Raw genomic sequence first — 420,842 nt, 5'->3', positions numbered from 1 at the left:
GAAGCCAGCGATTTCATAGTCACCGTTTTCTAAAGCTAACTTGTACCAATAAACAGCTTTTTCATAATTAACGTCTGTACCAATGCCAAATCGGTAACAATTACCCAGTCCGGCCTGGCCGTATACACTGCCTTCTTCAGCGGATTTAGACAGCCAGTAAAAAGCTAACTTACTATCTTGAATACCGTAATTATTATCAAAATATATCTCGCCAAGCGTTATAATTGAAGCACTATGACCAACCTCTGCTCCTTGCTTTAAAAGCTTGATAGCTTTAACAACATCTTGCTCGACACCTATGCCATCCAAATATAAGCCTGCTAAGTTATACAGACCTGCCCCATTTTGCTTCTCCGCAGAAGCTTGGTACCAAAACAGAGCTTTTTTTATATCCTGTCTAACGCCTTTACCCTGTTGAAACAAAGCGCCTAACTGGCTTTGAGCTCTAGAATCACCTGCTTCCGCCGCTTTTCTTAACCACTTTAATCCCAAAGGTTTATTTTCAGGTACATACCATCCAGAGTAATAAGTAACAGATAAACCAAAGTAAGCAGTTGCGCTCCCTTGATCTGCAGCTTCTTTTAAAAGAGATAATGACCTTTCTATACGCTCTTTTTGAGTTCCACCGCCTAACCCTGCTTGTAATAATGCGGAAAGACGGACTTTAGCTTCAACATGTCCCTGATCAACAAGCTTCTCATAAACCAAAAATGCATCATTTGGGTTTTCAAGTTCTGTTTCATATGTACTCTGGAACAATGTATCAGCGTGAGCTTCCAGCTCAGAGCTACCTGCATAGATCAAAAAAGACAAACTCAAGAACCAAAATACAATCAAAACCCTGAACAACTTAATAATTGACGCTAAATTTAGCAGCACAACTCTTATCATTGCGACTCCCTTCAACAATATTACATTCCAATTGGATTTTTTTCGGTCCGGAAATAAAGTCTATACTCATAAAAGCGGCATGCTCTTCTGGTTGTTTAACTCTAGTCCTTGATTTTAATCCAGCTCTTACACTCAGCTTTTGATCTATCGGAATAACCGCACTTACCTGAGCATTTCCAGACGTAAGCCGACCTGTTCTGAAATCAATAATGCCACTGCTATCTGCCTTTAACGAGACCAACTTCCATTTTTTAGTCATCCCGCCTTTCATCTGCAACGTGTTTTCCGTCAAAGAAAAGTTGCTGATTTCTCCACTTAACTGAACCGTTCCAATATGAATTTTCTTAGCGGCTTTCACGCCGATATAATTCGCTAGATCAACAAGCCCAATGGCGGCCTGGGTATGTCTGAAAGAATAAAGACCGTAACCAGCCGCTGTCGTTAAAACTGAGACAATAACAATTAGACTCTTCTTATTTTCATCAATCCACATGCCTGTTTTAGAAAGTTTGAAGTGGTTTTCAATTTCTTTTGCTTTCAGCTTGAGATTCGTCTCGTAAAATCGCTTAAAGCGAATGGCTGCGGCGCTATCATTCGTTATATAACTTGATGCTGTTGCCCTTGCTGTATTTTGAATTGTATCTAAAGGCATCTCACCTAAAGGCCGGGTATTAGCGCCAAACTCACGCTGTATTGCCATTGCAACTTTATTGGCCAACCCTTTGTAAAATGCATGAGACGTTATAACCTCATTCCAAACAATTGAAGAACTTCCTGTTACGAACTCCTCTGCTAAATCAAAAGATAATGCAAGCGTGTGGGTTTCCAGAGCTGATTCCATTCATAGGCCCTTATTCAGTTTAATAAATGATTTTATCGCGATAAGCCGATGCTAACGAGCAGCTCCCTGCGTTACAAATAAGAGAAAGCCAACCAACACTCACTTCCGAAAACAAACCTTAAAAATCAGAGTTTAGTTTTACGACGCTGCACGACTTTATAACGAGAAAATCAATAAAAGTACTTCGTCTCAAAAATTAGAGCTTATACATAAGGATAAATTGAGGGCAGCAAGCTTAACTGCTCGACAATGACTCTGATTTTCCCTCAATATAAAACAAAAAAATAACACCACAAACCATCGCGGAACAGAGCTTTAATGAATTTAAAACAGTTAATGGACGCCAAAATCATCAAGGTTAATGAACCACTTCAAGCACAGTATGGTAATTCAACCATTCTCGCTTCAATCTCAGACAGTGGAAAAGTAACAATTAATAATCAGGAATTTGACGACCCAAACGAAGCAATGCGAGCCATTATCGGAGACAAACCATCCACCAGCAGCGGCCTCCAATTCTGGACTTGGTGGAATGAAGATCGCCAAGCCTGGACGCCCCTGGAACATGCCCGTGCCGAGCTAGCGTCAAGATCACAAAATCTAATCATCAAGACGTCAGAAAGCCACCCTCTTCGCATTGATTTTGTCACACCAAAGGGAGGAAAAGGCCGTGTCGGTATGACCATCTGTCCCGGTAAACAAGGCTCTGGCTTATACGGTGGTCAATGGCAACGGGACCTAAAAACCGACTTACAACAAATTCAGCACTGGGGAAGCAACTCTCTGATCAGCTTGGTGGAAAGTCATGAGTTTGAATTACTGGGTATTCCGGAATTTATGGAAACACTGCAACAGAGTGAACTTAACTGGTTTCACCTTCCAATCAAAGATATGAGCCCACCCGACCATTCATTTGAAAAAAACTGGGAGCAGGTATCTGGCCCAATCTTCAACCAACTCAAACAAGGCAAAGATATTGTCATTCATTGTCGTGGAGGCTTAGGCCGTACCGGTTTATTGGCTGCACGTATTTTGGTTGAACAAGGTGAAACACCTTCAGAAGCCATCCAACAAGTCAGGTCCGCTCGAGAAAACGCGATTGAGACGTTTGCACAAGAAGAGTACATCCTCAGCCAAGCATGGTTGCCATAATCACGCCTGTTCCTATCAGAGTGTTATTTCTTACCTGCGTTGCCTCGGTCACGAAACTCAACAGCCTGACCGGCGGTCTGGCTCATGGTTTTAAAATACGAGAAATAGTTGCCGCCCCATACAAAGCCCAAATTCGCTGACGTTCATTGGGTTCATCGAATCCGATGGTATGCACTGCATACCTTAATTGAGGAATAAGCCATTGCATTTTCTGCATCGGGCTGTCCTCTCGGATGTGTTGTTTTGCCATACGACGAATGATCTTTAGCGTTTCAAAAGTCCGTTCAAAAGGCGTCGTTAAAAATTGATCCGGCAGAGGTTTATTCACCTCCAAAGGTTGTTCTAAAGACAATAAAAAATCAGTAAATTGATATGCCAGCGCTAAGTCACCCTCATTTTCTATCGGGGTGTAAATATACAGCAAGTCATTTTCCAACTTGGAAAAGTCTTTCAACACATGACCTCGATGGGTATGGAAGAAATCGATCAGCCAAACATTTTCGCGCTCATCAATAATAATGTTCGCGCCATTCAGGTCGCCATGAACAAACGAAAACGGGAAGTCAGCAACCATCGGCGGTAGTTGATCCAATTCACCCTTATAGAACTGATATAAGTTGGGGCATGTTTGATTGGCAGGTAGGGAAAGATCACCCTTTTCCGGGCAGCAAGGAATCAGCTCCAGAATTTTCTCTCGTACAGAGTCAGCCCAACGGGAATCAAAACAATAATATTCCAGCAGGTTTTGGTTGTCATCAATGGCAGCTCGATAAAACCGCCCCAATTGAGTTTGGTAAACATCTCTTAGATAAGCCTCTACCTGCTCCGAACTCAGGCCATTCATATAAAGACTTTGAAACGTTGTGGTTTTGCCAGTGCCCATAGAGGCATAACGATATTTGATCGCGCCTCGTTGGGATAAATCAGCATAATCAGCCACTGCAGGAGCATTATTGCCCATCACGGTTTCAATCTGCTCAAACGCAGTTCTTTCACGTGCCATTTCAGCTCGTTCACCGATTTTAACCACGTGAGGAGCTTGCTCGTGCCCTTGCATATCAACACTGTTCACACCTGCAACCAGGTTGCCAGAAAAGCCACCATCCAAGATTTTCAGCTCAATCGCGATGCAATCCCGATAAAGGTATCGAAGCAACTTTTCGTCATCTCGAATTAATGGCGCGTTACCACCGCCTTTGATCCGTAAGCTATCGCTCAAGCTTTGAGGAATAGCCTGTTCGACCGAACCGCCCAGATATTCAATAAACTCCCCCAGAGAATCAATCACTCTTACGCCAACAATGCGTTTTAATTGTTCTAGAGCGAAGAAATGTTGGCTACGAGATGAACTTGCCGTTAATGCACTGCAAACTGCAATTTCAAAGTCAGGGTATCGGGTGCTTAATTCGTACGCCAAAAACAACACTTTCGCTTCGGTCCAAACACCAATAATACCGACGCGTATTGTTTGCTGTTCCGTCGCACCCGAATGAAAACCAGACAATAAGTTCGCCAGCCCGGTATTTTCAAAATCATTCAGAGACGTACTGTTGATGACATGCACATTCGAACCGGATTGATGTTTAAACACAAAATCCGCCCCTGGTGTATGAGCAATACAATGTTGACCAAACTGGCTTAAATGCGAACGTTGTGCTGGGTCATCGGGGTCATGCCAATCCCGAATATGAACAAACTCTATGCTGCTTTCGGGCAAAGAGTTTACCCAATTCACCAGTTGTGAAATGGGACCTTCATTCACATCGTCGCCCAATAAACGGCGAGACTCATCGTGCCCAATATGTAGTAAATTAGGTAACGCATCACCGTTTGCGACAGGTGCTACAAAATCATTCTGAAGGCATTGGGTTATTAATATTGTTGGCTTTGTCATTGATATCCATATTCAACTGCTTCCATTAGAAATGAATACTACCAGCTTTTTTAGATGGACATCGCCTTCTGCGAAGAATCAAACATTTCCAAATGCCCTGATAGGTCTCAAAAAGGATATCGACATCCGTCAACAGGTCAGGTTATTACCTTTTAAGATCAGCAAACCACAATAGAATAATTATTATAATTCAATAATTTACAACAAAAATAACAATTATTAACATTTAACAATCTTAAGAGGTATGGTAACTGCATGACCTTTTAGGATTGAGACATCAAAGATGATTTCTCCAAATAATAAATCAACTTGGCACTTTCACATCATAGGAATATTGATGAAACGGATCTTTAAGAAAATGGCTTGCACTAAAAAGCACATCGCTGTTTTAGGCTTAAGTTTGGTCAGCTCAACCGCGACCTTGGCTTTTACTCAATATGGCGCTGGCGGCGCTTTACCGATGGGTCATGAATGGTTAACCCGAACGTCGGCATTAGAAGTTTTAAACGCGGAGCACATCATCCCGGACGACCCTCAGGACCCTCGTGCAGGCTGGCAAAAAGGATTAGCAAAAAATATTGATTTGTCTTCTGCTCAAAATGAAATAGATCGTCTAACGGCCATCACCAATGATAATAAGCGCTTTGAACCAAGATTCGATGATGTTTATGCCGCCATCATGGGCGAGCGTTGGGTTGATATTGCCGGTTTTAACGTAACAAAATCGACCACAGGTAAGTTCGACTGTTTTGATGCGGTTTCTCAAGAACCGGCCGATTTACAGCAAGATCACTACATGCGCCGTTACGACGACATCGGGGCAGAAGGTGGTGTTATCGCCGCCAGACGAGCACAGCAACGTTTCATTAACCACTTCGTCAATGCCGCTATGGCTGAAAAGAAAAGCATGAACGTGTGGGATGGTGGCACCTATTCTTCAAAGAAAAAGTTGGATCAAAACTACTTTTTGTTTGGACGAGCAGTTCACTTATTTCAGGATTCTTTCAGCCCCGAACACACCGTTCGTTTAGCCAAAGATAATTATGAGAAAGTTTATCAGGTCAAAGCGTACTTATGCTCAGAAGGCGCAGAGCAACACACTCACGACACCAAAGCAGCGCTGAACTTCACCAGCGGTGATGTAATCTGGAAAGAAAATACTCGACTTGAATCAGGCTGGGACAGCTACAAAGTCAGCAGCATGAAAGTCATAGGCCTGGTAGCTTTGGAAGCCAGTAAAGATTTATGGGCTGCATTCATCAGAACAATGGCTGTTCCCCGAGATCAACGTGAAACCGTTGCCCGCCAGGAAGCACAAACACTGGTTACTAACTGGTTAGATTTTGATGAACAAGAAATGCTGGCTTGGTATGAAGTGGACGAGCACAGAGACGAAAGCTACGTGTTGGAAGAGGGTCAGTCCGGTAAAGGCAAATCTCAATACGATTGCATGATCGGTTTAGGGGTTGAATCAGGAAACCAGGCGGAGAGAGTTGCAGAATTGGATCAGTTACGCCGACAGTGCTTGTATAACCTTCAGGCATCACCCGGTTACAGCGACTTAAACGATCCATACATGCATATACCTTACAACTGGCAATGGACTTCTTCTACATGGCAGTCTGTACCTGATGACTGGACAATGCCTACACTTGAAGCAGACTCAGGCAAAACCGTTACAATTAAAAATTCCCTGAACGGAAATCCATTGACGGCTCCAAAGGGTCTGAAATCAAGGTCTTACATCTACTCGAAAGAAGGGACACCGATCGAATTTGTCATGGTAGGCGACCCGAATGAAGGTGCGTATTTCCGGGCTAAAAACGATGCAGATCTGTTTTTAAGCTACAGCGCGACCTCTTCTGGTAGCGCCAAGCTTCACTATTCACCAAATCAGGCCGCCTACCAAGTAGAGCCGTTTGGTGTTTTATGGGGCTTAAAGAATACCTACTGGGGCCAATATTTATGGTTTGACCAAAGCGATGAAAGCGTTCATTTAACCAGTGAAGGCAATACCGACGAAGCCCACTCTAGATGGATCATTGAAGGTTTGTAATCTCTAGGCCATCCAATCTTATTTCTCTAACGGAAAACGCTTTAAGAGCAATCAATTGTTTTTAAAGCGTTTTTTTATTCGATGTCGTCATCCTAAATATTACCCCTCTTATCTTTATTTTAAACAACGACCCACTCTTTCTCTCAAGCCTTTCTCCCAAGTCTTTCTCTCACTTAAAACGGTTTAGAAAAAAAACTTGCCAACTTAGTGTCACTATGCCACTATTAATTCAAGCTAAGCAGTCATGTGGGATTCACTTAACTGACTCGGCTAATGAATACGACACAGAGCCCGGATAGACCAGGTTTCTGTTTTCACTCTTAAATTTTAGTTTTCACTTTTAAAGAGTATCAGCAAGGGGTTTGCTGCAATGAATTCAATAACAAGTACATCTAAAAAATACGATTTTTTAGTTTTCATCGGCCGCTTTCAGCCATTTCACCTAGGCCACTTAACGGTGGTTAATGAAGGATTAAAACAAGCGGAGCAATTAATTATTTTATGCGGATCGGCACACCAACCGAGATCTATCCGCAACCCGTGGTCAGTGGAAGAGCGTGAACAAATGATTCGTTGCTCGATCACTGAGACTGAAAATAAACGGGTGCACATTGCCCCATTGATGGACATTGCCTACAACGACGAATCCTGGGTTCGTAATGTGCAGGCAACCGTTAATGGCATCGTCACCGCATTTCATGGCATACCGCACAAGCCCGCCCGTGTTGGATTAATTGGCCACAGTAAGGATCAGTCATCCTACTATCTGAACCTGTTTCCTCAATGGAATTCTGTTCAAGTGGCTAACTTTCAAGGGCTGTCAGCCACCCCGATTCGTGAAGCTATTTTTGCGGATCAGGGGAAAACCTACATTACCGAGAACAACAAAGTGCTTGCGCAAACCGTTCAGCAACAACTGCTTTCCTTTGTCGAAACGGAGCACTATCAAGACGTCAAAGAAGAACACGAATTTGTTAAAAAATACCGGTCAGCATGGGCATCGGCACCTTACGCACCGACCTTCGTGACCGTCGATGCGGTAGTGATCCAAAGTGGCCACGTCTTGATGGTAGAGCGCAAAGCAAGGCCCGGCAAAGGTTTGTTAGCGCTACCCGGTGGTTTTGTTGATGCCGACGAAAGACTGGCGGACGCCTGTTTAAGGGAGTTACGAGAAGAGACCCGTTTAAAGGTTCCCGCCCCGGTATTGCAAGGCTCCATCAAGCATCAGCAAGTGTTTGATGACCCAAACCGAAGCGCACGAGGCAGAACCATTACCCATGCTTTTTATATTGAGTTAGCTCCCAACAAAGAGCTTCCTAAAGTCAAAGGCGGCGATGATGCAAAACACGCCAAATGGGTGCCTCTTGCGGAGTTAGATCCGGCTCAGATTTTTGAAGACCATTACTTCATCATTAAAGAGTTAACCGGTATGTAGGCGGGTCTAACCGCAGGCCAACCACGAAAGAAAGAAGACAAAACACAAAGCGAGAAAGACTTGCTTTGATTCAAACCATTGATTGGAGGATTTCCATCATGACAAGTTATACCAACAACATCATTTTAAATGCTGACAGTTATAAAGCATCCCACTATTTACAATACCCGGAAGGCACCACTCAGGTCTCCAGCTATATAGAAGCCCGAAGCGGGCGTTTTGATAAAGCTGTATTTTTTGGTTTGCAGATGTTTATCAAAGAATACCTAAGCCAACCCATTACCAGCGACGACATTGATGAAGCCAAATTCATCATGGAGGCCCACGGTGTGCCTTTCAACGAAGCCGGATGGCGCTACATTGTTGAACAATACAATGGCTATCTGCCCGTTGAAATTCAGGCAGTGCCGGAAGGCATGGTGATCCCCATCCGCAATGCAATGGTGCAAGTCACCAATACCGACCCTAAATGCGCCTGGTTGACCAGCTACCTTGAAACCGCATTATTGCGAGCGATTTGGTACCCGACGACCGTTGCTACGGTTTCCTATAATTGCCGCAAAGTCATCATGAAGTATTTAGAAGAGACCGCCGACAGCACCGAAGGAATCGACTTTAAATTACACGATTTCGGAGCTCGTGGCGCCACCACCGAAGAGTCCGCAGCCATTGGCGGCGCAGCACACTTGGTGAACTTCATGGGTACGGATACCATCAGTGGCGTTTTAGCAGCAAGACGTTATTACGATGCCGACATGCCAGGCTTCTCTATACCTGCCGCCGAGCACAGCACCATGACCAGCTGGGGCAAAGACAATGAGTCCGCCGCCTACGCCAACATGCTAAAACAATTTGGCGGCAAAGATAAAATCGTCGCCGTCGTCAGTGATTCATACGACCTATGGAACGCCATCGATAACATTTGGGGCGATGAACTGAAAACGGAAGTGGAAACCAACGGTGGAACTTTGGTCATCAGACCAGACAGCGGAGACCCCATCTCAGTCGTCACAGAAACCATCGAACGCTTAATGCGAAAGTTTGGTTACGACATCAACGACAAAGGTTATCAGGTATTACCGCCTTACCTTCGTGTGATTCAAGGGGATGGGGTTGAAGAAAAAACCATCGAAGCTATTCTGGAAACCATGAAGGCACGCAAACAAAGCGCCGACAACATTGCCTTTGGAATGGGCGGCGCACTGCTTCAGCGAGTAGATCGCGACACCATGAACTTCGCTATGAAGGCAAGTGCCGCAAAGGTGAACGGCTTATGGCGGGACGTCTTTAAAGACCCAATCACCGATCAAGGCAAACGTTCAAAGAAAGGCTTACTGGCGGTCGTGAAAGATGAGCAGCTTGGCTATAAAACCATTCGGGAACAAAACCTGGGCCAACGAGAAAATGTGCTGAAAACGGTATTTCGAAATGGCGAATTAATCCAAAGCTATACTTTTGATGAGGTCAGAGAAAACGCCAAGCGATAAACCGGGCGTCACAAACCCATCATTGCTCAACACTACTACAGTTCAACACTGCAAAGGGCCAACGTTTTGGCCCTTTTTGAGTTTAAGCCAAGCGCTTTAGGTACGTCACTCGCAGGCTGCTACAGGCCATCCAGCTCCCACTGCATATTGGCTCTCGCCTGCTGTTCATACCTTGAATAAAACACAGGGGATTTAAAAACCTTCTCTGAACTTAAAACCGTCTTTAAAAACTTCTTTCTGCCCCGTTTGTACAAAAAGCCCGGAATACGTTTAAATTCCATCGCAACCTGTTCAACGTAAGTTTTGTAAGCCGTTAGCTCAGCACCTAAAATCGCCATATCCGCATCTAAAAATAACTGACACTTTGGGTCTTGAGTCTGATGGTGCTTGGTCGCAATAATGAAATCGTACACATCATTCACCATCCTGGAGTCCAACTCCAGCGCCTGCATCCGTAAACGGGCCAGCTCGGCACTTTTCAATTCGTTGTCTGATCGACCCGGCTTGTAAATAATGTCGTGATACCAAACACTCCAAAGAATGCTTTGGTCGTCACAATCTATTTCCGTGAGTGATTGAAACAGCGCTTCAAGATGGCTCAGCGTGTGGTAATACCGGTGCGTTTCTGTATAAGCGGCCACCAGCTCCTCAAAATATACGTCAGTTAAAGCCTTTTCGAGATGGTAGTCAGCCAACAGCTGATTCCACTGATGCTTTAAATATTCCAGTTGATTCACACAAGCCCCCCTGCACTGTTTGTCTTTAAGTCAGCCTGACAAGATTCAATCAAGCCCCCAATAATAAGGCAATAACAAGGCAATAAAAAAACCCGAAGACAAGCTTCGGGTTCATTGATCAAGCACTGACTCTTAGTTTAACGAGCGACCATCGAATCACTACAATAATCAGAGTTTACCTGACAAACCTGATAAGTACTGCCTTTCCCGGACTGCGTAAATTCACCCGACTGGCCACCACTTCGAATCACCTTGCCATCTTTCAGAACTTCAACGTTATCCGTGGCACCGCTCCAGCTAATTTTTGTATAACTGAAGAAGAACAAAAAGCGCTTCACTTCCACTGTTAACGACAAACTAGGAGGCTGAACCCCCTCCTGATCAAGATTGACCCACCAACCACGCGGACGGTCGTTAGCGTCTACCGCGCGACCAACAATGATTTTGCCATCTGCCGACACTCCGTTCGCAGACGTCAACGTCAGACCACCCAAATCAAGGTTAAAGTCCGTTTCCAGAACTTGCTGGAGATCACGCATTCCATTCTCAGCATCCCAAATGAACGCCTTAATTTCATTTAATTGTGAGTCGGCACTGGTTCCCACAATCACGCTGCCATCAGCGGATATGGCTTTTGCACGACTATACCCGGAGTGACCTGGAAGCAACCCCAACGCCACCGCACCTGTCTGCTCTGTCCAGCGAAACGCTTCATTTAAAAATGCTTCATCTGAACCATTAAAACTACCACTACCAACAATAACAGAGCCGTCAGAGGTAACATCAAAAGCTTCACCCTTGAAATCCCCCAAGCTGAAAGTATCGTTCTCTAACGTCCAGCGAACGGCATAACTACCGCTTTTGCCAACAATCACAGAACCATCGCCAGACACCGCATTTGCTGCGTTGGTACTGTTTGGTTCCACCGAGCGCAAGACAGGTAAAAGTTGAACCCCTGTTCCAGGCGTCCAACGGAAAGCATCCGAGTTATCGCTCGATGCCTTACCTACAATCACATTCCCGTCATAAGATGCATCACTGGCAAATGTCGCAGGTCGGCCCAAATCCAGCATCCCACTGTTCTCCGCCCACATCCAACCTGCGTTGATAGGAGTGCCTTCTTCATTAACAGTACGACCGCGCCCTACCAAAACTTCGCCATCACCGGAAATGCCCTGACCACTGCTGTTTGGCCCTACGGAGGGTAGCGCACCCAAATCAATGGCTTGACCATTCTTCCAACGGAAAGCACTGATCGTTCCTTCGTTAGTGGCACTCATGCCTACCACGGTCGAACCATCATCGGACACACCATTAGCCTCACTGAACGGAATATCATCGGTAATTAAACCATCAATCACCAAAAACTCAGCGGTTTGAGCAAAGCCATGAAATGAAAGGGACAACAAGCCCGCACACAGAGATGTCTGAATCAGGTTTTTCGACAAAGTAACGGGGTAGTTTATTTTGGGATTCATATTTACGTCCTGTAAAGGCCAAAGTTCTCATTAAGTAACGAGATAAGATAAAATATTACAAAAAGTAACACCTGGTAACAGAATGCAGTTTACGTACCCAATGATGAATAACAAGTGACAATAAGATTAATGCATGATTTATTACGTCAAATGTGAAGTATGACCGCCTAAATAGGTCAGATACTTACTAATTCCAGTCACAACAAAAGCGTTACGAATCGACCCAGTAAGGGTTTTGATGGGTTTTCAGGGGAAAGTGCATTCGATAAAGAAGAGACAATAATCTCTTCCAGAAAGAAAGGATGAACAATGAATAAACGGACTACAACGAAAGTAGAGGGCTAGTCAGTATGAAGCTCAGCTTCTTGGCTTCCTTGATTAAACCACGTCTTCATGAATTTTGGGGTAAACCACTTTTTGATGCCGGTTATCAAACACTCGGTATTGATCACCCATTTTATCCACAAAACGAATAGCGTCTTCCAGCGTATCCTTACGACAAGAAAACCCCCAACCGCCCTTGGCTGAACTATAGCCATGAGTGGTTTCGATTATGAATTTGTAAGCATCCGGGTATTTCATAACCTATTCTTCTTTCATTCAAAAATTAATACTAATTGCTTTAACAAATCAGCAACAGCCACATTCAACCATCAATTCAATAGGAAATAACCTGCAAGCGATAGCGATTTAATTGATTTTTTTGATCCACTGCCTGTATTTGAGTTCAAAAAAATGATGCCCCAAATAAACACAGACTTTGTTATTAATTTCTCATGCCACCAGCGTAGATATAATCAGTAAGTGAGTACACGAATAAACCTTCATCTAAGACACAGCTAAGCACCATAAATTCAAAACGAAACATGGTCGTAGACAAGTGTATTGTACTGAAAATTCAAATGGCTGGTCGCAAAGTTGCCCGATAGGTGCCGTCTTTTTAAGCCAGGTTTTGGGATACTCTCCCCCAACACCTAACTCTCTCTTTGGTGCCATCCGTCACTGCGTATAAACATAGCAAACTTTTAGGCACTGGGAGTGGCTAATTTCAAATTAATCGCGATGGTCATTGCTAAAAATCACCACTAACAACCATTGCCAGAATCTGATTGTTTGAAAGGGATAAATCAAAAAAGGAGCCCTGATGGACTCCCTGATAATACGGAAAAAATTATCGTAATCTCATGCAGTTTGCATAATAGGTCGTTGTGGCAGGCCAATCAGAAAACATACCTATAATGCCAACCTCTTGTGCCAATACATCCAGCACTTCAAAAACATCGCCTTCGTTATCAATGACATCAGTATTGCCTGTGTCCCCATTCACCGTTTGGTAATACCAGCCGCCGTTATCTTTCAACAAACCGGAGCGTTCCAGCGTCCAGGTAATGATTTTAAGCCCGGCTTCTTTAGCATTGAGCGCGTATTGTGAGGGAACAATTTCACCGTTGGCATTCACGTCCAGTAACACCCACATCGGTGGTGCAATGACTTTCACCCCATCGGCTACCCAAGTTTCCATCTCTGCCAAAGTGACATCCAGGTTATACGTTCCATCCAGATAAACCGCCTGACGACCAAATCTCGGATCATGGTTAATCCAATAAACAATGTCTTCATAGTTGAACGATTGCGGCCAAACGCGCTTAGAGTGAATGCCTGCCTGCTTGTACTCATCCAGCATTTTTTGGGCATAAGCCTCTTGGCTGAAATCGCCCTGATACGGCATTTCTACTTGAGGAGCCTTTAGTTCAGGCGTGAAATCCACACCCAGAGCATCAAGCAATTCAATGCTTTCTGCGTGTGTTAACAAGGTTCCTCTAGCCGCATAAACATCGGTACGCCAATTGGGCGTGGCATTCATATATTCTGCGATACTGGTTGCGTTGGTGTTCGCCGCATCCATTTTACCTTCCAGGGTTTTGAACTCAGCCACGGTAATATTCGACGTACAGCACTTAATATCGGCCGCATTCACCAGTTTTCCTTGAGCATCGAACTCCGGAGGGACGGTGCATTGTTGCGCCAGCGGTGTTTCCAGAATATTGGTAGTCGTGTGTAAGTCACACTGGGAATGACGGCACACAAGCGCTTCATCTTTAGTAAAGGTTACATCACACTCCACAATACCTGCGCCCATACGAGCGGCAGCTTCGTAAGATTCCTTGGTATGCTCCGGAAACTGCATAGGCGCACCACGATGCCCAATCGAAAATTTAGACGATGTAAACCGACGGTTCTCACAACGCTTAAGCTTATCCTTCAATGGACTTTCGTCCATTTCATTCACCAAGTAAAACGGACGAGGCCCCAAATGCACTCGGGCGTATTTTTTTCGAAACGACTCCAGTTTTTTTCTTAAATCTGACCTCTGAGAATCATACAGACCAAACGCCGCCTGCTTTTCGGGTAAATCACGCGCCACTTCAGCCAATGAATTTTGAGATAAAACAACAGTGACTGCCATAAGCAGCGCAGTAAAGAAACCGGATAAACGCATAAGAACTCCAACCCTTGCAGTTATTGATAATATTCATATCGATCTGTCAAACCGGAGAGAATGCTATTCGGGTTATGTGTCTGTTTCATGCACATTTCGTTATAAATATAAAACAAAACCATGACACAGCGCCCGGCGTCAGCCAATAAACCAAGTCAACCGACCCAATCCATCGCAGCAGAACTCACATATTAAGCCAACCCCATGCAATAACCTTTAAATTAAGGGCAAAAAACAGCACCTTTATCAGAAGTTTTGTTTCGTTCCTTTTCTATTTGTAACTTACTTTCAGGCGTGTATTTTCACACAACACATTTTCACTGCCGAAGTGCCTTAACACATTGCTCATTTGCCCACCTCCACCTAAGTGCCTCGTTCCACATACGCCAAAACACGATACATAAGAAAAAAGTCCTACTTTTGGCTCAATTTGTCATCTTGGCGTCATCTTTGTTTTGTTGAATACTAATTCAAAATAAAAGAAGTGTTTGCGCAGAGGCTCATGTGACGACCAGGGAAGCGTCGAAAGCAGGAACACTCAAAATCATCCATTGTTTTCACGCATAACTCGCGCAGTCTTAACAAAAAAATAGCTTAGGTAGGTGTATAAAATGGTATCTAAAAGCCGAGTTTCTCGCAGAGGATTTATTAAAACGGCCATGGCCAGTGCTGCAGCGGTTCCCCTGTTCGGGCTGGCAGGTTGCTCAGACAACGACTCAAATTCGTCCAGCTCATCCTTGTCGGGTTACTTCCCTCAGTCACTGATGTCCGGTGACCCTCGACCAGACAGTGTCATTTTATGGACCCGCCTGAACGATAAGGACCTTGGGTCATCCAACGCTACGTTAGCGCTTGAAGTGGCGACGGATGAAACTTTTTCGAATTCGGCTTTAGTCCTGGCTGAGGAGTTCGCCGCAGAAGCCGACCACGATCACTGTTTAAAAATTCGGGTGATTAATCTGGACCCGGCCACCACGTATTATTATCGCTTCACTTACATTAAATCCGGCAAGGCTCATCGCACCAACACAGGCAGAACAAAAACGGCTCCGGCAGCAGGCACCAATGCGGACGTACGCTTTGCCTACGTTAGTTGTCAGGATTACAACGGCCGTTACTACAATACCTTCCTGCCTCTGTTGGAAGAAGACCTCGACTTTATCGTTCATATGGGCGATTACATCTACGAAACCACGGGTGCCAGCTTCCAGTCTTCCGAAGGAAGAGCAATCACCTTTACCGACCTGGACGGCGCCATTAACCTGGGATCGGACGGCTTCGCAGCACGTAGCCTGAGCAACTACCGTCAGCTTTATAAAGAATATCGTTCAGATTCAGTTCTACAGAAACTGCATGAACGCTTTCCTATGATCGCGATCTGGGATGACCATGAGTTCTCGGACGACAGCTGGAAAAATAACGGCACTTACTACGACGAAGGCACTTCCGAAGCAGATACCGCACGCAAACATAACTCGGAACAAGCCTGGTTCGAGTACATGCCAATCGACCATGAAGCCGCCATTGATCAGGCCGCTTTAGCAGCGGGTGGCTCGTTAAGCATTACCGACGATCAACTTTACCCGAACACTCGTATTTATCGGGACTTCCAGTTTGGTGCAAATTTAAGCCTTTTCCTCACGGACTTCCGAACGCAACGCCCGGATCACCTGATCAAAGAAAATGACTTCCCTGGCGCCGTCGCTATGACCCAAAACGAACTCATCGCGACGTTGGATACGGCCTTAGGCGGTAACGGAATCACGGATGGTTTCGCAACAGGCACGGCAGCCTTTAATGGAAACGGGTTCAACACCAACACCTTTGCATACATCAATATTGATAACGCAGCCTACAGTGTCACCAAAGCCTATCTGCGTTTGATCATGAACTCCCAGTTTAAAGACGCGTATGAAGCACGGGGCCTATCCGCCTCAGACGTAGGCAAAAGTTATGGCCAACTGGCTGAAGAAGCTGTATCGGGCAACTTGTCTGCGTTTTACATCAACTCGGTGCTGGCAGCTGCGGCCGCAGCAGGGGTCAGTGTTCCAGTCAATGCCTACATTTCAGATGCAACCATGACCGCAGCTGAAAAAGGGATTGCCTTTGTTCACTTCGGCAAACAAGGCATCATCAGTGACTTAGGCTCCCGTTACTTTGTAAATAAAGACTTATTCGATTTATACGCCGGGTTCCGTGCGGCTCAGGACGGTGGCGCAAGCCAGAATGCCTACGGCGACACGCAGAATACCTGGTTAGGCACTCAGCTTGCAGTGAACTCCGGCACCTGGAATGTGGTGGGCAGCTCGGTCTCTTTCTCTCCACTGCTGCTCGATTTACGTGACAGCGGAGATAACCCGAACCAAAACTTGCTGGACTTTAGCGTCATTCCGACTTTGTTCCAGAACCGCTTCTATTTGAACGCCGACCACTGGGACGGATTCCCACAAACGAAGCAAGGGCTCATCGACGGACTGTTCAATACTAATAACGTGATCAGTATTGCCGGTGACATTCATTCAACCTATGTCACTGATCATGGCAACGGTTCCTTCGACATCACCACGTCTTCTGTCACCTCAGGCACATTTGGTTCTTATTTGGATGAAGCCGCTGCCGGTTTGATTTCAGGACTGGGCGGTAATCCCGATGATTTAGCATTATTGCTGTCTCAGCTGAATCTTCTAGTACCAAATGCGAGTAATGCCGTGGATGTTCCATCAACTTTAGCTTTCGCTAGTTTAAGAGAGCATGGTGTTGCCGTTGTCAGTATTACGACCGATCAATTCCAGGTCACTATGCATAACGTGCCAACCGAACAAGATGGCACCCAGTTCATCAGTGAGTCTTGGTACGACCGTCCTGCCGACTTCATTGCTAATTTACGTACACACGTAATTAACATTGATGAAGCGACTCGAACGTTAAATGTCACTGCAGCCAGCTAAGCTCTGACCAGTTAATCTGATGAAAGCCACCTATTCGGGTGGCCTTTTTTCGATACAGTGACTGTTTGAGTGGCTGCGCCTCCTTTCCCCCTCGTCCCTTACTGAGACAATCGAACCGGATGAGTTTAAAACTAAAAACACCCCGGAGATTAAAACCATACACCAGCTGATTAACGCCCCAGAAGGTAAATCAAACAACGCTGAGACCAGTAACCCCACCAGATAACCAAAAACACCAATGCAACTGGCAGTAAACCATTTGTTGGATGCCTTTTGACTTCCCAAGGCAGGAATAATCAGGCTGGCAAAAACGAGATAAACCCCTATGAATTGCGTAGACATAGTGACCGCCAAAGCGAACGCCACATAAAACGCCATTTCCTCATTCCATCGTTTTAAGACAACCCAAAAAAATGCGATCAGGGTCGTAAAAACCATTAAATACGCGATGTCCTGATAACCCACCCATAAGATCTGGCCCAACATCAATTGCTGAAATGTATCGTGGGCTTGCGGGTCTTTCGTTAATACCAGCAGCACTCCGGTACTGGACAACAAAAAAATGATGCCAATGACAGCCTCCTGGTGCTTTACGGAAAACGTTCGCAAATAATACAAAAAGCAGGCGCCAAGCAATGCCGTGCATACGGCAATGCTCTGGATGAGCCATTGCTCTTGAGCGATGTCCAACCACAGCGCAGACAAAACCACCCCAAACGCCGCTAACTGGGCTATGGCTAAGTCAAAGAAGATGATGCCTTTGGCCAACACCTTTGCGCCCAATGGAATGTGCGTCAATAGGATAAGAAGGCCCGCAATCAATGCAGGCAATAAGATTTCTACGTACAGCAAAAGCTCATTCATTACTTATTTTTCACCGTTGATAAGTAATTGATCGATAATGGCATCGAACAATCCCTCTAACGTTTGAACGTCGTCATTGGCGCCCACAGTGAACGGCAACGTAATAACGGGCAACGCCGTTCGTTCAGACAACCAATGCGCTGCTTTCGGGTTCTGGTAGTTGGACACCAGAATTCCCTTCGCTTGTGTAGAGTCGGTCTTGGATAGCAAAGCGGTTAAATACCGGCTGTTGGGCGGGACACCGGGTTTAGGCTCCAAATCAGCCAGTTCTTTCAGTGATAACCAATCGAACAGATAACTCCAGTTACGATGGTAAACAATGAATTCTTTACCCAATAAGGGTTCGGCTTGTTGTTTCCAACGATCCATGTTGCTTAACCAGCGGGTCTTGAATGCCCGATAGTTGTTTTCATAGAAACGTTCGTGCTCCGGCTCCACTTGAATCAAACGATTTTTTAATTCAGTGGCAACCAACAACAATCGCTGAGGATCAAGATGAACATGCGGATTACCAGCGGCATGGACGTCACCGTCACTGCGGTCGTGTCGGTGCGGTATTTCCAAACGCTTCACAAAATCAGAGGCCATAAAGTGACCAGGCTGAGTGGCTAACACCTTCTGATTGCCTGACTTTTTTAAGAGCAATGGCAGCCAACCGATTTCCAGATCAGCCCCCGTGCAAATCAAAAAGTCAGCGCGTCTCAGTTTTACAATCAAAGAGGGTCTGGCTTCAATGTAGTGTGGGTCTTGAAACGCATTGGTGGCCGAGACCACGTCCACACGCTCTTTCCCCAGTATTTCAATGAGCGCTTTCCATTCGGGTTCGCATGCAAACACGTTCAACACGGCATGGCTCTTAACACTGAACAAGCCAATAACCAGGCCGATTAGGACTCGATAAAGTTTAGAATTGATGTGCACCGTGCGCTCCTAATGTCATTTGATACTGAAGACTTAAAGCGCTTCCGTCGTTATCAAAATCATCGCTGCTTTGATGGGTGTACATCATGCGAATCAATGAGAAGTGAGACCGTGACCAGGTAAGCGCTAAATTTGCCTCGTCCAGCTTTTGCCGATGAAAATGATCGCCATGGGCTTCACTCAAGTCCACCTGTCCAACGCGAACGGAGACAGTCCATTCGGGTTGGAATTTATAGCTTGAACTGAAATACCAACCTTGCTGGAAGTCATCCGAGGAGGCGTATTGATTGGGGTCTTTGGCCAACAGATATTCGGCCGCCAGTTTCAACTGTTCTTCTTTGGAATTGCCATTGGGTGCCCACTTCCAAACGGCATCCAGTATGTACAGGTGCTTACCTTGATATTCGACATCATGGCTGTGACTTGCATGACTGTGGCCAGCATGATCGCCGTGGTCGTGCTCATGATCGTGCCCATCTTCATGTTCTTCCTCTTCGTTTTCTAACTCGGTCAAACGGTTATGAAGATAAGAGGCGCCCACCTGCCAGCTGTTTTCAGTATTGAAATCACCACCCACTTTCGTTGACAGCGTGTAAACACCCACCGACTTATCATGCGATTGACCCGACATCTGTTTACCGTCGAAAGCTTCTGCAGAAATGATCCAGTAAACGTCCGTCGGCATTAAGATACTGGCGTTGATTCCGTCATCAAAATAGTGACTGCCCAACAACGCACGATAAACAGCAGGCCGTTCAGAGAAGTCATCTTCGTGTGTGTGTCGACCGTTCAAATAACCAATACCCGAGAGAAAACGACCTGCTTTGACATGCAAACCATAGGGCAAGGCCGTAGTTTCCAGAAAGGCTTCCTCCATATTGATTTCTGTTTTACCTTCGTGGTCTTCAAGCACCGCAGACAAACGGCCATGAAATAAATCATCGACCGGAGCTTCAATCGCCAGCTCTGTGTGACCCAAAGAAAACCCTTTTTCAGCGTTTTGAAGTGCCGTATCCTGGCTTTTGTACGTACCGTCCAGCACCAAGCTGATGTCGGGATTAAATTCATTGGCGCACGCAGATGCACCCACCATGGCCAGCGCAAACCCGCTGGTCATAAGGATTCGTTGTTTCATTAAAATACCTTAAAAGTTACTAGCCAGAGACCTTTCCCGAACGCGGAAAGGCTTCTGATGGAATTGATCAGTTATAGATTGATCGTGTCGAATTAATCAGTGTCAAATTATTCAGTGTTCATGTTCATGAGCAGACGTTAAACCCAACCAGGCAATGCTGGTGGCATTAAAGGCGAGCTCGATGGTGGTCACTAAACTTCCCGAAGTTGCATTCACGATATGCACTTGATTGGTGTTTGGATTAAGAACGTACAGAGCTTCATCCGCTTTTGAAGCCACCACCAGAGGCGATTCACCACGTTCCAGCGACAACTGATCGTTCGAAATCAGCGGTAATGTGTGTGATAACAACCAATCCGCTGAGTGATAAAAATGCAACTCGCCATCTTGAGACAGCGCATAGAAGATTTCACCTGAGTGCGTAAACCCTTGAGTGATCGCCGTGTCGTTCTCCGGCAGTGCGAACTCAGAGATGACTTCGACAGTGCCCGGCGCAAGGCGGAACAAGTTTCGGGTGCTTGAACCGTGAGCGCCAACCGTACCGATCAATTCATCCACCTCATGATGACCATAAACGGAACCAATACGCGCGCCTTCCGCGAAACTTGCAGGGTTCGCTGAATGGGTTGCTGTGTACGAAGCATCACCAATATTAATGCTGAGTACGCCATCACTGCACCCGAACACCAGATAATTTTCATTGGCGCCAGCACCGTGTAATCCGGGGCAGCCCTCCGAATATCGGGTGTCTAAGGTGAAATTAGTGCCATCGAAAGAATAACGCTCTACTTGCTCAGGTAAGGTGGTCTCAGTCACGGACAGGTCGCGATACGTCACAAACAGCTTATCGTTGATCAGTTTGGCAACGCCATGCATGCGATTATCCAATTCCAACGAGGCAATCGTGTCATTGCCAGTCAATACCTCATCAGAAATCAGAGCAAATGATGATACGGTTCCATCAGCGCCATCATTAAATATCACACCCTGTTCATCAAACACTGAATAATGCGTTGGGGCAATGCCATTCAACGTAATGCCCGTGTCACTTGGGGTGTCTTGATAATCATGCAAATGATCGCCGTGATCTTCACTGTATAAGCCGCTATCAAAAAATGAAACCAGATTATCGCTGCGCTGAATTGAGACGGCATACCGGCCCTCCGGGCTGGTGTATAAACGAGGCGCTGAACCCGATAAAGCAAAGCTGTTCAACACTTGTTGATCATCAATATTTAACATGTCGATGCTGTTGGTGTCGCTGTTAAACAGAGCCAGCACGCCGGAGCTTTCTATCTCGGTATCCTCATGATCATGATTATGCTCAGACGAAGTGGTTGAATCACTGCCTTTACTGCATCCGCTAGTACACCCGGCAATTAAGCCCGCTAACAGTAAACTTGAAGCCAGTTTTGTATAAGGTCTGGATGAATTAAACGTGCGAAGTAACAAACTCATTTCTCCTAGAGTCAATTAATAATATCTAAAGTCAGTAGTAACCGGGCTTGAGAGCTGTTTGCTGATAGTGCTGCCGATCGCGATGCCGGCGGCGAGCGATGGATAACGCCAAAGCTTTCAGTTTCATTCCAACGCTCACCTTTCAGCAAACCAATCTCTTGCTCATTCAATGTTTGAATCAACTCGGTAGGCACTTCGGTCTCAGAAAACGATTTCGAGAGCAGTTGTTTTCTAATGCGATGATGATTGTCCAAGCACTCGGTGCCTGGACCGGCATAGGTGGTGACCAAACGACATTGGACTTTATCCACATGAAAACGAGGACACATGGTGTCTTGTATCGGGGTCAATCGAAATCCGACCTCTTCCAGTTCAAATAAGTAGGCAAAGATTTCAATGACCTCAACAACATCCTCTATGAAGTCTTGCTTATGCGAATGGTTTGGCAGTTTTCTGGTTAACCAGCGTTGGTGTGTTTTTAAATCCAACGCACCTTGCAAGTTATCTGATACGTTATGTTTGAGGTATTGCTCTGCATACGCTTTGGCATTGCGATTGACGGGGCGTTGCCAGCCAGCCAAATTAATGTCGTCGTCATAAATGTGAGTCAGCACGTCGATGTTCGCTGAACGCACGTAAGAGCGACCTCGCTCGAAGCCATTCAAAGCATTAGCCAGCATGAGCGCCCTCCCACTCCGGGAATGGATCATTTAACGCGAGCCAATAGTTTTTGCCTTCCAGCACTTCTTCCATGGTGAGAAGGCATTCATCAAGGCGTTGAGTAAATTTCTGTTGATCCAGGTCTTGCCCGATGAACACCAACTCTTGGCGCATGTCACCGAACGGCTCCTGCCACTTTTCATGGATGGATTTAAGATAATCTTTGTCTGTTGGCCAGTTGCTTTGGGGGACGGCCTTCCAAAACATACCGGCAAAATCAATAGTAGACATGCCGCCCGCCTGGCTGAATGAACACGCGTACTGAGATCGGGTGGCTAACCAGAAATACCCTTTAGAGCGAATCAACTTACCTTGGTCTGGTTTTTTCTGTAAAAACTGATAGAACTTCTCTGGATGAAACGGCCTTCGGGCTTCATACACGAAACTGCGGATGCCGTATTCTTCGGTTTCCGGAATGTGCTCACCGCGCATGGTTTTTAGCCAACCAGGCGCAAGTTCAGCGGCCTCAAAATCAAAAGAATGGGTGTTCAGAATTTTATCGAGAGGAATCTTCCCGTGCTGAATGGGAATCACATCCGCATCCGTATTTAGCGATTTAAGAATGGCGATCAATTGCTGTTGCTGAGCCTCGCTGATCAGGTCGGTCTTGCTCAGTAAAATGACGTTAGCAAATTCGATTTGATCCACCAACAATTCAGAGACACTGCGCTCGTCCTCTTCACCGAGGTTCTCTTCCGTTTCATTTAAGCTTTTGGCTTCTTGATAATCGCTTAAGAAATTAAAGGCATCGACCACTGTAACCATGGTATCCAGCTGAGCAACATGACTTAAACTTGTGCCGTCTTCATCTTCAAACGTGAAGGTTTCTGCAACGGGCAAGGGCTCTGAAATTCCGGTGGATTCCACCACGAGATAATCAAACTTGTTTTGTTTTGCCAGCTCCGAGATTTCTTCTAACAGGTCTTCTCGAAGTGTGCAGCAGATGCAACCGTTGCTCATTTCGACCAACTTTTCTTCACTTCGATTCAGGCTGACTTCATCTTTTACGAACGCTGCATCAATGTTAATTTCACTCATGTCGTTCACTATGACCGCGACGCGCATGTTTTCACGGTTGGTGAGTATGTGATTCAGCACAGTGGTTTTCCCTGCACCAAGAAAACCTGACAGCACAGTGACAGGCAGTTTTGATGTTGCTAGATCCGAAATCATTGATCTTATCTCCTCTGACTTAATGTTATGTTATAACATAACATTGATTTCCTACAACCATTTTATGTAAGCTTCGATTTGTAAACTAAATAAACTACAGAAACCTTCTTGATGATTTTTAATTTCTGATGAAGGCAAGGAACCAGATAAACTCTGATTAAGTAGGTCTTTTTCATTTTTTCGATTAAGATAATTATCTCAACTTCTTCTCAACTTCTGAGATAAAAACCTATGATTTCGACCAAAATCCAAGGCGTTATTTTTGATTTGGATGGCACACTTGTGACTTCGTCTTTGGATTTTAAGTTACTTCGATCGTTAGTTGGATGCCCAGACTCAGAAGATTTGCTGATCCATCTGAATGACTTACCTGCCGACGCTTATCAAAAAGCAATACGACTCATTGAACATCATGAAATGGAAGATGCCATTCAAGCAAGCTGGATTGATGGTGCAGAAAGCCTTGTTCACCGACTCGCCAATCAAAATACGCCCATGGCCATTGTCACACGGAATTACTCCAAAGCGGCATCACTTAAAGTCGCACGCAATAATATCCCCATTGATATCGTCTTAACCCGAGAAGACGCTCCGGCCAAGCCCGATCCCACAGCGCTATTAATGATTGCCGAACAATGGGCAATCCCTGCCAACAATCTCATTTATGTAGGGGATTATCTCTACGACCTTCAAGCTGCAAGTAATGCAGGTATGCACTCTTGTTTGTACGTCGAAAATGAGTTGCCTGAATTTTCAACTCAAGCCGACTTAATTTGTCGTAGGTTTAGCGATTTGTACGAACAATTAGAACGGTTTTAAACAATAAATCTGCGTCTTTACCTTAACTGCTCGTCCAGAAATTCCGTAAATAATGCCCAGGATTTTTCATCCGCTTCTTTATGATATCGACTGGAGCCAAGAACAGTGAACGCATGAGGCGCACCACTGTAGGTGACCATTTGATGAGCAACACTATGTGCTTCTAATTCATTCGCTAACTCAGCAAACTGATCCATAGTAATTGCAGAGTCGGCTGTTCCATGCATCACTAACACTTTACCTTTGGTGTTTTGGTAACTCTGCCCTTTTGGCGTTTTTAACCCCCCATGAAAAGTCACAAAACCTTTCATGTCCGCGCCGGAACGAGCCATTTCTAAAACCGCTGCGCCGCCAAAACAATAACCCATGGCTACGGCATTTTTACCATTTACACCTTGTTCTTTCGCAACGCTCAACGCCCCATCCAGGAGCGCCCGCATTTTATCCCGGTCTTTGTAAAGCTCCCCGGTATGTTGCCGCTTATCCTTCACTTCTGTGGGCCGAACGCCCTTACCAAATAAGTCGGCAGCAAAAACCGAATAACCCAGGTTTGCCAACATATTTGCACGCTTTACTTCATAACCCGTTAAGCCATCCCAATCATGAATGAGCAGTACAAATGGCGCATCCTTTGCTGAGGATATGAAATAACCTTCATATTCAGACCCCGCAACCGAGTACTCAATGAATTTTCCCTGCGAAGAAGCAAAAACAGAAAACGATGCCCCCATCAATAAAATCACCGAGCCTAAGAAATAACGAACACCACTTTTCATAACGCCCCCATTCAAACCAATCACCGATGATCTTAGATTAGATGACTTTCAAACCTTGCCCAACCATCTTCGATAACTTCGTCGGAAATTACTCACATCGTAATAATTTAAATGCTGAGCCACTTGCTCCTGGCTGTAGTTCTGCTCTTGCATCAAGTAGAGCGTTTCTTCTTTTCTGACCAAGTCACATAAAGCTTGGTAACTGGTTTGGTGCGTTTTTAACTTTCGTTTCAGAGTGGCTGGGCTCAATTTTAAGTCGGAACATAACAACTCTAACGATGGAATGGACTTAACCTGACTTCGCATTCGTTGTTTTATCAGACCAATCAAACCGGGCTTCGAATCACTCTTCATGCCTCGCTGCGCCTGAGTGAGTGCTTGCTGATATAACGTTGGTGACGACATTGGCCAAGGTTTATGCAGGCTATCAAGATCAATCCGAAGTGAGGTCACTCCGTGGCCAAAACTGGTGTTTTCTGAGCAATAGACCTGATATTGCTCCCGCCAGGCGGGTTGCGAATAACCGCACTTCAATCGCCAATTCAAAGGTTCACGGGATAACCACTGACAACAACATACGATGGAAGCCACCACCAATTCCGTCATGAAAACAGACACCCTCTCAGATTGATAAAGACCAAAAGCATCATCAAAAAAAATGGTCAGAGACTGATTATCCTCAATCACTCTGGGCTGGAAGGTAGGAAAAAATACGGCTGAATGTTCAACCAGCGCACGCATGGCACAGGATAAATTCGGCGCATGCGTTAATGCCTGGGAATAACACCCGAAAGAACCCGGCAATAAGCGCTGCCCAACCAAAAAACTGAGATCATGGCCGGCATTGGCCTGGCAGACATTTTCGATGAGTTGCAGCCACTGCTCAGGACTGATCAACAAATTACCGGCCACAATATCCTCATAAAAAATGCCGGTTTTACGCAGCAACAAATGCTGGTTCAGCCCGCGCTCCGTCACCACATCCACTAACTGCGCACAATGTCCCAAGGCGGATAGACAGCGGTCTTTTCTTTCGAACCATTCAAGATTCAGACTGGAGTCTTCGACCGATATGCGGCCTGTTTCGCCACCAAAACGACCAAACCCTGACTGCAACACGGTATTAACCTTCTGCAACCGTTAAAGGTTCGCAGTGTTTCTGAGCCAAAGCTGCATCCCTCAAGGCTTGCAGCCCCTGCTCTATGAGTTCTTCAGGATTATTGGTGTGCCAGGCTTTCGAGAAAGCGGCACTCGCCTGAACATCAAACTCTTCAACCTGATTCGAAGTCCGGTACGTAAAGTGATTCACCGCTTTGATTAAAGACGAAGTGTACTTCTTCAAGTCTTTGTTTTTAGCTTCCAGGATCAATATCGTAAATCGACCACCGGCATAACGACACAACAAATCATTGCGATTTAAATTCAGCAAAATCAACTCACTGACCACATGCAAAAATCGATCGGCTTCCTGACCACCATGATCATGACTGATATCGTTGTACTGGTGGATCTCAATAAACACCAAGGCCGCATGTCGCCAGCTTTGAGGATCGTTACTGCACAGCCAGGCCAACTGGTTTTTCAAATACTGAAAAGTAGGAAGCGCCAAGCCGCCGTCCATGGTTTGGGTATTGCGATGAAACAGCTCTCTTTTTTGCATGTAACGGTTAATCTGGCGTTGCTCTCTGCGCCACAACAGAAATGCATAGGTCAGAATAACCAACCCAACAGGCATCGACTCCAGCCAACTGTCCCAGGAGACAACCTTTGGCAGCTGATAAAACTCATCCAATACGTCCTGAAATAAGGAAACAAAGACACCAATAAAACCAAGGGCAAATAAGTTAGTTACCCGGCCTTTCAAGCGTATTGACAAAATAATCAATAACCAGGCAAACACACAAAATGCAGCAGCGCCTTCACCCAAAATATCCACCCAATCCCATTCTGAAACTGGTTTTACATCCCCAATCCAGCCATTAAGGAAAAGCTGTAAAGCAAAGGTGACAACAAACACAACCAACCAAAAAATATGTGGCCTTAAACTTTCCGCAAAGTCACCCGTTTGATACCAAGCCCGATAAAGCCAATCCATAATTCCCACCATCTTACTCGGTCAGCGTCTGAACGGCTGCAAAAGTGCAAACAGGATTTCAATAAACACACTGACACGTATTTGTAATCAAAGTTAAACAGGGTTGTTGTACCCCTCAACGTTGACACTTTTATGACACAAATAAAAATCAAAAAGTCCGATCAGCTCACACGATTCATAATTTTATTCAGCCAAAACAACAAATACTGCCAAACAACAGGTTCGCTGAACGAATGAGTCAATCAAGTCCCGCTGGATTGATCATTTTTTCAAGTCCGATCAGCTCAATTGACCCACCGACCACCGAAAATTCCAACGCTTTTTCACGGTTCAAGGCCCGTCACATTTTTATTGTCACATGACTGACATCTGAAGTTTTTACGGTGCGCCTTCCAAATAAGTAAGACATAACAACGATCAAACACAAAGGAAGTAAGCCATGAAAATGTTTGGATTAACGTTACTGGCCAGTAGTATTTTGCTTGCAGGTTGCAGTGATAATGACAGCAGCTCCTCATCCCGAAAGGACACACCGGCTACAGCAGCCAGCCTTCAAAGTGCACTCACTACGTCAACCAGTTACGATGACATTGCCGATGCCGCACTTTGGGTCAGCCCGGAGAACAACCATAACAACCTTCTGATCGTGACGTTAGAAGAAGACGGTCTGGCCGTTTATAACCAGCAAGGCGATGAAATCTTTCATGATGACAGCCGTGAGGTGCTCGGAGCAGACATTCGATATGGCATAGAAGACGATCAGGGCAACAGCGTGGATGTACTGGTTGTTGCGTTACCGGATGAAGAAGCGCTGGCGTTTTACGCCGTCTCAGGAGATACAGACAACCCTTTGACCGAACTTGGAACACTCGCCATCGACATGGAGGCAGAAGCCGTTTGTTTATATAAAAATGTCACAACCGGAGACCTGACAGCCACCGGAGTGTCTGAAGACGGGGGCATTATTCAGTACAAAGTGGAATACGACGGCGCTAATATCGTCAGTGCCTTAACCGACCAGTTTAACGCGCCCTTACCTGTCCGAAACGTAAACGTAGGCGGCGAACTCAGCGCATGTATTATTGATGACGAATCCGCCACCCTTTATGTTGCAGAACAAGACCTTGGTATTTGGGCCTACGGCTCCGACGCAGAAAACGTAAAAGAGCGTCGCTTGGTGGACAGCATTGAACCGCTCGGCCACCTTCAGGAAATTGAAGGCCTCGACATCGCTTACCAGGCAAACGGTAAAGGGTATCTGGTCGTCGCCGATGAAGGTGCCGGTTTCCTCTTCTATGAGCGAGCCAATGACAATCCATTCGTTACCCGTTTTAACGTTGAGAACATTGAAGAAGCCAAAGCACTGGCCATTGCACCCGATGCATTCTGGTTGGCCAATACCGAAGCCGATGACCCTGTGTATGAAAAAGTTTTACTCTCAGACTTAAACAATTACCTCACTCAAACCAGTAACCAATCACTTACAAATTTAATCTCTCATCGGGAGCTTTCGGTAGAAGACGTTGCGCTGGTGGCCAGCAAAGGAGAAACCACTGAAGTAGACGATGACGGAGACGCAGCCGACGACCCGGCATTTTGGGTACACCCTACGGATGTCAGCAAAAGCTTGATCATTGCAACCAACAAACAAGGCGGTTTAATGGCGTATGATCTGGCAGGCAATGAACTGCAATACCTGAACGAAGGAGAACCCAACAACGTCGACATCCGAAATGTCACCGACTGGAATGGCGACACCATTGCGTTGGCTGCGGCCTCAAACCGGGCGTTAAATACCATCAGCCTCTACAAAATCAGTGAGGCCACTGACACTCAAGATCCAATTCAACCGCTTACTGCCATTGGAAATAATGTGCACAACGATGCCGCTGAATTGGTCTCCAATGTGGATGAGGTGTATGGCCTCTGTATGTATCAGGCAAACGACGGCACGCCTTATGTTTTCATTAACGGCAAAGACGGCAACATTGAGCAATGGCAACTGACGCTGACGGAAACAGGCATACAAGGCGAAATAGTTCGTCAACTCTCTGTTAACAGTCAGCCCGAAGGCTGTGTTGCCGACGATGAGGCCGGTGTTCTGTACTTAGGCGAAGAAGACAAAGCCATCTGGCAGTTTGATGCCTCAGCAAATGGCAGCCAGCAAGCGACTTTATTCACCGAAATTGACGGCGAAGAACTGGTCGCCGACGTAGAAGGGCTTACGTTGTACAACAGCGGCAATGAAAAGTACCTGATTGCCTCCAGCCAAGGAAATAACACCTATGTGGTTTACGACCTGAACAATAACAACCAATCCGTCGGTACTTTCGCCATCATTGGCAATGACCAGCAAGGTCTGGATGGCGCAAGTGACACAGACGGCATTCATGCAGTTGCTGTTAACCTTGGTGACGATTACCCGGAAGGCATGTTCATCGCTCAGGACTGGTATAACATTGACGACCAATATCGGCTTGAAAACCAAAATTTCAAAATGGTGAGCTGGAAAGACATTATTGAAAGCCTGCAAATAAACTAACCAATAAGAACGCACTATTAAGTAGAAAGATTAAGCAGTAAGACTAAGCAGTAAGACTAAGTAGTAAGACATAGAAGGCCATTTCAAGCGCTTTCTATGTCTTTGTTTTAAAGAGGATAGTTTTCCATTAAGGCTTCAACAAGCCAGGCCAGGTGCCATCGTCAATTCGACGCGGGTAACCCTCTTCCACCCGATCTTCAGCCAGGTCATATCTCAAATATCGTTGATTTGATAAGAATATATAACCTAGGTTGTCGCTCCACTTAACGGCGGCCGTAATGTCTGTTGCATACGCCCTCATTCCTGGCCAAGTATCGTCGTTGATCGGTTTTGGGTAGCCCGAGTCCACTGCGTCCGAGTCCAGGTCATATCGAATGTATTGGCCGTCGCTCAAAAAGAAGTAGACTTTATCATTGTGCCAACGCAAAGCCGCTTCAATTTGGTCCTTATAGGAATCCAAACCGGGCCACGTAACCGATGTGATGTCCTTTGGATAACCGCTACGAACCTTGTCTGCAACATTATCGTAGTTTATGTATTGTCCATTTTTCAGGAAGAAATAACTGGTGGCGGCATCCTTTTTAAAGCTGGCAGTAATCTGATCTTTATAGGCATTCAAACCAGGCCAGTTACTGTCGTTTGTTTCTTTTGGGTAACCCGAATCCGATTGATCGGTCAGCTTGTCATAGCGAACGTACTGCGCATCATTTCTGAAGAAATACGCTTTTAAACTGTTTTTATCCAGCCCGGCATCAATTTGAAAGTTATTGACTCTGATCGCAGCAGGCACACCGTTGGTTTCAACCACATAATCCACAATCCCGGCAGCCAGTGGATCAGGATCTGTCCACCCTTGGTCAAGAGCCGGCACCTGATCCACCTGTATACCGTTACGATAAATGGTCGCGTTGCGATTTTCGGTACTGTACCAGGTGATATCCTGCACCGCCGATGGGTCTTGCATTAACTTTCTCGGAGCCAACGCGCCTTTCAATGGCACCCCATCCAAACGCCAGTCTTTGTCAATTTCAATGCCCAGGTGCGTTAAAACCGTGGGCGCGATAGAGGCTTGAGAGGGGTAACCATAAATCCCTTCAAAGTCCGAATTAGAGACATCTGCAATACGCTGCCAAAACTCAGCATTCATCGCTTCATTCGAACCAATAAATATGGTTTTTTCCTCCAGAGTCTGATTACCATGGCCACAACCGACAATCGGAGTGCGACCATGATCCGTAGTCACCAGCACCAACCAATCATCTCCGGTTTGCTGCTCAAGTTGTTCAACCTGATCAAGCAAGCTGCCTAGCTGGCGATCAACGACTTCAATGGCATCATCATAGGCACCGCCAAAACAGCTTGAATGCCCCATGTGATCAATGTCGTCCAAATGTAAAAACACAAACTCGGCCGATGTAGTTGTAATGGTATCAAGTGCTCGATCCACCACTTGCTGATCTCCAATACCGCTTGCGACCTCCTCTATGTTCGCAACTTCATCCGCAAAGAAATTCGTATTAATCGGTGACCAGTGTGCATAACTGGCCACATAAGCATCGGGTTTGGCATCTTTGATGCGTTTAAATAACCCCGGAAACTCAGCGTTGGTCAGACCCGCACTGTTCGAGTCTACGCCGTGCTTAGACATCCAGACCCCGGTTAAAATGGTCGCCCAACCTGGGCCACTGATGGTAGGTTGTTCTGAGCCATAATTCTTAATACCACCGGTATAAGCTTTGGTAATATTCAGCCGATCAAAATTCGGGGTATTTACCCCCTGCAACTTTTCATACTGAAGTCCGTCCACTCCGACCAACAACACTTTATTCTCTGCCTGAGCGAAACACGCCATAGCAGACATACCAAGAACGGTGGTTACTCTGTGCCACTTGAACATTATTTATCCTTTTTATTTACTGGTTTATACCAGATAAAGACAATAGTGAACCTAAATGACAGAAAAGTGACCAATTCATGATCAAAATATGTACTATTTGTTAAGCTGGTTTATACCAACCATCAGTATCCTTTAGTTTCGAAGCCAAACCTCGCCTCCTCAAGTTGATCTTTAAAGCACAAGTCATTAACATCCCGTTACATAAACCCTGCGAAGAGGTATTTAAATGACCTTTCCGCCCGGTAAGATAACCTGATAACTGCCCCGTTAGCCCCTACATATAAGCGATGCTATGCCAAAAGTTGGAATGAAACCCGTGCGCCAGGCACAACTGATTGAAGCAACCCTTTCCTCGGTGGAACAGTTTGGCCTTCACGGAACAACCGTTGGTACCATCAGCAAGATTGCCGGTGTATCTTCTGGCATCATCAGCCACTATTTTGGAGGCAAACAAGAACTGCTGGAGGCAACGGTTCGTTTCTTACTCAAGTCCCTGAATGAAGAATTGATGAATCAACTAAGAATTAAAGGGGATTCGCCGATTGCTCGCTTAGAAGCGATCATTCATACCAACTTCAGCCCGTTCCAAACGTCTGAGCGCGGAGCCAAAACCTGGTTGGCCTTCTGGGCTCAATCCATGCATGACGAACGCCTGGCCCGCCTTCAACGCGTCAATGAAAAACGTTTACGTTCAAACTTAAAGTACTCACTGAATTCGCTCTTACCCAAAGAGAAAGTGGCCGATACCGCAGAAGCCATTGCGGCACTCATTGATGGATTATGGCTAAGAGGGGCTCTGAACGGCGGAGACATCAAAGCCGATAAAGCCGCAGTGATTTGTAAAAACTTCTTACACGAGACCATTGAGTTTCATCAAAATTAATAACTCAATGCTGCCAGTAACCGTCCACTGACGGTCGACGCTGCTTCGGATACTGAGCTAAAACACAACTCGCTCGAATTTGGCGCCCCGTGTTAATACCGTCATGGAACTCAGCTCTGAGGTTTCAATCTCAATCGGCGTTTTATCTTCCCGTATGAAAACCAGAAACTCTCGCTTTTCAGAGCTGGTTTTTGTGGTTTTTGGTGTACCAACGATGCGTTGACCTGAAAGAAGTTCAAGCTCAACCCGGTATTGGTACATACAAGCAATCTCAAGATAATCATGTAAATCACATTGTAATAGCTTCGCCATAACACCCCCTGAGCTTGATCATCGCCCTTTTAGACGCCTTGCTGTTTTAACCACTGCTTCAATTGCGGCAAAGACATCGCCCCGGACATACGTGCCACTTCTTTGCCCCCTTTAAATAAAATTAAAGTAGGTATGGAACGTATTTGCCAACGAGATGCGACCTGCTGATTGGCTTCCGTATTGAGTTTAGCTAACCGAACATTCGGTTCCAGTTCTTTGGCCGCTTTTTCAAAGATGGGTCCGAAGCTTTTGCACGGGCCACACCAGGGCGCCCAACAATCCACGAGCACCGGTATCTCATTATGAGCAATGGTCGCCACTACATTGGCTGCGGTTAACTCCATTGGCTTTCCGGTAAACAAAGCTTTTTTACACTTGCCACAGTTTGGTTTATCCGCCAAACGATCTGTAGGAATACGATTTGAGGCATTACACTTCGGGCAAGTTACTTTTGATAACGACATGGTTCTTTTCTTATTTCTGATGAGGCGAAAAATTATATCAAAGCAAATGGTCTTATGAACCCAAGAAAAGTTCATCACTGCCATAGCTATTTTTTATCTCATTTGGAACCATACTTATACATTCAACAACTCATCCTTCTTTCATTAGCACGAATTGAACGTTTTGAAAAAAGAAGGATATTGTCATTTCAAGTACAGAACGCTCGGAGCACAAACGAATGGAAACAGGCACTTTATATCGAAAATCTGCGTTCACTACCGACCCAAAAGGCGGAAATCCGGCGGGCGTATGGATCGGTGAGACATTACCGGAGCCGACAGAAATGCAAAACATTGCAGCTGAAGTCGGTTTTTCGGAAACCGCTTTCGTTGCCCCCAAGTCAGGTAAAAGTCGAAAAATTCGCTTCTTCAGCCCTGAAATTGAAGTGCCCTTTTGTGGCCATGCAACCATCGCCACAGCAGTGACACTGGCGGAGTTAGACGGAGAAGGTACCTTTGAGCTATCCACTCAAATTGGTCAGGTTCCGGTTACTGTTCGCACGGTCAATGGCCAAGCGGAAGCAGCACTTACCTCTGTTTCACCGAAGTACAAAACAGCCGATGATGAACTCGTCTCCGAAGTACTCTCCATTTTAGGTTGGCAACATTCGGATCTGGAAGACAGGATTCCTCCTGCCGTCGCTTATGCCGGAGCATGGCATTTGGTCATCGCTTTAAACAAGGCAACGACCTTGGCCTATTTGTCATACGACTTTAACGATTTAAAAGCCGTCATGATCCGAGAAGAACTGACTACCCTACAGTTGGTTTACCAAGAAAACGAAACCACCTTTGTCTCCCGTAACCCGTTTCCCGTTGGCGGTGTTGTGGAAGACCCTGCCACAGGCGCAGCCGCCGCTGCATTTGCAGGCTATTTGAGAGAAGCCTCATTAATTACAGTGCCAGCGGAGCTGATCATTCGTCAGGGGGAAGCTATGGGCAGACCAAGCCTGTTGAACGTAACAGTACCTGAAACGGGCGGTATCATAGTGAAAGGAAATGCTGTGACAATACCAGACTAATTGACCCTCCGCGTGGTATGCCAATCGTTGAGACCACCTCAGAAAAAAATCATCAGCGAATCAACTCGTTGCTGCCAACAAATCATTCACCGCCTTGGCAAACGCCTGTGGTGAATCTTCCTGTAAAAAGTGGCCGCCTCGTAAAGTCTGATGGTTCAGCCCCTGACTGCCCGGAATGCGTTCTCGCATATACTCATCACCACCTCGGGTAATGGGGTCGCCATTACTGAACGTGGTTAAAAAAGGCTTATCCCAGCGATACAAAGTCTCCCAGGCATTACGGTTCGCGACCGTTGCCGGGTCATCCGGCGTCACAGGAACCAGTTTGGGAAACGCTCTGGTGCCGGCTTTGTATTCTTTGGAAGGAAAAGGCGCATCGTAGGCTTGTTGCTCCGCCTTCGAGAGTTTTTTAAAGGTTCCTGAAGCAACAATTTTACTGATTGGAAACCAAGGGCTGTACAATGCAAAGGTTTTCCAGGCATAAAACGCCAACGGAACCGATTGATCCCCCGTCGGTAACATGCCGTTTCCCACCACAATGGCTTTAAACCGATCAGGGTTTTCAGCGGCCAACCTCAGGCCGATCAACGAGCCCCAGTCCTGACAGACCAAAGTAATATTATTAAGATTCAGTTTATCTATAAACGTTTGCATCCATTCCATGTGACTTTGATAAGAGTATGAAGCAACGTCGGTGGGTTTATCTGACTTCCCAAAACCGACCAGATCAGGCGCAATTACTCTATGCCCGGCTGCCGCACAAATGGGTATCATATTCCTGTACAAATAAGACCAACTCGGTTCACCGTGCATCATCAACACCGGGTCAGCATCTTTTGGGCCTTCGTCTACATAATGCATTCTCATAGCCACTGACGCGCCCGAGGACACTTCTTCACCCATATCAACGTCGACATAGTGCTCAGCAAAAGGATAACCGATCAATTTTTGGAACTGTTCTTCAGGTGTTCGTATGAATTTCAACATGAAAAGCCCGTTTCTATCAGAAGTTACAATTTTCAAAAGTTACAATTTTCAAAAGTTACAGTCTGAATTGTTGATAGGCTTGGGTGATTAAATCAAATACTGATGGGTGATTGTCTGAATAACTTTCCATGACAGAACCTTCCTAATAGTCTTTGGTCATATTAAGACTAGACGCTCCTAATAATTTTGCATGAGTGAAATTATCATAAAAGCCACCCAACAGAATCTGTTGAATTTTTAAGCAATTTATTGATCCAGGCCAAAGAGTGCGTTTCCAACTCATGTCTATATAATCAATGAACAACAATAAAATTAACCAGCGGCCTGACCCTTTCTGGGCCTAAACAATAGTCAAACGGAGTGATTATGAAAACAGTAGTAAGCATCAGTTTAGGAAGTGACGCGCTTGACTACGACTTCCAAACAAGATTTTTAGATCAAGATTTCAGAGTCATTCGTTTTGGCGTCAATAAAGACCTGGACAAAGCCGAACGCCTGATCAAAGACTGGCAAAATAAAGCTGACGTCATTGGCTTGGGCAAGGTACGAGAACACTACAGTGTTGGCACCCGGAATTTCGTTCAAAAAACCACACAACAACTGGAAAGCCTGGTTAAAAAGATTCCCGTCACAACGGGTTCAGCGCTGAGAGGCATTCTGAACGAGTGGGCCATACGGCATACCCAAATCACCGAGAATAACTTTTTTAACAATTCTCGGGTTATCTTCTTTAATGGTGTGACCAATTATAAAGCGGCTAATGTCCTGCACGAATTTACCGACAATCTTTCATTTGCAGACCCGGTCATCCAGCTTGGCGTACCAAAACTGCTGACGTCCTTAAAAGCTCTGGAGCTTTACGCAGCAGGCACCCACCCACTCAACAAGTGGTCGCCACCCCATGTGCTCTCTCCCAGTGTAGCGCCAATCAAAGACTGGAACCGTTTCATTGTCAAAAAAGCCACCCAAAAGGCCGACGTCATTGCCGGTTCCTACGAAGATATTGAGCACTTTTCTCTGGAGGAGCTGGCTGGAAAAACACTGTTAACCTCCACCATTTCAGATCAACGTCTTGAGCTGTTACGCGAAAAAGGCGTTAACATGGTGATCGATATTTGCCCGCAATTGTTCGAGGTGAACGTGGGTGTGAATGTCATAGAAGCAATGATTCTGGCAGCGCTTAATAAAAAACAAGGGGAACTGACTTACGACGACTACCTCGAGATTCTGGAAACCCTGGAAGCCGAGCCAAGGGTTCTGTACCCATCCGGTTACAAACGAATGAACCGTTTTGCCTTCGTCATTCACCCGCTGTCTCAGCAATATTTCCGTAACGCGAAACCACTGGACCTCATCGCTCAATATTCGCCGCCAGTTGTCATGAACACCGTTGAAAAAGCCATGGCCTATGCGCCGCCATTTGTGTATTCCCATGTCAAAGGCATTAAGTCCCCTACTGGCGATGAAGCAGAAGGCTGGCTAATTACCGTAGGAGGAACCCCGAAAGAAATCATGGCCCATAGCCCTGAGTTCACCTATCGACGTTTATTAGCTGCGGCCAAGTTGGCCAAAAAGCTCGGTGCTCAAATCATGGGATTGGGAGCCTTTACTAAAGTGGTCGGTGACGCTGGAATTACCGTAGCAAAACGCGCACCACTGCCAATCACGACCGGGAACAGCTACAGCGCCTCTGGTGCTTTATGGGCCGCCAATGACGCTGCACGCCGCCTCGGTTTGGTGGACATCAACAAGAAAGGTAAAGTCAAAGGCAATGCGATGGTGGTAGGCGCGACCGGCGCCATTGGCTCCGTTTGCGCCCGATTATTGGCCAAAGCCGTCGAAGAAATTTATTTAGTCGCGCCAGAAACCGCAAAACTGCTGTCTTTAAAAGAAGACATTCTACTCGAAACACCGGAAGCCAAAATTCATTTATCCACCAACGCCAACAAAAACCTCAGCGACATGGATATGATCGTAACGGCAACGTCTGGTGCGGGCAAAAAAATCCTCGACATCATGAAAGTGAAACCCGGTTGTGTCATCACAGACGTTGCCCGCCCACTCGACATCCCGGCCAGTGAAGTCGCAAAACGACCCGACGTACTAGTGATTGAATCCGGTGAAATCGAATTACCCGGCAACATTCAAATGAAGAACATCGGCTTACCTGAAAACGTCGCTTACGCGTGCTTGGCAGAAACCATAGTCCTGGCCCTAGAAGGCCGTTTTGAGAACTTCACTCTGGGGCGTAACATTGAATGGGAAAAGGTCAAAGAAATTTATCAGATGGGCTTAAAACACGGCATGAAACTGGCCGCTATTTCAGGCGTCAGTGGTGTTTACTCAGATGAAGATCTTGCCCGTATTCGGCAATTTGCCTTAGAAGCACGAGCAAAGCTGGAAGTAAAACAACGACCGAAAGTGCTGGAAATGAAACCGAGAAGAACCACCAAATCCGCCGCCAGCTAGTTGCCTCCGGTCCGCATCCCTATCATCATCAACCGAAAAGCACTCAATCAATCTCTTGAGTGCTTTTTTCTCTCATGCGCTTTCCCTCACGCACCATCGGTTTGCCAATCAACCAACATGTCACCATTAACCCACAGGCCTGTGTAACAAAGTGTTACCACCCACTGTTACCCGGTAACACAACAGACCGTTGATAAAATGGAACACAAGTAACAAACCCATACCTAATCCGAATACCCCAAAACACAAAAAACAAGTAACCATCTGTTTTTATTCATTTTTTTAAATCTGGCACAGCAATAGCTATCTATTTAACTAAGAACAACAAAAAACAAATACAATTCGGTTTCATCAATAAAAATAAAAACAGAAACTTAGGATTGTCGCTCAACAATAAAAATAAAAAGCGAGCAGAAAAACTATTGTGAGCCCGTCAGGGCTCTCCACCTTCTCTTTCTTATCCTGTCTCCTTTTAATGCTTTTTGTATACTTCCACGCGATTACGTCCACCTTGCTTAGCTGAATACAAAGCTTCATCTGCATGATTGAATAACTCGTCTTTAGATTCTTCACCAGATAGACTTGATAAACCAAAGCTCATCGTAAGGCGCAAACTTTTATTCTCATACATCACTTCTTTACTTTCTAACGCTTTACAAAGACGCTCTGCTAATAGCCTGGCTTGTTCTTCGCTGGTGTTAGGGCAACCAATGACGAACTCTTCACCTCCAACCCGTGCATAGCAATCTCCCAGACGGGCATTACTGCGTAATACCTTACCCACCTCTTTGAGGGATTCGTCTCCTGCTGCATGACCATAGTTATCATTTACATTTTTAAAATGATCTATATCGGCCAAAATCAATGAAAAGGGTAAACCATGTCGCTGCGCTTGCTCTACGTCACGAGTAAATACTTCCATAAAATGCCTGCGATTTGGTAGATCGGTCAGCGTATCTGTTCTCGCTTCTTTTTCAGCTTTGTTCTTAGCTAACCGAATGTCTTCGGTCGCCTTTTGAACTTGAATACGTAAATTCCAAATATATCCAGCTACAAAAATGGATAATAAAATCAATCCACCAGCGGCAATTTCCAGCGTATATTGTTTCAACACACTCAGTAAACTGCGCTCATCCGGGGGGATATAAATAAACCTGTCATAGTTTATATCACGGTTCATTTTCCCCTGTTTTTTGAATATTGCTTCTATGCTATGCCAGCGATCTCTGCTCATAAAGCCAATAGGCACCACAGAAGGAAGAATTAATTTAATGGTTTCTTTTGCCTCAAATTCTATGAATTCACGGGATTTTTGCTGAGTATTGTATTTGTTTAATATTAGATCTATTGCTTCTTCCGGGTTGGTAACTGCATCTCGCCAGCCCTTCAACGTTGCTTTTCGAAATTCATCCACCATAGCAGGGTCGGACTCGATGATGGTTTCTGTCGTAATCAGAACATCCCCATAGAAATCAACACCATAATCTTTAGGTTGAAAGACCTGAAAATTAATACCTTCCTCCAACAATTTAAAAGGTTCATTTGTTGTGTAAATATTCAGGCCATCAATGCTTCCTTGAATGAATTCTTCGATGGATTGCGTGCTGACTACTTGAGCAAAATCATTAACCGTTAAATTCGCAGTCCCCAACATAGAGCGCAACTCAATATCATTAAAACCTCGACTGATTCTTAACTTCTTACCTTTCATATCTTCGAGAGTCTTAATACCCACGTCGCTACGTGTTAACAGCGCCAAAGGAGATTGTTGAAAAACAGCCGCTAAAGCCACAACAGGCACCCCCATAGATCGATAAATCAATACACCAGCGTCTGCAACCACAAAATCTACGTTGTCACTCAGTAACCGATCAATCGGAACAGAATCCGGGTTTCTTTCTATTAGCTGAACATCCAGGCCGAACGCCCTGTAATATCCTTTTTCGAGAGCCATGTAGTACCCGGCAAACTGGAATTGATGCAACCACTTCAGTTGTACTTTGATGGGCTTGAGAGACTCAGATTTGAGAGACACTTCCGGCGATGTTTGAGTTTCAGCAAAAGAAGACTCAGAAAAAACTAAGTGCAATGTAAAAACCATGCACCCTATTGATATGCCAACTAACCTCAGTAAGCCATTCAGACAAAGCCTACTCATAACAACCTCTAACTAAAAACACCTGTATGTTTCTAGTTTAGCGGTAATCCACAATAACAAGCGTCTAAATCCGTATTAAACGCAAATACTCATTAATGAAACACCCGGGGACTATCCAGATACATAAACAAAAATCTCCGTATCAGGAGCCTTCTTCGTAAGCATACACACTGGTGCTGCCGTCCAGGTTTAACTGCATCACTTGGTAACTGTCTCGTTGCTGACCCATTTCCATTCCGGGGCTGCCAACCGGCATACCTGGTACCGCTAAGCCATACGCCCCTTTCGGTTTTTCAGACAGAAATTGTCGAACGTATTTCGCCGGAACATGGCCTTCGAACACATACCCGTCTTTGGAAACCCCGGTATGACAAGAACTGTTTTCTGGCGAAATGCCGTATTTGGCTTTTAACTGATCAAGGTCATTTGTGTTATGCGCCGCGACAGACAAGCCCTCTGCTTTCAGGTGATCAACCCATTTGGAACAACAACCGCAGTTCGGGTCTTTATAAACGTCCAGCACCACCGCTTCTGCTGCAGCTTTATGTTTGGTTGTCGTTAAATTTGAAGATTGGGTATGATCATTCGAACAAGCACTTACCAAGCACACACTTAAAGCCACCAACAATCCATAAAAAACACGTTTAGCCATTACCATCATCGCTTCCCTATCATACCTGCAGGTTCTATCCATACGGCCCGTTCTTTCCCGGGCGAGCTCATCTGCCCCTGCTACTCTGGAGACATTATCGCAACAATGAGTGCTTTTCTCTGTAACAGGTCAATCATTTTGCGAATTAGACTAAACTCACGACCACAATGAAATTCACTTCGTTAATCACTTAAAGAAGATTGAATTATTTTTTCAATCCCACCGATTCAAACCCTTTATTCACAACTCGAAGACCCCCTATAAGCGAGTCAGATCCCCTTCAATTTGAGAATAAACCTTGGCCCTCCAAGCTACTCCGCCAAAGTAATTACCCACTTTAAGCCAGTTCAACTATGCTCAATGGATTAGCGGATTGTCTTATTCCGGAAGTACAGGTTGGACAAAGATACCCTCACTGCAGGCAACGGCCCTTACAACATAACCCGCTGGCTCCCCTATTGACCCGGCGCTTTTTCAGAACCATTTCCATCATGGTGTTCTGCCTGCTTGTATCGGCCTGTAACAAAGAACAGCCCCCCAAAACCATTAAAGTAGGCATTCTTCATTCTCTGACCGGAACGATGGCCATCAGTGAAAAGTCGGTGGTGGACGCAACGTTAATGGCCATTGATGAAATCAATCAGGCTGGAGGCCTGCTAGGCAAACAAATCGAGCCTGTGGTGGTGGATGGCGCCTCCGATTGGCCAACCTTTGCACAAGGCGCACGTAGCCTGATTCTCAATGAAAAAGTCAGTGTGATCTTCGGCTGCTGGACATCGGCCAGCCGTAAAACCGTCAAACCCATTATCGAGCAGTACAACCACCTGTTATTTTATCCGGTGCAGTACGAAGGATTGGAGCAATCCCCCAACATCATTTACACCGGCGCAGCCCCTAATCAGCAAATCTCTCCGGCGGTGATGTGGAGCCTTAAAAATCTGGGGCAACGTGTCTTCCTCACAGCCTCAGACTATGTTTTTCCGAGAGCAGCAAACACCCTGATAAAAAAGCAGGTTCACGCCTTAGGTGGCCAAATAGTAGGAGAATATTATCTGGCGCTTGGCGATCAGCGAGTTAACGACATGATCAATCAGATCTCTGCCGCGCAACCGGACATCATTTTCAACACCATCAATGGCGACAGCAACCTCGCCTTCTTTAAACAATTGGCAACCCTCGACCAGCATATTCCGGTGATGTCGTTCAGCATTGCCGAGGACGAACTCAACTTGCTCGATACCAGCATCATGACGGGACATTACAGCGCCTGGAATTACTTTCAAAGCCTCGACACTCAAGACAATAAAGCCTTCGTCGCTCGCTTTCAGAAAAAATACGGAGCCCACCGAACCACCAACGCCTCCATGGAAGCTGGGTATCTAGGCGTCTATTTGTGGGCCAAGGCCGCAACCAATGCCAACACAGTCGATATCTCCACCGTCCATGAATTTCTGAAAGGGCTGTCTTTTAATGCGCCCGAAGGCAAGGTTACGGTAAGCGCCATGAACAACCATTTATGGAAACCACTGCACATCGGGAAAATTCAGAGCGACGGTCAATTCAAAATTATCTGGAGCCAAACCGTCCCTATCCGCCCTCTGCCCTTTCCCTCCTATCGGTCCAACTTATCCTGGCAAAGATACCTTGAATCGCTTTATGCAGACTGGGGGGGCAGCTGGTCGGCTCCTGCCGCCAGACCCGCATCCAATGGAACGGCGAAATGAAGATTCAAACCAAACTCATAACAGCCTTCATTTCAATGACATTGGTTTCCCTGGGCACTTTAGGCATCCTGGTAACCAATCATGCAACCCAAACCGTTGAACATGAAGTCAGTAATGCCTTAAACACTCTGGCCGATGAAAAGCTGAAGTGGATCTACCAATACATCAAAGACAAAGAACAAACCGTGATTTCTTTGGCTCACTTGCCAGTCATGACCGACGCCCTTGGTGAGTTCACCCAGGCATTTCAAAAAAACATTGATGGCAACGAATATCAACAGACCGATTTAAAATTTCGTAACCACCTCAGTCAATTAAAAGAACAGTTAAACACCTACGATCTGATATTAATTTCACCCAACGGAGACATAGTATTCACCGTGATACGGGAGTCTGATTTCGGCTCCAACCTGAATTACGGCGAGCTTAAAAATACCCAGCTTGCTGCTGCGTACCGGCAAGCCACCACCTTGCTCGAAACGCGCATCACTAAATTCGAGCCCTACGCTCCGTCTCAGTGGCAAAACGAACAAACCACCATTGAAAACGAAAATCAAAGTGCATTCATTGCTGCGCCAGTATTCAAAGACGAACAGTTAGTCGGTGCTGTCGCAGTTCAATACAGCAGTAATGATTATTATCACCTTGCAGAAGATTACACCGGTTTGAAACAGACCGGGGAAATTGTCATCGGCAAACAGGATAAAAAATACGCCTTGGTCATTGCCCCGCTTAGGCATTACCCTCAAGCCGCTTTCAACCTTCGTTTTCCGATTGGCTCACGGGTGGGACTCCCTCTTCAATCCAGTGTTCAGGGTGAAAAAGGGGCCGGTTATTCGGTGGATTACGACAACAACCACATCATTGCCGCCTGGCGTTACATCCCGGAATTGGAGTGGGGGCTGGTTGTAAAACTCGACTCGGAAGAAGCCCTTGCTTCGGCCAATCAGCTGGAACAGCAACTGTTGATTCTCGGAGTGATCATCACCAGCCTGACCATAGGCATTGCCATTTATATTTCCCGCCGCTTAACCGCGCCGCTTCAACGGCTGGTCGACACCACCCACCGCATCGCATCCGGGGACTTATCGCCACACAAAGAAACCTCTTCCGATGAGATAGGCCAACTCGGGAAAGCCATTAACCACATGCTGACCGTTCGACGGTCTTATGAACAACAAATCGCTCATGAATCCAAAATTGCACAACAAGCCCTGAAAGAACTCTCGATTCAAAAATACGCACTGGATCAACACGCCCTGGTCACCATCACGGACAATAAAGGCATCATTACTTTTGTGAACGACAAGTTCATTGAAGTCAGCGGATACAGCAGAACAGAATTACTCGGGCAAAGTCATCAAATGTTAACAGCCGACGACCAGGATGAAAGCGTCATTCAAAGCATGTATCAAACTTTGTCCAGAGGGCAGGTCTGGCACGATGAAATTTGCAACAAACACAAGTCCGGCAGCCGCTACTGGCTGGATTCCACGATCGTTCCCTACCTTGATGATGATCAACACCCCAAAAACTACATATCCATTCACACTGAAATCACCAATAAAAAGAACACCGAACTGGAACTGCTGCGAAGCGAAGCTCAACTCAGGGGCATGTTGAACTCAGTAGTAGACGCCATCATTATGATCAATGAAGAAAGCATCATTCAAACCATAAACCAATCCGCCTTAGCCATGTTCGACTATGAGCTGGACGATATTCTTCATCAGAACATAACCGCCCTGATGCCATCCTCTTCACGGCTGGCCCATTCGGCAGGCATGGAAAGATACCTCTCGACCGGAATCACCAAGGTCATCGGCGCCACGACTGAGGTTATCGGCCTAAAAAGAAACGGCACCGAATTTCCAATGGAAATATTTGTCAGTGAAATTTACATCGCCAAGCAACGCTATTTTACTGCAAGCGCACACGACCTCACCCAAAGAAAACTGAACGAAGCCAAACTGATTGAAGCCAAAAACGCGGCACAACAGGCCGCTAAAATCAAAAATGATTTCCTGGCCAAAGTCAGTCACGACATTCGCGTCCCCATCAACGGTATTCTGGCCATTTTAAGGTTGTTACAAAACGACCAGCTGACACCAGAGCAACAGCAATACATTCAGATGGTGCGAGCCAGCACAGAATCCTTGTATGAGTTACTCAATGACATTCTCGACTTTTCTAAAATTGAAGCCGGTAAACTGGAACTCGAATTCATAGAATTCGACCTGCTGAATGTCATTGGCAACCTGGCCAAAACATTGAACCCATTGGCCATCAATAAAGGCCTTGAGCTCATTCTTGATACCACAGGCATACATCACCCCATTGTGACCGGAGATCCAACCAGAGTCCGCCAACTGCTCAAAAATCTGGTGCGAAATGCCATCAAATACACAGAAGCCGGTGAAATTATAGTTCGGGTCGCGTTGCTAGAACCAAAGAAAGAACCACAGAAAGAGCCAAAAGAAAAAACACGGACCACAGCGCCAAGAAATACAATGACGCCACAGCCCGAACAACGGATAGTACTGTCCGGATCAGTTCAGGACACCGGCATAGGCATCCCGGTCATGCAGCAAGAATCACTGTTTCAATCCCTTTCTGAAGCCGACACATCCTTGCTGCGTAAAACACCCGGCACTCGTCTGGGGCTGAGCATCAGTAAAAAGCTCTGTCATTTGATGAAAGGGGACTTACAAGTAACCAGCCAATTAAATAAAGGCAGCACGTTTTCATTTGAACTTCAGCTTCAAGCAAGCCAAACCTCTCTGACCGAGCCGCCTCCAATCACGCTTCAGGGGCTGGATATCCTCATTGCAGACACCAACACTTCGCACCGCAAGGTACTTGCCATACATCTACAGCAGTGGGGAGCAACCACACATGAAACGGGCGATGCAGAATCAACCTTATTGGCCATGCAAGAACACCTGAATACAAACGGCTCCACGAATTTCAGTGTTGTCTTCATCGACGAAAAAATCACCGAATCAGACAACGGTGTGTTGATCAATATCATTCAGTCAAACGAAACATTTACACATGTCCGGCTGATTCTAATGACGTCTTCGGACAACCAGATAATCCCCTCTGATTACGCCAATCATCAATTTGACGGCCGCCTGAGCAAACCGTTTACCCAGCGAGAAATCAGCAGTACGCTCCGAACCCTATTGCCTCAACCAGCCACAACATTGATCGACCAGGCACCTTTAGACCAGGCACCTTTAAAGCAGCCATCTTCAGACCAGGCATTTATAGAAAAATCCGAAAAAGCACACCAGCCCTTAGCCGAAGTAGACTACGACCTGGGCCAACCCTGCTGGCCGGAAAGCTGTCGGGTATTATTGGTCGAAAGCAGTCAGATAAACCAAGCCGTCACCCACAGCCTGATCGAATCAATGAATCTAAGATGTGACATCGCCGGCAATGGCGAAGAAGCCATAACCGTTTTAAAAGCCGCTTTAAACAAAGCGCCCTATGATTTGATTCTCATGGATAGCCAAATGCCAGAACAGGAAGGCTTTAAAACCACTGAGTCCATTCGTAAAGGCCTTGCGGGTGAGAAACATTGCAAATGCCCCGTCATTGCGATGAGTTCAGAGGCTCAGGCCAGCATCCAGTTCGATTACAACCGTTCAGGTATGAACGATTATTTACGCAAGCCCATCGACCCGGAAGAGCTTAAAGCGCTGTTGATCAAATGGCTGATTCCTTCAAACGATTAACCCTGCCCGAAGCAATCGCCATTTCATTTTTCCACGCCTGTATTAAGCAACCGAAAGGCCTTTATGAACTTCAATCAATTGATCCACCACTTGCGGCTCCGCCAAAGTCGAGGTGTCTCCTAAACCGTCGTATTCTGCCGCCGCAATTTTACGTAATATACGACGCATGATTTTACCTGAGCGGGTTTTTGGCAGCCCCGGCGCCCACTGAATCACATCTGGCGTAGCAATCGGTCCGATGGTTTTACGCACCCATTTTTTCAGCGCCTGCCGTAAAGATTCGGAAGCCTCCGCATTTTGATTCAAAGTCACATAAACATAAATGCCCTGACCTTTGACCTCATGAGGAAAACCCACCACCGCTGCTTCAGCCACCTGGTTATGGGCCACCAATGCACTTTCAATTTCAGCGGTGCCCATACGGTGGCCAGAGACATTCAGCACATCGTCCACACGACCGGTGATCCAATAATCGCCATCCGCATCCCGTCTTGCGCCATCGCCCGCGCAATACATGCCTTTGAAAGTCTTGAAATAGGTTTGAATAAATCGGTGATGATCTCCGTACAAGGTACGGCTTTGACCGGGCCAGCTATCGATGATCACTAAATTGCCTTCGGCTTCACCTTCCAGCAAATTCCCTAAGTTATCCACCAGCGCGGCATTGACCCCAAAGAAAGGTCGGGTTGCAGAACCGGGTTTTAAATCCATCGCGCCCGGTAACGGCGTAATCATAATGCCGCCGGTTTCCGTCTGCCACCAGGTATCCACAATTGGACAACGTGCTTCGCCAATGGTCTTGTGATACCAGTTCCAGGCCTCCGGGTTAATCGGTTCACCAACCGTCCCCAGCAAACGTAGCGAACTGCGGTTAGTGCCCGCCACCGGAGCATCGCCTTCGGCCATCAAAGCCCGGATGGCCGTCGGCGCGGTATACAGAATATTTACCTGGTGTTTATCAATCACCTGAGACACCCGAGTGGAATCGGGATAATTTGGCACCCCTTCACACATCAAAGAAATTGCCCCATTAGCCAAAGGCCCATACACCAAATAACTGTGGCCAGTAATCCAGCCAATGTCTGCGGTACACCAGTACACTTCCGAATCTTTATAATCGAACACATATTCATGCGTCATGGAGGCGTACACCAGATATCCACCCGTAGTGTGCACCACCCCTTTGGGTTTGCCGGTGGAGCCAGAGGTATACAGAATAAACAACGGGTCTTCGGCATTCATTTCTTCAGCAATGCAGTGTTCAGACGCGGTTTTCATCAAGTCATCCCAACGCACGTCCCTATGGTTATGCCAAGCAACACTTGGGTTGGCCGTGCGTTCATAAACAATCACCCGCTCTACCGAACGAATGTCCGGATGAGTCAGCGCTTCATCCACATTGGCTTTCAAAGGAACGGATTTACCACCACGTACGCCTTCATCCGCAGTAATGATGATTTTAGACTGGCAATCCAGAATGCGACCCGCTAAGGCTTCTGGCGAAAATCCACCAAACACCACCGCATGAATCGCACCAATACGGGCACAGGCCAACATAGCCACGACGGACTCCACCACCATTGGCATATAAATCGTAACCACATCACCACGACGAACGCCCTGACTTTTCAGGGCATTAGCAAACTTACACACCTGTTTGTGCAGCTCGCTATAAGTAACTTGACTGTCCTGATCCGGCTCATCCCCCTCCCAGATGATGGCGGTTTGATCTCCCTTCGTTTCCAAGTGACGATCCAGACAGTTCACCGAGGCATTCAAGGTGCCGTCTTCAAACCAACGAATGTCCACATGATGATCATCAAAGGTGGTGTTTTTGACTTTGGTGTAAGGTGTCATCCAATCAATGCGCTGACCCTGCTCCCGCCAAAAACCTTCCGGGTTCACAATCGATTGCTGGTACATTTCTTTGTATTTGGTTTGATCTATCCAGGCATCACGGGCAAACGCTGGCGCGACAGGAACCACTTGTGGATTAGTTGCTTCACTCATCACTTATCTCCTGAAGGGCATACCGACGACCTCGCCATGCCCCGGTCTTATTAAGGAATAGGAATTTATTTGATGAGGTAAGTGTTGCTCGGGTGAGGGGAGTTAACCATTAGACCTTAGTCTAGGACTCAAATACGGAACTTAATGACAAATTGATTACTTTTAACACTAAAGCATGAGAACCAATTAAAACGGGTGTTTGAAACAGTTTCACATAAGTTATTAATAGGGTTATCCACAGAAGGTGTGGATAGTTTGTTGATTCCGTATCAACAAACCACCACAAACAGAAAGAGTCAGTGCTTGAATTGAAAATGACTCAATTCCGGTAAGGCATCCTCAATCAGATGGCAAAGCCTGAATGGACTTCAACACCTTGCGAGTAATTGCCTCTCTTTTGTACAAGTCGTCCATCCGGTTCGGTGTATCAATGTTTAATGCAAAAAACACCGGCCCAGTAGGCCATTCAACCCAGCCAACCCACCAGCCGTAACGCCCTTCCCAACCGGTTTTAGCACGAAGAATCCAATTCCGGTCCGCTTCCACCACCATCACATCTTTAAGTAGCCGCTGATGTTCCGTTTTAAACGGCAGTTGATTCAGGTACAGCTTTTTTAAAAACGCAACTTGCTCATGCGCCGAAATGGCCAACGCGCCATCCACCCAATACGTCCCTTCTTTGGTGGTTGGATCTTCATTGCCATAGCCAATCTGTTTCAGGTATTGCCTCGCCTTTGGTTCACCTATCTGCTGAGCAACGATTTGATACACCCACAAAGCCGAATGTCGCATGGCTGAGCGCAGCGTTTGATCCTGATTATGCGGCGGATACCCTCTTACCACTCCGTCCCACTTAAACACCTGAAACTCATCCCGGATGACGCCTGAATCCAAGGCAAACAAAGTGTGCGGTATCTTAAACGTCGAAGCAGGCGAAAACCGTTGTTTCGCTCTTGAATCGTTAAAAACCAAAACCTGTTCAGTAATGCCTTGAGAAACATCCTCACGCCCATCGACCACAACAATTGTGCCCTTGGCATTCAGCTCATCAAAATACTGACCCCATTCAGAACGCTCAGTGACACCCACTTGGGCATAGCTTGGAAAAGTCATGCAAAGAAAAACAATAAAAGCAGTGCAATATTTCAGATTCATCCGGGTTCCTTGAAGGTAAAGCGCATCAACAAATTAAGGCAGTGAACTAGTAGCTTAATCAAAGTGTAATTCCATAATGGTTTCATCAAATTCATCTTGGTCGACTACCTTAAAGTCAAACCGCTCGAAAAACCTCTTCATCACATCATGCCCTTCGACATAGCAGATCGAAATTGATCTCGCATCTTCGCGTTGTTTTATCTCATGAAGAACAAGCTCGATGGCTTTCGTTCCATAGCCTTTACCCTGGTGATTAACATCAATCATCAACTGATCAATAAACATTTCATTGGGTTTACCCTCTTCATGATTAGGATAATACTGAACAAAACCCACGGCTTCGTCACCTAAGTAAACCCCTCGATTAACGTAGTCATCATAAAATTTAGAGGCTGCAATGGACTCAGAGTTGAGAGCCACATAGTTCTCCTGCTCTTTGGTGATTTCAAGATCAATCATGTCGACCCAGTTATCTTTGGTAATATCTTTAAGCTGTATTTCCATATAAATACGTCTTCTATCCTTTTAATTATTGAATTCAGATTCCGTGGCGTTAAAAAATAAGATTCGCCAAACTCATACGAGTTTAAGCCAACCTTAAAAATTATAAAGATATCTGACCAGATAGCCATGAAATGAGAACATTGTATTCCTTTAAAGTTCAAACAATATGACCAGCTACCACGCCCTCAACGTCAAAACCATTAACCCATCATCGCTTTCATCCAGCACTTTAACTAACACTGGCGGTTGTTGACTGAGGTCGTATTGAACGTGCGTAGCCTTACCATCGGCATAGTTTATTTTAAAGGTTTCAGTCTGCTGGTGGGTGGTCGTTATTTCTAAGGGCAGATTTTTCACGCGTTCAACCGCCAAGTCATGAAGTAAGGTTTCGTCTTCGGTTTCCGGGTTCAAAGTACGTAAACGCTGTGCTTCTTTACGTTCAAGTAATTGCGGTAAGTTCAACGACAGGGAAGTTGACGTGACATCAAATTCACTCGGATCAATGAAAGACACCAAACGCTCTTTGGGCTTTAACGTTTTCAACACATGGCGAACCGGAGAGAATGCAACATCGTTAACAACTGCCCGCTCTACGGGTTGCAACCAACTCCGTTGTATCCGTTTAAGCAGGGGGTCATTCAGCTCAAACCACTGAAAGGTATGTTTTAACAAATTGTCCTGAGTGGCGACCAGATAAGAGGCCAGCAAATACTCATTGAATAAAGTAAGGTACTCCCCCTGAATAATTTGATCGTCCGCATCGTATTTCTCAATCTTACTGGATTGAATCTGGGTATCGCCCCAAAACGAAGTCAGTTTAATATCACTGACTTCATACACGCGAGTCTCTTGATCCGAGACCGACCACAGCATGCGGTTATAACCCACGTCTTCACCGTCGAACTGAATGGCGTACAATAAATCCTGTTTAACGTCTTCATTCGCGCTGGAAACGGCCGTCAAAACCAACAGAATGATCCATAATCCGTACTTAATACGTGAGTTCATTGACAACATGGGTGTTCTCCTTGTTTTTATCGGGATGAGCATTTGAGTGCTTGGTGCTCGGTAAAACATCATCTTGTTTATCTGTCGTCAAAGGCGTGGAAATCGATGTCCAAACGCCTTTTACGTCCTGCCCGATGGCGATCAGAACCGGAATCAAAATCAGGGTGATAGCCGTGGCGAACAGCTCTCCAAACGCAAGCGAAATGGCGGCCGGAATGAGGTATTGAGCCTGTTCAGACGTTTCCAGCATCAGTGGCGTAAGGCCTGCAACGGTTGTGGTGGTCGTCAGGAAAAAGGCCTTGAACCGGCCAAGGCCCGCCTCGGATAACGCTTGATGTATCGTCAGCCCTTCAGCGCTCGCCTGATTAAACCGGGTCAGCATCACCAGAGAATCATTTACCACCACGCCCGCTAAAGCCAACATACCGAAGAACGACAGCAAACTTAGGGGAACATCCATGATCAAATGCCCAATAGCCGCCCCCACAAAACCGAATGGAATCACCGACATAATAATGAATGGCTGGCTGTAAGATTTCAGCGGTATGGCCAATAACACATAGATCAGAACACAGGTAAAAATAAGCGCCTTAACCAGATTATTTTTTACCGTAAAAATCTCCTCCAACTCGCCCGCTTGTTTGATTTTTACCTCTGGGAAACGGGCTTCTAAATCCTCGGTCATGCCATTAAACAATTGCGCCCCCAATTCAGAGGGCGACAGCAACGCCTTGTTCAATCGAACATAAATGGTGTTGACCCGTTGGCTGTCCCGGCGTGCGACATAATCTGTCACATACGAAGATTGAATATCCGCCACAGCAGTGATCGGAAACCATTGTCCTTGATCATTCTGCACCCTAAGATTCATAATATCCGACAAGGAATTCCTGGATTGCAGACGATCTTTGATCATCACTTTCACTTCGTCAGAACCACGCTGCACACGCCTTGCTTCCACGCCACCAAAACGATCACCAATCTGAGCCGCCAGACTTTGATCACTGAACCCAAGATAACGAGCTTCCGGCGTTAACTTAAAACGCAGTTGAGGTTGACCGGGTTTTAAGTCCTGCCTGACGTCACTGGTTCCTGGCGTATTATTCAAATGCTCGATCAACAAATCACTCACTCGCCGGAGAGACGCTTCATTCTTGCTGAACACCTGAAGCGCAAAGCCACCGCCGGTTTCTTCCGATGCACTGAAGTTCAACTCCATTGCGCCTTCAACCTGCCCGACACGCTCGCGCCATTGTGAAACGATCTCCTCCGCCGACAAGTTCGGACGCTCATGGGTTGGCGTCAGTTCCGCATAAAACTCAACGGAAGCCGCATTGTTCACCACCATCAATACGTGTCGAATGGGTAAGTTCTGTAAGTTGTGTTCTTGTTGCCATGAACGATTCAGTTCATTGGCCGCCTGTTCAATTCGCTGAGCGTTGGCAGTGGTTAACTGCAACGGCGCACGAGAATCCATTTCAACCTGAACCGAAACCACCTGGCCTGGAATATCCGGAAAAAACACCGTTCTGATGCTACCGTTTTCGATCATTCCTAAACCTAAAATGGCCATCGAAATAAAGACAATCAGCACCGAATATCGCTGCTTCAAAGCAAACACCAAAGCCGGCGCATAAATGGCTGTTTTAAAACGATCCAAAGCCGTTTGAGCCAATCGCTGCAAACCATGCCCCATGCGCTTTAGCCAAGTAAATACCGACCACTTAGACCCGGCAGGTTTGTCATTGTTGATCGATACCGCCGCCAAATGCGCAGGCAAAATGAACTTACTTTCGATCAGAGAAAAAATCAGGGTGAGAATCACCACCCCGGCAAAGCTGGCCAGAATTTTTCCCATGGCATTATCAATTAACAACATCGGAAAAAAAGCAGCAATGGTGGTCAGTACCCCGTAAATAGTCGCCGTTGCGATTTTACGTACGCCCAGCTCTGTTCCCTTAATCGGATCGGTTGTTTTCGCTCGTTCTTCAAACACACTTTCACCAACGACCACCGCATCATCCACTAAAATGCCGAGGGCTATGATTAACCCAAAGGTGGTGATGTCATTGAGCGAATATCCCACCCAGTCTGAGCCCATTACCGCCAGCGCTCCCGCAATGGCAATCGGAATGCCCATCGCCACCCAAAAGGCCAACCGAATATTTAAGAACAAAGACAACAACACGAACACCAACAACAGGCCTTGCACTGCATTGTCTTTCAATAAGCTTAAGCGTTCTGAAATGTAGTGGCTGCTGTCCGCCCAGGAAACCAAAGACACACCTTTGGGAAGCGTTAACCGTTGTTTGGCTAACGACTGCTGCACGGCTTCAGCAATCTCCAGCAAGTTTTCCTGTCGGCCAATCATAATTTCCAGTCCGATGCCCGGCTGACCATTAAACCGAACCAGCGAACCATCGTCTTCGTAATCATCCATCACGGAAGCAATGTCTTTTAAAGTCAGTTCGCTGCCATGATTGAGAGATCGGATGGGGATGCTTTCAAAGTCGAGACGCTGATAACGCTCATGATCCGCCCGCAGTGAAATATCCCCACCTTGGGTTTTCAGAGTACCGGCCTGATAAGACAGTGATGACTGCTGAATTTTTATCAATACATCATCCGTACTCAACTGATAAGCCAGTAACTTTTCAGGGTTCAGTTCTATCCGAATTTCAGCTTGCCTTTTTCCCCAAGTCTTGATTTTGGAGACTTCAGGCAAAGCCAACAAAGTTTCACGGACATCCGTCGCGATGGTTTGTAATGTATCAGGGTCGGTATCGCCATACAGCTGCACAATCATGGCTGCCAAATCAAAATCGTTTCGGGTGACTACCGGTTCCTCCGCCTTGTCCGGTAACCCATAAATGGCATCTAACCGTGATCGCACATCCTCAGATAAACGGCTAAGCGAGTATCCCTCCTGCTTTTGAACGCGAACCACCGATAACCCTTCACTGGAAAAAGAAGTCACTTTGTTAACACCTGCCAGTCCCTCAAAAGACCGCTCTATTCGACGGGTGACTTGTTCATCCACCTGATGCACATGTGCATTGGGGTAAATGGTGGTGACTTCCAGGGTATCTGCAGGCAACTTAGGAAAACCCTCGACCCGAATCGAAGACACCGTAAACCAGCCCGCCACCAGAACTAACAGCATCATTAAATTAGCGGCGACCGGGTTACGAATAAACCAACTGGTGAGTGAATGCATGATTATCCCTCCACCCGCTTAATAGGTTTAACCTGCTTTCCGGCCACATAAAAAGCCAACGGAGTGATAGCAATACGCCATGCACCATTCACCATCAAACCTTCATCCTCCGGTGGAGGCACCAACACATGATGTCCGCTGTGTTGAACATGCTCTGGTGCGTAAGCATGTAAGGTGTCATCCGCTGCGATCAACCAAACTAAGCCTTCACGGGTCAGCGCACTTTCAGGTATTCGTAACCAATGCCTTCTCGGCTTGCCCGGAACCTGTACTCTTACAAACAGGCCAGGCACCGCTTGGATTTCAGAATGGCCGTCCGTTGTATCCGAGACGTCATTCAGCTCCATCAAAAGCTGATATTGTCGGGTATCTTTATCCACACGGTAGCCGCCATAAACCATTTTGGCTCGGCCCAAAAAGCGATCATCAGGGGTATACAAAAACGCCGTTTGCTGTTGCCATTTCTCCGGTAAATTGGCCCATTGCGCTTCATTCAGTGACACCGACAGTTGCAGGTGCTGATAATCCAAAAGCTGCACCACAGGATCACCCTCAAACACCAACTGCCCCAAGCCCACAAACCGCTTCGCCACCACGCCATTAAATGGCGAGACAATGCGCGTGTAGGCCAGGTTTCGCTTTGCAACGTTTAACGCACTTTCAGCGGAACTGACTCGCTTCTCTGCCAAATCCAGCTGAGGTTTAAACAACGCCAAATCGGACGGCAAACGACTGAAACCGGAAAGCTGCCAATCCTTTTTTGCCAACCCGGTTTTTTCCTGAGCCTGGCGCAACAACAAACGTGTTTCTGCCAAGTTCAGCTCAGCGTTCGACAATTCAGACCGGTATCGGCTGTCTTCGATTTGAATCAGGGACTCGCCTTTGTCGATCAACGAATCCACCTCAAACCTGGGTGAGACCTCGGTCACCTCCCCCGTAACCTGCGCTTTAATAATCACATTCCACTTAGGCACCAACTCACCGTACAGCGTCAGCTCTGTGGTATGAGTCGCAGGGACTACGTCGGTATAAGAAATGTTCGGCAGTGCCGGCGTCGTCTGTTCAGGTTGGATCGGCGAGGCTGGGGGCTCCTCAAGCACGATCAACACCATCACCAACAGTACCATTGAAATGAAAAGAAAAAGCGTTCGTTTAACATTGTTGCGCATAGCGGTTTACCGTGAATTAACATTCTCGGTCAACAGCTTAAAAGCACGCGTATTAAGACAGTCTTAAGTCCGTTGAAGTCACTTTGATGATGCCTTCACTGGTAAATTGGCAATCAGACCCCTCGTCGATAATCCGATGGGCTCATTCCGGTCCATGTTTTGAATTTCCGTTGGAAAGAACGAACATCTGAAAAGCCTAATTTCTCAGCAATAGCCACTATAGACAGCTCACTTGTTACCAATAACCCTGTCGCCCGTTTTAAACGAATATGATCAAGCAGCTCTTGCCAACTCGTATCCGCACTATCTAAACGCCGATCCAGTGTACGAACGGACATATTCAAACGCCTGGCGATTTCTTCTCGTCTTGGGGCCGCAGACTGCATTTGCTCTTCTATGTGCCATGTGATTTTTTCTATCACCGATTGCTGACTGTTTATCTTCTCAAGCTGTGATTGCGCTAGCGATTCAGCGGTTTTGAGCATTTGTTCACCATGACCAAAAATGGGCATCGCATGCTCACGCTCACCGATGGTAATGCTAGATTCCCCTGTTCCCCATGCAACCGGGCAATTCAAGACAGTCTCAACATATCGCTGTGCAGACTTAGAACAAGGACTGTGTTCAAAAGATATTTGCTGAGGAGACAAGTCGGCGCGACCCGTAATAATTTTCGGCAACATGGAAAAGAAGGTCATCACACACTCACTTACCAGCCGCCTGACAACCGGGTTGGAGTGCGTCATGGAGATACATAACTTGTAATGCTGTTCTTCCTGAACATAAGTTAGCTCACCACAGTTTCCTGTTGCCAAACCCTGATATCGGGCCAAATAAGTTATTGCTTCTCCCAAAGAGGCGGAGCCGAATGCCAGAGACATGAGCACACCATACAAAGGCGGTATAATCTGTTGTCCAATATCTGCACCAAAGCTCGGACTGTGTGGCTGAGCCATCAGCTGCAACAGAACCATTTCATATCTGGCTTCAGGGACACGCGCCGTAGGTTGCATATGCTCATCAGATAAACCTACCTTCTTCAAAGCCGTTGATACATCAAGGCCTAAAATTGTCGCGCCATGCACAAACTGGGACAAAGCGATACCAGTAACATAATTTTGCGAATACGACATGAATGACCCAATAGAACAAAACGGCTGATTTCTTAGGGAGTCTCTGAATAAGACTCTCTCTGCTCTGGCCTATAAGAGAAATGGCTATTTGAGGCGCGGTTTGAAGGCATAACGGGTTACGTCAAAAAATCGCAACAAAAAAGAGTCATTTCTCTTAAGGCCCCAAAGGGCGGGGCTTTAAAAGCGTTAGAACTTTGTTGAACTTCTTGAAAAGGTCACGACATTCTCTACGAAGCTCGCCTTGTTCTAACGCTTTTCTAGCGCCCGCAGAGCTAGAGCGGACTTGTTCAGAGACTCCCTAGAATTAAAATTTAATCGATTTAAGCAAACAATGACAAAATTTGCCATGGCACTGACGACTATCGTCGCAGTGCTTCGTATCAGTAAGCGATAGACTGACGGCATATTCATTTCACTATTTGCAGCGCCATTTGAGCTAAAGGTAACTACATAATGAGCATATCTCTGAATATATTTTTCATGTTTTTATTTGGCACCATTTTATGCTCTGGCCACGAAGGCCTGATTAACTTAGTGACCATCAATGCCCTCTTACAGTTAGGCTTATTTACTTTTATTGCCTGTATCCCTTTTCTAAAAACCAGGCGTGTTTCTTACGTTGATATTGCTTGGCCGTTCGGCGTTGCCCTCATTGGCTTACAGATTATCCTGTTCGGCGATGCTGAACTATGGCGTAAATTAATCATCGGAGGAATCTATTTGTTTATTGGTTTGCGAATGGGGGTCGGTGCTGTGGTATTCGCAAAAAAAACAGGCGTGATATTCAAAACAGAATTTCCACGCTACCAATACCGACGCATGTTGTTAGAGCAAAAAGGAAGCAATCAAGTTGAACTGCACCTACTGGCAGAAATTTGGGCGCAAGGCGCGGCAAACATAACGGCATTGGCCTTGCCCGGTTTTCTTATTGCTATCAGACCCGATGCTGACCTCTCATACATTGAAATTGTCGGCATCAGCTTGTGGGCGCTAGCCTATGTGATCGAATCGATCGCGGATGGGCAGAAGCTGTATTTTTCAACAAAAAATGCCAAAGGCGTCTGTAATATCGGCTTATGGAAATACAGTCGCCACCCGAATTATTTTGCAGAGTGGCTGGTTTGGACAGGCGTTGTGGTAGCCTCTTTGCCTTCACTGATGGCTCTCAATGTAACCCCCATGATCTGGTGGATCATCACGCTGGGAACCTTGAGTGCATCCTTGATGCTGTATATAACCCTGGTCTACCTCACTGGAGCCAAACCTGCCGAATACTACTCTGCTCGTAAACGAAGCGGGTACCGGGAATATCAAGATAAAACCAATATGTTTTTCCCCTGGTTCCCACGCTCTTAGTTTAGCACGCTCTTAGTTTAAAGAAACGGGGGTTATCCTAATCGTATTGATAAGATTCAGAATAATCAGCCAGCTCGAAGCCTTGTATCAATCCGTAAAAAAAAGCCCGGATAAATACATCACCATATGACGGTCACCTGAATATGATCAGGGTGTTCAATATACTTAAACCTCCAACCCAGCTTATGACAGATTCGTTCAACCAACTGCAAACCCAGGCCAAAGCTTTGATATTCCGAGACTGACGTGTGAATAGCTGAGGCATTGATGGATACATCGCTTGGGTTTTCTATGGTCAGGGCATTAGCATCAAACGTCACTTTGATGATGCCTTCACTGGTAAATTGACAGGCATTGCGCAACAGGTTGGCAAAAACAATGAGTAACAAATCCTCTTCAATTTCAATCTGGTCGGCATTAATTTGGGTCTGAATCTCGACCGGACGATGGGCAATTAAATACTGATGATCTGCCACCTGTTGCTGACAAAACGCGTCCAGCATCACATCACTTTTATCAATGGGTTTTTCCGACTCTCGCGCCAGCCACAACAAAGCCGACGATAACCGACTCATGTTCAGGCTGGCTTTCAACGCCCGTTGTACGGTGGTTTGCTCGGCCCCGGTCAGCTTAAAATCGAGCGTATCCAAACAAGCCTGAATGGTCGCTAATGGCGTTCGTAATTCGTGACTGGCGTGCTTTAAAAACTGCTGTTCCCGCAAGTTATACTCGGTAATTTGGTCAACTCCCGCCTTCAACTGGGCCGCCAGATCATTCAGTTCGGCGATTGGAAACTGATCCTGATTCAGTTGATCGTTGGCTTTAAGCCGCTCGGCCCATTCACTCAACAACACCATAGGCTCATTGGTGCGTTTTAATAACCAGAGCACAAACATAAACAAGCCAACAAAGATCATCGCTACCACCCAAATGGCCCCGGATGAGACATGGTTAATGATTTGACCTATTACCTCCTCCGTCTCCTCCAAATCACTCAACGTCAATAAATAAATGGAATCCCCTTGTTGATCCACAAACCTGAGCAAGGACACGTATTTAATGACGCCTTGTTCATCGGTGTATTCCGCATCGTAAACTTCATTGTCTTCAATGGTATCTTTGGGGAATAACGGCTGAATAAAACCCGGCAAACTCTCCCAGTTACGCACAGCCTGATAGCTGTCTTCTGACGGTAAAGCCATCTCAGGATTAAGCTGCAATTGCTTTACGAGATTGTGCGCTTCCATTTTAATGAAGCTGTCTACCGCAAAATCCACCGAGCGCAAAGTTAATGCATTCAGACTGATAATAAACACCACGACGAACACCACACCAGCTAAAGTAATTTGCCAGCGCAACTGTTGAGCAAGCGTTTTCACCGGCGACTTACTCATTGGTTTTATTTTATTCATTCTCGGCCCTGTGCGGCTTACCCTGTTCATCCACTGAAATACTCAAACCCAGCCCGGTGAAGGTTTTAATCAATGGGTAATCGAACGGTTTATCCAGTGCTTTTCTCAGGGCATGCAAATGCACATTCAGCCGACCGGAGTCAGGCTCCTGATCCGGCCAGACAAACGCCTCTATGTCCGACCTCGACACCACTTTCGGGCTGTGCCTGAGTAACACTTCTAAAATGCGCCATTCGGTGGGTGTCAGCTCAATGGCAACACCATCCCGGTTCAGTGTTCGAGCTTCGATATCGACCTGCAGCGGCCCCAATGTTTTCAGCGCCTGCTGGTTCAAAGACCGACGAAACAACGCTGAAATCCGCGCCCACAATAACGGCATAGGGCAAGGCTTCACCACATAATCATCCACTCCGGCACGAAAGCCTGACAACTGATCCTCAGTGGTGTCCATTGCAGTCAGCATCAATACCGGCGTACTGCACCCTTGTTTACGCAGCTCAATACAAACATCAAAGCCGTCCAGCTTAGGTAACATTAAATCCAGAATAATCACGTCATACTGAGCCTGAGACGCCAACGCCACCCCCGCCAGGCCGTGATAGGCAAAATCACACTCGGCCCCTTGCAGTTCCAGAAACTCCGCAATGGATGCCGATAACGCTGCATCATCCTCAACAATTAAAATACGCATACATAAACCAGAAATTAAGACATTCCCAATAGACTACAATAAACGACATTAAGATAACCTTAAATCGAACTAACGCAGTTTCAAATACATCAGTGCCGTCGTCAATGCATCACCCAGCGCGGTGTGTCTTTGAATCACAGGGATATCCAGTTGCTGACAAATCACTTCAAAACTTAAATCCACATGACCCGCCGCCATATTGCCTGCAAGTTTTTGATGTGCTCGTTTATGATAGATGTCTGCCACGTCCAAAAACCTATTATCGAACGGTCTTCCGAGCGCACGTTCAAGCAACGCCCGATCAAAGTGAATGTGATACCCCACGATCGGGTCATGCCGGATAAATAAACAAAGCGCATCTAACGCCGCCTGAACAGGAATGCCCTGTTCAACGTCTCGCGGCCTCAAACGATGAATAGGCACCGAATCCAACGGATACGCCTGATCCGGCTTCACCACCACATGAAACTTGTCTTCACCCAAAATCACCCCATGCTCAATTCGTACCGCTCCGATACTGAGTAATTGGGCACAGGCAGGGTCCAACCCGGACGTCTCTGTATCCAGACAAACGCAAGTGTCCGGCAGTTTGGCAACCGCCAGTTTTTGATACCAGTGCTTCAACGAATCCAGCATCAGAGTCGTTCCAGGTGAAAATGGTGTCTCAGCCGTTGTTTGAATTTTTTAACCGTGTGCAAACCATAACGCAGTAAATCACGCTCTGTGGCCGATAATTGAGCGGGATTAATCTCATTATCCGCCACAGAGTCTAGGAAAGAGTTGGCTGCTTGTAAAAGTTGCTGATCCAGCCGAAACCGAATAAACAAACAAAACGCATGGCTCAGCTTCCGGGCAAAAGTCTTTTCTAACACCTCTTTTGTGACCAAAGCATCAATGCGCGCCAGCGTCGAAACCGCCATGATGCCATGCTCCAGAGACAACGCCCGAACTCCTTGGACAATAGGGAATAAGCCACCTTGTTTAATATCCAGCCGATCATGGCTTGATTTTAATTGCCCCCAAAACGTCAAAGGCGTACTGAACACCAAAGCAGACTCCGCATATCGGGCTAATACTGCATCCGAGAACTTTTCCTTATCATTAAAGTTGATTTTAAATTCGTCGAATAAGCTGACATCTCCGACAATAAACCGGGCATCTTGCAAGATTGCCACCTCCATCAAACCCGCATCAGAGGGAAGCACGGCATAGGTCATCAACCTCTGATGCCAGTCGGACACAGAAGCCACCCAATACGGATTATTTACCATCACCTTTCCCGGACAAGACGGATAACCGAACTCCGCTAAAGTCGCAGAAAACGAGTCCAGTAACGACGGTAAATCAGGGTGCTCAAAACCATTACGAAGAATCAGCGCATTATCCTGATCGGTCGGCATAATTTGCTCACCACGCCCTTCACTGCCCATCACTATTAACGCGGAATGAGCCACCACAGCCTCGGGCATGATCAACTCAAAAGTCTTACGAATGATCATCTCGTTCAACGTGCTGACCAAATTCATCAAGAACTGAACTTTAATGCCATTATTAAACAAGGTCGCGACCAGCTTTTTCAGTTGTTCCGCCGAAGCTTGCAATTCAACCAGACTGCTGGCGCTGGCAATGCGCAAGCTTAATACGTGACTGTGCGTCGAGAATAAACTCAACAACTGAGTTTGATATAACACCCCCACGATTCGCGTTTGATCAGTCACCACCACCCGCTCTATTTGATGCTTGGTCATCAACAACATGGCATCAAATAAGTAATCACCACACTCAACTGAAATGAGTGGCCCCGTTTGAAGCAAGCCACAATCAACCACCGGGGTCGCCATCAACGCACTCAATAGGTTTACCCGGTCGGAGCGATCACTCATCGCCTGAAGAGCCATCAGCACATCGGTTTTGGTGATCAAAGAAGGCTGAACCGCTATTCCAGATTCCACCAATAAACAACCACTGGCATCCACCAGCAAATGCTCTAACACTTCACTCAACCTTGTCTTATGATTCACCCGAACCAAAGGATGACAAATCTCCGCCGTCACTTTGGTTAAAATGAATTCAGCCAGGTTCTTCTGGTGCTTCGCCTGAGACAAGTCATCTTTTTGAATAGGATCGGACGACCAAAAGCGAATCAATTCCGGCACCGACTCGGCGTATTCCTCTAATACCCGCACAGGAATTTCATACACCAGACAATCTTCTAAAGCCACAAACCGGTGTTTGGTTTGAGTCAGCATGCCCTGCGCCTGAACGCATGACACGTCAAACAAATCTTCCTCCCTGTAATGGCTGAAGACTTCTTGTTGATCACGTGACAGCTCTTCAACAACCCCTTTCATGATGATCATCAAACCCGCCGGCGTTTCCCCTGCATCAAAGATCACCGTGTGTTTCGGGTAATAGCGAATGTTTAACCGATTAACCAGCGATTGCCGCTGACGTTCACTCAATAAATCAAAAGGCGGTTGCTGCAATGACTCAGGTACATCGAGCGACAAATTGGCACTGACCGGATGCTCTGAAGAATTCATACTGAAGCCCTCCCGTTTTTTATGGCTTTATTAAAATGCTCAAAAAAAAGCCGGGCCATGAGGCCCGGAAAGTCGTTGAGGGAGTTGAACACTTTAAAAATCAATGAGCACTGGCAGCAGCAGAACCAAGCCCAGTTTGAGAACGAATGTACTGACCACGGAACAAACCTTTAGAGTGCGTCGCTTCTGCCGATTTATCGGTCACACTGAAGAACCAGATGCTTGTGAACGCAGCACAGATGGAGAACAACGCAGGGTACTTATAAGGGAAGATTGCCGTTTCAAAGCCAAGGATATCCACCCAGACGATCGGCCCCAGAATCACCAGCACCACGGCCGTCAGCAAACCAATCCACCCACCAATCATGGCGCCGCGAGTGGTTAAGCCTTTCCAGTACATGGACAAGAACAACACAGGGAAGTTGGCACTGGCAGCAATCGCAAACGCCAAGCCCACCATGAAGGCAATGTTCTGCTGTTCAAACAAAATACCCAACATGATGGCAAACACCCCTAAAGCCACCGTTGTCATTTTGGACACTTTGATTTCCTGCGCCTCAGTACACTTACCTTTCTTAAATACATTGGCGTACAAATCATGGCTCACCGCCGTAGCCCCAGCCAACGTCAAACCGGAGACCACCGCCAGAATGGTTGCAAACGCCACCGCTGATATAAAGCCCAGGAACACATCACCACCCACCGCTTTCGACAAGTGAATCGCGGCCATATTATTACCGCCAATCAACGCCCCCGCCGCATCACGGAACTCAGGGTTGGTCGACACCAGCAAGATGGCACCAAAGCCGATGATGAACGTCAGAATGTAGAAGTAACCAATGAAGCCAGTGGCATAAAACACCGATTTACGTGCCTCTTTGGCATCACTCACCGTAAAGAAACGCATCAGGATATGTGGCAAACCCGCCGTACCAAACATCAAGGCCAAGCCCAATGAAATGGCTGACACCGGATCAGACACCAAGCCACCCGGCGCAAGAATGGATTCACCCTTCGGATGCACTTCGGTTGCCTGTTCAAACAAAACTGTAAAATCAAAGCCCGTGGTTTTCATCACCATCACCGCCATGAACGTCGCACCCAACAACAGCAATACCGCTTTGATGATCTGAACCCAAGTGGTGGCCAACATGCCGCCAAACGTCACGTACATCACCATCAAAATACCCACCAGAATTACGGCATACTCATACGGCAGACCAAACAGCAATTCGATCAACTTACCCGACCCCACCATCTGTGCAATCAGATACAAAGCCACCACACATAAAGAACCGATGGCCGACAAAATACGAATTTCTTTCTGGCCCAAGCGATACGAAGCCACATCCGCAAAAGTGTACTTACCCAAATTACGAAGACGCTCTGCAATCATAAACAAAATGATCGGCCAGCCGACCAAAAAGCCAATGGAGTAAATCAGGCCATCAAAACCCGACAAATACACCAACCCGGAAATGCCCAAGAAAGACGCCGCGCTCATGTAATCACCGGCAATCGCCAAACCGTTCTGAAACCCGGTAATACCGCCACCAGCGGTATAGTAATCCGAAGCAGACTGAGTTCTGCGAGAAGCCCAATAGGTAATACCCAAAGTGCCGATCACAAAAATCATAAACATCGACACCGCAGGAATATTCAACGCCTGTTGCCCACCGGACAACTCCACACTGTCGGCCAACGCCAACATCGGCATCATCGCAACAAGGGCAATCACACCTTTCCATAAACGAGAGATAACAGGGTTCATTTGCTCGCCTCCTGAATGATGGAGGCATTCAGCGCATCAAACTCACCATTGGCACGACGCACATAAATACCAGTCAGCACAAAGGCCGAAAGGATGATGGCGATTCCGGCCGGAATACCAACCGTCACAATGGAATCCGGCGAAATGGTCATCGCCAAAATCTCAGGCTTGAAAGCAATAACCATGATGAAGCTGTAATAAATGGCCAGCATGACCAAGGACAAGGTCCAGGCAAACTTCTGTCGACGCTTGACCAGATCCTGAAAGCGCGGATCTTTTTCAATTTTTTTATAGATTTCGTCGTGCATGATGATTTCTCCATCGATTCATTGAGGCGAGTGCCCATACCTATGAATGTAGAGAAACCCTCAGATTCTTCTATTAGACCAAGGTCGAATAAGGTCTTAGATGTTGATTTATAAATAAGAAAAACGTAATGAATTCAAAGCGCTGATAATTTAAGGGGATTTGAAAAATGTCATTAGACTTTGGTATGAAAGAGTCTGAAAGTTATTTTTACAAACAATAAATCATCAATCATAACTGACGAAAACTTAGGGAGCGGTGTTCCAGTGCTGGAGATTAAAGCCGAGTTAAAAGAGCCCAAACCCCATTGACTCGTAACCCCATTGATTCTGTTAGATTTTTTTCCTACTTCGATGCCTTGCTGCCAAAATAGAACGCTAAAACCGCTGTTAAAGCAGCCCAAAGTTCTTTCGGAACGCTCATCTCTGGACGTGTAATTACCAGATACACTATTGTTAGAGTGATAATAATGCTAATTATTCCTGACACACCACCAATACCATTTAAAAATGCGGTTATACCACCTTTTTTGGATTTACGTGAAACAAGCTCATTAAGTAATGCCTGGTTTTTACAAACTTCAATTTTTTCGCCCTCGATATAAACAAAGCAATGAGCAGGCTCAAACTTACTTTCAAAGTTGATGAGATATAAAGAGCCTTCTAAAAATTCTGAGTGATGGTTGGCGACACGAAAGTCCTCGCCTTCATGTGCGTACATTTTTGCCGCTTCTATAGCTTTTTCGTGGCTACTCATTCGATTCTCGTTTGAAATTTAGACATAATTGCTTCCCACGAAAGAGTGCTGTCCTCCGGTTCGTGGGTTAGCAAAGCCAGGACCATAATATAGTTTCATTGACTATAAATGGAGATCAGAACCATGAAAAACGATAGCATAGTTTTTATTGAGCTAGATACCCACAAAGTAAATACCGATATCGCCTATGCCCTTGATGGCAGAAAGGAAATCAAAGGGGTCAGAGTAAATTGAACTTAGCTTTGGAGATTGTTTTGAGCTGATTCCATTTGATAACTTCTTACTCTGACCCCTTTGATTCTGAAAGAATAGCAAGAATGTAAGCAAGAAAACTCACATCAGATGTGAATAATAGTATGTATTCAACAACACGTTATTCAAGTTCGAGGCTTACCATATTGGTTACAAATGGCTCAATCGTGAATTCGCCAGTCACAAAACGGTTTTGACCTGAATCCCAGTTATGGGCTTTGATATAGTAAGTTCCCGCCGCCAAAGTTAGCTCAGGATAATTCACGTCATTAAAGGTAATAGGGTCATCTTTCAACCAACCTTCCGGTGTCACTTCAAACAGATGGCCACCGCAACGTAAACTACCAATTCGAGGGTGGGTACAAGAATCCAACACTAATCGAGTCTGTTTTTTCGGATTCGCTTCCGTTCTTACAATCGTAATTGCCCCGTAATCTTTTCGGGTTTTCTTAGCCGTTTGCGTCGTAATATTCTCAGTTTCTACTGAGTAATTTCTTGAATTTGAACCCGTTGGTATCATCGAGCCACTGCCGCCCGCAGAATTCATCACACCATCAATTGCCCCAGAAACGGCATCCGTTGCAATCTTATTTAAGTCCGTCGTTGAACACCCTTGCATTAGTGCTACTGCAGAGATTATTAGTCCTAACTTTCTCATTATTTCCACTCCATTGTGTGCTGCTTAACTGAGCTACTTGTCATTTTCGAGTCTTTTTAGCACATAAGACATAAATCGACCATACTTTTGCCACCTCATTAAAAGAAACCAATGCCATCCTTCCTATGGAGAGGTTACTTACGCTTTTATGGAAAAGTAATCTATACGGTCAGTATTTATACACAAAGAAAAGGACCATTAATTTCGACTCGTTCAAACTTAAAGCCTAAGTTCAGATATTAAGTGCAACACTCGTGGTTTGTTGTTAAATCTGGATTACACAGCACGTCTTTACCAAGTAGCTCATAGTTAAAAGCGGCAAAAGTCCTGATCAACTGTACTTCTTAGACTCTTCAACTCCGAAAGTGCTGTGAGGAATTCGAACATGAACATACAAAATCAGGCCCGTTTTAATTCTCTGTATCAACGCTATCTTCACGAACTTACCCTGCAAGGAAAAAGCCCAAAAACCATCAATAGTCCTCTAAGCCACTGTAAACAGCACAAGTCCAATAACAACCAGCCCATTCATCAGCTTACTTTGATTTTATAAACTTATAGGCTTAATATACTGTATAAATAAACAGTATAGATATTAACCATGTTTGTAACGCCCATTCACCCTGACGAGATTGCAAAACGCTTTCCGTTTTTTCAGTCATTCGTCGCAGCCGGGTTTCCAAGCCCCGCCGATGACTACGTGGAGAAATCCCTGAGTCTTGATGAACTGTTAATAAAACACCCAGCCGCGACTTACTTTGTGCAGGCAAGCGGTAGTTCAATGATTGGCAGCGGCATTTTTGATAAAGATATTTTAATTGTCGACAGAGCAAGAGAGGTAACAAACGGATCTATCGTCATCGCGTGCATTGATGGTGAACTCACGTGCAAGTACATAGATACCCATAACAGGTGCCTGATATCGGCCAACCCTAATTACCCTGCCATTTACATTAATGAAGAGGAAAATATAACCACGGAAGGGGTCGTTGCCTTCTCAATCAGGTGCCATAAACCATGTACGCTTTAGTGGACTGCAACTCGTTTTTTGCCAGCTGCGAACAAGTTTTTCGGCCAGACTTACGAGGAAAACCCGTCATCGTTTTAAGTAATAATGATGGCTGCATCGTAGCCCGCTCGAAAGAAGCCAAACAATTGGGGATTCCAGACCTCCAGCCTTACTTTAAAATCGCAGACCAATTGCAAAAAGCTAAGGTCCATGTCTTTTCCAGCAACTATGAGCTGTACGGTGACTTATCCTCAAGGGTAATGGAAACCTTAAAAACCTTCTCACCCAACATCGAAATCTATTCCATCGACGAATCTTTTTTGGATTTATCCGGGCACCCAATAAGTACCTTACCGGGCATAGGACACAACATTCGCCTTACGGTTCATCAACATGTTGGCCTTCCCGTTGGGGTTGGCATGGGCGCGACCAAAACCCTGGCAAAGTTGGCCAGCCACATTGCCAAGAAATCCCGAAAGTGCAACTACGTATGTGTCTTAGACAAGCCGGATCAATGGCATAACGTCTTTGCCAAAATTCCGGTGCATAAAATATGGGGCATCGGCTCTCGTTTATCTCGCCGCTTATCAGATCAAAAGGTGTATTCCGTTCTGGACTTAATACAGCAAGACCCGGAACGCATGAGAAGGCGCTACAGTGTTAACGTATCCCGAACCATAACAGAACTCAGAGGAACACCCTGTTATGGGCTGGATGAAACACCTGAAACCAAAAAACAAATCTACTCCACACGCTCCTTTGGAGTAAAAGTTTCTGATTGCTTAGCATTAGAACAATCTGTTAGCCAATACGCACACCGGGCATGTGAAAAACTTCGCAAAGAAAAGCAGTTAGTAAAAACCATGCAAGTCTTTGCCTCATCTTCTCGCTTTCATTCACACTACTACTCTCGCTCCGTAGTCATACCGCTGGAAACACCCACGAATGATAGCCGGGTAATCTCCGCTTTGGCACGTAAAGCCATACGAGAAACTGTTTTTAAACCTGAAGTCCCCTTTGCCCGGGCTGGCGTCGGCTTAATTGAAATTTTGGCGGAATCGCCCGAGCAAATCGATGCTTTTACAGCAAGACAAGGAGAGCAATCTAAGACCTTAATGAAACTGTTGGATCACATCAACAAAACCAAAGGCCATGTGTTTCTCGCCAACCAAGGCATCGACCCTTTTTGGAAAATGCAAAGAAATTTAAAATCCCCTGCTTACACGACTAAGTGGAAAGAACTCCCTCGGGTGAAGTGCTGACGATAAAGGTTGGGGCGAGCTGTAGAATACTCGGGAAAACGGAAAGCCCTTTACCGTGCCTGCGCTTGTTAACTCTTGACCGAGAACGCCTCATGGTAAGACACTTCACCATTGGGAAATTTGTCGTTAAACGACAGCGCCTGAAAATACTCAGCAGGTACACCGGGTAAAATCAGCCCATCAACGACCTTAAACCCAAAACGGCCATAATAATCAGGGTCACCAAGTACCACACAGCCAGACGCACCCATAGACTCGAGAGCGGTAAGGGCGCTTTTCATTAGACTCGATCCAACGCCGTGGCCCTGAAATTCAGGAAGAACAGATATTGGCCCAAGTCCAAACCAGTTGGCTTCGTCATTCGAAAAAGTAACAGGCGAAATCGCAACGTGACCAATAATTTCCCCATTGGCTTTGGCAACATGAGAGATCGTCAGCGCTCCTGCACGACGAAGCGCATCAACAATGAACTGTTCGGTATGATCAGTATGAGGTGCATTTAAAAACGCCTTCTCTGTAACCTGATGTATTTTCGCTATATCAGCGGAGCTTTCGTTGCTTATTTGAATATTCAATCTTGATCTTCCAAAAATTAACGTAGCCAAAATAGGCGAGGAGTAAAACGAACGAGTTTGCGCGGTAAATGGTTATATGTCCATAAAAAACGATAGCATAGTATTTATCGGTTTAGATACTCATAACGAAAGCCTTCTAATGCCGCAAACCACAGTGCGTTCTCACGAACTCCGCCGGGGTCATGCCAAACTGCTTCTTAAAGGCATTTACAAAGTTGGATGAGTGATTGTACCCCGCCAAATAAGCAGCCTCACCAATGCTTCTTCCTTCAATTACCAAGGCTTTTTTCGCTTTTTCCATCCGTCGTTGTTTTATGTAAGACGCCACAGTTTGGTGATAGTGGGTTTGAAATTTCCGTTGCAGTGTCCGTTCACTGGTGTTGAGTGCCTGAGCTATTTCCGTTAAAGACAAGTGTTGGTTCAGCAGTGCATCAATATCCTGTTTCAGAGTTGAGCCGTTTGGAGTTTCATCTTGCTTGTTCTCGCCTGCGTGCTCATCCAAATAGCGATTCAGCGCATTAATGCAGTCCGACAGCAACTGCATCGTTAAATGCTCCACTTCCAGTTTTTCTGAAAAGTTACTGGCGTGATTAATCTCTAATAAGCGCTCAGCTTTGGCCAAAGTCGAAGGTTCTGGCAACCAATTACAGACCCGTTTTTGACTGAACACTCGGTTCAACATGCGGATATCGTCCGGTGATTGACAGCGACTTTCCAGCCAGGGCCGCTCCACAAACACATTTACTTTTTTGACTCGCATCCCTTTGCACATAGCCCGAGTCATGATTTCTGTTGAGTTATTCACAATGGCCGAACAAGACGTTTGGTTATGAAAAGGTTCCAAGGCATATCGGCGATCAGCAAACGAGTAATCCACTTTTCCGCTGAACATGAAGTTGAAACTTAACCCGGCGGGCAGTTCCAGCACACTGCTCGAATTCTGCTTTTCAACTGCATCAGTGGCATGCATCGACAAACCATTCAGAAATGCATGGTAACGAAACCGGCCCGCCATCACCGGATTATTGGTTTCTACACCATTCAGTTGCTCCGATAAACCAAGCGAGCTTTGAAGAAAACGAATGTCATCCAAAAAAATCTCTTTGCCTTTCATCGCCTTATTCCCTTGATGTGACGGTTACTCATAACAGTTTGTCCGTTTTGAATAGCGTTCTTTTACAGATCTAAAGAGCCAAAATGTTAACATAAATGAGAATCATTAACATGAAACACTTTCCAAGAATGTCGATAAAAAAACCTAATAAAGGAACAGGTAATGAAGAAACACAAGCTCGCGAGTAAAGTCAGCTGTCTGACTTTGGCTGTAGCCGCAGCCAATATTACCTACGCGCAAACCTCAAGTAATTCAGACCAACACTCAGCAAATAATGGCCTTACTGACGTACAAGCCAATGAAGTAATACAAGTCATTGGTTCAGATGAAGCAGGCTTCAATGTCGCCATGACCTCTGACCTTATTCAAAAACGCCAGATCTCGGATCTCGAAGACATGTTCCGCCACGAGCCGTCCATTACCGTCGGCGGCGGTTTACCCGTCGCCCAGAAGATTTACGTGCGCGGTCTGGAAGACACCCTACTCAATGTCACCATTGATGGCGCCACCCAAGCCGGTTATTTGTACCACCATCAGGGGCGGGTCAACATTGAGCCTGAATTGATCAAACATGTCGTGGTAAAAGCAGGGGCTGGTAATGCCACCGATGGTGCCGGTGCGTTGGGGGGCGCCATCCACTTCACACTGAAAGACGCCAAAGACATGCAACAAAACGGGCAACGTTTTGGAGGACTCATCAAAAGCGCCTATTTCAGCAACAACCATGGCTGGAAAAATCATTTAAGTGCCTATGGCATGTTTAACAACGACTTCGGCTTATTGGCCAGCGTCACCCAATTCCAGGCCGACGAGAATTACAGTGACGGGCACGGCGATGAGGTTGAAAATACTGAGTTCGAACAACAAAGCGTGCGCCTAAAGCTCAGCGGCCAATTGTCTGAAGACCACTATCTTGGTTTAAGTTACGAAGAATACGACGACGATGGGGATCGCCTGTCACGCCCGAACATGGTAAACATTGGGATTCATCCCGTTTACCCCAGTACCTTGGTACCTCAGGAAACCCACAGAAAATCAGCCACCTTCAATTACGGTTACAACCCCGATTCCAAACTCATAGATCTGTCGACCACTCTTTACTATAACGACCACTACCTAACCAAAAAAGGCGACCAATACGCTGCGGTTTGGCCACCGGCCGGGCCACCACCCACCTGGACCTACCGAGATTATTACAACGGCAAACATCACGGTGGCGGCGTTAAAAGTACCGGCCTTAACCTGCGAAATACCAGTTTGACCGGTGATCACGCCATCACATACGGTGCCGAATATCGGGAGGACTCCGCCTATTTGATTGAAGCTTTTGTCTCAGATTTTGATGATGAAGAAACAGAAGTTAAAGCCGCTTATGTGCAAGCGGATCTGCAACTGTTGAGCAACCTCCGGCTCAGCACAGGTGCCCGTTTCGATGATTACGACTACACCGACAACCAAGGCGAAAACTTCTCCGACAATGCCATCAGCCCGAATGCGACCTTGAGTTTTGATGCATCCGAGGAGCTGGAGCTGTTCGTTGGGTACGCAACGGCTTTCAAAGGCACTAGCAGCCCGGAAGTCTGGTATCTTGAATTTCCCTACCTGAACACCACGCTGGGTAATTACACCGGCGCGGATTTTAAGTCTGGCGACGTCGCCCTTGGCGAAGTCAAAGCGGAAGAATCCAACAACATTGAACTGGGCTTTAAATTTGAAGGCGACGACTTTGCAGCCAGTGGTGAGATTTACAAACAAACCATCCAAAACGCCCAGATTACCGACGCAGCCACCGCCCTGAGATACAGCTATACGGATGATGTCGAGGTCGAAGGTTATGCCCTGCGCATGGCCTATTTCTGGAACGAGCTAACCTTCAACCTTGGCGTATCACACAGCAAACCGGAATTAGACGGCAAACCTCTGTCCAGTGGTGATATGGGATTAGGAACCTCTTATGGCCGGACCTGGACAACAGGCATCGAGTACCAGATGAACGACGCGCTTTCACTGGGCTGGAATGGCCGTTTCGTAGAACGTCTCACCGACGTTCCCGAAGGTCAGGCTGAAAAAGCCGGATACGGCATTCATGATGTCTACGTTCAGTGGCTACCTATGGAAGATTTAACCCTGGGTCTTGCGGTCAACAACCTGTTTGATAAGTTTTATTTCGATCAGGGCTCGTTTTTCTCCACCAGCGAAGACGCCGACCCTATTGGTCTACCGGAACCGGGCAGAGACATTCGTGCATCTCTCGCCTATCGATTCTAAAACAATCATTCTGACGAAAGCGTTCGCTTTAAAGCCCTATTGTTAATTATCCGGTTTTAAAGCGAATACGCAGTCCAGGAAGCCCCATGAGAAGATCTATGAAAAACCCCATGAAACGCCCCTTGCTTCGCACACTCATCGCCCTGCTTTTAGCCACTGCTTCATTGTCAACGGTGCACGCTGAAATCCATTTCACCGACATTGCAGGCAGAGCAATTACCCTGCAACAACCGGCAAAGAAAATCATTCTCGGTGAAGGTCGGTTTCTGGCGATCTTAGGCGTGCTCGGAGTCGAACAACCCTTAGACAAAATCGCCGGTATGATGAATGAGTTTCGGCTCTATGACCCTGCAGGTTTTCAACAATTCAAAACGGCTTACCCCGAAATTGAAGACATCCCTACGTTTGGGCAAACCAACGAAAGCAGCGTCAGCGTCGAAAAGATCATACTTCTGAAGCCGGAAGTGGCAATTTTCGGACTCAACGGTCATGGCCCCGGCGCACGTTCCAAGCACATCATTGACCAATTAACGGCGGTGGGGATTAAAATTGTATTCATCGACTTTCGGGAAGACCCGATTAACAATACCGCGAAAAGCGTCGAAATTGTCGGTAAAGTGTTAGGCTTTGAAGCATCTGCCCAACGTTATGCCGAACGCTACCGATCCAGCATCGCCACCATTCAGCAACGGGTCGCAACGCTGTCAACCAAAGACTACCCAAAAGTACTTTTTGATTTACGGGCCAGTGCCAAACAAACCTGTTGCATGAGTGTCGCCAAAGGAATGTTCGCCGACATGGCGCGTATTGCAGGAGGAACCAGCATCGCAGACGGTTTACTGACCGGTTCTGTCGGGCAACTCAGCACAGAGCACGTACTGAGCACCCACTTTGATTTTTATGTCGCCACCTCTTCCGGCTCAGAAACTCAGAACACCGAAGGCCATTATGAAAGCCCCGTATTAGGCGCTGCCGTCAGTCAGAATCGGGCACGACAATCGTTAACAGACCTCATTAAACTGCGTCAATTTACTGAGTTAGATGCCATGCAAGCCGGCAACGCCTATGGCCTCTGGCACCATTTTTACAACTCACCGCTTAACTTATACGCCATTGAAAAACTCGCCACCTGGTTGCACCCCGCACTGTTCGCAGACCTAAACCCCGAGCACACACTGAATGAGCTACTTCACGGTTTTGGCCCCATTCAGTTGGAAGGCACTTACGCCATCAACCTCAAATAACAAACCAATAAACGTCAAAAAGATGAGTGAGATAATAAGGAAAACCATGTTACAGACAGCATTAACCGTCCACACTGAAAAAGCCGAAAAGTACCAGGACATGCTCAGCAAACACTTCGCCCGAAAGGTAGAAGTCACCCGCCAAGCGTCACAAGCCACAATCCACTTTCCCATGGGCATCTGTTATTTTTCAGTGGCCAACAACACCATGCACTTCCTTTGCGAAGCTCAGAATGAAGATGCGTTAGAAGCGGTGAAGGGCATTATTTCCGGCCATGTGCCCTTGTTGAAAGAACTCAAGAATATTGAGTTAAACTGGCAGTCTACCTAGTAAATTCGGTGAGAGTGGTGCCCTAGGGCGCCACATCCTCAGGTGCACAACTGAAAAACCGAGGCTTGCCATGAAAGACCTCACCCACCAGCTCAGGAATCGAACTCTCCTGAACCTGATACGCCATGTAAGTATGGTAATGGCCAGATCCGGTATACCTTTCAACACGCCGCTCGACTTTCCCGGTTAAGATCACCAACAAACCACTTTCTTCATTGGCCAATTGCAGCACACAGGCATCTCTTTCAAAATCCCAAATACCTTGAGTATTAAACTCAGCAATCGTCTGATAGTCCGAGACAAACGTCCCCTCTTTAAAACCGGGCTGATCCGCCTTTAAGGAATACTGCTTAGTGAGTTTAAAATCCCGACCACTTGGGTATCTTTCACGTTCTCCATTTCGGTATTTATAAGAAAAATCGAAGGCAATTTTATATTTATTGGCTTTGTCTTTGGTTTCTAAGCTCCCAAAAAAGGTTTCTCCGGTTTTCCTACCACCAGAACTGCTGGTATCCCGGTAGTTCGGCCCTCGATAATAAGTGCATCCTGCCAGAAAAGTCGTAATCAAAAATAGAAGTATGAAACGTTTCATTAGAACTCTCGCTTAGTAACATCGCCTGAAGACAATTCCGGCACATTATATAACCATACGATCAACACTCTATTGATTTTAATGCCCCTTTAGGCTAAAAAACCCTTTCCTATGAAGAAAGTTGAAATAATCTGAATTCACTTTTGCCCAACCCTGAGTTCTACCCACCCAAAAAATAAAGGATTATTAACATGAGTTACGGAGTGATTCCTTACGCCACGTTTCTGTCAAACTTCCCCACCATTTATGGCATTGATGATCAGCAGTTCAAAGACAAATTAATGACCTCTTACAATATGTTCGGTTCAGGTGAACTGGATGAGCAATTCGAAGCCCCTGATTACCCAACAGAAAGAGAAATATTAAGGGCGTTCCTCAACGGAAAGGAATTTGATATCAAGGCCGAAGGAGCAAAACACTGGTATTTGATGGAAAAATTAGTCTCGTTTATCAGCCAAAGCAGTCCGAGCAACAACAACGCATGGTATCCATCCGGGTTGGGAGTTATGGAGCACTTGGGTGGCTGTCCAGCCATTAAGTTATTCTGTTTAGATGAAAAAGGCGACATCAAACTGCCAGTACCGGATGATTTCCCGGTCGTCTACAGCATTTTTAATGCGGACCTGCAAGCCGCAGAAGAACACATACAAGCCTCTGGCGTCACCGATGAGCAAAAGGCGGAGTTTTCAGGCTGGATAGAAGAAGCCCGCGAAATGGAAGGCGATGTCATTCTTTTCCTTTATTGATCTGGCGTAGCGCACTTGATCTCAGCCTAATCAACCCTCCTTACATCTGCTGACAAAGTTCAGACATTTGCGATATCTGATATTCGTCCTCTCCTGTTTAAGCTTGCTCTCAATTCATAAAAGCTTCACAGGAGAGCAAAATGAAAATAACAAACAAAGCCTTAATACTGGCCGCGTCACTTCTGGCGGTATTGGGGTTATCCGCTTGCAGCGATTCATCTTCAAGCAATAACTCAAATAACAAAAATACCAATACCGGCACATCCGCAGGCGCCTATCAAAGTGAACTGTTCACTGTGCGAGGAGACTGGGCGATCATGGATGGCGAAATCACCGGCACTATTGTTTCAGAACTGAACAGGCTGGTCAGCGCCAACCCTCAGGTTAAAACCATTGTCATGCAAGAAGTCCCCGGATCATCAGACGACGAAGCCAATTTACAGGCGGGCTTGCGTTTGCATGAGCTGGGCCTGAACACCTACCTGCCACCGGGTGGTCATATTTCATCCGGCGGAGTGGATTTATTTCTGGCAGGCAATGAGCGATTTGCCGCTCAAGATGTGTTGGTCGGTGTTCATTCCTGGGCAACCGAAGACATTACTGATGCCTCTACCCTACCTCGCGGCCATGAAGACCATGACCTCTACTTAGACTATTTCCAGGCCATCGGCATTGATCCGGATTTTTACTGGTTTACCATTCAGGCAGCGGACGCCAATAACATCCACTGGATGAGTCACGAGGAGCGCATCAGGTACAACATCACGACTCGTAATACCACAGACCAAGAGTTGAGTATGATTACTCACCATGCTTTAACAGATTCCGCCATTGCTGTTCAGTTCAGCCAGTACACCTGGGTTGATGCAGCCAACAATAAGCCTATCCACATTTTTGGCGCCGACGGTGTTTCCTCACTGCAAATGTCCAAAGCCCGTTCAGTCATGGCCCACTACCTGAGCAACGTTGAAGGTTTGCTAAACAAAGATTCCATTGCCAACAAGTTGGGCGACGATCAAGCCAGCCTGTTTGTATTCGCTACCGAGCAGGATGCCCAAAACGCATTCGAGGGCAGCTTAGGTGAACTGCCTCTGGCGGAGCACGGTCAGGATCTTTACGCCACCGAAATATTTGTCGAAGGGGATAACAACTATCTTAACCGCCTCACCGTTGACGGTCGGGATGCGACTTACGAGGAAGTACTGCATCTTGTTCAGGGTCATGGCTTAGCGCCTGCAGAACAAGCATTGCAGCAACGCATCGTCACATTGGCAGAAAACGCCCTGATGGACAACGTCTGGAACCCAAGTGCAGAAGACATAGCCGAGTGGAATTCAGAAACCGACCAAAATGGCTACACCAGCCAAAACTATGAATACCTTGCAGCCGCTGTCGAAGGTTACTACGGTTTATGGGGTCACACAGATGAAGGGTTGGACGGCTATTTAGGCATCAACCGTACTGCGCAACAAACGCAAGACCCCAACGGCCTAACCTTGATTGAAGAAATCTGGCCGAATCGTATATACAGCGCCATGCCAATCAGTGCCGATTTCCCCGCCGGAGAAACCTTTTCGCTGAGCCATCAGGCTGACAAACCCTATACTCATCAATCTCAACATCTGCTGCACGTTTACCTGACAGGCAGCAACAACAGCCATATACTTGGCAATGATGGCAATAACGTATTGCAGGGCAACGCAGGTGACAACCGCATAGATGGCAACACCGGCGATGAAGATGTGGTGTTATTCAGCGGTTTGCGTCGTGAATACCAGGTAGAGCAACGCGATGGAGTCTGGCATGTGATTGACTCTGTTGCAGGCAGAGACGGACACGACGAACTGGTCAACATTGATGTCATTGAATTCAGAGACGAAGAACTCAGCTTGAACCGCCTTCCGTAACCATCGGAAGGCTTGACCACTGAACGCACAACTTTTCAGAAAAAGTACAACCGGATTATGAGCGCACAACAAGATAAACATCTTCTGATCGTAGAAGACGATGCCGAAATCAGTCGCCTGTTGACACTGTTTCTGCAAACCGAGGGCTACCGGGTGAATGTCTGTCATCGGGGAGATCAGGCCCCGCTTCGTGTGCGCCAATCACCGCCGGACCTCATCATTCTCGACATCATGCTTCCCGGCCAAAACGGCCTGGAAGTGTGTCAACAACTGCGCTGCTTTTACGATGGCCCAATACTGATGTTAACTGCGTTAGAAGATGATGTATCTGAGCTGACGGCCTTTCGCTCCGGCGCAGATGATTTTGTACGAAAGCCCATCCGGCCGGATGTTTTAATGATGCGCATTCAGGCTTTGCTCAAACGCAGCGGTTCCGTGGCCTCTGACGCCAGCCAATACCAAAGCGGCCCGATCCGAATCGTACCCGGCCGTCGGGAGGTACTGGTGAATGACACCGTCATTGAACTGCAAAGCGCCGAATACGATTTACTTGAGTTATTAGCCCGTCACCAAGGCCAACCGGTCAGTCGCGAACGCTGCTTTAAAGCCCTGCGCGGCATTGATTACGACGGCAGTGACCGGTCTTTGGACATGAGAATATCGTCCTTGCGCAAACGCCTGGGCGACAGTGCCCCTCAACGCTGGATCAAAACCGTGCGTGGCGTGGGTTACATGTTGGCAACCCATGAAGCCGGTTAATGTTTATTGGTACTTATATGGTGTGGTGGCTTTCGCGCTTCTGCTGACCCTGGCCTCGTTGTTTTTAACCATCAATTACATTGAGCGCCAAAATGACCAAGAAGACTTCGCTTATGACTTAATGGAGTTACTGAAGTTTGCCCGACAGGAATGCCAGCATACTCAGTTAAATCACGAGTGCACCGAGCAGTTTTTACTGGAGTCCGGCTTTGAAGTCAGCCCCTCTTTCTACCCTTATGACGCAGAACAACTGGAACATTGGCCCACGGAAAACACGACGCTCATTGTCTACAGTTACGAAGGTGGCTTTCAGGCGCAATTGGCTAATCAACCCGGTTGGTGGATACGGGATGATGAAGAACACTTATCAGAAGCCGCAGAAAACAATGACCCGCTGGATATGTTTATCACTGCTGCCCTCATTGCCAGTTTGTTACTGCTGACCATTGCTTTGTTTCTCTACTGGCCGGTTCGCAAACTGAAACAATGGCTGAACCAACTGCAACAGGCCACCGATGCACTCGCCCAGGAAGACTATTCCGTCCGCTTATCCGCGCTCAACATCACCCCTTTCAGTGAGCTGGCCGAACGGTTTAACCGCATGGCTACCATGATTGAAAACAGCCTGAAAGAAAGGCGTCTGCTCTCCGGTGCCATGGCCCACGAGCTACGCACACCACTCAGCCGTGCCCGTCTGGCACTGGCTCTGCTTCAAAAACAAGTGACAGACAACAACCCTCAAGAATTAATAAACGATCTTAGCCGCTATATAGACGAACTTGAAAACGTCACCGACAACAGTCTGCAACTGGTTAAACTGCAAAATACCGAGCCGCAACTCACCAAAATAGAACTGGGCCACTGGCTGGAGCAAAAAATAACACTCAGGCGAGGCCAGACCACCAGCATTCAATGGCTCAGTGAGCTCGCCGAAATCACCATTCACAGCGACGAACGTTTACTAACGTTAATCGTTGATAACCTGCTGAATAACGCCGAGCAATACGCCACCAACCAAGTGACTATTCGACTTGTTCACGATACCAAAAGCGTACATCTTGAAATTCAAGACGATGGCCCTGGCATACCCTCTGCCCTGAAAGAGCAGGCATTACTGCCTTTCAGTCGACTGGATGACAGTCGTGACCGACGCTCCGGAGGCATCGGCCTTGGCCTTGCGTTAGTAAATACCGCCTGCCAACGTTTGGGCATTAAACTGGAAATGAACAATGACGAAACAGGCTTGTGCGTAAGATTAACACTCCAACATTAACGGTTTTTAAGCCATTGTTTAGGTGTCACGCCAAAGCGCTTTTTAAAGACCCGTGCGAGCGAGGATGCATCGTCGTACCCCACCACGTTAGCAACCAAGCCAACAGGTTTATCCCGAGCCAACAAACCTTGTGCCATAGAAAGCCGCAAATCGGTTAAGTATTCCATGGGCGACTGACCAACCGAATCCTTGAATAAGGTGGCAAATTTTGATCGCGACATCGCAACCGATGTCGCCATGCTCTCCACAGTCCAACTCTGTTCCGGGTTGGCCGTCAGTTTACGCATCAAAGGCGCTAACTGAGGGTGTGAACTGGCCGCCAACAACCCCAGTTCAACAATGCCCTGACGAAGCACGTAGCGAAGCACCTGCACAATAAAAATATCACACTGTCGATCTATCACTACATGGCGACCGTGTTCTGAACCAAACGCCTCATCGAATATTTTTTGTGCCGCTTCGCTGATGCTTGCATCTTGCTCAATATCAATACATAGGAATGCGGGCAGATTATCGGCCAGCACGGCTTTTTGCTGGGGCTGAAAACGAATGTTGGCACACACCAGTTCGGCTTCATTGAATTCCTTTATCTGAATTCGGTGATGGCCACCGCTGGGCATAAAAATCACAGAGGCCTTATCAAGGTGCAACTCATGGCCTTGTTCGGTAACCAACGTCATAGAACCGGATTTCAAGAAGTGCAGTAATCCGGTGTTATCGCTTTCCTCAAACGCTTGCAGCCCACAAAGACTGCCACTGAAAAACACCTCGGCGTTGAGATCCAGATCCTGTAACAAAATGCTGAGTTCATCCATTGCCATATCTGCTTTTAAACCCTAAACGGTGATCTTGGACGATCGGTCTATTTTTTTAAACACTCTGCCGCTTTTATCGGACTCACTCCTTGTAATCTACATATCGCTGGCAAGGCAATCTTATTTCCTAAGCCAAAACACTTGTACAGACAGTTTATAAACCCTCAAAAGGAATACAACATGAAACTGAAACAAACTCTGAAATTCGCCGCAGCGGCAGGCGCCTTGATCTTTAGCAGCCTGGGTTTTGCCTCATCGGTCAACATAGGAAATAACGATGTGGCCATCCATGGTTATGACCCGGTGGCCTATTTCACCAACAGCAAAGCCATTGAAGGGTCAGCGGAATATACCGCAACTCATGACGGTGCCATTTACCGCTTCTCAAGTCAGAAAAACCGCGATCTGTTCAAAGCGGACACCGAGCGTTATGCCCCTCAATTCGGTGGCTATTGCGCAATGGGCGTGTCATTGAACAAGAAGTTGGATGTTGACCCACAAGCCTTCTACATCGACGACGGAAAACTCTACCTTAACCTCAACAAAGCGGTTCAGAAAAAGTGGCTGACGGATGTGGATGGCCATGTGAAGTCCGCAGATCGAATCTGGTCCGGCATTGAAAACCTATCCGTTGCTGCAACCAATGAAGAAGACTGATTCACAACGCAGTCACCTTCAGGGCGCCACTGTTGAGCAAACAGTGTCGCAACCACTGAAGCTGATTTGGTTCAGCGCTCAGTGGTGCGGCCCTTGCCAACACATGGCTCCCATAGTTGAAGCAACGGCAGATAAGTACCGAAATCAGATTCACACAATCAAGGTGGATGTGAACGCTGATCCAAAACTGGCTGATGACTTTCAAATCCGAGGCATACCAACATTGGTGTTAATGCAAGACGGCGCAGTAATTGACCGGCAAGTCGGAGCAACATCACAAGCTGAACTGAGCCAATGGTTGGCTCAACACTTATCTAATCAACAATTACCTGATCAGCACTTACCTGCTCAACAATAACCCACACTTTCCTCAACCTAAGGAGGTTGATATGAATCAGAAACAACGAATCGCAACGGCGGCCCTGGTCGTTGCTCTTGGCTCCCTCTCTGCTCTGCCGGCACACGCCGGTGGTAAGGAAAAATGCTACGGCATAGCAGAAGCAGGCCAAAACGATTGCGGCAATTTAGCAGGAACGCACTCCTGCGCAGGTCAGTCCACCGTGGATAACGATCCCGGCGAATGGAAAGCGGTTGCCAAAGGCACCTGCAAAGACATCGGCGGTCTGCTGAAAGCCGAAGCCAAGCGCCGCTATGCCGAACAGAAAAATTCCTGATCGGCCCATACATTAATCGGAGACATGTCATGCATCGCTCAAACACGACAACAAATCATAACCGCCCTGATACTCTGGGTTGGGTTGGCGTGGGGTTGCGCCACCCCCATTATCGCGACGCCCTGAGCGAAACGCATTCGATTGATTTTGTGGAAGTGCACGCTGAAAACTTTTTCGCCGCCGGAGGTCTGTCGGCGGCAATTTTAGACGACATTACTGACCGTTACTCGCTTAGCCTTCATGCCACCTCCATGGGGTTAGGTTCAGCCACCTCAATCAATGAATCATACCTAACCAAACTTAACGCCTTGATTGACCGAGTTAACCCGACACTGATCTCGGATCATGCCTGTTTTACCTGGGGCCAAATAAACGGCCACCTCGTGCATGCCGGTGACTTATTGCCTTTGGAATACACTCCGAAAAACCTTCAGCATCTGGTGGACAATGTAGATCGGGTTCAGCAACAAATTGGCAGAAAAATACTGGTCGAAAACGTGTCCTCATATTTAGAGTTTGAACACGCAAACTTAACCGAAACCGAGTTTCTGGTGACTCTGGCCGAACGCAGTCAATGCGGCTTACTGGTAGATCTGAATAACATTCTGGTCAATGTGCATAACTTTTCAACCGATGACCCGCTACACACCGCCAAACGTTGGTTGGATAACATTCCCACCCACTTAATCGGTGAGTTTCACTTAGCGGGGTACACCTCCGCCGAATCTCCCGCCTTAATCATCGACGATCATAGCCAGGCGGTATCCGATGAGTGCTGGGCTTTGTATCAGTACGCCATCAGACGCTTCGGCCCGATAGCTACGCTTATTGAGTGGGATAACAATCTGCCCGACTGGCAAACATTACTAGCGGAAGCCAACAAAGCGCGCCAGGTCATAGAGCAATTCGCCACCCCCAAGAAGAACACCAGAAAGGATACTCAACGTGCTTAATAACTGTGATCCTAAAAGCCAACAGCAACAACTGATTTCATTGATATTCGGAATGCAAAACACCACTACCATTCACAGTGAGGCATTTCATCGTGGGCTACAGGTTTATCAGAACAACCTACTCGCCACAGCCGCCAGGGCCCTGACAATTACTTATCCGGTGGTGGATAAATTGTTAGGAGAAGAAGCCATGAAGCAGCTCGCTAAACAGTTACTGAAACACACCCCGCCTTCCAGTGGTGATTGGGCAGACTGGGGAGAAAACCTGAGCGAACAACTGCTGACCACACCCTTAACCGATGACTACCCTTTTTTGTACGACATGACCGTTATGGAGTGGCGACTGCATCAAACAGCAAGAGCACAAGTGAAGCCATTTGACGTGGAGAGCCTGCCCTTGCTGGGGGACAGTCCCTTAGAGTCTCTGCGCATTCAACTGGCACCCGGTATTCAGTTATTGGAGAGTGACTTCCCTGTGGATGTGATTTGGCGTGCTCATCAAGGCAACCAAGATCAGTTTAAGCTGGATACCGACGCGCTCGCGAAGGAGATAAATAAACATCAGGGGCCATGCCGGTTATTGATATATCAGCAACACAACCTACCCCATTTACAGCGTATAACAGAAGCCGAATACCAATGGTTTCAGGACATATTCGCAGGCCATAGCCTGAACGAACTTTTGGATCGCCACCCAAAATTTGAATTTTCCCACTGGCTTTCAACCGCCCTTGAAAACCACAAAATTGAAAAACTGTTTATATCTGACGAATAAAGGAGAGCTCCATGATCAAACTTGCAAACCAGGCACACGAGTATTATCAATTTGTATCCAATGCACTCAGTAAACTGCATTCCGTGGTCGTACTGGCCATACGCTTCTACATCGCTAAAGTATTCTTTCTCGCTGGTTTAACGAAACTCCAGGATTGGGAGACCACCTTATTTCTGTTTGAAGAGGAGTATCAGGTTCCTCTGCTCAACTTTGAAGTGGCCGCTTACCTTGCAACCTTTGGCGAGATAGTGCTGCCCGTACTCTTGATTGCCGGGTTATTCACCCGTTTCTCTGCCGTTGCTTTGTCTGTCGTAAATGCCGTCGCTGTGGTCAGTTTGATAGAGATTGCACCCGCAGCGTTATACCTGCATGTCATCTGGGGCGTATTGCTTGCTCAAGTGGCGATTTATGGTGGAGGCGTAATTTCACTGGATCAACTGTTGAAAAAAACCTGGCTGAATAAAGCCAAAGCCTAAAATACAGAATTCGTTTTCGTTTTAACTCAAGGGGTCAGCAACTGGCCCTGAAGAGCGCCTTTGCTCTTTTAGCGCATAATCTAGGCGCTCAGTCTTAGCACTTTTAACCTTAACACTTTTTAACCTTAGCTCTCTTAAACTTAGCTCTCACGGCCTCTGTCTTAACACCGGCAACCCCTCGCTCTACCTTCCGGCCTTCAATAATCACTTGTTTCACAAGCGTTTTATCTCAAAACAAACAGAAAATAAATTGACTATCAAACCAAGTTTTAATTGCAAATAATAATAACTCTCATTAGTATTCGCACTACTTTTTACAACTGATACATATCTCAATAAATTCAGAACAATGAGATCGGCTTAGCAGACTTTTGATTTTCGTTATCGAGGCAGGCTTTAACAAGGCAAAATCAGGCGAAAAACAACAACCTGCGAGGAAGGCCAAAACACAACATCGGAAGACATCAGTTAAAACATAACATTTAGCACTCAATGGTAACGACAAATGCACTTTCAAAAGAAGAAGCTAGCCACCTGTATCACTGCACTGTTATCCGGAAACCTACTTATTTCCGTGGGTTCAGTCCACGCTGAAACCTCAGCGGAAACGCTTAACGTTCAAACCGCAGACAACATTGAAGTTGTCGGTGACGGATTGGCGAACGTCACCGAGGGTGGCGATGGCTATGCTATCGAAGAAATGGGCACAGCGACTAAATTCAAAATGTCTGCCATGGACACGCCTCAATCCGTATCGGTCATGACCCGCGCCCGTATGGACGACTTCAACCTAAACACATTGACTCAGGTGGTTCAAAACACCACGGGCTTGCTTGCAGAACGCACCGAGACTGACCGAGTCTATTACAGCGCTCGCGGTTTCGATATCACCAACGTTCAGCTGGATGGTGTAGGTTTACAAAATACCGAATCGGCCTCGATCTACAAAGGTGACATGGACACAGTGATCTATGATCACGTCGAAGTTGTTCGTGGTGCCAATGGCTTGGCTGCCGGAGCCGGTAATCCATCCGCCACCATCAACCTGGTTCGTAAGCGCCCTACCGAAGAATTCATGGGCAGCGTTTCTGTCGCAGCCGGTTCCTGGGATAAATACCGAGCTGAAGCGGATGTCTCCGGTGCCTTGACCGAATCGGGTAAAGTGCGTGGCCGTCTTGTTACTGCTGTTGAAGATAAAAATGCCTATATTGATCGCTACAACCAAGAGAAAAACGTGGTCTACGGTGTGTTTGATATGGACCTATCAGACAACACCGTATTCACCATCGGCGGCTCAATAGAGAAAAGCCAAACGGACAGCCCGATGTGGGGTGCACAACCACTGTATTTGAGCGATGGAACCCGAACGAGCTTCAAGCGTTCATCAAGCACAGGCGCAGACTGGAGTTACTACGACTTAGAACAGCGCCAATTATTTGCCGAACTGGCGCACAGTTTCAGTAACGGCTGGGAAGCAAAAGCGGTTGCGTTACACACGAAACAAAAACTGGATTCGGAAATGTCTTTTGTGGATGCTAACCCTTACTACCCAGCACAAGGTTTGCCAGATAATATAGGCGATTTTCAATTAGCATTAGCGGCCTTTGCCTTTGAAGAAGAAAAAGAACAAAACAATCTGGATATTTATGCCTCAGGCCCTTTCAAAGCATTCGGCCGTGAGCACCAGGCCTATGTGGGCGGTAGTTACTCCAAAGGCATTAGCAATGCTCAATTTTCTGGATCTGCAAACCTTAATGTTTTTCCTCCAACAGGAATTGTCCCTCTAAATGACCTGGATTCCATGGCTGGCGATCTAGGAGAAAACCTGGATTCAGGTGCAAACGACTTGGGCACTGCAGACTTTAAAGATCGCCAACTGTCGAGCTACGGCGCAGTTAACCTGAGTTTAGCCGACCCACTTAACTTAATTTTAGGTACTCGTATCAACGACTGGCACACCAAAGGCGAGAACTATGGCAAAACCCATGAGAGTAAAGATAGTGGCGTAATAACACCTTACGCAGGCATTACTTTTGACATCACTCAAGCGTTGATGTTCTACACCAGCTACACCGAGATCTTCAACCCTCAAAACAAAGTTGACCGTAGTGGAAATCTACTGGAATCCGTCGATGGCGTTGCCTATGAAGCAGGCTTTAAAACCAGTTTGATGAACGACAAACTCACTGCCTCCATTGCTTACTTTAATATCGAGCAAGACAATGTTGCTGTTGAAGATATCATGGTTGGCGGCCGCCAAACCTACAAATCAGCAGACGGCTTAAACAGTAAGGGCTTTGAATTTGAGATCGCGGGTGAAGTAACTGACAACCTGCACACCACCCTTGGTTACACCTACCAAGATTTGGATGCAAGCGATGATGCTGGTGATGCGCTTTCCAAATACACACCTCAACAATTGGTGCGTTTCGCAACGGTTTACCGGGTTCCAAATCTGGAAAAACTGAAAGTCGGTACCAGCATCAACTGGCAGGACAGCATCTCTCGTACAGATACTTCATTCCATGGTCAGGAAGTGAAAACGGAACAAGGCAGCTACGCGATAATTAACCTGATGGCCAGCTACGAGGTAACCGATAATCTTGTGGTTCAAGCCAACGCCAATAACGTGGGCGACAAAGTCTACTACACCAGCCTCAAATCCAAAGGCACCTTCGCTGCATCCGGTATGTACGGCGACCCGGCGAACTACCAGGTCTCTGCGCGTTACAACTTCTGATCACTCATTTCCGGAAGCCTGAACGGGCTTCCGGATTTATCCGACTTTACGTCTTTATATAATGGACTATCCCAATAAACAAAAATGCCTGTAATATTGGAAGGTTATTTGAACGTTCACATCATAAGTAACCCCTTCAAAAGCTACTGACGTAAACTTACTGCGCTTTTACTACGCCTTTTTCACGTATTTCGGCGTTACCTTAATTGCTCCCACACCATCCACTTTACAATCAATGTTGTGGTCATCAGAGCTTTCGACCAGTCTGATATTTTTAATCTTGGTGCCAACTTTAACCACAGAAGAAGACCCTTTCACTTTAAGGTCTTTGGTCACAGTAACACTGTCACCGTCGCTTAGAATGTTACCGACCGAATCTTTAACAATCAGACGATCTTCATCGTCTTCGGCATTGATTGGCCATTCGTATGCGCACTCCGGACACACGTAGCTAGGGCCATCTTCGTAAGGGTATTCTGAATCGCACTTTGGGCAATTAGGCATTGATTATAAAACCTTTAGTAAGAGTTAATTATAAGTATTCATCCAGTGTTTGAGGTGTATGCAATGCTGCCTGACACTTCTATCTCGTAATGAATAAAACAAAAAGTGAAATTTTAATTGAATAGTTTAATCAAAAAAGCAAACTAAGAATACTTATTCCCGGTTAGCGACTTAGACATGGCACGTACAATTGGCAAACTAGCGAAAGAACTGGATGTTAATGTTGAGACAATTCGTTTTTACGAGCGAAAAGGCTTGATTGACCAACCGCCCAAGCCATCCACAGGATACAGGCACTATCCCGATCAGGTAGTGAACCGAATCAGGTTTATTAAGCGGGCCCAAGAACTGGGTTTTACGCTGGAAGAAATCTTAACCTTATTGGCTCTCAACGACCGGCCTTGTAATAAAGTTCAAGAACTTGCAACACACAAGTTGACCACAGTTCAAGCCAAGATTGAAAGTCTTCAAAAGCTCGAAAACGCTCTGAACAACGTCATAGAACAGTGCCGTTCCAACAGTGATGTAAGCCACTGCCCCGTCATAGAATCCCTTCAACACTAATAGCTCGTATCTCAGAAACCAATGCCTTGACTCCGTACCAATATACGGAGTTTATAGTTAAATGAACTCATTTAACCAGGTATTGAAACCTTGAAAAAGATGACATCCCAAATTCCTGTCATAACAGGCTTATTAGCTTCCATAGGAGCAGGTTTGTGTTGTGCCGGGCCTTTCATTCTGGTTTCTATTGGTGTCAGTGGCGCTTGGATCGCAAATCTAACTCTTCTGGAACCATATCGGCCATTGTTCATCGCAACCGTCATAGCAATGTTCCTTTGGGGTGGTTGGGCAATTTATCGACCACAGGAGGCTTGTGTTGCAGGAAGCTCCTGCGCTGTTCCCAAGATTAGAATGCGTAGAAAAATCCTTTTCTGGGTTGCCGCTGTAATTTCGGCCAGTCTTGTAATGAGCCCTTATCTGATTCCTCTGTTGGTTGCATGAGAAAATGAAAACACTATTATTTTGTATTTGGCTTTTAACCTTTCAAGCTGCTTCCGCAGCTGAACAATCCACGACGCTTTATTTACCGACCATGAACTGTGCCATGTGTCCAATGACCGTAAAAAAGGCATTAATGAAGGTCGATGGCACTCTTGATGCGAAAGTAAACTTCAATGATAAAAAAGCCACTATTCTTTTTGATGACGAAAAGACCAATGTAAGCGCATTGATTAAAGCCACTCTAGAAGCCGGTTATCCTTCAACAGAAGCTGTAAAGGAGTCAGGGTTATGAGCTGGACAACAGAAGTGATTCTTGAATCTGAGTTGACCTGCCCAAAATGTCAGCACAAGAAAAAAGAAACTATGCCAACAGACGCCTGCCTTTGGTTTTATGAGTGTGAGAACTGTAAACAGCTGCTGAAACCGTTACCGGGAGATTGCTGCGTTTACTGTTCCTACGGAACCGTACCATGCCCACCCATTCAACAAAATTTACGTTGCTGCAATGGCCAATAAACCACCGGAAAGTCTCTCGTACTCCAGAGGTATTAAGTAAGGTACGACATAAAAAGTCATGGCCAGATAAACGGATGATTGCAACTGCAAGGAGTTTCTAAACGCCCATGGATTGAAATGACAGAACAAGCCGCTTATATTCTGTTTTATCAGACATGAATGTAAACATGCCTATAAACAAGAATAAGCCCCCCCTTTAAGGCTTCTCGGTGAAAGAATGAATCAAAAAATCGGATTGATAATATGAGCAAGGTAAAAGTTAAAATGCCCGATTTAAATTTCCCAAAACACCTAAGGTATTGGAGAGGGCTGTCCAAGCTCAGCCAAATGGAACTGGCGTTAGCGTGCGACTTGTCGCCCAAGCACCTGAACCAATTAGAAAACAATAAAGCCAACCCAACCCGACAAACTGTATTAAACCTTGCCAAAACATTAAATCTATCGTTTAAAAACACCAATGGCATGCTAACGGCAGCGGGCTTCACCCCGGAATATCGCGCAAGTAACCTATTCTCAAAAGAGCTTTCCTTTACTCACCATGCGATACAAAGAATTATTGATCAGCACAATCCATTTCCCGCTATTGTGACCGACCCTGGCGGAAATTTTTTGATGATGAACACCGGAGCCATCGGGCTCATGCAATTTCTGATCAACCCTCAGCTCCTTGGCAAAACTCAAAATGCCTACGAGGTATACTTTTCAGAATTAGGGTTCCGGCCTCACATTGTCAACTGGGAAGAAACCAGCCGTGAAATTCTGTTGCATTTGCAACAGGAAGTCTTGGCCATTCCTCCTGGTGAACCCGGTTACGACTTAATCACAAGATTGGAACGGGACTATCAGTTACCTGAAAACTGGCGAGAAACAGCTCAAAGCGACGAAAACAACGCCATATTTAATTTCCATTTCTGTAAAGATGGCATCAACTTGAAATTCTTCTCTACCTTCACCACCTTCGGTACGCCGAGAGATGTTGCCATTCAGGACGTGCGCATCGAAAGTTTTTTCCCCGCCGATGAAGACACCCAACAATTTTGTGAACAACTCAACCCAATGCCCTAAAACCATTCGCAAGATAACGACAATCTGAAATCAATAACCTCTGAGGTAATAGTTAATCAATCAAGCCTTATTTATCTTATTCTCTGAACCAACACTCTCCAGTAAGGATACGATAATGAAAACAAACACAATGATTGTCAGAAGTTATGCAGTACTGTGTGTGCTCTTCTCTCTACCGGCGTTTTTCGCCACCGAGTTTTTTGCAGAAACCCTGCGCTTTGATATCGCCCTGCCTGGCGCCAAGATGGAGTTCTTTGCAGCTTACGGCGGACTGATATTAGGAGCAGGAATTTTCCTCGCCTTCACCGCAAAAGAAAATGCACGTATTGGTCTTCTTGCGATTCTGTGTTTAATAGGAGGGTTATTTGCTGGCCGCTTTGTAGGGCTATTTGTTGATCATGGCACTACGGCTGTTCAAATCAGCTTTCTGGCATTTGAATTTCTGACTTTATTGATCGTTGGAAGTCGTCTGAAACAACCGACTAAAACCACCACTATGGTTCCTAGCTAAATCATCCAGCTAAAAAGTGAACTCTGAACTCAATAAAAGATTGGCAGGAAACTAAAAAAGGCACCAACAGCTTACGGTGAGGGTGCCTTTTTGAAGCCTTACTTCCGGGCTAGTCTGCTGACGTCGGACACAAAAACGAGCCCACCAGCGGAACCTCCACTCGCTCTGCCACTAAGTGGCCCTCAGGCGTTAGTGCCAATGGGTTGGTTGATATTCTTGGGTCTTCGTAAGGCACAATGGAGTTCTCAATTTGATAGCGGTATTCGCCCTCATCATCCGGATAAATAAACTCGAACCCAGTGAGTGTTTCTCTGTCCTCCTGTCTGAGGGCAAAACGGCTTCGAACAATCAAGTGATCTGAGTTTTCTTCAACGGTTTGTTCTAGTGGTTCCAGAAAATCTTCATAACACTCAAACAGCAACATTTCAAAATCGTATTGCGAGCGCTGTTCACTGATATTGAGAGGCCGGAAATAAAGATAAGGCGCACAAAGTGTTTCGCCTTTGTAAAGCAACTGAATGTCACCTTCGTCTTGTTCAACAACTTGGTAGTCACTTTTGCTTAAAATGAGCTTCTGATCAAAGTTGATCAAGGTAATGGTTACATCGTTCATAACTAACAGCTTTAATATCCAATAAGGCGGGTTTCAGTTTGCTTTGGTCAATACACAACAGTCGTACCCCAGTATACGAAAAAGTGCATATCAACTCACCCTGCTCGTTATCTATTTCGTTACATTTACCATTGATTAATTTTTAAACTTATCACATCATACGCCTACCCAATAAGGGCTCATTTTTTGTTAATCCGGCCACCGGAAAGGAGTTTTTGATGATTGTGCTGAACATTGAACTGGTTATATTGCCGGCGGCGAATGTTTAGGGTTTAAAGTCCTTTCATACCTATCCTGACATCTTCTGATATGTCCTGAGTTCTCAGGTCGTCCGTCCGGCGTGTTTATTATGTTTGCCGGAGCAACAACATTGAATTTATCCAAATTACAGTCCATCGGCTGGACTCACTATTTCATGCAACAACTGAGCGTACAGCTTTCATTTGAAGCGCTGTCCGCAATCCACGATACCGATGCACAAACAGTCAACCAATATGCCTTGTTTCGTATTACAGCGATCCATCGTGACCGAATTCAGGCCATTGGAGAATCAGGAAGTACGGATCTGATGTGCCCTCCTGAGTTCCACCCAACCAGCCAATACATTGCCGTTGGCGATTGGGTATTGACCGAAAAAGCCGAGGAACACTGGCGGATCAAACAGATTGTGGAACCCATCAGTCGTTTGCTGCGGCTGTCTGGTGAAAAACCGCAAATGATTGCATCCAACCTGAATTATTTGTGGATCGTCACCAGTGCCAATCAGGACTTTAATGTAAAGCGCCTACAACGATACCTGACGCTCGCATTCGACGCTGGCATTGAGCCTGTGATCATCCTGACCAAAAGCGACTTGTGTTCGGAAACACAGCTTGGAGAGTATCTTGTCCAATTAACACAGCTGAATTGCTCGTTGGTTCATGCCATCAGTGCCCACCAGAACACAGGTTTAACTGACTTAGCACCGTACTTACATGCCGGAAGCAGCATTGCGTTGGTTGGCTCTTCCGGTGTGGGTAAGTCCAGCTTGCTGAATGCGTTAGCCGGTACTCAGCAACACGTTGCCTCCGTTCGTGGAGACGACGATAAAGGGAAACACACCACCACGGCCCGTCAGCTGTTTTTTATTAACAGCGTGGATGGCAACCCTGAAGGTCAAGTGGCGGTGATTGATACCCCCGGAATGCGAGAGTTACAGCTTTTCAATAGCGAACATGGGATCAATGAAACGTTCTCGGATATCCACACACTGGCGCTCAACTGTCGGTTCAGTGATTGTCATCATGCGGAAGAACCCGGCTGTAAAGTCCGCCAGGCTTTAGAAGCAGGCACAATCAAAACATCCGATTTTGAGAACTACTTGAAACTCTTAAGAGAAGATGAATACGCCAAACGCAGGGGACTGGGAAATCACGAGGAGCGAAAATATCAGCGTGCTTTTTCAAAAATGGTGAAAACCATGAAAAAGGAAAACTGGTAACTGACTTAAAGCGGTACTTCGGTGCCGCTTTTTCGTCCGATGCATAAGATGGACACAAAAAAGTTCTAACCTGAGTTCAGACCTGAATTCAGATAATAAGCGCCCCTCCCATACTTTTTCCGTAGGCAATACATTGCCAACTGAAACCACTCATAATGAATATTTTTTAATATCCACCTAAAAAATAACCCTTAATTATTAATAAAAAAAACCATAACCGTTTTCTTCTTAAATCTGACAATTTAATCAAGTTTTATTATTAAAGCATTCGTTTTTTGGCCTTCGCTTTGCAATTTCCTCAATACCTGCATTTTGTGCAGGGCAATAAAAAACCAAACAGGATGTTTAAAATGAAACTATTTAAAAATAAAAACAAAGTCGAACCATTCGCTATAGGCTTAGTGATGTTAGGTTCGGTCGGTTTAGTACAGGCACAGGAAAATAATCATACTTATTTAGTGTCCGTTCAGGATTCAACCGGCGAACATTTATGCAATGGCAGCTACATTGGTGATAATCAAATTCTAATGTCACCGGATTGCCGAGATCAGACCACTTATTTTCCTACCCCGATTCCCATTCCTTCGCAAAATACAGCATCAATAGACGGAAACAATATTACTCCGACACCGGTTCCTATCCCGATTCCTCTTCCTGGAATTCCAACGCAGGTATCTTTTAATTTACCCGACGGCAGCCAGTCATTACCTCAGCAGATTAATCAAACCAAAACCCATCCCTACAGTGGTGATCAACTCATCGCCGTCGTCGATGACATACCTGAAGGCTTGGAGTCACTGACTCTGGCTTCGGATGAGCTGATCAAAAAACTGGAGAATAACGGTCAAGTTGAAGTCACTGTTGTAGGCCGTTACTACAACACCACGATCGATGAAATTGGTGAGAAAGCATTTAGAGTCGGATCTGCCGATGAATGTCCCACCTTCACCAGCGACCCTTTGGCCAAGCGATTGTGTTTAATTGATACAGAAGATACGCCATTTCCGACGTGCACCCTTGACCCAACCAATAAATCCACCGGTGCCCCTGTGGTGTACGATTCAGGTAATGATAAATTCCTGCTTGGCTATAAAAAGAAAACCACCAACTTTCTTGAAGATTGTAATCATTGGGCCGCTTCCAGTCGTTACCTCAACTGGTTAAACCTGACCGATGCGAAACAGGCCGGACTCAGCATCGCCACAGCCTATGACTTGGGCGAACGACCAATCAATGAGCGCACTAACGTCAGCATCACCATTCAAAACCAATCCGATGAACAAAGTTTTGATATCTCCAATCCAGGCTTTGTTCTTGGTAGTTACTACACGGTGAGTCGCAATAATTGCCAAACATTGCAACCCGGCGACAGTTGTGAAATTAAGGTTTATGGAAAGCCTGTCGTTCCGATCAAACAGGAAGATTTGCTAACGTTTGATATCAACGGTGAAACGGCCGGTACTTATGTCGTCTCCAGTTCCATTGCAAACCATTACATCAGAAGCGACCGTCAGTCTCGCTGGAGTATGAAAGGGTGGTCAAAAAGCGGGAATGATATTTTTGGGAATATCTCATTTAAGAGCACCATCACCAAACAACCTGCTCTTATCCGAGATAAACATGTGGTTGACCCAAAAAGCATTTCAATCACCTATCGAGCAACCGGCACCAACCAATGGCTGATGACAGTAGGCATGACTCGCATGGGCCTGTTTGGTGACGCCGGAGTATTAACGCCAGTCAATATGCTGCCCGGAACCGGTGATCAATGGGTTACTAAGACGTTTGAGGTCTTAGAACCAGGAACCTATCAAGCCTCTATCAGCCAAGGTAGCAACATTCTTGGCTCTACAGCTGAGCCCTTTGGCATAGAAATCAGCGACATTTGTTTTAACGATTGCTCGGAATAATTTAACTCTCCCTTCATAACAAAAACAGGCATCATTGGGTGCCTGTTTCCGAGGGTTAATCTTCCGATATGTACCAACTACTCAATGGGTAAAAATACATCCGTCACCATCTTATGCTCCGGCACATCCGGGAAAAAGCTTACCCGTTCAAAAAACACCGGAAAATCCCTGAGCTCAAAACCGGAATCATTTAACCACTGAGTATAAAGGTAGTTAACGGCCACCCCAATGGTATCATCACTGCCAACATGACGTATGACAGCACACTTCCCCGCCGGGATGGTTTTGTTCACAACCCCACCTACATTCTTTTCGCTTCTTTTTTCATTTCTCTTGTCAATAGTGTCATCCATGGGCCGCGCTATGGAGCAAGCAAGGTCAAAGCGAAAATCTTCAGAAGAAGTAACCGTCGGATCATCATAAACCAGATTGAACGTTTTATGTTGGCTGGGCGGAAGTTGGTGTTCTTTCCGCCAGGCTATAAATTTTTGAATGGTATTGCCCAGCAAGTGTGGCGCACCTCGGTGCTCCATGACTGCGATGAATGTTTCAGGAAAATCAACAAGAGTTACGTTGAATTGAGCGGTCTTATCCATGACGGTATTCCTCAGCGTTTCTATGGGTTCATAATACTTTTGCCAAGGCCTCCAATCAGGGGACATTCGAAAATCGGATGGGCTCTTCAGAAAATGTTTTTTGAAGGCTCTGGAAAACGCTTCATGGCTTTCATAGCCGTTCGCCAACGCAACATCGATCACCTTTTTATCAGCTCGATAGGCCAATTGATAAGCTGCTCTTTTTAAACGAAGCAACTTCACAAGCGACATCAGCGGCATGCCGAAAAAAGCGGAACATTGCCGGTGAAAATGATATTTGGATAAATGCGCCTGTTGGCACAGTGTCTCTGTATCCAGATCAGTATTGAGGTTGGCCTCAATATAATTGATCACTGTTACAAACCTATCCTGATACTCTGCCACTCAAATACACCTTCTTAACCACCTCAGCATTTTCATATTAAAACGAACCAAATTACCTCTCTTGATCAAAGTTGCTCAATTCTAATGTTTCATGGTTAAGGCTTTCTGGCGCTTTCGATAACCAATGCCTTTTTACTCAGGTTTTTGAGCAATCAAAAACAACGCCGCTTTGGCGTTGGCTTGCCATTGATAACGAATGGAAAACCCTTGCTGTTTGATCGCTTCGGTCAAATCATCAGTACCAAAGCAATTCACATAAGGTATCAGCCTTAGCCGATAACCAATGGGCGCGATATAACGAAAAAAGCTCATCATGTCTTTAATACAAGCCGTACTGGAAATGAGGTAACCACCGGGCTTTAACCGATCATAAATATGACTCAAACTGTGTTGAACGTCTTCCAATAAGTGCAAAATACTGTGCGCCATAATCACATCGTATTGCGCTTGGTGATCGGATATCAATTCAATAGCTTCACATCGAAACTCAACATTATCAACCCCCGACTTATTCGCTTTTTCTTGCGCGATCTCGACCATTTTTTCTGAGAAATCCGTTGCTAAAATGCGCCTCACAAACGGCCCATGTTTTAACGCGGTCGACCCGGTTCCACACCCGATTTCCAGAACCTCCATCTCGGGCTTTAAATACTCTTGCGTCATCTTTAGTTTATGCTGATAAGACGCTTCATCCTTAATCGGAGTGGCTGCGTACTTGTTAGCAATTCGATCCCAAAAACGGGTTTTAGATTTCATGACGTTCTCCAAACTGACTGTCCGGAAAACTATATCAATGCAAATATGTATTAAATACAGCCACAAGTGCATTGCTTGTATGCATATATGTTTAGATCTGAGTATATTATTGGATAAGATAAAACGACATTGAGTATGAGGGACGAATGAACTGGCGCTCCATTAACTTTGACTGGAATCGAGCTCGAGCGTTTTTGGTCACCGCCGAAGAAGGTTCTTTTTCTGCCGCTGCAAAAGCCTTGGGGATGTCTCAACCCACATTGGGCCGTCAAGTCTCAGCGCTGGAAGACGAGCTTAATGTGGTACTGTTTGAAAAAGTGGGCAAAGGCATTGTACTCACCCCGTCCGGCGAAGAACTGCTGGCGCATGTGAAACAAATGGGTGCTGCGGCAAGTGAATTTTCCCTTGCGGCAACCGGTCAATCCCATTCCATTGAAGGCACCGTATCCATCAGCGCCACGGAAGTCATGGCGGCCTATATTCTTGCTCCGCTTTTAAAGAAACTCCGCAAAACAGCTCCTGGCATCCACATAGAAATCATCGCGACCAATGAGGCCAGTGATTTGCGGCGAAGAGAAGCCGACATCGCCATTCGTAACTTTCAGCCACAACATGCCGACCTCATCGCTCGCAGAATGACTGATGGCCAAGGGTATCTTTACGCAACGCCAGACTACTTAAATACCTTAGGAACACAAATACATTTCGAGCAATTAAACCGCGCGGATTACGTAGGTTTTACTGACAATCCTCCCTTGATTAAAGCACTGAATAGTATCGGCCTATCATTAACGGCCAAGAATTTTCCTTTTATCACTGAAAGCCATATTGTCCACTGGGAAATCGTTAAAAATGGCGCCGCCATCGGTGTGATGCCCGACTTTATCGGCGATTATGAACCCAGAGTTCAACGCGTTATGCCGGATTTAGAACCGGTAAGTTTTGGCACTTGGTTGGTGGTTCACCGAGAATTAAGAACGAACCGGAAAGTCAGGCTGGTCTATGACTTTTTGGCGGAAGAACTGAGTCGGGTTTTATAAATAAGGGAGTTCACAGCATGCAGGCTATCTACTTATTAAAGGAACATAACGATATAAAAACAACATCAACTGAATACCAACCATTTCCTTGAACAGAACCTATGACTTGCACTGCCTACAACCGAAAGTTTGTTTGTTTTTTAGACAACACGAACCCTCTTCCAGAACTCCATGACCTTTAAGCGATCTTCTATCTTGTCATTGTAAAGTTCAGACCACACTATTCAGGTCAGGCATCTCATCGATGCAGAACAATAAAAATAACAATAGAGGATACTAACCCATGTCATTGCACTCGAATTTGATGGCGATAACCATCGCTGTCGCAACCTCGCTTTCTTTGCCTGTTTGGGCAGAAACCAAACAAGAATGGGGCGAACGAGTTATTACTTTTCAAAACACCATTGATCAGGATGCTCCATTGGCGGAAACCACTTTTCCCGGCACCCATAATTCCTTCGCTAATAACAGCGACGATGACTACATGAACGAGGCCTTAAATCAGGCGCGTAGCATCATCGACCAACAAAATCGGGGCGTTCGCTCCATCGGGCTCGATTTGCACTGGTCGAACGATAAAGTTCGAATGTGTCATAACAACCTATCTTGGTCACCTTGTATTGAAAACTTTACCGGACAACGAAGATTCCGGGCCTATCTCAAAGACCTTGCCAACTGGGTCGAAAGTAACCCTGATCAAGTGGTGTTGATTCATATCGATGATGTAGATGATAAGGCAGGGAAAATTGATGACGAAATAAAGGATTATATTGCCGAACATGTGATGCGCACGGATTCAGGCGTCACCACACACGGTAATTATGGTGGCAATGGCTGTACTGAATTACCTGTGGACACGCTAACGAAAAGTAAGGTATTGGCTGCTGATAAAAACATCATCTTCTGGAGCAACAACAAGTGTAAAGACAAAAGCACGTTTAATGATTATGTGTTTTATGCCGGAGATGAAGTTGACGATGTAGGTGAACCCGGTGATTTAGATACCTATGGTACAGCTCAAACCACATTACACAGAACCAAAGATTCTACGACTAAAGGAACTACCGGATCTTCAAGCCCGAAACTAAAACCATCCACAATTGAAAGCTTTCTGGACGCAGGATTAAACATTTTTGAAGTTTACGGCTACAGCGCTACCGGAAGCGATTGGAAAAGTAAGGGCGAATACCCCGTCGCTGCCGCCGACATGGTTTGGAGCTGGGACTACAACGACTCCGACGGTAACGGCACCTATGAACCCGATGGCAGCGGTAATTGTGCATACATTGACCCAACCAACCGCCGTATGCGAGATGCCAACTGCACCATCAGCAAATACGCAGCCTGCCGTCGTCTGGTTGAAGATAACACAGGTACCCGCGCTTACAATGATTACATCGTTACCAGCATTCCAACAAGTTTTACAAACGCTGAAGCACAATGTAATGCCGACGGATCGGGTGAGTATTACTTCGCAACCCCACGAAATAAGGTAGAACTTAACGCACTGTTGAACGTAATTGATGATCAGGAGCTGACCCAAAATGATGTTTGGGTTAACTACCAGAAAGACACAAATGGAAATTGGGTTACCGACATCGGTGAGGCGGACGCAGAGATGAAAGCGAGCTGTGATGCCGGAAGCAACGCAAATGTTTGCGGGGTAATTGACCAGTATTTAAGTAAAATTCAGTAATTTATAAAAAGGAGGCTTTCAATTAAAGCCTCCTGAATCGAATATGTAAGGTGTCTGGCTTGGTCTGAACTAATTCACTACATTAATTCACTACCTTTCAGAAATAATTTGATCAGAAGTATGAAAAGTCCCTTCGTCATCTTCACTCATTAAATCTTCAGGAAAGGTCGATACAAAGTTCACGGTACTAATGCTAACCACACATCGGTACTCACTTCAGACCACCGATGTGTATGCAGTGTATTTATATGATGGGAATGACACCTTTAACAATGAATACACTATGGATTCATCACGAACGTATCTTTCATTGCATAAGCAAACTCATTTAACACACGGTCATAGCGACGATCGTCACGCTCAGGTTTGCTGATCATCAACTGACAGAACACCTGCTGAATTCTCGTGCTGCTGGTTTTGGAGTACAACTGCAAAGCAAATTTTGAGAAGTCCCGAACCATGAAGTCGAAGATTTGATCCATCAAATCATCGTCTACGTCATTCAAATCCCAACTCTCAAGAATCAACTGTCTGTACGCCACCAAGGTAAAGAGTTCACCCACTATCAATAAGAAGTCGATGTCTTCGATCTGTTTCTTATTTGGCCGAGCCACCATCAACATCCGCTTGAACATGGCTATTTGTTTGCGGAAGATTTTTACATTCGGCAAATCGCACTTCTCATAAGCCAGGTTATAATCATGAAAACGCGTTTTACCCAAACCCTTGGTCGCGCCTTGATTAAATAAGAAATCATCGTTTTCCCCTTCAAGGTGCACAGGTACGTCATCAAACTTGCTCGGTTTGAAAAAGTAGTTGGCCATAAATTTTACGATCAATGCCATATTTACATGTACCGTGCCTTCGAGCTTCGGCAAGGCTCGAATGTCCAGCACCGCGTTTTCAAAATACATGTCTTTCTCAAACCCTTTGGCCGCAATCACATCCCACAACAGATCCATCACCTCTTCCCCTTGGGTAGTCACTTTCATTTTCACCATAGGGTTAAACAACAAATAGCGACGGTCATCTTCATTGGCATGGCGCATGTAATCACGGGCGCGTCGGGCAAACATTCGCATGGCCGTTAAGCGGGTGTAAGCATCCACAAACAGTTGTTTGATGTGCATAAAATCAGTGACGTAATGGTCAAACAAAAAGCGATTGGCTGCGTGATTAATCGCCTCATGATAGGCATGAGTACAGATACCAATGGAGGCATACCCCAGATTAAACTTCATCACGTTAATGGTGTTGAGCGAACTGTCCCAAGCTTTCCGGCCTTTCTCTGAAATATCAGCGTCCGTGATGGGGTAATCATTTAAACGATAATTGGCCACGTAATCCTGATTGTTGATCACGTTCTTAATGCATTCGTAATTCTCGTGCTGAGAATCCACCGCAAAAAACACATAATCATCAGATCCTTCAATCTTACCAAAGGTCGAAACCAGCGCAGCCTGGTTGCCATTGCCTATATAGTATTTTTCACCTCTGGCAATGTAGTTACCATCGCCCTTGGGGATCAGCTTCATAGAGGTAGAATAAATATCCGCACCGTGCTCCTTCTCGGACAAACCAAAGGCAAAGATTTCACCCTCATCCAGTAATTGTGCCGCCTTATGTTTCAACGCTTCATTACTGCCCATGAAAATCGGACCAACCCCCAAAGCCGAGACCTGAAAGCAATACCAGTAGGTCAACCCATAAAACCCCAGAATTTCAGAGAAATCTGTATTGCGCGAGGTATCCCATCGCGCCTGATCCGGGTTCGGACCATAGCCTTTCGGCGTCAGCAATGTGGCGAAGATTTTTTCTTTCTTATTGAACTCTAAAAACTCGGTGTACCAACGTCGACTTTCATAATCCGCCTTACATTTTGCTAACCCCATCCCTTCAAAAAAATCGATGGTTTTGAGCATCAACTGACGGGTTTCTTCGTCAGGGTAAGACTGTACAAACTGTTTTGGGTTGAGAAGATCCATGTCGACATCCTTATTCGTTGGAAAGGTTAAAATGTAGCCTATATCAAGCTACTCCGAACAAATATTGATCTATATCTGGGGAATGACCCGAATTCATACTCCTACACCTAACAATATATTTCAGCATGGTTTTTAGCATTTTCAGACATACGAAAAGATGAGGAGTGATCAGAGAGAAAAGCATTCTTAAGCATGAGAAGCCGAGCTGAAAAAAAGAGACTTTCTACCAAAACGGGGAAATAAGAAAATCTCAAACAGATAATTGCTAAGTAAAAAACAGCGTCAACTATAATGATTAGTGAACCACCCATCAGGAATGGGTCATGTCTAGAGATGCAGCACTCCAAGAAAAGATTATCGATCAGGCTATTCTGTTAGCTCAAAAGAGTTCGTGGGAATCTGTTAGTCTAACTGAGTTGACCACTAAAATCAGTTGCTCATTAGGTGATATAAAAGCGATCTATCGTTCGAAAGACGATATGGCTGAGGCACTTTTTGATCGAGCCGACAAAGCCATGCTATCCCTTTCATCTGACACTGAATATTTAGCCTCACCAAGTGATGATTGATTAGTTACCTGCATCATGACGTGGTTTAAATATTTAGCACCCTACCGGCCTATCGTTAAAGAGATGATGGGTTATAAACTGGAACCTGGACATTTCCATTTGCAAGCACACGGAATCACTCGCGTCAGTCGAACGGTTCAATGGTTCAATGGTTCAATGGTTCAATGGTTCAATGGTTCAATGGTTCAATGGTTCCTGGAAGTATCTGACCGGAAATATTCTGGTTTAAAACGAATAGCAGATGAAGTGGCCATTACCTCTGCATATTTAGCCAGTTTTAATTATTTCTTATTTGATAATAGCGAAAACTTTACTGATACCAGATCATTTCTTAATCAGCTGATCAATCGAGTCAACAGCGGTCATAACTTATTCTTTTAATTGAGTGAATTAATGAAAAGTCATCTTAAGAAACACAATGCTGATCATGGGAAACTAGATATAATCAGGTTTCGTTTTGACTATCTGTATTAATCGGATGAATTCTTACGATACAAACGAACGACGTTCGGATTTTGAGCATCCATAAACATGAACGCCCTTCCGTACAAAGCTTGCATGCCAAACTCGTCGAATTTGTTTTGACCTAAGCCAGTAATTAAAACCTCATCGGTTGCCAAGGCATCAAGATGCTTAGATTTTATTACCTCCATGTGTTGCCTGGTGAATTCAGTAAGGACAACGTTGTATGCTGGATGGTTATACTGAACCAAAATATTTCCGTCTTTCATATTCACTGGGTTCATGTCTGGATGATAGTTAACTATTTGAGACAGGACTTCTTTGGCATATTGCTCTGCCTTAGAATCATCAAGACCATCTTCAAGAATCACTATAGTTCCATTAATAAACTGAGCTAAATCTCTTTCTTGATCGGTGTAGTGGATCATTCTCTCCAATTGACTCTCAATAGAAGCAGAGAAATCCGGCCTCCATTGTGGTACCGGAGGAAATTGTTTTTCTTCGGCTATCGTAGGGTGACTTAAACCCAAAACCGCCAGAATTGAACTGATTAACTTCTTCATATTTTCATTTCATCTATAACTGGAAAAACGAAATAAAGCTCAAAACTTTTAACTAAAGACAAATATAGTAGCGATTCCTGACCGTGTTGAACGGTGATATCATTTCAACTAATCAAGCAAAACTGGAAAACACATATGCAAAAGGTGTTAATTATCCTCGGCCTAGTGTTTCTAACAATCGGAATCGCGTGGCCCTGGCTTAGCTCAATTCCACTCGGACGTTTACCCGGAGACATTGTAATCCAGCGAGACAATTTCACGTTCTATTTTCCTTTAATGACAATGATCATTATTAGCGTAGTGATATCTCTAATTATTTGGATTTTCCGTCAATAGGAGCAATTTTCTTATGTTGGGTGACCCATCGATTTGTAAATTTGGTCAATCTTACCCTTCAGAGATTTCGGAATAGAATACATCTTCAAAATCCAGACACTCGTATGCCGAACTTTCCTCATTGCAACTGATCACCTGATCTTTGTAAATCACGATACCCAGACCATGTTCATCATCCCAGACACAATCAAAGCCAAAACCGATGACGTCCTTATCTGTGTGTGGAATAACCACTGATTTTAGGCGAATCATAGATAAAATATCACCTTCAGCAATTCGCTTTGCATCCAATTTGTAATAGCTGGAGAAGTACGCCAGATCCCCATCATCAAACTCAAAATACTCAAGCAATTTAGAGGTGTTCGTCAGCAGATAATCACAGGCAATACGATAAAATTTCTCTTCATTAGTAACGAACCAGTCTAGCTTCAATTGTTCGCTACCTTCCGGTACATTGGTTGAAAACAATACAGATTCATCACTAGCAATCTGATGCCAGCCATTAAAGGAACAATGGCCACTACGAGAAAACTTACCTGATTTAAAATCGACTTTGATGGTATTCATTAATTTATGATTTCCTTCGGGGGATTGATTGGAGCTTATTAGATGCTATCTCAGTTATCAAACAACCCAAACCTAAATTCAGATAATAAGTGCAACACTCATGGTTGAAACGGTGAGAGGAGACTAGCTGCCTGTTGGTGGTATTCTTTAGTCACCACCACAACAGAAAAACACCATGAGTTACAAACAGCTAGTCGAAGGACAAAGATACCAGACTCAGGCCTATTTATCCCAGAGCTTAAGCCAAAGAAAATTGCAGATTTAACAGGCAATGGCTTCGTTAAATACTCGCATAAACCAACTGATGATTGTCACGTGATATATTGGGTGAATTCTTAAATTGGGTTGGAATACGACATCGAATATTGGCAACACGATGCCGTGGAATTGAAGATGAGTCTGGGCATTGGGTGAGTTGGTTCAGCGCACTACTTCCCGAAACCACTAACATGCGCATTTATATGCACAAAACTTGATCTAACTCTCCATATTGTGAAAATGCATACACACTCTGGGCTGTAATGATCTAAAAGACCCGGAGTGGCCACCCCAACCCCGGCAATACGTTTCTAGATTAAAAATATAACGTCCGGACATCTTCCAACGTACTATCAAAATTCGGCCAATCATGGCGAATTCTGGCATATACCCCATCTATTAATTCATCAGAGTATGTGGGCTCTGTTTCTTTTGGCAAAGTATTGAAAGGCGGAGCCATTATTGGGTGCTCCACCGTCGGCATAGCCAGACCCCGCCACTCTCTTAACCGGAAGATAAAGAGTATCTCCAAAGGGAAGTGATGAACGCCTATAAACTCAAAATCAAACCCTTCTTTACTGTTGCCGTCTCTGGAATGATGCGTATGCCGGTAACAAGCTTTCAAAAGCAACTCATTCAGCACCAGCGATGGGTCTTCATCATCCCAATGATTCAATAACTCATCAAACAGAGGCTCATACAAATCAAGTTGTTCAATTTCTTTAGAGGTATGGCCATGGAACTGAGCTGTTAGTTTAAAGATAAACTTTTGAGTAGCCGCTTTTCTGAACTCGCCAAAGAAAAAGACTAACTCTTTATTCAAAGCATAAAATGCGATTGAAGAGGCAGTAGCAAACTCTTTTTTGGAGTAAAACACTGACATAACTACATAGATAAATAAATCGTACTCATCGATCCGTGCTAACTTGTGTTGACCTCTTGAAGTCTCATTAAAATATATATGCCAAAACAAATGACAAGCATTAAGCAGCCTTAAAGAACTATAGACCTTTTCATAGTCAGTTGTCACAAAAGCTCCTTCCTTAAGTGATTCCCCAACAGCTTGGCCAAGTAAAACATAGTAATATGATCCAAGATCAGCTAATACAGAGGTTATTTCTGTAACGTCTGTATTTTCATACGAGGAATATTCAATCAAACCTGATTCTGCAAAAGCTTTTTTCTTAACAGGAACATTCTGTACCAATTCAGCGGTTATCTTATCTCGTTTTTTCCAACGCTTATAAGTTGTCGTGTAAATATCACTCATAGTTTTTTAACACCATTTGCAACGTACCACCAGAGCCCTCATTTATTCGAGGGACTTCAACCTTAATCCAAATCCCTCGAACTTCACCACCGCTTGCTAAGACTTTCTGTATTTGTTTCGATAGATGAAGATTTTCACCAGGTTGGTTATCACCCCAAGGCCCCTTGGATTTTCTAACCCAGTCTTCTAGTCTCGCCCTTGGTGATGGGCCGTTTGGATCACGGGCAACATCGACACCATTTTGAGAAGACTTCATTTCAGCCAAGTAAACAATATTTTTATCTGGATCGACTATCACGCCGTCAGCACCATGTTTGCTGTTGTTTTGGAAAACAACAAACTTTTTCCCGGTTAACTCTTCCAGATACTGATCCTTGGATTAAAAGAAGCAAGTTCAACGACATCGGTACCAACTAAAACCGTACTGGGCACACTATTTAAGCTAAAATCTAACGAATTGCAGTCACTATCAACATCCACATTTTCTGAGCTTTCAGAAAAAGCCATATTAAATGTCAACACTACCAAAATACCCAAACCGGCTTTCGCTTTATGATTTAAAAACACAATCAATCCTTATGAGTTAAAATCAAACCAAGTAGGTAACATAACTGATAGCCACTTTATACAAACTCCAGACTTAACCAACCCATGCTGGTAACTGGTTAATGATTAGGCAGCAATACAAAAGAACCATTTTCACAACCAACTACATCAACTCCCCCACCAGCACCTGTATATCAGACACCAATGCACTGGCCGCTTGTGCAAGATCCTTCGCGCACGGCATCGCCGTGACCGGTGCTTTCAGCCATGTGTATGACAGACGTAAGGGATTGCAGCTTTTCAAGCCGAGCAAGAGTGGGGATTTTGGTTCTAATGAGTTACTGAAAATTACCAACATTGATCAAATTAAATGATCAAACTGCCCCCTTTTAAATGCAGACTCAACATAGTAGATAGTTTTTTCATATATCCCCATCTGTACATCATCGAACTTTTGCTCGTGCTCCTCGTTATAGAGCGGATGTTCATCGTCATAGTAGGGGTACATCAATCTGGCTTTTTTCTTTTCGATAATAGCCAAATCAATAAGAGCTTCTGCTTCGTCTTCACTCAGAAATATAGGTGGTGTTACATCAGGACTAGGAAATGCGTCTTTTAATATTTGATACCCCTCCTTACCCACAATCTGAGCGATCTCATTTACTAACTCAACCGGCATTAATACTTCACGTTTAATCATGCATTCACAACCTAAAGTTAGAGCTCAACTCCAAACCTTTCATAATCAATCACTTATACAATTTCTATAATTCAAAAATAATGAGGATTTAATATATTCTGAATAGCCCTCTTCACAAATTCATTCAAGCTTAGATCCAGTTCTGTAGCTTGTACTGCTACAGCTTAATGTAGCTCTAAACCCAGTTCTCTCATTAAACGAGCCTTTTCATTGTTTAGCAGCTTTACCATCAGCAAGATAATCATCAACCGCCTCTTCAAACGCCAATGATAGTTCAGCCTCTGTTTCACCTTCATAGTTGATCAAAGGTTCAACAGAAAGCACCTGTCCAAAAAAGCAGTTATCTTCTGAGCTGATTTCCACCGAGCCTGAATACCCTTTGTATTTTAAAACCTTCATATCTGCTCCAAATTCCAGAACATAAGAAACAACCTGTTTTTCAGTCAGAACCAACCACCAACGCTTTTATCTCTGAACCAACATCTTGACCATTACCATACTCCCAACTTGGTAAAGTAACTAACAACAAAGCAGCCCAACCCTGAATAAAGGTAACTTTGGCCTTGCCAATTTCTTTTGAATCAGCTGTGAGATTATAGGTATCCTCACAATGCGCGGGAATTATCCCCAAGGTCAGTACATAGAGCATTGGCTCAAAACAGTGCCTCCCTGCAGGTAAGGCGTTTTCTCTCGTAACCGAAATGTCTTCTTGTTTTATCTCAGGTTGCTTAAAATCACCTTCAGGAGTAACTTGATAAGCGACACAGCCGGACAGGGCTAACACAATTACTATTACGAACAACCTTTTCATATAAAACAAATACACTCTCTGAATTCTTATCTTAACTGTAATTTATTTTCTGGTTTGGGCTCCCTAGACCTAAGTCCAATAGCCAGTATTCCCTAAATACCTTATTGTCCAAGCCATACTAAAATCATAAAGTTAGAAAAGCGAGGGTTCTGTCACCCTCAATACGTTGTCACCCTTGCTGTGTGAGGTAGCATGTCCCCCTGGCTCATTTCGTTAATATCTTTCGGCTACGTTTGTCTGCTGTTCGTCATTGCCTGGCGGGGTGATCGTGCGGACAGTCAGCAGCAAGAGAAGTCTTCGCCTTGGGTGTACAGCTTAACGCTGGCGGTGTATTGCACCACCTGGACGTTCTTTGGGGCCGTAGGTCAGGCGGCGGATGATTTGTGGTCGTTCCTGCCCATTTACCTTGGGCCGATTCTGGTTTTCCTGTTCATGTGGCGGTTTTACGCCCGAATGGTGTTGGTGTCCCGAAAGGAGAACATCACTTCCATTGCCGATTTTATCTCCGCCCGTTACGGTAAAAACGAAACGCTGGCCATGCTGGTCACGTTAATCGCGGCCATTTCAGTTTTACCTTACATTGCATTGCAATTAAAAGCGCTGGTCATGGGTTACATGGCCCTCACAGGGAAAGACCCAAGCAACCTCGCTAACCTGCAAGATAAACAAGACATCGCCTTAACCGTTGCCATCACCATGGCCTTGTTCGCCATCATTTTTGGCACTCGTCACATGTCGATGAACGAGCACCACCGGGGCTTGATGCACGCCATTGCGTTTGAGTCCATCGTGAAGTTATTGGCCTTTTTGACGTTGGGATTCTTCGTTACGTTTCAGCTGTTTGATGGTTTTGGGGACTTATGGCAACAGGCGTCTGCCCGACCAGAGTTCAGCCAATGGTTGTCCCAAAGCCAGCCCGCCAACAGCATGTTGATTCAGGTGTTTCTGGCCGCTGGTGCCTTTATCTGTTTGCCTCGTCAGTTCCACGTGGCTATGGTTGAAAACACCCACCCAAGGGATTTCCTCGTGGCCCGATGGTTGTTCCCCGCCTACCTGATTCTGGTTGGAGTATTTGTGGTGCCTTTGGTGTTGGCCGGTAAATTGCTGCTGGGCGATTCGGTCTCACCAGACAGCTATGTGTTAATGTTGCCGATTCAGGCCGACCAGCCAATGTTGTCCTTGATGGTGTTCATTGGTGGTTTTTCAGCGGCCACCAGCATGGTGATCGTCTCTACCATTGCGCTCAGTATCATGGTCAGCAACCATATGGTGCTGCCATTGCTGTTACGTCGGGAACGTAAAGCACAAACAGCCCAACGAGAACAAACCAAGCATCTTAAAGACAGCAATTATCAACAGTTTCGAGGCACCTTGTTGAATGCCCGACGCATTACCATTGTCTCTTTGTTGTTTCTCGCGTACCTGTTTTATCGCTTTATTGAGGACACCGAAGCGCTGGCCACCATCGGCCAAATTGCGTTTGCTGCCGTCATTCAATTAGCGCCTGCAATGATCGGCGCCCTACTTTGGCAACACGCCAATCGGGCGGGGGTTATCCTCGGTTTGGTGATGGGGGTGTCGGTGTGGTTTTATACTTTAATCCTGCCCATCTGGATCATCCACCTGCCTTGGCTAGCCAAGCTCTTTAACCAGTTACCCAATGAGCTTTGGTGGCTTCAACCCCAACATTTGTTTGGCCTCACCTGGTTTGACCCGGTCACCCGTGGAGCCGCCTTGAGTTTGGTGTTTAATCTGGCTGGCTTTTTCATTGGCTCCCGATTCATTAAAACCCACATCAGTGAACGCATTCAGGCGGCGCGTTTTCAGGGCACGCAACTGGAGTCGATTGATCAACAACACAGCGTTTTGCAGGCCAATATTTCACGGGATGAACTGGCAACGGTGGCCAGCCGGTTTGTAAAACAAGCACAATTAAATGAAGTGTTGCACGATGCCCACCGCCACAACCGGGCCAATCAATCGGAAATTGAGCAGGTCGAGCATTTGATGAGTGCCACCATCGGCGCGGCGTCCGCCAGAGCGGTGCTCAATGCCGCTGTATCAGGCCAGCAAATGCCTTGGGACGATGTGGAAGCCATCGCGTCGGAAACGTCTGAAACACTGCAAATCAGTCAAGGCCTGTTGCACAGTGCCATCCAGAATATGGGGCAAGGCATCAGCATCATCGATAAAGATTTAAAGTTATTGGCCTGGAATAACAAATACCTTGAACTCTTTGATTACCCAAACGGCTTGGTTCAGGTGGGCATTCCCATCGAAACCCTGATTCGGTATAACTCGGAACGCGGCTTATGCGGCCCGGGAGAGGTGGAAGCCTTAGTTCAAAAACGCATCCGTCATCTGAGACAACCTAAAGTTCACCTGTCGGAACGCGAACGACCCGACGGCACAGTAATACAAATGCGAGGCAATCCGCTGCCCGATGGCGGGTTTGTGATGAGTTTTACCGACATCACCCCATTCCGGGAGGCTGAGAGAGCCTTGCTCGAAGCCAATGAACGGCTCGAAGATCGCGTTCAAAGCCGCACTAAAGAACTGCGCGAATTGAATCGTCAGTTGATTCAAATGACACAAAAGGCCGAACAAACCAGCGCCAGCAAAAGCCGGTTCATCGCTGCGGTCAGCCACGATTTAATGCAACCGATGAACGCAGCCCGGCTGTTTACTTCTGCATTATTGGATGACCTTCATTCCAGAAACGAAGATCTTTCAATGGCGGGCTCCATCGATCAATCTCTTCGATCCGCCGAAGATATGTTGAGTGATTTGTTGGACATTTCTCACCTGGAATCCGGTAACCTGAAACTGACCAAAGAACACTTCAAACTTGACGACCTGTTGCATCCACTGATTGAGGAACTGCAACCAGCCGCGCAACAAGCCAGGTGCCAATTAGACTATGTGCCCTGCTCGATGGCCGTATACAGTGATCGACGTTTACTGAGACGTATTGTCCAGAATTTTTTAACCAATGCCCTGCGTTACAGCCACGGGAAACGGGTATTGGTAGGATGCCGCCGCACCAAACACCACATTAAACTCCAGGTTCTGGATAACGGGCCGGGCATTCCAACAGAACAATGCCAGAAAATCTTTGATGCCTTTACCCAGTTAGACCTGCACCAACGATCCACCGATCGAGGTTTAGGTCTGGGCTTAGCCATTGCCAAAGGCTTTTCAGAATTATTAGATACCCGCATTGATGTCAGCAGTGAATTAGGCAAAGGCAGCGTATTTTCACTGAATCTGAAACGAGAGCTGCACACACAAGATTCATGTTCCGGTGAGGACATAACTAAAACCGAGTGCGCTACACCACTGAACCCTGCAAATACGCAAGCAATGAAACAGGCCGATTCCGCGTCCGGCAATCGCAATGCCATTACGGTGTTGTGTGTCGATAACGAACCTGATGTTTTGAAGGGGATGACGGCTCTTCTTTCCGGTTGGGGCTGTAACCTCATCACCGCAAGTTCGACAGAAGAGGCGCTATTGTTTGTTAAACAAAGGAAGGATCAAAGTATGGATTTGGCCATCATTGATTATCATCTAGACCAGGGCGAACTTGGCTCGGAGACGTTGATTCAATTGCGAAACCGGGCTGAATTTACCGGCCCCGCTATCTTTATTACTGCCGATGGTCAACCAGAAGTGAAAGAGCACGTCACCGGCTTAGGCTGTGAGTTATTAACTAAGCCCGTCAAACCCGCCAAACTACGGGCTTTGATCAGCAGTTTGCTGGATCGACGGGTTTAGAAAGCTATTCCGGCTTTACGTCTGAATCAGTATCCACAGACGCCGGATGTTCAATATCCAGCTCATGCAAAGCAATCACCGCCTGAGTACGGTTTCGTACGCCTAACTTCTGAAAAATCGCAGTAGCGTGGGCTTTAATCGTGGCTTCAGAGACTTCCAAATCGTAAGCGATTTGTTTGTTGAGCAGCCCCTCGTTCATCATCACCAACACTTTGAATTGTTGGGGTGTTAACAGAGCCAACTTTTTGGCCATTTCATTTTCATGTAATGAACGTTCGCCAATATTTGTCACCGCTCTTGGTGACCAGATATCACCGTTTAAAACGGCTTCGATGGCTTGCTTAATGGTCGCGGGCTCTGAGGATTTAGGAATAAAACCGGAAGCGCCGAACTGAATGGCCCGGTCAATCACCACCGGGTCTTCCTGAGCCGAAATCACCACCACAGGAATATCCGGAAAGTGGCTTCTTAAAAACACCAAAGCCGAAAAACCTTGAGCGCCCGGCATGTGTAAATCAAGAAGAATCAAGTCAGCATCGGCGTTTTCTTCCAGTTTGGTTTGCAAGCCAGAGACAGAATCGCTTTCATCAATGGCAACGTTTTCTAAAACGCTGCTCTCAAGCTGTGAAGATAAAATCTGCTTGATGGCGGCGCGAAATAAAGGGTGATCATCTGCAATAATAATTCGGTAATTCATAGTGTCCAGATCGTGCCAAGGCGATGCCTTAACATAATCCATCTGGATCTTTATGTCGAACAAATAGTCTGGCGTGCCAGCGTGAATTTAGGCAAGCGATCGGGACTTACTCAGGGACTTAATCAACTCTTTAAATGGTACTGGCCTTGAGAAATAAAATCCCTGGCAGTAGTCGCATTTCATTTCTTTCAGTAACTTCAGGTGGGCTTCCGTTTCAACCCCTTCGGCAATGACTTTGATCCCGAGCTTGTGCGCCATCACGATGATCGCCTCACACAGCACTTTATCATCATGATCCGTGTCTAATTTGCTGATGAAAGCACGATCTATTTTCAGGTACTCTACTTTGATGCGCTTTAAGTACGCCAACGCTGAGTAGCCGGTGCCAAAGTCATCAATTGAGAACTGAAACCCCTGCCGCCTCAAACACTCCAACTTGGTGGTCACTGAGTCTTCGCTCGTCAACAACAAGCCTTCCGTGATCTCAATATTTAACGCGCTGCAAGGTACATCCGCCTCTTCCATTCTTTTTTGCCAAACCCGCTCGGTTTCGATGACATTCGACTGGAATTGAATGGGCGATTTATTAATGCTGATCTGAAAGTCCGGGTCTATTTCCCTTCGCAAACGCTGCAACCGGAGAATACAATCTTTCAGCACGTATTCACCAATTTCATTAATGAGCTTGGTTTCTTCCGCCAAGGGAATGAATTCCACTGGGCTGATCATCCCTTCAATGGGATGAAACCAACGAATTAATGCCTCGGCTTTATGAATTTTACCGGTAAACGTTTCAACAATCGGCTGATAATAAATCTCGAATTGCGATTCGTTGATAGCGTCTCTTAAACTACGAATCAACTCCCGATTTCGTCGTGCTTTCTGCTCCATTGCCTGGGTAAAAAACTGGGCGCAATTTTTCCCTTTGTTTTTCGCTTCATGCATCGCTTGATTAGCAAACTTGAAAAGGTGCTCAGCCTCTTCCGAGTCTTGTGGATAAACGGCGATCCCTATGCTGGCCGTAATAAACACCAGCTCCCCTTCCAATAAAAACGGCGCACCAATGGCCGCCAACAATTTGTTCGAAATGAGCTGAATGGTCTCCGGTTTGTCGACATCAATGTGTCTTAATAGCACCGTAAACTCATCACCACTGAACCGGCCCACCACGTCGCTGTCCCGAACGGTTTGTTCCAACCTTGCCCCCACTTCATACAGCAATGCATCACCGTAAGCGTGGCTCAGGGTATCATTCACTTCTTTAAAGTTATCCAGCCCTAAGAACAGCAAGGCAAAGCCTTTTTCTTCCCGTTCAAGGTTTACAATTTCTTGCTTTAATCGCTCCGTAAAATACTGCCGATTGGGCAACTGAGTCTGACCATCATAGTTGGCATGGCGCCATATTTTCTGGGCATGAAACTTCTTTTCGGTGATGTCGGAGTGAATTTCAACCCAAATCTTCCCATAGCGAGGGTGATCCATCACTGAGACTTTAGCCGCACACCAAAACGTTGAACCATCCTTTCTTTGATTCTCCAGCTCACCCTGCCAAGAGCCAGTGCCATCAATGGACTCCATCAACCCTTCCACCGTAATTTGAGGGTGCTCGCCATCTACTGCATTGACGGCACTGACATGCAAACCAACCAATTCCCCTTCTTCATAACCCAACATTTTTTCAAAGCGAAGGTTGGCGTACAAAATCAGTCCGGTGTTAGCATCCACAAAAAAAACACCATCGTTCACATGCGTAAGCACCTGGCTGTGTAACCCAAGATCCTGATGAATGTTGGTTAGGTTACGGGCATCGCGCAAAATCATAAGAATCAGCAGTCGGTCGGACTCAACAAACGAACTGTAAGAACAAAACAGTGGAATTTGGTTTCCGTTCTGATGAATGCCAGTATAATGATCTTTTAACAGCCCATCGCCTTCCCCCGCAGAGAAAAACATCGCTTCCTGATTGATGGATAAGTCCATGACATTGGAAACAGACACCAAATCAGAAAACTTCTTAGAAAGAAGCTCTTCCGGATCGTACCCAAGAAGCGGTTGGATCTGAGGGTTTGCTAAAATGATCCTCCCGTTTTGATCAATGACCAGTATGGCTTCAGGCAACCGTTCAACAATCACTGAATCAAAAGGTACTTGTGCTAGGGAAGAGCTCATAAACTGAAAATCCCAAGGAATTGACGATAAATTACAGAAATCTTTAAAGTACAACTAACTTTAGACCAGTAAATCATCAAAACCCGGATACTGATCAATAAATAAACAATCACGCACATACAAATACGAATTCTGCTCATTAAGTTCCCCGCTCCAACGCGTTTTACTCAGTAACTACAGCAGGGAAATTTCTCAATTCAGGTAATCCCGTCCTAATTATCCGTTTGATAACTTCTTAAATATCGCCTTAGCTGATACCATCAACTCTGTTTTATCATCAGAATCAGACTGAGCAGCAAGCGCTGTCTTTTTTGCATTTTTCGAATTGATTATCACGAACCAATTTTTAGTTATTTCCAATGAGCAACCTGTTAGCACAAGCGCAACAACTCTCTTGCAATATTATTATTGCAGACCTGTTTTATAACCCGATCTCAAAGCAGCTGATCAGCAGCGAAGGTATGCTGGATGTAGAACCGCGCAGCATTGAGTTATTGGAAGTGTTGCTCAGTAGCATCGGAGAACCCGTTTCAGGCGACGAGATCATTCAACGCGTCTGGGAAAGTGAATATATTTCTAAAAACGTACTGACCAACCGAATCAGTACCCTAAGAGCATTATTCAAACAGCATTCCAGGCACCCGGCTGCCGACAAGGTCATTGTGACTTACCCCAAGAAAGGTTATTACCTGCAAACGGACTTAGTCAGCCTTGATCAGCAAGATTTCGAATCCGATTTTTCGTCCGAACAATTACCCGAACAAAGCAGTCACCAGACTGAATCGCTAAAGAAAACAACAACACAGCAAAACCGCACGAACCTTCTGCATTTGGGTTATCTGTTGCTCATCTTTTGTATTTTAATTTTTTCAGGATGGTTCTACGGCAACAAACAAGGGGAGATCACCCCAACCATCATCAAATCAGAATTAGAAACCCGTGCCACCGTACCTGTGGTCGACATTCTTTTAAATACCATCAAAGCCAAAGATGCCCACGCTCAAAAATACTTAAAAGAAGTCAAGGCGTTGGCCCTAAGCCACACCCTCAATTACCCTTACGTTGATTTAAAAAATCAGGATTCGCCCACCTACTTTTTAGACCCCATTGATGACTCCATATACTGGCCCGGAGGCCGAAATGTGCTGGATTACGATTACAAACTGAACCTCTTCCTCAGTGAAACCAACGACCCGAACATCATTAACATCGTGTTGGAGCTGATCTATCAGGGGTCCAATAAACTGGCGTTCAAGTCGGAGCATGACATCAAACTGAACGAGATCAAATACGGTTTACACCTGCTGGCCGAAGATGTCTCCGGTTTTCTCAGCCTGCCTAAACCGGAAAAGTTCAAAACCTACGATCAGGACATCACCCAGCAACTGATCGAAAATGGCGACCAGTTAATTCGTTCCCTGAAACACAGAACCAAGTTCTCCCGATTCGAAACCGAATACATCGCCCGACAGGCATTTTTATCAAACGAATTGTCACCATCGGACTTACTCAAAGCCATTGATGTGATTGAATCGAGTGCCAAATACCCAACCGAAGAAATTGGCATCTGGTTAGGGCTATTACACTACAAACTGGAAGAATACGAACAGGCGCTGGAATACCTCAATAAAGATCAGGCCTACAACAAAATACACAACGCTTTTTTGTATCTGGTGTTATCCAACATGGCGTTGAAACGGGAAAGCATTAATGAATTTCGCCTCTTCTATTTGAAGTCCATTGAAGCATTAAGCGAAGCCGTTTCCAGCGAAGAAATTTTTAAGCGCCTGGCACAGCCGGAAAACAAAGAAAGCTGCTTCGCACCCTGGCAATCTCTTACGTTCAGCGAGTCCAACATTGAACTGTTGCAAAAACGCAAAGCCCGGTTCGTTGAGTACTGCGAAGCGGTTGCAGAGCATCTGGCAGCCGTCACTCGATAGTCCCTAAATAACAGTACCTAAATAACAGTACCTAAATACTAGTACCTCAATGCTAGTACCTAAATAACAGCGCCTAAAAAATAGCGGCCCGTCCTATATGCTTCCGGGTTAGATTCTGCTTGCCAGAAACTGGCCCAAACTACTTCGCACCTTATTCACAACCTGTTGCATCGTTGGATCATGAGATCAGGTGATACCTGCAATATTTTGCTGCCTGCGCTAAAAGTTTAAACCACTTTAATGCCCAGACTTTTACTGGTTTAAAACCTATTTTCCGACATGGATATTTCGTTAGAACCACTTTAAAACCAATATCGACCGACTAAATACCACTTTAAAATCAAACAGATAAACATTTATTAAGGTTAATTAAGTTTCTGTTTGGTTTTGTTATTAGCCCTCTGTAATCCCCCTCCCTAACATGCCTCCCCATCAAACGTTCACAGACATTGAACAAAACAAATCGCCAGTATCTGCCAATGAAAAACAGCATACCGGTCTCTGATTTCAACCATTTAATGAAAAACCTTAGGGATTAAAAAATATGACCATTAAAAATCAAACCTTCATTGCTTCCGTCATCTCATCTGCGGTCTTCATTGCGCCTGCCGTCTCGGCGAGTGACTGGTATACCGGGTTGGAAGTCGGCGGTGGTAAACACAGCAGCAGCTTCAGTTCCAATGTCGAAGTGGATAAAGACGACCCGGTTAAAGAAGCCGCAGGTAAACTGGACAGTGCCAATTACCTTCGCATTAATCTGGGCCGCTACATTACCGACAACGTTCGTGTTTATGGTTACGCCCAATCGGGCAGTAAATCGGAAGTTTCCTACATAGAAACCGACTTTGAAACTACCGATAAAACCAAATTTGAGAAAAACGATTACCAGTTCGGTGTGGGCAGCGATTACCTCTACCAATTCAACGATGATTGGTCTTTCGTGGCAGGCGGCAACCTGGGGTATTACAACTCATCGCTTGATTTTAAATTCAGCCAGAAGGATGACGAAGGTAACTCAGCCAGTTTGAAAAAGTCCTCCACCAACCGGGGTGCGGTCGCAGGTCTCAACGCCGGTTTCGGCTATAACCTGACCGAGGACTGGACCATAGAAACAGGCTTGAAGTATTCCATGTTTAACGACAATGAGCACAAACTCAAGTTCGATGATGAAGAAAACAGCCAGCTGAAATACAAATACAAAGACGCAACGCAATACTATTTGAATGCGTCTTACCGCTTCTAACAGCAACGCTTTCGCGGCTTAACAACGATTCGATTACGGTAATAAGAGCACTTTGTCTCCAGACTTCCCCCACCCGCTCTTATTACCTTCTTACAAGCTCAGTTGATAATAGTGATCAACAACCAGCCAAAGTTAACGAGGGCTACCATCATGTTCAAGAAATCATGGGTCATTTTTGCCTACATCCTTTCTTCCAGTACCTTTTTAAGTAGCTTTGCTTACGCCAGTCAATACTACGCTCAACTTGAAGTGGGGAGTTCAGATCAAAACAACGACGCTTCCACTAAGCAAGGAGCAATAAGATCCGATCAAGCCAAAACGGTAAAGAAACTGTCCGAGACGGACTACCTTAGAATCAATATCGGGCACCAAATCACCAACACTTTCCGCGCCTACAGCTATTTTCAAATGGATGATTCACCAGAGCTTAATTACAAGCACTTTTCAACCGTGTCCCAGCAAGTGAATGGCCAGCCGACCGAATTAAAAGCACGCGAAAAGATTCAACTTCAAAAGAAAGATTACCAGTTAGGTGCCGGCGCAGACTATCTCTACCCGGTCACGGAGAAATGGACGCTCTCCACCGGTGCGCAAGTGGGAATGTACCTGTCAGAAGTCACCTTTTCCAATGACGTGAAAATACGAAATATAAAAGGTATGAAGGAAAACATCGGTCAAAATTCAACCAACAGTGGACTGACGGCCGGTGTGAGTGCGGGTATTGGTTACGACGTCAATGACCAATGGAAACTCGAAACCGGAGCCCGTTATTCGGTGTTCGATAACAACCGGCATTCGCTGAGCTACTTCCCCAACAAAACCCATTACACCTTTAAAAATGCGACTCAGTATCAGGTCAGTGCTTCGTATCAGTTCTGACTCCCAAAACAAACAACTAAAAATAACCCATAAAAATCAACAACCTAAATATTTATTAAGGTTAATTAAGTTTCTGTTTGGTTTTGTTATTAGCCCTCTTGAGTGCTCATCCCTAACATGCGCTCACATCAACCGGGCACCAATGGCACGGTAAAAAGCCAACCAACATTTTAAGTTTATACACACATAGGAAATACAATGACACAATCTAAACACCCTCTTGCAATCGCCCTCCTTACCTCGCTTTCAGGTTTTACCGCTGCTACGTTGAGCACAAATGCAGCCGCCGACAATTGGTATATAGGTGCAGAGTTTGGCGCAGGCAGTTACACAACAAGCCTTTCCAGTAACCTCGATTTAGACAAAGAGGATTCTGAAAAAAAAGCCGTGAATGAACTCGATTCATCCAACTACCTGAGACTGCAGTTCGGCAATTACATCAACAAAAACTTACGGGTTTATGGCTACATGCAGGTGGGTGATAACACAGAATTAAGCTATGAAGAATATTCCATGGGGATCATCAACATTGGTGACGATCTGGTTCAGGTGCCTGTGAAAGAAACGGTTCAATTTGATAAAGATGATTACCAATTAGGTCTGGGCTCCGACTATTTATTTCACTTCAACGATGACTGGTCGGTCTTCGCCGGAGGCAACCTAGGTTATTATTCATCGTCGCTGAAATACACTTACAAAAGCAACGTGGCCAACTTGCCCGGCATGCAATACAGCGTCAGTAAAACATCAAAGAACAATGGCGTGACGGCAGGTTTAAATGCCGGAGTCGGTTACAACATCAATGAGCAATGGCGCCTTGAAACCGGAGCTAAATACTCTGTGTTAGTGGATAACGACCACAAGATTCAGTTCGAAGATGAATACATGACCTACAAATTTAAAGGCACCTCTCAGTATTACCTGAACGCGTCTTATCAGTTTTAAATCTGAATTAAATACCGACTCAAAATAACTCATCGGATGAAGATAATAACAGCCTTCTGTCCACGCTTATTATCTTCACCAAATGAGCATTTTAAAACTGGGCTCAACGCCTTTAGTGCAACCGATAGGAAATCAATCACCCGCTAGGATTCGAACTCCATCGCCTGAGGCAAGTCATCTGTGATCTCGTACCATGGGGCTTTACTGCCAACAAAAACATGACGACTTGGTTTGACCTTAGGGTCAGAATCCAACGTTCCTAAAGGAAATCCAAACACGTCAGGTTTGTGATCAAACTTCGTTAATAAACTGGAACCACACTCAGAGCAAAACCCTTTGTGCTCCCCCGGAGACGACTCATAAAACTTAATAAACGCTTGTCCCTCAAGGGTTTTCCAGTCTGACGAAGCAATGCTTGCGCGCGTTCGGAACGCCGATGCATGCAGTTTACGGCACATGCTGCAATGGCAGTTCAATACATCGTCCAAGGGGCCGGTAATTTGATATTTAACCTTCTGACAAAGGCAACTTCCTGTTAAAGCCATATTGAATCTCCTGAATAAGTTCAGCCATTATGTAAGAACCGTGCGGTAAAAAACACGAACAAACAGGCCAAGAAACGTAAATTATGCGCCAGATAACTTACCTGAGTAGCGCTTTTCAGGAAGGTTGCCGATAGCCAAACCATCAACCAAGATCACCGCCGGTTAACAACACTTTGCGCTTATGAGAAACACGAATCGAAGGTAATAACGTTTTAGGCACCAAGAAAGCCCCTAAGACAGGCAAACACCAAACCACCATCAAAGCAAAAAACCGGATGAGTACCGATTCAGAAGTGGATTGCACAATCAACAAAGACACTTTTAAGTTAATGTAACCAACGACCACCACCAACAAAATAACAAACAATAATAACAAGTCCATATGCCTAGCTTCCTTTCTAATCCTGTCCTTGGATCACATGAGTTAACACGTTGATTTCATCCAGTAGTCTAACTCCAATAACGGCCTTAACCTCATTCCCTTGACCATTAATTACAGTATTTTTTAACGCACTGTCAGACGCCTCAACTGCGTACAGATTATTTCCTATGACACGACCTCTGACTAAATCAAGACTGTATTTCCCTTCAAAATTTGCCTGGTGCAAAACCACGTCCACGCCAAACCGAATGCCATTAAGTTCAAACCTAACGAATTCTTCGCCCCTATGGAAATAGCACTTATCGATATTCGTTTGTGCGAGTTTTCGGTATCTGAGCTAAATACCTGTACCGTCGACAACAATTTAACGAATTCTAAATTGAAACACGCACCGTTCTCCCTTTCTATGAACCGAGCAAAAAAGAACACGAAAGGCTATGCTTAACCAATTGCAGGAGGCATTATGTCAATTAACTATGGAGCTGCCAGCATGTTATCCCGCCCCGTCTTAGTGTTTTTTTTCAGCCTGCTGTTCAGCATCTGTCAGGCAGAAACCTACCATTTTGCCTCAGGTGAATTTCCTCCGTTTACCGGAGAAGCGGTCAAAAACGGCGGCCTTGCGACTGAAATCGTGGTCTCAGTGGTTCAGGACATGGGGGATCAGAGTGAAGTGAATTTTCTACCTTGGAAGCGAGGCTATAAACAAACTCAAGAAGGTCTATACCTCGGAACCTTTGCTTATTCCAAAAACAAAGAACGCGTCAAAGAGTGGTTCTACTCCGAGCCTCTATACACCCTCAAAGAAGTATTCATTGTCCAAAGGGGCAGTAATATCCATTATCAATCCGATTACGACCTCAGAGGTAAAAATGTGTGTAAACCTCAAGGCTATAACTTATTCAGATTAAAAAAACTCGCTGAGAAAGGCATCATCATCATTGATCAACCTCCGAATATGAAACATTGCTTCAGAATGCTTGGCGCAGGTAGAGTCGATATGGTGATGACCAACAGCGAAACGGCCGAAGCCTTAATTCAATCCGAAGCGGATAACCCTACAGAATACAAAATCTTAGAAACGCCGTTCACCACCATTGGGCACCACCTGATCATTCCCAGAACCAACAAGGCAGGTGAAAACTTTCTCAAACGCTTTAATCGCGTATTAAATACCTACAAACATGACGGAAAGATCGATGCCATGATCCAGAACTATTTTTGAACCTGTTCTTCAGAAGAATGCGCCCCCTTTCGGACTTTGCCGGGTGAAACGCCAAAGAATTGTTTAAACGCTTTACTGAACGCCGCTTCAGACGAATACCCGGCGATCTCGGCAATTTCATACATGGACTTAACACCCGATTGGAGATGCTCTTTCGCTTTCTGCATTCGCCAGTTCACCAGATAGGTTTTAGCGGGAATCCCCACCAGCTTACTGAATTTTTCAGAAAACGCCGTTCGCGACATCGCAACATGATCTCCAAGCCTTTCTACCGTCCAGTAGGCTTCATCTTCAGCATGGATAGCATTGAGCGCTTCACCGATTTGAGAATCCATTAGCGCTGCCATGTAACCCATCTTCGAAACATGACTTTTCGTGTACGCCCGCATAATCTGAATAAACAGCACTTCGGTTAAGCGGTCGACCATCACCGTAGAGCCTGGCGATTCAACACGAGATTCATAAGACAGCACCGTAACCAACGATCTTAGCCAGTCCAGCTCCGGGGTTTCGCTCGACTTAATGTGTATAAAACATGGCAGATCTTTAAGAAACGGGTGATTAATGGAAGAGTCATAATCAAAAGAGCCACACATCAACGTGATCGCTTTGGCCTCCTCTTGGCCTTGCACGGCAAACGGATTATCCCCGGCCAAGATTTGCTCCACCACCGAAGGCCCTGGCAGCACCCGGCTGTGGCTTTGATCGCTGATCCAGTGCGCGCCTCCGGTAGGAAAAGCAACAATATCGCCTTCCTGCAGGTGAATCACGGTTTCGGAATGCTCCAGCTTCAACCAGCAATCACCTTCAACCACCACGTGAAACAAGCCGTCTTTACGTTGACCGACGTTCATTCCCCACGGCGCATGAAAATCGGTACAAAAATAGGTGGTCGTCTTTAACCGAATGGTTCTTAACACATCTGCCAGTGCATCCATTTGAAGATCCTTTACTCCGTTCTTTGTCACCGTTAAGTCGAGTGCACTTTTACTGAAAAACCCGGACTGGACGATTCGTTCTGGGCGATTCGTTCCGAACGATCCCTTCGGGACGATCCCTGCCGAACGAAACATCATAAATCGCGAACATTACATCATATTTTGTCGGCTTCGAATTTGGATAATAGCAAACATCCAACAAGTTACGAGCAGGAGAAAATAAAATGAGCAACGCAAAAAACATTACCAACCTGTCACTGTACCACTTTGAAGCGTGTCCATACTGCGCACGTACCAGACAGGCGATTCAACATTTGGAATTAGACATTCCCAAGTATGACATACGTTCCAACCCGGCAAAAAGAACCGAGTTAATCCGAAAAGGCGGTCTTGGTCAGGTGCCTTGTCTGAAGATCGAAACGTCAGATGGCAATACAGAATGGCTGTATGAATCCAGCGACATTATTAAATACCTGAATAGCAATGCAGACATCATCCGAAAACAAACCCAGCAATACGCTTAACCGGCCTCTTTAGCGTATAGGTTCAACCGACAGTAAACGTCCAGAAGGTGATAGGCAAAAATCATGAACAAACGACACGTTGAAGTAGCAATCATAGGTTCCGGCACGGCAGGCATGGGTGCATACCGGGCTGCACGAGCACATACCGACAGCCTCCTGTTAATAGAAGCCCATCAATACGGCACAACTTGCGCCCGCGTTGGTTGTATGCCCAGTAAATTACTGATTGCCGCCGCTGAAGCAGCGCATCATGCCAAAAAAACGGAACCATTCGGCGTGTCTGTGGAGAACGTGCAGGTGGATGGTAAAGCCGTGTTAGAACGGGTTCGTCGAGAACGCGATCGTTTTGTCGGGTTTGTGGTTGAATCCGTCAATGGTTTTCATGCTGACCATAAGCTTATGGGCTATGCAAAGTTTAAAGACGACCACACTCTGGTGGTGGATAACCATACAGAAATAACCGCTGATCGAATAATCATCGCCACCGGTTCACGCCCTTCTTTTCCGGGTCTATTCTTAGAAGTTGGAGACCGATTGCTCGTCAATGACGACCTCTTCGAACTGGAAGAGTTACCTGCATCCGTCGCAGTGTTTGGCCCTGGGGTGATAGGCATGGAACTCGGGCAAGCACTGAGTCGGCTTGGGGTAAACGTTAAAGTGTTCGGTCGTGGCGGTTCCGTTGCCGCCATCCAAGATCCAGAGATCCGAACCTACGCAGAAACAACCTTTAATGAAGAATTCTATCTGGATGCCAATGCCAAGGTAAACGGCATCCGAAAAACCGGAGACGCCGTTGAGATTCACTATGTGGATAAGTCCGGTCAGGACGTCACGGAAACCTTTGATTATTTACTCGCCGCCACCGGTCGCAAACCCAACATAGACAACCTGGCACTCGAAAACACCAGCCTGACTCTGGATGATCAGGGCGTACCGGTGTTTGACCGATACACAGGTCAGGCCACCCCTGGCCACATATTCATCGCCGGTGATGCCAACAATGATATTCCCCTGCTTCACGAAGCTGCCGACGAAGGACGCATTGCGGGTGATAACGCAGGCCGTTATCCCGATGTGCGTTCAGGTCTGAGACGAACACCATTGGCCGTTGTCTTCACCGAGCCTCAGGTAGCCTCGGTGGGTTTATCATTACAACAAGTCGAAGCCCGCTGCCAGTCTTGTTACGCCGTAGGGCAAGTCAGTTTTGAAGACCAGGGCAGAAGCCGGGTCATGGGCAAAAACAAAGGCATTCTCAAGGTATACGCAGAGCAAGGCAGTGGCTTGCTTTTAGGCGCTGAAATGTTTGGCCCGGCGGCAGAGCACATTGGCCACTTGTTGTCTTGGGCGGTACAACAAAGAATGACCGTCAGCCAGATTCTGGACATGCCGTTCTATCATCCGGTCATTGAAGAAGGGGTTAGAACGGCACTTCGAGATGTGAACGCCAAACTGCATATCGGACCGGAACTGATAGAACATTGCCTGGATTGTGGCCCTGGCGCATGATTTTTAAGAGAACGAAAGATTCAAAGCGTGAATATCAGAAAAATGACATTTTGATAAAAGCCTCGCTTAGAGCGTAATGAGCGTTTTCTCTCAGTAGAATTTAAAAAATGGCGTGGCGGCAACAGATTTCATGAGCCAATGAATTACCGCCATCGCATCTTCTGTAATTTCGACGGGTGCAATCACTAATCGGCTGCTCTCGCCATGGGGTTCGGACACCGTAAAAGCCTGATCTTCAAAAATAAAATGCACATGGACGTCATCCGACTGAAATAACTTACGGACTGAAGTAACGTCACAACCTTCGCAACGCTTGATGAACCGAGCTATCGACCCTGACCCCATAAAGCTGTTACTGATTTCAAACGCCGTTACTTCGCCTTCTGCATTTTTTAATTCAAAGACTTGCATGATCATTCCCTTTCAAAAATACATCCGGTATTGAGCCATTCATGTTCAGGAATTTGTATCGGCTGTCTTTATTATTTTATGAGTCAGATTTCGAAACTCGACCTTCTTCAAATTTGGGTAAATCATCTCCCGACTGATACCAATCAGCACCGTATTTAGTATAAATATGGGCATCAGGTTGAATTGGCAGTTCCGTATCCAGTGTACCTAATGCAATTTCGACAATACTCCCGTCGTCCTCTACACCCGAAAACGTCAGGCTAGAACCACACTCATTGCAAAACTGCCTGTTCGTACCGTTTTTTGCTTGATATGTTTTTAACAGGGATTCACCGGAAAGCCACCGGAAATCTGCTTTTTTGGCAGCCCCAAATGTAGCAAATGCCGCCCCATGAAATTTACGACACATGGAACAATGGCAATGAGCCATCTTTGGATCAAATTGATCAACTTCATACGAAATTGATCCACACAGGCATTGGCCGCGATATGACTTATTAACCCCCACAGAACTGGCTCCTTAAAAATGAATGCCTTATGGTTCAACGTCCAACCGCTTTTTCATATGAAACAATTGGGAACCTATGGGCCTGTCTTCCAGCACGCCATAAACTTCATAATCCAGCTTTTGATAAAAAACTTTCGCTTCCGCCGTTTTCAAAAAGGCAACCACCGCTCCGTTCTTTCTGGCGTAATCTTCAGCCTGCTCAACCAACGTTGCGCCTATCCCTTGGCCACGTAAAGACTCGTCGACCCAAAGGGTAAGAATTTCCAGTCCATCCCAATAACAATTAGCGTGAATACCACCCACCAACCGGCCCGATTCATCTCTGGCTTCCAGCATAAATAACTTATCGGCCGATTCCGGAGCAATGCCAGGGAACTGGGTTTGCAGGTAATCATCGAACCGGCGGTTCAACTCACTGGCCTGCTCGGAGGACGGCAACTCAATGCACTCCAGTTGGACCTGTTTTCTTTTCACCGAACCACCTTTAACATCGCTTTCTTATCTTCGAGTTCATCATTTGAACAATATAATCACACAACCAAGGCTATTATTGAGTTTGCAAGTGAGTAACGCAGGCTCTTAACTTCTTACTGATCCGGGTTTGGTTTTCGATCATCTTCAAGTAAGGCCAGGTAGTACGTTCACCTGTTTTAAGTAAATAATGAATCTCGTCGATGGTTGGGTTCTTCATAAACTTCAAAAACCATTGCGCAGGGAAGTCAGGATGTAAATTAATATCCCCCAAATACTCCTGCCCTAATATCAAAGAACCATGATCCAGCCAGGATCGCCACGGCTCCCGATGCAAACGCCGTTGAGCGACTTTCAGTAAGGTTCTGCTCTGACTGACTAACGAAGACACCGCCAGATCTTTAGCTACCGCCGCCAACCCGCTCTTCTGCCGATGCGATACAAAAGGCAACACATGAGGGTTTGCCTGGCTCACAATGAAGTAATTCACATTGTGTAAACGACCAATGCGTTGCTGCGGTATGTCGGAGGCAAAAGAGCCATCCACCCAGTACTCACTCGGCATGTAATCAACGATGTTACCATTGGCTTGTTTGGCCCGTAATTTACAGGGCGGAAATAACCCCGGAACCGAGCAAGATGCTCTGGAAGCCGAACTGATCAAGACGTCCGGTGCGGTTTGGTAGTTAAGAATTCGGGGCTTTTGACCAGGCCGGTTAGAGGACACCGAAATGCTGATCTCGCGACCGGTTTTCCGGTAAGCTTCAGCAAACGTCAGGTTCCCCATATTTGCTAAGATGCACTCGTTCAACTGCGCTTCATTGAGTAATGCCTTTGCCGAAAACATGTCTCGCCAAGGTAAACGTTTTAATGGCCGATAGTGACGCTCTTCTGGCTTTTTAAACAACTCATACAGTGCTTGATCATCGTTCACCGCCAGAATGCCTGCAGCAATGGAGCCCATACTGGTGCCAGAAATCACCTCCGGCAACACTCCCTGTTCCAATAGCGCCTTCACCACCCCGACATGATAAATACCAAAAGTTCCACCCCCACTGAGCATCAAAGCCGGTCGACCAAAGTTGGTTTCCGCCTGAGTAAAAACGGCCAGTTTTTGGGAGACAGAAAGTTCTTTGATCTCGGTTTCACAAATGCAATCCAGCGCACACTCCACCGCGCTCAGATAGCTTTCGACCACGTGTTTGGGGCCGGTTAAGGCCAAACTGTACAACCGATGACTGTTCAGTTCTGCCACCATGCGATACAAAGATTCTCTTAGGAAATCGACAAGTTTGAGCCATTGTCTGGACGCGATTAAAGTATTGATCCGCTTTACATGAACATCAAGCAAGGCATAAACGCCATCATCCGGGATATGACTTTGCCAAGCCAGATGATCATTGAGAGCATCAATTTCTTCAGCCAGCGACAGCCATTCAGGGTAGCTGTTCGCTGACTTCAGGCGAGCATATAAAGATTTGAGAGTGTCTTTTTTCATAACAAGGTGACGGCGTTGATTCAAAGGCGGAAGTCATAACCATATCACCTTTTCATGAGCCAGTTGTAATAGAGATGAATGAAATACCAACCAACCGATTTACTCCGAAGCCGCCTGTTTCTGCAAAGCCTGCGCATCAAACTGCACAATTCGGACATCTCGTTGTGGGAACGGAATTTCAATGCCATTTTCTTGCAAGGTTTCCAGAATGATCAACAACAAATCACCACCCACTCGGTTACGGCCGTCGTCGATGCCTTCCATCCAGAACTCCACAAACATGTTCACGCCATTGTCCCCGAAGCTGTCAATCTCACAGTCCGGCCGTTCTTCAAACGGTAAATCCGGGCCACTGAGTACCTGAGGGTGATTGGCCACAGCCTCTTTAATCAGCTCAACCATGCTGCGAACATCGGTTTTATAGCCGACGGAGAAGTCCACCCGATACCGTTGCTTGCCATTTTTATGCGTCCAGTTAGTAAAAGAACCAGAGATAAACTTCTCATTCGGCACCACGATATCTTTGCCATCGAACGTTTCCAGTGTGGTCGAGCGCATGTTCAGCTCGGTCACGGTTCCACTCCGGCCATCTTCCATTTCAATGTAGTCTCCCACCGAAATGGAGCGGTCAAAAATAATGATCACCCCAGAGATGAAATTAGAAGCAATGGCCTGCAAACCAAAACCTAAACCTACACCCACAGCACCACCGAATACCGCCAGCGCTGTTAAGTTAATGCCCATCAATTGCAGCATGATCATGATGATTAAAAAGAAAAGGGCAATTTCAAACAGCTTGGCCACGATTTCACGGGTACGGAAATCAAGCGACTCCTGCTTACGAATAATGGTTTGCCCGGTGGAATTTGATACTCGCCCTAACCAAAACAGTAACGAACCAAAAATCAAAGTACGTGTCAGCCCATACGCAGACAACTTAATGTTACCCAGCTCAATCGACATGGACTCAAGCACACGGATGATGTCGTCCAGCACCCCGATCACATAGAAAAACAGAATGGGGATGCCGATCCACCGAAAAGCCATCGCCACAAAAGCGTTCGTCACGAATAAGGTGACGAAAGAATGAAAAAGCAGAAACAACGCGATGGCAAACGCCACCTGAATCACCCAGCCGTCTTCTAAAACCCACTGACTGAATTCAAGGGAAATGCGTAAGAAAATTAAAGCGAGTACCGGGAACAATAATTTACCGCACCGGTACATCAAAGCCCTGAGCGGCGCATTCACATCAGACGTAGGGGGCTGTCTGAGAACCGGGGTGTACTTAAAAATTCTGGACGCAAGCGTATAAGCCAGCAGATAAATAAGCGCGATGATGCCTATTTGATGATAGGTTTCAATACTTAAAACAACTTCAAGCACATTCTGAGAAATGCGTTCAACGTGTTCCAGCAGCGTATCCGTAATCATTCTAAATCACCACACAATTAATCAAGCCGAACAACTCGGCAGTCAAGGCTCACTGACGTTTGCCACCGTCATAAATCAATGAACGTTAAGCCGATTTCTCGGCCTTTTCTTCAGGCTTCGCGTCTGTTTTCGCAGGAGCAATTTTACCAATCGGGGTCAACCGCTCACGAGGGTTCACCAACGTTGGTCGCGACAAAATCAGATTATTGGGATAAATGATCACTTCGCGCGACTCACTAATCATCTTGGTATTGAACAAATTAATCTCTGAAATATAACCTTCAATGAAGTTATCGCCGTCCATGATGCGCACAAAGTTACCACGCTTATAAGAGTTATGAGCGAGCAACAGAAAAAAGGAAGTCACATTACTTAAAATGGACCAACTGGCAAACAAGGCCACACCGGTGACCGCTAAGATACTGGCAGATAAGGTTAACAACCCTTTAAAATCAAACCCCCAGACAATCAGGGCAGAAGCCACTGCACCGATCATCAGAATGATATTCAGTGCCGACAGCGCTTTGGCTACCGATTGATCTTTCAGGCGGCCAACTTCCGCCTGTTCCCGAATTCTTGGACCTGCAAAAAACCGAAAGACACCATAGAAACTGAAAATGACCAGCGTAAGCGCAACATTTAACTGATATGTGCTCAGCCAATCAAAAACAATACTTTCCATACAACTATTTACCTCACTCTTTACCTTTCGGTTATTGTTTATCTGTAAAATTATTTATTCAGGAACTGCTTATTATTCAGTCACTTACTATCTTGCAAAAACTCTTTATTCGGGTCGACCAACACAGATTCTGGCATCGCCTGACGCCCTAACAACATCAGGTAACTCATGGATGACCGGTCAGTCAGGGTTAATTCGATCAATTGATCAATTGCTCCCAGTTTCAACCAAGTATCGATAACAAAACGTTGTTCTTTTTGACCATTGGAGCTCTTTATCACATTTTTTCGTTTGAGCAGAGCCTCCCTGCGCACAATCTGATTGACGTTATGGACATCCGGATGAATATCAAAGCTGATCCACTGAGCGCCATCTTTCTCCACACACTCCACATTATCTACATGGATGGAGGATGTTTTGGCGCCCGTATCCACCCGAACCTGCATATTGAATATATCCAGATCCGGTAAATCACAGTGCTCTATTGCACCCAAAATTGTCGATTGCATACAGGGACTCCCCTTCAGTTCTATGACATCGTTAACTCATCTTGCATGATTTCAATGTTATCTACTACGTCGGTCGGGTTGCTGAAATACGCAATATGGTACATGGCATCCCCTTCCTGGGCCAAAGGAATGTTCTGTTTGCCCACCACAATGCCCTTGGCATTGGCTTTCACATAGTCCAGCACCGTTCCGAACGGATCTTTAATAGACGCCAGTGTATCGCCTTTCAGCACATGATCACCGAGATCTTTTTTATGATTCACAAAGCCACTGTCGGTCGCTCTGACCCAGCCCGACTGCCTGGCCACAAAAGGTTCAACCGACGTTTTGGCCCGACGTTTAGTCTTAGCCAGCATGCCTAAGTGCCGCATCACATTTACAATGCCTTTGACACCCACGCGTATGGACAACTCGTCGAACCGAAGGGCTTCCCCTGCTTCATAAAGCAAAATTTTCACGCCCAGCTCACCAGCCGCCCCTCTTAAAGAGCCGTCCCGTAAGTTGGCATTAATCAACACTGGAACACCAAACGCTTTTGCCAAATTTAAAGTGTCTTCATCGTCCAGATTAGCGCGAATTTGCGGCAGGTTAGTCCGGTGAATCGCCCCCGTGTGCAAATCAATGCCATAGTCACACTTGGCCACCACTTCATTTAAAAATAAGTGGCTGATCCGCGCCGCCAAAGACCCTTTTTTCGATCCAGGAAAAGAACGGTTAAGGTCTCTCCTGTCGGGTAAATAGCGGCTCTGGTTCAATACGCCATAACCGTTCACAAACGGCACGGCAATCAATGTTCCTTTTAAAGACTTGATTGAAGCGCTGTTAATCAGACGACTGATAATTTCAATACCGTTCAGCTCATCACCGTGTATCGCCGCGCTGACAAACATCGTCGGCCCTTCCCGCTTTCCCCGCTTTACAAACACAGGAATGCACATACTGGTGTCTGTATAAAGTGAAACGGTTGGCAGCTCAATTTTTTTGGTCTCACCCGGAAGTATTTCTACACCACCTATCTGAAGACTTTTCATTCGTCTAACCTTTACCTTTGGTTTTGGTACGATTTGGTTTGGCATTCTTTTCAATGTAGTCAAAAATCATCCCCGCCACATCTTTACCGGTCGATACTTCAATGCCTTCCAAACCAGGGGAGGAATTCACCTCCATCACCACCGGGCCGTTATTGGCTCGCAGAATGTCCACACCGCACATGCCCAATCCCATAGTTTTCGCCGCATCAACTGCCGTTTTACGCTCCGCCGGGGAAAGCTTAACCAGTTCAGCCGACCCACCACGGTGCAGATTCGAACGAAACTCACCCGGTGCCGCCTGCCGTTTCATAGCCGCAACCACCTTATCGCCGATCACCAGGCAGCGGATGTCCGCACCGCCCGCTTCTTTAATGTACTCCTGAACAAGAATGTTGGCTTTTAGCCCCATGAAAGCTTCAATGATGCTTTCCGCTGCTTTATTCGTATCGGCCAACACCACCCCAATGCCCTGAGTGCCTTCCAGTAGCTTAATCACCACCGGTGCACCACCGACATTTTTCAACAAATCGTCAACGTTATCAGGGTGATGAGCAAAGCCTGTTCTCGGTAAGCCTATGCCTTTTCGGGACAACAACTGAAGCGAACGCAACTTATCCCGGGAACGACTGATTGCCACCGACTCGTTGATACAGAAAGTGCCCATCATTTCAAATTGCCTGACCACCGCCGTACCGTAAAAAGTCACGGATGCACCAATTCTCGGTATCACCGCATCATACAAAGGCAGCGGCTTACCTTTGTAACGAACCGTTGAATTGCTGCTGGTGATGTCCATGTAACAGTGCATAGTGTCAATAATATCTACCGTATGACCACGGAGTTCACCCGCTTCTTTCAATCGTTTAGTAGAGTACAACTTGGGATTACGGGATAATATTGCGACTTTCATGGCCGCCTCCTGAGATGAATAAACCGATTTAAGTACCTTGAATTGGCGCTCATTCTGGTGATATTCGAACGGATCGTAAAACGAATTATTTTTGTCGTCACGATCAAAAAATCTTTTAATTTTTATTCAGATAACGCCGCTCTCATACCGCAGGAAAATCGGTACGAGAGTCGTAAAAACGGGGGGGGTCGCCTCTAAACCAACAACAAGGAACCCAACCCAAGGAAAGTCACAAAGCCGACAATGTCAGTAATGGTTGTTAAAATCACCGCGCCGGATAACGCCGGATCAAACTTCAGTTTATTAAGTATCACCGGCACCAAAAGCCCCGACACGGAAGCCGCCAGAATATTGGCCAGAATCGCCAGTGCAATGACCAAACCTATCATGACACCGTCGAACCACAATCCGGCAATAATCGCAACGCAGATCGCCCAGCAAACACCGGTAAAGGCGGCAATCCGAACTTCCTTATTGAGCAAGGTTTTGATGTTCGTGCTGTTTACCTGCCCCAGTGCCAACCCTCGAATGATCAACGCCAGCGTCTGACTGCCGGCAATCCCCCCCATACTGGCGACCACTGGCATCAATACCGCCAAGGCCACTACCGCCTCCAACGTATCCTGAAATAGCCCGACAAACCAGGAAGCCAGCAACGCCGTCAACAAATTAATGCCCAGCCAGACGGATCGGTCCTCAATGCTCTTTCTGACAGGCGCAAACAAATCCACCTTCTCATCCAAACCCGAGCGCGCCATCATTTTAGCTTCATAGAACTCAGACAGAATCGAGTTAGCGGTTGGCACATCCAAACGCCCGACCAATACATTGTCCTTATCCACCACTGGTAAATTGGCATAACCACTGTTCATTAACTTACGGGCACTTTCCGCAATATCGTCCTCTGCGTGAAGGCAAGGGTAATTTTCAATGAATAACTCTTTCACAGACTTGATTTCATCGCTGGTGATGATATGAGAAATACTCACCGCCCCCTGAAATTGACCGTTACGATTCACATAAAAAATACTGTCGGTATACGACGGAATGCGACGCTTTATCTGACGCACGCTGTCCTTTACTTTACTGGTGGCCGGCAGCATCAATAAATTATGATTCACCCAATGACCAATTTGATTGGCCTGAAACTGATTGGCTTTTTCAAAAAACGCGACCTGTTGCTCATCCATGGATTGCAACGCACGTTCAACCTTCTCAGCGGACAAGGTTTCAGAAAGATCAATCAACTGATCTGCGTACATACCATCAAACAGCGCGTCCAGTTCCTCAAGACTCAACGCGGCTAAGATGCTGTCTCTTGGCTCCAAACGTAAGCACAAAAGCACACCCAGCTTTCGTTCCAAATCAAGGCGCTGCCAAACCGCAAGACGATTCTCAATAGGCATGGACTCCAGAACCAACGCCACATCTTCATTCGATGAAAGAGAGTTAATCGTTGCTGGTGACTCACCCAATTCTCTGGTTAATGAAGAAATGCTCTGTTGGACTAAATCGTTCATTCAATTACTCCCTTGCCCGTTAAAAATTCGCGAATCATTTTTAGTTATGTTGAAAGATAGGTAAAACAAAAAATCTTTATGGTAACCACAAAGAACTTTAGATTGGGGATAAATAACAAAGATAAGACACTATAGTTTTCAACTCTTTAGCCACAATTATGTCAACTATAGATCAAAGTTCCACAGAATCCGCTGCTAATGTCCATCATTCATTTGAAGGGACTTCACTGGAACGGCTGCAATCAGCCCTGAGTACCCTGCTGTCGGAATCGTCCGAAGTTTCCGACCTGATTAGGGCCATCGCCATGGAAGCCAGTAACGATCTCGATACCGAGAGACTATCCAAAGCCCTAACCACCCACAGCATCACCGACATCGTTGTCCAGCTGGCGGTGTTAAGTCGACACTTATGCGAAGATCTGAAAATTTACCCGCTTCAGGATACACAAGGCAAAGATCCTTTCCTGTCTTTAGTAATTTATTCCGGCCCTGACTGTCACCCGCAAGACGATCGTATTACACTGACGATCAATCCGCAGCTGTTTGAAGCCATACATCAGCTTAGGAGCCTCTAAAGAAACCCCGAAACAGAACGAATATTCAATATGGACATAGAACTGCTAAGGACCTTTCTCGAAGTGAAAAACACTCGTCACTTCGGGAAAGCGGCTGAAAACCTGTATTTAACTCAAGCCGCCGTCAGTGCGCGTCTGAAGCAACTCGAAACCATTGTCGGGGCTAAGCTGTTCACCCGGTTACGCAATAACCTGCAGCTGACAGCAACCGGTGAGCGCTTGGTGAATCACGCTGAAACCATCTTGATCGCTTGGGAGCGGGCTAAGCAAGACGTCGCATTAAAGCAAAAACAGCACGTCATTACCTTAGCGGGCACCAGCGGACTCTGGGATCTTGTCCTGCAAGACACCTTACACAAGGTGCATCGAGAACACCCAAACCTAACCATCCGTGCCGAATCGAATACCAGTGAGGCCCTGATTCGTGGTTTGATGGAACGCACTGTAGACCTCGCCCTGCTTTACGAACCCGCTAAAATCAGTGATTTGAAGTCCATCGATATTGCCCCGGCGGAACTCATTCTGGTCAGTTCCAACCCGGCCCATATTGCCTCCGAAGCAGCCTCATCAAACTATGTGGCGGTTGACTGGGGAATCAGTTTTAAAATGAACTTCGCCAAACTCTACCCGGATGCCCAGCCCCCGGTATTACACACCAGCCTATCGAGGCTTGCTCTGGACTTTATTCTGGACTTTGGCGGCAGCGCCTACCTTCCATACAGGATGGTAGAACCTTATCTGGAAAAGCAACTTCATCAAGTCATGAATGCGCCCGTGATCAGCCGCCAAATCTACGCGTGTTATCACAAAGAAAACATCCACTTCAAAGACATAGAGTCCATCCTGTCAGTCATTCAATCGCTCGAAGTGCCTGTGGAAGAAGTGCCTGAGGAAATTAAAATCTGAACCGGCTCAGACTAAGCGCCACCAATATCATCAATACTGTAACAACGAATGCAATTTCGGCCATCCGACTTCGCCTGATAAAGCGCCAAATCTGCTTTTTTGGTCAAAGAAGATTCCGTATCGTCATCGTCCAGTTTCGCGATGCCAAAGCTACAGGTGACACTGAAACATTTTTCTCCTGAGCCAATTTTCAGGTATTCAATGTCCATCCTGATTCGATCCAGAAACTTTCGCGCTTGCTCTTCTTCTGTGGCAGGTAACAGAATGCAAAACTCTTCCCCGCCATAACGAGCTAATACATCCGACTCCCGAATCACACTGCTCAAATGAGACGAAATAATTTTTAACGCCTGATCACCCACGTCATGACCCCAAGTGTCATTCACCTGTTTAAAGTGATCTACGTCCAATATAACCAAGGTCAGCGGAGACGAATATCGCTTGGCACGGCTCACCTCTTCTGAAAGTTTTTCACTTAAAAACCGGCGATTATGCAGACCGGTCAATGGATCTCTGGTGCTCAACTCCGTCAGCTGTAGGTTTAAGTCAGCCAGCTCTTTCGTTCGTTCGGCCACTTTGGCATTCAGATTTTCGTTCAACTCTTTCATCGAGCTGATCATATAATTAAAGTGCTCAGTAAGGTCTCTCACCTCTTTCCAGGTTTGAGAGCGAGGGTATTGCTCAAACTGCCCTTGCGCTACTTTATTGGTATGCGAAGCCAGTTTTTCCAGCGGGTTCGAAATGTAAAATGAGACGCCAACCCCCATCAGAACCGCCATAATGATGATGATGACTTCAGACACATAAATGACGGTTTTGGTTTTATTCATCAGCTGACTGACTTCATCTTCTTCAATTTTAACCACCAACCCCCAATCCAGCTCCGAAAGATAGCGGGTTGATGCAATGACAAGGTTACCTGCGTAATCGGGTGCATGCCTCATAATGCGTTCATTACCTAACAACGCCTGAGTAATTGGAATGTCTATCTTTTCTTTCGACACACGCCGCTTAAAGGCAGCGTCGTGATCGTATTTTAAAGGCGCAACAAACAATGCATCGCCGCTGTCGTGCCGTTGTGCAACCAACCACTCGCCCGTTACGCCCAAGCCGGTTCGGTCATTCACTAATTCAACAATGAAATCCGCGAACAACGCCACTTTTACGTAACCAATCACTTTATTGTTCAGTAATAGCCGATCAATACCGAGCATAAGCAACTGGTCATTACGCTTTAGTAACTTGATACTTGGTAAGATTTTATCAACCGGAATGTTAATCTGATGGCCATTCGGGGTATCTGCAGTGGCCGTTACTAATACCCCCTTATTGTCATAGATGGAAATACTGTGCAGCTTGGTTAAGCCGACTTTGGCATCATTAATGATTTTGTGAACTTTGTTTCTGGCTTTCACATCCCGAGCGTTATTCCACTGATCCAGACTGATCCTCATTTGAGTGCGACTGGTAATCAAAGCAATATTATCTTTCACTCTGTCGAGCACCGACTCGATCCGTTTTTTGGCAATCAGCGATAAGGCCGACAACTGCTCTTCCGTTTGTCGTTCGTATTGACTGGCGGTGAAACTGTTTAAATACTGCAAGCTCAGTAACATAGGTACTGAAGATAAAAGAATAAACGCCAAAATCAAAACATGTTTGAGTCTCATAAAACTCTACCTAAGCCAAATTCATCAACAAAGAGAATAAGAGGAAAGAATACCGACTCATTCCAATATAGCAGAGGTCAAATAAATCAAGGGAAAATCCTCCCTCATTTCCTTATTAGACGTACGAATTAACGCAATATCACCTCAGAAATCCCTCACAAACAGGCAATAGCAAGCACTTGATTTATTCAAAAACCAACTACACTAAATGAGTACAGCAATGGATTTCTAATCATGAAATGGCTCCTGTTTCTATTCACTTTCTTCAGCTCGTTCGCGCACGCCCAATGCAACCATGTGGTCTTTTCGGCGCACCCTAATTATCCCCCTTTTCATTGGGAGCAAGCAGGTAAAATTGTCGGGGCCAGCGTTGATCAGGCTCAAATCATTCTGGATGAACTGAATATTTCTTATGAATCGCGCTATGCAGGCCCCTGGAAGCGGGTGCTTTTTAAAGCACAACAAGGCCAAATTGACTTAATTCTTGGTTTGAAAAATGTACCGGAACGTCGCCCTTATCTCGCTTTTTCGGAATCCCCTTTTTATCAAAACCCTGTATCTGTGTTTGTCGCAAAAGGCAAAGAATTTGAATTTCATCACTGGAGTGACCTGATTGACCGTAAAGGGACATTAAACACCGGTGACCGCCATGGAGAACAATTCGATGCCTTCATTTCGCAATCATTGAACACTCAAAGAATCACGGGCCTGAAAACCAATTTCGATTTACTGGTTAAAGGCCGAACTCAGTATTTCATCACAGGGCTGTTTGCTGGCCGCACCTTTCTCGCCAAATACCCGGATAACGACAAAGTCACCTACTTGCCAAATCCCGTTGTCGTAAGCCCCGTGCACCATGGTTTTTCTAAAAAATCCGAATGCACTGAACTCATTCCTTACTTCAACAAACGATTACACGAACTCAAAGAAGAAGGCATAACCACCCAATTAATTGAAAAAAATCTTGAAAAATGGAAAGGAGAAATCCCCCTTCAACCTGAGAAAACGACGCTCAAGGTTGGACTTCTGTTGGCCAGTCAAGGTCAGGGCATTGGTTACCGGGAACTCTTTACCCAATTTGAGAAAGAACACCCCAACATTGATATTAACTTCTCCGTATACAACGATGCGCAATACAAACAGAAAGTGGCTGAATGGTCCGAAAATCAAGAAGGCCCGGATGTTTTTTATTGGCAAGCCGGTGAACGTTTGTTTGAGCTGGTAGAGCAGAACTCGGTGCGATCTTTAGATTTTCTCAGAGATTACGAAAACTGGGATGAAAAATTTCCTCAAACCATCATTCAACAACTGGAGTACGACGATCACATCTACGGCCTGCCATTTTCTTTTTATCAATGGGGATTTTATTACAAGAAGTCGCTGTTCGATAAACTAGGATTGCAAGCGCCTGAGACATGGGACGCTTTTTTAGACGTGGCAAAAGTACTGACAGACAATGGAATGGATGCCATTGCCATAGGCACAAAAAACGACTGGCCAGCGGCCGCTTGGTTCGATTATTTGAACCTGAGAATGAACGGCCTGGCATTTTACCAAGCTTTACTGAACGGGCAGGTTTCCTACACCGATCCGAAAGTGCGTTACGTGCTGCAAGCCTGGAAGTCCATCATTGATCAAGGTTATTTCCATAAAGGGCACGAAAAGCTGACGTGGTCCGAAGCCATTCCATTGTTGTATCACGAAGACGCCGGGATCACCCTGATCGGTAATTTTGTTGAAAAGAAAATTCCGCACGAACTGCACGACAACATAGGCTTCTTTCCGTTTCCGGTCATAAACCAAAACGTTCCTCGCTTTGAACTGATGCCCACAGAGATTTTCGTACTATCCCGCTGGAGCACCAAACTGAACGAGTCACTGACATTATTAAAGTTTTTATCGAAGCCACAAACGCAGTTAAAACTTGCCAACGGCATTGGCTACATACCTGCCACTACAGAATCCAGCAAGCATATATCACCGATGTCGATGGAAGGCGTCACACTGCTCAATAAATCCGAAGACATCATGCAGTATTTTGACCGGGATACCAATCAAGCTTTCAGCAAAGAAGCCATTCAGATACTGTCGGATTTCTTACTTAAACCCGACATAGAAAAAACAATCACAGCTCTGGAAAATGAACGGTTAAAAACCTTCCACCAGCACACCCCATGAACAAACTGCCACGCAAGAAAAACCACATACCGCTGCCGTTTATTTCATTGAATCATTGCGTCCACGAATGAGGCTCATAGGTTCCGGTATTTCGTACCCAACTGGCGTCTTGATGAACCACTTCAAATTGTCCCCATTGCAAGAAGTCCGACAGAGAGCATGCCTGACATTCACCTTCATTCGCCCCCGCCACCGTCTCAAAAACCACTTTTGATCTATCAACGGCCAGTACTCGCCTAATTGACCAACGTCGACCCAACAACCCATTACTATAAAACTTACCCGCCTGAATTCGCGCTTGAGAATATGAAAGATCATTGGATTTTGCACTCTCTAATGCACACTCATACAGCTCGCATAAATCTTCAGTTGAGACATCGATAAAAGAATCAAATCGTTGCAGTGCAAAAATAACATCCTCTTGAGAGATGGTTGACGCGTGATCCGGCCTTTTCCTGAAAGTGTGTTTCCGATTCAATGAATGAGAGGGGTAATATTGATTTCGCAGCAAAAAATGATAAACAAACGCAAACACGATCAATAAGAGTACATTGAATAACACAGGATTAACGATAAACCAAACATCCGGCTCAGGATGAGAGCCGGAACCAAGCACTGCCGTCAAAGCGGTTGCTCCGCCAGGAGGGTGCAAACAACGGAGATAGTACATGGTTAAGATGGATAAACTCACAGCACTTGCGCTTGCGATTAACTTATTATTAATCAGCACAGCACAAAGTACACCAACGCCTGCTGACGCCATATGACCACCAATCACAGGCCAAGGCTGAGACAAAGCGCCATGAGGCACCGCAAACACAAGCACAGCTGAAGCCCCCACCGACGCAATGATAAAAACAGAAAGCGTCTGGCCAAATAAGTAATTGGAAGCACCATAAATAATGACCACCCCGATAAAGCCCCCCAGTGCAGAATTCAGCTTTTCTTGATGCGATGTTGTGCTTTTCTCAACGCCTAAAAAAAGTAACAGCTCTTTAACCCAATATCTCATTCCAAAAACTTCCGCAACGATAACGCTTAACTGGCCTCTGGCCTCATTGACGTTTCAAATTCCTTCGGGGGAATCAAACCCGTGCGCAAAGTCTAAATCAGGCTTAAACATCATGTATAATGAATATAAACTAATTTTAAATTCAAAATTTCTGATATAAAGACACACAAAGATGGATGTTGAACTGGCACGTACCTTTTTGGAAGTCATGAGCGCCGGGACGTTTCTTGACGCGTCAAAGCGCTTAAACGTAACACAAACCACAATCACAGCCCGAATTAATAGCCTTGAGGAAAAGCTAGACAGCAAGTTGTTTATCCGCAACCGCTCTGGCGCAAAGTTAACTTCTGACGGAGAACGGTTCGTAGAATATGCAACCTCTTTGGTTCAACTCTGGGATCGGGCAAGAGCGGAAATACGATTGCCACAAGGGCTGGACACAAGATTGTGCATCGGCGCGGAAAACAGCTTATGGAACCCCTTAATGATCAATTGGGTTCTGTGGATACAGGCACACATCCCAAACCTTGCATTACACTCTGATGTTGCGAATTCAGACGTTTTGCTCGAAAGATTAGAAGCAGGCGGATTAGACGCAGCCATCATTCATCGGCCGAAGTACCATTCCGGATTAGTGATAGAGCAGATCATGGAAGAAAAATTAATTCACGTTCAATCCGTTGATTCCCCCAAGCCCGATCTCTTTATAAACTGGAGTGAAGAATTCAGAAGCCAGTACGACTCTGCCCTCCCGCAACCCAGACAAACCGCTTATAGCTTCAATTTAGGGCCATTAGCACTGCAGATAATGCTTCAACAAGGAGGAAACGGGTATTTTCGGACCCGAGTCGTTAAGCAGTACATCGAACGAGGAAAGTTGGAACGCGTACCTCAATCCCCCGAGTTCACCCACCCCGTTTTTGTGGTTTATAAAAAAAACAAAATGACGGAAAGCCTGAACTCCGCACTCCTAGGATTAAAATCACAAGCTAAAAAAGACATTCAATGGTATTTGTAGAGCCAACCTGAACCCCTACAATCTGAACTCCTAGGTAATAACTGCAATCGCTCAAATTAAGGTAAATTCAATCTTCTTTTGCTCCATATCGACACGGGCAACATTGATACGGATACGATCGCCAATGGCGTATGTTCGATGACTGCGTTCCCCTATCAGGCTTTGCTTAGCTTCATCAAATTGGTAATAGTCATTGTCCATGTCACTAATATGAATCAAGCCTTCCACTTTGGTGTCGTCCAGCTCAATAAAGAGGCCAAAATGGGTAACGGTAGTTACCACGCCTTGAAATGTATCACCTATCGAGTTTTTCATGAAGTCACACTTCAGCCAGGCTTCCACATCCCAGCTCGCCTTATCGGCACGACGAGATAGCAGCGAACAGTGCTCGCCCATGATGATCATCTGTTCTTGATCATAAGGGTAGCTTTCCGCCTGATCGATCAATCGCGTATTTTTCAGGCGCTGTACAGGATCTTTGCCCATACCACTCACCGCTTTCAACAGTCGTCGGATCTTCCCGCCGCTTTCCTGGCGTCGAATCACTGAACGGATGGCCCGATGCACCAGTAAATCAGGGTAACGACGAATGGGGGAGGTAAAATGCGCGTAACTTGTATAAGCCAGGCCAAAATGACCGATGTTTTCGCTGCCGTATTCTGCTTGGCTGAGCGAACGCAGCAACATGGTTTGAATAGCGTCAGCGTCCGAGCGCTCTCCAAGGCTGGCCAGCAGCTGATCAAAGTCTTTCGGCGAAGGCTCACCGCCACCGGACAAACGCAGCCCTTTTTCGGCAAGATATGCCCGTAGGGTTTGCAACTTTTTCGTTTGCGGACCCTTATGGTTTCGGTACAAGGCAGGCAGTTTCACCGCAAGCAAAAAACGAGCGGTCGCAACATTCGCACACAGCATGCACTCTTCAATCAGCTTATGAGCATCATTACGAACAACCGGCACAATACCAGTCACTTTTTGATGTTGATCAAACTGAAATTGGCTTTCCTGAGTATCAAAATCAATGGAGCCGCGCTGTGTCCGGGCTTTACGGAGCCCGCCATACAGCTGATGTAACGTTTTCAGATGCGGAATCAAATCAGCGTACTGAGCTTGATCCGTCGGTTGCTGTTCAAACAAGAACGCATTTACCTGGTTATACGTTAAGCGAGCATGGGAATGAATCACGGCTTCAGAAAAACAATAGTCGGTCATACGGCCGGCAGCATTGATCTCCATTTCACAGACGAGCACCAAACGATCAACGTGAGGGTTCAGTGAACACAACCCGTTCGACAGACTCTCAGGTAACATAGGAACCACCCGCCCAGGAAAATAGACCGATGTTCCACGGGCATGAGCCTCCTGATCCAAAGCGCTGCCGGGTGCTACATAGTGAGATACGTCGGCAATGGCCACCGATAAACGCCAACCACCATTGGCTTTTGATTCGCAGTACACCGCATCGTCAAAGTCTTTCGCATCTTCACCATCAATGGTTACAAAAGGCAAATGCCTGAGATCAACACGTTGTAATTTGTCCGCTTCAGCAACTTCACTGCTCAGGTTTTCAGCTTCGTCGATGGCGGCTTGTGGCCAACGGGTTGGTATGCCCTTTTCACGCATAACCACTTCAATTTCAAGCCCTGGGCTATCCGCATCACCCAGCACTTCTGTTACTTTGCCGAAAGCGTTGAATTTGTCACTGGGGTATTCGGTGATCTCCACAACAACGTACTGGCCGGGTTTGGCTCCTGCTAGTTGCTCGTGGTCAACGTCTATTTCATGCGCAATGCGCTGATTGTGAGCAAGGATAAAGAAGTGGTCGTCTTCACAGCACAACTGACCCACAAGTTCAGTGGTGTTATGTTCCAGTACCTTAACCAAGCTGGCTTGTTCCCGACCGCGCCTGTCCGTACCAGAAATACGTACCTGTACCCGGTCACCGTCAAAGAGTTTGAGCATTTGATGCTGATTCAGCAATAAATCATCGCCCCCTTCATCTCGTGCAAGAAAGCCAAAGCCATCCCGATGACCGATCACGCGTCCGCAAACCAGATCGCTTTCCTGAATGGTTCGGTAACCCTGTCGACGATCAAAACTCACTTGGCCGTCTCGTTCCATGGCTCGTAACCGACGTCGGAGTGCTTCGAGTTCTTCTTCGCCAGATAAGGACATTTTTTGAGCGAGTTGATGACGAGTCATTGCCCGTTTGTGATGATTCAGTAAATCCAGAATGTAATCACGATTAGGGATTGGGTGGCTGTATTGTTGTTTATCAGTGGCGGTTATCGCCGGTTTTGCAGATGCAATCATTCATTTTCTCTGTAGAAAAGAGCCAATAGCATTGCGGAGTGTTGCACTTATTATCTGAATTCAATAGGTATGACTTCTAAGATGATCAATATAAACAATAGCAAGGCATTTATGGCGAGGATTCTTCATCCCTTTTGGGATAATATGGAAAGGCTTCAGTTCTTCAAGTTGGCTAATTTATAGCTCGGGGACAAAACAATTCTAGCGGTAAATTCTACCAATGGAAGCTGAAACACAAAAGAGCATCGGGTTCAAAACCCAACACCCTTTTTGGGTTGCTGAAACTTAAACAGCAACAATGTTCTCTGCTTGCGGGCCTTTTTGACCTTGCGAGACAACAAACTCTACTTTTTGGCCTTCAGCCAAAGTTTTAAAGCCAGAACTAACGATAGCACTGAAGTGAGCAAACACGTCAGGACCAGATTCTTGTTCAATAAATCCAAAACCTTTTGATTCATTAAACCACTTAACTGTACCAGTAACTGTATTAGACATAATTAATAACCTGTAGATCTAAAATATAAGAGTGCCTTCATGAGGCATGAATAGCGGAAAAAAGAGACTAAAATTTAAAAACTACAGGACGAAGAACTGCTAACTTGCAACGAAATGAAGGAAATAAAGAAGAGACTTAATTTCTAACTATGGAAAACAGTATAGACTATAAAACTTAAAGTCAATATTTTCTTTTTTAAATTATCCAAAGATTACCACCACCTGCAAACCAAAAGGAGCCTGTGGATAAAATTGTGCGCAAGCTTGAAATCCCCGAGTCCGCTAGAATTCATTAGCGGCCAAGATCTCCTCAAGCATTGCACCCGTCTAAGCCATTAACACCTACACTCAATGAAGGTTAGACAATGACGTTTTCATAAAACGTTCAACCGAATGGCTTTCCAATGGTTTACTGAAGTAATACCCCTGTATCAGATCACACTCAAGCTCTTTCAAAAACGACAGTTGTTCTCCGTCTTCCACGCCTTCGGCAATGACAGTTAACCCCAGATTTTTGGATAAGCTGATAATCGCCCGAACAATGGCCTTACTTTGTTCTCCCTCGTGCAACGCCTGGACAAAAGACATATCAATTTTAAGTGCATCTATCGGTAGGCGACGTAAATAATTTAAAGAGGAATAACCCGTACCAAAGTCATCAATCGAAACCTTTAAACCCATGGTTTTAAATTGATCCAGCATTTTAATCGTACGATCAATGTCATCAATCATAATGCCTTCAGTTATTTCCAGCTGAATGCAAGCAGACGGCAGTTTATACAAGTCCAGTGACTTTTGAATCGTTGAAACCAAGGAGCTGTTTTGCATCTGTTTAATGGATAAATTAACAGCAACGGAAACACTTTCATCAATCACACCATTATCCAACCATTCCCGCACCTGACGACAAGACTCATTAATGATCCAATTCCCGATAGACACGATTACGCCCATTTCTTCCGCTTTAGAAATGAACTCGCCCGGGGAAACAAACTCATCCGGCCCCACACGCCACCGAATCAAAGCTTCAAACCCAACCACTTTATTTTCAAACGGGTCCACTTTGGGCTGGTAATAGAGCAAGAACTGATTTAGTTGCAACGCCACCCGCAGACGATTCTCCATCTGCAACACAGCCAGTACTTCTTTTTGCATTAATTCGGTAAAGAACCGATAACCGTTCCGGCCACTTTCTTTCACTTTATACATGGCAATATCGGCACAACGCATTAACGTTTCTTCGTCAGTGGCGGATTCAGGATAGGTCGCAATACCAATGCTCACTCCGATGTGGATATGGTGGTCTCTTAGATTAAAAGGTTCACTGATGGTTTCTATGATCTTTTGAGCAATTGCAGCAATGTCTCGGGCGACACTGATTGATTCCAGTATGACGGTAAATTCATCCCCACCAATTCGGCCGATAACGTCGCCGTCTCTTAAACAGGCTTGTATCCGTAACGCCACTTCTTGCAGTAAAAAATCACCAACTTCATGGCCTAAACTGTCGTTTACCGTCTTGAATTTATCCAGATCCAAAAACAATACAGCGATGCTGGAGTTATTTCGGATGGCTCTGGCAACAGACTGACCCAGCAGATTCTGGAAAGAATAGCGGTTGTTAAGCCCTGTCAGGCTATCATATTGTGCAAGCTGATGGAGCTGTTCTTCTGCTCGCTTTCGTTCGGTAATGTCTTGAAACGCCAGAACCATACCCACCATTTTATCTTCATCATAAACAGGGGTTGCGTTGTACTCTACAGGAAATGGCAGTCCAGCCTTTTTACGAAATACACCTAACGTTTCGTGATGCATTTTTCCATGAGAGCATTTCAAGAAAATTTCGGTTTCTTCCCAAGCAACCGAACTTTCTTCGGTATTATTCAAAATCAAAAAATCCAAGACTGACTTATTTTCCAACTCCCGTTCTCTGCTCGCCAGTAATTTTTGCGCTGCGGGATTACTAAAAGTAATTTTTCCCATCACATCTAACCCTAAGATGCCCTCACCCACCGATTTCAAAAGCAGCTGGTTTTTTCTTTTCAGACGGTCGATGTCTTCCAACGTCTTTTTAAGCTGTTGCTTTTGAACTTCCAACTCCAGAAACACTTTTACCTTACTTTCCAGCGTCAAAGGCTTAATCGGTTTAAAAAGGTAATCCACTGCACCCGCTTTATAACCTTTAAATTCATATTCTTCGGTTCGGTCTGCGGCGGTAATAAAAATAATGGGAATGTGCTGAGTGTTCTGGTTAATCCGCAATAAATTGGCGGTTTCAAAACCATCCATCACAGGCATCATGACGTCCAGCAGAATCACCGCAAAGTCATACCTCAAGGTCAGAGATAAAGCCTCTTCACCGTTATATGCGGTATAAAACTCGGCGGTCAGATCTTCAAGAATGGCTTCGATGGCCCGCTGATTTTCTCTCAGGTCATCAACAATCAAAACCTTTGGCACACCTGAAATCTGAGCCCTTGGCGTCAAAGGAATGTAACTATTCTCCTGCTGGTTAATAGCGTTCATATGAACCTCCTGACATCATGCTACACCTTCACAATAAAAAACGTCTTACCCTGAGTACGTCATTAAAACGCATGCAGCTGCCCAACATTAGGCCTTGCTTTTATCTCTGCGGAAACATCGATATTACTGTTTGCCTTAGAGACCTGTTTAGCGGAACTGATTTGCTTCTTGTAGATTCTGCTGTCCAAACTCATTGTTTCAAAGCACGACGCATCTTCGCTGTAATTCAAGGACTCTTTACTGCCAAGACACAACAAACCTCCCGGCGTCAGACCTTGGTAAAACAAACCAATCACCTTCTGTTTTAAGTTCGTATCAAAGTAAATCATGACATTCCGACAAATAATCATTTGCACTTCAGTAAAAATCCCGTCACTTACCAGGTTATGGGAAGCAAAAGTAATGTTGCGCGTCAGCTCGTCATTGATCTTGGCACTGCCATAGCGGGAATAAAAATAATCCGTTAATTGGCGCTGGCCGCCCGCTGCCACATAGTTCTCGGCATAGGCATGAATATCACTTTCTTTAAAAATGCCATCCTTGGCTTTTTTAATAATCTGAGCATTTAGGTCTGTTCCGTAAATTCTTGCTCGTCCTAATAACCCGTGTTCCTGTAATAAAATGGCTAACGAATAAACCTCCTCGCCCGTAGAGCAGCCTGCATGCCAAATTTTGAAAAACGGGTAAGTTTTCAACACCGGAAACACATCCTCCGTTAAGGTCTTGAAAAAGGCCGGGTCCCGGAACATTTCTGTCACATTTATCAACAACCCTTTAATTAAACGGCGAGTAAGCGGCTCATCATGAATCACCATTGGAATTAAGTCCGATATCTTTTTAAACCCCTCTTGCTCAGTAAAAAACTCCAGCCGTCGGAGTAATGAGGCTCTGGAATAATTTCTAAAATCGTAGCCGGCCCGATGAAAAAGAACATCCAAGAGCGCATTTACTTCAATCGTTACTATCTCTGCATCCGTTAAATTCATTCATTAACCCAAACTTTGATCATTGAAATCAGGCGATCCATTTCAACTGGTTTTGAAAGATAATCACTGGCGCCTGCTTCCAAGCATTTTTCACGGTCTTCCCCCATGGCTTTTGCCGTGAGCGCAATGATAGGTACGTCTTCTGAATGATCTTTGCGTATGCACCGTATGGCTTCATAGCCATCCATAACCGGCATCATGATGTCCATAAGAATGACATCGTAGCTGGGGTCGCCCTGAAACTTATCCACCGCCAACGAGCCGTTATCTGCAATATCAATGTCCATTCCGTATTCACTCAGCACCTTAGACAAGGCATAGGTGTTGCGTAAATCATCGTCCACCAGCAGTACTTTTCGGCTTGATAAGTCAATGTCTCCCGATTCAATTAACTCACTGGCCGTTTGAGAAGGTAAATGCTCATTCACGCTGTGTAAGAAGCAGTCCACTTCGTCCTGGATTCGCTCAGGCGCGTGTTCCCCCTTAATGACAATGCGATCCGTAATGGCGGTCAGCGCCTGATACTGTTCATCGTTCAAAGGTTTATCGGTATAAATAATGGAAGGCGGGAAATTGATATCGCAGGCATCACATAACAATGCCTGAAGCCATTCGCTGTTCCGTATTTCATCGCTGTTCATTTCAATAATGCAGCAGTCAAAATTGCCGGCGTTCAGTTTTTCTTTAGTCAGTTCAGAATGATACTGACTGTCTTCAAACATCAGCTTATCAACTTCAATTTCCTGATCCGCCACCAAATCAGCCAACTCCTGATAAGTGCTTTCATTTTGGCCGATGAACAACAGCGTTTGTATTTGCTGCTGGGCAAGGGTCGCAAACTTGCCAAACAGCTGCTCTAATACATCGCAACTGACTGGCTTATGCAGCACATCCATAGCCCCTTGCCGGATCAAACCTGAGTCATCTTCCTGCCCTGAAATAATGTGTACCGGAATATCACGGGTATAGTCATTTTGTTTCAACCGTTCCAACACCTTCACACCGGAAATATCAGGCAGGCCGAGGTCTAATATAATGGCTTTCGGGTGATAGGCACTGGCTAATTGCAGAGCCTCCTCACCTGAATCAGACACCAGACACGAGAATCCACGCTTACGGGAGAAGTCTCTTAGCACAGTGGCAAATTGCTTATCATCCTCCACGATCAGTACGGTTTTTGCATCTTGTGTGGCGGTTAGACGGTCATCATCCAGAAAGGCCGGCCTTGCATTACGCTGGATTAACGGAGCATCGGACTCAGAAGCATTTTGATTGGAGCCTTGCGCTATGGTTAGCGGTGTTTGATCAATTAATCCTGTTTGAGCGTTAGCTTGCTCTTCCACATTTTCTGACTGTTGTTCCGGAATAGTGAGTTTAAATGTACTGCCTTTGCCTTCTTCGCTGGTCAGTTCAATATCACCACCCAACAGCTGGGCTAACTCACGAGAAATGGTCAACCCCAACCCGGAACCGCCATAAGCCCGACTGGTCGAACCATCGGCTTGTTGAAATGCTTCAAAAATATCTTTCTGTACCTTTTTCGGTACGCCAATGCCCGTGTCTTCGACAGCAAAGCAAAGCGCTTTAGCGCCCGTCGAATCATGGCTCTGCCCTTGCTGAGCGCAAACAGATAATTTCACATGTCCCTGATGGGTAAACTTAAAGGCATTGGACAGCAGATTCCTTAAAATCTGAGAGAGACGATGCATGTCCGTACAAAACATATCCGGACAACTTTCATCAAGGTCAATGATGAATTCCACCCCTCTTGAACGGGCCACCGGATTGAACTGTTTGCGGTTATCCTCAATCACATCCTTTAAACGAGACGACTGGAAGTCCATGACTAACTTACCAGCTTCCACTTTTGATAAGTCCAAAATGTCATTGATTAAAGAGAGTAACACCTGACCCGCCTGGTTGATGATCACCAAGTCTTCCACCTGATCTTCAAACAAGTTCTTCTTATTATTCTTCTTCATAGATTCCGAAAGAATCAGCAAACTATTGAGCGGCGTCCGTAACTCATGAGACATATTGGCTAAAAATTCAGATTTATACTTACTGGTTCGATCTAATTCGGCCGCTTTACGTTCCAGCTCTTTCCGGGCTTCCTCTACTTCGTCGTTCTTTTCTTCGAGTACCGCTTTCTGGTTTTCAAGTTGTCGATTACTTTCTTTCAATTCATCGCTTTGAACTCTCAATTCCTCTTCAGAGGCAAGTAAACTCTGGGTTTGCTGCTCAAGTTCTTCATTATTGACGCGCAACTCCTCTTGTTGCTCTTGCAAAATTGTGGATTTCTCCTGCGACTCGCGTAATAAATCCTCTAGCTGGTTGCGTGAGCGGCATGACGCCAGACTGACACTGAATACATCACAAAACTCATCCAGTAAGTTCAATTCATTCTCGGTCAATTGCTTGGTAAAACCAAAAACAAGCACCGCCGATACTTCATTCGTGATTCCTTGTTTATTAATCACCGGACAGGCCACAATGCAAGTACTCTGCAACTGACCAACGCCAGTATCCAAAATTAAATCTTCTGGGTACTCCGCTTGAGAGACAATCACTCGTCGTGTTCTGCCTTTTGCCGTCTGGCCAATCAAACCTTCGCCAGTGGCGTATTGCACAGGCATAGAACCGTCTCTGTCCAAGGCATAACCAGCGGACAAACTGTATACGTCCTCTTCCAGCAAATACATACCGGCCACCTGAGCCCCCATATATTCGGCGACAAATGCAGTGGATTTATGAGCCAGGGCATCTAATTCGTGTACGCCTTGCAGACCATTGGTGAATTCAGCCAGGCCGCTTTTCAACCAGTTTTGAGCATTCACGAACTCTTGATGTTTATACAAATCCAGGGTCATTTTATTAAGTGCATGACCAAGCCGGTCTTTCTCACCCTGAGGTAAAAACTCCTGGTCAAAGTTTCCTTTCGACAGGGCGTCGGCATGCTCGGTAATTCGCCTTAAAAACGTGGTCATATTACTCAGGTTATCACTCAACTCTTCCGTTTCGGCAAAGCCACGAATGTTAACATCCACTTCAAAGTTACCCTGCGAAATGTCACTGGCAGCGACGATGACTTGCTGTAAAGGTTCTGTAATCAACTTAGTTAAAAAGGCAACCAGCATTACGCACATAACAATGGCGAGCGCCAATAAGCTCAAACCAATGATCGACAATGACTCAAATCCGGAATTCATGAACTGAAAGCCATCTTTCATCCTGACCTGCAGCTGACTTATCATCGACTCCAAGTCAGAAGACACTTTCACCGACATAGGAAACAATTCGGATTCAGCCCGACTTCTCGCTAAATTCCACTCCGCCCCCTGGCGGTAACGAAACATCAAATCGGGAAGCTCACTGAACTTATCCCGTTCCTGTTTTAAATTTTGCAGTGTCTCTTTCTGATGAGGAGTCAATACATCCCTCATCACGCTAATCAATGTCAGACTTTCGGTATTGGATTGCCACCACCGAAAGTACTCTTCCCTGAACCTCGATTGATTAGTTGCTAAATAAGCTCGAATACTCGCCAATCCCTGACTGAAGCTGAATCTAAAGTCGGCCAAAAGGGTAATCAACTGATAACGGTCTTCTTCGGAGAGGTCTTCAAACTTCATCTTCATTAGCTGAGTTACTTCATTCAGCACTTTGGACGCCTGAGGTATGGCCTGGTCGACCAGCACTTTTAAACCGGGTAAATTTTCTTCTGTATGCGCCAACGCAATGACGTCTTCCTGCATAGATTTAAAAACGTTCAAATCGGTTTGTAATTTATCCAAATCTTTAAGCAATAAGTTGTCTTCCAGCGCATCAACTTTCAGGGATAAGTCTGTCACTATGTCTTCAATGTTCTGCCAGGCGGCGGTCCTTTGGTTTTTAAATTTATCCTCCCCACTGACAATCCAGCCTCGGGTAGCACTCATCGAGCGTTCAACCTCCAGGCTTGCCCTCATGCTCAGGTGTACACCAGGTACAAAGTTATCTACTGCTTTATTACTCAAGCCGTGTATTTCATTGCTTTGATATAACGTAAACACCACAACCACCGCTAACACCGCGATAACCGCAGAAAAGCTGGCAATAATTTTGGTTGAAATTGAGCTTTTACTTCCCATTACATCACCTACCTAAATGAAGCTGCCTATGCCTGATGAACCTTCACCGATGCTAAAGACCCGAATGAGTAACCTAGTTGTATAAGTATGGTCATTACTTATTAGTATCCCAGCCAGCCCAAAAGCTTTTGCAAGAAGGCATAGGGTAAAAGAGCACAAAGCGACATCCATATTGCTTTGAGAGCGACCTCAGAGAAAATCTCGTACTAACCCTGAGAATATCTGGCTTAGTGAAACAATCAGGCCAAACTGTTTCATGACTAAACCTGAGATCACTTACACACGAAAAGCCATTTACCAACAACCAAACCAATAAATCACTTACATCTGTTTAATTAATAATCAGCACGTTTTAGCCTGTTTTTCGGACAATCAGGCGATATTTTCTATTCATCAGTCATTGCCTTTCCCCCTATAACGATAAGTCTTGTTTTGAAATTTCATTCTTCCAACCCCCAAACCCAACAACCTCCTGGCAGGCTTTGACTGCCCAAATTCTTTATTTTTGCCAAATCAGGCCAATTTAAAAAACCCTAACAAAAACAACAAAATCATTTAATTTCAAACAGTTAGGGTTTATTAGGGATTGTTAATTAGGTTTTTTAGTAGCCACCCGCCAATATCTGCCTCCAACAAATGACTCGATATCAGTTCGATATTGATTTCAGGAGCGGATGAATTTTTTAAAAAGCAGGTCGCTGACGAACCGCAAAACAAACGGCACATCGTTTAACAGCAGAAATCAGCGTTCATTGAATCAATTTTTATACAAATAAAAGGAACGTAGGGGATGGTAATAAAACAAAGAAATAACCTTGCTCATGTTTTTCAGAAAGCTGAACATGGCAAGACTAATAACAAATCGACTAGAAAATCTAAAGCACAGATCTTTGGCGCACTGAGCTTTCCTCTTGCGCTTTTGGCAGGCTGTTCTGACGACTCCTCAAGCTCAGGCGATACCATCGAAGAAACGTTTGTGCCGTACAACACCTCTTCGCTACCTATGCCAAACGATGGCTACGGTTATGACGAAGACGGAACCATCTCGTTGCCGGGCGAACCTCTGCCAGGACAACTGAGTGATCAGGAATTTGAAGCTTACTACCAAAGTTATGAAACCTCGGTCGGCGCACTGGATGGCTGGGGCATGTCCAATGTGATCAAAGTGCCGATTGCTAACCGCAATACCGAAGAGCGCTATCCGCTTGATCAGGCGTCATTAAAAGACAACGTGAAGCTTATTTCGGATGCCGCTACCGGTAACCCACAGGAAATCCCTGTTGAAGTGATCTCCACAGGCAGTGAAATTGAAATCAAACCACTTCAGGTACTGGATAACGAAAGTATCTATTACATTGCCATTAATGATCGTGTTTTGACTCAGGACGGGCTTGCTTTGGAAGCCGACAGTGAATTCACCCGCATCAAAAACAACCAGGATGGCGACTTAACAGACCAAGAACTGGAAATTCAGGCCCAGTTACTCTCAGCAGAAAATCACTTTCAGATTGTTGGCGGTGTAGGTGAGCTTGTTTATGCAGCACAATTTACCACCCAAAGCGTCAATCCGGTTTTGGATGAAATCATAAACAACAATGCAAATGCAGCCTCATTTACAACAACCCCTGCAAAAGTGCCTGGGTTTAATCAGAAGTATGACAACTTCACCACAACCTTAGCTTTGCCTTACTACCTGCCGGTCATTGAAGATGACGATGGTACTTGTTCACTTGATCCTTACGACCCGATAGCAAACTGTCCTGAACTCTATAGCTGGACCAAAACTTCTGATGGTGGTCATTTAACCAAAGACAACCCTGTTCCTGCTGAAGCTCAAACAGTGGATGTGCCTGTGTTAATGTATGCGCCAAAGGGCTGGAAACCAACACAGGAAGAAAAATTACCTGTGGTCATGTTTGTTCATGGCATCACCGGTAAAAAAGAAAACGCCGATACCATGACCAAAGACTTAGTGGATAAAGGCTATCTGGTTGTCGCAATTGATCAGATTTACCATGGTGAACGAGTCATTTCCACCATCCCTGAGCTCTCTCCACCGATAGCTGATGACGGTGACAACACAGGCATCGAAACTGAAGATGACAAAGATGAAATCAGCGTCAGTAACAACAGCGCCTTTTTCATCAACATTACGTCACCTCTGACATTACGCAGTAATTTGCATCAGGCCATCTCGGATCAGCTGAGTTTACGTTTTGCTTTAAGCAAAGCAACCGATTGGGTTGACACTTCCGAAGTTCACCTGATTGGCCATTCTTTGGGCGCCATCATGTCTGTGATGGTCAGTGAGCAATCTCAAAAGCATTCTGACCTGACGTTTGAAACCGTTAACTTCGCAGTACCTGGACAAGGGCTGACAGGCATTGTTCTGGAGTCACCGCACCTTGGCCACGATACAGAAATGGCCATTAAAAAGTCTCCCGATGTACAACGAGGCATTGCAGAAAGCCTGTTGCCGGATATCTGTACACCAGACGCCAGCAATGAAGAGTGTATTACTGCACTGAACGAGTTTGTCGGGGAATCCCAACAAAATAGAGACGCGGTAGCAATGTTGGAGAACGACATTTACAGCTTAATTTTGCCCACTCTGATACAAAACGTACAGACCACCGTCGACAGTGGTGATCCGGTTAGCCACACCAAGCTACAACGAGAAAACCAACAAAAGACAGTGTTGATTCAGGCCAAAGGTAACTGTGGTGACGACGGCTGCCAGGTAGGCGAGTACTTACCAGACAATGTAATTCCGAACAGTAGCACCAACAACCTGCTGACAGGAACAGAACCACTGATAACCGCATTAGGCTTAGAGCGTATTATCAGTGTCTCCCCAGCCGACGGTGAAGTTGCTCACGCCCAATCAGGCACAGAAGGTATTCGAGGTTTCATTAACGGAACGGTAGGCGGGCACGGCACTTACTTATTCCCATACGAAGGCCCAATGAACGAAGACGGTGTACCAGGATTACCAGATAAAGAACAACTCAACCACGTCTGGAGTGCAACAGACACTCAACAATCAGCCATTGCCAAAATGATCGAAACTGCAGGCGAAATGATCATTATTAAAGATGCAAGCACCGTAGAAGGAGCTAACCATAATGAATAAATTCAAGTACTCTATCGGTTATTTTTCGATCTCCAGCGCTATGCTTCTGACCTCACAACAAGGTTTGGCAGCCGGCTTTCAGTTAAACGCCCAGTCCGCTACGGGTTTGGGCCGGGCCTTCGCCGGGGATGCCATCATCGCCGACAACGCTTCGGTCATTTCGAGAAACGCGGCTGCGATGACCTTGTTCGACAGTGCAGAAATATCTTTCGGTGGCACTTACATCGACTCCAGCGTGGATGTACCGGACGCAACTTACACCCCGCTCGTAGGCGATACCGTCGAAACCAGCGCGGAGGATGTGGGCGGAAGTACAGTCATTCCTAACTTCTACTATGTGCAACCGCTGGAAGGCACCAATTGGACGGTAGGCGCTTCCGCCTACTCCAATTTCGGTACCGACGTCAGCTTTGATGACGACTTCATGGCCGACGAGTTTGGTGGGGATACCAGCCTGATGAGCGTCAATCTGGGTTTATCGGCCGCATATCGAGTCAACGATCAACTGAGCTTAGGCGCAGGTCTGGACGTGATTCATGGCTCGGGTGAAATTTATCGTAAAGGCTTATTGGACGTGGAAGCCGATGGCGAGGCACTTGGCTTCAACGTAGGTATGGCGTACGAGTTTGATGCCAATAACCGGATTGGCCTATCTTACCGTTTCAGCCCGGACTTAGAAGCGGACGGTGATGTCACCATGGGCGGTGAAAGCGCAGACAGCATCAGTATCCCGCTGCCGGATATGATCGAGTTCTCTGGCTATCACAGATTGCACGAGCAATTTGCCATGCACTACAGCCTGCAATACGTGAAATGGTCTGAATTTGATTCTTTAACCTCGGACGACCTGAGCACCGATATTAAGGAATACAAATGGCAGGACGCAGGCCACGTATCTTTGGGTGGGACTTACTACATGAACCCGGAGTGGGAACTTCGCGCCGGTTACATGTACGATATGGCACCGACGGATGAAATGAGTTCTCTGTCAATCCCCGATTCAGATCGTCACTGGCTGTCCGCTGGCGTCAGTTACAAACCGACCGAGCATTCCACGTTTGATCTGGGCATGAGCTACATCATCGGGGAAGAAGGCGAGATTGATGAGAGCTTGTCAGTGATTCCAGGCACTTCTTCGAATATCAAAGCCACCACCGACGTCAGTGCGACGACGGTGGGTCTGCAATATTCGTATAAGTTCTGATCAAAACTATATTAGAGTGCTTTAAAACGTACCTGTAACGTAAGTTGCAGGTACAAACACACTGTTTGGATCACTGAAAATAGCGACACCAAGTAACTCGTTTTTCGGCGTGTACAATAAACTGAGCGACGTATACGGCTGGTTCCCAAAGGTTCGATGCGGTGTTTTAATTTTATCAGCATTATAAACCGCCAAACTGCCCTTCATTTCAACATCTATGTCCTTTTCTTTTGGCAACAAAAGAATACGGTCCAGAATTTTTACATAAAAAGACTCTGTGTTGATTTTATAACGTTCATCCCCTTGCTCAATACGGGTTCTGGTGTAATAAACCCCCTGCTCACACTTTGCCAATGAGTCAGAACCTGGAAAACTCATTTCAAAATTGCACGAATACGAATCCCACAGAATATACCCCCCTGCGCATACGATGAAAGCGCACACGCCCCAAGACATCATCAGCAGTTTATTAATCATTTTTTATCAGCTCCCCATCCTGGGTATAGAGTTTCAAAGCTTCATCCTTGTCGATCAAAACCACCGATGCTTCCGTAACATCCACCGACCTGATAATACGCAGCGCATCTCTTTCTCCTATCTCAGACCAGCAAAGGTGCCTGACCTGATGAATATTTCCAGAGGTGACAATGGCTTCCCCATTGACCAATTCACGGCATTTGGTAAACCCATAAACCCAGCTCAAATAGCTGAAAGCACTTAAAGAAACCGCCAATATCACTAGGATCAGACAATGCTTCCAATACAAAGAACCGAATTTTTGATCAATGTACTCTTCACCTTCAAAGGTGTTCACATCCTGAAGGCAATCCTTCTCTTCATCCGTTAACAAGGTTTCAGGCGAAACGGATTGGCCGGATAAACGTAAGGATGCCTGCACAGAAGAAGGCCCGGACGCCGACTGATCATCAAAGGCTTTAACCTGAACGTCCGGAGCCAACGTCAGTCGATAACCGACTCCTTTTGCCGTAATGATTTCAATCTCGTCTTTACTGATGTTGCGCAACAGCTTTCTGAGCTTGGCAATCGCGACACTGATTGCGCTTTCACTGATCACGGGCCGCTGCCAAACGGTTTCGGTAATAGTATTTTTATCTACCACATCAGGCGATGCCGTTAACAACAAGCGCAACAGTTCATTTTCTTTATGACCCAGTGAGTGCTTACTTCCATCGGCTGCCTTAATCTCCGCTTTATGAAGATTAATAATGCCACCAGAAGCAAATGAATATATATCCATGCAATCCTTAAAGAATACTGTTTTGATCCTTCAAACCATCATTGAATGACAGCTAATTGTTATCTTTGTAATTGAAGTGAATCAACGAATAAAGGTTAATTAAAAGTGCGCGAATTATATACAAAAACAAGTCCCAAGTGTTGCTACAAAGTGTTTTATGACCGACTTAAAGTCTATTTATACACGCCATTAAGTCATAACATAGAGTCACATCATCAAACCTGAAATTTCTTCCGGTAATCCGCCGGCGACAGACCCACCCGGTTTTTGAACAAACGACGGAAAGAGTTACTGTCTTCATAACCCACTTGATACGTCACACGCTCTAACGAAGTATTGGTAGTTTCTAAAAAGTACTTCGCACGCTCAATCCTTAAATTTTGTAAATATTGATTGGGGGTTTCACCGGTGGCCAGTTTAAACCGACGAATAAAATTTCGTTGCCCGAAATTAAACTGCTTGGCCAACTGATCAAAGACAATTTCCTGCTCAAAGTGTTTGTCCAACCAATTCTGAACAGCAGCAATCTCCCGATCCTCATGGTTTCGTTTAAAACTGTATTGCATGTATGGCAACTGGCTTCGCTGGCAGGAATCCACCAACAGTTTTTTTGAGCATTCGGCCGCAATGTCCACCGAGCCAAACTTTCGAACCAGATACATCAACATGTCCGTTGCCGCAGACGCCCCTCCGGAGCAAATCAGGCCATCATCGTCTGTCACGGTGAGTTGATCCATCAGCGTTACCGCAGGGAATCTTCGCTTAAACTCTTTGGCATAATACCAATGAGTAGTGGCTTGTTTGTCGTCAAGAATACCTGCCTGAGCAGCAACAAAAGCACCGGTACAAATGGTCGCGATGGTCGCGCCTTTATCGTATAAATTCGCCAGCCACTTAGAGACCGGCATCAATAATGGCAACGCAAGTAAAATATTAAATAAAAAGCCGGGAATAATAATTAAATCCGTCTCAGTTACCGAATCCATTGTTCTTTGGGGCGTTAAAGATAATCCGCCTGAACACTGTACCGGCTTACCATCCATGGATACGGTTTCTATATCAAACAACATTTTAGGGTTAGGGGCACCTGCCTTTTGTTGCTTCACAACGTTGAGAAAATTGGCACTTTCCAGCATCTCTAACGTCGCAGAAATACTGGCGGAAGAAGAGTAAGGTGCCATTACCACGGTCACTCGTACCGACCCTGAACGGTTTGATTGGGTTATGCTCATACTGGAAATACCGAAAAATTCACTTTTCACATGATTAAAGTCATTTATGACCTTACCAGTCTTTTCTTTCTGTCGCTAACCTTGTTTACAACTTAATGATGATCAACCTCCTATGAGTAAAACCACACATAACGCTGCCGTTTTTGGGTTGTGCCTCACCAGTACCATACTCTGGACAAGCGGCAATGGCTTGATTCCGTTACTTCCGGTCTACGCAGGCAGCCTTGGTGCAAGCAATTTCCACATAGGTTTATATTTGGCGTTTTCCTACAGTTGTTTAGCCATCGGAGCACTCCTCGCAACCAAAATCATTGATCACGCCAGTAAGGCCAAAACACTTCTGGTTACTTCCGGCGTCATGTCTGTACCTCTGACGTTTATGGTCGGGCAGGCCAACAGCGTCGTCGAATTGGCTTGGTATACCAGTATCGTTTGGTTGTTAGGTGGCGCTGGTTTTGGGGCCTTAAATGCCCTCACCGGCCATATCACTCAAGCTCATGATCAAAGAGTTAATAATCAAGGGCTTAATCATCAAAGCATTAATGATCGAGGAAAAGTCATGGGAGTTTTGGCGATTACCAGCCCACTTGGGTCTGTGCTGGGCGGTTTAATCTCCGGGCCTATTGTCGATCAGTGGGGGTTCGAGGCTCTTTTCCTCTCACTTGCGTTATTAAACCTGCTTTGGCCAGTTTCCAGTCTCTTTATTCCGGTCGCCAACAGACATTCTGCGGTTGCTCAACCAACCAACAAAGGCTCAAAGGATTCTGTGCCCTGCATCAGTGAACCTGAAGATAAAAAATCTGTCATTTCGAAAATCCGTCGTTTAATCGGAGCAACCACCTTGATGTACGTTACCTACTACATCGGTTTGTTTGCGACCTCTATCACCATGAAAGACGTTGGCTTCTCCGCCACTGCAATATCCAGCACGGCGATATGGGGTGGTTTGGCTGCCATTCCTTTCGTTTATGGAATTACGCGAATTTCAGATTGGTTGGGCCAGAAACCTTTCTGGATGCTTTGCAATTTGGCGGGCTTCGCAGGGCTGATGTTATTAGCTTACGCAACCACCTTATTTCATTTCTGGCTGGTTGCAGTGTTAATTCGATTTTTATCGTCCGGAGGGCGCGGCCTGAGTAATGCGTGGGCGATGGATGTTATTTCAGCGTCATCTAATTCAGTCCTTTCTAATTCAGGCCCTTCTAATTCAGGTCTTTCTCATGCAAGAGCATCCGGGACTCGAATTTCGCAATCAACGTCGCCGACTGAACAAGGCCCCAAACCCGTGTCAGAAACCAAAGTCATGGCCTTATTGAGTTCCACAACCTGGATCGGCGGTGTCCTCGGCTACCTCATTTATGGCAGCAGTGCCCAGATGCTAAATACACAAAGCGCTGTTTTGATCACTTCTCTGATCCCATTCATTGCAATGTTCTTAGTACTTTCAATAAACCATTCACCCAATTTGATTCGACGAGGCAATTTATGAGCACCGTTTCAACCGAGCAGTCCCAGCGAACGGATACACGCTCACGTACATCTAAAAAACTGTTTGCAAAAATAATTGAAAGCAAGGACGCCAGCGTGCCCTTGCTACGCGAGATGTGGCATTTACGTTTGGCCTTTCTGACCCTGAATATTTCCGAGCAAGAAGACTTCGCCAAGTTTCAGGATTATTGCACCCGAGCCAATACCTTCTTAATTACTTTCCGCGATGAACACAAAGCTCTTCAGGGTTACTACACCTTTATGTTTAAGCCAGTGGAACACCTCAATAAAAAAGCACTTCTGATTCACTCGAAATATTATTACGTCAATACCGGATTTCGGGGCCATCCCAAAATCACCTCGGCGGGTTGGTCCATATTGCCCATCATCCTGAGACGCTATGGTTTGAAACGCATGTATTTTGTAGCGTTTACCTTTCCATCCAGCTTCATTTCTCTCAGCCGAACGTTCGGCAAGGTCTATACCATTCAAGGAGAAAATGCGTCCGATTGGGAAAAGGTCGTACTTGAAAATTTTGCTCAGGAACTGAATGGTGCGGACTGGGATACCCAGCTGAAATTAATTCTCAATCAAAATATCCCTCAAGGGGAAAACAAAACAGAAACCAGCAAGATCAATCAACTCCGAAGGCAATACCTGCAATTTAATCCAGAGTGGGAAAAAGGCCGTTCACTGCCAATCATGATGCGTTTTGACTGGGCCATGATCAAAAGCGTACTGAGCACCAGTATGCGCAGGAAAAAACGAACAGGCTGATACCCAATGTGATTGCTACGTGGAACGCGTTCACTGCTCTGAATGGCTTGTCTGTACTGAATGATTGGCCTGCACCGAATGTTTAACAGTCAGTCCCCGGTCATTTGCGCCAGCTTAAGACCGGTCACTACGCAGAATACAGACGCCACTATGATGGAAGGCAAAATGGTCGGCAAGATATGATCTGTTCCGATCAACCAATGGATCAATGAAAGAATGATAGCCACCCCAACGGCGGTCAATCCAGCCGGAATGATAACTTTTAGTCGGCTACCCGCATTGATCATGTGATACAGTTTGGTCACAACCATCACGATGAATAAGGTCAAGATAAAGCTGGCGATGCCCTGAGCCACTCCCGATGTGAGGCCTTCAAGTGCTCCCGCTCCGGAATTAATAAAATACGCCCAGCCACCATATAAAAAACAAGCCAATATTGCCGAAGTAAGTTTATAACGAGCGCTGGTGTTGACCATTAATGAGCAGTTCCTTTACTGGTGATTTTCCCTTAACCATACCAAATTAATCCTGATGCCAATACTGTTTTGGAACCGCAACCGTCTCCGGGCTTAAAAAGGGATTGGGAATCTCGAGCTTTATTCTGGAGTCCAGTTTGGCCTCTTCGAAGGCACTTTTGATCAAAGCATGATTATAAAAAAACTGCTCATAACTGCCATCTGCATAAGCGTTTTTAAATCCTTGATTCAAAGCCTTTTCCAGTGCTGTATTGGACGGGTTGATAAAAAAGAAAACGGCCGTTTTGTATACCAATAAAATATTTTGCTCAACAGCCAAATTCGGCAAGGTGGCTTGTTTACTTTTGAGTTCTGAAAAAATTTCAGTCATCCCTCTAGGGAAGTAGTAACGACTGCCGGAATTAATATTACCGAAAATATCATCGTAAAGCCTTTCTTCCTGCTGTAACCCAGAGGATTCCAAAACCTGTTTATCTCCCCAGCCTATCCCCTGAACGCCGACGAATTTTTTTAAGTCGTTGATACTTTTAACCGCATGGTACTTAGCTTGATAATCCTTATGAATAATAAACAGCCTGCTTCCAATCAAGCCTCGCATGATAGGAAAGCGAATCGGACGCAGTTCCTTTTCGAGTTCGATGCTGGTTCCTGCATATAAGATGTCAATTTTACCACTCTGAACTAAAAGAACCTTTCTTCCCTGAGACGTCACGTCATGTTTGGTCTGAATTAAATGATAACTTTCGCCGGATTTATCCAACACCCAGACTAAAGCATCCATATAGAAGTTATTTTCTCGGGTGTCGGTAATTTTTATATCCATGGCCCAAACGGGATTCATGACCGTAATGAAAACAGAAAACACTAACCACTTATTCATTTCATGCTCCACTTAAAAAGGTCTGAGAGACAGGCCGTCTTTATAAACCACCTTCCGTCAGTTTGGCCGGGTTAAGTAACCTCGTCAGCTCTTCCACCGACAAGTCGGTATTCTCAGCGGCAACGTCAATAACGGGTCGGTTTTCTTTATAAGCTTGCTTGGCAATTTCAGCCGCTTTCTGATACCCAATGACCGGGTTCAGTGCCGTGACCAGAATCGGATTACGAGACAAGGCTTCGTTGAGTTTTTTGTCGTTCACCTTAAAAGTCGCAATCGCCTTATCCGCCATCAGCCGACTGATGCTCGACAACAACTGAATACTTTCGAGAAGGTTATGCGCAATCAGCGGCAACATCACATTCAGTTCAAAATTGCCTGACTGACCTGCAATTGAGATAGCCGCATCATTACCTATCACTTGTGCTGAAACCATGGCCGCCACTTCAGGAATCACCGGATTCACTTTCCCCGGCATAATGGATGACCCTGGTTGAAGCGCTTCTAATTCGATTTCGCCCAACCCAGCCAAAGGCCCGGAATTCATCCAACGCAGATCATTGGCGATCTTCATCACTGAAACCGCCGTCGCTTTAAGCAAGCCAGACAATGCGACCGCTATGTCTTGCGATCCAATGTGACTGAAAAAGTTATTTGCAGGCTGGAAGTGCAGGCCCGTCAGATCACTTAAAGCGATATTAAATTGAGCCGCAAACTCTGGGTGGGCATTAACCCCTGTGCCTACCGCCGTTCCCCCCTGAGCAAGCGTTTGCAAACTGGGCTGCAACGCCTGTAAACGTTCAATGTTGAGCTCAATTTGTTCCGCCCAACCGTCCAGACTTTGACTCATACGCACCGGCATGGCATCCATCAAGTGCGTTCGACCTGTTTTAACGTACTGGTGTACCGTTTTTGATTTTTCCCGAATGGTGATGGCCAGATAATCCAGCGCAGGTAAAAGCTTCTCTGTTAATTCAATGGCGGCGCTGATATGAATGGTTGAAGGAATAATATCATTACTGCTTTGGCCGCAATTAATATGATCATTAGCCCCCACAGTGTCACCATAGATCTGTGAAGCCAATGTCGCCAACACTTCATTGGCGTTCATATTGGTGCTGGTGCCCGAGCCCGTTTGAAACACATCAACCGGAAAGTGTTTCATAAGGTTTTGATCGGCCAGTAATTCGTCTACCGCCTGACAGATAGCATCACTCATTTTCTCAGGGATTTGTCCTAATAGCCCATTGGTTTGAGCCGCCGCATATTTAGCTTTCAATAACGCACGAATAAACGCTTTCGGCATGGACTGACCACTCACCGGAAAGTTATCCACAGCACGCTGAGTTTGCGCAGAAAACAAGGCATCGGCAGGCACTAAAACCGCCCCCAGGCTGTCTCGTTCTGTACGAGTATGTTTCATAGGGCACTTTCCAACGCTACATTCAAACTTACATTGTAGCCCTAATATCCAGAGAGGTTAGGTAAGTCATTGAGTTGCTGTATCCCACTTTTGTTTGGTAAAAGCAGCAGCTATCAACCGATAGTCACCGTCTCAAATACCACTCACTTTATTGCGATGAGAACTGTGCTGAAAACTGCGCTCGAAACTGGCTAGGAGAAAGTTGCAAATATTTTCGGAAGTGATGGCGTAATGTCATCGCATTTTCAAAACCGGCGGAATTCGCCACGCGCTCAACGGAATCACTGGTGGTTTCCAATAACCGCTTAGCAAGTTCTAAACGTTGCTGGGTTAACCACTCTTTCGGCGTCTGATTTAATGAAGCCCGAAATTTTCGATCAAACGTACGGCGTGACATATTGGCCTTTTGAGCCAACAGGTTAACATCAATATCCTGATCCAAATGGCTTAACGCCCAATCCAGAGTCACTGAAAATTGATTAGGTGTTTTAATCACCGGCGTTTCTACAAATTGAGACTGACCGCCATGGCGATGGGCCGCAAGCACCAAACGCCTGGCCACCTGATTGGCCACTTCATACCCATAGTCACTGCGAATAACCTCGATTCCCAAGTCAATTCCTGCGGCACTGCCCGCTGAACAACCTAACCGACCGTCGTACACATAGAGAACATCATCCACATAAGAGACGTTTGGGTATTTCTGTTTAAAACGATCTGCGTAATGCCAATGTGTCGTGGCTTGTCTGTCATTTAGCAAGCCAATCTCAGCCAACATAAAACTGCCAGAACAAAAGGACAACACTCGCCCACCCCTTTGATAAAGCGCTCTCACAGACTCAGCAATCTCAGCCGGAACGGTTGAATCAGAAGCAGACCAATTAGGAATGACCACCATATCGTAATCATCAAGATGATGAACACGCTTAGGCTGAAGTAATAGCCCTCCACTGGTGGTTTGTATTTCATCATCAAAAGTAACCACATCAGTCTGATACCAACATTCAAACTCTGGTCTGGGTAAAGCAAACAATTCCACAGCACAACCAAGTTCAAATAAAGCAATGTACTTATGCGTAAGAATGGCGACGCGTTTCATAAAATTATCCAATACTCTTTTTTGGCTCATTATTAACGAACAATGTCTTTTAGGCCAATTTTTCTGATTTAATTCAAAGGGAATAATGTTCCTAACTCAAACAGAGAGCATTTAACGCAAAGAGGAAACCCTATGTCTTCAGCCGTATCCAGACCACCAGCAGCCAATTCACAAGATGCATTAACGTATTTTGAAGGACTTCTGAAATACGAAACCGACTGTTGGGATGTACATCACGCCCTCACCAACCATAAGCAAGACTTTGTTCTGCTGGATGTTCGGAGCGAAGCGTTATTTAAACAGGGCCATATTGATGGTGCCGTAAATCTGCCTCAGCCCAGACTCAATGAGTCATCCATCAGCCACTATCCCGAAGGAACCTTGTTTGTGGTCTATTGCGCCGGGCCACATTGTAATGGCACAGAAAAAGCGGCCATCAGGCTTGCCAAGCTTGGCCGACCGGTAAAGAAAATGATTGGTGGTATTACAGGCTGGATAGATGAAGGCTTTCAGTTGATCAACGGATAAAAATTGCCCTTTATCCTTTTCGAGTCAGGAAGTATTTTCACTCTCCGCCATAATCCTGTATAAGCTCTTTAATTTTCAGAGTTTGTATTTTCAAGTACGTGTTTTTCAAACATCAGACAGGGTTGCATCATGGCGGATAAGTTTTTTTTCAAAGGTCGTAAACAGAAAAAACCTAAACACAGCAGTTACGGTTTCAGCACCAACCGGGATGTGAAACCAGGAACAGAAGATTCGCCTCTCACATTGATCGTCACCAGTGAAGAAAGAAAAGCCGAAGTAGAAACCCTGCTTTCTGAAAACGAATTATTTGGAACGATCGAAGTTAACCCGGAAACGCCTGAGGACATCAAAGAATTAGAGGCATTAATCAACACGCCGAAAACCCAGGTGTTTGAAAAGAAACCCAATCGAAACGATCCTTGTTCTTGTGGCAGCGGTAAGAAATATAAAAAGTGTTGTGGATAACCGATGAAATAACAGCAAGCACTTCAGCTATGATGCTTAGCTTTATTTTCTGCATACACTTCGAAGGCATTGTCTATCTCTTCAATTAAGTCCTGATCTTCCCAGGGCTTATGAATGAATTTATAAATAGACCCTTCATTAACGGCTCTGGACAGGGTTTCAACATCAGTGAACCCACTGAGCATGATCCGGACGGTGTCCGGGTGCATGCTTTTCACCCGCCGCAGCAATTCTGTACCTGCCATCGCAGGCATCCGCTGATCGCTGATGATCACACCCACGTCATTTGCCGCCAGTATTTCTAGCGCTTCCATCGGATTGGTGGTCGTCATTACCTTGTAAGGCTTACGTTTAAGAATGCGTTTTAACGCAGAAAGAATGGCTTTCTCATCGTCAATGATCAACAAGGTGTCTTTCGAATCTTCCGCTTTCAGCTTCCAGGTTGGCGCCTTTATCAACTCCAACACTTCCGCCGCAGGCTTGGGTTTGGAAAAGTAAAATCCTTGGAAAAAGTCGCAATTAAACTTTTTCAACAAATGATACTGAGCTTCAGTTTCCACGCCTTCCGCTACCACTTCCAGCCCCAGGGTGTGGGAAATCTGAATGATCATTCGCGACAGTGAAGCGTCTTCCAGAATGTAGGCCATTTCTTTAATGAAACACCGGTCTATTTTCAAACGATCCAAAGGAATTTGGCGCAGGTAAGTTAAATTCGAATAGCCGGTACCAAAGTCGTCCACACTGATCGAGCACCCGAGAATCTGCAGTTGCCTCAGGACATCAACCGTACCTTCTAAATTTTCAATGATGGCAGATTCGGTAATTTCGAACTCCAGCATTGTCGGATCAATCTCATATTTGTTAATTAACTCCTCCACATAATTCACTAAGTCCAACGAAGCCAAATGACGGGTCGATAAGTTAATGGCCACCGTAAATTTAGCCGGAACATAAGCTTGCCATTCCTTGAGCTGAGCACAGGCAGCATTCAGTGCCCAATTGCCGATGTCCACGATCAACTGGCATTCTTCGGCAACAGGAATAAACACCGTCGGTGAAATCATCCCCTGATCTTTTGAAAACCAACGAATCAGAGCCTCACAACCAATCACCTGCCCTGTAGAAGAGTCCACCTGCGGTTGATAAAACAGTTCAAACTCATCCTGCTCAAGTGCTTTTTTGATCTTTGCTTTAAATTGCGTGCGCGAAATGGAGTACCCCTGAACCACCGGGCTTGAAAAATGCAATTTATTTCGTTCATTAGACCCTTTAGATAAATAACGGGTTTCTTCCACCAGCGTAATCAACTGATCGGACGTATCACCATGCACGGGGTAAATAGCGGCACCAGAGCAAAACTGAATATCCAATTCGTTATCATTAAAGATGGTCGGCTTCTGAAAGCCCTCAATGATTTGTAAGTATCGTTCCGTGAGCGAGTCCAGCGACGTAATGTTCGGTATTAAAATCAAAAATTCCGCCCCTGGTGCCCGTGAAATGCTTTCGGACGAATCCAGCTGAGTAATCAATACTTCACTGATTCGCTTCAATAACGCATTGCAAATCAAATACCCGAACAGTTCATTGTATTGCCGAAAATTTTTCACATTCAAAAGAAGCACAGCAAATTTACTTTCTGAGGCTTTATGTTGTTCTATGGCTTGCTCCAACCGGTCTAAAAAGAGCGCCCGATTAGACAAACCGGTGACATTATCATGGGTGGAGAGATAATCGAGTTTTTTGCGACTTTCTTTTTGGTTGGTAATGTCTTCCTTAATGCCCACGTAATTAATAATTTCGCCGGAAGCATTGGATACCGGAAAAATATTTAACTTCTCCCAATACAGCGCCCCGTTTTTCTTTTTATTTTGTATTTCCCCGATCCAGCTTTTACCGGACTGAATGGTGTTCCATAAATCAATGTAAACGGCGCTGCTGGTCTGGCCTGAACTGAACAGACTGGTTTTACTGCCAATGATTTCTTCTGCAGAATACCCGGAGTTCTCTATCAATTTCTGGTTCACGTATTCAATCGAACCTTCCCGGTCGGTAATGACGATCGAACTTGGGCACATTTCAACCGCTCTTTCGAGCTTCATACGCTTTAGGTTATCAATGAATGCCTTTAGAATATTGGCCGCCGTTTTAGCCAATTCCGCAATCAACTTGAGTTCAAAACTCTCAAACTCTGTCCCGAATTCGAGAGAAACAATCATGACATCATGAGACTCCGAATCCCCGCCAACGGGGACTAACGGCACCCACAAACACGGTCCGTCTATCTCATTCAATTCATAACTGGTCGACCGGGGAATCGTAGAAAATTGAACGGGATTAACCATCGGTCTTTCGGAGACATGTTGATCATCAAATATAAAGTGTATTGGCTGTTCTTCAATAATGCCCTCTTCGACATCAAATCCTTTCTGAACCAAGTGGTGCTTGTTTTCAGACTCCCTGATCAAAAGGTTAACCAGCAAAGACTTAATGTTACTCAACCCTAAGAAGCGGGAAATAACATCAAAACACAAGGTTTGAATGGATTGAGCATCCGCCAGGCTTTCCAATAACCGAGCATTGGCGATGGCATATTCGGCTTTCAATTTATTTTTTACGCGGTCCTGCAACAGCTTACTGATATCGCGAATCACCAGGTTATATTTAGTTTCACCTTCCACTTCAAAAGGCTGAATGGTCAACTCAGCAGGTAATGGTCGGTTGTTTTTCGCGGAAAGCAGTAACTCTACGGTGGCAGGACACAACAATCTCAGCTCATCAAACACATAGCTCTTTAATGATGAAAATTGGCTGCTCAGGTTTTGTGGGCGATACAAAATCTGGTTAATTTTTTGGCCAATGATTTCTATGGTTTGATATTGAAATAGCTTTTCGGCGGGCAGATTCCAAAACTCTATTTCCGTCCTGGCATTCACAATGATAGAGGCATCGCGTTGTGAGTTAATGATCGAGTCCAACAGGGCACTTTGGCGCAACAAGAAACTCTGCGCGTACCTTTGTTCCAGTCTTAACTCCCTTTCTTTAAGTTCACGTTTAATGGCTGGGGCCAGCCGTGACAGGTCATTTTTACTGATGAAATCCCTAAGTCCGGTTCTTAATATTTCAGACGCACGATCCTCCGTTAACCCCCCGGCAACGATGATAATCGGAATATCTTCAAAGGCTTCATGCGAGCAATCGATGATATATTCCAGAGGCAAACCAGGCAGGTTGCAATCTGAAATAATGAGATGAAGGTGTTGTTCATTCAGCGCCTGCTGAAACTGCAATCGATCTCTGACCACCTGATAATGTAGATTCAGTCCCAACTCATCGAGACAACCAGAAATACATTCAGCGTCCTTCTCATCGTCTTCAACGATGAGTACAAAGTACTCACTTTGCGTGTCCAAAAATACAGCTTGATTCATTGAAATGTCCAAACGGAATTAATTTCAAGTCAGTAAATTTAGGTATAGTACAAATTACGTCTTAACTTAGGAGGACAGGGATTCGTGAAAAAACAAAAAAAGACGACGACTGCGTAATAAATAAGCTGCACATTTTTCAATAACCCCCTGCAAACACTACGGATATCACCTTAGAGACTACAGAGCTCAGAAAAAAGTATGGGCAGCCACTGACATTTCAACGCACCCTACCAAACAGTTTCCTACAGGACATTAAGAAAAATCTTACAATCAACTGAAAACCGAATGTCACTTCAGATCTAAACACCCTAACCTGAAGCGGGATACAAGAAGCAGAGTCGAAACAACAGAAGGTTTTAATCGCCAGCATTGGCTTTTCAAAAAAGACGTCTAATGATCAAAGTGGGCGTCGATGATCTTTTGGTAGGTGCCATCCATTTTCATTTCTTTCAATGTGAAATCGAACTGATCCCGAATGTGGCCTAACCCTCTTTTTTTAGAAAACGCCAAATAACTAGGTACCGTTTGAACTTCAGGATCAAGCTCTCGGACGTCGTCCTCCCGGCCCAATTTGTTGAGAATGTCGTACGCACCGTATTTATTGCTCACCAGAATATCAACCCGATTCAGAATCAACATCGCCATATTTTTTTCGCCGCTTCGGGTTTCTTCAATATGTGAAATCATCCCTTGTTCAACGGCTTGATCAAACACGGAGCCATAACTGATTTTCCGAACCGTCCCAAAGGTATAACCCTCCATCAAGCTGAGGTTTCCATCGAATTCGATGGTGGAATCCGAACGCACAAACAAGGAAACAGTCTGGTCAATTAATACTTCGTTTGAGTAATCACAAAACAACTCGCGTTCAGGTGTTTTATACGCAGTAAATATGGCGTCGGCCTTGCCTTCTTCAACCAAAGCAAGGGCCCTGGCCCATGGCACCATGCGAATATTAATGGGTTGGTTTAGCCGGTCAAACGCCTCCTCCACAAGATCCACTGCAATGCCCTTTATCACACCGTCTTCTTCGTATTCGTAGGGAGGGTAATCAAGCGTCACAATTTCAATGGGCGGAATGGCAGGTCGAACATGCAGCAGCTCATCTGCGTTCACCAGCGCCGAGTGAAGACAAACGACAATACCCGCTAACAAGAATTTCACAACTTTATTTAACAATGGACGACTCATTCTCTCAGGGCTTTCTGTTTTAACTATAGACCGAATTTTATTATTCTTATGCGTAAGCGATTCGGCGCGGCAAGACATACCGTCAATCAACAGACGAGGCATCTGGCTGGCTCAAAAACGGCATGATAATAACGGCCTATCTTCAGATGTAAAGTACCTCGCGCACGCTTCAGCCAATTCGGCTCGGTAATGCTACTCCCGAACCCTTTCATCCGTTTGAAATGCATTCACCAAATGGCCAGCTAATAATTTAATACGTGCAACCTGCCGCGCATCCGGGTGTGTTAGCAGCCACAGATGGCTTTTCTGAGCCGGTTCGAACGTGAACAATTTCAGCAATTCAGCCTTCTCTTGGTCGTTTGGCAAAAACGCTAAACCATAACCGGCTTCTGACAACGCAGACATGGCCACTAAATCGTTGCATTTAGCCACCAAGTACTCGCCATGCGTCTTCTCTAGCCATTGAAAACCGGGCAGCAAGCTCATTTCATGCGAGGCACCAATCAAACGATGACCGATTAACTCATCCAACCCCTTTGGCGCTCCGTATCTGGCTTTATATTCTGGCGAACAAAAAACACTCCATGATAAGGCCGCTATTTTTTTCCCGATAAGCTGTTCAGGAGGCGCAGGCGTTGCCCTGATGGCGATGTCGGCTTCCCGCCGAGTCAAATTAAAATCCTGATTGCTCACCATCAATTCAACCTGTATCTCGGGATACATTGCCTGAAAATCCGCCAAATACTCCGGTAAAAACCGATAGGCGATGTTGTCTGGCGCAGTGATTCTAACGACGCCCCTTGGCTTGAAATCCTGTCCGGCCAACTGCCGTTCCAGATCATCAAACGCATTCGCAATGGCTTCCGCTCTGACGAATACATCTTCGCCCGCCTGAGTCAGGCGATAGCCATCGTTCAGCCGATCAAACAACCGGTTGCCAATTTGTTGTTCAAACGCATTCAGTCGCCGAAAAATGGTCGAGTGATTCACCTGCAGTTCTCGTGCAGCCCCCGCCAGTGAGCCATTGCGGGCAATGGCCAAAAACGTTCTTAATGCATTCCAGTCCATACCGTTTTCCAACCCCATCTCTTTACGTCAAACCCATTCCAGACTCTGTTGCTTACAAATTTCCAGAACCCGGATTCCACACAACCGAATTCTCCAACCAATGGTTGTTCGCAACCAACTTGCAAACATGCAAACCTGATTTTCATTTTTTACTGATTTCAATGCATCAATACAAACAATAAAGTACCTCTGATGCAACCATGCTCAAGGAGTTACTGACATGAACACTCAGACCGAATATACCCTGATCAGCCACCACCTTTGCCCATATGTTCAGCGATCCGTAATCGCGCTGGAAGAAAAACGAATACCCTATGAGCGGGTGAATATCGACCTCGCCAACAAACCCGACTGGTTTAATGACATCTCACCTTCAGGGAAAGTGCCTTTGCTCATCATCAACGACGAACACATTTTGTTTGAAGCCAATGTGATCACCGAATATTTAAATGAAGTGACACCTGGCGACCTGCACAGCAGTGAACCACTCACAAAGGCAACACACAGAGCCTGGATAGAGTTTGGCACGGGTATTCTGAATGACATCAGCGGCCTTTATTCAGCGCAAGATAGCAACACGTTCGATGCAAAATTAAGCATGATAAAAGACAAGTTAATGAAGTTGGAGCAAACAATCACACATCAAAAGAAAGGCAAACCGCCTCATGGTCCGTATTTTTCCGGCAGCAGATTTCAGTTAATCGATGGCGTCTACAGCACCATCTTTCGATATTTTGATGTATTCCAAGGGGTCACTGAGATTAATTTTCTGCAACACACTCCCCACCTAAAAGCCTGGAATCACGCATTGCAAATCAGGCACTCGGTCATCAAAGCGGTTCCGCCCGACTACCCCGAACGATTGACAGAATTCGTCAGAAGAAAGAACGGTCATCTGGCAACGTTAATTTTAGAAAAACAGGGGTTGGCATCCTTTAACTGATGCCAGAAAGCCATCGTTCAATCCGTTTTATGCTTTTCTTAAAATTAAGCTTTCGCCTTAAAATTAAGCTTTCGCCTTAAAAATCTAACCTATGCTTAATTTATAAGAAGCTGAGTCTATGAACGACCATGAAACTATTCCTACCTTCAGTGACCGCCCTGTTACTGACGATTAACTGCTGGTCAACGGAAGTTCAGTTAACGGAAGATCAGATAACAGAAGATCAGATAACAAAAGTGCATGAGGAAAGTCTCGACAGCAAAACAGTCATTGCCTGTGGCCACCCAGATTATCCGCCCTGGAACTGGAAACAGGGCGGCAAAATTCTTGGTGCCTGTGCCGAAGTGACCGCCATGCTTTTTGAAAATATTGGACTGAAGGTAAATAATATTTACGCGGGCCCTTGGAAGCGCTGTCAAAGAAAAGTTGAAAAAGGCACGGTGGATGTCAATATCTGTGCATTTATCAACGATGACAGAAAAACATATTCCACCTTTATCCAGACACCTATGGGCCATAACACCACCTCCGTTTTTGTCCCCTGGGGGAAAGAGTTCCCGTTTACCACATGGAATGATCTAAAAGGACTCAAGGTCGTTATGGTCAGAGGGGTGAGTATGGGTCAGGATTTTGACTCCTTCATTGAAAATCATACCCACGCTTCAAGAGTCAACACCCGAGAGCAAGCCTTTGAGTTTTTAACTTTAGGCCGAGCGGACTTCCTGGCAACAGGCCGACACATCGGAATCCTTCAAAGAAACCTGTATGGATACTCCAGCTCAATCACAGTACTGCCGACACCGATTAAAGTCGGTAATCTTCATATTTCCATTTCAAATAAGTCCAGGTTTCTTAAGCACATACCAGAGCTGGAAGCGCAACTTAAAGAGCCAGACTATTATCAAAAACTGGAAACCATCCTAAGCAAATACACCCTTCACTACATCAGAGGAAGAGACAATATTTCCCCACCGGAAATCCTCGAAAGCCCCGAAGAATAACTACTCAGCAGCCATGATCCTCCGGATTCTTGCCCCATTAAAGGCCCACGTACCGACTATAAAAGTACACATTCTTTACACTGGCTTTACAGAACTCTTGTCCAAGTAGTCAGTCATACCTTATACGACTCGATAACATAAAGAAGGATCGAATTATGAAAATTACCAACGTTCGTAATTACATTGCGGGAATTGTCATGGCAGCGGGCAGCCTGATCACAGCCCCTTTGGTAGCAGCTGAAGATATTCGAACCAAGCAGGAAAGTTCTCAGCGATCTGTTCAGCTGGCAGAATTTGAACACAAACTGGAAAACCTCGAAAAACGTTTGTAAACACACAACGGAGCAGCACTACTCTGCTCCGTTTTTCTGCTTCATTCTCCTGAATGAGCGGGCGAGACATTAAACCGTTTAATAATCGCGTTGTATTGGCCGTTCTTCTTAATCACCTCTAGCCCACGATTAAAGTCATCCACCAGCTGGGGGGCATCCTCAATATTACGAGAAAATAAATTAAAAAAACCATTTACGCTCAACGGCGGGGTTAAGAGGATATGAGGCTTCTGTTCCTTTTTGGGGATTTTTTTCAGATCTTCTTTGAAAGTGGCATAGTCCATCACCACAAAGTGGATACGTTTTGAAAACAGTTTACGAAGGTTTGTCAGTGGCGAAAGAGCTTCTTGCCGGTTTAACGCCGTCGCCGCCATAAACTCTTTCGAGTAGGCGTATCCTCGGGTAACCCCAAAGGTAAACTCGCTGAGGTCCGATAATTGATCATAACCCTTTACACCATTCTCCTTCAGGCCAATGACAAAATTTGTGGCCTCATAAATCTGATTGGAATAAATGAACTGGCGTCTGCGGGCCGCTGTGTCATAGGCGGCCAACATCATGTCCACCCTTCCCAGTTTCACTTCTTCCAACGCCCGCATCCATGGGAAAAACTCAATGCGCACCGTGTGACCTGTCTCCAGAAATGCAGCTCGGGTGATCTCAGCAAAAGGGCCAAAGTCATTCAGCGCTGAGGAGATATAAGGCGGACGATCGACCGTGCTGATCATGACTTCCCGGGCAAACAAAAGTGACGGCAGCCATATCCCCAACACCCCCCAAAGAAACCACTTGATTTGTTTCATGATGCGCATCCAACCACTCACCACAAACCAGTGAGCCAGGGTGAATCATTACCAGTGTTGTCTGAAATCGAAAATTTAAATGCCCGACGCGTTTATAATCGCATCATAGGTTCCATTTTCGATAATAACCTTCAAGCCGGCATTAAAGTCCTCTACAAGCTTTGGAGAATCTTCAACGTTACGTGAAAAGATATTGTAAATACCATTTACGCTCAAAGGCGGCGCTAAAAAGACATAAGGCTTGCGGTTGTTCTCTCGAATTAAAGGCAATGTTCCTTTAAAAGTCGCTGTGTTCATCACAACAAAATGTATGCGTTTGGCAAACAGTTTCCGCAAGTTCAGTAAATCCGAATGAACCTCTTCCCGGGTTAAGTAAGTGGCTTGCATAAACTCGGTTGAATAAGCGTACCCTCTGGTCACCCCAAACGTATAAGGTTTGAGATCCTCTAAGCTAGTGTAGGTATTAATTCCGGTTTCAGCCAAGCCAATCACCCAGTCTTTCACTTCGTATATTTTGTGTGAATAGAAATACTGACGTTGCCTCTCCTCTGTGGAATAAGCGCCCAACACCATATCAGAACGGCCTGTTTTGGCTTCTTCAAGCGCCCGTTGCCAAGGTACAAAATGGATGCTGACGGAATGCCCCCGTACCTTAAAAGCCTCACGGGTGATCGACGCTAAAGGACCATTATCCTTTAACGTGGCAGCGTAATACGGAGGCCAATCCACCGTAGTGACATTAACTTCACGAGCCAATACCCCCACTGAACAGGACATCAGGCTGAACCACATCAACAACCGAAGCAGTACGTCAAAAAATAGAGTCATATGCGCATGTCATAAGGGCAACTTACGCTACCTTATAAGAAAACAAAGAATGCTTACTGTGATAGCAGTCTAAACACGACCCTGCAAGAAAACCGGATTAACGCAACAGCCTGCATGCTAAACAAATATTTGATGCTAACCTTTATTACAGACACAGCCTCATACCCCATCGGCGCGTACAAAACTAAAAACCAAGGTGAGTCCCTGAGTGAATAACCGTTTTTTCCAAGCCTTACTTTTATGCACCTTTATTTTCTCTTGCGGCAATGCCTTTGCTTCGGTACAAGTCACAGAAAACCAGAAAAAATACACGGTTGGTCAACACCTGGAATACCTGAAAGAAACCGAACACCCCCTGACCTTAGAAGATATCTTAACCACGCCCGCAGATGCCTTCACTCATGCCAACGAAGACATTCCTAATTTTGGTCAGGTCAGCAGCGCCTACTGGTTTAAATTGGTTTTGGATCATCAACTGCCCCACACTAAGCGCTGGTTGTTGGAACTGAACTTCCCCTTCCTCGACCAAATTGAAGTCTACAGCCCGGATGGCCAGGGCAACTATCACAAAACCCTGACCGGAGATGAACTGCCCTTTCACCAAAGGCCGATCATCACTCACAATTTCGTGTTTGATATTGAACTGCCGCCCAACACCATAACCGCCGTTTACTTTCGGGTAAAAACCACAACCTCCCTGCAAATGCCTTTGACGCTTTGGGATCACAGTGCTTTTCTGGAAAAAATTGATGTCAAGAATTACGGCTTTGGGATTTACTACGGCATCATGCTGGTGATGATCTTCTACAACCTCTTTGTTTATTTCCTGGTTCGGGACATCAGCTACCTTTACTACATCAGTTACATTGGGTTCATTACCGTAGCTAACCTGGCCATCAACGGCTTTGGTTATCAATATCTCTGGCCAAATTCGCCAGGCTTTGCGAATTACAGTATCCCCTTGTTTCTGAACTTATCATTTGCTTTTGGCTGTTTATTTACCCGCTCTTTCTTAGCCACTAAACAGTTTACGCCCAAACTGGATACCATCCTCAGGGCATTTACCCTGGTCTCTTTTGTCGCCGTCTTGTTCACCTTAATCTGGAACCGAAGCGACGCGCTTAAATTCACAATACTGCTTAACTTTCTGGTCAGTTTTGCCATTCTTGCCACCAGCTTTTACGGCGTATTTAAACGACAACGCAGAGCTTATTTTTTCTGTGCCGCCTGGACGACCCTCTGCGTCGGCGCCATTTTACGCGGGCTGGTTTCACTGGATTTCATCCCCAGTAACTTTTTTACTTTCTACAGTGTCCAATTAGGCGTTGCCATCGAAGTGCTTATTCTGTCGCTGGCCTTGGCCGACCGAATCAACACCGAACGGGCTGAAAAACAGCAAGCCACTGAAACCGCATTATCTGCCCTTGAACGCCAACGCCAGGCAGAATCCAAATTAGTTCATCAAAGTATGCATGACCTCTACACTCAGGCGCCCAACCGAAACTTCTGTTTGCAGCACCTTGAACAACTGCACATCAACAATCCGATGAACTATTGCGTTTCCGCCGTCTGTATTCAATTGAATAACTTTCACGACATCAATTACACCCTCGGTCACGACACAGGCAATGAAGTATTAATCAACCTGATCCTCAAATACGATGAAGAAATTCAACATTGGCCCAACGTAATTCCACTCAAAAATAACGAAGGCCACCACAAAGTCATCGCCAAGGTGGACGGCGTTTGTCTGGGCGTGTTTTTCAAACACCAAACCGAACAGAGCATTCAACAGATCGTCCACCAACTCACCAACTTACTTCATGAACCTATGCTGCATAACGACATGCGTTTGGATCTCAGCGGGCACATCGGCGTGGCCATCTGCCCGGATCACGACAACACCCCCGAAGGGTTAATTCGCAAAGCCATGGTGGCCGCCAAGGCCGCAAAACGGAACAAAAAAGAAAGCATTATTTATGACAATCAGATTGATCGCTACAGTTCCGCCCGGCTGACCCTTATGGGTGAATTAAAGCACGCCATAGAACACAACGAGCTAGAACTCTACTACCACCCAAAAATAGAGTTAGCCACACAAAAGGTAGTGGGTGTAGAAGCCCTGATTCGCTGGAATCATCCTAAACAAGGTGTGCTCGGCCCCTTTCATTTCATTGATGTGGCAGAAGGCACCGGCATCATCACACCGCTCACGCAGTGGGTCATTGATCAAGCCTTCGAGGACGGTAAAGCGTTTAACCAACAGGGTTATTCCTTAAATGTGGCCGTCAATGCCTCCGTCAGAAACCTATTAGAAGACAACTTTGTCGAAAAAATTTCAGGTCTGTTAAACAAGCACCAATTTCCTGCTGAGCAATTCACGCTGGAAGTGGTTGAGTCCGCCATGATCGAAGATCATGAAAACACCCTCCATACCCTAAACCGTTTGAAAGACTTAGGACTCAAGTTATCCATAGATGATTTTGGCACCGGCTATTCTTCCCTCTCTTACCTGAAACACTTGCCAGCCCATGAAGTTAAAATAGACCGCTCCTTCATCCAGGATTTGCTTCACAACGACGAAGACCAGTTTATCGTCGAAACCACCATTTTAATGTCCCATAAATTAAATTTACACGTGGTGGCAGAAGGCATTGAAGACAAAGAAACACTGGCTCACTTAACGGAAATCGGCTGTGATATTGCGCAAGGATTCTATTTCTGCAAACCCATGCCTAAAAAAGAACTGATCAGCTGGTTAAGCCAATACCACAGCTGATATCAACCAAAAGAATTTAACCGTCCATTCAATCAACTATTACATTTTTAAAACCTGCATCACAAAATTACAAAAAGACAATAATCTCCAACGAACTTTTCAGGTATGTTGCACCGCTTGAAATAGTACTATTTTATTATCTTCGACCGAAACATTAGTAATACTTAGTCTATTCTTCAATCTAAGATGACCAATCACATAACAATATGATTCTACGTGTTATTCACCATCCACGAATGCATTAAGCAGTGTGTTTGATGGAAGGTCTTGATATTCGCGGAATTTAGGGCTCAAACGTAAAGGGGTGTATAAATGCAATCTAAGTACCGAGCGGGGCTACTTGCCCTCTGTCTTTCTTTACTCTGCGGGCAAGTTGCCGCACAAGAAAAATTCCGAATTTATACGGAGAACTACCCTCCGTTTAACATGTCAATTTCAGGTCAGACTTTTGCGCATAAGCCAGACGACATTACCGGCCTTTGTACTGACCTTGTAAAGCAAATGTTAACCCACACCTCAATTTCCTATTCCATGAAATTACGTGACTGGTCTGCAGGTTTGAGCCGAGCAATGAAAAAGCCTAACCACGGGATTTTCTGCACGGCCAAAACAGAAGAACGCTTACCTTACTTTAACTGGGTTGGTCCTTTGGCTGAAATTCAGTGGACATTATTCGCCAAGCCCGGTTCAAGCATCAAACTGAACAAGTTGGAAGACGCCAAGAAATACCGGATTGGCGGCTACAAGGGCGACGTTTTAAGTGACTACCTGATTGAGCGTGGTTTTAACGTCATCAATATCACTAACGATGCACTGAACCCGCGCAAGCTGGTTTTAGGTCAGATTGACCTTTGGGTGTCTGATAAGCTTTCCGGGCCGTACCTGGCGTCTGAAACGGAAGACATCGAAGACTTGGTTCCTGCTTTGGTATTTAACTCCACCCCGTTGTACCTTGCTGTGAATAAAGAAACGAGCCCGAAAACGTTAGAATCTTTGAAAAACGCATACAAGCTCATCAAGAGCAATGGTGAAGCCGACGCTATTACCGAGCAATACGTTCAGTAAGCACTGCTTTCCACACAACTTCCTGCTTCGTGCAGGAAGTTGTGGTTGTCTCTCCCTACCTATTCAACAACACCGGTTAACACGCCTCAACTTGCCGATCAAAATACCCTGACCTATAGTTTCTAAACTCAAACCACAACCTGATCAGGCAGATTGAACTGCCTTATAATTCATGAAGGGATCTCATACCGGAGGCTCTTTTATGATTCGCGCGTTTTCCCGCCTGCTGTCCTTTTGCTTAATGCTTTTCTCAACCTACAGTGTGGCCGAGACACTTAAAATAGGGGTCGGACTGGCACTCCCCCCTTATGTTTTACCGAGCACCAATACCGGCATTGAAGTAGACATCGTGCGCGAAGCCCTGGCCGTTAAAGGTTATAAAATCACCCCAACCTACCTACCGTTTGCCCGGGTACCCATTGAGCTTTCTGATAAGCGCGTAGACGCCGCTATGACCGTGAATGAAAGTTCGGGGCTCACCAAAGTATTTTATTCCGATACGCACGTCACCTATCAGAATGTGGCGATCTCATTGCAAGCAAACAACTTTAAAATTGATCACATTACTGATCTGAAAGCGCATTCCATCATTGCCTTTCAGGACGCAACCAAATACCTAGGGGAAACGTTTTTAACCATGGCCAAATCCAATAAACGTTACCGTGAATACGCCAAGCAAAGTAAACAAATTACCATGTTGTTTTCCAAGCGGGTCGAAACCGTTGTCATGGACATTAATATTTTTAAGTACTTTAGACGTGAAGAAAAAAGCGTTGATACCAGCCAGCCATACACCGTTCATGAAATATTCCCGCCCAGCCAATACAAAATGGCCTTCCTCAGCCAAAATATCCGGGACGACTTTAATGAAGGCTTAAAAATGATCAAATCCAGCGGACAATACGACAAAATTGTGACCAAATACATTCAGTGACGAAATACATTCAGTAAGGCCTTTACCAAAGAGAAGTCTCTGTGTCAGATTAAAACCTATACTCAAAGATTTATTAAGGTAGGGACACAAACATGCAGGCCTTGTTATTTAACTGGTTGATGCTGGTTGGGATCAGCCACACAATATTAGGAATCGTCGTGGTGCTGGTCGCCCACAGCGAGTGGGTTTCGCCCTATTTCCAACATTTATTTCATGCGTTCGCGTTAACGCCGACGCCAGCAAGTGAGAGTTTAATCCGCTCTCTTGTCCAACTGTTCGGACCAACCGTTGCAAGCTGGGGACTTTTATTTTGCCTGGCGGTTTACCAATATCGAACGTTCGGCACACCGGCCATCAAACAACTAATGATTGCCGCACTATTAATTTGGTTTGTGATTGATTGTGGATTGTCTTTAATGAAAGGTATCTATGGGCATTTGATCATCAATACCTTGGCGGCCATCGCAATTTTACCGCCGTTATTACTATTGAAACCGACATCAAAAGAGTCCGATGAAACGACATCAGCCGAAGCGCATCCGACACGCAAATAACTTGTTTCCTGAGGACCACAATGACTTACGTTTTAACTTTTTTGATGATCCAAACCCTGATTTCGGCCTTCATCACCCTGAGTCAACCTGAGTTAAAAGAGCCCCCGTTTGGCGAACAAACCAAACCCGCTGAATATCGTATCCGGGCAGCCAGAAATCTGGGCTACGCCCTCTTATTTATCATGTTTGGCTGGTTTGAGTTCTTTGGAATGTTTGCCTGCGCTCTGGCCATTGGATTACTGGTTGAATTAGTGATTGTCGTTAAGTGCTTACTGACTGAAGAAAACACCCGATACCTGAGCCCAACCAAACTGATTCCGCACTTATTGTTTATCATGAACTTCGGAGTCATCTCAGTATTTCTGACGGCCGTATTATACCAATGGCTGGAACAACCCACTTACATTCAGTTTACCTACTATGGCTGGCAGAGCTGGGTCATTACTTTATGCGCATTGATTGCATTAATATCCGCACTCAAAAACGGACAAAAAACCAAAGTTTCAAAGCCGAGGGACTACTCCTTTCAGGTGTTTGAAAAGTACCGAGGCACGACGAAGAATGTTCTGATCACCGGTGGCAGCGGCTTCATTGGCAAAAGGCTGGTCACCGTATTATTGGCTTTGGGACATAACGTGATGATACTGACCCGAAATGCGCCAAAAGCCGCGCACAACCTCCATGGCGTCATCACTTATGTAAACGATTTGGAGCAACTGCCTGCCACCTCGCGTATCCACATTATTATCAACCTTGCCGGTGAACCGTTGGCGGAACACCGATGGACTAAACGCATTAAGAAAAAGTTTGTGAAAAGCCGAATTACCACCACAGTCAACATTCACAGACTGATTAACCGTTTACAACAGAAACCCGAATTACTGATCAACGGATCAGCCATAGGGTATTACGGCCCTCACGGCGATGAAGAACTGGCTGAAGAATCCGCTTGCACGCCATGCTTTTCCAATCACCTCTGTACCAGCTGGGAACACGAAGCGCTGAAGATTGAAAGCCAAACAGGCATCCGTGTGTGTTTGCTGCGCATCGGAATCGTGTTAGGCCAGGATGGCGGCCCGCTGACGCAACTGCGACAATCCTTTGATTTTGGGCTTGCCGCGCAAATCGGAGACGGCAAACAGTGGATGTCCTGGATTCACAGGGATGATCTGATCGCTATGATGCTTCACCTGATGGTATCTCCGAGTGCCCGAGGACCGTATAACGGAACGGCCCCTACGCCAGTAACCAACACAGAGTTTATGTGCATCTTAAGCCGTTTTTTACCGACCTGGATCAGCGTTGCCATTCCAGCCAAAATACTGAAATTACTGGTCGGGGAAATGGCACAGGAGATATTGCTGACCGGTCAGCGAGTCATCCCCGAGCGCATCAAACAACTGGAATTCGAATTCAATTACCCGGATCTCCACCATACGCTAGACCATCTGATTAATGCTCCGACCAATCATTAATCCGAGCTGGTATGGAGAAGAGTTTTTCATCCTCAAAGGACCACTTTCATGGAAGACGTTATCATCATCCGGCCTTATCAGCCCAAGGATAAAGAACAAGTATTGGCATTGATTTTAGACATACAAACCAGCGAATTTGCCATTGAAATTACGGCAGAACAGCAACCCGATTTGCAGGACATTCCGAATTTTTATCAAATCGGCAACGGAAACTTCTGGACGGCCGTGGTTTTCAACGCTCTAAAAGATTCCGAGCAGATCGTAGGAACCGTCTCGTTACTCGATATTGGCAATCAACAAGCCGCATTGCGCAAAATGTTTGTCGCCAAAGCATTCAGGGGAGCATCTTACGGCACTGCATCCCAGCTTCTTGAGACGGCTCTCAAGTGGCAAAAAGAAAAAGGGATTTCTCAAGTATTCTTAGGCACGACCGCAAAATTTCTGGCCGCGCACCGTTTTTACGAAAAAAATGGGTTTAAAAGCATTTCAAAGTCCGAGCTGCCGAGTTCTTTTCCGGTCATGACCGTAGACACCCGCTTTTATGTCTACCCAGAGTGATCAATACCGCCACTCACCTTGCTGACGAACCAATACCTTGTCACCGCCTTGCACGACCTCAAGTAACCCGTCGTCATGGACATAATAAGTCACATCGCCATTTTTGAATTGATAACCCAAGAAGCGGCAAGGGGTGACACCATCGGCACACAGGGTATGCCATGAAGCCCCTTTTAGCTCGATGGTGTTACCCGATTTTTTACTCTTGCCTTTATAGGTGTAGTGCTGACAGGCAACATCCCCTTCCTGGCATTGTGATTCTATTGCTATCACATAGCCGGGAGTTTCAAGCTCCATAGCCAGAGCCGACAAAGGAAGTAAGCAAAACAACATTAAGAATTTCATAACAAACCCGTATTCATCCCGATTATAGTCTTAGCGGATAAGTCGCTTCTGTCTTTCATCATAGCCGTATGTTCGCGAACAAACCCAATCCAAAAGAAATCAGCACCAAGCCAGACATTCGTTCGAAGTAATGTATCTTGGTATGGAAACTGTGTCGAACGTGCTTCATGCCAACACACAAGGCCAATACTAAATCCCAAACCAACACGATCAAAAACATCCAAACACTGCAAAATACTTGCTGAGAAACGGTCACTTCACTGCCCAGTAAAACCGTCATCAAACTCATGTAGAACAAAGCATTTTTAGGATTAAGTAACGCAGAATTAAGTCCTAGTAACAATTGTTTTATCGCACTGGGGAGAACTGGGTTTTTATCCATTTCGAAGGAGGACAGCGCTTTACTTTTCAGTAAATGCCAGCCCACCCATAGTAAATATCCGGCTCCGAGCACCTCCACCACAGTAAACACCTGTGGCATAGTTCGGATGCTGTTCCACCCTAAAGCAGCCACCAGAATATAAACACCATTGCCCAAGGCCACTCCAACACAAATAAACCGACTACCAATAAAGCCGTGCCGAATAGCATGACCGCTTATTAAGAAAAAATCCTGTCCCGGACTCACCAAAGCAAGAAAATGCGCCAATGCCAGCGCAGCAAAAGTAGAAGGTATAATGTCAAACATGCTGAACAACCGCCTCAAATTGGGTATCAATTAAAAAGAGGCTTCACCTTAACCTGGTAAGTTGGCTACTTATTGTCAAAAATTGATCCCGACTTTTGGTATTGCTGCGGGGTGGATGAAGTAAAGTTTACAAACGCTTTATGAAACTGGCTCTGGTCGGAAAAACCTAACGACAGGGCAACATCCACAATGCGCATTCCAGACCTGAGCATCAACTTGGATTCTTCTATTCTGGCGTTTTGGACAAAAGCTTTCGGCGTGATGCCATAATGTTTCGAGAAGTGTCGGATCAGCGTTTCTTTAGCAACACCAAACTGTAACGCCAGCTCATCCAACAATGGAGGTTCAGCCAACCGATCTAATAAGATTCGCTTTAGTTGACCACTGATTTTACTCTCTTCAGAAACGCTCTCGAAAGGGGAGCAATACGCGCTAAGTACCGAAAAAAGAAACTGATCTAAAGCCACAGACTGCAGATCTGAAGGACGCTCAAAAAGCGACACCAACGTTAGATACCGATCAAATAACTCAGGGTTACGAATCACTCTCTGATCACATCGAACAGCAGTTACCGGTTGATCATACAACCCGCCCAAAACAGCCTGACACCAATTCAAATCCACATACAACATGTGATAGCTGCGTGCTTGCTGCCCTAAGGGATTACAGGCATGTACCAACTCCGGTTCAATAATAACCAAATCGCCTTGCTGAAGATGAAACTGCTCACCACCGCATGTTAAGCACGTGCCTCCGGTTTGTATCGCACCAATGGATAGCGAGATATGACTGTGCGCTTTATAACTGTGTAAACTTGAATACGTGCTTCTTAACTCAACATGGGGGAATTCATCCAACCGAATAAACCGTTGATCAATGCTTTTCACCCGCTGCATTTTCTTACCTATATGACCTTTGCCTGAGCTCAGGTTATGTTTATTGAAATTCCGATGGATTATATTGCAATCAAAACTGAATCTTACTTACTCCGCCACTGTCCAACCATCGCTGCCATTTAATTTCCATCGACACCATACCGCCAACAAAGTTATCTTCCACCAAGTACAAACTTCGTTTTCGGTTACCTCGCTTATATTCGTGCAATATTCGGGAAATAAAGGTTCGGTCCACTTGGGAAGCCAACAAGAAAAAAACCAACTCACCGGCTTGCGCCTGAAACACATAGTTGGATTCCGCACTGGTTTTTCGCCACTCGGAACTGTTCAGATCCAAAAATTCTCTCAGCCCCAGAATCTGTTGAGACCGGGCCACTTGATACTGATTTTCTTTTCCCCGGACGATGTACAGGCCTTGATCATTAACTTCAATTTTCTCCATTTGCTCGGCCATGCCTTCATTTAACCAGGCTGGGGTATTAGCGGCGATGGAGTGAACAATGGCGTGACTGGTTTCATGTTTGATGGTTTCTAATGTGCCATTACGATCCTCTTTCCGAAGATACAAAGCAATCTGATGTTTACTTTGAATGTAAATACCTCGGGAGGGAATCTGCTTGTTCAGTGTTCGTTGCAGATACGCATCATAATTACTTTTACTGCTCTCCAGTCGAATATTAACCGGAACCGTTTTATAAAAATCGAAAAAAAATACCTCATCGTAAAAGCGGTATACGTTATTTACGTCCCCTTGAATGCGAGCAATTTCTTGCGGCGTTAACACTCGATCAACGTCTTCGATCTTAATATCAATCTTTTTCCAGTTGGATTTATGTGCCTTGATCTTAACCTGTGACTGATTCAGCTGATCGTTTTTTTTATCGCTGAAATGAACCTTTCCCTGCGCATCGGTCCAGCGATAAATCTCTGCCACAGCACTGAATGAGCCCCAAAGCCCAGCGACCAATAACAACACTCTCATCCAACATATACGATCAATCATGATGACTTAAATCTGAATTCCGATGCACCAACTACCCCCATTTTTGCGGAGGCGCCTGATAGACCTTGAACTGGGCGATCAAATCGTCAGGCTCGGTGGTTTTGATGATCATATTGGCAAACACATCTTTAAGGAAACCCGCCTCATTCATGGTGGTGATCATTTCAAACAAGGGATCATAAAAACCCTGTGTATTATAAAACGCACACGGCTTTTGATGATGACCCAACTGAGCCCAGGTCCAGGCTTCAAAAATCTCTTCCAGCGTACCTGCGCCCCCCGGCAATGCCACGAACGCATCGGCCAACTCGGCCATTTTGGCTTTACGTTCGTGCATGTCCTCAACCACAGATAACTCGGTTAAACCAGGGTGCGCTATTTCTTTATCGACCAGATATTTAGGCATGACGCCAAACGCGCGACCACCCGCTTCCAACACCGCATCAGAGACAACCCCCATTAAGCCGGTCTTCCCGCCCCCATAGACAAGATCAATATTATTTTCACCCAAAAAGTGCCCTAACCGTTTGGTTTCAGATGCGTAAACCGCATCATGACCTGCACTCGAACCACAAAAAACAGCGACTTTCATATACGGCCAATCTCGATAAGAGTTTAAACGATCATATACTCCTTCCTTGGCTTGTGTCATGTGATTCATAAATGAAGATAAAAGAACAATTAATCGCCCAAACCATTCTTGTGCCAAATAATCGTTCTTCCTAATATTAAAATCGTCGAATGGAGCGCCGATGAAATTTAACAGCAGCTTTCTGTGCTACAAGATTCAACAGAACTTTGTCCTACTGTGGTACATGAGTACTTTTTATCATTTCCTAAGTATGTCTTTTCTGACAAATAAAACTCTGTAAACACTTGTTCAAAATCCTCAGATACAGATTTCTCAGCTAACCCTGTTCCAAGCAAGGCTTTTTGCCAGTTCTTAACATTAGGATAATTCGCTAAGAAATCATAACGAGTATATTGCTCAATAATGGCGGCTCGATGCAACAAAGGTAACCAGGCTATATCCACATTGCTTAAGGAGGCCCCTTTAAAATAAGAACCCGATTCCGTTTTATCACTGCCCCCAGCAAAGCGAGTTAAATATCTCTCTGCCTTCGCAAAAGCTTTACCTAAATTTTCTGCCCGTTCTTGCAACGTTTCTTCAGAAATACTGCGCATAGCACTGCATTGAACAAGATAGTGTTTGGCCGCCTGATAACTCCACGCCCGGTCAATGGCTCTTTGCTCTGCAGATACATCTGCCTCAAGAGGGTTTGTAACCTCATCGATATATTCAACAATGGCATCCGATTCGAATAACGCTGTCCCCGACTCGGTTATTAATACCGGAACCTGACCATTTGGCGCTATATCCAAAAACCACCGAGGTTTATTGCTAAGGCTGATAAATTCAATTTCATATGGAATATTCTTAGCTTCTAATAACGCGGTTACACGCTGAACAAAAGGACAAATTTTATAGCTAACAATCTTAATCATAATGCTGTCTCATCTTTGGTAAATGTACCCGTAAGACGAAGCATCCATAAAAAAGACGAAATTTATTTGAATAATTGTCAACATTTGTTGCATTTGCTATCTCTTGGATGGCCATCCTTTGGATTAAAATCAAAAATATTACCGGACGCATCGATAGAAAAGTGGCAACACTCATCGAACAGGGACCTCAGATTCTTTCTGCTTTTCTGTACCCGGGATTTAAGAGTCGAATAACTCATACCTTGAGATTGAGCGTATTCTTTTTGAGGTTGACCATTGACCTCAACGGCCAGCAACAATTGCGCTTCCTTATCAGGTAACCTGTTTATAAAGGGTAAAATACAGGAGGCCAATGAAGCCTTAACGTCATCATCAAAATCGTCATACCAAAGATCTTCCGTCTGAATGTTTCGTGATCTGGCATTTTTACGATAAAAGTCAATGATGGCATTGTTCGCCGTTTGGAATAGCCAGGACTTGATACTGGCTTCAGATTTAATCGTTTTTAAATTTTTATGCGTTTTAATCAATACCTCTTGAAGTAAATCCTCAACTTCATCCGGATCAGACACTTTAGAGAGCAGAAAGCGTTTAAGACTCTCGCGATATTCGGACCAAACAACTTCTAAGTTCATAGAGAACACCCAACAACCCATGGCAAGGAACGTAACCTCATGTGTAGACGGAGTTATCAAATAGTTCAATGCATTACATACAGACCTTATTTTCCGCCCCAAACCCCTCTGTTTCATACTAAGTTGATTTATTTTGTGGACATAGACTGAAACTTTGAGGTATGACTTATAGTATTTTATAAATAATTATGAAAAACCAAAAATAAGTGACGGATCATTCAATGAAAAAAATCATCAATGTCAGCCTCGGCTCTTCTGACCAAGATTACGAATTCACCACCCACTTTCTCGATGAAGAATTCATCATCAAACGCATAGGCACAGACGGTAACGAAACCGAAGCCTGGGAGCAGCTTCAAAGATTACAAAGCAAGTGCGACGTTATGTGCGTTGGTATGGTTCCCGATGATTACAGCGTAGGTGAATACAAATTTGAAAACGCCGGTACAAAAAAACTGACTCGCGTTGTTACCCGCGTACCCGTGACTACCGGCGCCAAGTTGCGACACATTCTACAGTGTTCTGCCATTCGTTACGCTCAAAAAGAGCTGGGTAATTATTTCAATAACAACAAGGTTCTGTTTTTATCAGGGATGGCCAACTATGAAATGGCGACTCTGATGGCTGAATACACGCCAAACCTGAAGTTTGCAGACCCGATCATTCAGGCTGGTATTCCAAAAATGCTGAAGTCTGTTTCAGCGCTGGATTTGTATGCCCGGGGCCGCTATAACATCAACCGCTTGTCTCCGTTCGATGCAGAACAAAGTAATGTGCCTTCTCTGCCACAGGTTAAAAACCATTTGATCAAGCGTGCGATGAAAGACTCGCATGTGGTTGTTGGCACCTGTTCAGAAATTCGTAAATACGCAGGAAAAGACAGCCTGGTCGACAAAACCATTATTGCATCGTCCGTCACCAATACCGATTTAGAATATTTTAAAGAAGCGAAAGTAAACCTGGTGATTGATGTCACCCCGGACATGTTTGAGCCGGTCGTCGGTATTAACGTCATTGAAGCGATGATTCTTGGTTCCATGGAAATGTCTTCTGCGAATGATCTGTCAGTGGCCGACATCGATGACATCATCAAAGAGCTCGACATTAAACCAAGAATGCTGCACCCAACCGGTGAGTTTAAAAACATTCGTCGCTTTGCGTTTGTGATTCACCCTCTGTCACAAGAATACATTCGAAATGTTACCCCGATTCCTAAGCGTTTCGCTCACACACCATTGATGAATGCCGTCGAGAAAGCCATGGCGCACGTACCACCCTTGGTTTATTCCGAAGTGAAAGGCATTAAATCGCCATGCGGCGCTGAGGCCGAAGGCTGGCTGATCACCGTAGGCGGAACACCAAAAGAAATGCTGTCGCACAGTCCTGAATTCACCTACAAACGTCTGTTGGCTGCGGCCAAAATGGCTGAAAAATTAGGTGCCCAGATTCTCGGTTTAGGCGCGTTCACCAAAGTAGTGGGGGATGCCGGTATTACCGTTGCCCGTCGAGCGGAAATCCCGATCACGACCGGTAACAGCTACAGCGCGTCCGGCGCGTTATGGGCAGCAGCTGATGCGATGAAACGTCTGAAGCTGGTTGAAACCGAAGATGGCAAGCGCATTCCGGCGAAATCCATGGTCATTGGTGCCACCGGTTCCATTGGCTCAGTGTCCGCGCGATTACTGGCCATGGCTTTTGACGAGGTTTACATCGCGGGCCGTAATATCAAGACCCTTGAAAAACTCAAGAAGTCGATGCTGGAAGACACTCCGGACGCCAAAATCACCTGCACCACAGACCCGGACGCACATTTGGGTGACATGGATGTCGTAGTGACTTCCACATCCGGCGCGGGCAAGAAGATTCTGGACATCACCAAAGTGAAGCCCGGCTGTGTGATCACCGACGTTGCCCGACCACTGGATTTACCACCGGAAGAAGTGGCCAAACGTCCTGATGTATTGGTCATTGAGTCCGGCGAAATTGAAGTGCCAGGTAAACTGGACATGCGCAGCATTCAACTGCCAGACAACGTCGTATTTGCCTGCATGGCCGAAACCATCGTACTGGCACTGGAAGGTCGCTTCGAAGTATTCACCATCGGTCGTAATACTGAATGGGAAAAAGTGAAAGAAATCTACAAACTGGGCTTAAAACACGGCATGAAACTGGCCGCCATTTCTGGTGTGAACGGCGCTTATACCGACGAAGACATCGCTCGTGTAAGAGAGCTGGCACTGGAAGCCCGTAAGACGTGGAAGTCTGAGTAACGCCGAAGCCTCAAAAAGAGGCTTCAGGTAAAACCACCCTGACAGCAATGTCGCTGTCAGGGTATTATCAATTCCCCTTCCCCATTAAATATTTCTTTTGTATTTGCTCAATCACTCCTTTTTGCCGAATCGACGCTAAGCCCTGCCGATACTGATTCACCAAGGCTTCATCCGTGTTCAGACTGAAGGCAACATAAAGCACATCAGACAACGCATCAATCCGGTAGGCTCGTTCAAAATCGGAATAGCTCAATCCTTCCTGACGAACTTTATACACGAAAGAGACTTCGTCATAGGCAATCAAATCCACTCGTCCATACAGCAGCAGCCGGATATTTTGTTTATCAAAAGCCACTTTTTCGAGGCGGGTAAAGCCTTCTTTTTCCAAAAATGTGGTGATCACATCTTCCAAAGACGTTCCGACGACGAATTTTTTAGCGTCTTCCAGCCGGGTTATTTGGAGGTCTGTTCGGGTACGCAACTTGTAAAAAGACGTTTTATAAGGCGCAATTTCCCCCACCCAATGAAATAACTTTTCCCGCTCGGGAATTCTGGCAATGGAATAAATTAAGTGATTCTTTTTGTTCAAGGCATACCGATAAGCTCGGGGCCAAGGCAGGGTTTTAATCTTGGCCTGAGCATTCAGTTCTTTCAATAACGCCTGAATAATTTCTGTGGATAAACCGGTTTTAAAGCCATCAATTTCATAGTTATACGGGGGGAAGTCTTCGGTTACGATGTGAACTTCATCGGGGGATGACACATTTTCTGCCACACAAAGAGTCGAACACACAGTTATAAAAAAAATAACTATGGCATTTTTTACGTAAGACGATTCTCCAGCACAAAAAATGATCATTATTAAGTCATAGCCACTCTTCATCATTTTACAAGTTTACTGCCAAAATTCAGACTTAAGCCGACCAAAGTTCCCTTTATGCAGGTAACAAAAACTCAATACGTTACATCAACCATCCCATACCAAGGCACTACATACATCAATAAAAAAAACGCCAAAGTGTTGGTTGTTCAAAAATCCGACAGAAACTGAACAAACACTTTGACAAAGAGTCGGGGCTTACTTACAAATGACCCAAAGTCATTTATATATTCAACGGAACTGAATTATTAAGAAGCGCGCTATAAACCCCGACCAAAAAGAACAACGTCGCCAGCAAATACTGGAAGCCGCGAAACGGCTGTTTCATCAATCCCCGGATTACCATGATGTTTTAATGAAAGACATTGCCGCCTCGCTTGGGCTCACTAAAAGTACGTTGTACCTTTACTTCAAAACCAAAGAAGAAGTTTTTCTGGCGTTGTATGTAGACGAGTTCCGAGCCATTTTTTTGAAGCTGGATCAATATCTGGCGAACCAGGCATCACAGGGGTCAACCACCTTGTTCATCGAACAAGTGATTCAATGTATGCAACAACATGAAAGCTTTCTGAAGTTAAACAGTATTCTTCATACCGTGCTGGAAAAGAACATAGACCTGACCACAGCGTTAGCGTTTAAACAATTACTTCAAAAACAACTGTTATTTTCTGGTGCCTTGCTCGAGCACTATTTTAAGCATTTTAAAGAAGGCCAAGGCACCGAACTGCTGTTGATCATTCATCAATTACAAATCGGGTGCTTCCATGCTTGTTCTGCGTCGTCAGTATCCAAACTGCTGCAATCACAACCAGAAATGCAATTCATGGTGCTTGATTTTTATACCGAATTTTCAAAGTCCATTCGCTTACTTTTAAAAGGAATGGAAGAAAATAACTAACCACAGAGATTCATTACGAAAGGACAGGTAACAATGGAAAGTAATAATAACAAAACCATATGTGTTACAGGCGCTTCCGGGTTCATTGCGGCCCATGCCGTTAAGCAACTGTTAGAACAAGGTTATCGGGTTCGGGGAACCGTTCGTGGCACCGCAGATAAATACCCTTACCTGACATCCCTTGAAGGCGCAGATGACCGCCTGGAATTGGTTCAGGCTGATTTATTAACCAACGGTGCATTCGATGCCGTAGTGGAGGGTTGCGAATACGTTTTACATACCGCCAGCCCTTACATTGTGGACGTAAAAGACCCACAAAAAGAGTTGGTTGATCCGGCCGTAAAAGGCACCACCAACGTGCTGGACTCCTGCGCTAAGTCCACCTCCGTCAAACGCGTGGTGCTTACCTCATCCATTGCGGCGATTACCGATGAGCCAGACAGCAACAAGGTGTTCACAGAGGAAGACTGGAACACCAAGTCATCGCTGTCACGTAACCCTTATTACTACTCAAAAACCAAAGCAGAACAAGCCGCCTGGTCGTTTTTCGATCAGAACACATCCCTGAGTTTCGATATGGTGGTGATCAACCCTTACATGGTCATCGGTCCATCCCTTGGCCCGTCTCTGAATACGTCGAATAAAATCTTCCGAGATGTATTGTCTGGCAAATACCCCACCATCATGAACATTAACTGGGGTTTTGTAGACGTTCGGGACGTGGCCAAGGCGCATATTCTGGCCATGGAGAATCCTGACGCCAAAGGCCGTTATTTATGCGCCAACGAAGTAATGACGATGAAAGAAGTTATCAGCTTCCTGAAAGAATCCGGTTACAACAAGTACCCGCTGCCCATGGTAAACCTGGCTTCCCATTGGGGAAACAAGGTAATGAAAGTCTTGTCCTATACCCAACCTAAGGGCAGCGGCACTTACATGCGAACTCATATTGGCCGAACCATGCGTTACGACAACTCTAAAATTAAGAATGATCTTCAGATTCACTTTATCGAAGCCAGACAAAGCATTAAGGAAGCCATAACAGACATGCTGCAATGGAAACACCTCAAAGCACGAGGCTAAAAAACTTCTGTTTATACCCAGAGGGAAAACGCTTCCAAAGAACCCCGAGCGTTTTCCTTTGAAGGCGCAAGCATCAAGACGATAGCTCAGCCTCCAGTCGGGTAATATAGTGTTCCCAGTTGATGGTTTCCGTCGTTTCAAATGTGGTATCAGTAACGACTAAATGGTTGATGCGATCAAACCTGAAATTACGGTAATCATCACGCAATTCACACCAGGCCAATAGCGTCCAACGATCGCCCCAACCGACCAAACGCAAAGGCCAAATAATACGAGTGCTCTTTTGTTGCTGACCATCGGCGTATTCGATGACCAGTTTTTGCTGTCTCTCGCAGGCTTTGCGCAATAATAAATGGGTCTCACGGATCTCGTTATCCCTGTCCACGACCGGAATACAATACGGCTGGGTTTCAGCGTATCGCTTCAAAGGATCTGGCAGCACGGACATGATTTTATCTTCTGCCAACTGAGCCGCTTTACTTAACTCGGGATCAGTAAACGCCTTAACCATGCGAATACCGACCAACAGCGACTGCAACTCATCGTTGGAAAACATCAAAGGCGGAATTTCAAAACCCGATTGAAGCAAATAGCCAATACCGGCCTCCCCTTCAATCGGTATCCCGGATAAGGTAAGCGCCTGAATGTCGCGGTAAACCGTACGAACGGAGACGTCCATCTTTTCGGCCATGATCTCAGCCGTAATCGCAGTTCTGCGCGACCGGAGTAATGCCATGAGGTGAAACAGACGTTCCGCTTTATTCATTCCGCCCTTCTATATCCTTATCCTGGTTTCAACCTGTTTTCAGTACCGCACGATACTAAAATAACAGGGTTACGCAGCGGCCTGAGCAGGCGCTGCATGTTTAACGTAACCATGATTCATGGAAACCGAGTCCTGGTCAATTAACTTCATAAACTGAGAGCCTCCTAACTCTTTGATAAAAGCATCACCCGCTTGTTGCGCTGAAGCCATAGAATCCCAATGCACAATGTCCATCCATGTGCCGTCTTCTTTCTGTGATAAACAACGGAACATGAATCCCGGTTGTTGGTTAACCCACTCATTCACCTCTTTGTTTGAAGCTTCAAATTCCGCAGCATCTGCGCCTGGGGCTAGTTTGAAAATACAAAGTTCGATGGCTTCTTGTGTTTGAGTTGTCATGGCGATTCTCCTGATTTTACCATTGTCGAAAAATTGAAATAGGTCTTTGTTCGCTGCAGCCAATACAGAATAGAAGGAAGACGTGTCAGCAAGTGTCAGGAGATAAACGGGTTTTCAATGTATTCCGGTGTCATTATTTGGCAGCAGTATTCTAATCACCAAACCTAAGACTGACCTTCGGAGCCAGGCCCTAACGGCTGACCATAACTGAACTCCACCATGTTGCCATTCGGGTCTTTCAAACCACAATAATAGCCTACCGGATATGGCTCCTGTCTGGGTTCCCATACCAGATCACCGTTGTTACGGGCCAGTTCAGCAATGCGATCAACCTCCTCTTTAGTCGCGACCGCAAATCCAAGATGGCTAAAGTCCAGATCCGCTTGTTGATGGTATGGCCCGCCATCCAGCAGCACCAGGACAAACTCTTGTTCCCGGTTCGGTTCCGCCAGCCACACCACTTGTTTACCGCGTTTTTGACGTCGGTGAATGACCTTCATTCCGCAATAAACCAGATAAAATTGCGCGCAAATATCGCAATCCGCCACATGCAAAGCCAAATGGGTCATATTGGGCGTCATCAGCCTGTGTCCTGTATTTTCCGAGGGTAACTCAAGTGTAGATGAAAGCTCGCCTCTTGTTTCCTACCCTGCAACCAGCTTATTATCGCTGTTCATATTTATTAAAGTGTTTTCTGCAACGTATACAGCTTTATGGAGCAGAGCCAACCCAGGCTCGATTAACGGAGAATATAATGCGTATCAAACTTTTGCTTTCTTCCCTAGTTTTCAGTGCTGCGACCACAGTTCACGCGGGCAATCTGGGCTTTTTAAGCGATACCGTCGTCTCTGAATTTACGCCTGAAGAGGCGGCTTCATTTAAATCCTTCGTGACCCGCGAACTGGTTTCTCTGAAAGATTCAGAAAAAGCCCACTGGAAGTCCTCCACCAGCAACCTGCAAGGCATTGTTCGCCCGGAAATCACCTTTAAACAGGACGGCATCCCATGCCGTCAAACGCGTTTTTCTTTAAAGGGCAACAACGATAAGAAAATGTTTTTTAAATTTGATGTCTGCAAAGACGGCGATAAATGGAGTATTGTTCAATCGCCACTCGCCAAATTCAAACAGCAGGATTGGGAAGTGTTGGAAGCCGAATTAACCACAGCATTAGACGAAGGGGAAGATGGCCACCCGGTATCCTGGAGCATCCGTCGTATCGGAGTCACAGGCTCCATCGTGCCGTTGAATCAAAGCACCCAGGAAGGCAACACCTGCCGTGACACCGCATTCTCGGTAGCCGATGCCAAAGGCAACACCTCAAGCGGTCGTTATGAGTTCTGCAAAGTCAACGGTACCTGGACTAAAACCGCGTTTCAGCCTAAAAAATAGAACACGCATAAAAACCTTCATAAAAAAGGGGCTGTTAAATATTTAACAGCCCCTTTTTTGGTATTGCCGTGTATGCTCTGACTAATACCTCAGAAGCGATACAACATACCCACGGAACCTGTAATGATGTCGGCATCGTAAAAGTTGATGTCTGAGTCAGACTCACCTGCGGCCACAGAGGCAACCGCTGACCAACCTTTCCAGCCAAACGGAGCGTGATAGGTACCCACAATACTGCCACCGAAGTTATCCACCTCTTCTTCTTCACTCCAGATCGGATTTTCTTCATCGTGATTTCGATGTGAATAACTCATGGTCACAATCAAACTGTATTGCTGAGTATTTCGAATATAAGCCAGTTCTCCGCCGACTCGGTCACCCGCCATGGCTTCGCCATCTAGATCAAAATTTACGTACTGAATTGCAGGCACCAACAGATTGCCAGGGCTTAGGGTATGAATATAGCTCAGCTTAACATTCGTTTGACTGCCTTCACGGTTCAGCAAGTCTTGCTCATCCGTTGTTAGGCCGCCGCCATCAACGAACGCCTGGCCTGACTCTTCATCATCAAGCTCAATGGTTCGGTGACTCAGTTCAACACCAAAGTTGGAACCACCAATGCCTTGCCAACCGATACGGCCACCATTGGAGTTGCGATCCGTTTCATCACGATCCACACCGGTTTGATAAGGGTCAGCATACACAGATGTTGGAATGGCGGAGAACAGGAAGGCCCCATAAACGATGCCATTACCCGCCAATTCCTGTCGGGCACCCGCTTGAAACGTAAAGTCGTATCGGACCAAATCCTCCAGCGAGTTACCAAAGAACAACTGTGTTCTGGATTCGGCAAAGGTATACGTCAGCTCACCGGTAAAGAAACCACTGACATCGGATTCCGAATCGGGCCCTTCATCCAGTGAATCAATATTTTCCTGCGCCACATCCCCCATGTCGGTGCCTGAGACCGTATTACTGGAAAACTGGGTGGCCGACGCCCCCAGCGTAATGAACCCACCAAAACCGGATTCTTTGGGAATGGGTTGAAGCGGCGCCGAAAACGCAGCGCCTGTAGCAAACACAGACAGCAAACCAAAGGCGGGGAATACCAGTTTGAAGTTCATAAAAATCCCTTTTTAAATTAGGTCTCTAAAAATCATGAATTGTATGTATAACATCGAATGATAGACGAAATTTACCTTAAAAAAACATAGAACATTAAGTTTGATTGACTAAAAATGATTCATTAGCTTAACTGGCGCTCGCTTGGCTCCCCAACGCCCAGGCAATCCATCAAATACACCTGGAATCGGATGACCACAATTAAGGCAGAAACCTTGTCCATCGACTCTCCAGTCCCCCAGCTGATACCAATCCCGCTCCATCACCCTCAGACAACACTTAGGGCAATAGGTACTGCTCCCCGTCGCATCATGGACATTGCCGGTATACACGTAATCCAGTCCATTTGACATCGCTATTTTGCGTGCGCGCGACAAGGTTGAAGCGGGAGTATGGTCTTTGTCCCGCATTTTCCAATCGGGATGAAACGCGGAAAAATGCAGAGGCACTTCCGGCCCGAGATGCTCATAAAACCATTGCGTCATAGCATCCAATTCAGCATCACTGTCATTTTCATCAGGAATCAGTAGCGTCGTCACCTCAAACCATACCTGGGTTTCATGGCGTAGATATTTCAAGGTATCCAAGACCGCATCCAACTGGCCGCCACAAATGTGTTTATAGAACTTCTGAGAGAAGGCTTTGAGATCAATATTGGCCGCATCCATGGCCTGATAAAACGGTTGTCGCGGTGGCTCACACATATAACCCGCGCTGACCGCAACTGCTTGTAGCCCCAAGGCATGACAGGCCTCCGCCACATCAATGGCGTATTCCATAAAAATCACCGGGTCATTGTAAGTAAAGGCCACACTTCGACAGCCCAGGGACTCGGCCGTGGCAGCGAGCTGCTCTGGCATGGCCTGATCGGCCAGGGTATCCATCGCTCTGGACTTACTCATGTCCCAGTTCTGGCAAAACTTACACGCCAGATTACAACCAGCGGTGCCAAACGATAACACCGGAGTACCGGGCAGAAAATGGTTCAGAGGTTTCTTCTCAATCGGATCAATGCAAAAACCACTGGAACGACCGTAACTGTATAAAACAATCTGGCTTTCTTCGAAGCCACGGACATAACACAACCCTCGTTGGCCGTCACGTAACTTACAGGCCCGAGGACAAACATCACATTGAATGCGGCCGTCCTCCAACGAATGCCAATACTTTGTGGGGAAAGTTCTTGGTGGGGTATCCAGATCAGAACAAGTCATGGTCAGCTCTGAGAATCGCTATGTATTCACTTTAACTCTACATCACCAAGCGATAACCGCCAGCCTTGAGCCTACCTTTCACACCATCCGTCCTGCTTTTTAACTGCAGTCATCCCGATAAGATACCTGATGTATCGACCCACAAACCGCGCAATAGGGACTACACTTTGGTTAACCGTCATTGAATTAACCATACACCAATGAAATATTCCATTGAGAAGCATGTTCTGCAGGTAACATTATGAACATCAGATACCCAGCAGTAGCGGGTAGTTTTTATCCCGAATCGGCCGAAGAACTCAGACAAACCCTAAATCAACTGCTGACCAAAGCCCCCAAGAATTCTTGTCACCCCAAAGCCCTGATTGCACCGCACGCAGGCTACATATATTCAGGTCCTATTGCTGCCACCGCCTACAACACCTTAGCCGACATGGCGGATAAAATTCACCGGGTGGTATTATTAGGACCTGCCCATCGGGTACCACTCAGAGGCATCGCCATGCCGGACACGGATGTATTCAGAACGCCGTTAGGCGACATTACCGTCGATCAGAAAGCGCTGGATCAGATTCAAATGCTTGACTGCATAACCACCAGCGGCCAGGCCCACGCTTGGGAACATAGCCTGGAAGTGCATCTGCCCTTTTTACAGCAAACCTTAAAAGACTTTGAATTAGTCCCTCTGGTGGTTGGAGAAACAGAACCGGAAGTGGTCGCAAACGTAATCGAAACACTGTGGGGTGGAGAAGAAACACTCATCGTTGTCAGCACCGACCTTAGCCACTACTTAAAATATCAGGACGCTCAAAAACAGGATTACACCACCACCGAAGCCATCGAACATTTAACCTGTCACATTGACGGGCAACAGGCCTGTGGCTGTAATCCGCTCAACGGTTTACTACTCGCCACTCAACACCACCATCTCAAGTTAACCACCTTAGACTTACGGAACTCAGGTGATACCGCAGGCCCTAAAGATCATGTCGTCGGGTACGGAGCCTATGCAATACACTAATGAAACGCCGGTGACTCAACTTAACGAAGGCCAAAAATCATATTTACTGGCACAAGCCAGAACCGCCATTGAGCATGGCGCGAGTACCGGCCATTTACCGGGCATTAACTTCGAAAAAACGGATCAATCTCTGTTGGCAGACGGTTGTTCTTTTGTAACCTTACACAAAAACGGACAGTTGCGAGGTTGTATCGGAGCCTTAACGCCTTACCAGCCTTTAGTCAAAGATGTGATGGCGCATGCTTTCGCGGCTGCTTTTAAAGACCCCCGCTTTGACCCTGTGTCCCAAGAAGAAGTCCCCAAACTGCAAATACAAATCTCAGTACTGACACCTCAGGAGCCGATCTTTTTTAAGTCCGAAGCGGAGTTATTGGATCAGCTCACCCCTCTTCAGGATGGGCTCACCTTGGAAGCCGGGTTATCACATGCCACCTTCTTACCGGCCGTTTGGGAAAACCTACCAGACAAAACCAATTTCCTGGAACAACTGAAATTGAAAGCCGGCCTCTCAGCCGACTATTGGTCCGACACCATCAATGCTTTCCGCTACCAAACCATCTGCTTTTCTGAACCCACACACTGAATTACGCTTACCCACTCATTTTCGCTGTCTTTTTTCGCAAAAAAAGGAGCAAAGCCACCATTAACACAAGGCCAAATTCCACGGGACGCACCCAACCGGGTTGGTCGTAAGGGCCAAGGTGCTCGGCGCCGGAAGCAAATGTATCAAAAAATAAACCATCCAGGTTCAGCCCCACAAGATAACTCATCAGGATCAACAACGAAGCGGCCCAAGCCGTGACGTTAAAATGCAACGCAGCAAAAGGCAGCAGCCATAACACATACCAGGCATTAATCACCGGTGCGCAAACCAAAAAAAGCCCCATGATCCAGTCTCCACGCACACAGGTTTCGCTCCCTTCCAAAGCATAACGTCTGAAATACCAAGCAAAAAAACAAAGTAAACCAAAGAACAGAATCAACTTTGATTCGCCGGGAGAGAAAGCCAACCTCAGCAGGCCAAACAGTGCAGAATTAAACTCCCAATTCTGAGCCATCGCAGACAAGCCTACCGCATCGGACTTTCCTGTCATTAATAACGGCACGTACAAACAGATCAACACCACACCAAAGACCAAGGCATTAACCAGTACAGGTTTTACGTTATCGAGTTGAAAGAAACGACGCTGAAAACACGATTTTGGTATGAGTAAAAAAGGAATAAATAAAACAGCAAAGACTTTCGCTGCCACACTCATGGCCAACCACATGGCGGTCCATTTATAGGCTTCGCGTTGATAACAAAACACCGCCAACATCAATAAACATACGGCCAAACCATCCGGGTGAGCAGTCAAAACCACCTCTTTCAACACCAAAGGCGACCAGGCATACAACAGAACACCGATGCGGGCACGGGTGGTGTTGGCCATCTTGAGTAATACGACCACCAGCACAAGATCCACCGCACTGTAAATCAATTGCAGCGGCCACACCTCACCTGGCGCAAGAAAATAACCTAATAAGAAACTGTATTGCAGCACAGGGCCATAAACCGTCGGAATATCCGGGTAGTTAATCTGGCCTAAGATGGCCTCAAATTTTGGCGTAAGTGAAACGGACGAGTCACTCAGATTAAAGTAAAAACTTGGAGCAACACCATAAGGCGTCTCGAAATGCACCGTATGATAAGCGTCCCATAGATAACGGAAATAATCGTCTTCAAACAAAGGAAAACCCAACACGCCAACAACATGATAGATGGTGGCCCAAAAAAGTATCGTCCGGGCATCCGGGCATTGCTTTGTTTTCCATAGGTAATAGCCGACGCCAAACACCAGGCCATAACTCAACAGTATTACCCCATAAAACCCCGGTAAATGATCCGAATATTCAGACCGGGAAAACCATGTCAAAGCAATGAAAGACAGCAATATTACCAACCCTGCCAAGTGCAAAAACCAATTCCTGAATTTCGGTAAGGCATTGCTCAGTAAGTAAGCGGTTAAACGCATAGAGACTCTTCCCGTGGTGCCCACAAAAGGCTTTAACAAACCAGTTCTGAGCCTTAACCAAACCAACAAGTTCCATTCTGAATTCGCGATTTTATGCTTTGTTATCAAAACGTTATAAATTCAGAAATCGTGATAGTTATGTGATTAATTAAACATAGAGTCGTGATACCTCACCTAACAGTTTTGGTAATACTGAGCTGGCAGTTTATTCATGAGAAGGCAACGAACCAATCCGCTGCTCTGTGCCACTCAGTCATCATTTAACATTTAGTAAGGTGAAAACATGTTCAAAATAGCTCTCAACAAAGGTTTCGGATTTTCTCTGGCCAGCGCGCTCGTTTTATCCGCGTCGGTGATCTCAACCTCAGCAACGGCGTCCGGTTCTTTTGGTGGTGGCGGAGTCGGATTTCAAAACACTTACAACCTTGGTAAATCCGTCTTTTATAAAAAGCTGGCGTGTGATGATTGCCCGGTTGAAAACGTTCAAATGAACGCCGATGAAGCCAAGTCCCTGATTAACAAGCTAAAAACAGATAACGAATTCGCTAAGGAAGTCACCGGCAAACAACGCCAGTCCGTCATTTTCTATATTGAGCGCCGCTATAAAGCAGGCTAAGCCACTGAAGCCGTTTTACCGCATCAGAGCACCCGAATACCGGGTTAACTATTGAATTATCGAATAAAGGAGTTTTTATGAAACGTCTGATCGCATCAGGGATTACATTAGCACTGTCTCAATTGAGCTTTGCCGAAGGTTCACCGTGGTTGCCGGAACCGGGATCAACCGCCATTTCACTATCACAGATACACCAAACGGCCGATGAACTGTACGTTAAAGATGACAAAAATGATTTACCGGGCGACCTGGAGCAAGACACCACCTTCCTGTCAGTCACTCACGGGCTAAACGATGACTTCGCTTTGGATTTCAGAACCGGTTATGCCCGCAGCACGTTTGACCCAGCCCCGGAAAGCCATGAAAGCGGTCGAACCGATACCAACCTCGGTGTCAGCTGGCGCGTCATTGACGAATTCATATCTGAACATAACTTACCCAGCACCGTCATTCGTGCGGGCGTGGTTCTGCAAGGCAACTACGACACAGGTAATATCAATGCCATTGGCGACGGCGCCGATGCATTCGAGCTTTCTGTCATTTCAGGCAAGATCATCAACCAGTGGCTAGCCGTCTCCGGTGAGCTGGGTTATCGCGCTCGTAACTCCGACGTACCGGACGATATCTATTACAAATTGGGCACCTACCTATCGCCCTTACCTGCGTTCACTGTCTCCCTGAACTACAGCAACACCAACGCCCGCGATGGTATTAATATCGGCGGCAATGGCTTTGAATCCAATGGCGGCACGAACTTTCACAAACTGGAAGAAGATACCGAAACCATTGACCTTGGTATTTCATACGGGTTTACCGAAAACATCAGTGCGGGTGTGAATGCCGCTCAGGTCATCGACGGCAAAAACACCGCCAATTCCGAGGTTTACGCGCTTACTTTGGGTTACTCCTTTTAAACCACACTCACTTGCGTCCCTGTAAGCGCCCTTCAGGTCGGCCCAGTTGTGCCTTAGGCCGGCCTCTTTTTTTATTACCCAACCGTCATCCACGGTAAGGAGTTCATTGTGTACAAACAGCAACGTGTTTGCGTCGTGATTCCGGCACTCAATGAAGAGTTGTCGATCCATCAGGTCATTCAGGGATTACTCAATCTAAAGGGCGGTTCCAACCAGACCATCATTGATGAAGTTGTGGTTTGTGATAACGGCTCAACCGACTCTACTGCCCGTGTTGCCAAACACGCTGGCGCAAGCGTCGTATATGAGCCAACCCCGGGCTACGGCAGAGCTTGTTTAAAAGCAATAAATGCTTTGACTGAGCCGGACATCATTTTATTCATTGATGCAGACCACGCATTTTTGGCGCATCAGGCAATGCCTTTAATTTCAGCCATTGCCAGAGGCTATGATTTAGCCATTGGCTCGCGTACCCTCGGACGAATGGAAAAAGGCGCACTTACCTTGCCCCAACGACTCGGTAATCAGTTAGCAAGCGCGTTTATTTATGGTCTTTGGCATCACGAAGTCACCGATCTTGGGCCATACCGTGCCATCAACGCGTCTTCTTTGGACAAACTGAATATGCAGGATCAAACGTTTGGCTGGACAATAGAAATGCAAATCAAGGCCATTCAGCATAATTTACAGATAACTGAAATTCCGGTGGATACCCGGCGCAGAATTGGTGTCTCAAAAATAAGCGGCACAATTAAAGGCAGCATCAAAGCAGGCATGGGCATTCTTGGCATGATCGCCAAGCTTTGGTGGCAGGAACAAAAAAATGGTCACTCGGATGAGGTTAGGAACGCACTCAACCTTCCTTCCGAGGGCAGTTTAACTAAAGGAGGCAACGTATGAATTCAATCAGCAGATCAAAGGGAAGGGATAGCGCATTTCGTAAAGTACGTCTAAATTGGGGGCTGACCGGCCTATTCGCATTCATCTCAATCATGTTCAGCATCCCGGCCGTTGCTTCGGTGACGGACTTCTGGTCTCAAAGCGATGAAACAAACTCTGCGACCATTGATCACAGCCAATGGCAAACCGTGCTCGACCGTTACCTCATCACTGACGACCCTTCAAACGTGAATCTTTTTAATTATCAAGCCGTTAAATCCTCTGATCGAAAACTTCTGGGCCAATACCTTCAGAGCATGCAAACACTCGATCCACGTCGCTACAATAAACGCGAACAGATGGCTTACTGGATCAACCTATATAATGCATTAACCGTCCAATTGATTCTGGATAACTACCCGGTCAAAAGCATCACCAAGCTGGGCGACAGCTTATTTTCATTCGGACCATGGGACGACGATGCCGCCAAAATCCAAGGCAAAACTCTCAGCCTGAATCACATTGAGCATAAAATTCTTCGCCCCATCTGGAAAGATTTACGCATTCACTACGCAGTCAATTGCGCCAGTTTCAGCTGCCCGAATTTATCGGCTCAGGCCTTTACCAGCCAAAATACCGAACAGCTATTAAATGAAGGAGCCGCAGCTTACATCAATCATCCGAGAGGCATTCAAGTCGATGGCAACGACCTTATCATTTCAAGCATTTACGATTGGTACATCGAAGACTTTGGAGACAACCAAAGTTCACTTCTTGAGCATTTTAAGGCATTTGCCAAACCAGACCTGCTCATTAAGTTGCACCAATTTGAGTCAAAACGAGGTGATATCGACCATAATTACGACTGGAGCCTCAATAAACCAAAATAATTAATCAGTTGAATGAACTTAATCAGGGTAGTATGACTCCAAGCAGCACCAATTAGTTACGCCCTATGGTCACAGATAGAGGCTAAGTGATTGGCTGCCGGGTTTGATACCAAACGCACACGCATTAGCAGAACTTTTCAGGGGGTTACTATGGATAGTAAGAAATCTCTGCTACTTATCCTTCTTATAGGTTTGATAGGTAGCTTTTTCATATTCGATTTGGGTCAATACCTGAGTCTTGATTATTTTACTCAGCAACGTGAATCTATCATGAGTTTCTATGCTGAGAACCCATTCCAAACGGCAGCCATATTTGTTGTTATCTATATTCTTTGTACTGCGCTTTCTTTGCCTGGTGCCGCAATCCTTACTCTGGTGGGCGGTGCGATTTTTGGATTGGTTGAGGGCACTGTCTGGGTTTCGATCGCAAGTACCGTTGGTGCCACCCTGGCTTTCCTTGTTTCCCGAACATTACTCAAAGACAGTGTTCAAAAGAAATTTGGTGATTCCCTGAAATCCATCAACCAGGGCATTGAAAAAGAAGGCGCATTTTATCTTTTCGGCTTGCGTCTTGTACCTTTATTTCCCTTCTTCGTTATTAATTTGGTCATGGGTCTGACCCCAATCAAAACCAGACAATTTTTCTTTGTCAGCCAGTTAGGCATGTTACCGGGCACCATCGTTTACGTGAACGCAGGTACACAACTAGGCCAATTGGAATCACTTTCTGGCATTGCTTCCCCGGGCTTAATTTTCTCCTTTGTGTTGTTGGGCATTTTTCCGATCATCGCCAAAAAAATCATGGCCGCGATCCAGGCAAAAAAAGTTCTGGCCGACTACGACAAGCCAAAACAATTCGATACCAACATGGTGGTCATCGGCGCCGGGTCTGCAGGGCTGGTAACGGCGTTGATTGCTGCAGCGACCAAAGCCAAAGTCTCTCTGATCGAGCGCCATAAAATGGGTGGCGACTGCCTGAACACCGGCTGTGTTCCCAGTAAAGCATTGATTCGTTCGGCCAAAATGGTCAGCTACTACAACCGGGCGGAAGAATACGGGCTTTCAACCCAGAACATTGAAGTTGATTTTCCGGCCGTGATGGAACGAATCCAGCGGGTCATTAAAACCATTGAGCCTCACGATTCTGTTGAACGTTTTACCGACCTGGGCGTTGACTGTGTTCAGGGCAGTGCCGAGATTCTTGACCCCTATCGAGTCAAAGTTAATGGCGAGGTCATCACCACACGTAATATCGTAATTTCTACCGGCGCCCGCCCCTTTGTTCCCCCCATCAAAGGCATTGAAAGCACCGGTTATTTGACCTCCGATACCGTTTGGGAAATTCGAGAAAAGCCAAATAAGATGTTAATTATTGGTGGCGGGCCGATCGGTTGTGAAATGGCACAAAGCTTCAACCGCTTGGGCGTGAATGTCATCCAGCTGGATAAATCCCCTCGCCTGATGCCCCGTGAAGACAAAGATGTTTCCGAAGAAGTGCAGAAGAAATTCAGCAAAGAAGGCATTGATCTTCGCTTGGGCTACACCACCAAAGAGTTCATCAAAGAAGGCGATCAAAACCTTCTCCTTTGTGACGACGCGGATGGCAAACAACAACGCATTGAATTCGATACTTTGTTGCTGGCGGTAGGACGCAAACCCAATACCGAAGGTTTCGGGTTGGACAATTTAGGCATTGGCTTAAATCCGAACGGCACCATTGAGGTCAATGAGTACTTACAAACTAAGTTTCCGAACGTATACGCCTGTGGTGACGTGGCTGGCCCCTACCAGTTTACTCATACCGCTTCTCACCAGGCATGGTATACCGCCGTAAATGGTTTGTTCGGTATGATTAAAAAGTTCAAAGTAGACTACCGGGTCATCCCTTGGGCCACATTCACCGACCCGGAAGTGGCTCGTGTCGGCTTAAATGAACAAGAAGCCATTGAGCAGAATATTCCGTACGACGTCACCACTTACGGCATCGACGACTTGGATCGTGCCATTGCGGATGATGAAGCCCACGGTTTCATTAAAATATTAACCGTTCCAGGCAAAGATAAAATACTGGGCGCAACAATTGTCGGCCACCACGCTGGCGATATCATTGTGGAATACGTCACTGCCATGAAACACAATCTGGGATTAAACAAGATTCTGGGTACCATTCACATTTATCCAACTTTGACCGAAACCAACAAATTCGTTGCCGGGAACTGGAAGAAAGCCAATGCACCTCAAAAGGTCTTGGAGTTACTCCCTAAATTCCATCGCTGGCAGCGCGGAGGGGATTCAAAAAAGTCAAATCAGACAGGCGTGGAAGTTAAGTAATCGCGCACGGCAGATGACGAAAGCCATCGTCATCTGCCTTTTTCTTATCTGTATCCGGCCAAGCTAACCACTTAGCCGCAGTTTCAGCAAAGCACGCGACTGAGACATGCCATACTCAGACACACAAAATGACTGCTTGGTTTGTTTTGAAATATACATATTGCTGTCTGCCATTTTAATGAGCTCCCTGGCTGATGGCGGGATATCACTGGTGGGACAATAACAACCGCCAATATCCACACTGACATGAAAATGACGCCCCTGAACTTCCATAGACTTAAGAAACTCGTTATGAACTTTATTGGCCACCACTTCCATATCCGACCGGTCATTCAGGTTCGGGGCAATAATTACAAACTCATCCCCGCCCCAACGAATAACAATGTCCTGCTTCCTTAAACCATGTTTCAGCCGGGTACTTCCGATACACAAAATTTCATCACCGACATCATGACCAAAATTATCGTTAATCATTTTAAAGCTATGATAATCAAGAAAAAAGACACCAAAGTTCTGATCACTTTCACACACCTCATAGAGTAAAGACATACCAACTTCCTTCCGGTACAACCCCGTAAGCTCGTCGTAATAGGCTTTTTGTTCCAATGCATGAATGATGTGTTTTTTCTGCGAAATGTCTTCGCCGATGAACAGTAAATTGACCAGCTCACCATAGTGATATACAGGAATCACATGCAGATCTTCTTCGTATTCGAAACCTTCTTTGGTTTGGCTTAAAAACTCCGCCCGATAATCTTTTTGAGCAATGATGCGGCCCATCACAACTCGATTCGAAACCCCAGGAAAGTGCTTAAAATCGAAAATATTAGCGCCCAAAACCTCCTCTTCCGTGAAGTGCGTTTTCTTAATAAATTTAGGGTTCACTTTGGTAATTTTTGCAAACGCATCGGTGATCGCAATCGAATACGGATTATAGGTAAACAAACTGGAATCCTGACTCAAGTCGTCCAGTTTCTTCTGTTGATAAGTCACGTCTTCGCCGATCAACATAGCAACGCTGCCGCCGTCGCCCTCTCCCAACTGACGGGCAGAAAAACGCAACGTAATCACTTTATTATCGCGCCCTTTTAATTTCATATCATAGTTCTTACGAAACTCATGCCCTGCAAACAATTTGAAATACACAAGGAACTCTCTGGGGTAATCCGGCGGGATTAACTCCGGGAAATAATCAGGCACCTCTTGTTTGTTAGAAAAGCCCAGCAACTGCACAAATTTATCTGAGATATCGACGATTTTGTTGTCCCAAATTAAAATATAATACGTCTCTTGTTTAAAAAATGCGGTTTGCTGTTCTAACAAACAGGAAGAAAACTGCGGAGTTCCTTTCATGTCCAACATATGCCCTCCCACTGACGTTTCGACCAAGCCATTATTACTGTGAACGAGTAACTGACCCTTAATTTATAGCTTATGATTCACCAGCCTGCTATGCAGCTGATCTTAAAAACCTAACCTTGTATTTAAAGCTATACTTAGTCTCGAACCTCTCTCAAACACATTTTCATTTGTGAGGTAACAGCATGATCAAGGCGATTTTTTTTGATCTTAGCGGTGTGCTATACGAAGGGTCCCAACCTATCCCTGGCGCCATTGAAACAATTAACCGTCTTGAAAAAGGCGGACTAACGCTGCGATTCATCACAAATACTTCCCGTAAAACACATCAGAACGTATTAACCGACTTACATAACATGGGTTTTGATATTCCGCCCGAGCAACTGTTTACCGCCTGTGAATCCGCCGTCAGCTGGTGTGAAAAACTCAGCCTGCGGCCCTATTGTCTGGTTCATAAAAATATCCAAAGCGCATTCAAAAACCTTCAAAAAGAGCCATTTAATGCAGTGATCATTGGGGACGCCGAACTGGATCTTAATTACCAGAATCTGGACCGCGCTTTTCAAATTTTGCTGACGGGTGCGCCCTTAATTGCCATTGGCGTGAATAAATATTTCAAAGCCGACGACGGCCTTCACCTTGATGCCGGACCATTCGTCAAGGCACTGGAATTTGCCTCTGGTGCTGAAGCCATGATCACAGGAAAACCGTCGCCCATTTTATTTCAGCAGGTGATGAGTACCACGGAATTCAAGCCCTCGGAAATTCTGATGATCGGAGACGATGTGTTCAGTGACATCAAAGGCGCACGAGATTGCGGTTTGGAAACCTGCCTTGTGAAAACCGGAAAATACCGTGAAGGTGATGAAGCTAAAATTACACCGCCCACCAAAGTAGCTAAGGACGTGGTTCATGCCGTCAACGAGAGACTGCCTATGTTATAAACCGCTGCTGGCGCAGTAAACAGGAACTCAACAAAACAGAAAATTACACGGAAGGACTGTTACTCAGATCACTGTCGACCAACCACTTAGCCAGCATCTTTTGTAGCGCATCTGCATCCACCGGTTTGCTTAAATAGTCGTTCATTCCGGCATTGATGCACTTCTCTTTGTCGCCTTTCATCGCGTTTGCCGTCATGGCGACAATGGTAATATCCCGGTAGGGTTCCGGAGCCATGCCGTTGCGTATATTTTTTGTGGCTTCATAACCATCCATTTCAGGCATTTGGCAGTCCATTAAAATCAATGCGTAAGATTCCGTTCCGATGGATGTGTTTAATGCTTCTATGGCTTCTACTCCATTGGCAGCAACATCACAAACCAGCCCCATACTTTCAAGTAAACCGGAGGCCACTGCCTGGTTGATGTAATTATCCTCGACCAATAATATTTTTGCATTATCCGGCCAGTTAGGTGCTGTCTCTGTATTCTCTGCCGTGACTTCTGAATTTGCGGTTTGCTCTGTGGACGAGGAAGCAGATATCGCCTTATCTTTCTCTGAAGAGACCTCTTTCTCTAGCTCATTCGGCCCCTTCTGATGTCGATCCAGCTCTTTCAGGTAGTGTTGAGTCACCAATGGAGAGGCATGCTCCAGTGCATCGCCACCACCAAGAACCACCGCCAAGGCATCAAACAATGCCGAAGTGGTGGCAGGTTTGGGGAAGTAAGCTGAAAAACCTATCTCTGCAAATGCTTTGGCATCGCCTCTTTGGCTGACGGATGTCATCACCACCAGCTTGAGGTCGCTGAGGCCCGGTTGTTGCCTGATCCAAGTTCCCAGTTCAGCACCATCCATGTTTGGCATATACATATCCAAAAAAGCCACTTTAAAACGCGTTGTGCCAGTGCCGTCTATTTCCTGCAGAAGAATATCCATCGCCTGCTCTGCATTTTCCACTTCTGTAACGTCAGCTCCCCACAACTCAAGCTGGTTACGCAGGACATATCGATTGGTCTGGTTATCATCAACGATCAACATAGGCACCTCACCAAGACTCACATCAGGTATGACTTGCTGCGATAACTGGCTGGCTTGGAGAGAGAGATAAAACTGAAAACAACTGCCTTTGCCCTGATCACTGAAGGCTTCGATATTGCCACCCATCAAACGACACAACTGGCTACTGATGGCCAGCCCCAGCCCGGTTCCACCGTATTTTCGGGTGGTAGAAGCATCCACCTGGGTGAAAGATTCAAAAAGCCCCTCAATTTTGTTCTTAGGTATGCCGATACCGGTGTCTTCAACCGAACAATACAAACAAAAAGAACCGTCCCTTTCCTCCAAAAGTTCGGCGCGAATAATAATTTCACCTTGCTCAGTAAACTTAATGGCATTGCCCACCAGGTTCGTTAATACCTGTCGAATCCTGCCTGGATCACCTTTTACCATGGAGTGCTTTACCTGGGTCAGATCCAGGATTAACTCCAGGCCTTTCTCCTGAACCTTGTGGGCTATCGTTTCAGAGAACTCACCGAACAAGGTTCTTAAATCAAAATCGATAATTTCTAGTTCAAGCTTGCCGGCTTCCACCTTGGAAAAGTCTAAAATATCATTGATTAACGTTAATAAGGATTCACCGCTGGATAAGGCCAATTGAACCTGATGGCGCTGTTCATCCGTCAATTCGCCTTTTTGGAGCAAGCCTAACATGCCAAGAACCCCGTTCATTGGCGTCCGTATTTCATGACTCATACTGGCCAAAAACTCAGACTTATACCGGGCAGCACTTTCCGCTGACTCTTTGGCTTGCACCAACGCCTTTGCAGCGGCTTTACTTGCCGTAATGTCTCGAATCAAACCAGTGTAAATGGTGCCTTCTGAAGTGACTACTTCTGTAATGGCCAGGTGAATATCAAACACCTCACCACTTTTTTTCATGGCTTCCAGCTCTCGGCCAACCCCCATTATTTTACTGATGCCTGATTGGTCGTAAGCACTCATATATTCATCGTGCTTCTCTGCGTACTTTGAAGGCATTAAGATATTCACTGAACGGCCCAGCACTTCCGTTTCACGATAACCGAACATATCTTTGGCGGCGGTATTAAACGATAAAATCCGCCCTTGAGCATCAATCGTTAAAATCGCGTCCGCTGCTGAATCTAATATCCCTTGTAACCTGGCCGAAGATTCCTCGGCCTGCTCTGTTGCCAGGTTTTGAGCTTGAAGTGCCTGATCAATTCGAATAATCAGATTATTGAAACTTCGGGCTAATACGCCCATTTCATCATCCGATTTGATAGGCAGATTTTCAAGTCGTCCCGTTTGCTCATAAACCTCCACCGCTTGCGACATCGCCACGATCGGTTGCACAACACGGCGAGAGCCTAAAACGGCCAAAGCCAAGGCACCCAGTGCCATAGAAACACCGAGCAACACACTCCGGTTACGGAAAGACGCCATCTCTCGTTGCGAGGTGTAATTATCATGTTGCAATAACATCACCACCGAGTGATCACTGCCGTACCGAGATAAATCAATCGTCTTCAGGTATGAAGAAAAGCCTTCTACGGATTGGTTTTTAAGAGAATCAAACGCAGTAGCTTTAATATCGTCTTGGTCAAATGTTGCAGTTAGTTCCGGGTACACCTCCTGTAAATAATCATGCTCAGGGACAGCTACACCGGGCTGTTTCTTTGAATGAAACAACAATTTTCCATCTGTATTTGCCAAATAAAAAGACACCCCTGAAAGGCTGGCATCCGATAACTCATAGAGGAATTCGCCGAGATCGAAATCAAGAATTACATGACCAAACAACTGATGCGTTTCAGCATCATAGACGGAGGTTGCCACAGTGACTTTCAAACTGTGCGAATTTGTGACCTCCTCAATGCTATGACCAATATCTAACTTCGTAAAATACACTTCGCCCGGTTTCAATGCGGAGATACGATCCAAATAAGGTGTTTCATGGGCATTTATCAAACGAGGGACATCAACGCTCTTTATCCCCTCCCCACGAATGACATTGACTAACTCTTCCCCCCCATTATTCGCTGCCACATAGCGAATTTGATCATAGGCCGGATTGGTCGTTAACATTTCAGTAAAAATTTTCGTCAGCCGTTGCACCCATAACTGTTTATTGATGTCATCATTGAGCCGAGTTGATTCTGATATGCCAAGAGAAGGGGGGGTTCTGCTTAAAAATAAAACATCACTCGAAGCACGTTTGTAGAGCTGAAAAACAAAAGGCCCCACAACATTGCTCTCAACCTCCAAATTATGCTGTTCCTGTTTTTTTACCAAACGCTCACTTTCAAAATAAAAACTGAAACTGACCACAATCGCCACTGAAACAGCCAACAAAAATGCCGCTACCGGTATTTGCAGACCTAAAGGCCGGCTTGCACGTCCGATATCCAGCATATCTTCTTGAGGCCCAATAGAAGACTTATCCGAATGCGGGTTTAACAATCCATGAGCATTGGACGCTAAAACGCCTTTCTGACCAACCAGTTCCAACAACACCCCAATAAAAACAATGCTGTAAGCAACCACTTTTAAAGCGTGAGCAATATTAAAATAATTATCAAACAGTTCCGTTGAGCCAAACGTCATACACAGTTGCGTAAACACTTCCGGTATGGTGCTTAATACTAAAGCGAACTTAATCAAAGACGGGGTTTGCTGATACCAAATCCAAAATAAAATGCCGCTAAAGGTGAACAAGGCCAGTGGCAGTAAATCAAAAGGCCGGGAGATAACATCATCCGGATACATGGTTTGCGGAAGTGCATCACTGACTGCAGTGATATACGCAGCCAAGAACGTCAAACCAATAAACACACCACCAATGACCAGGATACTGCGCTTGTTATTCCAGCGTTGCACTTGCAGCTGATTTTTAGAACCTCCCCCTTCAGCCTGACGGGTTAGCCAGAGGCAGATACATACGCCACAAATAAGAATGAACGCATGAAATATCCGGGATAAAGCCCAGGTAAAAGGAATGAAGTCGGTATTGGGTGTTGCAGCTTCAATAAAGCGAAGAGCCGCCAGAGTATGAAAAGTATCCACCAGTCCGGCGCAAAAAAACGCCATACCGATAATCACCACCGTGATGTCTCGACGAACTCCGTAATGCACAAAACATGAAAATGATGCAAGGAACGCGATGCATACCCCACTCCACTCTAACAAAGCATGGTGTATTGCGCCTTGCAGTACAGGAAAAACATCATCCACAGAGGGGTTTTGGCTGTGTCCGTATAAGTCTTCAACAGACTGGCTTTTCGACGAAAAATCAATCCCGTAGGCATTAAAAATAAAAGGAATTGAACAGGCAATTAAGACAAAAAGTGCAATCCAAAATCTTGAGTTTATTTCTCTTCCCATCAAGCGTTATTCCCTTCGCTATAAACTGCTAATAAAAAGTCTCAAAAGTTTGTTGATTAACATTTTAAACCTAGACCATTTGTAAGGGATTACGAGTTTCTTTGGCAGGATACAGAACTTGAATGACAGCAGTTTCGCCGCCCAGGCCTTTCAGATTTAGTTTCAAAAAAAGGTTGACCCTCAATACATATGAATTATCATATATACGAAATTACATATATACGAAATTACATATATACGAAATTACATATATACGGATAACCATATGAATCCAGTTGAGTTATACAAGTGTTTGGCCGACGACACTCGCCTTAAAAGCCTTTTGCTTATTACAGAAGAAGGAGAGCTCTGCGTATGTGAATTAACAGAGGCTCTCAAAGAAAGTCAGCCTAAGATATCCCGGCACCTGGCTCAACTGCGTAAATTTGGTCTGTTAAGCGACCGAAGACAAGGTCAATGGATTTATTACAGCCTGAGCCCTGACCTTGAAAGCTGGGCAAACATCATCATTCAAACCACCCTTGAAAATAACCGCCATTATCTCAGTGAAGCATTTGAAAACCTGAACACAATGGGCGACCGTCCCGAGCGCATTCAAAGTTGCTGCACTTCTTAACTCCAAAATTAAACACATAAACCAGTAGAAAACTCTTCGCGCTGAGGAAACAAACATGACAATCAAAGTAGGCATCAACGGTTTTGGCAGAATGGGACGTCTTTCATTAAGGGCCGCCTGGGATTGGCCTGAGCTTGAATTCATCAAAATTAATGACCCTGCTGGTGACGCTGCCAGTCTGGCCCACTTAATAGAATTTGACTCAGTTCATGGTCGTTGGCACCACCAAGTAACTCACCAAAATAACAATATCATCATTGATGGCCAACAAATCACGTGCTCCCAAAATAAAACCATCGAAGCCACTGACTGGTCGGATTGCGATGTTGTCATCGAAGCGTCCGGGAAAATGAAATCAAAAGCTTTATTGCAGGCTTATCTTAATCAAGGCGTGAAACGAGTCGTTGTGACCGCGCCGGTAAAAGAGGAAGGTGTTCTTAACGTCGTAATGGGGGTTAATGACCATCTCTATGACAAATCAAAACACGCCATTGTCACTGCCGCCTCTTGTACCACCAATTGCCTTGCACCTGTGGTTAAGGTAATTCATGAGAACCTGGGCATCAAACATGGTTCAATGACCACCATTCATGACATAACCAATACCCAATCCATTTTGGACACCCCTCATAAAGACCTACGTCGTGCGCGTGCCTGCGGAATGAGCCTGATCCCAACAACCACCGGTTCTGCTACAGCAATTACCCATATTTTTCCCGAATTGAAAGGCAAATTAAACGGTCATGCTGTTCGTGTCCCGTTGGCAAATGCGTCACTGACCGACTGTGTGTTTGAAGTAGAACAAAGCACCACCGAAAAACAAGTAAACGACTTATTCAAAGCAGCATCAGAGAGCGAATTAAAGGGCATTCTCGGTTATGAAGAACGCCCTCTGGTTTCCATCGATTATAAAACAGACCCTCGCTCCAGCATCATTGATGCACTTTCAACCATGGTCGTAAATGGTACTCAGATAAAACTCTACGCCTGGTATGACAATGAGTGGGGCTACGCAAATCGCACCGTTGAATTGGTGCGCATGGTCGGCTTGGAAGATAAGAGCGCATAATGGCTTTTCTGTCTGGTTTATCCCCTGAAATAAGGCAATATTTGGTTGTAACCGGCAATTACTGGGCGTTCACCTTAACCGACGGTGCGCTGAGAATGTTGGTGGTTTTACACTTCCATGCGTTGGGTTACAGCCCGCTGGAAATTGCTATGTTATTTTTGTTCTACGAGATCTTCGGGGTCGTTACCAATCTGCTCGGAGGCTGGTTAGGCGCACATTTAGGTCTCAACAAAACAATGAACATTGGTTTGGCCTTACAGGTCATTGCGCTGTTCATGCTGATGGTACCGGCCAGCATTTTAACCGTGCCCTGGGTCATGGCCGCTCAGGCAATCTCTGGCATCGCCAAGGATCTCAATAAAATGAGCGCCAAAAGCTCGATCAAACTGCTGGTTCCCAGCAGTGCCGAGGGAACCTTATACAAATGGGTGGCGATTCTGACCGGCTCCAAAAACGCACTCAAAGGAGCAGGCTTCTTTTTAGGAGGAGCACTACTTGCGCTGCTTGGGTTCAGTGGCGCAGTTGGCGCTATGGCTTTGGCGCTGGCTCTTGTCTGGGTGTTCAGCCTGTTGGTATTAAAAAAAGACTTAGGCAAAGCCAAAAACAAACCCAAATTCAAAGACATATTTTCAAAAAGCCGCGCCATAAACTACTTATCCGCCGCCCGCTTGTTCTTATTTGGTGCCAGAGACGTATGGTTTGTGGTGGCTTTGCCCGTGTTTCTGGCTTCCACCTTTGGCTGGGATCATTGGCACGTGGGTGGCTTTTTAGCACTGTGGGTCATTGGCTATGGCATTGTCCAGTCTGTTGCCCCTAAAATCACAGGCGTTCAGACAGGACTGCCACCCGATGGTAGATCTGCATTTCATTGGGCTTTATGCTTAATGTTCACGCCTTTTATCATTGCTTTGGCGCTGTTTTATGAACTTCCCCCGGAAATTCCCCTGCTCGGAGGACTGATGATGTTTGGCGCCGTATTTGCGATCAACTCGTCGTTGCACAGCTTTCTGATTGTCAGCTACGCCAAAGAGGATGGCGTATCATTAGATGTGGGTTTTTATTACATGGCCAACGCCATGGGACGCTTAATAGGAACCTTATTGTCTGGCTGGGTGTATCAGGAATACGGGTTGATTGAGTGTTTGTGGATCTCCACCCTGTTCATTGGATTTGCTGCACTGCTTTCCCTTGCTCTGCCCAAACACAAGTCACCACCTGCTTAGTTTTGGGGGGAAGTCGTTCAAAATTCCGACTAGCCGTCTGCCAAGCTACCTCAGACCAGGCCTTAGCTCCGAATGGCCAACGAAGCCCGCCCTCGAACCCTTTACGGTAAAGGGCGGCTTTTCAAGTAACAAAATCAATCTGCTTATAAGTACTCTAGTGCTTCAGAAATTTTCGTAACAGGGACAATCTTCATCCCCGCAATAGTGTCTTTCGGTGCATTGGCCTTCGGAACAATGGCGGTTTTAAAACCGTGTTTGGCCGCTTCACGAATGCGTTCTTGTCCACTCGGTACAGGACGAATTTCACCAGACAAACCCACTTCACCAAACACCACCAAATCCATGGGCAACGGACGGTTTCTGAAACTGGATAAAATGGACATAACCAGAGCCAGATCGGAACTGGTTTCTGAAACTTTCACACCACCCACGACGTTCACATAAACATCCTGATCGCCGGTGTGCAAACCACCATGACGATTCATGACCGCCAGGAGCATAGACAGTCGGTTTTGATCCAAGCCAACCGCAACCCGGCGAGGGTTACCAAAATGGCTTTCATCCACCAACGCCTGAATCTCAACCAACATCGGTCGAGTGCCTTCCCAAATCACCATCACCGCAGAACCGGATGCAGCTTCTTCACCGCGAGATAAGAATATTGAACTTGGGTTTTTAACTTCTTTTAACCCCTTATCCAACATGGCAAAGACACCCAGTTCATTGATGGCACCAAAGCGATTTTTAATGCCTCGTAACGTTCGATAACGACCGTCCGCTTCACCTTCCAGCATGATCGAAGTATCGATCATATGTTCCAACACTTTAGGACCAGCAAGCGATCCATCTTTGGTTACATGGCCAACCAAAAATAAAATGGTTTGTGTTTGCTTGGCAAACTGAGTCAGGAAAGCTGCGGATTCCCGCACCTGAGACACGCTGCCAGGAGCCGATTCCAACCCCGCCAGGTGCATGACCTGGATGGAGTCGATGATCATCAGCTTTGGCGTTTCTTCACGCGCAATGTTAACAATGGCTTCTACATCCGTTTCTGCCAACATTTTAACGTTGTCAGTAGGGAGGCCCAGTCGCTGAGCACGCATAGCGACTTGCTGAAGAGATTCTTCGCCCGTGATGTACAAACAAGACTGAGTTGCGGCCAACATACATACTGTTTGAAGCAATAATGTAGATTTACCCGCGCCCGGATGCCCGCCAACGAGAATGACCGAGCCCGGTACCAGGCCACCGCCTAATACCCGATCAAATTCCTGCATACCCGTTGAAATACGAGGCATGTCCGCTAAATCAACGGATTTCAGGGGCACCACTTTTTGAGTGGTTTGGCCCGCGTAACCCGAAGATCGAATGGATGCGGCAGAGGTTTTCTTACCGGTATCAACCACAAACTCTTTAAGCGTGTTCCATTCAGCACAACCAGAGCATTGGCCTTGCCATTTAGAATGGTCTGCACCACATTCGGTACAGACATAAGCTGTTTTACGTTTCGCCATAGGAAGTTTGTTTCAAATAAATAAGGAGTTAAAGAATTTTACAGAAAAAAAAACTCAAAAAACAAAAAAGCCTATATAAAAACTTCATATAGGCTTTTTAAAAATTACTTAGCAATAAGTTTAAACATAGTTAATGCATAGTAACAAATTACTTATGATACTGAGGGCTAAGTTCCTCTACCGCTTCAATGAAAGCTTTGGCGTGCTCTGGATCAACCCACTGATGAATACCATGACCTAAATTAAAGACATGGCCGGTTCCATTACCAAAGCCATCAAGCACCATTTTAACTTCTTCTTTAATGATCTTAGGATCAGCATAAAGTACGCATGGGTCCATATTGCCTTGCAAGGCAACACGGTCTCCAACCCGACTTCTGGCGTTTGAAATGTCCGTCGTCCAGTCTAAGCCTAACGCATCACAACCGGTATCCGCCATCAATTCCAACCACTGACCGCCGCCTTTAGTGAACAAGATTACAGGCACCTTACGGCCTTCGCTTTCGCGTTTCAGACCATTCACAATTTTCTGCATGTACTTTAAAGAGAATTCTTGATAACAACGGCCGCTTAACGCACCACCCCAGGTATCAAATACCTGAACGGCCTGAGCACCAGCATCAATCTGAGCATTCAAATAACCAATCACTGAGTCCGCTAATTTATCCAACAACAGGTGCATAACTTCTGGCTGGTTATACATCATGGCTTTTACTTTACGGAAATCTTTGGAAGAACCGCCTTCCACCATGTAAGTGGCCAATGTCCATGGGCTACCGGAGAAGCCAATCAAAGGAACACGACCATTCAACTCTTGGCGAATGGTAGAAACGGCCTTTGTGACATAAGAAAGGTCACCCTTTTCCATATTCACAACAGGCAACGCGTTTACGTCGGCCTCGGTTTCTACCACTTTTTTAAATTTTGGCCCTTCACCCGTTTCAAAATAAAGACCCAACCCCATGGCGTCCGGGATTGTCAGAATGTCCGAAAACAAGATAGCCGCATCCAAGCCCGGATAGCGGTCCAAAGGTTGCAGCGTTACTTCACAGGCGAAATCAGCGTTCATACACAAGTCCATGAAACTACCTGCGTCTGCACGCGAAGCGCGATATTCAGGCAGATAACGACCAGCTTGACGCATCATCCAGATCGGCGTGCGATCTACAGGTTCTTTCAATAATGCACGCAGAAATCGATCGTTCTTAAGCTCAGTCATGTTATCCCCTCAAATGGTAAAAAAATCTGTGGCTAATCATACCGAAAAAGTAAAAAAAAAGCCCAGTATGTACGCGACATACTGAGCTTTTTTATTGACGTTAATCAGGAGTTACTATGTAATTCCTTACACAGTGTACTGAATTAAATACTCCGAATTAAACGTCCAGGTAATCCAGAATACCTTCTGCTGCCTGACGACCTTCATAAATCGCAGTCACAACAAGGTCTGAACCACGCACCATATCACCGCCTGCGAATACTTTCGGATTCGTAGTCTGGTACTGTTGCGCTTCTGGTGCAATAACACCACCCCAGTCATTCACCTGCACATCATGGTCAGAAAACCAGTCTGCCGGACTAGGACGGAAACCAAACGCAACCAGCACTGCATCTGCCGGTAAAATTTCTTCACTGCCTTCGATCACTTCCGGACGACGACGGCCATTCTCATCAGGCTCACCCAAACGAGTTTCCACTACCTTAACGCCTTCAACCTTTTCTTCACCAATAATGGCAACAGGTTGACGGTTGAACAAGAACTGAACGCCCTCTTCCTTCGCATTGGCTACTTCACGTACAGAACCCGGCATGTTGGCTTCGTCACGACGATATGCGCAAGTTACAGACGTTGCCCCCTGGCGAATCGAAGTACGGTTACAGTCCATCGCGGTATCACCGCCACCAAGAACGATAACTTTCTTGCCTTTCATATCAATGAAGTCAGCTTCGTCTTTTTCGAAGCCAAGGTTTCGGTTTACATTCGAAATCAAGAACGGCAATGCATCGTATACACCTTGAAGGTCTTCACCTGGGAAGCCACCTTTCATGTAGTTGTACGTGCCCATTCCCAAGAAAACAGCGTCGTATTCATTAACGATATCTTCAAAGGAAATGTCTTTACCGATTTCAGTATTTAAACGGAATTCAACACCCATTTCAGTGAAGACTTCACGACGTCGAGTCATTACTTCTTTTTCAAGTTTAAACTCAGGAATACCGAACGTTAACAAGCCACCAATTTCTGGATACTTATCAAACACAACCGGTTTAACGCCATTACGAACCAAGATGTCTGCACAACCCAGACCCGCAGGGCCAGCGCCAATGACAGCAACTTTTTTATCCGTCCATTCTACTTTTGACATGTCTGGTTTCCAGCCCATCGCAAAAGCAGTGTCAGTAATGTATTTTTCAGCAGAACCAATCGTGACTGCACCAAAGCCGTCGTTTAGCGTACAGGCGCCTTCACACAAACGGTCCTGAGGACATACGCGTCCACAGACTTCAGGTAAAGAGTTTGTCTGATGACTCATCTCTACCGCTTCTAAAATGTTGCCTTCAGAAACCAACTTCAACCAGTTAGGAATGAAGTTATGCACCGGACACTTCCACTCGCAGTACGGATTTCCGCACTCTAGACAACGGTGTGTCTGATCACGAACCTCTTCCGAAGTGAAGGGTTCGTAAATTTCATTAAACTCTTTCTTTCGCGCGTCGGCAGGCTTCTTCTTTGGATCTTGACGGCCTACGTCGACAAACTGGAAATTGTTATTTAAGCGTTCAGCCATTTCCGTTAAACCTCTTTTCTCAAGCTTCGATCACTGGTGAGTGTCTGGATAACGGTGCTCCTAAAAGCACCGAGAGTTTTCCTCTTTTCAGAGCAGCCTTATTCAGGACGACCCTATTCAGGGCGACCCTTAGTGCTATCCAGCAATTTACCCAGGCTCGCAGCTTTTGGTTTTACTAACCAGAATTTGCCTACGAAGCCATCAAAGTCTTCTAGAATTTGCTGACCCCAAGCACTGTTGGTCTCAGCTACGTATTCAGTGACCACTTGTCTCAAATGGTTACGATACTCTTCCATAGACTCTTGAGTGATACGATGAATATCAATCAATTCATGGTTATAGCAATCAACGAAGGTACGGTCTTGATCCAGTACGTAAGCGAAACCGCCAGTCATACCGGCACCAAAGTTAACGCCTACATTACCAAGCACTGTTACAAAACCGCCTGTCATATATTCACAACAGTGGTCTCCTGCACCTTCAATAACTGCATGTACACCCGAGTTACGTACAGCAAAACGCTCACCTGCAGTACCTGCAGCAAACAATTTACCACCGGTTGCACCGTACAAACATGTATTGCCGATAATGGATGTATCTTGTGTTGCAAATTGGCTGCCTTGTGGCGGCTGAATGACCAACTTACCACCGGCCATACCTTTACCAACGTAATCGTTTGCATCACCTTCAAGACGCATAACCAAGCCACCTGCGTTCCACACACCAAAACTTTGGCCCGCAGTACCTTTCAGGTTCAAAGTGACTGGCGTATCAGACATGCCCTGATTGCCATAACGCTTAGCGATTTCACCGGACAATCTTGCACCCACAGAGCGATCACAGTTAGTCACAGTAAAGTCGAACTCACCGCCTGATTTACTCTCAACTGCAGATAAAACTTCCTTAACGATTTGAGCATTCTTTGCTGCTTCATCGTAAGGAGGGTTACGATCAACTTCACATGTATGCGGCTTATCCGCCGGTACAAAGCTGTTGTCCAGTATAGGCATCAAATCAAGTTTCGTTTGACGCTCGGTCACACCCTCAATGATGTTCAATAAATCAGTTCGACCGACCAGTTCTTCCAGCGATTTCACGCCAAGATCAGCCAACAATTGGCGAACTTCCTGGGCAACAAAGCGGAAGTAATTCATCACCATTTCAACCGTCCCGATGAAATGCTTATCACGCAGCAAGTCATCTTGGGTGGCAACACCCGTAGCACAGTTATTCAAGTGACAAATTCGTAGGATCTTACAACCTAAAGCGACCATTGGCGCCGTACCAAAGCCATAACTTTCAGCACCTAAAATCGCCGCCTTAATCACATCCAGACCGGTCTTCAAACCACCGTCTGTTTGCAAGCGAACTTTACCACGAAGGTCATTACAACGAAGTGCCTGATGAGCTTCACTCAAGCCCAGTTCCCAAGGAGAACCAGCATGTTTGATCGAAGTTAACGGGCTGGCAGCGGTACCACCGTCATAACCGGAAATGGTGATTAAGTCAGCGTAGGCCTTCGCCACACCCGCTGCAATCGTACCAACACCCGGCTCAGAAACCAGTTTCACGGAAACCTGAGCTTCCGGGTTCACTTGTTTCAGATCGAAGATCAGCTGAGCCAAATCTTCAATGGAGTAAATATCATGGTGTGGCGGTGGAGAAATCAATGTCACACCAGGCACTGAGTAACGCAAGCGAGCGATTAAGTCATTAACTTTACCACCAGGTAACTGCCCACCTTCACCAGGCTTAGCGCCCTGTGCAACTTTAATCTGCAGTACATCAGCATTCACTAAGTAATGCGGGGTCACACCAAAACGACCAGAAGCAATCTGCTTAATTTTTGAACGTTTCTCTGTGCCGTAACGGATCGGATCTTCACCACCCTCACCGGAGTTAGAACGACCACCCAGGCGGTTCATAGCGACAGCCAAAGCTTCATGAGCTTCAGGTGACAAAGCACCTAACGACATGGCGGCCGAGTCAAAACGAGGATAGATGTCTTCCAACGGTTCAACTTCATCAATAGAAATTGGAGACACACCCGTTTTAAGCACCAATAAATCACGAAGAGTAGCAACCGGTCGCTCATTGACCAATTCAGCATACTTATCGTAAGCTTTTTGATCACCCAGCTGAACTGCGTCTTGCAAGTACTTAATAACATCCGGGTTATAAGTATGATACTCACTGTCGTGGACATACTTTAGGAAACCACCCTGGCTGATAGGCTTGCGCTTACGACTAGCCAAGTCCGCTAAAATCTCCTGATCTTCTTGAAGATCTTCAAAATCAGCACCGGATATACGGCTACTGACACCATGGAAGCACAGATCAATAACGTCTTCGCTCAAACCGACCGCTTCAAATAGTTGAGAGCCACGGTAAGAGGCAATTGTTGAAATACCCATCTTGGATAGAATTTTCAACAACCCTTTGTTAATGCCTTTACGGTAATTCTTTTGTGCTTCAATTGGGTCCATCACCAACTCACCGGAACGAACCAAGTCACACAATGTTTCGTAGGCAAGATACGGGTGGATAGCGGTTGCACCAAAACCAATAAGTACAGCACAGTGATGTGAATCGCGTGCCCAACCCGTTTCAACAACGATATTAGAGTCACAACGAAGACCTTCGTTGATCAGACGATGGTGAACGGCACCGGTCGCCATGAAGGCGTTAACAGGCAACTTACCTTTGGTTATTTCGCGATCAGAAAGAATAACAATGGTTGTTCCTGATTTAACCAAATCAACAGCTTCATCGCACACACGTTTGATGGCAGCTTCCAGACCTTCTGAAGCATCAAACTCCAGCTTAACTACGCCTGCACTAAAACGCTCATCGGCCAGTGAGCTCAACTTGCGTACTTTACTGCTGGACAAAATTGGCGTTGATAAAATGATACGGGAAGCGTGTTCTGGCGAGAATTCGAATACGTTTCTTTCAGCACCAATACAAGTCTCAAGAGACATCACAATCGTTTCACGTAATGGATCGATTGGCGGGTTTGTAACCTGAGCAAACTTCTGACGGAAGAAATCACTGACCGGACGAATTTTCTGAGAAAGAACCGCCATTGGCGTGTCATCACCCATAGAACCCGTTGCTTCCTGGCCACCCTCAGCCAAAGGACGTAATACCTGATCACGTTCTTCAAACGTCACCTGATACATTTTCATATTGGCCTTAAGCACATCAGAGTCAAGGCTTTCTGCCTGCTCCAGCTCTTCACTCATAGAAGACTCAATACGAATGGCGTTTTCTTTTAACCACTTTTTGTAAGGGTTAGAGTTCTTTAAGCGCTCATCAATATCTTTCGTATGAAGGACTTTGCCGCTTTCGGTGTCAACCACCAACATCTGACCTGGGCCAACACGGCCTTTAGCAACGACATCTTCCGGCGAGTAATCATACACACCGATTTCTGATGCTAACGTAATGTAACCGTTCTTGGTCGTAACCCAACGCGCAGGGCGAAGGCCATTTCGGTCCAGCATACAAACGGCATGACGGCCGTCCGTCATTACAACACCTGCTGGGCCATCCCAAGCTTCACAGTGCATTGACGTATATTCATAAAAGGCACGTAAATCCGGGTCCATCGTTTCTGCATTTTGCCACGCTGGCGGAATAATCAAGCGAAGCGCCTGAGGTAAATCCATCCCGCCCGTTAGCAATAACTCCAGCATGTTATCCATACTTGAAGAGTCAGACCCTGTCGTGTTTACAACAGGTTGAAGACTGTCTAATTCAGGCAACAATGAAGTAGCGTATTTACTACCACGGGCTTTTGCCCAGTTTCTGTTACCCTCAACGGTGTTAATTTCACCATTATGTGCCAGATAGCGGAATGGCTGGGCCAGTGGCCACAATGGTAATGTGTTTGTGGAGAAACGCTGATGAAAAACGCAAACAGATGTTGCTACGCGCTCGTCACCCAGGTCCAAATAGAAGCTCGGTAGGTCCACCGGCATCATCAAACCTTTGTATGAAAGAACTTCTGAAGACATGCTACAGATATAGAAGTTTTCATACTCAGCGGTTGCCTGTTCAGCACGACGCTTAGCAACAAACAACTTAACCATGAACTCTTGTTGAGTCAGGCCTTCTGGCGCTTCAATAAATAATTGTTCAAAACGAGGAAGAACGTCAATTGCCATCGGGCCAAGGCAGTCATTATTCGTTGGCACTACTCGCCAACCGACCACATTCAGACCTTGTTCAGAAACTGCTTTCTCAACACTTTCTCGCTGGATTGTTGCTTTTTGATCGTCAAGATCCAAAAACAGCATTGCCACTGCATATTGATCAGCTAGGTTTTTACCAAACTGTTCATTCGCTACTTCTCTGAGGAATGCATCCGGTTTTTTAATTAGCAGACCACAACCGTCGCCTGTTTTACCGTCAGCAGCAATACCACCACGATGGGTCATGCAAGTTAAGGCTTCAATAGCCGTCTGCAACAAGTGATGACTAGCCTCACCGCTCATATGAGCAATCAAACCAAAACCACAGTTATCCCTGACATCCCCAGGATGATAAAGACCTTTACTCATAAGCCACTCTCACCTAGCTAATCTAATATTCTTTAAGAACCCTAAAACACGATTCCGTGAGCCTGCTGTTGTATCCATGCAGGCAAAGGGGCGATTATTTTACACGTAACGACATCCAGTAACAAACTTTTACTGAAAATTTATACAGAAATGCGACGATCCCCTACAGAAATGCGACCTGCAGATGATCTAAAAAGAAGCCCAAAACGGTGCTTTTGAAAGGATTTATCTTACCATTTCTTTTTGAACAGAAGAAAAACTGCGTATCCAAACATCCTTTAATCCCAAACGATCACCTGCGCGTTTCGCAGCTTGTCGGTTTTCATAGTTACCATGAATTAACACATACCAAGGCTGTCCACGGAGCACACCTTCATACACAGCCAGTTCACTTTTATCTCCCGAAAATGTATCAATATAATGGGATACATTTTTCTTAGAATGAGCACCCAAAATCTGAATTGTATAAAAATTACCAGGACGAGCAGCTATCCAGCGATTGGATTTATAGCCTTCATTCGCCTCTTCAATGTTAAAATCTTTTTTAACTTCTGTTTGACCGGCCAGTGTAGATTTATGATTTACTGCATCTGCCTTGCTGGGCGGCTCAACCACTTGAGGGTGAGTACCCCGATCAGCTTCCAGCTGCTGATCCGAAGAAAGAGAAGCCTCTTTATTCGCAGAAACAACGGAGAAGTCGGTAGACGCTTCGTTTACAGCTTCTTTATCTACAACCTGATGAGTCGTCTGCGACCGTTCTTGCTTCAACCGTTCCTGCTTCAACCTTAGTTGCTCTAACAACGTGGCCTTGGTTCCACTTAGCGTCGAATCCTCCTCAACAGGAATAGTGATATCACCCTTTGATTTCTCAACTGCATCGATCTGTACTACCCCAGAAGCTTCCACCGAATCAGCGGTTAACCCCGGGTCACTTTCTTGGACATAAAGGTATGCAATCAAAGTTAGCGCCAGAACCAAAGTAGCCAAAGCCGCTGACTGCCAAGGAAACGCTGGGCGAGCCTGTTTGGTGCCACCACTTCCTTCCAATAAAGATCGAATCGCAGAATTAACCTGCCCTAAATTTCCCTTAGTCAGATTATAGATGGTTCTAATATCAGACTGTGAGTACATAATACGATCAGAATCAGGTTTCGTCGCCTCAATGAAAGTCAAATACTCTGCGATGATAGACTCATCCACCAAAGGCATCATCAAGGTAAATACTTGCTCTGCTCCCACCTCTTTAACAGATGGTTTCGATAATAAATTAGAAAAATAAGGCTCAGAAAACATCACACACTTCAGGTGTTCACAAAGAGACTTATCCAGAACTAATTTTAAAAGTACTTCTAACGCATCCTCACTCAGTTCGTGCGCGTCATCCACTAAGATTACAACCGCCCCCCCTGAATCTTTAAGCCTTAAAAAATAAGAACTAATAATAGATATGAGTGCTTTTTCATCGGTTGTTGAAGGTAAGTCCGGGAGATCATGATGAAACCTTAAAGCTAACACAGACTTTAAAATTTGATTTAACAGCTCAGATGAAGACATCAATAGCGTTGTACGAACTGTAATAACGTTAGTGTCGAGCGAATTTGCTACCGCATGCAGAAGGTGAGTTTTACCTGTCCCGGCTTCACCAGCCACATTAACCGCCATCATCCCAAAACGAGTTAAGTGTGTTATTTGATCAAGAAGTTCTGCTCTTTTACCCCCTGGGAAAAATCGGTTATATAAGGAGGAAGACGATACTTGTTCAGCATCAAAACCATTCATTTCTGGCTGAGTATTACCTTCCATCATTCATCCTTAAACATTCCTACCGAGAGTACAAACAAAACAATAAGAAACAGTTTTATGCCAAAGCCAATAATAAATCAACCCGCAACCAGAGTATCCTCAAATGCACTCATAGGGTAATCAGAAGTAATGACAGCATTCCCAATACCCTTAAGCAATACAAGACGAATACGATGATCCAGATTTTTTTTATCTAAGGACATAAAGTGAATAAAGTCCTCCTTAGACATATCAGCCGGTCCAGCAACAGGCAGTTTAGCACTCTCTATCAACTGGCTAACACGACCAACCTCTTCGGAAGATAGCCAGCCTAACTTCTCCGACATTAAAGTAGCCATCATCATGCCAGCACCCACAGCCTCGCCATGCAACCAATTACCGTAACCCTGATGAGCCTCAATAGCATGACCAAAGGTGTGGCCCAAATTCAACAATGCACGACACCCGGATTCTTTTTCATCCAGTGCGACTATTTCAGCTTTATTTCGACAAGAATCATATATCGCTTTACTTAGTGCTGCTTGATCACACGCCAAAAGTTTGGGCATATCCGCTTCAATCCAGGACAAAAACTCAGGATCACGAATTAAACCGTACTTTATGACCTCAGCAATACCGGCAGACAACTCTCTTTCAGGTAAGGTGGTTAGCGTCTCCGTATCAGCAAGCACCACATTGGGCTGATGAAAGGCACCTATCATATTCTTCCCTAACGGGTGGTTTATTCCTGTTTTCCCACCCACAGATGAATCAACCTGAGATAACAAAGTAGTTGGCACCTGAATAAACTCGACACCTCGCTGATAGGTTGCCGCAGCAAAACCACACATATCCCCAACAACCCCGCCCCCCAGGGCGATTAATGTTGTTGTGCGATTATGCCTTTTAGAAAGTAACGCTGAGTAAATCATGTCGATGCTGTCTGCGTTCTTATACTGCTCGCCATCAGGCAGTATCACCTCATCAACTTTAAAACCTTTAAGCCCCGACTTTAGCGCCTCCAAGTACAAAGGAGCAACCGTTTCATTGGTAACAATCATCACCTGTTTGCCTTTAATATAAGGAGCAAGCAGCTGTTGATTACTCAGAATATTGGCACCAATAAAAATGGGGTAAGAACGATCACCCAAATCGACATTTAAGGTTTGCATTAAATAACTCACTCAAAATTTGAACTTCAAGATTTAAAGACCAAGGACCCGTTTAATCTCAGAGACAACCAACTTAGGATTACGCTTGTCTGTCGTGACAACATGGTCACACACCTCTTGGTACAAAGGATCTCTGATGTTCATCAGGTTTTGTAGAACTGCGGTAGGATCTTCTGTTTGTAACAAAGGTCGATTTTTATCTCTTCGAGTACGTTCTATCTGTAACTCAACTGAAGTTTTTAAATAAATAACCGAACCACGCTGCTTTAAAAACTGGCGATTTTCTGACTTTAGGATTGCCCCCCCGCCTGTCGCCAAAATAACGTTTTTCATTTGCGTCAGATCATCGATCGCCGCTGTTTCTCTTTCACGAAATCCGCTTTCCCCTTCAACATCAAAAATCCAAGGAATATTGGTACCGGCTCGCTCTTCAATAACTTTATCTGAGTCGTAAAAAGGAAGGTCTAAATCCAGAGAAAGAAGGCGGCCAATGGTGCTTTTTCCTGCACCCATCGGCCCCACTAAAAAGATATTAATAACTACCCCCTTAAAGTAGCGTCCACTAGCGAACGGATAGGGTGTCCTTCACTAGCTTAGGAGTAATAAACATAAGTAGCTCAGATTTATCTTGTGTCTGAGTTGTTCTGCGGAATAAAGCACCAATGTAAGGAAGGTCACCTAAAAACGGAGTTTTCTCAACCTGCTCAACGTCTTCACCACGGAAAATCCCGCCCAAAACAATTGTCTCACCATTCTCAACAATTACTTGAGTCTGAAGCTCTTGTGTATCAATACTCGGAATTCCATTGAAAATCTCACCCACAGAATCCTGATTTATCTGAAGATCCATAATAATACGATCATCCGGCGTAATCTGTGGGGTTACCTCCAGAGATAATACAGCTTCTTTGAACGAAGTTGTAGTAGCACCACTTGAAGATGCCTCCTGATAAGGAATCTCGGTACCTGATTCAATGCGAGCAGTCTGTCCATCAGCAGTGATGATTTTCGGCTGAGAAATAATCTCACCTTTACCATCCGTTTCCAGTGCCGACAACTCAAGATCAATAACATAATCAAACGCAGCAATCCCAAGCGCAAATGTTGTTGCATTAGGACTAGCGGCAGCCAGATCTACAACAAGCGAATCATTTTGATCAAACGTGCCTGTTTCATAGCCTTTCAGCTCAACAAAATCAGGAACCGTAGCGGTTCCCGCCGCTAAGTCCTGTAAGAACTGGTTTTGAGCCTGGAGAATGCTCTGCTCATTTTCAAAGTCGACCGACTTTCGGTCACCATGAATTTTCCTAAAATCATCAATACCGTTCAAACTTCCGGAAACACCCCTAAAGTTGTCTGCATCCTGATCCCAGGCACCACCACCCCAACGAACGCCTAATTGCTTACCTAAGTTCGTTGTAGCAATCACGATTCGGGCTTCAATTAGAACCTGACGTACCGGAATGTCTAACACTTTCATCGCTTGACGTATTTCTTCCAGCTTTTTAGCAGTGTCACGAACAATCAGTGTATTCGTTCTTTCATCCACATTTGCACTACCACGAGAAGTCAACAAACCTTGCTCTGCAGATAACAAATTAACCACATCAGCAGCCTTAGCATAACGAATTTGAATAAAATCAGTTTCTAGAGGAGCTAATTCAGCAACCTGTTTTTGCGCTTCAAGTTCCAGCTTTTCTCGGGCAGCAATTTCATCCGCCGGAGCAACAAGCAATACATTACCTATTTTACGTTTATCAAGACCTTTAGTTTTTAGTACCAAATCCAAAGCTTGATCCCATGGTACATTCTGGAGGCGTAATGTAATTCGACCGGATACCGTGTCACTTGCAACCAAGTTCAGGCTTGTAAAGTCTGCAATCAACTGAAGTACAGAGCGCACTTCAATATCCTGGAAATTCAGCGACAATTTTTCCCCACTATACGGGAATTTTTGCTTTCTTCTGGCCTCGGCTTCTTCTTCTGAAACAGGCTTCACATTAATTGTTAATAAATCATCGGTCTGATAAGCCAGATATTCATGAGTAGCTGAAGTTTCAATTGTCAACTTAGGAACACCATCTTCTTTCAGCATATCAATAAAAGTAACAGGTGTAGAAAAATCAGTTACATCAAGGCGTCGCATCAACTCAGGAGGTACTTCACCGTCCGGGAAAGTCACAAATATCTTGCTGCCCAATGACTCCATATCAACAGCAATAGAAGGATCAGACACTTTAATAAGGATTCTTCCTTCGCCATTTTCTCCACGCCTAAAATCAATATCAGCAATCGACTTTTTATCATCATCAAACTGCTTTTGTGACTGCTGCTGAGTCAGAGTATCCACAGAAGATCGCTGAACCTGACCACCACCTAACTTCAAGACAAGAGCATTACCAGAAATTTCAGTTTTATATTCAACAAGGTCTGTTAAATTGACAATCACACGAGTTCGATCTTTCGCTTCAATTACAGTTAAGCTTCGAGCATTACCATAACCCAGTTTATGATACTTATTTTTCAGACCGCTTTTTGCACCCATTAAATCCAAAGAAATTCGGGCAGGCTTTTCAATTGTGTAGCTCTTTGGCTGAGGAGGAACCCCATCAAAGGTCAGTCGAACCTCTACACCTTCATTAGCCAACGAGGATACGTCTAAACTTTTTACGCTAACACCCTGCGCCCACACTTGTGAGATCGTAGCCAAAAAAATGGCAGAAACCCAACCAAGTAACATTCCAACCCTATTACTTCCAATTAATATGTTCTTCATTGAATCGAACCCACCATATTTTTTCATAGCCGACACCAACTTTATTTGTGGCATTTTTATTCTTCTAAACCGTCAATTTGAATAGCTCTGGGACGCTGAATCCAATCCCCATTTCCATCAGGAACTATTTCCAAGACCTGTAAGCCAAGCTCACTGACTGAAATTATCTCACCGTGATTCTGACCCAGATAATTACCTTCTTTAACTCTATGTACATCACCATTCTCATCGCTGATCAACGCCCAAAGGTCATCACCTTCCCTTGCTAAAGTCCCTACCATAGCAAGCGTAGTGATAGCGAAGCGTTCCAAATACTCTTTAGATCGATCTAAATCAGGAAAAATATTTTGCGTTTTTTTAACCTCTGTATGCAAAACCTCAATAACAACAGGCTTGGTAAAAGGAGAACGCAACTCACTCGCCTGATATGTAAAAGATTCGTAGGCATGAAATTCAGGCAGAGGCTCTACACGCCCATGAGGCTTGCTTCGAATATCGGCCATATAAGCTTTAATGTCGCTGAGGCCTTTTTGGCCATAACAGCCTGCCAACGTTATTGATATTAACATTACAACCAAAAACCGAATAAGAGACCTAAATCTAGACACTAGTTAGCTCCTCTTTTTTTAGTTTCGTTATAACGGTAAGTTTTTGCCAGAACATCCATCACTAAAACACCCGATGCATGGCCTTCTTCTTTATTTTTTACACTTTTATTTTTAATATCCAAATCATGCAATGTTACAATTCGAGGCAGACCAGCAACACCGCTGACAAACGACCCTAACTCATGATATGAGCCTTCAACCCGAATTTTAAAAGGCAGTTCAATATAAAACTCTTTTTTAAGCTCAGGCTGTAAATCAATTGTCTCAAATTTCAAACCACTTCCTAAACCCGTATGAGTTATATCTTCCAGCAAACCTGCGACTTCAGTATCACTGGGCAACTGACGCAGCAATGCACCAAACGTTTCTTCCATTTCCGTCATTTGCTGTTTATAGACACCTAAGTTTGCTACTTTAAAAGCCTTAATTTCAAAATCTTCTTTTAAAGTTTTTTCTTTAGCGACTTCACTTTCATAGGTTTCACCTAGCCCTTTAATATGAAACCAAAATCCAGCGGCCAAAACTAAACCCATAACCAAAGCTAAAATAAACACTCGACCAGCAATAGGCCAAGACCCAATGTTATTAAAATCTATATCATTTAAATCAAGTTCATTAAGTTTTTGAATCGAGTCAGATAAACTCATAATTTCTTCCTCCGACCCTTCACTTCTTCTTCAGCATTAGGAGTGGTTTGTAAAACACTTAAATTAAATCGACTGGATGTGCCTGCCTCACCTTTCAGTGCTTTCACTGAAGTCAGGTTAGGCTCCTTAAACCACTCAGAATTATCAAAATTTCTCATCAGAGATGAAATGCGATTATTAGAGTCCGCTACACCGGCTACACTTAGCTGCATTCCTTGCATTGAAATACTCTGATAAAAAATCCCGTCAGGTACAGTTCGAACAAGCTCATCAAAGACTTTGACAATAACAGGACGATTACCCTGTAATTCCTGAATGACTTTCATTCTATCAATAAGTCGCTTACGCTCTTGTTTCAACTTATCAATTTCAGCAATTTGTTCTTTTAACTTATCTGTTTCCTGCAATATAAACTGATTTCGAGAAGTCTGATCATCAATCAAACCCGTTAAATATTGATGCCAAAAAAACAAGACACTAAAAGAAAGAACGAGAACACCAACAAGAACCACCATAAATTGCTGCTGTCGTTCCTGCCTAAGCTCTTCTCGCCATGGTCTAAGGTTAATTTTAGCCATATTTAATCAAAGCTCCTCAACGCTAAACCGCAAGCAACCATCAAAGAGGGTGCATCATTAGACAAAGCCGTAGCATTCACTTTTGGCGAAATAGACATATCAATAAACGGGTTCGCAACGATCGCTCTCGTGCCCAATTTCTCCTGCACCATTTCATCCAGGCCAGGTATTGAAGCACTGCCTCCCGATAAAACGATATAGTTCACATCGTGGTACTGAGATCCATTAAAGAACAACTGAAGAGAACGGCTTATTTGCTGAACTGCAGCTTCCTTGAACTGCTGTAAGACTTCCACCTCATAGTCATCAGGTAAACCGCCCTGCTTTTTAGCTAAGCCAGCCTCTTCCATAGACAAACCATAACGCCTCATAATTTCTTCGGTCAGTTGCTTACCGCCAAAAACCTGATCTCGATTATAAATTGTCTTACCTTCGTGAAGTACACTAAGAGTAGTCGTCGTGGCTCCGATATCAATAATCGCCACAAGCATATCCTGGATATCACCGTCCAACTGACTCTGAATCAACTCAAGGGAGCGCTCCAGGGCATAGGCCTCTACATCCACCACTTTTGCGGTCAGACCACTCAAGGTGCAGACACCCTCTCTGACTTCCACATCTTCTTTTCGACATGCAGCAAGGACGACCTCCAGCATATCTTCATTTTCCGGAGAGGGACCTTGAATTTCGAAATCCAGGTACACATCTTCCAGAGGAAAAGGAATGTGCTGATGAGCATCCAACATGATTTTGTTTTCAAGATCATCTTCAGTCAGAGAAGCATTTTCCTCAATGGTCTTAGTGATCACTGAGGAACCAGAAACAGCAACAGCTGCACTTCGGGCACGACATTTAGCGCGGGCAACCACCCGTGAAATGGACTCACCTACGGCTTCAGCGTCTTGTATGTTTTTCTCGACAACGGAACTCTCAGACAAAGGCTCTACCGCATAGCTTTCCACACGATAACGATTGCCTTGCTGACCAAGTTCGATGAGCTTCACTGTTGTAGAACTGATATCCAACCCCAACAGTGCTGTTGTTTTTCTTTTAAATAATCCGAACACTGAGAATTCCCTAATAGTACGAGCACTTACGTGAACTATGTAGTAATGTACATTAAATAACAGCTTTATAGATATAGCAAACCCTGAACTAAAAAAGTAGACCTCAAAATGCTATGATTCCAGCACAGTTAACATTTTAAAAAAATTCCTATATATCAAAATGCGATTTCTATGAAACAAGCCACATTCAGAGCAATAAAAACATTTAGTTACTTAATTTTTTCAGGCATCTGTTCTGTCACTTTACTCTTCTCCGGAATCACGCTTTGCCTAATTCCTAACCTTCCTCCTGTGGAAGAAATTCAGGATATACAGCTGCAGGTCCCTCTCAAAATTTTCACTCAAGACGGCAAGCTAATTTCCGAATATGGCGAAAAACACCGATCTCCAATTTCATACCACGAAATTCCGACTAACTTCATTAATGCGCTTATTTCCGCTGAAGATAACCGCTTTTGGGAACACCAAGGTGTCGACCTCGTAGGCCTCGCCAGAGCGGCAGCCCAACTAGCCACCACAGGTTCCATTCAGTCAGGCGGCAGCACGATCACAATGCAGGTTGCTAAAAACTACTTTCTGTCCCGAGAAAAGACCTTTTCCAGAAAGTTCAATGAAATATTGCTTGCGCTTCAAATAGAAAAAGCACTGAGCAAAGAAAAGATTCTCGAACTCTATCTGAATAAAATTTATCTCGGTCATCGCTCCTACGGAATCGCTGCTGCCGCTCGAACCTACTATGGAAAGAGTGTTCACGAGTTAACTCTAGCACAAACCGCAATGATTGCAGGTTTACCCAAAGCACCATCAGCCTTCAACCCGATACGCAACCCAGAACGAGCCACCGAAAGAAGAAACTGGATTCTGGACAGGATGTTTGCACTCGGCTACATCACCGAGAACCAAAAGATCATTGCCAAACAAAGCCAGGTCTCAGCCAAATACCACTCACCCAAGTCTGAAATTGATGCACTCTATGCTGCGGACATGGCAAGAACTGAAGCATTAAAAATTTTCCCCGACGACATATACACTAGTGGCTACAAAATTTTCACAACCATCGACAGCTCACACCAGGCTAGCGCATTAAAAGCGGTTTCCACCCACCTGGTCAACTACAGCAAGCGCCATGGCTTTCTTGGTCCTGAGAGTCACACAGAAATTTCAGATCTACTGAATGACGCAAGCAACCCGATAGAAACCAAAGAACTTACAACCCTTTTAAAAGACCATCGAATCATAAACCACCTTATCCCGGCATTGGTTTGGGAGGTTTCATCAAAAGAAGCCAACCTAATTACTAAAACTGGAGAAATGATCAGCATCCCAGTCGCCAAACTCACATGGGCAAGAAAAAGAGTAAATATCAATAAAAAAGGAAGCCGGGTCAGAAAGGCCTCTGATGTTCTGACTCAGGGCGACATTGTCCGAGTTTACCTTGACCCGGAAAATGGCTGGGTACTCGGACAACACCCCGAAGCCCAGGCTGCATTCATTGCCATCAACCCCAACACCGGGGCCATTAGCGCATTACAGGGCGGCTTTGAGTTCTACGCAAGCAAATTTAATCGCGCAACATCCGCCAAGCGTCAAGCAGGCTCTGCGTTCAAACCTTTCATTTACTACTCTGCCCTGCAAGACGGCTTTACCGCTGCATCAATCATCAATGACGCACCCGTTGTATTTCAGGATCAACAACTGGAGACTTCTTGGCGGCCAGAAAACGCCAGCGGAAAATTCTATGGCCCTACCCGCTTAAGGCAAGCACTGTATCAATCGAGAAACCTGATCTCCATACGCATCGTACAAACCCTTGGAATCAAGCAGACGATCGAGACCGTTCGTCAGTTCGGTTTTTCCGACGAACAACTACCAAAAGACCTTTCCCTCTCACTTGGCAGCGCAGCTGTTACCCCTCTGGAGCTGGCATCCGCATACAGCACACTGGCAAACGGCGGAAAAAATATTAAAAGCTACATCATTGATCACATTGAAGACATCAATGGCAATATCGTTTATCAGAATGAGCGAGCAAGGCCCGACCCGGAAAAGAACCTTTCAAAAGAAAAACCGAACAGCATTGACCCTCGCAGCGTTTATATTATTACCGACATGATGAAAGATGTGATTAAACTGGGAACCGCCCGATCAGCCAAGTCCCTCAACAGAAACGACTTAGCAGGCAAAACCGGAACAACCAACGATCAGGTCGACGCTTGGTTCTCCGGCTTTAATTCCGACCTCGTTGCCACTGTATGGGTCGGGTTCGACAACCCTACAACCCTGGGCCGAAACGAGTACGGCGGCCGAGCAGCATTGCCCATCTGGAAGGATTTCATGGAAGAAGCTCTACCACCTTACGAAAGCAGCATGCAGCAACCAGAAGGCATAGTAACCATACGCGTTAACCCAACAACCGGCCACAGAGCTCTTCCTGGTGAAAAAGATGCCATCTTTGAGATATTCCGCAGCGAACACGTTCCGCCACCACCAGAAGAACGAAACGCCCGACCTGTATTGATTGATCAAGGGCACCCAACAGACGTTTTGGATGAGCTGTTCTAACACAGCCATCCGAACAACCAAACGCAAAAAACAGACATAAAAAAACCTCCTTTCGGAGGTTTTTTTATCAATAGTATCTATCTAATAAATATTAGATATCTTCTACTGATTTCAGCGGGTAGTTCGCTGGCAAAGCTTTAGTCGCCACACCAGAGTCAATCGCCGCCTGAGCAACCGCATTTGAAACCGCACCCAAAAGGCGAGGATCAGTTGGCTTAGGAATAATGTATTCCGGACCAAACTCTAAAGAATCAACACCGTAAGCTGTTAACACTTCAGCTGGTGTTTCTTCTTTTGCCAATGCTGCAATCGCGTAAGCTGCCGCAAGTTTCATTTCTTCGTTAATTGCTGTAGCACGAACGTCTAAAGCACCACGGAAAATGAACGGGAAGCCCAGAACATTATTCACCTGATTAGGGAAGTCAGAACGCCCCGTTGCCATGATCAAATCATCACGAGCTTCAGCGGCTACTTCTGGCATAATTTCTGGTACAGGGTTAGAGCAAGCAAAAACGATCGGGCTTGGCGCCATTTTCTTAAGCTGCTCACCTGACAGTAAGCCAGGACCAGAAAGACCTAGGAAAATATCTGCACCCTCAAGAGCATCGTCCAATGTACGCTTGTCAGTTTCAACAGCAAACATAGACTTATACTCGTTCAAGTCTTCGCGACCCGAGTGAATCACACCCTTACGGTCAAGCATATAGATATTTTCTGGCTTCATACCAGCAGAAATCAATAGCTTCGAACATGAAATCGCTGCAGCGCCTGCACCAAGGCAAACCATAGTAGCTTCTTCAATCTTCTTACCCTTGATTTCCAAGGCATTCAGCATACCCGCAACAGTTACAATCGCTGTACCGTGCTGGTCATCATGGAAAACAGGAATACTGCATTGCTCGATCAAAGTGCGTTCAATTTCGAAACACTCAGGAGCTTTAATATCTTCCAGGTTAATACCGCCAAACGTATCTGCGATGCGCTTAACTGTATCAATAAACGCCTGAGGGCTTTCACAATCGACTTCGATATCAATTGAGTCAACGCCTGCGAAACGTTTGAAAAGAAGGCTTTTACCTTCCATAACTGGCTTTGAAGCCAAAGGACCTAGATTACCCAGACCAAGAATCGCTGAACCATCAGAGATGACCGCTACAAGATTGCCTTTGGCAGTATACTTGTATGCATCTTCAGGGTTCTTTGCAATTTCTTTCACAGGCTCAGCCACACCTGGGCTGTATGCCAACGAAAGGTCGCGAGCGGTTTCTGCCGGTTTAGTCAGCTCTACACTGATTTTACCTGGCTTCGGTTCTGCGTGATAATCTAATGCTGCTTGTTTTAAATCTTCAGACATTGCGAATATATCCAATTTCTAACAATGAAAAGTCCGAGAAGCATATATAAATTGCGGTTATTGAACAAGGGATAATCAGAAACTATCTAATAATTATGACCACGAGAGAACTTTCTCTTGCGCTTGATCAAACCTATCTCATCAGTCAAGAGTCCTTGAGCTGTTTTTTTCACCAAAATTCACGCCCTGCTTAGTTTTTGGATACAACAAAAACTGCGCACCGAAAGAACTTCTCTTTCGAACCGCCCAGCCCCGCGACTCAAGGCTTTTACCCTTAACCGACATCAAGTCATCAGAGCTAATTAACGCCTTGCGTACACCTAAACGTCGGGACTCATCCAGAACCAACCAAACCATCGAACCCGAATACTCTACATCAGCCACAGGAGCCCGCCATATCACAAAGCCAGACTTCGCTGAATTTAACCAATAGTCCGGTTGCGACCAAACACCCAACCCTTGCTTGCGAGCCTTCTCTTCCGCTTTCATCAAACATTGAACATAAGGCCCAGGCGATTCAAATATCTGAAATGCCAGACCATTTACAACCAACATTTGATCAAGCAAAACCCAATTATTATGAGCCGAAGCCTCCCTTACCCAAACATTTGCCAGCACTCTTTTATACCGATCTCGACCAACGTGTTCGATAGCCACACCAGCAGACACTTTCTTTTTGACAAATTCCGCTGCTTTTATGGCAAAAGGCTCCGGCGCACGTGAAGTTTTAAAGTTCATTTCAGGCGTATTGATATTCAATAACCGCACTCGCCCAAGCCCTTCAACATCAAGCGTATCCCCATCCACAACATACACATCTGAGAACTTCGACACCGAAACCCCATCAATACCGCCACAGTCCGCCTGAACACAGGAAAAAGAAACACATACAAAAAAGGCGCCTAAAATTAGGCGCCTTTTTTGTAGAAGTCGTAACTTACTTAGAAACACTACGGTTTCCGAAACGCTTCTTGAAGCGATCGATACGACCACCAGTATCAGTCATCTTCTGCTTACCAGTGAAGAAAGGATGACAGCTTGAACATACGTCCAAGTGAACATCTTTACACAAAGTAGAGCTTGTTTTGAACGAGTTACCGCAAGAACAAGTGATAGTCACTTCTTCGTAATTAGGATGGATATCCGCTTTCATAATCGACCTCAACTATTAATACCGCAACCTGCAGCACATATTGCCCAAGCACCGTACTAAAAAAATGGAATAGTCACTCTTCACCTGAGACAGCAAAAAATGAGAGGCGAAATAATACCAAACCTTCCACCAAGAGCAAACCTATTTATAATAGAATTAAACCCTATTCATGAAGCTGGCTCACATTCCATTGAAAAATACTCAGACCCAAACCATCGGCAGCGACCAAGCAACCATTTACTACATCGAAGTAGCAGTAAACCGGCCTTTATTTCAAACCTTCACTTACGCAGCGCAAACGCGAAAAAAACCGACAGTCGGCACACGAGTATTAGTTTCCATCGGCCCAAGCCAAGAAGTCGGAATCATCAGCGAGGTTCATAACAACAAACCTGAAAGAGACTTTCAAATAAAGTCCATCATTAAACTATTGGATGAAGAAAGTACATTATCAAAAGACGTCTTAGCGCTTTTATCCTGGGCCAGCCACTATTACCTTCAGCCAATTGGGGAAATGCTGTTCACGTTTCTTCCCTCATTTTTGAAACAAAACAAGCCGCTGACCGATTTATACGATCAAACGTACCTGTTAAACACCCAGAATTCTGTTGCAACGGAAAACAGCATTCCAACCAATGCCCACAAACAACAAGAAGCTTTTAACACATTCAAAACAAAAAATGCTTTAACCAAAGAAGAGTTAACCCAGCACTCTATAAGCCAACAAACCCTGAACCAACTTATTAAAAAAAACCTGATCTGTAAGCAAGCAGTTCCGCCAAAACCCACTGCGCCCCCTTACCCTCATCAGCCTGAACACAAACTGACTGCCGAGCAAGCCAACGCCGTCACTCATATTCTACAATCCGACTCCTGCTTCCAATCATTTTTACTTGAAGGCATTACAGGCAGCGGCAAAACGGAAGTCTATACGCAACTGTGCCGTCATTTTCTGGCCTTAAACAAACAAATCCTCTTACTGGTACCCGAAATCGGGTTAACGCCTCAACTGCAAGAGCGTTTAAAGGAAAGACTGGACGCACCCGTAGTAGTACTGCACTCCGACATAGCAAACAAAGAAAGAGCCTACCGCTGGCTTCAGACCAAACACGAAACACCCATGGTGGTTCTCGGAACGCGCTCTGCGCTGGCCTGTAATCTTCCTAAGCTGGGTTGCATCATTTTAGATGAAGAGCACGACCACTCATTCAAACAACAAGAAGGCATTCGCTATCACAGTAAAAATCTAGCCCTTGTCAGGGCGAGGAACTTATCAATACCCATCGTTCTGGGTTCTGCAACGCCTTCGCTGGAGTCTTATCACAACGCAAATACCCATAAACACACTCGAATTAAGTTAACCAAGCGCGCAACGGGTGCAAAACTGCCCGAACTTCATTTGATTGATACCAACAAGCTACCACCCAGCCAGGTATTCAGTGATGAGGCAATTTCACACATAGAAACAACACTTAGCGCTCACCAACAAGTTTTAGTTTTCATCAATCGCCGAGGTTACGCCCCTACCATTCAATGTAATCAGTGTCATTGGGTAGCAGAGTGCCAAAACTGCGATGTCTCATTAACGGTTCACAAATCCACCAATTCTCTTGACTGTCACCACTGCGAAACAAAACACCCCATTCCATCCCAATGCCCTGTTTGCAACAGTCCGTATTTACAGGCCATGGGCTTTGGCTCCCAACGCATTGAAAGTGAACTCAACCAGCTGTTCCCGAACATTAAAATACTCAGAATGGACAGAGACAGCACACAAACCAAGGGAAGCCTGGAAAAAATCCGAGAAGAGTTAAATACTGAACAACCCTGTATCCTGGTCGGTACTCAGATGGTCGCAAAAGGTCACGACTTCCCAAACCTAACGCTCACCGTTGTTTTGAACAGCGATAATGGCCTGCACAGCCATGATTTCCGAGGAACGGAAACGCTGACCCAAACCTTAATTCAAGTAGCCGGCCGTAGCGGCAGAAAAGCCAGAGGCCAGGTATTGATACAAACCAACTATCCAGAACACCCCATTTTTGAAGTACTCAAACAACAAGACTACAAAAGATTCGCACTCACGGAACTTCAACACAGACAAGAACAACAATTGCCACCTTTTTCACACCAGGCAACCATCCGAATGAACAGTTTGGGTGATGCCACGGCAGCATCACGACTGACAAATTTACAACAAATACTCACAAACTACAGCCACACCCTACCCAAGCAAAGTCAGCTTCATATTTCCTCTGCTATGCCTGCCACAATAGAGAGAAAATCCAATTGGTATCGATATCTGATTGTGTTATCTTCGCCCTGCAGAAACACCCTTCACCACAGCCTTCACTTTGCTCGAAGTGAGTTACTAAAAAGCAGGCGAAGTAAAAAACTAAAATGGGTCATAGACGTTGACCCGATCGATACCATCTAACCCGAGAGTTCATGAGCACGTAGCCATTACTCGAATTTTTCTGAATACGTTGATCTCAATAAGTTGATAAGTTATGGCAGCCCACGATTTTGCATCACAAAAGAAAACCACCAAAAGTAGACCAACCAAAAACAGATCTGCAAAGCCCGCCGCTAAATCTTCTAAAGCAGCGACCAAACCTGAAGCAGCAAAACCCAAGAAAAAGATACCTGCAATAGTCTGGATCATAGTCGGTATATCCATTGCCTACGGCGGCCAACAAGGTTACCAGTACCTTAAATCCAGCCCATCCGTTTCAGAAGCACTCACCAAGGCAAATGAAACCATTACTGCGACTTCTGAAAAAATCATCGAGCCGGTTCAGGAATTAAAAGAAGAAACACCACGATTTGAGTTCTATGAGATTCTTAAAAACAATAAAGTGGAAGTAGACACCACAGCAGACCCGGGCAAGCCCATTAAGAAATACTCTTATACCGTACAAGCAGGCTCATTCCGAAACAAAGATGATGCAGAGCAAATGCGTTCTCAACTGATTCTAAGTAACCTTACCAACACCACAACGGACACCATCACAACAGCCAATGGTACATGGCATCGAGTGAATGTAGGCCCGTTCACTAATCGTTCTAAGTTAGAAAAAGCCCGAGACAAGCTGGCTTCTCTTAATATTCAAGGATTGGTAAGAAAAACTGAAATCAAAAATTAGCCTCCCGAGCTACGGCTTGCCTTTCCGGCAAGCCCTTTCGTCTTAATAACAAAATCAAACTTTCTGCAAACAGACACTTGAAATCTCTTTGAGCATCCCAAAATAACAAAGCAATACATCGAAAAAAAGGATCTGAAAGTGACCACTATTCTGTCAGTTAGAAGGGGCAACACGGTCGTAATGGGCGGTGACGGACAAGTCTCTCTTGGAAATACCGTTATGAAAGGCAACGCCCGAAAAGTACGCAGACTTTACCACAACAAAGTAATTGCCGGTTTCGCTGGCGGTACAGCCGATGCATTCACGCTTTTCGAGCGGTTTGAAAGTAAACTGGAGATGCATCAAGGTCACTTAGTGAAAGCTGCGGTGGACATGGCCAAAGACTGGCGCACCGACAGAGCCCTAAGAAAGCTCGAAGCACTTCTTGCGGTAGCAGATCATACTTCTTCACTGTTAATTACAGGGACTGGCGACGTCATTGAACCGGAAATGGACTTAATTGCCATTGGTTCTGGTGGCGCGTTTGCACAGTCCGCAGCCACAGCCCTTCTTGAAAACACTGACCTTTCCGCTGAAGAGATCGTCAAAAAAGGGTTGAAAATCGCGGGCGACATATGCGTCTTCACCAACCAGAACCAAACAATTGAAACTTTAGAATATTAACCTTCCGGAAATAACGTTTCAGGAAACCATTTCAGGAATAAATAATGTCTAACATGACTCCCCGTGAAATCGTTCACGAACTTGATAAACATATTATTGGTCAGGCCGGTGCAAAACGCGCTGTTGCGATTGCCCTTCGAAACCGCTGGCGCAGAATGCAGCTGGATGAAGACCTAAGAAATGAAGTCACCCCAAAAAATATCTTAATGATCGGCCCTACCGGTGTAGGTAAAACAGAAATTGCCCGCAGACTGGCAAAGCTTGCTAATGCCCCTTTCATTAAAATAGAAGCCACCAAATTTACTGAGGTGGGTTACGTCGGGCGTGACGTCGAATCCATCGTCCGCGACCTTGCTGACACATCGATTAAAATGCACCGCGAACAAGCGATGGAAAAACTGCGCCATCGAGCGGAAGACGCAGCCGAAGATCGAATACTAGACGCATTACTTCCACCAGCCCGTTCATCCGGCTTTGAAGAAGAAACCCCACCTGCCGATGAAAACTCCAAAGCCCGTCAGGTATTTCGCAAAAAACTTCGTGAAGGCCAGCTCGACGACAAAGAAATTGAGCTCGAAGTCAGCCAAACATCGGTCGGTGTCGAAATCATGGCACCTCCGGGCATGGAGGAAATGACCAACCAGCTGCAAAGCATGTTTTCAAACTTATCCGGCGATAAGAAAAAACGTCGTAAATTAAAAGTGAAAGACGCTTACAAAGTGCTGGTCGATGAAGAAGCAAGCAAACTCATCAACGAAGAAGAACTTAAGCTGGAAGCCATCGAGGCCGTTGAGCAAAATGGCATCGTCTTCCTTGATGAAATAGACAAAATTGCTAAACGCTCTGAAGGCTCCAACGCAGATGTGTCTCGCGAAGGCGTTCAGCGGGATCTACTGCCGCTCATCGAAGGCAGCACAGTTAATACCAAACACGGCATGATCAAAACAGACCACATTCTGTTTATCGCGTCAGGCGCCTTCCATTTAGCCAAACCTTCAGACCTGATCCCAGAGTTGCAAGGCCGCCTGCCCATCCGAGTAGAGCTGGAAGCCTTATCAACGAATGACTTCGAACGCATTTTAGTGGAACCAGACGCGTCAATCACAACTCAATACCGAGAACTTTTAAATACCGAAGGTCTCAAAATTGAATTTACGGAAGATGGCATTCACCGCCTTGCAGAAGTGGCATGGCAGGTTAATGAAAAAACGGAAAACATCGGTGCAAGACGTCTTCACACCGTGATGGAGCGCCTGCTGGAAGAAATTTCATTTGAAGCCACGGAACTCAGCGCCAAACAGGAAGGTAAACCACTTCAGATTGATGCCGCTTACGTGAATGAATCTCTGGGTGAACTTGCCCAAGATGAAGACCTGAGCCGCTACATCCTTTAAAGATTTGCTTACTATCGCGCCACAGCATGTGGCGCAAAATCAGGTTCTTATTCCATGCTCAAGCCCGTAAAAATCCATTACAGAAAAAACGCAAAATCTTTACTCTTAACCTACCCGGAACAAGAATATGCACTCTCTGCTGAGTTCTTAAGGGTACACTCACCTTCCGCTGAAGTTCGTGGCCACGGTCATCAGGGCGCAATTCTTCAGGTTGAGAAACAAGACGTCGGCATTCTTTTAATAGAACCCATTGGCAATTATGCGCTGAAATTCACCTTTGATGATGAACACGACTCTGGGATTTATACCTGGGAATATCTCAAAGACCTATGTGAAAATCACGATAAATACTGGAATGAGTATCTGCAAGCCCTAAAGAAGAGCGGACAAAAGCGGCAATCTAATCTCATTTTTAAGGCTAAGTGAATTGCCTTCGCCTTGAAGGCTAACCGGCAATCCAATTATAAAACTGGCGAAAGATCCCCTGCTGCTCAGAAGACGTATAACCAAACGTGCCATACAGCCGATCCTGGAAACTGCGGTTTTGGTCTTCCAACACCGATTTATTAAGTCGAATACCGTAGCGTTCAAAAATAGGAGCTAAGTCGTCGTATCGTTCAAGCAAGTCTTGTCGGGTCATTTGATAAGCGTGCTCACAAACTTCCTGACGACCTTTAAAACTAAAGACACTTGAAAGCAACATAGTGGCATCATCACGTCGCGGCTGAACAAGCACAATATCCGATTTCGGGTATTGTTCCTCGTATGCAGACATACCCAATTCAACACGAGAATGAATAAACGTCCGCAACGTCTGACCAAGCACCGCTGCCAGGCCCCCTTCTCGAAGGGAGTCGGACTCCATGGTTCCGCATTCTGCCGCAGCATCCGTATCAATCGGAACCAGAGGATTCACCCCAATCACCAAATCAGCACCCTCATCCAAAGCAACGGATGCATGCATGGCTTTCAACAATGTACCATCCGCATAATACCGACCTTCAATTTCTACGGGAGTATAAAAACCGGGACAAGCAACACTCGCCTGAACGGCTTTCGAAATCGGAATATGATCGTATTTCTCATCCCCAAAACGAATCGCCTCACCTGAGTCCAAATCCGCAGCGACCAAAAACAGCTTTCTTCTTAATTCCCTGAAATCATCCGTTCGACCGTGCCCATCATACAGCACACTTAAATACTGATGTAGAACCTCATTGGTAAACAAACCATCAGGCAACGCATCGACCAAATCAATGAGTGACTCAAGAAACGATTGATCTCCAGGGCGAGATAAAATATGTGATAGCTTGCGACTGAAAATGCCTGGCACCTTCATGATACTGCGAGCGTATTCCTTGAAAGCGGGCTGAAAAAACACATGAGGATGGAAAGGATGGCCGTGAGGCTCATTAATAATAAAAATACGGCACATCTGAGCCGTAGTAATCTGGTTCGCTAAGTTCGCGGCAATCAGTGCACCACTGCTTACGCCCACATAGACATCAATATCATTAAAATTGATTCCGTCTAAGCACTCATCAAGCGCTCTGAGCGCACCGATTTCATAGATACCACTGAGTGGGCCACCCCCTCCCAAAGCCAAACCAATTTTAAATTTTCTTTGATCAGAAGGGGGAAGTTTAGCCACACATTATCTCTCTTTACTGCATTATTAGAATTTTAATTAATCCTATTCTGCTTTAGTTGCCGCAGTTTTTGTAGTCTTAGATGCAGTTGTTCGCTTACGAGTGGTGGTCGCTGTGGTTTTTTTAGCGGCTTCCGTCGTTGTTTTTTTGGCTGGCGCTTTCTTGGCAGCAGTGGTAGCAGCTTTGGCTGGCGCCTTTGCTTTCTTCAAGGTATCAACATTTTTCTTCAGTGCTGCAATTTCTGTTTTCAGCGCATCCATGTCCGCTTTGGAAGGAATACCAAGTCGCGTCAAAGCACTTTGTACACGCTCATCAAATACACGCTCTACTTTATCCCAAGTGCTGTTGGCACGATCACGGACATCTTCCGCTTTCTGGATGACGTCATTTTTAACATCTTCCACACGATTATTCGCAAACTCTACCTGACGTAAAACGCCTTCGCGACCACGCTCTTCAATGTCTTTTCCGGCTGTTACCAAAGCATCAAAGTACTTGTTGCCTTCGCCGTCGGCTTTACTGAAAGCGCCTAAACCCGCCAGCCATATTTGATTCGTGTACTTCTTAATATCCTGAGCAATTTTCGTTTCAGAAAGTGCTTTCATGCGGTTATCCGTTGCTTCAGCAGCGTCTTTAAGCTTACCCATAGTCATAAACCCTTTTCGATTCAATACTTACTGCCAATCAAGCAGCTCAAACGCAGAACCCGAAACAATTAATCTCTTTTAACAATCCGTTGAAACGAGTACCGCCAGTCCAACATTTAAACTATCAATGACGATTAGAATATGCATACTAATGGATGCATTCTGTTCATTGTTATTCACATGCCCGTTATAAGTGTCTATCCTAGCGAATGCAGATAAAAACTAAATAATAATTCCAATAAACAGTACTCGCGTAATAGCCATCATGAATCAGTTACTTCAATACACCTGGACACCTTATCAACTCACACCGGTTTCATTAACTCTTGAAAAGCTTGAAAGCAACTGGCACCGCCTTCATATCGGTAATGCCGAAGTCTATCCAACTTTTGCGTCTCTCACTGAAATCACACACAAATACCCAATCATAGCAGCTTCTCTGGGCAGTAACTCATTGTCTGAAATTGCCGAGAAGCTAAAGCTTGGCTGGCTCCATTTTCATTTGGGGAATTACCAAAAAGCCACAGAGATTGGCTTGGCCACCGGCCTGTTCGGTTTGAATCTGGCCTCTAAGGCAATGGCTATTTACGCAACCCACCTGGAGTCCAACGAGTCATTAAAACTAGACCTTTTCCAGGAAGCCACCCGATTGGCAGATCACGCCATTGAAGTCATGCCGACTAACCCGGAATCTCACTACAACCGAAGTTACGCGTTAGGCAGATACAGTCAGGGCATATCCATCACGAAAGCGCTGGCCGAGGGCTACGGTAAAGAAGTACGAAAGAGCCTCGAAAAAACACTTGAATTAGCCCCCCGGCACGCAGAAGCTCAAATTGCATTTGGAACGTATCACGCAGAGATCATCGACCAGGTAGGTAAACTTGTCGCCAGCCTGTCCTACGGTGCCAACAAGGATGCAGGCTTAAAACACTTTCGTTCTGCCATTCGAATTGCCCCCAGCTTTCCTATTGGCTACACCCAATACGCAGACGGTCTGATCATGATGTTCGGCCCATCAAAGTTAAAAGAAGCCCAGCAACTGTATGACAAAGCCGCCAGCTGCCAGATTTACGATGCCATGGAACAACTTGACCAGCAGGCAGCCATTGACGAACTGGCTGAAATTCAATAACCCCCGACTTCGCCTTAACGGTTTCAGCTTTATATAGCTCTACGGCTCTATATAGCCCTACGGCTCTGTAGATATTCAGGGCCTTTATTTCTCTTCTGAATGTAACATTGTGCTACAAATTACAACATTGCGTTTCCTCTTATACCCTCAACTTTAATTATGTGGCATAAAGGTCTGACTATAATGATAATTACAGTAGCGATGGCAGTTCGCGCTAAGGACTAAAACATGGGTGCTTCATCTATGGCAAAAACCAATACGATCCATAAGCTATCTGAACCAATCAGGCAGACTTATCAAGAGTTGTTCAGTGGCGAAGTTTACCAATGTGGCACTGCGGGAGTTTCCGTCAGAAACCACAGTGGCATTGCAAAGCACACCGTGATTGCCGTCCACGGTTTTCTGGAAAATCATTGTTATTTTACCGAAACATACGCTCAGTCGGACATCGAACTGATCTTACTGACTTGCAGTAATTATCATATCCCGGTCACCGGGCCTGAACACACCCACGCGGATTGGTTTGATCAACCCGATTACCCGGAATCTTCCATCGAATACGATGCCTGCATCCTGATTCAGGCCATGGAGCGGTTAGCCACTTCCAAAAATGTACGAATTCATGGGCACTCCCGAGGTGGCGGGGTCATTCTTGAGGCGGTCAATCAACGTCCCGATTTATTCAAAGACGCTGAAATCTTGCTTGAAGCTCCCGTTTTACCTCAGGGAAAAATTCACCCAATGCCAAAAGCGCTTGTGGACAACATGTCACCAAGAATGTGGCCATGGGCATTAAGACTGCTTGAAAAGACACCGCTCATCACGTATTCACAAGCCTTCTTTGGTGAAACACAAGGCCGAAAGAAGCAGCTGCTGGAGCACTTATTTAAAAATCCTCAAAATGCGATGACCATCATCAAAAATATCCATTCCATCGAGACCTGGATGGATAAAACCTCAACGGATATTTTCAAACACATTCGCCGAGGTACCATTCTCATTCCCGAAAGGGATCGCATTTTATGCAAAGAAAGCATGCTGGAAAGTGCTTTGTCGTCACCCAACAACATTCGCGTGGTGGAAACTACCGGCACAAGCCATTTTATCACCCTTGATGATTCAAGTTGGCTTCCGCCCTTGACGATACCTCTGTCACTTCAGTAGGGTTGCATTTAACAAAGCAACCGCTGAATTGAGTAGTAAAGATGTTAAAAGACAAGCTGGCGAAACCTGTTTCCGGAGTTCATGGTGAAGCCCTTCGTCAGCTACTGATCAAAAACAGACAACGGCACAGTGCCCTCCCCATTAACAACCAGGCCCAACATCTTCAGTCGTTGATGCACTGGCAAACCAGCCGCCTCAAACACACCCACGCAGACCTGTTTGCTTCTGAACGGTACCAACAAGCCGCCCATTACTTTGTGGACGACCTTTATTTGTCGCCTAATGCCATTCAAAGAGACAGAGATTTAGAACGCGTATTCCCAACCTTGGTAAAGCTCTTACCAGATGAAACACTGGAAACCGTCGCCAAAGCCGTTGAGCTCAATATTCTATCAGCAGAACTCGACCAACAGCTGGCAGACAAACTGTTTCAGTTAAATCTGAATCACGGACAAGAAGACCTTAACCAGGAAATTACCGAAGAGAAATATATCCAAGCCTACCAGGCTTGCAATGCTGGCGAGTTAAGAACACATCAACTCAATCTGATTAAGCAAATCGGTCACGACCTGGATCACCTGGTGAGAATCCCACTTATCTCATGGACACTGAAACTCATTCGAAAACCCGCCCACAAAAAAGGCCTGGGCAACCTGCATGATTTTCTGGAAAGGGGTTTCAGCACATTTAAAGCATTGGGCGGCGCGAACGAATTTATGAACATCATTTCGTTTCGGGAAGGGCAAATTATTACGAACCTTAATTCAGGCCAACAATCGCCCTTTAGTATAGACTTACATATTGATCGAGAAAGCTAACGCAACTCTTTTTCAAAGTAATTGTGAATTTCCCGCTCCACCACTGATTTAAAAGGCCGCATTAGCATTGCCAATTCAACTTTTACCTCTAACGTCGTTTCCGTGACATCCAGGAAACCTTTTACGCCCGTACGATGAAATACCAGCTTATTTCCTTGCCATTCATATTTTGCATCAAAACGATCCGCCAACATCAAGGCCAGCTTTTCAGCATCTTCAAGCGCTTTTTCAATGCCTAAAGAATGATTTCGTTTTACATGAATTTTCGACATACAACCTTACCATCATAAGAAACTGCCTTTATTTTTATCATAGGCAGTTCAGGTTCATTTAACCGTGCGGGTAAATACCTGCGGGTGAACAAATGACTACATACATTTTCAATCGGCCAGCATTCTACCTCAAAGCTCATGAATTCAACAAATTGACCTTTATCAAAAGACAAGGCCCCCTATTCGGGGTTAGAATAGCGACAATTTTTTGCTTCAACTGGATCTATTTCGCTATGACGGATCAAAATAAAACAACCCACTTTGGCTTCAAGCAAGTACCTGTGAACGAGAAAGCCAATAAAGTTGCAGACGTTTTTCACTCTGTGGCCAGCAAATACGACATCATGAACGATTTAATGTCTGGCGGAATACACCGTTTATGGAAACGTTTCACCATCGACCTGAGCGGTGTACGAAAAGGTCATCGCATTCTTGATATTGCAGGTGGAACCGGCGATCTGACAAAACAATTCTCAAAACTGGTTGGAAAAGAAGGCCAGGTAGTTCTGGCAGACATCAACAGCTCCATGCTGGAAGTAGGCAGAGAAAGACTGACCAACTTAGGCCTGACAGATAACATCGAATACGTACAGGCAAACGCAGAATCGTTGCCATTTGAAAACAACTCGTTTGATGTAATCACCATCGCCTTTGGTTTGAGAAACGTGACCGACAAAGACAAAGCGCTTCGATCTATGTTACGTGTATTAAAACCAGGCGGCCGTTTGTTGGTGCTTGAGTTTTCTAAACCATCCAATCCGCTGTTAGAAAAAGTCTACGACACCTACTCGTTCAGCCTGTTGCCTAAAATTGGTCAGGTCGTTGCCGGCGATGCAGAAAGCTACCAGTACCTGGCCGAATCCATTCGTATGCACCCGGATCAGGAAACGCTGAAAGACATGATGGCAGACGCAGGATTTGTTCGTTGCGACTACCACAACATGACTGGCGGCATCGTTGCTCTGCACAAAGGCATCAAGCCTTAAGCTGATTCGTTATGTACCAGATGGTTTCAACGGCAACCCTCGCGCTTATTGAAGGCGTTATCAATCAGGCGCTTGCCCTCGATGAAGTAACTCTCTCCAAACTGGCCCGTTTGGAGGGCAAACACCTCTCGTTCGGATTAAAACAGCCGAACGTCGCCATCGGTGTGCAACTGTTAAATGACGGCGTGCGTTTAAGCTCCATTCCCGAAAACGAGCCAGACTTTCCAAAAACGGACTTATCAATCCCGGATTTATCTATCAAAGGGACAACCTCTGACTTCATTCGTCTAGCCCTCGCCGACGACATCAATGGCGCTTTATTTGGAAGCGACATTGAAATCAACGGCGATGAACAGCTCGCGCAGAAGATCATGACCATCGCACTGGAACTCAACATTGACTGGGAGTACGTTCTCGCTAAAGTCACCGGGGACGTCATTGCTCATCAGATAGGCCAAAGCATTCGAGCCTCCGGCAAATGGTTACAAAAAACCCATCAAAGCATGACCCAGAACCTGGAAGAGTACATTCACCACGAATTAAGAACGCTTCCTCATGCCAGTGAAATCGACTATTACTGCGAGCTCGTCACACACCTCAGGCTTCAGACCGACCGACTGAACGCAAGAATCAGCAATTTGGAGCAGCAAAGTGCTAATCAAAAAAGCAATGCCTTCGACCAAGACAGTAATCAGCAAGGAGTAGTTAGTGACCAGCCTTAAACGGATTCTGGTGATCATTTGGGTAATCAGCAAGTATCGCTTAGACCAACTTATTCCTTTAACCCTACTGCCTTGGTACATGAGAGCACTGCTCGCGCTGGCTCCCTGGAAGTTAAAACCGGTGCCTAAAAGCCTCAGCCGAGGTGCTCGCTTACGTTTGGCGCTGCAGGAATTAGGCCCGATATTCATCAAATTTGGTCAAATACTGTCAACCCGACGCGATCTTTTGCCAGACGACATCGCGGATGAACTCAAGATGTTGCAAGACAATGTTCCACCGTTCTCATCCAAGCTTGCTTTATCGATCATCGAAAGGTCACTTAACGCCAAGATCAACGATTTATTTGAAGACTTTAACGACCAGCCGTTAGCCTCCGCTTCCGTTGCACAGGTGCATACCGCCAAGCTAAAGTCCGGAGAGGACGTTGTGGTGAAAGTCATTCGCCCCAACCTTGTCCCTACCATTCAGAAAGACATTGCGCTAATGAAACTGTTTGCGCACTTGCTGGAAAGCTACTGGTCTGAAGGACATCGACTGCACCCGAAAGAAATTGTCGAAGACTACGAGCACACCATTTACGACGAACTGGATCTTCAAAAAGAAGCCGCCAACGGGTCTCAACTGCGCCGAAATTTTGAAAACTCCGAAATATTGTATGTGCCAAAAGTGTACTGGGACTATACACGCACCAACGTCATGGTGATGGAGCGAATTTCAGGCATTCCGGTGGCAGAAGTGGATGAACTGTACAAGCAAGACACCAACATGAAATTACTGGCCGAGCGAGGGGTCGAGATTTTTTTCACTCAAGTGTTTCGTGACAGCTTTTTCCACGCCGACATGCACCCGGGAAATATCTTTATCTCCCGTGAACACCCACATTCACCCCAGTACATTGCAGTGGACTTTGGCATCGTAGGGTCATTAACCGAAAACGATCAAATCTATCTGGCCCGAAACTTATTGGCCTTCTTCAACCGAGATTATCGACAAGTCGCGCAACTACACATTGACTCCGGCTGGATTCCAAAGCACACAAGAGTGAATGAATTTGAAGCGGCCATCCGTAGCGTCTGCGAACCCATCTTTGAAAAACCGCTCAAAGACATCAGTTTCGGCCACTTCCTGTTAAGGCTTTTTCAAGTCGCGCGCCGCTTTGATATGGAAGTACAACCCCAATTGGTTTTATTGCAAAAAACGCTTTTGAACATCGAAGGCTTAGGCCGCCAACTGTACCCTGACCTCGATCTGTGGCAAACGGCACTGCCTTATCTGGAAGGTTGGATGAAAGACCGTGTTGCGCCGCCCAAAGTGTTAAAAAACTTCCAGATCCACGCAGCAGACTGGGCAGAACAAACTCGCCAATTGCCTCAATTGATGATTCATGCCATGGAGCAGCTTCGCAGTTCCGACCAGTTCCGACAAGAACAAAAAGAGCAAATCCATCAGCTTCAGGATAAAATCAGCAGCCAGGAACAAGCCAAAAGAAGTCGCTGGTTAGGTTTAGCGTTAATTTCAGGCGCAGTTGCCTTAACTCAAGATAACCTGGATGCAGTGATTTCCGGTATTCCATTAGCGACCTGGGGCTTATTAGCAGCAGGCGTTTATTTGATCGCTCTTAAGCGATACTGATCTGCATCAAATAAGAACGGCATCGTTCCACCAATGACATAGACAAGCCACTATAAACCCATTACAGTGGCACCATACACTTAACGGCCAGTAATAAAAAAATTATCATATGAACGACGTACTCTCTTCATTGCAAAAAGTGCTCAATGAACGCAAATCAGCGTCCCCTGAAACGTCTTATGTAGCTAAACTTCATAGTAAAGGTCTCAACAAGATACTTGAGAAAGTTGGCGAAGAAGCCACTGAGACCATCATTGCAGCAAAAGACGTGCAAACCACGAACGACAAAAACGACTTGGTCTATGAAACGGCTGATCTTTGGTTCCATACCATGGTGATGCTCAACCACCTGGACCTTGATGTCGAAGAAGTACTGAAAGAACTGGAACGTCGGTTTGACTTGTCCGGACTGGAAGAAAAAGCAAACCGAAACAAATAGATTACAGAGGTAAATCATCATGGCTGGAATCAGCATTTGGCAACTGGTTATTATTCTTGGCATCGTTGTGCTGCTTTTTGGAACTAAGAAACTGCGTAATATTGGTTCTGACCTTGGCGGCGCAATCAAAGGCTTCAAAGGCGCAATGAAAGATGGCGAAGAAGAAGCAACCAAAAATATCGAAAAGAAAGACGATGACTTAACGGCGACCACGGCCAAAAAAGAAGAAACCAAGCACTAACAGAACAGGTATTACGTCACTATGTTCGATATTGGCTTCTCTGAACTCTTCATCCTGGTGGTAATTGCCCTGCTGGTCTTAGGCCCGGAGCGATTACCTGGGGCTGTCCGTAAAGCAGGGCTGATCATAGGCAAGATCAAAGGCAGTTGGCAATCGATCCAAAATGAGATCAACAGTGAATTTGAAGCAGAAGAGCTGCGTAAAAGAATTCAAAAAGAAGCCGACCTCGCGCAACAAACGCTTAATTCAGGCTTTGACGCAGACGGCTACAACCAAAAGATTCTGGAGCAGGAACGTAAAATACGGGCTGACATTGCAAAACAAGCCTCTCTTTCTGATATTAACGATTCTGACAACAATGATTCTGTTAACACAGGGCCAACGAAAGCCAATCCGTCATCAGAACACATAAACAACGTTTCCCCTGCCGATGCAACCGAACAGGAAATAACGTCAACCACGTCTTCTTTGACGCCAAATAACGACAAGTCATGACAGAAACACCTCAAGCCGATAATAGCCAACCGCTCATTACGCACCTAACAGAATTACGAGACAGACTACTTCGCTCCGTTCTGATCATCCTCGTGTTATTTGCTGGTATTTATTCCTGGTCTAACGAACTGTATTTGTTTGTGTCTGAACCTCTTAGGCGGTTTTTGCCGGAAGGCACCAGCATGATAGCTACGGACGTTGCATCACCCTTCTTGACGCCGTTTAAACTGACATTAATGACATCCATCTTTTTGTCGGTGCCATTTATTCTTCATCAGATCTGGAGTTTCATTGCCCCTGGTCTATACAAACACGAAAAGAAATTTGCCATCCCCCTTTTGGTTTCCAGTGTATTACTGTTTTACAGCGGTATGGCCTTTGCCTTTTATGTGGTTTTTCCGATCATCTTCGGGTTCTTTACCAGCGTAGGTCCAGAAGGCGTGGCGATCATGACCGACATCAACCGCTACCTTGATTTTATATTGAAGCTGTTTTTCGCCTTTGGCATCGCCTTCGAAATTCCCATTGCCACATTTCTTTTGATTGCGGCTGGTATCTCCAATGTTGCCAGCATCAGTGAAAAGCGCCCATACGTCATTATTGGTTGCTTCACCGTTGGTATGCTCATCACCCCACCTGACGTAATCTCTCAGACATTACTGGCGGTTCCCATGTGGCTGCTGTTTGAAGTCGGTTTGCTATTTGCCCGCCTGGTAGACAAACCAGAGAAGAGTGCTAACTCAGAACAGAAGTCCGAACAAGAATCAGAACCTTAAACAGCCCGTAAGTCGAGAATTTATTTCGATATTAAAAACGATCAGACATAAAAAAAGCGCTTATCAAAAGCGCTTTTTTTATGCTTACCGGCAGGAAAAACCGTAAAGACTTTTTAATTACTCAGCAGAAAGCTTTTCAATTGAAGCTAACACTTTCGCAGCACGCTGCTCAAGATCTTCTACTACTTCCTTATGAACGTGAGTTGACATCGCAGCAACACGATTCTTACCCATACGAAACAAACCAAACTTAATCGCTTCCGCGTTCTCTTTCAGTTCAGCCAACAATTTTGCGTCCATTGACGATAACCCCTACACAGTGTGTTGAAATTCGATGCGCCATTGTACCCAAAACTATAAGCGCCTGACCAGTTCAAATGTAACTTTATAGATCAAGCTCAATAAATTAGACCGGGATGAGTCCCTTGCAACCACTCAAACCTCTAACATGAATGTTACCGGTCCATCGTTTAACAACTCAACCTTCATGTCCGCACCGAATCGACCGGTAGCAACGACTGAGTTTAGCGCTTTTGCTTTCATCACAAAGTGGTTATACACAGCTTCGCCTTGTTCTGGCGTAGCCCCTTTACTGAAACCTGGCCGGGTGCCTTTTTTGGTATCAGCCACCAGGGTGAACTGAGACACCACCAACAAACCACCACCCACTTGCTGAAGGTTCAGGTTCATTTTGCCTTCATCATCTGGAAAAATCCGGTAGGAAAGAATACGCTTCAACAACTTTTCTGCTGAGGCTTCATCATCCACCTTTTCCACACCAAGCAATAACAAAATCCCATGATCAATCGCACCAACGGCCTCACCATCCACTTTCACGCTGGCCTTACTGACTCTTTGAATCAAACCCTTCATATTTGTTACTTACACCTTATCTGATTTGACCGAATTGTGACGAATAGTCATCATTTTTACACATTTACACGAATAAGTTCTTTTATAATTAAGGTAAGTGACACAAAATCATCATTGCACTCACCAGGTAACTTATTGTGTTAATTCATTTTTTTAAGATCATCGGTCTATTTCTCCTCTCCACCACACTCATCAGCTGCGGTGGTGGTGGCGGAGGAAGCGGCGGCGGGAGCGATGAAAATAGCAATAACAATAACAACAATAACCCACCCACTGCGTCATTTACCGTATCATCCACTACCGGAGAGATACCTTTCACCGTAAACGTAGACGGTAGCGCTTCCACGAATGCAAGCGCTTATAGCTGGAACTTCGGCAACGGCTCAATCTCAACCGGGGTAACGAGCAGCCACACATACACAAGCATTGGCGACTACACCATTACATTAACCGTTACAGGATCAGATGGGAGCACACACAACTTAAGCCGAGACGTTAGCGCTTTAGGCCATACCATCAGTGGCACCATCACCGCGCCAGACACCTCGGTAGCAGATTCAGACACAGCAGACATTAACGTCAGTGTCCCCAACGGAACGTTTGACCAGGCTCAACTGCTCCCCAACCCGGCAACGGTTGGAGGCTACGCAAACAGCTCAAACGACACCAGCGACATGTATCGCGCTCAGCTGTTAAATAACCAAACCATCAGCCTGACCATTGCCAACTATCAAAATGCAAACCCAACGCCCAACCTGGACTTATACCTCTACGATGAAAACCAAAATCCGGTCGACAGTGCCGTCAACGCCACAGCTACTGATACCCTGACCATAAATCAGGACGGCGTTTATTTCATTGAAGTACGTGCTGAGGCTAATGCCGCCATTTATTCTTTAAACATTGGTAATGCTGGCGCCAACGCATCCTCATCCAATGCCAGCGTAAGTTCCGATTTCGTCATCGGTGAGGCTATTTTTGTACCTAAAGCAGCTGTTTCTGTCAACAGTGCCAGCCAGTCGCCGAACATTGGTAAACTGACCATGCCTGCCAGCCTAAACACCGCAAGCGTAAAGGCCAATACCAACACCAAGCCCACCCTAGATGCCGGAAAGTGGGCCGAAGCCGAACAGCAGAAATTGGACACATTGAAATGGATTGCCGAGTTAAATACTTCCGGTGAGTATCAACTGGTCGAACCGAACTACATTCGTACCAAACTCTTCACCCCAAACGACCAACACTTTAGCCTGCAATGGCATTATCAATCCATTCAGCTAGAAGAAGCATTGGACATCGAAACGGGTGACAGCAATGTGATCGTAGCGGTGGTGGACACCGGCGTGTTATTGAATCACCCCGACTTACAAAACCAAGTCATCAGCGGTTACGACTTCATTAGCGACGCCGATGCAGCCTTAGACGGCGACGGCATCGACAATAACCCTGACGACCCTGGTGATAAGTCCAACAACGACGGCTCAAGCAGCTTCCACGGATCACATGTCGCAGGTACGGTTGCAGCAACCACCAATAACTCCATTGGTGGCGCAGGCGTGGCTGGCGGGGTACGGTTAATGCCGATGCGGGTTCTTGGTGAAAACGGCCTCGGCACCAACTACGACATCATGCAAAGTCTTCGATATGCAGCAGGTTTAAGCAACGATTCAGGCACTACGCCAGCTCAAAGGGCAGACATTATCAACTTAAGTCTGGGCTCCCCCTCTTCCTCTCAGGCCGAACAAGACCTTTTTAACCAATTAGAAGCGTTGGGCATCATTGTCATTGCGGCTGCCGGCAACAGTAATACACCCTCTCCGGAGTATCCGGCCAGTTATGACAACGTCATCTCTGTCAGCGCGACCAACATCAGCAACCAGAGAGCCAGCTATTCCAACTTTGGCAACACCCTGGACGTTGCAGCACCTGGCGGCGCTATCAGTACAGACACCAACAATGATGGTTTCCCGGACGGTGTTCTCAGTACCGCCGGTGACGACAGCAGCGGCAACATTGAATTTAATTACAGCTTTTTTGAAGGCACCTCCATGGCTGCACCTCATGTGGCAGGCGTAGCGGCGTTAATGAAATCAGCCAACGCAAATATTGATGCAGACCAATTCGTGGCACTGCTCCAGGCCGGAGACTTAACCGACGACATAGGCACACCCGGTTTTGATAACCAGTTTGGTTACGGCCTGATTAACGCCCGCAAAGCAGTCATTGCCGCAGGTGGTGCCAACAACGCACCGGCCTCTGTAGTTTTATCTTCCAATACCATTAACTTTGGCAGCTTCAACACCTCCAGCGCGATTACCGTAAGTGACAGCAGCGAACAAACCTTAACCATCAACAGCATTACCAGTACTGAATCCTGGGCCTCCGCCACCGCCAACAACGTCGATGGCAATAACTTTGGCAGCTACACCATCAATATCGACAGAACCGGGTTGAGCGACGGGAACTATTCGGCAGACATCACCTTTGATGCGGGAACCACTTCAAGCATACTGAATATCCAAATGCAGGTAGCAACCAACCCAATCACAGCAGACGCCGGTTATATTTATATTCTGGTGATCGATCCGGCCGATCCTGACAACAAGGTCACGGTAGCCTTTACCGGAGCGGCCAGCTCTAACGGACAATACACTTACGAAATTCAAGGGATACCTTCTGGCGATTATCAAATCGTTGCAGGCACAGACATGAATAACGATAACCTCATATGCGACTCAGGTGAAAGCTGCGGGGCGTATCCGACACTGAGTCAAACCAGCATCATTTCGGTCAACGAAAGCCATTCCGGCATCGACTTCACCGTAAGCTTTGACAGCCAACTCACAGCAAACAACAATTCAACAACCGACCCAGAGTTTGAAGGTTTTCAAAAAACGCCGAACCAAAAAAGCTCTACAGTTCAGGCAATCAGCCCCCAACTCAGTCAATAACAGCAACAGCACATACCAAAAGGGCCATCATTAAGATGGCCCTTTTGGTATTTTAATCAGTAAACCGGTTCGCTTTAAGCATCCAGCTCATCATCTTCACCCGTTAGCCGACGACACATTTCATCCGTCGCCCTCACCAGTGCATCCGTCAGCGGTGCATCTTTCGCGGAATGTCCCGCCTCTCTGACCACCTGCAAGGTCGATTCCGGCAAAGCATCATGCAGCGCCTGAGCATTATCCATACAACAAACAATGTCGTACCGGCCATGAATGATTACCGTTGGTATATGCGCCACCTTATGGCAATTCTGAATCAATTGATCCTGCTCTAAAAAACCCCGATTAACGAAATAATGAACACACATGGTCGCCATCGACAACGCAAAGTGCGGATCGATAAAGTGATCCACCAACGCAGGGTTTGGTTTTAACGTGGAGCAACTGCCTTCCCATTTGCACCAGGCTTTCGCAGCCGCCATCCTGGCTAATTCATTACCGCCTGTGATTAAGTCATGGTACGCCGTAAGTAAATCGTCGTGCTTATTTTTAGGAATCGCATCCAGAAACCCTTTCCAGTGATCAGGGAAAATACGGCTTGCACCATTTTGGTACAACCACTCAATATCCTGATCCCGACACAGAAAAATACCACGCAAGATCATGGCCTGAACACGATCCGGATGCGCTTGAGCATAAGCCAAACTCAATGTTGAACCCCATGAGCCACCAAAAAGCACCCACTGATCCACACCCAAGGTTTCTCTTATATGCTCAATGTCCTGAATCAACATGGCTAAGTTATTATCTTTCAACTCAGCATGAGGCGTTGATTTTCCTGAACCTCGCTGATCAAACAGTACAATCCGATATTTCTCAGGATCAAAAAAACGTCGCTGAAAAGCATCACACCCTGCTCCCGGCCCACCATGAACCACCAATACAGGGATACCATCTTCACTGCCACACTCTTCCACATGCAACGTATGTAACTCGGAAACAGGTAGAAAGTGCTCTGCATATGGTTTAATTTCTGGGTATAGAGTATGCATGTCATCAATCCTAAAGCTGGCTAATTTTCAATTTATTATCGCTTTGAGCTACTAAGTCTAGAGTAAATATAGCGTTTTGTTTAGGCAATAAAAAAGCCGTGTGGTTTTCACCACACGGCTTTGATAACACATTAATGTGTCTTATTTCTTACTACGGCTTTCGCGCTTACGCTCATGCTCTTTCAAGAACTTCTTACGAATACGAATATGATTCGGCGTTACTTCAACCAATTCATCGTCTTCAATAAATTCAAGCGCTTGCTCAAGGGTCATACGAACAGGCGGGGTCAACTGAATATTTTCGTCTGTACCCGATGCACGAACGTTGGTTAACTGCTTACCTTTAATCGGGTTAACCACCAAGTCGTTATCACGGCTGTGAAGACCAATCACCATGCCTTCGTATACTTCAACGTTCGGGTCAATGAACAAGCGACCACGTTCCTGAAGCATCCAAAGTGAATAACCCAGTGCTTTACCCTGAACCATGGAAACCAATACACCGTTATTACGTGGAGCAACTTCACCGGCCTTAACAGGACCGTAATGGTCGAATACCGATGTTAAAATACCGCTACCGGAAGTCAACGTCATGAACTGGTTACGGAAACCAATCAAGCCACGCGCAGGCATAATGAACTCCATGCGCACACGGCCTTTACCGTCTGGTACCATGTTGGTCATTTCTGCACGACGATTGCCGAACTCTTCCATGATCGGGCCTTGATGCTGATCTTCAACATCAACCACCACGCTTTCATAAGGCTCTTCAATAACGCCATTCACTTCACGCTGAACCACTTCTGGACGAGAAATACCCATCTCGAAGCCTTCACGACGCATCGTTTCAATCAATACAGACAGGTGAAGCTCACCACGACCGGATACTTTAAATTTCTCAGCAGAGTCGCCCTGCTCAACGCGCAGCGCAACGTTGTGGATCAATTCTTTATCCAAACGCTCAGAGATATTTCGGCTGGTCAGCATTTTACCGTCTTGACCGGCAAACGGAGAGTTGTTCACCTGGAAAGTCATGCTTACCGTTGGCTCATCCACAGACAATGCTGGCAATGCCTCAGGAGTAGCAGGATCACACACAGTATCTGAAATACCTAAACCGTCGATACCCGTAATACAAACGATATCACCAGCGGTGGCCTGTTCAACTTCAACACGCTCAAGCCCCATGTAACCCATAAGCTTAAGAATCTTACCGTTTCTGACTTTACCATCACGATCGACTACCGAAACCTGACTGCTTGGCTTCATCGTACCACGCGTAATACGGCCAACACCGATAACGCCCAGATAGTTTGAGTAATCCAATGCAGACACCTGCATCTGAAGTGGACCATCCACATCAACGTCTGGTGCCGGTACTTTATCAACGATCATTTCAAACAACGGCGTCATGTCATCCGCCAACTCGTCAGGCTCAGTACCCGCCAAGCCGTTCAATGCTGAAGCATAGATAACCGGGAAGTCCAACTGCTCGTCAGTCGCACCTAAGCTGTCAAACAAATCAAAGACCTGATCCATAACCCAGTCTGGACGAGAACCCGGACGGTCGATCTTGTTGATAACAACAATTGGCTTCAAACCTTGTTCAAATGCTTTCTGTGTCACGAAACGCGTCTGTGGCATTGGGCCATCAACAGCATCAACCAACAAACAAACACAGTCCACCATAGAAAGAACACGTTCAACTTCACCACCGAAATCGGCGTGTCCCGGTGTGTCTACGATATTAATATGGTAATCGTTCCATTCGATCGCAGTATTCTTGGCCAGAATCGTGATGCCACGCTCTTTTTCCTGATCGTTTGAGTCCATGATGCGTTCTGCACCCTGATCTTTACGATCCAATGTGCCGGACTGTTGCAACAATTTATCAACAAGAGTGGTCTTGCCGTGGTCAACGTGTGCAATAATCGCAACGTTTCTTAATCTGTGTATCAAAGGATTCTCCAAGGGGTACGTACGACCCTATACTTAACAAATGTGTTATTTAAAACACCTTTATCAACGAGCTCTTCAGACCTACAAATCTGAAGGGTTAAAATTTGAGCGCATTCTACATCTTTTTATTGGTAATTTATATAGAAGTAATAAGTCACTGATCGCGACTTATTCTGACTTCTTATATACCTTCACATTGGTATAGCCATCCGCCTGTAATTGCTGAGCATGAAGCTGGCTCATTACACCACGGTCGCAATACAACAAATATTCAGTTTCAAGGCTCTTTTCTTTAAACGCTGAATGCAGCGCATAAAAAGGAATTTTTTCGATTGCAACGCCATCAATAGCCAAAGGCGCCTGCTCTTCTTCATCCGGATGACGAATATCCACGATCACAGACGACGTAGTTTCTGGCTCAGAGACTTCTTCGACCTGAACGTCCTGCTTGAAGTCGTCCACCACATTCTGAATTTTTTGAATCATCATGTCTTCGAGCGCTTGCTCCAAAACACCAAAATCAAATCCCTCTTCCGCCTTATGAACCCGCTCCATGGAAGCACGAGTGGTCGGCTTATCAGAAATCACACCACAGTATTCCGGCATATGAGCCGCAAACTCATAGGTACCAATTTGAGAAGCGATGTCGACGATTTCTTGTTTATGAGTGGTCACCAACGGGCGCAGCACCAAGGTATCCGTCACTTGATCAATAGCAGACAGATTTTTAAGCGTTTGACTGGACACCTGAGCAATACTTTCGCCCGTCACCAAAGTATCGAGCTTCATTTTTTCAGCAACTTTACTCGCCGCTCTAAGCATCATCCGCTTTAAAATAACGCCCATGTAAGAGCGCTCCACATTCTGCAGAATCTCAGCCACCACACCCTCAAATGGCACACTGACAAACTTAACGCCATGAGAACTGCCAAACTTCTCCCAAATATAGTGAGAAACTTCTTTTACGCCCAACTCATGAGCACGACCGCCGAGATTAAAGAAGCAGAAATGGGTCTGAATACCACGACGCATCATTAAATAGCTGGCAACCGTCGAATCGAAGCCACCGGACATTAAGGACAAGACTGAATCCTGACTGCCGATCGGATAACCACCCAGCCCTTCATAACGCTCATGAACGAGATAAAGATCCTGATCCCGGATCTCAAGATTAATCTGAATTTCAGGGTTTTTAAGATCAATGCCTTTGGCTTCGCACTGCTGACGCAAACAACCACCAATATAGCGTTCTGCATCGACCGATTTAAAATCATGGTTGCCGGCACGTTTAATACGGACACACAACGTCTTGCCTTTGATCTTATCCGCAAATAACGCTTTGGCTTTCTCTAGCGTGTCGTCGAAATCGACATAAGGGTACTTTTGAACACTCATAAAATATGCAATGCCCGGCGTAGAAGCCAACGCCGCCGTTACCTGCTGAACAACCGCACTGTCTTCTGAAGCGGTTTCTACCTGAACGTTATCCCACTGACCCGAGACTTTTAATTCGGGATCAATTCTTTTCAAGACCGTTCTTAAATTCGCTTTCAGCTGTTTGATCAACTGCTTTCGAACCGGACGGCTTTTAATGGTAATTTCAGGGAATAACTTAACGACGTATTTCATGGCAGAACACACCAATACAGAGGCTGAAGTTTATGTCAAAACCTCAACAGACCAAAGAATCGGCGGATTATACCTGAGCACAACAGGCGATACAAAAATACTGACACCACCCCCACTACAATCCCAACATAAACCCAAAAGTGCAATTTTCCTCTTCACCACAGCTTAAATCGGTGATCATTATAATCGCACTATCAACGCACCAAATTAGCCCTCAAGCACCAAATAAGTGCAAAATAAAAAACGCTTGCACTAATAAAATGCATAGTTATAGTTAGCTCTGCGGTATACCCCTGAAATCTTGCGGCTTTCCATCGTTTTAGCACTTGGCACACTGTTTGCTTTAACTGGCACAAGATTCGGAATACCCGAAATCAAAAGGATTAATGCTGACCTTATACCTTTTGGTCAGATTTAATTGATGTGTAGCGGAGAGACTAATGTCTAACAATACAATTGCACTTATTAAAGAACATAATGCGAAGTGGGTTGACCTTCGCTTCACTGATACGCGCGGTAAAGAACAGCACGTAACTATCCCTTCATTTGAAGTTGACGAAGAATTCTTCGAAAACGGTCAGATGTTCGATGGATCTTCAATCTCTGGCTGGAAAGGCATCAACGAATCAGACATGATTCTTATGCCGGACGACGAAACTTGTGTTCTAGACCCATTCACAGAAGAAGTAACTGTTAACTTGCGTTGCGACATCATCGAGCCAGCAACAATGCAAGGCTACGAGCGTGACCCACGTTCTGTTGCTAAGCGCGCTGAAGCATACCTAGCTTCAACTGGCCTGGGCGATACTGCATTCTTCGGTCCTGAACCAGAATTCTTTATCTTCGACAGCGTACAGTGGAAAGCAGACATCTCTGGTGCAAGCTATCAGATTCACGCTGAAGAAGCAGACTGGTCTACTGACAAAACATTCGAAGGCGGCAACACGGGTCACCGTCCTCGCGTTAAAGGCGGTTACTTCCCAGTACCACCAATCGATTCTTGCCACGAAATCCGTACAGCAATGTGTGGTGCTCTAGAAGCAATGGGTCAGACTATTGAAGTACATCACCACGAAGTTGCGACTGCTGGTCAAAACGAAATCGGTGTTAAGTTCAACACGCTAGTTAAGAAAGCGGACGAAGTTCAAGAGCTTAAGTACTGTGTACATAACGTTGCACACATGTACGGCAAGACTGCTACTTTCATGCCTAAGCCTCTTGTTGGTGACAACGGTTCTGGTATGCACGTTCACCAGTCTTTCTGGAAAGACGGCGAGAACATGTTTGCTGGTGACGGCTACGCTGGTCTAAGCGAAACTGCTCTATACTACATCGGTGGTATCATCAAGCACGCTCGCGCGATCAACGCTTTTGCAAACGCTTCTACTAACTCATACAAGCGTCTTGTTCCAGGTTTCGAAGCACCAGTTATGCTAGCTTACTCAGCTCGTAACCGTTCTGCTTCTATCCGTATTCCTTACGTTGCGTCTCCAAAAGGCAAGCGTATCGAAGCACGTTTCCCTGATCCAACCGCTAACCCATACTTGGCATTCTCTGCAATGCTTATGGCTGGTATCGACGGTGTTAAGAACAAGATCCACCCTGGCGATCCTGCTGATAAAGATTTGTATGATCTACCAGCTGAAGAAGCACTAGCAATCCCAACAGTTGCTGAATCTTTCGACCAAGCGCTTAAAGCTCTTGACGAAGACCGTGCATTCTTGACTGAAGGCGGCGTATTTACAGACGACATGATCGATGCATACATCGAGCTTAAGACTGAAGAAGTTGAGCGTCTGAACATGACAACTCACCCAGTTGAGTTTGACATGTACTACAGTGTTTAATCTCTCATTTTGATTGATTAGAACACAAAAAAGCCTCCCACACGGGAGGCTTTTTTATTACTATACTGGAAACTATCCAGTGCCTGAAAGTTCCTCATTTGGTCTGCCAAATGCCATCTACCCGACTTCTTGCACTTTATCTCTGCTTAACTAAAGCAATGAACTATAAACTTGAGTCGGCCAATTCTATGCCTAAACAACTTTCAATCTTTCTGCTTACTGCCCTCATTGCAAGCGCACCTCATGCACAGGCAAAAGTTTATAAGTGGGTAACACCAGACGGAACCGTTGTTTATTCAGACCAACCTCACCCGAACGCAGAAGTACTCAACATTGAGCCTCTCCACCCATACAAAGCACCCGCATACCAAGCGCCAGAAGCTGAAGAAAGCGCCCCGCAAACCTCCGTCGAAACAACGGCCAAATACAGCAGCGTCACAATAGACTCACCAGAACACGACACCAACATCCACGGCACCGGAGGCAGTTTTTCTGTTAACGTCAGCTCCAACCCTCCCTTAAAATCCGGAGATAAATACCAGCTCCTAATTGACGGGTCAGCCACCGGCGCGCCAACCAGTCACAGCCAGTTCAATGTTCAAAATGTAAACCGGGGCACACACAGCCTTTCAGTGCAGATCCTCAATAAACAAGGTAAAAGCATCCTTCAAAGCCCGGCGATTACAATCCATGTGCACCGCGCCCAGGTTAAACGCAAACAACCCAGATAAACCCCATATTCAGAAAGCACCGTTTTAGTGCATTAAAATTCTAACTGCCCTAAAATATACTTAGGTTTTATCACTAGGTAGGGGATTCAACGCCCTAAATCGCACCACATCAACGCCAGAAGCGCCTAAGCAATCCATTTTCAAGCTGGCTTGGTTCTTGCTTTATCTTGATAATCACTTATAGCGTGCACCATTATGGATTATAAAATTTCACACAAGCGAATTATTGATAACCTCAGTACTTCCGTCATTGAGCTTTCGCCTCAACTGACCATCAATTATATGAATCCAGCAGCGGAAATGCTGTTCAAAGCAAGCGCACGCAGAGTACTTAGCATGCACATCAGCGCCTTATTTTCTGATGATGAGGACAACACAGAATTGCTTGAGGCTGCCGTAAAGCGAGGACACCCATTCAGCAAACGCGAAGCAACGCTGTTTATACCGGGCAACGATCCAATCATGATCGACTACGTCGTGACCCCGATCACCGAGCCCAATGGCAATATTCACTTGTTGATGGAACTGCAGTCCCGGGATCGCCTGATTCGAATTTCACGTGAAGAAGACATGAAAGCGAAGCAGGCCACCACCCAAGAATTAATCCGGGGTTTAGCGCACGAAGTCAAAAATCCTTTGGGTGGCATTCGTGGTGCCGCACAACTGCTGGAACGAGAACTCGCAGACCCACAACTGGCCGAGTTTACCAATGTCATCATTGAAGAAACCGACCGCTTAAGAAGCCTGGTCGACCAAATGCTTGGCCCAAGAAAGCTGCCGGAACGAATTGAAACCAACATTCACGAAATACTGGAACGCGTTCATGCTCTGATTGAAGCAGAAACCAAAGGCTCAATCACCTTAGTCCGTGACTATGACCCAAGTATCCCCGAGTTTGATGCCGACCCATCCCAGCTGATTCAGGTTATTCTGAACATCAGCCGAAACGCCATGCAGGCGCTTCAGGAAAACAATATTTCAGACCCCCGAATTTGTTTCAAAACCAGAGCCTTACGCCAATTTACGATCGGCTCTGAACGACACAGACTGGTCTGCCAGCTCGATATCATTGATAACGGCCCTGGCATACCCAAAGAAATCCTGGAAAACATTTTCTATCCAATGATCAGCGGACGTGCCGAGGGCACTGGCTTAGGCCTTTCCATCGCACAATCCATAGTCACTCAACATGAAGGATTAATTGAGTGCGCGAGTGAACCTGGCAACACCGCTTTCACCATCTATCTACCTTTGGAGCTAACGTCATGAACAAAACGAATAATGTATGGATCGTGGATGATGACCGTTCAATTCGTTGGGTACTCGAAAAAGCCCTTTCACAAGCCAACTTACCCACCAGTAGCTTTGAATCCGGTGATGAGATTCTGAAAAAACTCCAGCACAGTCAGCCCGATGTCATCATCAGTGATATCCGTATGCCTGGCGTAGATGGTTTGGATATGCTCGATCAAATCCAAACAGAGCACCCTGAAATTCCGGTCATCATCATGACGGCACACTCAGACCTCGACAGCGCAGTAAAATCCTATCAGCGCGGAGCCTTCGAATACCTGCCAAAACCGTTTGATATTGACGATGCGGTTACTCTGGTGAAGCGCGCCTTAACGCACGCTCAAGAGCAAAAAGAAGAAACCTTCAATGCCATCAATGAGCCGGGCACAGAAATCATTGGTGAAGCACCGGCGATGCAGGAAGTGTTTCGAGCCATTGGCCGACTGTCCCAATCCAACATCACCGTACTGATTAACGGTGAATCCGGTACAGGTAAAGAACTGGTCGCCCACGCCTTGCATAAACACAGCCCACGCCGAACCAAAGAGTTCATCCCGTTGAACATGGCTGCAATTCCAAAAGACTTGATTGAATCCGAACTGTTCGGTCACGAAAAAGGCGCTTTTACCGGTGCCGCCGGGCAACGTCGGGGCCGTTTCGAACAAGCCGATGGCGGCACCCTGTTTCTTGATGAAATCGGAGACATGCCAGCAGAAACGCAAACCCGTCTGTTACGCGTTTTGGCCGATGGCGAATTCTATCGCGTAGGCGGCCACACCCCGGTCAAAGTAGACGTCCGAATCATCGCAGCAACGCACCAAGACCTTGAAAAGCTGGTTGAAGCCGGAATGTTCCGTGAGGATTTATTCCACCGCTTAAATGTGATTCGTATTCATATTCCAAAGCTTTCTGATCGCCGTGAAGACATTCCGAAACTGGCGGAATTTTTCCTGGCCAAAGCGGCCCGCGAATTAAATGTCGAGGCCAAAGTTTTAACGGAAGAAGCCTATGAGTACATGTCCAGTATGCCTTGGCAGGGCAACGTGCGACAGCTTGAAAACACCTGCCGCTGGCTGACCGTGATGGCCTCGGGTCGCGAAGTACACATCTCAGACCTACCTCCTGAATTGCTGGACGAACAAAACGTTCACACCTCCTCCAGCAACTGGGAAGCTGCGCTCAGTAACTGGGCAGATCAAGAATTATCCAAAGGCAAACAGGGCGTTTTGGATGATGCCGTACCGGCATTTGAACGCATCATGATAGAAGCAGCGTTAAAGCACACGGCTGGCCGCAAACGCGATGCATCCATCCTACTGGGTTGGGGCCGAAATACGCTGACACGTAAGATCAAAGAGCTTGGTCTGGAAACCAAAGACCACCCGGATGAAGATGGCGATCATTGATCGCTCAGCAACTTAACCAACTTCATCCAATACCCGGCGCTTAAATTGAGCGCCGGCGTTTTCTACAATGCGACGACACGCCTCGATATCCACTCCTTCTAGCCCATCAATTGCAGAAACTTCCACTTTCTCAATATAAAGCGGTGCCGCCCTGATGAATTCAAGAAGCGCCTGATACGCGCCTTTTTTGGAGGGTAAACAATGGCGATTGTACACCGTTTCATTTTGAGCATTGAGGGAGATAGACAGGGCGTCCACGACCTTCGCCATTTCAGGCAACACATTTCTGCCATGCACCAAATTCGCTAACCCGTCGGTATTTACCCGAACCGGTATGCCCTGCCATTTCACGTAAGCCGCAATTTCAATGAGAGGCCCCAGCCTGAGGGTTGACTCACCATAACCACAAAATACGACCTCTGAAATATCGGTTAAATCCCCCAACGCATCAATAACTTCACTGGCTTTAGGCTGTTTCTTCATATCCAGCTGAAAATCATGCACCTGCATCGAGCCTTGGTTTTTTGGGCAAAAACTGCACTTCAAGGTACAGGCATTGGTCAGATTGATGTAACGCCTGTCACCAATATCATACACCAACGTCGTATTCTGAATGGCGTCTGTCATGCGAGCCTCCCGATCAGTAAAAGCCAATTTAGGCGAATTATTAACCAAAAGGGTCGCTGTCAGCACTGATGCACATCAGCGCTCATTCAACTAATGGATAATTAGTTTTGATAGCTTTCCCGCAAATAGAATATGGGTTTCCGACCAGGGAATATGCCAAAGGTACCTGTGCCGGTTGGATTTTCATTACCTCGACCATAGAAATCGTATTTTAACCAGTCTTCAACATCCAAAGTGACATTCACACTGCCGTCATTCCCTGCTCCAGGTGGAGATAAAATAATCACACCTTCACCATCGTTAAAAGAACCTAAACTTACAGTTGTTTCCCCTGGCGCAGGTAATTCACTCAAATCACCCTGATAATTAGATAAAGTCACATCACCAGCAACCCAAGTACCGGAACAATTATCTTCATCATTCACCTGAAACGAGTACTGCCCACTTGAAGCGGCTGTTTCCATCCACTCTTCAATCTGTACAGGCAACTCAAGATTCAACAATTCCGAACCATTGTTATTGCTAACCGTGGCCCGGCCATAGCGAATTTGAGTGCCTGTGATATTAGCAATGGTGTAATCCAGGCAAGTCGCGGGATCTAGCTGTGTGCTCAAACACGCACCATCAGAGTCTGTCAGTTCGCCCTTATCCAAAATCCAATCTAAGTCTGCATTGAAAGGGATATCCCCTGCACCACTCGCCTTATTAGCCCCCCTTAAATAAGAAAACAAAAATCCACTGAACGTTATGACCGCATCTCCATCATAATCACCCGCTTCCGTAATTACGGCAGTAGATACACTTTGATCAAAAGCCAGTGTAGGGTTCACTCCCGTCACATTATCAGACACACTTAAATTATTGACGTCCTGAGGATCGAGCCCTGTCAGTTTAAAATAATCTTCACCTGTACCTTCGCCACCGTAGTTTTGAACAACATCCCCCCCTGCTTCATAAGCCGTCAACGTAAGAACAAGATCATTTTCAAACTGGAAGTTTTGACTTTGATAAGTAAAGTTGCACATCCAGCCTGTGGCATCGTCCAAGACAGGAGAAGGTGAATGCGTTACATTGAAATAACTTGGATAAAAGCGCCCCAAGTCATAGAGTTGTCCAGATGCATTAGCCCCACTTACACCCAAATAGTTAGTTAAAGAGGCATCCAAATCGATGATGCCTACTTCATCATAATTGATAGCTTGAGACTTCAGCCCACCTGAAAAACCTGTGACAGACGTTGTAGAAAGGCTCCCTTGAACTCCACCTGAAGAAGTATCCGGTAAAGAGTCACTAATAGATAAAGAAACAGCTATAGGAGAGACTTCATGACCAAAAGAAGGTAAACATACATTATCATGCAGTACACTAAAGTCATCAGGTATCCCATCACTATTAGCATCTTGCCCTGCGCTATAAGCTACAGCTTTAAGAGATAAATTTAAGTCAACACCAGCAGATATAAAACCCGGCGTACTTGACGGCCCAGTTGATACACTTGTATTAGTACCTGAATGCCTATCACCTGGGTATGGTGACGAAACAGAACAGTCATCACCAACATCCACTGCAAAAGCAAACGGCCTTACAGTTACCTGAGCAGAAGAGCCTGTAATAGTAATCGGGTTCCCAGCATCATCTTTCACAAAACCACTCGAATCAGACAATGAAATTGTGTACTGGCCAACATCGGACGTAGTAAGTGCTAGATCAGCAACACCCTGATCAAATTCCACAGAAAAGCCAGTATCTGGCGAAGTTACCGAATTACCTCCCACCACATCGGTCAAGCCGGGCGCAGAAGGAACTGGCGAATAGGCACCAGAATGCGTATGACTTACAGACACCGTTTGCGGGCCATCGTAAGAAGCAACGGTTCCGCAGTCTCCCGAAATGGGGTCTCTTCGTACATAAGTCGCGGTTAACCCATGATCTCGACCAGCAATCGCCACGGTATCACTCGACCCGGTATCATCCCAGTTCAATACAAAAGCATTGTCAGAAAAGGTAATCGTTGGTGATACAACCGATAAACTGTTGGTCGCATCCGAAGCGGTTATTTTGATTTGATCGGCGTAGATATAACTCAGATCCAGTATTGCATCACCATTATCATCGGTATGAAACTGATAAGTTGCCGCGCCGTCATCTGAAGAAGGGTCGGTCAAAATACCCTGACCATCATTAATTGACCAATCGCCCCGGTTCGTGGAAATGGTCAAGTCGACTGATTCTTCATAATCATCCACCAGCGTAGTACAAGGAACTGCACTGTCTTCACAGGCTCGTATCGTTACAGCAAGTGGATTACAAGTACTTCCGTCAGAAGCAGCACTGATCTCAAGATGATCAATACCGGCAAGACAATCCCCTGTGATACTTAAATTATCGATATAAAAACGATCATTGCCATTATTTGAATCTTCAGTAAAACGAACCCGGGTGTCTGTACTTACGTATGCAGTAATATCATATGTTTTGGTGGAGTCGGCCACGTTGCCATCAAATGTTTCTAATAGCGTCCAACTGGAGCCGTTATAAATATGAACACTCAGTTCATCATTGCTTTCTGCATTGGAGTCCCGTATATCAAATTGAAGCTGAGCATTCACGTTATTTCTTATATCCGCTGAACGATAGATTTGTCGTTGCGAACCACCTCCTCCACGAATTTCCAGTTCGCCACCTGTAATTCGGATTCGCCCGCCACTAGGGGAGTCATCATCATTAATTTCGACCCAGCTGTTTGCAGACCAATCAGAGCTGCCGTCTGAGTTGTTGTAGCTTGCGGTAGAGAAGGTGTCCTGATAATCAGAAGAAGTGCACGAGCCTGTAAACGTACAAGGGCGCGTTTGGTTATAAAGTGCCGCCATGTCTTCAGCGCTGATGGCTTGATCAAAAATGAACAACTCATCAATGAGTCCATTCCAAACAAAATTAGCACTTTGCGTTCTGTCGGCCCCAATATTCAAATGGCCAGTCCCTGTGACTGTCGCCGTAGAAAATGTAGAAGAGCTGACTTGAACACCATCCAGATATGAGGTGATCGTTGTTCCGGAATAAGTAATGCCCACATGGTGCCAACCATTACTTACCTGCGTTAAACTGATTCCGGTATTCCAACTGGCGTTATTATGATAAACAACCAGGACATCATTATTGTCCTGCCGCTGAAGATTCCAGTGATTCGCGGACCCAGAGGCGTTCGTGCGCGTATAAATACCAGCCCATTGGTTCTGATCCACCACCGCAGAGCCTTGCACCCAAACTGCGGTTGAATAATCTCCGCCCAATTGAAGTTCAGAAGCTGAATCTTCCGTCACTAAGTAATCATTCTGACCATCAAACCCTCCGTATTGACAAGTACCAGGTGTACCATCAATCGCCGGAGTAGCTTCCAGATTCAAAGTGCCATTAACTGCGGTCGCATCTGCACCGTTGCCACTCCCATCGGATACCTCCCCTACCGTCCCATTCCATGTTTCATTATCAAAGATGTAATACGCTAAAGCATCATCGGTTCCACAGAAATCCGGCTCCACCAGCATTAAGTCTTGAACTTCGGCTTGGGTAAGTGCCTGATCATAAACATACACTTCATCCAGATCGCCCTGAAAGTATCGACCACTGAAAAACTGATCGTTGCCGATCTGAAGAGGATCTGAGTTGTTTCTCAGGTCTTCGCTGAAGCTTCGGCTACCGCTGGCAACGCCATTAAGGTAAATGGTCTGATTACCGGCACTCTTTGAATAAACGATCGCAACGTGCGTCCACTCATCCACAGGTACCGTTCCCGTAGAATTAAACTCTCTCGTTGAGCCTGAACTGTTGTTCCACCACCAGTTTATCTGGCCCGATGAATTCACATGAAACTCAAAATTTTCATCTTTGGATACGATGGTCATGAGTCCGGATGAAGGAATTTTTTCCGGCCGAATCCAAACGGCAACCGTCAGCTCTTCAGAAATATCCAAATCATTGTGATCAGGCACATTCACGAAATCATCAGAGCCGTCATATTCAAGGTACGCACCACATTGAGAGAGCGGTTCGTCATTATTCGAAGAAGAGTTATTACCGAGTGTACCGTCGTGACCATTTCCTGAGTCATCGGGCACCGTTTGATCCACAATATTATTAAACGACCAGTACGCTACCGGATTAATGTTTGAACATAACGTGCCGAAATCTGCATTGGTAATGTAATCGCTATCGTAGCTAACAGAAGCACCACTGTTTAAATTCAGACTCCCCTCGGATGTTGCAGAGCCATTAAACGTAAAGCCTCCATTTACTGATATCGTGTTTGTCGAATACATAATTGCATTGACAGTTGGTGACCCAGAAATGGTAATTGGCCCATCAACCACGATGATCAAATCTTCCGGGTTCCCCCCCGCATTGATTTGAACTGAACCAGAAACGGTTAAGGATGTAAAATACAGCCGTGCGGACACACCCGTACTGTTTAAGTCATAATTACCACTCAACTGCCCTGATGCAAAGAAATGATCGCCAGGCGCAAAATCATCGCTGCCATTCGTTTTGGTCAGGTGCGTTGAAGAAGACCAACTGGGAACATTTAACTGTTCAGTAGTATTTGACGTGTCCGAATCAGGAAAAACATCAATACAACTGGCAGCCCACAATACCGAACTGAAACAAGCCCAGATCACGCCCGTGAATAATTTTATAAAGGCATAACCCCTGCTCATGCTCACTCCTTATGATAATTCCGATTTTATGAGTTTAGACTAACGACAATTTATCCCCTGCTGGCGAAGCACCAGGCTAGTTTTCCACTACCATAGACACCGTCAGTTCTCGCGAGGCAAAGTCCGGGCTTTTACCATATTGGCCTGTACCACCATACGTCGCTAAAACAGTTACTTCAAACGAAGAAATATTAGTTGATCCTTCAACAAAATTAGTTTCTGTGCACGAAGATACCGACACCTCAAAACCGTATAAATCCAATCCAGTTATTTTTCCTAAAGGAGGACAAGAAGGATCTGTAGGCAAGGTTATGATTTGAACTTGATAAGCCGCCCACTCCACCCCGGAATAAGCCGCCATGTAAGCACGAGAACTTTGCAAACCCATAGTGGATATGGCCGTTTGATTGTTACTGATACGTTCAAGTGCGGCAATGATTAACGCGACAATGACAATAAGAAAAATAACCGCAGGCAAAGCAAAGCCGGATTGCCCGGATAGCGCCAGTTTGGGTGCTGTATTCCTCATGGCGCGTTATCCACATGAATCTGGTGAACCAAGGTCACACGTTCACCGGCATCTTCCAGTGTAATTCGTAACGTTACCAAGCCGGAGCGCTGCGCATTCCCGGCATCATAAGTAAAAGAGCAGGCCGAGACATTCTCAACCAAAGTGGATTTCTGAGCAGCCAAGGATAAAGGCGGGCTATTGATATCATCGCCCTGAGTTGCCCCAAAGCTATAGCCATCGTGCTTTAAAATTTCTTGATTCGAGATATCACAAATATAGGATGTCGCGTCTTCCACCACATAAAACCGCTTTTGTGGTGACTCAAACGCAAACTGATGGCCACCGGTGATCGTCACAATATCGTCCGTTCTCGACATTCCCGCATCAGTAATCACATGACTATTAAGCACAGGGACACCGCCCGAAGCACTGACAAAATTACCGTAGACATTCGCTCCGTCTACCGGGTCACCCGATGCCGTTTTCTGGCCGATGTTATACACCACCATCCGTGAACTACTATCAAAGGTAGGGTAAGCGGAAGACGCACCTAATAACTGAAAGGTAGAATCCGACGTCGAAAAGTCCAGTATGTCTGTTTCCCCTGCACCAGACCCTACTGCTGTCCGATATCGACCTGCGCCAATGATAGGAACAAACTCTAAAAACTGATTACCGCTGTTGGTGGTGATTCGCACACTATTCGGTAACGCATGGCGAACATCGCGAGTGATTTGCCGAACCGCCGTTTCGGCATTATCCACAAGCTCTGCCCGTCGGGTTAAATCCACAAAGGCCTGCATTTGATTGCCCATGATGGTCGCAGCTAACACCGCCACTATACCCGCAATGGTAATCACGATAATCAATTCAATCAGGGTGAAACCTTGCTGGGATGGTTTATTGTTTCTATAAGAGTTCTGGATCTGAGAAGCGTTATTCATCACCACCTCTCTATTGAGTACGGTATGCTGAAAGCACAACGTCACTGCCCAACGGATTGGTAACGGTCACCGTCACCAATAAACTTGCAGACGCAGGAACAACCGGCGCTGAACCAAACGCGGAGCTAACCACAGTGACAGACACATCATAGTTTTCCAGCCCGACTACAGGATTATCGTTTTGGTCGGTAATGCCTGAGCTTGTATATCCTTGGTAATCACACACGTCATTTTTATCTGCACGTGCCGCCTCATTCGTTGTACAAACCAGTCCGGTATTTGGGTCTGCAAAGGGCTTTAAAAGAATTTCTTCCATTAAAGATTCAGCTGAAATCTGCGCCTGCGTCAAAATCATGGGGTCGGCCGTACGGCCAACAATGGAGCTGAACGAAGAAGTTAACCCGGCAATGGCAATACCTGCGATTGCAATGGCAATCACCATTTCCACCAGAGTCATGCCAAATTGGCTTGAGTACAAGGTTCGAGAACTCATCGAATGTACCCCGTATGGCCGTCAATGATGATAGTTCTGTCACCGACCGTCAGCGTTGTTGAGGCTTGAACCGCGCCCCCTGAATTCATCACCTGACCTGCGGCCGTAAAAATCAAAGGGTTGATGTCTGAATCCCAGTCTCCGGTACTGCCATCCACCACGTATTCCGTGTCTCCACCTGGGCGCAAAACCTTCGTGCCATAGGCAGGTGCCACTGCGTTAAAGCAGTTATCATCTTGCAGTAATTCAAAACCAGTTCCAGAGCGTTGAAACTGAACACGACAACCGGAACTCATTGCCAGCTTGTGCGCATGACGTAGACCCGCCATCACATTTTCATAAAAAAAGCGCTCATCATAAGCGCTTTGATCTGCAAACCTGGGGATAGCCGTTGCAGCAAGCACCCCCAGGATAATAATCACCATCACCAATTCAATTAAAGTAAAGCCTTTACTCTTTTTTGGCATTATGGATTACTTAATTAGCAACCGTTATCTGCAGCAGTACCGGAAGTCGCTACAGTAACACCACCGGATGCGCCCAGAGTATACGTAAAGGTACAAGTATTGGCTGCGCTTGAAGGATGATAGGTAATTGAGGTAGCCGCAGATGCAGAAACAGTATAATCATCAGCTAAACTAGCGGCGGCTCCAATACCCGCTGCAGTATTTGTTGGATAGCCAAAACCATTTACAGCAACTGTAGTTCCTTCCAAAGTTACTGATGCACCAGAGCTGCCACCCGCTAACCATGAAGAATGCACAATAGAAGCTGCGGATCTTGTTGCTCCTACGCCAGCATCACGAACCGCCTCGTTAGCATCACCGCCCAAATCCGCAAACCTTGGCAGCGCAAACGCAGACAAGATACCCAAGATCACAATCACCATGACCAATTCAATTAACGTAAAGCCAGCTTGTTGTTTTTTCATATTTAACGTTCCTCTGAGAAAATCTTTCGTATTATCCGTTTTAAGTTTATCCAAATAGCTTCACAGCATCCTGGCCGTGAAATAGATTCTTGTGTTCTGTCTCAACCGCTTTTCTACTAAGGCATTCGTTCAGCGGCACTTATTCAGCGACCTAATCATCCAAGTCCGTAATAACCGCGCCATTGCGGGCATTGTATTCGATGTTAAAACCGTCGTCGGTTCGGCGATACGTAAAGCGACAATTGCCACTGATCGTATCCACCTGATAATCCGGGTCGTTCAGTAAGTCATTATCGGCCGATGGTGCATTGTCCACTAACAGGGCATCCCAGACACGTTTACAGCGCTCGGCACTGTCCATCACGTCGGAGTTATTCGATCCCGTCCCCTGGCCTGCATCAGTAGGCCAACCATCACTGCTGGTCGCCACATCGTCATTGCCATAACCAATGACTTCATCCACGGCACCACTGAACCCGTTCGCCACCCACTGAGATCGCACCAAAATAACCGAAGAAGCAAGTGCACCGCCAACGCCAGCCACTGAGGACTCATGGGCGTTATCTTGTGCGTCCATCATTCGGGGAAGCGCCACAGCCGCCAGAATGGCGATAATAGCAATTACCACAACGAACTCAATCAGCGTAAAACCTTTTTGATTTATCATTCTGTTACATTCCGCAACTTAAGTTAACAAAAGCGTTTATCATCAAAAGGTTAGAAACCATTATTAATAATAGATATACCAAAGTATAGCTAATATCCTACAAATACAATGTTTCAATTATAGAACAAAACAAACTTCTAACACTTTTCAGACAATCCATTCATAATTCTTGATTAACGGCTATCTTGCTGTGAATTTACCGTTTCATCGCAGAACTCAGTTCCCACATTGGCAAGAAAACACCCAGCGCCAACACGACCACCATAATGCCCATGAACACCAATAAAATCGGCTCCACCGCCTGAGACAAAGTATTCAGGTCGTAATCTACTTCTTCTTCATAGAAATCGGCCACATCGTGAAGAAGTTTATCAACCGAGCCGGTTTCTTCACCCACGGCGATCATCTGAAGAATTAACGGCGTAAACATACCACTGGCGGCTGAGGTTCTGGCCAGCGAGTCACCCCGTTCAATGCCGATTCGCATGCCATCAATGGCATTGCTGATATAGCGATTGCCAATGCTGGATTTAATGATGTTCAGCCCCTGTAAAATCGGCACGCCGGACTCCGACATCATCGCAAACGACCGGGCGAAACGGCTCAAAGCCACTTTTTCAAAAATCTTCCCCATCAAGGGCAGCTTCAGTTTCACCCGATCCCACCAAAGCTCACCGTCGTCGGTTTTGATGTAATAACGAAAACCCACAAAGGCAATCACCAGTGCCCCCAAAATCAACCACCAATAATCCACTGTAAATGCCGAAGTGGCGATCAAAATCTGAGTCGGTACCGGTAAGTCGGCACCCAGCTTAGTAAACACTTTCGAAAACTGGGGAATCACAAACAAATTAATAATAAACATCGCCGCAGTGATCGCTAAAACCACGGTTAACGGGTAACGCATTGCCTGTTTCACCCGGCTTCGGGTTTTTCTCTCCAGTTCAACGTGATCCACCAGCTTTTTAAAGGCATCATCCAGCCGCCCGGTGCTTTCTCCCACATGCACCATACTGATGAAAATATGAGAAAAGACATCTTTATGGCGTTGCATGGCGGTCGCCAAAGCCATCCCTGTCACCAGTTCACTTGAAATGCTGCGTAACACTTCCGCCAAACGTTCATTTTTTGAAGTTTCTGCCAAGCCGTTAATGGCACTGACGATGGGCATACCCGAACGACTTAACGCATGCATTTGACGACAAAACATACTTAAATCGTCGAGCGTAACTTTCGGCTTTGGCAAAAATTTCTTTAAATCAATGTCATTAGAAACCTGCGCTTCAACCTCAACAATGCGAACAGGTATCAGCTGTTTCGACTGCAGAACGCCTGCCGCCGCATCGGAGTTGGCGGCTTCCAACGTCCCTTCAACTTTTCCTCCCTGAGCGTTTCGCCCTACATAGCTGAACGTTGCCATTAAAGATCACCAAAATCCGGTAAGTCCAGATCCATTGAAATCTCGCCCGAGGTATCCGCTGTTGGTTTTACCTTAGATCCCTCTTCCGGAACAGCTTGTCTAGTGCTTGGCGTGTTATCAGGCTCAGCCGGTGGAGGTGGCGGAGTAAAAGCAACACGCTCATCCAAAGAAGCACTGATACGGAAAACTTCATGCACCGATGTCACACCCGCTCTGGCATAAGACATGGCACACTCAGTCAGCGATACATAATACGGATTGGCATTGGCCGCTTTAGCAAATTCAGAGGCATTATTGCGACGAAGTGCATCCAGCATCGCCTCGTCCATTTCCAGCAATTCATAGACACCAATACGTCCGGAATAGCCGGTGTTATTACACTGGTGACAACCCCGCCCTTTAATAAACGGCGCGTCCAAACTGGCTGGGCTGATATTTTTGACCCAGGCCTTTTCCTGAATGGACAATTGGTCTGGCTCAGCACAATATTCACAAATTTTTCGAATCAATCGTTGAGCAACGATGGCACGTAAGGAAGACGCCACTAAATAGGCGTCACACCCCATATCTATTAAACGCATTGCCGTCGAAATTGAATCATTGGTGTGTAATGTGGATAACACCAGATGCCCTGTCATGGCCGCACGCAAGCCGATTTCTGCGGTTTCCTGATCTCGCATTTCGCCCACCAGAATGATGTCCGGGTCTTGACGCAATGCCGTTCGCAGTACGGAGGAAAATGTCAGCCCCACCTTAGTATTAACCTGAACCTGAGTAATTCGAGGCAGCCGATATTCAATCGGGTCTTCTGCGGTGATGATTTTCTTTTCCGGCTTGTTTAACAGCGTCAGTGCAGAATACAAGGTGGTCGTCTTACCACTACCGGTGGGGCCGGTCACCAGAATCATGCCATGAGGGCGCTGAATCAAAGTCTCGATTCGCAGGCGAATATCATCCGGCATACCCAGCTTATCCATCGATAAAGTGCCTTGCGACTGATCCAGCAAACGCATCACCACGCTTTCACCGTAGGGCGTAGGCAAGGTAGAAAGACGCACATCAATACTTTTGTTCATAACCCGGATATTAAAGCGACCGTCTTGGGGTAAACGCTTTTCTGAAATGTCTAACCCGGACATAATCTTCAAACGAGACACCAAGGCACTGGCAATGCGCTTCTCTTTCATGACTTGCTCTTGCAGCTCACCATCGATTCGCAAACGAACACGCAACACACCCTCGTCCGGTTCAATATGAATATCCGATGCCCGAACCTGAACCGCATCTTCAAAAATACTTTGAAGCATACGAACCACAGGCGCTTCGGAAGATTCACCCGTTGTCGCCAATTCATTCAAATCGAAATCGGTTGACGAGCCCAACTCATCCTCAAGTTCGGTCGCCAGCGAGGCAATTTCACCGGTTCTGCGATACGCCCGATCCAGCGCATCATTCAGTTCTTTTTCTTTCACAAACGCCGGATGCACAGGCCGCTTCAAGTGACGTTGCAATTCATCAATGGCCATCAAATCCAAAGGGTCGAGCATCCCGACCAGATAACCATCCGGCTGGTCGGCCAACAAAATAGCTCGGAAGCGCCGAGCCTGAGTTTCAGGCAGTTGTATAATCAAATCATTTTTCAGCTGGAAACGAACCAAGTCCACGTACGGGTAATTAAAGTGACCCGCCATGGCTTCAAGCATCTGTTGCTCTGTCACAAACCCCAGATCAATCAGAGCTTTACCAATTTTCTTGCCGCTGCGCTTCTGCTCTTCAAGCGCAGTCATCAGTTGCTTCTCTTTAATCAGCCCCTGATTGACCAGCAAATCACCAATTCTTACTCTTGGTTGCGCCATATCACTCTTGTTCCTTTGCCTTTTTCGCCAGCTCAGCCAACTCTTTATCCAACCGATTGGCCTGAACCACCGCGTAGCCCCGTGCGTTGGCCGGCAAGCTACCCGCCTGAAGGGCCAATTGATAAGCCTTATGCGCTTTTTCTTTTAACTGTACCGCTTCCAGCGAATACGCCATCGCCAACCACCAACGACCTTCAGTGGGCTGTCGCTGCACCAACAAATCGTAAGACTTCACCGACCGGACATGATCACCACTTCGTTGAAACGCATTCGCACAAATGGCCAGCAGTTCATCCGAGGCAGCAATGTCCAGTTTTTCCTGATCAATGTACTGCACCAGCGCCTCGGGCGAACGCTGCAGTAATATTCGGGCTTTCAAGGCCGCATATTTTGGATCAAAACCGGACACCAACAAGCCATCAACCAGAGCTTCACTGCGTTGAAAGTCTTCCGACTGAAAAGCCGTTAAAGCCGCTTCGTATTGTCTGACCGTTTCAGATTTAAACCTGGAGACTTTACCCGCTTCTACCTTTGCAGAGGCTCCACCATGGTCATGGGTTAAAGAAGTATTTACCGCTGAATCAATCTTCTTCGGAGCGTTCAAAGTTGCTTTTTCAGCTGTTTCAGTATTAACAGATCGAGTATTAACAGATCGAGTTTTAGCAGATTGAGCGTTAGCCACTTGAGTACTTGTGTCAGACACCTCCGGCGCATTGGTGGCAGTCACGCCCTGTGGAGCTGTATCCTTTTGATGAACTGTTGCTTTTTGCTGGGCTGGTTCTTTTTGATGAGCGACTTCTTCTCGCTGAATTGCCTTTTCTCGCGAAATAGCGCGCTCAATATTAGAATGGGTAATTCCGGCTTGCTCAGCCGTACCCTTATCCTTTGAAGTTTGTTGAACAACCTTTTGAGTTTGATCAACTTGAGTAATATCCGCTTCGGAAGCATTGCTCTGAGACTTAGCGCCCGTAGACATCGAGCCAACCGATGCCTTGCTGGAAGCTGAAGGTTCAGATTTTCCCAAGACCACGGCTTTGGCTTTTTTATTCTCTTCATGCTGAAGGGTTGGCTGTGTCTCTTTACTTTGAGCTACCTCGGCTTGAGTGGATGCCAATTCTGATTGAGACAAAGTGATTGAAGAAGCTTGATGACCGTACAAATCTTGATAGACAAAGTAAGAAGCCGCCAACGTGATCGCTGCCAACAGCACAAGCAGAAGTATTAATGCTTTATTAACGCCAGACCGCTTAACCTTGGGTTCAGCACTTTGCAAAACGCCCAAAATACTCTGATCATTCGAGTTCGGTTGTTTATCCAAGTCCTGCAGCACATCGTTGATCAAGCTCATGCAACTTTGGCCTTGCTGAATAAACGCTTAAAGAAGCCTTGTTTTTTCGATTTAAAGACGCTTTCCGAATCCTCCAACGCCTTCTTGACGTGGTATTTGTTCACCACTTTTTCACCTTGACTGTAAGCCACCAAAAGTGATTTCTGAGCAATGACATTGATCAACCTGGGTGTACCGCCAGTACCCTTGTTAAGAACCTTCAGTGCCCCATAATCAAATAACTTACCACCGTTATAACCCGCCACATGCACTCGCTGAGTAATATATTGATCCAGCTCGTCAAAGTTCAGGGTATCCAGATTAGACGCAAACGCCAGCCGCTGTCTCAGCTGACGAAACCTGTCTTTGAGTAATAGGGTATCCAGTTCCGGCTGCCCAAATAAAACGATTTGAATCAGCTTTTGTTGCTCCGTTTCCAGATTACTCAACAAGCGAACTTCTTCCAGGGTGTCTTCAGGTAAGGCTTGCGCTTCATCAATGACAAGCACGGTTTTTTTATTGGTTTTGGCTATCTCGATCAGGCGATCACTAATTTTCTCAATAAGCTGGTAATGATCCAACGCCTCCGCTTCTGCGATTTTTAATTCACGGGCCAGAGAGCGTCTTAACACTTCCGGTGGCATCATCGGGTTCGGAATATAAGCCGTAATAAACTCTGAGCTGCCTAATTGATTCAACAATTTACGACAGAGAACCGTTTTTCCGGTGCCCACTTCCCCCGTCACCTTTACAAACCCTTCGCCTGTGCCTAAGGCAAACACCAAGGTGTTGAAACACTCTTTATGGGTTTTTAAATTTACAAAAAACTGGGTATTGGGCGCCAACGTGAATGGCAACTTGGAGAACCCAAAATGCGTACACATTTGGTCCATTATTTCCCTGGGATGCTTTGCCACCTAATCACCTTGACTCAAGACATTCATGTTAAATTTCATCGCTTCGCTGACTCTTTAAACTAACTGCATTTGTTATTTGAAAAAGTCGGGGAATCGTTGACGCACGCTCTGCATTTCTTTTTCCCAATCGCGGTCTTCTACAATTTGCGGCTTTAACAAAATCACCAGCTCAATCTTTTCCGTTACATCTCTTTCCTGGGTAAACAGACGACCAATGCCCGGAATGTCTTTCAATAACGGAACCCCGGCATCCAGCTGGGAGCTGCGTTCTTCCATCAAACCGCCAATCACAATCACCTGACCACTTTTGGCCCGAACGATACTGTCCGTTTCACGAATGGTAGAAAACGCCAATGGCAGAACCAGGTCACCCGTATCACCCAAGGTAATGGTTTTACTTTGATCTTCCACTTTAGAAATGGCCGGATGCACATGCAGAATCACTTCCGAATCTTCGCCAATATGCGGTGTCACGTCCAACGCGATGCCCGAAAAGAATGGCGTCAAAGTGATGTCCGGCGTATCACTGGTGGAAGACGAAGTACTGGTGGTGGTGCTCGAAACGTCAGTGACAAAAAACTCGTCCGTCCCCACTTTGATCACCGCTTTCTGGTTATTCACTGTGGCGATGCGCGGGCTGGATAACACACTGACATCGCCCTGTGACTCAATCAGGCTGATAATCGCGTTGAAATCGGTAAAATTCAGACCAAACTGAAACACCCCTTCGATGGTCGAATCCACCAAGGTTTGTAGGTTACCCTGGTCAAAACCCACCACAATTTCATTGGACGTATCGGTGATGTCCGAGCCAAAGCCATTACCAAACGTGTCCCACTGAATACCCGCCTGGTAACCATCGGATAAACTGACTTCCAACAGCTTGGCTTCAATAATCACTTGCTTCTTAAGGTTCAACTCCGCACGTTCCAGCATTTGCTCAATATTACGAAGCTCGGTTGGGTAGGCTCTGACAATCAGCAACCCGGTATGAGGGTCGGTAATCACTTTACTGCCACTGCCTTCGCCCACCATCATGGTGACGCTGCGTAATAAATTCTGCCAGAAGTCCACTTGGGTATTGGTCTGCACCTTGGCACTTTGCATGGTTTCAGCGGAGCTGGATTCCGTGGATGACGTCGATGAACTTTCAGAACTGCTGGAAAATGAAACCTGACCACTGCTGATTAACGTTGAAGATTGGCCAATACGAACCAGATTCGGATAATTGATCGGAAAAACCTTGGTTTGAATTTCTCTTGGTACGATTTGATAACCGTAGGCTTTTGGCAAAAAGTCGAAACTGTAAATATCCCGAACGGCTCTCAGCGTTTCTTCCAAAGTCACATTTTTAAGACGAATTGAAATGTCACCGGTTACGTCCGGGTGCACCACCATATTTTTATCTGTGCCATCCACCAAACTCATAAAAAACTGTTTGGCCGGCGTATCACTGGCAACCACATCGAACCGAATGGCATCCATTGATGTCGGCGTCAATGGCGGTAACATCAAATCCGATAATGCCTGAGGCAAGGCAGCCGGAAATTTTGACTTATTGTTTGAAGAACTGACAGCGGCATCACTCTCCGCAGACAAGCCCGTCTTAGCTGAAGATAGTTCAAGGTTTGCTGTCGGCTGAGTTTGAGTCGTCTGACAACCAGCCACAAACAGCACGGCCAATAAACTCAGTCGATGTGTGAACTTAATATGATTCATGTCAGTTACTCAGTCTCTCTTTTGATTGTAAAGCCCTTGGCCTGATTCAGAACCAAAACTTTTCTTTTGCCTGCCACGTTCAGAGTGACTTTATCTTGATCAATACGAACAACTTTGGCCCCCGACACAAAGTCTCCGACCGCAACCACTTGCTCATTAATGACTGCACGGTTTCTTTGCTCGGAAGTTAATACCTGCGTTAACCGATAGCTGTGCGCTGAATACGTTTTAGTGGCTGACACCTGACCAAACCCTGGTGGTTTCATCGGGTCTGCCAGGGCACTGCTCGCCAGGACACTGCCCACCAGGACACACGACCCCATAAAAATAGCTTTGAGCGGCATTACACCACCCGAAACCGATTGATTATTGATAAACACCAATTAAGTCCTCACTTGTGCTTAAGGTATATACTTCCAGACTTAACTGTCCTACGGGATAATCCTTCATTTGATACACCAGATTTTGCCAGAACACTTTCTCCGGCAAGGCTTCCACCCGGCTTAAATAACGCTGGACCTGATCGTATTTGCCCGTCAGCTTGAGTTTAATCGTATGCTGGTACAAATCGGCCCCGGCCTCACTGCCGATTTTAATCGGTACTGCGGACTGTGTTTTCACCGATGTTAGTTTCAAACCCGACTCTTTGTTCAAAAGAGAGGCCAAAACGTCCGACATTTGCTCAGGTTCTATTAGCTTGTCCGTAATACTTTTAATTTGTTGCTGGTATTCACTTGATCGTGCCCGCTGTTGCTCAATCTGCTCCCGTGTTTTCTTATTCGGGTCGAACTTTGATTCTGCTATGATCTGTGCGATGTCTGCGTTTATCTTTAACGTTTGAGCTTTAATATCGGCTTCCAGCTTGGCCAATCGTTTGCGTTCAGCAATTAACGGGTCAAAAGCCAACAGCTGGAACAACATATAAAGCACGATCAGGACAGTCGCAAAGACAATACCTCGCTCTCTGACACTGAGTTCATTCAGCTTTAGGGAAAGAACTTGCCATTTATCCTTCATCTTTTCCCCTCGCACGTTCCGTGCTCAACACAAAATGGAGGTAGGATGAGTTTTCCGCATCACTTTCCAAATCAAAAATATTAAATGCCCGGCCATTAAATGAGTCGGCTTTTTTCAGACCGTCAATGTAACCCGGTAACACATCCGCTTTTGAAACCAGTCCAGACAAACGAATGGAACGCCCCTCATTCAAAAGATCCACCCGTGTCAGCCAAACGTTTTGGTGATCAAAATCAGATAAGTCATTCAGCACTTTGGAAAAATTTTGAGCTTCTTTCAGCGAATCCGATTGCAAATAATCCAACAACTTCAGTTTATTCGCATTCTCCATTCTCAAACTATTGAGCTGTTCAGCCAAAGTCTGATTTTTCAATATCTTAGGGTACTTTCGCTTAGCTTCCGCCAGTTCATTTTTCTTGGCCGCCAACGTCTGATTCAGTGATTCTAATTTAGCATCCGCAGAAATAATCGGGTAATAGATAACACCAGAAATAATTAACAAGAGCACCAGCATCGCAACCGTATACTGTGCCATTTGCAGCGCAGAGAGAACGATAACCGGCGGTTTGAAATCATCGCTGTAAAAGTTAATCCTCTGATTAATTCTCAAGCCAGCCTCCCGCAACCGCACCTATCGCAGCAGTACACTGATTCATGACATCCTGGCAAGCGGCCTCATAAGTGATATTCTCAGCGGACGGCCATAACCAAGGCTGAACATTTACAGGCATTTTTTCATTTAAAACACTGGATAACCGGAGTAGATTCACATCCGCAGGCATTAAAATCACGTTATTGACGGCACCTTTACCCAGTTGACTCTCGTAATAATCAAGCGAACGCTTAATATCAAACATCACCTGATCACACTGGGCTAAGTCATAATCGGTCAGTTCTTCTTCATTCCACCCGGTTAAACGATCCACCCCCGAATCAATGTTACGAGCCAAATATAAATTACCGGATTCAACCAACCTCATTTGACCGGAAGTCGCCCCTAACGAAACCAACCCCGTTCCTTCCCCTTCGGTCATACCGGAAGCAAACAGCAAATTACTCAACGAAACTTCGTGTATAGAAATGTTTTCAATGTTTAAGTCATGCTCATCGCACACCGAAACAATGCTCTGAACCAGCGATTTATCCACCACCGCAACGTAAATCATCTTCATTCGGCCACGATACGCATCTTCGGGCAAAACAAAGAAATCCATCACTACTGAGTCAATGGGCTGGGAGATAAGGTCTTTGACACGCCAACGAATGGCGTCCGACAGTTCATTATCAGGCACATCCGGTGCGTCGATTAACAACAGGTTGTATTTTTCTTCAGACAACGAAATATAAACATCGCCACGCATACGAGTGGACTCAACCAATACCTCCAACGCTTCTGACCAGTTTCCATCTGAACACGCCTGAAACTGGGCGTCTTTAACATGCAGACCACTGAGTGTGTCCATTAAAACCCACGACACACCTGCCGCATCAATTGAAATACCGTTTAGAACGCTGTTGATTTTCTTCTTTTTGAGCCGTGGCCATTGCACCATCAAAAAACCTTGGGTAGAAAATAAATTTAGAATTATTCAGGTAAGTTTAGCAACAAATCTAAACCTTATTAGTAAGATCTACGCCTAAATCGTTAAATTTTATTGAAAAACTGTATTTTCACTAAACTATCGGTCAAAAGCAGGCAAACCTGAGAACTATCGTATCCTCCCATTTATTCCAGAGCCCAACCTCCCTTCTGACAACCACACATCTAACAACCAGCCTTAACCGCCGATCTTACAAAGCGCCTTTAAATCCACTTTGTCGCCACGCTTCATAGCTGATAATCGCGACCGAGTTAGAAAGGTTTAAACTTCGATTATTCTCCTGCATCGGAATTCTAATTCGCATTTCCGGCGGAATAGTGTCCATGATGTCCGGGTCCAGACCACTGGTTTCTGAACCAAACAACAACACATCGCCCTCCTGATATTCGATCGAAGTGTGATCCCGCGTGCCTTTAGTGGTACAGGCGATGATGCGCCGACCTGCTACGTGTTCTGCAAATGCCTGATAATTAGCATGACGGGTAACATTGGTAAGATCGTGATAATCCAGCCCGGCGCGGCGTAGGTTTTTTTGTTCAAGGTCGAAGCCCAGAGGTTCGATAAGATGCAGGGAACAACCATTATTGGCGGCCAAACGGATGATATTTCCCGTATTAGGGGCAATGCGAGGTTCAAATAATGCGATATGAAACATAGAAAAAACAACTAGTGGATAAAGTGAGCATTATAATAAAGAAACCTGAATAATACGTTATTTCTCAATATAATTTATAGTCTGAGACCTTTCAGCCTAGGAACCCGGCCCCATGGAAGAACCTGCAGCACCAACGGAACAGTCATCGACCAAACATTCACCGGCATCGAACAAGTCTGTTGATACTCTTCATGCGCAGACAGACAGTAGCGCAGGCTTAACTGCCAACGACAGCAAACTGACTCTGTTGGCCATTGCAGCGTTTCTGCTGATTGGTGTTCATTTCAATTTCAGCAATACCGGCGGCACGGGTCTGGAGATGCCTTATAATGCCTTTGGCTGGATCTTCATCAGCCTCATCATCGGCCTCGGTTTAAAACACATTTCTGACGTCAAGGTCTGGCACTCCGATAACATCCTGCGATTAATTTCAGTCATCATGATTGCCATCTGCGTCCCGGTATTATTCCAGGTATCGTTGATCACACCTCAATCGACTGCCCTCGCCAGCACCCGAATTTTAGGAATTTTTACCGGGTTACTGATTACTTTAATTGCCTTTCAGTGTTTTAGAAGCCAGGACAGCTGGCACCGCCTCTTAACCATCATTGCTTACGCAGGCCTGTTAGAAGCAATACTTTGCCTGGTTCAGCAGTTTTTGCCTGAGATAGCCTCACTCGGGGTTTATAAACCCGAATACGGGCGTCCTTTCGGAACGTTCCAACAACCCAACGTCAGTGCCAGTTTTATTGCGACCGGATTAGCCTGTTCACTGTTTCTGACACTGAACGGTTCATCAACAAAAACAACAACAAAAACAACAACCAACGAACAAAAATCAAAAAGAACCTATTCATTCGGGCAACTAACGCTTCACACGATCATTCCTTTTTTCTGCGGGTTTGCCATTCTTTTACTCGGCTCCCGAACTGGCGTACTTTCCACACTTATGGTCATTGTGTTCACGCTGCCGTTCATATATCAAACATTCAAAAACAAAACAGCCGACACCCATTTCCGGAAAACCGTATGCCTGTGGTTTGGCAGCCTCATAATAGGTATTGCAGGTGCGACCAGCACATTGCTCTTATCTTCAGAGAGCGGACGCAGCCTGGAGTCCATTCAAACCACACACAACAGAGAAAATATTTACACCCAAGCCTTTGATATGATTTCCGACAAGCCTTTGACAGGCTGGGGCTACGGCAACTTCGAATACAATTTCCTTCATTACTATGCAAAAAAGCACGCTCAGGGAGACTACCAACACGCCATCGTTCCTAACCTGGATCACCCGCACAACGAATTACTGTTATGGGCGGTCGAAGGTGGGACTATTCCTGCGGCATTATTAATTGCATTAATGCTGTGGCTGATCTTTCGAGCCATCAAACAGCTCGGAGCCCCTCGTGGATTAATGGTGCTCGCGTTAATTCTGCCATTATCAATCCACGCCAATACCGAATACCCCTTCTATCAATCCATTGGGCACTGGCTGGTATTTTGTCTTCTCACCGCATGGTTGATTTGGTCCACGCAACAAACCAAATCGTCGGCATTAAAGTTTGATTTCTTTGTTCGGTGTTTTGCCTGGGTCACACCTTTCATTGCGATACCAGTGATGGTGCTCAACCTCCAGGCCATCCACAAAGTCACTCAGTTTCATGCCAATAAAAAAACAGACTTTCGCTATCTGAGTGAAGTCGTTCATCCATCCGGCATTTGGAAGCGGTTCTTTTTTGACGTGATGACTTTCCGACTTATCCACGGGTTAAAAGCCAAAGATCCGGCACAAATAAAACCCTACATAAGCTGGGCCGAAGGATTTTTATTACACACCCCAAGGGTAAATATTTACTTTAATTTGGCGAACGCCTATTGGGCCATTGGCCAGCAGGAACAAGCATTAGAAGTACTGAAAACCGCTGCCTTTTTGTACCCGAAAAACCCTAAAGTACATGAAGCATTAGCAAATACGGAGTCCGTCTGGATAAGAATCAAGAATCACCAGGCACAAAAAAGCAGCCCCTAGGAGCTGCTCTTGGAAACAGATCAACACATTTTAGTGTGTAGCTTCTGCCTCTGCCGCTTCTTGCTGCTTACGCTTCATGGCATCAGCAAAGATGGCATCAAAATTCACAGGCGCCAACATGAACGGCGGTAAGCTGCCCTTCATTACAACACTGTCAATGGTTTCACGCGCATAAGGGAACAAGATATTCGGGCAGAACGCACCCAATGCATGCGCCAGACGAGGGCCTTCTAACCCTTGAATCGCAAAAATACCCGCTTGCTTAATTTCAACCAACAAAGCAACTTCATCGTCCTGCTTTGCTGTCAATGTGATGGTTAGTACCACTTCGTACAAGTCCTCACCAACTTTGGTATTGCCTGTATTCAAGTCCATGTGAACTTGTGGTTTCCATTGACTCTGAAAAACCTGTGGAGCTCTTGGAGACTCAAAAGAAAGGTCTTTCAGGAAAATACGTTGCAGTGCAAAACCTGCACCTTGTTGTTCTTGTGCGCCTTCTGCTGCACCTTGGTTTTCTTCAGCCATAACTTACAGTACCTGTATCTTTATTTTTTTACTCTGCACCGATGTATAAATAACCAAACTTAAAATCGTGCAGCAATCGAAAGTGCCTTAACACTACACAACGAATAATCCAAAAACAACCATTGAAAAAACAATGCGCAGTCCCAATGGATTAACGGCTTTTTATAAAAGAAGTATTTAAGAAACCACCGAAGACAAAAGCTCGTCCAGTTTGTCGCTGCGCTCTAACGCGTAGAGGTCATCACAGCCGCCGATGTGTTGCTCTCCAATCCAGATCTGAGGCACCGTCCGCTGTTGGCTTTTTACCATCATTTCACGACGCAGTTCCGGGTCACCATCCACGATAAGCTCTTTGAACTCAACCGATTTAGACGCCAGCAAATGCTTAGCTCTGGTGCAATACGGGCAATAATTACTGCTATACACAACAACTTCTGACATCTAAACCTCTACTTTATAAATCAAAGACAAGTTAACAGTTCGATCAAGATTAAGACTCAACCGGCAGATTCAGGCTTGTCCACTCTGCCATACCACCAGACAGGCGAGAAACATCCTCAAAACCGTTTTTGCGCAAAATCGCTCCGGCCGCGTTGGACGTTTGCCCCATTTTACAGACAACGATGATTGGCTTGGCCTTATGAGGTTCGATTTCTCCCAGCTTATTCGCCAAAGAAGCAAAAGGAATATTAATGGCATTCAGGATGTGACCTTTCTTGAAATCCGCCTTATCACGAATGTCTAAAATCACTGCACCTTCTTTATTCATCTTCATTACCGTCTGCTGAGTAGACAGCGTTTTACCGCCTTTACGTGTTTCAGACAAAATAAATAAAGCCAACAACACAAACCAAACACTTACCAAAGCAATGTTGTTTGTAGCAAATTCGAGTACCTGTTCCATTCAATTTTCTCATTTGTGGGTAACGTATGGCGCGTAATAATACAGTTTCCCGGCGGTAATTTAAAACGCTTGTTCGCACCGACTGATAACTTGTATCAATAAATCCATGCCTTATATCGGATGTCAGCCACGCCAAAACAACCAATCCCCTGTCTCAGGATGACTTCTCAGCCGATTTTGAGTAAAATTTGCCACCTCAAAAACATGCAAACAACAACCCTGTTCCGAGGCAGCATGACAAAGCAAACCACCGCTCTTATTATCCTTGATGGTTTTGGCCATCGTGTCGAAGAAGACAACAACGCCATTCTTAACGCAAAAACCCCTGTTTGGGATCGCTTAATCAAAGAACAACCAAACACGTTAATTAATACATCCGGCATGGCGGTAGGTTTGCCAGAAGGGCAAATGGGGAACTCCGAAGTTGGTCACATGAACCTGGGCGCAGGCCGTATTGTTTACCAAAACTTTACCCTGATTACCAAAGCCATCGAAACCAAAACGTTTTTTGACAACACCGCGCTTTGCAATGCCGTGGATACAGCCAACAAGCACAACGGGGTAGTTCATATTCTTGGCTTATTATCCCCTGGGGGTATCCACAGCCACGAAGATCAACTTAAAGCCATGGTCGAATTAGCAGACCAGCGCGGCGCCAAGGAAATTTATGTTCATGCCTTCCTAGATGGTCGCGACATGCCACCGCGCAGTGCCGAACCTTCCATTCAAGCCATGGACAAGCTCCTTGCTGAAACAGGCAAAGGCCGGGTGGCCTCTCTGGTGGGTCGCTATTACGCGATGGATCGTGATAACCGCTGGGATCGAGTAGAAGCGGCCTATAAGTTGCTGACTGAGGGCAAAGGCGAGTTCCAAAGCGACAACGGCGTGGCAGGCCTGGCTGCGGCCTATAAGCGAGACGAAAACGACGAATTTGTAAAAACCACCGTATGTGCCTCCGGCGAACAAACGGCAGCCACCATTCAGGATGGCGACTCGGTTATCTTCATGAATTTCCGTGCCGACCGGGCACGCGAATTGACCCGCGCCTTCATCGAAGATGACTTCTCCGGTTTTGAACGTGCAGTGCGTCCAAAACTGGCAGACTTTGTCATGCTGACGGAATTCGCGGCAGACATCAAAACAAGCTGTGCTTACCCACCTGCCGAATTGAAAAATTCATTGGGAGAATTTGTTTCAGCACAAGGCATGACTCAGCTGCGAATTGCAGAAACAGAAAAATACGCTCATGTGACCTTCTTCTTCTCTGGCGGCCAGGAAGCCGAGTTTGAAGGCGAGACCCGAATTCTGGTTCAATCCCCTGACGTTGCAACCTACGACCTTCAACCTGAAATGAACGCACCGGAAGTTACCGACAAACTGGTGGAAGCCATTAAGAGCGGCAAATACGACCTGGTCATTTGTAACTATGCTAACGGCGATATGGTCGGCCACACAGGCAAATACGACGCCGCCGTCAAAGCAGTTGAAGCCTTAGACGTGTGCATTGAGCGCGTGACCAACGCCATTCTCGAAGTCAACGGCCATTGCTTAATCACAGCCGACCACGGCAACTGCGAACAAATGCAGGATTACGAAAGCGGTCAGGCGCACACCCAACATACCACCGGCCCGGTGCCTTTGGTGTATGTAGGCAATAACGCCGAGCTCACGCTAAAAGACGACGGCGCTCTGTGTGACATCGCACCAAGCCTGTTATCTTTGATGGGTCAACAACCGCCGGCTGAAATGACGGGAAAATCTCTGGTTCAGAAATAAATCACTGTCAAAAATAAGCCATTGAGTTGCTGCGTTCATCCAACCCTGTTTGTTCGCAACAGAAACCTTCGAAGACGACCACTGATGGGATCATCAGAGTTCTTCGAAGGCATTCTCCCCTTCGTTTTACACTCTATCGACATTACCTTTCCAAACAAATGTTTGATTTTTCAGCGAAGTTTCTTAAAACTACGGTTCTCTCTTTCCATGCCAGATAATTCATTCACATGAAACCGAGCACTCTTTTTCTTTGTTTTTTCCTGATATTAAGCGGGTTCCCAGTCGTACAAGCCGAAAGCGTGTCGGAAGTTGAACAAAACATCACTCAGCAAAAAAAAGAAATTGAAAAGCTCAGACGCAAAGTCAAAGCACTGACCCGCCAGCAAGATAAGCAAAATAAAGCACTGCAAGCCACCAGCAGAAAAGTCAGCAACGCGCGCAAGAACATTCTGAACACCAAAAAACAGCTGTCTCAGACCCAATCCAAGCTGGCTTCTTTGCGGGAACAAAACCAGACAATCAAACGCACCCTGAACAAAAGTAAGCAGGAAATCCGGCAACTGCTGGTTTCCGTTTACAAAAATCAAGACAACAGCCAACTGAAGTTATTACTAAGTCAGGACTCCCCACAAACCCTGACCCGACTCCTTAAATACCATAACTATCTACAACAGGAACAACTTTCGAAAATAGAAAAGCACCTTAAAACGCTTGAAGACTTTCGGGAAAACGAAAAACAACTCACAACCGAGTTAGTCTCTTTACAGGAATTAAAAAAGAAACAAGAACTCGAACAAGTCACTCTGGCGCAATCCAAGCAAGCGCAACAACACGAACTGAACAAATTAAAACAATCGGTCAAAACCGAAGCCGGTCGCCTGAAGAAAAAGCAAGCCGACCAACAAAGGCTAAACAAACTTTTGGTCGATATGAAAAAAGCACTGGAAGACATCAATGCGTTAGCAGGCAGCCGACCATTCAAAGCCGACAAAGGCAAGATGCCCTGGCCGGTCAAAGGCCGTATTGTCCGCTCCTTTGGCAGCGCACTGGCGGGCGGCAAACTGAAATCCAACGGCGTGTTATTGTCGGCTCCGGCGGGTAAGCCGGTCAAAGCCATTCATAACGGCCGAGTCGTATTCTCGGACTGGTTCAGCGGCTTTGGGTTGTTAACCATTATTGATCACGGCAACGGCTATATGAGTTTGTACGGACAAGCGGAGTCCGTCATCCGCGAGCCAGGCGAATGGGTAAATATCGGCGACACCATTGCTTATACCGGCAATACTTCGGACACCGACATTGACGGGATATATTTTGAGATCAGGCACAAAGGAACACCAATCAACCCGAAAAGATGGTGTACAGGCCGCTAATATCGTTATAGCATTAATCAGTTATCAACAATTTTATTACTACTATAAAAAAGGTGTATAGATGAACCTGACTGCGAAAAGCAGCTTGGCATTTGTTTTATCAGCGACAATGATGCTGAACTGGAATACCGCCGCTGCGGAAGATGAACTACCGGTCACCCCTTCATCTCAACTTCCTGCACCTGTTTTACTTGCTGAAGATCAGTCTTCGCCGGAGCCGGATTTAAACGAATCTGATGCAGATATTTCCGCCGCCGAAGACGTTGCAGAGATCCCTGAAGACGCCCGTCTGCCGCTGAAAGAACTGCGACTTTTTGCCGAAATATTTAACAACATCCGCACCTCGTACGTTGAAACTGTTGATGATAAAACATTACTTCAGAATGCGATTCGCGGCATGCTTTCCGGGTTAGATCCGCATTCTGCTTACTTAGATTCCAAAGTTTTCGAAGAACTTCAAATCAACACCTCCGGCGAATTTGGCGGATTAGGCATTGAAGTTCAAATGGATAACGGTTTTGTCCGGGTGGTGACGCCGATTGATGAGACCCCTGCCTTCCGCGCCGGTTTAAAGTCCGGCGACCTGATCATGAAGCTGGATGAAAAGCCGGTGAAAGGGATGTCCCTTGATGATGCCATCAAACACATGCGTGGTGAGCCAGGTTCCGACATTGTTCTGACTGTCCTTCGTGAAGGCGAAGAGCAACCTCTTGAATTTACCGTGACCCGCGACGTGATAAAAGTCACCAGCGTTCGCCATCGCTGGCTGGAAGACGGTTACGCCTACGTTCGAATTTCCCAGTTCCAGGTACAAACCGGCGAAGACCTCAACAAAGCTATTGTAAAACTGCAAAAAGACGGTCAGGAACTGAAAGGTCTGGTGCTCGATTTAAGAAACAACCCAGGCGGCGTATTACAGGCATCGGTTGATGTGGTTGATACTTTCTTAACCAATGGCCTTGTGGTGTATACCGAAGGTCGAATCAACAGCTCGAAATCCCAATTCCATGCCACACCGAAAGATTTAATCAACGGCGCACCGATCGTCGTCCTGATCAACGGTGGCTCGGCATCCGCTTCCGAAATTGTGGCCGGGGCACTGCAGGATCATCGCCGCGCAATCATTATGGGCACTCAAAGCTTCGGTAAAGGCTCGGTTCAAACCGTCATTCCGGTGGATGCAGAAAACGGCATCAAACTGACCACTGCCCGTTACTACACGCCGAACGGCCGCTCGATTCAGGCTCAGGGCATTGAACCGGACATCAACATCGAACGCGCTAAAGTAGAAACCATCAAACCTCGTGCCCGCTACAAAGAAGCCGATTTAGCAGGCCATTTAGAAAATGAAAATGGGGACGATAAGAAAGAAGATAATGAAGAGAAGTTAGCTGAAAAAGATTATCAGTTATCTGAAGCACTGAACGTTCTGAAAGGCTTCAACATTTTGTCTTCTAACGAGTAAATTTAAGACAGTTACTGATGATTGTTTTACCTCTGAGAACCCTGCTTCGTGCAGGGTTTTTATTCTCCGTTTTAGCTTTCACAAGCCTGATGAATTCACAGGCCTCCGCAAACTCAGCGACCAACCTTAAAGCCATTGATTCGCCCAAAGTCACCATCATCATCGACGATGTCGGCAACAACGAATCCAGAGGCTTACGAACCGTCAACCTGCATGGCCCGGTCACTTTGGCCATATTACCAGAGCGTCCATTTTCAGCCGAGCTGGCCAATAAAGCCCACGCCATCGGCAAAGAAATCATCCTCCATGCCCCCATGGAAAACCTGAGAGACGCCCCGTTGGGCGGTGGCGCGTTGACTTCCGACATGAGCTCCAGGCGCTTTAAATCTCAGTTGCTCAAGAACATCGAATCTATCCCCCACCTCATGGGCATCAACAACCATATGGGCAGTCTGCTCACCACCAAGCATCTTCAAATGAACTGGACCATGAAGATACTGAAAGACAAAAACCTGATGTTCGTCGACAGCCGGACGAATCCCAAAAGCATCGCCAAAGAAGTGGCCATGCTTTACAACATCCCCACTGTTTCCCGGGACATATTTCTGGATCACGAACGGAAAACGGATTACATCGCGAAACAGTTTGAAAAATGCTTAGCCCTTGCAGTCAAAAACGGCAATTGCCTGATGATTGGGCATCCTTACCCCGAAACCTTAGCGCACTTAGAGAAGGCATTGCCGTTATTGGTCAAACGTGGATTTCAACAACAGCCCTTGTCCCGACTGATTGAACAGGAAACCCTGGCACGTAATCCCCCGAGACAACCGAGCATAGACAATGTAACGCCTCGCCAACTGGAAGTGTCTTTCAAAGACCTTTGACAACAATCTCTTATATACAATATGCCAAATACTAAAAAGCCGATGCAATTTAACATCGGCTTTTTAGTTTGGAACCAGAAAGTTAATCATCTGGCTTTAAAGTCGTCAATTAAATACGAACTTCAACACCTTGCTCAGCCATGTATTCTTTGGCTTCTGGCACAGAGTATTCACCAAAATGGAAAATGCTGGCCGCTAGCACAGCGTCCGCTTTACCTTCCTTAACGCCATCCACCAGGTGCTGTAGATTACCGACACCGCCGGATGCGATCACAGGCACAGCTACAGCATCACTGATTGCACGGGTAACGCCCAGATCAAATCCTTGCTTCACACCGTCCTGATCCATGCTGGTCAATAAGATTTCACCTGCACCGTATTCTGCCATTTTAACGGCCCATTCCACGGCATCAATGCCCGTTGGTTTACGGCCGCCGTGGGTAAAGATTTCCCATTTGTTCTCACTGACTTTTTTGCAGTCAATCGCAACCACAATGCACTGAGAGCCAAAACGCTCCGCCGCTTCTTTTACAAACTCCGGGCGCTTCACTGCAGCACTGTTAATGCTGACTTTATCCGCCCCGGCATTCAGCATGGTTCTGATGTCGTCCAGCTCACGAATGCCGCCACCCACAGTCAACGGAATAAATACTTCACTGGCAATGGCTTCCACAGTATGCACCGTAGTATCACGACCTTCGTGAGTCGCCGTAATATCCAGAAAGGTAATCTCATCTGCGCCTTGTTCGTTATAGCGCTTGGCAACTTCCACAGGATCACCTGCGTCTCGGATATCAACAAACTGAACGCCTTTTACAACGCGACCGTTTTCAACATCCAAACAAGGAATAATGCGTTTGGCTAAAGCCATGGGTTGTTCCTCAACTAAATAGATATTGGATGGATCAGGCCTTGCCGTCCCAGTTTGCAAAGTTTTTCAACAGTTGCAAACCAGCGGTATGGCTTTTCTCCGGGTGGAATTGAACGGCAAACAGATTTTCTTTTGCCAAGGCCACGTCAAAGCTCAAGCCGTATTCACAGGTCGCTCTGACCAGAGAAGGCTCATCGGACTTCACATAAAAGCTGTGCACGAAATAAAAACGGCTGTTATCTTCAATGCCCTGCCACAATGGGTGATCAATCTGCTTCACCTGATTCCAGCCCATATGAGGCACTTTCAGCTTTTCGCCCGTTGCGTCCGTCAGACCTTCGCCAAAGAAGCGTACATTTCCAGGCAACAGGTTAATGCAATCCACTCCGCCATTTTCTTCACTGTGCGCCATCAAAGCCTGCATTCCTACGCAGATGGCCAAGACCGGCTTTTCAGCAATGGCTTTTTGTACCACCCGATCCATACCCAGACGACGAATTTCAGCCATACAGTCACGAATCGCACCCACACCGGGAAACACAACACGATCGGCCGCTTCGATTTCTGCCACGTCCGAAGTAATTACAATCTTACTGTCACACACATGCTCCAGCGCGCTGGCCACGGAGTGCAAATTGCCCATGCCATAATCAATCACTGCAATGGTCGACATTCAGTAAACTCCAATCATTCAATAAACAACCTGAATCGAGTCAGGATAAAAAATCAGCTACAGACAGCCTTTGGTCGAAGGCATCATGCCTGCCATGCGTTCATCCACAGACAATGCCATACGCAAGGCACGGCCAAACGCTTTAAAGATCGTTTCGGCCTGGTGGTGGGTGTTCTTACCACGCAAGTTATCAATGTGCAGCGTAACCTGGGCGTGGTTGATGAAACCGTGGAAGAATTCTGAGAATAAGTCCACATCAAAACCGCCCACAGAACCACGGGTAAAGTCAACGTGCATTTGCAGGCCCGGACGACCGGAAAAGTCAATCACTACGCGTGACAGCGCTTCGTCCAAAGGCACATACGCATGGCCATAACGAGTCATGCCCTTTTTGTCGCCGACCGCTTTGGCAAACGCCTGCCCCAGCGTGATGCCTATGTCCTCAACCGTATGATGGGCATCAATGTGCAAATCACCGTTCGCCACAATGTCCAGATCAATCAAACCATGACGAGCAATCTGATCCATCATGTGATCCAGAAAAGGAACACCCGTCTCAAAGTTTGCTTTACCGGTACCATCCAGGTTCACCGAAACCTTGATTTGAGTTTCCAACGTATTACGTTCAACTGTGGCCGTACGTGCCGACATGTGTGCCTCCAAAACAGAATTCTTCAAAAGAACCCCAAGAAATAATCGCTATTTATCAAATGGCCGAATATTATAGCGGTTTTATGACCAGCACCATAGCTCTTCTACATCCATAGATAGATCGGCTAAGATTATTATAAATAACAGAGGGAGTTTGATCGTGCCCGTTATCCTTAGAAAAGTAACGTCTCCTGTGGATCAAGACCAGATTGATCTAAATAAAACCTTTGGCGAACTGCAAGAACTGATCATTAACGATCAGGTTGTTAAGAACGACAACGGCCACACAGAGCAACTGATTTCCCAATTTAATGAGCCCGACCACAAATGGATCGCCTCTGCATTTTTTAATGATCGCATCATCGGTGCCATTTGCGTGGAAGAGCAAACGGGCCAGTTTAAACTGAGCAACTTTACCGTTCGAAAAGTCACCCAGGACCGAGGCGTCGGCCACCGACTGCTCGACCTGACCTTAGTGGAAGCCAAGGGCAAAGCGGTACTTTTGGAATTGACCCGAGATCAGAATGTGCTGATGAAAAACTGGTTAAACCAATATCAGGCAGAATTTGTTTCCAATACTGCATCCACCAGCCTTTACAAAATTGTCCCTAGTGAACATGAACAATAATCCCTACATTCGTAACTATCAGTTTGGCCGCTTCACTATCTTTTTGGTGATCGCCGCATGCATTTGGGTGCTAAGCCAAAAACCCGAACTCATGAATCTTCAGGAATCGAAGTCTCATGAATTCAGAGATCAGCTGAAACAAAAAATGGATAAACTGTCCCTTCAGTACTTCATTGATACCAACATTGAAGGAGAGTGTACATTGGTGATCATGGAAGATGGCGAGCCACAAGCGCTGACAGAGTACGACAGCACCAGTGACTTAGCGTGTAAGCGAATACTCCCTTACATCAAAGCCCCAAAGTCTAAAGACAACGCGGGCTCTGATATTCAAATCCAGAATCCATCCTGACAAGATCTTTATGACGGAATGAATCAAGACGCTCTTTATTCAGATTTCATCGTCATCGGCGCTGGCGTAGTGGGTTTGGCCATTGCTAAAGCGCTGTCGGATCACGCCCGCTCATGCATCGTCCTGGAAAAAAACGCACTGTTTGGTGAAGCCACCAGCAGCCGCAACAGCGAAGTGATTCATGCCGGTATTTACTACCCGCAAGGCTCATTGAAAGCAAAGTTATGCGTGCAAGGAAAACAACTACTTTACCAGTATTGTGAACAACGAAAGATACCTCACCAACGGTGTGGGAAACTCATTGTCGCCACCTCATCCAATGAGGAAGATCAGCTCGACGCAATACAGGCCAAAGCCAACCATAATCAGGTGCACGACCTTTCCTTCCTAAACCAAAATCAGGTTTCTGCTCTGGAGCCCAACGTCAAAGCAAGTGCAGCGCTGATCTCGCCTTCCACCGGCATCATCGACGCGCACCAGTTAATGTTAGCCATGGTGGGGGATATTGAAGACGCCGGGAATGCCATCAGCTATCAGTCCGAAGTCAAACACATCGAGCAAACGGTCACCGGTTGGCGACTTCAGGTGATGAACCAAGGGGAACTTCTTGCCGTTGAATGCAAGTGGTTAATCAACGCCGCTGGCTTAGAAGCCAACCAGTTGGCAAGTCATTATTCCGACAAACCGCCCGCCCTGTATTACTGCCGGGGTCTGTATTTCAGTTATGCAGGCAAAGCTCCGTTCCGGCATTTGATTTACCCCGTACCTGAAAAGAATACCGTTGGTCTTGGCATTCACAGCACACTGGATTTGGCCGGTCAGGTGAAATTCGGACCAGACACCGAATACATCGAAGAGATAAATTATCAGTTTCCGGTCGGCGAAGAACTCAACCGAATCAAGCAACATTGGTTAACCGCCATTCAAAGGTATTTCCCTGAGGTAGACAAACGCAAGCTCCAACCGGCTTACACCGGCATTCGCCCAAAGCTGACTCAAGCGAATCAAACCGCTAAAGACTTCCTCATCGAAGGTCCGAAAGAGCATAAACTGGATGGATTGATTCACCTGCTCGGCATTGAATCCCCAGGGTTAACGTCGGCCTTGGCCATTGCTGACGCAGTCTACTGCAAGATCACTGACTCTGAATAGCCGCTTTTCTTTTATGGAAAAAGGCCTTATGGAATCCATCAATAAGGCCTAGTCCCAATGAAAGGTCTTGCAACCCTCTCATGACTGAGTCTCTTAACTTCCCCGCTTATTCGTTCAGATTATCATAAACCAACGCCGATACAGACTTGGCATCTGACCCTTTAATGAACTGGAACCTTCCCGTTTCACGCCAAACCTGCCACCAAGGCACGCGCTTACCTTCGGTTTCAAAGTCCACATCCAAACCTGCACTGAAATTGTTATTCACATACGTCACAGCCCCTGTAGCTTCATCACGAATGACCTGGCCGTGATCCGCATTTTTGCTCATCAACACGGGGAAATGATTAAACAAAAGACCATCCGGGCCGTTCACTGAGGTCAGTTTACCGCTGTAAGACACCTGATTCGAACAACTGTCGATGCCCTCTGGAGAGGAAGCACCGCATGATGAGTGCGCCGGAACCACTGCATCGTCAGCGCCCGGAATTAATTGATGAATCAGAAAATTGCCGCCGCTTCCACTAAAGCGCAATCTGGGAATGTCATTAGGCATCATCGCCAGATTACGGGCCGCCGAAACATCCAAATCCTGAAGCACTCCAAGATCACTGATATCATCCGAGGATAAACTCAAACCGAATACACCCGCCACCGCTTGTTTAATCCAGTCAGGTACACTGCCATTGCTGGCCACATTCACCGCCAGACTGGCCAACTCGGTTCCGCCACCAGCGCCCGCAAAATCGAGCACAGCGACGATGTCTAAAGGTTGCAACCCGGCGTCTTGCAACCACATTTCCTGATGAGCAAGGAAATAACGCATCACCAGATCTCCGGTACTGTGCGTCACAATCACACAGCCATCACTACAGGTGCCCTGAATTGAAAGTTGTTTGGCCTGCTGAAAGATTAACTCAGATATTTTTCCCTCCACCCGTTCAGCGGAGTTCCAACCCAACCGGGCTTCCGCTCTTTGTTGCCAGTATTCTGGAATCAATTGCCGATGAATGACCTCTTCATCCGATGGTTTACTGCTTAAGTCGTCCATCTGAAAGCCATGCACCAGAATCACATTGTGCCCTGCCACCTGAGCAAACGCCGAACTGGCTAACATACTGCCTGCAACTAGCGCTGCCTGAGTAATTTTTTTGATTGTTTTCATTACGAGCGTTCCTTTTATTTTTATTTTAAGAGACCATCCGTTGAAGAATTTCCTCCTGCTTAAGCGCCAGTACCAGTGACCTCTTACCCCCAGTACTCAGCCTTAATTCCGGTTACGATGAAAAACGTTGAGTTCAGGTTTCATTGGCGATGTTGTTCAAAAAATCCAAGCGCTTCTGATTCATTGGATCTTGGTAGGCTTCTTGTGAATAACTGTCCAAATCAAACGCAGGCACCACGTATTCTGATTCTTCTGTCCGGCCATAACCGGTGGACTCTCCCGGCTTGGCAGGGCTTCGGGTAATGTTGAAGTTCTTCAGGGTATACGGGCCTTCAAAACCCTGACTCCGTAGTGTTGCCGCATGCACTTTAAAGACCCCTTCATTCTGAAGCGAAGACAGCGACATTTGCGCACTCAGGTGGCTGACAGGTTCGCCGCTGGCTTGGTCAAACAAATTGGCTTGAATGTGATACCGGCCATCAACGTCCACATCAAATAAGATTGGTATCATCAAATGTGCGCCGTCCACATAGGCCTCTCCCAGTCGCACCAAGATGGCATCGGTTCCCACCAGTTTAAAATTTGCACTGGTGAGCGTTTGTTCACCGCTGTCAAAGTCCATCGCGGCAAAAATCAATCCATCACCACTACTGAGACTTGTCATTTGCGCTCTTGAAAGCGTCCCCTGAAACGTCTGCCGAACCACCGAAACCGATACTGGCTCCAAAGCAATTTCTGAGCTTTGTTTGCCTCCCGCATCCACAAAGACAATGCCACCACGGGCAAACTCATCGCTACCGCCCTGGTTTTCTACCACCACCGTAAAAGTCAGATCTTGATCCCGGTGCACCACAAAATGGGGTAACACAATACTGGCCGTCACGCCCTCCGCTATGTCCAGCGGAATGGCCTGAGCAATGAAAGGCCTGGGGTTCAACAAAGCCCAATCATTACCAGACAAGGGTTTCGAATACTTAGGGTATTGGATGTTATTGGCGTATTGCTGAGCCGCGTAACGAAGCTGCGCTTTGGTGGCTGTACCGGGCAGGTCATCCGGTAAATTCAGGGCCGTTTTATGCCTTTGAATTTCAATCGTGTTCTGTTGTATTAATGCTTCTAATCTTTGAATCTGTTCTGGTTCGGTCTCTTGCTTATAACTTGTTAACTTAACATCGTCCTGACTCAGTAAACCGTAAACGCCTGCACCAAAGATCAGACATGCGCTCATCGTCGTGATATTTTTTTTATTATCATGTGCCACGATCTTCTCCAATTTACTTAAGAAGTGAATGGCTCTATGGTGGTGCTCATGACGAAGCAAAACATCAACACCAACACAATGGCCTTAAGTAAATACAATCAGAACAATGACTCATTGCCCAATACAAAGAAGGTAAATTCAGGTCAAAAAGGGTCAAAACCGTCAATATTTTCTTTAAAATCAACAAACTAAAAAACACCAAATAGCACACATGACCAAAAAACAGATACCCGCCTTTCTTAAATATTTACTGAAACAATGCCTCCACAACGATGGCAGGCAAGTGGCTGCTGCACTCACCTACACCACCTTATTCGCTGTCGTTCCTTTGACTGTGGTTCTGTTTACCGTGATTCGCTCTATCCCGGCACTGTCGGGCATCGATGTGGAATTGCAAGAATTCATCTTCAGCCACTTCATTCCGTCTTCCGGTACCGAAGTGATGAGTTACCTGAACTCATTTGCCGCCAAGACCTCACAACTCACCGCCATCGGCATTGGTATCCTGCTGATCACAGCCGTGTTATTGCTTCGAACCATTGAGCGCGGCATTAATCAAATATGGGGGATCAAAGACACCCGGCGCGGCCTGACCAGTTTTTTAATGTACTGGGCCATCATCAGTCTGGGCCCTCTGCTGCTGGCGACCGGATTCGTCATCTCCTCCTGGCTTTTAACCTCCAGTTTTTTATCCGAAACCCTGCAATGGCTCAGTCTCGACGGTAAATTATTCTCACTGATTCCGTGGTTATTAAACTGGGCCGCCTTCAGTTTGTTATACATAGTGGTGCCCAACTGCTATGTACCATGGCGCGCGGGCGTCACTGGCGCTTTCTTTGCCAGTGCCTTGTTTGAATTGGCGAAGTACGGGTTCACCTGGTTTGTCAGCAACTTGTCCGGCTACCAACTCATTTATGGCGCGTTCGCGATCATTCCACTGTTTCTGTTGTGGGTGCATATTTCCTGGCTTATTACCCTGATGGGCGTGGAAACAGTAAAAGCACTGGTCACCTGGCACTCAACTCAAAAACGACCGGATGAGTCCGTCGTGTTTCAGGCGTTACGAATATTGGCGCTATTATGGAAAGCTCACGTTAAAGGCGAGGCCATCAGTGCAGATGCCTTGCGGAGTTTCCTTTCGGCCATTCAGTGCCGTCACTGGTCGGACATTCGCCAGTTTTTCTTGGATCAAAAATTGATTGCCATCAACGACCAAGGAGATTTTTTGGTAGGACGGGATTACAACCAGGTGCGGGTTCATGAACTTATTCAGCAAGCACCCTGGGGATTATCGACCTGGAATCAGCAGCTGAGTTTTCACTCGCAAGAACACTGGCAAACCCAATTAGGTGACCAGTGGCAAGACGTGGAGCAAACGCTCAGCGAGACATTTCCTCAGTCCTTACAACACCTCTTAACGTCGATTGAACCGAGCAAGCCCGTTTGATTGCATCGAAATCGATGGTTTAGGCCCGGCCGGATCGGGCCAAACGACGTTCTACCATCGAGTGATAAATGCGACTCAATAATGGTCTGATCAAGGGTAAGGCAATAAGCAAGGCCAAGGGTTTCAATAACCGGGCTTTGGACATTAAAACGATATAGGCGTCTAACTCCGACAGAATTTTAGGCTCAGAGTTTTTGGCCTGAACAGAAATGTGTAACTCATGAAGTGCTTTGTCAGGATCAATACCTAACGTAACCAGCGCCTGATCTTGCTCGGTAATGTCAAACCATTCCACACAGGAAGCCTGCTTGCCCGCCAATCGTTGAAAGTTGTCCCTGTCTTTCACGCATCGCGGACAAGCGCCGTCGTAAAACACCCGAATGTGTTCTTGCGCTTCCATCGCGTCCACCACCTGCCGTGTCCTAACTGTGGAGTTCCCGGTATTGGCCATTCGGATATTGCTGATGACGATAGTCAGGATCAACCCAACACCGGGGCAGTTCCTCCCCGGATAAAAACACCAAGTCTTTCTTTAAGTATTTTTCAGGGTCTTGCAATTCCTCGCCTACCTGACACCGGCCAACAATTTCATCATGATAAAGGTTGAACAAGTCATTTAAGCTCAGGACTTCAATCATATGGCCATTGTGCTTATCTTTTAAAAACATAATGCGCTCCTAAGAGGATCGACCTTACCTGACTAAATTTTAGTCAAGCCTTGATCAACTTGCCTTAAAAGCGTATTGAGTTCACGAGTTATTTGTCGCTTGCCTGAGCACGGTCACCACATCGTAGCCAATGCCCCAGTTATCCGTATTTACTTCATCAATGACCACAAACGTGGATTTTGGGTCTTTATTCAACACATCCACCAACAACTGGGTTGTGCCTTTGATTAGCGCCTCTTTTTGTTCGGCCGTTACACCTTCATCGGTCACTTTGATATTTACGTATGGCATCTTGTTTTCCTCACTTATGATTGATTGGGTGACCCAATTTTTAGCTAACTTCATTAACCACTTCAGGAACTTGCTGAATGACAATAAGCTCCGAAAGATAACGTTCAAAAAACACCACCGAATTCGACCCAGAAATAAACTGATTCCCGTCGATGATAAACGCAGGCACACTCTTAACCGACTGCCGCCCAACTCTTTGGTATTTTGCTTTTAGTGCATTTGATCGAGCCTGAGCATTCAATTCATCCATCAAACCCTCGGTATTCAAGCCAACAGCTTCGGCCAGCGTCACTAATTGATTGGCATCGCTGACGTTTACGCCTTCGGTAAAATACGCATCAATTAACGCCTCATGCAACGCTACTTGTTTGCCTTGAGCTTCTGCGAAGTGCATCAGGCGATGTGCTTTCTCGGTGTTGTAGTAATGGGTTCGCTTACTGAAGTCATAAGTTAAACCCGTTTCCTCTGCTACACCGATTAAGCGTTTCCGATAATCCATCAACTGTTGATGCGACCACTGATATCGCTCCATCAAATGCGTTTCTATTTTTTCACCTGCGTCCGACATACCCGGATTTAACTGAAAAGGTAGAAAACGGATGGATACCTGAGTATCTCGCTCTGCCAGCTTCTCCCTCACATTCTCCACCGCCGTAACGAAATTACGGTAACCGATGGGACACCAGGAGCACGTAATGTCATGAATCATTTCCACCTGAATGGTTTTCACTGAATCACTCCTTCGCTGCCAATAAGTGGGTTATCGGCGTACATTTTATTCACGATCAACCAGCGGCCGTCTTCTTTTAACAGCCCGAGAAAATCAATGTAAAAGTTACCTAACAGCGGACATTCCACTTTCACCATGGCCTGATCACCTGACAGATCAACAGCCAGAATTTTAAAATCATAGGATTCGCCTGCTTCTTTCGGGATTGGTCTACTGGCCACAAGCGCCAGCCACTCCTCTAAACTTCTTCTCAAACCTGGTGCTTTTAAAAACGCATCTTTGTGAAAAATCCGCCTTAATTTTGCAACATCCGCTTGATACAACCCATCGAAGTAATCCGTTACTAACTCCGTGACCGTCTCAAAATCAGTCTTACTTGTTTTCATCATGAACATCTCTTGATCGTTTGTTAGTCGATAGAAGCATTTTAGAGCTGGCTTTTATTTCCATATATATTAATAATAAAAAATACCTGTTCTCAATTTAGAAACAAAATACTTAACGGATTCACCTCATGGACAAACTTCGCGCCATTCAACTGTTCGTACGACTTGCAGATCTGGGCAGCTTCACCAAAGTGGCCGATGAACTCAATGTCTCAAAGTCCATGATCAGCAAGGAAATCAGCCGGCTGGAAGATAACCTAAGCGCCCGGCTGCTCCACCGCTCCACTCGTACATTGACCCTGACCCAAGTGGGCGAAGGTTACCTTGAACGCTGCCGTGAAATTTTAATGAAGATGGGTGACGCTGAATCTTTCGTTCAGGACCTGCAAGACAAACCCAAAGGCAAACTCAAAATCAATGCTCCAATGGCATTGGGGATGACAGACTTATCTTTATTATTCGCAGACTTCATGGAAGCCTATCCAGAAATTGAGCTGGATATTAACCTCAGTGACGACCACATAGACCTTATTGAGCAAGGCTTTGACCTGGGCTTTCGGGCCACCAGCAAGCTGACCGACAGCAACTACATCGCCCGGCCGCTGACCCAGTTCAGTTACCGGGTCTGCGCCGCTAAACAGTACTTTGATCAGCATCCTGTTATTAAACGCGCCGACGACCTGCAAGGGCATAACTGTTTTGTGTACAGCTATTTTTCAGGCAAAAACGTCTGGCCGTTAGGGGAAGGCGTGAGCATATCCGGCACCTTAAAAGTCAACAGCACGCCTTTTATGATGGAAGCCATTAAGAAGGGCTTGGGCATTGGTTTTATTCCCGACTTTGTATGCGAAGAAGACGTTCAGCAAGGCAAAGTCATAGAAATACTCAAAGACATACAAAAACCGCGCTTAACCTTATACGCCATCTACCCTGCACGGCACTTCGTGCCGCCGAAAATCAAACTGTGCATTGAGTTTTTGGAGCAATGGTTTAAGCGGAAGTTTTAAGCGCTCAAACTTGATAGCATAGAAACGAAACCAACATTTGGACTTACCCATGGCTAAACGCCTTCCATCCCTTAATGTGCTCAATGTGTTTGAAGCCGCTGCTCGTCACCTCAGCTTCAAAAAAGCAGCGGAAGAATTACACATCTCGCCGCCGGCGGTCAGTCATCAAATCAAAGTACTGGAAGCGCAATTGGGAGCTGTGTTGTTCAGGCGTTTGAACAGGGCCTTGGAACTCACACCGGATGGAGAACAGTACTTTCAGGAAGTCCAGGGTGCTTTATTGCAACTTCATCTGGCTACTGACCGGTTAATTGAAAAACAACAACCTTCGGTATTTCGGATCAGCAGTATTCCCTTCATCACCAACAGTATGTTGATTCCCAACATCCAGTCCTTTAAAGATGAACACCCCGATTTACGAATAGAGATTCAATCCCAGGTACACAGGGCCAATTTCAAAGAAGAACAAATCGACGTTGCCATACGCCACATCAAAGGCAACGAACCGGAACTGCACTACGAAGAATTGTCTCCCGTTCTCATCAGCCCCATATGCACCCGTGCTTACTGGCAAAATCACCAACCCAACAACCGTACAACACTTGACCACCATCGTATTATTCGCCTTTCAGTCGATCCCAACTCCTGGTCGTTATGGCAGCGGGAATGGGGGATTAATAGCTTACCCAATGACGAATTGAGCCTGGATAACTATCAGGCCGTGTTGGACTCCGTAGTTCAAGGGTTAGGCTTGGCAATGGGATATTTACCCGCTTTAAAAACGCTGTTACAAACGGAAAAACTGATGCTGCCTTTCCCTGATCAAATAACAGAGTTTGGGCAACTTCACTTGGTTTATCTCAAATCAGAAATGAATAACCCGCAAATTCAATCGTTTCAAATTTGGCTGAAACAAGTGATCAGCGACATATCAGATAAATAAAACTTATCTGAAAGCCATAAAAAACTCGTTTGTCACGCAAGCCTTTCTCTCTTTATGCTCCACGTAGATATTCACCGCTAAGGAGAGACCATGGATAACATCCAGATTCAAACTCAAGACGGGTTCACCATCAAAGGCCACTTATTTTCTCCTTTGAACTCACCCGACAAAACAGCCAGTGCCGGAATCATCATCAACTCAGCAACGGCCGTCAGCCAAGGGTATTATCGAGCCTTTGCCCAACACCTGGCCGAGCATGGTTATCTTGTCATCACTTACGATTACCGAGGCATTGGTCAATCGAAAGCCACCAAACAAAACGACGACAAACTCAGTATGCGCGCCTGGGGGGAACAAGACTTACCTGCGGTGATTGATCACGCTGTGAATAGCTATCCAGAGTTGGCCTGGCACTGCATCGGCCACAGTGTCGGCGGCCAGCTTGTCGGCTTAGCCCCAAACAACTCAAAACTGACCAGTGTTTATTGCGTTGCAGCTCAGAACGGTTACTGGAAAAACTGGGGGTTACCACAAACGCCTAAAATACTGCTGACCTGGTACGGCCTCATTCCGTTATTCAGTAAAACCTTAGGTTATGTACCCGGCTTTATGTTGGGAGGCACACCCCTGCCCGGCAACATTGCTTTGGAATGGGCGCGTTGGTGCAAAAATCCAAACTTCATCAGTGACGAACAAGGGCAACCCCTCCGTGAATTCTTCCATCAGTTCGACAAAAAAATGCGCTTTCTGGCCATTAGCGATGATCTTGATTTTGCGCCATTAAAAGCCGTGAAGGAGTTGGAGAAATTCTACTCGCAAGCAGAAAAAGAAATCGAAGTGGTTGACCCGAAACAGCTTGGCATCAAAGAAGTTGGCCACTTCGGCTTCTTCAAACGCCAACATAAAGAAGCCTTATGGCCGAACGCAGTTGAATGGTTTGGGCGGTTTTCTTAAATGAAAACCTGCATCAGCTAAATAACCTCATAATCACAAATGAAATCGTATTGCTGCTGTGTATCCGGTATTGGCACGCCCCGCGCGGCAGACACCCTATCAATGGCCTCTTGAGAGGTCATTTTATCTTTAATAAGCAAACAAGATGCCGTTATTCCTGTACGTCCAATGCCTGCTCTGCAATGTACGGCAATGTTTAGGCCTTCCAAAAGCTCCTTGTACAAACGGTTAATTAGCTCTTTAAAAACAACAGGATTTGGTATCCCTCTGTCCTTTATTTGAAAATTCTGAAACTCAATTCCTTTGACTTCTAAAGTTTGACGTTCACCTGCCAATCCAAGTTCATATTCTTCACTCACTTCCAGCAAAGATACCACTTTAGATATCCCCATATTTGATAAGTAGTCAACATCATCCTTTAACCACTCAGATGATGGCTTTGGCATCACGTAAAGCGTTCCTTGCCCAATCTTCGTTACTTTAAAAACTGAAGGGATCATAAAATTCCTTTCTATATCAATTAGGGCTTCATTGATGAGCCAAGTTAGGTTTGCAAGCCAATAAAAATGTACAGTTTGATACATTCACTTAAAAATACTATTAATTTATTCACGGTCATAGTTCAGAATTATTAAGCGCTAAACACCACCCACAATGTGATTCAAATCACAGCTTTGATTTCTCAGACAATTTTCATTCTCTAAAAACAACCGATCATCGGTTCTGTTTTGCGTCTTATACATCTGCGCTCTTTAATCCATGTCATATAAACATCCAGAAAAGTTACAAATTTAATAACGATGTAGATCTGGAAAAATTATAAGTTAGGGGTTGATTAGATGGGTGGGGTTGCTGTGATGTTAAAACACGGAATGGGTGTGCTGTCGTTGGTATTAATACTGGTTCTGCAAGGGTGTGGTGGCGGAGGCGGTTCTTCCGGCGATTCCTCGCCCTCCAGCGACAATGAACCTTCCTCCAATGAGCAATCACAAGATTCCAATCAGAATACCGGTTTGCAAGCGCCTCAAGTGGCTAACCAAACAGAAAATGACCAACTGACGCTTTCTTGGTCGGACAGCAACGCCCAACAATACCGGGTACTCTATTGGCAGGGTAATGACGCCCCGCAAGAATTTATCACAAGCGATTTAACCTTTGCCTCATCGCCACTTTCAGCAGGCAGCTATCAGGTGCTGGTGGAAGCCTATGATGAATTCGGCAACAGCCTGTTCAGTACCCCCATGACCGTGGAGGTGAACTGATATGGCAATGTTCTCCACACCTCTGAAACAGCGTTTACTGACATCGACGATGGCAGCGTTTTTGCCTTTAGCCGGCTTATCAAATGGAGCATTAGCTGCTGATTACCCGCCTAACATTGATTACGGCTCACAAGGAGATTTTGTCGCCAAGCGCGGAACAGAGTATGGCCGCACTGCCGATTTGAATCTGGTCGGCCCACTGTTGGTGAACTTGCCCGAAGCGCCGGGCAGCACGTCCAACGGCATCCCCTGGCAAGCGGAAGATACCGTGTGGGATTTGTCCGACCTGACCAACCCGACGTTGATTCGTTCACTGACGTGTGACACCTGCTATCTCGGTTCACCGATTTTCGCCCATGCCACAGTGATTCGTTTCGACAACGACGATGCCTACTTGTACACCCGTGGCGGTGGCGGCAACGAAGGCGGCGATCACATGACCTATAACCCGCAAGGGGCAACGTCGAACGAGCAAGCGGTGACCACGAACCTCAACTGGGGTTATGATCCAATGAGTTACCCCATGCTGTTTTCACCGTATCACTTGAGACGCTGGTGGGATTATGGCGACGATCCGTCCGGCAATCAGTGGATTCGCGATCCGAGTCGTTTATTGCCGGAGGGCGAAGACCAGCGCTGGCTGGGTGAAATTCTGGTGGAGTGGGATCACATCGGACTCACCGGGGTCACTGGCTTTGCCGCCTGGTTAGGTAACTTGGTGGTGATGTCGTCGGATCAACAATCCACAGGCATGGCCATTTACGATGTGTCCGGCTTCAAAGAAGGTCAGTTACCTCGCCTGCTCAGTACTTACCAGCCGACCCTCACCGAGCCGGATGGCAACCAGGTGGGAATTGGCGGATATTGGGTAGAACCTTATGGCACCACCAAAATGGTGTGGGCGGCCCGCCAACGCGGAGGCACGCCAGAGCGCCATTACCCAGGCATGTTTGTGGTGGATTTCACCGACCCGACCGACCCACAGCTAACCTGTGCATTGTTCTTCGATCAGGATCGTGACGACCCGGCCGATGGCGATGAATCCAGCGACCCCATGTACGTGAACTTTCAGGATCAATACGCCTATGTCGACCACTTTCGGGTCGATATTCCTGGTTGTGAACAAGCCTACGCCAATGATCAGACCATCAGCGACACTGAATTCGCCCAAGTGGTGTACCGTTTTGACGACATCAACAACAGTTGCGACGGCAGTCAATATTTCAGACCACTGGGGCAAGTGGGTATTTTCGGTGGTTATGACTGGTGGCGCACCCAGGCGATCATTCGCTACAGCGGAGGCGAATTACCGGTCAGCCAGTATCTACAAAACCAGAGTGGCTTGGGCTTTGAGGTCATTCGTCATCTGGAGCCGGGCTTGAGCGTGGTGAACACCACGGGATTGCAGGTGGGCGATACCGTCACCACCAACGACACTGGCTTCACCATCAACGAAATGATCATTGATGAACGCATCAACGAGCAAGGCATGTGTTTCATGGTAACCTCCGATGAGCCGGACACCACAGCGCCTTACGTTTCGGGGCATCGTCCGTTGGCCAATCAGGTAAATTATCCGGTGGACGGCTTTATCCACATTCACATACCGGAAACCTTACGCACCGAAACCGTGACGGACGCAGTCACCGTCACAAACATAGAAACCAATGAAACCGTCAGCTACCGACATATCCTGTCTCATACCGGAACACTGGCGATCTGGCCGGATCAGGACTTGGCGCTGAACACCACCTATCGGGTCGATGTGGCAGGCATTCAGGACTTCATGGGCAACACCATGACGCCGTACCAGTTTGAGTTTTCCACGGGCGCTGAATTGATTGGCGACCCGGTGCCAGATCCAGATACTTCGCCAAGCGATGATGTGCCCGACTTCAGCGGCACGCCGTTTTACCCAATTCAATCATCCCAACTGGCTTGTGCTCCGGATCAAGAACTGGGCAATGTCTGGGTGGTGAATCCGGACAACGACAGCGTGTCCATTCTGGCACAAGCCGAAAACCCAGACGCCGACGTAAGCAGTTTGTCGGTCGAGCGGGAAATCAAACTGAACTATCAGCATCCGACCTCAGTAACGCGTTTGGCCAACCAATATGCAGTCACTTATCAGCACGACGATAAGGTGGTTTTCTTTGATACGGCAGGCAATCCGCAACGAGCCGTCGATACCGGTCACGGTTCCCAGCCAATCAGCAGTGTCAGTGATGGCAGCCATCTCTATGTGGCCTTGTACGGTGCCGGAGAGGTGGTCAAAATCAACCTTGAGAGCGGTGTGATCGAAGCCCGCCAGTCGGTTGGGTCAACCCCCAAAGCCATGGCTCTGTCGGATGGACGTTTGTTGGTCACACGGTTTATTTCCTCGGACGACGGAGGGGAAGTGTATGACATCAACACTGCAGGTTCGATGACGCTGACCCGCACCATAGCCATCAATAAGGTGGCCGTGCCGGATGACATTGACCACGGCATGGGACTGCCGAATTACCTCAATAACATCGTCATTAACCCGGATCAAACACGAGCCTACATCACGGCGGTGAAGGCTAATATTGATCGTGGTTTGCATCGTAACGGCCAAGCACTGGACGACGACAATACGGTGCGGCCGATGCTGGTGACGCTCGACTTGGAGAATCACCGTGACCTGAACACCAACCCGACAACGCGTGACGGCACCCTTGATCTCGATAACGCCGCTGACCCTTACGGCGTTTCTTTCCTGCCAGACGGCGTGACCCGAGTCCATACCTTGCAAGGCAACAATCTGGCGGTTCTGAATAATCTGTCATTAAACACCACCGCCAACCTGGCGACCGGCTTCGCACCGCAAAGCGTCTGTACCACGGTGGATACCTTGTTTGTGAAGAACTTCACCGACCGCTCGGTCAGTGCCATCGACATCTCCGGCTGGATGTACGACGGACGCCAAAACCCGGACATCACCCAACAAGTAACCGTCGCCCAAGAAACCCTGACAGATGAAGAACTGGCAGGCCTGAAACTTTTCTATCATGCCCGAGTGCCAGACATCGCGCCGGAAGGTTACATCAGCTGTGCTTCTTGCCATGCCGGTGGCGGACACGATGGCCGTACCTGGGACATGACCCACATGGGTGAAGGCGTGCGAAATACGCTGTCGTTGAACGGTGCCAGCGGTACCCGCTTTGGCGACCTGCATTGGTCGGCCAACTTCGATGAAGTGGAAGATTTCGAAATTCAGCTGGAACGGTTAAACGGCGCCACCGGTTTGGTAGACGGCGTGACCTTCCAGGATCAATCGCCCTTGACGCTGACCACCCATGGCCTTTCGAACGATCTGGATGCATTGGCGGCTTACGTTAATGGCTTAGGCAAAGATCGCGTGGCCCGTTCACCGCATCGCAGTTATTCGGGCGAATTGACCGCAACGGCTATGCGCGGGCAGCAAGTCTTTGCCGAGCAAGGCTGTGATCAGTGCCATGCGGGCGCGGCTTTCCGAGATGGCCAAAGCCACGATGTGGGTACCATTACGGCGGCATCCGGCAATCGTTTAGGCATCGAAGGCGGGTTAACCGAAATACGAACGCCGAGCCTGATCGAACTGTGGGACTCCGCGCCCTACTTCCACAACGGCAACGCTGACACCCTCTCGGACGTGTTATCCACAGGCCAGCACTCGGTGACGTTATCCACTGAAGATCAAGCTTCTTTAATCGAGTTTTTGCTGTCCATTGATCGTGAACTCTACATTGAGGATGATGCGAGCTTCCCTGACTTCTGATGTCCACATACAGGCTGGCCGACTGAGTGGCCAGCCCTCCCTGAAGACTACCCATTAATACATATTCCGTTACGGCCTCGATGGCATCAAAGTCCCAGATAAACATTTCACCAACCTGAAATGACATAAATGTCATCTTGATGAAAGGTTAATGTCAGTGACTTCGTTCAATAATGTCTATGTCAAAAATAAATTTTAGAGATTAGGGGTATTATTATGAAAAGTCTTAAAGTCTTTATGCTCGCTGGTTCACTGGTTCTTTTTAACATGAACGCTATGTCTGACCCTCTTTCCTCTACGGGAAAAGCATCATCTCGTAGCAAATCAACAGTTGTAGAAGTCTCAGCGGTACCTTCCAAACAGCAAGCTTACCAACAAGCAATGGCAAAATTAAAAGGTTTACAAGTAAGTTCACCGTTGGAATTAAGTAACGAGTTACACCTTCGAACGTTCAATCACCAAGAAACCAAGTCCCTTCACCTTAAAAAAGGAAACTACATTACGGTGGAGGAACGAATGAATGAAAATGGCTCTATTGAATACGTTGGGCAAGTGAATGTTGTTTATCACTACTTAAAACAATCCAGTAAGAATTAATCACTGTTACGGAAGAGTACTTTATGATTGATCGTACTCTTCGTTTCATAACTCGGCTGCCGCGCACCTGAGTTAAACTGGTCCCGACTTATAAAACATCACTTTTTGTTTACTCTTATTTCCAAGCGTAAAGTCCCGCACTGGAACATAAACAAAGCGCTATTACTCATGTGCTACACTGTTTACTGAAATTTGAGGGATTATATGAAAATACTGGTCATTGAAGATGAAGTCAAAGCAGGCCAATACCTTCAAAAAGGCCTTACCGAATCAGGTTATACCACAGATTTAAGCCACGATGGGGTCGACGGCTTATACTATGCCACCACCAATGAGTACGACCTCATTATTCTGGACATCATGTTACCTAAATTAGACGGCTGGCAGGTACTGAATACCTTACGCAGCAGTAGCATCAATACCCCTGTTATCATGCTGACCGCCAAAGAGCAGGTTGATGACAGGGTCAAAGGGTTTGAACTGGGTGCAAATGATTATGTTGTAAAACCTTACGCCTTTGCTGAATTGATTGCTCGAATCCACAATGTGCTCCGACATCATGTACCTCAAACTCAAGTCAAGCACAATGATAACATCATGACTTTATCGGACCTGAAGCTCGACCTTCTCAAACGCAAAGCTTCCAGAAAAGGCCAATCAATTACTCTAACAGCCAAAGAGTTTCAACTTCTTGAACTCTTAATGAGAAAACAAGGCCAGGTCCTAACTCGAACTACCATTGCGTCCTTAGTCTGGGATATGAATTTTGACAGCGATACTAACGTCATAGATGTGGCCGTGAAACGACTTCGATCTAAAATTGATAAACCTTTTGATAAACCTTTGATTCACACTATCCGGGGCATGGGCTACAAAATGGAGGATGAAGGATTCTAATGAAATTTTTCCCGCCTTCAATGAAAAGAAACCTTATCCTGATGTTTCTTGGCACAACCTTCATCATTTATTATGCCCTTGCTTACATTCTTCAATACGCCATTGACCAACATTTTTATGAACAAGACTACGATCATCTCTTAACCAAATTCCAAGCGATAGATTCCGCATCCCTCCGTGAGCCTGAATCCCTTATTAATAACCTGAACAACAGCTCTGCCTTTCTTTGGCTTACCAAGAATGGTGAAGTGAAGGATCAAAACTCCACGATCTCAGTCCCCCTAGAGCAATTAACAACCATTCTCAACTTAAAAAGTGCCAAAACACCCTTAGAATGGCACGCGAATACCCTATCTTTAAGGGCTTTTGTATTCCCGATCAATAACGATTACGCCTTGGTCATGGGCGCAAACATCAATCACCATGTTAATTTCATCTCTGAATTCAAGATGATTTTATTCTGGTCATTAGGCTTGGCTCTTGCCATTTCAGTTCTTTATAGCATTTTCATTGTGAATCGGGGTTTACAGCCTATCAAAATATTAGGGGAGCACTTAAAAGAGGTCTCACCAAAAAATCTGAATAAACGTATTCCTACCGAAGAGCTGCCAATTGAATTACAAGAGCTTTCTCATGCCCAAAATAAAATGCTTGAGCGTCTGGAGCAGGGATTCATGCGCCTAAGCGAGTTCTCTTCAGATATTGCTCATGAACTGAGAACACCTTTAACAAACATCAACACTCAAAACCAAGTTATTTTATCGTCTAAAAGAAGCACTGAAGAATATCAGGATGCCCTAGCTTCCAACCTTGAAGAATTAAACCGGATTATTAAAACCATCAACGATATTCTCTACATTGCCAAAGCAGAAAACGCCTTAATTCATCATGACAATAAGACCATTCGAGTCGAAAACGAATTACAAAGAATCGTTGAATACTTCGACATAATAGGTGAAGAAAAAGGCCTTCGAATTCAATACTCAGGGAAAGCGAAGCTAAACATTGATAAGAATATGTTCGAAAGGGCCATCAATAACCTCTTGTCAAACGCCGTTCGCCACGCCTCCGAAAATACAGTGATTGATATTAATGTCAAAGACAAGGTATCTGATACCCAAATCAGTGTGACCAATGAAGGCCAAACAATTCCTACTGAGTCCATTAATTACTTGTTCGACCGCTTTTATCGCGTGGACAAATCACGTCAATACAAACACAGTATTGGCGCAGGACTTGGGCTGTCAATCACTCAATCCATCGTTGAAGCATACAACGGCCACGTCAACGTAAAATCTGAAAATGGTATTACCAGCTTCACTTTGAGTTTCCCTAAATAAACCTTAACATTCAAATACGAACGCCTGATAAGCAATTAAAATAACACGCAAACCTATCGAGTAAGTGCCCTCTGCTTTGTTATTTATCAAAAACCATGAAAAAAATGGCTCCTTAAAAGCCATTTTTTGATTTCACTGCCAACAAGACAACCCATTAATTTACATTAAACACCCCGGTCATTCCTGCTTCCATATGGCCGGGAATCAAACAGGCAAAGTCCACGACACCTGACGTTGTAAATTTCCAGACAATGGCTGATTTCTGTCCCGGGTTTAATGTCACCATATTTTCTTCTGCATGTTTCATTTTAGGCATTTGTCTCATCATCTCCGCGTGCGCTTTTAGATCCGCTTTTGAGCCAATTACAAATTCATGGGGTATTTTGCCTTCATTGGTAATCAAAAAACGAACGGTTTCTCCTTCCCTTATAGCTACTTTTTCTGGTGAAAAAGTCATGGTATCAAACATACCAACATCTATGGTTCTAGTGACATCTTTCAGCCTTCCCTTAACCCCAAAAGCAGGAACTTCATCCGTTTGTTCGCCATGACTCATTGAATGAGGCATTGAACCTGAATGTCCCATGGAATGGTTTTGCATACTGCTATGGTGGGCTGGCCCAGCCGCCGCCACACCTGAAAGAGTACCCAGTAAAATGATTAGAGCTGACTTATTATATAATTTCATTGATCCTACCTTATTGAAAAATAATCGATTTTTAAAACCAGAAACGCACACCAGTAACCAGTAAGACGTCATCCGTAGCTTCATTTTCATCGTTAAGTAATGCCCGGGTATCCCCCAGAGTTTCCTGAATCTCAGCCCCAATATAGGGAGCAAACTGCCGCGTAAATTCATACCGTAAACGTAGCCCAGCAGCCATGGACGAAAAACCACTGCCCACTTCGCGAGCTTCATCATCTTTGCCCAAGACGGTTATCTCAATTCTCGGTTGCAAAATCAGGCGCTGAGTCAATAACACTTCATACTCGGCTTCCAAATCCAAAGCCATTTGCCCTTCATCACTGACCGACGCCATGACATTCATTTCAAACCAATAAGGTGCTAACCCCTGAACACCTGCCGTTAACCAGCTTTGATCTTTCTCTACTCCGGAGTCGAAACGCAGACCGACCTGACTGTCCCAAAAGGTATCAACGGCATAACTCCAGACCAGTTCAGTTGACTGCTCAATCAAAGTACCCTCTTCAATTTCGCCTTCACTGCGAACAATAAACTTATCGTAATCCCAGCCCCAGGCCGCTTGGGCATCAAACGTTAAAAAGTCACTTTCTTCATCGCTCCTTGTGTATTCCAAGCGATCAAACAGTACCGACCAGCGCGTATGTTCGTCCGACAAAACCAGCTGTCTTGGACCATCCAGAACATAAGGACCAGAGTCCAGTTGGTAACCGCCCGAATACTCATGAGGATCACGAGCATTAGCCGGAGCACCGCCACCTTGCATGGAGGGTTTGGTGTGGCTCATTGCTGTTGCACTACCACCATGGTTCATATCGTGTTCCATGCCTGAATTTGCATACACAGACGAAGGCATGATCAAATTCATTGAAATCACGAAAGCAAATGCCGGTATACCTTTGGTTTGCTTATAATCTTTTTTTGCAAAGAAACTTCTCATGACACTATCACCTCTCTGAACATACCGGCATCCATATGGAACATAAGATGACAATGCCAGGCCCAACGCCCCACCGCATCCGCAGTTACCAGAAAACTGATTCGCTGTGCAGGTTGCACCGGAATGGTATGTCGCCGTACCAAAAATGAACCATCCGGGCTTTCCAGCTCACTCCACATGCCATGCAAGTGCATCGGGTGAGTCATCATGGTGTCATTATGCAAAATGATTCGGACACGTTCGCCATATCTCAAATGCACTGGGGTCGATTGACCAAATTCAAGTCCATCAAACGACCAGGTATAGCGCTCCATATTGCCAGTTAAATGCAGTTCTATTTCTCGGTCTGCGGTTCGAGGGTCCATAGGTCCATTCAGCGTTTTTAAATCCGCTAAAGTCAGTACTCGTCGGCCATTGTTTCGCAAACCAACACCGGGGTCATCCAGGTTCGTTCGTGGTGTGTTCACCCGCATATCGACACTTGGGCCGTACTCAGTGCTTGCATGCCGCACCTCTGTACTCGCTTTTCGAAGCGTGTCCATTTCACCAACAGAACTCATCCCTGTGTGATCCATCATTGGCATTTCCATGCTCTTATGGTTCATACCTTTATGATTCATACCTTTATGATTCATGTCTGACATATCGGACAGGTCTGACATGCTCATCTGGCCATGATCCATTCCTCCCATATCCCCCATCATGTCAGCCATAGTTAAAGGCTGCGGTGAATCCATCGCAGGTATCGCGGCCACTAATCCTGCAGCGGTTGCCAAAGTACCACTGGCAAAACCGGTTCTATCCATGGATTGAGCAAAAATGCTGTAGACATCATGAGTCGGGGTGACAATGCAATCATAGGTTTCACCCGGACCAAACCGGAATTCATCTACATCGACAGGCTCCAAATTCACCCCATCGCATTGAACAACCTGCAATTTCAAACCGGGAATCCGAACATCGTAAAACGAATTACTGGCACCATTAATAAAACGCAAGCGAACCCTCTCACCACGTTTAAATAACCCGGTCCAATTGCCATTCGGGGTGGTTCCGTTCATTAAATACGTTAAAGTTTCCGAGGAAAGATCCGCCAGATCAAACGAGCTCATGCGCATCTGATTCCACATAGCTTTATCGTTCAAAGTAGCGGCCAGCCCCTGATCAACAACTTGCTTAACCCCGTCAAAAACGGTTGGCTGATTAAAATTGTAAAAATCTCCCTGAACTTTTAATTTATTAAACACATCCATGGGGTTTTCGTCGGTCCAATCGGACAACAAAATGGTATGTTCACTATCAAACTTAACAGGGTCTTCTTCCGCCGGATCAATAATAATGGCACCATACATCCCCGTAATTTCCTGCATACCAGAATGAGAGTGGTACCAATATGTACCGTTTTGCTCAACTTTATAGGTATATGTAAACGTTTCACCTGGCGCAATGCCCGGGAAGCTGATCCCCGGCACACCGTCCATTTGGTAAGGCAGAATAATCCCATGCCAATGGATGGAAGTGGATTCTTTCAAGTGATTAGTCACCCGGATAGTGACTGTCTCCCCTTCTCGCATACGCAAGGTCGGAGCAGGTATAGATCCGTTGATAGTAGTCGCTTTGCGCTCAACACCGGTAAAGTTCACAACTGACTCACCAATCACTAAGTCAAACTCGGTGCCACTTAAAACCGGAACATGACCTATGGATGCTTCACTACTTCCGGCCCAAACTCTGGAAGTTAATGGCGTCAATCCCATTATCACTCCACCTGCAATTAAGCCTTTTACAAATTTTCTTTTCGACGGGTTGAAAGACGTACTCATTGCATCACTCCGAACAGCATTTGTTACGTTGATAAGTTCACTTTAATCAACTCACTCTTTCAGCTGTCTGACTTAAAAATGACAATCCTGTCATTTTGATCATTAATAAGATATTCAAAGGTATACTTCAAAAACTGAATACGCTTTAACACGGTAAACAAGATAAAGTTGGGCTGATTTAGAAATATCAAAAAACGAAAGTAGGAAACTCAGCATTGAGACAACAAGTTTAGTTAGGTTCTTGACCTATGTGCTACACACAGGTTTAAGCTGAAAAAAATCAGTTATTCAAGACAATTAATCTTGGTAAGGAGCACCTCACATGAACCAAGAATTAAAACCAATAAAGCACTCAGAAGCTCATTACGCACAACATGAGCCATCAAATAGCATTAATGAGCAACTTCTTTTGATAGAAGGTGCCGGCTGCGCAAGTTGTGTCGGAAAAATCGAATCTGCACTAAAAAAAGTCCCCGGTGTTATAAAGGCTGAAATGAATTTCGCTGACCGCTCCGTCTCTGTTGAAGGTTCCGCACTCAGCGACCAATTGATCCAGGCTATACAAAACGCAGGTTATCAAGCCAAGTTAGCCAGCAATACCAGTGCTACAGTCTCACTTGACGAAAAAGAACAAGAAGACCAACTATATTATCGACGCCTTCTTAAAGAAATGACGATTGCCCTTGCTCTGGGAATTCCTTTGATGGCCTACGGACTAATCACCGGAGAAATGTCCGTTAATACAACAACAGAACGTATTGTCTGGTTGATCATTGGTCTGTTAACTCTGGGGGTGATGATTTTTTCCGGCAAGCACTTCTACACAGGCGCTTGGCAATCATTCAAAAATCATTCCGCTAATATGGACACCTTAATTGCACTGGGAACTGGCACTGCCTGGCTTTATTCCATGGTCGTGGTTTTCTTTCCTGAAATGATTCCCGACATGGCTAGGCACGTATATTTTGAAGCCACCGCAATGATCATAGGCCTGATCAACTTAGGGCTTGCCCTTGAACTCAAAGCCAGAGGCAGAACCTCTGAAGCCATCAAACGCCTGATTGGATTACAACCGAAAACTGCCAGAGTGATACGGGAGGGTATTGAAACAGACATCCCCATCGAAGAAGTTATTCTAAACGATAAAATTCGAGTACGCCCAGGAGAAAAAATTTCCGTAGATGGGCTCGTTGTAGAAGGCCATACATCGATCGATGAGTCCATGCTGACAGGCGAACCTATGCCTGTTGAAAAATCTGAAGGGGATGAAGTCGTTGCTGGCACCATCAATAAAACCGGAAGTATTCTTTTTCTGGCGACTCGCGTAGGTAAAGATACCGCTTTGGCTCAAATCATAAACATGGTCAAACGCGCACAAAACTCAAAACCACCAATAGGCAGAATGGCCGATGTTATTTCAGCCTACTTTGTACCAGTTATTATGATCATTGCAATATTAAGTGCTCTCGCCTGGTTGAACTTCGGTCCTGAACCGGCTGTTGCGTTCGCTATCATCTCAGCAACGACCGTTCTTATCATTGCTTGCCCTTGTGCACTAGGCTTAGCTACCCCGATGTCCGTCATGGTTGGAGTGGGTAAAGCCGCCGAAGCTGGCGTGTTAATTCGAAATGGCGAAGCATTACAAACGGCATCCAAAATAACAGCCATGGTCTTAGATAAAACCGGGACAATTACCTGGGGTGCACCTAAGGTCACCGACATTGTGGTTTCAGGAGAAACGGATGAAACAACCGTTTTACAGTTAGCCGCCAGTCTGGAATCAGGCTCCGAGCACCCATTAGCACAAGCCATTGTTGATACTGCTAAAGAGCAGCAACTAACGCTATTTCCGGTGAGTGCATTTAATGCCATTGCAGGTCATGGTGTAGAAGCCGAAGTAGACGGCAAAAAACTACTGTTTGGTAACGAAAAACTAATGCATACAAAGCACATTCAGCTTGGCAATTTTGTGGCTAAAGCCCAGGCATTGGCTGAGGATGCAAAAACACCTATGTACTTTGCGATAAATGGCGAACTTGCAGCAATTATCGCTGTCGCAGATCCAATAAAAGACGACTCCATTGAAGCCATCAAACGATTACAAGATAACGGAATCCGAGTAGTAATGCTCACAGGAGATAACCGAGCCACAGCCAAAGCTGTAGCGGCTCAAGTCGGTATTAAAGAATTCCACGCTGAAGTTTTACCGGAAGATAAGTCTCAAAAGGTTCAGGCTCTGCAAATGGAGGGGGAAATTGTTGGCATGACGGGAGACGGCATCAATGATGCGCCCGCCTTAGCCGTTGCCAACGTCGGCTTTGCCATAGGCACAGGTACAGACGTTGCCATTGAAAGTGCCGACATTACTTTAATGCGCGGTTCATTACACGGCTTAGCCGATGCAATTGCCATCAGTAAAGCAACACTGAAAAATATCAAACAAAATTTGTTCGGTGCTTTTATTTACAATGCAGCTGGGGTTCCTGTTGCAGCTGGCTTACTCTACCCGTTTTTTGGCTTATTACTCAGTCCAGTCATTGCTGGGGCAGCCATGGCATTTTCATCAGTCACGGTTGTAACTAATGCCAATCGCTTACGTTTTTTTAAAGCCAAAGAACATTAGGAGGATATACCATGCTAATAATCAATATTATATGTATCGCTCTGATCGTATTTATTATCTGGTGGTTTTGGATATACAAGCCAAATGAAACGATATTAGAAAACCACGGCCAGGCAGTAAAGGTTGCCAATGGAATTTACCAGCCTTCATTCATTAAAATACCAGCACATACTGAAATTACTCTAGCGTTTATACGCGAAGATGAGTCTCCTTGCGCTGAAATGCTTCAATTTCCTGAACTTGAAATTAATGAAACTCTGCCTTTAAATAAAATTGTAAAAATCAAAATCCCTGCGCTTAAAGAGGGAGTTTATGATTTTCACTGTCAAATGAAAATGTATAAAGGACAACTTAGAGTTGAAAAATAACATCTTTCAAAATATTAGTTTGTAGCAACACACAAAACTCAAATAACATCGATTAAAAACAACAACATCCTAGACCTGTATATTGGGTCTAGGATACGACCTATTTAAATAAAAATTTTATTTAGAATTTCTTTTACTCCAGCGGCCATAAACTTCGTCACTCCAAAAACTTTGAAAATAAGAAATAACGGCCAGCTTTTCCTCGTCAGTCAAGACATCTTTAAAAGGAGGCATTTTTCCTCCCATATGAATACCACCATCATTTATCGTTCTCAATAACACAGGTAAAGAATGATGCCATGTATGGGCAGTTCCGTTTAAAGGCGGAGGAGGATAACTTCCATCTTCGAGCGGTTGTTTCCACTTAAAAGTACCCACGGCCTTTGAATTATGGCAGTTAATGCAGTACTTATCATAAACCGAGCGCCCCCATGTTACTTGCTGATGATTATACCAACGACCATTTTTTTCATAATCTTTAACTTCAGGAAAATCGTTTTGATCAGAGCATGCTGCTATCAAAATAACAATCGAGTACGCACCAAAATTTAGAATCGACTTAAACATTAACAATCCCTCAAATTATCAACACTATGAATATTTATGATTAATTACCTTCCATAATAGAAATAGGGCTGAACATTCCTGCTTCATAATGCCCAGGTATATTGCAAGCAGCTTCTATTTGATAAGTTTGATGGAACTTCCAATTTAATATTCCTGTTTCAGAAGGGTTAACCGTTATAGAGTTTCCTCCTGGCCCATGATGCATATTAGGGTGATTCACCATCATTTTACCGTGAGCCTTATGTTCGCTCTTAGTCCCAATTGAGAATTCATGCGGAATAGCACCTTTGTTGGTTATTTTAAATTGAATAGTTTCACCTTCAATAATATTCTTGATTACCCACTAAGCTCAGCCATCTTTAAGAGCCGATACGGCATAGCTGGTGTTCTGACAGCGACCTGAGCCAGCTTTGGCAGCATCTCTCGCAAATTGAAACGATGATTAAAACGGAAGCAATACTCTGCCAGATAGCGCGGCAGGTGCTTTGGATTAATCGAGTGACAGCTCCCTTTTAATGAATTCTTTACATTGCCAATCATGACATTGACCCATTTAAACAAGGGGCTATCCATCAGCTCGTAATTACCTGAAGTTTTTAAACCAAAGTGATAGCAACCTGCCGTTTCTGTTGAACTAAAACACGCCAATTTATCAGAGATAACCGTGCTCTCTGGAGCCAGGTGGCGATTGGACCACTGCTCTATAGCATCGTTCGTAAAACCATCAACCACTGTCATCCTCATTTTCTGTGGATGCCCATCTGGATTAACAGACACTGCGGCCACGAATGATGTTTTTCCTTCCGCTCCACGACCTCTTTTGCCGCCTCTGCGCTTACCGCCCCAATAAACATCATCTATTTGAACGATCCCTCTCAGTGAATGCTTATCATCTGACTCCTTCATTGCCTGCAATAACTTGTGCTTAAGCTTCCAGGCTGTGTCGTAGTTGACATCCAGTTCTCTTTTTAAAGACATTGCAGAAATGCCTGTTTTTGATTGCGTTAACAGGTGAATAGCAAGAAACCACTTACTTAACGGGAGCTTGGTACTCTCAAATAGCGTTCCACTGGTCAGTGAGTGCTGGTGTCTACAACGATTGCACTGAAGTATTTTGCGGGACTTCAGTTGGCAATAGGTTGTGTTACCACACTCCCGACACACATAACCTTCAGGAAATCGCCACTGAAACAGAGCTTGCTCACATTTTTCTTCACTTCCATAATCATCCATGAACTCGAACAAGCTATAACCCCGTTGAAATTGAACCTGATTCTTAGCCATGATCTGCACTCGCTTTAACACTGTGTTTAATTACAGTTTAGCTCATGACTGAATATTGTGGGTAATCAAGATAATATTTAGAGGTTCATGCGTAAAACGCATAGTATCGTCTGCAATCACGTTAATAACTCTGTCTACTTGTGACTCCTTTCCTGGCTCACCAGCCAAAGAACCTTCAGAGCCGTGCGCATGTGGAGTACTCAGTTGATTTGCTGAGCCACCGTTACTGCTTTCTTCACTTACTTTACTATGGTGACCCACAGATGCTCCATGATGATGACCATCATGACTATGTACGCTTTTATAAGTTGAACACCCTGAAATAATCAGCGAAAAACCACATATTATTGATAATATAGTTTTCATCTCTTTCACCTTTTTAAATATCAAAATTCAAAGATTTTTAATTGCCTGTATATCACCTAAGGATGTAACTGAAATAAAACCATCATCCTCTGATCCAACTTGGCAAGAACTCTTTACAGCATATTTTATCGAATCCAACCGATCTTCTTTTATAATCAACTCAAACTTCACGAACTGTACAAACCAGTTACGTGAAAAATAATTTGGATGACAACCATAACCACGAACTCTAATAAAATATAAACAAACGAGATCCTGTTTTTTAAGTTCATTCTCAAGAATCTCTTCACATTCAACAGGAACAAAAACAACCACCTGTAAGTAATTCATAATCAATTACCTTTACATCAAAAGTTCTTAGCTTTTTAATTCAATATCAACTCACTCAAGCAATAACTATTGTTCCAGCGAATTAAAATCAAGCTACATAGAACAAGAAAGTATTATTTAAAAATAGGCAACCTACGAGGACAAGACTTCATTCAAGAGTAAAGAATAAAGAAATCCTAAAAGAAGAGATTTAATTCAAATAAGTGCAGTTCACAACATATTTTTGTGGATAATTAAATTCAGGAGGGGGGCGATTGTAATAATCAAGATAAGAAAATAAACTTCCGGATAAGAACGAAAACCAATACTGAATAAAAAAGATAAGTATAGGTATAAATATAGAGAAGTATATATTAGGTAAATAACTGTCCTTTTCATCACAACAATTATTTTCAATATGCTTATGCTCTTTCAGGCCATCAAACTTATTATTAAGAATGGAATTCAAAGAGGGTAAATTATTAGTTTCTGTTGAACTCAGTTCAATTTTTCCATGATGTAGTTCATAACCTTGTCCCAAGTCATGAGCTATAAAGTTATTAATTGTACTAATACACAACACCATACTCTGACAGAATAGCCAAACCACAATTAACAGCTCAGTGACCAGCCGTCTTTTACTATCTAAGTAAATAATAGACATACTCATTACTTGTCAGTATCTAAGTTTAGTAACAAGTCTAGACATAGAATCGATTTATGTCTAGAAAGCAGAATCGCCACCCTCCTCACTAAAATACGACTGAAGCTACATATTATACCGAAGCTACGCCTTAACTTCTGGCGCTGATTCAACGATGGTTTTTCATCTCAAGCCAACCATTAAACTTTAAATATTTACAAAAAATTGAGCTCTCCCCTGTTTTAAACTGAGGAGGCATATCAACCTAACTCACATCAAATCGCCCACCAGAACCTGTAAATCAGATACAAGCGCATTGGCAGTATGGGCCAAATCCTCTCGCACAGCATCACCATGTCCGGAAGCTTCCGCCTGAGCAATGACCGCCGTTAAAGAGTGAAGTTTTTTGAGACGAGCAAGAATAGGTATTTTGATTTGTTTGGGTGAACGAACACTTGATTTATCGACAGGGACAAGCTCATAACCCAAGGTTGCCGCTTCAACTTCAAGCAACCGATGATCATTCGATTTCAATTGTTGCACCACCGCATACTGATAACTCATACGGTAATACGACGCCGCAAAGTCAGTCGACTGATCCTTTAACCAAGCGTGTTCTGTCTTCTGAATATGTTGCAGAACATCCTGATAATAAACCTCCGCACGTAGCTTTATGCGGTTCTGTAATTCAGTATTCTCCATAGCCTTGCATCCTGTTTAAAAAATAGGAATGACAAGGCCCCAACGCTTCCAGCAGGGACTACGAGTATGTTAATGTTCCTCCTGCAAGGTCGCGTTTCAGTTGGGACCTTGCCACGTCTCCGGAGTGTTGCCGCACTCGCGGGGACACCTTCTCTGCTTCGGGGATAACAACGCCCCAAAGCATCAGGTTACGACAACGTGTGCATCCCACTGAGTAAGCCAGTTGGCGCACACCGTAACCAGCAGTTAGTCTGCCCTGATCGGCCATAAAGCGTCAAGCGAACAATTGGGAATGAAAAAGTGGATAAACCAACGAAGCCAGTGAACTATTTGGTTTGTTGTTTTTAAGGCTTTAAATTGAAAGCCCTGAGGGATAGAAAGGCAGTACTTTTGTAGTAACCAGGCAGCAGAAATAAAAAAACCAAAGAATGAACTTTGGTTATTTTGCACATCGCCTCAGGATAACAATACTAAATTCTAGGTCGTAACTTTTAGCCAAGCTCTTTCTTCATTTGGAGCATATCGTACAAACCAGGGATTTGGTTGTTGTTCAGCAGGAATAAAGTTAATCGCGCCAGGAGTTTCAAATACACCCACAGGATTCCCCTTGTCTTTTAAGCAGACAAACTGCTCATCCACCAGCTCGAATATACCTAATTCACCACCCGCAAGAAAAATACGACCATCAAGACTGCCCACACCATACCAAGCAAACTTTGGCGAACCTATGTCCCTAAAACCGACCTTTGCATTACCCACTAATAAACAACCGCTGCGCCCGGTGATATAAACAAGTTCTTTGCTTACGGCCTTCACATCAGTAAAGGTATCTGTGGACAAAATACCTTCAGGCAAATTCACTTTCGTCCAACGACTACCATCCCAATGATGTATATTGCCGTGATAACCCACAATATAAACATCATCCGATGCTGAGCCATCAATTTGATTGGGCGCTTGAGGTAATTCGTATTGAGTCCAGTTTTCCCCATCCCAATGCAAGGCAGGACCACTAAAAGAAGTGACCCATACGTCAGAATCAGATGTTCCCCATATACCGTTTAGCTGCCCTTGAAAAACCTCACCAACATTCCAATCAATATCGAAATGACCGTTAGAAAATTCTAAAGACTTAAATGGTGGATTTTCAAAACTAACATCGGCATTCGTAAACACATCACCATGATCATCCACTACCCATAGGTTACCTTCTCTAGAAGACCACATTGCATTTATCTGACAATTTGCCCCTAAACACGTCTTTGCACGATCACCTTCAGACAAACGAACCTCGCCTACAGCTCCCATGGGGTTTGATTCATCATAGTGAGTATAAATACTGTGTTCACCAAGTTTAGAGTTTGTTATATCGATAACGTGTGATATTTCGTAATCACTCATATATACCCTATTTAAAACATAGATGAGGCGCTCCAATAAACGCCTCTGTTTACATCAAAGAATGAATAACTCTATGAGGAAATTTTTGTCCAAGCTCGGTCTTCGTTAGGAGAGTATCGAACATACCAAGAGCTAGGCTGCTGTTCTGCAGGAATGAAGTTAATCGCTTCAGGGGTTTCAAATACGCCAACAGGATTACCTTTGTCTTTTAAGCAGAGAAACTGCTCATCAACCAATTCGAATATACCTAATTCACCACCCGCAAGAAATATACGACCATCAAGACTGCCCACACCATACCAAGCAAACTTTGGCGAACCTATGTCCCTAAAACCGTCCTTTGCATTACCCACTAATAAGCAACCGCTACGCCCGGTGATATAAACAAGTTCTTTGTTTACGGCCTTCACATCGGTAAAGGTATCTGTGGACAAAATACCTTCAGGCAAATTAACTTTCGTCCAACGACTACCGTCCCAATGATGAATATTGCCGTGATAGCCCACAATATAAACATCATCCGATGCCGAACCATCAATTTGATTTGGCGCTTGAGGCAATTCATATTGAGTCCAGCTTTCACCATCCCAATGCAAGGCAGGACCACTAAAAGATGTGACCCATACGTCGGAATCAGACGTTCCCCATATACCGTTTAGCTGCCCTTGAAAGACCTCACCAACATTCCAATCAATATCAAAATCGCCACTTGAGAACTCTAAGTGCTTGTATGGGGAAGAGGTAAAATGAACATCTGCATTCGTGAAGACATCACCATGATCATCCACAACCCATAAGTGACCTTCATTGGATGTCCACATAGCATTTAACTGACAGTTCGCTCCAAGACAAACGTTAGACACACCACCGTACGGCATATCTCCAGAAAAAACAGCCCCTACAGCACCTAAAGGGTTTGACTCATTGTAATAAGTTAATATTTTGTGGTTGCCTAATTTCGAGAACGCCACATCAATTACATGAACGATTTCATAGTCTGCATTCATTTATCAAAAGCCTTCTTCATTGTTTATTAAATTAGAAATCAGAGCCTGCATCTTCAATAGGACCAGTTGGAACCTTACCACCACCAACTAAGTTAGATAACTTGGCTTCTTTATTAACGCCCATTGCATCAAGTGAATTTTCATACTCAATACGAATACCTTTCGCCACATCTGCTGCATCTTCTGGTGGAATTCTAGGTTCATACACACCTGGACTTCGTTCAATCATATCCAATGAAAACGACTTTGCGGTCTCGCTTTCCATATGATCCAGCCATTCAGTGCTACTGGCAAACTCATCTTGGCACTGAAGATCCCTTGCATACTTCTTTTCAACATCCGTTAAATAACGGTGTTCCGTTCCTTTACTCTGGTCGTCATACACAAAATAAGTAATGGCATCACCTTCGTTATAAGCGCCAAATTCCGGACCAATTGGCACATTTGCACGCTTTTCGTTAGGTAAACTTGAACGAGCCATATAACAGGAATGAGGAATAAAGTGCTCTCGTTGATAACCAGGTTTACTGATTTGTTGAAGCTCCTTATAAGGGCCAACAATAACCCCATGCTGATCAAACAGAGCCTTTCTCTGCAAGGGATCATTTAAATCTCGGGGTTTGGAGGCCGTAGGCGCAGGAGCGGATGACTCATGAATTGACGCAGTTGATTCAACCGAAGCCTGACTTTCAGAAGTTGTAAGTTCAGCCTGTCTACGCCTGATCGCCGGCTTAGTTGGAGGACTGCTGGTTGCATTATCCGATTCAACCGATGAAGTCTTAGCTTGAAGTGCAGCCATATGCTCCATCAGGACATCCCTGGTCTGCCAAACCTTCAGCTCTTCCGTTTCCAGCATTTGAAGAAGCTCAGCCAACACATCCCAATCATTTTTCTTATGCAGTAAATAAGTATGAGGCCTGGCATACAGATATAAATCTCGTAACGCCCCATCCAAAGAGCCAAGCTCACAGAGATGCATCAGGAAGGGCCGACCATAAAACGGGTCTTGGATGTTGGTTAGGTGCGTCGGAAACACTTCTATGCCAGCATCGAACGAATGACAAAACAGGTATTGATTCCCCATTAAGTCAGAGACATGAAATCCTTGCTCGCCAGGAGTAATCATACGATCCCTCCCATGACATTACCCACACGGAATAGGCACAGATTGCCCTGACTCTCCGTAACAACTGAACTTGTATTGCTTACATCCATGTTTAATTATTTCCTTGGTATTCTCTTACCACATATTTTCAGGTAAACAGCTAAACCAAACCCAGTAACTCCATCACTGAATTTTTCTTGTAGCACCTGAAAATTTTCAGAGCATCAGTGTATTGGTTTTCTTCATAAGGTGTTGAGAATTAATGCACAGTTATACAGGGGAAGCATAGAAAATAAACGGCATCTACTCAGTCACCGAGACAGCGACTGATAAATAGTATCAACATAACCCGGTAAGTTTTTCATTTCGTCTGCCAATTTATGGTCCGTGCCTTCTTTGGAAATCGCCGTTGAAATAAGGCCCAGCGCCAAATTCGTTGCTACAATTCTACGCTTTTCCTCAATGGATATATTTTTCTGATCGAGAAGAACGTTCAGTTCTCCTGTAAAGCTTGCTTTAATCATCTTCTTATTTTCCTAATAGCATTAAGAGTTAGAGTTGAGGTCAATCCTTGAATTCAGATCATAAGTTCTGCTCACTCGTGATCAAACACATAACCCACCGAGCGGCGGCTTTTAAAATACACCGGGTGCTTAGGGTCGTCTTCAAAATATTTGCGGAAGCGAACAATAAAATTATCCACCGTTCGGGTGGTCAGGCTTTTGGAAAAGCCCCAGGCCAGTTCCAGAATCTCACCACGGGTTAAGGCTTTGCCTCGATTGGCAATGAACAACCTTAATAACCGCAGCTCTTGTTCCGTCAGGGTGATCTCCTGCCCTTTGCACACCGCATGTGCTTGGGCAAAGTCAATTCGGTTTTCACCAAAATCATAGACATCCGTGGAACTGACATCATCTGAGGATGTTTCTTTTTTATTCCAGCCATCCCGCTTGAGTAGCCGATCCACCCGAAGTAAAAATTCATCCAGATTGAACGGTTTGGATAGGTAATCATCCACCCCGGATTCCAAGCCTTTTATTCTATCTTCGGGAGTACTTTTGGCAGACAAGATCAAAACCGGCAGCCGTTCATCTTCCAGGCGAATGCTTTTTAATACGGAGATGCCATCCACTCCCGGCAGCATAATATCCAGCACGACCAAGTCGGGTTGCCACTGCTTCCAGGCAACCAACCCTGCGGTACCCGTTTCAGCGATCTGCACTTCATAGCCTTGCAGCTGTAAATTCAGCCGAATCCCTTCTGCGATATGAGTTTCATCCTCAACCACCAAAATACGTTTATTATTCGTCATTTTTTAAGCTCATTCTTAAAAACTCATTCATTAAACTCATTGGTCGAAACTCATCGATCAAAACTCTGCAGTTTAAATTTGCGCTTGGCGGCTGATTTTTTTGTGTTCAAAGGCAACGTCAAAATAAAAGTAGCGCCTTTATTGTGTTCAACAAGCGGATCGCTCTCATTGCGTACCACTTTAATTTTTCCGCCATGCGCCAACACAATATTCTGCACGAAATACAACCCCAGGCCACTGCCCTGTGCCGAGCGTATACTTGAGTGGCCCACCTGATAAAATTTCTTAAATATTTTCTTCGATTGAGAGCGATCTATGCCGATGCCGTTATCGGTAAACTTCACAATCACCGAACTGCCCTGCCGATCCATTCGAACGTCCAAACAAGGTTCTGATGAATCATTGTATTTAAAGGCGTTGGATGCCATGTTAATTAACAACATTTCAAACAAAGGCCGACTGAAATCCAGCCGTTGGTGTTCACCTTCAGGGGCCGACACCCGGATATTCAAGCCTGGAAATAAGTGTTTATTCTCAGCATAAAAACCATCAATAAAGGTGAATAAATCAATGGATTCGAATTCATCTTGAAAATTACGGCTTTCAATACGCCCTAAATCCAGAATATTGCTGATATTGTCTGATAAGCGATTTACGTCCTGAAGCATGTAATCAATGTATTTACGTTGATCTTCTTTGGATATTTCGTGCTTTTGAAACGTCTCCAAATACAGCTTCAGTGAAGTTACCGGCGTTTTAAGCTCGTGCGTAAAATTGTTAATAAAGTTATTTTGCAGACGATACAGTTGCTGCATTTTCTGATTATACACAAAGGTCATCGACAGCCCTGTCAGGATCAACCCTACCAACACCGCCAAGACAAAAATCACCAACCCGGTTTGGGATTCAAACACTTGCCTCGGGTCGATATTAAATTTATTAATGACCTCATCCAAACCACTGCTGATTTCAATGTACCAATAAATATAGAGAACAAATGAAGACACCAATGCAACGATGGAGAAGATAAAAATAAACATCGCATTGGGCATCAGCTTATTTCGATTCATAAGGTTTGGTTCCCTGTTAAGAGCGAATTGTCACTGCAATGTAAAAGTTTTGTAAAAGCACGGCCAACAAGGGCTTCCGTCATTTTGTGACGTTCAGATTTATATAGAATGGCCACTAACCGAAACACACTCTTTTCAATAAAAACCGGAAAACGAGTGTAACGGCTCAAGGGAGTGCTCCACAAGTAAAAGGCAAAACGCAATCGCGGCCCGCCCAACAAGTGGAACATCAACAGAATGATAAACAGAGCAATGTTCAGCATTGCCGTATATTTAAACGGAAGAGGAAACCCCTGTGGTCAAATCTCACGAAGCCTTTAATTTTTACTCTCATCTTGCCGGTGCCATTGCCGCTGTTGTGGGTACTATCTTTCTCGTTCGCGAAGCTGCCGGATCTGCTTCCATGCTGATCACCGCATTGGTTTACGGTTTGTCCGTTGTGTTTTTATTTTCTGCCAGCTCCCTCTACCACATGTTTAAAAAGAAAGAGAACGAGCTGTCGTTCTGGCGAAAAATGGATCGCCTTGCCATTTTCTTTATGATTGCCGGTTCCTACACCCCTATATGTTACTTTTTTATGGACGATGACTGGCGCTTACCTATGATCGCCATCCAGTGGGGCTTAGTCGGCTTCGGAGCCATTTCTCAAATATTCTTCCCCCGGGCACCCCGCATGATTTACGCCCTGATCTTTTTAACCATGGGCTGGATGCTGGTGTTCCCGATGCAACAAGTACTGGAAATCATGACGGAAGATCAGGCTTGGTTGCTGTTCGCAGGCGGCATCGCATTTACGATGGGCGCTATTTTTTACGCCACCAAAAAGCCGTTAATGATGCCTGGTATCTTCAGCTTTCATGAGTTATTCCATGTCATGGTGTTGATCGGTGGCGGTTTCCACTATGCCCTGATCTACAGTGCATTTTCATCTGCTTCGATGGCATAAACCATGACCATTTCAGCCCAGTGCCAAATGCTGATCGACAATGAACTTCAACTCTTCAAGCGCGAGTTTGAGCTTCATTACCAAGCCGAAGAAACCAAGCCAGAGAACATAGGCCAACCCTACTTATTGCATCGGCCTGAGTCCAAACGAGGCGTACTGTTAATCCACGGCTTAATGGCCGCCCCAGAAGAAGTGCGTGAATGGGCTGAGTATCTGTTTGATCAAGGTTACACAGTGTACGCGCCAAGAATGGCAGGCCACGGCACCACCGCTCAGGACTTATCAAACAGGACAATGGAAGAATGGGTCGGGTCAGTCAACCGGGCCCATGAAATCCTGAAACACTGCTGTGACCAAATTACCGTTGCCGGCTTCTCCACAGGAGGCGCAATAGCGCTACAACAGGCCATCAGTAAACCAGACCAGTTCAAAGCACTGATCAGCATCAGCGCGCCACTCAAGTTTAAAAAGTTCAGTGCTCACTTTGCAGAACCCGTGAACCACTGGAACCGAGTATTAACAAAACTCGGAACCAACAAGGGCAAAAAAGAGTTTGTCACCAACCATGCAGATAACCCCCACATCAATTACTTAAAGTGTCCGGTCAATGGCATCGTACAAATCAAACGACTGATGCGAGGCGTGGTTAAGGGTTTACCTAGCATCCGCATTCCTTCGTTGATCGTTCATGGAACGGAAGACCCTAAAGTCGATGTGCAAAGCAGCCGAGATATCTATCAGGCATTAACGTCTCAAATTAAGGTGCACAAAGAAATTAATTTTCACCTCCACGGCATCATTCGTGGTGAGGTCGCCAAAGAGGTTTTCAATGAAGTTGGCGATTTTCTTCAATCCGCCCATTAGGATTCAGCTGCAAGAGCCTGCCAATCAGCCCAGTGAATTGACGTTTTATCGCAAATAAAACGTCATAAAGCTGTGTGATCATCGCTACATCACCGACGGGAGGATCAACCATGACAGAACTTCAGTCATTAAACGCGCCAAGCCAAACAGCTCCAGAGTCTGAAATTTCAGATACTGCCAATTCAGACTCCTTAAATACAGATACCTTGAATACAGACACGCAGAATTCAATTTCAGCGATTTCAGAAAAGCTGGATTACCAACACCTTGGCAAAGTTGGCAGGGCCATTCTGAATGGTGTCATTGGTGATTATCTGGTGCAGGAAAACAACCCATTGGCCATCACTATGGGGTTTTACTATCGGTATAAATTGGTGAAGTTGCGCGAATTGGCAACAAATCCACCTACTCCCCTGACCAACAAAGTGGTGGTCTTTCTGCATGGCTTAACCAACCTGGAAACCATCTGGCACTTTAAATCGGGCCACCAGCAAAGTTACGGTTCCAAGCTTCAGCAAGATCTCGGATTTACGCCGTTTTACCTGCGTTACAACACAGGCTTAGCCATTGAGCAAAATGGCCAGAACTTCAGCAAGCTGTTGGATGAATTGATCCAAAATTACCCGATCAACATTGACGAACTGGTTCTGGTGGGGTTCAGTATGGGTGGATTGGTCATGCGCCACGCTCAAAAAACGGCCGACGCAGGATCAAGCTGGCTGAACAGCCTCTCCCAATGCTATTACCTGGGAACGCCACATCATGGCTCACCCTTGGAAAAATTTGGCAATCTGGCAAGTTCGTTGGTGCGCGCCATTCCAAAAGACTATGTCAGCCAATGGGCCGACTGGATTGACGTTCGCAGCAAGGGCATTCAGGATTTAAAAGATGGCTTCAGTACCGATCAAAGCGCAACATCATATAGCCAATTAATCCCCTGTAAGAGCTTCCACCCGAATGCAACACACCACTTCATCAGTGGCTCCATCTCGCCACGTAACAACAGTTTTGTGAATCAAATGTTTGGCGACAGCCTGGTTCGAAAAAACAGTGCCTTGCCTGCGGTACTGCCCAATGGCAGTTTAACGGCACACTTTGATGGCATACCACACCTTCCGCTTGCTCACTCCCAACCAGTCTATGATCAGATCAGAAAGTGGGCGGCAGCCAACCAACCAAAGATAAAAGCGATATGCTACAAACCTGAAGCCAATGAAGCTTTGATAACCGAAAGCGATCAGACAGACTCATCCAAAGAAATGCTGACAGGCACACTCGACCTCCTTTCAGCCGGCTTCGATAAAACCGTCTCTGCCATTGAAAACATGCACCAATCCATCGCCAGAGAACCTCATCAAGTCCTTCAGAAATTGCCGGTCATTAAACCCGTCGCCAAGGTTGTTGAAGTCACTCAAGCCACCATCGCAGGCTCAGTCTATCGATCTGTAAAGCTGGGCGGTCAACTGATTCAGGAAACCTCAGAGATATTGAAAGAAGACTACCCGCAAGGAAAGGCCAGCTAAGTAATCAGCTGGTTTTAGCTTCAAATAACGCGGAAAACTCAAGCAATTGAGATTCATCAAACCGATGGCCGCTAAGCAGGTAGGAATCCCCATTATTGGTGAAAATGGTTAAATCCGTTTTCGAGCCAAGCCATTTAGACTTGGCCTTTTTAAGATTCAAATCCACATGACTTATTTCGGACTTACGGGCACTCCAGAGAACGGAATTTAGTTGTTTTACCAAAACAAAATCATCTACCAGTTCAATAGTAATTAAATCTGGTTTGGAGGCTTTTTTCACCCGTTCAGGAAACCAGCCTCGTTCATTGATAAAAATACCGATCCATATAACTAACCAAACCGACACAAACGTTATGGCAGCAACTTGGCCATTAGTTAATAGCAAATAAACTAATACCAAACAATGTAAAACTAGCATTCCGAATGACCATCGGCTCGAAGTATTGCTACTTTCTTCTATGTCCTTTTCCTTCAATAGAACCGAGGCTAACTCTTCCATGAACGGTTTCTCCTAATTATTTATTGAACCTGTTGTTTTATCACAGTTATTCCGTTTAAAACTACCTGATTGCTTTATGGTATTTCCTTGATGATCTATCACCCAATATCGATGAGCCTCTTCTGGTACTGGCCACTCCAGTTGATCCAGCTGGCTGCGCAGCACCATTTCAGGCACCGGGTACGAGCGGTTTTTATTGTCCACAAACAGCTGATTTTCTGACTTATGAAACACCACCATTGTCACAAAAGCGTGATAGTCGAAAGCGATTCTGCAGATAAGACTTCTGAAGTCTTCCCGTAAATTGGTCGCATCCCATATGACTCTTTTCTTCGCTCTTAAATACGTTTTTAAACGTTCACGGGCTGTATTCAGGATTTTCCCAATATTTGCCTGATTGCTTCTGTCCCCGTTGATTTCTGCCCGCAGTTCATCCAAGGAAATAACTTCACATTCCGGCCCAAACCGTTCTATCCAGGTGGATTTACCCGAGCCACTCGGCCCATAAAGCACATAGACTTCACTGAACCCTTGTCGATAGGAATAAGTGCGGGCAATGCCTTCCTCAAAGGTTGAAATATCCCCCTCTTCAAAGTCCCTCATGGTACGGGCAAATACCATGTCTTTGGTTGTCTCATCCAAGCCAACCAAATGGGGAGCCATATCCGCTGCCAATTGCAACAAAGGTTTATGTTCCTTCCAAAGCTGATACTCCTCACAGAACAGTCGAAACTGAGCCAATAAATCCAATTGTTCATTTAAGTCTTCACAGATACGACCTTTCATATCTGCAACTTCCAACCAATACAACAATTCCATGGACGCTTTTCTGGCCAGCTTCCAGTATTCACCAGCCCCCATTTGCTTAATGACCAGAAGCTTAGGCATGTGATGTTCACCAACCAGCCCCATCACTGAATCAACAACGGAGTAACTCAATTCCAGATTCAGTAAACGATGGGCAACATAAGAGCGCCCCATTGCCTCATGCCCGGTAGCAACAACACGCTCGACGCCTTTCACCTCTTTGCGTCTTGTTGTCATCGGTTTTGCAATGTCATGCAATAACGCCCCAAGGATAAGAGCTTGTCTTGATTCGCCCGTTATATGAGATGCTTCATTACTCAACAGAACATAAAGCTCAGAAAGCACCATGCCTGTATGAATATAAACATCACCTTCGGCATGCCACTGAGGGTCTTGTTCCGTTTCCTTGTATTGATACAGAAGAGGAAATGTCGCCCCTAACTGTTCAATGCAATCTTCAATCGTTGGGGTGGCATCCACAGCCAAAGACGCAAGCCAGTCTTTCCTATTCATCAGCGCCCACCTCAACTTTCAGGTCGTTAGGTATGACTTCCTGAGACATCCAGTGTTTATCCGTTTGAACATGGCCAGTACGCACCCATTTAGCAAAATGGCGCCCAAAGTCTGAATAATGAAAACCCTCTGCCGTACGTACAACGTACCCTTCCATTTTATCGGTATCCACTTTGATACCCCGGACGAATGATTCATCCCATTGGCCGCGAAACAGCTCAGGAACGGTAGGAAGCTGATAAAGATCCGCCCACTCAAGCACTTCATCCCAACTCAGGCAGCAGTTGTTTTCATCCCAGATAGCAAAAACGTAAAAGTAGCTTTCCAATTCAGAATAATGAAGAGAATGCTTCGCGTATAAGTTTTCACCACACACTCGCCAACCTTCGGGAATATCCAATGCAAGCCGGGCCTGCAACCCTTTTACCCAGGCTCTCGAACTATGATGTCGGCTGTCTATCGAGCGCGCATGAATATAATCCCGATAAATAGTGGTGCACTCACCATCCATTTTTTCAGTAATAACAATTTCTTTATCCTCAAAACCCTGTATGTCCCTCTGCCTGATATCATCAGGAGTAAATCCGGGCGACCAAGGTAAGTGAGGCGTTCGAGGGTATTTGAACCGTTGAGAGTTCATCACCAATTCTCCTTAACGTCCTAACATCAAACACAACCAGGTGAGTGATGTCAGTTTTATAATGACAAAAAATAAAAAAGCAGCAACAACCCTTTGTAGAGATTTCAAGTGAAGAAAACTCTTACAAATATCTGGTTGTCCGTATTAAACGAAAGCTGACTGTATAGAACGAAAAGAGAATTACATGACCTAACGGTTAGAACGAAACGTCCAACGCCTCATAGAGAAGTGATTAATCAAACCGAAATTATAAAACACTGTGATTAATATTTAAACAGGCTCAAATTACCATACGAAAGCCTTCAAGGTTTGTAATAACGAAGAGACGGGCATTCCCGCCATGGATGTTTGTATGCAGTTCTTATGAACGAACAAGAATGAAAAAATCCGTTTAAAGGTGTCGTGAGATGGCACAAATTGCCATAAACACCACTTCAGATAAAACGTAAGAGCATTCTTCTTGATGACGAGAGTCAGGGAGGTTTTCAAGGTAATCAATCAAGGGGCGTTTTGTCATGGCAATTAATCAATAGTTGTTAGGTTAGGTCCTGGTTTAATACCGAATGAGCTCTAACCATGCAAGAAAAGATTGTTCTATAATTGATGTTTGATCATGTGTTTGTCCTGTACTAATTATCAGTCTACAACCCAAACAACAGTAGGTTTTGGGAAGGCTGTTACTGCTGAAAATCCAGCTTTAGATAATGTTTTCTTAATGACCCATTACGCCGAACACCAGGAGTAAACACTAATGGTTTACTCCACTTAGGCGTAGAAAGTACTTGTAATCGACAGTTGGCTTCATGAATAAACGAAAACACGATAGTATCTTTGCCATTTAAGTCAATAATATCAAGGGTTCCAGTCACCATATTGCCACCAAATTCCAGTTCATCAATTACTTTGGCTTCTTCGGTCACTAAGTAAATTCGAAGTGTTTCTTCATAAGGAACATTGTCAGTCAGAAACAACAAATACCCCAATTCAGATAGATGATATTGTTGTGCCAAACATGCGCCTTTAACAGGAGACCCAACGTCATTCCCACCGAAGGTTAATTGTACTAGCGGGTCTGTTACAGAGTCAGGATCAGATTCACGAAGTAGTTTAGTTGCAAATTTTTCACAAGATTGCATAGTAACCTGCTTAAAAATTAATGATAAAAATCAAAAAATGACATTGTTCATCTTATTCATTTAGTACAAATTAATCTGCCAGGCCACCTAAGATGTTTGTAGGCTTCTTAAATAATTAATTGTTTGCTTTTCTTTGTTGCTGGTCCAGCCATCTTCAAGAATTCTAATCAAGAGGTTATTAAGCGGCTTGTGAATACGAAGACCTTGTTCAATGGAGCCACGTTGTTGTTTTATTGTATTAACATACAACAGTGCCACATCATCCGCATCGCTGTTGTAGTTACTATCAAGTTCTAGAAATACTTTATATACCTCATCCATAACAATGCCGGATTTTTTAACTAAATCCGAAGCAATTCTTTTTTCATCGGTATAAAACATTTTTGTGTTAGGTGCGACGATGTTGGCTGAAGCTTGACGTTCTGGCCCTGTAAATTCTAAGTATGCCTCGTTACCGACTACCGCACCAAAAACGCCACCAATTGCAGCTCCAATAGCCATACCTATTGGTCCCAACCAAATACCTGCAACTGCTCCACCTGCGAAAGATCCACCAACACCAACGCCTAACGTTGTTACCTCACGACCAGTTGCCCACGTTTTATTTTCTGAGGTAAAAATATTGTAAAAAGCTACTCCAGCGGTCAGCACCCAGCATATTCTCGCAGACCATTTCAACCGATAGGCGACACGTGTTGCGGCCCCTCGATCCCTCCCCGCAGCTTTGATGACATCAACAAATACGGCTTCTTTATCTAGTTCTGAAGTTAAGCTATTGAAAGGCTTTTTGTATCGTTCAATAGAGTACTGATCTAGTAAATCAGCTAATACTTTTCCCTGTTTTTTAAGAGATTCAGAGTATTTTAATCCCATTTTGGTTTGCATTGATCGACTTTTGTTAAGAATGTCATTTCGCATTCCATTTGCTAAGACTGCAGCTTCATTGGCGCTCATCAGACCTCTTTCATACGCTTTAAGCGTATCTGCTGACATAAGCTTAATTTCACGTAGGTACCACATTCGAGCCTGGCTATTTTTAATCGATTCATGACTAAAATAGAGAGCTTGTACTTCTAATTGCTGTAATGCGGATTTTACATCGTCGCGTGTTTTTATACCTACGCTCATTAGTGACTCCTTGTCAACGTATAGATTAATTACTGTTTGAAGTGCTTGAAATTAGAGAAAAAAGTTTAGGTGTGTGATCGACTAGATAAGTCGGTATACAGTCAATCAGTACCAATTATCAATTCCTTTTAAATAGGAAATTCAGTATTTTGAATAGGCTACCATGTTTAGTATAATTTTAATCCAACACGTATATTGGATGTTTTAAAATGAGCTTTACATCACACCCTACACTCAGGATACGTCTCATCAAAAAATACACCGATCAATCACACTTGCTTATTTAGCCATTACCAAACACTCAAGCAGGTAGTCAGTGTTCAAAACCTGATACTCGGAAACCGCACCACTCAAACCTTCAACGCTCCTCATTAAGGATGCTGAGAATAAATATCCTTTAAAAACCTTTAGGTTATTAACCACCATAAAATCAGTGTTATCAATGGCATTGAAATATTTCATAAATATAGATACTCAAATACATGTAACAGCTAAACTCTCCAACATGGTCGCAGATCAGGACTTTCTACTTTGCGACACACACGTTTTATTAAGCCTTTATAAAACAACAATTTAATAATCATTACCAGAGGCTATTGTCCAGAAGAGCGACAACTGGATCAAAACCCCAGGCCCCAAAAAACTAAAAAAGAAATGCTCCATTCCTTTTGCCCTTCCCCTATAATGCCGTTTCGATTTTCTGACCCTCTGTATTTGTATTTCTATGACTAAAAAAGACGCCAACTTCAGCCAAACGGTTTTACACTGGTTTGATGACCACGGTCGTAAAGATCTGCCCTGGCAAAACCCAATCACGCCTTACCGCGTTTGGGTATCTGAAGTGATGCTGCAACAAACACAGGTAAAAACGGTCATTCCCTATTTCGAAAAGTTTATGGCTGAGTTCCCCACAGTGTTTGATCTGGCTAATGCCGAACAGGACTTAGTGCTGAATCTCTGGACCGGATTAGGCTATTACGCCCGAGCCAGAAACCTTCATAAAGCGGCCAAAATAGTCGCTGAGAAGTATCAAGGGGATTTTCCGCAGTCCGTCGAGGCACTTAATGATTTACCTGGCATTGGTCGCTCTACGGCCGGGGCGATAGCTTCAATATCCATGGGCATTTCTGCGCCGATTCTGGATGGAAACGTCAAACGCGTTTTAACCCGCTTTTATGCGGTCGAGGGCTGGCCAGGTACAAGTCATGTTGAGAAAGCGCTTTGGCAAATCGCAGAACAAAATACTCCGAGCACCCGCACAGGCCACTACACCCAGTCCATGATGGACTTAGGTGCCACCTTATGCTCAAGATCGAAACCTGCGTGTGGAATTTGTCCGCTTCAGCCTGAATGCCAAGGTTATAAGTCAGGCAAGCCAACCGATTTCCCGCACTCCAAGCCGAAAAAAGAAAAACCGGTAAAAAAAGTTCGTTTCTTAATGATTACAGACACAAAGGGCCAGTTACTTCTGGAACAAAGGCCAGCATCTGGCATCTGGGGCAGTTTGTATTGTTTGCCGGAAGAAACACCGACTACCAACCAATCTCAAAGCGTGATACCCGACTATATTATTAGAGAAGAGTGGCCGTTATTCAGACATACATTCAGCCATTATCATTTAGATATTGTGCCTGTTTTGTGTGAATTGGTAGATACAAATAAGGCGGTCGGTATAATGGAGCCAGCAAATCAACTCTGGCACAACTTACAAAAGCCATTGGAAGTGGGCACAGCCGCTCCCATGGTCACCCTGATCGATCAACTGAAGCGGTATTTTCAACAATAAGCCTTCGGTTCCGGGGAAGAGTCAAAATTCAACGATAGATCCCTCTCATGAGGATCTTAATGTAAATGAGTAATTACTATGTCACGTACCGTTCATTGCAGAAAATACAATCAAGAGTTACCTGGTTTGGCTTTCCCTCCTATGCCGGGCGCTCAAGGACAAGAGCTCTACGACACCGTTTCAGACCGAGCCTGGCAAGAATGGAAAATGCACCAAACCATGCTGATCAATGAAAAACATCTGAATTTGTTAAACCCCGAACATCGCAAATTCTTACAAGATGAAATGGAGAAATTCCTGAACAACGAATCCTTCGAACAAGTGGAAGGTTACGTTCCGGTGGAAGCCAAATAAACACGAACATTAATAGCTGTTTAACCTTTGAACAGAAAGCAGTTTTTTTGATGAATTTAGCTATTTTTTGTTGACAGCAAACCAAATTCTCGGTTTAATGCGCACCACTTAGCCCGGATAGCTCAGTCGGTAGAGCAGAGGATTGAAAATCCTCGTGTCGGCAGTTCGATTCTGTCTCCGGGCACCATTATTTAAAAGCCTCGCTTATTGTGTATCTTCCATGTGCGGGGCTTTGTTTTTTCGCCCGGATAGCTCAGTCGGTAGAGCAGAGGATTGAAAATCCTCGTGTCGGCAGTTCGATTCTGTCTCCGGGCACCATTATTTAAAAGCCTCGAAATATTGCTTCTGCAAGTTCGGGGCTTTTTTATGCCTGATTTATTCTTCAGCTTTCCTGAACTCCTACTCTTTCATGCGCAATGACCGCCAGTTTTTCCGGAATAAATGCCATTGGATTACCAACTGATAATGTTGCCATAAACTTTTGGTGATTTAGTTTTCATATCCTCATTCATAACAACCTACCAATTCTTGTGAACAAGAACGAATGAGGATCAAACAATGACAAGCCACAACGAAATTCAAAACCAACTGAAAAAAGCTTTTTTACGTAATGAATTTAAAGTGCATTACCAGGCTCAATTTGACATTAAAAGCAATAAAGTGGCTGGCTTTGAAGCGTTAATTCGTTGGCAAAAAAAAGAAGGTTTGTTATCTCCTGAGTCGTTTTTAAAAGATGTGGAAAACTCTGGGCTGATGCCATTAGTCGGGATGAATGTACTCAATCTTGTGTTCCAGGACATTGCTCATCAGAAGTTGCAACGGCTTGGCATCACTAAGGTGGCCATCAATTTAAGTTATCAGGAAATTTCCAACGAGCGTTTTGTTCAGCATCTGTTGTCTCTTATCCAACACTTTCAAATCGACCCTACATTGTTAACCCTTGAGCTGACTGAGTCCGACAAAGTTCAGGACCTCACCAGCCTCAACGAAACCATACAGCGTCTACGCGAAACAGGAATCTCCTTTGCCCTCGACGACTTTTGCACCGGCTGCTCTTGCCTGAGTCACCTAAGAGCATTGGACATTGATTACATCAAAATAGACCGAAGCTTCATCACCCATATTGCCGAAAGCAAAAAAGATTACCTGATTGTCCAGAATCTGATTGCCGTCACCAAGGCACTGGGTATCAAGTCCATTATTGAAGGCGTTGAAAATCATCAACAGTTGCAGCTAATTCGGTCAATGAACGCCGATTGGGTTCAGGGCTATTTATTCTCCAAACCGCAAGCCATCGAGCACTATTTATCTACCGCCACCCCCGCCAGTTCTGCGATTAATGCATCTGCCCAAGCCTTGTAAAACTGGAATATTGCCATTTGATAATGTAGGGATAAGCCTCTGATCATCTCTGTCTCTTATCATAAATTTGAAGAATCCAAAGCAACGGAACCCTGCTTTACGCTCTCAACAACGAAGGACAATAAGACGCAATACAGGAGATACATTATGAACGCTCCAAAATTAACCGCAGGCCTGGCTGCCGCGCTATGCATGACCAGCCTCTTCGCGCAAGCGGATGACGATGAATTCCCCTTTGATGAGGCCGACCTTTATTTTGAAATGAATCACACCGACGGTGATTTAGGCATCCACGCCCTTATCGATGGCGACCCTTGGAAAAAGCTGACCATAGAAGATCCAACCGACCGGAAAATGATGGTCATCAAAGTAAAAGGAAAGCTCAAACAACAAGGACTGACCGAACTCTTCTTTGAAAGCGCAGAACCCCCTTTTGATGAGCTGGCACCGGAAGACTTTTTCGCTCGTTTTCCTGAAGGGGAATACGAAATCGAAGGCATCACTTTAGAAGGTGAAGAGCTGGAAAGCAGCGCCTGGTTATCTCACGTAATGCCTGCCCCAGCAGAAGACATCTATGTTTCAGGGGTAGCCGCCAGTGACGATTGCGATGACGACGTACCGGAAGTTTCAGCTCCGGTAACCATAGAATGGGCGCCCGTCGTGCGTTCACACCCGGACGTAGGCGAATACGGCGTGATTGAAGTAACCAAATACCAATTGGTTGTGGAAAGAGAAGAACCGGAACTGCTGGTCTATAGTGTGGATTTACCGTCCGACGTTACCTCCTTCAGTGTGCCTGAGGCGTTCACTGATTTGGGCGAAGAATTCAAATATGAAATTCTGGTCAGGGAAGCCAGTGGTAATCAAACAGCCGTCGAAAGTTGCTTTGCCATGGAGTGATGTCCATCGAAGACTAAAAGCACTCACCCTGCAGCCTGTGACTGCAAGGCAGACCAAAGCGGGTTCGGTAATACAACTTACCGAACCCAACAGGAACATTGAAAGCACTGGCAGGAGTTATCTATGAAAGTACTTCTTATCGAAGACGACAATGTAATAGCAGGCCTGATCAAGAAAGGAATCAAAGAAGCGGGCTATACCATCGATCACGCAGAAGACGGAGTAAGTGGTTTGGGTCTTGCCCTTTCCGGCAATTACGACCTTGCCATTGTGGATTTAATGCTCCCCAAGCTCGATGGCCTTGCCATTATTGATGTGGTTCGGGATAAGAAAGTCACTTTACCCATACTCATTTTAAGCGCCAAGCGTTCGGTGGATGAACGCGTCACAGGCCTTCAGCACGGTGGGGATGATTACCTGACCAAGCCCTTTTCTTTCAGCGAATTGCTCGCTCGCGTCAAGGCGCTCATCCGCCGATCAAGCAATGTCGTCGAGCCCACCACCATCAGCTACCAAAACCTTAGCCTGGATTTGTTAGCAAGAACCGTCACCCGGGAAAACCGAAAAATCGATCTGCAGCCAAAAGAATTTGCTCTGCTTGAGTACCTCATCCGCAATCAGGGGCACGTTGTATCGAAAACCATGATCATGGAGCGGGTCTGGGATTACCACTTTGACCCAGGCACCAACGTGGTGGAAGCGCGAGTCAGCAAGTTACGAGAAAAAGTAGACAAAGGGTTTGAAGCCCCGCTCATTCATACCGTAAGAGGTCTTGGTTATGTTCTCAAACTTCAGGATTAACTTACCCAACACCTTGGCCACCAAATTAACCCTGTGGTACACCGGCGCCTTTATCGTTTTTTTATTTCTCGCGCTTTTAGCCACCTATACCGCCATCAACACCACATTCAACAGCCGGATGAATGATGACTTGCTTGAAGACATCGAAGAGTTTCAGGAAATATTTGAAGATGACGGTCTGGAAAAAGTGCTATGGGAAATACAACAAGAGATAAAATACGAAGACCCTGAACACTTTTTTATTCGCCTGATGACCAAAGAAGGCAACCCGATACTGACTTCCGACCTGAATCACTGGTCTGAACTGGCGACCGCCGATGAACTCTTTCAGCAACTCTCAGATCAAACAGAGCCGCCGCAGCTCGACATTATTCACTTTGAAGATCATGAACATGAATCAAGAACCGCTGCAGGCATGATCGGTTCCGACATCATCCTGCAACTCGGCGAGTCCATGGAAGAAAAAGATGAAATCATGGCCATTTTGTTCTGGGTCTCAGCCATTATCTTTTGCCTTATTATTCCCGTCGCGTCGCTCATTGGCTGGTTCATGGCCAAAAAAGCCGTGAAAGGCATTAAGGAAGTCAGTAAAGCGGCAATGAACATCAAAAATGGGGCACTGGACTCCAGAGTGGACATTCCTTCTCAAGGGGATGAAATTGATGAACTGGCGAATACGTTTAACGCCATGGCCGAACGCATTCGAAAACTCATCACCGAAATGCGGGAAATGACCGACAACATCGCTCACGATTTAAGAAGCCCACTGGGCAGAATCCGGGCGATTTCCGAAGTCACCCTGTCCGGCCAGGCCTCTGGTGAAGTCTGCCAAAAAGCCGCATCCGATACGCTGGAAGAGTGTGATCGCTTATTGCAAATGATCAACATGACACTGGACGTAGCCGAAGCGGAAGCCAATGTCAGCACCTATAAAAATGATCGCATCAATTTATCGAAACTCACCGAAGACGCCTGCGAGCTGTTTGAACCTCTCGCCGATGAAAAACAAATCCAACTGACGACCGAACTGGAAGAAGGTTGTCACATCGAAGGCAACAAACACAACATTCAGCGAATGCTTACCAACCTAATCGACAACGCACTGAAATACACCCCGGAGCAGGGAAAAATTTCAGTGAAGCTTGAAAACCAATTCCCCCAAACCATTATCACGGTCGCAGACACCGGCATTGGTATCCCCGAAGAAGAAAGACCCCGGATTTTTGACCGCTTTTACCGATGCGATCAAAGCCGCTCCAAAGAAGGCTGCGGTTTGGGCCTGAGCTTTTCGCGCGCTGTGGCCCGTGCCCATGGCGGAGACCTCACGCTCGAACAGGCACCTCAATTAAGCAGCATTTTTAAAGTTCGCCTGAACAACCAACCGGTTCAACCCAGCATCATTTGATAGGAATATACGATGGACATCACAACTTCTGCCTTTCAGGCACTCTTCACTTTGGTGATCCTAAGTTACAGCACCGTCGGTGTTGCGGGAAAAAACGACCTGACACCAAACGATGAACGAATAAACAATGGCTCAGGCTCAGAGCACTTTGATTCAGACGAGCCTATTGGTTCAGAAGATGACTTTGATTCAGAAGACGATTTTGATCCTGAAAATGCCTTTGGTTCAGAAGATAATGAAAGCGAAGAAGAGTATGAGGCTTGTGATGAACGGGAACTCAACCCAATCGGCCAACCGGATGTCTGTGTAGGCGCAGAAATCTATGGCGCACTTCATCGCAGATGGGTTGATGACAGAAACGAAGGCCGCGATCAATCCGACACCGATTACCAATTCAGCCCGCTGATAAGAGCGGCATTACCTGAAATCAGAGGCGTTAACATCACGGGTTTTGCGCAAATAGATTTTGATGAAATCGGCTCTGAAACCTCAGAAGCCTACCTGACCCTCAATCACGGCATCTGGTCACTCACTGCAGGAAAAATAGAAGTGGGAGGCATCGATCAAGGCAATGAGTTCATGTCTGAGCTTGGCGAAGACACCATGGGCGAATACGGCAACCCTTCAGCTGAACAATCCTATCTGGTGCTCAGTGCCGAACCTTGGGATGACACTGTTTTTACCTTGGGTTACGGGGTTTGGGACGGTGATATTTCTTTCGAAGAGGAAAACAACAACGGTGATATCAGTAACATCAACCTGGTCATTGAGTACCAATGGCAAGACACATGGATCTTAGCCGCAGAATACGAATACATTCACTACGACGATAACAAGCAAAACCTCAATGAAGACGGTGAACCCAATCACGCCCTGAATTCGGAGTACGCATTCGGTTTGGGCGTGAGCTATCACTATCACGATCTGTTTATGCCTTTTCTGAATTTAGGCCGCGCCTCACTGAACGATGAAGAAACACGGAACAAGCACATAAAGAGCTACGAACTGAATATCGGCATCGACAGTCTGTACCAAGATACTTGGGGCGCTACATTAGGCTACGAAAAATTAGGTGATGACGGGCGATTAGAAGATGGCAGAAAAACGGTCGACATTCACAACGGGTATTTCGGCATTCGTTATCAACTCAGCCTGGCCTACATCGGAGTCACCTATTGGCGCTCGGATCAACGGGTGAAAGACGATCACGACAACCTGTCTGAACAGTTTGATATTGAACTCGGCATGGTTTTTTAACGTAAGAAAAAAGCCATGTCACAAGGTATTTAAAAGAAACAAAGTCTTACGACAATGACTTACACCAAAACATAACCATATACCTGAGTATCTATGTCTAATGGCTATTTATCACTCAAACTGGTTACATTTCATCCAATAAAGCTATTACTTCATCGGATTTGTGGCATACTTAGCAGAATTAGATTACCAAATACCTATACTTTAAGTATCTATATATGACGTATTTTACACTGGTATCTGAGCGCAACGAGTTAACCATGGAAAAAGCCGAATCAACATTATCTGAATTGGTTCTCCCAGAGCAGATTCGCCCGGTTTTTGATGAATTTCATCAGCAGTACATCACCTCCCGTGAAGAACTGGAGCTGCAGCTCATTCACCTTTCAGATCAAGGCTCCATCCGTGCGTTTGAGATTGAAATCATTCTCGACGTCATTTCCAGCCCAGACTCCACCGCTTTGGATCTAAAGCGTATCAATGGCTGGATTGGCCCCCACTTAAAAGTGGACCTCTAGGCTGAACAGCGTCGGCTTCTAAACCACCTTCCTTGCTATAACAATCGCACTGGTTCGATTATCCACCCCCAGTTTTGCATAGATATTTTTCAGGTGCCACTTAGTGGTCGACAAAGCAATACTCAACTGATCACTGATCTTGGAATTCGATAACCCTGCAACCAACAGCTCGTAAATTTCGCGCTCTTTCTTGGTAAGCAAGCTCAGGCTGATGTCATTATTAACCTCAACCTGAGACGGAAACACATCGTTAAAGTATTCTTTGTAAAAACCCGGCAGATGAACAATATTTAACCGCTCTGCGCACGCAAACACCTCTCCTAAGCCCGGTGCTTCATCAAAGATGCATCGGGAAAATACCTCCAGCCCGAGCAGATCCAACTGACGTTTTAATAAATTCACGGCCACTTCTTTGGCATTGTTTTTATACAAAACCACAATACGATTGCACTCAGCGATCAAAGCCCTTGCCTTCACTTGCTGAGTATCGGCCACGCGATGAATATCGTTTAATAACGCATTGGCCTGAGTGTGTTTTCCCTGAAGCTGAAACAAATAACTGATGGCCAAGCCAAACCGTTCACGGCCTTCTGAGTAATCCTGAACCTCCGACCAAGCCGTTTGTTGATAAAAGTTATGCAGGTCATAGCTTTCAGCAATACGTTCAGCCCCGTCTAACGACCCTTGCACCAAAGCCTGACGCATCAACTCCTGAGCGACCTGACCTTTAAATCTCGGGTACTTGCCCAGAATCAAAATCCGGTCAAGACGGTCCAGCAGCCGAACGGATTTCTGGACATCACCTTTAATAAACAGTAAACGCGCCAAACTCAGGTAAACCGTCGCAACCACTTCGGTAGCGCAGGCGTAATTCACCTTTGGCAGCAGCCGTTCACACATCGCTTGAGACGCGTCCAGCTGATTCCTTTCGTAATACACCACAATCATGCCTGTGGCGATATTCACCCAGCTGGGCTGTTCCGTTTGCGCTTCAATACCCTGATAGAGCGCGGAAATATAGTTCACCGCCATCATCCCACGCCCCATGTACCGGTCACACAGCGCAATGATCAGGTCAGCATAACTGGCCAGATAAGGCACCCCCAAATGGGAAAGAATCACTTTTGCTTTTGTAGCCGTATTAAGCGCGTCTTCCAGACGTCCTCGCTGCAATTGGTAATACGCCACAATCACCAACGAAAAAGCCCGAACGTCCTTCTGTGTGGTAGACCGGGCTATTTGCCCCAAGCGATCAGCGGAAACGTAATCTTCATCGTTCAAAAACACATTCAGACTTAATGAGAGAAATTCAAGAACCGCAGAGAAGCGATTCTTGGCGTGGTTGCTTTTATTCCCCGCACGAAGGTTCTGCCAGTAATCCAGATAGTATTGGGCCTGATTAAACCGACGTGAAAAAATCAACGCAAACACCATGGCTTCAAACAGCTCTTGCTCTGATGACAGTGCTTCGTCGGACATTTCTGAAAGAAAATGTATGACTTCCGATAACCGCCCTTTGGCCAGACAGCTTCGACAAACGTCTTTCAACAAAGCAAGATAAAAATCGTTATCTCCCGCCCGGCTGGCGTGATAGATCACTTGGGTCATTTGGTTTTTAACCAACCAGGCATCGGCCGCTTTTCGGTGCAGCTTCTGAATGTCTGTCACCGTCTGTTCCGAGGCAAGCCGCACCGCCAAAAAATCATGCAATAAGCCATGATAACGATAAAACTCACGACTCGATTGATTACATGGCTCGGTTCTTACAATGAACACGCCCTGCGCCAGTAACTTATTCATAACCGGCCCGGACGCGTTACTGCCCAACACCGCTTCCCATAAATCAACATCAAAATATTCAAAAACAGCGCTTTGAACCAACAAGCTACGGACAGAAGCAGGCAAACCATTGAGCACCACATAACCGAAATAGTCCACCAGCTCCGGCAAAGTGCCAGTAAAAGAGTCCAGTGCAGATTCGCCAGAGTGCTTGCAAGCAAGTAAGGCTATTCTTACCCCCACAGCCCAGCCTTCCGTTAACTCAAGAATGCGTGTCAAACAAGGCTTCGATAACGTCTTCCCTCCATGGCTCTCATTCAATAAATTCAATTGCTGATCGTTAATGCGCAGGTCTTCCCCTTCTATCTGCAATAGCGCATCGGACAGTTTTAAGCGGCTCAAAGAAAACCCAGGATAATTTCGGGAGGCAAGCACAAGATGAATATTCGATGGCAGCTGATTAATCAGCGACGCCATCACCTGCTGAACCAGCGGCGAGTCGGCACACTGAAAGTCATCCAGCACAATGAACAACTCATCGTCCACAGAATCCAGCGCCAGCATTAATGCATCACACAGCATACTGGCCGGACAGCTGAGATCATTACTGAAGACATTAAACGTTGAAATATCCAGCATGGGTGAGTGCTTCTTTACTTCATCCACAAAACGACGAAAAAAAGCCATAGGCGCTTTGTCCCGGATTTCAAGATCCAGTCGCGCAACATTTAATGTTTCATTGGCATCCTGCCACTGATTTAAAAGCGTTGTCTTCCCTGACCCAGCCGGTGCCAAAATGATGGTTAGAGGCACCTTTCGGCAACCATCCAGCTTTTTCAGCAGATGACTCCGAGTGATGGGGTTAAACATATTGACCTCCAGGCATTCAGTCCGGCAGTCTGCAACGACGTCCGTCTTAAACACCCAAGCTTTTTGTTATTTTTATAATCGCTACTTATTTTGTAATTCTTGCTTTTTGAACCGTCGGATGTTGTTTACGATTGAAATTCGCATCTTGTCTAAAACACCCAAATTCATGTCATAAAAAGACCTGAACCGTATTCTAAAAAGATAACCCTTCACGGTGAAACCGACACCAAAGACGTAACAATTTGTGAACTGAATCAAATTATTTCTTCAGAAAGAATAATTCATGTCCTGAGTTGCTATCGCTTCGTCAGATTTTATCAATAGATTCATCTCCCCCCACCCCTCCCTTGGGAGGGTATTTTTTCAGCAATCCCCCCTCTATTCTTCGAGAGCTGATCAAGCATTCACCATTAAGCATCCATTAAAATAAAAAGAAGGAAGCAATTATGTCTAATTCCGTTTGGGTAACGTGGCCAGCGTTAACCAAGTTTGGCTCGTTAGGGGTATTGGCAGGTCTTCTCACCATTGGTTTGGAACGAGAAAAACTGTTCGATAATAATTTATTCGATTTCGAGAAATACGATGAATACAACGCCGACATTGTCTGTGATGAGCGCAGCTTAACCGCTCGTACGGAAGACGGTACCTGTAACATTCTGGAAAACCCGGCGGAAGGTTCTGTACTTCGCCGCTTCGGGCGCAACGTAGAGTTGTCTGCAGCGCACGGTGAAACGGAGGCCGATACGCTATTAACGCCCAACCCAAGAGACGTCAGTAACTCGGTCATGGCCCGTGATGAATTTAAGCCAGCCACCAGCGTTAACTTCATCGCAGCGTCCTGGATTCAGTTCATGGTTCATGACTGGGTAAGCCATGGCCCAAATGCCGTTGATGACCCAATTGAAGTGCCTATCCCGGCCGGTGACGTTCTCGGTTCCGGGGTTATGGAAGTTCAGCGCACCATGCCGGACCCAACACGCACAGCGGACGAAGCCGGTTACCCTGCCAGCTACCGAAACATCAACACCCACTGGTGGGATGGCTCACAGCTTTACGGCAGCAACAAGGCAACGTCAGATTCTGTCCGTTCGTTTGTTGATGGTAAATTAACCGTGAACGCCGACAACACCCTGCCAACCGACTTCTTCACCGGTATTCCGGTCACCGGTTTCAACGACAACTGGTGGGTCGGCCTTAGCATGATGCACCAATTGTTCGTCTCTGAGCATAACGCTGTGGCTGACATGCTTAAAATCAATAACCCGGGCAAATCAGATCAGTGGTTATACGACAAAGCCCGTTTAATTACCGCTGCGTTGATGGCAAAAATCCACACCGTGGAATGGACACCGGCCATCATTGCCAATCCGGTCACAGAACGCGCCATGTACGCCAACTGGTGGGGCTTGTTTGGTAACCGGGAAGGTCGTGATCAGTTCCAGGGCGAAGTTGAAAAATTAGCGGAAGATTTGGCTAAAAAAGATTCATTCGTCAGAACCATTCTGGGCTTCGACCCTGAACTGAGTGAACGTCTGAACGACGCTTCTTTCATCGAGCACGCCATTGGTGGTTTGGTGGGGTCGCGTGAATCCGACAACGCCGGTACACCTTACACCCTAACGGAAGAATTCGTTGCTGTGTATCGTATGCACCCATTGCTACGAGACAACATCGATGTCTATAACATTGGCTCTAACGTAGTGGCTGATTCTATTGCCATTGAAGATACCCGTAACGGCGATGCAGAAGACATCATGTCCAATCAAGGTGCTGACCGTCTTTGGTATTCATTCGGTATTACACACCCAGGTTCATTAACACTGAATAACTACCCTCAGTTCCTGCGTAACCTGTCCATTCCTATGGTGGGTGACATTGACCTGGCGATGACCGACATTCTGCGTGATCGTGAGCGTGGTGTTCCGCGTTACAACGAATTCCGCCGTCAGATTGGCCTGAACCCAATCAATACCTTTGAAGACTTAACTTCTGACCCGGAAACATTGGCCGAGTTGAAGCGTCTGTACGACAACGACGTTGAGAAAATCGACGCCTTGGTGGGTCAGTTGGCTGAAACCGTTCGCCCAGAAGGTTTTGCCTTCGGTGAAACCGCCTTCCAGATCTTCATCATGAACGCGTCTCGTCGTTTGATCACTGACCGTTTCTACACCAAAGATTACACGCCGGAAGTCTACACAGCGGAAGGGATCGACTGGGTAGAAAATAACACAATGGTGGATGTATTACGCCGTCATTATCCTCAGTTGGTCAGCAGCCTGGTTGGCGTAGATAACGCCTTTAAACCTTGGGGCCTGAACATTCCTGATGACTATGAGTCCTGGGGCGCGTGTGAAAAGCAAAACCACCTGTGGACAAACGGTGCAATGCGTACCGAGTACGCAGCCAACGAAATGCCGGCGCTTGAGAAAATCGACGTACTGGGCCTGATCAACCGTATCCTTTGGGATAAGGTAAACAACCAAGTTGACGTTGCCCCTCCTGGCTACGAAAAACCGCTTCATGCCCATGGCGTGATGGCCAAAGTGGCGTTTGAAGCGGAAGCAAACTCCCCATACACGGGTTTATTCCAGGGCGCGGACTGTGGCCTGCTTCGTTTATCAGTAACAGGCGATCCAGCCGATAAAGGTTTCGCACCTGGCTTAGCGTGGAAAAACTTCGTCGACGGCAAACCATCTGAAAACGTGTCAGCGCTTTACACGCTTTCCGGTCAAGGAGACAACTACAACTTCTTCGAAAACGAGTTATCACAATACGTTTCACCGGAAGTGAATGAAACCATCGCCACCAGCACGATTTTCTCAGCGGTAACCTCCAAACCTACCCGTTTGATGGTCGATGCCTTTGCCGATGTTAACCAGGACGGTTCAGCCACCACTTCCAGCAATGCACCAACGCAAATCTATTTCGTGCCTAATGCGGACTTAAAAAATCAGTTCTCAAGCAGCGCTCATGATTTCCGTCAGGACTTAATTACCCTACCGGAAGGCACCAAGGTTTATGATGTGTATGCAACCTCGAAGGACATTAAGTACTCCATCATTCCTTTCTTCAACAACCGCTATGCGAAAGATCGTCGTGACAGCGCACAGAAGATCGGTGAAATTAAACTGACTTCCGCGTTCACCTCCTCTGAGTTTGGCGACAATGGCGTCTTCTTTAAGCACCAGCGCTACGAAGACCGTTAATCACAGATAAGCGTTCGGCCAGCAAAGTAAGGTTGATCGCAGAACGTTGATAAATAACCGCCCGGATTAAGTAATTAATCCGGGCTTTGCGGTTTTTATTCCGGTAAAAAAACCTCAAAAAAAGCTGACTAAGTCACCGATTCAAAAATATCCCCATGCAATGTGCAGGTAATTCCTCTAGGGTGTCCAAATAACAAGAAACACAGTCTAAAGTGACTACAAAAATAACAATATCACACACTTCGAGATGTCCTTATGAGCGACCAAAACCTGCCGTCCTTGTTGTACCTATGGGATAAAAGAACCGTCTACATTGGTCCGCTGTTTGAGCCTTTATCACTTTCTCAGGGTGCCGCCACGCTGATACTGAGCCTGAATAAGCCCGTGAGATTTAAAACGGAAACCATGATTGAAGCCATCGAATGCCGAAGTTTATTGCTGCCGGCCGGGTTTGCCGTCACCATCGACACTGGCGACGCTTTAGTCGTCAATTGCAATCTGGATGCTCTGGGGGAAGACTTCTTCAGGCTGTCCGGAAACATGACGCATCAGCAAGACGACGCGTTATATCAAATCCAGCACGAAGCCGACTTCATCAGCCAATTTCACCGCATTTATTCCAACCAGCTGACCTCGGATTCGGCATTAAAAGCGGTCAATCAAATCTTCGAAGAACACATTCACCATCCTGAGCGACCTTTCATACCGGATCAAAGAATCAGCAATGTCATTGACGTTATAAAAGCCACCGTAGACGATAACCTATCCGTGGAAGACCTTGCCCAATCAGTAAATTTATCCGTCCCCAGGTTAGTTCAGTTATTCAAACAACAAACCGGCGTTCCCATTCGCCGATACCGGCTTTGGCATAGGTTATTTGTGGCAGCCACTCAAATGGCCAAAGGGGAGTCCATGACGACAGCAGCAATGACCGCAGGCTTTACCGATTCTTCTCATTTATCGCACACATTTCGCTCAATGTTCGGCATGAAACCGTCCCTGATGTTGCAGCAACCAAACAAAATCAAATTGTTAACCGATCAGTAACACCCCGATATTCTTAATCACCTATTCAATTAAAAACAGCCATTTATCCATATAAAAATACCCATTATCATTTTGCGACAAAAAGAGTTTATCCTTAACTATCAACAAGATAGATAAAACCGAACTTTATCATCAACAATCTATCTCACTAACATTTACGTAAAAAGTATTGATTTTCAGAATTAACAACTACATTATTAGGACATGTTACAGGTTGGCCAAGTGGTTATAAATCATACGTCTTGGTTAAAACTCCAAATACTGTAAGTACAAACATTTATGCTGAAAATGACAAAAGAACAATCCGCTGATCAAGGCGCTGCATCTATCTTCAAGCAGCCGCCTCCGCTTTTGTTATCCCAGCCATCCCCTGTTGCCAAACTCGTTCTTGCAGAAGTACACGACGAGTAGATTACCTCCTTAAAAGATCCGTTAACGTCCTTGGAACGCAGTACGCTTGTATCTGTCGGTTTCCTCTGGTTTTTAGGCCGCATAACGTTGACGACTCGATCAAACAGTTCTTAACTTTTCTAATCAAACCCTAATTAATTGGGAGAAAGATATGGGAGAAGCTACTCCCCTGATCGTGAAAGATATTCATAAGACTTTTAACGATCTGGAAGTTCTCAAGGGCATTTCCTTAGAAGCCCACAAAGGTGATGTTATTTCGATGATTGGTTCTTCTGGCTCAGGCAAGAGTACTTTTCTGAGATGCATCAACCTGCTGGAAACGCCTACGTCTGGAGACATTATTGTTCACGGCGAAAACATCGACTTTAAAATCGACAAGCGCGGCGAACGGGTACCGGCGAATAACAAACAAGTTGAAGACATGCGCTCCCGTTTGTCTATGGTTTTTCAGGGATTCAACATGTGGTCGCACATGACCGTCATGGAAAACATCATTGAAGCGCCGGTGCATGTCCTTGGTAAATCCAAAAAAGAAGCCATGGAACACGCCAAAGAGCTGCTCAATAAAGTAGGCATCTACGAGCGTCGCGACTACTACCCGTCTCAAATGTCAGGCGGACAACAGCAACGTGCGGCCATTGCCCGGGCTTTGGCAATGGAACCGGAAGTGATGTTGTTTGACGAACCGACCTCCGCGCTGGACCCCGAATTGGTGGGCGAGGTGCTGAAGGTAATGCGCAGCTTGGCTGAAGAAGGCCGGACAATGATCGTAGTAACCCATGAAATGGCGTTTGCTCGTGATGTGTCCAACAAGGTGATTTTCCTGCATCAAGGCAAGATCGAAGAACAGGGCCATCCATCCAAAGTCTTTGAAAACCCAGATTCAGAGCGAATGAAGCAATTCTTAGCTCCGAAGTATTAACACCAAGAGATATTAAAAACAAAAAAACAGATCCTTCAACGAGGAATCCACAACGGAGAGTTAATTATGAAAAAAATCGTTGCAGCAGCATTGGCATGCGGCCTGGCCGTAACAAGCAGTATTGCGATGGCAAAAGACTATAAGGAAGTGCGCCTTGCGGTGGACGTTCCTTATGAGCCATTTGAATATAAAGCACCGGACGGTTCTTTGACAGGTTTCGAAATTGATCTGGGTAACGCCGTATGTGCTGAAATGAAAGTGAAGTGTGAATGGGTGGTTCAAGCGTGGGATGGCATTATTCCTGGCTTGTTGGCACGTAAATACGACGCGATTTTCTCTTCGATGTCGATCAACGAAGACCGCAAAAAGAAAGTGCTTTTCTCTGACCCATACTACAACACACCTTCTTCTTGGTTTGGCCCGAACGAATCAAAGAGCATGGACGTCTCAAGTAAAGACGTACTGAAAGGTAAAAGCGTTGGGGTTCAACGAGGCACCATCCAGGACAAGTACATCACTAAGACCTTTGGTTCAGTGGTTGATGTTAAGCGCTACACCACGGCCGACGATTTGGTCATTGACCTGAAAGGTGGTCGTCTTGACCTGGTATTCCTGGACTACCCTGTGGGTGAAAGCACCATCATGAAAGACGACAAGTTCGACTCCATCAGCGACACCATTCAGTTAGGTGACGGCGTGGCAGTTGCGCTTCGTAAGCGCGATAAGGACTTAGCCGCTAAGTTCAACGCAGCCTTGGCAAAAGTAAAAGCCAACGGTACTTACGACAAAATCATGAAGAAATACTTCTCTTACAACATCAAGATGTAATTGAACGACAGAGAGCCTCCCAGGAGGCTCTTTAATTTTGTAATGCAGCAATTAAATAAACGATAGATGGCGAGTCATTATGATTGATTTTCACGGCTACGGCCCCTCCATTTTTCAAGGTGCCATTCTCACTATAGAGATTGCGTTTTTGTCTCTATTTTTGGCAGTGACTCTTGGTCTTCTTGGCGCGATCGCCAAAATTTCGAAGAATAGAATCGCAAACGGAATCGCAACCCTGTACACCACCCTGATTCGTGGTGTTCCCGATTTGGTTTTGATGCTGTTGATCTTCTTCGGTGGTCAAATGTTAATGAACAGTTTCACCGACATGCTTTATGACAAATTTGAAATTGATATCTTCATTAACATCAATGAATTTATTGCCGGGGTCATCACCATTGGTTTTATCTTTGGCGCCTACATGGCTGAGACTTTCCGGGGTGCCTTTCAATCCGTCGACAACGGCCAGATTGAAGCAGGCAAAGCCTACGGCATGAGCCAAACCCAAATATTTAAACGCATTATGTTCCCTCAAATGATGCGCCACGCCTTACCCGGTCTAGGTAACAATTGGATGGTGCTTTTGAAAACCACCGCGTTGGTATCCATCATCGGCCTGGCAGACATGGTTCGCCTGGCGTCTGAAGCCGCCAAAGCCGTTCATGAACCATTTACCTTCTTTATTCCGGTTGCAGCCGTTTATCTGCTGTTAACCGCGTTATCAGAACTGGTTATGAAAAAACTTGAAATTCGTTACAGCGCCGGCGTTGTAAAAGGTTAAGGAGGGGACTATGGAAAGTTTAATCGCACTACTTGAACAGAACGAAATTTTTAATCCTCAGACCTTGCTGCACTATTGGGACGGTTTAGTGATGACCGTCCAGCTGGTCTTTTTATCATTGGTGGTGGGCGCTTTAATATCTGTGCCTTTGGCCGTGTTGCGCTCATCCGATAATCCCTGGATTTCCAAACCAATCTGGGTTTATACCTACATTTTCCGTGGAACTCCGCTACTGATCCAGCTTTACATCATTTACTACGGTGTGGTCTATATTGAAGGCATTCAGGACTCCATGTTCTGGCCTGTGGTAAAAGATGCGTTTTACCCTTGTCTGCTGGCCTTTGTGCTGAATACCGCAGCCTATACCACCGAAATTTTACGTGGTGCCATTGCGACCACTCCGAAAGGTGAAATCGAAGCAGCAAAAGCCTACGGCATGTCCTGGGGTAAAATGATTCGTCGCATTGTCTTACCAAGCGCTTTCCGACGTGCATTACCCGCCTATGGCAACGAAGTCATCTTCATGCTGCATGCCAGTGCGATTGCCAGCGTTGTCACGATTGTGGACTTAACCGGCGCAGCCAGAGACATTTACGCTCAACATTATGCGCCGTTCGAAGCTTATACCTTTGTTGCCGCTATCTATCTGTGCCTGACGTTTGGCCTGATTTATCTGTTTAAGTACCTTGAAAAGAAAATGCTGGCACATCTGCGCCCACTTTCTTAATCATTTCCCGAAACGCCACGTTCCTGCATTGCTGTTCAGAGCCTACACCCACCTCTAAGCAGCAACGCATCTTCTGACCCTTGTTGAGGTGTTGTATGACGGTTTCCTCTCCTTTTTTCGCCGAAAACCAAGACTTTCTTTCAGAAACACTCAATGACTTAACGCCGACGCCCCCCACCAATGAAATCCAGCTCGACAACGGCTGTCGGGTAACGCGCATTGGCTTAGGTGGCATTCAGGTTATTCCAGACAATTCGGCGGACAACAAACAATTAATTTTTTCATCGGCCATACACGGCAATGAAACCGCGCCCATTGAAGTCTGCAACCAATTGGTGAACGAAATATTAAGCGGCCAGCTGACGCCCAAAAGGCCGGTTCTTTTCTTGCTTGGCAACCCTAATTCGATGAGAATTGCGGAACGCTTCGTGGAAGAAAACCTGAATCGGCTGTTTTTAGGCAAACATTCGGCCCCCGGAAAGTCGCCCAACCTTGAGACCGAACGAGCCAAACAGTTAGAAGCCTGGGTCGATGCTTTTATTGAAGAAACGAATCAAGACGCTTCGGAACTTTGGCATTATGACCTCCATACCGCCATTCGGGGTTCTCATCGTGAAAAGTTTTCGCTCTACCCTTATGTGCCAAACCGAACGCCCCCCAAGCAACAATTGGCAATAATGCAGGCCGCCGATGTAAAAACGGTGTTACTGCAAGCCACTCCCGCCGGGACTTTCTCTGCGTATACTTCGGTGAAACACCACGCCGAAAGCTTCACCATTGAACTGGGCAGCGTGAGACCTTTTGGTCAAAATGACTTATCAAAGTATCAGGCCGTTAAAACACTCTTGTGCCAACTGATCGAAGCCAAAGAGGCGAGCATCCCCGACCAACTGGCCGAGGAAGTGGATGTGTTCGAGGTCTGCCATGAAATCCTGAATACCGGTGACGGTTTCGAACTCCACATCAAAGAGGACGTCTGGAACTTCGCTCCCTTTAATAAGGGCGAACTGATCTGGAACGATACTCAGCAGGAATATCGGGTCGGAGAAGCCACCCAATACATCGTATTCCCAAACAGCAAGGTGCCGAAAGGTCAGCGAGCGGGCCTCATGCTCAAAAAACAATAAATCTGCAACGTGACTCAGGCAAGATCGTAAAACGGTCTTGCCCGCAATTGAAACAAGTCAGCGATCGCTTTACCCGGCAAAAAATTATCCCTGTGCTATAAATCTTTTAAGGGCAACCAAAAAGTGAGGGATTATGACCAATCGTTTTCTACGTCGGGATTTCATTCGAGCATCGCTCATCAGCGGTGGCTACATTGGGCTGGGCGCGAGTGGGATTTTAGCACCACTGGTGCACGCTTTCGGCAATATCCCGGAAGAGTTACCCCCAGACCAATCCATTTATGAAATGTCCGGGGAAGTGTACGTAGACGGCCAACTTGCGACCCAGTCCACCTTTATCACTGCCCAATCCCTGGTAGAAACCGGCAGCAACAGCCATATCATTTTTGTGGTTGGGAAAGATGCCCACATTCTTAGAGAAAACAGCAGCTTACAACTCAAGGGAGCGTCTAAAACACTTGAATCCGGCTTACGTTTGATTTCCGGAAAGCTGCTCTCCGTGTTAGGCAAGCGTAAATCAGGCGAAAGTCATCAACTTGAAACCACCACTGCGACCATCGGCATTCGAGGCACAGGCATATACACCGAATCAGCACCGGATGTCAGCTACGTTTGCACCTGCTACGGACTGGTCGATATTGTCGCGAATAATGATCAACAAAGCACAGAAACCATTGAGTCGAAACACCACGATGCCCCAAGGTACATTCTGGCTGACGGCTCTGAAGGTAAGTTAATCACGGCCGCACCTTTTAAAAACCACACAGACGAAGAACTCAGTCTCATCGAAGCCATTACCGGTCGCACTCCGCCCTTTTCTTCATCTATGGGCTACAGCTCTCCGAGACGAGGATACTAACGCGAAGATCCTCAATTCCTGATCAATCTGCTCTCCAGACTCATGTAATGCCTAGCGGGTGAAAGTGAATGAATTTTAAAAGCATTAAAAAATTGGTTCGTCTTGCGTTAAGCCTGCTGATCCTTCTCGTGTTTTTAATGCATGTCACAGGGACACTGAACATAACCTTATTTGATGCCTTGGAACGTTTTTCTTATGACGTTCGGCTCAAAGCCACCGCCCCCAATTCAACGGATAACCGAATCGTCATCGTCGACATTGATGAAAAAAGTCTTCAGGCCATCGGCCAATGGCCCTGGAACAGAGACATCATCGGAAAGTTAACCCGCAAACTGACTGACACCCACCAAGCCAAAACCGTGTCGTTTGATATGGTCTTTGCAGAAAAAGACACCTCGGACGGGATTCAACTCCTTCAGGAAATCAAGGACTACCTCCCCTTTAAGCTGGTTCAGGACTGGCAAGCCAAACTGAATTACGATCAACAGTTCACCAAAGACATCGTGAACCGTCCGGTCATTCTTGGTTATGTGTTTAACCAGAACAGAACCACCAACCCAATTAATGCACTACCTGCTCCGGAGACACGTTTATCCCCCTCCATCCGGGATAAAGTCAGCCTGATTACCCCTTCAAGCTACACAGGCAACTTGCAACAACTTCAACAAGCCGCTGCCCATTCAGGCTTTTTTGATAATCCATCGGTAGACCCGGATGGCATCTATCGCAAAGTTCCTCTGATTCAAATGTATAACGGTGGCATATACCCTTCTCTGGCACTCGCCACTTATCAGGTTGCCACGAACAGCACAAACCTCAAACTAGACATCCAGCGACAAGACGAATATCTGGCCATCGAAGGCATCATCATTGACAAACAGTACATCCCAACCAATGGCAAAACGGAAGTGTACGTGCCGTATCGAGGCCGACAAAACAGCTATCCTTATCTGTCCGCTGAAGAAGTATTAACAGCCAAACACCCAATTCCCCGCATTAAAGATAAAATCGTACTGATTGGCACAACAGCCCCCGGTTTGCTGGATCTGCGATCCACCCCGTTACAAAAAAACTACCCGGGTGTTGAGGTTCATGCCAACCTCATCTCCGGCATACTGGACGGCACCACCCGCTTTCAGCCCAGTTATTCCATTGCTCAGGAATTCATTACGATATTAATCATGGGTTTGATTCTCATTTTCTCACCGGCACTGAACAGCCCGATAAAACACCTGATTCTGGCAACCGTGCTCGTTGCCGGTTACACCGCGTTCAATATGTTCGCCTGGAATCAGGGCATCATCTTACAACTGGCCAACCCTTTAATGCTGGTATTCTGCCTCATCGCATTCCAGACAGCCTGGGGCTATTTGGTGGAGTCCAGAGCCAAGCGTCATCTTGCCAAACTGTTCAGCCAGTACATTCCTAAAGAAATCGTCTCTGAAATGGCCAAATCACCGGAAAGCTTTGCTTTGGATGGCGAAAGTCGGGAAATGACGGTTCTGTTTACCGACATCAGAGGGTTCACCAATATCTCAGAAGGACTGGAGCCAAAAGAACTGGCTAAATTGATGAGTGAATACCTGACACCCATGACACGCATCATTCATAAACACAATGGCACCATCGATAAATATATGGGCGATGCCATTATGGCCTTTTGGGGGGCTCCGATCACGGATGAGCGGCATCACTACAACGCCATTCATGCCGCCGAAGAAATGATTGAAGAGCTGACCAAGCTCAACCAACACTTTAAGCAAAAGAAATGGCCGCGCATCGAAATCGGCATAGGCATCAATACCGGTACCATGGACGTTGGCAATATGGGGTCTGAATTCCGAATGGCGTATACCGTACTGGGAGATTCCGTAAACCTCGGCTCACGGCTGGAAGGTTTAACCAAGTCATACGGCGTCGACATCATCATCGGTGAAGAAACACGTGCCCTGATTCCTGAAATATTATGCCGAGAGCTGGACCGGGTCAAAGTGAAAGGCAAAGATCGCCCTGTCAGTATTTATGAACCCATCGGCCATCACGACCTTCTTTCTGAGAAGGAAGTTGAAGAAGTAAACGCGTTTAATGAAATGCTGCTCTGTTACCGGGCACAGGACTGGAATCATTGTCTGAAAATCCTGCACCAGTTGATCATTCGCAAAGATGGCCGGGCAAAGTTGTACAAATTATACGTCAACAGAATCCGGCAGTATCAAAAGTCACCACCGGAGGTAAACTGGGACGGGGTCTTTGTGCATACCGATAAGTAGTTAGTTCCACGATAGAAACCGGACCAAGGAAAGAAAACAAATTCCGATCATCTCAGTCAGATTTGATTGTCATTCAGATCGTGGAATAATTAAGATCAGACCTGACCGGCCATTTTTTTATAAACAGCGAACACTTCCTCTTCAACATTTAATCCAAAACAACGGGTATGCTGAAAGCTTCCGTTTTTTTTATAAACCGTTGAATTAAATATGATGTTACGAACGCAATTTTTGCCTTGAACACGATAAGGGTAGTTTTCGATTTCCTGACGTTCCGCTAAGACCTTCATCAGCTTTGCCAGCTCACCCTTTTCCACTTCGAATTCCGAAACATGATGGCCGACATATTCATCACGTTGATAACCTAAGGTTTCTAATTCCCATTGATTGGCGTAGATCACATAGCCATCTTTATCAACACAGTGGATGCCCACATTGGCATTTCCGATGAGTGCTTCGAAATCTTCAAACCCAGACATAATCCCCCACGGACAGTTATCTATTCAGATAACTATCAGTGTAGAACTGCTCCGGGGGCTAATCCACTTTAAATCGATCGAAAGACTGTAAAACCTGCTTATTTAAATCCTGAAGGGAAGACGCCGTTTCTACCGATGTCTGAGACACCTCAGTGATGTTGCCAGCAATACTGGTTATTTTGGTCAGGTTCCGGGTAACGTCATCACAAACCGCATTCTGCTCTTCCGTGGCACTCGCAATTTGGATGCTCATGTCATTGATTACAGACATCGCGTTCGATATATCACTGAGCGCATCGCCCGTTTTAGAACTCATCTCAACGCTGTCTTCACTGCGTCCTTTCGAGGAACGCATTGCCTCAACGGCTTTTTGAGCGCCGCCCTGGAGTTTCTCAATCATGGATTGAATCTCCTCGGTGGCTTCCTGAGTTCGGCTGGCTAAAGCGCGAACTTCATCCGCAACCACCGCAAACCCACGCCCCATCTCACCCGCACGCGCAGCTTCAATGGCGGCATTCAATGCCAATAAGTTAGTTTGTTCAGCAATGCCCCGAATGACCGCCAAAACACTGGTAATGTTCGCCACATCGTTCTGCAACAAATCCACAGCCTGGGCACCGGAATCGATTTCTTCGGCCAGTTCTTTGATTGCCTCTATTCCTTGCATCACAATGGTATTGGCCTGAGCTGCGGCGGCATCAGCACTGTGTACAGACTCAGCAGCCTGTTGCGCGTTTTCTGCAACGTTTTGCGAAGCGATTCCCAGTTCATGGGTCGCCGCTGTAACCTGATCAATTTCTTCGTGTTGCTCGTGTAAATCACCTTTAATGTCGACAGCGCTGGCAGCCACCTTATTCACCCAGCCTTCCATTTCCCGCATGGAATTTCGGGTTTCAATCACCAAGGTAAAAATCTTTTCTACGAAGGTATTAAATTCATTCGCCAGATCACCAATCTGATCATTGCGCTTGGAGTCCAGTCGACGGGTCAAGTCGCCTTCACCTTCGGCAATATCGTGCAACGCATTAATCACTTGAGTGAGTGGCCGATCGACCAGGGTTCTTGCAGCAAGGCTAATCACCACCGCCAGAATAATATCCAGTACCAGGGTTTTGAAAATGGTTTGCTCAACTACGTCCGCCAACTGAGCGTTCATCTCAGACTCGTCAATCCAAATAGAAACCGAGCCTATTTTCTTCTTCGTACCGTAATCATCAAATTCCAGTTTTTCTTTCAGGGTGGGGCCGTCCCACTTGTGATTTTTATAAGGCACCGTTTTCTTAATGCCTTCAAAATCCTCATTGATCAGCCCTTTCGTTACCTCACCTTTTGCATCTCGGATGATGATGCCGTACACAAAACCGGCCTTTACTTCCGACAGCAACACCTGATCCACCTGGTCGGTTTCAAAGTTCCAAACCAACCCCGGGAGACTTTTGGATAAACGCTGAATGGCCATTTCAGACTGCTTTTCAGTTTGTGAAATCAAGTTGTCACGGACCTGGTTATAGTCGTAGTATCCAAACGCTATCAGGAAGAACGTCAAGGTCACAACAAGCAGCACTATCAGTTTAAAACCTATCTTCCTAGCCACATCATCACCCTTTACCTTATCCTCAAATACAAGCCACCAACGAAAATAAAGTCATGAAAAGTTATAAATACTTTTTCATAATTTCATCTACGTTAATTTTGCTTAATCCCCGATTGAAGATATCGGCCATGTTCTTGCCATCTGAAGTTTTTTTGAAGCAAACGAATAATTTCTTATCTTCAAGCAGCTTAGCGTTCATCTCTACTTTAGCGCTTGCGCCTTTCAGTGATTTATCCGTTTTCAACAAATACTGGAAGACATTCTGATCAATAACCGCCAACGGAATACGTCCACCCGCCACTTTTCGGACATTAATCGCATCGCTGGTCACGGCCTGAGTTTTCTGTTGCCCTGACGCCACTCTGGCATCGAAATCGTCTGTATTTACATAATCCTGAACCACCCCAATGATTTGGTTAGACAAATCATCCAAAGAGTTCCACGTCACCGGATTAGACGTATTTTGAATAAACCCCAAAGGCCCGGACCCCATTTCCTGACTAAACACAAACTCAGCCTCAACGCCTTTAGAATAGTACTCTGGAAAATACCCGGAATATTTACTGGAAGGGTCCTTTGCTTCATTCACAGCTCGTGACCAGGGTAGAAAATCCACCACCAAGTCATAACCCTCAGCTGCAAACGCCGCCTTGGCAACAGCCACCGACGCCCCACCTTCAGGCAAAGAGCGCCCCGCGTAAGGTGGCCACTCCAGAGAAGTGAGAAAAACCTTTTCACCCGCAGAAACCGAAAAAGCCAAACAAAAACCTAGCACTGCAACAAGAATACGACTCATACCAACATCAAACCTCTAAGCAATTAATTACATTCAAAATTCATTGATTTTGACAATGAGTTTAGTCTAGTGAAAAGGTATTACAAATAATCAAGAGCCGTCCACAAACCAGAGATTTACTCTAAATAAGTCTGCACGACCCTTCTGAGTATTCTCGGCCACTCAAAATTCATGCACTCGGTAGCACGCCATATTGATCTATACTCAACTCAACTGGCATTAACTATTGGGAGCCTGCAGTGAAAAAATGCTTTCTGATCCTGTTGCTATCTTTATGGAACAGTCTGGTATTTGCTGAAATCAAACCAGAATCCTATACGATCTATTCGTACCACCCCGATGCCCCTTTTTATTTGCCCAGACAACCCTTGGATTTAACCAGAGCCTGGGTGGATTTATTCAACGCTGAACATCCAGAAACACAGCTTGAATTAATGCAGGTATCCCGTCCTGTCCTCAATGAAATCGTAGCCAGCGGCCAGCCTTATTTAATACTGTGGGCAAACGCACTTTGGTTTAAATCCCGAGATCCGAACGTCTCAGCCACTAACAACATTTTTTGGGACGCAGACATTCTGATTAGCCTTTCAAATAAACCCATCAATTACTCTGAGCCTGAAGACTTAATTGGCCTGACGATAGGAGGAAGAACCGGCTACTTTTATAAGGGCATCAATAACTTTGTAAAACAGAAAAAAATCACACGCATAGACCGGCTAACCGACCAGGATAATTTTTATCAATTAACCAGCCATAAAATTGATGCCTTCATTATGAGCCGATCCAGCTTTCTTTATTGGCAATACACAGACCCATCCAAAAAAAACCTGTTCTCTGCGATTTCGCCACACGATGCATATACCCGAAGTATCTTGGTCAGCAAGCGCAACCAACCTCTCATTCCTAAATTAAATGCCTTTATCGACAGCCTAAAAAACAATAAAACCTGGCAAAGTTATCTGACTACCTGGGGGGTGAATGAACTGATTAACCCGTTTGAGCTGGAACTGGATGAACTGCCTCAATATTAGCTGGAATCTCATCTTACATGAGTATCTTAGTGATCAAGGCAGGCTTCGACGGCTTGCCTGATGCGCAATACCCCTCGTTCAATGTCAGCTACATTTGTATTTGAGAAACCAAGCACTAAACCATTTTCCCTGTGCTTTTCTACGTAATAAGAAGAGAGTGCACCACCTTGAATGCCTCTTAGCGCCATCGCCTCAACAACTTTGACATCTGAGGTATGGTTATCTTGTAACGCGCCCTTAAAAACAAGCACCAAATGCATACCTGCTCCGGTGTAGATCGCCGTCATGAAGTCAGCCAAGTGCGTCTTACACGCACGGAGCATTTCATTATGCTTGTCCTGATATAAAACCCTCATCTGACGCAGGTGACGAATGAATAATCCGGACTGTATAAACTCTGCGGTGGCCGCTTGCTCCAAAATGGGCGAATGCCCGGACATAAAGTTTTTTGCCTTCACACAAGCATCTACTAACCTTTCAGGCACCACCAGATAACCCAGACGAAGCCCAGGAAACATCACCTTGCTAAAAGAACCAATGTAAAGCACCTGTTCTTTCAGCCCCAAACCTTGAATGGCTGCGATGGGTTTGTGCTCATAGTGATACTCGCTGTCGTAATCGTCTTCCAATACCCAAACACCATGGTCGGCAGCCCATTGCAGTAGCTTCATGCGATTGCCTAACGGCATAATCCCACCCATTGGGTATTGATGCGTGGGGGTGATGTACATCACTTTTCCAGAAGGCGCTTTAGGAAGAAAATCTAGATCCAGGCCTTGACTGGACACTGGCAAGCCAATGACCTGTCCCCCATTTGCCTGAACCGCTTTGCGAAACCCTATATACCCAGGGTCTTCCACATAAACACTATCACCTTGATCTAGCAATACTTGCAGAGCCAGATTACTGGCCTGCTGAGCTCCGGCAGTAATCACTATCTCGCAGGCATTGCAGTCCACCCCTCTCGAAGTTCTTAAATAATCCGCAAGAACCTCTCTGAGAGGCAAATAACCTTGAGGGTTATCGTAACCCATCAATGAAGAGCGCTGGCTTTGATGATGAATAATTTGCGCCCACCTCTTAGTTGGAAACGCTTTTAAATCTGGTACCCCGGCCTCAAAGCTGCCATTTTCAACCTGTTGCTTTATCGGTACAGCGCCCAAAGCCTGACTAAAAGCAGAAAGCTGTAAACGCCGATGCTGTTTATTAACGCGTTCAAGAGAGTGCTCGCCTGCTGAGGAGCGGCTCACTTTTTGTGCCGTCAAATAGGTCTCTGGTAAATGCTCTGAAATAAAACAACCAGAGCCCGGTTTGCTTTCCAGATAACCTTCACTTTTTAGTTGATCTAATGCGGCATTCACTGTGTTACGGCTGACCGACATGAACTCCGCTAGCTTTCTGGTTGCTGGAAGCCGAGTCCCTGGTTGCAGCCGCCCCTTCAAGATTCTCGACTTTAACCCTTGATAAATCTGAGATTGAAGAGAGCGCTGACTGGCCGAATCGAAAGAAAAGTCTCTTAGAGGATCAAGTTCCGTCACAAATTGGTACCATTTTATTTTTTAATTTGGCACTAACTCTAGCACCAATATTTCCTCACAATCCAGCTTATCAGACTTCAGCAAGCACCACCTGACTCAGGTTAATTAATAGGAGAGTAGATATGCTAGAAAAAACAGCCAAATCAACGGTTAAAAGAACCGCAAAAAGAGCGTCCTACGACACCAAAGACCTTTATCCTCTCATTGATGATTTAAAAATGGCTCACGTCTGTTTTATTCAGGAAGGCTCGCCCTTTTCGATTCCTATGCTTATCTGGCGCATAGAGGATTCGGTTTATATCCATGGTAGCCGGGGAAGCAGGCTGATGAAACAACTGGCCAAAGGAAAGGATGTTTGTCTTTCATTCGCTGAGATGAACGGTTGGGTTATGTCTAAGACAGCTTTTCATCACAGTGCTAATTATCGTTCGGCCGTTTTATTTGGGCAATTTGAAGAGGTCACCAATGAACAAGATCAGTTACATGCCTACAAACTTTTTGTGGATCAACTTGAGGAGGGGCGTTGGAGCCAAATTAAAACGCCCGATGAACATGAACTTAAGGCAACCACATTACTGAAAATGAATATTTGCGAAGGGGCTGTAAAAATACGTACCGGCGGCCCGAACGATGACGAACAGGATATGATTTATCCCGCTTGGACAGGGGAAATACCACTGAAAAAGACATGGGGGGCTCCCATTAAGATAGAAAGTTAATCCACATTTACAGAATTCAAAAATAAACCATAAAGCGCACTCAAATCCCTCGGCTTTTCCAGGTGAGGGATATGCCCGCAGCAGTCAAGCGTTCGGAAAGTTAAGTTTTTGACTCGCCGATTCAGCAAGGCTTCACTTCGTGGCGAAAAGAAATAGTCATCCGAGCCTTTCAACACCAGACAAGGACAGTCAATGAAAGGTAATGCCCTCTGAACCAGTTGTGCGCTGTCGTTTAAATCAGACAATAACTGCACGTAAAACTGGCGCTGTTTAAGCACCTCCTTCATGGAATACTTCAGTACGGCATCCGGTGCTTTTGGCGGTGCATAGAAAAGCCGGTCAGACAGCCGGGAAAAGTCTTCCACGGTGTTGAACATCATCAGCTTTTTAAACTCTGCAAACGGCGTCAGGCCCAGACCATCTTCGGTCACCGAGTTATCAATCGCCACCACAGAGCACAAGGTTAATGAAGACAACTTATGGCCGTTCCGACCCGCATAAACAACGCCAACACTCGCTCCCAGAGAGTGTCCGAACAAGTGAAAGTCCTCCAGCGCCAGCGCATTAACAAAGGCATCCACCTCGTTTGCCAGCGTTTTAAAATCGTACTGATCAGAGGCAGTCTTCAGGGATGTGCATAAACCAGGGACATCAAAGGCAATCACACGGTACTTGCCTGAAAATATATTCATCAGGCTCCGCCATTGCGTCTTATTGCCTGAAAGACCATGCAGAAAAAGAATGGTTTCTTTGTGATGCGCAGGGCCGCTGTCTAAATAGCGGTAACGTTGAGTACCAACGTCCAGCTGCTTGAGCGTCAAACCGCCTAAATAACTGCGCATTTGATGAGACAGCCGATGGAGATTGTCTCTGCCTAAAAATTCCATAACCCTATAACACCCTACTAAAGAGAACGGCATTATACGGATTTTTTCTGGTTCAAAAATGAACCAAGTTCATATTAAAGAATTAAAAATAATTTTTTAACTAGTTTGAGGTTTGTGCAACGCTTCCAAGCCACTGAAAATGGTATCCAACGCCCCTTCAATTCGATCCCAGGTTTTTTCACTGTCTAAGTCCATCCCCGCGAACGGAGACTTCATGTGTTCACGTATGGTCAGCTGGAGTAATGCCGCCCCTAATAATGCTGTCATTTCATGATCGTATTTTGAATAAACTTGCTTACTTTCGCTTAGCATTTCCTGAACAACATTGATCGAGGTTTGTGTCCGGTTTGCAATCAGGTTTTTGGTGATGTCATTTTTTTCAACCATTTCCCAGGCATAGATAGCAACGGTGTGCGGGCGCTTCTTAAGTGCACGCCTGAAGTTTCTGAAAATGGTTTTACAGCGGTCTTTCAAAGACAACGCCACAAAGTCTCCTTTCGACATGCCCCGGATTTCATGAACGGTTGGCCAAAAACTGTCCGTTTCACCATAGGCGTCAATCACGCCTTCCAAACCACCAAAATACCGATAGATAAGCGCCTTACCGACATCCGCCTGCTTAGCAATACGATTGATCCCTAACGCGCCAAAACCTTCCTCTGCCAATATTTCTTCAACGGCGACCAGTATTCGAGCCATGGTTTGCTCTTTGTTTTTAACCTGTTTTTCAGACACTTCAAACCCCTACAGCCCGCACAATTATTGAGTATTAACTCTAAACTAATACTGAGTTTTAACTCTAAACACCAAACAGATCGCAAAGATGTTACCCATAAGTAACATTGTCTTTACATTTCGTTGACAGCCCAAAAGTTCACCGCTAAATTATGTGACCAGTCGGTAACATAATTATATAAAACTGAAGGCAGCCCGGAAGTCGCCTGATTCACAAATTTTAAATAAGGATTATTAAAATGGCTCTAGAAACACTTCTTTCCGAAACTCTTGGCATCGTAAGAAAACCCATTCTACCTAAAGTTTTAAATAAGAAACTGACATTAATCACAGGCGGCAGCAGTGGTATTGGATTAGCCGTTGCCCGTCAAATTGGTGAAGCCGGCGGCACGGTGATTCTAGTCGCACGCGGTCTTGAGAATTTAGAAATTGCAAAAAAAGAAGTGGAAGAGCTGGGTGGTACAGCGCACATTTATACCTGTAACCTGAGTGATACCGACTCGTGTAAAGCCTTGGTTGAAAAAGTACTGGAAGACCACGGCCCAATAGATGTGCTGATCAATAATGCTGGCCGCTCCATTCGTCGTTCTGTTGATGACGCTTATGATCGCATCCACGATTTTGAGCGCACTATGGATCTTAACTACTTTGGTTGCTTACAAATGATTCTTGGCTTCCTGCCATCAATGAGAGAGCGCAAGAAAGGCCACATCATCAACATCTCTTCTGCGGGATGCCAGTCCAACGTGCCGCGTTTCTCGGCGTACATAGCAAGTAAATCTGCACTGGATGCATTCAGCCGATGCCTGACCAATGAAGTGGCTCAAGACAATATCAACATTACGACGGTTTACATGCCTTTGGTTCGTACACCTATGATTGCACCAACCAAAACTTACGATTACCTGCCGGTTATGTCGCCAGAGCGCGCAGCACAATTGGTGTTGAAATCTCTGGTAACCAAACAAAAGAAAGTCACCACACCGCTGGGTTCTCTTGCCGAGGTGGTTTATGACGTATCTCCAACGTCTGCAACCCGAATCATGAATCTGAGTTATCAATTCGAAGAAAAGCTTCGCGCTTATCAAGCTAAGCAAAAAGCAAAAAAGGCACAGGCGGAAGTGGCGTAAAACCAGCCCAATTTAAACACAAGCACGCCTAATATTAAGTAGGTTGAAACCACCAAAAAGCTGAGCCACAAGGTTCAGCTTTTTTATAAGTGTTACTTGATTTTTATGCTTGGAAAACTCGGTTTACCAAACCGTTTGAACAGCTCCGGTATTTTCAACGGTACTATATTCTTCACCAGTCGAATCAGGTAGTGCAAATAGCTGGTTCGCTTGAACCACAACACCTGACGAATTTTCGCCCTCATCGGTTGATACGCTTCAAACAACAACTGCTCTGCCCGGTCGGAGTTATCCGTCAGGCTGTAGTCCGACAAGTCCAGCGATAAAACCACATCGGCTTGTTTCAACTGATCTCTTGTTCTGAGATCCATACAAATGTTGATCGCGTTACTCGCGACATCAAGCATTCCCGTGGGCTCCGGGTAAGTCTTCACGCCGTTTAAGTCCACCGCCACGATGATCCCTGCGCCCATGTCATCCAATAACGAAACCGGTACGTTTTCAACAATGCCGCCATCCACCAGTTTACGACCGTCTATTTCAACGGGCGCAAATAAACCTGGAACGGCCACCGATGCACAAATAGCGCTGGCCAGGTTACCCTTTTCAAAGGCAACCTGTTCACCCGTGATAATGTCTGTGGTGCAAATGGCCAAAGGAATATGTGCATCTTCAATATTCACATCGCCCAAATCCCGGATAATCATTTCCCGGATTGAGTCAGTTGTAAATAAACCATCTTTACGGAACGAAAAGCTGGAAATTCGTTTAAAACTGAGCTGCTCACCGACCTCCAGGATTTCATCAATACTTTTCCCAAATGCGTAATAAGCCGCCACCAGTGAACCAATACTGGTGCCGGATAAATACGAAATTTTTACACCTTCTTTCTCAAAGGCTTTTAATACCCCAATGTGCGCAATACCCTTTGCTGCACCGCCGCCTAAAGCAACGCCGATGGATGTATTAAATGGGTTCCATCTCATTGATAAACCTCTGCTGTTAATTGACCGGTTTTCTTCAAAGGCCACCCTATCCTAATCAGAAAAAATCACAAGAAGATATGAGCAAAAAAGCGTAATCGGATAAATCTGAATAAAGTAAGACGGTAAAGAAGCCTCTTAATGCTTATTAAACACGTTCCGCAACCAGTTCAGTAATTGCCGATAATTTGCCTGTTTTACCAAATTTGGTTTTGTAACTAAATAAAATGCTTCTTCCATCTCGTAAGGTTGATCCAGAATTGAAACCAATCTCCCGTCTTCTACTATTTGACGGGAGATTGGGAACACTCCCATAACAATACCCAACCCAGCTTCAGCCGCATTCATTCCCGCCTCATACGAATCGAAATACAATTCTTTCTTCGGTTGAACTGTTAACTTGTTGCTCATTAAAAAACGCTGCCAATCATTCACTCGGCTGCGAATATGAATGAGAGTCTGGTGCTGCCAGTCCCTCGCGCCACTCAAAGGGTGCTGTCGTAGATATTCAGGTGAGGCCATCAGATTGAGTTGAGCACTGGCAATCAATTCTGCCTGACAGTCTTGCCAAGGCGGGATGCCAAAGCGAACTGCGGCATCCAGTTCAGAAGACGCCAAATCTTCGATGGCCATATTGGTTTCAATCACCAAATCCATGTCAGGAAACTGAGCGTACAAATCTTCCAAAGAAGGGATCACCAGCTGATTCGCCACAAAAGGAATCATGCTGACAATTAACTTAGACGAATGATGTTTCTCTGAAAACGATGCATATCCGCTTTCGTAAAGATCCATCACCCCTTTCGCATAGCGGAAGAAATCCTGACCCGCTTGAGTCAGAGCCAACTCACGCTGCCTTCGGCTGAACAAAAACAACCCTAAATGCTGCTCAAGAGATTTCATCTGCTGGCTCACTGCCGACGGCGTGACATTCAACTGCTCCGCTGCCCGCTTAAAGCTGCTGAACCTTGCAGCAACAACAAAGGTATTCAGATATTGAATTGGAGGTGACCGATGCGCTGTTGGCATAAAACTAAGGTGTCCATTCGTAACGCTCATGCTATGAGCCAATCAAAGAAGTCAATTACGGGTTTGATACTAACAAGCCAAGATTAGATTTTCTAACTTAAGCTTAAGATATGATCGTTTGAATCCTGAAGCATTACACATCAAGATGAAGCTCACAAAACAGCCCATATTCAACGGAGAGATTCACGTGCCTTTCAACTACATTGACCTGCCAACCGCAAAAGAACAAAAAGGCCTTCGCATGGTTGTCGTTGCTGGCTTGCCCAGCCCCTGGAGTGAAGCCGCTAAAGGCATTTTTCACCTCAAAAAGTTGCCTTGGTCCGCCGTATACTTAAACCCAAAAGATAACGAATTAGCCCAATGGACAGGATCACGAAACGCTCCGGTGGCCATCTATAACAATGAACCCGCACGTTCCGGTTGGGCCGATATTTTGTTTCTGGCGGAACGCCTTTCGTCATCTCCGCCTTTACTTCCTTCAGACCCTAAAGAACGTGCTCTGGCCATGGGCTTAAGCCATGAAATCTGCGGAGAAATGGGCTTAGGCTGGACTCGGCGTTTAGAAGGTGTTCACAAAGGACTCAATAATTCAGGAGGCTTCCCAAAAGAAATCGCGCAGTATTTAGCCCACAAGTACGGCTATCAACCAGAACAAGCCCCTGAATACCAACAGCGAATTGTAACTATTCTGACAATGCTTTCTGAGCAGCTTAAATCCCAGAAAGAAAACGGCAGCCGATTTTATATAGGTTCCAGCGTTTCTATGGTCGATATTTACAGCGCCACCTTTATGGCGTATTTCAAACCATTGCCCGCCGCACAATGCCCTATGTATGATGTCATCCGAACAGTCTTTGAAACCATGGATGATCAAATCGCAGAAGCCTTAGACCCCATACTGTTGGAACACAGAGACTTCATTTATTCAGAGTTTTTAGAATTGCCTTTATCACTTTAAAGTTACTCACTCTACGACCACGGAACCCTTCTTACTGGCAAGCTCCGAATAAAGACTTTAAAAGCAAAACAAAGTGAAAAATTAGTTTTTATCACGCTTCATCGGTATGATTTATCCCATAAATTATCAGTTCATAGAGGGATAAATATGAAAGGAGCTGGAGGTACGGCCGGTGGCGTCGGCCAATTTTTTCTTAGCCTAGTAATGATGTGTGGTGGGTTTTACTTGCTGCTGAACTCAATCTCCATCACAACAAGTTTCGGCCTAGGCGCAAGAATGTATGCAGTGTCCGCGTTTGGGGGTACTTACGGCATTACAACCGGGATGATCATGATCCCTTTCATGTTTGGTGTCGGCATTATTTTTTATAACGCAAAAAACATCTTCGGCTGGTTGCTTGCCATCGGCTCAATTGTCGCCCTGGTGTTTGGCGTCATCGCCTCCATTCAGTTCAGTTTCAGATCCATGAGTGCTTTTGACCTGATTGTGATTCTGGTGCTATCCGTAGGCGGGCTGGGGATGTTCCTTAGATCGCTCAGAACCATAGACAAAGCAATTCCGGATAAATAACCCTGCTTTCAAAGGCTAAGATAAGCGACCTTTTCGTATGTCTTAGCCTTCTTCTCACCCCTCCAATCTGAACAAATCCAGTATCAATTCAAAAGTAATAAAATCGACATATCTTTTACGCCAAGAGTATCTACCGATTCTCATTTCTGAAAAATTTGATCACCGATCGTACAGATTTCGGAAGCCGCTTTAGTAGCATAACAATCCATTCACACAGCAATTCAACACTCTTTTAGGGACGGATTAGAAAAATGACATGGATGCATGCAGGAAAAACACAAGGCTTTGATTACACACCGCTGAACCACAATTTAGCGCATGAGCACGGTATAAACATTGCCTTTATTCAAAACCAAAACATTCAGATATCTCACCAAGCGCTGCTAATGCTTGCCAGCTTAAATTATTATGACCAGCAGCAAGTACTCAAAGAAATTCATTTTGTCGTAAAAAACCCTCACACAGCATGTGACCCTAGCAGTAAACCCTCTTTAAGAAAACGACTCTACCGAACCCAATACCCATTTGAACATTATCATTATTTGATCGAGTATAAAATCAACTCTAATAACCAAGTTGTTATCAATGATATTTATTTTGATCGTTCATTGGTCAGAGCTAATGATGGAAATCATTCCAATGAACGTACTGCCTTATGGAGTGTTAGTAGAGCCCCAGGAACAAATAGCGTTTACGATGGGGCAATAAGCAAAGAAAAGTTAGGAGTACTTCAAAGAGAGTGGAGATTGGGTAATGCCGTTAGCCAAATACACACCGAACACGCTGCCGTTAATGGCATGTTAAATGAATTGAATAAAGCCGCCTGGTTAATGGGAGTTCACTCTCAGGTGGCTTACCCTGATGATGACATCAAGAGTTATACCTTATTCCACAACCCCACAGATCAAACGATGATTGATCTAATTGAATCTGGTTTTGACAAACGTAGAGGAAAAAAGTCACACAACGCCCAGCACTTAGCAGCCGTCTTAAAGCAGCGCCAAATGCAAGGAAAGCCAACAAAGTGGTTAGTTCATAGCCAAGGAGCCATAATCTTTTGTGCTGCTCTTGAGCACTACAGCAGTCATTATACTGGACTCCTGACAAACCAGGAAATTACTATTCACGGATCTGGCGCCTACATGCCAAGAATCAACTCCATCGCTCATGCGCTGGGAATGAAAATCCACAAAGAAAAAAATAACCCCTTCGATGCCGTTCCCAACATTGCAGGTTCTAACGACCTTTCCGGTAGTAGTTTAAAACGAAGCCTTAGATTCTTTGGGTTAATTATAGGAGATGAGCCGCTTGCCAGCCCACATACCTTGCCTTATTTAGGCGTCGAAACCTACAAAACTCAGCTTCAAATGTTAGGCTATGACAAAAAAGCAGCCCAAGTTCAGCAATACATTAATGAAAATGCCAATGTATAGCCCTGAATAACAAAACCAGCAGTAAGGACTCTTTATGGGTGTGGTAAAAAATCTCTTGCGAGGATTTCGTGGGGGGCCAAACTTCTCTGAAACAAATAATTTCAATGCTTCTTTTGAAAACATTCAGTTCAGCGTGAGGCTCCCATATTCAAACGTCAATACCAAGGAACCTCCTCGTCCGATCCATTTTTCATTTTTAAAAGAAGATTGGTTTGAAGAAAATTCTAAAAAAATCAATCAAAATAATTACGTACACGTTGATACTCAGCTTTGGTACTACGTTCCGTTGGTTGGCTTGCCCAATGCCGAACTAGGCGTTCTATCATTAACAACCCAATTAAGAAAAGTACCACATAGTAGCATTAGCGCTTTTAATTTAAATGAACTCGGAAAACACATAGTTACGGAGTATGAAGAGTATCATAATGCTCCAATTAACAAGGATCAGGAAGATTCATTTAAAGGATGGAATACAAGAATACGTCAAGAAGTAATAGACTACTCAAACAGCCGAAACGAACCTTGGTCGCAAGAACAAATAGACAGAGAAACACAACTTAGATTAACCGATATAGGCTACGCTCCTTTATCTCCTCATCAGATAAAAACCATTAAAAACCGCCCTTGGGTATTTTACATAGAACAAAAAGCAAAAGCTCGTCCGACTAAAGATCGTGTCTATTGCACACCACTAAGTGACAAATATTATCTCTGCATGAGCTTTGGATACAGAGTTGATTGCAGCGACAAATTCCATCTGTGGAAAGACCACGCAGAAGCGGCAGAAAAGCGCATCATGGAATCAGTGAAGTTAACGTTTCCAAACGATGAAAGAGCTTTACCTTCTTCATAAGACAGTCATCAAAGCAAAAGGACTTGTTGATGAAAGTAATTAAAAGCCTCTTACGAGGCTTTCGTGGAGGCCCCGACTTTACCGAAACACACACAATAAACACTTCTTTTGATGACATTAATTTCAGTATATCTTTGCCATATACCAATGTGGATACTCAGGAGAAGCCTAGAAATATTCAATTTCCTATTTCTAAACAAAACTGGTTTGAAAGTAATTGTACACAAAGCAGACAACACCATTATGTTCCCATTAGTACACAAATGTGGATGTACGTCCCCTCAGTCAAATACACGTTAAATGGTGAACTTGGTGTACTTTTTTGTTCTTCTCAGATAAAAAAGGTTCCTAAAGACAAAGAGATTGATGCATTTAACCTAGATGCATTAGGAACGCATTTACTTGAAGAATATGATCAACACTATAACTCTCCAGTTATCGGAGGACCCGAAGATCACGGCCAGGGCCTCAACACTGAAATCAGACAAAAAGTCGATCTTTTATCAGAAAGCTTGGGTAGCCCTTTTTCGAAATCAGAATATGACAGAGAACTCAGACTGAGAATGGAGGCTATGGGTTTCCCCCCTTTATCACCTTATAAAGTCGTATCTATCAAGAACAGACAATGGGTGTACTACAGCGAACCGCAAGTAAACTCATTATCTAAAGACAATATGTACTGCTTTCCTTTGAGTAATGAGTTTTATCTTTGCCTTCAATTTCGATATCGCGTCGACATCAACGACAAATTCAAACTCTGGAAAGACCACGCAGAAGCGGCAGAAAACCGCATCATGGAGTCGGTGAAACTGACTTTTCCGAGCAATGAAAAAGCCCTGCCTTCAACCTAATTCAATTAGCTTTGAACCCTAGTAAGTAACACAGGATCACCACCGGGTGATCCCTGTTCAAGTACTTGCGACTTTTAAAAATCACTCTGCCTGTATTAAGACATCAACTGTTGTTTTTAACTGAAGGTTACAAGAAGAGGTTACACTTAACTGCCCCGCTAATCTCAGTCTCAAAGGCCCAGGATCACTGCCTACTGGTATTTGTATATCGGTTTCCAACTCATAAGCACTGCCTTGAGGGGAGCCGCTGTCATGCACAATTTCTGACGAACCAGGTGAATTATCAAAAATTCCGTCATCGTTGGCATCTAGCCACATCCGCCAGTCTATTGAATTATCATTACCGTTTTCTCCTTCCACCTTAATAGAGATGTTATTGGCATCTTCAATAGGAATTATTAACTGCGTATAGTCATACCGTTCAGGATCATCACCGGAATTAATCACATGCTGATTATTTATGGTTACACGACTCATAACACGATCTGCATTACTGATCCCAACAGGAGGACAATAACCACTGAATACATCTATCGGTCGGGTAAAAGTGTCTGTTTGTCCTTGATTATCCGTAATCGTTAGCGTCGGGTTATATATTCCACCTTGTGCATATTCATACACCGGATGCTGTTCATTGGATGTCGAGCCATCGTCAAAATCCCAATGCCATTGAGTAATCTCACGAGTAGTCACAGAGCTGTCAGCATTAAAACTGATGGTTTCTTTTTTAGGCGTGAACCTAAAGTGTGCCATCGAGCCTTCATCGTACAATTTAATCTTAACGGCTCTAAAAGCTTCGATTACATCCGCTTGAGGTTCATCAAGCTGAGTCGCAGCGTCCAGAACACATTGCGCCCCATCAGGTAGGCTCATATTAGGTTGCCAGCATGTCTGAGCCGCTTCCAGAAATAATGGATAACTGCGCTCAATGCCCCACTGATTGGTGAGCAGGTAAAAGGGATAACTTAACATTCCAATTCTTAGATATTGATTCACACCTGCTTGTTCATAATCGAAATAACTTGGTATAGCACCTTCATGGGTAATGATTTTACTGCCGTCTCTTAAAAGTGGGGTGTCGACTTCTTTCCCGTGCAGCCAATCCAGCTGGCCGGTATAAAAATGTTTAACCGCTACGCCCGTCATGTCTGAAAAGGCTTCGTGCATTGTAAGTGCATCCTTTGTGAAATCTGCGGTATCCGGACTTAACTGAGAATTATGAAACAGAAACCCGTGCCCCAATTCATGAGCCACTATGTCTAAACTGGCATTGCCATAAGAAAACAACTTATTATCGCCAAAGTTAGCGTAACTTCCATTCCAAAAAGCTCCTACACCTCCGAATTCATCACCGTAATGAACTCTTAAACGCCACTTATCATCCACCGGTGGACGCCCCAGATATTTAAAGAATGCATCGAAAGTAACTTTGCCATAAAAGAAAGCGTCATTCAGTGCGGAATACGTAGAAACAATATCTTCACCTGTATCCTGATCTTGTTTGTAAACTGTATACTGGTTATTGACGAGGCTCTCACTGCAATCAAAATTAAACGCAGGGTAAAGTACGTCATCTTTTGTATGTTCTGAACGGTTGTCGAATTCATTCTTCATATCAACAACCATGACCAAACCGTTATCAAAGTAACAGTAATCGGTTCCCGCGATGTTTTCTCTGTAAGCCGATAAATGATCGCGATCTACACCGTATTCCCAGTTAGTAATTAAGTTACCACCTTTACCACTTACATTAACGTTACCAGTAAAATCATGGAAACGAATCATGGTACTCATCAAGTCAGCGCCTTGCGTATTGTTTGCGACCAGCTTGAGTTGGCTATCGGCGTCTGGCATGGTCAGAGGCTCTGTTAAGTCCATTAGCAGAAACTTATCTGAGGCATTCTCTACAAGTAAGGTTTTAAGAACACCACCTTGAATCACTTCACTATCTGGATCGGCCCAAAAAATTTCATAAGAGTGAATGTCAGAAGCCTCTTTTGGGGCTTTAATTTCAAGAGTGCCTGCAACTTTTAACTTATCACCGTGTGTATCTCGTAAAGCGCCACTCAAACCGTCATCATTCACTGGCCAAATAACAATATTCGAATCCAGCGGGTAACGATCACTGGTGTCTGCTATATCATCATTATCATCGTCCGTATCAGCATTATTGCCAATACCATCCTGATCCGAATCTTGAGTTTCGTTCGGGTCTTCTGGAAATGCATCCTGATTGTCTGGAACGCCATCGTTATCCGTGTCTAAAACCGCTCCTGTTAAGGGCTGCGTATGATGACCCAATAACATTCCATTTTTACTTTTCAACCTGACAACGACATCCACATCCGCGCCTGCCGCCAAGTGATATTGATGTAACCAGGTTTTTCGGTCCTCCGAGAAGTCCATATTAACTTCTTCACCCTCATCCAACTGAATGGTGACTTTGGCGGAACCGGGAGGAAGCGTTAATACCGTTTGAATGGCTCCCGTTTCTTCATCGGAGACAGGCTGAATATAGGCCACCTGAGTAAACTCAGGAAGTACCAACCCTTTCGTATCTGGAAGGTTAGTGTTTCCGTCCTCTCTGAGTTGCATCACTGTCTCATAAAAATGGCTAAGCGCATCATCAGGATCAACCACCACACCCGTGCCTTCGGTCAACTCGGCGACGGCGTTGATCACCTCATTGGCAAAAGCAGGCGAATTGAAATCCAAAGTGGTATTTTGAGCATTGTTTCTGACAGATTCAGTAATTTTAATGCCGTTGTCCGGGTTACCGTCGTCGTCAAGGCTCTGTAACAACTGCATTAGATTAATGGCCTTGGCTTCACCGGGGGCATCGCTGCTTGTTAGCTCCACAGGCGTTAATATTCCACCTGCAACTGGCTCAACACCCGCATTCAGTTGAATACCACCGATACTGAACGTAATCCGTTCTCCTGCACGATATTGAAATTGACCTTCGGTATTAGTAAAGCCAGACAAAGAGCCCGTTTGGTAAGCAACCCCCTCAATGGCTGAATCAATCAGCTGACCGGTCTGAACTGCAGCCGGTTGATCACCTCCATCAGATGAACCACCTCCGCCTCCACCACCACAAGCACTAAGGGAAGCAGAAACGGCCACAACAGTGAGCAGTTGATTAACGCCCGGTTTAAATTTAAGCACAAATCCCTCCTTGGATTATCAAAACAAGCTGCTTTGATAACGGATAATTATATCAATATAACCAGTTGAAATATGATTGATTTCTTTGACCTAAATGTCAATTTTTAAACAAACAAAGACCACTTTTACGTTTCTATGTCTTCATCAAAAACAGACGGACTCAATCTCTGTAAACCTATTGCCATAACAGTTCCCGCCAAACCTTCAGCCATTCTGTACCTATCGCTTTAAAAACAATGCGGTTAACATGGTTAATTGACTGTATAGATGGAAACGATCATGAGCTCTGAAATATTGCCTCCCAAAGAAATTGCCTTAAGCAACTTATTACCCAGTGAGCCTTTGCTGTTAATGGGGGCCGGTCCGGTTCCGATTCCTCACGCAGTTGCCCAAGCCAATGGGGTGGTGATTAATCACTTGGGGGATACCATGGATCAGGTGATTCAGCGGGTGAAGCTGATGTCACAGTACGCCTTTCAAACCCGGAGCGACAAAATCATCGGCGTTGCTGGCCCTTCTTCTGCCGCTATGGAAATGGCCATCACCAACGTATTGTGGCCAGGCAAGCGAGTGCTTGTTATCGACATGGGCACATTCAGTAATCGGTTTGGTGAAATGGCCGAAGGCATAGGCGCGGAAGTCGATTACTTGTCTGCCAAATCCAGACCCGATCATGAAAGCGCCACTAAGCCACCCCACGCCATTACTCTGGAAGGCGTTCAACGAGCATTGGCTGAAAAGCAATACGACGTCGTAACAATGGCACAAGGCGAAACCTCTTGCGGGATGTTCAACAGCATTTTGCCGGAGATCGCGGCAACCGCCAAAGAGCACGGAGCACTGGTGATCGTTGATGCCGTCTGCACCTTAAGCACAATGCCACTCAAAATGGATGCCTGGAATCTTGATATTGTGGTGACAGGTGGCCAGAAAGGTTTATCCTCCATTCCGGGTGTTTCGGTTTTGGCTTTTTCAGAAACCGCCTGGAACATCATCGAAACCCGAGAAAACAAATGCCCGCACTGGTGTCTCGATGCGACTCGCGCTCAAAAGTTCTGGGGCCACCAGCAATACCATTACACCGCCCCCGTACCGGGCATTCTTGCTTTGCACGAAGCCTTACGCTTGATTTGTACCGAGACACTGGAAAACCGATTCGAACGACATGAACTAAGCTCCAAAGCATTGCAAGCCGGTATCGAAGCCATGGGCTTGAGTTTGTTTGTGAAAGAAGAACACCGGCTTAACTCCGTAGTGGCCATTAATCTGCCGGAAGGAGCCGATTCCGCAGCCATCCGAAATTACATGGTCGAGAGGTTCAATGTCGAAATCTCTGGCGCATTCGGCCTGAACATCATTCGTATTGGCCAGATGGGCGAACAATGCCGTTCTCACAATTTATTTAAAGTGCTTTATGCACTGGGAATGTCGTTTAAGAAAAACGGTTTCGAAGTGGATATAGCCCAAGGCATGGCCGCCCTTGAAACCAACTTAGTTCGCGACCTCGACCACTTCGTAGATTAAATACAGTTCAGTTATCTCAATTCAGTTGCCTCAATTCAATTGAATCAATCACTGCATCGATAAAAACGGGGGCTTCATTAGAAGCCCCCGTTCACTTGCTTATAACTTAAATCATTCAACTTTTGTTTTTCTTCTGACCAAGAATAAGACGCCAAGAATCAAGATCAACACAGGCCCAAATGCACCGCCACCTGAACCTCCACTCGAACCGGGATAAGAACGAGTCGTTTGAAAAGCAGGTTTGGCTGTATCCACGCGGTTACTTCTCACACCACTTGCGGCACGTTGTTGCTGAGCCTGATGCTCTTGAGCCACTCGTTTCGCGTTATTACGCTCAATATTATGTTGTGCAAAAACTTCCTCACGAACAATCACCATTGAGGTATAAGGTGTTACCAAACCATATTCCTTGGCCAAATCGACAATGGCTTGTTTGCTGTCTGCGTCTTCACCCAAGTAATCAATCTTATTCTGAAGGTCTTCAATGGTTGCAAAGGCCCACAAGCGCTCCACTTCCGGATTCAACGTACTGGTCTCGGGAAAATCAAATGTGGTTTGATAGCTTTTCTTTTGTCCCGATACCTTACCACTGATCGTAACCTCCGCTTCGCCATCCCCCCAGTAGTGACCAAACACGATCAACTGCTGACCACGATACAGAGAACCGATACGATCCGGCGTCATGTCTTTCACCTTCACGCCATCTACCTTTACATCAATATCGTGGAAGGCTTCGTGCGTCAGCTTATCCGTCGCTAATAACAACTTACCGACGATGTCGTCGCTGTTTGAAACACTCATGGCAAAGCCATTGGAAACCTTGGTCATGCCATCGAGCAAAGGTCGGTTCGCACTGTTGCCCATCACAAAAGTAAACAAACGAACATCGTATCTTTCCAATAATTTTAAGAATTGCTTCTTCTCGGTAATCCCCACATTAGCGACACCGTCCGTCACCAGAATAATGGCACTGGCACGATCTGAATCTAACCCCCGGATACCATTCTCAAGCCCTGCGTATAAATTCGTACCACCCGTAGGTTGGGTATTTTCCAGTTGTTGGGTGTATTTCAGTACATGCTCTGGCGTGGCATTGATGTAGCCAGGCGTCAACTCACGAGAAGCATTATTAAACAAGATCACCCGAAAACGATCATTCGGATTTAACTTAGCCAAGCCTTTTTTAACGCCCTCAATCAGGCTTTGATATTTGCCCTGCATGGAGCCGGATAGATCCAACACAAACACCCAGTCTCTGCCTTGATTGATTGCCGATAAATCATCACCCGGCGTCACTGTCATCATAAAAGTACCCCGGCCATTTTTGGATTCTTTATGAGTGATCATGTCAATCGTGCCCGGTAACCCTTGTTGATGACGCCAATACACCACGATGTCTTGATTCAAGTTCTGTACTGCCTGAGTCTTTTGAGCGGATTGGGTCGCCGTTGCTGCGCCCTCTTCTGCCACATTGGACTGTCCATTTGCCAAAGCAATAGACCACTCCTGAACCGTTGTGGTTTGACCTTGCTTAGGAGTAACCACTGCTTGCGGATGCTTCGGTAATCGCACACCATCCACCGGATAAGACGAACGAAGATCAACATTAAAACTGAAAGCCTCGGTCACAGCGTCGTTATAACTCCAAAACGCCAATTTCTCTTCATCCACTCCGCCTTCTTCCAGCGGATAAACATAACTGCCAATGCCAAGATCCACATGAACGGGTTGGATATAAACCAAACGTATCTTTACATCCTGTTTCGGTCGAACCGGATAGACCGAGCTTTCAAACGCTTTGTAGTCATCTTGTTCAGTCAGCGCGGTTTCACGACCTTGCGCCTTTTCCTGCTCGTAGACTTCACGGGCTTTCTTTTTCTCCAACACTTCACCCGTGACGGGCTTGCCATCAATCCAATAGGTGAACTCACCCACCGAAGCTTTTTCGGGTACCGGGAACGAATAAACAGCCTCTAAATGGGTGTCGTGCGAGTTATAAAACACCTGATCCACACGGGTGATCGCATAACCATCTTCGATCACCACATTCACGTGATGCTCTTTGATGCTCAATGCATTTAAATTTGAAGATTTTGGGGTCATCAGCCCGGCGGCCGATACAGTTTGAACGGTAACGAAAGATGCTACTAGATAAACACTTACAGAACTTAGCATCCGAATTAAGGTTTTCATGCCTGTCTCCTTTCTCTTCCTAAGAGGTTTGAGAGAATTAATTGAACAGACGTGACATTAGACCTAAGCAGTATTATTAGTAACAAATCATGAAGAAGTGGAGAGCAAAAGAACCAGAAGTATTATTTTTTGATACCCTAAAATATAGAGCAACTCAATTGTCAGTTGTCTGCTCATCAGTTGATCAGTTGCAGTTCATCCTCACTCAAATCCCTACTCTCTCCCGGCACTAAACCTTCATCCAACGCCAAGCCACCAATGGATACTCGGTGCAATCCAATGACAGGGTTTCTGAATCGGCCAAACATACGCTTGATCTGGTGATAACGACCCTCTACCAAACTGACTTCAGCAACATGATCTGAGATGATCTTCAGTCCGGCAGGTCGAGTCGTGATGTCTTCAAAGGGGAAGTACATGCCTTCGGCAAAGGTAGCTATGTAATCTTCAGAAATGGGGTTTTCCAAGGTTACCCGATACAACTTAGGGACTTTATGTTCCGGCGACATCAATGTACGAGACCAGCGGCCATCGTTGGTGAGCAGCAATAAACCCGATGAATTTAAGTCCAACCGGCCTACGATGTGCAAGTCGTGTTTATCTGCACGATCCAAAAGGTCAATCACGGTTTTGTGCTGGTCGTCTTTGGTGGCACTGACAACTCCTACAGGCTTGTTCATCATCACATAGCAGGGGAGTTTGTTTTGCAATACTTGGTCATCACAAGTCACATGAGTAAAATCATCAATCACCAACTGAATATCATTAGCGATCTCACCGTTCACCAGCACGCGTTGTTGGGCCAACAGCAGACGAACGTCTTTCTTGTTAATACCCAACTGAACGCTTAAATAGCGGTCTAAACGAATGCGTTTGGATTCCATGATTTGCCTATTGAGATTGAATGATTAAAGCCGGTGTTGCCACTTACCATCATGCTCCAGCTTACATGCCTCTTCAGAATCAAAACTCACTAAATTCTCCGGTTTAATGCCTAAATTCAGCGCGGTTAATTCTTCCTGAATCAGTTCTATCAAATAATGGTCCCGACCAGCCTCCAACGCGTGTTGCAGTGACGCCTTGGTATCAAACACGCAAACCACACGTAAGCTCTTGGGGAACTGATCGTAGTTCACCAAGTGCGTCAACCATTGAAAGCCTTCGACCTCCACCAGAGCAATTTCACAGACAACCGTCAGTGCTTTACGTATTTGATTATCGATTTTTTTGTCGGTCTTTCGCATAGTTAATAATTCTAATTAGGGCTTTAAGAACGCTTCACTTTCAGCGATTTTACATCTCTTAGGCGCTGATTAATGAAGTAAAACACCATTAAATACAAAGTCGCAAAACCAAAAGAAACGAGCGTTCCCAAGCCAATGCCCAAAGCAGGATAAGCAAACGAAACTGAAATCACATAAGTGATTAATGCACCGATTCCTAATGGATAATTCTTAATAACGGTATGGGCCTGAGCAGCCCCATAAGTCAGGTGCATAATCACCAAAAACGGAAATAAAGTGATTGGAAACGCCGCCAAAATACCCGCCAAACTGGAACCCGCCCACTCAGCCACGCCGGTAATCAGCAATACCATCCCCGCTGCAGCCAGAGAACGAACCAGCAACACCCAGCGGGTAAACCGAACTTTGGCCGTCACTAAGGTGTTTTGAATGGGCCGGAATAACAAGGTAAATACCACAATGGCCACCGCACACAAAACAAACCCCGAGATTAGCCCCAATGGCAATTTGCTTAGCCCAAACCCGATGGAAAGAAACACAGAAACGGAAGCAAGAACCGATATAAATACACTGACTGGCAGCGATAAATGAGCGGTTACCCGCGACGCATGATAATAACCAAAAACTAAAGTCAGTGATGCCGTCAAACCGGATAACGTAAACACAGAGGCATGAGTGGCGAAATCGACACCGTTTTCAATGCCGATAAAAAACAATGAAATCGCCGTGCCTAACGGATAGCCGGACAAAATCCCCGCCACCTTTGGGCTAACTCGCTCAGCAATAGCCGAAAGTCCGACCACCACCAGAATGGAAACCAAAATTTTTGAGATAAATAACACTTCAACCATGAGTTACTCGAATGCACGTCATTAAATTCGCCATAGGCGTCTTCAAAAAAGCGCGCATGTTACTTGGTTTCAAAAGAAGGTTCATCTGGTATCGGATAAATCAGATGAATCTAAAAGACCATTATTAACAGGTGCAGGGCCATCACTAACCCTGTTATCAGGCCCAGGTCATAAGCAATGTTCCGCCAGGGCTGTAACGCCAACATAAAACATACGGTATGAAACACACGACTGACAGTGAATACAGAAAAGTAAATTAACCCCCATGCCGTATTGCCGCCCATCAAAACAAAGCCCAAACCTAAGATTAAAAACATGGGAATGTTTTCCAGGTCGTTTCGCCAGCAACCGGCAGCGCGAACGGCCATGGGATGATCTTCCGAATAATTTTCAACCGATTTACCGATCAAGGCACCAAAGGCTTTGGCATCTTCAGGGTTCACAAAGCGTTGGTACTTCATGCGGTAGAAACCTTGAATTACGGAATTGGCACTCATTTTTAAAAATAATACTACTGCACTGATCACCCAGTATTTCAAAAGAGAATCGTTTAAAAAGAGTTCATTCAGTATTGGATTCATTTGTCTTTCCTTGACGGTATTCGATATAAAAAGCGACAAACTACCTTACGATAATTTATCGCTCTTTCCGACTTATATTCAGTCATCATCTATTAATGATTCATGCATCAACAAGTCAGGGCTGGGCCGTGTGGACTTTTACGGAAAACCAACTGAAAAGTGTTATACCAACAAAATCTGCAATTAAATCACCACCATCAAAGGTACGGTTCGGAAAATACATCTGGGTCAATTCTTCCAAGAAAGCAAACAAAAAGACCAAAACAGCGCCCATCGGCAAGATAACATTTCGAAATGGCTTAACTTTTAATGGAGGCATTGATTTCATGTTGAACGCCATATTCATCAAGAATGCCAACAGCCCGTACAACACCGCATGGCCCACTTTATCACCGTAGGGAATCGCATGAACTATGACTAAGAAAATATTCTCTTTTCCCGAATCTGCCAGGTAGATTACCCAGCAGATAAAGCCAAAGAAAGCCGTTGCGAACAACTTCCACTTCATTAATCTTGCGCCTCTGATGTTGGCTTTGAATTAGCAGTAACAGGATCAACAAGCACTGAAGGATTCACTCGCCCGCCCACATCGTACCAATCAATGTTTCGGGTACTGATCATCACAATGGTCAAGGTAACAAACGTTAAGAACGCGCCCATCAACAACGCAAAGTCTTCAGCACTGATGATCACATACAATACCCCGTACAAAAGTAACAACAGCCCACTGAACATTAACGCTTGAGTGAAGCCTCGCAACACGTAGCGCAGATAAAACAACAACAAACCTGCGCAACACAAGGTGGCAATTAAATACGAAAGCGCGAAATCCAAGTGCTCCGACAAAGACACCAACAGCAAATAAAACACCGCAATGGCAAAGCCTACCAGAGTATATTGAATGGCATGAATGGGCAGTTTACGGATGACCTCAAAAATAAAGAAAGCAATGAAACTCAAACCAATGAATAAAATACCGTATTTCACCGAGCGCTCGGACTGAAGGTAAACATCCACAGTTTCTATGTGTTTGACCCCAAAGCCACTGGAGAATAAGTCATTACAGTTGCCGTCCTGACAAGCTTCCACTTTGTCGGCAATGTTGCTGGCAAAGGAAGTGATTTTCCATTCAGCCTGATAACCGGAGTCACTGATGGTGCGGTTTGCAGGTAAAAACAAGCCGGTAAACTCTGGATGAGGCCAGTCTGAATCCATTGATACTATCGCCTCTTGACCAACAGGCACAAAAGAGATTTCTTCCATGCCACGAAGCTCCAGCTCAAATTGAAACGGGATGTTTGTCTGAATTTTCTTATCTGCAGACGGTAATGGAAATTCAGGTAAATAAGCATGAATACCGTTGTTATTGGCGTTCAGTTTACTGCCTGGTTCAAACGCCAGTTCTTGCCCCATCCAATCCAGTTTAGGAATGCTATTGATGCCTCTAGGGTCTGATACTGTGGCCGTCAGGTAAGGCTTAAAGTAATTAATTTTCTCGCCCTCGGTTTCAATTTCTTTTAACAGTTTATTCAGAACATCACGATCCACTTCCCCCTGAACATTCAGCCTTGAGGTATAAACAGGCACTTTGTAGATGCCTTTGAACCGTACGTCATTAACGATATTGGCATCCATTCGAACCTGTTCTGGCAACAGATATTTTTTCCGGTTCGTGCGCGTCACCTTAGTCGTTTTTTCGGTTTTTTCTTTGTTCCAGACTTCTTTAGTTTTTTCGATTTGGTAAGGTATGACAATCAATGGCCCCATCACATGTTGGCTGCCCGTCCAGCTGCGTGCGACGCTGTTTTTCGCTTCATATAAGTAATTCGAACGTTCGAAGATCTTATCCGAAATCATCGCCAACGGAATAAGTAAGATAAGGGCAATCAACCCGATTACCGCAACTTTAATGGCCAGTACTTTTTGCATAATTCAGCTCCAAGGTGTTTATTTAGATGTGCATTTCACATCAGAATAAACACCTTATATGGGCTGAATATGTGGGTTGTGTGAGGACTTTCTGAATATAAAAGCTTTAGGGGATTCGGAAAGTTGCTACCGCGCCACCTTTCGAGTCGTTGACAAGTTGAACATCGCCCTGATGAAGCTCGGCAATTTGCTTCACAAAACATAACCCTAAACCGGAGCTTTTCTTTTGGGTTCCTGGCCGGGCCAACGAATAAAACCGATCAAAAATTTTATCCGTTGCGTATTCAGGAATCCCAGGCCCTTGATCGGTAATGGTGATGGAAACCACATCGCCCTTTTGACTCACAGCCACATGAACTGTGCCTGATTCCGGGCTGAATTCGATGGCATTTTGTAAAAGATTATCCAAGGCTTGAGCCAACAAAAACCGATCCCCCGAAACAACGATATCCTCAGGAAGCTTAGAGCAAAGCGCCAGCGCCTTACCTTTCATTAATATCTGTTTACTCTCTAATAACGATTGCATTAATGGGCCAAGCGCTATCGTTTCTATATTCTCCAACTCGGTTTTATTTTCCACGGACGCCAATTCCAACAGACGATTAATGACTTCATCTATCCGTTCTGCTTCCTGCTGAATGTTACTCATAAACCGGGTGAGATCAGCTGCGGGCATGTTCGGCTGAACAATCTCTGCGGCGCCACGAATCACGGACACCGGACTCTTTAGCTCATGGGTCAAAGCATGAACGTATTTTTCCACGTAATCTTTACCTTCGAGCTGACGACGCATGTTGTCAATGGATTGCGCCAGTTTGGCCAACTCGCTCTCCCGCACATTAGGAACCGTTGCCCGTTGTCCGCTGGCCACTTGATCCGAGTATCGTGCCAGTTTACGGATCGATCGAGTAAGCCAGAAAGATAAGGCACCACCCAGCAACAGAGAAAGAACCAACAACCAAAGTCCACGTTGTTTCATTTTATCTTTGGCCAAATCAATGAATGGCTGAACCGAGTGATTGGGTTTCGCGACCGTAAGCACCCCAACAATTTCATTGCCGTTTTTAATCGGTGCTGCCACATGCATCACGGTACTCAACTCATCCGTCGGGTCAAGTTTGGTGCTTCGCGCGCCATATTGGCCTCGTAACGTTAAGTACACATCATTCCAGCGAGAATAGTCCTGGCCCACAGCAACTTGATCGGAGTCGTATTGAACAATGCCTTTGACGTCAGTAATGTAAATTCGAATGGCACTGGTGGGTTTATCCACAGAGAAAATCTTAGCGCGATAAGAGCGCTCCAAAAACCGATCAATGCTTTGAGAAAAGTTCTGTTGTTGAATTTGTCCCGACAAAAGCTCGTCTGCTACTAACTCCGCCAAGACGTTAGACATGTCCACCAGTGTATCCTCTGTGGACTGGCGAACGCCGGGACGCAGCTCCGACATAAACACGTTCAATAACAAATACGATGCCATACCGACAATCAGGAAATAGGCAAAAAAGATCCTCAGGTTCAGGCTCATGATGAAACCTTCAAACTGTAGCCTACGCCACGATGAGTCACCACGGAGTTATCGTCCGGATTCACAGCTTTCAGTTTGGCTCTCAGTGTTTTAATGTGGGTGTCCACCGCCCGGTCAAAACTTTCTTCCGGCGCAGACCACACCGCATCCATTAATTGCTCTCGGGAAAAAACACGCTCAGGTTGCTTCAATAACACACTCAGAATGCCGAACTCATACCCGGTCAAATCCAACAATTGATTGCAATAACGTATTTGTCGCTTGGGTTCATCCATCACAAACGCAGATTTCGCGGGCGCTACTGAAACCAAATCGTCACGCTGGCGACGAAGAATCACTTTAACACGGGCAACCAACTCTCTCGGGCTAAACGGCTTAACCACATAATCATCACCACCGATTTCCAGCCCCACAACCCGATCAATTTCATCACCTCGGGCCGTCAAAAAGACAATGGGTACGTCCGAGTTTTTGCGTATTTCCTTGCACACCTCAAAGCCACTGATGTCCGGCAATCCCACATCCAAAATAACCAAGTCAATGACGTCATCCGCACAGGCGTTGACCCCATCGGCACCAAGCCCCTTCCACGTCACTTGAAAGCCTTCCGCCTTCAACGAGTAGGTGATGTTATCTGCAATCCCGGCTTCATCTTCAATTAACAATATGTGCTTTGCCTTCAACGTCTTAAATCTCCAACTTCCATGAGTATTGACTGTCCATAATATCACCTGCCCCCTGATAACTGATTTTCAGCTCGTTTTGTTTAAAACTCAGCACTTCAAATCTATTTTGATCATCCTGATAGGTGTTGATGTTATCGGTATGATTCTGTTCTTCCAAACCATACCCCATGACGTAAATGCTGGTCAGGTTATCGGTATTTACTTCATCGTTCTTAAACCGAAACTCCATCACCACAAAGGGAAACCATTGCCAAATTTGTTGATTCGGAGACGCTTTATCACTGAATACGAAAAAAGGCACATCGCCTTTAGTTAGCCGATCAATTTCCTCTTGAGAAAGTGACTCAGGACTTAAAAATACTTTCAGCTTTTTATGTTCATTATCCCAAACGGTCAGCTTATCCTTAAAAGGCAGAGTGACTGAGTTCTTCGTCATGAAACCATAAGTGGCAGTTTGATTCACAAAAGCCTGCCCAGCACGGTTCAAAGGTTGAGAAGCAAGTTTTCCTCCGTGAATAACCTCACCACCGGTTACCGTTTCGTCCGAGATGGGCGGCGCCTTCTTCTCATAACTGTTCTCAGATTCTGAACAACCAAACAATATGACCAGAGAAAGTGCGCAAAAAAACCGATAAAAGCGTGGCATTTAGTACTCCTGTTCTTTACTAGCTCGCAGCTCAAAGATAGTATCACTCCGCCTGAACGCCAAACATACAGGCAGCAAGAACTCCATTACAACCTCAAAATAATGAAAGCGCTGTCATCAGACTCTCAAACAGGAAGCTCAACATGAATCTCAACATAAAGAAAACCATTACCATCAGTGCCATCCTTGCTTCACTTTCCACACCTTTATACGCTGTTGACTTTGAAGAACTTGCGAATTCAGTAGACACAGTGAAAGCGAAAGACTCGGTAGACGGTGAAAAACTGGTTGAAGCGGTATCTTTAGACGGTGTGGATCTTCAAAAAGCCAACGAGTCCGTGGACAAAGAAAAAGCAATTGACGCTGTGGATTTAGAAAAAGCACAGAAGGCCCTAACAGGCTTCTGATATTATTAGCCCTGAGATTCATCCAGGGCTTAAATTTCGAAACAGAAGGTTACGATGGAACGTATTCAAGGATTGCATTTCGATGCAAAAAAGGCCAAAAAACGAGCAACCCACCTAGAGGTCGATAGCGAAGGGAATGCCAGACTCGAATTACAGCCAGCCGGTAAAACGGTGTTGTTTCAGAAGCTGGAAATTTCGGATCGAATTGGCAACTCCACGCGATTTTTGACCTTTCCTAATGGCGATTTGTTTGAAACCGACAACAACGACCAAGTCGATCAGTTAATTACTGAATTCGGCCAGGCTGGCCCGCCCGGCTTCTTGCAGCAATTGCCCCTGCTCCGCATCGGTTTGCTCATACTCGTTCTTTTACTGAGCTGGTTACTGATTCGTTTTGCCATTCCATCTGCATCCTACAAAGTGGCGATGATGGTGCCGACCGAAGTTTTGATTGAACATGGTCAACAAGCGTTCAAACAATTTGATGAAGATCACTTTGAGCCCAGTGAGTTATCCGAAGAAAGACAACAAGAATTAACAGACAAGTTTCAAAGCATTTTGCCTGAAGACAGCGACAAGTTTGCTTATAAACTTCACTTCAGAGCCTCTGAGCACATTGGGGCCAATGCTTTTGCGCTGCCTTCCGGGGATGTGGTGATTACCGATGAATTGGTTGAACTGGCTGAAAGTGATGATGAAATCACTTCCATTATGCTTCACGAAATTGCCCACGTAGAGCTTCGTCACAGCTTTCAGTCGGTCGTAAGAACATCGACCATGATTCTCGGCGTCGTCGTGCTGACCGGTGATTTGACCAGCCTCAATGCGCTGGTCTTTGCCATTCCTGCTTTGCTCTTAAATACCGGCTATTCACGTAACATGGAAGCCGAAGCCGATGACTATTCATTAGAGCAGATGAAAGCCATGGGCATTGATCCTCAGAACTTTGCCACCATCATGACCAAACTCGCTGAAGATAAGCCTGAAGCCAGTGGCTCGGGATATTGGTCCAGCCATCCGCCGACCGAAAACAGAATCGCTAAATTCGAGCAGGCCAGCCAGGAAATGAAACAACAGAGGAACCCGGAAGGATAGTGCCCGGCGCACAGAGAAAAAATACAAATAAAAACGTCGCCAAAAGGCGACGTTTCACAGAACTATGTTTTGAGACAAATGTATCGAGACAAATGTATCGAGACAAATGTTTCGGGGCAGATGCTTCGAAACCTTTGCTAAAGGCTCATTGATTTTCTCGTTCCGAGAGAACCGTTTTTAAAACTTTTTGCCCCGCTTTATTGTTGAAATCTGCAACCAATACTTGGGATCGAAAAAGTTCATACAGCTCAAAAGCAAAAATACCGATCAGCAACGCAACGCCTATTTCAATTTGGCCAAACCAAATCAAGGCAACACCACCCCAAAACACTAAAATATTCATCAGCCCCAAACCCCACTTTCCTAAATAAAAGTGGTGCAAACCGGCAATGAAAATGTAGTTCAGAGTTGCGTAGGTGTCAGGGTCTTTAATGGATTTCTCCGACAGTCGAAAATACGTTGCCCGATCTTCGTCGGACAACTCTCGTACCTGACGCCTTAACTGCTCTTCTTGCTCTTCGACAATGTCTTTTTTCAGCATAATAAGAGCTTCGCTTAATCGGTTATCGACCTAACGTGATGATCACAGCTTCACGCTTCCAGAACAAAAGAAGACGCTTTTGCTCTACAATTTGAAAAACAACCTGCCAACCTTCAGCAACTTCTTTGTTCAGCATGGTTTCCATTTTCTTAACCGGGATGCTTGAAGCACCTAAAAAGATTGCACCCAGACCGCCTTCCATGACGTTAATTACTTTGTATTCCTTATACATAATAACCTCTTGCTATTATCATCCATTTTGAAGAGCAGCCAAGATACCAAAGCTGGATAAGCGGAACCAGTTATTTTGTGTAAACATAATCATTTAGTTAATTTTCTAATATTCCGCTCACGGTAATCAGTTAAAGGGCTTAGAATCGCCCGCTGATTCCATTCAGGCCAACTCAGCCTTTATAAGTAAACGGGAATAATTGTTGTTTGAGCATGCCGTCAGGGACATAGTCACCTTTTACACCGTATTCTTCAGGCCACTCTTTTTGGCCTCTGACCGCCGTACCAAAAATGTAATCTATGAACGAAAAATGGGCCGCGTAGTTTTTATCAATGGCAGCATCATCAGACGCATGATGCCAATGATGAAATTGCGGGGTCACAAAGATATACCGCAACCAACCGATGTTAATTCTGACATTGGCGTGATTAAACACCGCCTGAAAGCCGACAATCACCACATAAGCGTCCATCACCGACTTCTCGAAGCCGAGTAAAAAAATCGGAGTCAGCACCAGGGAGCGGGTTAATAATAACTCAATGATATGCTGGCGTGATCCGGCCAACCAATCCATGTGTTTGACGCTATGATGTACTGCATGCAAACGCCAGAAAAGAGGCACTTCATGATAAACACGATGACAAGCGTACTGCACCAAATCAGCGGCTAATAAAATCAGAAACAACTGCACAACAAAGGGCAGAGAAGCAATCCACGCCTGAGTATCTTCATTGACGGCCCAGCCAAAGCCTTTATTCACAAACTGGTTCGCGACCAAAAGTGCAAAACCAATCAACAAATGATTCACAAAAAAGTGATTAAAATCGGTCTTCCAGTGCGGCCTGAAAATCGCCTGATCCCGATGAGGAATTAATTTCTCAATAAAAATAAAAATCAGAGTGGAACCTAACAGATCCAGAATAAACCAATCCAGACCAATATAAGGGGTATTATCCGGGAAGTCGCCCACCTCGACTCTATGACCGCCAAGGGCAATAGAGAGAAACACAAACACCCAGGCAAAAGTACCCAGGCGTTTGTTTTTATTACGAACAAAGTTTAAAAGCCCCAGACTGCCAGCCACCACCAACGCGTAGAACATAACCACCCTGAGCGTCGCCACATCGTAGCTTTGCCTAAGTTCGGGCGTCGTCAGATATTCGGGAAAATGAAAAGCAATGACGCCAAGAAAACACAACACAGCCAGAAAGCAAGCTATGTAGCCACTTATAACGCCTTCACCAATTTGAAGTTCATTGGTTTTAAAAATCCGTTTTAACATGATTCTAAACATCCCATTTAACACTACAAAAAAATATCGCACTCTCTACGTCTGATATTGCCACGAATTCACAAAGACGGCGGTCACGCCAAAGGTTACACTTTCTGGCGTCACTCTTTGGAATACCGACTAAACGAAAGTCCTACCTCAAACGCAAAGGAGGTCTCATGACCATTGCTATAGGTTCTCTTATATTTGCCTTACTTTTAACCATTTTGACTAAAATACCCGTTGCCTGGGCAATGGCAAAGTCCAACGGTGGCTACGATAACAAATATCCACGCGATCAACAGTCTTCGCTTGAAGGTTTCGGAAAACGCGCCTTAGGGGCGCATATTAACAGCATCGAAGCGTTTCCTTTTTTTGCAGCGGGCCTGCTCACCGCCTTATGGGCCGAAGCGCCGATAGAAACAGTCAATACCCTTTGCCTGATTTACCTTTCTGCGCGTATTGCTCACGCCGTTTGTTATTGGAAAAACATCGACGCGCTCCGCAGTTTAGCGTGGTTAATCGGCATTGTGTGTGTCATTTGGTTAATGGCCTTGGCGATACAGTAACGCCCATACAGTAACTCCCATACAGCAGCGCCGAATAAGGATTACAAAATATCCCTTTAAATCTCAAAATCATGTCGCTAGCAGGTTGTTGGAGTTTCTTAATCGAGGCAGGACTAACAAGGCAAAATCAGGCGAAAACGCTGAATCAGTGTGCCCCTTGGGTATTATGTTTATAAATGAGCATTTTGAGCCTGATTTTAACGCTGTGAGGGCAACATAGATAGGAAACCAACAATCTGCTAAAGTGCCTAACAATATGAATTAAAAGGATATTAATGGAAGCATGAGTGAATTAAAGATATCGGACATTACGCTGTTAAACGAACAGGAAAAAAACCGGCTGATAACTTCGGAAGGCCTGACTTATGCGTCTGAAGTTCGTAAATTAATCTTGAACGGTTGCGAAGCCACACCTGACTTGTTTCCTAATATCACTCGGCTAGAGCTGTCCTGTAGCCCTTTCCAGCAGCTCGACCTCTCTCAAAATACAAGGTTAACCCAACTGGAACTCACAGACTGCAATGAGTTGGACGGTATTTCATTTGGGGATCAATGCCCACTGAGAAGCCTGACCATACGCTGGTGTGAAAATTTAAGCAGGTTAGACATAGCATCACTGTCTGAGCTAAGAGTGCTGGAACTCGAAGAGTGCGAACAGCTTTCCAGCATAGAGTTCGGTGAAGATTCTCCCGTTAAAAACTTCACTCGCCGCAACATGATGTCCCTGCCCTGGCTGGATTTAAAGCTCACGCCCAAACTCACCGGTTTAAGCATCATTGATGAAGTGGTCGAGAAAATCGAAGGCTTTAATCTTCAACACAGCAAGACACTTCAATCCCTGTGTGTATCAATAGAGGAACTGGATACCGAGCTGAATTTTTCGTGTCAAAGTTTATTGGAGTTAAGCCTCAGCGCTTATCATGCAGAGTCTCTTAATCTAACGGAGTGCCCCAAGTTATCGCGACTGGAACTGGTGTTCAGTGAAACCATAGAATCACTCAATCTTGAAATACACAACCAACTTAGTGACCTGATCATAGAAGATTACGATGCGCTCAAGTCCATCACGTTGCACCCTGAAAGTAAACTGCGTTACATCAAAATTAAAAACTGCGATGACCTACAGGAAATCACCCACCTTCAGATGATGGACGACGGAGAGAAAGACATCCGGGTTTCTCTGGACTGAGTTACGCATGCTCCTCAGCTATTCATTCGCCTGAGCTATTCGTTCATCTGAGCTATTCGTTCGTCTGAGACAACAATGCATTGGCCTGCACATTACTTTTTAAATACATGGTGTGCAGGTCCTGCTGCCGCATTCCCAACTCATGAAACGTACTCCAGTTCACGTCCGACAACCGAAAACTTTCATAAAACCTGGCTGTTTTTAGCGCTAAACCGGCGTCTCCGGCGTATTCAATCAAAGCCAGTTTGCTGTCTGCATCTAACGGTAACTCTTTCACCAGCGTCGGCAACTCAATATCAAAAAACAAATCCAAACTGGATAACAACCCGATCATATAAAACTGATCTCGTTTCGCCGGAGCAATGACCTCAGCAATCAAGTCACAAAACTCCGCACGCTGCAACGCAATCAATTGGAGTGATTCGGGTTTATCATCCAGACTTCCCATCGCCAGCATACTGGCCCAGCTTCTCAAGCGGTTAACGCCCAACAGAGAAACAGCCGTTGAAATATTATTCACTTCACAAGGTCGTCGAAACGCCGCTGAATTAACCAAAGCTAACAACTTAAAGCTCAACACCGGATCTCGGTTAATGGCAGTTGTGATTTCCGCTACAGAAGCCTCCGGGTCCTGTAAATCCGCAATGAGCTTCAGCACCGCCAACTTGGCACTGGAGAGCTTTTTACCTTCGACTATCTGAGGTTTGAACAAAAAATACCCCTGAAACAGAGTACACCCCAGTTCCTTACACTGCTCAAATTCCTCATGCGTTTCGACTTTTTCGGCCAGCAAAGACACATCGTACAGTTTCAGGTTTCTCACGGTGGTTTGAAGCTGTTGTCGGTTCATGGCCGGAACCTCAAGCTTCACAATATCGGTATACTCTAATACAGGCCGGTAACTGTCATCCCAGACAAAATCATCGATGGCAATTTTAAAATGATTTTCTTTTAAGACTTTGATCTTCTCAACAAGATCATCGGTGATTTTTATGTCTTCCAGTATCTCAATATAAAGTCGCTCAGGGTCAAACGGAGGCAGTTGTTCCAGTAGGTTTTCTGTAAAATTGACAAACGCAGGTTTCCCGCCAGTGACACTGGTCACTCCTCCCTCACAAAATGCATTCAATAACACTTGAGAAGTGGCCTGATCACCGTCCAAATTACTGGGTGCGCTGCCATCTTCGTAACGAAACAGCAATTCGTAAGCAACAATTTCTTTATCCACATTACAGATAGGTTGCCGGGCTAAGAGAATCGTTTTTTGTGCCACTGTTGTATCCTTTTGGCCGAAGCGCATTTTCTAAACAATCTATAGCTGAGTCTAGAGCACAAAACTCAAAAAGCATTCATACGAACCAAAAAAACTGCCAAAAACAATATCCACACACTCACAGAAAGAAACTACCAAAAAGCAGAAAAAGATCTAAAGTCTAAGAGTTGATTTGAAATTCTCTGGACATCAAGGACTTTATCAAATGCAAATTAACGAAAACGTTATTGAGCACGTAATACAGGGCTTTCATATTCCTCCTAAACCCGCCGTACTGGAAGAAATTCAACTGCTGGCAAAATCCCAAAATGCCGACCCTTCCGAAATTGCATGCTGCGTAGCTTCGGACGTTGGCCTGTCTGCCGCCATTCTTAAAACCCTGAACTCACCGTTTTATGGCATGGCACGCTCCATTTCAGACGTCAAACAAGCCACCGTCATGCTCGGTATCAACAGTGTAATGAACCTCGTTGCAGCTTACGAAATACGAAAATCCATGGACGGCAAAGCCTGCATTTCCTTCGAGCGCTTTTGGGATCATTCCGCCAACATCGCCAATGCCATGGTGTTTATTGGAAAGAGAGTTAACCCCACCATTCCCCTTGAGGATTTACACATCGCCGGCTTATTTCATGATTGTGGCTTACCTGCCATGGCAATGAAGTTTGATGATTACGTTGAGGTTTTAAAAACCGCCAATGAACGCCACGAGATTTCCTTAGTTGACTTGGAAGAAAACAGCTACCGAACCAATCACACCGTCGTCGGTTATTACATCGCCACCTCCTGGGGCCTCCCGAAAGAGTTGTGTAATCTGGTGTTACGCCACCATGAAACCAGCTTGCTTCATAAAGCCTCATCTCTGGATGCTGATAACCGTTTGTGCTGGATGTTTGCTGTGTTAAAAATAGCCGAGAATATTTCCGAAAATGCCAGAAACGGCGTCGATACCCGAGATTGGGCCTTCGTGAAAGACGATATTTACACCTTCCTGGGCATCAATGAAGACGAATACAAAAACATGGAAGAAGACCTCAATGAAGTGGAATAGTAGCCATTGAGGAAAGATCCAACCCATAAAACCTGGTATTTGGGGTCGGATTATTAAAGTAAGGTGCTATTTCCTGAAATCCCATACCCAAATACAAAGCCTGAGCACGCTGAGTCGGAGGTACAGCATCAAGTACAACCCTGCGATAGCCAAGTTTGGCTAAGCGCAACAACAAGTGCTCCATTAAAGCTCGACCAATCTTCAACCCCTGATACTCGGGGCGCACATAGAGCCGCTTTACCTCAGCGGTATCAGTATCTATCGTGCGAAACCCGACGCCTCCAGCAATGTCTGCACCTTGTTTTGCAAAAAAGTAACAACCACTGGGGAGTGTAAACAAGGCCTCTAAAGATGCCATTTCTTCGTCAAAATTTTGATATGAAAGATCAATCGCCAACCAAGCCACGTATTCAAGAATCAATTCTTGCAGTGCGCCAAGGTCCTCAGGGAAAACCACGTCCGTAATGGTAATCATCTAATCCGTTTCCAATAATCTTTATTCACTTGTTTGACGGTAACGTCGTAACTCAGTCAACAACCATTCACTACTGAGTTGCGTTGCAGCACCGTCACAATGCACCTGGTATTTTCTGCCGCTCATCTTGCTTTCTGTCGCCGAATATTCAATGAAGTCTTCAGCCGATTCGATGTCATCTTTAAAGTAATCGTATTTCTTTTGAATATGAGCAACCGCCTCAACCCCGTTATGCAATGTACCATTGCGTTCATATTGGCACGGGGTGGACGTTACAAACAAAAGTAAATGCGCAATTTCTTGCTCGGTTGTTGCGGATATCGGCGCTGACTGCACTGAAAAAGCCAAAAAGAGCGATGCCCATGGTATTAATTTTAAAAAGTTCACGTTAATCCTTTTAATTGCTCTTAAGTTTGACACCAAACGTCAAATATAACGAGAAACTTCAACGAACTGTTATACTGACGTCTCACTTCCAATTTCGCCCTCCGACCAAAAGAACTCGTACCATGAGCTTTTATAAAAAAGAAATCCATCGTATTTACGATGAGTATGGCCCGATTCAGGTCATGGAAGAAGGTAAACTCAGGTACATGACGTTCGGCAACGACGTAGAACAAAGTTGCCAACTCACTCATCAACCTCACTTACTCCAACACGAATACACCCGCGCTATTTTACTGGTGCTGCTGATGCATCAACCCTCAAAAATTACGGTGGTAGGATTGGGCGGAGGTTGTTTGATCACCACTTTATTACACCTGTTACCAAAGGCAACCATCGAAGCAATAGAACTCAGAAAAAGCGTTGCAGAAGTGGCCCACGATTATTTCCAGATGCCTAAAACCGACCGTCTTACCGTTCACATTGAAGATGGGTTTCAGTTTTTATCCAACACCAAACAACAAAAGTCCGATTTAATCATTGCTGACATGTATACGGCAGACGGCATCGACCACCAACAACTGTCAATCAACTTCCTCAAAACCAGTCAACAAAAACTGAACCAAGGCGGCTGGCTGGTACTCAATTACTGGCTCAAACACAAGTTGGAAGAGCACCTGGTCCAAGCCTTGCTCGATCATTTTAATCATGTCTATTTATGCAATGCCGGAGGCGGGAACTGGGTCATATTTGCCGGCAATGAGGTAGATGTTAGCAAACCGATTATTGATGAAGCCAAAGAAAAAAGTCTATCCAAATTAGCCGGTTTTTCTTTGAATAAATACATCAACCGATTAACAATCTTAAACTAAAGAAGCGCCTATTTTACATTGCCCCGAAACCATTTCTCTTCCCGGGCATCGGTCCACCACCAACGTTCTTTCGTCCAGGTCAGCGTGGCATTGATTTCATCGCCGGAAATGGTGCCTTCCCACTCAATCTGGCCATGATCTTCGCTGCTTGTCAGTGCTTTAAACTTAATGGTATCGCCGGATTGCTCCACCGAGTATTGCCCGCCATCAAAGCCCCAAACTTTGCAGGTAGCCGAATAAAACTTGCCATCTTTGAAGGTCAAAACGTCGTCTTTTTCTGAAATTAAATCGGAGCCTTTGTAACCGATTGAACCAATATATGCTTTGCCATCGAGAGGCAACGGCTGTTGCTCGGCAAACAGGTTCATCGAAAGAAACATCAAACAAATGATTAAAATGCGCACAACCAACAACCTCATAGACCATGCGAAAGAGAAGACACACACAGTGAAACTATAGTTCACAGGTCAAAAAATAAACAGCTGTTTTTAGTCCCATAAGCCAGTCCTTCGGGCCAAAAACAATGGATTTATCAGAACCGGAACCTTAGTATGCAAACCACCTCAGCTTGAGGAGTCTCATAACGCCGCAGCCAGAATACATCAGTGAGGATGAACGATGACAGAACATGAAAAAATGCTCGCCGGGCAGCCTTACAATAGCCTGGATTCTGAACTGCGACAGCTCAGAGAACAAGCACGCTTAGCCTGCGCTAAATACAATGCTCATCCAAGTAAAGGCAACCTGAAACACATTACCCGATTATTTAGATCCTTCGGTCGCACCGCCATAGAACCGGGCTTCCAATGCGATTATGGCCTGCATATCAGTGTTGGAGAAAATTTTTACGCCAACTTTAACTGTGTATTATTGGACAGTAACGTCATCACCATTGGTGATGACGTCATGCTTGGCCCCGGTGTACACATTTACACTGTAGATCACCCCAGAGACGCAGCCCGAAGAAAATCAGGAGAGTGCTTCTCTAAGGCGGTATTCATTAACGATGGAGTATGGATTGGCGGTGGCGCAAAGATTTTACCCGGCGTCACCATCGGTAAGAATGCGATCATTGGCGCCAACACGGTAGTGACCAAAGACGTTCCCGCCGATACCCGCTTTATTGGCTAGCTTAACTATATTACCGGGTGGTAATACCACGCAAACCGCTATGCCGCGACTCGACCCCAGGCTTCCAGCATCACTGCCACCGTCGCGTACCCCAAGCCGATGGTGGTTGGTAAGAAACCAATGCTGACACCCAATTTTTTAAAGAAACCACCTTCGGCAATGTCTGGCTTAATGGCCTGCAAAATAAAGCCGAATGGATTATATAAAGCACCAATAAAAATTAACCACAGAATCATACCCGGCAAGTTTATTTGCAGCCGCTCTACGATCAAAAACATCGCAAAAATAATGGACGACATGATTAAGTAATCCACGTGCGAACGTATTAAATCACGATAGTTTGGGAAGATACGTTTGATTACCTTCAGTTTTAGGTAGCGATATGCTGTTAATATCCAGGCTTGAACCAAGGCCGTTAACAAACACAACGAAGCCGCCAACGGCATCAGATACAGGTTAGTTTCCACTTCAATGTCCTTTTGTATAGATCGTTATAGTTATTAGTGGCCTCATAGTGGTGATTATTGTTACGAATATCAATAAGTACTTCCTTTAAGTGAAAACGCTCAGACCGAATCCTTCAGATCGAATCCTTCAGACCGAATCCTCCAGATCGAACATTTCGGACCATAAAACCAACATATACGCCAGCGCTTTCTGGTTTTTCCACAAAGCTCAAAAAACCAGCACTTTTGTATAAGCCTTTATTCATCGGTCTCCTGGCAAGTTATCAGACACTTATGCAGGTACTTATTCACAGGTAATGGGGATAAGAGGACGTCTATCAAAGCGTAAAAAACCATTCTGCTTGCTATAAAACATCATAAGTCAATCGTTTTTTAGGGATTGTACACATTATTTCTTCACCGATATTTCTTAATCGGTGTGATCTTCAAATGAAATAGCCAGCAACACCAAAAACACATAAGCAATTGATTTAATTGAATTTATTATAAATGGTTATTTTTAGATCAATTTATAAGAACTCAAATGAAACGGGCGTTTGAAGGGCTTTTAACTAACTTACTAACAGAGTTTTCCACAAAATCTGTGAATAACCCAAAAATTGCATTATTTTTTGAGGAATTAGCTTGGTTTATTAAAAGCATTGTTAAAAATGCGCTCTATCGTACCTAAGGAACCTCTGTACAAGTCCACTCTAGTTCAGCGGGCGCTAGAAAAACGTTAGAACAAGGCGAGCTTCGTAGAGAATGTCTAGACCTTTTCAAGAAGTTCAACACAGTTATAACGTTTTTAAAGCCCCGCCCTTCGGGGCCTTAAGAGAAATGCCTCTTTTTTGTTGCGGCTTTTTGACGTAACCCGTTATGCCTTCAAAACCGCGCCTCAAATAGACATTTCTCTTATAGGCCTGAGCAGAGAGGGACTTGACAGAGGTTCCTTAAATCATTTGAGTGACATTAAGATGACAACCGCCATGCAAAGATACCCAAAAGAAGCCAGCCTAAATCCAGAAGATAATCTCTATATGATCCCTAAAATAACCGCCTGTACAGCTGCAGCCGTCTTATTGGTGACGTTCAATTTTTTCATTACGTTATTAAGGTGAAAATTCACTGTCCGTTCACCAATGCCAATGATGACCGATATTTCATAAGACGTTTTGCCATCTGCCGTCCAGCGAATGATTTCCGTCTCCCTGCTGGTCAGAGTTGTTTTTATCTGGGGCATCATTTCCGGCAAAAACACATCTTGCAACCCCTGATGCGCTAACTGAGTGAACCAAACCAGCAGAGGCGTTTTTTTAATCAGTTCTGCTTCTGAGATAGGGTCATCTGATCGCGCCAGGGTTAACAGGCCAGATACGCCTTTTTTGCCATAGGTGGACTGAGCCCAGCCGTACTTCAAGCCATTAGAGTTGGCATCTTCCCACAACGAACGCGAGTCAGAAAACAGGCTTTCACTCCACACCACCGGTCGGGTGGTCTGGGTTCCGTGCATGACGGTGGGATCAATCAACAGGTAATTGTTTTCCTGATACAGCTTTTGCCATTGATCCGGGTAGTTGTTGATCAATTCGACTTTGGGGGCCGTCAAAGGCACCGCCAACTGCAGACCATAAGCAAAATAATCAAACCCCAACAGCTTTGCCGATTTGAATAATCCGGTAAGAAGGTCTTCTTTATTCTTCGTGGTCAGCAGCATTTGAAGCTGCTCTTCAATCCATGAATTCAATGTCTCTCCCACCTGGAAATGTGCACAACCTGTCAATTCTGACAATTAACTCACACCACTGAACCGTATAAAGTAATTGTCTGAGACATAATAAAAACGAGACGAACTTGTGAATATAAATACTCATCAATCAAGCAATCCTCTTTTAACGCTGTCTCAGGACGGCTACATACGAGTAACTCAAAGTGTCCTGAAGACCATAGCACTAAAACACCTGGATTCCGGTATTTATGATGATCCGGTAGCCATTCACCATAACCAGAACATAACGTGCGAAGTTACGGGTTATACAGAATGGATCAGCGAGACAATACCTTTACTTTCAATAGGTTGGGATTGGAAGCTGGATTACAAAAAACAATCACTTGCGTATGTAATGACAGGAAATCCATACTCTAACGTCATCGTACAAGATAATAACTTCAGCGACTTAGATCAATACGATAGCCTCAATTTTCTGTCCGATTTGATCAATAAGATCGAATGGAGCAGTCAAATTTCGACGCTTATCACAAAAAAATACTCCTAGCAACTGGCAACATTAGCAACTACTAAGGCAACATTAAATTTCAGTTAATACCTCTCAGCTTCAGTCTATTGGGAGGTTATCATGGAGTTTATTGAAGGAATATCGCCAAACCTACCGGAACATCTACGTTCCGACTTATTTAAATACCGTTACAACGTGTTTGTAGAACAACTTGGCTGGGAGTTAGACACTCCGCACGGCAGAGAGATCGATCAATTTGATCACGACGAAACGCTCTATGTGATTGCACGAAATGACAGAAAAGACGTCATTGGTTGTGCGAGATTGCTGCCAACCACATCGCCGTATTTGCTGGAAGAAGTGTTTCCTGAGTTACTGAATGGCTTGCCAATTCCAAAGTCTTCGGACGTTTGGGAGCTGTCACGCTTCACATCGATGGACATCGCCAACGGGCCTTTGGTCAAGAACGCTCAGTTCTCCACCGAAGTCACACTGGATTTGCTCAAGCACTCCATTCGGTGCGCCCAACAATATGGAGCCAAGCGAATCATCAGTGTCTCGCCGATCGGTATTGAGCGCTTGCTTCGCAAAGCAGGCATCAAAGCACATCGTGCCGGCCCTCCTAAGATCATTGACGGTTACCCATTAATCGCCTGTTGGATCGAATGTGATCAGGACGTGTTAACGGCTTAGTTACCCTGATTACGGTAACGAATGATGTAGCTCCGAGCGAAAGAAACTCCAAATGGAAGGAGTAGTGATGTGAAAAGGAACTCTGCATTTGCCTTGATGATGCGTACAACATGTACACAACATCCCGGACATGACAACGACTTTACCCAATTGCCTGAAACTATTTCAGCAATGTTTCATCATTACTCTCTTCACCCCGTTTGTACTCATGATCTTTCAGCGAACAGGCCCCTGCGCCTCAAACACAAACCCATTCATTGCTGTACGTTCAACACGGAGCACTAAAATGTTATCTCGCGGCAATAAAAAAAAAGACAATAACAATAAAAACAGCTTGGTTAGCTTAGAAACAACCGATTTGCCTCCAGACCCCTACCGCCACTTCTCTGTCTGGCTGGAAGACGCCTTCCGCGCCAACATCATAGAACCGAATGCCATGAGCCTGGCCACGTCGTCAAAATCAGGCGACTGCTCGATACGCACCGTACTACTGAAAATGTTTGATGAAAACGGGTTTGTGTTTTTTTCGGATTATCAAAGCACCAAAGCCAAAGCCATCGATGAAAACCCGCACGTTGCTTTGCTGTTTCCTTGGTTGAAGCTCGAACGGCAAGTCAAAATAACCGGCATCGCTTCCCGCATATCGCGAAAAGAATCCCTTTCGCATTATCTCTCGCGCCCCAGAGGCAGAGGCAAAGGCAGCTGGATCAACCAGCAACGCTCCATCGTCATCTCCAGAAAGCTGATGGAACTGAAACTGGATGAGATCAAATCCAGGTTCTCAAAAGGCGACGTCAGTGTGCCCGAAGTATGGGGAGGGTATCTGATCAAACCCGTGAGTTTTGAGTTTTGGCAGCGCAAGTCCAAAGAATCAAACGACCGCTACATTTATACTCAAAATGCGGACGCACACTGGGAATACAGCCAAAGTTCTGAGTGTTAACTCACGGCTCAATTAAGATCCACCGCAAACTTCTTCAGTAACTCAATAGGCACTATCTCCAATGCTTTTTGGTGAGTGCTGGTCAGATAAACTTTCGGAGCCATATCACTGTCGTACGCCTCCAGCCATCTCTGAGCGCATAAACACCAGCGGTCCCCCGGCTTTAAGCCCTCAAAGCCGTGTTCCGGTACCGGCGTTGACAAGTCATTCCCTTTAAACCGGGAGTATTCCAGAAAACTTCTTGAAACCTGAATACAAACGGTATGAGAGCCGAAATCCTCTGCACACGTATTGCACTTACCATCTCGGAAAAAGCCCGTCAGCGGGTCCATTCCACAAGCAATTAAGGGTTCACCAAATACATTTAACGACTCATCCATTTCCATAACTGTACTCACATACCTCAGTTTAGTGTTGGAGCATTATTGATCCATCGCATGATTTACGCCATCAATAAAACCCACACATTCAATGTCTTGAGAATTTATACCTTCCAGACAAGCCACATTATAGGAGAACTGGCTGGGATTGGAACGGCGCTGATGATGAGTATAGATACCACATTGAGCACAGAAGTAGTGTTTAGCAACCTGGGTATTAAACTGATACAATGTTAAGAATTCTTCTCCTTTGGTCACCTTAAATTCTTCCATCTGAACGGGAGCAGCAATCGCACCACGCCGGTCGCATAATGAACAGTTACAACGGTACGGCCCCTCAATGCCATTTGGCAAATTCACGGTAAACTCCACTGCACCGCAATGACACGATCCTTTGTGTATCCCACTACTTTCCATATTCAACTCCCTTATTAGTTGCTCTTATTCACCTCAAACCGGCTTTTAGCAATCTTTGAGGTTTTACGTTAGGTAATAAATTAATTGCCCTGCACCCGTTGCTCTAACCTTCCTGATCTTGAGTGCCGCCCTGATCTTGAGGGCCTTCCTGATATTGAGGAACGTCCCCTCCGATGGTTTCCCACGAAGCTTTAGAACCGACATAAATATGCATTCCCAACTCTATGCCAGGGTCACCATCCACACACCCTAACGTCACACCGTGCACTTCCCCTTGATACGTGCCACACAGCGTTGACCCGCACACTTTACAAAACTGCAAACCAAACCCTTCCTGACTGGTATAAGAGGTTAACAACGACTCCCCTTTTAACCACTGGAATTCAGAGGCATCAACCACCGCATATGCAGAAGCCTGAGCACTGAAAACTTTTCGGCATTTAGAACAATGACAAGACCTCGCATCCTTTAATTTTCCCTGAACTTGATAACCAATTTGTCCGCAAAAACACCCGCCTGTGATCGCCATTCTCGGTCTCCTGACTCGCATTTGGTCGAAATTCTGGTTAGAACCATAATAAATCCACCTGTTAAGGTTCAACTATATTCCATCTATCGCTCAACTAATGTATAAAATTGCCATGAAAATTCCGAAAAGATTACAACCTTTAGTTGAAGACGGCTTGATCGACGATGTTTTAAGCCAATTAATGAGCGGCAAAGAAGCCACTGTCTACACAGTTCAATGCGGCACTGAAGTACGTTGCGCCAAAGTCTACAAAGAAGCCAACAAACGCAGCTTCAAGCAAGCCTCCAAATATCAGGAAGGCCGTAAAGTCCGAAACAGCCGACGAGCCAGAGCCATGGAAAAAGGCTCTAAATACGGTCGTAAACAGCAAGAAGACACCTGGCACAATGCAGAAGTTGACGCCTTGTTTCGCTTGGCAAAAGCAGGCGTAAGAGTCCCTGAGCCATACGGCTGTTTTGATGGGGTGCTGTTAATGGAGCTGGTCACCACCGAAGACGGCGCTGTGGCACCACGACTGAACGACGTGGCAATGTCTGAAGAACAAGCCATAGAAGACCACGCCATTGTTATGGTGTATGTCATGCGTATGCTATGCGCAGGCATTGTACACGGCGATTTGTCTGAGTTTAACGTTCTGGTGGATGACTACGGCCCGGTCATCATCGACCTCCCTCAGGCGGTGGACGCCGCAGGCAACAACAACGCACAAAGCATGTTAGAACGCGACATTCGCAACATGACATTGTATTACGCTCAATTCGCGCCCGAACTTAAAAACACGAAATACGCACAAGAGATCTGGGCGCTCTACGAAGATGGAGAATTGCACCCGGATCATCCACTGACAGGCGAGTTTGAGGAAAGCGGCGAATCTGCCGATGTCGACAGCGTGTTATTGGAAATCAAAGCGGCCTTTGAAGAAGAGCAGGACCGAAAAGAGCGTATCCGAATAGCCGAAGAAACGGATTAAACGCTCTGGCCCTACCTGACCAACTATCGGCTGATCGCGTATTGCACCACCGCATCAGCCTTGTCTGCGTATTCGGTTTTTTCCAGAATGGACGCAGCATAATACAAACTCAGCGCCACTTCCGGGTAATTGATGTCTTTCAGCTTGCCCGACTGCTCTTCCTGACCAAGACCTGTGCGGGTATTGCCCTCAGCAGAAATCTCACCATCAGCATTGATACGGGACACCATCCATGCGGCGGAACTTTTTATTGCTTTGGCAATGTCCCGCTTTAATAAATACCCTTTCACATGAAACGACAACATACTCAGATTAAGAATACACACCCCCTGATAGCTGCTGTCATGACCACCTTTTTCCAGAAACGCACCGTCCGCCCTTTGCGCTTCCAGAGCGTGATTAATGAACGTCTTTCCGAGGTCCTGGTATTCCGAAGACCGCAATATTTTTCCGGCAAAATAAAATGCCATCGCATCAAACAATAAGCGATTCGGCGTGTGTCTGTCCTGGCGGAATAACTCATCCTGATTCTTGGCAATCCAGGCTACCGAGTTCTCAACGTTCTTTTTGTAGTACTTCATTTTATTGAACTGTTGAGAGTAAGCAGACTCTTTCTCAAGCAACAAATAGGCATAACAAAACGAATATAAAAAGAAAGCATCCGCGCCGACGGCAGCCTCCGGGCTTGCTCCCATGCCATTCTCAAAATACCCGTCTTTGGTTTGAAACTTAAACGCATAATCAAATGCTAACACCCCTTTGGAAACCAAATCAGCACTGGCGTGAATAATGCCATTACGAATCAACCACAGAGCCTCCCGCTGGGCTGCAACGTATTTCATACCATCCTGATTCGGAGAGACCGCTCCATTGGGAGCCACTAAGTCAATCCCCCCTCTTAGCTGATGCAGCAATTTAAAGTTGGTGCGTTCGGACAACCCGACCAGTGTACTATTTTCATTCGAATAAGAAGAAATGCGGGAACTGGCAGAAACCTGTTCACTCAATAAAACAGAAGAAACACCGAAAACAAAGATGAGCAGCAAGCTCGAAACACGGGCATGAAGTACTTTCATCACAACAACCTCCTCTTTCCAACGAAAGAAGGTACAACGAATGAACGAAAGTAAAATTGGACTCTGATACCAATTTTATTCCATAAACAAACTCTTATGTATTTCTAGTCCTAAATTATAGTTAAGTGAGACTACGGCACCTTGCTTTCCATCGGAAACCTGACAACAAAACAACCAATCGCCCGACGGAACAAAGCCTGTCTGCCCTTCGAAAATACCGGAGTCATCACCCAACCCGAAAAGAAGTTCCACCAACGAACAAATAGCTTTGTCAACGGTTTTTCGCGATTTATTAACACTCGAATAAAATAAACCAATGAACCCCTAATAGCGACCAACACTTAATAGTGCGAATTCAATGAAAAACATAACCAATTGATTTATATGAACTTATTATTTTTTGTTCATAAATAATACTATTATCAAAAAAGCCATTAAAACGGGCGTTTGAAGGCGATTTTAATAAGTTAATAACAGAGTTATCCACAAAACCTGTGCATAACTGACTTTCAGAGAATCTATCAACCACAATCAATTGGATGGCTCAGGTTGAAACCAAAATTCAATCTCATCCGTCTCCTCTGAAAAGTCTGCTGAATGCTCAACAAACGCCGGGACATGATACCAATCTCCTACCCCATAAGTTTCAGTGGTGTCCTTTATATGGAGCGTTAATTGACCACGAATAATTACACCGTAATTATCCGTATCATGCGTATGCGGCGGAATGCTCGTACCTGCCGGATAAGAAGCAAACAGCACATCACTGCCTTGGGCCGCTAATTTATGCGCATCAAAGCGACCATCGTATAAGGGCAGAGACCGAATCCGGTCTGGGTATTTACCGGCCATAAAACCTCCTTGTGTTTGTGATCAGTTAACCATTCATTCAGGGCAAATATTGACATCAGTGCCACACACAGCCCCCTCCCGAATCCAGTTAAGTAATGTCTGGTAATTCGCTTCCCCGACCAAAGTGTTGCGGTTTATCTGAATGTCACCGCCATGCTGTTGATTAGTAGGCTTGATTAATAACAGGCTGTCCTCCGGCACGGCTAGGTTCACCCGCGCCAACACATCCCGATACTGATTCGGATTGGAGTCATCATAATAGACAGGGATTCCCTGCCTGCCAGTGGTCGGGTTATGGCATGAACTGCAGTTAGTCAGGCTGTCTGAGCCCATGATCGGCCGAATGTGGTCCACAAATGTAAGCGCCGTCTGATCCGTCACCGAACTATCAATGGTCAACACCGTCGTGGCCGTTGCTGAGGCACTGCCGTTGTTCACCGTAAGTGACAATGTGTAATCACCGTCTGTATCAGCACTGAACACAGGGCTGACCGAAGTGGCACTGTTGAAATTGTAAGAAGCTCCTACAGGCGCGTTCGTCACCGACCATTCAAAGCCAGTGGCAAACAAACTTTCAGATGCATTCAGCTGAACCGGGCTTTGCACCGTCCTGTTTTCACCCGGACGCGCAAAAGGTTTACCGGGTTCTTCCACTTCCCGGTTGGCATTAAACACATTAAACCCAGGTAGAAAAGCGGCCAAACGAGATGGCGGCCCTTCCGGGTCCTGCCAAAACTTCTCATAGTTTCTCAACGACAGAGGCATCACCCCCCGACGAAAAACATATTCGATGATTCTGTCGCTGTAACTGATGAATTGCTCATAGGATGCAAAATTGATGGCATTAGCCAAGCTGACCAGTTCTCCATCCACCAAGACCTGCTCACGCTGTCCGGCTTCTGTGCCTCTTAAAGAGTGGCAACTGATGCAGTGCGGTTCCACCACTTCACTGTAAAGTAGCTCAACACCTTCCGGCCTGGCAAAAGATGCCCGCCAGCCGCTGGGTACGCTGTCTGAGTCATACCGGGCGTTCGGTAAGCCTTCGCCACCATAATGGCCTTCCATGATTTCAATGGCGAAGTCCGCATCCCACTTGCCTTGGGTGTCTGAGTCACGTTCATTAAAACTGACGTAGCTTTGATGAATCCAGCTATTGATCAGTTTGAGTTCATCTTCTAAGTCATTACGGGTTTGACCAACCTCGTCGCCGTATTCGAACGACTCGGGTTCCAGGCGATTAAACTTGGCCGACAACAGGGTTTGAACCGGAAACGTGCCGTCGTCCTCCAAGGGCAACATGGTTCCACCGTGACACACCAAACACATGGTCGGCATGTATTTAATACCCCGACCGTCTAAATTGGCAGCAGTAATCCGCTGTTGCACACCGTCGCGGTCTTCTGGCGCAAAGGTGAAGAATTTTAAAATTCGGGGAGAATCCGGATCATCCGGATCAAGTCGACTGAACTCTATGGCGTTACTGCCAATATGACGTTCGGAATCCTGAGCCAGCGCCGCATCCAGGTTTAAAGGGCCGTAGTTGGCACTGCTCCCTTCCCTTAAGATCACCACGTAGTTATCCACATAAAATGCAAGCCCGCCCTCACTCGTCTGACGAGCGTACATGTCCCGGCCATAGCCTAAATCTTTGGTGTCCCGAAAGGTGACATGAGTGATTCCGCCTTGGCCAAATCCGTTGACGTTTTTCCAGTCCGCCAACGTAGTTCGTTCGTCGCTTGGATCAACCGCCCGGTAATAAGCCTGAGCATACTGCTCCGAGCTAACGCCTGAAGCGTTGAAGCGCCAACTCAAACTGTTTTCAGTGCCTGCTTGCTCCGCCACCAGCCGATCATTTTTAACCAAATACAAATGCCCTGGCACTGTCGAAGTTAACTGAAAATTCAACGCGCCACCGGTGGTAAAAGTCAACTCATGGCTGGGGTTGTTGGCTCGGGTCGCGGCCGTATTTGGCCAGCTGCCGGTAAAAGTTTGAGCAGTGCCGTCAGGTAAAGAAACGGTTAATTGATAGCTCCCGGTTTGGCCGTCCGTTTCCGGCGACACCACCACCTGATACTGACCTGCAGTGATGCTGGACTGAGTATTAATCGGCGTTAAAAAGCTGTCCGGGGTCATGGAACCATCCACCGTGATCGGTTCAACTTCGGTGTCATCCCGTCCGCCACAACCACTCAATATCAGCGACGAACACAAAACAACAAACAGCGGGAAAGATTGAAAAGGCCTCATAATTAAAACCTCACCAAGAATGTCGCACGATATATCCGGCGATAATAATCATTGTTGAGATCGCCCCGAACAGACGCCCACAATGCAGAAACATCCAATGCGTAGTTTTGACCGAATCCTTGATTGAGCCCCACAGTGACGGCGTTGGTTTGACCATCCAGCCGATAAGAAACCCAGCTGCCACAAAAGTGTTCATTAAAGGCTTCATCCACTTCAATCGCCGTCGATGCCTTCAGTAAGCTATAAATGTCATCCGCCACCAGACCATTACAAAATTGCACCTGCGCCGTCGAAGTGACGTCGCCATAAAGGTAACTGTAAGTGCTGTATAGCGCTAAGGTTTTGGTCACCATCAAGTCGCCGTTCAGAAAAAACCGATAATCCTCTGTATCAAACACGGAACCATCGGAGTCACGATAACGATATTCACCGCCTAAAGTGGCGGTCAGCCGATCCGTTATGCGCTTGGTCGTCGCCAACTGAACCTTGGCTACATCGCTGTCTCTTTGATCAACGTCGTATTCATCCACTTGTGCCGTCAGTGACAATTTATAAATGGGGTCCAAAAACCCCAACGAAGGTTGCCAACGGAAAGAAACTTCGGCGCCCGCTGATGCCCGATTCAGACTGTCCACAGTCTCAAACGCTTCTCCGGACAAAAACCCTTTGACCGTCATGGCCGCTTTGCCACTGAAGACCGTATGATAAGCCACAGCCAATGAAGCTTCCCCAAAGTGATCTTCAACAATGTCCCGCTCACGCTGGGCTTTACTGAGATTGTCATCAAAACCAAAGGTGATTTCACCATCATAGAAGACAGATTTACCTCCTGCCCAGGCCGTATTCACAACACAGGTGAAGATCACTATCAGCGAACAATATAACCACTGAGACGAGTCGTCCTTGATCATTAAAGGTGCGCTCCTATGCTGTGCGTTTTAATAATAGGGTAAGAAAAAAACGGAATTGCTTTCTAACCAGTAAAGTCAATAAAACCAAGAAACTCCACCAACCCAAACTGCCCGAACCGGAAGGTTGATCCGTAGGAGCAGAGACACTTTCAGAGTCACTGGCTGAAGACACCTCCGCCACGCCGCTTGGGTCAACAATCACCCCGTTGACTTCGCCATCGGCGTCGTTCGGACCACCGTCGGATATATTCAATTGCAGGCAGTCAGCAAACCTGAGCAAACCGGTTTGATACAAAGCACTGCCAGGCAATGGACACACTCCATCCACTTTATTGGCCGACTGGATGAAATCCGTGCCGTTTTCAATGAATTCAAACCACTGGCCATCGGAGAACTTACGATAGCTCGCATCCGCAGGCACACTCTGCGCCAAAGGAATCACCACTTGTGCAGTACGTTTCGCTTCGCTGAGCCCTTTCACAACAAAATCGTACAGGCCGCCGATCACATTAAAGTCCCCGTCTTTGATCACGTTACCGTCATCATCGGTGACCGCATCACTGCCGATGAAAGCGCCTCCCTGACCTTGCCCTAACGCCGTAGATCCCAAGCTCATCTGCAAGCCGGTTCCAACGGCCATCAGGTTCGAAGTTTCCGCAGCGCTGTTTCCGGCCGACAACCGGGTTGGGTCATTCACTGCGTCCTGATAATCAGCCACACCGTCACCATCACTGTCACCCAGGCCTTCTGTTACATCATCGATGCCGTCACCATCCGAGTCATTGGCGGCATCCAGCACCGGTTGATTGGCAGCAACCGAAAAAGCAACAAACGTGCGGGTAATGGCAACGCCATCCGACACATCCACCGATAATTGATAGGACTTACCCGCCTCCAAACCTGAAGGGTCAAAGCTGAACGAAGACAGATCATCCGAAAGGGTTCCGTTAACGGTAGAAGTCTGCCAATCCGAGGTGGTGGCATCCATATTGGCATCTGTAACTGACAACGACACCAGCACGGCCCCGCCATCCTGATAGACAGTACTGACGGTCTGATCATTTTGTGTCAAAGACAAAGCGGCTTCCGGCGCGACGTTTCTGTCCACAATTAAAATCTGATAGTTCGCCGACGCAGGCAGTACCGCATTTGAACTGACCTCCTCCAGCGTCAAAATTAAGGTTTCATCACTTTCGATCACTCCGTCCGACACCACCGACACCAACAGGTTGGTTTCCCCAGACTCACCAATCTCGACAGACGTGGTATTGAGCATGAAATCGGAGGCACTCACATCCCCCGAGGTGGACACCGAAGCCGTGACCGGATAGGAAATGCCCTCACCACTTAACTTGACCTGAACCGAAACTTCACGTCCCTCACCGATCACGGTCGAGCCGCCAAGGTTAACCAAAGGCCGAATGTTCACTGTCTGACTTTGAGTGCCTCGATTGCCGGCGGCATCCGTGGCGGCCCAAACCAGAGTATGCACGCCAGGCCTCAGATTTTTACTGCCTTCCGCCAGCGTCACATCCACCGCACCATCCAGCACATCGTTCGCAGTCACAGTGACCTTAATAGGCGTCAGGTAATCGGTGGCGTCAAAGGTCACCGGCGTCGTTAACGTGATGACCGGCGCGACAGTATCTTGATTAATGGCGGTACATTCCCCATCTTGAGAAGCACTGCATAATTCAAATTCTGCCAGATTATTCAGGCCGTCCTGATCCAGATCCAGCGCAGCATCTGAGCTGTCCAGCGGATCAAGGCCATTCGCCAGCTCAGCCACATCACTGATCCCATCACCATCGTCGTCCGAATCACAAACATTGCCCAAGCCATCCGCATCGGTGTCCAGCTGATCGGTATTGGCTGCGTCTGGGCAGTTATCCAGATAATCCGCCACCGTATCCGTGTCGGTATCCAGTTTAATGACCGTCACATTCATCGACGTCTCTGCCGCTTGGGCGTTGTCTTCCAAACCATCAAACACCCGAACCACCACCGAATACGCTCCCGAAGTGGATTGACCCGGCGTCCAGCTGATCACGCCCAGATTGGAGACGGTCATGCCGCTAGGCGCATTGAGCAGTTCAAAGCCAATGTCCGTACCATTGTTGGAGTCATCCACGTCGGCCACCGTCAAGGCAACGCTTAAAATGCTGAGTTCCGTCACGGACTGATCCGCCACCGCTGAGACTGAAACGCCGTCATTCACCGGAGTCACGGAGATCGTAAAACTTTGGCTGTCGGTTAACTCTCCGTCCGTCACACTGGCGGTCACGCTGCCCGACAACACGCCTTCCGTCGGTGTCCAGCCGATCAAACCGGAGCTGGCATCCACCGTCATACCGTCCGGTGCAGAGGTCAACGAATAAACAAGCGCAGTGCCCTCCGGATCGCTGGCCGCTAACGGGTATTGATAGAGTACATCCTCCGTAGCAACTGCGACAGGCGTACTGGTGAACACAGGTTGATCGTTCACCGCCGTGACTGTGATTGAATAACTTTGAGTCACGGTGTGGGTCCCGTCCGTCACACTGACCACCACAGCTTCGGACGTAACCCCCTCCGTTGGTGTCCAGCCAATCACACCCGACGTAGCACCTATGGTCATACCGGCAGGAGACGTGGTTAAACTGAACGTCAAACTGGTGCCTTCTTCATCTGTGGCTGCCACCTCGTATTGATACAGCACATCTTCCGTCGCTGAAGTGACGGCCGTTGAAGTAATGACCGGCGCATTGTCCACCGGCGTTACCGACACAGTAAACAATTCAGTGGCTGCCACAGCATCGCTTTCGCCGCCATCGGCCACCGTCAGCGTCACTTGACCGGACGTCAATACGCCTTCAACGGGCGTCCAGCGCACCAGCCCGGTATTTGAAACCGTCATGCCTTCCGGCGCGTTCGTCAGGGCAAACGTAATGTCGGTGCCATTGTTGGTGTCGTCCGGGTCGGACACCGTCACCTGATATTGGTATTCAACGTCTTCGGTAGCGGTTGTGACTGCCGTTGACGTAATGGTTGGTGCGTCATTGACAGCGTCCACCGAAACCGTCCAACTCTGACTGGCAGACGTTGCACTGTCTTCTCCTCCGTCCGTCACGGTTAGTGTCACTTCATTGGAGGTTGTCACTCCATTGGTAGGCGTCCAGGCAATCAAGCCTGTGGATGACACTGTCATCCCTGCGGGTTCATTCGATAACGCAAAAGTGAGGTCAGTGCCGTTATTGCTATCATCCGGATCACTGACCGTCACTTGGTAAGAGTAAACTTCATCTTCTACCGCCGAGGTGGATGGGCTGGAACTGATGGTGGGTTCGTCATTCACCGGCGTCACCGTCACGGTAAAATCTTCGGTACTCGGTACGGAACCACTTTCTCCGCCATCCGCCGCCGACACAGTGACTGAGTCAGAGGTAAGCACGCCTTCCAAGGGCGTCCAGGTGATTAACCCTGTGCTTGAAACCGACATGCCCGTAGGCGCGTTCGTCAGAGCAAAAGTAATGTCCGTGCCATTGTTGGTATCGTCCGGATCTGCAACCTCAACCTGATATTGATATTCAGTATCTTCAATGGCTGCCGTGCCTGCCGTTGAGGTAATCACCGGCGGATCATTCACTGCATCCACCGCAATCGTCCAGCTTTGCGTGCCCGGCACGGAGCTGTCTTCCCCACCGTCACTGACGGTAATGGTGATCTCCCCCGACGTTAACACACCATTGGCAGGCGTCCACTGGATCAGTCCTGTGGAAGATACCGTCATCCCCGTAGGTTCATTGGACAGAGCAAACGTCAGGTCGGTGCCATTATTAGTGTCGTCCGGGTCTGTGACCGTCACCTGGTAACTGTACAAGTCATCTTCGATTCCGGAGGTAGACGCCGCTGAACTGATGACCGGAGAATCGTTCACTGACGTCACCGTAATGGTGAAGTTTTCGGTATCCGGAACGGCACCGCTTTCACCGCCATCGGCGACGGTCAAGGTCACTGAACCGGAAGTGAGAACCCCCTCCAGCGGGGTCCAGCTCACTAACCCAGTAGCGGAAACCGACATCCCGGTAGGCGCATTTGTCAAAGTAAAGCTGATGTCCGTTCCGTTATTATTGTCGTCCGGATCAGTCACACTCACCTGATACTGGTACTCAACATCCTCCGTCGCCGCCGTGCCTGCGGTGGAACTAATTACTGGAGGGTCATTGACATCATCCACAGTGATAGTCCAGCTTTGAGTGGCCGCCACAGAACTGTTTTCCCCCCCATCAGTGACAGTAACCGTCACTTCGCCAGACGTTAATACGCCATTGGCGGGCGTCCACTGAACCAAACCTGTGGTTGAGATCGTCATGCCTGTGGGTTCATTCGATAACGCAAAGGTCAGGTCGGTGCCATTATTGCTGTCGTCCGGATCTGTCACCACCAGCTGATAACTGTACAGACTGTCTTCAATGGCGGAAGTAGACGCACTGGAAGAAATGACCGGCGAGTCGTTCACCGAGGTCACCGTCACCGTGAAATTTTCAGTGTCCGGTACTGATCCGTTTTCGCCGCCGTCGGCGACCGTCAAAGTCACCGCACCGGATGTCAGCACACCCTCCAGCGGCGTCCAGGTCACTAACCCTGTATTGGACACCGACATGCCCGTAGGCGCATTCGATAACGAGAAGCTAATGTCTGAGCCATTATTGGTATCATCCGGGTCACTGACCGTCACCTGATAACTGTATTGAATGTCTTCTGTCGCAGTAGTGCCCGCTGTTGAGGTAATGGTTGGCGGATCATTTTCTGCGTCCACCGTGACCGTGAAGTTTTCCGTATCGGCCGCAGCACCATCTTCACCGCCGTCACTGACGGTTAATGTTACGTTGCCCGAAGTGCTCACCCCGTTGGTCGGCGTCCAAGTAATAAGCCCGGTACTCGACACCGCCATACCCGCCGGTTCATTACTCAACGCAAAGGTAATGTCT

General features: G+C 45.7%; 382 protein-coding genes, 2 tRNA genes and 1 pseudogene. 170 read left to right on the top strand and 215 right to left on the bottom strand.

Going from position 1 to position 420,842, the window contains the following annotated elements; translation table 11 throughout:
* Together ABD744_RS15100 and ABD744_RS15095 are read right to left on the bottom strand one after the other, a co-directional pair.
* A partial coding sequence (locus ABD744_RS15100; protein WP_344799365.1) for a tetratricopeptide repeat protein occupies positions 1 to 891 on the bottom strand: 891 nt, incomplete at its 3' end.
* Positions 851 to 1,732, bottom strand: coding sequence for a hypothetical protein (locus tag ABD744_RS15095; RefSeq protein ID WP_344799364.1), 882 nt, complete (start codon positions 1,730 to 1,732; stop codon positions 851 to 853). The genes ABD744_RS15100 and ABD744_RS15095, both read right to left, overlap by 41 nt.
* A gap of 306 nt (positions 1,733 to 2,038) precedes the next feature.
* Here ABD744_RS15095 and ABD744_RS15090 point away from each other — a divergent pair.
* Positions 2,039 to 2,317, top strand: a pseudogene (locus ABD744_RS15090) (restriction system modified-DNA reader domain-containing protein); the annotation flags it as partial.
* 93 nt (positions 2,318 to 2,410) lie between these two features.
* The gene (locus ABD744_RS15085) at positions 2,411 to 2,884 is read left to right on the top strand and encodes a cyclin-dependent kinase inhibitor 3 family protein (protein ID WP_344799625.1); all 474 of its coding nucleotides are present in this window, start codon (positions 2,411 to 2,413) and stop codon (positions 2,882 to 2,884) included.
* Positions 2,885 to 2,966: 82 nt separating this feature from the next.
* Here ABD744_RS15085 and ABD744_RS15080 read toward each other — a convergent pair whose 3' ends face one another.
* Positions 2,967 to 4,778, bottom strand: a complete 1,812-nt coding sequence (locus tag ABD744_RS15080; RefSeq protein WP_344799363.1) for an isochorismatase family protein — start codon at positions 4,776 to 4,778, stop codon at positions 2,967 to 2,969.
* Positions 4,779 to 5,115: 337 nt separating this feature from the next.
* On the opposite strand from ABD744_RS15080, the gene ABD744_RS15075 reads away from it, so the two are divergent.
* The 3 genes from ABD744_RS15075 (at position 5,116) to ABD744_RS15065 (ending at position 9,756) form a co-directional block, all read left to right on the top strand.
* Positions 5,116 to 6,834: a phospholipase C/P1 nuclease family protein gene (locus tag ABD744_RS15075; protein WP_344799362.1), complete on the top strand. Its 1,719-nt coding sequence runs from the start codon at positions 5,116 to 5,118 to the stop codon at positions 6,832 to 6,834.
* 370 nt (positions 6,835 to 7,204) lie between these two features.
* Positions 7,205 to 8,269, top strand: a complete 1,065-nt coding sequence (locus ABD744_RS15070) for a bifunctional nicotinamide-nucleotide adenylyltransferase/Nudix hydroxylase (RefSeq protein WP_344799361.1) — start codon at positions 7,205 to 7,207, stop codon at positions 8,267 to 8,269.
* 98 nt (positions 8,270 to 8,367) lie between these two features.
* Positions 8,368 to 9,756 carry a nicotinate phosphoribosyltransferase gene (locus tag ABD744_RS15065; RefSeq protein ID WP_344799360.1) on the top strand — a complete coding sequence of 463 codons (1,389 nt, stop codon included), beginning with the start codon at positions 8,368 to 8,370 and terminating at the stop codon, positions 9,754 to 9,756.
* 119 nt (positions 9,757 to 9,875) lie between these two features.
* On the opposite strand, the gene ABD744_RS15060 is transcribed toward ABD744_RS15065, so the two are convergent.
* The 4 genes from ABD744_RS15060 to ABD744_RS15045 all read right to left on the bottom strand — a co-directional run bounded on the left by ABD744_RS15060 (position 9,876) and on the right by ABD744_RS15045 (position 14,471).
* Entirely contained in the window at positions 9,876 to 10,493 is a 618-nt protein-coding gene (locus ABD744_RS15060; RefSeq protein WP_344799359.1) for an HD domain-containing protein, read from the bottom strand.
* Positions 10,494 to 10,630: 137 nt separating this feature from the next.
* Complete coding sequence (locus ABD744_RS15055) at positions 10,631 to 11,971, bottom strand: hypothetical protein (protein WP_344799358.1); 1,341 nt, start codon at positions 11,969 to 11,971, stop codon at positions 10,631 to 10,633.
* Between the two features lie 378 nt (positions 11,972 to 12,349).
* Positions 12,350 to 12,553, bottom strand: coding sequence for a hypothetical protein (locus tag ABD744_RS15050; protein ID WP_344799357.1), 204 nt, complete (start codon positions 12,551 to 12,553; stop codon positions 12,350 to 12,352).
* Positions 12,554 to 13,142: 589 nt separating this feature from the next.
* Positions 13,143 to 14,471 carry a glycerophosphodiester phosphodiesterase family protein gene (locus ABD744_RS15045; protein WP_344799356.1) on the bottom strand — a complete coding sequence of 443 codons (1,329 nt, stop codon included), beginning with the start codon at positions 14,469 to 14,471 and terminating at the stop codon, positions 13,143 to 13,145.
* Positions 14,472 to 15,082: 611 nt separating this feature from the next.
* Here ABD744_RS15045 and ABD744_RS15040 point away from each other — a divergent pair.
* Positions 15,083 to 17,419, top strand: a complete 2,337-nt coding sequence (locus ABD744_RS15040; RefSeq protein ID WP_344799355.1) for an alkaline phosphatase D family protein — start codon at positions 15,083 to 15,085, stop codon at positions 17,417 to 17,419.
* Between the two features lie 30 nt (positions 17,420 to 17,449).
* Here the strand turns inward: ABD744_RS15040 and ABD744_RS15035 are convergent, their stop codons facing one another.
* The 6 genes from ABD744_RS15035 to zigA all read right to left on the bottom strand — a co-directional run bounded on the left by ABD744_RS15035 (position 17,450) and on the right by zigA (position 23,690).
* Complete coding sequence (locus ABD744_RS15035) at positions 17,450 to 18,283, bottom strand: metal ABC transporter permease (protein WP_344799354.1); 834 nt, start codon at positions 18,281 to 18,283, stop codon at positions 17,450 to 17,452.
* A 3-nt stretch (positions 18,284 to 18,286) separates the two neighbouring features.
* Complete coding sequence (locus ABD744_RS15030; protein ID WP_344799353.1) at positions 18,287 to 19,204, bottom strand: metal ABC transporter substrate-binding protein; 918 nt, start codon at positions 19,202 to 19,204, stop codon at positions 18,287 to 18,289.
* Positions 19,188 to 20,339: a hypothetical protein gene (locus tag ABD744_RS15025; protein WP_344799352.1), complete on the bottom strand. Its 1,152-nt coding sequence runs from the start codon at positions 20,337 to 20,339 to the stop codon at positions 19,188 to 19,190. The genes ABD744_RS15030 and ABD744_RS15025 overlap by 17 nt, the downstream gene beginning before the upstream one ends.
* Positions 20,340 to 20,450: 111 nt before the next feature.
* On the bottom strand, positions 20,451 to 21,791 hold the full coding sequence (locus ABD744_RS15020; protein WP_344799351.1) for a hypothetical protein: 1,341 nt from the start codon (positions 21,789 to 21,791) through the stop codon (positions 20,451 to 20,453).
* 17 nt (positions 21,792 to 21,808) lie between these two features.
* Positions 21,809 to 22,477 (bottom strand): DUF1826 domain-containing protein, encoded by a 669-nt coding sequence (locus tag ABD744_RS15015; RefSeq protein WP_344799350.1) that lies wholly within the window; start codon positions 22,475 to 22,477, stop codon positions 21,809 to 21,811.
* Complete coding sequence (gene zigA / locus ABD744_RS15010) at positions 22,467 to 23,690, bottom strand: zinc metallochaperone GTPase ZigA (protein WP_344799349.1); 1,224 nt, start codon at positions 23,688 to 23,690, stop codon at positions 22,467 to 22,469. Before zigA ends, ABD744_RS15015 begins: the two co-directional genes overlap by 11 nt.
* A 231-nt stretch (positions 23,691 to 23,921) precedes the next feature.
* Here zigA and ABD744_RS15005 point away from each other — a divergent pair, with 231 nt between their 5' ends.
* Positions 23,922 to 24,509, top strand: a complete 588-nt coding sequence (locus tag ABD744_RS15005; RefSeq protein WP_344799348.1) for an HAD family hydrolase — start codon at positions 23,922 to 23,924, stop codon at positions 24,507 to 24,509.
* Between the two features lie 17 nt (positions 24,510 to 24,526).
* Here ABD744_RS15005 and ABD744_RS15000 read toward each other — a convergent pair whose 3' ends face one another.
* From ABD744_RS15000 to ABD744_RS14990, 3 genes are read right to left on the bottom strand one after another with little or no spacing between them, the layout of a single operon-like run.
* Positions 24,527 to 25,285, bottom strand: a complete 759-nt coding sequence (locus ABD744_RS15000; RefSeq protein ID WP_344799347.1) for a dienelactone hydrolase family protein — start codon at positions 25,283 to 25,285, stop codon at positions 24,527 to 24,529.
* A gap of 48 nt (positions 25,286 to 25,333) precedes the next feature.
* A complete protein-coding gene (locus ABD744_RS14995; protein WP_344799346.1) occupies positions 25,334 to 26,404 on the bottom strand; it encodes an AraC family transcriptional regulator in 1,071 nt (356 codons plus the stop codon).
* 4 nt (positions 26,405 to 26,408) lie between these two features.
* Positions 26,409 to 27,380: a diguanylate cyclase domain-containing protein gene (locus ABD744_RS14990; RefSeq protein ID WP_344799345.1), complete on the bottom strand. Its 972-nt coding sequence runs from the start codon at positions 27,378 to 27,380 to the stop codon at positions 26,409 to 26,411.
* Between the two features lie 439 nt (positions 27,381 to 27,819).
* Between ABD744_RS14990 and ABD744_RS14985 the strand changes: the two genes are divergently transcribed.
* Positions 27,820 to 29,922, top strand: coding sequence for a phytase (locus ABD744_RS14985; RefSeq protein WP_344799344.1), 2,103 nt, complete (start codon positions 27,820 to 27,822; stop codon positions 29,920 to 29,922).
* Positions 29,923 to 30,049: 127 nt separating this feature from the next.
* On the opposite strand, the gene ABD744_RS14980 is transcribed toward ABD744_RS14985, so the two are convergent.
* Positions 30,050 to 31,819 carry a hemopexin repeat-containing protein gene (locus ABD744_RS14980; RefSeq protein ID WP_344799343.1) on the bottom strand — a complete coding sequence of 590 codons (1,770 nt, stop codon included), beginning with the start codon at positions 31,817 to 31,819 and terminating at the stop codon, positions 30,050 to 30,052.
* A 292-nt stretch (positions 31,820 to 32,111) separates the two neighbouring features.
* Between ABD744_RS14980 and betI the strand changes: the two genes are divergently transcribed.
* Positions 32,112 to 32,702, top strand: a complete 591-nt coding sequence (betI, locus tag ABD744_RS14975) for a transcriptional regulator BetI (protein WP_344799342.1) — start codon at positions 32,112 to 32,114, stop codon at positions 32,700 to 32,702.
* Positions 32,703 to 32,759: 57 nt separating this feature from the next.
* On the opposite strand, the gene ABD744_RS14970 is transcribed toward betI, so the two are convergent.
* Complete coding sequence (locus ABD744_RS14970) at positions 32,760 to 33,014, bottom strand: Rho-binding antiterminator (protein WP_344799341.1); 255 nt, start codon at positions 33,012 to 33,014, stop codon at positions 32,760 to 32,762.
* 29 nt (positions 33,015 to 33,043) lie between these two features.
* The gene (trxC, locus tag ABD744_RS14965) at positions 33,044 to 33,478 is read right to left on the bottom strand and encodes a thioredoxin TrxC (RefSeq protein ID WP_344799340.1); all 435 of its coding nucleotides are present in this window, start codon (positions 33,476 to 33,478) and stop codon (positions 33,044 to 33,046) included.
* A gap of 218 nt (positions 33,479 to 33,696) precedes the next feature.
* On the opposite strand from trxC, the gene ABD744_RS14960 reads away from it, so the two are divergent.
* Positions 33,697 to 34,539, top strand: coding sequence for a PhzF family phenazine biosynthesis protein (locus tag ABD744_RS14960; protein ID WP_344799338.1), 843 nt, complete (start codon positions 33,697 to 33,699; stop codon positions 34,537 to 34,539).
* A 60-nt stretch (positions 34,540 to 34,599) separates the two neighbouring features.
* Here ABD744_RS14960 and ABD744_RS14955 read toward each other — a convergent pair whose 3' ends face one another.
* Entirely contained in the window at positions 34,600 to 35,526 is a 927-nt protein-coding gene (locus ABD744_RS14955; protein WP_344799337.1) for a haloalkane dehalogenase, read from the bottom strand.
* A gap of 366 nt (positions 35,527 to 35,892) precedes the next feature.
* On the opposite strand from ABD744_RS14955, the gene ABD744_RS14950 reads away from it, so the two are divergent.
* Positions 35,893 to 37,995 (top strand): dehydrogenase, encoded by a 2,103-nt coding sequence (locus ABD744_RS14950; RefSeq protein WP_344799336.1) that lies wholly within the window; start codon positions 35,893 to 35,895, stop codon positions 37,993 to 37,995.
* Positions 37,996 to 38,467: 472 nt separating this feature from the next.
* Here ABD744_RS14950 and ABD744_RS14945 read toward each other — a convergent pair whose 3' ends face one another.
* Both ABD744_RS14945 and ABD744_RS14940 read right to left on the bottom strand, forming a co-directional pair.
* Positions 38,468 to 40,084 (bottom strand): ABC transporter substrate-binding protein, encoded by a 1,617-nt coding sequence (locus ABD744_RS14945; RefSeq protein ID WP_344799335.1) that lies wholly within the window; start codon positions 40,082 to 40,084, stop codon positions 38,468 to 38,470.
* Between the two features lie 211 nt (positions 40,085 to 40,295).
* Positions 40,296 to 40,805: a DUF411 domain-containing protein gene (locus ABD744_RS14940; RefSeq protein ID WP_344799334.1), complete on the bottom strand. Its 510-nt coding sequence runs from the start codon at positions 40,803 to 40,805 to the stop codon at positions 40,296 to 40,298.
* 353 nt (positions 40,806 to 41,158) lie between these two features.
* On the opposite strand from ABD744_RS14940, the gene urtA reads away from it, so the two are divergent.
* Together urtA and ABD744_RS14930 are read left to right on the top strand one after the other, a co-directional pair.
* Positions 41,159 to 42,529 (top strand): urea ABC transporter substrate-binding protein, encoded by a 1,371-nt coding sequence (gene urtA, locus ABD744_RS14935; RefSeq protein WP_344799333.1) that lies wholly within the window; start codon positions 41,159 to 41,161, stop codon positions 42,527 to 42,529.
* Positions 42,526 to 46,269 carry a PAS domain S-box protein gene (locus ABD744_RS14930; protein WP_344799332.1) on the top strand — a complete coding sequence of 1,248 codons (3,744 nt, stop codon included), beginning with the start codon at positions 42,526 to 42,528 and terminating at the stop codon, positions 46,267 to 46,269. Before urtA ends, ABD744_RS14930 begins: the two co-directional genes overlap by 4 nt.
* Positions 46,270 to 46,311: 42 nt before the next feature.
* Here the strand turns inward: ABD744_RS14930 and acs are convergent, their stop codons facing one another.
* From acs to ABD744_RS14895, 7 genes are all read right to left on the bottom strand, one after another.
* Positions 46,312 to 48,279: an acetate--CoA ligase gene (gene acs, locus ABD744_RS14925; protein WP_344799331.1), complete on the bottom strand. Its 1,968-nt coding sequence runs from the start codon at positions 48,277 to 48,279 to the stop codon at positions 46,312 to 46,314.
* A gap of 339 nt (positions 48,280 to 48,618) precedes the next feature.
* The gene (blaOXA, locus tag ABD744_RS14920; RefSeq protein ID WP_425562172.1) at positions 48,619 to 49,434 is read right to left on the bottom strand and encodes a class D beta-lactamase; all 816 of its coding nucleotides are present in this window, start codon (positions 49,432 to 49,434) and stop codon (positions 48,619 to 48,621) included.
* Between the two features lie 54 nt (positions 49,435 to 49,488).
* Positions 49,489 to 49,938 carry a GNAT family N-acetyltransferase gene (locus ABD744_RS14915; protein ID WP_344799330.1) on the bottom strand — a complete coding sequence of 150 codons (450 nt, stop codon included), beginning with the start codon at positions 49,936 to 49,938 and terminating at the stop codon, positions 49,489 to 49,491.
* 174 nt (positions 49,939 to 50,112) lie between these two features.
* The gene (locus ABD744_RS14910; protein ID WP_344799329.1) at positions 50,113 to 50,955 is read right to left on the bottom strand and encodes a hypothetical protein; all 843 of its coding nucleotides are present in this window, start codon (positions 50,953 to 50,955) and stop codon (positions 50,113 to 50,115) included.
* Entirely contained in the window at positions 50,930 to 54,163 is a 3,234-nt protein-coding gene (locus tag ABD744_RS14905) for an efflux RND transporter permease subunit (RefSeq protein ID WP_344799328.1), read from the bottom strand. The genes ABD744_RS14910 and ABD744_RS14905 overlap by 26 nt, the downstream gene beginning before the upstream one ends.
* 2 nt (positions 54,164 to 54,165) lie before the next feature.
* Complete coding sequence (locus ABD744_RS14900; RefSeq protein ID WP_344799327.1) at positions 54,166 to 55,332, bottom strand: efflux RND transporter periplasmic adaptor subunit; 1,167 nt, start codon at positions 55,330 to 55,332, stop codon at positions 54,166 to 54,168.
* A 113-nt stretch (positions 55,333 to 55,445) separates the two neighbouring features.
* The gene (locus ABD744_RS14895) at positions 55,446 to 56,465 is read right to left on the bottom strand and encodes an AraC family transcriptional regulator (RefSeq protein ID WP_344799326.1); all 1,020 of its coding nucleotides are present in this window, start codon (positions 56,463 to 56,465) and stop codon (positions 55,446 to 55,448) included.
* Between the two features lie 480 nt (positions 56,466 to 56,945).
* Between ABD744_RS14895 and ABD744_RS14890 the strand changes: the two genes are divergently transcribed.
* Complete coding sequence (locus tag ABD744_RS14890; protein WP_344799325.1) at positions 56,946 to 57,821, top strand: DUF1295 domain-containing protein; 876 nt, start codon at positions 56,946 to 56,948, stop codon at positions 57,819 to 57,821.
* Positions 57,822 to 57,940: 119 nt separating this feature from the next.
* Here the strand turns inward: ABD744_RS14890 and ABD744_RS14885 are convergent, their stop codons facing one another.
* From ABD744_RS14885 to ABD744_RS14850, 8 genes are all read right to left on the bottom strand, one after another.
* Complete coding sequence (locus ABD744_RS14885) at positions 57,941 to 59,233, bottom strand: sensor histidine kinase (protein WP_344799324.1); 1,293 nt, start codon at positions 59,231 to 59,233, stop codon at positions 57,941 to 57,943.
* Positions 59,226 to 59,924: a response regulator transcription factor gene (locus tag ABD744_RS14880; RefSeq protein ID WP_344799323.1), complete on the bottom strand. Its 699-nt coding sequence runs from the start codon at positions 59,922 to 59,924 to the stop codon at positions 59,226 to 59,228. Before ABD744_RS14880 ends, ABD744_RS14885 begins: the two co-directional genes overlap by 8 nt.
* Before the next feature lie 69 nt (positions 59,925 to 59,993).
* Positions 59,994 to 60,560 carry an exonuclease domain-containing protein gene (locus tag ABD744_RS14875; RefSeq protein ID WP_344799322.1) on the bottom strand — a complete coding sequence of 189 codons (567 nt, stop codon included), beginning with the start codon at positions 60,558 to 60,560 and terminating at the stop codon, positions 59,994 to 59,996.
* Positions 60,560 to 62,467 (bottom strand): putative nucleotidyltransferase substrate binding domain-containing protein, encoded by a 1,908-nt coding sequence (locus ABD744_RS14870; protein WP_344799320.1) that lies wholly within the window; start codon positions 62,465 to 62,467, stop codon positions 60,560 to 60,562. Before ABD744_RS14870 ends, ABD744_RS14875 begins: the two co-directional genes overlap by 1 nt.
* A gap of 100 nt (positions 62,468 to 62,567) precedes the next feature.
* Complete coding sequence (locus ABD744_RS14865) at positions 62,568 to 64,238, bottom strand: cation acetate symporter (RefSeq protein ID WP_344799319.1); 1,671 nt, start codon at positions 64,236 to 64,238, stop codon at positions 62,568 to 62,570.
* Complete coding sequence (locus tag ABD744_RS14860) at positions 64,235 to 64,546, bottom strand: DUF485 domain-containing protein (protein ID WP_344799318.1); 312 nt, start codon at positions 64,544 to 64,546, stop codon at positions 64,235 to 64,237. The genes ABD744_RS14865 and ABD744_RS14860 overlap by 4 nt, the downstream gene beginning before the upstream one ends.
* A 343-nt stretch (positions 64,547 to 64,889) precedes the next feature.
* A complete protein-coding gene (locus ABD744_RS14855) occupies positions 64,890 to 65,300 on the bottom strand; it encodes a hypothetical protein (protein WP_344799316.1) in 411 nt (136 codons plus the stop codon).
* A gap of 373 nt (positions 65,301 to 65,673) precedes the next feature.
* On the bottom strand, positions 65,674 to 66,210 hold the full coding sequence (locus ABD744_RS14850; RefSeq protein WP_344799315.1) for a hypothetical protein: 537 nt from the start codon (positions 66,208 to 66,210) through the stop codon (positions 65,674 to 65,676).
* A gap of 385 nt (positions 66,211 to 66,595) precedes the next feature.
* Between ABD744_RS14850 and ABD744_RS14845 the strand changes: the two genes are divergently transcribed.
* Genes ABD744_RS14845 through ABD744_RS14835 form a run of 3 tightly spaced genes read left to right on the top strand, consistent with a single transcriptional unit; the run spans position 66,596 to position 68,481 of the window.
* The gene (locus ABD744_RS14845) at positions 66,596 to 66,763 is read left to right on the top strand and encodes a hypothetical protein (protein WP_344799314.1); all 168 of its coding nucleotides are present in this window, start codon (positions 66,596 to 66,598) and stop codon (positions 66,761 to 66,763) included.
* Positions 66,764 to 66,811: 48 nt separating this feature from the next.
* Positions 66,812 to 67,240, top strand: a complete 429-nt coding sequence (locus ABD744_RS14840) for a LexA family protein (RefSeq protein WP_344799313.1) — start codon at positions 66,812 to 66,814, stop codon at positions 67,238 to 67,240.
* Positions 67,228 to 68,481 (top strand): Y-family DNA polymerase, encoded by a 1,254-nt coding sequence (locus ABD744_RS14835; protein ID WP_344799312.1) that lies wholly within the window; start codon positions 67,228 to 67,230, stop codon positions 68,479 to 68,481. Before ABD744_RS14840 ends, ABD744_RS14835 begins: the two co-directional genes overlap by 13 nt.
* Before the next feature lie 68 nt (positions 68,482 to 68,549).
* Here ABD744_RS14835 and ABD744_RS14830 read toward each other — a convergent pair whose 3' ends face one another.
* Both ABD744_RS14830 and ABD744_RS14825 read right to left on the bottom strand, forming a co-directional pair.
* On the bottom strand, positions 68,550 to 69,056 hold the full coding sequence (locus ABD744_RS14830) for a GNAT family N-acetyltransferase (protein ID WP_344799311.1): 507 nt from the start codon (positions 69,054 to 69,056) through the stop codon (positions 68,550 to 68,552).
* A 136-nt stretch (positions 69,057 to 69,192) separates the two neighbouring features.
* Positions 69,193 to 70,170 (bottom strand): helix-turn-helix transcriptional regulator, encoded by a 978-nt coding sequence (locus ABD744_RS14825; protein WP_344799310.1) that lies wholly within the window; start codon positions 70,168 to 70,170, stop codon positions 69,193 to 69,195.
* A gap of 162 nt (positions 70,171 to 70,332) precedes the next feature.
* Here ABD744_RS14825 and ABD744_RS14820 point away from each other — a divergent pair, with 162 nt between their 5' ends.
* From ABD744_RS14820 to ABD744_RS14810, 3 genes are all read left to right on the top strand, one after another.
* Positions 70,333 to 72,438, top strand: coding sequence for a TonB-dependent receptor domain-containing protein (locus ABD744_RS14820; RefSeq protein WP_344799309.1), 2,106 nt, complete (start codon positions 70,333 to 70,335; stop codon positions 72,436 to 72,438).
* 86 nt (positions 72,439 to 72,524) lie between these two features.
* Positions 72,525 to 73,682, top strand: coding sequence for an ABC transporter substrate-binding protein (locus ABD744_RS14815; RefSeq protein WP_344799308.1), 1,158 nt, complete (start codon positions 72,525 to 72,527; stop codon positions 73,680 to 73,682).
* Positions 73,683 to 73,728: 46 nt separating this feature from the next.
* Positions 73,729 to 74,013: a DUF2218 domain-containing protein gene (locus tag ABD744_RS14810; protein ID WP_344799307.1), complete on the top strand. Its 285-nt coding sequence runs from the start codon at positions 73,729 to 73,731 to the stop codon at positions 74,011 to 74,013.
* A gap of 22 nt (positions 74,014 to 74,035) precedes the next feature.
* Here the strand turns inward: ABD744_RS14810 and ABD744_RS14805 are convergent, their stop codons facing one another.
* Positions 74,036 to 74,605: a lipoprotein gene (locus ABD744_RS14805; RefSeq protein ID WP_344799306.1), complete on the bottom strand. Its 570-nt coding sequence runs from the start codon at positions 74,603 to 74,605 to the stop codon at positions 74,036 to 74,038.
* 191 nt (positions 74,606 to 74,796) lie between these two features.
* Between ABD744_RS14805 and ABD744_RS14800 the strand changes: the two genes are divergently transcribed.
* The 4 genes from ABD744_RS14800 to ABD744_RS14785 all read left to right on the top strand — a co-directional run bounded on the left by ABD744_RS14800 (position 74,797) and on the right by ABD744_RS14785 (position 79,290).
* Positions 74,797 to 75,351: a DUF7691 family protein gene (locus tag ABD744_RS14800; protein ID WP_344799305.1), complete on the top strand. Its 555-nt coding sequence runs from the start codon at positions 74,797 to 74,799 to the stop codon at positions 75,349 to 75,351.
* 140 nt (positions 75,352 to 75,491) lie between these two features.
* Positions 75,492 to 77,258 (top strand): COG3904 family protein, encoded by a 1,767-nt coding sequence (locus ABD744_RS14795; protein WP_344799304.1) that lies wholly within the window; start codon positions 75,492 to 75,494, stop codon positions 77,256 to 77,258.
* 57 nt (positions 77,259 to 77,315) lie between these two features.
* Entirely contained in the window at positions 77,316 to 78,017 is a 702-nt protein-coding gene (locus tag ABD744_RS14790; RefSeq protein ID WP_344799303.1) for a response regulator transcription factor, read from the top strand.
* On the top strand, positions 78,004 to 79,290 hold the full coding sequence (locus tag ABD744_RS14785; protein WP_344799302.1) for an ATP-binding protein: 1,287 nt from the start codon (positions 78,004 to 78,006) through the stop codon (positions 79,288 to 79,290). The genes ABD744_RS14790 and ABD744_RS14785 overlap by 14 nt, the downstream gene beginning before the upstream one ends.
* On the opposite strand, the gene ABD744_RS14780 is transcribed toward ABD744_RS14785, so the two are convergent.
* Positions 79,287 to 80,105, bottom strand: coding sequence for an AraC family transcriptional regulator (locus tag ABD744_RS14780; protein WP_344799301.1), 819 nt, complete (start codon positions 80,103 to 80,105; stop codon positions 79,287 to 79,289). The two genes, ABD744_RS14785 and ABD744_RS14780, sit on opposite strands and share 4 nt — an antisense overlap.
* A gap of 180 nt (positions 80,106 to 80,285) precedes the next feature.
* Between ABD744_RS14780 and ABD744_RS14775 the strand changes: the two genes are divergently transcribed.
* The 7 genes from ABD744_RS14775 to ABD744_RS14745 all read left to right on the top strand — a co-directional run bounded on the left by ABD744_RS14775 (position 80,286) and on the right by ABD744_RS14745 (position 86,380).
* Positions 80,286 to 80,762: a YHS domain-containing (seleno)protein gene (locus ABD744_RS14775; RefSeq protein ID WP_344799300.1), complete on the top strand. Its 477-nt coding sequence runs from the start codon at positions 80,286 to 80,288 to the stop codon at positions 80,760 to 80,762.
* The gene (locus ABD744_RS14770) at positions 80,749 to 81,120 is read left to right on the top strand and encodes a thioredoxin family protein (RefSeq protein WP_344799299.1); all 372 of its coding nucleotides are present in this window, start codon (positions 80,749 to 80,751) and stop codon (positions 81,118 to 81,120) included. The genes ABD744_RS14775 and ABD744_RS14770 overlap by 14 nt, the downstream gene beginning before the upstream one ends.
* A gap of 31 nt (positions 81,121 to 81,151) precedes the next feature.
* Positions 81,152 to 81,436, top strand: coding sequence for a BufA1 family periplasmic bufferin-type metallophore (locus ABD744_RS14765; protein WP_344799298.1), 285 nt, complete (start codon positions 81,152 to 81,154; stop codon positions 81,434 to 81,436).
* A gap of 29 nt (positions 81,437 to 81,465) precedes the next feature.
* A complete protein-coding gene (gene bufB / locus ABD744_RS14760) occupies positions 81,466 to 82,389 on the top strand; it encodes an MNIO family bufferin maturase (protein WP_344799297.1) in 924 nt (307 codons plus the stop codon).
* Positions 82,382 to 83,164 (top strand): HvfC/BufC family peptide modification chaperone, encoded by a 783-nt coding sequence (locus ABD744_RS14755; RefSeq protein ID WP_344799296.1) that lies wholly within the window; start codon positions 82,382 to 82,384, stop codon positions 83,162 to 83,164. The genes bufB and ABD744_RS14755 overlap by 8 nt, the downstream gene beginning before the upstream one ends.
* Before the next feature lie 11 nt (positions 83,165 to 83,175).
* Complete coding sequence (locus ABD744_RS14750) at positions 83,176 to 83,640, top strand: DoxX family protein (protein ID WP_344799295.1); 465 nt, start codon at positions 83,176 to 83,178, stop codon at positions 83,638 to 83,640.
* Between the two features lie 505 nt (positions 83,641 to 84,145).
* Complete coding sequence (locus ABD744_RS14745) at positions 84,146 to 86,380, top strand: TonB-dependent siderophore receptor (protein ID WP_344799294.1); 2,235 nt, start codon at positions 84,146 to 84,148, stop codon at positions 86,378 to 86,380.
* Positions 86,381 to 86,551: 171 nt separating this feature from the next.
* On the opposite strand, the gene ABD744_RS14740 is transcribed toward ABD744_RS14745, so the two are convergent.
* Positions 86,552 to 86,884: a zinc ribbon domain-containing protein YjdM gene (locus ABD744_RS14740; protein ID WP_344799293.1), complete on the bottom strand. Its 333-nt coding sequence runs from the start codon at positions 86,882 to 86,884 to the stop codon at positions 86,552 to 86,554.
* A 177-nt stretch (positions 86,885 to 87,061) separates the two neighbouring features.
* On the opposite strand from ABD744_RS14740, the gene merR reads away from it, so the two are divergent.
* The 6 genes from merR to ABD744_RS14710 all read left to right on the top strand — a co-directional run bounded on the left by merR (position 87,062) and on the right by ABD744_RS14710 (position 89,981).
* The gene (gene merR / locus ABD744_RS14735; RefSeq protein WP_344799292.1) at positions 87,062 to 87,448 is read left to right on the top strand and encodes a mercury resistance transcriptional regulator MerR; all 387 of its coding nucleotides are present in this window, start codon (positions 87,062 to 87,064) and stop codon (positions 87,446 to 87,448) included.
* A 99-nt stretch (positions 87,449 to 87,547) separates the two neighbouring features.
* The gene (locus ABD744_RS14730; protein ID WP_344799623.1) at positions 87,548 to 87,889 is read left to right on the top strand and encodes a mercuric transporter MerT family protein; all 342 of its coding nucleotides are present in this window, start codon (positions 87,548 to 87,550) and stop codon (positions 87,887 to 87,889) included.
* A 4-nt stretch (positions 87,890 to 87,893) separates the two neighbouring features.
* The gene (merP, locus tag ABD744_RS14725) at positions 87,894 to 88,181 is read left to right on the top strand and encodes a mercury resistance system periplasmic binding protein MerP (protein ID WP_344799290.1); all 288 of its coding nucleotides are present in this window, start codon (positions 87,894 to 87,896) and stop codon (positions 88,179 to 88,181) included.
* Positions 88,178 to 88,405 carry a GDCCVxC domain-containing (seleno)protein gene (locus ABD744_RS14720; RefSeq protein WP_344799289.1) on the top strand — a complete coding sequence of 76 codons (228 nt, stop codon included), beginning with the start codon at positions 88,178 to 88,180 and terminating at the stop codon, positions 88,403 to 88,405. The genes merP and ABD744_RS14720 overlap by 4 nt, the downstream gene beginning before the upstream one ends.
* Positions 88,406 to 88,648: 243 nt before the next feature.
* Positions 88,649 to 89,470 carry a helix-turn-helix domain-containing protein gene (locus ABD744_RS14715; protein WP_344799288.1) on the top strand — a complete coding sequence of 274 codons (822 nt, stop codon included), beginning with the start codon at positions 88,649 to 88,651 and terminating at the stop codon, positions 89,468 to 89,470.
* A gap of 115 nt (positions 89,471 to 89,585) precedes the next feature.
* Positions 89,586 to 89,981 (top strand): hypothetical protein, encoded by a 396-nt coding sequence (locus ABD744_RS14710; RefSeq protein WP_344799287.1) that lies wholly within the window; start codon positions 89,586 to 89,588, stop codon positions 89,979 to 89,981.
* Between the two features lie 109 nt (positions 89,982 to 90,090).
* Here ABD744_RS14710 and ABD744_RS14705 read toward each other — a convergent pair whose 3' ends face one another.
* Positions 90,091 to 90,594, bottom strand: a complete 504-nt coding sequence (locus ABD744_RS14705) for a hypothetical protein (protein WP_344799286.1) — start codon at positions 90,592 to 90,594, stop codon at positions 90,091 to 90,093.
* 349 nt (positions 90,595 to 90,943) lie between these two features.
* Here ABD744_RS14705 and rsgA point away from each other — a divergent pair, with 349 nt between their 5' ends.
* Together rsgA and ABD744_RS14695 are read left to right on the top strand one after the other, a co-directional pair.
* A complete protein-coding gene (gene rsgA / locus ABD744_RS14700; protein WP_344799285.1) occupies positions 90,944 to 92,074 on the top strand; it encodes a ribosome small subunit-dependent GTPase A in 1,131 nt (376 codons plus the stop codon).
* A 350-nt stretch (positions 92,075 to 92,424) separates the two neighbouring features.
* Complete coding sequence (locus ABD744_RS14695; protein ID WP_344799284.1) at positions 92,425 to 93,984, top strand: hypothetical protein; 1,560 nt, start codon at positions 92,425 to 92,427, stop codon at positions 93,982 to 93,984.
* Positions 93,985 to 94,061: 77 nt separating this feature from the next.
* Here the strand turns inward: ABD744_RS14695 and ABD744_RS14690 are convergent, their stop codons facing one another.
* The gene (locus ABD744_RS14690; protein ID WP_344799283.1) at positions 94,062 to 94,964 is read right to left on the bottom strand and encodes an AraC family transcriptional regulator; all 903 of its coding nucleotides are present in this window, start codon (positions 94,962 to 94,964) and stop codon (positions 94,062 to 94,064) included.
* Positions 94,965 to 95,096: 132 nt separating this feature from the next.
* On the bottom strand, positions 95,097 to 95,720 hold the full coding sequence (locus tag ABD744_RS14685) for a class I SAM-dependent methyltransferase (RefSeq protein ID WP_344799282.1): 624 nt from the start codon (positions 95,718 to 95,720) through the stop codon (positions 95,097 to 95,099).
* A 146-nt stretch (positions 95,721 to 95,866) separates the two neighbouring features.
* On the opposite strand from ABD744_RS14685, the gene ABD744_RS14680 reads away from it, so the two are divergent.
* Both ABD744_RS14680 and ABD744_RS14675 read left to right on the top strand, forming a co-directional pair.
* The gene (locus ABD744_RS14680) at positions 95,867 to 96,760 is read left to right on the top strand and encodes a LysR family transcriptional regulator (protein WP_344799281.1); all 894 of its coding nucleotides are present in this window, start codon (positions 95,867 to 95,869) and stop codon (positions 96,758 to 96,760) included.
* Between the two features lie 283 nt (positions 96,761 to 97,043).
* On the top strand, positions 97,044 to 98,456 hold the full coding sequence (locus ABD744_RS14675) for a phosphoinositide-specific phospholipase C-related protein (protein WP_344799280.1): 1,413 nt from the start codon (positions 97,044 to 97,046) through the stop codon (positions 98,454 to 98,456).
* A 281-nt stretch (positions 98,457 to 98,737) separates the two neighbouring features.
* Here the strand turns inward: ABD744_RS14675 and ABD744_RS14670 are convergent, their stop codons facing one another.
* Positions 98,738 to 100,441 (bottom strand): acyl-CoA dehydrogenase family protein, encoded by a 1,704-nt coding sequence (locus ABD744_RS14670; RefSeq protein WP_344799279.1) that lies wholly within the window; start codon positions 100,439 to 100,441, stop codon positions 98,738 to 98,740.
* A 323-nt stretch (positions 100,442 to 100,764) separates the two neighbouring features.
* On the opposite strand from ABD744_RS14670, the gene ABD744_RS14665 reads away from it, so the two are divergent.
* Positions 100,765 to 101,010 (top strand): hypothetical protein, encoded by a 246-nt coding sequence (locus tag ABD744_RS14665; protein WP_344799278.1) that lies wholly within the window; start codon positions 100,765 to 100,767, stop codon positions 101,008 to 101,010.
* Between the two features lie 15 nt (positions 101,011 to 101,025).
* A complete protein-coding gene (locus ABD744_RS14660) occupies positions 101,026 to 101,391 on the top strand; it encodes a hypothetical protein (protein ID WP_344799277.1) in 366 nt (121 codons plus the stop codon).
* 89 nt (positions 101,392 to 101,480) lie between these two features.
* Here ABD744_RS14660 and ABD744_RS14655 read toward each other — a convergent pair whose 3' ends face one another.
* The gene (locus ABD744_RS14655; RefSeq protein WP_344799276.1) at positions 101,481 to 102,035 is read right to left on the bottom strand and encodes a hypothetical protein; all 555 of its coding nucleotides are present in this window, start codon (positions 102,033 to 102,035) and stop codon (positions 101,481 to 101,483) included.
* A gap of 135 nt (positions 102,036 to 102,170) precedes the next feature.
* Here ABD744_RS14655 and ABD744_RS14650 point away from each other — a divergent pair, with 135 nt between their 5' ends.
* A complete protein-coding gene (locus ABD744_RS14650; RefSeq protein WP_344799275.1) occupies positions 102,171 to 102,371 on the top strand; it encodes a DUF2905 domain-containing protein in 201 nt (66 codons plus the stop codon).
* Positions 102,372 to 102,422: 51 nt separating this feature from the next.
* Here the strand turns inward: ABD744_RS14650 and ABD744_RS14645 are convergent, their stop codons facing one another.
* The 4 genes from ABD744_RS14645 to ABD744_RS14630 form a co-directional block, all read right to left on the bottom strand.
* A complete protein-coding gene (locus ABD744_RS14645; protein ID WP_344799274.1) occupies positions 102,423 to 102,938 on the bottom strand; it encodes a DUF6985 domain-containing protein in 516 nt (171 codons plus the stop codon).
* A gap of 574 nt (positions 102,939 to 103,512) precedes the next feature.
* The gene (locus ABD744_RS14640; protein ID WP_344799273.1) at positions 103,513 to 104,466 is read right to left on the bottom strand and encodes a hypothetical protein; all 954 of its coding nucleotides are present in this window, start codon (positions 104,464 to 104,466) and stop codon (positions 103,513 to 103,515) included.
* A complete protein-coding gene (locus ABD744_RS14635) occupies positions 104,459 to 104,764 on the bottom strand; it encodes a hypothetical protein (RefSeq protein ID WP_344799272.1) in 306 nt (101 codons plus the stop codon). Before ABD744_RS14635 ends, ABD744_RS14640 begins: the two co-directional genes overlap by 8 nt.
* A 53-nt stretch (positions 104,765 to 104,817) precedes the next feature.
* The gene (locus ABD744_RS14630) at positions 104,818 to 105,033 is read right to left on the bottom strand and encodes a hypothetical protein (RefSeq protein WP_344799271.1); all 216 of its coding nucleotides are present in this window, start codon (positions 105,031 to 105,033) and stop codon (positions 104,818 to 104,820) included.
* 101 nt (positions 105,034 to 105,134) lie between these two features.
* On the opposite strand from ABD744_RS14630, the gene ABD744_RS14625 reads away from it, so the two are divergent.
* Positions 105,135 to 105,386 (top strand): hypothetical protein, encoded by a 252-nt coding sequence (locus ABD744_RS14625; protein ID WP_344799270.1) that lies wholly within the window; start codon positions 105,135 to 105,137, stop codon positions 105,384 to 105,386.
* Here the strand turns inward: ABD744_RS14625 and ABD744_RS14620 are convergent.
* From ABD744_RS14620 to ABD744_RS14610, 3 genes are all read right to left on the bottom strand, one after another.
* Positions 105,374 to 105,712 carry a hypothetical protein gene (locus tag ABD744_RS14620; RefSeq protein ID WP_344799269.1) on the bottom strand — a complete coding sequence of 113 codons (339 nt, stop codon included), beginning with the start codon at positions 105,710 to 105,712 and terminating at the stop codon, positions 105,374 to 105,376. The two genes, ABD744_RS14625 and ABD744_RS14620, sit on opposite strands and share 13 nt — an antisense overlap.
* A 207-nt stretch (positions 105,713 to 105,919) precedes the next feature.
* Positions 105,920 to 106,165 (bottom strand): hypothetical protein, encoded by a 246-nt coding sequence (locus tag ABD744_RS14615; protein ID WP_344799268.1) that lies wholly within the window; start codon positions 106,163 to 106,165, stop codon positions 105,920 to 105,922.
* Positions 106,152 to 106,538, bottom strand: coding sequence for a hypothetical protein (locus tag ABD744_RS14610; RefSeq protein WP_344799267.1), 387 nt, complete (start codon positions 106,536 to 106,538; stop codon positions 106,152 to 106,154). The genes ABD744_RS14615 and ABD744_RS14610 overlap by 14 nt, the downstream gene beginning before the upstream one ends.
* Positions 106,539 to 106,715: 177 nt before the next feature.
* Here ABD744_RS14610 and ABD744_RS14605 point away from each other — a divergent pair, with 177 nt between their 5' ends.
* Positions 106,716 to 110,300, top strand: coding sequence for a hybrid sensor histidine kinase/response regulator (locus tag ABD744_RS14605; RefSeq protein ID WP_344799266.1), 3,585 nt, complete (start codon positions 106,716 to 106,718; stop codon positions 110,298 to 110,300).
* A gap of 4 nt (positions 110,301 to 110,304) precedes the next feature.
* Here the strand turns inward: ABD744_RS14605 and ABD744_RS14600 are convergent, their stop codons facing one another.
* Together ABD744_RS14600 and ABD744_RS14595 are read right to left on the bottom strand one after the other, a co-directional pair.
* Positions 110,305 to 111,039, bottom strand: a complete 735-nt coding sequence (locus tag ABD744_RS14600; RefSeq protein WP_344799265.1) for a response regulator transcription factor — start codon at positions 111,037 to 111,039, stop codon at positions 110,305 to 110,307.
* A gap of 45 nt (positions 111,040 to 111,084) precedes the next feature.
* On the bottom strand, positions 111,085 to 113,166 hold the full coding sequence (locus ABD744_RS14595; RefSeq protein WP_344799264.1) for an EAL domain-containing protein: 2,082 nt from the start codon (positions 113,164 to 113,166) through the stop codon (positions 111,085 to 111,087).
* Between the two features lie 359 nt (positions 113,167 to 113,525).
* On the opposite strand from ABD744_RS14595, the gene ABD744_RS14590 reads away from it, so the two are divergent.
* The 4 genes from ABD744_RS14590 to ABD744_RS14575 all read left to right on the top strand — a co-directional run bounded on the left by ABD744_RS14590 (position 113,526) and on the right by ABD744_RS14575 (position 118,173).
* Positions 113,526 to 115,106, top strand: coding sequence for a winged helix-turn-helix domain-containing protein (locus ABD744_RS14590; RefSeq protein WP_344799263.1), 1,581 nt, complete (start codon positions 113,526 to 113,528; stop codon positions 115,104 to 115,106).
* A 544-nt stretch (positions 115,107 to 115,650) separates the two neighbouring features.
* Positions 115,651 to 116,349: an outer membrane beta-barrel protein gene (locus tag ABD744_RS14585; protein WP_344799262.1), complete on the top strand. Its 699-nt coding sequence runs from the start codon at positions 115,651 to 115,653 to the stop codon at positions 116,347 to 116,349.
* 150 nt (positions 116,350 to 116,499) lie between these two features.
* Positions 116,500 to 117,228, top strand: coding sequence for an outer membrane protein (locus tag ABD744_RS14580; RefSeq protein WP_344799261.1), 729 nt, complete (start codon positions 116,500 to 116,502; stop codon positions 117,226 to 117,228).
* A gap of 198 nt (positions 117,229 to 117,426) precedes the next feature.
* A complete protein-coding gene (locus ABD744_RS14575) occupies positions 117,427 to 118,173 on the top strand; it encodes an outer membrane protein (RefSeq protein WP_344799260.1) in 747 nt (248 codons plus the stop codon).
* A gap of 143 nt (positions 118,174 to 118,316) precedes the next feature.
* Here the strand turns inward: ABD744_RS14575 and ABD744_RS14570 are convergent, their stop codons facing one another.
* Together ABD744_RS14570 and ABD744_RS14565 are read right to left on the bottom strand one after the other, a co-directional pair.
* Positions 118,317 to 118,718, bottom strand: a complete 402-nt coding sequence (locus tag ABD744_RS14570; protein WP_344799259.1) for a GFA family protein — start codon at positions 118,716 to 118,718, stop codon at positions 118,317 to 118,319.
* Between the two features lie 142 nt (positions 118,719 to 118,860).
* Entirely contained in the window at positions 118,861 to 119,100 is a 240-nt protein-coding gene (locus ABD744_RS14565; protein ID WP_344799258.1) for a hypothetical protein, read from the bottom strand.
* A gap of 463 nt (positions 119,101 to 119,563) precedes the next feature.
* Here ABD744_RS14565 and ABD744_RS14560 point away from each other — a divergent pair, with 463 nt between their 5' ends.
* Positions 119,564 to 120,322 carry a substrate-binding periplasmic protein gene (locus ABD744_RS14560; protein WP_344799257.1) on the top strand — a complete coding sequence of 253 codons (759 nt, stop codon included), beginning with the start codon at positions 119,564 to 119,566 and terminating at the stop codon, positions 120,320 to 120,322.
* On the opposite strand, the gene ABD744_RS14555 is transcribed toward ABD744_RS14560, so the two are convergent.
* Positions 120,313 to 121,398, bottom strand: coding sequence for an AraC family transcriptional regulator (locus ABD744_RS14555; RefSeq protein WP_344799256.1), 1,086 nt, complete (start codon positions 121,396 to 121,398; stop codon positions 120,313 to 120,315). The two genes, ABD744_RS14560 and ABD744_RS14555, sit on opposite strands and share 10 nt — an antisense overlap.
* Before the next feature lie 86 nt (positions 121,399 to 121,484).
* On the opposite strand from ABD744_RS14555, the gene ABD744_RS14550 reads away from it, so the two are divergent.
* Entirely contained in the window at positions 121,485 to 121,784 is a 300-nt protein-coding gene (locus ABD744_RS14550; protein ID WP_344799255.1) for a glutathione S-transferase N-terminal domain-containing protein, read from the top strand.
* 63 nt (positions 121,785 to 121,847) lie between these two features.
* Positions 121,848 to 123,290 (top strand): dihydrolipoyl dehydrogenase, encoded by a 1,443-nt coding sequence (locus ABD744_RS14545; protein ID WP_344799254.1) that lies wholly within the window; start codon positions 121,848 to 121,850, stop codon positions 123,288 to 123,290.
* Positions 123,291 to 123,380: 90 nt separating this feature from the next.
* On the opposite strand, the gene ABD744_RS14540 is transcribed toward ABD744_RS14545, so the two are convergent.
* The 10 genes from ABD744_RS14540 to ABD744_RS14495 all read right to left on the bottom strand — a co-directional run bounded on the left by ABD744_RS14540 (position 123,381) and on the right by ABD744_RS14495 (position 132,264).
* Positions 123,381 to 123,701, bottom strand: coding sequence for a hypothetical protein (locus ABD744_RS14540; RefSeq protein WP_344799253.1), 321 nt, complete (start codon positions 123,699 to 123,701; stop codon positions 123,381 to 123,383).
* 76 nt (positions 123,702 to 123,777) lie between these two features.
* Positions 123,778 to 124,209, bottom strand: coding sequence for a GFA family protein (locus ABD744_RS14535; RefSeq protein ID WP_344799252.1), 432 nt, complete (start codon positions 124,207 to 124,209; stop codon positions 123,778 to 123,780).
* Between the two features lie 27 nt (positions 124,210 to 124,236).
* A complete protein-coding gene (locus tag ABD744_RS14530) occupies positions 124,237 to 124,683 on the bottom strand; it encodes a GNAT family N-acetyltransferase (RefSeq protein WP_344799251.1) in 447 nt (148 codons plus the stop codon).
* Positions 124,684 to 124,756: 73 nt separating this feature from the next.
* On the bottom strand, positions 124,757 to 126,178 hold the full coding sequence (locus ABD744_RS14525; protein WP_344799250.1) for a DUF3336 domain-containing protein: 1,422 nt from the start codon (positions 126,176 to 126,178) through the stop codon (positions 124,757 to 124,759).
* A gap of 99 nt (positions 126,179 to 126,277) precedes the next feature.
* Positions 126,278 to 127,612, bottom strand: coding sequence for a mechanosensitive ion channel family protein (locus ABD744_RS14520; RefSeq protein ID WP_344799249.1), 1,335 nt, complete (start codon positions 127,610 to 127,612; stop codon positions 126,278 to 126,280).
* 85 nt (positions 127,613 to 127,697) lie between these two features.
* Positions 127,698 to 128,294, bottom strand: coding sequence for a mechanosensitive ion channel domain-containing protein (locus ABD744_RS14515; RefSeq protein WP_344799248.1), 597 nt, complete (start codon positions 128,292 to 128,294; stop codon positions 127,698 to 127,700).
* Positions 128,295 to 128,374: 80 nt separating this feature from the next.
* Positions 128,375 to 128,803, bottom strand: coding sequence for an ATP-dependent zinc protease family protein (locus ABD744_RS14510; protein ID WP_344799247.1), 429 nt, complete (start codon positions 128,801 to 128,803; stop codon positions 128,375 to 128,377).
* A 20-nt stretch (positions 128,804 to 128,823) separates the two neighbouring features.
* Positions 128,824 to 129,834 (bottom strand): succinylglutamate desuccinylase/aspartoacylase family protein, encoded by a 1,011-nt coding sequence (locus ABD744_RS14505; protein ID WP_344799246.1) that lies wholly within the window; start codon positions 129,832 to 129,834, stop codon positions 128,824 to 128,826.
* A 4-nt stretch (positions 129,835 to 129,838) separates the two neighbouring features.
* Positions 129,839 to 130,744 carry a 30S ribosomal protein S6--L-glutamate ligase gene (gene rimK, locus ABD744_RS14500; protein ID WP_344799245.1) on the bottom strand — a complete coding sequence of 302 codons (906 nt, stop codon included), beginning with the start codon at positions 130,742 to 130,744 and terminating at the stop codon, positions 129,839 to 129,841.
* 194 nt (positions 130,745 to 130,938) lie between these two features.
* The gene (locus tag ABD744_RS14495) at positions 130,939 to 132,264 is read right to left on the bottom strand and encodes a magnesium transporter (RefSeq protein ID WP_344799244.1); all 1,326 of its coding nucleotides are present in this window, start codon (positions 132,262 to 132,264) and stop codon (positions 130,939 to 130,941) included.
* Between the two features lie 158 nt (positions 132,265 to 132,422).
* Here ABD744_RS14495 and ABD744_RS14490 point away from each other — a divergent pair, with 158 nt between their 5' ends.
* Together ABD744_RS14490 and ABD744_RS14485 are read left to right on the top strand one after the other, a co-directional pair.
* The gene (locus ABD744_RS14490) at positions 132,423 to 132,839 is read left to right on the top strand and encodes a hypothetical protein (protein ID WP_344799243.1); all 417 of its coding nucleotides are present in this window, start codon (positions 132,423 to 132,425) and stop codon (positions 132,837 to 132,839) included.
* 30 nt (positions 132,840 to 132,869) lie between these two features.
* A complete protein-coding gene (locus ABD744_RS14485; protein ID WP_344799242.1) occupies positions 132,870 to 133,745 on the top strand; it encodes a LysR family transcriptional regulator in 876 nt (291 codons plus the stop codon).
* Between the two features lie 11 nt (positions 133,746 to 133,756).
* Here the strand turns inward: ABD744_RS14485 and ABD744_RS14480 are convergent, their stop codons facing one another.
* Entirely contained in the window at positions 133,757 to 135,415 is a 1,659-nt protein-coding gene (locus tag ABD744_RS14480) for a sensor domain-containing diguanylate cyclase (RefSeq protein WP_344799241.1), read from the bottom strand.
* Positions 135,416 to 135,649: 234 nt separating this feature from the next.
* On the opposite strand from ABD744_RS14480, the gene ABD744_RS14475 reads away from it, so the two are divergent.
* Positions 135,650 to 137,593 (top strand): extracellular solute-binding protein, encoded by a 1,944-nt coding sequence (locus ABD744_RS14475; RefSeq protein ID WP_344799240.1) that lies wholly within the window; start codon positions 135,650 to 135,652, stop codon positions 137,591 to 137,593.
* A 52-nt stretch (positions 137,594 to 137,645) separates the two neighbouring features.
* Here ABD744_RS14475 and ABD744_RS14470 read toward each other — a convergent pair whose 3' ends face one another.
* Positions 137,646 to 138,605 (bottom strand): HPP family protein, encoded by a 960-nt coding sequence (locus ABD744_RS14470; protein WP_344799239.1) that lies wholly within the window; start codon positions 138,603 to 138,605, stop codon positions 137,646 to 137,648.
* A gap of 172 nt (positions 138,606 to 138,777) precedes the next feature.
* Between ABD744_RS14470 and ABD744_RS14465 the strand changes: the two genes are divergently transcribed.
* A complete protein-coding gene (locus ABD744_RS14465; protein ID WP_344799238.1) occupies positions 138,778 to 139,623 on the top strand; it encodes a LysR family transcriptional regulator in 846 nt (281 codons plus the stop codon).
* A gap of 51 nt (positions 139,624 to 139,674) precedes the next feature.
* Here ABD744_RS14465 and rnr read toward each other — a convergent pair whose 3' ends face one another.
* The 5 genes from rnr to ABD744_RS14440 all read right to left on the bottom strand — a co-directional run bounded on the left by rnr (position 139,675) and on the right by ABD744_RS14440 (position 150,070).
* Positions 139,675 to 141,933, bottom strand: coding sequence for a ribonuclease R (gene rnr / locus ABD744_RS14460; protein ID WP_344799236.1), 2,259 nt, complete (start codon positions 141,931 to 141,933; stop codon positions 139,675 to 139,677).
* A 285-nt stretch (positions 141,934 to 142,218) separates the two neighbouring features.
* Positions 142,219 to 142,428 (bottom strand): cold-shock protein, encoded by a 210-nt coding sequence (locus ABD744_RS14455; protein ID WP_344799235.1) that lies wholly within the window; start codon positions 142,426 to 142,428, stop codon positions 142,219 to 142,221.
* A 348-nt stretch (positions 142,429 to 142,776) separates the two neighbouring features.
* Positions 142,777 to 144,954: an EAL domain-containing protein gene (locus ABD744_RS14450; RefSeq protein ID WP_344799234.1), complete on the bottom strand. Its 2,178-nt coding sequence runs from the start codon at positions 144,952 to 144,954 to the stop codon at positions 142,777 to 142,779.
* A 62-nt stretch (positions 144,955 to 145,016) separates the two neighbouring features.
* Complete coding sequence (locus ABD744_RS14445) at positions 145,017 to 145,940, bottom strand: CheR family methyltransferase (protein WP_344799233.1); 924 nt, start codon at positions 145,938 to 145,940, stop codon at positions 145,017 to 145,019.
* Positions 145,937 to 150,070, bottom strand: a complete 4,134-nt coding sequence (locus ABD744_RS14440) for a response regulator (protein WP_344799232.1) — start codon at positions 150,068 to 150,070, stop codon at positions 145,937 to 145,939. The genes ABD744_RS14445 and ABD744_RS14440 overlap by 4 nt, the downstream gene beginning before the upstream one ends.
* A 790-nt stretch (positions 150,071 to 150,860) precedes the next feature.
* Here ABD744_RS14440 and ABD744_RS14435 point away from each other — a divergent pair.
* A complete protein-coding gene (locus ABD744_RS14435) occupies positions 150,861 to 153,203 on the top strand; it encodes a dienelactone hydrolase family protein (RefSeq protein WP_344799231.1) in 2,343 nt (780 codons plus the stop codon).
* On the top strand, positions 153,196 to 154,407 hold the full coding sequence (locus ABD744_RS14430; protein WP_344799230.1) for an OmpP1/FadL family transporter: 1,212 nt from the start codon (positions 153,196 to 153,198) through the stop codon (positions 154,405 to 154,407). The genes ABD744_RS14435 and ABD744_RS14430 overlap by 8 nt, the downstream gene beginning before the upstream one ends.
* 21 nt (positions 154,408 to 154,428) lie before the next feature.
* Here the strand turns inward: ABD744_RS14430 and ABD744_RS14425 are convergent, their stop codons facing one another.
* The 3 genes from ABD744_RS14425 to ABD744_RS14415 all read right to left on the bottom strand — a co-directional run bounded on the left by ABD744_RS14425 (position 154,429) and on the right by ABD744_RS14415 (position 156,897).
* Entirely contained in the window at positions 154,429 to 154,884 is a 456-nt protein-coding gene (locus ABD744_RS14425) for a hypothetical protein (RefSeq protein WP_344799229.1), read from the bottom strand.
* Positions 154,877 to 155,665, bottom strand: a complete 789-nt coding sequence (locus ABD744_RS14420; protein ID WP_344799228.1) for a winged helix-turn-helix domain-containing protein — start codon at positions 155,663 to 155,665, stop codon at positions 154,877 to 154,879. The genes ABD744_RS14425 and ABD744_RS14420 overlap by 8 nt, the downstream gene beginning before the upstream one ends.
* A 215-nt stretch (positions 155,666 to 155,880) precedes the next feature.
* Positions 155,881 to 156,897 (bottom strand): GlxA family transcriptional regulator, encoded by a 1,017-nt coding sequence (locus ABD744_RS14415; RefSeq protein WP_344799227.1) that lies wholly within the window; start codon positions 156,895 to 156,897, stop codon positions 155,881 to 155,883.
* A 112-nt stretch (positions 156,898 to 157,009) separates the two neighbouring features.
* On the opposite strand from ABD744_RS14415, the gene ABD744_RS14410 reads away from it, so the two are divergent.
* Both ABD744_RS14410 and ABD744_RS14405 read left to right on the top strand, forming a co-directional pair.
* The gene (locus ABD744_RS14410) at positions 157,010 to 158,386 is read left to right on the top strand and encodes an MFS transporter (protein ID WP_344799226.1); all 1,377 of its coding nucleotides are present in this window, start codon (positions 157,010 to 157,012) and stop codon (positions 158,384 to 158,386) included.
* Entirely contained in the window at positions 158,383 to 159,162 is a 780-nt protein-coding gene (locus ABD744_RS14405) for a hypothetical protein (RefSeq protein WP_344799224.1), read from the top strand. Before ABD744_RS14410 ends, ABD744_RS14405 begins: the two co-directional genes overlap by 4 nt.
* 89 nt (positions 159,163 to 159,251) lie before the next feature.
* Here the strand turns inward: ABD744_RS14405 and ABD744_RS14400 are convergent, their stop codons facing one another.
* From ABD744_RS14400 to ABD744_RS14385, 4 genes are all read right to left on the bottom strand, one after another.
* The gene (locus ABD744_RS14400; protein ID WP_344799223.1) at positions 159,252 to 159,638 is read right to left on the bottom strand and encodes a hypothetical protein; all 387 of its coding nucleotides are present in this window, start codon (positions 159,636 to 159,638) and stop codon (positions 159,252 to 159,254) included.
* Between the two features lie 46 nt (positions 159,639 to 159,684).
* Complete coding sequence (locus ABD744_RS14395; RefSeq protein ID WP_344799222.1) at positions 159,685 to 160,518, bottom strand: type 2 periplasmic-binding domain-containing protein; 834 nt, start codon at positions 160,516 to 160,518, stop codon at positions 159,685 to 159,687.
* Positions 160,519 to 160,558: 40 nt separating this feature from the next.
* On the bottom strand, positions 160,559 to 161,938 hold the full coding sequence (locus ABD744_RS14390) for a class II fumarate hydratase (protein WP_344799221.1): 1,380 nt from the start codon (positions 161,936 to 161,938) through the stop codon (positions 160,559 to 160,561).
* Positions 161,939 to 162,086: 148 nt separating this feature from the next.
* Complete coding sequence (locus ABD744_RS14385) at positions 162,087 to 163,037, bottom strand: helix-turn-helix domain-containing protein (RefSeq protein ID WP_344799220.1); 951 nt, start codon at positions 163,035 to 163,037, stop codon at positions 162,087 to 162,089.
* Between the two features lie 132 nt (positions 163,038 to 163,169).
* Between ABD744_RS14385 and ABD744_RS14380 the strand changes: the two genes are divergently transcribed.
* A complete protein-coding gene (locus ABD744_RS14380; protein WP_344799219.1) occupies positions 163,170 to 163,565 on the top strand; it encodes a rhodanese-like domain-containing protein in 396 nt (131 codons plus the stop codon).
* Between the two features lie 129 nt (positions 163,566 to 163,694).
* Positions 163,695 to 164,030 (top strand): PBPRA1643 family SWIM/SEC-C metal-binding motif protein, encoded by a 336-nt coding sequence (locus ABD744_RS14375; RefSeq protein ID WP_344799218.1) that lies wholly within the window; start codon positions 163,695 to 163,697, stop codon positions 164,028 to 164,030.
* Between the two features lie 23 nt (positions 164,031 to 164,053).
* On the opposite strand, the gene ABD744_RS14370 is transcribed toward ABD744_RS14375, so the two are convergent.
* The 3 genes from ABD744_RS14370 to ABD744_RS14360 form a co-directional block, all read right to left on the bottom strand.
* The gene (locus ABD744_RS14370) at positions 164,054 to 167,458 is read right to left on the bottom strand and encodes an EAL domain-containing protein (protein ID WP_344799217.1); all 3,405 of its coding nucleotides are present in this window, start codon (positions 167,456 to 167,458) and stop codon (positions 164,054 to 164,056) included.
* 390 nt (positions 167,459 to 167,848) lie between these two features.
* Positions 167,849 to 168,649: a substrate-binding periplasmic protein gene (locus ABD744_RS14365; RefSeq protein WP_344799216.1), complete on the bottom strand. Its 801-nt coding sequence runs from the start codon at positions 168,647 to 168,649 to the stop codon at positions 167,849 to 167,851.
* Positions 168,650 to 168,841: 192 nt separating this feature from the next.
* The gene (locus ABD744_RS14360; protein WP_344799214.1) at positions 168,842 to 169,717 is read right to left on the bottom strand and encodes a LysR family transcriptional regulator; all 876 of its coding nucleotides are present in this window, start codon (positions 169,715 to 169,717) and stop codon (positions 168,842 to 168,844) included.
* 220 nt (positions 169,718 to 169,937) lie between these two features.
* On the opposite strand from ABD744_RS14360, the gene ABD744_RS14355 reads away from it, so the two are divergent.
* The 3 genes from ABD744_RS14355 to ABD744_RS14345 all read left to right on the top strand — a co-directional run bounded on the left by ABD744_RS14355 (position 169,938) and on the right by ABD744_RS14345 (position 171,993).
* Positions 169,938 to 170,660, top strand: coding sequence for a glutathione S-transferase family protein (locus tag ABD744_RS14355; protein ID WP_344799213.1), 723 nt, complete (start codon positions 169,938 to 169,940; stop codon positions 170,658 to 170,660).
* 128 nt (positions 170,661 to 170,788) lie between these two features.
* A complete protein-coding gene (locus tag ABD744_RS14350) occupies positions 170,789 to 171,661 on the top strand; it encodes a substrate-binding periplasmic protein (protein WP_344799211.1) in 873 nt (290 codons plus the stop codon).
* 155 nt (positions 171,662 to 171,816) lie between these two features.
* Entirely contained in the window at positions 171,817 to 171,993 is a 177-nt protein-coding gene (locus ABD744_RS14345; protein WP_344799210.1) for a hypothetical protein, read from the top strand.
* Positions 171,994 to 172,034: 41 nt separating this feature from the next.
* Here ABD744_RS14345 and ABD744_RS14340 read toward each other — a convergent pair whose 3' ends face one another.
* Positions 172,035 to 172,796: a substrate-binding periplasmic protein gene (locus tag ABD744_RS14340; RefSeq protein ID WP_344799209.1), complete on the bottom strand. Its 762-nt coding sequence runs from the start codon at positions 172,794 to 172,796 to the stop codon at positions 172,035 to 172,037.
* 75 nt (positions 172,797 to 172,871) lie between these two features.
* Positions 172,872 to 173,624 carry a substrate-binding periplasmic protein gene (locus ABD744_RS14335; protein WP_344799208.1) on the bottom strand — a complete coding sequence of 251 codons (753 nt, stop codon included), beginning with the start codon at positions 173,622 to 173,624 and terminating at the stop codon, positions 172,872 to 172,874.
* Positions 173,625 to 173,832: 208 nt separating this feature from the next.
* Here ABD744_RS14335 and ABD744_RS14330 point away from each other — a divergent pair, with 208 nt between their 5' ends.
* From ABD744_RS14330 to ABD744_RS14305, 6 genes are all read left to right on the top strand, one after another.
* Positions 173,833 to 176,403: an EAL domain-containing protein gene (locus ABD744_RS14330; protein ID WP_344799207.1), complete on the top strand. Its 2,571-nt coding sequence runs from the start codon at positions 173,833 to 173,835 to the stop codon at positions 176,401 to 176,403.
* Between the two features lie 312 nt (positions 176,404 to 176,715).
* A complete protein-coding gene (locus ABD744_RS14325) occupies positions 176,716 to 177,468 on the top strand; it encodes a substrate-binding periplasmic protein (protein ID WP_344799206.1) in 753 nt (250 codons plus the stop codon).
* Positions 177,469 to 177,670: 202 nt separating this feature from the next.
* Complete coding sequence (locus ABD744_RS14320) at positions 177,671 to 178,402, top strand: substrate-binding periplasmic protein (protein WP_344799205.1); 732 nt, start codon at positions 177,671 to 177,673, stop codon at positions 178,400 to 178,402.
* A 92-nt stretch (positions 178,403 to 178,494) separates the two neighbouring features.
* Positions 178,495 to 178,956, top strand: a complete 462-nt coding sequence (locus tag ABD744_RS14315; protein ID WP_344799204.1) for a hypothetical protein — start codon at positions 178,495 to 178,497, stop codon at positions 178,954 to 178,956.
* Positions 178,957 to 178,976: 20 nt separating this feature from the next.
* A complete protein-coding gene (locus ABD744_RS14310; RefSeq protein ID WP_344799203.1) occupies positions 178,977 to 180,431 on the top strand; it encodes a TIGR01777 family oxidoreductase in 1,455 nt (484 codons plus the stop codon).
* A 48-nt stretch (positions 180,432 to 180,479) separates the two neighbouring features.
* Positions 180,480 to 180,989: a GNAT family N-acetyltransferase gene (locus tag ABD744_RS14305; protein WP_344799202.1), complete on the top strand. Its 510-nt coding sequence runs from the start codon at positions 180,480 to 180,482 to the stop codon at positions 180,987 to 180,989.
* Here the strand turns inward: ABD744_RS14305 and ABD744_RS14300 are convergent, their stop codons facing one another.
* From ABD744_RS14300 to sigZ, 7 genes are all read right to left on the bottom strand, one after another.
* Entirely contained in the window at positions 180,990 to 181,334 is a 345-nt protein-coding gene (locus ABD744_RS14300) for a nuclear transport factor 2 family protein (RefSeq protein WP_344799201.1), read from the bottom strand.
* A 58-nt stretch (positions 181,335 to 181,392) separates the two neighbouring features.
* On the bottom strand, positions 181,393 to 182,022 hold the full coding sequence (locus tag ABD744_RS14295; protein ID WP_344799200.1) for a LysE family translocator: 630 nt from the start codon (positions 182,020 to 182,022) through the stop codon (positions 181,393 to 181,395).
* Between the two features lie 65 nt (positions 182,023 to 182,087).
* A complete protein-coding gene (locus ABD744_RS14290) occupies positions 182,088 to 182,918 on the bottom strand; it encodes an AraC family transcriptional regulator (RefSeq protein WP_344799199.1) in 831 nt (276 codons plus the stop codon).
* Between the two features lie 70 nt (positions 182,919 to 182,988).
* Positions 182,989 to 183,921: a DUF4124 domain-containing protein gene (locus tag ABD744_RS14285; RefSeq protein ID WP_344799198.1), complete on the bottom strand. Its 933-nt coding sequence runs from the start codon at positions 183,919 to 183,921 to the stop codon at positions 182,989 to 182,991.
* Between the two features lie 31 nt (positions 183,922 to 183,952).
* On the bottom strand, positions 183,953 to 184,573 hold the full coding sequence (locus ABD744_RS14280) for an LOG family protein (RefSeq protein ID WP_344799197.1): 621 nt from the start codon (positions 184,571 to 184,573) through the stop codon (positions 183,953 to 183,955).
* A gap of 107 nt (positions 184,574 to 184,680) precedes the next feature.
* Positions 184,681 to 185,427 carry a glutathione S-transferase family protein gene (locus tag ABD744_RS14275; RefSeq protein ID WP_344799196.1) on the bottom strand — a complete coding sequence of 249 codons (747 nt, stop codon included), beginning with the start codon at positions 185,425 to 185,427 and terminating at the stop codon, positions 184,681 to 184,683.
* 77 nt (positions 185,428 to 185,504) lie between these two features.
* Entirely contained in the window at positions 185,505 to 186,062 is a 558-nt protein-coding gene (sigZ, locus tag ABD744_RS14270) for an RNA polymerase sigma factor SigZ (RefSeq protein WP_344799195.1), read from the bottom strand.
* Between the two features lie 221 nt (positions 186,063 to 186,283).
* On the opposite strand from sigZ, the gene ABD744_RS14265 reads away from it, so the two are divergent.
* Positions 186,284 to 188,332, top strand: coding sequence for a dehydrogenase (locus tag ABD744_RS14265; RefSeq protein WP_344799194.1), 2,049 nt, complete (start codon positions 186,284 to 186,286; stop codon positions 188,330 to 188,332).
* 67 nt (positions 188,333 to 188,399) lie between these two features.
* On the opposite strand, the gene ABD744_RS14260 is transcribed toward ABD744_RS14265, so the two are convergent.
* Complete coding sequence (locus tag ABD744_RS14260; RefSeq protein WP_344799193.1) at positions 188,400 to 189,107, bottom strand: substrate-binding periplasmic protein; 708 nt, start codon at positions 189,105 to 189,107, stop codon at positions 188,400 to 188,402.
* Between the two features lie 349 nt (positions 189,108 to 189,456).
* On the opposite strand from ABD744_RS14260, the gene ABD744_RS14255 reads away from it, so the two are divergent.
* Together ABD744_RS14255 and ABD744_RS14250 are read left to right on the top strand one after the other, a co-directional pair.
* Complete coding sequence (locus ABD744_RS14255) at positions 189,457 to 190,110, top strand: TetR/AcrR family transcriptional regulator (protein WP_344799622.1); 654 nt, start codon at positions 189,457 to 189,459, stop codon at positions 190,108 to 190,110.
* Positions 190,111 to 190,143: 33 nt separating this feature from the next.
* Positions 190,144 to 191,193 carry an SDR family oxidoreductase gene (locus ABD744_RS14250; protein ID WP_344799192.1) on the top strand — a complete coding sequence of 350 codons (1,050 nt, stop codon included), beginning with the start codon at positions 190,144 to 190,146 and terminating at the stop codon, positions 191,191 to 191,193.
* 73 nt (positions 191,194 to 191,266) lie between these two features.
* On the opposite strand, the gene ABD744_RS14245 is transcribed toward ABD744_RS14250, so the two are convergent.
* The 3 genes from ABD744_RS14245 to ABD744_RS14235 all read right to left on the bottom strand — a co-directional run bounded on the left by ABD744_RS14245 (position 191,267) and on the right by ABD744_RS14235 (position 192,939).
* Entirely contained in the window at positions 191,267 to 191,959 is a 693-nt protein-coding gene (locus tag ABD744_RS14245) for a helix-turn-helix transcriptional regulator (RefSeq protein WP_344799191.1), read from the bottom strand.
* A gap of 69 nt (positions 191,960 to 192,028) precedes the next feature.
* The gene (locus ABD744_RS14240; protein ID WP_344799190.1) at positions 192,029 to 192,358 is read right to left on the bottom strand and encodes a hypothetical protein; all 330 of its coding nucleotides are present in this window, start codon (positions 192,356 to 192,358) and stop codon (positions 192,029 to 192,031) included.
* A 164-nt stretch (positions 192,359 to 192,522) separates the two neighbouring features.
* On the bottom strand, positions 192,523 to 192,939 hold the full coding sequence (locus ABD744_RS14235) for a VOC family protein (protein WP_344799189.1): 417 nt from the start codon (positions 192,937 to 192,939) through the stop codon (positions 192,523 to 192,525).
* 173 nt (positions 192,940 to 193,112) lie between these two features.
* Here ABD744_RS14235 and ABD744_RS14230 point away from each other — a divergent pair, with 173 nt between their 5' ends.
* Positions 193,113 to 193,748 (top strand): hypothetical protein, encoded by a 636-nt coding sequence (locus ABD744_RS14230; RefSeq protein WP_344799188.1) that lies wholly within the window; start codon positions 193,113 to 193,115, stop codon positions 193,746 to 193,748.
* 89 nt (positions 193,749 to 193,837) lie between these two features.
* On the opposite strand, the gene ABD744_RS14225 is transcribed toward ABD744_RS14230, so the two are convergent.
* Together ABD744_RS14225 and amrS are read right to left on the bottom strand one after the other, a co-directional pair.
* The gene (locus tag ABD744_RS14225) at positions 193,838 to 194,872 is read right to left on the bottom strand and encodes a DUF2860 family protein (RefSeq protein ID WP_344799187.1); all 1,035 of its coding nucleotides are present in this window, start codon (positions 194,870 to 194,872) and stop codon (positions 193,838 to 193,840) included.
* Between the two features lie 108 nt (positions 194,873 to 194,980).
* Positions 194,981 to 196,084, bottom strand: a complete 1,104-nt coding sequence (amrS, locus tag ABD744_RS14220; protein WP_344799186.1) for an AmmeMemoRadiSam system radical SAM enzyme — start codon at positions 196,082 to 196,084, stop codon at positions 194,981 to 194,983.
* Between the two features lie 241 nt (positions 196,085 to 196,325).
* Here amrS and amrB point away from each other — a divergent pair, with 241 nt between their 5' ends.
* On the top strand, positions 196,326 to 197,105 hold the full coding sequence (gene amrB / locus ABD744_RS14215; protein ID WP_344799185.1) for an AmmeMemoRadiSam system protein B: 780 nt from the start codon (positions 196,326 to 196,328) through the stop codon (positions 197,103 to 197,105).
* Positions 197,092 to 197,688, top strand: a complete 597-nt coding sequence (gene amrA / locus ABD744_RS14210; protein WP_344799184.1) for an AmmeMemoRadiSam system protein A — start codon at positions 197,092 to 197,094, stop codon at positions 197,686 to 197,688. The genes amrB and amrA overlap by 14 nt, the downstream gene beginning before the upstream one ends.
* Positions 197,689 to 197,695: 7 nt before the next feature.
* Here amrA and ABD744_RS14205 read toward each other — a convergent pair whose 3' ends face one another.
* On the bottom strand, positions 197,696 to 199,120 hold the full coding sequence (locus tag ABD744_RS14205; protein ID WP_344799183.1) for a hypothetical protein: 1,425 nt from the start codon (positions 199,118 to 199,120) through the stop codon (positions 197,696 to 197,698).
* 283 nt (positions 199,121 to 199,403) lie between these two features.
* Between ABD744_RS14205 and ABD744_RS14200 the strand changes: the two genes are divergently transcribed.
* The 5 genes from ABD744_RS14200 (at position 199,404) to ABD744_RS14180 (ending at position 204,750) form a co-directional block, all read left to right on the top strand.
* On the top strand, positions 199,404 to 199,736 hold the full coding sequence (locus ABD744_RS14200) for a hypothetical protein (protein ID WP_344799182.1): 333 nt from the start codon (positions 199,404 to 199,406) through the stop codon (positions 199,734 to 199,736).
* A 77-nt stretch (positions 199,737 to 199,813) separates the two neighbouring features.
* On the top strand, positions 199,814 to 200,650 hold the full coding sequence (locus ABD744_RS14195) for a hypothetical protein (protein ID WP_344799181.1): 837 nt from the start codon (positions 199,814 to 199,816) through the stop codon (positions 200,648 to 200,650).
* Between the two features lie 108 nt (positions 200,651 to 200,758).
* Complete coding sequence (locus ABD744_RS14190; RefSeq protein ID WP_344799180.1) at positions 200,759 to 201,550, top strand: glycosyltransferase family 2 protein; 792 nt, start codon at positions 200,759 to 200,761, stop codon at positions 201,548 to 201,550.
* Positions 201,547 to 202,419: a DUF547 domain-containing protein gene (locus tag ABD744_RS14185; RefSeq protein WP_344799179.1), complete on the top strand. Its 873-nt coding sequence runs from the start codon at positions 201,547 to 201,549 to the stop codon at positions 202,417 to 202,419. Before ABD744_RS14190 ends, ABD744_RS14185 begins: the two co-directional genes overlap by 4 nt.
* A gap of 150 nt (positions 202,420 to 202,569) precedes the next feature.
* Positions 202,570 to 204,750 carry an FAD-dependent oxidoreductase gene (locus ABD744_RS14180; RefSeq protein ID WP_344799178.1) on the top strand — a complete coding sequence of 727 codons (2,181 nt, stop codon included), beginning with the start codon at positions 202,570 to 202,572 and terminating at the stop codon, positions 204,748 to 204,750.
* Between the two features lie 63 nt (positions 204,751 to 204,813).
* Here ABD744_RS14180 and ABD744_RS14175 read toward each other — a convergent pair whose 3' ends face one another.
* On the bottom strand, positions 204,814 to 206,112 hold the full coding sequence (locus ABD744_RS14175) for a diguanylate cyclase domain-containing protein (protein WP_344799177.1): 1,299 nt from the start codon (positions 206,110 to 206,112) through the stop codon (positions 204,814 to 204,816).
* Between the two features lie 182 nt (positions 206,113 to 206,294).
* Between ABD744_RS14175 and ABD744_RS14170 the strand changes: the two genes are divergently transcribed.
* On the top strand, positions 206,295 to 207,053 hold the full coding sequence (locus ABD744_RS14170) for a TIGR01458 family HAD-type hydrolase (protein WP_344799176.1): 759 nt from the start codon (positions 206,295 to 206,297) through the stop codon (positions 207,051 to 207,053).
* A gap of 43 nt (positions 207,054 to 207,096) precedes the next feature.
* On the opposite strand, the gene ABD744_RS14165 is transcribed toward ABD744_RS14170, so the two are convergent.
* Positions 207,097 to 211,452 carry a response regulator gene (locus ABD744_RS14165; RefSeq protein ID WP_344799175.1) on the bottom strand — a complete coding sequence of 1,452 codons (4,356 nt, stop codon included), beginning with the start codon at positions 211,450 to 211,452 and terminating at the stop codon, positions 207,097 to 207,099.
* A gap of 265 nt (positions 211,453 to 211,717) precedes the next feature.
* On the opposite strand from ABD744_RS14165, the gene ABD744_RS14160 reads away from it, so the two are divergent.
* From ABD744_RS14160 to arsJ, 3 genes are read left to right on the top strand one after another with little or no spacing between them, the layout of a single operon-like run.
* Complete coding sequence (locus ABD744_RS14160) at positions 211,718 to 212,068, top strand: metalloregulator ArsR/SmtB family transcription factor (protein ID WP_344799174.1); 351 nt, start codon at positions 211,718 to 211,720, stop codon at positions 212,066 to 212,068.
* A 55-nt stretch (positions 212,069 to 212,123) separates the two neighbouring features.
* Positions 212,124 to 213,137, top strand: coding sequence for an ArsJ-associated glyceraldehyde-3-phosphate dehydrogenase (locus ABD744_RS14155; protein WP_344799173.1), 1,014 nt, complete (start codon positions 212,124 to 212,126; stop codon positions 213,135 to 213,137).
* Positions 213,137 to 214,360, top strand: coding sequence for an organoarsenical effux MFS transporter ArsJ (arsJ, locus tag ABD744_RS14150; RefSeq protein ID WP_344799172.1), 1,224 nt, complete (start codon positions 213,137 to 213,139; stop codon positions 214,358 to 214,360). Before ABD744_RS14155 ends, arsJ begins: the two co-directional genes overlap by 1 nt.
* Positions 214,361 to 214,503: 143 nt before the next feature.
* On the opposite strand, the gene radA is transcribed toward arsJ, so the two are convergent.
* From radA to ABD744_RS14090, 12 genes are all read right to left on the bottom strand, one after another.
* A complete protein-coding gene (gene radA, locus ABD744_RS14145) occupies positions 214,504 to 215,874 on the bottom strand; it encodes a DNA repair protein RadA (protein ID WP_344799171.1) in 1,371 nt (456 codons plus the stop codon).
* Positions 215,875 to 216,022: 148 nt separating this feature from the next.
* The gene (hemE, locus tag ABD744_RS14140; protein WP_344799170.1) at positions 216,023 to 217,093 is read right to left on the bottom strand and encodes a uroporphyrinogen decarboxylase; all 1,071 of its coding nucleotides are present in this window, start codon (positions 217,091 to 217,093) and stop codon (positions 216,023 to 216,025) included.
* Between the two features lie 157 nt (positions 217,094 to 217,250).
* Complete coding sequence (locus ABD744_RS14135; RefSeq protein WP_344799169.1) at positions 217,251 to 218,663, bottom strand: FAD-dependent oxidoreductase; 1,413 nt, start codon at positions 218,661 to 218,663, stop codon at positions 217,251 to 217,253.
* Between the two features lie 113 nt (positions 218,664 to 218,776).
* A complete protein-coding gene (gene gltB, locus ABD744_RS14130; protein WP_344799168.1) occupies positions 218,777 to 223,228 on the bottom strand; it encodes a glutamate synthase large subunit in 4,452 nt (1,483 codons plus the stop codon).
* Between the two features lie 225 nt (positions 223,229 to 223,453).
* Positions 223,454 to 225,031: an AAA family ATPase gene (locus ABD744_RS14125; RefSeq protein WP_344799167.1), complete on the bottom strand. Its 1,578-nt coding sequence runs from the start codon at positions 225,029 to 225,031 to the stop codon at positions 223,454 to 223,456.
* 77 nt (positions 225,032 to 225,108) lie between these two features.
* Entirely contained in the window at positions 225,109 to 226,182 is a 1,074-nt protein-coding gene (gene aroB / locus ABD744_RS14120; protein ID WP_344799166.1) for a 3-dehydroquinate synthase, read from the bottom strand.
* 33 nt (positions 226,183 to 226,215) lie between these two features.
* Positions 226,216 to 226,704: a shikimate kinase AroK gene (gene aroK / locus ABD744_RS14115; protein ID WP_344799165.1), complete on the bottom strand. Its 489-nt coding sequence runs from the start codon at positions 226,702 to 226,704 to the stop codon at positions 226,216 to 226,218.
* Positions 226,705 to 226,744: 40 nt separating this feature from the next.
* Positions 226,745 to 228,958, bottom strand: a complete 2,214-nt coding sequence (locus ABD744_RS14110; RefSeq protein ID WP_344799163.1) for a type IV pilus secretin PilQ — start codon at positions 228,956 to 228,958, stop codon at positions 226,745 to 226,747.
* A 56-nt stretch (positions 228,959 to 229,014) separates the two neighbouring features.
* Complete coding sequence (locus ABD744_RS14105) at positions 229,015 to 229,527, bottom strand: pilus assembly protein PilP (protein ID WP_344799162.1); 513 nt, start codon at positions 229,525 to 229,527, stop codon at positions 229,015 to 229,017.
* 38 nt (positions 229,528 to 229,565) lie between these two features.
* Positions 229,566 to 230,213: a type IV pilus inner membrane component PilO gene (locus ABD744_RS14100; RefSeq protein WP_344799161.1), complete on the bottom strand. Its 648-nt coding sequence runs from the start codon at positions 230,211 to 230,213 to the stop codon at positions 229,566 to 229,568.
* Entirely contained in the window at positions 230,210 to 230,791 is a 582-nt protein-coding gene (locus tag ABD744_RS14095) for a PilN domain-containing protein (protein ID WP_344799160.1), read from the bottom strand. The genes ABD744_RS14100 and ABD744_RS14095 overlap by 4 nt, the downstream gene beginning before the upstream one ends.
* Before the next feature lie 2 nt (positions 230,792 to 230,793).
* Positions 230,794 to 231,858, bottom strand: coding sequence for a pilus assembly protein PilM (locus ABD744_RS14090; RefSeq protein WP_344799159.1), 1,065 nt, complete (start codon positions 231,856 to 231,858; stop codon positions 230,794 to 230,796).
* Between the two features lie 171 nt (positions 231,859 to 232,029).
* On the opposite strand from ABD744_RS14090, the gene ABD744_RS14085 reads away from it, so the two are divergent.
* On the top strand, positions 232,030 to 234,420 hold the full coding sequence (locus ABD744_RS14085) for a penicillin-binding protein 1A (protein WP_344799158.1): 2,391 nt from the start codon (positions 232,030 to 232,032) through the stop codon (positions 234,418 to 234,420).
* A gap of 91 nt (positions 234,421 to 234,511) precedes the next feature.
* On the opposite strand, the gene ABD744_RS14080 is transcribed toward ABD744_RS14085, so the two are convergent.
* The 3 genes from ABD744_RS14080 to rpmE all read right to left on the bottom strand — a co-directional run bounded on the left by ABD744_RS14080 (position 234,512) and on the right by rpmE (position 236,927).
* Positions 234,512 to 235,774 (bottom strand): malic enzyme-like NAD(P)-binding protein, encoded by a 1,263-nt coding sequence (locus tag ABD744_RS14080; protein WP_344799157.1) that lies wholly within the window; start codon positions 235,772 to 235,774, stop codon positions 234,512 to 234,514.
* A 141-nt stretch (positions 235,775 to 235,915) separates the two neighbouring features.
* Positions 235,916 to 236,608: a thermonuclease family protein gene (locus tag ABD744_RS14075; RefSeq protein ID WP_344799156.1), complete on the bottom strand. Its 693-nt coding sequence runs from the start codon at positions 236,606 to 236,608 to the stop codon at positions 235,916 to 235,918.
* Between the two features lie 103 nt (positions 236,609 to 236,711).
* Positions 236,712 to 236,927, bottom strand: coding sequence for a 50S ribosomal protein L31 (gene rpmE, locus ABD744_RS14070; protein ID WP_344799155.1), 216 nt, complete (start codon positions 236,925 to 236,927; stop codon positions 236,712 to 236,714).
* 169 nt (positions 236,928 to 237,096) lie between these two features.
* Here rpmE and ABD744_RS14065 point away from each other — a divergent pair, with 169 nt between their 5' ends.
* From ABD744_RS14065 to ABD744_RS14045, 5 genes are all read left to right on the top strand, one after another.
* The gene (locus ABD744_RS14065) at positions 237,097 to 239,364 is read left to right on the top strand and encodes a primosomal protein N' (protein ID WP_344799154.1); all 2,268 of its coding nucleotides are present in this window, start codon (positions 237,097 to 237,099) and stop codon (positions 239,362 to 239,364) included.
* 73 nt (positions 239,365 to 239,437) lie between these two features.
* Positions 239,438 to 240,073, top strand: a complete 636-nt coding sequence (locus ABD744_RS14060; RefSeq protein WP_344799153.1) for an SPOR domain-containing protein — start codon at positions 239,438 to 239,440, stop codon at positions 240,071 to 240,073.
* Positions 240,074 to 240,211: 138 nt separating this feature from the next.
* A complete protein-coding gene (gene hslV, locus ABD744_RS14055; RefSeq protein WP_344799152.1) occupies positions 240,212 to 240,736 on the top strand; it encodes an ATP-dependent protease subunit HslV in 525 nt (174 codons plus the stop codon).
* A gap of 44 nt (positions 240,737 to 240,780) precedes the next feature.
* Entirely contained in the window at positions 240,781 to 242,130 is a 1,350-nt protein-coding gene (gene hslU, locus ABD744_RS14050) for an ATP-dependent protease ATPase subunit HslU (protein ID WP_344799151.1), read from the top strand.
* A 54-nt stretch (positions 242,131 to 242,184) separates the two neighbouring features.
* Positions 242,185 to 242,556: a gamma-butyrobetaine hydroxylase family protein gene (locus ABD744_RS14045; protein WP_344799150.1), complete on the top strand. Its 372-nt coding sequence runs from the start codon at positions 242,185 to 242,187 to the stop codon at positions 242,554 to 242,556.
* A gap of 19 nt (positions 242,557 to 242,575) precedes the next feature.
* On the opposite strand, the gene ABD744_RS14040 is transcribed toward ABD744_RS14045, so the two are convergent.
* Together ABD744_RS14040 and ABD744_RS14035 are read right to left on the bottom strand one after the other, a co-directional pair.
* Positions 242,576 to 243,781 carry a patatin-like phospholipase family protein gene (locus ABD744_RS14040; RefSeq protein ID WP_344799149.1) on the bottom strand — a complete coding sequence of 402 codons (1,206 nt, stop codon included), beginning with the start codon at positions 243,779 to 243,781 and terminating at the stop codon, positions 242,576 to 242,578.
* A gap of 42 nt (positions 243,782 to 243,823) precedes the next feature.
* Positions 243,824 to 244,426 carry a phasin family protein gene (locus ABD744_RS14035; RefSeq protein WP_344799148.1) on the bottom strand — a complete coding sequence of 201 codons (603 nt, stop codon included), beginning with the start codon at positions 244,424 to 244,426 and terminating at the stop codon, positions 243,824 to 243,826.
* A gap of 265 nt (positions 244,427 to 244,691) precedes the next feature.
* Between ABD744_RS14035 and ABD744_RS14030 the strand changes: the two genes are divergently transcribed.
* From ABD744_RS14030 to ABD744_RS14020, 3 genes are all read left to right on the top strand, one after another.
* The gene (locus tag ABD744_RS14030; RefSeq protein WP_344799147.1) at positions 244,692 to 245,561 is read left to right on the top strand and encodes a tetratricopeptide repeat protein; all 870 of its coding nucleotides are present in this window, start codon (positions 244,692 to 244,694) and stop codon (positions 245,559 to 245,561) included.
* Between the two features lie 228 nt (positions 245,562 to 245,789).
* The gene (locus ABD744_RS14025) at positions 245,790 to 246,725 is read left to right on the top strand and encodes an alpha/beta hydrolase (RefSeq protein ID WP_344799146.1); all 936 of its coding nucleotides are present in this window, start codon (positions 245,790 to 245,792) and stop codon (positions 246,723 to 246,725) included.
* 41 nt (positions 246,726 to 246,766) lie between these two features.
* Positions 246,767 to 247,543 (top strand): DUF8198 family protein, encoded by a 777-nt coding sequence (locus tag ABD744_RS14020; RefSeq protein WP_344799145.1) that lies wholly within the window; start codon positions 246,767 to 246,769, stop codon positions 247,541 to 247,543.
* Here ABD744_RS14020 and ABD744_RS14015 read toward each other — a convergent pair.
* Positions 247,540 to 247,815 (bottom strand): polyhydroxyalkanoic acid system family protein, encoded by a 276-nt coding sequence (locus ABD744_RS14015; protein ID WP_344799144.1) that lies wholly within the window; start codon positions 247,813 to 247,815, stop codon positions 247,540 to 247,542. The genes ABD744_RS14020 and ABD744_RS14015 overlap by 4 nt on opposite strands.
* Positions 247,816 to 248,048: 233 nt before the next feature.
* Here ABD744_RS14015 and ubiE point away from each other — a divergent pair, with 233 nt between their 5' ends.
* From ubiE to tatC, 7 genes are all read left to right on the top strand, one after another.
* Entirely contained in the window at positions 248,049 to 248,801 is a 753-nt protein-coding gene (gene ubiE / locus ABD744_RS14010) for a bifunctional demethylmenaquinone methyltransferase/2-methoxy-6-polyprenyl-1,4-benzoquinol methylase UbiE (RefSeq protein ID WP_344799143.1), read from the top strand.
* An 11-nt stretch (positions 248,802 to 248,812) separates the two neighbouring features.
* A complete protein-coding gene (locus ABD744_RS14005; RefSeq protein WP_344799142.1) occupies positions 248,813 to 249,523 on the top strand; it encodes a ubiquinone biosynthesis accessory factor UbiJ in 711 nt (236 codons plus the stop codon).
* Complete coding sequence (gene ubiB, locus ABD744_RS14000; RefSeq protein ID WP_344799141.1) at positions 249,510 to 251,156, top strand: ubiquinone biosynthesis regulatory protein kinase UbiB; 1,647 nt, start codon at positions 249,510 to 249,512, stop codon at positions 251,154 to 251,156. The genes ABD744_RS14005 and ubiB overlap by 14 nt, the downstream gene beginning before the upstream one ends.
* 109 nt (positions 251,157 to 251,265) lie before the next feature.
* Entirely contained in the window at positions 251,266 to 251,595 is a 330-nt protein-coding gene (locus ABD744_RS13995; protein WP_344799140.1) for a phosphoribosyl-ATP diphosphatase, read from the top strand.
* 16 nt (positions 251,596 to 251,611) lie between these two features.
* Complete coding sequence (gene tatA, locus ABD744_RS13990; RefSeq protein ID WP_344799621.1) at positions 251,612 to 251,836, top strand: Sec-independent protein translocase subunit TatA; 225 nt, start codon at positions 251,612 to 251,614, stop codon at positions 251,834 to 251,836.
* A gap of 21 nt (positions 251,837 to 251,857) precedes the next feature.
* On the top strand, positions 251,858 to 252,331 hold the full coding sequence (gene tatB / locus ABD744_RS13985; protein ID WP_344799139.1) for a Sec-independent protein translocase protein TatB: 474 nt from the start codon (positions 251,858 to 251,860) through the stop codon (positions 252,329 to 252,331).
* The gene (gene tatC, locus ABD744_RS13980; RefSeq protein ID WP_344799138.1) at positions 252,328 to 253,107 is read left to right on the top strand and encodes a twin-arginine translocase subunit TatC; all 780 of its coding nucleotides are present in this window, start codon (positions 252,328 to 252,330) and stop codon (positions 253,105 to 253,107) included. Before tatB ends, tatC begins: the two co-directional genes overlap by 4 nt.
* 117 nt (positions 253,108 to 253,224) lie before the next feature.
* Here the strand turns inward: tatC and ABD744_RS13975 are convergent, their stop codons facing one another.
* Positions 253,225 to 253,407 carry a hypothetical protein gene (locus tag ABD744_RS13975; protein WP_344799137.1) on the bottom strand — a complete coding sequence of 61 codons (183 nt, stop codon included), beginning with the start codon at positions 253,405 to 253,407 and terminating at the stop codon, positions 253,225 to 253,227.
* Between the two features lie 135 nt (positions 253,408 to 253,542).
* The gene (dtd, locus tag ABD744_RS13970) at positions 253,543 to 253,980 is read right to left on the bottom strand and encodes a D-aminoacyl-tRNA deacylase (RefSeq protein WP_344799136.1); all 438 of its coding nucleotides are present in this window, start codon (positions 253,978 to 253,980) and stop codon (positions 253,543 to 253,545) included.
* Between the two features lie 137 nt (positions 253,981 to 254,117).
* Here dtd and ABD744_RS13965 point away from each other — a divergent pair, with 137 nt between their 5' ends.
* On the top strand, positions 254,118 to 256,931 hold the full coding sequence (locus ABD744_RS13965; protein ID WP_344799135.1) for a S8 family serine peptidase: 2,814 nt from the start codon (positions 254,118 to 254,120) through the stop codon (positions 256,929 to 256,931).
* Positions 256,932 to 257,005: 74 nt separating this feature from the next.
* Here the strand turns inward: ABD744_RS13965 and pip are convergent, their stop codons facing one another.
* The 3 genes from pip to thiI form a co-directional block, all read right to left on the bottom strand.
* A complete protein-coding gene (gene pip, locus ABD744_RS13960) occupies positions 257,006 to 257,980 on the bottom strand; it encodes a prolyl aminopeptidase (RefSeq protein ID WP_344799134.1) in 975 nt (324 codons plus the stop codon).
* A gap of 141 nt (positions 257,981 to 258,121) precedes the next feature.
* Positions 258,122 to 259,939: a translational GTPase TypA gene (typA, locus tag ABD744_RS13955; RefSeq protein ID WP_344799133.1), complete on the bottom strand. Its 1,818-nt coding sequence runs from the start codon at positions 259,937 to 259,939 to the stop codon at positions 258,122 to 258,124.
* A gap of 168 nt (positions 259,940 to 260,107) precedes the next feature.
* The gene (thiI, locus tag ABD744_RS13950) at positions 260,108 to 261,568 is read right to left on the bottom strand and encodes a tRNA uracil 4-sulfurtransferase ThiI (RefSeq protein WP_344799132.1); all 1,461 of its coding nucleotides are present in this window, start codon (positions 261,566 to 261,568) and stop codon (positions 260,108 to 260,110) included.
* Between the two features lie 440 nt (positions 261,569 to 262,008).
* Here thiI and glnA point away from each other — a divergent pair, with 440 nt between their 5' ends.
* From glnA to glnG, 4 genes are all read left to right on the top strand, one after another.
* The gene (gene glnA / locus ABD744_RS13945) at positions 262,009 to 263,415 is read left to right on the top strand and encodes a glutamate--ammonia ligase (protein WP_344799131.1); all 1,407 of its coding nucleotides are present in this window, start codon (positions 262,009 to 262,011) and stop codon (positions 263,413 to 263,415) included.
* A 188-nt stretch (positions 263,416 to 263,603) separates the two neighbouring features.
* On the top strand, positions 263,604 to 264,146 hold the full coding sequence (locus ABD744_RS13940) for a DUF4124 domain-containing protein (protein ID WP_344799130.1): 543 nt from the start codon (positions 263,604 to 263,606) through the stop codon (positions 264,144 to 264,146).
* A gap of 195 nt (positions 264,147 to 264,341) precedes the next feature.
* Positions 264,342 to 265,415, top strand: coding sequence for a nitrogen regulation protein NR(II) (gene glnL, locus ABD744_RS13935; RefSeq protein ID WP_344799129.1), 1,074 nt, complete (start codon positions 264,342 to 264,344; stop codon positions 265,413 to 265,415).
* Positions 265,412 to 266,845 (top strand): nitrogen regulation protein NR(I), encoded by a 1,434-nt coding sequence (gene glnG, locus ABD744_RS13930; protein ID WP_344799128.1) that lies wholly within the window; start codon positions 265,412 to 265,414, stop codon positions 266,843 to 266,845. Before glnL ends, glnG begins: the two co-directional genes overlap by 4 nt.
* 12 nt (positions 266,846 to 266,857) lie before the next feature.
* Here the strand turns inward: glnG and ABD744_RS13925 are convergent, their stop codons facing one another.
* From ABD744_RS13925 to ABD744_RS13840, 18 genes are all read right to left on the bottom strand, one after another.
* The gene (locus ABD744_RS13925) at positions 266,858 to 267,472 is read right to left on the bottom strand and encodes a TatD family nuclease-associated radical SAM protein (protein ID WP_344799127.1); all 615 of its coding nucleotides are present in this window, start codon (positions 267,470 to 267,472) and stop codon (positions 266,858 to 266,860) included.
* 101 nt (positions 267,473 to 267,573) lie between these two features.
* A complete protein-coding gene (locus tag ABD744_RS13920) occupies positions 267,574 to 272,184 on the bottom strand; it encodes a DUF6701 domain-containing protein (RefSeq protein WP_344799126.1) in 4,611 nt (1,536 codons plus the stop codon).
* Positions 272,185 to 272,260: 76 nt separating this feature from the next.
* Positions 272,261 to 272,713, bottom strand: coding sequence for a hypothetical protein (locus ABD744_RS13915; RefSeq protein WP_344799125.1), 453 nt, complete (start codon positions 272,711 to 272,713; stop codon positions 272,261 to 272,263).
* Positions 272,710 to 273,639, bottom strand: a complete 930-nt coding sequence (locus tag ABD744_RS13910) for a prepilin-type N-terminal cleavage/methylation domain-containing protein (protein WP_344799124.1) — start codon at positions 273,637 to 273,639, stop codon at positions 272,710 to 272,712. The genes ABD744_RS13915 and ABD744_RS13910 overlap by 4 nt, the downstream gene beginning before the upstream one ends.
* A 10-nt stretch (positions 273,640 to 273,649) precedes the next feature.
* Positions 273,650 to 274,132, bottom strand: a complete 483-nt coding sequence (locus ABD744_RS13905) for a prepilin-type N-terminal cleavage/methylation domain-containing protein (RefSeq protein ID WP_344799123.1) — start codon at positions 274,130 to 274,132, stop codon at positions 273,650 to 273,652.
* On the bottom strand, positions 274,129 to 274,599 hold the full coding sequence (locus ABD744_RS13900; protein ID WP_344799122.1) for a pilus assembly FimT family protein: 471 nt from the start codon (positions 274,597 to 274,599) through the stop codon (positions 274,129 to 274,131). The genes ABD744_RS13905 and ABD744_RS13900 overlap by 4 nt, the downstream gene beginning before the upstream one ends.
* 14 nt (positions 274,600 to 274,613) lie before the next feature.
* Positions 274,614 to 275,063, bottom strand: a complete 450-nt coding sequence (locus ABD744_RS13895; protein WP_344799121.1) for a pilin — start codon at positions 275,061 to 275,063, stop codon at positions 274,614 to 274,616.
* Between the two features lie 151 nt (positions 275,064 to 275,214).
* Entirely contained in the window at positions 275,215 to 275,730 is a 516-nt protein-coding gene (locus tag ABD744_RS13890) for a prepilin-type N-terminal cleavage/methylation domain-containing protein (RefSeq protein ID WP_344799120.1), read from the bottom strand.
* Positions 275,731 to 275,926: 196 nt separating this feature from the next.
* Positions 275,927 to 277,150 (bottom strand): type II secretion system F family protein, encoded by a 1,224-nt coding sequence (locus ABD744_RS13885; protein ID WP_344799119.1) that lies wholly within the window; start codon positions 277,148 to 277,150, stop codon positions 275,927 to 275,929.
* The gene (locus ABD744_RS13880) at positions 277,150 to 279,006 is read right to left on the bottom strand and encodes a GspE/PulE family protein (RefSeq protein WP_344799118.1); all 1,857 of its coding nucleotides are present in this window, start codon (positions 279,004 to 279,006) and stop codon (positions 277,150 to 277,152) included. Before ABD744_RS13880 ends, ABD744_RS13885 begins: the two co-directional genes overlap by 1 nt.
* Position 279,007: 1 nt before the next feature.
* Positions 279,008 to 280,354 (bottom strand): tetratricopeptide repeat protein, encoded by a 1,347-nt coding sequence (locus tag ABD744_RS13875; RefSeq protein ID WP_344799117.1) that lies wholly within the window; start codon positions 280,352 to 280,354, stop codon positions 279,008 to 279,010.
* Positions 280,351 to 281,226 carry an ExeA family protein gene (locus ABD744_RS13870; RefSeq protein ID WP_344799116.1) on the bottom strand — a complete coding sequence of 292 codons (876 nt, stop codon included), beginning with the start codon at positions 281,224 to 281,226 and terminating at the stop codon, positions 280,351 to 280,353. The genes ABD744_RS13875 and ABD744_RS13870 overlap by 4 nt, the downstream gene beginning before the upstream one ends.
* 96 nt (positions 281,227 to 281,322) lie before the next feature.
* A complete protein-coding gene (mshL, locus tag ABD744_RS13865) occupies positions 281,323 to 282,969 on the bottom strand; it encodes a pilus (MSHA type) biogenesis protein MshL (RefSeq protein WP_344799115.1) in 1,647 nt (548 codons plus the stop codon).
* Positions 282,970 to 282,974: 5 nt separating this feature from the next.
* Positions 282,975 to 283,349 carry a hypothetical protein gene (locus ABD744_RS13860; protein WP_344799113.1) on the bottom strand — a complete coding sequence of 125 codons (375 nt, stop codon included), beginning with the start codon at positions 283,347 to 283,349 and terminating at the stop codon, positions 282,975 to 282,977.
* Positions 283,336 to 283,986, bottom strand: coding sequence for a type 4a pilus biogenesis protein PilO (gene pilO / locus ABD744_RS13855; RefSeq protein ID WP_344799112.1), 651 nt, complete (start codon positions 283,984 to 283,986; stop codon positions 283,336 to 283,338). The genes ABD744_RS13860 and pilO overlap by 14 nt, the downstream gene beginning before the upstream one ends.
* Positions 283,976 to 284,596, bottom strand: coding sequence for a hypothetical protein (locus tag ABD744_RS13850; protein ID WP_344799111.1), 621 nt, complete (start codon positions 284,594 to 284,596; stop codon positions 283,976 to 283,978). Before ABD744_RS13850 ends, pilO begins: the two co-directional genes overlap by 11 nt.
* Positions 284,586 to 285,539, bottom strand: coding sequence for a hypothetical protein (locus ABD744_RS13845; RefSeq protein ID WP_344799110.1), 954 nt, complete (start codon positions 285,537 to 285,539; stop codon positions 284,586 to 284,588). Before ABD744_RS13845 ends, ABD744_RS13850 begins: the two co-directional genes overlap by 11 nt.
* A gap of 238 nt (positions 285,540 to 285,777) precedes the next feature.
* Positions 285,778 to 286,242 carry a tRNA (cytidine(34)-2'-O)-methyltransferase gene (locus ABD744_RS13840; RefSeq protein WP_344799109.1) on the bottom strand — a complete coding sequence of 155 codons (465 nt, stop codon included), beginning with the start codon at positions 286,240 to 286,242 and terminating at the stop codon, positions 285,778 to 285,780.
* A gap of 112 nt (positions 286,243 to 286,354) precedes the next feature.
* Here ABD744_RS13840 and ABD744_RS13835 point away from each other — a divergent pair, with 112 nt between their 5' ends.
* Positions 286,355 to 288,274, top strand: coding sequence for a PglL family O-oligosaccharyltransferase (locus ABD744_RS13835; RefSeq protein ID WP_344799108.1), 1,920 nt, complete (start codon positions 286,355 to 286,357; stop codon positions 288,272 to 288,274).
* Positions 288,275 to 288,304: 30 nt separating this feature from the next.
* On the opposite strand, the gene secB is transcribed toward ABD744_RS13835, so the two are convergent.
* The 3 genes from secB to ABD744_RS13820 all read right to left on the bottom strand — a co-directional run bounded on the left by secB (position 288,305) and on the right by ABD744_RS13820 (position 289,703).
* Positions 288,305 to 288,799 carry a protein-export chaperone SecB gene (gene secB, locus ABD744_RS13830; protein ID WP_344799107.1) on the bottom strand — a complete coding sequence of 165 codons (495 nt, stop codon included), beginning with the start codon at positions 288,797 to 288,799 and terminating at the stop codon, positions 288,305 to 288,307.
* Positions 288,800 to 288,976: 177 nt separating this feature from the next.
* Complete coding sequence (gene grxC, locus ABD744_RS13825) at positions 288,977 to 289,240, bottom strand: glutaredoxin 3 (protein ID WP_344799106.1); 264 nt, start codon at positions 289,238 to 289,240, stop codon at positions 288,977 to 288,979.
* 49 nt (positions 289,241 to 289,289) lie between these two features.
* The gene (locus ABD744_RS13820) at positions 289,290 to 289,703 is read right to left on the bottom strand and encodes a rhodanese-like domain-containing protein (RefSeq protein WP_344799105.1); all 414 of its coding nucleotides are present in this window, start codon (positions 289,701 to 289,703) and stop codon (positions 289,290 to 289,292) included.
* A 234-nt stretch (positions 289,704 to 289,937) separates the two neighbouring features.
* Between ABD744_RS13820 and gpmI the strand changes: the two genes are divergently transcribed.
* The 4 genes from gpmI to ABD744_RS13800 all read left to right on the top strand — a co-directional run bounded on the left by gpmI (position 289,938) and on the right by ABD744_RS13800 (position 295,201).
* Positions 289,938 to 291,479 carry a 2,3-bisphosphoglycerate-independent phosphoglycerate mutase gene (gpmI, locus tag ABD744_RS13815; protein WP_344799104.1) on the top strand — a complete coding sequence of 514 codons (1,542 nt, stop codon included), beginning with the start codon at positions 289,938 to 289,940 and terminating at the stop codon, positions 291,477 to 291,479.
* Positions 291,480 to 291,778: 299 nt separating this feature from the next.
* Complete coding sequence (locus tag ABD744_RS13810; RefSeq protein WP_344799103.1) at positions 291,779 to 292,852, top strand: murein hydrolase activator EnvC family protein; 1,074 nt, start codon at positions 291,779 to 291,781, stop codon at positions 292,850 to 292,852.
* 61 nt (positions 292,853 to 292,913) lie between these two features.
* A complete protein-coding gene (locus ABD744_RS13805) occupies positions 292,914 to 294,317 on the top strand; it encodes a S41 family peptidase (protein ID WP_344799102.1) in 1,404 nt (467 codons plus the stop codon).
* A gap of 17 nt (positions 294,318 to 294,334) precedes the next feature.
* The gene (locus ABD744_RS13800; RefSeq protein ID WP_344799101.1) at positions 294,335 to 295,201 is read left to right on the top strand and encodes a divergent polysaccharide deacetylase family protein; all 867 of its coding nucleotides are present in this window, start codon (positions 294,335 to 294,337) and stop codon (positions 295,199 to 295,201) included.
* 109 nt (positions 295,202 to 295,310) lie between these two features.
* On the opposite strand, the gene hisF is transcribed toward ABD744_RS13800, so the two are convergent.
* Genes hisF through hisB form a run of 3 tightly spaced genes read right to left on the bottom strand, consistent with a single transcriptional unit; the run spans position 295,311 to position 297,396 of the window.
* Complete coding sequence (hisF, locus tag ABD744_RS13795; RefSeq protein ID WP_344799100.1) at positions 295,311 to 296,072, bottom strand: imidazole glycerol phosphate synthase subunit HisF; 762 nt, start codon at positions 296,070 to 296,072, stop codon at positions 295,311 to 295,313.
* Positions 296,073 to 296,106: 34 nt separating this feature from the next.
* On the bottom strand, positions 296,107 to 296,745 hold the full coding sequence (hisH, locus tag ABD744_RS13790) for an imidazole glycerol phosphate synthase subunit HisH (RefSeq protein WP_344799099.1): 639 nt from the start codon (positions 296,743 to 296,745) through the stop codon (positions 296,107 to 296,109).
* A gap of 57 nt (positions 296,746 to 296,802) precedes the next feature.
* Positions 296,803 to 297,396 carry an imidazoleglycerol-phosphate dehydratase HisB gene (hisB, locus tag ABD744_RS13785; RefSeq protein WP_344799098.1) on the bottom strand — a complete coding sequence of 198 codons (594 nt, stop codon included), beginning with the start codon at positions 297,394 to 297,396 and terminating at the stop codon, positions 296,803 to 296,805.
* A 160-nt stretch (positions 297,397 to 297,556) separates the two neighbouring features.
* Here hisB and ABD744_RS13780 point away from each other — a divergent pair, with 160 nt between their 5' ends.
* From ABD744_RS13780 to ABD744_RS13770, 3 genes are read left to right on the top strand one after another with little or no spacing between them, the layout of a single operon-like run.
* Positions 297,557 to 298,024 carry an acetyl-CoA sensor PanZ family protein gene (locus ABD744_RS13780; RefSeq protein ID WP_344799097.1) on the top strand — a complete coding sequence of 156 codons (468 nt, stop codon included), beginning with the start codon at positions 297,557 to 297,559 and terminating at the stop codon, positions 298,022 to 298,024.
* Positions 298,014 to 298,376, top strand: a complete 363-nt coding sequence (locus ABD744_RS13775; protein ID WP_344799096.1) for a hypothetical protein — start codon at positions 298,014 to 298,016, stop codon at positions 298,374 to 298,376. Before ABD744_RS13780 ends, ABD744_RS13775 begins: the two co-directional genes overlap by 11 nt.
* Positions 298,377 to 298,394: 18 nt before the next feature.
* A complete protein-coding gene (locus tag ABD744_RS13770; protein WP_344799095.1) occupies positions 298,395 to 299,528 on the top strand; it encodes an NAD(P)/FAD-dependent oxidoreductase in 1,134 nt (377 codons plus the stop codon).
* 106 nt (positions 299,529 to 299,634) lie between these two features.
* On the opposite strand, the gene ABD744_RS13765 is transcribed toward ABD744_RS13770, so the two are convergent.
* The gene (locus tag ABD744_RS13765) at positions 299,635 to 300,693 is read right to left on the bottom strand and encodes a hypothetical protein (protein ID WP_344799094.1); all 1,059 of its coding nucleotides are present in this window, start codon (positions 300,691 to 300,693) and stop codon (positions 299,635 to 299,637) included.
* A 133-nt stretch (positions 300,694 to 300,826) separates the two neighbouring features.
* Positions 300,827 to 301,954: a hypothetical protein gene (locus ABD744_RS13760; RefSeq protein WP_344799093.1), complete on the bottom strand. Its 1,128-nt coding sequence runs from the start codon at positions 301,952 to 301,954 to the stop codon at positions 300,827 to 300,829.
* Positions 301,955 to 302,165: 211 nt separating this feature from the next.
* Here ABD744_RS13760 and ABD744_RS13755 point away from each other — a divergent pair, with 211 nt between their 5' ends.
* Complete coding sequence (locus ABD744_RS13755; RefSeq protein ID WP_344799092.1) at positions 302,166 to 303,401, top strand: YihY family inner membrane protein; 1,236 nt, start codon at positions 302,166 to 302,168, stop codon at positions 303,399 to 303,401.
* Between the two features lie 19 nt (positions 303,402 to 303,420).
* Here ABD744_RS13755 and ABD744_RS13750 read toward each other — a convergent pair whose 3' ends face one another.
* From ABD744_RS13750 to ABD744_RS13730, 5 genes are all read right to left on the bottom strand, one after another.
* A complete protein-coding gene (locus ABD744_RS13750) occupies positions 303,421 to 303,801 on the bottom strand; it encodes a DCC1-like thiol-disulfide oxidoreductase family protein (protein WP_344799091.1) in 381 nt (126 codons plus the stop codon).
* A gap of 22 nt (positions 303,802 to 303,823) precedes the next feature.
* Positions 303,824 to 304,069, bottom strand: coding sequence for an acetyltransferase (locus ABD744_RS13745; protein WP_344799090.1), 246 nt, complete (start codon positions 304,067 to 304,069; stop codon positions 303,824 to 303,826).
* A gap of 81 nt (positions 304,070 to 304,150) precedes the next feature.
* On the bottom strand, positions 304,151 to 304,360 hold the full coding sequence (locus ABD744_RS13740; RefSeq protein ID WP_344799089.1) for a tautomerase family protein: 210 nt from the start codon (positions 304,358 to 304,360) through the stop codon (positions 304,151 to 304,153).
* Between the two features lie 40 nt (positions 304,361 to 304,400).
* Positions 304,401 to 305,090, bottom strand: coding sequence for a DsbA family oxidoreductase (locus ABD744_RS13735; RefSeq protein ID WP_344799088.1), 690 nt, complete (start codon positions 305,088 to 305,090; stop codon positions 304,401 to 304,403).
* Positions 305,087 to 305,479 (bottom strand): nuclear transport factor 2 family protein, encoded by a 393-nt coding sequence (locus ABD744_RS13730; protein WP_344799086.1) that lies wholly within the window; start codon positions 305,477 to 305,479, stop codon positions 305,087 to 305,089. The genes ABD744_RS13735 and ABD744_RS13730 overlap by 4 nt, the downstream gene beginning before the upstream one ends.
* Before the next feature lie 125 nt (positions 305,480 to 305,604).
* Between ABD744_RS13730 and ABD744_RS13725 the strand changes: the two genes are divergently transcribed.
* From ABD744_RS13725 to ABD744_RS13715, 3 genes are all read left to right on the top strand, one after another.
* On the top strand, positions 305,605 to 306,483 hold the full coding sequence (locus ABD744_RS13725) for a LysR family transcriptional regulator (protein ID WP_344799085.1): 879 nt from the start codon (positions 305,605 to 305,607) through the stop codon (positions 306,481 to 306,483).
* 49 nt (positions 306,484 to 306,532) lie between these two features.
* Positions 306,533 to 307,426, top strand: a complete 894-nt coding sequence (locus tag ABD744_RS13720; RefSeq protein WP_344799084.1) for a LysR substrate-binding domain-containing protein — start codon at positions 306,533 to 306,535, stop codon at positions 307,424 to 307,426.
* A 90-nt stretch (positions 307,427 to 307,516) separates the two neighbouring features.
* The gene (locus tag ABD744_RS13715) at positions 307,517 to 308,380 is read left to right on the top strand and encodes an alpha/beta hydrolase family protein (RefSeq protein ID WP_344799083.1); all 864 of its coding nucleotides are present in this window, start codon (positions 307,517 to 307,519) and stop codon (positions 308,378 to 308,380) included.
* A 17-nt stretch (positions 308,381 to 308,397) separates the two neighbouring features.
* Here the strand turns inward: ABD744_RS13715 and ABD744_RS13710 are convergent, their stop codons facing one another.
* A complete protein-coding gene (locus ABD744_RS13710; protein ID WP_344799082.1) occupies positions 308,398 to 308,964 on the bottom strand; it encodes a protein-tyrosine phosphatase family protein in 567 nt (188 codons plus the stop codon).
* Between the two features lie 255 nt (positions 308,965 to 309,219).
* Here ABD744_RS13710 and ABD744_RS13705 point away from each other — a divergent pair, with 255 nt between their 5' ends.
* From ABD744_RS13705 to ABD744_RS13685, 5 genes are all read left to right on the top strand, one after another.
* Positions 309,220 to 309,642 carry a fibronectin type III domain-containing protein gene (locus ABD744_RS13705; protein ID WP_344799081.1) on the top strand — a complete coding sequence of 141 codons (423 nt, stop codon included), beginning with the start codon at positions 309,220 to 309,222 and terminating at the stop codon, positions 309,640 to 309,642.
* A 1-nt stretch (position 309,643) separates the two neighbouring features.
* A complete protein-coding gene (locus tag ABD744_RS13700) occupies positions 309,644 to 313,423 on the top strand; it encodes an Ig-like domain-containing protein (RefSeq protein ID WP_344799080.1) in 3,780 nt (1,259 codons plus the stop codon).
* Between the two features lie 216 nt (positions 313,424 to 313,639).
* The gene (locus ABD744_RS13695) at positions 313,640 to 314,020 is read left to right on the top strand and encodes a DUF3316 domain-containing protein (protein WP_344799079.1); all 381 of its coding nucleotides are present in this window, start codon (positions 313,640 to 313,642) and stop codon (positions 314,018 to 314,020) included.
* A gap of 204 nt (positions 314,021 to 314,224) precedes the next feature.
* On the top strand, positions 314,225 to 314,917 hold the full coding sequence (locus ABD744_RS13690) for a heavy metal response regulator transcription factor (RefSeq protein WP_344799078.1): 693 nt from the start codon (positions 314,225 to 314,227) through the stop codon (positions 314,915 to 314,917).
* A complete protein-coding gene (locus tag ABD744_RS13685; RefSeq protein ID WP_344799077.1) occupies positions 314,917 to 316,257 on the top strand; it encodes a heavy metal sensor histidine kinase in 1,341 nt (446 codons plus the stop codon). Before ABD744_RS13690 ends, ABD744_RS13685 begins: the two co-directional genes overlap by 1 nt.
* A 154-nt stretch (positions 316,258 to 316,411) precedes the next feature.
* Here ABD744_RS13685 and ABD744_RS13680 read toward each other — a convergent pair whose 3' ends face one another.
* The 3 genes from ABD744_RS13680 to ABD744_RS13670 are packed head-to-tail and all read right to left on the bottom strand — an operon-like array spanning position 316,412 to position 319,723.
* Positions 316,412 to 316,945 (bottom strand): cupredoxin domain-containing protein, encoded by a 534-nt coding sequence (locus ABD744_RS13680; protein ID WP_344799075.1) that lies wholly within the window; start codon positions 316,943 to 316,945, stop codon positions 316,412 to 316,414.
* A gap of 31 nt (positions 316,946 to 316,976) precedes the next feature.
* Complete coding sequence (locus tag ABD744_RS13675) at positions 316,977 to 317,900, bottom strand: copper resistance protein B (RefSeq protein WP_344799074.1); 924 nt, start codon at positions 317,898 to 317,900, stop codon at positions 316,977 to 316,979.
* A complete protein-coding gene (locus tag ABD744_RS13670) occupies positions 317,897 to 319,723 on the bottom strand; it encodes a copper resistance system multicopper oxidase (RefSeq protein ID WP_344799073.1) in 1,827 nt (608 codons plus the stop codon). The genes ABD744_RS13675 and ABD744_RS13670 overlap by 4 nt, the downstream gene beginning before the upstream one ends.
* A gap of 322 nt (positions 319,724 to 320,045) precedes the next feature.
* Here ABD744_RS13670 and ABD744_RS13665 point away from each other — a divergent pair, with 322 nt between their 5' ends.
* A complete protein-coding gene (locus ABD744_RS13665; protein ID WP_344799072.1) occupies positions 320,046 to 322,346 on the top strand; it encodes a heavy metal translocating P-type ATPase in 2,301 nt (766 codons plus the stop codon).
* 11 nt (positions 322,347 to 322,357) lie between these two features.
* A complete protein-coding gene (locus ABD744_RS13660; protein WP_344799071.1) occupies positions 322,358 to 322,714 on the top strand; it encodes a cupredoxin domain-containing protein in 357 nt (118 codons plus the stop codon).
* Between the two features lie 117 nt (positions 322,715 to 322,831).
* On the opposite strand, the gene ABD744_RS13655 is transcribed toward ABD744_RS13660, so the two are convergent.
* The 11 genes from ABD744_RS13655 to ABD744_RS13605 all read right to left on the bottom strand — a co-directional run bounded on the left by ABD744_RS13655 (position 322,832) and on the right by ABD744_RS13605 (position 332,480).
* Positions 322,832 to 323,281 carry a c-type cytochrome gene (locus ABD744_RS13655; RefSeq protein WP_344799070.1) on the bottom strand — a complete coding sequence of 150 codons (450 nt, stop codon included), beginning with the start codon at positions 323,279 to 323,281 and terminating at the stop codon, positions 322,832 to 322,834.
* 336 nt (positions 323,282 to 323,617) lie between these two features.
* A complete protein-coding gene (locus ABD744_RS13650) occupies positions 323,618 to 324,565 on the bottom strand; it encodes an IS1595 family transposase (RefSeq protein WP_344799069.1) in 948 nt (315 codons plus the stop codon).
* A gap of 42 nt (positions 324,566 to 324,607) precedes the next feature.
* On the bottom strand, positions 324,608 to 324,931 hold the full coding sequence (locus ABD744_RS13645) for a hypothetical protein (protein ID WP_344799068.1): 324 nt from the start codon (positions 324,929 to 324,931) through the stop codon (positions 324,608 to 324,610).
* Positions 324,932 to 324,958: 27 nt separating this feature from the next.
* Positions 324,959 to 325,261: a hypothetical protein gene (locus ABD744_RS13640; RefSeq protein ID WP_344799067.1), complete on the bottom strand. Its 303-nt coding sequence runs from the start codon at positions 325,259 to 325,261 to the stop codon at positions 324,959 to 324,961.
* 892 nt (positions 325,262 to 326,153) lie between these two features.
* Entirely contained in the window at positions 326,154 to 326,585 is a 432-nt protein-coding gene (locus tag ABD744_RS13635) for a hypothetical protein (protein ID WP_344799066.1), read from the bottom strand.
* 477 nt (positions 326,586 to 327,062) lie between these two features.
* Positions 327,063 to 327,986 carry a hypothetical protein gene (locus tag ABD744_RS13630; protein WP_344799065.1) on the bottom strand — a complete coding sequence of 308 codons (924 nt, stop codon included), beginning with the start codon at positions 327,984 to 327,986 and terminating at the stop codon, positions 327,063 to 327,065.
* Positions 327,987 to 328,057: 71 nt separating this feature from the next.
* Positions 328,058 to 328,993, bottom strand: a complete 936-nt coding sequence (locus tag ABD744_RS13625; RefSeq protein ID WP_344799064.1) for a hypothetical protein — start codon at positions 328,991 to 328,993, stop codon at positions 328,058 to 328,060.
* Between the two features lie 31 nt (positions 328,994 to 329,024).
* Positions 329,025 to 330,119 carry a hypothetical protein gene (locus ABD744_RS13620; protein ID WP_344799063.1) on the bottom strand — a complete coding sequence of 365 codons (1,095 nt, stop codon included), beginning with the start codon at positions 330,117 to 330,119 and terminating at the stop codon, positions 329,025 to 329,027.
* Positions 330,120 to 330,409: 290 nt separating this feature from the next.
* Positions 330,410 to 330,622: a hypothetical protein gene (locus tag ABD744_RS13615; protein ID WP_344799062.1), complete on the bottom strand. Its 213-nt coding sequence runs from the start codon at positions 330,620 to 330,622 to the stop codon at positions 330,410 to 330,412.
* Positions 330,623 to 330,693: 71 nt separating this feature from the next.
* Positions 330,694 to 331,410, bottom strand: a complete 717-nt coding sequence (locus ABD744_RS13610) for a response regulator transcription factor (protein ID WP_344799061.1) — start codon at positions 331,408 to 331,410, stop codon at positions 330,694 to 330,696.
* A gap of 50 nt (positions 331,411 to 331,460) precedes the next feature.
* On the bottom strand, positions 331,461 to 332,480 hold the full coding sequence (locus ABD744_RS13605; RefSeq protein ID WP_344799060.1) for a sensor histidine kinase: 1,020 nt from the start codon (positions 332,478 to 332,480) through the stop codon (positions 331,461 to 331,463).
* A 295-nt stretch (positions 332,481 to 332,775) separates the two neighbouring features.
* Between ABD744_RS13605 and trhA the strand changes: the two genes are divergently transcribed.
* The 3 genes from trhA (at position 332,776) to ABD744_RS13590 (ending at position 335,813) form a co-directional block, all read left to right on the top strand.
* Complete coding sequence (gene trhA / locus ABD744_RS13600; RefSeq protein WP_344799059.1) at positions 332,776 to 333,426, top strand: PAQR family membrane homeostasis protein TrhA; 651 nt, start codon at positions 332,776 to 332,778, stop codon at positions 333,424 to 333,426.
* 3 nt (positions 333,427 to 333,429) lie between these two features.
* Positions 333,430 to 334,290, top strand: a complete 861-nt coding sequence (locus tag ABD744_RS13595) for an alpha/beta hydrolase (protein WP_344799058.1) — start codon at positions 333,430 to 333,432, stop codon at positions 334,288 to 334,290.
* A 110-nt stretch (positions 334,291 to 334,400) separates the two neighbouring features.
* Complete coding sequence (locus ABD744_RS13590) at positions 334,401 to 335,813, top strand: esterase/lipase family protein (RefSeq protein WP_344799057.1); 1,413 nt, start codon at positions 334,401 to 334,403, stop codon at positions 335,811 to 335,813.
* A gap of 4 nt (positions 335,814 to 335,817) precedes the next feature.
* Here ABD744_RS13590 and ABD744_RS13585 read toward each other — a convergent pair whose 3' ends face one another.
* The 5 genes from ABD744_RS13585 to ABD744_RS13565 all read right to left on the bottom strand — a co-directional run bounded on the left by ABD744_RS13585 (position 335,818) and on the right by ABD744_RS13565 (position 340,536).
* A complete protein-coding gene (locus ABD744_RS13585; RefSeq protein WP_344799056.1) occupies positions 335,818 to 336,312 on the bottom strand; it encodes a hypothetical protein in 495 nt (164 codons plus the stop codon).
* A gap of 12 nt (positions 336,313 to 336,324) precedes the next feature.
* Positions 336,325 to 337,632: an AAA family ATPase gene (locus ABD744_RS13580; RefSeq protein ID WP_344799055.1), complete on the bottom strand. Its 1,308-nt coding sequence runs from the start codon at positions 337,630 to 337,632 to the stop codon at positions 336,325 to 336,327.
* Entirely contained in the window at positions 337,625 to 338,272 is a 648-nt protein-coding gene (locus ABD744_RS13575) for an RNA ligase family protein (protein WP_344799054.1), read from the bottom strand. Before ABD744_RS13575 ends, ABD744_RS13580 begins: the two co-directional genes overlap by 8 nt.
* A gap of 677 nt (positions 338,273 to 338,949) precedes the next feature.
* Positions 338,950 to 339,408: a hypothetical protein gene (locus ABD744_RS13570; RefSeq protein WP_344799053.1), complete on the bottom strand. Its 459-nt coding sequence runs from the start codon at positions 339,406 to 339,408 to the stop codon at positions 338,950 to 338,952.
* 87 nt (positions 339,409 to 339,495) lie between these two features.
* On the bottom strand, positions 339,496 to 340,536 hold the full coding sequence (locus tag ABD744_RS13565; protein WP_344799052.1) for a hypothetical protein: 1,041 nt from the start codon (positions 340,534 to 340,536) through the stop codon (positions 339,496 to 339,498).
* 724 nt (positions 340,537 to 341,260) lie between these two features.
* Here ABD744_RS13565 and mutY point away from each other — a divergent pair.
* The 10 genes from mutY to ABD744_RS13515 all read left to right on the top strand — a co-directional run bounded on the left by mutY (position 341,261) and on the right by ABD744_RS13515 (position 348,919).
* A complete protein-coding gene (gene mutY, locus ABD744_RS13560) occupies positions 341,261 to 342,322 on the top strand; it encodes an A/G-specific adenine glycosylase (protein WP_344799051.1) in 1,062 nt (353 codons plus the stop codon).
* A 78-nt stretch (positions 342,323 to 342,400) separates the two neighbouring features.
* A complete protein-coding gene (locus ABD744_RS13555) occupies positions 342,401 to 342,676 on the top strand; it encodes an oxidative damage protection protein (protein WP_344799049.1) in 276 nt (91 codons plus the stop codon).
* A 111-nt stretch (positions 342,677 to 342,787) separates the two neighbouring features.
* Positions 342,788 to 342,863: transfer RNA gene (locus tag ABD744_RS13550), tRNA-Phe, on the top strand.
* A gap of 55 nt (positions 342,864 to 342,918) precedes the next feature.
* Positions 342,919 to 342,994, top strand: a tRNA-Phe gene (locus tag ABD744_RS13545).
* A gap of 240 nt (positions 342,995 to 343,234) precedes the next feature.
* Positions 343,235 to 344,038 (top strand): EAL domain-containing protein, encoded by an 804-nt coding sequence (locus ABD744_RS13540; RefSeq protein WP_344799048.1) that lies wholly within the window; start codon positions 343,235 to 343,237, stop codon positions 344,036 to 344,038.
* A gap of 147 nt (positions 344,039 to 344,185) precedes the next feature.
* Complete coding sequence (locus ABD744_RS13535; RefSeq protein WP_344799047.1) at positions 344,186 to 344,938, top strand: hypothetical protein; 753 nt, start codon at positions 344,186 to 344,188, stop codon at positions 344,936 to 344,938.
* Positions 344,939 to 345,061: 123 nt separating this feature from the next.
* Positions 345,062 to 345,739: a winged helix-turn-helix domain-containing protein gene (locus ABD744_RS13530; RefSeq protein WP_344799046.1), complete on the top strand. Its 678-nt coding sequence runs from the start codon at positions 345,062 to 345,064 to the stop codon at positions 345,737 to 345,739.
* Entirely contained in the window at positions 345,717 to 347,144 is a 1,428-nt protein-coding gene (locus tag ABD744_RS13525; protein ID WP_344799045.1) for a sensor histidine kinase, read from the top strand. The genes ABD744_RS13530 and ABD744_RS13525 overlap by 23 nt, the downstream gene beginning before the upstream one ends.
* Positions 347,145 to 347,156: 12 nt before the next feature.
* Entirely contained in the window at positions 347,157 to 348,401 is a 1,245-nt protein-coding gene (locus tag ABD744_RS13520; protein ID WP_344799044.1) for a hypothetical protein, read from the top strand.
* Positions 348,402 to 348,619: 218 nt separating this feature from the next.
* On the top strand, positions 348,620 to 348,919 hold the full coding sequence (locus tag ABD744_RS13515) for a hypothetical protein (RefSeq protein WP_344799043.1): 300 nt from the start codon (positions 348,620 to 348,622) through the stop codon (positions 348,917 to 348,919).
* Positions 348,920 to 348,937: 18 nt separating this feature from the next.
* On the opposite strand, the gene ABD744_RS13510 is transcribed toward ABD744_RS13515, so the two are convergent.
* The gene (locus ABD744_RS13510) at positions 348,938 to 351,568 is read right to left on the bottom strand and encodes a LuxR C-terminal-related transcriptional regulator (RefSeq protein ID WP_344799042.1); all 2,631 of its coding nucleotides are present in this window, start codon (positions 351,566 to 351,568) and stop codon (positions 348,938 to 348,940) included.
* Positions 351,569 to 352,014: 446 nt separating this feature from the next.
* On the opposite strand from ABD744_RS13510, the gene ABD744_RS13505 reads away from it, so the two are divergent.
* The 10 genes from ABD744_RS13505 (at position 352,015) to ABD744_RS13460 (ending at position 363,746) form a co-directional block, all read left to right on the top strand.
* Entirely contained in the window at positions 352,015 to 354,774 is a 2,760-nt protein-coding gene (locus ABD744_RS13505) for a peroxidase family protein (protein ID WP_344799041.1), read from the top strand.
* A 255-nt stretch (positions 354,775 to 355,029) separates the two neighbouring features.
* Positions 355,030 to 355,821: a helix-turn-helix domain-containing protein gene (locus tag ABD744_RS13500; protein WP_344799040.1), complete on the top strand. Its 792-nt coding sequence runs from the start codon at positions 355,030 to 355,032 to the stop codon at positions 355,819 to 355,821.
* A 279-nt stretch (positions 355,822 to 356,100) separates the two neighbouring features.
* Positions 356,101 to 356,232: a hypothetical protein gene (locus ABD744_RS13495; protein WP_344799039.1), complete on the top strand. Its 132-nt coding sequence runs from the start codon at positions 356,101 to 356,103 to the stop codon at positions 356,230 to 356,232.
* A gap of 151 nt (positions 356,233 to 356,383) precedes the next feature.
* Positions 356,384 to 357,154, top strand: a complete 771-nt coding sequence (locus tag ABD744_RS13490; protein WP_344799038.1) for an ABC transporter ATP-binding protein — start codon at positions 356,384 to 356,386, stop codon at positions 357,152 to 357,154.
* A gap of 66 nt (positions 357,155 to 357,220) precedes the next feature.
* Positions 357,221 to 357,982 (top strand): transporter substrate-binding domain-containing protein, encoded by a 762-nt coding sequence (locus tag ABD744_RS13485; RefSeq protein ID WP_344799037.1) that lies wholly within the window; start codon positions 357,221 to 357,223, stop codon positions 357,980 to 357,982.
* 79 nt (positions 357,983 to 358,061) lie between these two features.
* Positions 358,062 to 358,763 carry an ABC transporter permease gene (locus tag ABD744_RS13480; RefSeq protein ID WP_344799036.1) on the top strand — a complete coding sequence of 234 codons (702 nt, stop codon included), beginning with the start codon at positions 358,062 to 358,064 and terminating at the stop codon, positions 358,761 to 358,763.
* Between the two features lie 10 nt (positions 358,764 to 358,773).
* Entirely contained in the window at positions 358,774 to 359,490 is a 717-nt protein-coding gene (locus ABD744_RS13475) for an ABC transporter permease (RefSeq protein WP_344799035.1), read from the top strand.
* A gap of 95 nt (positions 359,491 to 359,585) precedes the next feature.
* Positions 359,586 to 360,617 carry a succinylglutamate desuccinylase gene (astE, locus tag ABD744_RS13470; protein WP_344799034.1) on the top strand — a complete coding sequence of 344 codons (1,032 nt, stop codon included), beginning with the start codon at positions 359,586 to 359,588 and terminating at the stop codon, positions 360,615 to 360,617.
* Positions 360,618 to 360,750: 133 nt separating this feature from the next.
* Positions 360,751 to 361,476 (top strand): FecR family protein, encoded by a 726-nt coding sequence (locus ABD744_RS13465; RefSeq protein ID WP_344799033.1) that lies wholly within the window; start codon positions 360,751 to 360,753, stop codon positions 361,474 to 361,476.
* Between the two features lie 68 nt (positions 361,477 to 361,544).
* Entirely contained in the window at positions 361,545 to 363,746 is a 2,202-nt protein-coding gene (locus ABD744_RS13460; protein WP_344799032.1) for a CHASE2 domain-containing protein, read from the top strand.
* Positions 363,747 to 363,841: 95 nt separating this feature from the next.
* On the opposite strand, the gene ABD744_RS13455 is transcribed toward ABD744_RS13460, so the two are convergent.
* The 3 genes from ABD744_RS13455 to ABD744_RS13445 all read right to left on the bottom strand — a co-directional run bounded on the left by ABD744_RS13455 (position 363,842) and on the right by ABD744_RS13445 (position 366,615).
* Positions 363,842 to 364,225, bottom strand: a complete 384-nt coding sequence (locus ABD744_RS13455) for a PAS domain-containing protein (protein WP_344799031.1) — start codon at positions 364,223 to 364,225, stop codon at positions 363,842 to 363,844.
* A 58-nt stretch (positions 364,226 to 364,283) separates the two neighbouring features.
* Positions 364,284 to 365,819 (bottom strand): methyl-accepting chemotaxis protein, encoded by a 1,536-nt coding sequence (locus tag ABD744_RS13450; RefSeq protein ID WP_344799029.1) that lies wholly within the window; start codon positions 365,817 to 365,819, stop codon positions 364,284 to 364,286.
* 61 nt (positions 365,820 to 365,880) lie between these two features.
* Entirely contained in the window at positions 365,881 to 366,615 is a 735-nt protein-coding gene (locus ABD744_RS13445) for a substrate-binding periplasmic protein (RefSeq protein WP_344799028.1), read from the bottom strand.
* Positions 366,616 to 366,854: 239 nt separating this feature from the next.
* Here ABD744_RS13445 and ABD744_RS13440 point away from each other — a divergent pair, with 239 nt between their 5' ends.
* Entirely contained in the window at positions 366,855 to 367,646 is a 792-nt protein-coding gene (locus ABD744_RS13440; RefSeq protein WP_344799027.1) for a substrate-binding periplasmic protein, read from the top strand.
* Positions 367,647 to 367,672: 26 nt separating this feature from the next.
* On the opposite strand, the gene pdxR is transcribed toward ABD744_RS13440, so the two are convergent.
* On the bottom strand, positions 367,673 to 369,184 hold the full coding sequence (pdxR, locus tag ABD744_RS13435; protein ID WP_344799026.1) for a MocR-like pyridoxine biosynthesis transcription factor PdxR: 1,512 nt from the start codon (positions 369,182 to 369,184) through the stop codon (positions 367,673 to 367,675).
* Positions 369,185 to 369,306: 122 nt separating this feature from the next.
* On the opposite strand from pdxR, the gene ABD744_RS13430 reads away from it, so the two are divergent.
* Entirely contained in the window at positions 369,307 to 369,903 is a 597-nt protein-coding gene (locus ABD744_RS13430) for a pyridoxamine 5'-phosphate oxidase family protein (protein ID WP_344799025.1), read from the top strand.
* Here ABD744_RS13430 and ABD744_RS13425 read toward each other — a convergent pair.
* Positions 369,900 to 370,790 (bottom strand): alpha/beta fold hydrolase, encoded by an 891-nt coding sequence (locus ABD744_RS13425; RefSeq protein ID WP_344799024.1) that lies wholly within the window; start codon positions 370,788 to 370,790, stop codon positions 369,900 to 369,902. The genes ABD744_RS13430 and ABD744_RS13425 overlap by 4 nt on opposite strands.
* A 96-nt stretch (positions 370,791 to 370,886) precedes the next feature.
* Positions 370,887 to 371,525 carry a TetR/AcrR family transcriptional regulator gene (locus ABD744_RS13420; protein WP_344799023.1) on the bottom strand — a complete coding sequence of 213 codons (639 nt, stop codon included), beginning with the start codon at positions 371,523 to 371,525 and terminating at the stop codon, positions 370,887 to 370,889.
* A 239-nt stretch (positions 371,526 to 371,764) separates the two neighbouring features.
* Between ABD744_RS13420 and ABD744_RS13415 the strand changes: the two genes are divergently transcribed.
* A complete protein-coding gene (locus ABD744_RS13415) occupies positions 371,765 to 372,655 on the top strand; it encodes an SDR family NAD(P)-dependent oxidoreductase (protein ID WP_344799022.1) in 891 nt (296 codons plus the stop codon).
* 92 nt (positions 372,656 to 372,747) lie between these two features.
* Here the strand turns inward: ABD744_RS13415 and ABD744_RS13410 are convergent, their stop codons facing one another.
* Together ABD744_RS13410 and ABD744_RS13405 are read right to left on the bottom strand one after the other, a co-directional pair.
* Positions 372,748 to 373,641 carry a patatin-like phospholipase family protein gene (locus ABD744_RS13410; RefSeq protein ID WP_344799021.1) on the bottom strand — a complete coding sequence of 298 codons (894 nt, stop codon included), beginning with the start codon at positions 373,639 to 373,641 and terminating at the stop codon, positions 372,748 to 372,750.
* A 135-nt stretch (positions 373,642 to 373,776) separates the two neighbouring features.
* Positions 373,777 to 374,697 (bottom strand): LysR substrate-binding domain-containing protein, encoded by a 921-nt coding sequence (locus ABD744_RS13405; RefSeq protein ID WP_344799020.1) that lies wholly within the window; start codon positions 374,695 to 374,697, stop codon positions 373,777 to 373,779.
* A gap of 157 nt (positions 374,698 to 374,854) precedes the next feature.
* Between ABD744_RS13405 and ABD744_RS13400 the strand changes: the two genes are divergently transcribed.
* The 5 genes from ABD744_RS13400 (at position 374,855) to ABD744_RS13380 (ending at position 379,332) form a co-directional block, all read left to right on the top strand.
* Entirely contained in the window at positions 374,855 to 375,625 is a 771-nt protein-coding gene (locus ABD744_RS13400; protein WP_344799019.1) for a glutathione S-transferase family protein, read from the top strand.
* A gap of 147 nt (positions 375,626 to 375,772) precedes the next feature.
* Entirely contained in the window at positions 375,773 to 376,195 is a 423-nt protein-coding gene (locus ABD744_RS13395; RefSeq protein WP_344799018.1) for a hypothetical protein, read from the top strand.
* Between the two features lie 251 nt (positions 376,196 to 376,446).
* Positions 376,447 to 377,628, top strand: a complete 1,182-nt coding sequence (locus ABD744_RS13390) for a hypothetical protein (RefSeq protein WP_344799017.1) — start codon at positions 376,447 to 376,449, stop codon at positions 377,626 to 377,628.
* 34 nt (positions 377,629 to 377,662) lie between these two features.
* On the top strand, positions 377,663 to 378,481 hold the full coding sequence (locus ABD744_RS13385) for a hypothetical protein (RefSeq protein WP_344799016.1): 819 nt from the start codon (positions 377,663 to 377,665) through the stop codon (positions 378,479 to 378,481).
* Positions 378,482 to 378,510: 29 nt separating this feature from the next.
* Positions 378,511 to 379,332 carry a hypothetical protein gene (locus tag ABD744_RS13380; protein WP_344799015.1) on the top strand — a complete coding sequence of 274 codons (822 nt, stop codon included), beginning with the start codon at positions 378,511 to 378,513 and terminating at the stop codon, positions 379,330 to 379,332.
* An 81-nt stretch (positions 379,333 to 379,413) separates the two neighbouring features.
* Here the strand turns inward: ABD744_RS13380 and ABD744_RS13375 are convergent, their stop codons facing one another.
* The gene (locus ABD744_RS13375; protein ID WP_344799014.1) at positions 379,414 to 382,500 is read right to left on the bottom strand and encodes a PKD domain-containing protein; all 3,087 of its coding nucleotides are present in this window, start codon (positions 382,498 to 382,500) and stop codon (positions 379,414 to 379,416) included.
* A 279-nt stretch (positions 382,501 to 382,779) separates the two neighbouring features.
* Here ABD744_RS13375 and ABD744_RS13370 point away from each other — a divergent pair, with 279 nt between their 5' ends.
* Entirely contained in the window at positions 382,780 to 384,024 is a 1,245-nt protein-coding gene (locus ABD744_RS13370) for a pyridoxal-phosphate-dependent aminotransferase family protein (protein WP_344799013.1), read from the top strand.
* Positions 384,025 to 384,135: 111 nt separating this feature from the next.
* On the opposite strand, the gene ABD744_RS13365 is transcribed toward ABD744_RS13370, so the two are convergent.
* The 10 genes from ABD744_RS13365 to ABD744_RS13320 all read right to left on the bottom strand — a co-directional run bounded on the left by ABD744_RS13365 (position 384,136) and on the right by ABD744_RS13320 (position 393,682).
* Complete coding sequence (locus ABD744_RS13365; RefSeq protein ID WP_344799012.1) at positions 384,136 to 386,217, bottom strand: VIT and vWA domain-containing protein; 2,082 nt, start codon at positions 386,215 to 386,217, stop codon at positions 384,136 to 384,138.
* A 176-nt stretch (positions 386,218 to 386,393) separates the two neighbouring features.
* The gene (locus tag ABD744_RS13360; protein WP_344799011.1) at positions 386,394 to 387,101 is read right to left on the bottom strand and encodes a pseudouridine synthase; all 708 of its coding nucleotides are present in this window, start codon (positions 387,099 to 387,101) and stop codon (positions 386,394 to 386,396) included.
* 24 nt (positions 387,102 to 387,125) lie between these two features.
* The gene (locus ABD744_RS13355) at positions 387,126 to 387,461 is read right to left on the bottom strand and encodes a Fis family transcriptional regulator (RefSeq protein ID WP_344799010.1); all 336 of its coding nucleotides are present in this window, start codon (positions 387,459 to 387,461) and stop codon (positions 387,126 to 387,128) included.
* 23 nt (positions 387,462 to 387,484) lie between these two features.
* Entirely contained in the window at positions 387,485 to 388,312 is an 828-nt protein-coding gene (locus ABD744_RS13350) for a hypothetical protein (RefSeq protein WP_344799008.1), read from the bottom strand.
* Between the two features lie 110 nt (positions 388,313 to 388,422).
* On the bottom strand, positions 388,423 to 388,893 hold the full coding sequence (locus ABD744_RS13345) for an MAPEG family protein (RefSeq protein ID WP_344799005.1): 471 nt from the start codon (positions 388,891 to 388,893) through the stop codon (positions 388,423 to 388,425).
* 115 nt (positions 388,894 to 389,008) lie between these two features.
* Positions 389,009 to 389,401: a VanZ family protein gene (locus tag ABD744_RS13340; RefSeq protein ID WP_344799004.1), complete on the bottom strand. Its 393-nt coding sequence runs from the start codon at positions 389,399 to 389,401 to the stop codon at positions 389,009 to 389,011.
* Positions 389,401 to 390,822: a cell envelope integrity protein CreD gene (creD, locus tag ABD744_RS13335; protein ID WP_344799003.1), complete on the bottom strand. Its 1,422-nt coding sequence runs from the start codon at positions 390,820 to 390,822 to the stop codon at positions 389,401 to 389,403. The genes ABD744_RS13340 and creD overlap by 1 nt, the downstream gene beginning before the upstream one ends.
* A gap of 106 nt (positions 390,823 to 390,928) precedes the next feature.
* On the bottom strand, positions 390,929 to 392,350 hold the full coding sequence (creC, locus tag ABD744_RS13330; RefSeq protein WP_344799002.1) for a two-component system sensor histidine kinase CreC: 1,422 nt from the start codon (positions 392,348 to 392,350) through the stop codon (positions 390,929 to 390,931).
* Positions 392,347 to 393,033 carry a two-component system response regulator CreB gene (creB, locus tag ABD744_RS13325; RefSeq protein WP_344799001.1) on the bottom strand — a complete coding sequence of 229 codons (687 nt, stop codon included), beginning with the start codon at positions 393,031 to 393,033 and terminating at the stop codon, positions 392,347 to 392,349. Before creB ends, creC begins: the two co-directional genes overlap by 4 nt.
* A gap of 4 nt (positions 393,034 to 393,037) precedes the next feature.
* Entirely contained in the window at positions 393,038 to 393,682 is a 645-nt protein-coding gene (locus ABD744_RS13320) for a hypothetical protein (RefSeq protein ID WP_344799000.1), read from the bottom strand.
* A 143-nt stretch (positions 393,683 to 393,825) separates the two neighbouring features.
* Between ABD744_RS13320 and ABD744_RS13315 the strand changes: the two genes are divergently transcribed.
* Entirely contained in the window at positions 393,826 to 394,089 is a 264-nt protein-coding gene (locus tag ABD744_RS13315; protein ID WP_344798999.1) for a hypothetical protein, read from the top strand.
* 54 nt (positions 394,090 to 394,143) lie between these two features.
* A complete protein-coding gene (locus tag ABD744_RS13310; protein ID WP_344798998.1) occupies positions 394,144 to 395,184 on the top strand; it encodes a M48 family metallopeptidase in 1,041 nt (346 codons plus the stop codon).
* A 145-nt stretch (positions 395,185 to 395,329) separates the two neighbouring features.
* Here the strand turns inward: ABD744_RS13310 and ABD744_RS13305 are convergent, their stop codons facing one another.
* The 3 genes from ABD744_RS13305 to ABD744_RS13295 all read right to left on the bottom strand — a co-directional run bounded on the left by ABD744_RS13305 (position 395,330) and on the right by ABD744_RS13295 (position 397,239).
* Positions 395,330 to 395,725: a TM2 domain-containing protein gene (locus ABD744_RS13305; protein WP_344798997.1), complete on the bottom strand. Its 396-nt coding sequence runs from the start codon at positions 395,723 to 395,725 to the stop codon at positions 395,330 to 395,332.
* Positions 395,726 to 395,747: 22 nt separating this feature from the next.
* Positions 395,748 to 395,957, bottom strand: a complete 210-nt coding sequence (locus ABD744_RS13300; RefSeq protein WP_344798996.1) for a DUF4177 domain-containing protein — start codon at positions 395,955 to 395,957, stop codon at positions 395,748 to 395,750.
* Between the two features lie 172 nt (positions 395,958 to 396,129).
* Positions 396,130 to 397,239 (bottom strand): sterol desaturase family protein, encoded by a 1,110-nt coding sequence (locus ABD744_RS13295; protein WP_344798995.1) that lies wholly within the window; start codon positions 397,237 to 397,239, stop codon positions 396,130 to 396,132.
* Between the two features lie 167 nt (positions 397,240 to 397,406).
* On the opposite strand from ABD744_RS13295, the gene ABD744_RS13290 reads away from it, so the two are divergent.
* Together ABD744_RS13290 and ABD744_RS13285 are read left to right on the top strand one after the other, a co-directional pair.
* A complete protein-coding gene (locus ABD744_RS13290) occupies positions 397,407 to 397,796 on the top strand; it encodes an MAPEG family protein (RefSeq protein WP_344798994.1) in 390 nt (129 codons plus the stop codon).
* Between the two features lie 283 nt (positions 397,797 to 398,079).
* Complete coding sequence (locus ABD744_RS13285) at positions 398,080 to 398,985, top strand: hypothetical protein (RefSeq protein ID WP_344798993.1); 906 nt, start codon at positions 398,080 to 398,082, stop codon at positions 398,983 to 398,985.
* 52 nt (positions 398,986 to 399,037) lie between these two features.
* Here the strand turns inward: ABD744_RS13285 and ABD744_RS13280 are convergent, their stop codons facing one another.
* Positions 399,038 to 400,258, bottom strand: a complete 1,221-nt coding sequence (locus tag ABD744_RS13280) for an EAL and HDOD domain-containing protein (RefSeq protein WP_344798992.1) — start codon at positions 400,256 to 400,258, stop codon at positions 399,038 to 399,040.
* Between the two features lie 205 nt (positions 400,259 to 400,463).
* Here ABD744_RS13280 and ABD744_RS13275 point away from each other — a divergent pair, with 205 nt between their 5' ends.
* Positions 400,464 to 401,309 (top strand): HDOD domain-containing protein, encoded by an 846-nt coding sequence (locus ABD744_RS13275; protein WP_344798991.1) that lies wholly within the window; start codon positions 400,464 to 400,466, stop codon positions 401,307 to 401,309.
* Here the strand turns inward: ABD744_RS13275 and ABD744_RS13270 are convergent.
* Positions 401,293 to 401,784 (bottom strand): GNAT family N-acetyltransferase, encoded by a 492-nt coding sequence (locus ABD744_RS13270; protein ID WP_344798990.1) that lies wholly within the window; start codon positions 401,782 to 401,784, stop codon positions 401,293 to 401,295. The two genes, ABD744_RS13275 and ABD744_RS13270, sit on opposite strands and share 17 nt — an antisense overlap.
* A 21-nt stretch (positions 401,785 to 401,805) precedes the next feature.
* Positions 401,806 to 402,171 carry a DUF5329 family protein gene (locus ABD744_RS13265; protein ID WP_344798989.1) on the bottom strand — a complete coding sequence of 122 codons (366 nt, stop codon included), beginning with the start codon at positions 402,169 to 402,171 and terminating at the stop codon, positions 401,806 to 401,808.
* Positions 402,172 to 402,293: 122 nt separating this feature from the next.
* Here ABD744_RS13265 and ABD744_RS13260 point away from each other — a divergent pair, with 122 nt between their 5' ends.
* Positions 402,294 to 403,040, top strand: coding sequence for a spermidine synthase (locus tag ABD744_RS13260; protein ID WP_344798987.1), 747 nt, complete (start codon positions 402,294 to 402,296; stop codon positions 403,038 to 403,040).
* A gap of 8 nt (positions 403,041 to 403,048) precedes the next feature.
* Here ABD744_RS13260 and ABD744_RS13255 read toward each other — a convergent pair whose 3' ends face one another.
* A complete protein-coding gene (locus ABD744_RS13255) occupies positions 403,049 to 403,444 on the bottom strand; it encodes a hypothetical protein (protein ID WP_344798986.1) in 396 nt (131 codons plus the stop codon).
* Between the two features lie 214 nt (positions 403,445 to 403,658).
* Here ABD744_RS13255 and ABD744_RS13250 point away from each other — a divergent pair, with 214 nt between their 5' ends.
* Positions 403,659 to 404,171 carry a sugar O-acetyltransferase gene (locus ABD744_RS13250; protein WP_344798985.1) on the top strand — a complete coding sequence of 171 codons (513 nt, stop codon included), beginning with the start codon at positions 403,659 to 403,661 and terminating at the stop codon, positions 404,169 to 404,171.
* A gap of 38 nt (positions 404,172 to 404,209) precedes the next feature.
* Here ABD744_RS13250 and ABD744_RS13245 read toward each other — a convergent pair whose 3' ends face one another.
* Together ABD744_RS13245 and ABD744_RS13240 are read right to left on the bottom strand one after the other, a co-directional pair.
* A complete protein-coding gene (locus tag ABD744_RS13245) occupies positions 404,210 to 404,638 on the bottom strand; it encodes a hypothetical protein (RefSeq protein WP_344798984.1) in 429 nt (142 codons plus the stop codon).
* Positions 404,639 to 405,653: 1,015 nt separating this feature from the next.
* Positions 405,654 to 406,364: an autoinducer binding domain-containing protein gene (locus tag ABD744_RS13240; protein ID WP_344798983.1), complete on the bottom strand. Its 711-nt coding sequence runs from the start codon at positions 406,362 to 406,364 to the stop codon at positions 405,654 to 405,656.
* A gap of 109 nt (positions 406,365 to 406,473) precedes the next feature.
* Between ABD744_RS13240 and ABD744_RS13235 the strand changes: the two genes are divergently transcribed.
* From ABD744_RS13235 to pdxH, 3 genes are all read left to right on the top strand, one after another.
* The gene (locus ABD744_RS13235) at positions 406,474 to 406,893 is read left to right on the top strand and encodes a DUF4902 domain-containing protein (protein WP_344798982.1); all 420 of its coding nucleotides are present in this window, start codon (positions 406,474 to 406,476) and stop codon (positions 406,891 to 406,893) included.
* Between the two features lie 81 nt (positions 406,894 to 406,974).
* Complete coding sequence (locus ABD744_RS13230) at positions 406,975 to 407,547, top strand: acyl-homoserine-lactone synthase (RefSeq protein ID WP_344798981.1); 573 nt, start codon at positions 406,975 to 406,977, stop codon at positions 407,545 to 407,547.
* 286 nt (positions 407,548 to 407,833) lie between these two features.
* Positions 407,834 to 408,490, top strand: coding sequence for a pyridoxamine 5'-phosphate oxidase (gene pdxH, locus ABD744_RS13225; RefSeq protein ID WP_344798980.1), 657 nt, complete (start codon positions 407,834 to 407,836; stop codon positions 408,488 to 408,490).
* A gap of 8 nt (positions 408,491 to 408,498) precedes the next feature.
* Here pdxH and ABD744_RS13220 read toward each other — a convergent pair whose 3' ends face one another.
* The 3 genes from ABD744_RS13220 to ABD744_RS13210 all read right to left on the bottom strand — a co-directional run bounded on the left by ABD744_RS13220 (position 408,499) and on the right by ABD744_RS13210 (position 409,816).
* A complete protein-coding gene (locus tag ABD744_RS13220) occupies positions 408,499 to 408,888 on the bottom strand; it encodes a DUF2237 family protein (RefSeq protein ID WP_425562171.1) in 390 nt (129 codons plus the stop codon).
* A gap of 24 nt (positions 408,889 to 408,912) precedes the next feature.
* The gene (locus ABD744_RS13215) at positions 408,913 to 409,287 is read right to left on the bottom strand and encodes a GFA family protein (RefSeq protein WP_344798979.1); all 375 of its coding nucleotides are present in this window, start codon (positions 409,285 to 409,287) and stop codon (positions 408,913 to 408,915) included.
* A 103-nt stretch (positions 409,288 to 409,390) separates the two neighbouring features.
* Positions 409,391 to 409,816 (bottom strand): GFA family protein, encoded by a 426-nt coding sequence (locus ABD744_RS13210; protein WP_344798978.1) that lies wholly within the window; start codon positions 409,814 to 409,816, stop codon positions 409,391 to 409,393.
* 112 nt (positions 409,817 to 409,928) lie between these two features.
* Here ABD744_RS13210 and ABD744_RS13205 point away from each other — a divergent pair, with 112 nt between their 5' ends.
* Positions 409,929 to 410,786, top strand: a complete 858-nt coding sequence (locus ABD744_RS13205; RefSeq protein WP_344798977.1) for a PA4780 family RIO1-like protein kinase — start codon at positions 409,929 to 409,931, stop codon at positions 410,784 to 410,786.
* A gap of 23 nt (positions 410,787 to 410,809) precedes the next feature.
* Here ABD744_RS13205 and ABD744_RS13200 read toward each other — a convergent pair whose 3' ends face one another.
* The 5 genes from ABD744_RS13200 to ABD744_RS13180 all read right to left on the bottom strand — a co-directional run.
* Positions 410,810 to 411,865, bottom strand: coding sequence for a hypothetical protein (locus tag ABD744_RS13200; protein ID WP_344798976.1), 1,056 nt, complete (start codon positions 411,863 to 411,865; stop codon positions 410,810 to 410,812).
* Between the two features lie 528 nt (positions 411,866 to 412,393).
* A complete protein-coding gene (locus tag ABD744_RS13195) occupies positions 412,394 to 412,714 on the bottom strand; it encodes a cupin domain-containing protein (RefSeq protein ID WP_344798975.1) in 321 nt (106 codons plus the stop codon).
* A 33-nt stretch (positions 412,715 to 412,747) separates the two neighbouring features.
* Positions 412,748 to 414,961, bottom strand: coding sequence for a hypothetical protein (locus tag ABD744_RS13190; protein ID WP_344798974.1), 2,214 nt, complete (start codon positions 414,959 to 414,961; stop codon positions 412,748 to 412,750).
* 2 nt (positions 414,962 to 414,963) lie between these two features.
* On the bottom strand, positions 414,964 to 415,872 hold the full coding sequence (locus ABD744_RS13185; protein ID WP_344798973.1) for a hypothetical protein: 909 nt from the start codon (positions 415,870 to 415,872) through the stop codon (positions 414,964 to 414,966).
* A gap of 13 nt (positions 415,873 to 415,885) precedes the next feature.
* The coding region (locus tag ABD744_RS13180; protein ID WP_344798972.1) for a putative Ig domain-containing protein at positions 415,886 to 420,842 on the bottom strand (4,957 nt) is incomplete at its 5' end.

Source organism: Litoribacillus peritrichatus (assembly GCF_039537985.1).
In the GTDB taxonomy this organism is placed as follows: Bacteria; Pseudomonadota; Gammaproteobacteria; order Pseudomonadales; family Litoribrevibacteraceae; genus Litoribacillus; species Litoribacillus peritrichatus.
The sequence above is the reverse complement of the archived record's forward strand: the minus strand, read 5'-3'. Positions and strand labels throughout refer to the sequence as shown.

Coding starts and splice junctions, on each gene's coding strand:
- ABD744_RS15095 (WP_344799364.1), bottom strand. CDS start 1,732: ATGGAATCAGCTCTGGAAACCCACACGCTTGCATTATCTTTTGATTTA.
- ABD744_RS15085 (WP_344799625.1), top strand. CDS start 2,411: ATGACCATCTGTCCCGGTAAACAAGGCTCTGGCTTATACGGTGGTCAA.
- ABD744_RS15080 (WP_344799363.1), bottom strand. CDS start 4,778: ATGACAAAGCCAACAATATTAATAACCCAATGCCTTCAGAATGATTTT.
- ABD744_RS15075 (WP_344799362.1), top strand. CDS start 5,116: ATGAAACGGATCTTTAAGAAAATGGCTTGCACTAAAAAGCACATCGCT.
- ABD744_RS15070 (WP_344799361.1), top strand. CDS start 7,205: ATGAATTCAATAACAAGTACATCTAAAAAATACGATTTTTTAGTTTTC.
- ABD744_RS15065 (WP_344799360.1), top strand. CDS start 8,368: ATGACAAGTTATACCAACAACATCATTTTAAATGCTGACAGTTATAAA.
- ABD744_RS15055 (WP_344799358.1), bottom strand. CDS start 11,971: ATGAATCCCAAAATAAACTACCCCGTTACTTTGTCGAAAAACCTGATT.
- ABD744_RS15050 (WP_344799357.1), bottom strand. CDS start 12,553: ATGAAATACCCGGATGCTTACAAATTCATAATCGAAACCACTCATGGC.
- ABD744_RS15045 (WP_344799356.1), bottom strand. CDS start 14,471: ATGCGTTTATCCGGTTTCTTTACTGCGCTGCTTATGGCAGTCACTGTT.
- ABD744_RS15040 (WP_344799355.1), top strand. CDS start 15,083: ATGGTATCTAAAAGCCGAGTTTCTCGCAGAGGATTTATTAAAACGGCC.
- ABD744_RS15035 (WP_344799354.1), bottom strand. CDS start 18,283: ATGAATGAGCTTTTGCTGTACGTAGAAATCTTATTGCCTGCATTGATT.
- ABD744_RS15025 (WP_344799352.1), bottom strand. CDS start 20,339: ATGAAACAACGAATCCTTATGACCAGCGGGTTTGCGCTGGCCATGGTG.
- ABD744_RS15015 (WP_344799350.1), bottom strand. CDS start 22,477: ATGCTGGCTAATGCTTTGAATGGCTTCGAGCGAGGTCGCTCTTACGTG.
- zigA (WP_344799349.1), bottom strand. CDS start 23,690: ATGATTTCGGATCTAGCAACATCAAAACTGCCTGTCACTGTGCTGTCA.
- ABD744_RS15005 (WP_344799348.1), top strand. CDS start 23,922: ATGATTTCGACCAAAATCCAAGGCGTTATTTTTGATTTGGATGGCACA.
- ABD744_RS15000 (WP_344799347.1), bottom strand. CDS start 25,285: ATGAAAAGTGGTGTTCGTTATTTCTTAGGCTCGGTGATTTTATTGATG.
- ABD744_RS14990 (WP_344799345.1), bottom strand. CDS start 27,380: ATGGATTGGCTTTATCGGGCTTGGTATCAAACGGGTGACTTTGCGGAA.
- ABD744_RS14985 (WP_344799344.1), top strand. CDS start 27,820: ATGAAAATGTTTGGATTAACGTTACTGGCCAGTAGTATTTTGCTTGCA.
- ABD744_RS14980 (WP_344799343.1), bottom strand. CDS start 31,819: ATGTTCAAGTGGCACAGAGTAACCACCGTTCTTGGTATGTCTGCTATG.
- betI (WP_344799342.1), top strand. CDS start 32,112: ATGCCAAAAGTTGGAATGAAACCCGTGCGCCAGGCACAACTGATTGAA.
- ABD744_RS14970 (WP_344799341.1), bottom strand. CDS start 33,014: ATGGCGAAGCTATTACAATGTGATTTACATGATTATCTTGAGATTGCT.
- trxC (WP_344799340.1), bottom strand. CDS start 33,478: ATGTCGTTATCAAAAGTAACTTGCCCGAAGTGTAATGCCTCAAATCGT.
- ABD744_RS14960 (WP_344799338.1), top strand. CDS start 33,697: ATGGAAACAGGCACTTTATATCGAAAATCTGCGTTCACTACCGACCCA.
- ABD744_RS14955 (WP_344799337.1), bottom strand. CDS start 35,526: ATGTTGAAATTCATACGAACACCTGAAGAACAGTTCCAAAAATTGATC.
- ABD744_RS14950 (WP_344799336.1), top strand. CDS start 35,893: ATGAAAACAGTAGTAAGCATCAGTTTAGGAAGTGACGCGCTTGACTAC.
- ABD744_RS14940 (WP_344799334.1), bottom strand. CDS start 40,805: ATGGCTAAACGTGTTTTTTATGGATTGTTGGTGGCTTTAAGTGTGTGC.
- urtA (WP_344799333.1), top strand. CDS start 41,159: ATGCTCAATGGATTAGCGGATTGTCTTATTCCGGAAGTACAGGTTGGA.
- ABD744_RS14930 (WP_344799332.1), top strand. CDS start 42,526: ATGAAGATTCAAACCAAACTCATAACAGCCTTCATTTCAATGACATTG.
- acs (WP_344799331.1), bottom strand. CDS start 48,279: ATGAGTGAAGCAACTAATCCACAAGTGGTTCCTGTCGCGCCAGCGTTT.
- blaOXA (WP_425562172.1), bottom strand. CDS start 49,434: ATGAATCTGAAATATTGCACTGCTTTTATTGTTTTTCTTTGCATGACT.
- ABD744_RS14915 (WP_344799330.1), bottom strand. CDS start 49,938: ATGGAAATACAGCTTAAAGATATTACCAAAGATAACTGGGTCGACATG.
- ABD744_RS14910 (WP_344799329.1), bottom strand. CDS start 50,955: ATGTTGTCAATGAACTCACGTATTAAGTACGGATTATGGATCATTCTG.
- ABD744_RS14905 (WP_344799328.1), bottom strand. CDS start 54,163: ATGCATTCACTCACCAGTTGGTTTATTCGTAACCCGGTCGCCGCTAAT.
- ABD744_RS14900 (WP_344799327.1), bottom strand. CDS start 55,332: ATGCGCAACAATGTTAAACGAACGCTTTTTCTTTTCATTTCAATGGTA.
- ABD744_RS14895 (WP_344799326.1), bottom strand. CDS start 56,465: ATGTCGTATTCGCAAAATTATGTTACTGGTATCGCTTTGTCCCAGTTT.
- ABD744_RS14890 (WP_344799325.1), top strand. CDS start 56,946: ATGTTTTTATTTGGCACCATTTTATGCTCTGGCCACGAAGGCCTGATT.
- ABD744_RS14885 (WP_344799324.1), bottom strand. CDS start 59,233: ATGAATAAAATAAAACCAATGAGTAAGTCGCCGGTGAAAACGCTTGCT.
- ABD744_RS14880 (WP_344799323.1), bottom strand. CDS start 59,924: ATGCGTATTTTAATTGTTGAGGATGATGCAGCGTTATCGGCATCCATT.
- ABD744_RS14875 (WP_344799322.1), bottom strand. CDS start 60,560: ATGCTGGATTCGTTGAAGCACTGGTATCAAAAACTGGCGGTTGCCAAA.
- ABD744_RS14870 (WP_344799320.1), bottom strand. CDS start 62,467: ATGAATTCTTCAGAGCATCCGGTCAGTGCCAATTTGTCGCTCGATGTA.
- ABD744_RS14865 (WP_344799319.1), bottom strand. CDS start 64,238: ATGAACCCTGTTATCTCTCGTTTATGGAAAGGTGTGATTGCCCTTGTT.
- ABD744_RS14860 (WP_344799318.1), bottom strand. CDS start 64,546: ATGCACGACGAAATCTATAAAAAAATTGAAAAAGATCCGCGCTTTCAG.
- ABD744_RS14855 (WP_344799316.1), bottom strand. CDS start 65,300: ATGAGTAGCCACGAAAAAGCTATAGAAGCGGCAAAAATGTACGCACAT.
- ABD744_RS14850 (WP_344799315.1), bottom strand. CDS start 66,210: ATGAGAAAGTTAGGACTAATAATCTCTGCAGTAGCACTAATGCAAGGG.
- ABD744_RS14845 (WP_344799314.1), top strand. CDS start 66,596: ATGAACATACAAAATCAGGCCCGTTTTAATTCTCTGTATCAACGCTAT.
- ABD744_RS14840 (WP_344799313.1), top strand. CDS start 66,812: ATGTTTGTAACGCCCATTCACCCTGACGAGATTGCAAAACGCTTTCCG.
- ABD744_RS14835 (WP_344799312.1), top strand. CDS start 67,228: ATGTACGCTTTAGTGGACTGCAACTCGTTTTTTGCCAGCTGCGAACAA.
- ABD744_RS14825 (WP_344799310.1), bottom strand. CDS start 70,170: ATGAAAGGCAAAGAGATTTTTTTGGATGACATTCGTTTTCTTCAAAGC.
- ABD744_RS14820 (WP_344799309.1), top strand. CDS start 70,333: ATGAAGAAACACAAGCTCGCGAGTAAAGTCAGCTGTCTGACTTTGGCT.
- ABD744_RS14815 (WP_344799308.1), top strand. CDS start 72,525: ATGAGAAGATCTATGAAAAACCCCATGAAACGCCCCTTGCTTCGCACA.
- ABD744_RS14810 (WP_344799307.1), top strand. CDS start 73,729: ATGTTACAGACAGCATTAACCGTCCACACTGAAAAAGCCGAAAAGTAC.
- ABD744_RS14805 (WP_344799306.1), bottom strand. CDS start 74,605: ATGAAACGTTTCATACTTCTATTTTTGATTACGACTTTTCTGGCAGGA.
- ABD744_RS14800 (WP_344799305.1), top strand. CDS start 74,797: ATGAGTTACGGAGTGATTCCTTACGCCACGTTTCTGTCAAACTTCCCC.
- ABD744_RS14795 (WP_344799304.1), top strand. CDS start 75,492: ATGAAAATAACAAACAAAGCCTTAATACTGGCCGCGTCACTTCTGGCG.
- ABD744_RS14790 (WP_344799303.1), top strand. CDS start 77,316: ATGAGCGCACAACAAGATAAACATCTTCTGATCGTAGAAGACGATGCC.
- ABD744_RS14785 (WP_344799302.1), top strand. CDS start 78,004: ATGAAGCCGGTTAATGTTTATTGGTACTTATATGGTGTGGTGGCTTTC.
- ABD744_RS14780 (WP_344799301.1), bottom strand. CDS start 80,105: ATGGATGAACTCAGCATTTTGTTACAGGATCTGGATCTCAACGCCGAG.
- ABD744_RS14775 (WP_344799300.1), top strand. CDS start 80,286: ATGAAACTGAAACAAACTCTGAAATTCGCCGCAGCGGCAGGCGCCTTG.
- ABD744_RS14770 (WP_344799299.1), top strand. CDS start 80,749: ATGAAGAAGACTGATTCACAACGCAGTCACCTTCAGGGCGCCACTGTT.
- ABD744_RS14765 (WP_344799298.1), top strand. CDS start 81,152: ATGAATCAGAAACAACGAATCGCAACGGCGGCCCTGGTCGTTGCTCTT.
- bufB (WP_344799297.1), top strand. CDS start 81,466: ATGCATCGCTCAAACACGACAACAAATCATAACCGCCCTGATACTCTG.
- ABD744_RS14750 (WP_344799295.1), top strand. CDS start 83,176: ATGATCAAACTTGCAAACCAGGCACACGAGTATTATCAATTTGTATCC.
- ABD744_RS14745 (WP_344799294.1), top strand. CDS start 84,146: ATGCACTTTCAAAAGAAGAAGCTAGCCACCTGTATCACTGCACTGTTA.
- ABD744_RS14740 (WP_344799293.1), bottom strand. CDS start 86,884: ATGCCTAATTGCCCAAAGTGCGATTCAGAATACCCTTACGAAGATGGC.
- merR (WP_344799292.1), top strand. CDS start 87,062: ATGGCACGTACAATTGGCAAACTAGCGAAAGAACTGGATGTTAATGTT.
- ABD744_RS14730 (WP_344799623.1), top strand. CDS start 87,548: ATGACATCCCAAATTCCTGTCATAACAGGCTTATTAGCTTCCATAGGA.
- merP (WP_344799290.1), top strand. CDS start 87,894: ATGAAAACACTATTATTTTGTATTTGGCTTTTAACCTTTCAAGCTGCT.
- ABD744_RS14720 (WP_344799289.1), top strand. CDS start 88,178: ATGAGCTGGACAACAGAAGTGATTCTTGAATCTGAGTTGACCTGCCCA.
- ABD744_RS14715 (WP_344799288.1), top strand. CDS start 88,649: ATGAGCAAGGTAAAAGTTAAAATGCCCGATTTAAATTTCCCAAAACAC.
- ABD744_RS14710 (WP_344799287.1), top strand. CDS start 89,586: ATGAAAACAAACACAATGATTGTCAGAAGTTATGCAGTACTGTGTGTG.
- ABD744_RS14705 (WP_344799286.1), bottom strand. CDS start 90,594: ATGAACGATGTAACCATTACCTTGATCAACTTTGATCAGAAGCTCATT.
- rsgA (WP_344799285.1), top strand. CDS start 90,944: ATGTTTGCCGGAGCAACAACATTGAATTTATCCAAATTACAGTCCATC.
- ABD744_RS14695 (WP_344799284.1), top strand. CDS start 92,425: ATGAAACTATTTAAAAATAAAAACAAAGTCGAACCATTCGCTATAGGC.
- ABD744_RS14685 (WP_344799282.1), bottom strand. CDS start 95,720: ATGAAATCTAAAACCCGTTTTTGGGATCGAATTGCTAACAAGTACGCA.
- ABD744_RS14680 (WP_344799281.1), top strand. CDS start 95,867: ATGAACTGGCGCTCCATTAACTTTGACTGGAATCGAGCTCGAGCGTTT.
- ABD744_RS14675 (WP_344799280.1), top strand. CDS start 97,044: ATGTCATTGCACTCGAATTTGATGGCGATAACCATCGCTGTCGCAACC.
- ABD744_RS14670 (WP_344799279.1), bottom strand. CDS start 100,441: ATGGATCTTCTCAACCCAAAACAGTTTGTACAGTCTTACCCTGACGAA.
- ABD744_RS14665 (WP_344799278.1), top strand. CDS start 100,765: ATGTCTAGAGATGCAGCACTCCAAGAAAAGATTATCGATCAGGCTATT.
- ABD744_RS14660 (WP_344799277.1), top strand. CDS start 101,026: ATGACGTGGTTTAAATATTTAGCACCCTACCGGCCTATCGTTAAAGAG.
- ABD744_RS14655 (WP_344799276.1), bottom strand. CDS start 102,035: ATGAAGAAGTTAATCAGTTCAATTCTGGCGGTTTTGGGTTTAAGTCAC.
- ABD744_RS14650 (WP_344799275.1), top strand. CDS start 102,171: ATGCAAAAGGTGTTAATTATCCTCGGCCTAGTGTTTCTAACAATCGGA.
- ABD744_RS14645 (WP_344799274.1), bottom strand. CDS start 102,938: ATGAATACCATCAAAGTCGATTTTAAATCAGGTAAGTTTTCTCGTAGT.
- ABD744_RS14640 (WP_344799273.1), bottom strand. CDS start 104,466: ATGAGTGATATTTACACGACAACTTATAAGCGTTGGAAAAAACGAGAT.
- ABD744_RS14625 (WP_344799270.1), top strand. CDS start 105,135: ATGATTAGGCAGCAATACAAAAGAACCATTTTCACAACCAACTACATC.
- ABD744_RS14620 (WP_344799269.1), bottom strand. CDS start 105,712: ATGATTAAACGTGAAGTATTAATGCCGGTTGAGTTAGTAAATGAGATC.
- ABD744_RS14605 (WP_344799266.1), top strand. CDS start 106,716: ATGTCCCCCTGGCTCATTTCGTTAATATCTTTCGGCTACGTTTGTCTG.
- ABD744_RS14600 (WP_344799265.1), bottom strand. CDS start 111,039: ATGGATTATGTTAAGGCATCGCCTTGGCACGATCTGGACACTATGAAT.
- ABD744_RS14595 (WP_344799264.1), bottom strand. CDS start 113,166: ATGAGCTCTTCCCTAGCACAAGTACCTTTTGATTCAGTGATTGTTGAA.
- ABD744_RS14590 (WP_344799263.1), top strand. CDS start 113,526: ATGAGCAACCTGTTAGCACAAGCGCAACAACTCTCTTGCAATATTATT.
- ABD744_RS14585 (WP_344799262.1), top strand. CDS start 115,651: ATGACCATTAAAAATCAAACCTTCATTGCTTCCGTCATCTCATCTGCG.
- ABD744_RS14580 (WP_344799261.1), top strand. CDS start 116,500: ATGTTCAAGAAATCATGGGTCATTTTTGCCTACATCCTTTCTTCCAGT.
- ABD744_RS14575 (WP_344799260.1), top strand. CDS start 117,427: ATGACACAATCTAAACACCCTCTTGCAATCGCCCTCCTTACCTCGCTT.
- ABD744_RS14570 (WP_344799259.1), bottom strand. CDS start 118,718: ATGGCTTTAACAGGAAGTTGCCTTTGTCAGAAGGTTAAATATCAAATT.
- ABD744_RS14565 (WP_344799258.1), bottom strand. CDS start 119,100: ATGGACTTGTTATTATTGTTTGTTATTTTGTTGGTGGTGGTCGTTGGT.
- ABD744_RS14560 (WP_344799257.1), top strand. CDS start 119,564: ATGTCAATTAACTATGGAGCTGCCAGCATGTTATCCCGCCCCGTCTTA.
- ABD744_RS14555 (WP_344799256.1), bottom strand. CDS start 121,398: ATGATGTTTCGTTCGGCAGGGATCGTCCCGAAGGGATCGTTCGGAACG.
- ABD744_RS14550 (WP_344799255.1), top strand. CDS start 121,485: ATGAGCAACGCAAAAAACATTACCAACCTGTCACTGTACCACTTTGAA.
- ABD744_RS14545 (WP_344799254.1), top strand. CDS start 121,848: ATGAACAAACGACACGTTGAAGTAGCAATCATAGGTTCCGGCACGGCA.
- ABD744_RS14540 (WP_344799253.1), bottom strand. CDS start 123,701: ATGCAAGTCTTTGAATTAAAAAATGCAGAAGGCGAAGTAACGGCGTTT.
- ABD744_RS14525 (WP_344799250.1), bottom strand. CDS start 126,178: ATGAAAAAAGACACTCTCAAATCTTTATATGCTCGCCTGAAGTCAGCG.
- ABD744_RS14520 (WP_344799249.1), bottom strand. CDS start 127,612: ATGATTACGGATACGCTGCTGGAACACGTTGAACGCATTTCTCAGAAT.
- ABD744_RS14515 (WP_344799248.1), bottom strand. CDS start 128,294: ATGGAAAGTATTGTTTTTGATTGGCTGAGCACATATCAGTTAAATGTT.
- ABD744_RS14510 (WP_344799247.1), bottom strand. CDS start 128,803: ATGCAATCGACAATTTTGGGTGCAATAGAGCACTGTGATTTACCGGAT.
- ABD744_RS14505 (WP_344799246.1), bottom strand. CDS start 129,834: ATGAAAAGTCTTCAGATAGGTGGTGTAGAAATACTTCCGGGTGAGACC.
- rimK (WP_344799245.1), bottom strand. CDS start 130,744: ATGAAAGTCGCAATATTATCCCGTAATCCCAAGTTGTACTCTACTAAA.
- ABD744_RS14495 (WP_344799244.1), bottom strand. CDS start 132,264: ATGAACGATTTAGTCCAACAGAGCATTTCTTCATTAACCAGAGAATTG.
- ABD744_RS14490 (WP_344799243.1), top strand. CDS start 132,423: ATGTCAACTATAGATCAAAGTTCCACAGAATCCGCTGCTAATGTCCAT.
- ABD744_RS14485 (WP_344799242.1), top strand. CDS start 132,870: ATGGACATAGAACTGCTAAGGACCTTTCTCGAAGTGAAAAACACTCGT.
- ABD744_RS14480 (WP_344799241.1), bottom strand. CDS start 135,415: ATGAGACTCAAACATGTTTTGATTTTGGCGTTTATTCTTTTATCTTCA.
- ABD744_RS14475 (WP_344799240.1), top strand. CDS start 135,650: ATGAAATGGCTCCTGTTTCTATTCACTTTCTTCAGCTCGTTCGCGCAC.
- ABD744_RS14470 (WP_344799239.1), bottom strand. CDS start 138,605: ATGAGATATTGGGTTAAAGAGCTGTTACTTTTTTTAGGCGTTGAGAAA.
- ABD744_RS14465 (WP_344799238.1), top strand. CDS start 138,778: ATGGATGTTGAACTGGCACGTACCTTTTTGGAAGTCATGAGCGCCGGG.
- rnr (WP_344799236.1), bottom strand. CDS start 141,933: ATGATTGCATCTGCAAAACCGGCGATAACCGCCACTGATAAACAACAA.
- ABD744_RS14455 (WP_344799235.1), bottom strand. CDS start 142,428: ATGTCTAATACAGTTACTGGTACAGTTAAGTGGTTTAATGAATCAAAA.
- ABD744_RS14450 (WP_344799234.1), bottom strand. CDS start 144,954: ATGAACGCTATTAACCAGCAGGAGAATAGTTACATTCCTTTGACGCCA.
- ABD744_RS14445 (WP_344799233.1), bottom strand. CDS start 145,940: ATGAATTTAACGGATGCAGAGATAGTAACGATTGAAGTAAATGCGCTC.
- ABD744_RS14440 (WP_344799232.1), bottom strand. CDS start 150,070: ATGGGAAGTAAAAGCTCAATTTCAACCAAAATTATTGCCAGCTTTTCT.
- ABD744_RS14435 (WP_344799231.1), top strand. CDS start 150,861: ATGGTAATAAAACAAAGAAATAACCTTGCTCATGTTTTTCAGAAAGCT.
- ABD744_RS14430 (WP_344799230.1), top strand. CDS start 153,196: ATGAATAAATTCAAGTACTCTATCGGTTATTTTTCGATCTCCAGCGCT.
- ABD744_RS14425 (WP_344799229.1), bottom strand. CDS start 154,884: ATGATTAATAAACTGCTGATGATGTCTTGGGGCGTGTGCGCTTTCATC.
- ABD744_RS14420 (WP_344799228.1), bottom strand. CDS start 155,665: ATGGATATATATTCATTTGCTTCTGGTGGCATTATTAATCTTCATAAA.
- ABD744_RS14415 (WP_344799227.1), bottom strand. CDS start 156,897: ATGAGCATAACCCAATCAAACCGTTCAGGGTCGGTACGAGTGACCGTG.
- ABD744_RS14410 (WP_344799226.1), top strand. CDS start 157,010: ATGAGTAAAACCACACATAACGCTGCCGTTTTTGGGTTGTGCCTCACC.
- ABD744_RS14405 (WP_344799224.1), top strand. CDS start 158,383: ATGAGCACCGTTTCAACCGAGCAGTCCCAGCGAACGGATACACGCTCA.
- ABD744_RS14400 (WP_344799223.1), bottom strand. CDS start 159,638: ATGGTCAACACCAGCGCTCGTTATAAACTTACTTCGGCAATATTGGCT.
- ABD744_RS14395 (WP_344799222.1), bottom strand. CDS start 160,518: ATGAATAAGTGGTTAGTGTTTTCTGTTTTCATTACGGTCATGAATCCC.
- ABD744_RS14390 (WP_344799221.1), bottom strand. CDS start 161,938: ATGAAACATACTCGTACAGAACGAGACAGCCTGGGGGCGGTTTTAGTG.
- ABD744_RS14385 (WP_344799220.1), bottom strand. CDS start 163,037: ATGAAACGCGTCGCCATTCTTACGCATAAGTACATTGCTTTATTTGAA.
- ABD744_RS14380 (WP_344799219.1), top strand. CDS start 163,170: ATGTCTTCAGCCGTATCCAGACCACCAGCAGCCAATTCACAAGATGCA.
- ABD744_RS14375 (WP_344799218.1), top strand. CDS start 163,695: ATGGCGGATAAGTTTTTTTTCAAAGGTCGTAAACAGAAAAAACCTAAA.
- ABD744_RS14370 (WP_344799217.1), bottom strand. CDS start 167,458: ATGAATCAAGCTGTATTTTTGGACACGCAAAGTGAGTACTTTGTACTC.
- ABD744_RS14365 (WP_344799216.1), bottom strand. CDS start 168,649: ATGAGTCGTCCATTGTTAAATAAAGTTGTGAAATTCTTGTTAGCGGGT.
- ABD744_RS14360 (WP_344799214.1), bottom strand. CDS start 169,717: ATGGACTGGAATGCATTAAGAACGTTTTTGGCCATTGCCCGCAATGGC.
- ABD744_RS14355 (WP_344799213.1), top strand. CDS start 169,938: ATGAACACTCAGACCGAATATACCCTGATCAGCCACCACCTTTGCCCA.
- ABD744_RS14350 (WP_344799211.1), top strand. CDS start 170,789: ATGAAACTATTCCTACCTTCAGTGACCGCCCTGTTACTGACGATTAAC.
- ABD744_RS14345 (WP_344799210.1), top strand. CDS start 171,817: ATGAAAATTACCAACGTTCGTAATTACATTGCGGGAATTGTCATGGCA.
- ABD744_RS14340 (WP_344799209.1), bottom strand. CDS start 172,796: ATGAAACAAATCAAGTGGTTTCTTTGGGGGGTGTTGGGGATATGGCTG.
- ABD744_RS14335 (WP_344799208.1), bottom strand. CDS start 173,624: ATGACTCTATTTTTTGACGTACTGCTTCGGTTGTTGATGTGGTTCAGC.
- ABD744_RS14325 (WP_344799206.1), top strand. CDS start 176,716: ATGCAATCTAAGTACCGAGCGGGGCTACTTGCCCTCTGTCTTTCTTTA.
- ABD744_RS14320 (WP_344799205.1), top strand. CDS start 177,671: ATGATTCGCGCGTTTTCCCGCCTGCTGTCCTTTTGCTTAATGCTTTTC.
- ABD744_RS14315 (WP_344799204.1), top strand. CDS start 178,495: ATGCAGGCCTTGTTATTTAACTGGTTGATGCTGGTTGGGATCAGCCAC.
- ABD744_RS14310 (WP_344799203.1), top strand. CDS start 178,977: ATGACTTACGTTTTAACTTTTTTGATGATCCAAACCCTGATTTCGGCC.
- ABD744_RS14305 (WP_344799202.1), top strand. CDS start 180,480: ATGGAAGACGTTATCATCATCCGGCCTTATCAGCCCAAGGATAAAGAA.
- ABD744_RS14300 (WP_344799201.1), bottom strand. CDS start 181,334: ATGAAATTCTTAATGTTGTTTTGCTTACTTCCTTTGTCGGCTCTGGCT.
- ABD744_RS14295 (WP_344799200.1), bottom strand. CDS start 182,022: ATGTTTGACATTATACCTTCTACTTTTGCTGCGCTGGCATTGGCGCAT.
- ABD744_RS14290 (WP_344799199.1), bottom strand. CDS start 182,918: ATGCAGCGGGTGAAAAGCATTGATCAACGGTTTATTCGGTTGGATGAA.
- ABD744_RS14285 (WP_344799198.1), bottom strand. CDS start 183,921: ATGATTGATCGTATATGTTGGATGAGAGTGTTGTTATTGGTCGCTGGG.
- ABD744_RS14280 (WP_344799197.1), bottom strand. CDS start 184,573: ATGACACAAGCCAAGGAAGGAGTATATGATCGTTTAAACTCTTATCGA.
- ABD744_RS14275 (WP_344799196.1), bottom strand. CDS start 185,427: ATGATTAAGATTGTTAGCTATAAAATTTGTCCTTTTGTTCAGCGTGTA.
- sigZ (WP_344799195.1), bottom strand. CDS start 186,062: ATGAACTTAGAAGTTGTTTGGTCCGAATATCGCGAGAGTCTTAAACGC.
- ABD744_RS14265 (WP_344799194.1), top strand. CDS start 186,284: ATGAAAAAAATCATCAATGTCAGCCTCGGCTCTTCTGACCAAGATTAC.
- ABD744_RS14250 (WP_344799192.1), top strand. CDS start 190,144: ATGGAAAGTAATAATAACAAAACCATATGTGTTACAGGCGCTTCCGGG.
- ABD744_RS14245 (WP_344799191.1), bottom strand. CDS start 191,959: ATGAATAAAGCGGAACGTCTGTTTCACCTCATGGCATTACTCCGGTCG.
- ABD744_RS14240 (WP_344799190.1), bottom strand. CDS start 192,358: ATGACAACTCAAACACAAGAAGCCATCGAACTTTGTATTTTCAAACTA.
- ABD744_RS14235 (WP_344799189.1), bottom strand. CDS start 192,939: ATGACGCCCAATATGACCCATTTGGCTTTGCATGTGGCGGATTGCGAT.
- ABD744_RS14230 (WP_344799188.1), top strand. CDS start 193,113: ATGCGTATCAAACTTTTGCTTTCTTCCCTAGTTTTCAGTGCTGCGACC.
- ABD744_RS14225 (WP_344799187.1), bottom strand. CDS start 194,872: ATGAACTTCAAACTGGTATTCCCCGCCTTTGGTTTGCTGTCTGTGTTT.
- amrS (WP_344799186.1), bottom strand. CDS start 196,084: ATGACTTGTTCTGATCTGGATACCCCACCAAGAACTTTCCCCACAAAG.
- amrB (WP_344799185.1), top strand. CDS start 196,326: ATGAACATCAGATACCCAGCAGTAGCGGGTAGTTTTTATCCCGAATCG.
- amrA (WP_344799184.1), top strand. CDS start 197,092: ATGCAATACACTAATGAAACGCCGGTGACTCAACTTAACGAAGGCCAA.
- ABD744_RS14205 (WP_344799183.1), bottom strand. CDS start 199,120: ATGCGTTTAACCGCTTACTTACTGAGCAATGCCTTACCGAAATTCAGG.
- ABD744_RS14200 (WP_344799182.1), top strand. CDS start 199,404: ATGTTCAAAATAGCTCTCAACAAAGGTTTCGGATTTTCTCTGGCCAGC.
- ABD744_RS14195 (WP_344799181.1), top strand. CDS start 199,814: ATGAAACGTCTGATCGCATCAGGGATTACATTAGCACTGTCTCAATTG.
- ABD744_RS14185 (WP_344799179.1), top strand. CDS start 201,547: ATGAATTCAATCAGCAGATCAAAGGGAAGGGATAGCGCATTTCGTAAA.
- ABD744_RS14180 (WP_344799178.1), top strand. CDS start 202,570: ATGGATAGTAAGAAATCTCTGCTACTTATCCTTCTTATAGGTTTGATA.
- ABD744_RS14175 (WP_344799177.1), bottom strand. CDS start 206,112: ATGTTGGACATGAAAGGAACTCCGCAGTTTTCTTCCTGTTTGTTAGAA.
- ABD744_RS14170 (WP_344799176.1), top strand. CDS start 206,295: ATGATCAAGGCGATTTTTTTTGATCTTAGCGGTGTGCTATACGAAGGG.
- ABD744_RS14165 (WP_344799175.1), bottom strand. CDS start 211,452: ATGGGAAGAGAAATAAACTCAAGATTTTGGATTGCACTTTTTGTCTTA.
- ABD744_RS14160 (WP_344799174.1), top strand. CDS start 211,718: ATGAATCCAGTTGAGTTATACAAGTGTTTGGCCGACGACACTCGCCTT.
- ABD744_RS14155 (WP_344799173.1), top strand. CDS start 212,124: ATGACAATCAAAGTAGGCATCAACGGTTTTGGCAGAATGGGACGTCTT.
- arsJ (WP_344799172.1), top strand. CDS start 213,137: ATGGCTTTTCTGTCTGGTTTATCCCCTGAAATAAGGCAATATTTGGTT.
- radA (WP_344799171.1), bottom strand. CDS start 215,874: ATGGCGAAACGTAAAACAGCTTATGTCTGTACCGAATGTGGTGCAGAC.
- hemE (WP_344799170.1), bottom strand. CDS start 217,093: ATGACTGAGCTTAAGAACGATCGATTTCTGCGTGCATTATTGAAAGAA.
- ABD744_RS14135 (WP_344799169.1), bottom strand. CDS start 218,663: ATGGCTGAACGCTTAAATAACAATTTCCAGTTTGTCGACGTAGGCCGT.
- gltB (WP_344799168.1), bottom strand. CDS start 223,228: ATGAGTAAAGGTCTTTATCATCCTGGGGATGTCAGGGATAACTGTGGT.
- ABD744_RS14125 (WP_344799167.1), bottom strand. CDS start 225,031: ATGGAAGGTAATACTCAGCCAGAAATGAATGGTTTTGATGCTGAACAA.
- aroB (WP_344799166.1), bottom strand. CDS start 226,182: ATGCAAACCTTAAATGTCGATTTGGGTGATCGTTCTTACCCCATTTTT.
- ABD744_RS14110 (WP_344799163.1), bottom strand. CDS start 228,958: ATGAAGAACATATTAATTGGAAGTAATAGGGTTGGAATGTTACTTGGT.
- ABD744_RS14105 (WP_344799162.1), bottom strand. CDS start 229,527: ATGTTAATATCAATAACGTTGGCAGGCTGTTATGGCCAAAAAGGCCTC.
- ABD744_RS14100 (WP_344799161.1), bottom strand. CDS start 230,213: ATGAGTTTATCTGACTCGATTCAAAAACTTAATGAACTTGATTTAAAT.
- ABD744_RS14095 (WP_344799160.1), bottom strand. CDS start 230,791: ATGGCTAAAATTAACCTTAGACCATGGCGAGAAGAGCTTAGGCAGGAA.
- ABD744_RS14085 (WP_344799158.1), top strand. CDS start 232,030: ATGAAACAAGCCACATTCAGAGCAATAAAAACATTTAGTTACTTAATT.
- ABD744_RS14080 (WP_344799157.1), bottom strand. CDS start 235,774: ATGTCTGAAGATTTAAAACAAGCAGCATTAGATTATCACGCAGAACCG.
- rpmE (WP_344799155.1), bottom strand. CDS start 236,927: ATGAAAGCGGATATCCATCCTAATTACGAAGAAGTGACTATCACTTGT.
- ABD744_RS14065 (WP_344799154.1), top strand. CDS start 237,097: ATGAAGCTGGCTCACATTCCATTGAAAAATACTCAGACCCAAACCATC.
- ABD744_RS14060 (WP_344799153.1), top strand. CDS start 239,438: ATGGCAGCCCACGATTTTGCATCACAAAAGAAAACCACCAAAAGTAGA.
- hslU (WP_344799151.1), top strand. CDS start 240,781: ATGTCTAACATGACTCCCCGTGAAATCGTTCACGAACTTGATAAACAT.
- ABD744_RS14045 (WP_344799150.1), top strand. CDS start 242,185: ATGCTCAAGCCCGTAAAAATCCATTACAGAAAAAACGCAAAATCTTTA.
- ABD744_RS14035 (WP_344799148.1), bottom strand. CDS start 244,426: ATGGGTAAGCTTAAAGACGCTGCTGAAGCAACGGATAACCGCATGAAA.
- ABD744_RS14030 (WP_344799147.1), top strand. CDS start 244,692: ATGAATCAGTTACTTCAATACACCTGGACACCTTATCAACTCACACCG.
- ABD744_RS14025 (WP_344799146.1), top strand. CDS start 245,790: ATGGGTGCTTCATCTATGGCAAAAACCAATACGATCCATAAGCTATCT.
- ABD744_RS14020 (WP_344799145.1), top strand. CDS start 246,767: ATGTTAAAAGACAAGCTGGCGAAACCTGTTTCCGGAGTTCATGGTGAA.
- ABD744_RS14015 (WP_344799144.1), bottom strand. CDS start 247,815: ATGTCGAAAATTCATGTAAAACGAAATCATTCTTTAGGCATTGAAAAA.
- ubiE (WP_344799143.1), top strand. CDS start 248,049: ATGACGGATCAAAATAAAACAACCCACTTTGGCTTCAAGCAAGTACCT.
- ABD744_RS14005 (WP_344799142.1), top strand. CDS start 248,813: ATGTACCAGATGGTTTCAACGGCAACCCTCGCGCTTATTGAAGGCGTT.
- ABD744_RS13995 (WP_344799140.1), top strand. CDS start 251,266: ATGAACGACGTACTCTCTTCATTGCAAAAAGTGCTCAATGAACGCAAA.
- tatB (WP_344799139.1), top strand. CDS start 251,858: ATGTTCGATATTGGCTTCTCTGAACTCTTCATCCTGGTGGTAATTGCC.
- tatC (WP_344799138.1), top strand. CDS start 252,328: ATGACAGAAACACCTCAAGCCGATAATAGCCAACCGCTCATTACGCAC.
- ABD744_RS13975 (WP_344799137.1), bottom strand. CDS start 253,407: ATGGACGCAAAATTGTTGGCTGAACTGAAAGAGAACGCGGAAGCGATT.
- dtd (WP_344799136.1), bottom strand. CDS start 253,980: ATGAAGGGTTTGATTCAAAGAGTCAGTAAGGCCAGCGTGAAAGTGGAT.
- pip (WP_344799134.1), bottom strand. CDS start 257,980: ATGCATACTCTATACCCAGAAATTAAACCATATGCAGAGCACTTTCTA.
- thiI (WP_344799132.1), bottom strand. CDS start 261,568: ATGAAATACGTCGTTAAGTTATTCCCTGAAATTACCATTAAAAGCCGT.
- glnA (WP_344799131.1), top strand. CDS start 262,009: ATGTCTAACAATACAATTGCACTTATTAAAGAACATAATGCGAAGTGG.
- ABD744_RS13940 (WP_344799130.1), top strand. CDS start 263,604: ATGCCTAAACAACTTTCAATCTTTCTGCTTACTGCCCTCATTGCAAGC.
- glnL (WP_344799129.1), top strand. CDS start 264,342: ATGGATTATAAAATTTCACACAAGCGAATTATTGATAACCTCAGTACT.
- glnG (WP_344799128.1), top strand. CDS start 265,412: ATGAACAAAACGAATAATGTATGGATCGTGGATGATGACCGTTCAATT.
- ABD744_RS13925 (WP_344799127.1), bottom strand. CDS start 267,472: ATGACAGACGCCATTCAGAATACGACGTTGGTGTATGATATTGGTGAC.
- ABD744_RS13920 (WP_344799126.1), bottom strand. CDS start 272,184: ATGAGCAGGGGTTATGCCTTTATAAAATTATTCACGGGCGTGATCTGG.
- ABD744_RS13915 (WP_344799125.1), bottom strand. CDS start 272,713: ATGAGGAATACAGCACCCAAACTGGCGCTATCCGGGCAATCCGGCTTT.
- ABD744_RS13910 (WP_344799124.1), bottom strand. CDS start 273,639: ATGAATAACGCTTCTCAGATCCAGAACTCTTATAGAAACAATAAACCA.
- ABD744_RS13905 (WP_344799123.1), bottom strand. CDS start 274,132: ATGAGTTCTCGAACCTTGTACTCAAGCCAATTTGGCATGACTCTGGTG.
- ABD744_RS13900 (WP_344799122.1), bottom strand. CDS start 274,599: ATGCCAAAAAAGAGTAAAGGCTTTACTTTAATTGAATTGGTGATGGTG.
- ABD744_RS13895 (WP_344799121.1), bottom strand. CDS start 275,063: ATGAAAAAACAACAAGCTGGCTTTACGTTAATTGAATTGGTCATGGTG.
- ABD744_RS13890 (WP_344799120.1), bottom strand. CDS start 275,730: ATGATAAATCAAAAAGGTTTTACGCTGATTGAGTTCGTTGTGGTAATT.
- ABD744_RS13885 (WP_344799119.1), bottom strand. CDS start 277,150: ATGGCAACGTTCAGCTATGTAGGGCGAAACGCTCAGGGAGGAAAAGTT.
- ABD744_RS13880 (WP_344799118.1), bottom strand. CDS start 279,006: ATGGCGCAACCAAGAGTAAGAATTGGTGATTTGCTGGTCAATCAGGGG.
- ABD744_RS13875 (WP_344799117.1), bottom strand. CDS start 280,354: ATGAGCTTGATCAACGATGTGCTGCAGGACTTGGATAAACAACCGAAC.
- ABD744_RS13870 (WP_344799116.1), bottom strand. CDS start 281,226: ATGGACCAAATGTGTACGCATTTTGGGTTCTCCAAGTTGCCATTCACG.
- mshL (WP_344799115.1), bottom strand. CDS start 282,969: ATGAATCATATTAAGTTCACACATCGACTGAGTTTATTGGCCGTGCTG.
- pilO (WP_344799112.1), bottom strand. CDS start 283,986: ATGAAGGATAAATGGCAAGTTCTTTCCCTAAAGCTGAATGAACTCAGT.
- ABD744_RS13845 (WP_344799110.1), bottom strand. CDS start 285,539: ATGGTGCAATGGCCACGGCTCAAAAAGAAGAAAATCAACAGCGTTCTA.
- ABD744_RS13840 (WP_344799109.1), bottom strand. CDS start 286,242: ATGTTTCATATCGCATTATTTGAACCTCGCATTGCCCCTAATACGGGA.
- ABD744_RS13835 (WP_344799108.1), top strand. CDS start 286,355: ATGGAAGAACCTGCAGCACCAACGGAACAGTCATCGACCAAACATTCA.
- secB (WP_344799107.1), bottom strand. CDS start 288,799: ATGGCTGAAGAAAACCAAGGTGCAGCAGAAGGCGCACAAGAACAACAA.
- grxC (WP_344799106.1), bottom strand. CDS start 289,240: ATGTCAGAAGTTGTTGTGTATAGCAGTAATTATTGCCCGTATTGCACC.
- ABD744_RS13820 (WP_344799105.1), bottom strand. CDS start 289,703: ATGGAACAGGTACTCGAATTTGCTACAAACAACATTGCTTTGGTAAGT.
- gpmI (WP_344799104.1), top strand. CDS start 289,938: ATGACAAAGCAAACCACCGCTCTTATTATCCTTGATGGTTTTGGCCAT.
- ABD744_RS13805 (WP_344799102.1), top strand. CDS start 292,914: ATGAACCTGACTGCGAAAAGCAGCTTGGCATTTGTTTTATCAGCGACA.
- ABD744_RS13800 (WP_344799101.1), top strand. CDS start 294,335: ATGATTGTTTTACCTCTGAGAACCCTGCTTCGTGCAGGGTTTTTATTC.
- hisF (WP_344799100.1), bottom strand. CDS start 296,072: ATGGCTTTAGCCAAACGCATTATTCCTTGTTTGGATGTTGAAAACGGT.
- hisH (WP_344799099.1), bottom strand. CDS start 296,745: ATGTCGACCATTGCAGTGATTGATTATGGCATGGGCAATTTGCACTCC.
- hisB (WP_344799098.1), bottom strand. CDS start 297,396: ATGTCGGCACGTACGGCCACAGTTGAACGTAATACGTTGGAAACTCAA.
- ABD744_RS13775 (WP_344799096.1), top strand. CDS start 298,014: ATGAACAATAATCCCTACATTCGTAACTATCAGTTTGGCCGCTTCACT.
- ABD744_RS13770 (WP_344799095.1), top strand. CDS start 298,395: ATGAATCAAGACGCTCTTTATTCAGATTTCATCGTCATCGGCGCTGGC.
- ABD744_RS13765 (WP_344799094.1), bottom strand. CDS start 300,693: ATGAAAACAATCAAAAAAATTACTCAGGCAGCGCTAGTTGCAGGCAGT.
- ABD744_RS13755 (WP_344799092.1), top strand. CDS start 302,166: ATGACCAAAAAACAGATACCCGCCTTTCTTAAATATTTACTGAAACAA.
- ABD744_RS13750 (WP_344799091.1), bottom strand. CDS start 303,801: ATGGAAGCGCAAGAACACATTCGGGTGTTTTACGACGGCGCTTGTCCG.
- ABD744_RS13745 (WP_344799090.1), bottom strand. CDS start 304,069: ATGTTTTTAAAAGATAAGCACAATGGCCATATGATTGAAGTCCTGAGC.
- ABD744_RS13740 (WP_344799089.1), bottom strand. CDS start 304,360: ATGCCATACGTAAATATCAAAGTGACCGATGAAGGTGTAACGGCCGAA.
- ABD744_RS13730 (WP_344799086.1), bottom strand. CDS start 305,479: ATGATGAAAACAAGTAAGACTGATTTTGAGACGGTCACGGAGTTAGTA.
- ABD744_RS13725 (WP_344799085.1), top strand. CDS start 305,605: ATGGACAAACTTCGCGCCATTCAACTGTTCGTACGACTTGCAGATCTG.
- ABD744_RS13720 (WP_344799084.1), top strand. CDS start 306,533: ATGGCTAAACGCCTTCCATCCCTTAATGTGCTCAATGTGTTTGAAGCC.
- ABD744_RS13715 (WP_344799083.1), top strand. CDS start 307,517: ATGGATAACATCCAGATTCAAACTCAAGACGGGTTCACCATCAAAGGC.
- ABD744_RS13710 (WP_344799082.1), bottom strand. CDS start 308,964: ATGTATCAAACTGTACATTTTTATTGGCTTGCAAACCTAACTTGGCTC.
- ABD744_RS13705 (WP_344799081.1), top strand. CDS start 309,220: ATGGGTGGGGTTGCTGTGATGTTAAAACACGGAATGGGTGTGCTGTCG.
- ABD744_RS13700 (WP_344799080.1), top strand. CDS start 309,644: ATGGCAATGTTCTCCACACCTCTGAAACAGCGTTTACTGACATCGACG.
- ABD744_RS13695 (WP_344799079.1), top strand. CDS start 313,640: ATGAAAAGTCTTAAAGTCTTTATGCTCGCTGGTTCACTGGTTCTTTTT.
- ABD744_RS13690 (WP_344799078.1), top strand. CDS start 314,225: ATGAAAATACTGGTCATTGAAGATGAAGTCAAAGCAGGCCAATACCTT.
- ABD744_RS13685 (WP_344799077.1), top strand. CDS start 314,917: ATGAAATTTTTCCCGCCTTCAATGAAAAGAAACCTTATCCTGATGTTT.
- ABD744_RS13680 (WP_344799075.1), bottom strand. CDS start 316,945: ATGAAATTATATAATAAGTCAGCTCTAATCATTTTACTGGGTACTCTT.
- ABD744_RS13675 (WP_344799074.1), bottom strand. CDS start 317,900: ATGAGAAGTTTCTTTGCAAAAAAAGATTATAAGCAAACCAAAGGTATA.
- ABD744_RS13670 (WP_344799073.1), bottom strand. CDS start 319,723: ATGAGTACGTCTTTCAACCCGTCGAAAAGAAAATTTGTAAAAGGCTTA.
- ABD744_RS13665 (WP_344799072.1), top strand. CDS start 320,046: ATGAACCAAGAATTAAAACCAATAAAGCACTCAGAAGCTCATTACGCA.
- ABD744_RS13660 (WP_344799071.1), top strand. CDS start 322,358: ATGCTAATAATCAATATTATATGTATCGCTCTGATCGTATTTATTATC.
- ABD744_RS13655 (WP_344799070.1), bottom strand. CDS start 323,281: ATGTTTAAGTCGATTCTAAATTTTGGTGCGTACTCGATTGTTATTTTG.
- ABD744_RS13650 (WP_344799069.1), bottom strand. CDS start 324,565: ATGGCTAAGAATCAGGTTCAATTTCAACGGGGTTATAGCTTGTTCGAG.
- ABD744_RS13645 (WP_344799068.1), bottom strand. CDS start 324,931: ATGAAAACTATATTATCAATAATATGTGGTTTTTCGCTGATTATTTCA.
- ABD744_RS13640 (WP_344799067.1), bottom strand. CDS start 325,261: ATGAATTACTTACAGGTGGTTGTTTTTGTTCCTGTTGAATGTGAAGAG.
- ABD744_RS13635 (WP_344799066.1), bottom strand. CDS start 326,585: ATGGAGAATACTGAATTACAGAACCGCATAAAGCTACGTGCGGAGGTT.
- ABD744_RS13630 (WP_344799065.1), bottom strand. CDS start 327,986: ATGAGTGATTACGAAATATCACACGTTATCGATATAACAAACTCTAAA.
- ABD744_RS13625 (WP_344799064.1), bottom strand. CDS start 328,993: ATGAATGCAGACTATGAAATCGTTCATGTAATTGATGTGGCGTTCTCG.
- ABD744_RS13620 (WP_344799063.1), bottom strand. CDS start 330,119: ATGATTACTCCTGGCGAGCAAGGATTTCATGTCTCTGACTTAATGGGG.
- ABD744_RS13615 (WP_344799062.1), bottom strand. CDS start 330,622: ATGATTAAAGCAAGCTTTACAGGAGAACTGAACGTTCTTCTCGATCAG.
- ABD744_RS13610 (WP_344799061.1), bottom strand. CDS start 331,410: ATGACGAATAATAAACGTATTTTGGTGGTTGAGGATGAAACTCATATC.
- ABD744_RS13605 (WP_344799060.1), bottom strand. CDS start 332,480: ATGAATCGAAATAAGCTGATGCCCAATGCGATGTTTATTTTTATCTTC.
- ABD744_RS13595 (WP_344799058.1), top strand. CDS start 333,430: ATGACCATTTCAGCCCAGTGCCAAATGCTGATCGACAATGAACTTCAA.
- ABD744_RS13590 (WP_344799057.1), top strand. CDS start 334,401: ATGACAGAACTTCAGTCATTAAACGCGCCAAGCCAAACAGCTCCAGAG.
- ABD744_RS13585 (WP_344799056.1), bottom strand. CDS start 336,312: ATGGAAGAGTTAGCCTCGGTTCTATTGAAGGAAAAGGACATAGAAGAA.
- ABD744_RS13580 (WP_344799055.1), bottom strand. CDS start 337,632: ATGAATAGGAAAGACTGGCTTGCGTCTTTGGCTGTGGATGCCACCCCA.
- ABD744_RS13575 (WP_344799054.1), bottom strand. CDS start 338,272: ATGAACTCTCAACGGTTCAAATACCCTCGAACGCCTCACTTACCTTGG.
- ABD744_RS13570 (WP_344799053.1), bottom strand. CDS start 339,408: ATGCAATCTTGTGAAAAATTTGCAACTAAACTACTTCGTGAATCTGAT.
- ABD744_RS13565 (WP_344799052.1), bottom strand. CDS start 340,536: ATGAGCGTAGGTATAAAAACACGCGACGATGTAAAATCCGCATTACAG.
- mutY (WP_344799051.1), top strand. CDS start 341,261: ATGACTAAAAAAGACGCCAACTTCAGCCAAACGGTTTTACACTGGTTT.
- ABD744_RS13555 (WP_344799049.1), top strand. CDS start 342,401: ATGTCACGTACCGTTCATTGCAGAAAATACAATCAAGAGTTACCTGGT.
- ABD744_RS13540 (WP_344799048.1), top strand. CDS start 343,235: ATGACAAGCCACAACGAAATTCAAAACCAACTGAAAAAAGCTTTTTTA.
- ABD744_RS13535 (WP_344799047.1), top strand. CDS start 344,186: ATGAACGCTCCAAAATTAACCGCAGGCCTGGCTGCCGCGCTATGCATG.
- ABD744_RS13530 (WP_344799046.1), top strand. CDS start 345,062: ATGAAAGTACTTCTTATCGAAGACGACAATGTAATAGCAGGCCTGATC.
- ABD744_RS13525 (WP_344799045.1), top strand. CDS start 345,717: ATGTTCTCAAACTTCAGGATTAACTTACCCAACACCTTGGCCACCAAA.
- ABD744_RS13520 (WP_344799044.1), top strand. CDS start 347,157: ATGGACATCACAACTTCTGCCTTTCAGGCACTCTTCACTTTGGTGATC.
- ABD744_RS13515 (WP_344799043.1), top strand. CDS start 348,620: ATGACGTATTTTACACTGGTATCTGAGCGCAACGAGTTAACCATGGAA.
- ABD744_RS13510 (WP_344799042.1), bottom strand. CDS start 351,568: ATGTTTAACCCCATCACTCGGAGTCATCTGCTGAAAAAGCTGGATGGT.
- ABD744_RS13505 (WP_344799041.1), top strand. CDS start 352,015: ATGTCTAATTCCGTTTGGGTAACGTGGCCAGCGTTAACCAAGTTTGGC.
- ABD744_RS13500 (WP_344799040.1), top strand. CDS start 355,030: ATGAGCGACCAAAACCTGCCGTCCTTGTTGTACCTATGGGATAAAAGA.
- ABD744_RS13495 (WP_344799039.1), top strand. CDS start 356,101: ATGCTGAAAATGACAAAAGAACAATCCGCTGATCAAGGCGCTGCATCT.
- ABD744_RS13490 (WP_344799038.1), top strand. CDS start 356,384: ATGGGAGAAGCTACTCCCCTGATCGTGAAAGATATTCATAAGACTTTT.
- ABD744_RS13485 (WP_344799037.1), top strand. CDS start 357,221: ATGAAAAAAATCGTTGCAGCAGCATTGGCATGCGGCCTGGCCGTAACA.
- ABD744_RS13480 (WP_344799036.1), top strand. CDS start 358,062: ATGATTGATTTTCACGGCTACGGCCCCTCCATTTTTCAAGGTGCCATT.
- ABD744_RS13475 (WP_344799035.1), top strand. CDS start 358,774: ATGGAAAGTTTAATCGCACTACTTGAACAGAACGAAATTTTTAATCCT.
- astE (WP_344799034.1), top strand. CDS start 359,586: ATGACGGTTTCCTCTCCTTTTTTCGCCGAAAACCAAGACTTTCTTTCA.
- ABD744_RS13465 (WP_344799033.1), top strand. CDS start 360,751: ATGACCAATCGTTTTCTACGTCGGGATTTCATTCGAGCATCGCTCATC.
- ABD744_RS13460 (WP_344799032.1), top strand. CDS start 361,545: ATGAATTTTAAAAGCATTAAAAAATTGGTTCGTCTTGCGTTAAGCCTG.
- ABD744_RS13455 (WP_344799031.1), bottom strand. CDS start 364,225: ATGTCTGGGTTTGAAGATTTCGAAGCACTCATCGGAAATGCCAATGTG.
- ABD744_RS13445 (WP_344799028.1), bottom strand. CDS start 366,615: ATGAGTCGTATTCTTGTTGCAGTGCTAGGTTTTTGTTTGGCTTTTTCG.
- ABD744_RS13430 (WP_344799025.1), top strand. CDS start 369,307: ATGCTAGAAAAAACAGCCAAATCAACGGTTAAAAGAACCGCAAAAAGA.
- ABD744_RS13425 (WP_344799024.1), bottom strand. CDS start 370,790: ATGGAATTTTTAGGCAGAGACAATCTCCATCGGCTGTCTCATCAAATG.
- ABD744_RS13415 (WP_344799022.1), top strand. CDS start 371,765: ATGGCTCTAGAAACACTTCTTTCCGAAACTCTTGGCATCGTAAGAAAA.
- ABD744_RS13410 (WP_344799021.1), bottom strand. CDS start 373,641: ATGAGATGGAACCCATTTAATACATCCATCGGCGTTGCTTTAGGCGGC.
- ABD744_RS13405 (WP_344799020.1), bottom strand. CDS start 374,697: ATGAGCGTTACGAATGGACACCTTAGTTTTATGCCAACAGCGCATCGG.
- ABD744_RS13395 (WP_344799018.1), top strand. CDS start 375,773: ATGAAAGGAGCTGGAGGTACGGCCGGTGGCGTCGGCCAATTTTTTCTT.
- ABD744_RS13390 (WP_344799017.1), top strand. CDS start 376,447: ATGACATGGATGCATGCAGGAAAAACACAAGGCTTTGATTACACACCG.
- ABD744_RS13385 (WP_344799016.1), top strand. CDS start 377,663: ATGGGTGTGGTAAAAAATCTCTTGCGAGGATTTCGTGGGGGGCCAAAC.
- ABD744_RS13380 (WP_344799015.1), top strand. CDS start 378,511: ATGAAAGTAATTAAAAGCCTCTTACGAGGCTTTCGTGGAGGCCCCGAC.
- ABD744_RS13370 (WP_344799013.1), top strand. CDS start 382,780: ATGAGCTCTGAAATATTGCCTCCCAAAGAAATTGCCTTAAGCAACTTA.
- ABD744_RS13365 (WP_344799012.1), bottom strand. CDS start 386,217: ATGAAAACCTTAATTCGGATGCTAAGTTCTGTAAGTGTTTATCTAGTA.
- ABD744_RS13360 (WP_344799011.1), bottom strand. CDS start 387,101: ATGGAATCCAAACGCATTCGTTTAGACCGCTATTTAAGCGTTCAGTTG.
- ABD744_RS13355 (WP_344799010.1), bottom strand. CDS start 387,461: ATGCGAAAGACCGACAAAAAAATCGATAATCAAATACGTAAAGCACTG.
- ABD744_RS13350 (WP_344799008.1), bottom strand. CDS start 388,312: ATGGTTGAAGTGTTATTTATCTCAAAAATTTTGGTTTCCATTCTGGTG.
- ABD744_RS13345 (WP_344799005.1), bottom strand. CDS start 388,893: ATGAATCCAATACTGAATGAACTCTTTTTAAACGATTCTCTTTTGAAA.
- ABD744_RS13340 (WP_344799004.1), bottom strand. CDS start 389,401: ATGAAGTGGAAGTTGTTCGCAACGGCTTTCTTTGGCTTTATCTGCTGG.
- creD (WP_344799003.1), bottom strand. CDS start 390,822: ATGCAAAAAGTACTGGCCATTAAAGTTGCGGTAATCGGGTTGATTGCC.
- creC (WP_344799002.1), bottom strand. CDS start 392,350: ATGAGCCTGAACCTGAGGATCTTTTTTGCCTATTTCCTGATTGTCGGT.
- ABD744_RS13320 (WP_344799000.1), bottom strand. CDS start 393,682: ATGCCACGCTTTTATCGGTTTTTTTGCGCACTTTCTCTGGTCATATTG.
- ABD744_RS13315 (WP_344798999.1), top strand. CDS start 393,826: ATGAATCTCAACATAAAGAAAACCATTACCATCAGTGCCATCCTTGCT.
- ABD744_RS13310 (WP_344798998.1), top strand. CDS start 394,144: ATGGAACGTATTCAAGGATTGCATTTCGATGCAAAAAAGGCCAAAAAA.
- ABD744_RS13305 (WP_344798997.1), bottom strand. CDS start 395,725: ATGCTGAAAAAAGACATTGTCGAAGAGCAAGAAGAGCAGTTAAGGCGT.
- ABD744_RS13300 (WP_344798996.1), bottom strand. CDS start 395,957: ATGTATAAGGAATACAAAGTAATTAACGTCATGGAAGGCGGTCTGGGT.
- ABD744_RS13295 (WP_344798995.1), bottom strand. CDS start 397,239: ATGTTAAAACGGATTTTTAAAACCAATGAACTTCAAATTGGTGAAGGC.
- ABD744_RS13290 (WP_344798994.1), top strand. CDS start 397,407: ATGACCATTGCTATAGGTTCTCTTATATTTGCCTTACTTTTAACCATT.
- ABD744_RS13285 (WP_344798993.1), top strand. CDS start 398,080: ATGAGTGAATTAAAGATATCGGACATTACGCTGTTAAACGAACAGGAA.
- ABD744_RS13275 (WP_344798991.1), top strand. CDS start 400,464: ATGCAAATTAACGAAAACGTTATTGAGCACGTAATACAGGGCTTTCAT.
- ABD744_RS13270 (WP_344798990.1), bottom strand. CDS start 401,784: ATGATTACCATTACGGACGTGGTTTTCCCTGAGGACCTTGGCGCACTG.
- ABD744_RS13260 (WP_344798987.1), top strand. CDS start 402,294: ATGAGCTTTTATAAAAAAGAAATCCATCGTATTTACGATGAGTATGGC.
- ABD744_RS13250 (WP_344798985.1), top strand. CDS start 403,659: ATGACAGAACATGAAAAAATGCTCGCCGGGCAGCCTTACAATAGCCTG.
- ABD744_RS13230 (WP_344798981.1), top strand. CDS start 406,975: ATGGAGTTTATTGAAGGAATATCGCCAAACCTACCGGAACATCTACGT.
- pdxH (WP_344798980.1), top strand. CDS start 407,834: ATGTTATCTCGCGGCAATAAAAAAAAAGACAATAACAATAAAAACAGC.
- ABD744_RS13215 (WP_344798979.1), bottom strand. CDS start 409,287: ATGGAAAGTAGTGGGATACACAAAGGATCGTGTCATTGCGGTGCAGTG.
- ABD744_RS13210 (WP_344798978.1), bottom strand. CDS start 409,816: ATGGCGATCACAGGCGGGTGTTTTTGCGGACAAATTGGTTATCAAGTT.
- ABD744_RS13205 (WP_344798977.1), top strand. CDS start 409,929: ATGAAAATTCCGAAAAGATTACAACCTTTAGTTGAAGACGGCTTGATC.
- ABD744_RS13195 (WP_344798975.1), bottom strand. CDS start 412,714: ATGGCCGGTAAATACCCAGACCGGATTCGGTCTCTGCCCTTATACGAT.
- ABD744_RS13190 (WP_344798974.1), bottom strand. CDS start 414,961: ATGAGGCCTTTTCAATCTTTCCCGCTGTTTGTTGTTTTGTGTTCGTCG.
- ABD744_RS13185 (WP_344798973.1), bottom strand. CDS start 415,872: ATGATCAAGGACGACTCGTCTCAGTGGTTATATTGTTCGCTGATAGTG.